Here is a 461,373-nt window from a genome sequence, read left to right as displayed (position 1 = left end):
CCCCTGTTCGCGGAGAGCCGCCGCCTTGTCCTCCAGGTGACGCCACAGCTCGTCGGTCGCGATGTCCGGATGCCCCTCGGGATACCCGGCGATCGAGACCTCCCGCACGCCGTGCTCCTGGAGGAGGCCGCTGCGGATGACCGAGAGGGAATCGGGGTACGGTCCCTCGGGTTCGGAGGGGTCTCCACCCACAGCGAAGACCCGATCGGTCGCGCCGACCTCGCCGAGGCGGACGAGGAACTCCTCGAGCTGCGCCTGCGACGCCAGTCTCCGGGCGGAGATGTGCGGAACGGGGACGAACCCGAGGTCGGCGACCGCCTTCGCCGCCGCCACGCGCATGTCGAGGTCTTCGTTCCCGAGGAAGGTCACGTTGATCTTGGTGCCGGGCGGGATCGCGGATGCCGCCTCCGTGAGACCGGGGACGTCCTTCCCGGTCATCTCCAGCGAGAAGTCGCCGATCAGCTCCAGGGCGGCCGCGGGATCGGCGGCGGGGGTGTGTCCAGACACGGACCGGGGTCCTTTCCGCTCTCCGTCGGAACGCGTCGTCGCGCTCCCGAAAGGGACTTTACCTATGTACATAGGCAATGTCCATAGACACATTGCGATCTCCGTGGGATCGTGGAAGTGGCAGAGCACGCACGCCCACGAGAGGACAACGATGTCTACCGTCACCGCACAGGCCACCCCGTCCCTGATCGACACCGAGGTCTTCGCCGGCCGCATCCACATCGACGGCGAGTGGGTGCCGGGCGGCGGGGGCGAGACCGCCTCCGTCGAGCCCGCGACCGGGGAGACGCTCGCGATGGTGGGGATGGCGAGCCCCGCGGACGTCGCGCGCGCCGCCGAGGGCGCGGCCCGCGCGCAGAAGGAGTGGGCGGCGACGCCGCACCCCGCCCGCGCCGCCGTGCTTCGCAAGGCCGCGCAGCTGTGGGAGGCGCACGCCGAGGAGATCATGGGCTGGAACGTCCGCGAGGTCGGGGCCATCCCCCCGCTCGCCGGCTTCGCCCTGCACGTCACTGCCGCCGAGTGCTACGAGGCGTCGTCGCTCCCGTCCGCCCCGCTCGGCTCGATCCTCTCCAGCGAGGAGCCCCGACTTTCTCTCGCGCAGCAGATCCCCGTCGGCGTCGTCGGGGTCATCTCGCCCTTCAACGTCCCGCTCATCCTCGGCATCCGCGCCGTCGCGCCCGCGCTCGCCCTCGGGAACGCCGTGCTGCTCAAGCCCGACCCGCGCACGGTGATCACCGGCGGTGTGAGCATGGTGCGCATCTTCGAGGAGGCGGGTCTTCCCGCCGGGCTCCTTCAGCTGGTCCCCGGCGGCGCGGATGTCGGCGAGGCCATGGTCGCCGACCCGCGCGTGCGCGTGATCGCCTTCACCGGGTCGACGCGCGCCGGCCGGGCGGTGGGCGAGCTCGCCGGGCGCCACCTCACCCGCGCGCACCTCGAGCTCGGCGGCAACTCGGCGTTCATCGTGCGGCACGACGCCGACGTCGACAAGGCCGTCAACCTCGCCACCTGGGGCGCGTTCCTGCACCAGGGGCAGATCTGCATGACCGTGGGGCGCCACATCGTCCACGAGTCGCTCTTCGGTCAGTACGTGGAGAAGCTCGCGGCCAAGGCCGACGCGATGCACGTGGGCGACCCCGCCGCGGGGCAGGTGCACCTGGGGCCCCTCATCGACGAGGTGCAGCGCGACCGCGTCCACACCCTCGTGCGGGATGCCGTTGCGCAGGGTGCGACGCTCGCGGCGGGCGGCACCTACGAGAAGCTGTTCTACCGTCCGACGGTGCTCGCGAACCCGCCGAAGGATGCCGCCGCCTACTGCGACGAGGTCTTCGGCCCCGTGGCGTCCGTGGTGTCCTTCGCAACAGACGACGAGGCGGTCGCCCTCGCCGCGGACACGGAGTACGGGCTGTCGCTCGGCATCGTGACGGCGGATGCGCTCGCCGGATACGAAATGGCGACCCGCATCCCCTCCGGCATCGTGCACGTCAACGATCAGACGGTCAATGACGAGGCGAACGCGCCGTTCGGCGGTGTCGGCGCATCGGGAACGGGGTCGCGGCACGGCGGCGCACAGGCCAACATCGATGCCTTCACCGAGACCCGGTGGATCACGCTGCGTCGCGAACCCGGGCAGTATCCGCTCTGACGGTGCATCCGCAGTGGCAGGATGGGGCTGTGTCAGCCCCCTCTCCCGCGACGGTGCGGCGGGCCTCGCCCGCGCGACAGGTGCTCACCCTCTTCGGTGACTACTGGTGGGACGTGCCCGATCCCCTCCCCTCGGGCGCCCTCGTCTCAGCGCTCGGCGACCTCGGGATCAAGGAGGCGGCCGCGCGCGCCACCCTCACGCGACTCACGCGGCTGGAGCTGCTCGTGGGCGATCGCGTCGGCCGCCGGACCACCCACCGCCTCTCGGAGCGGGGTGCGGCGATCATCGCGGAGGAAGCACGGTGGCTCGACACATTCGGCCAGGTCGAGGCGCAGTGGGACGGCCTGTGGAGCGTCGTGGCGTTCTCGATCCCCGAGTCCCGCCGCGCGCTCCGGCACACGGCGCGGTCGCGGCTGAAGTGGCTCGGCTACGCACCCCTGTACGACGGGATGTGGATCTCGCCCCGCGACACCGCGGACGAGGCGATGGCGCAGCTGCGGGACGCCGGGGTCGGCGACGTCACGGCGATGCGCGCGCGGCTGGAGACGACCACCGAGGGCGGCCCGCAGGCGGCGTGGGATGTCGCGGGTGCCCGCGAGGAGTACGACTGCTTCGCCGACGATCTCGCGGTCGCCGGTGTCGCCCCCGGGGCTCCCGGGTCAGAGGCGTTCGCGGAGCGCTCCCGGCTCATGCTCGCGTGGCAGCGCTTCCGCGGCATCGACGTGGGCCTCCCGCGCGAGCTCCTGCCCGCCGGATGGCCGCGTCTGGAGGTCCGTCGGCGCTTCGCCGAGCTCTACGACGGGCTGGGGCCGGCAGCGGAGGAGCGGATGCGGTCCCACATCGCCGCGATCAGCCCCGAGCTCGCCCCCGCCGTGCGACGGAGGCGCCTCGGGGCCTGACCCGTCGGGCGCGGCATCCGCTCGGGTGGCAGGAGCGGCCGCTGCGCGTCGCCGGAGGCGGCGGCGAGTGACACCCGAACGCCCCGCGCCCGCTCACAGGGTCGAGGCGAGGGACTCCCGCAGCTGGGCCTTGCGCACCTTCCCCGACGCGGTGCGGGGGAGCTCGTCGACGACGACGACGCGCTTGGGGAGCTTGAAACGCGCGAGGCGTCCGTCCAGGTGAGCGCGGGCGGCGGCGGTGTCGAGCGTCTTCCCGTCGCGCATCGTCACCACGGCCCACGGCACCTCGCCCCACTGCTCGTCCGGCATGCCGATCACGGCGACGCCCGAGACGCCGGGGATGTCGCTGAGGAGGTTCTCGACCTCCGCCGGGTAGATGTTCTCGCCGCCGGAGATGATCATGTCCTTCAGACGGTCCGCGATGAAGAGGTAGCCGTCCCCGTCGAGGTAGCCGAGGTCGCCCGAGCGGAACCACCCGTCGTCGGTGAACGCGGCCGCCGTCGCCTCGGGCAGTCCGTGGTAGCCGAGGAAGACGTTGGGGCCTGCGATCTCCACCTCGCCGATCTCGCCCGCCGCCGCGATGTGCCCGTCCTCGCGCCGCACACGCACGTCGGTGAAGAAGTGGGGGAGGCCGACGCTGCCCTGTTTGCGGCGCGTCATCGCTGGCGACAGCGACGTCGCCCCGGGTGAGGTCTCGGTCATGCCGTAGCCCTGCGAGAACGACAGCCCGCGCAGCTCGTAGGCGTTGAGGATCCGCTCGGGCACCGCCGATCCGCCGCACGTGAGCTTGCGCAGGCTCGACAGGTCGGTCGCCGACCAGTCCGGGTGATCGGCCATCATCTGGTAGGTCGTCGGCACGCCGGAGAGCATCGTCACGCCGTGCCGGGCGATCTGGCCGAGGGCCCGGCCGGGTTCGAACCCGGGTTCGAGGACGATGGTGGCCCCCTTGAGGAGCACCGGCAGCGCCCCCATGCCGAGCGAGGCGACGTGGAAGAGCGGCGAGATCATCAGCGCGATGTCCGAGGACACCACGTCGTAGTCGATGATCGTGTTCAGTGCGACCGAGGTGAGGTTCCGGTGACTGAGCACCGCACCCTTCGCCCGCCCCGTGGTGCCGGAGGTGTAGATGATCGCGGCGGCGGCGTCGGCATCCGTCGGGTGCGGCTCGAGATGGGTCGGGGTCTCGCCCTCGGCGACGGATGCCGCGATCCCGGCGAGCTCGTCGGCCGACACCCGGGCGACCCCGGGTGCGGCGGCGGCGATGCGCTCGACCGCCGCCGGCTCGTGCACCACTACGCGCGCCCCCGAGTCGGCAAGGACGTGGGCGATCTCGGGCGGTGCGAGGCGGGTGTTGACCGGAACGAAGACCGCGCCGATGTGGGCGGCGGCGAACATCACGGTCAGGAAGTGCGGGCTGTTCTCCCCGAAGAACGCCACGCTCTCGCCGGGTGCGACCCCGCGGTCGCGGAGGGCGGTGCCGAGCCGCGCGGCGGTGTCGGCGAGCTCGCCGTAGGTGATGACCTCGTCACCGAAGACCAGCGCGGGTTTCGCGGGGTCCTTGAGGCGGCGGCGCGGTAGCCACCGCCCGATTCCTTCGTCTCGCACGGTCCTCTCCTTCGAGTGACGTCCGGCAGCTGATCAGGCGTAGAAGCGGTACAGGCCCCGCGCGACGACGGCGGGCTTGGCGCCGCCCTCGATCTCGATGGTCTGGTCCACCGCGAACTGGTACCCCCCGCGGACCTCGGTGACCTCGGCGATGACGGCGTTCATGCGGATCTTCGAGCCCACCGGCACCGGTGAGACGAAGCGGACCTTGTCGAGGCCGTAGTTGACCTTCGTGCCCACACCCTCGACGTCGAACAGCTCCGACCAGAATCGCACGCTGAGCGAGAGGGTGAGGAAGCCGTGCGCGATCGCGGCGCCGAACGGTCCGTCCTTCGCGCGCTCAGGGTCGACGTGGATCCACTGGTGGTCATCCGTCGCGTCCGCGAAGAGGCCGATGCGCTCCTGCGTGATCTCGACCCAGTCGGTCCAGCCCAGATCGGTGTCGGCGAGGCCGGCGACGTCGTCGTAGCGAACGATGGTGGTCATGGTGTGCCTTTCGGTTCGGGGGCGATGCGGTGGTCGTGCGGTCTAGACGAAGGCCGAGCTGCCGGTGAGGGCACGTCCGACCAGGAGCGCGTTGATCTCGTGCGTGCCCTCGTAGGAGTAGACGGCTTCGGCATCGGCGAAGAAGCGGGCGATGTCGTGATCGAGGAGGATGCCGTCGCCCCCGCAGACCTCGCGGCCGAGGGCGACGGTCTCGCGGGCGAGGCGAGCGGTATGCATCTTCGCCAGCGCCGAGTTCTCGTCGGCGTAGTGCCCGGCATCCTGCTGGCGGGAGAGCTGGACGACCACGCCGAGCGAGGCGGTGAGGTTGCCGAGCATGCGGGCGAGCTTCTCCTGGACGAGCTGGAACCCGGCGACCGGGCGCCCGAACTGCGTGCGGGCGGTCGTTGAGGCGAGGGCCGCGTCGAGGGCGCCCGCCTGAAGCCCGGTCGCGATCCACGCGACGTCCGAGCGCATGCGGCGGAGGAGCCCGGCGACGTCGCGCCAGCCGTCCACGCGCGCGAGCCGGGCGTCATCGCCGACCCGGACGCCGGTGAGGGTGATTTGGGCGTTCTGCATGGGACGCAGCGAGATCTTGCCGGTGATCGGGGTGATCTCGACCCCGGCCGCGTCGGTCGGGACGAGGAACGCCTTCACCTCGCCGTCGGCGGTGTCGCGCGCGAAGACCGCCAGCAGGTCGGCGCCGGCGGCGCCGCCGATCCAGCGCTTCGCGCCGTCGATGACCCAGTCGTCGCCGTCTCGGCGGGCGGTGGTCGCCAGGCCCCGCGCGACGTCGGAGCCGTGGTCGGGCTCGGTGAGCGCGAAGGCGCCGCGGGTGCGGAACGAGCGGATGTCCGCATCCCATCGCTCCGCCTGCGCCGGAGAGCCGCCGTGGCGGACGGCCGTGCGGAACAGTCCCGACTGCGCGTTGTAGAGCGTCGCGACCGACACGTCGGTGCGGGCGAGGACGTAGGTGCGGAAGCCGGAGTAGAGGCTCGAGTCCGCCGCGGCCGGGTCGAGACCTGCCGGCGCCATGAGATCGAGGGGAACGAGGGCGTCGAGGATCGCCGCCGGCATCGTCGCCGTATCCCACGCATCGGCCAAGAGCGGCGCCACGTCCCGCTCGAGCGTCTCGCGCAGGGTCAGGAGGGCCGCCCGTGCAGGATCGCTCAGGTGCGCGTCGGCGAATCCGAGCGGGTCGACGCCGGCGACGGCATCCGCGACGATCGTCTGCACGTCACTCGCCGCCGTCCGCGCCGTTCCCGAGGCCGAGGAGCCGCACGGCGTTGTGCTTCAGGATGCCGGGCATCACGGCCTCGGTGAGGTTCGTCTGGGCGACATCGCGCATCCACCGATCGGGGGTGAGCAGCGGGAAGTCGGAGCCGAACAGGATTCGGTCTTTCAGCATCGTGTTGGCGTAGCGGACGAGCTCGGCCGGGAAGTACTTCGGGCTCCACCCCGACAGGTCGATCCAGGTGTTCGCCTTATGCGTCGCCACTGACAGCGCCTCCTCCTGCCACGGGACGGAAGGGTGGGCCATGATGATCTGCAGATCGGGGAAGTCAGCGGCGACCGGGTCCAGCAGGATCGGGTTCGACAGGCCGAGGCGCAGCCCGCGTCCGCCGGGGATCCCCGCGCCGATTCCCGTCTGCCCCGTGTGGAACAGCGCGGGGACACCGGCCTCCTGGATCGCCGCGTACAGCGGGTAGTACGTCTCGTCGCTCGGGTCGAAGCGCTGCACGGTGGGATGGAACTTGAATCCCCGCACGCCGTGGTCCTCCACGAGGCGGCGTGCGGTGTCTACACCGTCGGGGTCATGCGGATCGACCGAGCCGAACGGGATCAGGACGTCCGCGTGCTGCGCGGCGCCCTCGGCGATCTCGACGCTGGAGATCGCCGGATGCCCGAGCGAGGTGTGCGCGTCGACGGTGAAGACGACGGCCGCCATGGACCGCTCGCGGTAGTGCTCCGCGATCGACTCGAGAGCCGGCCGGGGTCCGTCGGCGCGGAAGTACCGGCTCGCCGCGGCCACGAGGTCCTCCGGCAGCGAGTGGTGACCGTGGTCGTCGATCTCGATGTGCACGTGCACGTCGATCGCCTGCAGCGCCTCGACGTCGAGGGCGGGTTCGTAGCGGGCCATGGCGTGCCGGTCAGGCCGGGGACTGCGCCGGGCGCTGGAGCTCGTCGGGGAGCGGCGGGAACGACTCCCCGACACCCTGCAGGTTCTCGGCGAGCTGCGGGGCGAACTCCTCCGCGAGGGCATCGGCGGTCCAGCCGCCGTCCCGGTACGCGGTGAGCGCGGGCTCGGGGTGCGACCACACCTGGATGCGGTCGCCGCCGATGCCGATCGCCTGACCGGTGACGCCGGCTGCGGCATCCGAGGCGAGGAAGGCGATGAGACCGCTGACGTCGTCCGCGGTGCCGAAGCCGAGATCGTGCCGGAAGAAGGCGGGCATCGGCTCGCCCTTCTCGTCGGCCTCGACGGCGGCGGCGAAGTAGGGGACGGTCGCCGTCATCGCGGTCGCAGCCACCGGGATGACGGCGTTCGCGGTGATGCCCGCGCGCTTCAGCTCCATCGCCCACGTGCGCACCATGCCGACGATGCCGGCCTTGGCCGCGGCGTAGTTGGTCTGCCCGAAGTTGCCGCGCTGACCGGTGGGGGATCCGATGCAGACGATGCGCCCGGCGATCTCGTTGGCGCGCATGTACGACGCCGCCTCGCGGACGCAGGTGAAGGTGCCCCGCAGGTGCACGTCGATGACGGTGTCGAAGTCGTCGTCGCTCATCTTCCACAGCACGGTGTCGCGGAGGACGCCGGCGTTGGTGACGAGGATGTCGAGCCGCCCGAACTCCTCCACGGCCGCAGCGACGAGGCGCTCGGCGGTCTCGGTGGGTCCGACGGGGGCGGCCACGGCGATCGCGCGTCCTCCCGCGTCGGTGATCTCCGCCGCGGCGGCCTCGGCGACCGCCGCGTCGATGTCGTTGACGACGACCGCGGCGCCCTGACGCGCCAGCTCCTTGGCGTACGCCAGCCCGAGACCGCGGCCCGAGCCGGTGACGATGGCGACCTTGCCTTCGAGTGTCATGTGGATGCTCCTTCGCTCCCCGTGTCAGGGAACACCATACCCATTCTTCATCGAAAGTGTGACGCTCGTCACGAAAACCTTGACAATGACGGACGTCTGACGGACGATGGCCATGTCAACGGCACCGGCGCCGCGACGCCGGGCGTTGACGATCCTGCCGATCCACCCCACGAGAGGCCCGTCAATGAAGAAGACTCTTGCAGCCCTGGGAGTGCTGGCTGCGGCCGCACTCGCCCTGAGCGGATGTACCGACTCCGGTGCCGCGCCCACCGGCGCCGCCCCCACCTCCGATGCCGGCGACGGCGCGACAGAGAACCGGTCGGTTCGCGTCGCGGCGCTGCCGATCGCCGAGAGCGGAGCGCTCTGGGCCGCGATCGACGAGGGCATCTTCGCCGACTACGGCCTCGACGTCGAGGTCGTGCCCGCCCAGGGTGGAGCCCAGGCGATCCCGGCGCTCCTCAGCGGCGACATCCAGTTCGCGATCGGCCAGCCGTTCGGTCCGTTCCGCGCCGACCTGCAGGACCTCGGCATCGTCATCATCGGCGACTACGCCAACAGCCTCGCCGAGGGCAAGGACGTCAACGGCGTCGTCTCGCTCGCCGACTCCGGCATCACCACCCCCGCCGATCTCGCCGGGAAGCGGGTCTCGGTCAACAGCCTCGGTGCCGCCGGCGACGTCACGATCATGAAGGCCGTGCAGGATGCCGGGGGCGACCCGACCACCATCGAGTTCGTCGAGGTGGCGTTCCCCGACGCGCAGGCCCAGCTCGAGGCCGGGAACATCGACGCGGCGTGGGTTCCCGACCCGTTCCAGTCGATCATCACCGGGCCCGAGGGCGGGAACCTGGTCATGCACCCCTATCAGGAGACGATCCCGGGTCTCACGGTGCTCACCAACATCACCACCGCCGACATGCTCGAGAGCGACCCCGAGCTCGTCGCCGACTGGTCGGCGGCGATGGCCGAGGCCCTCGATTGGGCCATGGCGAACGAGGACGCGGTCCGCGCGGCGATCGTGGAGAACATGGGCATCCCCGAGGAAGCGGCGGCGGGCATCACGCTGCCGACCTTCACTTCCGAGATCATCGTGAGCGACCTCGAGGCGCTGGCCGACCTCGCGGTGGAGTTCGGAGTGCTCGACGCGCTCCCCGACTTCGACCGCCTGGTCCAGCAGCAGTAGCGAGGATCGGCGATGCGGGATTCCCTCGAGGTTTCCCGCATCGCCGGCGCCGCCCACCTTTTCCGCACCGACACCGGCCGCTTCCCGGCCGACGAAACGGACCCCCCCATGGCCACTGCCGATGCCCCGGCCGTCGTCGCCCGTCAGCGCTTTCCACGGCAGAATCGCGCGTTGCGCAAAGCCCTCCTCGGTGCCGCCGGCATCGCCGGCTTCCTCCTCACCTGGCAGCTCATCCCCACCCTCGGGCTGATCAACCCCGCCTTCTTCCCGCCGGCGAGCGAGGTGCTGGGCCGGCTCGCCCTCGACACCCTCGACCTCGAGTTCTGGCGGAACATCGGCCGGACCCTCACCGCGTGGGCCATCGGCCTGGTCATCGCCGTGGCGCTGGCCACCGTCCTCGGCACGGTCATCGGCCTCGTGCCGTTCCTCCGCCGCGCGACCCACACAACCGTGGAGTTCCTCCGCCCCATCCCCTCGGTGGCCCTCATCCCGCTGGCGATCCTGATGTTCGGCATTCAGCTCCAGGCCGCGCTGGTCATCATCGTCTTCGCGAGCTTCTGGCAGGTGTTCGTGCAGGTGCTCTACGGGGTCGCCGACATCGACACCGTCGCGCGCGACACGGCGCGGAGCTTCGGTCTGACCCCCGCCTCGCGTCTGTGGAACCTCGTGCTCCCCACCGCCCTGCCGTACCTCATGACGGGTGTGCGTCTTGCGGCGGCTGTGGCGCTCATCCTCGCCGTCACGGCGGAGATGACGATCGGGAACCCGGGACTCGGCCGCGCGATCATCTTCGCCCAGTCCGCCGGCGACTACGTGCAGCTGTACGCGCTCGTCATCGTCACCGGCATCCTCGGCATCCTCATCAACGGGGTGTTCAGTCTCATCGAGCGCCGCGCGCTGCGCTGGCACCAGTCGGTGCGAGGGGAGGACGTGCTGTGACCCTGTACACGAGCACCGTCGTCGTGCCGCGCAAGCGCTCACGCGTCTGGGCGACCATCGGGCAGAACACCGCGTACGCGCTCGGCCTGCCGATTCTCCTGGTCGTCATCTGGGGAGTGTGGGCGACGGTGTCGCCCGAGCGCTTCTTCCCGCCGCCGGCGACGATCGTCGAGGCGTTCGTCGACACCTGGATCGGCCCGCGGCTGTGGAACGACGTCCTCCCGAGCCTCGGACGCCTCTTCTTCGGGGTGCTGTTCTCCATCGCCGTCGGCATCGGAGCGGGCATCGTCATCGGTCGTGTCCGGTGGCTCCGCGAGCTGCTGAACCCGATGCTGGAGTTCTTCCGCGCCGTGCCCCCGCCGGTGCTCATCCCGGTCATCGCCGTGCTCCTCGGACCCACCGACGCGATGAAGATCACCGTCATCGTCGTCGGCGCCATCTGGCCGGTGCTGCTGAACACGATCGACGGCGTGCGGGCGACCGACAGCGTGATGACGGAGACGGCGCGATCGTTCTCCCTCACCCGCGCCGAGCAGCTGCGCTACCTGGTGCTCCCCGCCGCGAGCCCGCGCATCATGGCCGGGGTCCGCCAGGCGCTGTCGATCGCGCTGATCCTGATGGTCATCTCGGAGATGTTCTACTCCTCCTCCGGGCTCGGCTACCAGATCGTCTATTTCCAGAGGAACTACCTCATCGCGCAGATGTGGAGCGGCATCCTGCTGCTCGGTCTCATCGGCGTCCTGCTCGCGGCTGTCTTCGGTGTCGTCGAGCGCCGCGTCCTGCGCTGGTATCACGGAATCAAGGAGGTGGAGCGTGCCTGACACGCTGCTCGAGGTCGAGAACCTCAAGAAGGTCTACGAAGCGTCCACGGGCGACGTCGAGGCGATCGGCGACATCAGCTTCACGATGCGTCGCGGCGAGCTCGTCTGCATCGTGGGGCCTTCCGGATGCGGCAAGACGACCCTGCTCAAGTGCATCGCGGGACTCCTGCGCCCCACCGCCGGGAGGATCGAGCTGGACGGCAGCGCCGTGACGGCACCGCCGGAGAACATGGCGCTGGTGTTCCAGGAGTACGGGCGGAGCCTCTACCCTTGGCTCACCGTGCGGGGCAACGTCGAGCTGCCGCTGAAGCACAAGAAGCTCTCGCGCACCGAGCGCACGCGCCTCGTCGACGACGCCCTGGTGGCGGTCGGGCTCGACCACGCCGACTCGAGCTACCCGTGGCAGCTGTCCGGCGGCATGCAGCAGCGCGTCGCGATCGCGCGCGCGGTGGCGTACCAGCCGGAGGTGCTCATCATGGACGAGCCCTTCGCCGCCGTGGATGCGCAGACCCGCGCGGACCTCGAGGATCTCGTGCGGCGCCTGCACCTCGACCGCGGGATGTCGATCCTCTTCGTCACCCACGACATCGACGAGTCGGTCTACCTCGGCGAGCGGGTCGTCGTGCTGTCCAAGTCGCCGACGTGGGTGCAGGAGGACATCGCGATCGATCTGGACGCCGATCGCGACCAGATCACCACGCGCGCGCTTCCTCGCTTCACCGAGCTGCGCACGCATATCTACGAGCAGATCCAGCGCGCCAAGCGCGGCCAGGCCGTCCGACCCGGCTCGTGAGAGGGCAAGATGGGGGGATGGACATTCGAGTGCTCGTGGCCGTCGGGGCCACCGCGGTGATGATGGCGTCGATCGGGTTCGTGATGTCGATGGTGATCCTCAGCCTGGTCACCGGTGACAGCCTGAGCTTCACCGGCGGGCACAGCGAGGCGCTCGCCGCCGTCGCGGCGGTCGCCCGCGCCTGATCCTCCGCGCGGGACCCGCTCAGTCCATCGACGCGAGCGGCCACCCGGTGTACGCCTCGGCGAGGTAGGTCATGCCCGCCTCGGACTCCACGACGCTGCGGAGCTCGCCGACCTGACGGCGGCGGTCGAAGGGCGTCGCCTCGTCCGTGGTGTGCAGCATCGAGGTCATCCACCACGAGAAGTGCTGCGCCTTCCAGATGCGACGGGATGCCGTCTCCGCGAACGCATCGATCAGGTGCTCCTCGCCGCGGAGGATCAGCGCCTGCAGCGCCTGGTTCAGCAGCACCACGTCGGCCACCGCCAGGTTCATGCCCTTCGCGCCCGTCGGCGGGACGGTGTGCGCGGCGTCCCCGACGATCGCCGCACGGCCGCGCCGCAGCTCGTACGCGACGAAGCTCCGGAAGCGCAGCACGTCCCGCTGGAAGATCGGGCCCTCCTTCAGCGTCGTCCCGGGGACGCGGCGCTGCAGGTTCTCCCACACCTCTTCTTCGCTCAGGGCGTTCGGATCGGCATCCGGGTCGCACTGGAAGTACATGCGCTGAACGGTCGCGCTCCGCTGGCTGATGAGGGCGAAGCCGTCGGGCGAGTTGGAGTAGATCAACTCCTCGGCGCTCGGCGGAGCCTCGGCGAGGATGCCGAACCACGCGAACGGGTATTCGCGGAAGTGGCCGCCGGTGCTGGACCCGGTCACCGCGGCACGCACGACGCTGCGGGACCCGTCGGCGCCGACGACGAAGTCGGCCGCGATCTCAAGCGCCCCGCCGTCGGCGGTGCGGGCGTGCACCACAGGCCGGTCCGAATCCACCCCGTCGACACCGTCGACGCTCACACCGAAGCGGAGGTCCTGTCCCGCGGCGAGACGCGCGGCGATGAGGTCCTTGAGCACCTCGTGCTGGGGGTAGAGCCAGACGCTCCGGCCGGTGAGGCTCGGGAAGTCGATGCGGTGACCCGCGCCCTCGAAGCGCAGCTCGATGCCGTCGTGCCGGTTGCCGACCGTGCGGGCGCGGCTGTGCTCACCCAGGCGGTCGAGCACCTCGACGGTGCCCTGCTCCAGGATGCCGGCGCGGATGGTGGTCTCGATCTCCTCGCGCGTGCGCTGATCGACGACGACCGAGTCGATGCCGGCCTCGGCGAGAAGGTGCGACAGGAGGAGGCCTGCGGGTCCGGCGCCGACGATGGCGACCTGCGTGCGCACGGCGGTGGGGGCGGCGGTCATGGGTGTCTCCTTCGACTCCGGGACGATGGGCCCATTGTGCGGAGGGGGATGCCGGAGGCGCCCGGCTGCTCCCGTTGAACGGGATTCTTCCCTCAGTGCGCGCGTGTGGACCGAGGCGTCGTCAGCCGCGGAAGCCGAGCGCGCGCTCGATCTCGCGCTTGCCCGCGTGCAGCTCGATGAGGGCCGGTTCGACCGCGGCGTCCCGCCGGAGCACGACCGACAGCGCCGCCACCACCTGGCCCGTCTCGTCGCGTACCGGCACGGCGACCCCCGTGGAGACGGCTTCGATGAATCCGCGGGCGACGGCATGGCCGAGAGAGCGCACCTCGGCCAGCTTCCGGCGGAGCGCCGCGGGGTCGGTGATCGTCTCGCGCGTGAGCGGCGGCAGAGGAGAGGCGAGGATCCGCTCCTGCAGGTCGTGCTCGCCGAAGGCCAGAAGCACGAGGCCCGACGACGAGGCGTGCAGGGGCAGGCGCCCGGCGACTCGAGTGACGTTGGAGCCGGATGCCGGGCCCGAGAGCCGCTCGAGGAACAGCGCCTCGTCCTGCTCGAGGATCGCCAGCTGCGTGTGCTCGCGGATCCGCGCCTGGACCCGTTCCATCGCCGGCATCGCGGACTGCCGGAGGCGCAGCGCCTGCGAGGAGCGGGTGGCGAGCTCCCACAGCCGCATCCCGATCCGCACGCGCCGGTCGTCATCCCGTTCGAGCAGGCCGCTGTCCACGAGCTCCCCGACGATCCGGTGCGCGCTCGAACTCGGCAGGCCCGCGCGGCGCCCGATCTCCGCCGCAGTCTGGGCCGTCCGGGTGGGGGTGAAGGTCTCGAGCACGCGCACCAGCCGGTCGGTCACCGAGTCGCCGGAGGAGGAGTTCGCCACGTCCGCCATCGTCCCACGAGCGGACCCCGCGCGACCGGTGACGGGGTCACCGGTCGCGCGGGTCCCGCTCAGCCCTGCGGGTAGAGCGACGGATCGTCCGTGCCGGCGGTGCCGGGCGTGACCCGACGCGGGTTCTGCCGTCGTTGCACCGCGTACTCGCCGCCCTGGCGTCCGCCGAAGGGGCGGCCGTGGTCGGCGAACTCCGCGCGGAAGAACGCCAGCCGCCACGGGCCCATCTCCATCCGCGCCCCTGTGCGGAGGATACGTCGCTTCTCCGGCGGGCGGCCGGGTTCGGGCGCGCTGCCCCCGCCGACCTGCTCGATCGCGTACAGGACGTACTCGTCACCCCGTTCGTGCCGGATCTCGGCGTGGAGCGGGGCGAGGCCGTCCAGCACCAGGTCGCACGCGGCATCCGACCCAATGGTCACTCGGTCGGCGGTGAGGTCGAACTCGCGCGGGCGGCGTCCGTCCCATGTGGTCGAGCCGACCGCGAAGATCAGCCGCGGCCGGCCCGACCCCGGGACGTAGTGCGTCGTGGTGACGCGTCGCTGGACGAAGCGGTTCAACGTCGGCGCGAGCGGCAGCATCGTCGTCGGGGGCGGAGCGATGATGGTCGCCGCCCGTTCCTTCCGGCGTCGCAGGAGCGGGGCGAGCGCGGACGGGCTGCCGACGCGCACGTACGACGACCCCGTGATCGCGCGCTGCACCGCGCTCCGCTGGACGTTTCCGAGCGCGAGGATCGGGCCGTCCGGTCCGTCCACGCGCACCGAGATGCCGCGCTCGGCGAGCCCCTTGCCGACGACGTCGAGGTCGCGGAGGGAGCGGCGGCTGTTGCCGGGCAGTCGCGTCGGATCGCTGACGTACACGACGACCTCGGTGCCCGATGCGCGCACCGTGGCCTCGAAGGGCACGCCCTCGCCGGTGACGACCTCGGCGAGGGCGAGGTCGATGTCCAGGCGGATCATCGCCGGAGGCTCAGGACTTCCGGAACTCGTCCGACCCCGCCGACACGTCGTCGCTCGTCGTGACGCGGAGCGTGCCGTTGAGCTTCCACGTCGCACGCGGGGCGTCCGGACCGATGTCGCGGGGCACCTCGACGGTCATGTCGACGAAGGAGTAGTTCACCGCGGCGCCGCGGCCCGTGAGATACGACCACATCTCCCGGCCGAGGTCGGTCCAGTCGGTGATCGAGTGCCCTTCGGGGCCGTCCGGCGACGCGAAGGGGTCGTTCTGGGCCGGGGGGTTCTGGGGGGTCGCGTCCGTCATCGCACTGTCCTTCCACCGCGCGTCCCCGCCGACCGGGGACGCTGATGACCCCGATTATGTCGCCGCGCGAGGTGGGCGCGGCCCGTTCGCGGGAAAACGGCGACGGATGTTCTGCTGCGCCAGGTGTGGCCAAGTCAGTCAAGAAGCATGCGCGTACGCGCCGAGGATGGCCGCTGTGATCAAGGAAAGGTCTGTTCGCGTCAACTTCGTCCACCTCCCGCCTGTGAGGCTCTCGGAGAACAAAGGAGTATCCGTGACGTCTTCGCACGAGTGAGCGTCTTCATCCCCCGCGCGGAGCGCCACACGACTGTGGTCGCTGCTCGCCTTCTCGGTCGCCCTGGTACTGCTCGGCGGCTCGGTCGCCGCCCTCACGCAGACCTCTGCGGGCACGGTCGCCGTCCGCGAGACGTCGTTCATCGGTGCCGACGGAAACAGGGTGTCCGGTCTCCTCTACGTCCCGGAGAGTGCCTCGGCAGAGAACCCGGCGCCGGGGATCCTCGCCGTCCACGGCTACGTGAACTCTCGCGAGATGCAGTTGGCGCCGGCGATCGAACTGAGCCGGCGCGGGTACGTCGTCCTCTCGATCGACCAGTCCGGCCACGGGCGTTCGGATGCCCCCGCTTTCGCCAACGGATTCAACGGCCCCGCAGGTCTCGCATACCTGCGATCGCTCGACATCGTCGATGTCGACAACATCGGACTCACGGGCCATTCTCTCGGCGGGGCGACCGTCGTGAACGCGGCGGCGGCGTTCCCCGAGGGCTACACATCGATGGTTCTGCTGGATTCGGCCACGGGGTTCTTCGGGCCCGACGGCACGCCGGACTTCCCGCGCAACACGCTCGTCGTCTTCGCACAGTGGGAGGAGTTCTCGGGCTCCATGTGGGACTCGCCCAACACATACGAGCTCGAACAGAGCGAGAAGCTCATGACCTTCTTCGGAACGGATGAGCCCGTCGTCGCCGGTGAGCTCTACGGATCCATCGAGGACGGAACAGCTCGCGAGCTCGTGCGCCCGATGACGAATCATCCGGGGGCCACCCACGACATCGCTGCGACGCAGGACATCATCGACTGGTTCGACGCGACGCTCGACGGCGGGGGCGATGCCGCCGGGCAGACCTGGTGGGTGAAAGAGATCGGCACCCTCGTCGCCATGATCGGCGGAGTGCTGGCGATCTTCGCCACCGCGGGTCTGCTCCTGCGTGCGCCGTACTTCTCCCGCATCCGCCGACCCGTCCCGACGCCCGCAGGAAGTCGGTGGGGGTGGCCGTGGCTGCTCACGGCTGCCGTGACGACCGGCATCCCTGCTCTGACGTTCATCTGGTTCAACACCTGGGGTGCGCAGTGGGTGCCGGCGGGGCCGGTCTTCGCGCAGTCCTTCACGACGGGCATCGTCATCTGGGCGCTGCTGAACGGAGTCATCGGCCTCGTGATCTACGCCGTCACGCGGGCGGTGCGTCGGTCCGCGGCCTCCGATACCGCGGCCGGGCGCGCCCTGGGGGCGGGTGGCGGGGTCGTGTCCCTCGCGTCGGTCATCGGCCGCGCGGCCGTCCTCGCGCTCGCCAGCGTCGGTGCGGCCTACCTCCTGGTCGTGCTGTCGGACTGGCTCTTCACGAGCGATTTCCGCTTCTACGTGCTCCAGCTGCAGCCTCTCGACGCGGCGAAGTTCGGTCAGTTCCTCGTGTACCTCGTTCCTTTCGCGATCTTCTTCCTCACCCTCGCGTTCAGCCTGCACACCTCGCTGCGCTGGACGGGCAGGCAGACGTCCCTCCGCGCGGAGATGATCGCCAATGCGATCGTGCTCCCGGCAGGGTTCATCGTGCTCGAGATGGTGCTGTACGTTCCGCTCTTCGTCTCGGGGCAGCTCGCGTTCCCGAACGAGTCCCTCCTGACGATCGTCGCCTACCCGTTCATCCCGGTGCTCGCCGTCGTGGGTCTGCTCTCGACGTACCTGTTCCACCGCACGGGGACGATCTACGCCGGCGCCTTCGCAGCTGCGCTCCTGGTGACCTGGAACGTGGTCGGCGGGACCGCGGCGCAGGGGGTGGTCGAGGAGTGGAGTGGGACCACCCTCGTCCTCCGCACCGGCGTGCCCCTCGTGCTCGCCGTCGCCTTCCTGGTCGTGGGAGTCGTCGCACGGCGCCGTTCCGGGGCGCTCGGCGCGCCCGCGGGAGCCGGCGCTTCGGAGGAGGCGGCTCCGGCGCAGCGTCACTGAGTTCGCGTCCGCGCCCTTGGCCGCCGCGCCTGTTCGACTCACTCGCTCTTCAGACCTGAGGAGCGCGCGCGTCGCACAGGTGCGGCGGCCTTTCGCGCGGGGTGCGCGGCGGTCAACTTGGCCGCTCACAGATGCCGGTTGCGGCCGCCTCGGACAATCCCGCGTCCGTGGACGTCAACTTCTCGCGCCCCGCGCTTGGCATTCTCATCGGGAACAAAGGAGTCTCCGTGACGTTTCTGCACGAATCGGCGACCGCGTTGTCGCGGCGCATCGCCACCGGCGACCTGTCCTCGACGGAGGTCGTCACCGAGGCGATCGCGCGGATGGACCGCATCGACCCCGCGCTGAACGCGATCGTGTGGCGCAACGACGACGACGCCCTCGCGCAGGCGAAGCGGGCCGATGCCGCGGTGGCGGCGGGAGACGATCTCGCGCCCTTCCACGGCATCCCGATTCCGATCAAGGAGCTGACCTGGGTGGCCGGTCAGCCCGGGACCTTCGGGTCGCTGGGCGTCGATGACGCGCCGCGCCCGCACAGCGACCGGGTCGCCGAGCTCTTCCAGGAGGGCGGGTTCATCCTGCACGGTCGCTCCAACTCGCCGGAGGCGGGGCCGATGTCGGTCACCGAGAATCGGCGATTCGGCGTCACCCGCAACCCCTGGAACACCGCGCACTCGCCCGCCGGCTCTTCCGGCGGCGCGGCCGCCGCGGTCGCCGGGGGGATGGCCGCTGTCGCGCACGCCACCGACGGCGGTGGATCCATCCGGATGCCGGCATCGGCGACGGGTCTCATCGGCCTCAAGCCCTCCCGCGGTCGTGTCCCGACCCGGACGCCGATGTGGGAGCACTCGATCGTCGATGGCGTCATCGCGCGCCACGTCGAGGACGTCGCCGGCACCCTCGACGTCCTCGCGGTGCGCGATCCGCACGTCGCCTACACCGCCCCGGCTCCGGACCGGCCGTTCGCCGCCGAGGTGGGCGCGCCCCTCGCACCGTTGCGGGTGGGGCTGGTGACGGACTCGTTCAACGGCCTCCCGGTCGACTCCGAGTGCACCGCGGCGGCGGAGTCCCTCGCGTCCGCTCTGGAACACCTGGGGCACGAGGTCGTCCCGGTCCGGCCGCGCCTGTACAGTCTCGAGGCCATCCAGGGATTCCTCGATGTCGTCGTCAACGCGTGGCTCTGGGCCACCCCGTACGACGACCCCGAGCTCGCCGAGCCCTACATCCGGGCGCGCCGCGAGCGCGCGCGCGGCATCCATGCGGGCGAGTACGCGATCGCCGTCACCCGGCTCTACGCCGAGACCGGTCCGCTCGTCGCGCAGTGGGGCCGGGACTTCGATGTGCTCCTCACTCCGACGATGGCGACGACCCCGCCCCTGGTGGGAACCGTCCTCGACGAGGCGAACCGCGACTTCGACGGGGCACGCGTCACCGAGTCCCAGATGGTGGCCTACACCGCCTTCTGCAACATCGCGGGGCTGCCCGCGGTGTCGCTCCCCGTGCACACCAGCGCCGCGGGGCTTCCCGTCGGCGCCCAGATCGTCGGGCGACCGTTCGGCGAGGCGGAGCTCATCCGCATCGCCTCCGCCGTCGAGCCCGCCTTCGGCTGGACCACCCGTATCCCGGCCGACGTCCGTTGAACCCCATCCGCACAGCACGAAAGGTCCCTCTCATGTCCCTCTCCCTTCCGCGGCGCTCATCGGCGCGCGCCGCGCTGGTCCTCCTCGCGGCGAGCGCGCTCGCTCTGACGGCGTGCTCCAGCCCGGCATCCGACCCGGCCTCGACCATCGCCGCGACGGATGCCGAGCTCCCACCCGGTGCGGTCGAACTCGTCGACGCCGCCTACGCCGGCACGTCCACCGCCCTTCCCGAGGCCGCGCCGCCGGTCTCCGACGGCCACGACGTCTGGGTCATCTCCGCGTTCCAGCAGGTATCGGGTCTGGCCCAGATCGCATCGGAGGTGCAGGCGGCCGCCGACAAGATCGGCTGGGACTCGAACGTCTGCGACGGACAGAACAACGCCAACGGCGCGTGGGCGACCTGCATCCGTCAGGCCGTCGCGGCCGGAGCGGACGCCCTGGTGCTGGCGGGCGTCGACTGCGCACCGGTGCGCCAGGCCCTCATCGAAGCGCGCGAGGCCGGGGTCGCCGTGGCGGGCGTGTCGTCGTTCGACTGCTCGGACCCCACGCAGGGCGGCTCCGAGCCGCTCTTCGACACGGGTGTCCAGTACGGAGACCAGTTCGAGGACACCGCCGACTTCTTCACCCGCGTCGGACAGCTCCGGGCGGATTACATCGCCACCCAGACCGGCGGCGAGGCCCGCATCCTGCACGTGGAATTCGCGGGCGTCTCCATCGGCGAGTACATCTCCGACGGGTTCACCGAGGAGATCGCGAACTGCCCCGGGTGCGAGATCGTCGGCACCGTCACCATCACCCCGGCCGATCTCCCGCAGCTGCGGCAGATGTTCGAGACCGGGCTGCTCGAGGCCGGGGACGTCGATGCGATCTCGGTGGACCTCGACTTCATGCTCACCCTCGGGGTGCAGCCGGCGCTCGTGTCGGCGGGGCTGGAGGACACGCTGGTCCTCGGTGGGGAGTGCGTCATCGAGACCCTCGACTACATGCGTGCCGGCGGCGGCGTCAACGCCTGCATCGGCTTCTCGAACGGCCGCGCCTCGTGGTCGGCCGTCGATCAGCTGAACCGCTTCTTCAACGGCGAGGAGCCGGTGAAGGACGGCATCGGCTGGCAGATCCTGGACGCATCGAATCAGGACGCCTGGCCGGCCGAGGGTGACCCCTACGACGACTCGGTGGACTACCGCGCCGGCTACGCCGAGCTCTGGTCGCAGGGCTGAGGATCCGATGCCCGCGCCCCGCCAGGACGCGACGGGCGGCCCGGTCATCCGGGTCGCCCGCCTGTCCAAGACCTACTCCGCCCGCGTCGTCGACGGCGTCGACTGGTCGCTTCGCCGCGGACGTGTCCACGCGCTCCTCGGCGGCAACGGGTCGGGCAAGTCGACGTTGCTGAAGATGCTCGCCGGCGTCGTCACCCCCGACGCCGGCGGCGAGATCGAGGTGGCAGGCACGACGTTCGCGAGCGAGGAGTACGGGCCCGCGGCCGCCGCGCGCGGGGGCCTCCGCTTCGTGCATCAGGATCTCGGCCTCGTCGACGAGCTTTCCCTCGCGGACAACTTCGCTCTGGCGAGCGGCTATCCGCGTACGGCGTGGCGCTCGATCGACCGGCGCGCGCTCGAGCGCCGTGTGGCGGCGCAGTTGCAGCGGTCCGGTCTCGACTTCGACCCGCGGATGCCGGCGGCCGGCCTCCGTCCCACCGAGCGCGCCCTCGTCGCGATCGCCCGGGCGCTGGAGGGGATCGAGGCGGGGGAAGCGACCCTCGTGCTGGACGAACCGACCGCGAGCCTCCCCGTCGACGAGGTCGAGCACCTGCTCTCCTCCATCGCGGCGCTGCGCGACACCGGCCACAGCGTCGTCTTCGTCAGCCACCGCATGAGCGAGGTCATGGCGATCGCCGACGACGTCACCGTGCTCCGCGACGGTCACGTGGTCGGGAGCGGCGCACGGGAGGATTTCACCGAGGCCGACCTCGTCGAGCTGATCGCCGGGCACGCCGTCGGGGGGCCGGCGTCCGGCATCCATCCGGTCCGCGAGGTGTCATCGACCGTCGCGCTGACGGCGCACGACGTGACGGCGGGGGGCCTCCGCGACGTCTCGCTCGAGCTGCGCGCGGGCGAGATCGTCGCGGTCGCGGGACTCATGGGGTCGGGGCGGTCGACGCTCCTGCGCGCCCTGTTCGGCGATGTGCCGCGCGACGGGGAGGTGACGGTACACGACGTGCCGCTGCGCGCGGGACGGACGACGGATGCCGTCGCGGCGGGTCTCGCCCTCGTGCCCGAAGACCGCCTCCGCGAGGCGGCGTTCGTCGACCGGCCGGTGTGGGAGAACCTCTCCGCCGTCGTGCTGCGGCGCTATCGCCGCGGTCCGTGGCTGTCGGGACGAGCGGAGCGGCGCGATGCGCCGGAGGTCATGCGCGACTTCTCGGTGCGGGCGCCCGGGCCCGACGTCGTCCTCGGGGCCCTGTCCGGCGGCAATCAGCAGAAGGTCGTCATCGCCCGCTGGATGCGCGCGGCTCCGCGCGTGCTCCTCCTCGACGAGCCCACGCAGGGCGTCGACGCCGTGGCCCGGGACGAGATCCACGGGTTCATCCGCGCCGCGGCCGCCGCCGGCACCGCCGTCCTCGTCGTCTCGAGCGACATCGACGAACTCGCGGCGCTCGGCGAGCGCGCCGTGGTCCTCCACGAAGGGCGCCTGGTACGGCATCTGGGCCCCGACGACATGCGGCGCGACGTCCTCGCCGCCGCGATCCACGACGGCGGCGGTTCTTCCCCCGCCTCCCGCACCGCACGCGAAGGAGCGAGTCTGTGACCACCACCGCACCCCCCACCGATCCGCCGGCCGGAGCGGCATCCGCCCCGGGAGCGGGTGCCGACGCGCGAGCCCTCCTCACCCGGCCGCGGCTCTCCGCCCGCGACATCCTCGAGCGCTACGGACTGCTGCTGCTCGTCGTCGCGCTCTTCGTGCTCTTCGCGGTCCTCCCCGAATCCAGCAGCGCTTTCGTCAGCCCGCAGAACATCCGCGCCCTCGTCGCCAACCAGAGCGTCGGCCTCGTCGTGGCGATCGCGCTGCTGTTCCCCCTCGCCGCCGGATACTTCGACTTCTCGGTCGGCGCCGTCACCGCCGCGTCCTCGGTCGTGGCCGCCGCCGTCGTCTCCCACCTGGGGCTTCCGCTCCCCGTCGCCGTCGTCGCCGCGATCGGCTTCGGTCTCCTCGTCGGGCTCGCGCTCGGCTATTTGGTCGCATACGTGGGGGTCAATCCGTTCATCTCCACCCTCGGTGTCGCCACCCTCCTCGGCGGGGCGATCTTCGCCTACACCGGCGGGCTCCAGATCACTTCCGGCATCCCCTCCGAGCTCACCGACATCGGCTCGCGCGCGATCTGGGGCATCCCCCGCATCGTCCTGGTGGCCGCGGTGATCGCCGTCATCGCGTGGTGGATCATGTCCAAGACGGTCTTCGGGCGACGCCTGTACGCCGTGGGGTCGAACGCGCGCGCCACCCAGCTCCTCGGCGTCGACGTCCGGCGCATGCAGCTGCTGTCCTTCGTGGCGTCGGGGACGATCGCCGGTACCGCCGGCGTCCTCCTCCTCGCCCGGCAGGGTGCTGCGACCTCCGACAGCGGTATGACCATGCTCTTCCCGGCGCTCACCGCCGTGCTCCTCAGCACCATCGTGATCGACATCGGCCGACCCTCCGTCCCGGGAACGGTCATCGGCATCCTGTTCATCGCGATCAGCGTCAGCGGCTTGACTCTGCTGGGAGCACCCGCTTGGGTGGGTCAGGTCTTCAACGGTGCGGCGCTGCTGATCGCCGTCGGCTTCGCGCGGCTCGCGCGTCTGCGGACGACGAGGCGATGACCCCCGCACGCGGGAGGGGGGAGATCGACATGGCGCAGATCCGGCGGGACGGCGGCGGTCGGCCCGAGGCGGGCGCCCCGGCGCACGAGATCCTCCTCTACGGCTGGCTCGGGACGACCGCGGCCGACGAACCGCACCGGCCGCAGGACAGCAACGACGCCATCGTCGTACGCACCGAGGACACCGGTCCGGACATCGCCCGGGCCTTCCGCATCGGGACGCTCGAGGTCGCGACCGTCACCGGCGGACGCGTCGACATCGAACCGCTCCCGGCCGCGCATCAGTGGCGCGGCGTGGTGCTCGGATACCTCGTGTCGGGGCGGCTCACCGTCGAACAGGGCGGGCATGTCGTGGAGCTGGGGGCGGGGGACTTCGCCTTCTACACCGGGGCGCAGCGATACCGCATCACCGCGCCCGGACCGCACGAGTACCTCGTGGTCCGCATCCCCACCGCCGCCATCGCCCTCCGGCACAGCATGTTCGCCGACATCGTCGCGACAGACCTCTCCGAGACGCCGTCCGCGGGGGTCCTTCGCGCGATCCTCGCCGAGCTCGCCTCCCCGCGGATGCGCCCGACGGTCGCCGCGACCGCCCACCTCGGTGACGCGGTCGTCGCCGCCGCCCACGCGGTCATCGCCGACGCGCGGCCCGCCGGCAGCGCGCAGGCGATGTCGCTGTTCACCTCCCTCGTGATCTGGCTCGAGGGCCATCTGGGTGAGACCGACCTGTCGGCGGACCGGGTCGCCGAGGCCCACTTCCTCTCGGTCCGTCATGTGCGGCGGGTGTTCTCCGCGCACGGCACCACCGTCTCCGCCCTCATCCGGCAGCGGCGTCTCGAGCGGATCCGCGACGACCTCGTCGACCCCCGCCACGCGCGCACGCCCGTGCACACGATCGCCGAACGCTGGGGGATGCCGGATGCCGCGGTGTTCAGCAGGGCGTTCTCCCGCCAGTACGGCACCTCGCCGCGGAAGTACCGCGCACTGTATCTGCTGCAGGGTCAGGCGGGAGCGGACTGGGCGCCGCCGACCCCCGTCGTCGTGTCGGCGGAGGACGCCGTCGAGGAGGTCGCATGAACACGCCGCTGTCGCTCCGTCTGATCGCCCGGCTGAGGGTGTCGATCGATCCGCCGATCGAGGTCGGCTCCGTGCCGGGCGGCATCCGCCGGATCATCCCGATCGGCGCCGGAGTGGTGGACGGGCCGGAGATGCACGGCGAAGTGCTGGCGCTCGGCGCGGACTGGAACCTGCGCCGCGACGACGGCACCGAGACGGTGTCGGCGCGCTACCTCATCCGCACCCGCGAGGGCGAGGTGCTGTCGGTCCTGAACGAGGGGGTCATCGCCGTCCGCGACGGCGAGCCGTTCGGCGTGACGTCGTTGCGGATCGAGGCGCCGCGCGAGGGTCGGTGGGCGTGGCTCAACGACGCGGTCCTCGTCGGGAGTCTGCAGGTCGTGCGCGGAGAGGGGGACGTCACCGCCGTCTCGCTCGAGTACTGGTGCGCAGGCCCCGTCTGACCCCGACTGACCCCGTCTTGGCGCAGGGCCGGTGCAGCAGACTCAAGGGCAGTGCCGCAGGATCACGGGCAGTGCAGCAGGGGCTTGGGGCCGATGCGGTCGACGGTGTGCTCCGACATCGGGTGTCGGCACACCGGACACGGGCGTCCCGTGCGCGTCGGCTCGGGCTCGGTGTCGTACGGGCCGACGGCGGCGGGGCCGGCCACGCGGATCAGTCGCGTGTTCAGGTAGGCGTACCAGCCGCCCGCGCGCCGGACGCGTTCGCGCAGCGGCAGCGCGCGGTCGTCGTCAGCGGACGCGTCGGGCGTATCTTCGGGCATGTCGCTCAGTCTACGAATCACGTAGGGACGGATGCCGTTCGATGGGGTTCTGCCGACGCGGGATGAACGCCGCCACCGCGAGCGCCACGACCGCAGCGAGGCCGCCGAGCACGAACGAGGTGGTGAACGCCGCCGGCGTCGGCGTCGGCATCCCGCCGATGTCCACGGTGTTCGCGGCGAGCACGGCGGCGACCACGGCCGCGGCCGTGGACGTGCCGAGGGAGCGGAACAGGGCGTTCAACCCGTTCGATGCCCCGGTCTCGGTCGCCGGGACGGCGCGCATGATGAGCATCGGCATCGCCGCGTAGCCGAACCCGATGCCCACGCCGATGAGGATGTTCGCCACGACGAGCTGCCAGACCTCCGCGGAGAACAGCAGGGTGTAGCCGTACGCGACGATGAGCGACACCGCACCGAGGATCAGCAGCAGTCGCGGGCCGACGGTGCGCGCGAGGCGCCCGGAGAAGGGCGAGAGCAGCATCATCATGATGCCGGCGGGCATGACCACGAGACTCGCGGCGATGAGCGAGAGCCCGAAGCCGCCGGCGCTCTCGGGAAGCTCGAGGACCTGCGGGTAGATCACGTTCGAGGCGAAGAGGGAGAACCCCATCGCCACCGACGCGATGTTCGTCAGCAGCACCGCGGGGCGCGCGGCGACCCGGAGGTCGAGAAGCGGTTCGGGGATGCGCAGCTCGTACCATCCCCACACCAGCAGCACCGCGACACCGCCGAGCCCCAGGGCGAGGATGACCGGTGACGTCCACCCCCACTCGTTGCCGCGCGAGATGGCGAGCAGGATGCCGATGAGGCCGACGGCGAGTCCCGCGGCGCCGACGAGGTCGAAGCGGCCGGCCGTCCGCAGCACGCTCACCGGCACGATCCACAGCACCAGGGCGAACACCACCGCGCCGAGGGCCGCCGAGACCCAGAACAGCAGGTGCCAGTCGGCGTACTCGGTGATGAACGCCGACACCGGCAGCCCCAGGGCTCCGCCGACACCGAGGGTCGCGCTGATGAGTGCGATTGCGGTGTCGACGCGCTTGTGGTGCAGCACGTCGCGGAGGATCGAGATGCCGAGCGGCACGACGCCGGTCACCGCGCCCTGCAGGGTGCGCCCGACGATCACCCCGAGGATGCCGGGGGAGAGCGCGGCGATGACCGAACCCAGGACGAGCAGCGCGAGGAGCACGAGGACGATGCGGCGCTTGCCGTACATGTCGCCGAGACGTCCCGCGATCGGGGTGATCACGGCGGACGCGAGGAGGGTGGAGGTCACGACCCATGCGGTGTCATCGCGCGAGGCGTTCAGCAGTTCGGGGAGCTGCGACTGGATCGGGACGACCAGGGTGAACATGAACGACGACGCCAGGCCCGCGAGTGCCAGGACGGCGACGATCGCGCCCTGCGGCGGCATCCGGGTCAGGCGCGATCTGCTGTCATCTCCGCGCGCGCCCATCGGATCAGGCTAACCCCGGGCGACGACGCTCTCGCCCGCCACGGGGGTCTCGCGCGTCACGGAGGTCTCGCCCGTCGCGGCCTCATCGCGGACGGCCCGCTCGACCGCGTCGAGCCAGCGGCCCACGTTCTGCAGCGCCTCCGGGGTATCGGGGTAGCGGCACCGCAGGTGCAGTCCGTCATCGCCGACGACGAACCAGATCATGACGCCGTCGGTCTCGATGGACGCCGACACCCACTGCGCCTCGGTGTCGCGGGCCAGGCGCACGGGCAGGCGCCGCACGTCCAGCCACGACAGCGCGAACATCCCGGGCGACTGCGGCATCCCGCCCCACGGCGCGAGGATCGGTGCGAGCGGGTGCGACCCCAGGGCGAGCGAGAGGCGGAGGGATGCCGCGCACGCGCGCGGGTCGGGATCGGCGCACGCGATCACCGAGTTCGTGATGAACCACCCGACAGCGTCGTGCCAGCGCTCCTCGTAGCGGCTGTGGACGGGGAAGACCGCGCGCAACGGTGCCCCCGCGACCTCCGCGCACGCCCGCGCGAGGGCCGACAGCGCCAGGGCCGTCGCGCGCACCCCCGCCGCCTCCGCGCGCGCGGTGAACGCGGCGAGCTCGGCGGCGTCGAGCACGTCCCGGACCTCGACGACCTCCGGCCGCGGCGCGGACAGGTCGCCGAGCGGGAGGGGGAAGCGCGGCATCACGCCGCCCTCGGCGTCGAGGATCTCGCGCCACGCGGTGTGGACCTCCGCGGGGGCGGGATCGCGCGTCTCGAGCGCGGTGGTGTGCGCGGCGAACGGCTCCCGCTCCTCGGCGAGGGATGCCGCGTCCTCGCCGAGGAGCGCGAGGAGGTCCCGCGCGAGCACCAGCAGCGACCACATGTCGACGTGCGCGTGATCGGCGGCGATCACGGCGATCGGGCGGGGATCGCCCGCGGGCGCGGCATCCGTTCCGCTGTCGGGTGCGGAGCCCGCGCCCGGTTCGATGAGAGCGACCCGATGCGACGGAGCCGCGAACGGGCGGCACCGGGCGTCGAAGACCCGCCGGATCGTGTCGCGGACGGTGCCCTCGCCCACACCGTCGCCCTCGCCCACACCGTCGCCGGCGCCCGCGAGGGGATGATCGCTCCACTCCCCGGCGGATGCCGCGCCCTCGTGCAGCCGGACGGCGCCGGCGTCGTCGCGCGAGAACACGGTCCGCAGGGTTCCGTGCGCGGCGACGACGCCGTCCCACGCGCGGGCCACGGCATCCCGCGTCGTCCCGTCCGGCAGGCGCAGGGCGATCGACATCCACGACCCCGGACGATCGCCCGCACCGACGTGACGCCCCTGGTCGAACGAGACCGGGAGGGGGCGGGTCTCGTCGGGTGCGATGCGCACGGCGTAGCTGCCCACGCGTCCGCGGGGCAGGACCACTCGGGTGACGTTGGTCAGGCGCATTCGCCGTAGTGTAGGGGTTCGACGTTTCGTTCTCGCTTCCCCGTACGTTCCCGCTTCCACGGAGGTGCCGTGCCCACCGTCCCCGTGAACGGCGCCCGCCTGGAGTACGACGTCACCGGAGCCGACGGTCCGGTCGTGGTCCAGCTGCACGGGCTCATGTCCAGCCGCACGCGCGACGCGCAGCTCGGTCTCGATCTCGGGCGCGCGCTGCGCGGTCACCGCGTCATCCGCCTCGACGCGCGCGGTCATGGCGGCTCGTCCGGCACACCGGATCCGGGCGACTACGCGTGGGACCGGCTCGCCGACGACCTTCTCGCCGCGCTCGACGTCATCGTCCCGGGCGAGAGCGTGCACGGGCTCGGGCCCTCCATGGGCACCGGGACCCTGCTGCACGCGGTGCTGCGCGAGCCGACCCGCTTCGACAGCCTCACCCTGATGCTCCCGCCGACCGCCTGGGGCACGCGTCCCGCGCAGGCGCAGTCGTACCTCACCGGCGCCGACCTCATCGAGCGCGAGGGGATCGCGGCGTTCGTGGAGCTCGGGAGCACGACCCCCGTGCCGCCCGCGCTCGCCGAGGCCCCGCAGACGGGACCGGCGGTCGACGAGGCGCTGCTTCCCACGGTCCTCCGCGGCGCCGCGCTCGCCGATCTTCCGCCCCGCAAGCGCCTCGTCGACGTCACGACGCCGACGCTCATCCTCGCCTGGACCGGCGACCACACGCATCCGCTCCGGACCGCCACGAAGCTCGACGAGACCCTCCCGCACAGCCGTCTTGTCGTCGCGCGCACCCCCTACGGCGTGATGGCGTGGCCGGGACTGTTCGCCGAGCACGTCATCACCGCGGGAGTGGAGACACCCGCCACCGGTGCGATCACGCTGCCCACGGGGCGCCCGAGCCGACCCGACCGGCGATCGGCCCCGGTGCCGCGGTGACCGGCATCCGCATCCGCGACCTCGACACGGTCGCCGACGTCTTCACCGCCTCCGCCGTGCTCGCCGACGTCTGGGGCGGCGACCGCTCCGGCATGCCGCCGAACCTCCTCCGCGCACTCGCGCACTCGGGCAACTACGCGGTGGGCCTGTGGGACGACGACCGCATGATCGGGGCATCCGTCGCGTTCTTCGCCGCGCCCGCGGCCCGCTCGATGCACAGCCACATCACCGGGATCCTTCCGGCCCATCAGGGGCACGGGCTCGGGCGCGCGCTCAAGGAGCACCAGCGGGAGTGGGCACTCGCCCGCGACGTCGGACACATCACGTGGACCTTCGACCCGCTCGTCGCCCGCAACGCCCACTTCAACCTCGCCGTGCTCGGCGCGAGGGTCACCGACTTCCTCGTCGACCACTACGGCCCCATGGATGACGGCGTCAACCGCGGCGACGAGTCCGATCGCATCATGGTCTCCTGGGCGCTCGCCGCCCCGGGTGTCGCGGCGCCGGCCGAGGAGCAGATCGTGGCGACCGTGGCGGTGCCGGACGACATCGGCGCGATCCGCGCACGATCGGTGACGGATGCCGCGGCCTGGCGCCGCCGCGTCCGCGACGGGCTGCGCGCGGGGCTGGCCGACGGTCTCGCAATCGGCGGGTTCGATCGGCGCGGCTACCTGCTCGTCCGGCCCTAGGGTTCCGGCCCTGAGGGTCCGTCGCCGCAGCGGATCCCGGGGCGTCGTATCACCGCGGCTGTTCGCGCCTCCTCCTTCACGATCGCCCTCGCCGCGATTATCCGAAGGAGCAGATCATGCACGAGCACACGGAATCGCTGTTCGAGGCGATCAGGACGTTCTTCTCCGCCGAGCGACGTCACGCCCGACGTCGTCCGCGCGCCACCCGCGAGACATTCGTCGCCGTCGACCCCGCCGCGGTGCGCGCGGAGCGGCGCCGGGTGCGGCGCGAGACCCGTGCCGCCCGTCACGCGCGCGCCGTCGCGGCGCGGCGGGGTGGTGCGCGGGGCCCGGCGCACGCGACGGTCCACTGACCGGGCGGCGGGTCGCGCGGGGTCGCGCGCAGAGCAGGCTGGGGCGCCGAGCGGGCTCGGGCTTCGAGCGAATTCATAGGCGCGGGGAGCTACGTTCTTCCCTACGCAAGGGGAGTACTCCCGATGCGGCGGAACCGTCAGTACGGACACGCGATCGTGTCCCGGTCCGCCGGCCCGGCATCCGGGTGGAGGAGACCTTGATGGGCTTTTCGAAAGGTTCGTCATGAGCACGTTCTCCCGTCTGTTCGACATCGCCTCCAAGGCGCTCGGATCCGCCTCCGGCCCGAGCGCGCAGGGTTCGGCCCCGTCCGGTGCGGGCGCGACGCGGCCGGGCGCGGCCGGCGGCACCGATTGGCGCGGCCTCGTGGGCAAGGTCGCCGAGGAGGTGACCGGCGACGGCCGCACGGCGCAGTCGGGCGCCGCGGCGTCGAGCGGTCATTCCGCTCCGCCGTCGGCGTACACGCCGCCGCCGGCTCCGGCATCCGCCGGACGGCCGACGCTCGCGCCGCCGCCGGCCGGTGCCACCGGTGCGCGTCCCGTCGCCGGGTCCGACGCCGACCGGCGCGCCATCGCCCGCTACGACTACCTGCTGCAGACGGCCGACCCGCACCAGGTCGAGCAGATCCACCGTGACGCGTTCGCCCGGCTCACCCCTGCTCAGCGGGAGCAGGTCGAGGCGCGCATGCGGTCCGAGCTCCCGCCGGCGCTGCGGCCGGCGTCCGCCAGCGCTCCCGATCTCGCGCGCGCGGCCGGTCGTGCCGAGGCATCCCAGCCCGGGCGGATGCGGGGCCTCCTCGCCCGCGTCGGCACCGGGGCCGCCGTCGGGGCGGGGGCCGCAGCCGGGGTGGGTCTGCTCGGGCTCGTCGCCGGCGGCGCGGTGGTCAGTACGGTCGCCGGGCCCCTGCTCGCCGAGGCGGCCGGCCTCGGGATCGATCTCGATGCCCTCGCGGGCGGGGTCGACGTCGAGGGCATCGCCGGCAGCATGGGCGGCTTCGCGGAGGAGCAGGTCGCAGGGCTCGGCGAGCAGGTGTCGGGGGTCGGGGAGCAGATCTCGGGCTTCGGCGAGCAGTTCGGCGGGTTCGAGCTCCCCGGTCTCGGCGACATCTTCGGGCGCTGACCCGGGTCATTAGCCTGGGCGCATGGACAGTGCGCCGATCACCCTGGACGGCGTCGAGCTGCGGGTGCTCCACCTGCCGCTCGTCGCCCCCTTCACCACGTCGTTCGGAACCGAGACCGTCCGTGAGGTGATCGTCGCGCGGGCGCTCACCCCCGACGGCGACGGATGGGGCGAGATCGTCACCTCCGCGGCTCCCCTGTACTCCAGCGAGTACACGCAGGGTGCGTGGGACGTGGCGCTCCGGTGGATGATCCCCGCGCTCCTCGATGCGCACCGGATGCCGCCGGCCGGGGTGTCCGGCATCCTGGAGCCCTTCGTCGGCCACCGCATGGTGAAGGCGGGGCTGGAGCTTGCGGTGCTCGACGCGTCGCTGCGCCTGGACGGCATCTCCCTCGGGGCGTACCTCGGAGTCACGCGCGACCGCGTGCCGAGCGGGGTGAGCGTCGGGATCCAGCGCGATCCGAAGGCCCTGGTGGACGTCGTCGGCGGCTACCTCGACGAGGGGTACGCGCGGATCAAGATCAAGATCAAACCCGGGCGCGACGTCGACGACACCGCTGCGGTGCGCGAGGCGTTCGGCGCGATCGCGCTGCAGGTCGACGCCAACTCGGCCTACACTCTCGCCGACGCGGACGTCCTGGCCGAACTCGACCGATTCGATCTGCTGCTCATCGAGCAGCCGCTGCAGGAGGACGACCTCGTCGACCACGCCACGCTCGCGAGGCGCCTGCGGACCCCGGTGTGCCTCGACGAATCGATCGTGTCGCGGAAGGCCGCCGTCGACGCGCTCGCCCTGGGATCGGCATCCGTCATCAACATCAAGGCCGGCCGTGTCGGCGGATACCTCGAGGCCGTCGCGATCCACGACCTCTGCCGGGCGGCCGGGATCCCGGTCTGGTGCGGCGGGATGCTGGAGACGGGCATCGGGCGGGCGGCGAACGCCGCGCTCGCCGCCCTGCCGGGCTTCACCCTGCCGGGCGACGTGTCGGCGTCGAACCGGTTCTACTCGCGCGACATCGTCGCCGACCCCATCGTGCTCGAGGACGGTCACGTGCGCGTGCCCACCGGTCCCGGCCTCGGGATCGAGATCGACCCCGTCGCCCTCGACGACGTCACCGTCGCTCGCGAGACCCTGCGCCGCTGATCGCGGGGTGGGACGGTCTCGGTGCGGCCGGGGCGGTGGAGGTGGAGGTGCGGCCGGGGTGGTGGAGGTGCGGCTGGGGTGGTGGAGGCGCGGGCGGGGTGGTGGAGGCGCGGCCGGGGTGGTGGAGGCGCGGCCGGGGTGCGCCGGAGGAGGCGGCCCGGCGCCGGGGGCGGCGTGTACGCAACTCCTCCGATTCGCGTGTCCAGGGTCGGTTTCGCCCTCCGGAACCGGCCCCACCCGCCGTTCCTGAGGAGTTCGGTACAGACGATCGGGGAGGGCCCGGGGGGCCGGTACGGCCAGTGCACGCGCCGGGTCGAGGCGCGGCCGGCGCCGAACTCCTCCGATCCGCGCGCCAGACGCCGTTTCCGCATACCGCAACCGGTCCCACCCGCCGCTTCTGAGGAGTTCGGTACGGGGTAATCGGCCCGAACGACGGAGTGCCCGCCCCGACGGATCGGGGCGGGCACACCGGGCGTGGGTCAGTCGACCTCGCCGACAGAGCGACGGCGACGCACGACGAGGGCGACGGCCGCGGCGCCGAGGGCGATCAGCGCACCGCCGATCAGCGGAACGGTCGCATCAAACCCTCCGCCGGTCGCGGGCAGGGATCCGGTCGCCTCCGCCGCGATGACCCGCAGGGGCGCGGAGGCGGTGGAATCGGCGCCGCGCACCTCGATGCGGTTCTCACCCGGCGTCGCGCCCCGCGGGATCGTCACTGAGAGGGTCAGCGAGCCGTCTTCATCGGCCGTGCCCGATCCAATCCGCTTGGGATCGGACACGAGCCACACCTGCAGGCTCTCGCCGGGCGCGAAGCCCGTCGCCGTCACGACCACATCTGCGCCGGCCTCCACGGTCCTGGCCGAGAGTGAGACCGCGGGGTCGGGCGTCGGCTCCGGGTCCGGCGTCGGCTCGGGGTCGGGCGTCGGCTCGGGGTCGGGCGTCGGTTCCGGGTCGGGCGTCGGCTCGGGGTCGGGATCCTCGCCGCCACCGACATAGGTGAGCGCGGGTGCCGTCGTTACCAGCTGCTGACCCTGCGCACGCTGCTCGAGTGCGTACCCCATGCCGAGGACCTCGGCGTCGCTCCAGGCCGGTCCGACCAGCTGGAGAGACATCGAGTAGCCGTTCGGGTTGGGTCCGACCGGCACGACGACCGTCGGTAGACCGACGTTCGAAGTCAGCACGCCCGTCGCGCGGTCCGAGCTGTGCTGCGCGCTGTTCCCGTCGTTGTTGTACATGTCGCTCAGGAACCCGGGGTACACCACGGCGTCGACGTCGTTCGTGGTCATCCACTGTCCGATGACCTCCTTGTAGCTCGCCCGATAGGCCAGCCATGCGTCGACCTGCTCGGTGGTCATGCGCGGGGTGTTGTTGTTGGCCCGCGCGTTGTAGGGGAGCACGCGGGGATCAGCGAGCAGCTCGTTGCCGGTCGCGAAGGGGAACGCGCCGTTCTGCTGCTCGATGTACCGCGCCCACCCCTCGATTCCGCGGCTGCCGCCGGGGGAGGAGCCGTTGGTCGGCGGGGCCGACAGCTCCACCAGCGTCGCGCCGGCGGCCTCGAGCAGCGAAAGGCTCGCTCGTGCCGCCGCGCCTGTCCCGTCGTCGGCGTAGTTCGAGGCGTATGCCGTCGGCACGTATCCGATACGCGTTCCCTGCAGAGCACCGGCATCCAGCGATGCGGTCCAATCCTCAGGACGCTTCGCGTCCGCCTCGACCGTCAGCACGTCGAGAGGATCGGTGCCCGTCGTCGCGTTGAGGAGGTAGGCGAGGTCGGTCGTCGTGCGGGCGATGGGGCCGACGTAGTCCTGCGCCCACGTGAGCGGCATGACGCCGGCGGTGCTGGCCATCCCGTCCGTGCCGCGGAAAGTGGTGAGGCTCGACCCCACCGCCGGTGCGTACAACGACACGCCCGTCTGGCTGCCGAGGGCCCCGGCTGCGAGGCTCGCGGCCGTGGCGACGGCGGAACCACCGCTGGAGCCGAACGAGGTCTTCGACGGGTACAGCGCGTTCCATACCTGCCCGTAGCCGCTCTCGCTGTAGCTGCCGGAGTTCGCGAACTCCGAGAGGTTGGCTTTGCCGATGATCACCGCGCCCGCTTCTCGCAGTCCTGTGACCTGGAAGGCATCCTTCCCGGGCTGATATCCCTCGAGCGCACGCGTGCCGCCCGTCGTGGGCATGTCGGCGGTGTCGATGATGTCCTTAATGGCGATCGGGATGCCGAGGAGGTCGCCGCGCTGACCCGCCGCGCGTGCGGCATCCGCGGCGCGTGCCTGCTCGAGCGCGTCTCCGGCGACGGCGATGTAGGAGTGATAGCCGAACGGCCCGCCGTCGTAGACGCGGATGCGGTCGAGGTAGGCCTGCGTGATCTGCTCGGAGGTGGTCACACCCGCCTCCAGGTCGGCCTGCATCTGCTCGATGGTCTTGTTCACGACGTCGTACGCGGACGTGGTCTCGGCCGCCGGAAGCTCCGGGGATGCCGGAACGGGGAGGCGCACCGGGCCGGCGCAGGTCGGTGCTTCGGGGAGCGCAGCGAGGTTCCAGTTCGCGATCGAGCACACCTCGTCCGTCGAGAGTCCGGTGAGGTCGGGGGCGGCCGCCAGAGCGGTGAGCGCCTCCGTGGTCGCCGGCTGCGAGCCGGCCTGGTTCGCGCCGGCGACGACGAATCGCGCGAGCGACTTCGTCTCACCGGGGGCGATCGTGAGGGTGTGGATGTAGCCGTGGAAGTTCGCCTCGTGCCCCTCCGTGGCCATCGGCGTCTGGAACGGGTTGCGTTCCTGGTTGCCGGTGCCGGTGAGGGCGCCCGCGAACGGCGCAGGCGAACCGAGGACGATGCCGATCGGTCGCCGGTTGTCGGCGGAGGACGCCGAGAGGGTCCAGGCATCCTCGGGGGTGACGAGCGCGTCGCCGCTGGACGTTGAGCGGATCGGGGTCGCCGCCGCGGCGACGCCGTACCCGAGGGCTCCGCCGAAGGAGACCTCGACGGTGGCCGGTGCCGCGGTGGTGTTGGTGAAGGTGTCGAAGAACCGTGCCCGGTTGTTCTCCACGGAGAGGTCGATGTCGCGGGTGATGTCGATGCCGCCGAGGTCGACCGCCTGCGTCGACGAGTACGACGACTGACCGTCGGAGGTGAGGCCGAATCCGCGCATCATCTCGCCGTTGAAGCGCGAGTCGGGTGCGGTCGACACACGCACGAAGATGTTGCCGAACCCGTCGACGCCGGAATTGCTGAGGGCGCGGATGCTCCCGGTGTCGAGGCCGGGAGGAGCGGCGTCGTGGATCTGCCAGGCCGCGCTGTTGGCCGTGGTCACTGTCGTGACGGCGAGGGCCGCGGTCGGCGGGATGATGCAGGCCGCGGCGGCGGCCGCCGCAACGGTGAAGAGCCCGGCTCTGCGCAGCCGGGCTCTCGCGGGGGAGGGCGAAGACGTCATCGGTACTCTCTCTGTCGGGGAGTGGGCACCGTCACGCTAGGGATATGGCGTTTCCATCCTTCGGGAAAGAGATTTCCTGTGGATCTCACGCGGTGAGACGCGCGCCGGGTCGGGGCGCGGGCCGCGCCGAACTCCTCCGATTCGCGCGCTGGAGGCCGTTTCCGCCCATCAGAACCGGTCCCACCCGCCGCTTTGAGGAGTTCGGTGCGGGGATGGGTGGGTGCGGTTCGGCCCGGCCGCGGACGGGCTGCGACCCACAACGACGTGAGGGTGCAGCCCCCGCAGAAGTCGGGGGACAGCCCCCGTGTGCGGGTGGACCGAGCGCCCTAGGCTGAGCGCATGAGCACCCCTCCCTACGGCCCGCCGCCCGCCGGCGCGTCCCCTTCGGCCGCGCTGTCGCCCGCCGACGAGAGACTCTGGTCGACGCTGGTGCACCTGGGCGGCCTGTTCTTCGGCTTCCTCGCCCCGCTGATCGGTTATCTGATCCTCAAGGACCGGGGTCCCTTCGTCCGCGCGCACACCGCGACCGCGCTCAACTTCCAGCTGACGCTGATCATCGCCTACGTCGTGGGCGGCATCCTGTCGATCGTCGTCATCGGACTATTCGTCATCCTCGCGGCGTACGTGCTGAACATCGTGTTCTGCATCATCGCGGCCGTGAAGGCCCACAGGGGCGAGTGGTACAGGTACCCGCTCACGATCCCCTTCCTCAGCTGACCCCTCCTCGGTCGGCGGCGCCCGCGACGGCTGTGGGTGCGGCATCCGCTGACCTAGAATCGGGGATGCCGCGCATCGCGGCGTCCTGCGGAATCCCGCGCCCCCACCCGACCATTGGAGCCACCGTGGCCGAGCAGTCCCGCCTCGACAAAGTCATCGCCCTCGCCCGCCACCGCGGGTTCGTCTTCCAGGCGGGCGAGATCTACGGCGGATCCCGCTCGGCGTGGGACTACGGCCCCCTCGGGACCGAGCTGAAGGAGAACATCCGCCGCCAGTGGTGGCAGACGTTCGTCCGCGGCCGCGGCGACATGGTGGGGCTCGACTCCTCCATCATCCTGCCCAAGCGCGTGTGGGAGGCCTCCGGTCACGTCGCGACGTTCACCGACCCGCTCGTGGAGTGCCTGCAGTGCCACAAGCGCTTCCGCGCCGACAACCTCGTCGAGGACTTCGAGGCGCGCAAGGGTCGGAAGGCCGAGAACGGGCTGGCCGACATCCCGTGCCCGAACTGCGGCACGAAGGGGCAGTACACCGAGCCGAAGGCCTTCTCGGGCCTGGTCAAGACCTACCTCGGGGTCGTCGATGACGAATCCGGCCTGCACTACCTCCGCCCCGAGACCGCGCAGGGCATCTTCGTGAACTTCTCCAACGTGCTCACCGCGTCGCGCAAGAAGCCGCCGTTCGGCATCGGCCAGGTCGGCAAGGCGTTCCGCAACGAGATCACGCCGGGCAACTTCATCTTCCGCACGCGCGAGTTCGAGCAGATGGAGATCGAGTTCTTCACGCCGCCCGCCGACGCCGGAGAGTGGTTCGAGCACTGGGTGGAGGAGTGCTGGAACTGGTTCATCGACCTCGGCATCGACGCGGCCAACATGCGCCGCTTCGACGTGCCGGAAGAGGACCGCGCGCACTACTCCGCCGGGACGATCGACGTCGAGTACCGCTTCGGGTTCCCGGGCAAGGAGTGGGGCGAGCTCATGGGCGTCGCCAACCGCACCGATTACGACCTGAAGAGCCACGCCGAGGCATCCGGGCAGTCCTTGACCTACTTCGACCAGGCGTCCGGCGAGAAGTACACGCCCTACGTGATCGAGCCGTCGTTCGGACTGACGCGCGCCATGATGGCCTTCCTCGTCGATGCGTACCGCGAAGAGGAGGCGCCGAACGCCAAGGGCGGAACCGACACCCGGACGGTCCTGGGCCTCGACCCGCGTCTGGCTCCGGTGAAGGTCGCGGTGCTGCCGCTGTCGCGCAACGAGAAGCTGTCACCGCTCGCCCGCGAGGTGTCGGATCGGCTGCGCGCCCAGGGCTGGGCGACGGACTTCGACGACGCCGGCGCCATCGGCCGCCGCTACCGCCGCCAGGACGAGATCGGCACGCCGCTGTGCGTCACCGTCGACTTCGACTCCCTCGATGACGATGCCGTCACGGTGCGCGACCGCGACACCATGGCCCAGGAGCGCGTGCCGCTCGAGGGCCTCATCGGCTACCTGTCGGAGCGCCTGCGCGGCGCCTGACCGCCCGCCCGGCGCGCACGCCGTCCCGTACCGAACTCCTCCAATCTGGCCCGCAGCGGCAGGATCCGGGGGAGTTTCGGCATGTGCGGTGCCGGATCTGAGGAGTTCGGTACGGGGCAGCGCGGACGGACGCCGGATCTCCGCCTTCCGAGGGAGGCGACGCGGTGCGAGTCGCCCTACCGTCGGGGTATGGATGTCGCGTCGATCATCATGGGAATGTCCATCGCCTCGATCGCGTGGATCTGCTTCGTCCCGTGGACGAAGCTCCGCGAGCTGCGCGAGGCCGAGGCGCGTGCGGCGGCCGAGGGCCGCGATTCCGACCCGGCCTGAGGGCCTTCCGCCGCCGGGTGTCGCGTGCTGTGGTGACACCCGGGGTGACGGCGGTGGCTGAGGGCGATGGCGGGTGTGCGCAACTCCTCTGATCCGTGCGCGTGAGGCCCGGATCGGGGTGCTCGGGCCGTTTCAGGTGCGGATCGGAGGAGTTCGGTACGGGGCGCGCGGGTAGACGCGCGCGCCGCTGGGCGACGGCGAGGGAGGCTACGGGGCGTGCGCAACTCCTCTGATCAGGGCTGGTGCGCGCCGGAACCAGCGGTTTCGGCCTGTTCGCGCGGGAAAGGGAGGAGTTCGGTACGGGGGCGAGCCGAAGAGCGGCGACGGCGGGTCAGCGGAGGCCGTGGTGCACGACGCGGGCGCCGGATGCCGACACCGCGGCGTCGAGGATCGCCACCCCGATCGCGCCTTCGGGTTCCCACGGGGTGTACGCATCCGACCAGAACCGGGTCTCGGACGGCAGGTCGGCCACCCCGGGGAGGAGACGCCCGACCTCGTCGAGCGTCGGCAGGAGTCGCGGCCGCAGGACGGTGAGCACCACCGCCTCGCCGCCCCGCACCTGCAGCGCCGCGCCGTCGTCGATCTCGCGCAGGTTCAGCGTCGCGGTCGCCCCCGCCAGCTCCCACACCCGCCGCGCCGCGGCCTCGATCTCGTCGGCGCCGAGCGCGCTCGGGCTCAGCACCACACTGCTACGGGGCATCGCGTCTCCTTCGGCGTCGCGTCGGCGGGTCGTCGTCCGGTGCGGAATCCGGCACATCGGTGATCACCGGCGCCGGCGCGACGGACGGTACAGCGGGCTGCGGTGCCGCGGGCTCCGCCGAAACGGGGCCCGGTGCGGCGGACTCCGCCGAAACGGGAACCGCCGCTGCGGGCTCCACCGCAACTCCCACCCCGGCCGCAGCCATCCCCTCCACCGCGCCGTCGACCTCGACGGGCGCGAAGTGCGCGATCTGCACGAGAGCGGGGCGCTCGCCGCGGCGCGCGAGGCGCCCGCGTCCGGCGATCATCGGCTCCGCGTAGAGCTTCGGCAGCAGCTGCCCTTCCGAGCGGTCTCCCGACATGACCAGCGCCGTTCCGCCGGTGTCGCGCACCGACTGCAGGGCGAGGTCGAACATCGCACGGGATGCCCCGGCCACCGGCCGCGCCACGACGACGTTCAGGCGCAGATCTCTCGCCGACGCGAGCGAGGCCAGCAGCGGCCGCAGCGGCTCGGCCCCGCCGGCGGCGAGGATGTCGAAGTCGTCGGCGACGACGAGGATGCGCGGGCCCGCGGCATCCCGGTTCCCGGCGCGCTTGTCGAGCTCGACCGCGATCGACTCGGCGAGCTGCCGCGCCTGGCGTCCGCTGGTCGCGTGGCCGCCGAGGTAGGCGTCGGGGATGTCGCCGACGAGATCGCCGCGGGCGTCCATGAGCGCGATGACGAGCTCTTCCGGGGAGTGCCGGTCGATGGCGCCCTGGATGATGCCGCGCAGCACCGTCGTCTTGCCGCACCGGCTGTCGCCGAGGACGAGCAGGTGCGGGTCGCGCGTGACGAGGTCGAGCGTCACCGGCTGCATCGTGTCCTGCCGCAGACCCAGCGGGATCTCGTCGGGCTCGTCGAGTGGATCCGGCAGTTCATCCGGCGCGAGGTCGTCGGGCAGCAGACGGATCGGCGCCGCACCCGGGCCGCCCCAGCGCGCGGCGGCGTCGCGGGCGATCGCCTCGAGGGCTTCGCCCACGTCGGCGTCGTCGACCTCTTCGAGCAGCGGCAGTGCGATCTGCGCGAACAGCTTGTCGTCGGTGAGCACGCGGCCGGGCTCGTCGGCCCGGAGCGTCGCCGAGAGCTTCCGCGCGATCTGCGAGTCGGCGGGGTCGTTGAGCTTCAGTTCCAGGCGGGTGCCGATCAGGCTCTGCAGGTTCATCCGCAGCTCGTTCCACCGCGAGAGGGTGACCACGACATGGATGCCGAAGCTGCCGCCCCGCTCGAGCAGCTCCGACAGCGCCGGCTCGAGGTCTTCGAAGTCGGTGCGCAGGGCGCCGAGTCCGTCGACGAGGAGGACCACATCGGCGCTCGGCAGCTGCGGGATCCGCCCCGCGGCGTGCTGACGGCGGAGGTCGGCGAGGGAGTCGAGTCCCTGCTCGCGGAACACCTGCTCGCGCGTGGCGAGCATCGCCGTGAGCTCCTCGAGCAGTCGGGTGAGCCGCTCGCGGTGTCCGCGCGTCGCGACGCCGCCGACGTGCGGGAAGGGCTCGATGCGACTGAGCCCGCCGCCGGTGAGGTCCATGCCGTAGATGCTGACTTCGCGCGGCGAGTGCGAGAAGGCGAGGGATGCCGCGAGGGTGCGCAGGAACGTCGATCGGCCCGACTGGGGGGCACCGGTGATCGAGACGTGTCCGCCCGAGCGGGTGAGGTCGAGCATCCACGGCGCCTGCCGCTGACGCGTCGGGTCGTCGAGGAGCCCCATCGGTGCGCGGAGGTCGCCGACCGCGTGCTGCTCGGCGCTCGGCAGGACCCCGCCGAGGGTCAGCACCGGCGGAAGCGGCGGCAGCCAGACCGGCATCGTGCGCGCGACACCGCGCGAGAGCCGTGAGGTCGCGGCCTGGACGAGGGTGCGACCGGTCGTCGGTGCGGCGGGGCCGGGCGCGGCATCCGCGTCGTCCTCGGTCGTCTCTGCGACGAGGTCGTAGGGCGGCAGCTCGCGCACCGGCGGGGGCGCGTCGTCGGGCCGGACGTCCTCGCGCCGCTCGGGGACGGGGCCCGAGACGTACCCGGCGCGGAAGCGGGTGTAGACCGACGTGTCGACCTTGAGGTAGCCGAAGCCGGGGATCGCGGGCAGGTGGAACGCGTCGGGGGTGTCGAGGACGACCGCCGACTCCGCCTCCGAGAAGGTGCGGAGCCCGATGCGGTACGACAGGTAGGTGTCGAGGCCGCGCAGGCGCCCGCCCTCGATCCGCTGGCTCGACAGCAGCAGGTGCACGCCGATCGAGCGGCCGATGCGTCCGATCGTGAGCAGCAGTTCGACGAAGTCGGGTTCCGCCGTCAGCAGCTCGCCGAACTCGTCGATGACGAGGAAGAGGTGCGGCAGGGCGGGCAGGTCGCGCCGCTCACGGCGCAGCTCGCGATAATGCCCGATGGATGCCGCGTTCCCGGCCTCCTTCAGCAGACGCTGGCGCCGCACCACCTCGCCCTGGATGCTCTCGCGCGCCCGCTCGGTCAGCTGCGGGTCGTCCGCGAGGTTGTCGATGAGACCGGCGACGTGCGGCAGATGGGCGAACGGGGCGAACGCCGCACCGCCCTTGTAGTCGACGAGGATCATCGCGAGGTCGTCGGGGGAGTGCGTGAGGGCGAGACCCAGCACGAGCGTCCGCAGCAGCTCGCTCTTGCCCGACCCGGTCGCGCCGATGCAGATGCCGTGCGGTCCCATGCCGAGCTGCGCGGACTCCTTGAGGTCGAGCAGCACCGGACCGCCGCGGTCGTCCACGCCGATCGGCACGCGGAGGAAGTCCGCGGCCGAGCGCGGGCGCCACGCCTCGCGGAGGTCGATGTTCTCGACGTCGTCCATGCCGAGGAGCTCGGTGACATCCGGCGCGAGGGCGCCCTGCGCGTCGACGGCGCTCGTGCGGGTGAGGCGGAGACCGGCGAGGGGACGGGCGATCACCTCGAGGAGGGCGGCATCCACCGGATCGGGACGGATGCCGGTGACCGCCGGTTCGCCGCTCCCCGGTGTCTCGATCACGGCCTCGACGGGTACGGCCTCCACAGCCCCGGTACCAGCCCCTGCAACAGCCCCGACGTCCCCGTCGCCCTCGGCGACGCCGCCCGTGACGGTGACGCGCGCGGTGACGGTGGAGGGCTCCTTGAGGCGGTCGTCGACGACGTGGACGACGGTGATCCCGAGGGCGGAGAGGTCGAGGACGGCGTCCAGCGGCGGGAGCGCGCGGGCGGCCTCGGTGCCCTCGTCGATGAACACGATGAGGCGGCCGGGCTTGGTGCGTCGCCCCGCGCGACGGGCCGCGGCGGCGGTCGCGCTGCGGTCGCGGAGCTCCCCGCCGATGAGGGCGAGCAGGTCGTCGACGGTCGGGGCGACCCGGCGGGCGGCGACGGCGCCCGGGGCGGGCTCGGCCCCCGCGAGGTGCGGGAGGAGATCGAAGCCGCGCCAGTCGCCGAGACGCTCCTCGGGCACGACGAGGGCGAGGTGGACGTCGTCGGGGGAGTGGAGGGCAGCGATCTGCGCGGCAAGGGCCCGACACACCGGCAGGGTCTGCGCGCGCTCGCCGATGAGCGAGACGTGTCCGCCGCGCTCGAAGTCGAGCACCGCGGGGGTGCCCTGCGCGATGCCGGCGAGGCGGACGACCCGCTCGGCGGCACTCTTCATGACCGGATCGAACGGCTGCACGGGGTTCTGCTCCGGCGGGAGGAGAACGTCGACCGCGCGGAGGTCGCCGGTGCCGAGGCGCACGTGGAGGAAGTCCGCGTCGCTCGGCCGCCGCTCCCACCGCCGGGCGGGATTCGCGGCGATCTCCACCAGCGTCGCCGGGTCGGGGTGCAGGCGCCGCGTGGCCTCCCGGTGGGCGTCGGCGGTCTCGCGGACGTCGGCGCGCAGCTCTTCGAGGTAGTCGAGGTAGCGCTCGCGCTGGACGCGGCGCTGGCGGGCGGCGTTGCCGCGCGCGCTGAACGCCATGCCGACTCCGCCGACGAGGGCGACGACGAGGATGACCGCGCCGACCACGACCATGATGGGGTTGTTGCGCAGCAGCACGATCATCGTGATCGACGACAGGCTCCCCACGACCGGCAGCAGCGACTGGATCGGAAACCCCGTCGATCCCTCGCCGATGGGCGGCGGCGGTGCGAGGGTGATGTCGGCGGGTGCCTCGACGGGCTCGGTGATGCGCGCGGGGCGGTGGACGACGTGGACGCTCATGCCGCCACCTCCGCTCCGGATGTCGCCATGAGGGTGGCCGTCAGGCGCAGGAGTGCGCGCTCCGCCGCCCGCGTGCGGGGCACGGCATCCGCCTGGAGTCCGCCGTCGAAGGGGATCGCGACGGTGACGGCGGGGTCGCCGTCGACGGCGCGGGCCACCGCGTCACCGGCGCGGGCGTGATCGACGAGGGCGAGGACGACGTCCGGGTGCTCGGGGAGCGACACGATGGCGGGCGCCACAGCGCGGGCGAGCTCGGTGGCTGTCCGACCGGCGTCTGCGACGAGACAGACCACGTCGCAGAGCGCCGCGCACGTGGCGAGATCGACGAGCGGATGCCGCACCCCGAAGTCGGTGACGGTGACCTCGAAGAAGCGGGCGATCGGCGCGACCTCCGACAGCCAGCTCTCGGCGGCGGCGGGTTCTTCGGCATCCGTCGCGTCGTGCGGAGCCGGACGGACGGCGAACCAGCCGTCTCCGGAGGGGAGGCCGGTCCGGGCGTCGTCGCTCGTGCGGGCTCCCGCGCGGGTGTCGTCGGGCGACGTGGGCTCGGCTCCGAGCCGGGCGCCGAGCGAGCGCGCGCCGGAGGAGAGATCGATCGCGAGCACCGGTTCGCTGCGGCGGGCAGCGAGGATGCCGGTGACCCGGTGGGCGAGGGTGCTCGAGCCGGTTCCGGGAGCGAGCGAGAGGAACCCGATCCGTCGGGTGGTGGGAAGCTCGGTGGCGATCGCCCGGTGCCAGCCGGTCACGCGGGCGCGTTCGGCGGCGGCGCTGCCGAACAGGGCGGCGGGAAGGGCGCGGACGTCGAGGCTCACGATCCGCCGCCGAACATGCCGAGGAGTTCGGGGTAGATCCCGAGCGCGCCGACGAGGAGCGGGAGGAGCGAGACGACCGCGAGGGTCTCGAGGGCGTTGCCGAAGCCGCGGAGGCGCGCGCGGGTGTGCTCGCGCGGGGCGACGAGGGTCGCGACGGCGACGAGGACAGCGCCGGCCGCGGCCGCGGCCACCCCGAGCCAGGATCGCTCGCCCACCAGCTGCGTCAGCAGCGCGGTGAGCGCGATCGCGGCGACGGCCGCCCACAGCGCCCAGCCCTGCATCCGGAGGGGGAAGGCGCGCGAGCGGAGCGCCGCGATGAGCGCGAAGGCCAGGGCGAGCAGACCGCTCCACAGCTCGTCGGCGAGGACGAGGGCTGTGCCGGTGATTGCGAGGAGCGCGGCGACGCCCGCAACGCTCCAGGTCAGAGCGGCATACGCGTCGTCGATCGAGGCGAAGGCCCGCGGGCGGTCCAGGCGCTCACCGCGCGCGACGCGGCGGTCGAGGTCGGTGAGTCCCGCGGCCGACAGCGCGATCCAGGGGAGCGGTCCGGTGGCGAAGGCGGCGAGGGTGCCGGCGATCGCCGCGGCGGGGGCCGGAGCGACCCCGGCCATCAGCATCCCGAGGAGGATGCTCGCCAGCACCGCGCCCCATGCGCCGCCCGCGGCGGCACCGGGCGCGCGCAGGGCCACGCCCCGCCCGAGGAGGACGGCGGTGCCCCCGGCGGCGACGGCGACGGATGCTGCGAGCAGGAGGGCTGCGCCCGGATCAGCCCCGGCGGCCAGCGCGGCGCTCGACGACGCGACGGCGAGGGGCAGGACGAGACCCGCGGCGGCGGCTCCGACGCACGCCGACACGCGGCGGAGGCCGAGGAGCCCGAGACCGACCGCGGTGCCGAGCAGCACCACGACTGCCGCGAGCACGGTCGCCACGGCGACCCCCGGTTCGGTGAACGGTGCGAGCAGGCCCGCCGCGGCGAACGCGAGCGCGATCCCGGTGCCGCCGGCGATCATGCGGGCGCGGTCGTCCCATCGGTCGGGGCGGGCGTCGTGGGCGTCGGCGGCGGCGTCGGTCACGTCGATGACGACCGGGGGCGGCGGCGCGGCATCCAGCCGCACGAGGCGCACCAGGGTGCCGTCGACGAGGTCGAGCTGCTCGGGCGAGAGGCCGATGTCCAGCTGCTCGCCGTCCGGGGTGACGAGCGTGAGCGGACGCGACACGGTCCCCGACGTCTCGCCGAGCAGGTCGAGCAGGCGCGGCACGGCCGCCCCGAGGGGCTCGCGGCTGGCGACGACGACCTCGCTGCGACGGATGGCGCCGGCGACGGTGAGGCGGGTGTAGATGCTCATGAGGTCTCTTCCGCGAGGACGACAATGACGGATGCCGCGGCCGGGGCGGTGCTCGCCTCGGCGCGGTCGGCGAGGAGCTGCACGACGAAGGACACCCCGACGCACACCGCGCAGGCGACGGCCGCGACGATGAGCGAGCCGATCAGGCGCTTCAGGTGGTCGTTGACGGTGCGGCGCTCGCCGATGTGACCGTAGAGCAGGGCCGCACCGAGCCGCATCCGCTCGATCTTGGCCTGCTCGATGAGGACCGTGTCACGTTGATCGGGCATCAGGCCTCGCTTCCGGGCCGAGGTGAGGAAGGCGTGGCCGCCGAGGAGGCGGCGGCGTCCGCGTCGGCGGTCCGAAGCGCCGCGGAGACCTCCGGTGCCACACCGAGGAGCGCGGACAGGCGCGTGCCGTCGAGGGTGCCGAGCAGCTCCGTCAGGCGCGTCCAGCCGCCGCCGTCGACCGAGCCGAGGGGGACGAGGGCGCCCGGGATGCGGGGGCTGCCGACGACCGTGCCGCCGTGCTGCGCGACCCAGGACGCCGCGTCCACTCCGAGCGCGCGGATGCCGGGCGGGCCGACGAGGAGCGCGAGCGGTTCGGGGGTGGCGGGTGTCAGCGGTCGCACGGTGAGGTCGGGGGCGCCGATCGTGGCGAAGGCGATGCCGAGGAGCGGCATCCCGACATCGGCGGCGCGCGCGAGGAGGCGCCGGGCGAAGAGGGCGGCATCCGCGGTCCTCCCGTCGCCCGGGCCGCCGAGCTCCGCCCACACGCGGGTGGTCTCCTCCAGGCCCTCGGAGGTGCGGGCGACCTGCAGGGTCGACAGCAGCGCAAGGTCGGCTGACGCTCTCACCGCCCAGCGGCTCTCTGTCGGCATCCGTCGACGCGTGCGTTCGGTGAGGTCGTCGCGGTCCCACGCGGCCACGAGGGGCTCGGTCGGACCCCAGGCTGACGGTGCGCCGTCGACGAGCGTCTCCGTGGCCGCCTCGACGACGCCGCCGAGCCGCACGGGCCGCGACACCCGGTGGCGCGTGGAGATCGTCGCCACCAGCTGCAGGCGGCTCGCGATGGGGGCGCGCAGGAACACGGGATGGAGATCGGATGCCGCGAGCGGCGTCGTCGCCGACAGCACGTCGGTGATCTGCGCGAGGCGGCGCCCGGTGCGCGCGTCGTAGGCGATCGCGGCGGCATCCTCCGCCGTGCGGATGACCCAATGCCCGCGGACGCCGGCGAGGGCATCCGCGAGGGCCGGGGTCATGCGGCTGTGCGGGCCGGAGATGACGATGGCGCGGGCGCCGGCGCCGGTGACGCGGTGCAGGTAGTCGCTCATCCCCGCGGTCAGCGCGATGACGGGCGCGCGGGTCTCGGTCGCCGACCAGCCGGGACCGGCGCCGTCCTCGAGGGGATGGGGTGCGAAGGAGGGGCCCATGTCAGCTCTCCGTCCGGACGGAGAGCTCGCGGTCTCCGAGTTCGAGGGTCGCATCGGCGGGGACCGGGGTGCGCTGGAAGGCGAGGAAGGGCTGGGAGCCGGCGTCGGTGCGCAGGAACGTGCCGTTGGTCGAGCCGAGGTCGGTGACCCACACGCGGCGTCCATCCCATTCGAGGCGCGCGTGCGACTTCGACAGGCTCCGCGACAGGTCGGGCCACTGGTAGACCTCGGCGGGCGCGTCGACCGGCGCCGACGGGTTCCGTCCGAGCACGAGGGCGGAGGCGAGCGAGACCCGCTGGCCCGAATCGAGCTCGATGACCGGGACCCGGCCGCGGGCCGGCCGTGCGGGGGGGAGGGCGGCGCGATCGGGGAACGCGAAGGGCGCCAGCGCCGGGGCGAACGGGTCACGCCCGCGGCGGAGGTCGAACGTGTCGAGGTCGCGTCGCGCGAGGGCGGGGAGGAGGGCGCGGCCGGTGGCGGCCCCGGTCGAGCGGCGGACGGTGCGCGTCCCCATCGCCGCGTGGCCGGGTGTGCGGCCGGCGCGGGAGAGGCTCCGCACGAGCGCACCCGCAACGAGCGCGGTCGCCACGACGAGGATGCCGCCGAGCAGGGCGACTCCGGCGGCGAGGGCGATGACCGCCGCGGCTGCGAGCACCAGAACGAGGGCGATGTCGATCGTCGCCGCGGCGACCCGTGACAGCGGCCGCGCGGGGGCGGTGCCGACGAGCGGATCGACCTCGGGGATCGGAGCGTTCGGAAGTGTCGTCATATCAGGGGGAAATCGCCGGTCGGAGGCCGGTTTCCACGGCCGATCCAGGCTAACCCAGACCGCGGGCGGCGCCCTGTCCCCCATATGGGGGACGTGGACACCGCCCGCGTCGTCGGCTCAGGATGCCGGGGTCGAACCTCCGCTCGGGGCGGATCCCGCTCCGGCGCCCGCCGTGGACCGTGCGGCGATCCCCTGGAGGAGCGTCGACAGGTCGAGGCCGGTCAGGCCCTTGACGACTTCGGTGCCTTCACCGAGGACCTTGCCCACGGTCTTGGTCATCTCCGACGCTCCGTCGGTGGAGACCACCGTGAGGGTGTCGATCGAGGCGATCGGCTCGGCCGCGGCGCGGACGATCTCGGGCAGGCGCGAGATGATCTCCTGTGCGAGGGCGGCTTCGCCGTACTTCTTGAGCGCCTCGGCCTTGGCGTCGGTCGCGTCGGCCTCGGCGACACCCTCCGCGCGGGTCGCGGCGGCGCGCGCCTCGCCCTCGGCGGCGATACCGGCGGCGAGGGCGACCTGGCGGTCGCGGTCGGCTTCACCCGACAGGCGCACGGCCGTGGCGGCGGCCTCGGCATCCTGAACGGCGGCGACCTTGTTGGCCTCGGCGATCTTGGTGCGCTTGAACGCGTCGGCCTCGGTGGCGGCGTTGGCCGCGTCGCGCTGCGCGGTCGCTCGCTGCACCTCGGCGTACGCCTCGGCCTCGGCGGGCTTGCGGATCTCGATGTCGAGGCGCTCCTGGGTGACGAGAGCCTGCTCGACCAGCGCCTCGCGCTCCTGCTGGGCGACCAGGCGATCCTGCTCGGCCTTGGTGAACAGACCCGCGGCGTCGGCTTCGGCGTTCGCGCGGTCGGTCTCGGCCTTGATCGAGGCCTGGCGGAGCGAGAGGGCCTTCTGGCGCTCGGCGATCTGCTCCTGCGCCTCGATGCGGGCGAATTCGGAGGCGCGGGAGGCCTCGGCCTCGCTGACCTCGGCGACCTGGCGCGCCCGCGCGGCCTCGGCGCGACCGAGGTTGGCGAGGTAGTCGCTGCCGGGCGTGGAGATGTCGCTGATGTTGAGGAGGTCGACCTGGAGGCCCTGCTCGACGAGATCGGCCTTCGTCTCTGCAACGACGCGGTCGGACAGGCTCTTGCGGTCGGAGATGATCTGCTCGATCGTCATGTCGCCGACGATGGAGCGGAGCGAGCCCTCGAGCGATTCGCGGATGATGTCGGTCAGCGTCCCCTGCTGCGAGAGGAATCGCTGCGCGGCGCGGCGCACGCCCTCCTCGGTGCCGGAGACCTTGAAGTTGATCGACGCCTTGATGGCGATCTTGATGCGGTTCTTGTCGACACCTTCGACCGTGATGCCGATCTGGCGCTGCTCGAGCGAGATCGAGAAGCCCTGCTGCAGGATCGGCCAGACGAAGGTGCGGCCGCCGATGACGACGCGCTGGCCGACGCTCTCGCCGGGGGCGGCGCGGCCGGCGCCACGGCCCACGATGACGAGGGCTTCGTTCGGAGGCACGCGACGGATGCGGCGGGCGATGAAGATCAGGAGCGCCAGCGCCGCGACGACGAGGGCGATGATCGCGATGACCTGGATCAGGAGCGGGTCCAACATGGGGTCCTCTCGGAGGTGGGGAGTGGGGACGACAGGGTGGTACCCGAGGGCATCTACTCGGGGATGACTTTGACCCGCGTGCCGCTGTGGGCGATGACGCGGATGCGCAGACCCTCGGCGATCGGCTCGTCGGAGTACGCGAGGCGTCGCTCGATCTCGCCGGGACCGTCGAGGCTGACCTCGCCGCCCGCGGCGGAGATCGGCGAGGTCGAGACGCCGGTGAGGCCGATCGCGCTGAGGGGCGCGCCGTCGGAGGTCTTGGTCAGGCGCTTGACGACGACGAGGGCGAGCACGTAGGCGGCGATCGCGAAGACGGCGGCGAGCACGTAGGCCCAGATGGTGTCGAGGCCGGACTGCGAGGTGAAGACCCCGGCGGCGCCGAAGACGACGGCGGCGATGCCGAGCGCGGTGCCGGAGATCGCGCCCTCGCCGATCTCGAAGTGGTCGAAGATGTCGCCGACGATCAGCGAGATGAGCAGGACGGCCAGACCGATCCCGCCCACGATCAGGAACGGCAGCAGCACGAGTCCCCCTTCGGCAGTGTGCCCTCAGCCTAGGGGGCGGGGCCGCTCGGTTTGGGCGCGGCATCCCGATATGTGGACAAAGTGTCCAAATCTCTCGGAAAGCGCGGCCCGCGCGAGAGGAGGCTGCGGGTCAGGAGGAGAACGGCCGGTAGCTCCGCTGCGCCACCATCTGCTCGAATTCGCGGGCCTGGTCGGCGGTGATCTCTTCCAGGGGTGATTCGAGGGCGTTGATGATCGCGGCCTGCACGCTGGCGTGGCGATCGGGAGCCCACGAGTCGACATCCCGGAGGACCTGGTCTTCGAAACCGGCCGGCGTGAAGTGGCGGCGCAACATCCCGTTCGGTATGCGGTCGGGGCCGAACTGTGCGAAGTAGCGGTCGGGGTCGAGGCCGGCATCGGAGTGTGCACTGTTCTCCGTCCCGCCGACCGGATGCTGCTCGAGAACCTCGCGGATGACCAGATCCGGGTTCTCGGGATCGATCTCGCGCTCCCACCAGCCCTTGTCGACCCGCGGGAGGTCGAGCGTTTCGGCGAGGTCGGCGCGGGAGGTCCCGACCAGCACCCGCCCCCGCGCGTTGACGGCCATCGAGACCTCAGCCCCGCGATAGGTCCCCTCGTGGGAGACCGAGAACAGCTCGTCGAGCTCGCCCGGAATGACCGCGCGGGTGTACGTCCCGACGCCGTAGCGGTCCTCGAACCCGCGCTCGAGGGTCGCCGGATCGTCGGAGGTCACCACGAGTTCCCCCCGGGTGTCGCGATTGGCCGCGTACAGGACCCCATCCAGACGCCCGTACAGGCCGTCACGCCGCAATCCGCTCGTCACTGCGCCCCTCCGATTCGCCGGAACTCACCGTTCGTGTAGACCGCGACCGGGGTCTTGGAGCCATTCTCCACGACAGAGATCACCGCACCTTCGGGCGGAGTGAAGCGTCCGGAGGAAACGAACTCAGGAACCATCACATCGCTCCCGGCAGCCGTGAACCCGTTGCCCGTGAAGGGAGCGGGCCAATCGTGGTCACCGCCGAGGCGCGGTCCGTACGGGACGTCGAAGGACACCCCGGCCCCCGCCTCGAAGTCGATGACCGCGAACCGGTCCGCGTCCGGGCGCGTGAACGGACTGTCGGTGTAGTCGAGGCGAAGCTCATCGACGACCTCGGCGAGGGAGCGACTCCCTCCGTCGTAGTCGCCGGCGCGCGTCATGAACCCGCCCAGCTGGGAGTACTCCCCGCCGATGTACTTGTCGATGTCGTCGATGGGGATCACCTTCGACATCGGAGTTCCCGGTGTGACGGGAGGGACGGACTCACGCAACTGGTGGATACCCTCCGCCTGCGCGTCGGTCAGATCGCTGAGGGGGGTCCGTCGAATCGTGTTCGCCTCGGCCGTCGACCAGCCCTGGTCGTCGAGGGCTCCGGTGAAGAACGCGTGGTCGTCGATGCCGACCCCGCGGCTCGGCGCCGGCCAGTCGATGTCGGTGGCCCCGTCGGGGCGATCCACGCGTCCGAAGATGTCCGCCTGCTCCGCGTTGAGCTGCGCAAGGGTCTCGCTGTCGACCCCCGGGAGTCGGGACTGCTCGTACAGCCCGTGCGCATCCATCTTCGCGGCGAGGCTCGCGTCCGTGTGGAACTGCACCTCGATGATGCGGCCGCTCTGCGGGTCCACCCAGTTGCTGTTGATGCCCTGGTATCCGTCGGAGCCCCAGGTGTTCTTCAGCGCCCCGACGGGCTCGTAGCCGCGCGCGGAGAGGTCGCCGATGATGCCGTTCACGCCGGCGGTATAAGACTCCTCGGCGACGACGAAGGTGTAGCGGATGCTGTCCTTCATCCCGCCGACGACCGGGCCGGCCGGCGCACCCGGTGCCATCTGGTCGAGTTCGGTGGCCACCTTCCGGTACATCGACTCGTCGCCCTTGAGGCGGTACTCGAGGCCTTCCATCCGCGCTTCGGGGTGCAGATCCTGAACGGCCTGCATGTCGGCCGTGATGCGCGGCTCGGCGGCGCGGGATCCGGCGAGGTACTCATCGACGGCGGCGCGCTGCGCCGGGTCGAGGCTGAGGTCCGCCCCCTCGGAGCTTCGCCATCCGCCCTCGTCTCCCGCCGCGGCGGGAGCGGGGTCGCCACCGTTCCCACCCGGAGGGGGAACATCGTCCGGTCCTCCGGTGGGGAGGTCGGAGCCCTCTGCACCGGAACCACCGGATCCACCCGAACCCTCGCCGCCGGACGCGTCGCCGCTCGTGGCGGTGTCGGGCTCGCGGACGACCGTGGACTCGCCGCCGGAACCACCGGTGCCGCCGGTCTCGGTGCGGACGGGGGCGTCGTCGACGATGGAGTTCACCGCGCCGGGGGTCGTCTCGCCACGAACTCCGCCCGAGGTGACGAGCTCGGGTTCGCGGACGGGGGCGGCTACCGAGGTCTCCGCCCCGCCGTCGCCGGCGCGCACTGCGCCGCCCGCGGCGTTGTCGAAGGTCCCCGCGGGCATCTCGATCTTCCCGCCGGGGAAGTCGAGCACGTTGTTGCCGGCACTGTCCACGCGCGCGGTGACGGTGTTCGGGTCGACCCCGAAGTCGTCGAGGAGGCGCATCCCGGAGGCGGCGTCCGTGGCGGTGTAGACCTCGATGTTCGGCGACTCGAAGCCGTCGACCTTGCCGATGAGGTTGTCGAGGCTGCCGAGTCCGAGCGAGCCGAGGCGCGTCGCGCCGTTCACGGCCCACGCGCCGGGATCGATGACGTCGACGGCGCGCGACATCTTCGACAGCACGGATGCCGCGGTTCCGGCCGTCTTGACGCCGGCGACGGCGGCGCCGCCGGGGATCAGGATCGTGCCGACGTTGAAGACGCTCTCGCCGAGCGCGGTGCCGGGGTCATCGGCCCACTTGTCCCACGCGATGAGCGCCTTGCCGGTGTTGACGGCGACCTCGTCGGCATCCGCCTTGAAATCACGCACTTCCTGCGGCAGGAATCCGTCGCCGCCCATCGACTGGGCGAGGGAGTCGGCCTGGAAGACGGGCGCGAGCAGCCCGCTGTTCATGAGCCCGGCGGCGCCGAGCATGCCGAGATTGCCCCACGCGGCCCCGTAGGCGTCGCCGGAGAACCAGTCGCCCGTCTCGGGGTTGTAGCCGAGGACGAGAGTGCCGAGGCCCTCGATCGTCCCCCACACGCCGCCGACGGCGATGCCCTCCCACAGGAAGTCCTTGAAGACGAACTTCGCGGTGGCCTCGCCGCAGCCTTCGGTGCGCTCCACCTCGGCGCCCCACGGCATCTCGGTGCCCTCGGGGATCTCCGACAGTCCGTAGCCGAGCGCGTCGTCCTCGGACTGGTACGCGCGCAGACCCGCGGCGCCGTAGAGCGCGCGGATCGTGTTCGCGCACACGCGCTCGGCCTCCCAGAGGGCCGTCTGCTGCGCGTTGACCTGACCGATCAGGTCGTTGTTGCGGTCGACGTAGGACTGGACCTCGTGCCATTCCTTGCTGACCGTGCGGTACTGCGGGATGTCGGCGGTCGACGTCGAACCGCCGCCGAGCGACGACGACGAGTACGAGTAGGAGGCCGCGCCCCCGTAGCTCGACTGGGAGTTGATCCACGCAGGGTTCACCTCCCGCACGCTCACGCCGCCGGCGATCTCCGCGTTGAACGCGACCGCCTGGGCACGCAGGGAATCCAGCTCCGCCTTGATCGGACGGATGTCGGCGGCGAAGCGCTTCAACGCTCCGGCGACGACGTCGAGGTTGTCGCCGACGGCCGTCGCCTGGGACGAGACCGGCTGCATGAGCCCGAGGAGGCGTCCCGACTCGGGAGCGGAGTACACCCCCGCCATGCCCTGCCACTTCAGGTGCACGTCCGAGCCGTTTTCCCGCACCCGAGACGCGACGGACGCCACCACGGTGGCCTGCTCGTCGATCGTGTCGGGGTTGAGATCGGCGCCGGGGATGGCTTCGGGGTTGATCGCGGTCGCCATCACATCACCCCCCGCGGGAGCGAGGGTGGGAAGATCGCGGCGACACTGGCCGACTGCGCGTTCGCGGCCATCTCCAGGTCTCCGGTCACGTACGCCTGCGTCGCGGTGACGACGCCGTTCGCGGCCGCACCGATGCGCGCGTTCATCGCCTGGATCCGGGGCGCCTCCTCCTGCTGGAAGTAGGACTGCACCGCCTCGGAGATGGCGGGGGACTGCGTCGCCGTCACGGCGATCTCGAGGGCCGGCGCGAGCTCAGCCAACGCCGTCCCGAGCGCCTCGGCGTGCGGGTTGACGGACTGGAGAACTTCGGCGACCCCCGACGGCTGGATGCTCCAGTTCGTCATGGGCTCGATTCAGACCGGCTCAGCCGATCGACTCCACGGCGGCGCGAGCCTTACGGAGGGCATCCTGCGCCGACTCGTCGTTGCGCTCGAGGGACGAGCGGAGGGTCTGGATGATGCCGCGGACCTCGGCGGCGGCGTTCTTCCACCGCAGCTCCTTGGCGCGGTAGTCCTCCGACACGCCTTCCGCGGTGTAGTCGGCCATCGCCGCCTGCACATCGCGGTCGTGCTGGTCGATGACGGCTTCGAGCTGCGATGCGACGCGGTTGAAGTTGTCCTGTGCGTTCTGGGATGCCGCGATGTCGTAGTCGCGACGGTCGCCCTGATTGGCCATGGTGATCGTCCTCTCTGCGCTCAGCGCGATCCGAAACGGGCGGCGTCGAACTGCGACCCCGACTCGAGCGACTGCGTGGAGTCGACCATGGCCGACTCGCCCTCGAGGAACGAGCGGTTCATCCCGCCGATACCGACGAGCACAGCATCCAGCGACGCCTTGAGCTCGCCGGAGATCGCGTCGGTCCGCGCCTTGAAACGGTCGAAGGCGGAGCGACCGGCACCCTGGAACCGGCCCTCGAGCGGCTCGGCCGCCTCGAGCAGCTGGCGCACCAGCGCGGCGAGCTCGTCGCTGGAGCCCGAGGTGGTCTTGGTCAGCACGCTCAGCGTGTCAGCACCCATGGCGAACTTCATGCGTCCATTTCCTCTCGTCGTCCGGCCGCGTGTGCGCGCACCGATCAGGTCCTCGATGAAGAACCTGGACAGGCTAACCCAGGCCCGCAAAAGACGTCTGTCCCCCTTTCGGCGGACAGATCGAATGTGGTAGTGGCGGTCAGGCCTTGCGGGCCTTCATCTCGCGCTTGTATTCCCGGACCTTCGCCAGGGACTCCGGCGACACGATGTCGGCGACCGAACGGAAGGACCCCTCATCGCCGTAGGCGCCTGCGGCCTCGCGCCATCCGTCGCCGGTGAAGCCGTACTGCTTGCCGAGGAGAGCGAGGAAGATCTTCGCCTTCTGCTCGCCGAAGCCGGGGAGGGCCTTCAGGCGCTTCAGCACCGTGGCGCCGTCCGGGTCGTCGCGGGTCCAGATCTGCGCGGCGTCTCCGCTCCAGTCATCGGCGACCGCCTGGCACAGCGACTGCACGCGTCCCGCCATCGACCCCGGGTAGCGATGGACCGCGGGGCTCTCGCGGAAGGCGTCGACGAGCGCGTCCAGGTCGTAACCGGCGAGGGCCGCGGCATCCATCGCCCCGGTGCGCTCGCGGATCTTCAGCGGACCCGCGAAGGCGACCTCCATCGCCACCTGCTGATCCAGCAGCATGCCGATGAGGAGCGCGAGCGGGTTCTCGGTGAGCAGTTCGTCTGCAGCAGTGTCGTCGGTGATGTGCAGCGTCATGCGCTCCATCATGCCGCGCCCGCGCGTCCAGGTGGTGGGAAGGTCCGGATGGAAGGATGGATGCCGTGACTGCCGCCGGAATGAACGTCGACGATCTGGCCGCCCGCGCCCGCGACACCCGAGTGGTCGTCGTGGGTGGAGGCCTGGCGGGCCTCGCCGCCGCGTGGCGCTGCGCGAAGGTCGGCATGGCCGTCACGGTGCTCGAGGCGGCGCCCGCGCTCGGCGGAACGCTCCGACGCGTCGAGCTGGCCGGGACCACGGTGGGCGCGGGCCCCTGGGGCTGGTCGTCCCGCGGTGGCGCCGTGCACGAGCTCGTCGACGACGCGGGCCTGACCGATCGGGTCGTCGAAGCTGCGGAGACCGCGACGTGGCTCGCGCGGGTCCCCAAGGTCGGCGCGGTGCCCGCGCCGGAGGCGTCGATCCTCGGCATCCCCGAGAACGCGTGGGACGAGTCCGTCCGCGCGGTGATCGGGTGGGGCGGCACGTGGCGCGCCTATCTCGACCGCGTGCGCCCTCCGCTCACGATCGGCAACGAGCGCAATCTCGGCACGCTCGTCCGCGCCCGCATGGGGCAGGACGTCCTGGACCGCCTGGTCGCGCCCCTCAGTGTCGGCGGGTTCGGGCTGGATCCCGGCGAGATCGACGTGGGGCACGCGGTCCCGAAGCTCAACGCCGCGCTCACGCGGACCGGATCGCTGCAGTCGGCCGTCGCGGAGCTGCGCGCGACGCGCGCCGAGGAGGGCGGTGTGCCTCCGCTGAAGAGCCTCGACGGGGGGATGCCGCAGCTCGTCGACGCGCTCGCGGCGCGCCTGGCCGAACGCGACGTGCAGATCGAGACCGGCACGCGCGTGGAGCGGATCGTCCGCGTCGGCGACGTGTACGAGGTCGCCGTGGACGAGGATCACGTCCTCGTGGACGACGAGGGCGAGGAAGGGGAGTCGTCGCCGACCCGTGTCGCCGACCTCGTGATCGTCGCCACCGGCGAGACCGATGCGCGGCGCCTGCTCGGCGGCCTCCTCGGCCGCGATCTCGGCGCCGCGCGGTCGGTGACGCGCGAGATCGTCACGCTCGTCGTCGACCAGGCGGCCCTGGACGCGCTCCCTCGCGGCGCCACCGTGCACGCGGTGCCGGGGACGGGCGCCGCCGACAGCGTCGTCGTCGAATCCGCCCGCTGGGCGTGGCTCGCGGGTGTCCTCGGCGCCGGGCGTCACCTCCTCACCGTCGCGTTCGGCTCCTCCCGGGAGGCCCCGGCGACGGAGGGTCTTTCCGACGCCGACGCGATCGAGCTCGCGCGCTCGGAGGCGGAGGCGTTCCTGGGCGTGGAACTGCCGGCCGTCGCGGGGGCCCACCGCGCGCGCTTCGAGCTCGCGCGGCCGGCATCCGCCCTCGGCCAGCCCGAGGAGGCGGCGGAGATCCGCGCCCGCGTCGCCGGCATCTCGGGTCTCGGTGTGGTCGGCGCGTGGATCTCCGGGAGCGGGCTCGCGCGCGTCGTCGCGGATGCCGGCGACGAAGCCGAACGGGTCCGGCGCGCGCGGCTCTTCGCGCCCGAGCGCGGGCAGTGAACCCCGTCGGGGCGGCAATGTCAAGGGCGGATGCCGGAATCGGCATACGCCGCTACTCTGGGACTCACTTTCCAGCGCAGAACCTATCGTGAGGAGACCCCATGAGGGGCAAAGCAGGAGTGGTCCTCGGACTGGCCGTCGGGTACGTCCTCGGCACGCGCGCCGGTCGTGAGCGTTACGAGCAGATCAAGACCCAGGCCGACAAGGTCTGGAGCGCGGAGCCGGTGCAGCGTCAGGTCGTGAAGGTCAAGGAGTTCGCGTCCTCCGCGGCCATGGCCCTCCCCAGCACGCTCTGGAACTCGGCCGTCAAGGTCACCAAGGCTGCGGCGTCGAAGGGATCGGCCGAGGAGCGCGTCGATCGCGTGAAGGCCGCGGGCGCCGAGTCGGCCGAGGAGATCCAGAAGACCGCGAAGGTGTCGGCGAACGCCGCGAAGAAGGCCGCCGACGACCTCTCAGCCGAAGGCAGTGGTTCCTGACATGACGACCCCGCGCGGTTTCCGTGATCGCGCCGACGACTCGATCTTCACCCTCGTCGGCGAGATCCCCGAACTGGTCCGCAACCTCGTCGTCGCCGAGATCGATGCGGCCAAAGGATGGGTCAAGCGCACGGCCAAGGACGCCGGCATCGGCGCCGGGTGGCTCGTAGGGGCACTCGTCGTCCTGTTCTGGTCGATCCCTGCCCTCGGCGCGTTCATCATCGCCGGCCTGTCGTCGTGGTGGCCTGTGTGGCTGTCCGCGCTCGTACTATTCCTCGCGATGCTCCTGCTGACCGGTGTGCTCGCGCTCCTCGGCATCCTCCGCTTCCGCCGCATGGCGAAGTCGGAGAATCCCGCCGAGGCGCTGGCGAAAGATGTGGAGGCGATCCGCGATGGACTCTGATGTGAGGAACTCCCGCACCCCGATCCCCGTGCCCCGCACCGGGGTTCCCCTAGGGATCACCGATCCCGTCGAGCAGGCGCGTGCCGAGCTCAAGGCCGCACTGGCGGCGATCGAGGTCAAGGCGAACGTGCCCCGCCGGGTCGGTGACGCGGTCGAGGACAAGGTCGCGAAGGCGCGCGAGTTCCGTCGCCGCGAACCGGGCCTGGCGGCCGCTGCCGTCGTGGGTGCGGCCGCGGTGATCGGCACCGCGGTCTGGGCGCTGGTACGGGCGTACGCCCGCTGAGCTCCACCCCGCCCCGTCCGCGAGGCGCGCGGGCGGGGGTATGCTCGCTTCCAAGGCAGTGCAATGGTGCGATGCTGCCGACCACGCGAACCCGATTCGTCCCGCGTGGCGGCTGCTCGAGGTGTGGGCGGCCGACCGAGCACCTCGAGAGTCGATGTCATGAATTCTGCCGCCGCACAACGTCCGCCCAAGCCCCTGACGGGCTGGCGCGTGCTCGTGCCCCGCGGCGGCCCCTGGGGAGACGGCGTAGCCGCCACCCTTCGCCGTCAGGGTGCGACGCCCGTCATCGCCCCGCTGATCAATTTCGCCCCGACGAACGATCAGGCGAGCCTCGACAACGCGCTCGCCGACCTCGCCGCCGGTCGCTTCGACTGGTTGACCGTGACGAGCGCGACCACCGTCGACGTGCTCTACGCCTACCGGGCGGCGATCCCCGCGTCCACCAAGATCGCCGCGGTCGGTGAGACCACCGCCGCCGCCCTCCTCGCGGTCGGATACCGTGTGGATCTCGTCCCCGAGCAGGACAACTCCGCCGCCGGCATGGCCGAGCAGCTCATCGCGCTCGAACCGCAGGCGCGCGACATCCTGACGCTGCGGAGCGAGATCGCCAAGCCCGTGCTGACGAACATGCTGACCGAGGCCGGTCACCGGGTCCGGAGCGTCGTGGCCTACCGCACCGTCGGCGTGCCGGTCACCGAGCGCATCGCCGAGGATGTGCGGTCGGGACGCATCAACGCGATCCTCGTCACGAGCGGCTCGGTCGCCGAGCAGGTGCACGAGCAGTTCCCCGAGGTTCCGGAGACGACGATCATCGCCGCGATCGGTCCACGCACCGCGAGCGACGCCCTCAAGGCCGGCCTCGAGGTCGACGTCATCGCCGACCAGCAGACGGTCGACGCGCTCATCGACGCCGTCGCGCGCTTCACCCTCCCGCACGCCGAGGACGAGTTCGCCCCGCGCACCGGCGCGGTGCCCCTGCCGCCGTACGACCGCGGATGACCCGCGCGGGCGGCCCCCGCATCGTGGTCCTCGCCGGCGGTGTCGGCGGATCGCGCTTCGTCCTGGGCGTCCGCGCGGCACTGCGCGCCCGAGGTGTCGACGACACCACGGCGCACCTCACCGTCATCGTCAACACCGGTGACGACCTGTGGCTCTCGGGGGTGCGGCTCCAGCCCGACCACGACTCGCTGCTCTACGCCCTGGCCGGCGTCGGCGACACCGAGCGCGGATGGGGCCGGGCGGGCGAGAGCGAGCGCGTGAGCGCCGAGCTGCAGGCGTGGGGCGCGGGATGGCCGTGGTTCACACTCGGCGATCTCGACCTCGGCACGCACCTCGCCCGCACGGGCTGGCTGCGCGAGGGCGCCACTCCGACCGAGGTCGCCGCGCGTCTCGGGGGACGATGGAGCCTCGGGGCACGCCTCCTCCCGATGACGGATGCCGAGGTCGACACCCGCGTGACCGTCGCCGACGGTGTACCCGGCGACGGCGACGGTGCGGCCCGGGTGCTGCACTTCCAGGAGTGGTGGACGCGCCACCGGGCCGCGCTCCGTCCGCTCCGCTTCGACAACCCCGGGATCACGGACGCCGTCCCCGCGCCGGGCGTCCGTGAGGCGATCGCGGATGCCGACGTCGTCCTGCTCGCCCCGTCGAACCCCGTCGTCTCGATCGGCCCCATCCTCGCCGTCCCCGGGATCCGCGACGCGGTGCGGGAGACTCCGGCTCCCGTCATCGGCGTCTCGCCGATCATCGGCGGGCGCGTCGTGCGCGGCATGGCGGACGTCTGCCTCGCCGCGATCGGCGTCGACACCGACGCCGCCGCCGTCGCCGCGCACTACGGAGCCCGCCGGGACCCGTCCGGTCTCCTCGACGCGTGGCTCCTGGCGGAGGAGGACGCCGACGGCGCCGACCGTGTGGCCGGCGCAGGCATCCGTCCGGTGGTCGTGCCGCTGTGGATGACGGATGCCGCGCGCTCGGCTCGTCTCGCCGAGAACGCCCTCCGGGCGGCGGGCCTGACGTGATCGACCTGGGCGCGGGAGCATGGGTGCTCCTCGGCGTCGCCGCGGTCGTGATCGGTCTGTCCAAGACCGCGGTCCCTGCATCCGGGACCATCGCCGTGGCGATCTTCGCCGCGGTGCTGCCGGCGCGGCAGTCGACGGGGACCATCCTGCTCCTGCTGATCCTCGCCGACATGATCGCGCTGATCGCCTACCGTCGCGACGTGAACTGGCGGGCTCTCGTGCGACTCGCCCCGGCCGTGGGGGTCGGCATCCTCCTCGGCGTGGCGTTCCTCGCCGTCGCGGACGACACGGCGGTGACCCGCGTGATCGGGGTGATCCTGCTCATCGTGGTCGCCTTCACCCTGCTGCGACGGCGGTTCGGCAGCGCCGCGGCGAGCGGTCGGGCCCCACGCGTGGCTGCCGCCGCCTACGGCACGCTGGGCGGCTTCGCCACGATGGTCGCCAACGCCGCGGGCCCGGTGATGTCGATGTACTTCCTCGCGGCACGGATGCCGGTGAAAGAGTTCCTCGGCACGGCGGCGTGGTTCTTCGCGATCGTGAACATCTCGAAGGTGCCGTTCTCGGTCGGTCTTGGGCTGATCACCCCGGAGGGGCTGCTGCTCGATCTCGTGCTGGCCCCGATCGTCGTGGCCGCGGCGATCTTCGGCCGCTGGCTCGCCCCCCGCCTGTCGCAGCGGCTGTTCGAGCGGCTCGTGGTGGCGGCGACGCTCTTCGGCGCGCTGTACCTGCTGTTCGCCTGAGGCTCAGGCGAGAAGTCCCGCGCTCGCGGCCTCTGTCCGCCGGCCGACGCCGAGGGCGACGGCCGCACGGAGCTGCGCGATCGTGTCGACATCGCGTCGGAGCGGCGACGACGCGGGCAGGTCGAGGAGGCGGCATCCGCTCGCCACGTGCCGGGCGAGCGACCCGTCGCCGAAGGACGACGCCCACGGTACCCCCGGAGCGGCCGTGACGAGGGTCGACCCCGTTCCCTCGGCATCCGGCACGACCCCGCGATCGACGCCGGCGGCGAGGTCGAGCGCGGCGCTCAGGTTCTCGGGCCGCAGCGCCGGGAGGTCGCCGAGGAGCGCCGCACGGGGGAGCGCCCCGCGCGGATCGACCGCGTCGATTCCCGCGGCGACCGCGCGATCGAGGCCTCCGGGAGCGGGGTCGGGGACGAAGCGGACCGCGGGGAGCATCGCCGCCTCGCGGGCGAGCTGCGGGTCGTCGCCGACGACGACGAGCTGCAGCACCCGGGGCGAGACGGCGACGGCGGCGAGGGTGTCCAGCGCGATCGCGCGGGCGAGGTCGGTGCGACGGGCGCCGTCGACCTGCAGGCGCGACTTCCCCTCGCCCGCCGGTTTGACCGGGACGACGACGACCCAGCGGGCGGGGCGGGCGGCGTCGCTCACGCGTCGAAACGGGCGCGCAGGCGCGGGAGGATCTCCGCGCCGTAGCGGCGGAGGAAAGCCTCCTGGTCGTGACCCGGGTCGTGGAAGACGAGGTGACGGAAGCCCTGCTCGACGTACCAGGCGATCCGCTCGACGTGCTCGTCCGGGTCGTCGGAGACGATGAACCGCGACGCGGCGCGCTCGATGGGAAGCGCATCGCCCAGGCGCTGCATCTCGATCGGATCGTCGGTGCCCATCTTCTCCTCGGGACTGAGGGCCAGCGGCGCCCAGAAGCGGGTCTTCTCGCGGCCCTCCTCGAGGGTGTCGGCGAGCGAGACCTTGACCTCCATCAGGGTGTCGATGTCGTCCCGAGTGCGGCCGGCCTTGCCGAGGCCCTCGTCGAGGGCGGGCAGGAGGGTGTCGGTGTACAGCTCGCGCTTCTTGCCGCTGGTGGTGATGAAGCCGTCGGCGATGCGCCCGGCGAGACGGGTCGCGGCGGGGCCGGCGGCGCCGATGTAGACCGGGACGCGCTCGTCGGGGCGGTCGTAGATCGTGACGTTGCGCGTCGTGTAGAAGGTGCCGTCGAAGCTCACGCGCTCCTCGCTCCACAGGCGGTCGATGAGGTCGAGCGCCTCCTTCAGCCGCTGGAAGCGCTCAGGCGGATCCGGCCACGCGAAGCCGAGGTTCGCCTCGTTGAGCGCCTCACCCGTTCCGACGCCGAGGATCACGCGCCCGGGGTAGAGCGCGCCGAGCGTGGCGAACTCCTGCGCGATGACGGTCGGGTTGTATCGGAAGGTCGGGGTGAGCACCGACGTGCCGATGAGCACCCGCGAGGTGCGCGCCCCGAGGGCGCCGAGGAGCGGGACGGATGCCGGCGCATGGCCGCCGTCGTGCAGCCACGGCTGGAGGTGGTCCGAGACGAACACCGAATCGAAGCCGACCTCCTCCGCCAGCACGGCGAAATCGAGCAGCTCGCCCGGGCCGAACTGCTCGGCGGAGGCCTTGTATCCCAGTCGGAGGGGGATGGTCATGGTGCTCCCTTTCCCGCCCGCGCAGGTGCGGGGGCGAACTCGGATCCGTCGGCGCGCGCGAGCCGCGCGCGGAAGGCGTCGACCGTGCCCGGCCAGAGCAGCGTGAGACGGCCGGATCGGGGATCGACGTACCAGTTGCGGCATCCGCCCGTGATCCACGGCGTCGATGCCGCCGCGGCGTCGATCTCTGCGGTGTATTCGGCCTCAGCGTCGGGGCGCACCCGCAGGACGCCGTCGGGCGTCGCGTCGCGGTGGGCGAGGGCGTCCACCGCGTACGCGGCCTGCTCCTGGATCATCAGCACCGCGGAATTGTGTCCGAGCGAGGCGTTGGGGCCGTTCAGGACGAAGAGGTTGGGGAAGCCGGCGACGACCGTGGAGGCGAACGAGGTCATGCCCGAGCCCCAGTGCTCCGCGAGGGTCACGTCGTCCTCGCCGCCGACGAGGGCGGCGTAGGGCTGCTCCGCGGAGGCGAAGCCGGTGGCGAGGACGACGACGTCGGCGTCGTGCTCCCGACCCGCCGCCGAGACCAGGCGCGCGCCGTCGACGTGGGCGAGCGCGGTCGGCTCCAGCGTCACCCGGTCGCCGGCGACGGCGGGGTAGAAGTCGTCGGAGAGGAGCACGCGCGTGCAGCCGAAGGCATAGTCGGGCGTGAGGGCGCGGCGGAGGGCGGGGTCGGCGACCTGCGTGTGGAGGTGCGCGAGGGCCTCCGCGCGGGCGGCCTCGGAGGCCGTGGCATCCCCCGACCGGGACGCGAAGCGCTCCTCGCCCTGGAGGTACAGGGTCCGGCGGAGGTCGGCGAGAGCGTCGGGGTCGTGCCGGAGGCGGCGGCGCTCGGCATCCGTGTACGACGCGTCCCGGCGCGGCACGATCCATGCCGGCGTCCGCTGGAACAGCGTCACGTGCGCCGCTGTGCGGGCGAGCTCGGGAAGGATCTGCACGGCGCTCGCGCCCGTGCCGACGAGGGCCACCCGGGCGCCGGTGAGCGAGACGTCGTGGTCCCAGCGCGCGGAGTGGAACATCGGACCCGGGAAGGTCTCGAGACCGGCGATGGCGGGGATCGACGGCTCGGTGAGGCGGCCGCAGGCCAGCACGAGCACCTCGGCCTCGATCACCTCCGCGCGGACGCCGGCGGTCTCGATCCGCCACGCCGCCGCCGCGGCCTCCCACGTCGCCGCGGTCACGGCGGTGCGCAGGCGCAGGCGCGTCTCGAGCCGCTCGCGGTCGGCGACGTCCTCGAGGTACGCGCGGATCTCCTCGCCGCGCGCGTAGACGCCCGGGGCGTCGGGGCGCGGGTACTCGGCGAACCCGTACAGGTGGGCCGGCACATCGCACGCGACGCCGGGGTAGGTGTTCTCGCGCCACGTTCCGCCGACGGATGCCGCACGCTCGAGGAGCACGAAGTCATCGCGGCCCGCCCGTCGGAGGGCGATCGCCATCCCCAGCCCCGCGAACCCGGCGCCGACGATCGCGACCTCCACCCGACGCACCGTCACCGGCTCACCTCGCGGTAGTCGGTGGTCCGCTGTCGGAACGGCCGGAGGAGCCGCGCGGCGAGGCGCTCGGCATCCGCCCGGGGGAACTCGAGCCCGCGCTCGATACCGGTGTCGGGGCGGACGCGCCCGTCGAGCAGCGTGCCGCCGAGGTCGTCGCCGCCGGAGCGGAGGAGGACCGCCGCGGCGTCCCGGCCGACGCGGGTCCACGGGATCTGGACGTGCGGGATGCTGCCGCTGAGCAGAAGGCGCGACACCGCGACCATCGCCCGGTGCTCGTCGATCGCGGCGCGACCCGGCACGAGCGGGACGCCGCCGGCGGACCCGGGAAGGGGGATGGGCACGAACTCGGTGAACCCGCGCGTGCGGTCCTGGATTCCCCGGAGGCGCCGGAGGTGCCCGATGCGCTCGGCGGCGGTCTCGACGTGACCGTAGAAGAGCACCGAGGTCGAGCGGAAACCCGCCTCGTGGGCGGCGACGATCCCCTCCTCCCATCGGGCGATGTCGAGGTCGTCGGGGGCCACGAGGGCGCGGACGCGTTCGCTCAGGACCTTCACGCCGGTGCCGGGCACGGTGTCGACCCCGGCGTCGCGGAGGGCCGAGAGGGCGCCGGCGAGGCCGAGCCCGCCGCGATCCGCGAGATCGCGGACGTCCTGCGGGCGGTAGGCGTGGAGGTGGAGGGCGGGAGCGGCCGCGGTGATCGCGCGGGCGATCGCGAGGTACGCGGCGGGGTCTTCGGTGTCGGGCAGGCGCCCCTGCACGCAGATCTCGGTCGCACCGAGGGCGGCGGCATCCGCGGCGATGTCCGCGACCTCGTCGAGCGAGAACGTGCCCGGCTCGCCGGTCGGCTCGGCGCGAAAACCGCTCGAGGTGAGGTTGCGGTTGACCACGATGCTCACCGCCTCGCCGACGGTGTAGCGGCGGACGTCGTCTGCGGTGCGCGCGAGGGCGTCGAGATCGTCGCCGGCGGAATCCAGCAGGGCGATCCACTCGGCGTCGTCGAGGGTCGCGGGGTCCTCCGCCGCGCGTTCGGCCAGGCGGGTCGCGCTCGATCGTGGTGAAGAACGCGGGACGGATGCGGTCTCGACGGGTGCCGCGGGGCCGCGCGGGGCGATGCGTCCCGCGTTGTCGACCGCGGACCCGGGGGAACCGGCCGCGGCGAGGCCGGAGGTCGGGTCGGCGAGGGCGGTGACCGCCGGGGCGAGCCCGGGATCGAGCCAGGTCTCGGCGTCCCGGACGTACTCCGGGTGCGCCGTCAGGCGCTCGCGGAGGGTGTAGCCGAGGTCGGCGGTGGCCGCGGCGAGGTCGTCGACGTGCGGCCACGGGCGCTCGGGGTTGACGTGGTCGGCGGTGAGCGGCGAGACCCCGCCCCAGTCGTCGATCCCGGCCGCGACGAGCCGGGCGAACTCGCGCGGGTCCGACAGGTTCGGCGGCACCTGGATCCGCATGTGCGGACCCATCACCAGGCGCGCAACCGCGACGGTCCGCACATACTCGTCGAGGTCGGCGTCGGGGGCGTCGCGCATGGCCGTCTGCGGCTTCGCGCGGAAGTTCTGCACGATCACCTCCTGCACGTGTCCGCGCCCGGAGGCGGCGTGGCGCAGGTGCGCGTCGCGGATCGCCACGAGGGACTCGGCCCGATCGCGGATCGTCTCGCCGATGCCGACGAGGATGCCGGTCGTGAACGGCACGCGCAGGCGGCCGGCGTCCTCGATGACCGCGAGGCGGAGATCCGGGTCCTTGTCCGGCGAGCCGTAGTGGACCTGTCCCCGCTCCTCGAACAGCCGCCGCGACGTCGTCTCGAGCATCATGCCCATCGACGGCGAGACGGTGCGCAGACGCCGGAGCTCGGCATCCGTCATCACGCCGGGGTTGGCGTGGACGAGCATCCCGGTCTCCGCGGTGATGAGCGCGGCGATGTGGGCGACGTAGTCGATCGTCGAGGCGAAGCCGTGCGCGTCGAGCCACTCCCGCGCCTCGGGCCAGCGGTCCTCCGGGCGGTCGCCGAGGGTGAGCAGCGCCTCCTTGCAGCCGAGCGCCTGCCCCTGGCGGACGACCTGGAGCACCTGCTCGGGCGACATGTACGCGGGCTTGCGCAGCAGCGCGAGCTGCCCGGGGGTGTCGACGAAGATGCAGTAGTGACAGCGGTCGCGGCAGAGGGTCGTCAGCGGCACGAACACCTTGCGCGAATAGGTGATGATCCCGGGACGTCCGGCTGTGGCGAGTCCCTCGTCGCGGATGCGGCCGGCGAGGACGGTGAGCGTCTCCTCGTCCGGACCGGATGCCGACAGCAGCGCTTCCGCGTCATCGGCGTCGAGCGCGTCGCCGGTGCGGACGCGATCGAGCGCGCGGTGCACCGCGGAGCCGAGCAGGGTCATCGCTCAAGTCTCCCACCGCGCGGCATCCGCCGCGTCGCGGATCGTTGCGTTCCTGTGAGCAAACGCCCCGGAACGCGCGACGCGACGCTGGCAGACTAGGGGGATGGTCACGCTCCTGCTCGATTCCACCCGGCTCGAAATCGCGCTGTCGGGATCGGAGCGGCTGCTCGCATTCCGCAAGGAGAATGTTCTCGTCGAGCGGTCTCAGATCGCCAAGGTGCAGCTGACCGAGGACGTCTGGACCTGGCTCCGCGGCGTCCCGAGCCCGGGGTCGCATGTCCGTGGCGTCGTCGCGGCCGGACGCTGGCGCTCGGCGGGCGGCGACGACTTCGCGATGATCCGTCGGCGCCGCGTCGGCGTCGTGATCGATCTCGAGGGCCACGAGGAGTTCGAGCGCATCCTCCTCACCACCCGCCACGGGCTCGCGCTGATCCAGGCGCTCCGCATCGACGTGGACGCGGACGATGCGGCGACGGATGTCGTCGAGATCGTCGAGACCGCCTCGGTGCCGGTGATCGGCCCCGGCGTCAGCTGACGTCGCGACGCCAGGTGGTCGCCCACCCGACCACGAGGAAGACCGCCGCGTAGGCGAGCAGGACGAGGCCGCCGACCCACCACTCGAGCGTCCCGCCGTCGCCGCCGGTGGGCCCGATGCCGGTGAACACGCTCGCGCCGACGAGCGCATCGCCGGCGGCCCCCGGGAGGAACCGGACGACGTCGGACAGTCCGTCGACGAACGAGCCGGCCACGCGGCCGATCGGCTCGAGGAACTGAGTGAACACCAGGACGCCGACCACGGCGCCGACCTGATTGCGCACGAGCGCGCCGACACCGATGCCGATGAGGACCCACAGCACGAAGGCGATCAGCATCCGTCCGATGAGGGCCCACGTGTCGGCCTCGCCCAGGCCCGTGTCGATGCCGAAGCCGGCGAGGAAGCCGGCGCCGGCGCCGACGGCGGCGAGCGTTCCGAGGACGCCGTAGAGGAGGCCGAGCAGGACGCCGACCACGACCTTGCCGGCCAGCGCCGTGCCGCGCCGGGGGAAGGCCAGGAACGTCGGCGTCAGCGTCTGGTGACGGAACTCGCTCGTGACCATGAGCGTGCCGATCAGGAGCGGGAAGACGTAGCCGACCGAGGTGGCGGAGCTGTAGATGGTCGGCGGGAGGATAGACGGGTCGATCGTCATCTGCTGGCCGGGGAGGGCTCCGCTCGCCGATGCGGCGAAGACGAAGCCGAGCGCGGCGGCGGTGAAGGCGACGTAGACCACGAGGATGATCGCGAGCAGCCACCACATCGAGGTGGTGACCTGCTTGACGGACTCGGAGCGGACCGCGGCGGCGAGGCTCATCGCGAGTCACCTCTTTCCTCGGTCGTGACCTCTTCGTCGGCGGGTGCCCCTTCGTCGGCGGGCATCCCTTCGTCGGCGGCGGCCTGCGGCTCCGCGGGGGTGTGCACGCGCGTGCCGTTGACGAGGTCGAGGAACACCTCCTCCAGAGCGGGGCCGCGGCGCTGCAGGCCCGACAGGGCCACGCCCGCGGCGGCGGCGATCGCGCCGACCTCGGCGGGGTCGCGATCGGCGACCCGAATCCCGCCGCGGATGACCTCCACGCTCGCGCCGGCGGCGGCGAGGGCGTCGAGGAGGCCGTCGCGGTCGGGGGCGTCGACGACGGTGGCGTACTCGGTGGGATCGGCGAGGTCGTCCAGGCCCCCCTGGAACACGCGCTGTCCACGGGAGATGATCAGCACGGCGTCGGCGGTCTGCTGCACCTCGGCGAGGAGGTGCGAGGAGACCAGCACCGTGCGGCCCTCACGGGCGAGCTCCTGCAGGAGCCGCCGCATCCAGCGGATCCCCTCGGGATCCAGCCCGTTGGACGGCTCGTCGAGGACGAGCACGCCCGGGTCGCCGAGGAGGGCCGAGGCGAGCCCCAGCCGCTGGCGCATGCCGAGCGAGTAGCCCCCGACCTTCCGGCCGGCGGCATCCGAGAGTCCGACCAGGGCGAGCGTCTCGTCGACGCGCGTGCGGGGGAGGCCCGCGGCGGAGGCGAGGACCCGCAGGTGCCCCGCGCCGGTGCGGCCGGGGTGGAAGCTCGAGGCCTCGAGGGCGGCGCCCACCGAGCGCAGCGGATGCCGCAGCTCCGCGTACGGGCGACCGCCGATGGTCGCCGACCCGTGGGTGGCGCGGACGAGCCCCAGCAGCATCCGGAGGGTGGTCGTCTTCCCTGCCCCGTTGGGCCCCAGGAAGCCGGTGACCAGCCCCGGCTCGATGCGGGCGGTGAAGTCGGAGACGGCGCGGATGCGGCCGAAGTCTTTCGTGAGTCCGGTGAACTCGAGCGCCAGTGCGTCGGGCATTCCGCGCCTTTCGTCGGTGTCGTCGTTCTGCGGTCAGGTCCTCCCATCCTGTCGGATCGGGCGCGTCCGTGCAGAAACGCCCCGTGCCGGCGCCCCGGTGAGGCACTCGGCACCCCGGTAACGTGAGAGCCGTGACCGACGACGCCGCGCCCACCGTCCTCGCCCGACCCGCGGGCAGGCTCGGGTGGCTGACGCTCAACCGGCCCCGCGCGATCAACGCGCTCGACCTCGGGATGATCCGCGCCCTGCACGCCGCGCTGGACGCATGGGAGCGCGACACCGACATCGACGTCGTCCTCATCGACGGCGCCGGCGACCGGGGACTGTGCGCGGGCGGCGACGTCCGCGACCTCGCCGCCCGCATCACCGCGGGTCGCCCGGCGGAGGTCGCGCTCTTCTTCCAGGAGGAGTACGCCCTCAACGCGCGCATCGCCGAGTACCCGAAGCCCGTCATCGCGCTCGCGGACGGCATCACGATGGGCGGCGGCATCGGTGTCGCAGGTCACGCCGCGATCCGCATCGTCACGGAGACCTCGCGGCTCGCGATGCCCGAGACCCGCATCGGGTTCACCCCGGACGTGGGCGGCTCGTGGCTGCTCGCCCGCGCGCCGGGCCGGCTGGGGGAGTTCCTCGCTCTGACGGGAGAGGCGATGGACGCCGCCGACGCGGTCTACGCCGGGTTCGCAGACCACTGCATCCCCCGCGCGCACCTCGACGCCCTCCGCGAGGCACTCGAGCGGCGGGCGGACCCGGAGACCCCCACCGAGCTCGTGCTCCTCTTCGACGAGACGCCGGAGCCCTCCCGGCTCGCCGCCGCCCGCGGCTGGATCGACGACGCGTTCGCCGCCGACACCGTCCCCGAGATCATCGAGCGGCTGCGATCCCGCGGGGAGAGCGCCGCGCACGCCGCGGCCGACACCCTCGCCGAGCTCTCGCCCACGGCGCTGACGGTCACTCTCGCCGCCGTGCGCCGCGCGCGCGAGCTGCCGGACCTGCGCGCCGCGCTCGCACAGGAGTACGGGCTGGTGATGTGGTTCGCCCACACGCAGCCCGACCTCCCCGAGGGGGTGCGCGCGCAGCTCATCGACAAGGACCGGGCGCCCCGCTGGCAGCCCGCCACGCTCGCGGAGCTCGACCCCGAGGTCGCGGCATCCGCTCTGTCCTTCGTCCCCGACCAGCCGCTCCGGGGGTGAGGAGACGATGACCGCGCGCCGCCGCCGGACGTACTCGCTCGGCATCGCCGTCGACTGGTTCTTCTTCGTCTTCGCGGGCCTCGCCGCGGTGTGGCTGGCCTACCTGAGCTTCACCGAGTCGTTCCGGGTGGGGTGGTGGGGGCTTCCGTTCTTCATCGGGTTCTGGGTGCTGCTGGCCTATCTCGTGCTTCCGCGCCTGCACCGGATCCTCACGACCGTCTACGTGCCGGACTACTTCATCGGACGCACCCGCACGAGCGACGGCCTCCTCGGCGACCCGGTGAACCTCGCCCTCCTCGGCGAGGGGGCGCAGATCGAGCAGGCGATGCGGCGCGCCGGGTGGACGAAGGCCGACCCGGTCACTCTCGCGTCGTCCTGGCGCATCATCACCTCGACCCTCCGGCGGCGCAGCTACCACGAAGCACCGGTCAGCCCCCTGTTCCTCTTCGGCCGCCAGCAGGACTTCGCCTATCAGCAGGAGGTGGACGGCAACCCCGCCCAGCGGCACCACGTGCGCTTCTGGCGGTGCCCCGACGGCTGGCTCCTCCCCGGGGGGACGCGCGTGGACTGGCTTGCCGCCGGCACCTTCGACACCCGCGTGGGGCTTTCGCTGTTCACGCTCCAGGTCACGCACAAGATCGACGCGGACACGGATGTCGAGCGCGACCACATCGTCCGCACCGTGTCGGAGGCCGACGCGCGTGTGCGGGTGGACGTCATCGCCGACTTCGCCACCGGGTACCACTCCCGCAACGGCGGGGGAGACAGCATCCGCACCGACGGCGATCTGCCGATCATCGACGTCCGCGCGGTTACGGTCGCCCATCCCGCCGACGAGGAGGTGAAGTCGTGAACCCCGACCACGCGCACACGCACCACCACGCGCCGCACAAGCGGCCGGCATACGAGCCGGGGGCGCTGCTGCTCTCGCCCGTCCGCTACGACCCGGACATGCCGCGACCGGCCACGACCGTCGCGGGGAGTCTCCTGGTGCTCCTGCGTGTGATCGCCGGGGCGCTGATCCTGTGGGAGATCGCGCGGGAGTGGGACACGTTCCTCGCCGACGCGATCGCCGCCGACCCCTCGCTCGGCTCGCCGGACGTGAGGGCGATCCTCCTCGGGATGGTGCTCATCGGGGGGAGTACGTTCCTCCTCGTCGACGCCGTGCTCGGATTCCTGATCTATCGTGGCCATAACTGGCCGCGCGTGCTCGTCATGCTGTTCTCGGTCATCTCCATCAGCACCGTGTTCACCGCGTGGTGGGTGCGGGGCGAGGAGATCGCCCTGGACGGGACGTTCCTGTCGTTGAGCCTGGACATCCTGCTGCTGCTCGCGCTGTCGAGCCGCAGCGCGGCGGCCTACGCCCGCCGGAACGAGAGACGACCCGAGAACGACTGAGGAAGGAGCGGGATGTTCGACAGCCCGCTGTCGGCCTCCGCGTACGACGTGCTGGGGGTCGCCCCCGACGTCGACGACGACGCCCTCCGCAAGGCCTACCGCCTGCGACTGCGCCAGACCCACCCCGACACCGGCGGCGACGCCGCGACCTTCGTCCAGGTCCAGCGCGCATGGGAGCTGGTCGGGACCGCCGACGCCCGCGCGGCGTACGACCGCGGGCACGGCTTCGGCTCGAGCGCGGCGCCGGAGTGGTCGGATGCCGCGGGGTCGGCATCCGATGCCACCTCGTGGCGCGCCCCGCGAGCGGCCTCGCGGGACACCCGCCCGCGGGCCCGCTCGCACGGGCATCCCGGCGGCTGGCGCCGTGAGAGATACCTCGACCTCATGCGGGAGTGGGTCGGTCGCGGCGTTCCGCTGGAGGACCCGTACGACCCCGCGCTCGTGCGCACCGCGCCGCATCACCTCCGGCGGCTGCTCGCGGACGCGCTCGCGGAGGAGGCGACCGCCCGCATCGTCGCCGACCTCGGCATGGGCTACACCGTCTGGCACGACGTGATGGCCGAAGGGCGAGACGCCGGACCCGACGACAAGATCGACCACATCGTGCTGGGCCCGAGCGGGCTCTACGGGGTGCTGTCGGAGGACTTCGGCGGACCGGTCGGCTTCCGCCGCGGCGAGATCGTGGGCGACGGCGTGGTCGGCGCACCGGTCGCCGACCTCGTCGCGCGCGTGCGCGGGATGGGCCGCGCGGCGGGGGTGCGCTTCCGCGGCGCGATCGTCGTCCTCCCCGACGACGACCTCGACCAGGCGATCACCGAGCTCGGCAAGGTGCGCGGAGTACCCGTGGCGGTGGTGGCGCGCAGCGCCCTGTCGACGATCCTCCGGCGCGGACTCACCGGTGCCCGCGCGATGGGCGGCAACGAGGTCTTCGACGCCCGCACGCGGCTGCAGCAGCGCGTCCGCTTCGCCTGAGGCCGGACCCCCGACGGCGCGACCCGCCCGGGTCAGTCGGTGAGACCGAAGAGGTCGAGCGGGTGGGTGAGGCGCCACCACGCGCTCGGCGGCTCGATGTCTTCGGCCAGCCGCAGGTCGACCAGGTCGTCGTCGAGCGGACCGTCGACCGAGAGCGAGCCGACGACGTCGCCCGCGGTCCGCGCGTCGCCGAGGTCGTAGCGCGTCGAGACCGTGCCCGCCCCGCCGTTCCAGAGCACCACCGCCGCGTCGCTCGCGGTGACGATGGAGACCTCTTCGCCCCAGGCGGTGCGGACGAGGCCGGCGACGGTGTCGGCCGTGACCGACGGCTGGGGCTGCAGCTCCTGCTCGAGCCGGTCGTACAGGGCCCGGGAGGCCGCGACCCGCGCCGCGTCGTCGGGCTGTCCGAGGACGGCGGCATAGAGCCGGACGGTGGTGTCGCCCGCGACGACGTCCTTGGCGGACAGCACGTTCCACGCGTCGAGGGTTCCCGTCTTGATGCCGACCACGCCCGGGTCGGCGAGGAGCCCGTTGGTGTTCTCCACCCGCCCGGCGCCGGGGAGCTCGACCGCCTGCTTCGCGACGATCTCGGCGACGATCGGGTTCTCCATCGCCTTCTTCGCCAGGGGGATGAGGGCCTCGGCCGTGGCGGTGTTGCCGCCGTCGATGCCCGTCGGCTCGACGACGGTCACCCCGGGGATGCCGTGGGTGGAGAGCCACGAGCGCGCCGCCGACGCGAACACCTGGTCCGAGGGCCAGATCGTCGACGCGAGCCGCTCGGCGTAGTTGTTCGCCGAGCCCACGAGGATGCCCTCGAGCAGCTGATACTCGGTGAGCACCCCGTCGATCGGCACGTCGAGCGCGGACTCGCCGCGCGCGCGGTAGTCCCAGTACTCGAGCATGTCGGTGTAGCCGAAGCGGTACTCCGGCCCCTGCTCGCCGGCGGCGAGGGGCAGCTCGTCGAGGATCATCAGCGCCGTGACGACCTTGGTGATGCTGGCGATGGATGCCGGATCCAGCGACGACGCGAGCGTGCCGTCGATCCCCTCGACCGCGATCGCCGCCGACCCCACACCCGGCCAGGCGGGAGCTGCCGCGACCGAGGCGATGGGCTCGACCTGGATGGGGGCGACCTCGGGGGCCACCGCGTGCAGGGGCCACAGAAGGGTCGTGGCGGCGTACGCCCCGGCGAGGGCGGCGAACACCCCGACGGGGATGAGGACGCCCGGCCGCACGATCGAGCGGCGCGGGGCGTCGGCGAGGAGGTCGGGTTCGACCGGGACGAAGGGGGCGGATGCCGTGGCGAAGTCCGTCCGGGCGGCGGAGCCGGACACGCGCTCCGGGTCGACCCACGCGAGAGCCCCGGTCGGGGTCGCGCTCGCGACGGGGCTCACCGTCGAGGGGGCGGTCTCCCGGCGGGCGCGACGCGTCGTCGCCGGGGCCTCGTCCACGCTCACCCGGCCAAGATACCGCGCCCGGGCGCCGCTATACTCGAGCGCACAACCACGGGAGTCCGGTGAGCCGGGCTGAGAGGAAGCGATCCACGCTTCGACCGTCGAACCTGATCCGGATCATGCCGGCGCAGGGAGGAGCATCGATGTCTACATCCACGTCCACGTCCGTCCCCACCTCGACGCCGCCGCGGACCCACCGCTGGCGCGTCGTCGACATCGTCGTCGCCAGCGTCCTCGGCGTCGCGTGCGGCCTCGTCTTCCTGCTGTGGAACGTCGCCTACCGTGGTCCGAGCGCGTTCCTCGAGCCGCTGCTGCCGGGTCTGCAGGGCCTCCTCGACGGACCGTGGCTGTTCGCCGGCGTCCTCGGCGCGCTCATCATCCGCAAGCCCGGTGCGGCGGTGTACACCGAGCTCGTGGCAGCGGCGGTGTCGGCCCTCACGCTGGTCGGCAACACGTGGGGCGCGTTCCTCACCCTCGAGGCGGGACTCGTGCAGGGCATCGGCGCCGAGCTCATCTTCCTCGCCTTCTTCTACCGGCGCTGGACGCTGCCCGTCGCCGTGCTCGCGGGCATCGGGGCGGCGCTCCTCGGCGGCGTGAACAACCTCCTGCTCTGGTACGCCGGCGCCGACCTCACCTTCGTCCTGGTCTACCTCGCCAGCACGATGGTCTCGGGTGCCGTGATCGCCGGCGCGCTCTCGTGGGCGATCGCGCGCGGCCTCGCGGCCACCGGCGCTCTCGACCGGTTCGCGTCCGGTCGCGCGCACCGCACGCGCGTCTGAGCGTGTCGCGGATGCCGGGCGCCGCGGCCGCAGTGCGGGTGCGCGGATGGGGCTGGCGGCACGCGTCGCGACGTGCCTGGGCGGTGCGGGGACTGGACCTGCGGATCGAGCCGAGGGAGCGGGTGCTCCTCCTCGGCGCCTCGGGGGCGGGGAAGTCGACGCTCCTCCAGGGGCTTGCAGGCGTGCTCGGCGGCGCGGAGGAGGGTGAGTCCGAGGGCGAGCTGCTCCTCGACGGCGTCCCCGCCGATGCCGCGCGCGGGCGCGCGGGCCTGCTCCTGCAGGACCCCGATGCGCAGGTGATCCTCGCCCGGGTCGGCGACGACATCGCCTTCGGCTGCGAGAACCTCGGCATCCCGCACGACGAGATCTGGGCGCGCGTGCACGCGGCGCGGGAGGCCGTGGGTCTCGACGTGCCCCTCGACCGCCCGACCAAGGAGCTCTCCGGCGGTCAGAAGCAGCGGATGGCGCTCGCCGGCGTCCTCGCGATGCGGCCGGGGCTGATCCTGCTCGACGAACCCACCGCCAACCTCGACCCGCGCGGCGTCGCCGACGTGCGCGCGGCCGTCGGCGGGCTGCTCGACGCCCACCCCGCGACCCTCGTCGTCGTCGAGCACCGCGTGGAGGTCTGGCTTCCGCTGGTCACGCGCGTGATCGTCCTCGGCGCGGGCGGCGACGGGGTGATCGCCGACGGGACGCCCGACGAGGTCCTCGGCGCCGAGCGTGTGCGGCTGTCGGCGGCCGGCGTCTGGGTGCCGTCCTCCCCACCGCCGCACCCCGCTCCGCCGGCCACGGCGCCCGGAGACGTGCTCCTGCGCGCCCGCGACCTCGCGGTGCAGCGGGTGGCGGGAAACCCCGTCGCCTCCGGCGTCGACCTCGACGTGCGGGCGGGCGCGGCCCTCGCGATCACCGGAGCGAACGGGGCGGGGAAGTCGACCCTCGGCCTCACGCTCGCGGGGCTGATCGCTCCGGCATCCGGTCTCCTCGAGGCCTCGGACGCGCTCGCCGCCGGGGCCGGCCCCTCCCCGATCCGGTGGCGCTCGCGGCAGCTGCTGACGCGGATCGGCACGGTCTTCCAGGACCCCGAGCATCAGCTTCTGGAGCGCACGGTGCGCGCCGAGCTCGAGGTCGGGCCGCGTGCGCTCGGACAGGATGCCGCGGCGCGGGACGCCGTGGTCGACGAACTCCTCGCGCGGCTCCGGCTCGATCGCCTCGCCGCCGCCAACCCGTACACGCTCTCCGGCGGGGAGAAGCGACGCCTGACGGTGGCGGCCGCCCTCGCCACGGCGCCGCGGGTGCTGGTGCTGGACGAACCGACGTTCGGGCAGGACGCGCGGACGTGGGCGGAGATGGTCGCCCTGCTCGCGCGGCTGCGCGACGAGGGCTCGGCGATCGTGACGATCACGCACGACGCCGACGTGGTGCGCGCTCTCCGCGCCGAGCGCGTCGAGATCGGCGGAGGCGCCCGGTGACCCTGGCGCCGGACCGCGCGCGCACGAGCGCGATGGCGGGAGTGAACCCCGTGGCCAAGCTCGCCGCGACGATGGTGCTCACCGTTCCGCTCGTGCTGACGCTCGACGTCGTCTCGGCGGGCGCGGCCCTCCTCGTCGAGCTGCTGCTGATGCCCTGGGCGGGGCTCCGGTGGGGGGAGTTCTGGCGGCGGACGTGGCTCGTGTGGGCCCTCGCACCGCTCACGGGAGTGACGATCGCGCTGTACGGGCGGACGAGCGGTCAGGTCTACGTCGAGTGGCTCGCGGTCCGCGTCAGCGACGGTTCGCTCGAGCTCGCCCTCGCGACGACGCTGCGCGTGCTCGCCATCGCCCTGCCCTCGGTCGTGCTCTTCGCGAGCGTCGACCCCACCGACCTCGCCGACGGGCTGTCGCAGATCTGGCGGCTTCCGGCGCGATTCGTGCTCGGCGCGCTCGCGGGCCTGCGGATGGTCGGCCTCTTCCTCGACGACTGGCGCGCCCTCGAGCTGGCCCGCCGTGCGCGCGGCGTGGCCGACCGGGGGAGGCTCCGCCGCTTCCTCGGCATGGCGTTCGCGCTCCTCGTGCTGTCGATCCGCCGCGGCGCGAAGCTCGCCACCGCGATGGAGGCCCGCGGCTTCGGCGCTCCGGGACCGCGGACGTGGGCACGCATCTCGAGGTTCGGCGCGCGCGAGTGGGCGCTCATCGCCGTAGGGGCGGGGGTCGCCGTCGTCGCGGTCGCCGCGGCACTCGCCGCCGGGACGTGGAACTTCATCCTCGGTCCCGGCTGATCCCGCCTCGTCAGGCGGTCCTCGCGTCGAGTTCGCGGACGAGCCGCGCCGGCGCCGTACGGCGGAACGACGCGTCGAGGAGTTCGCCGATCTCGCCGGGCTCGGCATCCGCCAGGTCGATCGCGAGCCAGCCGCTCGGTCCGAGATAGGCGGGGACCCAGACGCGGGGGTCCTGCGCCAGCGCGGCCGCGTCGTCCGGGTCGGGGAGGAACAGGACCGCCTCGTCGTGGCGACGGGCCATGTCGGCCTTCGCCGCGCCCCCGTAGTAGCAGAAGACCTTCACGGTGAAGAAGGCGGGCCGGCCGTGGCTCACCTTCTCGGCGGCACCGGGGAGGGCGAGCGCGATCTCGCGCACCCGCGCGAGGGAAGGGTCATCCGGGTCGAACATGAGCGGATGGGGCTCGGCCATGCCGCCATCCTGGCACCGGACGGCGCCGCGGGCGACCCCGATTCCTCGTGAGACGCAGTCCCGCCTAAGCTGACATGTGATGTCGACGCCTCCGGGCGCAGTTCGAAGGAGAACGGATGGACCTCACCTCCGCCGCCGCCCTGGTCACCGGCGGTGCCAGCGGCCTGGGCCTTGCGACGGCCCGACGCCTCATCGCTGCGGGCGCCGCCGTCACCCTCGTCGACCTCCCGGGGTCTGCGGGCACCGCCGTCGCGGCGGAGATCGGCGCATCCTTCGCCGCGGCCGACGTCACCGATCCGGAGCAGGTCGCGGCCGCCGTGGCGCACGCGGGCGAAGCCGGCCCGCTGCGCGTCGTCGTCAACTGCGCGGGGATCGCCCCGCCCGCGAAGGTCCTCGATCGAGACGGCGTCCCCACCCCGATCGCCGACTTCGAGCGCCTCGTCCGCGTCAACCTCCTCGGCACCTACACCGTCATCGCGCACGGTGCCGCCGCGATGGCCCGTACCGTGCCGGACGACTCCGGCGATCGCGGCGTCATCATCAGCACCGCGAGCGTCGCCGCCTTCGACGGTCAGATCGGTCAGCCCGCATACGCTGCCAGCAAGGGCGGCGTCCACGCGATGACCCTCCCCATCGCCCGCGAGCTCGCCCGGCACGCGATCCGGGTGATGACCATCGCCCCCGGCATCATGGAGACGCCGATGCTTGCGGGGCTCCCGCAGCCGGCGCAGGACTCCCTCGGTCAGCAGGTGCCGTATCCCGCTCGACTCGGCTCGCCCGACGAGTACGCCCGCCTGGTCATGGCGATCGTCGACAACGGGTATCTCAACGGCGAGACGATCCGTCTCGACGGTGCGATCCGGATGGCCCCGAAATGAGCGCGCGGAGCACGGGCGCGAACCCGGACGACGCCTCCATCGTCGTCACGCGTGAGGGTGCGCTGGCGCGGGTGCGCTTCAACCGGCCGGCGTCGCTGAACGCGATGGGCTTCGCGATGGGGCGCCTCTGGCGCGACGTCGCGCGCGAGCTGACCGAGGACGACACGGTCGGCGCGATCCTCATCGAGGCGTCGGGACCGGCGTTCTGCGCCGGCGGCGATGTGCGCGAGATGGCCACCTCCGGCGCCGACGGCGCGGCGGTGACCGAGACCGCGCACGTCATCCACGACGGCATCCGCGCGTTCGTGGAATCGTCGGTGCCCGTCGTCGCGGCCGTGCAGGGGGCGGTCGCCGGCGGGGGCCTCGGCCTCATGCTGGCGGCGGACTACATCGTGGCATCCGAGGGTGCGCGCTTCGTCAGCAAGTACGCCGAGATAGGCCTCACCCCCGACCTCGGGGTCTCCACCCTCCTCCCCGCCGCGATCGGTCAGCGCCGGGCCCTGCGGATGCTGCTGCAGGACGTGACGATCGACGCGGCCACGGCCCTCGACTGGGGGCTCGTGACGGAGGTCGTCCCGTCGGCCGACGTCGCGGCGCGCGCGCTCGCCGTCGCCGAGAGCTGGCTGACGGGTGCGATGGGCGCGTACGGTCAGGCCAAGCGGCTCGTCCGTGCGGGGGCGGAGCGCGACTTCGCCGCCAACCTCGCCGACGAGGCCGCGACCATCGGCGCACGATTCGACACCCCGGAGGCGGCCGCGCGCATCCGGGCCTTCGCCTCCGGAAAGGACGCCCGATGACCGAGAACACCTCCCCGACCGCCACCGATCGGAAGACCCTCGCCGGCAAGACCGTGCTCCTGTCCGGTGGCAGCCGCGGCATCGGTCTCGCGATCGCGCTGCGTGCCGCCCGCGACGGTGCGAACGTCGCGATCCTCGCGAAGACCGACACGCCGCATCCGAAGCTCGAGGGGACCGTGCACACCGCTGCCGAGCAGATCCGCGCGGCGGGCGGCAACGCCCTCCCGATCGTCGGCGACGTCCGCAACGACGACGATGTGACCCAGGCCGTGCTCATGACCCAGGGCGAGTTCGGGGGCATCGACGTCGTCGTCAACAACGCCTCCGTCATCGACCTGTCGGGAACCGAGGCGCTGTCGATGAAGAAGTACGACCTGATGCAGGACGTCAACGTGCGCGGGACGTTCCTGCTCTCGCGCGCGGCTCTGCCGATGCTGAAGGATGCCGAGAATCCGCACGTCCTCTCGCTCTCGCCGCCGCTGAACCTCTCTCCGAAGTGGCTCGGCGCCCACACCGGCTACACGCTGGCGAAGTACGGGATGACGATGGCGACGCTCGGGATCGGGGCGGAGTTCGCCTCCGCCGGCATCGCCGCGAACACCCTGTGGCCCCGGACGACGATCGCGACGGCCGCCGTCCAGTTCTCCCTCGGCGGCGACCGGATGATGAAGGTCAGTCGCACGCCGGAGATCTATGCCGATGCCGCCTACGAGGTGGTCACGCGCCCGGCGTCGTCGTGCACCGGCCGGACGCTCATCGTCGAGGACGTGCTCGAAGAGGCGGGCGTCACCGACTTCTCGCGATACGCCGCCGTCCCCGGAACTCCCGACGACGCGATGTTCCCTGACATCTTCCTCTGAGCGCGGGCCCGTGAGATGCGCGCCGTGGATATCGCGGCGCGCATTTCGTGATCGTTAAGCTTTCATTTCGTACTGAAAGTTCTGAGAGATCAGGCCCTACGCTCGGGTCCACGCGGCGCCACGGTTTCCCCCCGGACCGTGCCGCCGCGTCACACCCGAGAGGACCCCATGAGGAAAAGGATCCTGGTCGCCGCCCTCGCCGCGACCGCGCTGACGCTCTCCGCCTGCTCCGCGTCCAGCACCCCTGACGCCGCCGACGACACCCTGGCGATCCGTGTCGCCTCGACCGACCCGCAGCTGATCATCCCCGGGCGTCAGTCGGTCGCGTTCGACGTCAACATGGCCGTCTGGGCGCCGCTGGCCTTCCTGCAGTCCGACGGCGCGCTCGACATGGTCCAGGCCGAGTCGATCGAGTCCGAGGATGCCGTCACCTGGACGATCACGCTCCGTGACGGCTGGACGTTCCAGGACGGCACGCCGGTGACCGCGCAGAGCTACGTGGACAGCTGGAACGCTGTGGCCTACGGTCCGAACGCGTTCGAGAACTCCGGACAGCTCGCCAACATCGTCGGGTTCTCCGACCTGAACCCCGCCGAGGGCGAGCCCACCACCACCGAGATGTCGGGCCTCACGGTGCTCGACGACCTCACCTTCACGGTGGAGCTCTCCGGCCCCGACGGGCAGTTCCCCCTTCAGGTCACCCAGGCCCAGACCGCGATGTTCCCGATGCCGGAATCGGCGTTCGAGGATTTCGACGCGTACAACTCCTTCCCCGTCGGCAACGGCCCGTTCGCGTTCACCGAGCAGTACGTCGAGAACGAGCCGATCGTCCTGGAGGCCTGGGAGGACTACCCGGGCGAGGCGCCCACGGTCGACCAGATCACCTTCGTCCCCTACACCGACTCCGAGACGGCCTACCTGGACGTCCAGGCCGGCAACCTCGACGTCGCGGGTGTCCCGGCATCCAAGCTGACGCAGGCGGGAGCCGACTTCGGCGACCGGCTCTACTCGTTCGAGGCGCCCGGCATCTCGTTCCTGGGGCTGCCGCTGTGGAACGAGCAGTACGACGACATCCGCGTCCGACAGGCCATCTCGATGGCGATCGACCGCGAGACGATCAGCACCGTCATCTACGGCGACACCTACACCCCGGCGACCGCGTGGACGCCGGCGATCGAGCCGGGCACGCCCGCCGGCATCTGCGGCGAGTTCTGCGAGTACGACCCCGAGGCCGCCCAGGCGCTCCTTGAGGAGGCGGGTGGTTTCGAGGGCCCGCTGGAGATCTACTTCCCGGGCGGCGGCGGACTCGACCCGCTCTACGAGGCGATCGCGAACCAGCTGCGCCAGAACCTCGGCATCGACGCGACGATCCGTCCCAGCGCCGACTGGGCGGAGTTCCTGCAGAACCGCACGGAGGCGAACGTCTCCGGTCCGTTCTTCTCCCGCTGGGGTGCGCTGTACCCCAGCCAGCAGGCGACGCTGCGGGTGTTCTTCATCGAGGGCGGCGGGTGCGCGAACTGCATCCCGTACTACACCCCCGAGATCGCCGAGGCGATGGCGGCCGCCGATGCCGACCTCTCCGGAGACGGCAGCGCGTACGCCGATGTCCAGGAGATCATCCAGGCGAACTTCCCCGCCGTGCCGCTGTTCTTCGAGACGTACTCCTACGTCACCTCCGACCGGGTCTCCGACCTGCCGAGCTCGCCGGTCGGGAACCCGACCTACCGGCTGATCGGTCTGGCGGACTGACCCTCCCGGGGGTGCGCCCTTCCCCCCGGCGGCGCACCCCCGGCCTTCCCACCATGACGAGCCCCATGTCACCTGCGTCTCCCCACGTCCGTCGCGCTCTTCCGACGTTGGCGACGATCCCCCCGATCGACACCTTCCCCGGTGTCGACGACCTGCTCCAGCGGGCCGACGACCTCGCCGACCGCATCGGCGCGACCCGGCACGTCATCGGACGCGCCCGCAGCGGCGCCGAGATCCCCGCCTACACGGTCGGCGCCGGAGCGACCCGCGTCGTCGTGGTGGGCGGCGTCCACCCCAATGAACCGATCGGCTTCCACTCCGTCCTGGTCCTGCTCGGCCTCCTCGCGGAGCGGGATCCCGCGCTTCCCGACGCGACCTGGCACATCGTCCCGTGCATCGATCCGGACGGCGCACGCCTGAACGAGTCGTGGTTCGCCGCACCCGCCGACCGCGGGTCGTACTTCCGGGGCTTCTACCGCCCGGCACCGGCGGAGCAGGTGGAATGGTCCTTCCCCTTCGAGCATGAGGGCGTCCGCTTCGACGCCCCGATCCCCGAGACCCGGGCCCTGATGGCGCTGCTCGACGAGGTGCGTCCCGACGTCTTCATGGGTCTGCACAACGCCGAGCTCGGCGGCGTCTACTACTACCTGAACCGCGACGAGCCGGACCTCGTCGCCGACCTCGGCGCCCTCCCCGCCCAGCTCGGGCTCTTCCTCGACGTCGGCGAGCCGGAATCGGCGGAGCTCGATCGCCTCGGGCCGGGCGTCTTCCGCGCACCCCTCACGCGGGAGCGCCACGACTACCTGCGCGGCCTCGGGATCGACCCGTCCACCGAGACCGGAGGCGCGGGCACCGCCGACTACCTCGAGCCCCACGGCACCCTCACCGTCGTCGCCGAGCTGCCGTACTGGACGCATCCGGATGCCGCGGACGAGCGCGGATCGGGCCGGGACTACGGCGACGTCCTCGTCGCCAAGGCCGCCGCGCTCACCGACCTCCACGACGATCTCGACGGTCTGTGGAATCGAGCCGCGCCGTACCTCCGCGCCGACACCCCCTTCCGTCGGGCGACGGACGCCTTCGTCCCGGTGATGGGTGCGCTGGGCGCCGCCGAGGCGGTGCGCGCGTCGGATCCCGCCCACCGCCGCGAGGCGACCGTCGCGGAGGTCTTCGGCAACGAGGAGGTCGTGACGATGTTCCGCCTGCGCTTCGGGGGGATCCTCCGTCGCGCCCTGCACGCCGAGGCGGCGACGCCGGACGCGGACCCCGCGGTGCGCGCCCTCGCCGCGGAGGTGGAGGACCGGTTCGCGGGGTGGATGGACGCGCTCGCGGCGCGCCCCGGCATCCGTCCGCTTCCGACCGAGCGGCTCGTCGCCGTTCAGCTCGGCGCGCTGCTCGTGACCGTGTCCCGCGAGACGGAGCGGCTCGCATGAGGGTCGCGCGGGTCGTGGCGGGGCGGGTCGGCGAGCTCGCGATCGTCTTTCTCGGGGTCACCTTCCTGATCTACGCCGCGGTGTGGGCGCTCCCGGGCGACCCGATCGCGGCGCTGGGCGGCGACCGGCCGCTGCCGCCGAACGTCGTGGCGGAGCTTCGCGAGCGGTTCCACCTCGACGAACCCCTGTGGCAGCAGTACCTCCGCTACCTCGGCGGCCTGTTCACCGGCGATCTCGGGACCGCGTTCGACGGCCGCCCCGTCGCCGAGCGCATGGCCTCACGGTGGCCGGTGACGATCACGCTGGCCCTCACCGCCTGGGTGATCGAGGTCGTCCTCGGGGTGCTGCTCGGCCTGTGGGCGGGCCTGCGGAAAGACACCGCCATCGACCGGACCATCCTCTTCGGCACGATCCTGGCCACCTCCATCCCGATCTTCGTCGTCGGTGTCACCGTGCAGCTGGTGTTCGGTCTGCAGCTCGGGTGGGCGCCGATCGCGGGGACGGATGCCGGGTGGCCGGTCGCCTACCTCCTGCCGGCCCTCGTGATCGCGGTGTTCGGTCTCGCCTCCATCGCGCGACTGATGCGCGGGAGCGTCATCGACTCGATGGAGTCGGACTTCGTCCGGACGCTCCGGGCGAAGGGGATCCCGCGCTCGCGCATCGTGGGGGTGCACGTGACGCGGAACTCGGTCGCGCCCGTGCTGACCTTCGTCGCGATCGACCTGGGGTTCCTGCTCGGGGGCGCCGTGGTGATCGAGGGCATCTTCAACCTTCCGGGGATCGGTCAGCTGCTCTTCTCGGCGATCCGCACGCAGGAGGGACCGACGGTGGTGGGCGTGGCGACCACCCTCATCCTCATCTTCCTTGCGCTGAACGTCCTCGTGGACATCATCAACTCCGCCCTCGATCCGAGGATCCGCCATGACTGAGACCGCCGTGTCCATCACGCACCTGCCCGAGGTCACCGCGCGCCGCGGGGTCTGGCCGGCCCTGCGGCGGCGTCCGCTGTTCTGGATCTCCCTCGTCCTCCTGGCGGTCCTCGCGCTGATCGCCCTCGTGCCGCAGGTGTTCGCCGGCCTGTTCGGACAGCCCGACCCGCGGGCCTGCTTCCTGGCCGACAGTGCGCAGCCGCCGAGCCCGGAACACGTCTTCGGCACCGATCTGCAGGGCTGCGACATCTACGCCAACGTCATCTACGGCACGAGCAGCTCGCTGTTCATCGGACTCGTCACGACCGCGCTGGCGCTGTCGGTCGCGATGGTCGTCGGCACGATCGCGGGCTACTACGGCGGGATCGCCGACACGGTCGTCTCGCGCCTGACCGACATCTTCCTCGGCTTCCCCTTCATCCTCGGCGCCATCATCGTGCTCAACAGTGTTGGAACCCCGACGCCGGCCGTGGTGGCACTGGTGCTGGCCGCCTTCAGCTGGCCGACCCTCGCGCGGCTCGTCCGCGGGTCGGTGCGCGCGGTCCGTCCCACCGACTACGTCCAGGCGGCCCGCGCCCTCGGGATCGGGGATGCCGGCATCCTGTGGCGACACGTGCTGCCCAACGCGATCGGCCCGGTGCTGGCGATCACCGCGACGATGGTGGGCAGCGTCATCGTCGCGGAGGCGACCCTCACCTTCCTCGGCGTCGGTCTCCGGTCGCCGTCGATCTCGTGGGGCCTGCAGCTGGCGAACGCCCAGTCGTACTTCGCGGGATCGCCGCACATGCTGCTGTTCCCCGCCCTCTTCCTCAGCGTGACGGTGCTCGCGCTCATCACCCTCGGAGACATCCTCCGCGATGCCCTGGATCCGAAAGGACGCACCTCGTGACCGACCCCTCCCCCTCCGTGCGCGACGCCGTCGCGCGCGCGGCCGACTACATCGCCACCTGGTGGGCCTTTCAGGGAGCCCAGCGTGCGGTGCCCGGCATCCAGGCCGCCATCCGTCTGCGCGGCGAGCTCGTGCTCGACTTCGCCTGGGGGGTGTCTGACGTCGAGACGGGTGCGCCCGTGACGAGCGAGTCCCTCTTCCGCATCGCGTCGCACTCGAAGACCTTCACCGCCACGGCCGTCATGCAGCTGGTGGAGGACGGCGCGCTGCGGCTGGACGATCCGGTGGTGCAGTGGATCCCGGAGCTCGCCGACACGCCCCTGTCGGCGGTGTCGGTGCGCGAGCTCCTCGGACACCAGGCGGGCGTCATCCGTGACGGTGTCGACGCCGACTACTGGCAGCGGGGCGCGGACTTCCCGGATCGCGAACGACTTCTCAGGATCTGCCGCGAGGAGGGGCGGATCGCCGGGGCGAACGAGTACTTCAAGTACTCCAACATCGGCTACTCGCTCCTGGGGCTGGTCATCGAGGCGGCATCCGGTCGCAGCTACCGCGACTACACCGACCAGCGGATCGTCGCGCCGCTCGGGCTGACCCGCACCGGAGCGGAGTGGGATGCCGCCCGCGCGGACGACTACGCGGCCGGACACACCGGTCTCATCGCGGCGGACGACCGTCGGCGCCGCATCACCCACGTCGACACCCGGGCGATGGCCGCCGCCACCGGGTGGTACTCCACCGCCGCCGAGGTGTCGGACTACCTCTCCGCCCACGCCGAGGGCGACACCCGCCTTCTGAGCGACGCGAGCAAGCGTCTGCTCCATCGCCGGGAGTCCACGGTGCCGATCGGTGAGATCACCCGCCACTACGGGCTGGGGTTCGAGCTGCGCGAGATCGACGGGCACGACCTCGTCGGCCACTCCGGCGGCTACCCCGGGCACATCACCCGGACCTGGCTGGATCCCGAGACCGGGATCGTGGTGAGCGTGCTCACCAACGCGATCGACGGTCCGGCCGACACCCTCGCCACCGGAGCGCTGCGGCTGCTGCGTGCGGCGGTCGACACGGCCGACGCGGACGCCCGTATCGCCGACATCACGGGTCGGTACGCGAGCCTGTGGTCGGTGCTCGACCTCGTCGACCTCGGCGGGCAGACGGTGGGGCTCTACCCCGGCTCGCCCGACCCCGCGGGACTGGTGGAGCCGATCACCGCGACGGACGGCATCCTGCGGCTGGAGGCCAAGCCCGGCTTCGGCGCGGTGGGCGAAGAGGTCCGGGTCGCGCGCGACGACGCGGGTCTGGTGGAATCGATCGTGTGGAGCGGGATGACGATGTGGCCGATCGACCGCTTCCGCGCGGCTCTGCAGACCGCGCAGCCGGGCGACGTGCTCGAGAGGATGTCGCTGTGACCGACCTGCCCCTCACCGACCTCGACGAGGCCACGCGCGCGTTCATCGAGGACTTCGCGTACGCCTGGGGTGCCGCCGGCAATCCGCGCATGGACGGGCGCGTGCTGGGCCTCCTGCTCATCGTGGACCGTCCGTACCTCTCATCGGCCCAGATCGCCGACCTCCTGAAGGCCAGCACCGGGGCGGTGTCGATGTCGACGCGGGCGCTGATGAACCTCGGCTTCATCAAGCACCACTCCGTGCCGGGGGACCGCAGCCACTACTTCCGCACCGAGGAGGATGTCTGGGGGAGCTTCCTGGCGGGGGAGCGCGACTACCTCAGCCGCATCTCCTCGACGATCGAATTCGGTCTGGACACCCTGCCCGACGGCGCCGAGCACCCGCGGACGAGGCTGAACACCGCGCGACGGTACATGACGTGGCTCGCCAGCTACCACCGGAAGATGCTCGCGGACTGGCAGGCCTACCGCGACTCTCCGGACGAGGACGAGACGGCATGACCGATACGCTCCTCCAGGTCCGCGACCTCCGGGTGGACTTCCGGGTCGGCGGGGAGAGCGTGCCCGCCGTGCAGGGCGTGTCCTTCGCCGTCGCTCGCGGCGAAGTCGTCGCGCTCGTCGGCGAATCGGGGTCCGGCAAGAGCGTCACCGCCCTGAGCCTCGTCGGCCTCCTCCCCGACTCCGCGGTCGTGACCGGCTCCGCGCGGCTGGATGACGAGGAACTCCTGTCAATGAGCGAGCGGGAGCGCAACGGGATCCGCGGATCCCGCGTCGCCGTCATCTTCCAGGACCCCGCGGGGGCGCTGGACCCGGTCTTCCCCGTCGGATCGCAGATCGAGGAGACGCTGCGCGTCCACCGGCCGGAGCTCTCCCGCGCGGAGCGTCGGGCCCGGGCGGTCGAGCTGCTCGAGATGGTCGAGATCGATCAGCCGGAGCGGCGGCTGGCGAGCTACCCACACCAGCTCTCCGGCGGGCAGGCTCAGCGCGTGATGATCGCCATGGCCCTGTCCTGCGATCCGGAGCTCCTCATCGCCGACGAGCCCACGACGGCGCTCGATGTGACCGTCCAGAGGGAGATCCTCGACGTCGTCCGACGCCTGCAGAAGCGCACGGGGGCGGCGATCCTCCTCATCACGCACGACATGGGGGTGGTCGCCGACCTCGCCGATCGTGTGGTGGTGATGCGCCGCGGGCAGGTGGAGGAGACAGCTCCCGTGCAGGAGCTGTTCGACGCGCCCCGCGCGGACTACACGCGCACGCTCCTCGAGGCCGTTCCCCGGATCGGCGCTCCGGCCCGCCCGGCTCCGACGGCGCAGGGAGCCCCGGTCCTCCAGATCGAGGACCTCGGCGTGGTCTACGGGCGGGGCGCACGCGCGGTGACCGCGGTCGACGGCGTGTCCGTGACGATCGGTGAGGGGGAGATCGTCGCCCTCGTGGGCGAGTCGGGATCGGGCAAGTCGACGATCGGCCGATGCGCGCTCGGGCTCACCCCGATCACGGCCGGACGCGTCCTCGTCGACGGCGTCGATCTCGCCCGCGCTCGCGGTCGGGCGGCGCGACGCGTGAAGGGGGCGGTCGGGTTCGTGTTCCAGAACTCCCTCGCCGCCCTCGATCCGCGCATGAGCGTCGGGGCCTCGATCGCCGAGCCTCTGCGCGCCCACGGCGGATTGCGGGGCGCCGCGCTCGACGCCCGGGTGACCGAGCTCCTCGCCGCCGTCGAGCTGCCGGCATCCTGGGAGCGGCGCTACCCGCACGAGCTCTCGGGCGGCCAGCGGCAGCGTGTGGCGATCGCGCGCGCGATCGCGCTGCGTCCTCGGCTGCTCATCGCCGACGAGCCCACGAGCGCACTCGATGTGTCCGTCCAGGCGACCGTCCTGGAGCTTCTGCGCGACCTGCAGCGGGACCTGCGCTTCGCGTGCCTGTTCATCAGCCACGATCTGGCCGTCGTCGACGAGCTGTGCGATCGGGTCGTCGTGCTCCACCGCGGCCGCATCGTCGAGGAGGGTGAGCGACGCGCGGTCCTCACCGCGCCCACCGACACCTATACGCGGACGCTGCTCGCCGCCGTCCCCGTCCCGGACCCGCGCGAGCAGGCGGCCCGCCGTGCCCGGTGGGAGAAGGAGCGGCTCAGGGCCTCGTGAGGGACGGTCTCTCCGTGGTGTGACGGTCAGGGAGCGATGATCAGTTCGGTGATCGCGCCGTCGCGGACCGTGAACCGGAAGACCAGGTCGGCGACGCCTCCCGGAAAGTCGCCTTCCAGGCGTGCGAAGACGTCCCACCGTCCGTCGTCACCGGAGCGCTGGCCGCGGAGCGTCGTCGTGTAGGTGTACTCGGAAGCGGCGGTGGTGAGCCACCCGCGGATCGCATCGGTCCCCACGTACGTCTCGCCTTCGTCCGTGACGGCGGCGGTGTCGGCGAAGGCGGCGAGCGCGCCCGCCCGGTCGCCGAGGTCGATCGTGGCGTGCAGGTAGAGCGCGACAGCCGGCGGAATCGCGGCGGCTTCGAAGGGTGCGGGGTCATCGAGTCGTGTCATGACAGACAGCGTGATCCTTCCCCCCGGGGGAAGGTCAACGAGAAAGACGGAACACCGGCCAGCCGATCTCCGTAATGGATCGATCGTCGATGCCGGGGAAGCCGGAGAGGTACGTCTCGCGCACGGGTCCGGCCGTGGCCATCTCGTGTCGCGCGACGTGTTCGCCGATCGCGGCGTAGACCGCGGGGACGCCCTCGTCCGCACCGTCGTGGACGGCGACGGCCAGCTCGACGGCGGGCAGGGTGATGACGCGTGCATCCTCGGACAGGACGCTCTGGTCGAAGCCCGGGCCGACCGTCAGGAACACCGTGGCGGAGCCGTACTCGTCGGAGAACAGCTCATCGGACCACACTCCGCCGAACGCGCCGATGGTGGCGGGATCGCTCTTCCGGGCGATCTGCTGCAGCGACGCGATCGACGAACGGAACCAGCCGCTGAGCGCGGAGCGGGCGATCGTGGCCTCCACGGCGACGACCGTCGTCTCAGGGACACTGCGGTACGTGACCGTCGCAGACGACTGCGGGGGCTCCAGGAGTGCCCTCAGGCTCTCCACCGATCGCCGGGTCTCGGCGAGCTTCTGCTCCATCGCCGCAAGGTGGTCGCGCATGAGCTCCGCGCGTGCGTCGACGTCTCGTGCCGCGGTGATCCGGCGCACGGTGTCGAGGGGTACTTCGAGATCGCGGAGCGTCCGGACGATCCGCGCGTCCGCGATCTGGTCCGGCGCGTACCAGCGGTAGCCGGTGCGCTCGTCGATCACCGCAGGCACCAGCAGATCCGTCTCGTGGTAGAGCCGCAGTGCCTTGGCGCTCAGCCGCACCGCGCGCGAGAAGTCGCCGATCGTCATGAGCTCCGCCACGCCGCGATTATGCCGGACCGTCATTCCCGCGCGCGCGGCCATCGCCGGCTCAGTGGGTCGACCCGCTGAAGAGCAGGACCCCGCCGAGGCCGATCATCATGCCCCCGCCGGTGGCGGAGAGGGTCGCCAGCCGCTTCGGTGAGCGACCGAACCAGGTGCGGGCCGCGGCGGCCGCGAGGGCCCACGCGCCGTCGGAGATAAGGGCGAGCGCGAAGAACACCAGGCCGAGCTCGATCATCTGGAGGGGAACGGCTCCGGCCTCCAGGTCGACGAACTGGGGGAGCACGGCGACGAAGAACGCGATGCTCTTCGGGTTCGTGACCCCGACGACGAAGCCGGCGCCCAGCTGACGCCACGCCGATCCCGCAGCCGGGGTGGTGTCCGCGCCGCCGGCGGCGCGGTTCCGATGACGGATCGCCTGGATGCCGAGATAGGCCAGGTAGAGCGCCCCGACGATCTTCACGGCGGTGAAGAGGATCGCCGAGCGTGCGACGATCCCGCCCACGCCCAGCGCCACCAGGCCGATGATCGGCAGGAGGCCGAGGGCGTTCCCGAGGACGCTCAGCAGGCCGCCGATGCGTCCGAGCGCCAGGGCGCGACCGATCGTGAAGAGCACGCTCGGGCCGGGGATGACGATGAGCACGAGGGCGGCGAGCGTGAACGCGAGGAGGTTCTCCAGGGGCACCACGGGAGCAGGCTACTGCCTCGCTGCTCCGGTGATGCGCGCTACGGCGTCGCCGCGGAGAGCGGTGCGAGCACGACCTCGACGTTGTCGTCGGCGCGCCACCAGAAGCCGACCGCATCCGTCTCGGTCATCCCCTCGGGGCGGGCGTCGACGGGGATGTCGGACGCCGGGATCACGACGAGCAGCGCATCCCGCCGATGCGCTTCCTCCGGCAGGCAGGTGCCGCGTGTGCCGGCTGCGAGTTCGACGACGAGGCAAAGCTCGTCGGTGTCGGCGCGGGCCCGCCAGAGCTGTCCGGAGTAGTAGCGACCCGCGGGGGTGATCCATTCGCTGCCGCGGTCTCCGGGCAGTGCGGGCGGAATCAAAGTGGCGGTGTTGCCGGTGATGTCGCTCAACCGGCCGTCGAGGGGAACGGTGAACAGTGTGGTGGCGGCGGGAGCGCCGAGGAACGCGTCCGCGTCGCGGGCGGCGTCCTCGATCGCGCGCAACTCGGTGTGGTCGGCACCGGGGAGCGTCTCGCCGAGGAGCGGGGCGAGGAACAGCGCCGACAGGGTCACGGCCGCGGCGCCGCCGACGAGGGCCGCGGCGAGGCGCGCGGGGTGGCCGGTCGTGCGCTCCGGCGGGGGTGGCTGGGCATCCGGCCCCGGCTCCTGTCGCCACGGCTCGCCCGGCTCGGATTCACGGGCCGCGAGTGTACGCGGCTCGGTCGCTCGTGGCTCCGGTCGCCTCGAAGCGGGGGCCTCCTCGCGAGGCGAGGTCTCGTGTGCAGCCCCGCGCTCCACGCGACTGCGCGTCTCGAGCTCGATCAGCCGCGCCTGAGCGACGGGGTCGTCGTCGAGGCCGCCGCCCGCGCCCCACGCGCGCCGACGCAGGGCGTCGAGTTCGCGGCGGGAGGCGGCATCCATGTCAGTCCGTCAGGCGCTTCCGGAGGAACACCTGCTCGATGCCGTCGTCTCCCGGCACGCGCTGGGTCTCGACGTAGCCCTCCCGCTCGTACAGGCGCAGGTTGGCCTCGCTGAGCGAGCCGGTGAAGAGCTCGGCCTCCGTGGCGCCGGCCGCGCGACCACGGGTCTCGACGGCGTCGAGCAGGGTCGTGCCGATCCCGCGGCCCTGCTGGTCGGGGGCGATCGCGATCCGGCCGATGAGGAGGAGATCGCCGTCCCGGCGGGCGCGGACGACCCCCACCATGCGAGGCCCGTCGAGGGCGACGCAGCCCAGGTTCTCCTCCAGCTCCGCGCGCAGCTCCTCGAGGGTCTGCGTCAGCGGCGGCATATCGACCGAGCGGTAGATCAGCGCCTCCTGCACGAACGCGGCGCGTTGGAGGGTCAGCGCCTCACCGGCGTCGTCGGGGGTGATGTCGCGCACCGTGATCTGGCCCATGGCTCCACGGTAGTGCCGCGCACACGGGCGGCGGCCAGGCCGGTCCCGTACCCTCGGAGGATGAGCACTCCGCCCCCCGTGCGCCGCACCGAGCCGCGACAGGTCCGCCCGCGCACCGAGGGCTGGTCCCAGAAGAAGGACGACGAGGGTCGGCCGCTGCTGCAGTTCGCCAGCCCCAAGCGCGGCAAGCCGCCCGTCCACCTGGCCGACCTCACTCCCGAAGAGCGCGTCGCCAAGGTGAAGGAGCTGGGGCTTCCCGGCTTCCGCGCGGGCCAGCTGGAGAAGCACTACTTCACCCACTACACCCACGACCCCGCCGCGATGACCGATCTCCCGGCGGAGGGGCGCGAGGATCTGGTCCACGGGATGTTGCCCCCTCTGCTGACGGAGGTGCGGCGCCTGGAGACCGACCGCGGCGACACCATCAAGTTCCTGTGGAAGCTGCACGACGGCGCCCTCGTGGAGTCGGTGCTCATGCGCTACCCGGGCCGGATCACGCTGTGCGTGTCGAGCCAGGCCGGGTGCGGCATGAACTGCCCCTTCTGCGCGACCGGGCAGGCGGGGCTCACCCGCAACATGTCAGCGGCCGAGATCGTCGAGCAGATCGTGCGGGCCAATGCCCTCATCGCCGCGGGCGGCCTGGGCGGCAAGAAGCGGGACGACCACAGCGCGGAGCGCGTGAGCAACATCGTGTTCATGGGGATGGGCGAGCCGCTGGCGAACTACGCCCGGGTCATGCAGGCGGTGCGGGTCATGGTGGACAAGAAGCACGGGCTCGGGATGAGCGCGCGCGGCATCACCGTGTCGACCGTCGGTCTCGTTCCGGCGATCCGGAAGCTCTCCGCCGAGGACATCCCGGTCACGTTCGCGCTGTCGCTCCACGCGCCCGACGACCAGCTGCGCGACGAGCTCATCCCGGTCAATTCCCGCTGGAAGGTCGACGAGGCGCTGGATGCCGCGCGCGAGTACTTCGACAAGACGGGCCGTCGTGTGTCGATCGAGTACGCGCTGATCAAGGACATGAACGACCACGGCTGGCGCGCCGACCTCCTCGCCGAGAAGCTCAACGCCCGCGGACGCGGGTGGGTGCACGTGAATCCGATTCCGCTGAACCCGACGCCCGGATCGGTGTGGACGGCGTCGGAGCGCGATGTGCAGAACGAGTTCGTCCGCCGGCTGAACGATGCCGGCATCCCGACCACGCTCCGCGACACCCGCGGCAAGGAGATCGACGGAGCGTGCGGTCAGCTCGTCGCCACCACCGAGGACGAGGCAGCGGCCGAGGCGACGCCGACCGAGAGCTGACGCTTCTCCTGCGGCGGCCGAGGGCACCGCCTACGGCAGGAAGTGCTCGCGCGCGAGCGGAGCGACCTCGAGGCCCTCAGCGTCGACGCGCGACACCCAGCGGAGCTCTTCAATCTCGGCACCGATCACCGGATGCTGTGCTCCGATGTCGGCCGCGAACACGTCGGCCACCACGACGAACCCCGGCTCGTTGGCGGCGGCCGCCTCGTAGCGACCGAGCGGCCGCAGAGCCGAGGGATCGAGGCGCAGCCCGAGCTCCTCGCCCAGCTCGCGTGACAGGGTCTCGGCCGGGGTCTCGCCCGGCTCGGGCTTGCCGCCCGGTTGCATGAACGCCGTCGTACCCGCCTTGCGAACGAGCAGCAGACGGGCCTCCGCATCGACGATCACGGCCGCGGACACGTGGATGCGGCGGAGAGAGGTCACTGTCGCACGCTAACAGGCGACGTAGAATCACCTGTGCCCGACGAGACCCCAGCCCCCACCGTCCTGGAGCCCTCCGGCATCGATCCCGACGACCTCGCGGCCACCCTGCGGGTGCTCGACGGGATGGCCGGACTCGACGAGACGCATCCCGATTTCGTCGCCGTGCGCCAGGCTACGGCCAAGATGTTCAAGGCCGTCAAGCGCGTCCGGCGCCGCGAGATCCGGCAGGCCATCGCCCGGGCGGACCGCGACGTGGTCGCGGCGACAGCCACGGGAGCGCCCGACCGCATCGACGACGAGACCCGCGGCATCCCGATCTCGGCGGCGACGAGCGCGCCGACGGCGGGGACTCTGCGCAAGGCGCGCCCCTGCTACATCTGCAAGCAGCCGTACACCCTCGTCGACGCGTTCTACCACCAGCTCTGCCCGTCGTGCGCGGCGATGAGTCACGCGAAGCGCGACGCGCGCACCGACCTCACCGGCAAGCGGGCGCTGCTCACCGGCGGCCGCGCGAAGATCGGCATGTACATCGCCCTGCGTCTGCTGCGCGATGGGGCGCACACGACGATCACGACGCGATTCCCGCGGGATGCCGTGCGCCGGTTCCGCAGTCTCCCCGACGCCCCCGAGTGGATCGACCGTCTCAAGATCGTCGGCATCGATCTGCGCGACCCCGCCCAGGTGATCGGACTCGCCGACGACGTCGCGGCAGCCGGCACCCTCGACATCCTCATCAACAACGCCACCCAGACCGTCCGTCGCTCGCCGGGCGCGTACCAGCCGCTCGTGGAGGCCGAGCTCGCGCCGCTCCCGGACGGGCCGCTCCCCGCGCTCGTGACGTTCGGCCACACGAACGACCGGCATCCGCAGGCGCTCGAGCGCTCCGTGACCGCGCATCCCATCCTCGCGGCGGCCGCCGAACGCGCCGACGCGCTCACCGAGCAGGCGATGGCGGCCGGGTCGAGCTCGCTCGAACGACTCGCCGCGGGCACCGCGATCGACGCGGGCGGGCTCATCCCCGATCTCCACGACGTGAACTCGTGGACCCAGCGCGTCGAAGAGGTCGATCCGCTCGAGATGCTCGAGGTGCAGCTCGCCAACACGACGGCGCCGTTCCTGCTCGTCTCGAAGCTGCGGCCGTCGCTGGCGGCGAGCCCCGCGCGCCGCACCTACATCGTGAACGTCAGCGCGATGGAGGGCGTCTTCGGTCGCGGATACAAGGGCCCCGGGCATCCGCATACGAACATGGCCAAGGCCGCGGTCAACATGCTCACCCGCACGAGCGCGCGCGAGATGTTCGAGTCCGACGGCATCCTGATGACGAGCGTCGACACCGGCTGGATCACCGACGAACGTCCCCACCCGACGAAGGTGCGCCTCGCCGAAGAGGGATTCCACGCTCCACTGGACCTCGTGGACGGCGCCGCCCGCGTGTACGACCCGATCGTCCGCGGAGAGTCGGGCGAAGACCTGTTCGGCGTCTTCCTTAAGGACTACGCGCGGGGCTCGTGGTGAGGCTCCCCGAGCCCGGCCGTCGCGTCGTCGTGCGCTACCTGCTCCCGTCCGGGCAGGCGACCGACGCCCTCGGCGAACTGCTCGGCGCCGACGCCGAGACGGTGGTGGTCGACGGAAAGCGCGGGATCGAGCGCATCGCCGTGGCCGACATCATCGCCGCAAAGGAGGTGCCGCCCGGCCCGCCGCCGCGTGCGCGCCGGGGCTCGAGCGGAAGCGGCTGACCGCAAGGAACCGGCACTCCCTTCACGCCGCGTGCCACCACTGACAGAATCGGCCCATGCCGGACTGGCTCGTCTTCAGCCTCATCCTGATCGCCTTCGCCGTCACGACCGCCTGGGTCGTGCGGCGCCTCCTGGACGTGCGCGTCGGATGGCTGCGCGCCGTCGTCGTCGCGGGGGTGGTCTTCCTCCTCGCCGCTCCGGTGGCGATCTGGACGCTCGAGCAGGCCGAGGTCTACTCCGCCGGCGTCTTCACCGTCAGCGGCCCGATCGCCGTGGCCTTCCTCGCCCTCACGATCGGGTGGATGTTCGCCGCCGTGGTGATCGCGGTGCTCACGGTCGAGTTCCTCTGGCCGTCGCGCGGCTGGCGGAACCCGATCACGGTCATCAAGAACGCCATCCGGCGGCGCGCCCGCGCGAAGCGCTACGCGCAGATCCTCGCGATCGGCTCCCGGCACGGACTGACGTTCTACGAGGGGCGGCGCCGCGGCGACGAGGACGACCTGCCGGCGGCCCTGGTGGCGGCGATGAACGACGCCGGTGTGACCTTCGTCAAGCTGGGTCAGGTGCTGTCCTCCCGCGAGGATGTGCTGCCCCCCGCTCTCATCGACGCACTCTCGACCCTGCAGATGGATTCGACCGCGATCCCGTGGGAAGAGGCGCGCGAGGCCATCCGCGCGCAGCTCGGTCGCCCCCTCGAGGAGGTGTTCGCCGCGATCGACGCGACACCGCTCGCCGCGGCGTCCGTCGCGCAGGTCCACGCCGCTCGCCTGCTCGACGGAGACGAGGTCGTCGTGAAGATCCAGCGCCCTCGTGCTCGGGCGCAGGTCACGACCGATCTCGACATCCTCGTCCGGCTCGCCGCCGAGGCCGAGAGGCGGACCGAGTGGGCGCGCGCCTATGGCGCGGCGGCGCTCGTGGACGAGTTCGCCCGCGCCCTCCGAGAGGAGCTGGACTACCGGGTGGAAGTGGCCAACAGCGGGATGCTGCGCGGTGCCGTCGAGGCATCCGGCGCCTCGGGCCTGCGGGTGCCCCGTGTCTGGCCGGAGTTCTCCACCGCGCAGATGATCGTCCAGGAGAGGGTGGTCGGCACCCCGTTCGCCCGGTTGGCGCCCGGTGCGCTCGACGAGGACGACGCGCGGGAGGTGGCCGACCGGCTGCTGGAATCGGTGTTCGACCAGATCGCCGTCCGCGGGGTGTTCCACGCCGACCTCCACGCCGGCAACGTCATCCTCGACGGGGACGGCGGGATCGCCCTCATCGACTTCGGAGCCGTCGGCATCCTCGAGCGCAGCATGCGGCGGCTGCTGCTGCCGATGCTCATCGCCATGGCGAACGAGGACGACGTCGCCGTGACGGATGTCATCCTTCTCATGTGCGGGACCGACGGCGTGGACGCGGGGGCCCTGCAGCGCGACATCGGGGTGATCCTCACCCGCATGCGCAGCTCCCGCGGCAGAGGCGGACCCGGAATGGACGAGAACGTCTTCCGTCTGCTCCTCGACGTCCTCCGGCGCAACCGGATGGCGCTGCCGCCGTCGCTGCTGCTGGTCTTCCGCACGCTCGCATCGCTCGAGGGGACCCTCCGGCGGGTGTGTCCCGACTACGACATGGTCGGGCGCGCGCTCACGATCGCCCCGCGCATGGCGACGCGGCTGATGTCGCCGGAGGATGCCGCGATGTCGCTGCAGACCTGGTCGGCGCTTCTCAGCGAGCAGCTGCTGCGGATGCCGCGGCGCGTGGAGAGCATCTCGCGCGGCCTCGAGGAGGGGACGCTCTCGGTGCGTCTGCGTTCCTTCGAATCGCCGGACGAGCGCGCGTGGATCGACGGCCTCGCCGGCCGCGTGACGACGACCGTGGTCGGGTCGACCCTCCTTTTCGCGGGCATCCTCCTCGCGGTCGACGACGGCGGCCCCATGCTCACCGGCGACGTGCCGGCCTTCGCGTTCCTCGGGAGTGTCGCCGGGCTCGGGGGGCTCCTCCTGCTCCTGCGGTCGCTGCGCAGCGCCTTCCGGCGGCGGTGAGCCGGTCGGGCCCGGTGCCGGGTCAGCCCGCGGACACCGCCACGACGGGCGCGACCGCAGCCGCCCCCGAGGTCTCCGACTCCTCCACCACGGCATCCGCGCAGGAGGCGCCGTCGACTCCGCACGCCTGCGCGTCGACGTCGAGGATCTCCAGCAGCCGGAGCGCCGCGGGCTCGGCGGTGCTCGATGCGATGGCGGACACGACCCACACCGGGGTCTCCTCCGGCGGAAGCGCGACGGTCACCAGCCCCGCAGCCTGCGGCTTCGCGGCGACGTGCTGGGGGACCAGCGCGATGCCGAGTCCGCGGTGGATCAGATCCAGCAGGGTGTGGATGTCATCGACCGTGCAGGGCACGCGGCGGGTGATGCCGTGCGCGGCGAAGGCGGCGTCGGTGAGGGTACGCACCCCCCACGACTCGCGGAAGTCGATGAAGTCGCGCTCGCGCAGCTGGTCCCATTCCACGCGCGCGGACGACGCCAGGGCATCGCCCGGCGGGACGAGCAGAACCAGCGGCCGCTGGCCGAGCTCGGCCGGACTCATCGAGGCCAGGTGGTCGGTGGTGGCCACGAACGCGACGTCGAGGTCGCCGGCGCGGACCTGCGCAGCCAGCTCGTGCGACCCCGCCTGAACGAAGTGGATGTCGACCAGCGGATAGCGACGATGGAACCGCTCGAGCAGCGGCGGGACGTCCACGACGCCGAGGCACTGCTCCGCACCCACGCGCAGACGTCCGGAGAGCTGGCGGGTCGCGCGGACCACGGCGTCGCGTCCCGCGGCGGCCTGCGTGAGCATCTCGCGGGCGAACGGGAGGAGCGCGCGACCGGCGTCGGTGGCGACGACGCGGCGGGTCGTGCGGGTGAACAGGCTCGTGCCGAACTCCTCCTCGAGGCTGCGGATCGCCGCCGACAGCCCCGACTGGGAGACCCCGCACACCGCCGCCGCGCGCGTGAACTGCTGCTCCTCGGCGAGGGTGACGAGGTACTCCATCTGGCGCAGATCCATTTATCGCCTTCTCTTCTGAATCACAGAAAACACAGTTGTTGGACTTCTAGGATGAGGCCTCCTAGCGTGGACACGCAACATCCGACGACGTAAGGAAGAGCTGTGCAGCAGAGAACAATCGGCGATGTCACCGTCAGCGCCCTCGGCCTCGGCGGCATGCCCATGTCGATCGAAGGCCGTCCCGACGAGGACCGCTCGATCGCGACGATCCATGCCGCCCTCGACGCGGGCGTCACCCTGATCGACACCGCGGATGCGTACCACCGGGACGCGAACGAGGTCGGACACAACGAAGAGCTGATCGCGCGCGCCCTCCGCAGCTACGGCGGCGACACCTCCGGCGTCCTCGTCGCCACCAAGGGCGGCCACCTGCGCCCGGGCGACGGGTCCTGGACGAAGAACGGTCGGCCCGAGTACCTCCGTGAAGCGGCCAAGGCCTCCGCGGCGCGCCTCGGCGTCGAGGCGATCGGCCTCTATCAGTTCCACCGCCCCGACCCCGAGGTGCCCTACGTCGACTCGATCGGCGCCATCCGCGACCTCCTCGACGAGGGCGTCATCCGCATGGCCGGCATCTCCAACGCCGACGTCGCGCAGATCGACGAGGCGAACGACATCCTCGGCGGCCGCCTCGTGTCGGTGCAGAACCAGTTCTCGCCCGCGTTCCGGTCGAGCCTCGGCGAGCTGCAGCACTGCGCCGACCTCGGCATCGCCTTCCTTCCCTGGTCGCCGCTCGGCGGCATCTCCCGGGCCGGAGCGGTCGGGGAGAACCACGGTGCGTTCCAGCGTGTCGCGGATGCCCGCGGTGTCAGCCCGCAGCAGGTCGCCCTCGCCTGGGAGCTCGCGCTCGCTCCGGTGGTCATTCCGATCCCCGGTGCCTCGCGCCCGGCCAGCATCCAGGACTCCGTCCGTGCGGTCGATCTCGAGCTCACCGCAGACGAGATCGCCGCGCTCTCGGACGAGGCCGCGCAGTGACCGTCCGCCGCGTCCCGCTCGGACCGTCGGGGCTCGATGCCCCCAACGTCACCCTGGGCCTCATGCGCATCCAGGACAAGACCGACGAGGAGGTGCGCGAGCTGGTGCGCACCGCCCGCGACGCCGGCATCGACTTCTTCGATCACGCCGACGTCTACGGCTCCGACCTGCACGGTTGCGAGGCCCGATTCGCGGAGGCCATGGCGCTCACCCCGTCCGAGCGTGCCGAGATCACGATCCAGACCAAGGCCGGCATCGTGCGCGAGGGGCCGTACTTCGACTTCTCGTACGAGCACATCGTGCGCTCCGTCGAGGGATCCCTCCGCGCCCTCCGGACCGACTACATCGACGTCCTCCTGCTCCACCGGCCCGATGCCCTCGTCGAGCCGGAGGAGGTCGCCCGGGCGTTCGACGAGCTCGAGGGCGCGGGGAAGGTGCGCGCATTCGGCGTCTCCAACCACACCCCGCGGCAGATCGACCTGCTCCGCACCGCGGTGCGGCAGCCGATCGTCGCCAACCAGGTGCAGCTGTCGATCACCCACGCCCCGATCGTGGCGCAGGGGGTCGCGGCGAACATGGCGGGTCTCGACCAGTCGGTCACCCTCGACGGCGGCGGGATCGTGGAGTACTCGCGCATCCACGGGATCACCCTGCAGGCCTGGTCGCCGTTCCAGTCGGGCTTCTTCACCGGGACCTTCCTGGGCTCGTCCGACCACCCGGAGCTGAACGCGGTGATCGACCGGCTCGCGGCCGAGTACGACGTCCCCGCGATCGCCATCGCGACGGCGTGGATCACCCGGCATCCCGCGAACATGCAGGTCGTCCTCGGGACGACCACCCCCGAGCGGGTCGCCGGCGCCGCCGCGGGATCCGACGTCCCCCTCACCCGGGCCCAGTGGTACGAGCTGTTCCGCGCCGCGGGACACCGCGTGCCCTGACCCCGCCGACTCCCACCCGCAGACCCCCGACCTCCCGAAAGAGAGAACACGCATGGTCAACTACCGCTACCTCGGCAACTCCGGCCTCAAGGTCTCCGAGATCACCTACGGCAACTGGGTCACCCACGGTTCGCAGGTCGACGACGCGGCCGCGATCGCGACCGTCCACGCCGCGCAGGATGCCGGCATCACGACGTTCGACACCGCCGACACCTACGCCAACACCGCCGCCGAGGCGGTGCTCGGCAAGGCGATCGCCGGTCAGCGCCGCGCGTCGCTGGAGATCTTCACGAAGGTGTACTTCCCGACCGGTCCGGGCGGCCCCAACGACACCGGTCTCAGCCGCAAGCACATCTTCGAGTCCATCGACGGCTCGCTCAGCCGTCTCGGCACCGATTACGTCGACCTCTACCAGGCGCACCGTTTCGACTACGAGACCCCGCTCGAAGAGACGATGCAGGCCTTCGCGGACGTCGTCCGCGCGGGCAAGGCGCTGTACATCGGCGTGTCCGAGTGGACCGCGGAGCAGCTGCGCGCCGGCCATGCCCTCGCGACCGACCTCGGCTTCCAGCTGATCTCGAACCAGCCGCAGTACTCGATGCTGTGGCGCGTCATCGAGGGCAAGGTCGTCCCCACCTCCGAGGAGCTCGGGATCTCGCAGATCGTCTGGTCGCCCATGGCGCAGGGCGTGCTGTCCGGCAAGTACCTGCCCGGTCAGCCGGTCCCGGAGGGCTCCCGCGCGACGGACGAGAAGAGCGGCGCGAACTTCATCAAGGGCTTCCTGCGCGACGAGGTCCTCGAGGCCGTCCAGCGTCTGAAGCCGGTGGCGGATGCCGCGGGACTGACCATGCCGCAGCTGGCCATCGCCTGGGTCCTGCAGAACCCCAACGTCGCCGCCGCGCTCGTCGGCGCGTCGCGCCCCGAGCAGCTCGCCGACACGGTGAAGGCTTCGGGAGTCACCCTCGACGCCGACACGCTCGCCGCAATCGACCAGGCCCTGTCGGGTGTGGTCTTCGACGACCCGTCGCACACAGACGGCGTCTCGCCCAAGACCCGCCTGGTCTGAGCCCTGCCGGCGGGCAGCCGGCGGACCTCAGGGGAAGGCGAGCGGCGTCTCGCCCCACCCCGCACGGAGCGCGCCATCCAGGTCCGGCACCACACGATCGTGGGTGTCGATGACCAGGGTGGCGCGCTCCTGCGCGTCGAAGGCGGGCCATGCCGGCCCGGTGTCGGCGTTCGGCTCCTCGCCCGCGGCGAAGGAGACCCAGCGCTGCTGCATCCGGTGCGAGATCGCTTCGGCGGTGCGCCGCCCGCCGAGCCGGAAGGTGAGGTCGTGGGCGCGGCGCCCGAACGTCCCCCACACGTACGGTAGCTCGGTGGCATGGGTCGCGCCGATCCGCAGCGCGTGGAACATGGGGGTGGCGTGGTCGAACCGGTACAGCCACACCGGCGCGCGACGCGCGTGGCCCTCGGCGGCCCACAGGGTCGGCATCCGGAAGCCGATGTCGCGCGCGATCCCGAGGCCGATCTCGCGGTGGCGGACGCCCTCGTAGGCCGCGAGGATCTGCTCCTTCGGCGGGATCGGCACGTCGGGGCGCTCGGCGGCGAGGTCGGCCATCATCCGGTCGATGTCGTCCTCGCGGATCGGCAGCAGCGGCGACTTCATCATCCGGAAGAGCGACGATTCGTCGTGGTTCGTGCCGATGAGCAGCGGCACCGGGAGGCCGCGTCCGGCGGCGAGCACGGCATCCGGCGCCTCGGGGAGGAGGTCCCCGTCGACGACCGGGCCGAACGCGATCGTGCCGGGGTGACGCGCGGGGATCTCGGCGAACACGCGGGTGCCGGCCTGCACGATCCGGTCCACCGCGAGGTCGCGGAGGTTGGTCGGGTCGGACTCCCCGACGAGTTCGAGGAAGAGGTCGGTCACGGATGCCGCGCGCGCGGCGTCGTAGACGCTGGAGACCGGCGAGGATTCCGCGATCGCGCGCGAGAACAGCCCCTCGGCGCGCGGGACCGCGAGGAGGGTGGTCACCAGGCCCGCGCCGGCGGACTCCCCGAAGACCGTCACTCGCGCGGGATCTCCGCCGAAGGGGGCGATGTTCTCGCGCACCCACTCGAGCGCGCACAGCACGTCCTTCAGGGCGAGATTGCCGTCGAACGGGTGCGCGTCCGTGTTGCGGCCGGAGAGGTCGAGGAAGCCGAGCGCGCCGATGCGGTAGTTGATCGTGACGACGACGGTGCCGCGCCCGGCGAGGGCCTCGCCGTCGTAGAGCGGCTGCGATCCGGAGCCGAAGGTGTACGCGCCGCCGTGCACCCACACCATGACGGGAAGGCCCTCGGGCGCGGCATCGGCCGGCGACCAGACGTTGAGGAACAGACAGTCCTCCGCGAAGACCGCGTCGGGGCCGAGGTCGATCGCCGGGTTGGTGTTCTGCGGTGCAGCGGCGCCGAAGCGCACGGCGTCGACGACGCCCTCCGCGGCGGTCGCGGGGCGCGGATCCCGCCACCGTGCGGCGCCGATCGGCGGCTCGGCGTAGCGGATTCCGCGCCACACCCGTGCTCCGCTCGGGAGGGTCTCGCCGCGGAAGCGGCCGGCCGGTGCGTTCGCGATGTCGTCGGGCACGCCCCCAGCGTAGGGGCTGGTGCCATCATCGAGGGATGCCGGTCACCAGCGCGGGTCTCATCGTCCACCGCCGCGCGGCCGGCGGTCGGGAGGTGCTCATCGCGCACATGGGCGGCCCCTTCTGGTCCCGGAAGGATGCCGGAGCGTGGACGTTCCCGAAGGGCGAGTTCGACCCCGGGGAGGAAGACGCGGTGGACGCCGCGCGCCGCGAATTCCGTGAGGAGCTGGGTCTCGCACCACCCGCGGGGCCGCCCGTCGCCCTGGCCCCGGTCGCGACTTCCCGCAAGGTGCTGCACTTCTTCGCGATCGAGTCGGATCTCGACGTGACGGACGCGGTCTTCGGGGAGTTCGAGATGGAGTGGCCGCCGCGGTCGGGGGAGCGTCGGTTCTTCCCCGAGGTCGACCGGGTCGCGTGGGTGCCCGTCGCCGACGCCCGGGACCTGCTGTCCGCGGGTCAGCGGCCGGCACTCGACGCTCTGCGCGCGGTGCTCGCGGACGAGGACTGACGCCTCAGCCGCCCGGGGCGAGCTCGCGGCGCCGCATCAGCGTGAGGGCCGCGACCGTCGCCGCCGCGGCGGTGCCGATCATCCACCACAGTCCTCGGATGTCGGTCCCGTCGCCGACGGGGACGGGTGCGGCCGCGACGGGGGAGAGCCCGGAGAGGTCGTCGGGGAGCCCGAGCACCGGACCGAACAGTCCGACGACCGCGGCCGTCGCCACCAGGCCCCACCCCAGGGGGAGCGTCGCGCGCGGTGCCAGGACGAACACGAGGGCGGTGAGCGCGGCGAAGACGGCCGCCGCGACCAGCTGGCCGCCCGCGGCGACGGCGGCGCTGCGATACAGGTCGGGCTCGCCCGAGCTCACCGCGATCCCGAGGGACGCCCCCGCGACCCCGGCGGTCAGGACGAGGGCGATCGCGATGCCGCTGACGACGACCGCGGCCCCCAGCCAGCGCTCCCGGCCGACGGCGGCAGCGAGCACGGGTTCCGCGGTCCCGTGGAGCTCCTCCTGCCTAACGCGCACGATCCCCTGGACTCCGGCGCATGCCGCGAAGATCCCGATCATGACGAAGAAGGTGGTGAGGATGCCCTGCTCGAGGGATCCCTCGGCCGCGGACATCCGGGCGAGCATCGCCTCCAGCGCCGGATTCTCGGCCCCGATCTCCTCGATGACCGAGCCGAGAGTGGTGGAGAGCAGCCCCGCCAGGACCGCGCCCGCAGACCAGGCGAGGACGGCGCCCCCCGAGAGCCGCCACAGCAGGGATGTCGGCGACCGCAGGGCCGGGTGCGCCTCGGCGGGACCGGTGCGCTCTCCGAGGAAGCTGGCTCCGACATCCCGCCGCCGGGAGGAGGCGAGTGCGCCGAGGCCGAGGAGGAGCGCCGACCCGAGCGCCGGCAGGAGCGGGGTGAGGGTGTCGTCGGAGAAGGGACGCGTGTTCTCCGCCCAGCCGAAGGGGGACAGCCACGCCGGCCACGCGCTCTCCATCCGCTGGAGATCGTCGCTGGGGGTGCCGAGGGCGTTGCCCACGCCGGCGACGAGGTACGCGAGAAGGATCGCCGAGACACCCGCCGTGTTCGCGGCCCGCGAGGTGCGGAAGACCTGCGCGGCGACGGCCGCGAACCCCAGGAACACCAGCCCGACACCGCCCGACGCCGCGCCGGTGACGACCGCGCCGGATGCGGGGAGACCCACGGCGATGAGGGCGAGCGCGACCACGATCGCGAAGGCCGTGTTCGCTGCGGCGCCGTGGAGCAGGGTGACGGCGACCGGCAGCATCCGTCCCGCCGAGGTGGCTCCGACGAGGTCGGCCCGCCCGGACTCCTCCTCCGCGCGGGTGTGGCGCACCGCGAGGAACGCGCTCATCAGCGCCGCGAGGAGGCACAGGAACGGCACGATCAGGAAGGCGACGAACGCTCCCTCCCCGGCGCCGGACGGGAGCCCGCGGAAGAGCAGGATGACGGGGTTCGCGAGAGCCGCGGCCAAGAGCGAGCGACGCGCGTCGTCCGAGCCGAACGCGCTCTGCACGCCCGCGTAGGTGGCGGCGGCCAGGACTGCCGCACCCACGATCCAGAGGGTCAGCTGCACCCCGTCCCGGCGCAGGCGCTGACCGGCGAGCGCGACCGCGCGCGAGGGGGCGGTCATGACCGGCGACCCCCGTGCGTCGCCGGATCGACGGGGTCGTAGTGGCGGAGGAACAGCTCCTCCAGCGACGGCGGCTCGATGCGCAGCCCCTCCACTCCCCTCGCCCCGAGGGTCGGCAGGATGCCCGCGACGCGGTCGCTGTCGACCGTGAAGTGCACCCGGCCGTTCTCGACGCGGATGTCGTGCGCCCCGGGGATCGTCGGGGTTCCCCGCTCCGGCGCGGCGGTGAACGACACCGCGGTGCGCGTCAGATGGCGCAGGTCGGCGAGCGTCCCCGTCTCGACCACCCGGCCGGCGCGGATGATGCTGACGCGATCGCAGAGCTGCTCGACCTCGGAGAGGATGTGGCTGGACAGCAGGACCGTGGCTCCCTCGCCACGTACGCGGGCGATCTCGCGCTGGAAGACCATCTCCATGAGCGGGTCGAGGCCGCTCGTCGGCTCGTCCAGGATGTAGAGATCGGCGGGAACCGCGAACGCGGCGATCAGCGCGATCTTCTGGCGGTTGCCCTTCGAGTACGCCCGACCCTTCTTCCGCGGATCGAACTGGAAGTCCGCCATCAGCCGGTCTCGCTCCGCGCGGTAGCCGGCCGTGGTGCGCCCGCCGCCCCGCAGCCGGGCGAGCAGATCGATCGCCTCGCCGCCGGTGAGATTCGGCCACACGCTCACATCTCCGGGGACGGAGGCGATCCGGCGGTGCAGGTCGACGGCATCCTTCCAGGGGTCGCGGTCAAAGACCGTCGCCGTGCCGGAGGTCGCGCGCGCGAGCCCGAGCAGGATGCGGATGGTGGTGGTCTTGCCCGCTCCGTTCGGACCGAGGAAGCCGTGGACCTCGCCCGCATCCACGCGCAGATCGAGGCCGTCGAGCGCTGCGGTCCGCCCGTAGGACTTCGTGAGACCGGTGGTGCGGATGACGGTCGTCATGGCGGTGATGCTACGCCCCTCCCGCGCCGCGGTGAAGGCCCTCCGGCGCGGGACGCGGCGACGGCGTGTGTATACGTAAGCGGCGGTTTGAGGGGCAGGGGTCCTCCGTGGGCGCATTTCTGTATACAGTGGAGGGATGCAGGGCGGCGGAGCGACGGTGCGGGCGAGCGACCGCGCGTACGCCGAGCTCCTTCGCCAGATCCAGGTCGGGGCGCTCGCCCCCGGGACGGTCCTCGGCGAGGTCGAGCAGGCCTCGCGGCTCGGGGTGAGCAGGACCCCGCTCCGCGAAGCGCTGCGGCGGCTCGCGGCGGACGGCCTGGTCGTCCAGCAGTCGCCGCGCATGACCGTCGTCAGCGACCTCGACGTGGACGACATCCGTTCGCTGTTCGAGGTGCGTCGGGCGCTCGAGGAGGCTGCGGCGCGGCTCGCCGCGCGGCGCGGCGACCCCGCGGTGTTCGCAGAGCTCGCGGCGGACTTCGCGCGCGCGGCGCCCTCGGGGAGCGCGGGAAGCGAGGATTACTACGCCCTCATCGCGCGCTTCGACGCGGCGGTCGATGCCGCCGCGGCCAACGACTACCTCGCCGCGGCGCTCCGCACCGTCCGCACCCATCTCGGGCGCGTGCGCCGCCTCGCGCGCGACAACCCCGACCGCCTCGCGGCATCCGTCGCGGAGCACCGGGTCATCGCCGACGCCATCGCCAGCGGCGATCCCGAGCTCGCCGCCCACGCCACCCACCTGCACCTCCATCACGCGCTGACGAGCGTGCTGGCCTCGCTCTCCGCCGACCCCGCCCCCGTGAAAGGCACGCCATGACCGTGATGCACCACCTCCGAGTCCACCGCAGCGACGAGCACCTCCCCCGGGAGGGGCAGCTCGCGTGGCGTATCGCCGAGATCGCCGCCGATCCCGTCGCCGTCGACGACGACGTGACCGAGATGATCATCAACCGGGTCATCGACAACGCCGCCGTCGCCGCGGCGTCGCTGCGTCGCGCTCCGGTGAGTGCCGCCCGGCAGCAGGCGCTCGACCACGCCGTCTCGGTCGGTGGATCGGGCGCCACCGTGTTCGGCTGCGCGCTCGAACGCCGCACGTCGCCGGAATGGGCGGCGTGGGCGAACGGCGTGGCGGTGCGCGAGCTCGACTACCACGACACCTTCCTCGCGGCGGACTACTCGCATCCGGGCGACAACATCCCCCCGATCCTCGCCGTCGCCCAGCACGTCGGCGTCGACGGCGCCGCGCTCGTGCGCGGACTCGCGACCGGGTACGAGATCCAGATCGACCTCGTGCGCGCGATCTGCCTCCACAAGCACAAGATCGACCACGTCGCCCACCTCGGACCCTCCGCGGCGGCCGGGATCGGCACCCTCCTGGGGCTCCCCGCGGAGACCATCTACCAGGCCGTCGGCCAGGCGCTGCACACCACCACCGCCACGCGCCAGTCGCGGAAGGGCGAGATCTCGACCTGGAAGGCGCACGCTCCCGCCTTCGCCGGGAAGATGGCGATCGAGGCCGTCGATCGTGCGATGCGCGGTGAGACGTCGCCGTCGCCGATCTACGAGGGCGAGGACGGCGTCATCGCCTGGATGCTCGACGGACCGGAGGCCTCGTACGAGGTGCCCCTGCCCGCGACGGGCGAGCCGAAGCGCGGCATCCTGGACTCCTACACGAAGGAGCACTCGGCGGAGTACCAGGCGCAGGCCTGGATCGACCTGGCCCGGAAGCTGCACGGCGAGGCCGCGTTCGACACCGCCGATGTCGCCTCGATCGTGCTGCACACCTCGCACCACACGCACTACGTCATCGGATCCGGCGCGAACGACCCGCAGAAGTACGACCCGGCGGCGTCGCGCGAGACCCTCGACCACTCGATCCCCTACATCTTCGCCGTCGCCCTCCAGGACGGCGGCTGGCACCACGTCGACTCCTACACCCCGGAGCGGGCGGGTCGCGAGGACACCGTCGCGCTGTGGCAGAAGATCACCACCGCCGAGGATGCCGAGTGGACGCGTCGCTACCACTCGGAGGACCCGAACGAGAAGGCCTTCGGCGGCCGCGTGGTCGTGACGCTCGCCGACGGCACGGTCATCGAGGACGAGATCGCCGTCGCCGACGCCCACCCCCTCGGCGCCCGGCCCTTCGCGCGGGCCGATTACGTCGCGAAGTTCCGCCTGCTGGCCGAGCCCGTGCTGTCGCCGGAGGAGATCGATCGCTTCCTCGCGCTCGCCGAGCGGTTGCCGGAGCTGAGCGTCGATGAGGTCCGGCAGCTGTCGATCGTCGCGCTCCCCGGCGTCCTCGCCACCGCGCCCGCGCCGAAGGGGCTGTTCTGATGCCCCGGACCGCCGCGGCAGGGGATGTGCGCGTGAAAGCGTGGGGAGAAATCGACGTCGCGGGGCCTTCGGGTGCGGTGCGGGGTCGAATTCGCCCCGGGGTTTCACGGCGGACCGTGGCGCTGCGCGCGGAGGGCGGCCGCTGATGCTGTACGCGACGACGAGCGCGGTCGAGAAGCGCCGGGTGCTGCGCGAGCGGCTCGCCTCGGGCGAGCTGCTGCGCTTTCCGGGGGCGTTCAACCCGCTGAGCGCGAAGCTCATCCAGCGGCACGGGTTCGAGGGCGTCTACATCTCCGGGGCCGTGCTCTCCGCCGACCTCGGGCTCCCCGATATCGGACTCACGACCCTCACCGAGGTCGCCGAACGCGGGCAGCAGATCGCGCGGATGACCGACCTCCCGGCCCTCATCGACGCCGACACCGGCTTCGGCGAGCCGATGAACGTCGCGCGCACCGTCCAGACCCTGGAGGATGCCGGTCTTTCGGGCATGCACATCGAAGACCAGGTGAACCCGAAGCGCTGCGGGCACCTCGACGGCAAGTCCGTCGTCGACCGGGACACCGCGGTCCGCCGCATCCGCGCCGCCGCCGACGCCCGCCGCGACGAGAACTTCCTCGTCATGGCGCGCACCGACGTCCGCGCGATCGACGGGGTGGACGCCGCGATCGATCGGGCCAAAGCGCTCGTGGATGCCGGCGCCGACGCGATCTTCCCCGAGGCGATGCGCACCCTGGAGGAGTTCGCCGCGGTCCGCGCCGCCGTGGACGTGCCGATCCTGGCGAACATGACCGAGTTCGGCAAGAGCGACCTGTTCACGGTCGACCAGCTGCGGGATGTCGGCGTGAACATCGTCATCTGGCCGGTGTCGCTCCTGCGCATGGCGATGGGAGCGGCCTCCCGGGCCCTCGACACCCTGACCGACGAGGGGCACCTCACGTCCCGCCTCGGCGAGATGCAGCACCGCGCCGACCTGTACGACCTGGTCGATTACGAGCAGTACACCCGATTCGACCAGGACGTCTTCACGTTCCAGGTCGAGCGCTGATCCCGACGAACCCGCACCCGCGAGGAGACACGATGACCGACACCACCGACATCAAGAAGGGACTCGCGGGCGTCGTCGCCGACGTCACCGCGATCTCGAAGGTCAACCCCGAGACCAACTCGCTGCTGTACCGCGGGTATCCGGTGCAGGAGCTCGCCTCCACTCAGCCGTTCGAGGCGGTGGCGCACCTGCTGTGGACCGGGGAGCTTCCGGATGCCGCCGCCCTGGCCGCGCTCCGGACGACCGAGCGGGAGCACCGGGCGCTTGCCGACGAGGTGCGTGCCGTCATCGATCTGGTGCCGCTCGACGCGCATCCGATGGACGAGGTGCGCACCGCGATCAGCCTCCTCGGCGCGCAGGATCTCGCCGGGTCGGGGTCCGTGCTGGACGCGAGCGGCAGCGCGGTCGACAACCTCCGGCGCAGCATCCGCCTGTTCGCGGCCCTCCCGGCGATCGTCGCGTACGGGCAGCGCCGCCGTCGCGGGCAGGAGATCATCGCCCCGCGCGACGACCTCGACTACGCGGCGAACTTCCTCTGGATGACCTTCGGCGAGGAGGCCGACGACGTCGTCGTCGACGCGTTCAACCGGTCGATGGTCCTGTACGCCGAGCACTCCTTCAACGCCTCGACTTTCACCGCGCGGGTCATCGCCTCCACCCTGAGCGACCTCTACTCCGCCGTCGTCGGCGCCGTCGGTGCGCTGAAGGGACCGCTCCACGGCGGGGCGAACGAGGCCGTGCTGCACGTGTTCGACGAGATCGGGGAGGCCGCGTCCGTCTCTCCGTGGCTCGACGACGCCCTGGAGAACAAGCGCAAGATCATGGGCTTCGGGCACCGCGTGTACAAGCGCGGCGACTCGCGCGTGCCGACGATGAAGGCCGCGCTCGACACTCTCGTCGAGCACTACGAGCGCCCCGATGTCGCCGAACTCTACGACGCCCTCGAGACCGAGTTCGTCGCCAGGAAGGGCATCTACCCGAACCTCGACTACCCCTCGGGTCCGGCCTACGCGCTGATGGGCTTCGACACGCTCACCTTCACGCCGCTGTTCGTCGCCGCGCGCGTGACCGGGTGGACCGCGCACGTCATGGAGCAGCTGGGGGCGAACGCCCTCATCCGTCCGCTGTCCGCGTACGTCGGTCCCGATGAGCGTCACGTCGAGGGATACGTTCCGGAGGCCGCAGACGCCGAGGTCGCCGAGCGCCCCGAGGAGGCCGCCGGCTGAGCTCGGGGCGGCGCCTATCGATTCTTTGCGCGGACGGGAAGGTTCGCAGGCCTCACCCGTGTCGTACCTTTGTTCTACCCTCTCCGCATGTCGATGGAGGGAGAAGGACTCGTGTACGAAGACGGGTACGAGGTCGATCAGATGGACCTGGACGACGAGCTGCGGGAGGAGATCGAGGACTGGTTCGAGGAGCGCGTGGCCCTTCGGAAGGAGTTCGCGCGCATCGATGCGCAGTTGACCAGGGCTCACGCGCAGCTGACGAGGGCCCTCGCCGAGGCCTACGCCGCCGCGAAGCAGCAGTCGATCATGCTGGGGCCGGTCGCGCCGATGACGCGTGATCGCCCGTTCCATGTGATGGCCGCCCGCCTGGCGGTCGCGATGAACGAGGAGGCGTGCGTCGTGGAGACGATGATGTGCGACGCGCATATCGCCGTCACCCGGGCCGCGCGCGGCTGAGCCGGCGCCGCGGGGTCAGCGGAGGAGGTCGGCGCGCCAGTGCAGGGCGGCGGCGCCGATGAGCGGGGCATCCGCTCCCGCGGCGGCGGGCACGACGCGCACCCGACGGCCGTAGGCGTTGACGGCGTGCGTGTGGGCGGAGCGCTCGACGAGCTCGGTGTAGTCGGCGCTCACGCGCGCGAATCCGCCGCCGATGACGGCGAGGTCGATGTCGAGGAGCATCGCGACGTTCGTGACGGCGATGCCGACGATCCGAGCGGACCGCTCGACGGCGCGGCGGGCGATCACGTCGCCCGCCGCGGCATCCGCGGCGAGGTCCTCGCCCGTGGCTCCGGCCCAGCCCTGCCGGCGCGCCCAGGCGACGGTGTGCGGGCCTGACCCGAGCTGCTCCGCCGTCCAGCCGGCGGCGCCCCCGGCGGGAAGGTCCGTGACCTCATCGACGGATGCCGCGACCACGAGCTGTCCGAGATGTCCGGCGTTGCCGGTGCCGCCCGCGAGCAGGCGTCCGCCGCTGATGATTCCGCCGCCGATCCCGGTGGAGACGACGAAGACGAGGGCGTCGGACGCGCCCTGCGCGGCTCCCACCCACGTCTCGGCGAGCGCGATGCACGCCCCGTCGAGGCGCAGGGTGAGGTCGGAGACTCCGGATGCCGCGGCGACCGTCTGCAGGATCGGGAAACCCGCGGCCCCGGGCAGGTTCAGTGGACTGGTCGTGCCCGACGGGAGGTCCACCGGGCCCGCGGTGCCGACGCCCACCGCGACCGGCCGCGCGGACGCGGAGCCGAGCGTCCGCGCGATCGCGTCGCGGAGCGCAGCGTCGAGGGAGGCGGCATCCGTCGTCGGGCCGGTCGGAGCACGGTGGCGGGTGCCGGGGACGACGGCGCCGTCGGCATCCACCATCGCCGTCTCGAGCTTCGTCCCCCCGACATCGACGGCGAGGACCAGGTCGCGTGCGCTCATGGGTCCATCCTGGCCGAGCCCGGCCCTTGTGTCCGTAGCGCCTGGACGTCTGCGCGCCCCTCAGCGACGATGGGGGCATGCTCCGCACCGCTGTCATCGTCGATGCCGTCCGCACCCCCGCCGGTCGCGGCAAACCCACCGGGTCGCTCCATGGGGTGCACCCCGTCGACCTCGCCGCCGGCGTGCTGTCGGGCCTCCTCGAGCGGAACGGGATCGCCTCGAGCGAGGTCGACGACGTCCTGCTCGGCTGCGTCAGCCAGGTCGGGGAGCAGTCGATGAACGTGGCGCGTCAGGCCGTGCTGGCCGCGGGATTCGATGAGCGCGTGCCGGCGGCGACGATCGACAGGCAGTGCGGGTCGAGCCAGCAGGCGGTGCACTTCGCCGCGCAAGGGATCATCGCGGGCGCGTACGACGTCGTCATCGCCGGCGGGGTCGAGTCGATGAGTCGTGTGCCGCTCGGGTCGTCGACCGCGGGTGCGGCGCCGTCGGAGGGGATCCGGCACCGCTATCCGCAGGGCCTGGTCAACCAGGGCGTCGCCGCCGAGCTCATCGCGGCGCGCTGGGGACTCGGGCGTGGCGAGCTCGACGCCTATGCCGCGCAGTCGCACGCGCGGGCCGCGCGCGCATGGGCGGCCTGGCGATTCGACGGCGAGGTGCTCCCCGTCGCCACGGACCGCGGCGTCATCGACGGCGACGAGACGGTGCGGCCCGGCACGACCGCCGACACCCTCGCGGGCCTCCCCGCGGCATTCCGCACCGACGAGATGGCGGCGCGCTTCCCCGAGATCGGCTGGCACGTCACGGCGGGGAACTCCTCACCCCTGACGGATGCCGCATCCGCGGTTCTGCTCATGTCGGAGGAGCGCGCGCTCGCCCTCGGCCTCACCCCGCGGGCCCGCTTCCACTCGTTCGCCGTCGTTGGCGACGATCCGCTGATGATGCTGACGGGGCCGATCCCGGCGACCCGCCGCATCCTGGAGCGCTCGGGTCTGACGCTGTCGGACATCGACGTGTACGAGGTCAACGAGGCGTTCGCCTCCGTGCCGCTCGCGTGGCAGCGCGAGCTCGACGCCGATCCCGCGCGCCTGAACCCGTGGGGCGGTGCGATCGCTCTCGGTCACGCCGTCGGCGCCTCCGGCACCCGGCTCCTCGGCACGATGCTCGCCTACCTCGAGGCCACCGGCGGACGCTACGGCTTGCAGACGATGTGCGAGGGCGGCGGACTCGCGAACGCCACCATCATCGAGAGGCTCTGATCCGGCAGTCGCCGACCGCCGACGACCGCGACGCCCCGGGACCGCACGAGGCGATCCCGGGGCGTCGACGTCGGAGGCGGATCAGGCTCCCGGACGCACGCTCCGGCGCGTCACGACGAGCAGGCCACCGAGGGCCGCCATCACGGCGGCGGCGAGGGCGATGCCCCACGGCAGCTCTACACCGGTCACGGCCAGGTCGCCGCCCGAGCCGGAACCCGTGCCCGATCCGGAACCCGCGCCCGTTCCGCCGCCGGAACCCGTGCCCGGGGTCGCACCCGGGTCGGTCGGGGTCGGGGTCGGCGTCGGGGTGACGGCATCCGCCACGACCGCACGGCCGAGCGGTGCGGGGTCGACGACGTCGAAGGCCTCGAAGTACGCCACGGTCGCAACCAGGTCGACCTGACCCGTGTCGGTGCGGTCGGTGCCCTCGGCGAAGGTGAAGAAGTTGTCACCGCCGGCCGCGAGGAACGAGTTGGTCACGACGGTGATCTCGTCCGACGCCGCGATCTCCGCGCCGTCGAGCGTCATCGACAGGACGCGCTCGCCGGATGCCGCCGCAGGGTCGTACTCGTACGAGAAGCCCTCCGAGACGCCGAGGTGGAGCTTCGGACGCGACGACCCCGCCGGCTGCCACTGCTCCTCGAGCACGGCCTTCAGCTGCGCTCCGGTGAGGGTGACGGTGACCAGCGTGTTGGCGAAGGGCTGCACGTTCGCCACGTCGCGGTAGGTCTGGGTGCCGTCGGCGCCGAAGAGCAGGTCGGCACGCAGACCGCCGGGGTTCATCAGGCCGATCTGGGCCGGCGTGCCCGCGTACGCGTCGTTGGACGTCGCCCACAGGTACATGTCGGCGACCAGATTGCCGAGCGTCGACTCCACGCCGCGGTCGTCTCCGGGAGGAGTGCCACCGCGGAGGATGTCGGCGCTGATCGCCCCGACCTCCACCGAGCCCTCGACCTCGGCGACCTCGACCGCCGCGGCGACGATCTCAGCCACCGCCGGGTCGGCGGGGAACGCCGCGACCCCGTCGACGACGAGCGGAACGGTCGAACCCGACACCGAGACGAGCTCCTTCGTCTCAGCATCCACCGAGATGTCGAGCTTGCCGAGGGTCGTGCCGTACTGGTTCGCCTGGATGACCGGGCGCTCCGTTCCGGCGACGCCGTCCACGGGGACCTCGCACGCGTACGTCTGGTGCGTGTGACCCGAGACGATCGCATCGATCTCCGCTGACGCGCCGTTCACCAGTGCGGCGTAGTCCGAGTCGCCCTGCGCCAGCGTCGCGCAGTCCGACGTCGGGGCGCCGTCATGGGTGAGCAGGATGATCACGTCCGCGGCGTCGGCGGAGGTGAGCTCGGCCGCCACGCGGTTCGCCGCCTCGAGCTGATCGCCGAACGCGATGTCGGCGATGCCGTCGGGGCTGACCATCGTCGCGGTGTCGGGGGTGACGGTGCCGATGAAGGCCACGCGCACACCGTCGACCTCGCGCACCGTGTACTCCGGCAGCGCCGGGGTGGTGGTGCCGGCCTCGTAGACGTTCGCGCCGAGGCCGAAGACGTCGTCTCCGAAGCGCGGCAGCACGCGGTCGGTCAGGTCGGCGAATCCGCGGTCGAACTCGTGGTTGCCCACGGCGCCGAGGTCGAGGCCCGCCGCCACGAGGGCGTCGATCGTCGGATCGTCCTGCTGGATGAAGGACGTGAACGTCGAGGCGCCGATGTTGTCGCCGGAGGAGACGAACAGCGTGTTCGGGTTCTCCGCCTCGAACGTGTCGATCGCGCCGGCGATGACCGCCGCGCCCGCCTCGCGGTTTCCGAGGTTCTGCTCGATGCGACCGTGGAAGTCGTTGATCGTCAGCACCTGGATGTCGGTGGTCGACGACTCCGCTCCGATGGCGAAGAGGGTGACCGTCCCCGAGACCTCGTTGGCCACGGCGATCATCGGCTCACCCGTGGGCGACGCGTCGGCGGGGATGAACTCCACGCCCTCGGCGCCCAGGTCACCGGCATCCGCCAGTGCCCCGCCGTCCTCCACCGAGACCGAGAAGTCGCGGTTGTTGATGTAGGTCACGAAGACGGATGCCGCGGGGTCGGTGATGTCGTAGACCGCGATGCCGCCCACGCGCTCGAACCCGATGAAGGCGTAGGTGCGTCCGTCGACCTCGCCGATGGCGAGGTTCTCCGGCTCCGGACCCTTGTCGTCGCTGCGGCCCTCGAGGTTCGACTCCGAGTGGTTGGAGTTGAAGAAGTCGGGGGCGGCGGCGTGGGTGATCTCCTCGAAGTCGTTGCCCGAGTCGAACACCTGGGTGCCGTCGGCCGACCAGATGGAGAACGAGCGCGATCCGAACGCGTACAGCTCGTCGTAGCAGCCCGCGGCCTCGTCGAAGCCGTTCTCCCGGGTGACGTTCAGGCGTCCGAGGTCGGCGTCGCCGAGGAGGCCGGCGAGGGGGCTGTCGGCGCAGACCGGCCCGAGGCCGTCCGCGGCGAGGTCCTTCGCGCGGACCGGCTCGGCGTACTCGCCCCACTCGCGGGCGTCGCCCTCGTTCGCGGTGACGAGGTAGGTCTGACCGCCGGCCTGATAGGACTCCATGCCGTCGGGCATGTAGATGCCCTTGAGGCCCGCGAAGGTGCGCGGGTTGTAGGTCGGCGCATCGCGAGGGTCGCGGTCGCTCGGGTCGAGCGGGACGACGCCGTGGTCCTGGAATCCCAGGGCGAGGATGTCGGTGACCTCCGCCGAGGCGATGTCGACGACGGCGACGGCGTTGGCCTCCTGCAGGGCGACGTACGCGGTCGCTCCGGAGATGGTGACGTACTCCGGTTCGAGGTTGCGCGAGACCGGGAGGTCCGCCTCGGGGGTGGGGCCGAACACGCGGACGTCTGTGGGGAGGGTCTTGGATCCGCCCTCCTCGAACGCGTGGAAGTCCGCCGTGCGGACCGCCTCCTGCGCGGGAGCGGCGATCGTGCCGGGCAGGGCGACGATGCCGACCGAGCCCTCGGGGTCGGAGGAGAAGTCGTCGGCGGGCTCGCCCTCGTTCGCGACGACCGCGTACGCGCCGTCCTCCGAGATCGCGACCATGTCGGGGAGGGCCCCGACCGTGACCGTTCCGAGGACGCTCGGGGTCGTCGCGTTCGCGTCGAAGAACACCAGGGTTCCGGCATCCGTCTTCGTCGGTGCCTCGAACGCGGCGACGCCGAGGCCGTCCTCGCGGATCGCGATCGAGTTGGCCACGCCGGCGGAGGTCAGCGTGTGCACCTTCGTGGGTGCGGTGGGGTCGGAGTAGTCGAGCACGTCGACCGCGCCGGCCTGGGCGTTGACCACGAACAGGCGGTCTTCGTAGGCCTTGACGATCTCGGTCGCCGAGGCGTCGAACACGCCGCTCTCGTACGTGCCGACGGGGGTGAGGGTCAGCGCGGCGTCGTCTGCGCTGTAGGTGAGGGGATCGGCGACGATCCCGGCGGTGGCGACCCCCGCGGGGGCGAGGGCCAGGGTGGCGGTGACGGCGGTGGCCGCGGCGAGCGCTCCGGCCCGTCTCGGTGTCTTCATCAGGGAGGAATCCTCTGCTCGTTCGTGCGTCGGGAAGGGCGCGATGAGGCGCCGTCCCGTCCTACGGGGCAGGGGTGTCGACCAGGTGAACGAGCGGGGGACGTCAGGTGACGCCGTCGCCCCGGACGGTGGTGCCGGTCCGCGCGACGTCGGCGATCGCCGCGCGGAGGCGCGGATGCCGGAACCGGTAACCCGCGCGCTCGAGGACGCCGGGCAGCGTCCACCGGCTCTTGAGGACGAGCTCGGGTTCGGTGCGCAGGACCCACATCGCCGGCTCGAGCATGAAGCGCCACGCGGGGATTCCGACGCGCATGCCGACGGCACGACGGAGTTCGCGCATCAGGGTGCGATTGTCGGTCGGCTCGGGGCTTGTGAGGTTGACGGGTCCGGCGACGTCGTCCCGGTCGAGGAGGAGGTCGATCGCGCCGAGGACGTCGTCGAGGTGGATCCAGCTGAACCGCTGGTGCCCTCGGGTGCGGTGCCACGCGAAGCCGGTGCCGCCGGACGGAGCGGTGCCGATGCCGCGGTAGCGGCGGTGCGGGAACCACCATCCGTCGATCTGCGGGCCGCCGACACCGAGGCGCGCGAGGCGCAGAAGCAGCGCGGTCGCCGGGCCGTCGCCGAGCACGATCGCCATCCGGAGGGCCACGCGCCGGGTCCCCGGCAGGTCGCCGGCGAAGAACGCCCGCTCCCACTCCCGGCCGACATCCACCGAGAATCCGGTGCCGAGCTCGCCGTCGTCCTCGGTCTGCGGGCGGTCCATCGCGTGCCGGTAGATCGTGCCGGTGGAGGCGTTCAGCCAGACCCGCGGAGGAGCGGATGCCGCGGCCACCGCGTCGTGGAGCGCGCGGGTCGTCTCGACCCTCGAGCGGAGGATCTCGTCCCGGTTCGCGTCGGTATACCGGCAGTTCACCGACTTCCCGGCGAGGTTGATGAGGATGTCGGCGCCGTCGACCGTGCGCGCGACGGCCGCCGGATCCGCCCAGGTGACGGGCCCGGACCGGCCGATCGTCCGGACGTCGTACCCGGCGTCTTCGAGGTGGGTCGCGAGGGCCCGTCCGATGAACCCGCTCGCTCCGGCGACGACGGCGCGGGGGCGGACGGCGCGGGCCCCAGCGGCGCGGGCCCTGTCGGTCTCGCTCATGCCCCCATCCTGCCGTGCGCGCGGCCGGGGCCCGCCCGCCCCGTGCCGAACTCCTCAGAAACGCGGGATGACCGGCCGAGCCGCGCCGGAACCGGCCGAACCGGGCCGGATCTGAGGAGTTGGGTCCGTCCGCCGTGCGGAGCCCGAGCCTGACACCCTGCGGGGCGCTACCGCGCGCCCCGTGCCGAACTCCTCAGAATCGCGGGGTGGTCCGGCCGAACCGCGCCGGAACCCGCTGCACCGCGCCGGATCTGAGGAGTTCGGTGCGCACTCCGCCGCGCGCCGAGCCCGGCGGTGGGCGTGGGACCCGGCGAGCACGGCAGAGCGGCCCGTGCTGCAAGCGTTTGCGGTGGGAGGCGCCAGCATGCGGATGTGAGCGAGAACACCGCAGGATGAGAGGCTTCTCATGATGTAAGCGCTTGCATCCGCGCCTTCCCGCGGGATACCGTCGCTCCCAGCCGACGTCACGAGGCCGTGCCGCCGGTTCCGCTCCCACCGCTCCCCAGGAGTCCTCTGTGTCGATGACGACCCCCTCCCGCGCGCGCCGCGCCCTCGCCTCCCTCGCGACCGCCGCGCTCGTCCTGACCGCGGGGGTCTCGTCCCTCGCCGTCCCCGCGCTCGCCGCCCCCGCGGCCGCTGCCGCGGACCGCACCGTCGCCCTCGTCGGCTCGCTCCAGAGCGAGCTCGGCTGCAGCGCCGACTGGCAGCCCGAGTGCGCGGCCACCGAGCTCGCCGCGACCGACGAGGACGGCCGCTTCGCCGCGGAGTTCGACGTCCCCGCCGGCTCGTGGGAGTACAAGGTCGCCCTCGACGACGCCTGGGACGAGGCGTACGGCCTCGACGGCACCGACGCCAACATCCCCCTGACGATCGCGGGCCCCGCCCGGCTCCGCTTCGTCTTCGACGCGAACCTGCAGCGGGTCGGCGTCGAGGCGCTCGCCATCGGCGGTGAGTACACCGACGCCGACGACGCGCTGGTGGCCGAGCCGGTGCGCCAGCCGGGCGCGGAGGAGCAGTTCTACTTCGTCATGACCGACCGGTTCGCCAACGGCGACCCCTCCAACGACACCGGCGGCCTCGAGGGCGACCGCCTCGCCACCGGACTCGACCCGTCGAACTCCGGCTTCTACCACGGCGGTGACATCGCCGGCCTCCGCCAGAACCTCGACTACATCGAGGGCCTCGGCACGAGCGCGATCTGGCTGACCCCGAGCTTCATGAACAAGCCCGTCCAGGGCGTCGGGGCCGACGCCTCCGCCGGCTACCACGGGTACTGGATCACGGACTTCACGCGCATCGACCCGCACCTCGGAACCAACGAGGAGCTCGCGGCCTTCATCGATGAGGCCCACGCGCGCGATATCAAGGTCTACTTCGACATCATCACCAACCACACCGCCGACGTCATCACCTACGCCGAGGGCCGCTACTCGTACGTCGACCAGGCGACGCGTCCGTATCGGGACGCCGCGGGGAACGACTTCGACCCGGCGACCTACGCGGGCACCGACTCCTTCCCCGCGCTCGACCCCGCCACCTCCTTCCCGTACACCCCGGTGATCGCCCCGGAGGAGGCGGAGGTCAAGGTCCCGGCGTGGCTCAACGACCCGACGCTCTACCACAACCGCGGTGACTCTACCTGGGCGGGGGAGTCGGTCACCTACGGCGACTTCGTGGGCCTGGACGACCTCATGACCGAGCACCCCACCGTGGTGAACGGCTTCGTCGAGGTCTACCAGGACTGGATCGACCTCGGCATCGACGGTTTCCGCATCGACACCGTCAAGCACGTCAACACCGAGTTCTGGGAGACCTGGACCACCGAGGTCCTGGACTACGCCCGTGCGCAGGGCAAGCCGGACTTCTTCATGTTCGGCGAGGTGTACGACGGCGATCCGGCCAAGCTCGCGCCCTACGTCCGCGGCACCGACATGAACTCCGTCCTCGATTTCGCCTTCCAGGGCGCGGCCACCTCGTTCGCCGGCGGCGGCAAGCCCACGGTGCTGTCGACGCTCTTCGCGGGTGACGACCGCTACACGACGCCGGACTCCTCGGCGACGGCACTGCCGACCTTCCTCGGCAACCACGACATGGGCCGCATCGGACACTTCCTCGCCGGCAAGGGCGACGTCCTGCAGCGCGACCGGCTCGCGCACGAGCTGATGTTCCTCACGCGCGGCCAGCCGGTGATCTACTACGGCGACGAGCAGGGCTTCGCCGGCAACGGCGGCGACCGCGCCGCGCGGCAGTCGCTGTTCGCCAGCCAGGTCGCGGAGTACACCGAGCAGCCGCTCGTGACGGGCGAGACCGTCGGCGCGCAGGACCGCTACGACACCGACGCTCCGCTGTACACCGACATCGCCGCGCTCTCGCAGCTGCGGGCCGACCACCCGACGCTCACCACCGGGGCGCAGATCGAGCGTCACGCCGACGACGCCGCCGGCATCTACGCGTTCTCCCGCGTCGACCCGACCGAGCGCATCGAGTACCTCGTCGCGGTCAACAACGCCACCGCCGAAGCATCCGTCGCTCTGTCCACGCTGACCGCGGACGCCTCCTACGCGCCGGTCTACGGTGACACCGGCGCACTCACCACGGATGCCGCCGCCCAGGCGACGGTGACCGTGCCGCCGCTGTCGGCCGTGGTGTGGCGCGCCGATCGCGCGGTCTCGGCCCCCGCCGATGCTGCGCCGCTGACCGTGTCGGTGCCCGCCGCGGGTGCAGGCCTGGCCGGCAGCGCGCCGGTCGCCGCGACCGCGGACGACGCGTGGCGCCAGACCGCGTTCGCCTGGCGCGTCGTCGGCGACGACGACTGGCAGCCGCTCGGCGTCGCCGAGGACGTCGACCCGCGCGTGTTCCACGACGTCGACGACCTCGCCCCCGGAACGCTCGTCGAGTATCGCGCCGTGTCGACGGATGCCGCGGGCGCACGCTCCGCCGCCTCGACCTACGCCTCGGTCGGCAACCGTGTCGACCTCGGCGTCGCCGACGAGGAGCCGGAGGGACCCGGCGAGGTCGAGCCGCAGGAGCCGACCGTCTACGGCGCCGTCAGCGTTCCCGGAAGCCTCAACAGCGAGGCGGGATGCCCCGACGACTGGCAGCCGGGCTGCGACGCGGTCCAGATGACCCAGGTCGACGGGATCTGGACCCTCCGCCTCGATGATCTCCCCGCGGGCGACTACGAGTACAAGATCGCCACCGAGAAGAGCTGGGACGAGAACTACGGTGCCGGCGGCGCCCTGAACGGCCCGAACATCACCCTCGCCCACGCGGGGGGTCCCATCGAGTTCTTCTTCGACCCGCGGACGAAGAACATCGCCTCCACCGCGGACGGGCCCGTCATCACCCTGCCCGGCTCGTTCCAGAGCGAGCTCGGCTGCGCGGCCGACTGGTCGCCCGCGTGCCTTGCGAGCATGATGTTCGACCGCGACGGCGACGGCGTGTTCCAGTTCACGACCGACGACCTGCCGACCGGCTCGTACGAGGTGAAGGTCGCCCACGACCGCAGCTGGGACGAGAACTACGGCGCGGACGGCGCCCCCGGCGGGTCGAACATCACCTTCCGCGCTACCGAGGGGAAGGTCACCACGTTCCGTTACGACATCGCCTCGCACCGCCTCACCGTCCGTTCCACCGAGAGCGCGGTCGACGGGCTCGGCGAGCTCCGCGCCCACTGGATCGATCAGGCGACGATCGCCGTGCCGGGCGACTTCGGGGCTTCCGCCGCGGGCGCCGTGTGGGAGCTCTACGGATCGGCGGATGCCGGTCTCTCCCTCGAAGGCGCCGAGATCCGCGGGGGCGACCCCCTCGCGCTCTCGGTGATCGACGGCGGCCTGACCGAGGCGCAGCGCTCCCGGTTCCCGGCGCTCGCCGCGTACACCGCGCTGCGCGTGGACGACGTCGACCGTGATGCGGTGGCCGAGCTCCTGACGGGGCAGCTCGCCCTCGCCCAGCGGACGGCGAACGGTGCGGTGTCGGCGTTCACCGGCATCCAGATCCCCGGCGTCCTCGACGACCTGTACGCCGACGCGGTGCGCGACGTGCCGCTCGGGGTCGCCTTCGCGGGCAAGAAGCCGACCTTCCGCCTGTGGGCGCCGACCGCGCAGTCCGCGACCCTCCTGACGTGGGATGCCGGGTCCAGCGGCGACCCCGTGCGGCACGAGGCGCGGCGGGATGCGGCATCCGGAACATGGACCGTCGAGGGCGGCGCCAAGCTCCGCGGCGACGAGTACCTGTGGGAGGTCGTGGTCTACGCCCCGACGACCGGGGCGATCGAGACCAACCTCGTCACCGACCCCTCCTCGGTCGCGCTGACGACGAACTCCGAGCGCTCGGTCGCGATCGACCTCGCCGACAAGTCCTTCCGCCCGAAGACATGGGAGAAGACGGCGGCGCCGAAGATCGACCGCCCCGTGGACCGCGCGATCTACGAGCTGCACATCCGCGACTTCTCGATCACCGACACCACCGTCCCCGAGGCCGAGCGCGGCACCTACCGGGCATTCACCCGGGCAGGGAGCGCCGGCATGACCCAGCTCGCTCAGCTGGCGGATGCCGGGATCAACACCGTGCACCTCCTGCCCTCGTTCGACATCGCCACGATCGAGGAGGACCGAGCGGCCCAGGCCGTGCCCGACTGCGACCTCGCGTCGTTCGCGCCGGACTCCGACCAGCAGCAGGCCTGCATCGACGCCGTCCGCGACGCCGACGGGTTCAACTGGGGGTACGACCCGTTCCACTTCTTCGCTCCGGAGGGGTCGTACGCGACCGATCCTGAGGGTGGGGCACGGGTGGCGGAGTTCCGCGACATGGTCGGGGCGCTGCACGCGACGGGCCTCCAGGTCGTGCTCGACCAGGTCTACAACCACACCGCCCAGTCCGGCCAGGGGGAGCGCTCGGTCCTCGACCGGGTCGTGCCCGGCTACTACCACCGGCTGAACGCGGCGGGAGGCGTGGAGACCTCCACGTGCTGCGAGAACGTCGCCACCGAGCACGAGGTCGCCGAGAAGCTCATGGTTGACGCGGTCGTGATGTGGGCGCGCGACTACAAGGTCGACGGGTTCCGCTTCGACCTCATGGGTCACCATTCGCGCGACAACATGCTGGCTGTGCGCGCCGCGCTGGACGAGCTGACGCTGAAGAAGGACGGCGTCGACGGCAGGAGCATCTACCTGTACGGCGAGGGCTGGAACTTCGGCGAAGTGGCGAACAACGCCCTGTTCGAGCAGGCCACGCAGGGCCAGCTCGGCGGAACCGGCATCGGCACGTTCAACGACCGCCTCCGCGACGGCGTGCACGGCGGCAGCCCCGTCGACGGCTCGTCCACCCGCGACCAGGGCTTCGGGACCGGCCTCGGCACCGATCCGAACGGCTCGCCGATCGACCCGGCCGACCGCACGCTCGGGCAGCAGACCGATCTGGTCAAGCTCGGCCTCGCGGGGAACCTTCGCGACTTCACGTTCACGGCATCCGACGGGGCGGTGAAGAGGGGCGACGAGGTCGACTACAACGGCTCGGCCGCCGGCTACGCCGACCAGCCGGACGAGGTGATCACCTACGTCGACGCGCACGACAACGAGACGCTCTACGACCTGTCGGTGCTGAAGCTGCCGGTCGAGACCTCGATGGCGGACCGGGTGCGGATGAACACCGTCTCGCTCGCGACCGTCGCCCTGGCGCAGACGCCCGCGTTCTGGCACGCCGGCACGGAGCTCCTGCGTTCGAAGTCGCTCGATCGCAACAGCTACAACTCCGGCGACTGGTTCAACCGGATCGACTGGACCGGGACCGAGTCGACCTTCGGATCAGGACTTCCCCCGCGCGCCGACAACGAGGAGAAGTGGCCGCTGATGGCACCGCTCCTGGCGAACCCGGCACTGAAGCCCGCGGCATCCGACATCGCCGCCGCCGAGTCCGCTGCGCTGGACCTCCTGCGGGTGCGGTCGGAGGTCGGGCTCCTGCGCCTCGGATCGGCGGACCTCATCACCGAGAAGGTCTCGTTCCCCGGCGGGGGAGCGGATGCCGCGCCCGGCGTCATCACGATGGTGATCGACGACACCGTCGGCGCGGGGGTCGACGACGAGCTCGCCGGTGCGCTGGTGGTCTTCAACGCCTCGCCGGAGCCGGTCACGCAGACCGTCGATGCGCTCGCCGGTCGGGACTTCGCGCTGACGCCGGCAATGGCGAACGGCGCGGACCCGGTGGTGAAGACCACGACGTGGGATGCCGCAACGGGATCGGTGACCGTGCCGGCGCGCTCGGTCGCCGTCCTCACCGAGGCCGAGATCGTCCCGGTCGCCACCACCGTGGTCGCGGCGCCGGACCGGTTCGTCGTCCCCGCCGGGAAGACTGTCACGGTGAGCGGTGCGGTCTTCGCCCGCGACCGGACCGCGCCGGTCGGGACCGTCACGATCACCGACGCCGGCAAGACCGTCGCGACGGTCGCGGTCACCGCCGACACGAACGGCCGCTTCCGCGTGACCCTGCCGCCGCTCTCGCGCGGACTGCACCTGCTGCGGGTGACGTTCACGGGCGCGCCCGGCTACGAGGACTCCCGGATGGTGGTTCCGCTGCCGGTCATCGCGCGCTAGACGCGCGCTGCGGGAAGAACCTGGGCCCCCTCACCGTCGCGGTGAGGGGGCCCAGGTGTTCCATCTGCATGGATGCCCTGCCGAAAAGTAGGGCATCCATGTAAAATTCCCACAGTGACAACGCCGTCCCACAAGGAAGCAGCATCATGACCATGGAGATGTCCGTCGCCGCCGCATCCGGCGCGACCGATTCAGCCCCCGCCCTGTCCGCCGACGATCGCGCCGCGGTCTTGGAGGCGGTGCGGGACTTCGCCGCCACCGAGCTCGCGCCGCACGCACTGGAATGGGACCTCGCGGGCCACTTCCCGCGCGAGACGCTTGAGCGCGCGGGCGAGCTGGGGCTCGGGGGGATCTACGTGCGCGAAGACGTCGGGGGTACCGGGCTCGGACGCCGTGACGCGGTCGCGATCTTCGAGGAGCTGTCGCAGGGCGACCCCTCGATCGCGGCGTTCGTGACCATCCACAACATGGTCGCGTGGATGATCGACACCTATGGCAGCGATGCCCAGCGCCGCCGCTTCCTGCCCGAACTCACCGCGATGCGAGGCTTCGGCAGCTACTGCCTCACCGAGCCCGGTGCGGGGTCGGACGCCGCGGCGATCACCACCAGTGCGATCCGCGACGGCGATCACTTCGTGCTCACGGGCGTCAAGCAGTTCATCTCCGGCGCGGGCGAGGCATCCGTCTACGTGGTGATGGCCCGCACCGGCGAGCCGGGCGCCCGCGGAATCACCGCCTTCCTCGTTCCGGGGGACGCGGAGGGCCTGTCGTTCGGGCCGCACGAGAAGAAGATGGGGTGGAAGGCGCAGCCCACCCGGCAGGTGATCCTCGACGAGGTCCGCGTGGGCGCGGACGCCGTGCTCGGCACCGAGGGGCGCGGGTTTGCGATCGCGATGTCGGCGCTCGACGGCGGGCGGCTGAACATCGCGGCGTGCTCCCTCGGCGGAGCCCAGTGGGCGCTGGACCGCGCGACGCGGTACGTCCATGAGCGCTTCACCTTCGGCGAGCCGCTTGCCGAGAAGCAGTCGGTGGTCTTCACCCTCGCCGACCTCGCCACCGAGCTCCGCGCCGCCCGTGCGCTCGTCCGCGACGCCGCCGCGGCTCTGGACGCGCGCGAACCGGATGCCGGTATGCAGTGCGCGATGGCCAAGCGCTTCGCCACCGACGTCGGATTCCGCGTCGCCAACGATGCCCTCCAGCTCCACGGCGGTTACGGCTATCTGCACGAGTACGGCATCGAGAAGGTGGTGCGCGACCTGCGTGTCCACCAGATCCTCGAGGGCACGAACGAGATCATGCGGGTCGTCATCGGCCGCCACCTCCTCGGGGCCTGACATGCGCGTCGCCTTCCTCGGTCTCGGCCACATGGGACGTCCGATGGCGGTGAACCTCCACCGCGCCGGCCACCGGGTCGTCGGGTTCGACGTGGCGGATCGGGCACGGGACACCGCGCGAGCCGCGGGACTGGAGATCGCCGACTCTTCCCTCGCGGCGGTGCGCGAGGCGCACGCCGAGGTCGTCGTGACGATGTTCCAGAACGGTGCGCAGGTGGTCGAGGCGTACGCGGGAGCGGACGGCGAGGAGGGCCTCTGCGACGTCGCGGCGCCGGGCACCCTGTTCGTCGACTGCTCCACGATCGCCGTCGACGAGGCGCAGCACGCGCACGCCGTCGCGACCTCCGGGGGCCACCGTGCCCTGGACGCCCCCGTCTCGGGCGGAGTCGTCGGCGCGGAGGCGGGCACCCTGACCTTCATGGTCGGGGGAGCCGCATCCGACCTCGAGGAGGTCCGCGCCCTCCTCGAGACGATGGGACGCCGAATCGTCCACTGCGGCGCGCCCGGCCTCGGTCAGGCGGCGAAGGTCTGCAACAACATGATCCTCGCGGTGTCGCAGATCGCCGTCGCGGAGGCGTTCGTCCTCGGCGAGAGTCTCGGGCTCGGGCACGCGGAGCTGTACGAGGTCGCTGCGCACGCGAGCGGGCAGTGCTGGGCGCTGACGGTGAACTGCCCCGTGCCGGGCCCCGTGCCCTCGAGTCCCGCGAACCGCGACTTCGCCCCCGGGTTCGCCGGCGCGCTCATGGACAAGGACCTGACGCTCGCCGCCCGGGCGATCCAGGATGCCGGCATCTCGGCGCGCCTGGGTCTCACCGCGCACGAGATGTACCGCCGCTACGCGGAGGGGGACGGCGCGGGACGCGACTTCTCGGGCATCATCGAGTCCATCCGCGGGAATGCCGGCGGATACGAATCGACCGACGACGCACGAGGAGCACCCCGATGACCGAGTACGACACGATCCTGGTCGACACCCGAGGACGCGTGGGGTGGATCACCCTGAACCGTCCCGAGGCGCTGAACGCGCTCAACGGACGCCTCATGCACGAGGTCGTCGACGCCGCCACGCGATTCGACGCCGACCCGGGGATCGGAGCGATCGTCCTCACCGGATCCGACCGCGCCTTCGCCGCCGGCGCCGACATCAAGGAGATGGAGGACAAGACCGGCCTCGACATGGTCATGGAGGACCACTTCGGCGGATGGGCGCGGTTCGCGGCGCTGCGGACCCCCGTCATCGCCGCCGTCGCCGGATACGCCCTCGGGGGCGGATGCGAGCTGGCGATGATGTGCGACATCATCCTCGCCGCCGACACCGCGCGGTTCGGTCAGCCGGAAGTGAACCTCGGCGTCATCCCCGGGATGGGCGGATCCCAGCGCCTCGTCCGCGCGGTCGGACCCTACAAGGCCGCCGACCTCATCCTCACCGGCCGGATGATGGATGCCGCGGAGGCCGAGCGCTCGGGCCTGGTCTCGCGGGTCGTCCCCGCCGGCGACCTTCTGGCCGAGGCCGGCGCGGTCGCGGAGCAGATCGCCGCGAAGTCGCTCCCGTCGATCTACGCCGCCACCGCGGTGCTCGATGCCGCGCAGGAGACGACCCTCGCCGAGGGGCTGCGCATCGAGCGCCACGTCTTCGCGAGCCTCTTCGACACGGAGGACCAGAAGGAGGGCATGGCCGCCTTCCGCGAGAAGCGCGCCGCGGAGTTCCGGCACCGGTGAGGGACGTTCGAGGCGAGCCCGATCAGAGCGGGTCCGGCAGCGGCCGCGGGTCGGCGAAGTCGCCGGCCGAACGCCGCAGCCGCGCGATGATGCGCACGAGGTCGGTGACGTCGTCTTCGTCGAGACCCGGCTGCGAGAAGACCTCCGTGTTCAGCGCCGCCGTCGCCTCCTCGACGACCGTGCGGCCGGACGGGGTGAGCGCGAGCATCGCGGCGCGGCGATCGGTCGGATGCGGCTCCCGCACGAGGAGGCCGTCCCGCACCAGACGGTCCACCGTGCTGCTGACGCTCGTCGGGTGCACCTGGAGGCGCGCGATGGCGCTGGACATGGGCATCCGTCCCTCGCGGGTGAAGCCGAGCAGCCGCAGCATCTCGTACCGGGCGAACGAGAGGCCGAACGGTTTGAGGGCCTGGTCGATGCGCGCGAACATGAGCTGCTGCGCGCGGATGATGGAGGTCACCGCGGACATGCCGGCAGCGGCATCCGTCCAGCCGTGGTCGACCCACTGTCGCTTGGCCTCCGCGATCGGATCGACCGGGAGTGGTCCGTTCCTGGCCATGCGCACCTCCCGTCTCACCCACCACGCTAGCCCTCGCGGCATCCTAGACTCGAGGGCACGAAGGAGCGGAGCATCATGAAGATCGTCGTCCTGGTCAAAGAGGTTCCGGATACCTGGGGGCAGCGTCGCCTCGATCTGCGGACCGGGCTCGCCGACCGCGGAGCGAGCGACGCCGTCCTCGACGAGATCGGTGAGCGCGCGCTCGAGGTCGCTCTGTCGTTCGCCGACGCCCATGAGGGCACGGAGGTCGTCGTGATGTCGATGGCGCCGGAATCCGCGGCGACGACCGTGCGGAAAGGCCTGGCGATGGGCGCCACCTCAGCCGTGCAGATCGTCGACGAGGGACTCCTCGGCGCCGACCTCGGCCTCACCGCCGAGGTGCTCGCCGCGGCGCTGCGTCGCACGGGCTTCGACCTCGTCGTGGCCGGAAACCTCTCCACCGACGGCGCCGGCGGCGTCCTCCCCGCGATGGTCGCCGAGCTCCTCGACGTGCCCGCCGCGACCTCGCTGACGGAGGTCGAGATCACGGATGCCGGCGTGCGCGGCGTCCGATCCTCGGACGGAGCGACGATGCGCGTGGCGGCCGAGTTCCCGGCGGTCATCTCGATCACCGAGGCGCTGCCGGACGCCCGCTTCCCGAACTTCAAGGGAATCATGGCGGCCAAGAAGAAGCCCTTCGAGACCCTCTCGTGCGCCGATCTCGGCATCGACCCGCACTCCCACGAGCACGCGCGCTCCATCGTGATCGGACTCGCCGAGAAGCCGCCGCGCGAGGCCGGCGTGAAGATCGTCGACGACGGCACGGCGGCCGAGCAGCTCGCGGACTTCCTCGCTCAGAATCGGCTGGTGTGACATGGCGGACACGACTTTCCCGGACGACGCGATCCTCGTCCTCCTGGACACGGCCCCCGACGGTGCGCTGACGTCCTCCGGTGCGGGTCTGATCGGCGCGGCGGCCTCGATCGGCACGCCGGTCGCGCTGGTCGTCGGCGAGCCGACCCGGGCGGCGGATGCCGCGGCCCTCGGTGCACGGATCGTGCTCGTCGCCGCCCCGCGCGACGGGCTCGGCGTCGCGGCGACCGATGCACTCGCCGCCGCCGCGGACCTCGTCCGGCCCGCCGCAGTCCTCACGGCGCACTCGGTGGAGGGACGGGAGGCCGCCGCGCGATTCGCCGCCCGGGCCGGCGCCGGTCTGTGCGTCGACGCGATCGGCGTCGCGCGCGACGAAGAGGGCATCATCGCCCACCACTCGGTGTACGGCGGCGAGTACCTCGTCGATGCCGCCGTGACCTGGGGGGCGCCGGTCATCACCGTGCGCATCGGCGCGGTCGACGCGCGCGCGGAGGCGGTCGCGGAACCGATCGTCCACACGCTCGAGGTGCGCGCCTCCGGCCGCCGGGCCGCGGTCGTCGACTCCGTCGAGGCGGCGGTGACGACCTCCGCGCGTCCGGAGCTGCGCGGCGCCGCGCGGGTGGTGTCGGGTGGACGCGGGCTCGGCTCGGGCGAGAAGTTCGCGCTCGTCGAGGAGTTGGCGGACGCGCTCGGCGCCGCGGTCGGCGCCTCGCGCGCCGCCGTCGACGCCGGCTACGTGCCCGCGACCTACCAGGTCGGGCAGACGGGCGTTTCGGTGTCGCCGCAGCTGTATGTCGCGCTCGGCATATCCGGCGCGATCCAGCACAAGGCGGGGATGCAGACGGCGAAGACGATCGTCGCGATCAACAAGGACGCCGATGCGCCGATCTTCGAGATCGCGGACTTCGGGGTCGTGGGCGACCTGTTCGAGGTCGTACCGAAGCTGGTTGCGGCGCTGCAGGCGAAGAAGGGCTGAGGATGACCACGACCCGACGCCTGCGGCGAGGTCTGCCGCGCGTGGTGGGCGGGGAGCCGTGGCCTCCGGCATCCGCCGCGCCGCCTGCGCCGGAGGACACTCCTGCGCCGCCCGCCGACGCCGATGCCGGCGTTGTACCCGCGCCCGCTGAGGTGGCGGTTGCAGCCCCCTCGGCGCCCGCGACAGGGCCACGAGCGACACCCGAACGCGCGCTGCGACGGGGTCTGCCACGAGTTCCGGACGGGGAGCCGTGGCCCCCGGCATCCGCTGCTCCGACGACCGCGCCCGCGCCCGCGCCGGCAACTGCGTCTCAGGTGGCAGTTGCTGCCCCCTCGGAGCCCGTGTCGGGGCCGCAAGCGACACCCGAAGCGGAGTCCATCGCCCCGATGACGGATGCCGGGCTTCGCCGTGGGCTTCCGCGCGTTCCGGACGGGGAGCCGTGGCCCCCGGCGTCCGCGTCCCGCGCGGCCGCACCCGCGGTGCCCGCACCCGCGGCACCCGTGGCCGCCGCCCCCGAGGTGGCGGGTGCGGCCGGATCGGATGCCGCGACGCGGCCACACGCGCCACTCGACGACCCCGCCCCGGTGCGCGACCTCTCCGTGCCGCTGCCGTTCACCCCGACCGTGTGGGCAGGTCCCGCGGCGACCGCGCGCCCCGCCGCCCGTCGCGAACCGCGTCGACTCGGTCCCTTCACGGCCCTGCAGTGGCTCGGCGCACTCGTCGTCGGGGGCGCGGGACTCGTCTACGTCGCGGGGATGCTCGTCGTCGCCGTCCGGTGGCTGGTGAGCACCGCCCCGGTGCAGGAGTTCCTCCTCCGGTATCCGGGCGAGTACCACCTTCCGGAAGGGGCGCCGGTCGGGATCCCCGCGTGGCTGGCGTGGCAGCACTTCTTCAACGTCTTCCTGATGGTGCTCATCATCCGGACGGGCCTGCGCGTGCGGACCGAGAAACGCCCCGACGCCTTCTGGGCGCCGCGCGGCGCGAAGAAGCGCAAGACCAGCCTGAACATCTGGTTCCACCAGAGCCTCGACGTGCTGTGGGTGTTGAACGGCGTCGTCTTCGTCGTGCTGCTGTTCGCGACGGGCCAGTGGATGCGGATCGTGCCGACGAGCTGGGAGGTCTTCCCGAACATGCTCTCGGCCGGGCTCCAGTACGTCTCGCTCGACTGGCCGACCGAGAACGGATGGGTGAACTACAACAGCCTGCAGCAGATCGCCTACTTCTCGACCGTGTTCGTCGCGGCGCCGCTGGCGATCATCACCGGCATCCGGATGAGCATGTGGTGGCCGAAGAACGCCCCGCGCCTGAACAAGGCCTACCCGATCGAGTGGGCCCGGAAGCTGCATTTCCCGGTGATGCTCTACTTCGTCGTGTTCATCATCATCCACGTCGCGCTCGTCTTCGCCACGGGGGCCCTGCGGAACCTGAACCACATGTACGCCGCGCAGGGGTCGGTCGATCCCGATGCGTACGCGACGAACTGGACGGGCTTCTGGCTCTTCACGCTGTCGATGGGGGTCATCGTCGCCGCGTGGATCGCCGCGCGTCCGATGGTCCTCGCGCCGATCGCGCGGCTGTTCGGCACGGTGTCTTCGCGCTGAGCGCCCCCGGCCCGCCCCCGAACCGGGCGGGCGGGGGATAACCCGAATCGGAGTCTCCGGATGCCTCGGGGGCGCGTCGGCGCGTGCCGCTCTACCGTGAAGGTATGACCCGCGAAGGCACGACCGACATCACCGACTCCCCACCCGCTCGCCCGCCGCTCACCGTGCGCCCGCTCCGCGTGGGCGGGGCGGCCCTCCACCTCGCCGCGCTGGGCGTTGTCGGCCCGGCCATGTTCACGGTCCTCGGCGTGCTGCTCGGAGTGGGCATCGGTCTCGTCCCGGTCATCGGCATCGGGCTCGTGCTTCTCCTCGGTTTCGTCTACGGCCTGTTCGCTCTGGCATTCCTCGAGTACGCCCGCGTCGACGGTCTGTACGACCTCTCGCTCCCGCCGGTGCGGCCGCGCACGAGCGGGCGCCCGGGGTTCAGCGGCTTCCTCCGCACGGTCTGGGCCCAGTTCACCGATCCGATCATGTGGCGCGGTGTCGCGAGCGCCGCGGTGGCGACGGTGCTCGGCTGGATCGTCCTGGGAGCCCTCGGCATCCTCGTCTCGGGGATCGCGGTGACCCTGTCGCCGCTGTACGCCGGCGGCGCGGACGCGGTGCGTCTGGAACGCACGCCGTTCGACATCCCCATCTCCCTGGGCGTCCCGATGGGTCTCCTCGCGGTGCTGCTGTCGGCGGCCGCCATCGTGGGGATCGCCCTCCTCCACGGAATCATCGCCCGCGCCATCCTGGTGCCCTCACGTGAGGGTGCGCTCGCCGAGCAGGCGCGCACCTCGTCCGCACAGCGCGCCGGCGCGGTCCGCGCCGCCGACCTCGAGCGCACCCGCATCGAACGCGACCTCCATGACGGGGTGCAGCCGCGCCTGGTATCCGTGGGCATGACGCTCGGGCTCGCCCAGCAGAAGATCGACTCCGATCCGGATGCCGCCAAGACCCTGCTCGCGGAGGCGCACACCTCCACCAAGGCGGCCATCACGGAGCTCCGCCAGCTCGCCCGCGGCATCCACACCTCGGTGCTGGACGACCGCGGACTGGATGCCGCCCTGTCGGCCCTCGCGGCCCGTTCGCACGTTCCTGTCGCGCTCGACGTCCGCATCGACGAGCGCTGCAGCAAGGCTGCCGAGACGGCCGCCTACTTCGTCATCGCGGAGGCGCTGACCAATGCCGCCAAGCACTCCCGAGCGTCGGAATGCCGCGTCGTGGTCCGTCAGCGCGAGGGCGGCATCCTGTGGGCACGCGTCGAGGACAACGGCATCGGCGGCGCCGGCATCGTCCCCGGCGGCGGTCTCGACGGTATCGCGAATCGCGTGCTCGGGGCGGGCGGGGAGTTCCGCCTCGACAGCCCCGCCGGCGGTCCGACCGCCCTGGAGGTGAGCATCCCGTGCGCATCCTGATCTGCGAGGACTCGGTCCTCCTTCGCGAAGGGCTCTCGCGCCTGCTCGCAGATGCCGGCCACGACATCGTCGCCGCCCTGCCGGACGCGACCGACCTGGAGGCGACGGTCGCCGCCGCCGAACCCGACCTGTGCATCCTCGATGTGCGGCTTCCGCCGACGGGGACCGACGAGGGGATCCGCGCAGCGCTGGCGCTCCGCCGCGACCGGCCGGAGCTGCCCGTCCTCGTCCTCTCGCAGTACGTCGAGGAGCGCTACGCCAGCGAGCTGATCGCGGGGCGCGGTGGCGCGCTCGGCTATCTCCTCAAGGACCGCGTCGCCGACGTCGCCGAGTTCCTCGAGACCGTGGAGGCGATCGGTGCGGGGGCGACCATCTTCGACCCCGAGGTGGTCGCGCAGCTCCTCGGTCGCCGCACCCGCGACGAGCGGATGCAGCGTCTCACCGACCGCGAGTCCACCGTGCTCGCACTGCTCGCCGAGGGACGGTCGAACCAGGCCATCGCCCGGACGCTGCACGTCAGCGAGGGCAGTGTCGAGAAGCACATCACCGCGGTGTTCCAGAAGCTCGATCTCGAGCAGGACGAGGCCGGCAACCGTCGCGTCCTCGCCGCGCTCGTCCACATCGCCCACGGGGCGCCCACCCAGACAGGAGACCCCTCATGACCACCTCGACGTCGCGTGTCATCGCGATCCTCACCGCCGCCCTCGGCGGAGCCGTCGTCATCGGCGCCATCACCACGACCGCGATGTCGACGGTCGCCTCCGCGTCGACCTCCTCCTCGGCGGAGGAGGTCTCGGTCGCCGGCGTCGAGCGTGTCGAGCTGACCCTCGCCGCGGGTGACATGCGGGTCGAGTTCACCGATACCGCCCGGGCGGAGCTGCGCGTCGACGGCGGGCGGGATGCCGATCGGTGGACCTTCGAACGTGACGGCGACACCCTCCGCGTCGCATCTCCGTCATGGGGTGGGCCGTGGCGCTGGTGGGGGTGGAACACCGAGGAGAGCTCCGCCGTGCTCACCCTGCCGCAGGACCTCGCGGGTGTCGACGGCGTCTTCGACCTCGCCGCGGGCGACCTCGATGTCGAGGGTGACTTCGGCGCGCTGGAGATCTCGTTGGGAGCGGGGGAGGCCCGCGTCGACGGTTCCGCCCGCGAGGTCGAGGCGGACATCTCCGCCGGCCGCGCGACGCTGACCCTCGACGACGTCGATGACGCCGACCTGAGCGTGTCCGCGGGCGGCCTCGAGGGCACCTTCACCGGTTCCGCCCCGCGCGCCGTCGACATCGACGTGAGCGCCGGCTCGCTGGAGCTCACTCTGCCGGACGAGGCCTACCGGGTGACGTCCGACGTGTCGGCCGGCACCCTCGACAACCGCCTTTCCACCGGAGCGGATGCCGGGCGCACCGTGTCGGTGCAGCTGACCGCCGGTCAGGTGGTGCTGCGCGCGGAGTGAGCCGCGGTATCCGCCGAGTCGGGGGTGACGGAGGCGACGCCGGCGGCGAACCCGTCGGCGTACGCCTCGTCCGCGCCCTGTCGGAACATGTCGCGTTCCGCGGGCCGGACGATCGAGCGCGCACCGGGGAGGTCGAGGGGACCGACGAGGTCGCCGCGCCCGCGGACGACCGCGACCGGACGTCGGGTCGCCTTGCCCTTGACCAGGTCGGCGGCGCCGGCGATCTCGTCGGCGACGGCGGGCATCGTCACGACGAGGGGTCGGCCCTCGGCATCCGTCTGTCCTCGGAGATCTTCGAACACGAGGATGCCGGCGGCGCCGATGGCGTGGTCGGTCTGCCCTTCACGCCAGGCGCGCCCCAGGGTGTCCGAGATGATGACGCCGACCTGAACTCCTCGTCGCTCCCGCAGACCCCGGGCGAGGGCGCGGGCAGAGGCGTCCGGGTCCTCGGGGAGCAGGAGAACGGTGCCCTCCGGCGTGTTCGACGCGTCGACGCCCGCGGCGGCCGAGACGATCCCGAGCCGGTTCTCGACGATCCGGGTCACGTGTCCGCTCGGTGCCGTACGGCGCGCGACGAGCCGCACCGTTTCGGACGTGATCGCGTCCTCGCGGTCATCCGCGGTGACGAACCGTCCTTCGGCCTTGGAGACGATCTTCGACGTGACGACGAGGATGTCGCCGTCGGCGAGGGTGTCTCCGACGTGCTCCGCGATCAGGGCGACGAGGTCGGTGCCCGCGACGATCTCGGGGATGCCGTCGAGGGCCCAGGCCTGCAGCACGGGGGTGGGCGGATGGTTCAGCGGACGAAGCGGACCTCGGTGAGGGTCTCACCGAGGAAGGGCTCCGTGTGGCTGGCACCGTCGAGGGCGAAGCCGTTGCGCGTGTAGAAGCGGTGGGCACGCGGGTTGTCGTCCGCGACCCAGAGGTAGACCTCTTCGTCGGCGCCGATGACCGCGTCGAACAGCTTCTGGCCGATGCCGGTGCCGTGGTGGGCGTCGAGCAGGTAGATGAAGTACAGCTCGCGGTTGCGCGGGGCGTCCTTGTCGCGCGCGGGGCCGGATCCGGCGAAGCCGACGATCTCGCCGTTCACGAGCGCGGCGAACATCCGGAAGTCGGGGCCCTGGACGGCCCAGTGGGTCCAGAGTTCGGCCATGCGCCGAGGGGAGATCTTCTCGAGGGCGGCCTTGCTGATGAGGTGATCGTAGGTTTCGTGCCAGCAGGTGGCGTGGACGCGACCGAGAGCTTCGGCGTCGACGTCGCGCACCGGACGGACGACGACGTCGGTCTGGGTTTCTGCTTCCATGCGGCGACTCTACGCTCGCCTCGACGGGGGGAGAAATCGACCGGATGCCGTCGCGTGGGGCGTCGACATGGTTGTCGTCGATCGACAAACGAATCCGGCATCCGCTCGTCGATCACTACGATCACTGCTCGTGAATGTGATCTGGCGGACTCTCCTGGTCATCTGGCGCGCGCGTCGCGCCCTGCGTCGTGACGGCGCTGCTCCGACCGGTGCGATCGGTCGCATCCGGCTGCGGACGCTTCCCACCGATGTCGATGTGCTGCGGCACATGAACAACGGCCGGTACCTGTCGCTGTTCGACCTCGGGCGCTGGGATCTGCTGACGCGCACCGGGCTGTTGGAGGCCATGCGACGGAACGGCTGGTACGCGGTGGTGTCGAGCGAGACGATCACGTTCCGGAAGTCGCTGGACCTCGGTCAACGCTTCGATGTCGAGACGCGTCTGCTCGGACACGACGATCGGGCGCTCTACGTGGAGCACCGTGCGGTTGTGGCGGGCGAGATCTACGCCCGGGCTCTGGTGTGCGCGCGCATGCTCAAGCGCACGGGCGGCACGCTCTCGCACGACGAGCTCTTCGCCGCGATCGGCCGCCCGGACGATCTCGGCGAGGTGGAACCGTGGGTGCACGAGTGGGCGCGCGCGTCCGCCCTGCCCTCGACGCGCGCCGAGGCACCGAGCGTCTGGTCCTGACGGCGGCAGTCGACAGCCGCTGATCAGAAGGGTGCGGGGTCGGGCGGTGGGGCGCCGCCGCCTCCGTCCGGGGGTGGTGCTCCACCTCCGGACGGCATGAATGTCACCAGGGGTGCGGGTGGGTGGTCGATGTAGACCCTGCCGGTGGGGGAGGTCCATTCGAGTACCCCACCGCCGAGTTGTCGGACGCCCCAGGAGGTGAATTGCTTCGTCGAATGGTGCCGTTGACAGAGGTGGCAGAGGTTCCGGATGTCGGTGGGGCCGCCGAGGGCGAAATCGAAGGTGTGGTCCAGCTCGCAGCGGATCGCGGGCCGTCGGCATCCGGGGAACCGGCAGTGCCGGTCCCGGGCCTTCAAGAACCTGGCCATCGACGCCGTCCGCCGGTACGAGTCGGTGCACAACACCTGCCCCGACACCGGGTGCACCACCAGACGCTCCCACGACGCGACAGCGCCCGCCAAAGCCCGCGCGGTGGCCGGGTCGATCGGCGCAGACCCCACAAGATCGACCGTCGTGGTGTCGTTCGCCGGGTCGTCGTCGCGACCCAGAAGCGTCAATGCAGGGACTACGACCTGCACCTTCGCGCGGATCATTCCCAGCGTCCCGTTCCCGTCACCGTCGATGGTCGGGTCGGCAAGGGGGGAGCCGGTGAGGAGCATGTCGCAGAACACGTCCGCGCGAATCTGATCCCGTGTGCGTCCGTCGGGGTCGGCGTCGATGATCGTCGAGGCCTGTTCGTTGAGCCGGTCATCGATCGCCGCGGCGAGGATCGTGGGGACGCGGGCGATGACATCCGACATTCCGTCGCCGGCGGGGATCGACCCGACGCGGCGTTCGCATCGCGCGTCCCGGTGCCGCTCCGCCAGGGTCCGCGGATGCAGCTCCTGCGCGAGGTGGTCGAGGCGATCCTTCACCCGCCCGACCGATTGACCCACACACATCTCGGCGGCCTGGGCGTCGAACTCTGCCCGCGCATCCCGCGGCAGCACCGTCCCGCACCGCAACACCGCCGTCGCGTGCCCGCGGGTGATCCGCCCCGCCTCCCATGCCGAAAGCGTCGCCGGGTAGCACTCCACCCACTCCACCGCCTGGTTGATCTGCGCCTGCATCGACCTGTCGGTGGTGAACGTCACCCCGGCCAATTCGGCCGCGACGGAGCGGTAGACCAACTCCTGCGACCGCACCGACGCCGACTGACGCCGCGCCACCCGCTCCGCGATCGCGCCCGCCCGCGCCTGGTTCCGGACGTTCTCGACCTCCATCGCACCGAGCGCCGGGGTGATCCGCTCGGCGGCGCACGCGACCTCGTCGAGTTCTGCGAGTTCCTCCTCGCTGAACTCGATCAACCGGCTCGTATTCATGTTCGAATGCTATCGGCAGGCTCCGACATTCAATGCGAATATCTCACCGGTGTGGAAAGAAACTCTGCACCGTTCTCCGGCACCGCAAAGCGAGGGATCGGACCTGGATATCCGCCCCGCTCCTGCCCGCGCCGACCCGCTACCCGGCGCGCGCCGCCGCGGCCGCGGCCGCCATCGCGGCTTCGTCCGGCTCGGGAACGACCGTGAGTCCGGCGGGGGAATTGGCGGCCTTGGAGAGAGCGTCCAGCCAGACCGGGTTGAGCTTCGGGGAGCGGCTGCCGAAGTACTCGAAGACCACCGACACGTGCGGGCTGAGCCAGACGGACGTGCGGCCCATGCCGCTGCGCATCGGGTCGGTCCAGGTGAAGGAGAAGGTTTCGCTGCGACGCAGCTTGCTCCAGATCACGGCCTGCAGATGGGCGAGGACTCGATCGTCGAAGGAGACAGTGACTTTCGAGTCATACGTGAACGTGCCCATCCCCCAAGATTATCCTGCCGACGCGCCTCCCGAGGCGGCTCGGGCGACGCATGATACCTGCTCGGGTCTCGTTTGTCTGGTGTTGCTCGGATGCCGAACGCCTTGCCACCCTGGACCCATGCCCAACACGCCCCTGCTCGCCCGCGATCTGCGCTCGGCGCTCGCGGAGAAGCGGGTGGAGGTGTTCTATCAGCCGATCTTCGACCTCGCGACGTGGTCGCCGACGGCAATCCCGGTGGGCGTCGAGGCACTGTCGCGCTGGCGGCACCGAGCCGTCGGCGAGGTCCCACCCTCGCGCTTCATCCAGATCGCCCACGATCGAGGGTTCCTGGACGAGGTCGACACCCACGTCGTCACGACGGCCGGGTGGCAGGTCGGTGCGTGGCAGGCAGCCGGGCACGAGATCGGCCTGTCGATCAATGCCGCAGCGATCCACTTCCTCGAACGCGCGGACGCCCCCGACTACGTCGAAATCGTCCTCACGCAGCTCCGGGCGTTGCGCATCCCGCCGCATCTGCTGACGATCGAGATCATCGAGTCGCCCGCGCCGCAGTTCATCGGCGAGATGGTCGAGGGCCTCGCCCGGCTGAGAGAGGCGGGCATCGCGATCTCGGTGGACGATTTCGGTGCCGGCGATACGACGCTGGAGATGCTCGAGCGACTCGACGTCGACGAGGTCAAGATCGATCGTTCCCTCATCATCCGCGACGATGCCGAAGCGGACGACACGATCTCCGCGGTGGTCGAGGTCGCGCACCGACGTGGCATGCGGGTCGTGGCGGAGGGAATCGAGACCCCCGGGCACCTGGACAAGGCACGGCGGTGCGGATGCGACCGCGGACAGGGGTTCCTCCTCGGCCGACCGATGCCGGCCGAGGGGATCGATCGAATGCTCGCGGGTCTCCCGCTGCGGGATTACAGCGCCGGGTAGGGCTCGAGGTCGTCCTCGTCGCCGCCGACGCTGTCGCCGACGTCGATCTGGCTCCACGTGACGGGCATGCCGGGGGAGAACAGGATGTCGATACCGGGACCTCCGCGCAGGGGCGGGATGTTGACGTACCCGCCGCCGGCCTGGATCGCCCTGAGGATCTCCTCCTTCAGCCGGGTCACCGGCTCGGGGAGGAAGTAGTCGCGGCCGTCGACGGTCAGTCGGTTCACAATCGCCATCGTTCCAGCCTACCCAGCGTCGTGCGGCGAGTCCCGGTATCGCCGTAGTATCGACGCGATGGGTATTCTGCACTACGGTTCTCCCTCCACGGAGTTCCCGATCGACGACCGTGCGCTGGCACACCTCGAATTGGTGATCCTCGCGAAGCTCCGCCGACAGGAAAGCGTGGCCTTCGCCGTCGTCGACGAAGCCACTGCCCGTCGCCAGGCCATGTGGATCTCCCCGGCGACGAACGTGCGCTTCGAGTACGAGGGTCCGATGCCCGAGATCAACCGCCTGTGGCTGCAGGAGCTCGTCGAGACCGCGAACTCGCCGGGCGGTCTCAAGATCATCCCGGAGCCCCCGCTCCCGAACGCCTGACACTGACGATCGCGACCGCTCCGGCCGTCGTCATCGCGGCACGCGCGGTCGCAGCGCGACGCGCCCTACCTCAGCGCGAGGTGCGCCCGCGACCGTCCCGCTTCGCGCGGTACATCGCGGCATCCGCCGACGACAGGACATCCGCGGCGGTCACCCCGGGCTCGGCCGGCGCGGTTCCCGCTGACGCAGACACCGTCACGCGCAGGTCTCCGACCGCGATCGGGCGGGAGATGGCCCGGATGAGACGCGACGCGATGGGCGTCGCTTCCTCGACGTCGACGCAGACCATGACGAACTCGTCGCCGCCGAGGCGCGCGATGATGTCGCTCGACCGGGCGAGCCCCGCGAGGCGCTTGCCGACGGTGGCCAGCACGACGTCGCCCACCTCGTGACCGTGGGTGTCGTTGATCTGCTTGAAGTTGTCGAGATCGAGGAAGATCACCGACAGCGGCGCGGACGCTGTCTCGAGCAGGTCGTCGAGGCGCGAGGCGAGGAACCTCCGGTTGTGCAGGCCCGTGAGCGAGTCGCGGAGCGCGAGCTCGGCGAGTTCCGCCTGGCTGCGCGCACCGATGGCGGTGTGGATGTCGGCGGCCAGTGCGAATGCGTCGCCGACGTGCGGGCCCCAGGGGGCGCATCGTCCGGTCACGCTCTCGCGCCACGAAGAGAAGGAACGCCGCGGCGACAGGGGGGTGTCGCGGTTCGAGGCGGACTGATCGCCCAGCCAGTCAACGGTGCGGGACACCTCTCCGCGCACGAAGGCCAGATGGCCGGCGTCGCCGATGGCCACGACGATCAGTCCCGCGACCTCGGGGACCTGCTGCGCAAGCTCGGGGTGCGTCAGGGAGAGCGCCTCGGTGACGAATCCGTCGCCGACCGCTTCGATGACCGGCAAGAGGCGGTCGGGCGTCGGCACCATCCCGAGGGTGTGCACCCGATCGTTCAGCATGAGCGCGACGCCGTCGGCGGGGATCAGGTCGAGCACGGTGCGGGAGCGCTCGAAGAGCACTTCGGGGATCTCGAACGCGCCGTACAGCGGAGCGGTCAGCGCGGCACGCTGGTCGCGCACCTCGAGCTGGCGACGCAGGTCCGTCATCTGCTCCGCCGCGCTGAGCTGCATCGCAACCTGGCTCGCGAGGACCTCGATCGACCGGCGCAGCAGCACCGGGAGCCGTCGCGGGGTGCGGTGTGCGCAGGTGATGAGTCCCACGAGCGTGTCGTCGGCGATGAGGGCGAAGGACACCGTCGCGGCCTGACCCATGTTGCGCATGAACTGCAGGTGGTGGGGCGACACCGCGCGCAGCTCCGCCGGGCCGAGGTTCAGCTCCTCGGTGACTGCGGGGAGGCTCTGCAGACCCTGGCCCGGATCGAGCGTGTCGGCGATGACCCGCGAGCGCTTCTCGAAGTACAGCGCGCGCGCCTGCGGGGGGATGTCGGAGGACGGGAAGTGGAGTCCGAAGTACGGCTCCATGTCGGCCTCGCGCGCCTCGGCGGCGACCTGACCGTGTCCGTCCGCGTGGAACTGGTAGCACATGACCCGGTCGAAGCCGGTGATGGCCTTGAGCTCCTCGACGGCCCGCTGACGGAGGGCCTCGGCGTCCTTGATCGTGGCGAGGCGCTGGATGGCACTGACGACGGGGAGGCGCGCGTACTCGAAGTCGGGGACGGCCTCGAGCTCGACCAGGAGGGGGGTGCTTCCGCGATGGACGATGGCGTCGAACGCCCGCCCGTCGACGGAGACGCGGATGGGGTCGATGGCGGCGCCGTTGGTGACCGCCCACGCCAGCCGATCATCGTCGGCGTCCTGGATGTGGCGACCGAGCCAATGGGCGCGATCATCGCTTGCGACGACGATCGTTCCGGTCTGCTCGTCGATGCCGATCAGCGAGCCGAACGACTGGATGCGTCCGATCTCGCGAAGCTCCTCGGTGCTGCATTCGCGCAGGCGACGGGCTTCGGCCTCGTCGAACGCGGGCAGGTCGGGGAATGACAGGGCGGGTGAATCCGTCACCGCACCTCCTTAAGGGGGTCGAGCTCAACGGCGTCACCCGCAAGGCTCTTCCATGGTAAGCGCGTTTCCCGCGAATCGGCCGGGAGGTGTGATGAGGTGGGGTCTGTCCCCGAGTCCTCCGCGGAAGGAGAGCGCCTGTGTCGTCCGACGCCGTGTCCACGAACGAGGTCGTCGCTCTGGCGGAGAGGTGGGTGCGCGAGGCCGCGGAGGCGGTCGTGGACCCCGCCGCCGCGCGACTCGCCGGAGTGCTGAAGGACCCGCGAGGTCTGCCCTTCACGATGGGCTTCGTCGACGGTGTGATGCGCCCCGAGAGTCTCGGGGCCGCGGCATCGCGCCTCCATCAGGTGGCTCCGCTCGTGCCGGACTTCCTGCCGTGGTACCTCCGGCAGGCGGTGCGCGCCGGCGGCGTGGTCGCTCCCGTGCTCCCGGCGCCCGTGGTGCCGATCGCGCGGAGGGTGCTGCGCGAGATGGTCGGGCACCTCGTCATCGACGCGCGGCCCGAGAAGCTCGGGCCCGCGATCGCGGAGCTGCGCGCCTCCGGCGCACGTCTGAACCTCAATCTCCTCGGAGAGGCAGTGCTCGGCGAGGGCGAGGCACGACGCCGACTCGACGGCATCCACGAGCTGATCCGGCGCGACGACGTCGACTACGTCTCGGTGAAGGTGTCGGCCATCGTCAGCCACATCTCGATGTGGGCCTTCTCCGAGACGGTCGACACGGTCGTCGAGCGCCTCCTGCCCCTCTATCTGAGTGCGGCGGAGGACGGCACTTTCATCAACCTCGACATGGAGGAGTACCGCGATCTCGACCTCACGATCGCGGTGTTCACCCGTCTGCTGGAGGATCCGAGGCTGGCGGACCTCGAGGCCGGGATCGTGCTCCAGGCCTATCTGCCGGACGCCCTCGGCGCGCTGGCGGAGCTGTCGGCATGGGCGAAGACGCGCGTCGCGGCGGGCGGCGCCCGCATCAAGGTCCGGCTGGTCAAGGGCGCGAACCTCGCCATGGAGCGGGTGGATGCCGTCCTCCACGGCTGGACCCCGGCCCCCCACGCGTCCAAGCTCGACACCGATGCGAACTACCTGCGGTGCCTGCGCTACCTCTTCGACCCGGCGCGGACCGCGGCGGTGCGGGTCGGCGTCGCCGGACACAACCTCTTCGACATCGCCTACGCCTGGTTGCTCGCGGGCGAGCGCGGGGTCCGCGACGACATCGAGTTCGAGATGCTCCTCGGGATGGCGCAGGGCCAGGTCGAGGCCGTCCGCCGGGAGGTCGGCCCGGTGCTCCTCTACGTCCCGGTCGTCCGTCCCGACGAATTCGACGTGGCCATCAGCTATCTCGTCCGTCGACTCGAGGAGAACGCCTCGAGCGAGAACTTCCTCTCCGCCGCCTTCGACCTCGCCGATGACCCCGCCCTGTTCGCCCGTGAGCGCGAGCGGTTCGAGGCCTCTCTGGTGCGGGCCGACGACGAGGCCCTCCCTGTCGGACCCGCGCGCCGCCAGGACCGCGGGACCGAGGCCATGTCCGTCCCCGCCGATGCCGATGCCGATGCCGGTGAAGAACGCGGGACGGATGCGGTCTCCGCGGCCGTTCCGGCCACCGACAGGCCCCTGGATCCCGCCGGTTTGACGCAGGTCGTCCTGGGGATCTCGCGCGGAGCCGCGGCGGACCCGGGGGAGACGGCGCCGGTCGTGCCGGTCGGCGCCGAGCTGATGTTCGGCGGCGAGGCGTTCGTGGAGACCGCGGTGTTCTCCGAGCGCGAATCCGGCGGGTCGACCGCCGGCGCCCCCGGCTTCCGCAACACCCCCGACACCGACCCGGCGCTTCCCGCCAACCGGGAGTGGGCCGATGCGGTCCTCGCCCGTGTCGCCACCTCGCGGGCGGGCGACGACACCGTCGCTGCCGCGCGCGTCGACGACGCCGCCGACCTCGAGGCGACGATCGCGCGGGTGCGCGACGCCGGCGCGTCGTGGGGGGCGCTCCCGGCGACCGAACGGGCGGAGGTCCTCGTGCGCGCCGCGCGGGAGCTCGAGGCGCGTCGCGGCCTCCTCATCGAGGTCGCCGCGAGCGAGACGGGGAAGGTGTTCGCCGAGGCGGATGTCGAGGTGAGCGAAGCGGTCGACTTCGCCGCGTACTACGCCGCGACCGCCCGCGAACTCGACCGGGTCAGCGGTGCGGTGTTCGTGCCGTCGCGTCTGACGGTCGTGGCGCCGCCGTGGAATTTCCCGCTCGCCATCCCGGCCGGCGGCGTTCTCGCCGCGCTCGCCGCGGGATCGGCTGTGGTGTTCAAGCCCGCGCCCCAGGCGCGACGCTGCGCCGCCGTGATCGCCGAGGCGCTCTGGGCGGCGGGCATCCCGCGCGATGTGCTCGCGCTGGTGGATCTCGACGAGGCGGAGCTCGGACAGACCCTCATCGCCCACCCCGAGGTCGACCGGGTGATCCTCACCGGATCGTTCGAGACCGCGGCGCTGTTCCGGTCGTGGCGCCCGGACCTCCCGCTCCTCGCCGAGACGAGCGGCAAGAACGCCATGATCGTCATGCCCTCGGCCGACCTCGACCTCGCCGTCGGCGATCTCGTCAAGAGCGCCTTCGGCCACGCGGGCCAGAAGTGCTCGGCGGCGTCGCTCGCGATCCTCGTGGGGCCCGTCGCGCGGTCGCGCCGGTTCCTCCGTCAGCTCGAGGACGCCACGCGCTCCCTCCGCGTGGGGCCGCCGACGGATCCCCGGAGCGAGATGGGTCCCGTCATCGAGCCGCCGCACGGCAAGCTCGACTGGGCTCTGCGCACCCTCGACGAGGGCGAGAAGTGGCTGGTCCGGCCGACGCTCCGCCCGCCCGTCGATCTCGACGGCGGCTATGCCGGGCGCCTGTGGACACCCGGCATCCGCACGAATGTCCGGCCGGGGTCGCGGTTCCACCTCGAGGAGTTCTTCGGTCCGGTCCTCGGTCTCATGCACGCCTCGAACCTGGACAAGGCGATCGAGCTGCAGAACGCGGTCGAGTACGGGCTCACCGCCGGGCTCTACACGCAGGATGCCCGCGACCTCCGCCGCTGGTTGGAGAGCGTCGAGGCGGGGAACCTCTACGTCAACCGCGGCATCACCGGCGCGATCGTGCAGCGTCAGCCGTTCGGCGGCTGGAAGCGCTCGTCCGTGGGCGCGGGCGCGAAGGCCGGCGGTCCGAACTACCTCGTGGGTCTCGGTTCGTGGCGTGCGACATCCGGCGGGCCGGCGTCGACCACCCTGCACCTGCGCGGGCTCGACTCGCGCATCACGACGCTCATCGAGGCGGCCCAGCCGTCGCTGGACTACCCCTCCTTCGAGTGGCTCCGCCGCGCCGCCCTGTCGGACGCGATCTGGTGGGACCGCGAGTTCGGACGCGTGAAGGACGTGTCGGGGCTCGGCGTCGAGCGGAACCTCTTCCGGTACCGGCCGGTCGCCCGCATCGGCATCCGGGCCGCGGGGGATGCCGCGTGGCACGCCCTGCTGCGGGTCGTCGTGGCCGGCATCCGCTGCGGGTCGGCGTTCACCGTCAGCGCTCCGGTCGGACTCCCCGCGGCGGTCCGTCGGGCGCTCGGCGATCTCGGGATCACCGTCTTCGTCGAGACCCAGGACGAATGGGTCCAGCGCACCGCCGGTCACGCCGCGGGCGAGGAGACGATCGCCGACGCCCCGGCGACGGATGCCGAAGTCGCCGTCGCGGACGCCTTCGCCGCGCCGCGTCCCGAGCGCGTGCGCCTGATCGGCTCGGCCGATGCGGTCGACGCGGCCCGGCGCGCGCTCGCGACGGCCACGGGCGGAGATCCGGACATCGCGGTCTACGGCGACGAGGTCACCACCGCGGGGCGGCTCGAGCTCCTGCCCTTCCTGCGCGAGCAGTCGGTCACGATCACCGCGCACCGCTTCGGCACCCCCGACTCCTGGAGCGCCGACGTGATCTGACCCGCCGCGCCCGCCGCCCACCCGCGCTGCCGTGGCGGGCGGCATCCGCATGTAAAGAATTCTTGACTAGACCCCCATCGCGGGTCTACCGTGACGGTGTCAGGTTTTCTTTACATCGGAGGTCGTCGTGGGATACGAGGAGCGCAATGCGTGGTCGGGCCTGGTGCTGTCGATCATCGCGGTGGGGATCTACACGGCGCTGCTGTTCGCGGCCGCCGCGGGCGGACCGGTGTCGCAGGTCGACTGGGTGCCGCTGATGCTCTGGACGATCGGCCTCGGCATCGTCGCCGCCATCGTCGTGAGCACCGCCTGGGGTCTCCTCATCCGGCGACGCGACGGCGCCGTGGTCAGCGATCAGCGCGACCGCGACATCGCGCACCTGGGCTCCCGCGTCGGTCAGGCCTTCCTCGTCCTCGCCGGGCTCGTCGTGATCGTTCTGTGCGCGTTCCGGGTCGACTGGTTCTGGATCGCCCAGACGATGTTCTACGGCTTCGCGCTGTCGTCCATCGTCGGCGGCGTCGCGAGCGTCATCCTCTACCGCCGCGGACTCGTCTGATGGTCAAGCCCACCCGCGTGACCAACTCGCTGCGCGCGGTCCGCGAGGCGCAGCAGCTCACCCAGGCCGACGTCGCCCGACGCGTCGGTGTGACCCGCCAGACCCTGATCGCGATCGAGCAGGGCAAGTACTCACCCACCCTGGAACTCGCCTTCCAGCTCGCCCGGGTCTTCGGGGCGACGCTCGACGAGCTCTTCCACTACCCGGAGGACTGACGCATGACCGCACCCACTCTGCCCGCGACGATGACCGTGTGGCGCCAGGACCGCTTTGGCAGCGCCGCCGAGGTCGCCGCCCGGACCGTACCCGTGACCGCGCCCGCCGCCGGCCAGGTGCTGGTGCGGATGGAGGCGGTGTCGATCAACTCCGGAGACATCCACCTCATGCACGGCTCGCCCCGCATGGTGCGCCTCTTCTTCGGCCTCCGACGGCCCCGCGTCCGCGGACGCGGCATGGATCTCGCCGGCGTCGTCGTCGCCGTCGGCCCGGGCGTCGCCGCGCTTGCGGTGGGTGACCGCGTCGTCGGTGCTGGCACCGAGACTCTCGCCGAGTACGCCGTGGTGCCGGCGTCCCGGCTCACCCGCCTTCCGGACGACGTCGATCCGGCGGATGCCGCGTGCCTGCCGGTCGCCGGCAACACCGCCGTCACCGCCCTCGCCGGCCGCGAGCTCCGGGGGAGCCGGGTCCTCGTCGTCGGCGCGGGGGGCGGCGTCGGGACGCTCACTGTGCAACTGGCCGCCGCCCGCGGCGCCGAGGTGTGGGCGACCTGCGGGGCGCGCGCGGAGGAGACCCTCTCCGCGCTCGGGGCGGCGCGCACCGTCGACTACCGGACGGTACCGGTGGGCGACCTCCCGCGGGAGCACTTCGACCTCGTCGTGGACATCGCCGGCCTCACGCCCCTGCCGGTGCTCCGTGCGCGTCTGCGCGCGGGCGGTGTCGTCGCGCTCGTCGGCGGCGAGGGCGGCGCGGTGCTGGGGCCGATCCCGCGCCTGGTCCGCTCGCTCTTCGCGCGTCGGCGCGGGCGCCGGTTCCGCCCCGTGACCGCGACGACGAAGAGCGAGGTCACCGCCGAGCTCGTCGACCTCCTCTCCCGCGGCATCCTCACCCCCGTCATCCAGCGGCGCGTGCCGCTGTCGGATGCCGCGACCGCCCTCGCCCACGTCGAGGAGGGTCACACCGTCGGCAAGGTCGTCGTCCTCGCCTGAGACGGCGGCGTCGCCGACGGCGGCGACGTCGTCAGGGTGCGCGGGGGAGGGCGTGCGAGAATGATCCCCGGCGTGCCCGGGTCGATGGTCTCCGACCCCGCCGGGCCTCGAGGACAGCGTCCGCCATCCCCTCCGCCGAGGAGCGAAATGACCACTGGACACCAGACGCCGACCATGCCCGCTGCCACCGCCGCGGCATCCGAAAGCACGGAGCGCGTGCAGCAGCACCGCCGGTACCTCATGTGCCGGCCCGAGCACTTCACCGTCACCTACTCGATCAACCCCTGGATGGAGCCGGCGAAGCCGACCGACACCGCCAAGGCCGTCGCCCAGTGGCAGACGCTCTACGACACCTACCTCGCGCTCGGCCACGAGGTCGAGCTGATCGATCCGATCCCGGGGCTCCCCGACATGGTCTACACCGCCAACGGCGGATTCGTCATCGACGGCGTCGCCTACGGGGCCCGCTTCCGCTTCCCCGAGCGCGCGCCCGAGGGGCCGGCGTTCATGGAGTGGTTCGGCGCGCAGGGCTTCGACGTCGTCGACCCGGTCGAGGTCAACGAGGGCGAGGGCGACTTCCTCCTCGTCGGCGACACGATCCTCGCCGGCACCGGCTTCCGCTCCACCGGCGACAGCCACCGGGAGCTCCGCGAGGTGTTCGGCAAGGAGGTCGTGAGCCTCACACTCACCGACCCGCGCTTCTACCACCTGGACACGGCGATCTCGGTCCTCGACCCCGTCGAGGGCCCGGGCGGCGTGGAGCGGGCGAACATCGCCTACCTCCCCGGCGCGTTCGACGCCGAGAGCCGTCGCGTGCTCGAGGAGCGCTATCCCGACGCGATCCAGGTCGCGGATGCCGACGGTGCGGTGTTCGGGCTGAACTCGGCCAGCGATGGGCGGAACGTCATCATCTCGCCGCGCGCGACCGGATTCGAGGCGCAGCTGCGCGAGCGCGGCTACACCCCGATCATGGTCGATCTCTCCGAGCTCCTCCTCGGCGGGGGCGGCATCAAGTGCTGCACGCTGGAGCTCCGCGGAGCGGAATCATGAGCTTGCCGACCGTCGGCGAGGCCTCGTCGGCCGCGGTCATCGCGGCCGAGGACGCGCACGTCGCGCACAACTACCACCCGCTGCCCGTCGTCGTCGCGCGCGGCGAGGGCGCCTGGGTCACCGACATCGAGGGCAAGCGCTACCTGGATCTCCTGGCGGCGTACTCCGCGGTGAACTTCGGTCACTGCCACCCGGCGATCGTCGCCGCGGCCCAGGAGCAGCTCTCGCGCGTGACCCTCACCAGCCGCGCGTTCCACAACGACCGGCTCGGCGCCTTCGCCGCGGCGCTGGCGGACCTGTGCGGAAAAGACATGGTGCTGCCGATGAACACCGGCGCCGAGGCGGTCGAGACCGGCATCAAGGTCGCCCGCGCGTGGGGCTATCGCGTGAAGGGCATCCCCGCGGACCGGGCGACCATCGTCGTGGCGAGCGACAACTTCCACGGCCGGACCACCACGATCGTGGGCTTCAGCGACGACCCGCAGGCCCGCGGCGACTTCGGCCCCTACGCGCCCGGCTTCGTCACCGTGCCCTTCGGCGACGCCGCCGCCCTCGACGCAGCGATCGACGACACCACCGCGGCGGTGCTGCTCGAGCCCATCCAGGGCGAGGCGGGCGTCATCATCCCGCCCGAGGGTTACCTCCGCGCCGTCCGTGAGATCACCGCACGCCACGGTGTGCTGATGATCGCCGACGAGATCCAGTCCGGCCTCGGTCGGGTCGGCACGACCTTCGCCTGCCAGCGCGAAGACGTCGTGCCCGATGTCTACCTGCTCGGCAAGGCGCTCGGCGGCGGCATCCTCCCCGTCTCCGCAGTGGTCGCCGACCGCGACGTGCTCGGGATCATCCACCCCGGCGAGCACGGCTCGACCTTCGGCGGCAACCCTCTCGCCGCCGCGGTCGGCACCCGCGTGGTCGAGATGCTCGCGACGGGCGAGTTCCAGACCCGCGCGGCCGCGCTCGGCGAGCACCTCGAGGCGAAGCTCGGCGAGCTCGTCGGCTCCGGGGTCACCGGCATCCGTGTGGCGGGACTCTGGGCGGGCGTCGACATCGACCCGGCTCGCGGCACCGGCCGTGAGATCGCGGAGAAGCTCCTCGGCCGCGGTGTCCTGGTGAAGGACACGCACGGACAGACGATCCGCATCGCGCCGCCGCTGGTCATCCGCGCGACCGAGCTCGACTGGGCCGTCGAGCAGCTCCGGCACGTCCTCGCCGCCTGAGTCGACCGCCGCTCACCGACTCGGTCCGCGCCGCCGCGGGTCTTCTCTCTCCGCACCTGTCCAGCGTGGGTGCGCCACCGACGTCCCGCGCGCCCGCCCGACGCGTGCGCGCGGGCGACGTTCCGTGCCGACGCGCGCGCGGATTGACACCGCGCCCGGGACGCCCCATGATTGAAGAGACCTGAATCGGGTCTCATGTCTTGCTTTCAAAGGTGAAAGGGAAGTGCCATGCGCGTTCCGAAGAAGCTGTTCCTGGGGTCCGTGGTCGCCACGGCCGCCCTCGCACTCGCGGCGTGCGCGCCGAGCTCGGCGATGCCCGGGGGCGACGGTGGCGACGCGGGGCCCGAGTCCGTCTCCGTCGGCGTGATCACGAGCGAGACCGGCCCTCTGGCCGGCTACGGCGAGCAGTACCTCGACGGTTTCCGTGCGGGTCTCGACTACGCGACCGACGGCACCGGCGAGGTCGACGGCATCGCGCTGGACATCGTCTACCGCGACGACGCGGGCGATCCCGACACGGCCGTCACGATCGCCAAGGAGCTCATCGGCGACGGTGTCAGCATCCTGGCCGGCAGCGCTTCTTCGGGCGTCGCCCTGGCGCTCGCCGAGCAGGCCGCGCAGAACCAGGTGCTCTTCCTCTCCGGACCGGCTGCCGCCGACGCCGTCACCGGTATCAACGAGTACACGTTCCGCACCGGCCGCCAGTCCGCGCAGGACGTGGCGACCGCCGGCGGCTTCCTCGAGGACATCGAGGGCAAGAAGGTCACGGTCTTCGCGCAGAACAACGCCTTCGGTCAGGGCAACGAGGCCGCCGTCTCGGCGATCCTCGGCGGCATGGGTGCCGAGGTGGACAGCGTGCTCGTGGCCGAGGACGTGACGGAGTTCACCCCCTTCGCGCAGCAGGTGCTCTCCGGCGCCCCCGACCTCGTGTTCGTGGCCTGGGCTGGAGCCACCTCCGGTGCGATGTGGCAGGCGATGAGTCAGCAGGGCGTGCTCGACGACATCCCGGTCGTGACCGGGCTCGGTGACGCCGCCACGTTCGGCGCCTACGGGGAGGCCTCCGAGCAGATCAGCTTCCTCAACCACTACTTCGCCGGCGCCCCCGACAACGCGGTGAACGACGCGATGGTCGACGCGGTCGAGGCGGAGGGCGGCACGCCGGACCTCTTCACCCCGGACGGCTTCGTCGCGGCGCTCATGCTCGTGCAGGCCGTGAGGGAGGGCCAGGGAGACGTCGACGCGATGATCGACGCGCTCGAGGGATGGACGTTCGACGGTCCGAAGGGCGAGACCACGGTCCGCGCGAGCGATCACGCGCTCCTCCAGGAGATGTACCAGGTGAAGCTCGTCACGGAGGACGGCGCGCTCGTCCCCGAGCTCGTCGGCACGGTGGACGCCGAGTCGGTCGCCCCGGCCGAAGCCCCGTGATCTGATCGGCCACCGAGGAGCATCATGAACGCCCCCGTCCCGTCCGCGCTCCGTGTCGAGGGCCTCGGCCTGCAGATCGGCGGCGCGACCATCCTGCAGGACGTCGACCTCGACGTCCCCGCCGGCAGCCTCGTCGGGGTCATCGGCCCCAACGGCGCCGGGAAGACCACCCTGTTCAACATCCTCTCCGGGATCGCGCGCCCGACGGCGGGCCGTGTCCTCATGGGTGGTCAGGACATCACCGGCCTGTCCGTTCCCCAGCGGGCGAGGGCGGGACTGGGGCGCACCTTCCAGACCTCGAGCCTGTTCCCGCGACTGAGCGTGCTCGAGAACGTGCGGCTCGCCGCGCAGGTCACCCGGGGCGGCAGCTACTCCCTGCTGCGCTTCCCCCGTCCGACGGATGCCGCCATCGCGACGGCGCGGGAGAAGCTCGCCCTCGTCGGTCTCGAGCACAAGCGCGACACCGCCGCCGGCGACATCTCGCACGGCGACAAGCGCAAACTCGAGATCGCGGTGCTCCTCGCCACGGACGCCTCCATCGTGCTGCTCGACGAGCCGATGGCGGGTGTCGGCTCCGGCGACGTGTCCGGTCTCGTCGACACCATCCGGCGGATGCAGAGCGAGACCGGCGCCACCGTCCTCATGGTCGAGCACCATATCGACGTCCTCATGGGTCTCGTCGACCGGGTCGCCGTCATGTACGCCGGCTCGATCATCGCCTTCGACACCCCGCAGCGGATCATGGAGAACCCCACCGTGCAGAGCGCCTACCTCGGAACCGCCGCATGAGCGCCGCCGTCGAGCCCATCCTCACCGTGGAGCACCTGTCCGCCTCGATCGCCGGACAGCAGGTCGTCCAGGATGTGTCCTTCTCGGTCCCCTCCGTCGGCATCACCGCCGTCCTCGGCCGCAACGGCGTGGGCAAGACCTCCACACTCCGCGGCATCCTCGGCCTCATCTCGCGGCGAGGGGTCGTGACCCTCGCCGGCGAGCGGATCGACGCCCTCCCGACCCACCGGATCGTGCAGCGCGGCGTCGGCTACGTACCCGAGGATCGCGAAGTCTTCGCCAAGCTCACCGTCGCCGAGAACCTCGCCCTCGCCGAGCGCGCCAAGAACCCGAGGCGGGAGTTCGTCGCCGAGCTCTTCCCCGATCTCGTGGCGCGCCGGGGTCAGATGGCGGGCACGCTCTCCGGTGGTCAGCAGCAGATGGTCTCCGTCGCCCGCGCGCTGCTCAACGACAACCGGATCCTCCTCGTCGACGAGCCCACGAAGGGCCTCGCGCCGAAGATCGTCGCCCAGGTGGCCGATGCGCTCCGGGAGGCGGCCAAGACCGTGCCGATCCTCCTCGTGGAGCAGAACCTCGAGGTCGTCCGGCACCTGGCGGACGAGGCCGTCGTCATCGCCGGCGGTCAGGTCGTCCACACGGGGACCGCCGCGTCGATCCTCGATGACCGGGCGCTCACCATGCGCCTGCTCGGCGTCAGCGGGGAGGTGCACGCGTGAGCGGCCTCGTCCTCATCCTCATCACCGGCGTCGGCCTCGGCGCACTGTACTTCCTGGTCGCGTCGGGGCTGAGCCTCATCTACGGCCTCATGCACGTCCTCAACTTCGCGCACGGCGCCTTCCTCACCCTCAGCGCATTCATCGGCTGGCAGGTGGCGCAGGCGCTCGGCACCGACTCGTGGGGATCATTCCTCGCCTCGGTCGTCGTCGGCGCAGCGGTCGGCGCCGCCTTCGCGACGCTCACCGAGCTCGTCCTCATCCGGCCGCTGTACGAGCGTCACATCGAACAGGTGCTCATCACCGTCGGTCTCTCGTTCGCCGCCGTCGCGCTGTTCGAGGGCATCTGGGGCACCGATCCGATCAACATCAGCGGTCCCGGGTGGCTGCGGGGCACCACCGAGGTCCTCGGCGCCCGCATCCCGAACACCTACTGGGTGCTCATGGTCGCTGCCGTCCTGGTGCTCGCCGCACTCGTGCTGTTCCTGCAGAAGACGCGCTACGGCATGATCATCCGCGCCGGCGTCGAGAACCGCTCGATGGTGACCGCGCTCGGCATCGACGTGCGCCGCTCGTTCACCCTGGTGTTCGCGATCGGCGGAGCGGCGGCCGGCATCGGCGGCGTGCTCGCGATGCACTACTTCACCTTCGTCTCCGCGCACCTCGGCTCGACGCTGCTCATCTTCGCGTTCATCGTGACCGTCATCGGCGGGCTCGGCTCGCTCACCGGCGCCGCGATCGCCTCCGTCGTCGTGGCGGTGCTCCAGCAGTTCGCCAACTTCTACCTCGACGGCACGGGCGACTTCATCGTCGTCGCCCTTCTCGCCGTCGTCCTGCTGGTCCGGCCGCGAGGCATCCTCGGGAGGAAAGCATGACCACCACGACCGGTGTCCCCACCCTCGTCCGCGGCCGCCTCGGCGCGGTGCTCCCCTTCGTCGTCGGCGGCGTGCTCGTCGTCGTCATGGCCGTGCTGCCGCTCCTGAACATCTCCGTTCCCGGCATCCTGCCCGGCCCGACCTATTCGCCGGGCACGCTCGCGCTGCTCTCGCTGTGCCTCGTCTTCGCCGCGCTCGCCCTCTCCTACAACCTGCTGCTCGGCACTTCCGGGATGCTGTCGTTCGGGCACGCCCTCTACTTCGGCGCGGGCGCCTACGGCCTCGGGGTCGCGCTGCGCTTCCTCGAGGTGCCGCTGTGGCCCGGCATCCTCATCGCGCTTCTCGGCGGGCTCGTGATCGCCCTCATCACCGGCAGCGTCGCGATGCGGGTGAACGGCATCCCGTTCGCGATGGTCACCCTCGCCTTCGCGCAGGCGGGATCGGTGCTGGTCCGCCGTAACCAGCAGATCACGGGCGGCGAGGAGGGGCTTCGCCTGCCGGTCGAGCACGTGCCCGACTGGCTCGTCGGGGTCGCGAACACCCGCAACCTCTACTGGTTCACACTCGTGGTGCTGGTCGTGGTCTACCTCGTGGTGCTGTGGGTGGATCGCTCCCGTCTCGGCCACCTGGCCCAGGCCACGCGCGAGAACGAGCTGCGGGTCCAGGTGCTGGGGCTTCACCCGTACCGCGCGAAGCTGGTCGTCTTCGTCGTCGCCGCGGGCTGCGCGTCGCTGTCGGGCATCGCCTACATGCTGCTGCAGTCGGGCACCCAGCCGAGTGCGGTGGGCGCCGACCTCACCATCACGGTCCTGGTGATGGTGGTCCTCGGTGGCGTCGGGTTCCGGTGGGGTGCCATCGTAGGCGGTGTGCTCTACACGATCCTCGACCAGCGATTGACGGTGCTCGCGCGGGCCGATTGGATTCAGGACCTGCCGGGAATCCTGCGGGTGCCGCTGTCCGAGCCGCTCTTCCTGCTCGGCGTGCTGTTCATCCTCGTCGTGCTGTTCCTCCCCGGCGGCATCGCCGGCACCGTCGACGCGGCCGTGCGCCGTCGCCGCGGCGAGCGGACGCGGTCGGAGCTCGGCCGCATGGACGACTCCAGCGAGACCCCCGCGGAGGCGAGGGCGTGACCAGCGGCGACGGGGCCCACACGCTCGGGCGCTGGCTGCCCGAGCGAGCCGCCGTGTCCGGGGCGCGTGTCGCGGTCGACGACCGGGGCGTGACCATCACCTACGCGATGCTCGAGGCGCGCGCCGGCGCTCTCGCCGACACCCTGCGCCGTGCCGGGTACGGGCCGGGCGATCGTGTCGCCACCCTGTCGGGCAACTCCATCGACCACATCGTCGTCTTCTTCGCCTGCGCCCGGCTCGGTCTCGCGCTGGTTCCCCTGTCGTGGCGTCTGACGCCGGCCGAGCTCGCGGCGCTGATCTCCCGGACCGATCCCGCGCTCCTCCTCATCGACGAGGAGCACGTCGCCCTCGGCCGGGAGACGAGCGAGCGGACGCCGCGGACCATCCCGACCGCGACGCTCGGCCCGACGGGGGTCGAGCAGCGCGCACCCGTCCGCCGAGGGGGCACCGCGGCGTCGCGACCCGTCCGCGACGACGACCCGCTGCTGATCATCTTCACCTCGGGCAGCGAGGCGGCCCCGAAGGGCGTCGTGCTCAGTCACGCCTCGTGCTTCTGGACGAACCTCTCCCTCGCGGGTGCCGTCCAGCTCACCGAGAGCGACGTCGTGCTGTCGATGCTGCCCCAGTTCCACGTCGCGAGCTGGAACGTGCAGCCGCTCCTGGCCTGGTGGAGCGGGGCGACCGTCGTCCTCGAACGCACCTTCCAGCCGGCGCGCGTGCTGCAGCTCATCGCCGAGCGCCGCGTGACGGCCATGATGGGCGTCCCGACGCAGTACCGGATGCTGGCCGACGACGCCGGGTTCGCGGCATCCGACCTGTCCTCCCTCCGGCACGCCTTCGTCGGCGGTGCCACCATCGACCCGTCGCTCGCCGAGGGCTGGGCCGCCCGCGGCGTCCCGCTCGTCCAGGGCTACGGTCTCACCGAAGCCGGACCGAACGTGCTGCACCTTCCGGCGGCGGAGGCCGCCACCCGGCCCGGGACGGTGGGGCGCCCCTACCGGCACGTCGAGACACGCGTCGTCGACCACGCCTCCGGTCTCACGCTGGAGGGGCCGGCCACCGGCGAGCTGTGGGTGCGGGGCCCCGGGATGTTCTCCGGCTACCTCGATGACCCCGCAGCGACGGCGCGCGCGCGAAGCGACGGATGGCTGCGTACCGGCGATCTCGTCCACCGCGGCGAGGACGGGGTGTTCCGCGTCGTCGACCGGATCAAGGAGATCTTCATCACCGGCGGGGAGAACGTCGCCCCCGCCGAGATCGAGCAGGTCCTCGCGGCTCACCCCGGCGTGGCGGCGGTCGCGGTGGTCGGTGCGCCCGACCCGGTCTGGGGGGAGCGCGGCGTGGCGTTCGTCGTCCGAGCAGACGGCGCCGCCCTGGGCTCCGACGAGCTCGACGCGCACGCCCGCGCCGTCCTCGCCGCGTACAAGGTGCCGGTCCGGTTCGTCTTCGTCGACGACCTGCCCCGCACCGCTCTCGACAAGCCCGCCCGTTCCGTCCTGCGCGCCCGCGCCCGGACTCTCGTCGAGGAGGACGCCCATGAGCGTCGCTGACCCCCACATCGACCCACGCCCCCTCTCCGCGGCCGGCAAGCCGCTGACCTCGCGGGGCGAGGCGACACGTGGCAGGATCCTCGCCGCGGCCGAGCACGTGTTCGCCGAACTGGGCTATCACGAGGCATCCATCGTGAAGATCACAGAGCACGCGGGCATCGGGCTCGGAACCTTTTACCTGTACTTCGACGGCAAGCAGCAGGTCTTCGAGGAGCTCGTCATCGACCTCAACCGCCGTGTGCGCCGATCGATGGCGGAGGCGATGGCGGGCGCGACGGATCGCATCAGCGCCGAGCGCGCCGGATTCGAGGGGTTCTTCCGCTTCACCGCCGCCCACCCCGCGCTCTACCGTGTCGTCCGAGAGGCGGAGTTCGTCTCGCCGGAGACCCTCCGGCTGCACTACACGCGCATCGTCGAGGGGTACGAGTCGGGGCTGCGCGCCGCGCAGGCCGAGGGCGATGTCGACCCGGCGCTCGATCCCGAGGTGACCGCGTGGGCGCTGATGGGCGCCGGCGAACTGATCGGCATGCGCTATCTGCTGTGGGAGCGGGACGCCGACGGCGCGCCGCCCGCCGAGATGCCGGCATCCGTCGTCGAGGACATGGCCCGCTTCATCCGCAACGCCCTCTCGCCCCGCGCCCGCACGGAAGGACCCGCATGACACAGGACCTGGAGGGCCGTCGCGCCCTCGTCACCGGCGGCGCGAGCGGCATCGGCCTCGCCTGTGCCGAGGAATTCGCCCGTCGCGGCGCGCACGTCACCATCGCCGACCGAAACGCGGATGCCGCGCACACCGCGGCCGAACGGGTCGGCGGCGAGGCGTGGGTCGTCGACCTCTCCGACACGGTCGCGCAGGAGGACCTCGTCCTCGAGGTCGACATCCTCGTGAACAACGCCGGCATCCAGAAGGTCGCGCCGATCCACGAGTACGACCCCGAGACCTTCCGCTTCATCCACCGGCTGATGGTCGAGTCGCCGTTCCTGCTCGTGCGCGCGGCCCTCCCGCACATGTACACCCGCGGGTGGGGACGGGTCATCAACGTCTCCAGTGCGCACGGACTGCGGGCGAGCCCGTTCAAGGCCGCCTACGTCTCGGCGAAGCACGCGCTGGAAGGGCTCTCCAAGGTGACGGCACTCGAAGGCGCCCCGCACGGCGTCACGAGCAACTGCATCAATCCCGGCTACGTCCGCACCCCGCTCGTCGAGCAGCAGATCGCCGACCAGGCGAGGATCCACGGCATCCCCGAGGAGGAGGTCGTCGAGCAGATCATGCTCACCGAATCGGCGGTCAAGCGGCTCGTCGCGCCGGAAGAGGTCGCCTCCCTCGCCGGCTGGCTGGCGACGGATGCCGCGGGCATGATGACCGGGGCGAGCCTCGCCATGGACGGCGGATGGACCGCGCGATGACCGATTCGATGACCGGCACCGTGGCCCATCGCACCGTCGAGGTCCCTGTGCGCGGCGGCGCACTCACCGTCGGGATCTGGGGACCCGACGACCCGGATGCGCCGACCGTCGTCCTCATCCACGGGATCACGGCCTCGCACCTGGCCTGGAGCCACACCGCAGCCCACCTCCCCGGCGTCCGTCTCGTCGCGCCCGATCTCCGCGGGCGTGGCCGGAGCAACGTCGTGAGCGGTCCCGCCGGAATGGCCGCGCACGCCGATGATCTCGCGGCCGTCTTCGCGCACCTCGATCTGCGACCCGGCATCGTGGTCGGGCACTCGATGGGCGCGTTCGTGGCCGTCGCCCTTGCGCATCGTCATCCGGAACTCGTCACCCGCCTCGTCCTCGTGGACGGAGGGCTGCCGCTGGCGACCCCTCCGGGCCTGACCGCGGACGAGCTCGTCGCCGCGATCCTCGGCCCGACGGCCCAGCGGCTGCGGATGCGCTTCGCCGGCCCCGAGGCGTACCTCGACTTCTGGCGGCCGCATCCGGCCTTCCGCCAGGTGTGGGACGACATCATCGAGGCGTACTTCGCGTATGACCTCGTCCCGGACGGCGACGCCTTCCGTCCGGCCACGAGCTACGCCACCACCGTGGAGGACACGGTCGACCTCAACGGCGGATCCACGACGATGATCGACGCCCTGGCGGGGCTCGGGCATCCGACCACGTTCGTGACGGTGCCGCGCGGCCTGCAGGACGAGGTGCCGGGGCTCTACCCGCCGACGCATCTCGCGACGGTGCGGGACGCGCATCCGGGAGTCGCGCACGAGGAGTGGGACGGGTTCAACCACTACACCGTCGTGATGTCGGATGCCGGTGGCCGGCGGATCGCCGAGCACCTGCGGGGCGAGCTGAAGCGCTGAGGCCTCGACCCCTGCGTGCCGGCGGGTCAGGTGAAGACCTGGACGAACCGTTCGTGGTACCCGGTCGCGCCGTCGGGGGCGACGGCGGCGCGGTCGGCGGTCTGCACATCGCCCGTGGCGCTCACCGCGCGGCAGCGGAGGAGGTGGTCGCCCGGCGTCGCCGTCCACGGGAGGCTCCACTGCACCCACGTGTCGTCGGAGATCGCCGTCGCGAGGGTCGCGTCCTGCCAGGGTCCGTCGTCGATCTGCACCTGGACCCCCGCGATGCCGACGTGCTGCTGCCACGCCATCCCTGCGATGACGGTGTCGCCGGCGCGGAGGCCCTGCTCGCGGCGGGGGACGTCGATGCGCGACTGCAGTTTGATCGGACCGCGCTCGGACCACCCGCGCGTCGACCAGTAGGCCTGCTTCCGGTCGAACCGGGTCACCTCGAGCTCGGTGACCCACTTCGTCGCCGAAACGTACCCGTAGAGGCCGGGCACCACCATCCGCACCGGGAAGCCGTGCTCGACGGGAAGGGGTTCGCCGTTCATCCCCACGGCGAGGATCGACTCGCGCTCGTCCGTGAGGGCCTCGATCGGCGTCGATGCGCTGAAGCCGTCGATCGACCACGACAGCACCATGTCGGCATCCGCCGACGGCTCCGCGCGGGCGAGCAGCTCTCGGATCGGGTAGCCGAGCCACTTCGCGTTGCCGATGAGGTCACCCCCGACCGGGTTTGACACGCAGGCGAGGGTGGTGACGCTCTCGCGGAGGGGGAGGGCGAGGAGCTCGTCCCATGTCAGGGTGATCTCGCGGGCGACCATGCCGTGGATGCGGAGGCTCCAGTCGGCGGGGTCGATCTCGGGGACGACGAGGGCGGTGTCGATCCGGTAGAACGCCTCATTCGGCGTGATGACGCGGGCGAGGCCCGGGAGGTCGAGCTCGGCGCCCGTCGGGACCGGGGGTGCCGCGACCGCCGGCGTCGGAAGGCGCAGCGCCGAGCGGATCGCGTCGACGGCGACCGTGCCGGTGGTGCGGACCGCGCCGACGAAGGCCGCCAGGATGCCGACGGCCACCGCCCCGCCGCTGTAGACGAGGAAGGTGCGTCGGTCCGGCGCGGTCGTGGCCGCCGTCGCGGACGGGGAGTCGGCGTCGGGCGCGCCCCCGACCGGGGCGGCGCGGAGCCGCCCGGCGAGGAACCAGAGTGTTGCGGCCGCGGCCGCCGCGGCGATCACCGAGGGGATCCACGCGAGCAGTCCGGCGTCCGAACGGGTCGCGGCCACGATCGCCCCGCCGACCCCCACGGCCGCGAAGAGCACTCGCCCCCAGGGTGGGCGCCGCACCTCGAGGACCCCCGCGATCGCGGCGAGGGCGAGCAGCACGACGGCGATGCCGACCAGGAGCGCGACCTTGTCGCCGGTGCCGAACAGGGCAATCGCGGCGTCCTTCGCCCAGGGCGGCGCGGCATCGATGAGTCCGCCGCCGATCGCGGCGAAAGGGCTGGATGCCGGGGCCACGAGGGCTGCGACGGCTTCGCCGAGGCCGGCGCCCAGGACGACGGCCGCCACGCCCGCGAGAGCGGCGAGGGGGCGCGGGATTCGGCCGGAGGGCGCGGGTGCGGACACGGATTCAGGGTACGTCCGGGCCCGTGCGGGTGGGGCGGACGTCACACATCCATAAGGTCTGCGCGGCGGCCGCCCGACGTCACCGCCGCACCGACCGCCGTGTGAGCGCACACATTGACACTGCCGCAGCTTGCCGCCTAGGGTGCGTGGGAGCGCTCTCTGAGAACGCTCCCACGCTGCGATGCCGCACGGGGTCACCGAACACGACGAGGATGTCTGAATCGATGCGAAGGATCATCGGGCTGCGCGCGGTCGCCGCAGCCGCACTCGCCTCACTCCTGGGAGCCGGTCTCGTGCCGACTGCCGCGACGGCGGCCGAGGGGACCGTCACGACCCTCTACGACTACGAGACCGGTGAGTCGACCCACATCCAGTGGGGCGCCGCCGGAGCCGGCATCCAGACGGTCGCTGAGGCGGGAACCGGCTCGTGGTCGGACACCGAGCCCAACGAGCGCGTGCTCTCCTACGGCTTCGACCTCACCGCCGACCCGTTCTTCGGGGGCATCGGATACGAGTTCACCGGTGCCGCCCCCGCGCAGGACTGGAGCGCCTACGACGGCGTGCAGTTCTGGATGTACAGCGACGGCTCCGACGCGACCCTCCAGGTCGAGATCCTCGACGCCGTCAGCGGCTCCTCCACCGTCCACGATCGGTGGGACGTGGACGTGCCGCTCGGTCCAGCCGGATGGCGGCTCGTGCAGCTGCCGTTCTCGGCGTTCTCGTACGGCACCGACTTCCAGGATTCCGGAGCTCCCGCCGACGGGACCCTCGACCTCGACTTCGTCCGCGGCCTCCTCTTCCCCGCCGTGAGCGGCAAGGCGACCATCAAGCTCGACGAGGTCGCCCTCTACGCGGGTGCCGAGGTGGCGCCGAGCGTCGGCGTCACCGCCACGACGCTGAGCGTCACCGAGGGCGAGGACGCCGTGATCCCGGTCCGCCTGTCCGCGGCATCCGCGTCCGAGGTGACCGTGTCGGTGGCCACCGAGGACGGCTCGGCCGTCGCGGGTGAGGACTACACCGCCGTCACCGAGACGCTCACCCTCGCCCCCGGCGCGCAGGACGCGCAGATCACCGTCCCGACGATCGGCGACGATGTCGCCGGCGGCAACCGCTCCTTCGCGGTCGTGCTCAGCGACGCCACCGGTGCGACCCTCGGCGCGGCGCGCACCGAGGTCACGATCCGTGACGACGACGAGGTCGCCACGGGCGAGCTGTCGCTCCTGACCGACGTGGTGGAGGATTTCGAGGCGGAGCTGGTGCTGGGCGATCCGGCTGCGGTGCCGCCGTTGGGGTGGTTCTCGGCGCAGGGCGCGGGGAACGTCCCGACGTTCGCGCGGTCGGTGGATGCCGGTCGTCCGGGGGCTGCGTCCGACAACGACGTGCTGTCGCTGGGGATGAACACGGCGTCGTGGGCTGTGGTGATCGACACGTTCACCGAGGACGGATCGTCGTGGCAGACGCAGGACTGGAGCGATGCCCGCGGGGTGGGCTTCTGGATGCGGGGCAGCAACTCTGGTGCGCCGATGTTCGTGGACCTGCTGGACAACCGCAACCCGGACTCGACGGTCGATGACGCCGAGCGGTTCTCGGTGCGGTTCGTCGACGACTGGTCGGGATGGCGGTTCGTGGAGCTGCCGTTCGCGGACTTCACGCGGAAGAACATCGGCAACGGGGCACCCGATGACGGGCTGACCCTGACGGAGATGCACGGCTTCGGCATCGGCGTCGAGCAGACCTCCCCGGCCGTCACCGCCGACATCGCCATCGACGACATCTCGCTGGTGAAGTACCAGCGGGTCGTGGAGGATTTCGAGGCGGAGCTGGTGCTGGGCGATCCGGCTGCGGTGCCGCCGTTGGGGTGGTTCTCGGCGCAGGGCGCGGGGAACGTCCCGACGTTCGCGCGGTCGGTGGATGCCGGTCGTCCGGGGGCTGCGTCCGACAACGACGTGCTGTCGCTGGGGATGAACACGGCGTCGTGGGCTGTGGTGATCGACACGTTCACCGAGGACGGATCGTCGTGGCAGACGCAGGACTGGAGCGATGCCCGCGGGGTGGGCTTCTGGATGCGGGGCAGCAACTCTGGTGCGCCGATGTTCGTGGACCTGCTGGACAACCGCAACCCGGACTCGACGGTCGATGACGCCGAGCGGTTCTCGGTGCGGTTCGTCGACGACTGGTCGGGATGGCGGTTCGTGGAGCTGCCGTTCGCGGACTTCACGCGGAAGAACATCGGCAACGGGGCACCCGATGACGGGCTGACCCTGACCGAGATGCACGGCTTCGGCATCGGCGTGGAGCAGACCTCCCCGGCCGTCACCGCCGACATCGCCATCGACGACATCACCCTCGTGGGGGCGTCGGACGCGAACCGTCCGGTCGTCGTCAACACCGCGCGGGCGATCTTCACCGTCGCGGAGGGCGAGGACGCCGAGGTCACCGTGCGCCTGACGCGGGCATCGGACGCCGATGTCACCGTCGACTTCACCACGGAGGAGGCGGCCGACCGGACCTCGACCGAAGACCTGTCGGCCACCGCCGACCGCGACTACGTCACCACCTCGGGAACCGTCACGATCCCGGCCGGCGAGCGCGACGCCACCATCACGGTGCCGACGATCGCGGACGGCAAGGCGGAGGTCGACGAGACCTTCCTCGTGCGTCTGTCGAACCCGGTCGGTGCGGAGCTGAACCCCCTCGCCGTCGCGCGGGTGAGCATCGTCGACGCCGACCCGGCGATCCCGGGCATCGTCGACGACTTCGAGAAGGGCACCGCGGGGCTCGACCCCGTCGGCGGCGCCACGCTGTCGACGCGGGAGATCGCCGAGACGGATGCCGATGCCTACGCGGACCAGGATCGCTGGGACAACGTCCTCGACATCACGGTCGACGGTGACGGCACGGGCGGCTTCGGCCGGACGTTCCCCGAGCCGCGCGACATGAGCGACCACGAGGGTCTGGGCTTCTGGTTCCAGGGCCAGGGCGACGGCGGCGAGGTGACGGTGCGCGTGCAGGACGGCGAGCCCGTGGCCGCGGCATCCGAGGACTGGGAACTGCGCTGGTCGGACGAGTTCGACGCGGCGGCGGGCACCCCCGCGGATCCCCGCTATTGGACCTACGAGACCGGTGGCTGGGGCTGGGGCAACGACGAGCTGCAGTACTACACCGACTCGACCGACAACGCCGCGCACGACGGCGAGGGCAACATGGTGATCACGACCCGCGCGGTCGAGGATCCGGCCGCGGCGGGCCTCGAGTGCTGGTACGGCGACTGCGAGTACACCTCGGCGCGACTGGTCACCGAGGACAAGCTCGAGGTCAAGCACGGGCGCATCGAGGCGCGGGCGCAGATGCCCGACGGCGAAGCGGGGATCTGGCCGGCGATCTGGTCGCTCGGCAACGACTTCCGCGAGGTCGGCTGGCCGCGCACCGGCGAGATCGACATCATGGAGTTCGTCGGGAAGCTGCCCGAGGAGATCTTCGGCACCATCCACGGGCCGGGCTACTCCGGTGGTCAGGCGTACGGCAACACGTACGACTTCGGTGAGAACCTCGGCGGCCAGTGGCTGACGTTCTCGGTGGAGTGGGAAGAGGGCGAGATCCGCTGGTACGTCCAGCGGGACGGCGGCGAGGAGATCCTCTTCCACACCGCCACGCCCGAGGACGTCGCCCCGAGCGACTGGGTCTACGAGCACCCGTTCTTCCTGATCATGAACATGGCCGTGGGCGGCAACTTCGGCGGCCCGCTCGCCGACACGCTGACCTTCCCGCAGGAGCTGAAGGTCGACTACATCCGGGTGTTCCAGGGTCCCGACACCGCCGAGCGTTTCGAGACGACCTTCGTCGACGACGAGGCCGGCTGGCGCTTCGTGGAGCTGCCGTTCGACGCGTTCGAGCGCGCGGCCGAGCAGCCGGACGGGGCGGCGGACGACGGGTTCGGCCGTGCGGCCGTGACCGGCTACGAGATCCTCCTCGGGGGAACGGATGCCGCGCGCGACGCGGGTCTGTTCGCCGCCGCGGACGGTGCGGTGAGCGTGGACCGCGTGCAGGCGCTCGCCGAGGTCTCGGACCCCACCCCGGGGCCGGGCGACGGCGACGGCGACGGCGGCTCGGGTGACGGCGACGGTGGCTCGGACGGCGACGGCGACGGGTCCAGCCCCGGCTCGGGATCCACACCCGGTGCGGGACACGGTGCGGGCTCGGGCGCCGGTGACCTCGCAGTCACCGGCGGCGGGAACGGCCTGGTCGGTGCGATGGTCGCGGCCCTGCTCCTCCTCCTCGGAGCGGTCCTCGTCCGCCGCAGGGCCGGACGCGCCTGACCCGATCGGGGCACCGGAGCGCGCATTCTGCGCCCCGGTGCCCCGACCGGCAGGTCGAAACACTCCGGCAACACCCCCCGGACTAGAGTCTTCGCATGGGTGATCTGTTCGACGGCTACGGCTCCACGGTGGCGCCCCGCAAGACCCCCTCGGGGGTCCCCGCGTTCGACGAGATGTTCGGCAGCCCCGATCATCCCGGCGCTCCCGCCCCCTCGCGGGAGGCGTACCGGGAGCTCTACCAGGCGCTCGCACAGATGACGCAGGAGGAGCTCCGAGGTCGCACCGATTCGCTCGCGAGCTCCTACCTCGCGCAGGGCGTCACGTTCGACTTCGCCGGCGAGGAGCGGCCCTTCCCCCTCGATGCGGTTCCGCGGATCATCGCCTACGAGGAGTGGTCGCGCGTCGAAGCCGGCGTGAAGCAGCGCGTCAAGGCGCTCGAGGCGTTCCTCGACGACGCCTACGGGCACCAGCACTGCGTGCGGGACGGCATCCTGCCCGCCGGCCTCATCGCCTCGTCGCAGTACTTCTACCGCCAGGCCGCCGGCATCCACTCCGCCAACGGCGTGCGCATCCAGGTCTCCGGGATCGATCTGATCCGCGACGAGCACGGCGAGATGCGCGTGCTCGAAGACAACGTGCGAGTGCCGTCGGGTGTCTCCTATGTCATCTCGAATCGGCGGGTGATGGCCCAGACCCTGCCCGAGCTGTTCGTGTCGATGCGGGTGCGCCCCGTCGGCGATTACCCGAACAAGCTCTTGGCGGCGCTCCGCGCCTCGGCTCCTGGCGGCATCGAGGACCCCAACGTCGTCGTGCTCACCCCGGGCGTCTACAACTCGGCGTACTTCGAGCACACCCTCCTCGCCCGCCTCATGGGCGTGGAACTGGTCGAGGGACGCGACCTGCTCTGCGTCGGCGGCAAGGTGTTCATGCGCACCACGCGCGGACCGAAGCGGGTGGATGTGATCTACCGCCGCGTCGACGACGACTTCCTCGACCCGCTGCAGTTCCGCGCCGACTCGATGCTCGGAGCTCCGGGACTTCTCCTCGCCGCGCGTCTGGGCAATGTCACCATCGCCAACGCGGTCGGCAACGGCGTCGCCGACGACAAGCTCCTCTACACCTACGTGCCCGACCTGATCCGGTACTACCTCGCCGAGGAGCCGATCCTGAAGAACGTCGACACGTGGCGCCTGGAGGACCCGAACGCCCTCGAGGAGGTCCTCGACCGTCTGGACGAGCTCGTCGTCAAGCCCGTCGACGGCTCCGGCGGCAAAGGCCTCGTCGTGGGCCCCGACGCGTCGCCGGCCGAACTCGAGAGTCTCCGCAAACGCCTCCTCGCCGATCCGCGCGGCTGGATCGCGCAGCCTGTGGTGATGCTCTCGACCATCCCGACCCTCGTCGAGGACGGGATGCGCCCCCGCCACGCCGACCTGCGACCCTTCGCGGTGAACGACGGCGACGACATCTGGGTGCTCCCCGGCGGCCTCACGCGCGTGGCCCTCCCCGAGAACCAGCTGGTGGTGAACTCCAGCCAGGGCGGCGGATCGAAGGACACGTGGATCGTCGGCGGTTCGGCTCCCTCGCACGTCGAGTACGGGCAGGGGAACGGGGTGTCGGGGCTCGTCGCCGATCAGGCGGCGGTGACCGCGGCCATCCCGATCATCTACGACGGTCAACCCGCTCCCACCCACTCGCCGCAGGACAGGCCGCGCTCGCGCACCGAGCAGCAGGAGCAGCAGCAACAGCAGTCGACCCAGGGTGCGACGGGGGGTGACGACGCATGCTGAGTCGCATCGCCGAGTCGTTGTTCTGGATCGGGCGGTACATCGAGCGCTCCGACGGCACCGCGCGGATCCTCGACGTCCACCTGCAGCTGCTGCTCGAGGACCCGTGGATCGACGAGGACACCGCCTGCCGCTCGCTCCTGAGCGTCATGGGGTCGTCCGCGGCGGCCCCCGACGCCTCCATTCCGGTCCGCCGCGAGGACGTCCTCCAGCACCTCGCCGTGGACCGCTCGAACCCGGCGAGCATCGCCTACGCCCTCTCCGCCGCGCGCGAGAACGCCCGCCGTGCGCGCGAGATCGTCTCGACCGAACTCTGGGAGACGCTCAACACCACCAGTGCGCGGATGCCGCGGCGGCTGCACCCCGACAAGGTCCACGACTTCTTCCAGTGGGTGCGCGAGCGCACGGCGCTGGCCGTCGGCGTCGTCGATTCCTCCACCAGTCGCGACGAGGCGTGGCAGTTCTTCACCCTCGGGCGGAGCATCGAGCGCACCGACATGACCGCGCGTCTGCTCGCCACGCGGTCGCTGACCGAGGTCTCCGGGCCCTCGTGGACCACGATCCTCCGGTCCTGCGGGGCGTACGAGGCCTACCTGCGCACCTACCGGGGAATGCCGAGCGCGCGCAACGCCGCGGAGTTCCTGCTGCTGGACCGCCTGTTCCCGCGCTCGATCATCTTCTCCATCCAGCACGCGGAGCAGTGCATGAGTGCGATCGATCCCCGCGCCGATCGCGTCGGCCACTCCAACACCGTCCTCCGCGCCCTGGGGCAGATCCGCAACGACCTCGAGTACCGACCGATCTCGGAGATCCTCGGCGAGCTGCCGCAGCACATGCAGCGGGTCCAGAAGGTCACGCGCGAGGCATCCGAGGCGATCCGCTCGCGGTTCTTCCCCACGCAAGCGGAGCCCAGCTGGATCGGAGAGATCTCATGAAGAGACTACGCATCGAGCATCAGACGGGGTTCTCCTACCCCGGCGACGTCTCGGCGTCCTACAACGAGGCGCGCATGCTGCCGAACTCGACCGACAGCCAGTTCGTGCTGAACTCCTCCCTCGACATCGAGCCGCAGGCGTCGGTCAACCAGTACGTCGACTACTTCGGCACGCGCGTGGCGTCGTTCGACGTGCTCTCGCCGCACTCGTCGCTGTCGATCACGGCGCGGTCGCTCGTCGAGGTGCGCCCCCGCCCCCTCGAGCACGCCGACGTGACCTGGCACGATCTGGCGCAGGAGGCGTCGCGCTCGATCGAGACGGTCGAGCAGATGGGGCAGACCTCCCGCACCCTCCCGCACCCCGAGGTGGCCGAGCTCGCCCGCGGCATCGCGGCGCAGCACTCGCGTCCGGGCGAGGCGGCCCACGCGATCGCCGTCGCCGTCGGCGACGCGGTGGAGTACGTCCACGGCGTGACCGAGGTCCACTCCACCGCGGGCGAGGCCTGGACCGCTCGCAAGGGCGTCTGCCAGGACATCGCTCACATCACCCTCGGCGCGCTCCGCGAGGTCGGGATCCCGGCGCGCTACGTCTCGGGCTACCTCCACCCCCGACCGGATGCCGAGGTCGGCGTCGCAGTGACGGGCGAATCCCACGCCTGGGTCGAGTGGTTCGCGGGGGAGTGGCAGGGGTTCGACCCCACGAACAACATCGAGATCGGCGACCGGCACGTGCTCGTCGGCCGCGGGCGCGACTACAACGACGTCCCCCCGCTCCGCGGCGTCTACGCCGGCCCCTTCAAGAGCCAGCTCCACGTGAAGGTCACGATCACGCGCGAGGCGTGAGCCCCGCCCCCTCTGATGCGGTCTCGGTGACAGGGGGAACGGAAACCGATACGCGGGGCACTCCGAACAACACCGAGGCGCACGACGCCGCGGACAACGACAACGACAACGAAGAGGTGGACATGGACGTCGGACGGATCTGGCGCGATTTCGAACTGTCGACGCGACCCATCCACCCGGATACACGCGCGGCGCTGGACAAACGCTGGGCCGACCTCCCGCCGCACGCCCGCACCGACAACCAGCTCCTCGGCCGCTGTGCCGTGGGCTGCGAGGGAACGCACGGCGTCTTCCCGAAGTGCAACCTGACGTGTTCGCCCTGCTACCACTCCGCCGACGCCAACAAGGTCCGCATCGACGGCGAGCACACGGTCGACCAGGTCGAATCGCAGATGCGCTACCTCCGCCGGCAGCGCGGCCCGCGCGCCCACGCGCAGCTCATCGGGGGAGAGGTGAGCCTCCTCCCCGCCGAGGACCACGCCGCCGCGCTCCTCGCGATGCGCGCCGCCGGACGCGAGCCGATGTCGATGACCCACGGCGACTTCGACTACGACTACCTCCTCGACGTCGTGCTCGGTCCCGACGGCAAGCCCCGCTTCGACAAGGTGTCCTTCGCCGCGCACTTCGACTCGCTCATGCGCGGTCGCCGGGGAGCGGTGCGCCCGCGGAGCGAGGCCGAGCTCAACCCGTTCCGCGAGAAGTTCGCGCAGATGTTCATCGATCTGAAGCGCGACCACGGAGTGAACCGCTACCTCGCGCACAACATGACCGTCACTCCGTCCAACGTCGCCGAGGTCGAGCAGGTGACGCGGGACGTCCTGGAGATGCCCTACGACATGATGTCGTTCCAGCCCGCGGCCTTCATCGGCGACGACCGGCGCTGGCGCGAGGACTTCGGCGAGGTCACGATCGACGCGGTGTGGGAGCGCATCGAGAAGGGCGCAGGGCACAAGCTCCCCTGGCAGGCGACGCAGTTCGGCGACCCGCGCTGCAACCGCTCCACCGTCGGGATGCGGGTCGACGGCATGTTCGCGCCCCTCCTCGACCCCGATGAGCCCGCCGACATCGCCGCCCGCGACCGCTTCCTCGCACACCACGGCGGGATGATCTTCGGCGACGTGCCGCGCGGCATCCTCGCGGTGAAGGTCGTCCGCGCGGTCCTCGCCCACCCCGGCGACATCCCGCCGCTGATCGGTCTCGCCCGTCGTGTCGTGCGGCGCGCGGGGGGCCTCCGGCGGATGCTGCGCGCCGCGCGCCGGAAGAAGCTGTCGTTCAAGACCTTCGTCGTGCACAACTTCATGGACGCCGCGCAGGTGGCCCCCGCGTGGGAGCTCATGGAGAAGGGCATCGAGTCGGACGACCCGGTGCTCAAGGAGACCCAGGAGCGTCTGGGATCGTGCATGTACGCGATGTCGCATCCCGAGGACGGCCGTCTCGTCCCCGCGTGCGTGCAGCACAGCGTGCTCGACCCGCAGGAGAACGTCGAGCTGCGGCGCCTCCTGCCGCTCGTCGGCTCGGGTGCGTCGCCCGCGGTCGTGGCGCGTCCCTCGGGGCTGACCGCCGTCCGCGAGACCCGGGGTCGCGCGTCCTGACCTGCAGACCGCGGCGCCTCAGCCGCGGACGAGGTGGATCGCGCCTGGCGGCAGGGTGACCGCGACGCGATCCCCGATGCGGAGCCCCGCGCTGCCGGCGAGCTCGGCGTGCACGAGCGCCGCGTCGCCCACCCGCACGGCCACGGCGGTGCGCGCGCCGGCGACCGAGGTCTCCGTCACCACGCCGGTGAGCGACGCGGAGCCGTCGCCGGGGACCCCGAGGCCGACGTCCTCCTGGCGGACGAGCAGCGTCGCGGGCCCGTCCGCCGCGTCGCCGGGCAGGGGGAGGGTGCCCAGGGCGCTGCGGTGGATCCCCGCGGCAACGGTGCCGGCGAACGCGTTCCGACCGCCCATGAGTTCGGCGACCCGGAGCGAGGACGGCGCGCGATAGGCCTCGGCGACGGTGCCCTCGTGGAGGAGCCGCCCGTGCTCCACGACGGCGATGCGATCGGCCACACGGGACGCCTCCTCGCGGTCGTGCGTGACCAGGACGATGGTCGGTCCGACATCCGCGCGGAGATCGTCGATGAGGGCGTGCATGTCGGCGCGGAGTGCGCCGTCGAGCGCGCTGAACGGCTCGTCGAGGAGCAGGACGGCCGGTTCGGCGGCGAGCGCCCGCGCGATGGCGACGCGCTGCTCCTGGCCGCCGGAGAGCTCGCCGACCCGGCGCCCGCCGAACCCGGCGAGATGCACCAGGCCCAGGTAATGCTCGGCTCGTTCCCGCGCCGCCCGGCGCGGGACGCCGGCCACCCGGGCGGAGAAGGCGACGTTGTCGCGGACGTCGAGGTGGGGGAAGAGGAGCGCCTTCTGGAACACCAGCCCCACGCCCCGACGCTCGGCGGGAACGCCTGCCACATCGCGACCGTCGATGACCACGCGCCCGGTGTCGGGATCCTCGAGGCCCGCGATCACCCGCAGGATGGTGCTCTTGCCCGAGCCGCTCGGCCCGAGGATCGCGGTGCAGGAACCCTGCTCGACACGCAGCGAGAGGTCGTGCAGCGCCGGGGCTCCGCCGAAGGTCTTCCCGATGCCGTCGACGGCGAGGGATGCGGTCATGTCGAACCTCCTGACCGCCGGGCGGGCCGGCGACCGAGCCACAGTGTGGCGACGAGCAGAGCGAGGGGCGGAAGGATCGCGGCGAGCGACATCACCGCCACGGCGGCGTCGTTGCCGACGGCGGACGCGGCCCCGGCCACCACGACGGGGAGCGTCACCAGCGCGCCGCCGCCGACGATGACGGTGACGAGGTAGTCGCTCCACGCGACGAGGAACGCGAGGAACGCCGCGCGGGCGAGTGCCGGGGCCAGGAGCGGCAGCTGCACGCACAGGAAGGTCTGCGCGCGCCCCGCCCCGAGCAGGCGCGCGTTCTCCTCGTAGCGGATGTCGTAGGCACCGTACGCGGTCCGCATGACGAACGCGGTGTACGGGAGGGCGAGGACGACGAGCACGAGGACGGTGCCGAGGACCGGAGGGACGTAGGAGCGGAGGAGGACGACGTTGACGCCGAGTACGGCGGCGATCGGCGGGAGGGCCACCGGGGAGAGCAGGATGACGGCGACGGTGCGCGGGAAGGGCACGACACCGAGGGTCAGGGCCCGGGCGGCCAGGGCGCCGAGCGGCGTCGCGATGGCGGCCACGGCGAGCGAGAGCACGAGCGAGGTCGCCATCGCCGGGGCGGCGCCGAAGCCGAGGGCGCCGTCGACGCCGCGCGCGCCCCACGCCGTCGGCACCGGGGAGGGGAAGGACCACGCGTCGGCGCCCGCCCACAGCACGAGGGGCAGGAAGGGGAGTGCGAACCAGCCGACGAGGGCCGCGGTCGCGAGCACCCGCGCCACCCGTCCGCCGCCGCGGGAGACGGTGAGCGCGGAGGTGCGGCCCGCGATCGGGGGCACGGCGACGGTCATCGCCAGGCCGCCGTCCTGCGGAGGGCGGCGAAGGTGAGGGCGACGACGCCGAGGGCGATCGCCGCGGTGATCACGGCCACGGCGGCGGCTTCGGGGCGGGAGTCGAGCGACACGCCTTGGAACAGGCGCACGGCCAGAACCGGAAGGGGCTCCGGGTAGGTGCGCCCGAGCAGCCACGACACCTCGTACGAGGCGAGGGCGAAGACGAAGCTGATCGCCGAGGTGATCAGCAGGGCGGGGGCGGTGAGCGGCAGGAAGACGCGGAGGAACCGCTGGCGACGGCCGGCGCCGAGGAGGGCGGCGCTCTCGTCGTACTGCGCGACGCGGGTGGCGAGGGTCCCCGTGACCACGAGCGCGATGAACGCCGACTCCTTCCATGCGAACTCCGCGATCGCCGCCGCCCACAGCGGACCTCCGACGAACGCCGGCCAGGACTCGGGAGGGATGCCGAGCAGACGCGAGAGCACTCCGGCATCCGCCAGCAGCAGTCCGATCGTCGCCGCGCCGATGAGGTGCGGGACGGTCACGGTCGCGGCGCCGAGCGCGGCGACGAGTCGCCCGCCGAGGCGTCCCGAGACGATGACCATCGCCGCCGCCGTGCCGACGACCGCCGCGATCAGCGTCGAGACGGTCGCCACCCACAGCGACACCCCGACGGCGGCCCACACGGCATCCGGATCAGCGGTGAAGGCGTCGAACGAGAACGCGGGGGCGCCCACGATCGGAAGGAGCCCGAGACTCTGCAGGACCGTGGCTCCGAGCCCTCCGCCGACCACCAGGACCGTGAGTGCGACGGCCGGCAGCACCAGGAGCGCTCCCGTGCGCCGCTCACGGGCCGACTGCGCGGCCCGTCGGGCCGGCGGGGCGAACGTCACCGCCCGAGGACTTCGGTGCGCCACCCCTCGTCGAGGGCGGGGACCCACTCGGCGGCGAGCTCGGCGTGGGCGTTCTCGGAGAGGACCTCGTACGGCGGGACGACGGGCGAGGCGGGCAGCGCCTCGAACAGGGCGCGTCCCTCGGCATCGAGCAGGTCCAGGTCGAGCACCGTGAACTGGCCCCACACGTCCGGCTGGGCCTTCGCGGCCTGCTGCTCCGCCGAGAGGGCCTCGTTCGCGACGACCATCGCGCCGGCGACGGCGTCGGAGTTCGCCGGGAGCCCGAGGAAGCTGGCGTTGCCCACGGTGCCGTCTTCGAGGGTCAGCACGCGGGTCCCCTCCGGGTAGGTCCCCTCGGCGACGAGGCCGGTGAGGGTCGCGGGACCGTAGGTCATCATCATGTCGACCTGGCGGTCGGCGAACAGCTGACCGAGCTCGGCCTCGTTGGCGGGGTAGGTGTCGCCGCCGCGCCAGAGGGACGGCGCGAGGTCGGCCAGCCGCTCGTACAGGGCGGGGCTCAGCTCGTCGAAGGCCTCCTCGGAGTACTCCAGCGGCACCTCGTCGGCGCCGCCCGAGACGCTCGCGAGCACCTCGCGGACGAAGACCGACCCGGTGAAGTCCGGCGGGGCGGGGTAGGTGAAGCGACCGGGGTTGGCCTCGGCCCACTCCAGCACCTCGGCCATCGTCTGCGGCGGGTCGGCGATCGCGTCCTCGTTGTAGACGAGGGTGAACTGCGCCTTGTGCCAGGGCGCCTCGCAGCCGTCGACGCTCGTGCCGAAGTCGCTGAGCAGGAGCGGGTCGTCGGGAGCGGTCAGCGCCATGTTCGGAAGAAGGGACGTCCAGTCGCAGAGCCAGGCGTTCGCCTCGCGACCGGTGCGGAAGTTGTCGCCGTTGACCCAGATGAGGTCGACCGTGCCGTCGTCGCGGCCGGCCTGGATCTCGGTGAAGACGCGGTTCAGTGCGTCGCGGGTGTCGGTCACGGGGACGCGCTCCAGCGTCACGCCGTGCTCGGCGACCGCCGGTGCGAGGACGTCGTCGATGTAGGCGTTCCCCTGGTCGTCGCCGCCGTACATCCACAGCTGCACGGTCTGGCCGTCGGCCTCTTCGAGGACGGCATCCCATGTCTCCGGGAGCTCCGGAGTCGGCGCGGCGGGCGCGGCGCACCCGGCGAGGGCGAAGGCGGATGCGGTCACGCCGGCGACGGCGGCGAAGACGCGGCGCGCGCGTCCGGGTGTGGCGGTCGGGGAGACCGTCGAAGGGGGGAGAGGCATGACTGCGATCCTTCCAGGGATCCGCGGCGGATAGTGTGAGCGAAACCATCGATCTCGAGAGAAGGCAGGACATGGTCGCCCCGACCGGCTCTCGGCTCCCGCGCGCGACGCGCGTGCGGGTGATCGTCCTCGTTCTGTTCGTCGCCGCGGCCGTTTCGGTTGGGTTGCTCCTGCCGCCCCTGGACGTCGACGGGATCCGGGCGTCGTTCGCCGAGTTCGGGTGGGCGGGACCCGTCGTCTTCGCGGTCGTCTACGGCCTGCTCACCCTGAGTCCGCTGCCGAAGAACGTCCTCAGCATCGCCGCGGGAGTCGTCTGGGGGTTCGGCATCGCCGTCGTCGCCGTCTACGCCGGGGCGCTCCTCGGCGCGGGCATCGCCTTCGCCCTCGCCCGGCTCCTCGGGAGGGATGCCGTGGCCCGACTCATCGGTCGCCGTGCCGCCGCCGTCGACGACCTCTTCACCCGGCGGGGCTTCACCGCGATCCTCGGGCTCCGTCTCGTTCCCCTCGTGCCCTTCACCGCGCTGAACTACGCCTCGGGGCTGACGGGTGTGCCCTTCGCGCGGTACGCCGCGGCGACGGCGATCGGCATCATCCCCGGCACGGCCGCCTACGTCGCGCTCGGCGCGTTCGGCGTCGAGACCGGCCCGCTCTTCTGGGTCGCCCTCGGCGCGCTCGGCATTCTCATCCTCCTCGGTGCGCTCGCCGCGGTCGTGATCGGCCGACGGCGGCGATCCGCGACCGCGGGCGCGGCATCCGATTCCCACCCGGGCTCCGAACAACCGCTCGACACCGACCCGGGAGACGACCGTGCTTGACACCCGCCTGCGCCCGCTGCTCGCGGGTCCGCTCGACGCGGTGACCGCGCGCATCGACCGGACGTGGATCACGCCCGACCGGCTCACGGTCGCCGGGCTCGTCCTCGGGCTCGGGTCCGCCGCGACCGCCGCCCTGCAGTGGTGGGCCGTCGCGGTCGTGCTGTGGCTCGTCTCGCGCGTGCTGGACGGACTCGACGGCACGCTGGCGCGTCGCCGTGCGGCATCCGTCGCAGGGGGCGGCGGCGGCTCGTACGCCGGCGGATTCCTCGACATCGCGGCCGATTTCGTCGTCTACGGCGCGACGGTGGTGGGGGTGGCGATCGGCGCCCATGCCGCGTTCGATGCGCCGTGGTGGCCGTTCCTGCTCGTCCTGTTCGCGTACTACGTCAACGGCACGGCGTTCCTGGCGTTCTCATCGATCGCCGAGCGCGCGGACCGGCGGATCGACGACGGGCGCTCGCTGTCGTTCCTCGGCGGGCTCGCCGAGGCGACCGAGACGATCGCCGTGCACGCGCTGTGGCTCGTGCTGCCGTTCTGGGCTCCGCAGATCGCGGTCGTCTGGGCGGTGATCGTCACCCTCAGCGCCACGCAGCGGATCGTCGTCGGCTACCGGTCGCTGCGGTGAGGGAGCGCGTGGCGGCGCCCGTGCCAGCGGCGGAGCATCCGGATGCCGAAGGCCACGGGCCCGCTCGCGAGACCCTTCTGCGCGGACTGCACCGCGCCGTTCCACGCGCCGTCGGCGTAGGTCGGGTAGGCGTGCATGGTCGAGGCGAGGTCGCGGATGCTGAGCCCCGCGCCGATCGCCGTGGTCAGCTCGCCCAGCACCTCCCCGGCGCGCGGTCCGATGACGAGCGCGCCGCGGAGGCGCCCGCGCGGATCGGCGACGAGGGTCGTGCTCCCGGTGGGCTCGCCGTCGGCGATCGCCCGATCGAGGTCGTGATGCGGCTGGGTGACGACGGTCCACCCGCGTGCGCGGGCATCGTCGGGGGAGACGCCGATCGCGCCGACCTCCGGTGCGGTGAAGGTCACGCGGGGCACACCGGCGCCGTCCGCGCGACGGAAGAGGCCGAGTGCCGCGTTCGACGCGGCGACGCTGCCGAAGTAGCCGGCCGTGTGGGTGAAGCGGGGAAGCGGCGTCACGTCGCCGACGGCGCGGATGCGCGGGTTGGACGTCGCGAGCGTGTCGTCGACCGCGATGTCGCCGTGATCCGTGAGGGCGACGCCCGCCGCCTCGAGGCCGAGGCCGTCCACGCGGGCGCGGCGCCCGGCGGCGGCGAGGACTCTGTCGAAGAGGACGGTCGTCCCGTCGGTGAGCGTCGCCTCGCCGGACCCGGGATCGTCGGATGCCGTCATCCTCTCGACCGAGGTGCCCAGGCGGACGTCGACCCCGTCGGCCGACAACGCCGCGCGGATCGCGTCGCCGGCCGCGGCATCCTCTCGCGGAAGAAGACGGTCGCCACGGTGGACGAGGACGACCGCGCTGCCGAGCCGCGCCATCGCCTGTGCGATCTCGCAGCCGATCGGGCCGCCGCCCTGGACGAGAAGGGTGCGCGGCAGGGCGTCGAGGTTCCAGAAGGTGTCGTTCGTGAGCACGTCGACGGCATCGGCGCCGGGGACGTCGGGGACGACCGCGGTGCTGCCGGTCGCGAGGATGGCGTCGCGGAAGGCGATCTCGACGCCGTCGACGACGAACGTCTGCGGGCCGGAGAGGCGCGCCCGGCCGCGCAGGACCGAGACGCCCTTGGCGACGAGGGCCTCAGGAGAATCGACCGGCTCGATGGTCGTGATCGCCGCGCGCACGGAGGCCATGACACGCGCGAAGTCGACCGCCACGTCGGCGACGTCGACGCCGTAGCGGTGCGCCGTCCGTGCCGCATGGGCGGCGTGCGCCGCGGCGATCAGCGCCTTCGAGGGCACGCATCCGGTGTACAGGCACTCGCCGCCGAAGCGGTCCGCCTCGATGAGGAGCGTCCGGGCACCCAGGGAGGCCGCGGTGCGCGAGGCGACGAGACCGGCGCTGCCGGCGCCGATGACCACGACGTCCCACTCGCCGGCGGCCTGCGCGGCGGTGAGGACACGGGCGGGACGACGAGCCGAGGCGGATCGGCGGAGGAGTGCGGTCACGCCCTCAGACTAAGCGCGGGGCCGGGCCGACGGGTCCGCCCCGGAATCGGGAGGCGCAGATGACGAGGGTGTTCCGCCGATACGGTGTCGGCGCGCGGTGGTACGACGTGCTGTCGGGCGAGACGATCGTCTACGGCGCGGGGCGCCGGGTCGGCGTCGGGATGCTCGACCTCGCGCCCGGCGACGTCGTCGTCGACCTCGGCTGCGGGACGGGGCTCAACTTCCCCCTGCTCGCTCGGGCGGTCGGGCCCGAGGGGCTCATCGTCGGGGTGGATCGGAGCGCCGACATGCTCGCGCAGGCGCGTCGCCGGGCGGCGGGCCTGCCGTGCGGGGTCGTTCTGGTGGAGGCGGATGCCGCGCAGCTCGACGTCGATGCGGTCCGGGGCGCGATCGTCGAGCGGACCGGACGCGACCGCGCCGACGCCCTCGTGACGACGTATGCGCTGAGCGTCATGCGGGACGGCGCCGAGGAAGCGTGGAGGCGGGCTGCCGGTCTCGTCCGTCCGGGCGGCGCATTGCTCGTGGTCGACATGCAGCCGCCCGTGGGCGTGTGGCGGGTCTTCTCGCCGCCGGCGCGTCTCGCCTGCGCGTTCGGCGGCGCCGACATCCGTCTCCGCCCCTGGAGATTCGTGCGGCCGATCGCCGAGCGCGGCTCGGTGCGCGGCGCCGCCGTCCGCGGCGGTCATGTCGTCGCCGTCGCCGCCCGCCGCGCCTGACCCGCCCCGCGCGCGGGGCGGTCTCGGCGACGGGGGTGGGTCAGGATTCGGCGGCGGTGACGCGGGTGTCGAGGTCGTCGGGGTCGAGGTCGGCGCCGGCGAACGCGGCGGTCCGCGGGAGCTCGAGATGCAGGTCGGTCCCAACGCACACCGCCACCCGGCCGCGATCGAGGACGTAGTCCTGGATGTGCCCGCCGCCGGACCGGTCGGCGCGCAGGAAGTGCGCGTGGTACCCCGGGACCGAGACCCCGTGTTCGAACGCCGGAGTCCGGAAGCCCACCACGGTGCCCTCGACGTCGGCGAACTCGGCGATGCTCTCGTGGGCGGTGGCCTCGTCCAGGTGGGGATAGGGGCGCTGCTGCGCCGCGACCGCTCGCACGCGCACGCGGGAGAAGACCCCGTCCACGCGCACCGCGTAAAGGTAGTTCGTGGAGCCGAGGGTCCCATCGAGCCGCGCGGTGAGCTCCGCCCGCGTCGTCGGCGTGGTGACCTCGAGCTCCCGGTGGGCGACGAAACGGGTCACCACCGCGAACGGCGTGCGCGCGGCATCCGTCGCCTCCTCCGCGGAGCCGTCCTCACGCAGCCGGAAGCACGTGCCGTCGAGGAGGACCATCTCGCCGTCGAGGGCGTCGAAGGTGCCGAGCCCGAAGTCGCCGCGCTCGCGGAGGGCGCCGACCGTCGTGTCGCCGTCGAGGACGCCGTCCAGGAGCGCGGCGATGACGCTCGTCTGGTGGAAGGTGTGCCGCGCGGTCTCCATCCCCCGACCGTAGCGCCGGTCCCCTGACCGCGAGGTCAGGAGGCGGCCGGGCCGGTGGATTCGCGGACCAGGAGGTGGGTGGGGACGAGCGAGGTCGCGAGGCCCTCGGTGACGGTGTGGTTGAGGACCCCGAGCAGGCGGGTGGCGGCGATCCGCCCGGCTTGTTGGATGTCTCCCGCGATCGTCGTGAGCGGCGGGTCGCAGAAGGCCGACCCGAAGATGTCGTCGCAGCCGACGACGCTGAGATCGTCCGGTACCGACACGCCCTTCCGTCGCAGGCGCTGCAGGATGCCGATGGCGAGCAGATCGTTGAACGTCAGGCAGGCCGTGGCACCGGTCACGAGCAGCGCATCCGCGGCCGCCGCCCCACCGGTCAGATTCGGCGGGTACGGTCCGACGAGGACGGGTTCGAGGTCCTGGCCTCTGACCTGCTCCTCGAACTCCTTCCACCGCCACCGGTTCTGCCAGGACTCCGGGGGGCCGGAGACGAACGCGATCCGACGGTGTCCCAGCGCGCGCAGGTGCTCGATGGCCTGGATGAGCCCGACGCGGATGTCGATCAGCACGCTCGGGATCTGTTCGTGTCTGCGGTTGATGACCGCCAGCGGGAGGCGCGTCGCCGCGTCACGCAGGGCGTCGGAGTCCAGACGCGTGGCGGAGAGGATCGCCCCGTCGACGACACCCTCCAGGTGCTCGAGGACCTCCGCTTCCGTGCGCCCCGACTCGCTCGTGTCGATGAGGAGCTGCATGTATCCCGCGGTCCGCAGCTGCTCCTGGGTGGATCGGATGATGTCGAAGTAGAAGGGGTTGGTCACGTCCGGAACGAGAAGCGCAACGAGACCGCGACGCTCCGGGCGACGGGTGGGAGCCCCGTACCCGAGCTCGCGCGCCGCGGCGAGGATGCGCTCGCGTGTCTGCTCGTTGATGCGTCCCGGCTGGTTGAGGGCGCGCGAGACCGTCGACGCCGCGACGCCGGCTCGGCGAGCGACGTCCTGCGCGGTCACGCGTTCCATGGGATCCTCCGTCGGTGGCAAGATGTGGCAAGAACATACACGATACGAACGCCGCCAGAACACCACCGGCTTGCTGAGTCTCGCCAAAGACCTCTTTCGCTCATGTGCGACATGTGTCCTGCGTATGGCAAGAATTGGCAATCAGTTGACGACTCGTTCCGGCGCCGTTTCCATGATGCTTGGCGATTGCACCTTCGCCATCCAATGACGCAACGAAGGTAAGAACGATGAAGTCGATGAAGACCGCTGTCGGCCTGCTGGCCGTCGGAGCCCTCCTCCTCTCCGGCTGCAGCGCCGGATCCACCCCCGCACCCTCCGAGGGGGAGTCCGCGTCCGGCGGCACCCTGCGCATCGGTCAGATCGGTGACGTCACGTCGTGGGATCCCGCCCAGGCGCACGTGGGTCACCAGCTCCTTCCGTACCAGATCGTGTACGACACCCTGCTCCTCCGCGAGCCGGACGGCACCCTCGCGCCGATGCTCGCCACCACCTGGGAGTACGACGACACCCGCACCGTCCTCACGCTCGATCTCCGCACGGACGTCACCTTCTCCGACGGGGAGCCGTTCGATGCCGAGGCGGTGAAGACGAACCTCGAGAGCTTCAAGGCCGGGAACGGCCGCCAGGCGGTTCAGCTCACGCAGTTCGAATCTGCGGAGGTGATCGACGAGGACACCGTCGAGATCACCCTCGCCGAGCCCGATCCCGCCATGGAGTACTACCTCAGTCAGGCCGCAGGCCTCATGGCCAGCCCCGCGGCGATCGAGGCCGGGACCCTGGAGACCTCCCCGGTCGGCACCGGTCCCTACGAGTTCGATGCGGCAAACTCGACCCGTGATTCGCAGGCGACCTTCACCGCCCGTGAGGACTACTGGAACCCCGAGCTGCAGAAGTTCGACGGCGTCGAGCTGCGCATCCTCGACGAGCTCTCGGCACGCGTCAACGCCGCGGTCTCCGGGCAGGTGGACTACACCACCCTCGATGCGCGCTCCGCGCAGCAGGCGCTGGACACCGGACTCGAGATCATCCCCGACTACCAGGTCGACTGGACGGGACTGACCATCTTCGACCGGGAGGGAGCGCTGAACCCGGCGCTGGCCGACGCCCGCGTCCGACAGGCGATGAACTACGCCGTCGACCGCGACACCCTCCTCGAGCAGCTCCAGCTCGGCTACGGGACCGCCACCAGCCAGGTCTTCGGCCCGGAGAGCGGTGCCTACCTCGAGGAGCTCGAGGACTACTACCCCTACGACCCCGACCGCGCCCGCGAGCTGCTCGCCGAGGCCGGCTACGCCGACGGCTTCGAGCTCACGCTGCCCGTGATCTCCGGATTCGCCACACAGGTCACGGCGATGTCGCAGCAGCTCGCCGACGTGGGGATCACGGTCGTGCAGGAGTCGGTCGCGGCTCCGAACTACGTCGCCGACGCGACGCAGTCGAAGTTCGAGGCCTTCAACTTCAACCTGTTCCAGGGTGAGGCATGGGTGGCGATCAACCAGATCATCGCCCCGACCGCGACCTTCAACCCCTTCGGCACCACGTCGCCGGAGCTGCAGGAGCTCCTCGACATCGTCCAGGCCGGTGGCGAGGGCAGCGAGGCGGCCGCGCAGGCGGTGAACGAGTACGTCACCGAGAACGCCTGGTTCGTGCCGCTGTACCGCATCGACCAGATCGCGGTGTACGACCCCGAGGTCCTGACCGTCGAGGCTCAGGTGCAGCAGGCGATCCCGTCGATCTACAACTTCGCCCCCGCCTCCTGAGGGTTCCCGCCCCCGACCGATGCGGTGCGGCAGCTCGGCGCTGCCGCACCGCATCTCGACCCCGAAAGATCAGCTGATGCTCACCTTCACCCTCCGGCGACTGCTGTCGGGGGCCGTCCTGCTCGTGGTGATCACGATGCTCACCTACACGCTCCTGTTCTTCTCGAGCGAGAGCATCGCCCGCAACATCCTGGGCGAGCAGGCCACGGCCGAACAGATCGCCCTCAAGGAAGTCGAACTCGGACTGGACCAGCCGCTGCCCGTGCGCTTCCTCACCTGGGCGGGGGCGGCACTCCGCGGGGACCTCGGAACCTCCTGGTTCAACTCCGAGCCGGTCACGCAGGCGGTGCTGAACCGGGCTCCGGTGACGCTCACGCTGATGATCTTCTCGATCATCTGCGTCGCGATCATCGCCGCCGCCCTCGGCGTCCTGGCCGCCGTGCGACGAGGGTGGGTCGACCAGGTCGTGCAGGTCGGTGCCGTCATCGGCGACGCGATCCCCGGGTTCGTCCTCGCCATCTTCCTCGTCAGCATCTTCGCGGTGAACCTGGGATGGTTCCCGGCGGTCTCCACGATCCGGCCCGGTGCGGGACCGGAGGTGTGGATCGCCTCGCTGCTTCTTCCCGCGATCGCCATCATCCTCAACTACGTCACCTCCAGTGCGCAGCAGTTCCGCAGCGCCGTCATCAAAGAGCTCGAGCGCGACTACGTGCGCACCCTCCGGAGCCGTGGCCTCGCGGAGAAGGAGATCGTCTTCAAGCACGTGCTCCGCAGCGCCGCTCCGGCCGGCCTCACGGTGTTGAGCCTGCAGTTCATCGGACTCCTCGGAGGCATCGTCATCCTCGAACGCGTCTTCGCCATCCCCGGTCTCGGTGCGATGGCCGTAAACGCCACCGTCCTCGGCGATATCCCCATCGTCATGGGTGTCGTCCTCCTCACGGTGATCATCGTCATCATCGTCAACCTGCTCGTCGACCTCGCCAACGGGGCCCTGAACCCGAAGGTGCGTCTGTCATGACCAGCGTCATCCGTACCCCCCAGGTCACCAAGCGAGCCTCGCGCGGGCAGGTCCGCCGCTTCTTCCGCAATCCGCTGGGCATCATCTCGCTCTCCGCCCTCGTGCTGATCGCGCTCGCCGCTGCCGCGGCTCCGGTGCTGGCGCCGTTCGACCCCGGCTTCGCCGACATCGGCAACACTCTGGCCGATCCGGGCGGCGCCACCCCGCTCGGCACCGACAGCGCCGGGCGCGACGTGCTCAGCCGCCTGCTCTACGGTGCTCAGCTGACGCTGCTCTCCGCTCTCCTGTGCGCCGTCGTCGCGATCGCCCTGGGGTTGCCGGCCGGTCTGCTCGCGGGCTACTACGGCGGATCGTTCGACAGCGTCTCCAGCTGGATCGCGAACATGCTGATCAGCCTTCCCGGCATCATCGTCCTCCTCTCGGTGCGCGCGGCCCTCGGCCCGTCCGTGTGGATCTCGATGGTCGCCTTCGGCATCCTCCTCAGTCCGAGCTACTTCCGACTCACCCGCACCGCCGTCCAGGCCGTGCGCAACGAGCTCTACGTCGATGCCGCGCGGGTCGTGGGCCTCAGCGACGCGCGGATCATCTCGCGTCACGTTCTCTCGGTCGTCCGGGCACCCCTCATCATCCAGACCGCCCTCATCTGCGGCGTCGCCATCGCCGTGCAGAGCGGGCTGCAGTTCCTGGGCCTCGGCGATCCGGCGGAGGCGTCCTGGGGCGAGATGCTCAGCGACGGCTTCATCAACATCTACATCCAGCCGATGCTCCTGCTGTGGCCGGCGCTCGCGATCGGGATCACGATCGGCACGCTCGTGCTCCTCGGCAACGCGATCCGCGACGCGCTCGAGGACCGGCGCGAGGTCCGCCCGAGCCGCGAGGCGAAGCGGGCGGAAGCGGCGCGCATCGCCGCGGCCCCGCCGACGCCCGCCGACACCACGGACGGACTGCTGGAAGTCGCCTCGCTCAGCGTCGGCTACCCCGGCGAGGACGGCGGGTACACCCCCGTCGTCCGGGACGTGTCCCTCTCGATCCGCTCGGGAGAAGTCCTCGGGCTCGTGGGCGAATCGGGGTCCGGAAAGTCCCAGACGGCGTTCTCGATCCTCGGTCTCCTGCCGCGAACCGCCAAGATCCTCGGCGGCTCCATCCGCTTCGACGACGTCCACCTCGTCCGCGACGGCGTCGTGGCCACGGAGCGGTATCGCCAGATCCGGGGGAAGCGCATCGCCTACATCCCGCAGGAGCCGATGTCGAACCTCGACCCGGCCTTCACGATCGGCCACCAGCTGGTGCGCCCGATGGTGAAGCTGCTGAAGATCTCGAAGGCGGATGCCGGTGAGCGCGCCCGCGATCTGCTGCGCCGGGTCGGCATCGTCGACCCCGAACGCGTGATGGACTCCTACCCGCACGAGATCTCGGGGGGAATGGCGCAGCGCGTGCTCATCGCGGGCGCCCTGAGCTGCGACCCGGATCTCGTCATCGCCGACGAGCCGACGACAGCGCTCGACGTCACCGTGCAGGCCGAAGTCCTGGACGTCCTGCGCTCGATGCAGCGCGAACTCGGCGTGGCCGTGCTGCTCGTGACCCACAACATCGGCGTCATCGCCGACATCGCCGATCGCGTCGCCGTCATGCGACGCGGCGAGATCGTCGAGACCGGCGAGGTCGAAGCGATCCTGCGATCCCCGCAGCACCCGTACACCCAGACCCTCCTCGGCAGCATGCTCGTCGGCAAGGAGCCCCTGACGCCGCTCGGCATCGGCGGCGACACGGCCGCGATCGATCTGCCTCGAGGAGAGGATGCCGCCGAGGTCGCGCTCGAGGAAGCGGACGAGCAGGCTCCGCTGTCCTCGTCGGCGCAGACCATGCTGCGAGAGGACATCTGATGTCGGAGAACCTGCTCGATGTGACCGATCTGGTCGTGGAGTACAAGCCGAAGAAGTTCCGCGCGAAGCCGAATCGCGTCCTTCACGGGGTCTCGCTCGGCGTGCCGACGGGGAAGACCCTCGGTCTCGTGGGCGAGTCGGGGTCGGGGAAGACCACGATCGGGCGGGCGATCCTCGGACTCGCGCCCGTCACCTCCGGGTCGATCCGCTTCGATGGGCGCGAGATCTCGAAGCTCGGGCGACGGGCTCGGCAGGGGATGAGCGGTGACCTGCAGGTGATCTTCCAGGACCCGTACACTTCCCTGAACCCGGCCATGGAGATCGGTGCGATCCTCGCGGAGCCGCTCGGCGCCCGCGGGGTGTCGCGGGGTGACGCCCAGCGCAGGATCGCCGGCCTGCTGGATCGCGTCGGGCTTCCCGCCGATTCCGCGAATCGGATGCCCAACGAGTTCTCCGGCGGTCAGCGCCAGCGTGTCGCCATCGCCCGCGCGCTCGCGCTGGATCCGCGACTGATCGTCTGCGACGAGCCGGTGAGCGCCCTGGACCTGACGACCCAGGCGCGGGTGCTGGACCTGCTGCTGGAGATCCAGCGCGACACCGGCGTGTCCTATCTGTTCATCTCGCACGATCTCGACGTCGTCCACCACGTCAGCCACGAGGTCGCCGTGCTCTACCGCGGGGACATCGTCGAGCACGGCCCGGCCGCGCAGGTGACGCGTGAGCCGCGGCATCCGTACACGCAGCGCCTCCTCCTGGCGTCGCCCGTGCCCGACCCCGAACAACAGCGCGAACGCCGCGCGCAGCGTCACGCCCTCGCCGCGGCCGAGAACTCCGCCGCCTGACCGACTTCCGCTTCCTCTCGACGTCCTCCGAAGGAGAAACCATGCTCAAGCCGATCTCGACCCCCACCCGCGAGCAGATCCTGCTCGACGGTCTGTGGCTGTTCGCGCTGGACACCCCCGACCGCCCGGAGCCGTGGGGGAGCGTTCTGGACACGCGCCGGGAGGCGCCCGTTCCCGCGAGCTACAACGACGTCTTCGCCGACCAGGAGATCCACGATCACGTGGGCTGGGTCTGGTACCAGCGCACCGTCCGCGTGCCGCGCGGCTGGTCCGGGGAGCGCATCGTCCTCCGCGTGGACGCGGCGACCCACGAGGGTGTGATCTACGTCGGCGATCAGCGCGTGGCCCACCACGTCGGCGGGTACACGCCGTTCGAGGCCGACATCACCGACCTCGCGGAGGCGGGTGAGGAGATCCGGATCACGATCGGCGTCAACAACGAGCTGACCAACGAGACGATCCCGCCCGGGACGATCACCACGGACGAGTTCGGTCGGCGCAAGCAGACCTACCGCCACGACTTCTACAACTACGCCGGCCTCGCGCGCTCCGTGCGTCTGTACAGCGTGCCGACGGTGCACGTCACCGACGTCACCGTCGCCACCGACGTCGACGGCGTCACCGGCCTGGTGGACTACCGTGTCGAGGCATCCTCCGTCGCGGAGGTCGTCGTGCGCCTGCGCGACGCCGCCGGGGTCGAGGTCGCACGCGCCCAGGGTGACGCAGGTCGCATCGAGGTGACGGATGCCGAGCTCTGGCAGCCGGGACGCGGCTACCTCTACACCCTCGAGGTCGATCTCGTCTCCGACGATGCCCTCCAGGACCGCTACGAGGTGCCCGTCGGCATCCGTTCGGTACGGGTCGAGGGTGCACGGTTCCTCATCAACGGCGAACCGTTCTTCTTCCGGGGATTCGGCAAGCACGAGGACAGCGCGATCCGCGGACGCGGCTTCGACAACGCCATCATGGTCCACGACTTCGCGCTCATGGACTGGATGGGGGCGAACTCGTTCCGGACGTCGCACTACCCGTACGCCGAGGAGTTCTTGGAGTACGCCGACCGTCACGGCATCGTCGTCATCGACGAGACCGCCGCGGTGGGCCTCAACCTCGGGCTCGGCGGTGGCTTCCACGGCCGCGTGACCGAGAAGTCCTTCTCGCCCACGATGTTCAACGACAACACCCGGGCGGCGCACGCGCAGGGGATCCGCGAGCTCATCGCGCGCGACAAGAACCACCCGTCGGTGGTGATGTGGTCGATCACCAACGAACCCGAGTCGGTGGAGGACGGTGCGCGCGAGTACTTCGAGCCGCTCGTCGCGCTCGCCCGGGAGCTCGACCCGTCCCGTCCGCTCACCTATGCCAATGAATACCGCGGTCAGTTCCACAACGATCGCCTCGCCGACCTCTTCGACGTCATCTGCCTCAACCGTTACTACGGCTGGTACATGGAGACGGGCGACCTCGTGATGGCCGAACACCGCCTCGAGACCGAGCTGCGCGGATGGCAGTCGACGTTCGGGAAGCCGATCATCATCACCGAGTACGGTGCGGACACCCTCGCGGGCCTGCACGCCGTGACGACGCAGGCCTGGAGCGAGGAGTTCCAGACCTCCCTGCTGCAGACCTACCACCGCGTGTTCGACCGGATCGACGCGGTCATCGGCGAGCAGGTGTGGAACTTCGCCGACTTCCAGACATCGCAGGGCGTCATCCGCGTCGACGGGAACAAGAAGGGCATCTTCACCCGCGACCGCCGTCCGAAGGCGGCCGCGCACGAGCTGCGTGCCCGATGGACCGCCGCTGCGGCGGCCGAGGCCGGCTCCGCGCCGACATCTTGAACGACTCCCCAGCAGAAGGAACCGAGCTGTGACCACCACTGCCGCGCTCTCGCGCCGCCTCCTCCCTCGCGACGCGACGGAGCGGGAGATCGCCGACCGCCTGTACGGGCTCGTCGCCTCCGCGCCGATCATCTCGCCGCACGGACACGTCGACCCCGCGATGCTCGCGGGCAACGACGCGTTCCGCGACCCGGCGACGCTGCTCGTCCGCGACGACCACTACGTGACGCGCCTGCTGCACGCCGACGGCGTCGCGCTCGACCATCTCGGCATCGGTGCCTCGGACTTCTCCGAGGCGGACGCTCGCCGCGTGTGGCGGCTGTTCTGCGAGCGGTGGCACCTTTTCGCGGGAACCGCATCCGGATACTGGTTGCGTTCGACGCTCGCCGACGTGTTCGACATCGCCGAGACCCCGGCGGACGCCGACGCGGACGAGCTCTTCGACCGCATCAGCGGTGAGCTGCAGCAGGAGCGGATGCGACCGAAAGCGTTGCTCGATACGTTCGGCATCGCGGTCCTCGCCACGACCGACGCGCCCCTCGACGCGCTCGATGCCCACGTCGCGCTCGCGGCGGATGCCGCGGTGTCGACGCAGGTGCGACCCACCTTCCGCCCCGACGCGTACATCGATCCCGCGTCGCGAGGGTGGGGCGAGCGCATCGAGCGCCTGCTGGCGTCGACCGGCGACCACGGGTACGCCGGCTACCTCCGTGCGCTCGAGCACCACCGGCGCCGCTTCGTCGCCCACGGGGCGACATCCGCGGACTTCGGTGTGCTCTCCCCCCAGACGGCGGATCTCTCCGACGCCGAGGCGTCCCGCCTGTTCGACCGGGCGCGCGCGCAGGAGCTCGAGGTGGGCGAGACGGAGCTGTTCCTCGCGCACATGCTGACGGAGTCCGCGCGGATGTCGGTGGAGGACGGGCTCGTCATGACCGTCCACGCGGGCGTGCGTCGCAACCACCACAGCGCGACACTGGCGTCCTTCGGTGCCGACCGAGGCCACGACATCCCGGTGCCGACGACGTTCGTGGATCCGATGCGGCCGCTTCTCGAGCGTTTCGGTACCGAGCCCGGGTTCCAGCTCATCCTCTTCACCGTCGACGAGACCACCTTCTCGCGAGAGCTCGCGCCGCTCGCCGGCTTCTACCCGTCGGTGTTCATCGGCGCGCCCTGGTGGTTCCTCGACGCGCCCGACAGTGCGACGCGGTTCCGCGCCGCGACGGTCGAGACTGCAGGGTTCTACCGCGGCTCGGGGTTCATCGACGACACGCGTGCGTTCCTCTCGATCCCCGCGCGACACGACATGGCCCGCCGGACGGATGCCGCCTACCTTGCGCGTCTCGTCGCGGACGAGCGCATCTCGTCCTCGGAGGCCGAACGGATCATCGTGGACCTCCAGGACGCCATCCCGCGGCGGGCGTTCAAACTGTGAGCGCGATCACGGTTCCCGAGGCGCCGGAGCGCAGCAGCGGAGACCGCCCGCCGCTCTCCGCACACACGGCGGCGAGTCTGCTGGGGCGACAGGTGGCGCGCCCGCCGGTGCGGCTCGTGCATCTCGGGCTCGGCGCATTCCACCGCTCCCATCAGCTGTGGCACACCGCGCTCGTGGACGAGGGCGGCGAGTGGGGTTACGCGGCCTTCACCGGACGCAGTCCGTCCGCCGCACGGACGCTCGAGGCGCAGGACGGTCTGTACGCGATCGCGACCCGCGGAGTCGACGGCGACCGCGTAGACCTCATCTCCTCGCTCGTCGAAGCGCACGACGGAGCCGACGTCGACCGCCTCGCGGAGCTGCTGCGCTCGCCCGCGGTGGCGGTGGTGACCCTCACCATCACCGAAGCGGGCTACCGACTCGGTGCGGACGGCGATCTCGATCCGGAGGATCCTGACACCGCGGCGGATCTCGACGCGCTCGCACAGACCGGATTCGTCGCGGGCGATGCTGCGCCGCCGCTTCGGACCGCCCTCGGGCGGCTGGTGTTCGCACTCGCGGCGCGGCGGGACGCCGGTGCGGGGCCGATCACGATCCTGCCGTGCGACAACATGCCGGCGAACGGGGCGGTCGTCGCCCGCGCGGTCGGTGCGATCGCGGAGGCGGCCTCGCCGGACCTCGCGCGATGGGTCCGCGCGAACGTCGCGTTCGCGTCCTCCGTCGTCGACCGCATCACCCCGGCCACCACGGAGGACGACATCCGTTCCCTCGCGGAGCGGATCGGGGTGACCGATCGCGGCCTCGTGGTCACCGAGCCCTTCTCCGAGTGGATCATCGCGGGCGAGTTCCCCGCGGGCCGTCCGGAGTGGGAGCGCTCCGGTGCCCGCATCGTGGCGGACGTGGAGCCCTACGAGCGGCGGAAGCTGTGGATGCTCAACGGCGCGCACACGGTCCTCGCGATCACCGCGCGCAGTTTCGGTCACACCACCGTGGCCGACGCCATCGCCGACCCGCGGGTACGTGAGTGGGTGGAGGAGTACTGGGACGTCGCGACCGAGCGGCTGAGTGCGCCCGAACTCGCCATCGGCCCGTATCGCGACGCGCTGGTCGAGCGGTTCTCGAACGCCCGCATCGCCCATCACCTCGATCAGATCGCGGCGGAGACGACGACGAAGCTCCGGTATCGCATCGTGCCGCTCCTGGTGCGCGCGCGCGGTGACGGCCGTATGCCGAACGGATGCGTGCGGCCGATCGCTGCCTGGGTCCGATCGCTGCGCGCCGGACGTCGCGACGTCGACGCCTTCGGCCCGCGGATCGATGAGGCCCTCGCCGCACCCGCTCCCGACGTGACCTCGTCGCTGCTCGGCATCCTCGACCCCGCACTCCGAAAGGATGACGCCCTCATCGCCGAGGTCGACGCGTACGTCGCCCTTTCGATCCCGGCGTGATCCGGGCCCCCTCACGACAGAAAGGATCATTCCGGTGATCATCGACAAAGCAGAAGTGATCGTCACGAGCCCCGATCGGAACTTCGTCACGCTCAAGCTCACCACCGCGGACGGCGTTTCCGGTCTCGGCGACGCGACCCTGAACGGGCGGGAGCTCGCCGTGGTCGCCTACCTCCGCGAGCACGTCGTGCCCCTCCTCATCGGGTCGGACGCGTCGCGCATCGAGGACACATGGCAGTTCCTCTACCGCGGGGCGTACTGGCGTCGCGGACCCGTCACGATGGCGGCGATCGCGGCGGTCGACATGGCGCTGTGGGACATCAAGGGCAAGGCCGCCGGGATGCCGGTGTACCAGCTGCTCGGCGGCGCATCCCGCAACGGCCTGATGGCGTACGGGCACGCCTCCGGCAAGGAGCTCCCGGAGCTGTTCGACTCGATCCGGGCGCACCAGGAACAGGGGTACAAGGCCATCCGCGTGCAGACCGGGGTCCCCACCCTCAAGGCCATCTACGGCATCGCCGCCCAGGGGGCCGACGTCGGCGACGCCTCGGTGCGCTACGACCACGAGCCCGCCCGCCGCGGCGCCAAGCCGATCGAGGAGGACTGGGACACCCGGGCATACCTGAACCACCTCCCCGGTGTCTTCGAAGCGGTGCGCAACGAGTTCGGTCCCGACATCCCGCTCCTCCACGACGGGCACCACCGGATGACGCCGATCCAGGCGGCGCGGCTCGGCAAGGATCTCGAGCCGTACGACCTGTTCTGGCTGGAGGACTGCACCCCCGCGGAGAACCAGGAGGCGCTGCGTCTCGTGCGGCAGCACACCACGACGCCGCTCGCGATCGGAGAGATCTTCAACACCATCTGGGACTTCAAGGACATCATCCGGGACCAGCTCATCGACTACGTCCGCGGTGCGGTCACCCACATGGGCGGAATCAGCCCGCTGAAGAAGACGCTCGACTACGCGGCGATGTACCAGATCAAGTCCGGCATGCACGGACCGACCGACATCTCGCCGGTCGGGATGGCCGCTGCGATGCACCTCGGGCTGGCGATCCATAACTTCGGCATCCAGGAGTACATGCGCCACGGTGCGAAGACCGATCAGGTGTTCCGCCAGTCCTTCACCTGGACCGACGGCTACCTGCACCCCGGCGACAACCCCGGTCTCGGCGTGGAGCTCGACGTCGACGAAGCCGGGAAGTACCCCTACGAGCAGGCCTACCTGCCCTACAACCGCCTGCTCGACGGCACGGTCCACGACTGGTGAACGGCGGAGCCGAGCCGCGGGCGATCGTGGTCATGGGCGTGTCGGGGTGCGGGAAGTCGACGCTCGGCGCAGCGTTGGCCGACCGTCTCGGGGGCGTGTTCCTCGACGCGGACGATCTGCACTCCGACGAGTCGCGGCAGAAGATGGCGGGCGGGACCCCGCTCACCGATGGGGATCGCGCTCCGTGGCTCGACCGGGTCGGCGATCGGATGCGCGGCATCCTCGATGTCGGGCAGGTGCCGATCGTCGCGTGCTCCGCGCTCAAGGCGATCTATCGCGATCGGCTGCGTGCGCGAGCGGGCGACGTCGTCTTCGTGCATCTGGACGGCGACGTCGACCTCCTCCGCGAGCGGCTCGAACAGCGCCCGGGCCACTTCATGCCTCCCGGACTCCTCGCGTCGCAAAGGGCGACGCTCGAACCCCTCGGCCCCGAGGAGACCGGCATCCGCCTGGATGTCGCCGACCCACCCGACGTTCTCGTCACCCGCGTCATCGAGTCCGCGCTGGTCGCCCCCGCCCTCTCCTGACCGCTGGGTGTCAGGGGGCGGCGGGCGGCGCGGCGGTGGCGTCGGCGGGGGTCGACTCGTCCTCGTCGGGGCGGCGGGAGGGGAGGGCCAGAGTCGCGGCGAGGCCGACGGCGAGGAAGCCCGCGGCGGTGAAGGCCGCCCACCGCGTGCCGTCCGAGAACGCCGTCCTCGCGGCATCCGCCAGCGGAGCCGTCTCGGGCGACTGCTCGAGGCCGGCGATCGCGCCGCCCGCACTGTCGACGACCTGCGAGACGACCTGGTCGACCTGAGCTGCGGGAACCCCCTGGTCGTTCAGCGACGACGTCAGCACACCGGCGGTGCTCGTGAACAGCACCGTGCCGAGGATCGCGATGCCGAGCGCCGAACCGACCTGGCGGGCGGTGGACTGCGTTCCCGACCCCTGCCCGCTCTGCTCGACCGGCACGTCCACGAGGATCACGCCGGTGAGCTGTGCGGTCGCGAGGCCCACACCGAACCCGTAGACGAAGAGGGCGGGGACGAGCCAGCCCCATGCGGCATCCGGAGCGATGACGAACGCCACCCACAGCACGCCGATGATCTCGGCGAGAAGGCCCGCCCGGACGACCCACACCGCGGGGATGCGGCCGCTCGCCGCCCCCGCCGCGCCGCTGGCGAAGAACGACCCGACGGCGAGTGCCAGAAGGATCAGTCCCGTCTGGAGGGCGTCGAAGCCGAGCACGAACTGCAGCCACAGCGGGAGCGACAGGATGATGCCGAACTCTCCGAGTGAGACCACGAGCGCCGCGATGTTGCCGTTGCGGAACGTGCCGATGCGGAAGAGTCCGAACGACAGCAGGCTCGACCGGCCCGCGCGCTCGCGCCGCAGCCCCCAGGCGACGAACCCGACGGCGGCGAGGACGGCGACGGCCAGGGCGATCGGCACCGGGGAGAGCGCGAACGGCCACGTCCAGTCGCCGAGGGCGAAGTCGCCCGTCGACTCCCACCAGCCGAGCGTACGCCCCTCGATCAGGCCGAACACGAGCGCGCCGAACGTGATGAAGGAGAGGAGGCCCCCGACGACATCGATGGACTTGGCGTGCGCGTCCCGCGACTCGCTCACCGTCAGCAGCACCCCGATGATGATCAGGATGCCGAGCGGGATGTTGATCCCGAAGGCCCAGCGCCACGAGAACGCCGTCGTCAGCCACCCTCCGAGGAGGGGTCCGACCGCGGCCATTCCTCCGATCGTGGACCCCCAGACGGCGAAGGCGATGCCGCGCTCGCGACCGCGGAAGGTCGCGTTGATGAGCGAGAGCGTCGTCGGCAGGATCATCGCGCCGCCGACACCCTGCACGAGCCGCGCGGCGATCAGGAGGTCGCCGGTCGGGGCGAGCGCCGCGGCCACGGAGGAGAGGACGAACAGCACGACGCCGATGAGCATGATGCGGCGCCTGCCGAACCGGTCGGCGAGGGAGCCGAAGACCAGCAGCAGCGACGCGAAGACCAGGGTGTACGCCTCCTGCACCCACTGCACCTGCGTCGAGGTGATGCCGAGATCGTCCACGATCGCGGGGATCGCGACGTTGACGATCGTGGAGTCGACGATGATGAGCGACACCGCGATGCTGATGAAGACCAGACCCGCCCACCGGCGGCCACCCGAGCTCTGCATTTCGCTAGATTATCTAGCAATCTCCCCGCTGTCACCGCCTCCGGCATCCGACTTCTTACGGATTGCCTGAGAAGGGTCAGAGGGTGGAGACCACGGCGTTGTCGAGCTCGTCGGGGTCGACGCCGGGGCGACGGACGCGGTTGGTGAGGAGCACCCACGCGACGTCCGCGCCGGGGTGGATCCACAGTTCCGTCCCGGACCAGCCGCCGTGACCGTAGGCGTCGGTGTCGATGAGGCCGGGCGCGCGCGAGCGCAGGTTCCAGGTGAACCCCCAGTCCTGGCCGCGTTCGGCCGGGTACGGCTCGAGTCGCGGGATGCCGGCCGTCAGCGGACGGCGCATCATCGCCGCCGTCGCGGGGGCGACGATCTCGCCGCGATCCCGAAGGAGCGCCGCGGCGACGGCCAGGAGATCCTCCGCTCGCCCCATGAGCCCCGCCCCCGGATGCCGGAGTGCGGCGAGGCGCGCCATGTCGACGCCTTCCGCCGCGGCATCCGGAACGGCGTGCGGGTCGCAGGACTCGTCGAGGGTGAGGCCGTCGGCGCCGACCGCCGCCGCCCAGCGGGCGAGCTGCGCGTCCCACGTCTCGCCGGTGGCGTGCCGGATCATCTCGGCGATGCCCTCGAACGCGATCGAGGAGTAGCGCGAGACCGTGCCGGCGGCGAAGTCGCGGCCGGGTGCGCGCAGGCCCGCGGCGAGCCCGCCCGGGGCATCCAGCTGCGGCTCAGGGATGCCGGCGGTGTGCGAGGCGAGGTGACGCAGCCGCACCACGTCGTCGCGGTCGGCGCCGAAGCCCGGCACCGCGTCGCGCAGCGGAGTCTCGGGGGTGAACAGGCCCCGCTCGATTCCGCGGGCCGCCGTCAGCCCCACCAGCGGCTTGGTGATCGAGAAGAGGCGGTAGTGGTCGTCCGTGCGCGCGGGCCGGCCGTCCGTCGCGCCGAACGCCTCGAGCGCGACGGTCCCGGCCGACGTGGCGATCCCGACGACCGCCGTCGGGAGGCGCCCGGACTCCACATGCCGGCGCGCCCAGTCGAACGCGGCACCGTGGGTCGCGCTCATCGCGCGGCTCCCGTCCGGGGCGCGTATCGCTCGAGCGGGACGGATGCCGCCACCCGCGCGCGCAGGTCCTCCAGCGTCGCGTCCGGGCCGCACCAGCCGTGGGCGCGGGCCTGGACGAGCACGTTGCCGAGCGCGGTCGCCTCGACGGGGCCGGCGAGCACGGGGAGTCCGGTCCGGTCGGCCGTGGCCTGGCAGAGGAGCCGGTTGAGCGAGCCGCCGCCGACGATGTGCACGACCTCGAGGGTTCGGCCGGTGAGCTCACCGGCGGTGCGGACGGCGTCGGCGAACGCCGCGGCGATGCTCTCCACGATCGACCGCGTGAGTGCGGCGCGGTCGCGGGGAACGACGGCGCCGGTCTCGGTGAGCACCGCCGCGATGCGGTCCGGCATGTCGCCGGGGGCGCTCAGGCGGGGGTCGTTCGCGTCGAAGAGCGGAACCTCGCCCGTGACGGCGGCGGCGGCATCCAGCAGAGACGGCAGATCGATGGCCGCGCCGTCCTGCTCCTCCCACGCGCGGATGCTCTCGCTCAGGAGCCAGAGTCCGGTGACGTTGTGGAGGAACCGGATGCGTCCATCCACACCGCCCTCGTTCGTGAAGCCCGCGTCGCGCGCCGCGTCCGTCACGAGCGGCGCGTCGAGCTCGACGCCGACGAGTCCCCACGTCCCGCACGAGATGTAGGCGGCGGTGGCGGCATCCGTCATCGGCACGGCCACGACGGCCGACGCGGTGTCGTGCGAACCGACCGCGATCACGGGTGTCGCCGCGCCGATGACGTCGGCGAGCTTCCCCTGGACGGTGCCGATGACCGCGCCGGGGTCGATCAGCGCGGGGAGGACGGATGCCGGGAGCCCGAGCCGCGCGAGCAGCTCCCCGTCCCATTCCCCGGTGTCGACCTCGACGAGCCCGGTCGTCGAGGCGTTGGTGCGCTCGGCGACCCGGCGGCCGGTGAGGAGGAAGGCGACGAGGTCGGGGACGAGCAGCGCCGCATCGGCATCGGCGAGCCCGGCCTCGACGGCGAACTGGTAGACGGTGTTGAACGGGAGGAACTGCAGGCCGTTCCGGCGGTAGAGCTCCGTGAACGGCACACGGGCGTGGACACGCTCGACCCCGTCTGCCGTCCGCTCGTCGCGGTAGTGGAACGGCTCGGCGACGAGGCGTCCGCCGGAGACCAGCCCGTAGTCGACGGCCCACGAGTCGATGCCGATGCTCGCGATCCCCGGCTCCCGCCGGAACGCCTCGCGGAGGCCGTCGCCGATGTGCCGATAGAGCGCGGAGAAGTCCCAGTGCAGACCGTCGGGACCGGCGACCGGTCCGTTCGGGAACCGCGCGACGCTCTCCAGCTCCAGGATGTCGTCGCCCACGCGCCCGATCATCACGCGGCCGCTCGTCGCCCCGAGGTCGACGGCGGCGACCGCGCGGACAGCGCCGGTCACGGCATCCGTCATCGGAGGAATGCCGCGGCGACGCCGGAGTCGACCGGGATGTGCAGGCCCGTCGTGCGGGAGAGCTCGGGTCCGGTGAGCACGTAGACCGCGTCGGCGACGTTCTCGGGGACGACTTCGCGCTTGAGGATCGTGCGGTTCGCGTAGAACTGACCGAGGTCCTTCTCGTCGACGCCGTAGGTCGCGGCGCGGTTGGCGCCCCAGCCGGCGGCGAAGATGCCCGATCCGCGGACGACGCCGTCGGGGTTGATGCCGTTGACACGCACGCCGTGCTCGCCGAGCTCGACGGCGAGGAGGCGCACCTGGTGGGCCTGGTCGGCCTTCGTCGCCGAGTACGCGATGTTGTTCGGTCCGGCGAAGACGGAGTTCTTCGACGAGATGTAAATGACGTCGCCGCCCATCTTCTGCTCGATCAGGGCTTTCGCCGCGGCCTTCGCGACGAGGAACGAGCCCTTCGCCATGACGTCGTGCTGCAGGTCCCAGTCCTTCTCGGTGGTCTCCAGCAGCGGCTTCGAGAGCGAGAGGCCGGCGTTGTTGACGACGAGGTCGATGCCGCCGAACGCGAGGACGGTGGCGTCGATCGCGGCCTGGACGGCCTCGGGGTCGGCGACGTTCGCGGCGACGCCGATCGCGACATCCGTTCCGCCGAGCTCCGCCGCCGCGGCCCGCGCCTTCTCGAGGTCGAGGTCGGCGACGACCACGCACGCGCCCTCGGCGGCCAGACGCGTGGCGATCGCCTTGCCGATGCCGGATGCTGCGCCCGTGACGAACGCGATGCGGCCCTGGTGGGACTTCGGCTTCGGCATCCGCTGGAGCTTGGCCTCCTCCAGCGCCCAGTACTCGATGCGGAACTTCTCGGCATCGGAGATGGGCGAGTAGGTGGAGACCGACTCCGCGCCGCGCATGACGTTGATCGCGTTGACGTAGAACTCGCCGGCCACGCGAGCGGTCTGCTTGTTCGCACCGTAGGAGAACATCCCGACGCCCGGGACGAGCACGATGAGCGGGTCGGCGCCGCGGATCGCGGGGGAGTCGGCCGTCGCGTGGGCGTCGTAGTAGGCCTGGTAGTCGGCGCGGTAGTCCGCGTGCAGCTCGACCAGCCGGGCGACGGATGCCTCGACCGTCGCGTCGGCGGGCAGGTCGAGGATCAGCGGCCTGACCTTCGTGCGGAGGAAGTGGTCGGGGCAGCTCGTACCGAGCGCGGCGAGGGCGGATGCCTTCTCGGACGCGAGGAAGTCCAGCACCACATCCGCATCGGTGAAGTGGCCGACCATCGGCTTGTCGGTCGAGGCCAGGCCCCGGATCGTCGGGGCGAGGGCCGCGGCCTTCGCGCGTCGCTCGGCCTCGGGGAGGGCGGCGAAGCCGGACCGAACTCCTCCGAACGGGGCCGGGTCGCCGTGGGTTTCGAGGTATTCGGCGGCGGTGGCGATGATCCAGGAGGAGTTGCGTTCGGCCTCCTCGGAGGTTCCTCCCCACGCGGTGATGCCGTGGCCGCCCAGGATGCAGCCGACGGCCTGCGGGTTCGCGGCCTTGATCGCGGCGATGTCGAGCCCGAGCTGGAATCCGGGGCGGCGCCAGGGCACCCACACGACCTTGTCGCCGAACACCGTCGAGGTCAGCGCCTCGCCGTCGGCGGCGGTGGCGATCGCGATGCCCGAGTCCGGGTGCAGGTGGTCCACGTGCGCGGCATCCACGAGTCCGTGCATCGCGGTGTCGATCGAGGGAGCGGCGCCGCCCTTGCCGTGCAGGCAGTAGTCGAACGCGGCGACCATCTCGTCCTCGCGGTCGACACCGGGGTAGACGTCGACGAGAGCGCGCATGCGGTCGAGGCGCAGCACCGCGAGGCCCTGCTCGGTGAGCGTGCCGAGGTCTCCGCCCGAGCCCTTCACCCACAGGAGCTCGACCGGTTCGCCCGTGACGGGATCGGTCTCGGTGCCCTTGGCGGAGGTGTTGCCACCGGCGTAGTTGGTGTTCTTCGGGTCGGAGCCGAGCCGGTTGGACCGGGCGATCAGGTCGGCGACTGCGGGGTTGGTCATGGTGTCCTTCGGGTCTGGAGGGCGGTCAGGGCGCGGGTGATGCGGGTGAGGGAGCGGGGGAAGGCGGGTTCGTCCGGGCGGTTCAGATGGCCGTGGGTCGTGCCCGACTCGGTGACGACCTCGACCGGCCGACCGGCGGCGCGGAGGGTCGCGGCGAAGGCCTCGCCCGAGACGCGCAGCTCGTCGACGTCGCCGTTGATCATGAGGACGGGCGGGAAGTCCGCCAGGTCGTCTGCCGTCGCGAGCCCGGGCACCGCGGTGAGGGGCGCGTCGTCGACGGGGCCGCCGAGGTAGTTCTCGTACATCCCACGCACGACCTCGGGTCCGAAGCGGTCGGCTTCCGGGTCGGCGTCGAGGGCGCGTCGCAGCGCGGCATCCGGCGCGGGCTGCACGGCGAGCAGCGTGGGGTACGCCAGCACCACCAGAGCCGGTGCGGGCAGCCCGGCCCCCGGCATCCGGAGCGCTGCGCCGGTGACGAGGTTCGCGCCGGCGCTCGCCCCGCCGAGCGCGAGCCGTGCGGGGTCGATCCCGAGGTCGGCGGCGTGCGCGAGCGTCCAGCTCCACGCGGCGAGGACATCGTCGGATGCCGCGGGGAAGACCGCTCCGCCCCGCGGGGCGACGCCGTGTCCCGCCGCCCACGCCGCGGGGAGGGGTGCGAGGCGGTAGTCGACCGAGACCACCGCGGTGCCCGCCGCCGCGAGGGCCCGGGCCACGGCATCCGCTTCGGGCATGTCGAGGTCCCCCGCGGCGAACCCGCCGCCGTGCGCCCAGACGAGCCCCGTGCCGTTCGGCGCCGTCGCAGGGTAGACCCGGACGAGGCCGTCGGCTGCGGCGTGCGGTGCGGTCGACGCGGTCACGGGGTCAGGCTCCCCAGCCGGCCTGGGTGCCGCCGACGCGCTCGGCCTCGATCTTCTGCTGGTACCCGGATGCCGCGTAGGCGGCCATCGGGTCGGTGGGGAGGCCCCGCGACTCGCGCCACTCGGCGAGCGCCGGGCGGACGTCGGTGTAGAACGCGTCCATGAACACCGCCTGCGCACCCAGCACGTCGTTGGCCGACTGCGCGGCGGCGAGGGCGGCGGAATCGAGGAGCAGCGCGCGGGCGGTCATCTCCTGGACGTTCAGCACCGACCGGATCTGCCCGGGGATCTTCGCCTCGATGTTGTGGCACTGGTCGAGCATGAAGGCGACGTCGGGGTTGTTGAGGCCGCCGCCGCGGATGACCTCGACGAGGATCCGGAAGAGCTGGAACGGGTCGGCCGCGCCCACGATGAGGTCGTCGTCGGCGTAGAAGCGCGAGTTGAAGTCGAACGAGCCGAGCTTTCCGAGGCGCAGCAGCTGCATCACGATGAACTCGATGTTCGTGCCGGGGGCGTGATGCCCGGTGTCCAGGCACACCATGGCGCGCTCGCCGAGGGTCGCCACCTGCGCGTAGGAGGTGCCCCAGTCCGGAACGTCGGTGTGGTAGAACGACGGCTCGAAGAACTTGTACTCCAGAACGAGGCGCTGCTGGCCGGTGAGGCGATCGTAGATGGTGCGGAGCGAATCGTTCAGTCGGTCCTGCCGGGCGCGCATGTCGGTCTGGCCGGGGTAGTTCGACCCCTCGGCGAGCCAGATCTTGAGGTCGCGCGAGCCCGTCGCGTCCATGACGTCGATGCACTCGAGGTGGTGGTCGATGGCCTTCCGGCGGATGCGGTCGTCCTCGTGGGTGAGCGCCCCGAACTTGTAGTCCTCGTCCTGGAACGTGTTGGAGTTGATCGTCCCGAGCGCGACCCCGAGGTCCTCCGCGTGCCGGCGGAGCGCACCGAAGTCGTCGACCCTGTCCCACGGGATGTGCAGTGCGACGCTCGGCGCGAGCCCGGTGACCCGGTTGACCTCGGCGGCGTCGGCGATCTTCTCGAACGGATCGCGCGGGGTGCCCTCGGTCGTCCAGACGCGGAAGCGGGTGCCGGAGTTCCCGAACGCCCACGAGGGCAGTTCGATGCCCTGCAGGGCGAGCTGGGATCGGATGTCGGCGGACAGGATGCTCACGATGCGTCTCTTTCGTCGTCGGATGCCGGTCCCTCGGTGGAGGCGGCGAGCTGGTCTGCGAGGTGGAAGATCTCCGTCAGGGCGGTCGCCCCCTGGTCGGGCCGGCCGTCGAGTCCCACGAAGAAGGGGGCCATCTCGGCCTCCCACGCGGCCGCGACGGGGGATGCGGCGAGGTAGGCCTGCGCCGCGGCGTCGTCGTCGGTCTCGTAGTAGCCGATGAGACGCCCGCCGGGTGCGAGGAAGAGGGAGTAGTTGCGGCGGCCGGCGGCGGCGATCTCGGCGAGCATCTCGGCGCGCACCGGGGTGTGGCACGCGACGTACTCGTCGATCCGGGCGGGATCGATCCTCAGCTCGAAGCAGACGCGCGCGGCGGTGCGGGTCGGCGGGTTCGTCATCGAAGGCGCTCCTGGTCGGGGACACCGGGGATCGGTGTCATGAATCGTTTCAACACTAGGTCCGACAGACGTCGAACGCAAGCGCCCTACACTTCTGACAACGTCACCAAAGGGGAGGGGCTCACGTGGCCGTCGGAGTGAAGGACGTCGCGGTCGCGGCATCCGTGTCGGTGGGAACCGTCTCCAACGTGCTGAACAACCCCGAGAAGGTCGCGCCCGCCACCGTCGCCCGCGTGCAGAAGGCCATCGCCGACCTCGGGTTCGTGCGCAACGACGCCGCGCGGCAGCTGCGGGCAGGACGCAGCCGCAGCATCGGCCTGGTCGTCCTCGACGTCGGCAACCCGTTCTTCGCCGACGTCGCCCGCGGCGCCGAGACGCGCGCGGCCGACGCGGGCCTCGCCGTCCTCTTCGGCAGCAGCGACGAGCGGGCAGATCGCGAGGGCGCGTACGTCGACCTCTTCCGCGAGCAGCGTGTGAACGGCGTGCTCGTCACCCCCGCCACCGACGACCTGAGTTCGCTCGTGCGGCTGCAGGATGCCGGCACCCCCGTCGTCCTCGTCGACCGCGAGGCCGACGACGACGCACTCGCCTCGGTCGCCGTCGACGACGTCGAGGGCGGGTTCCTGGCCACGCAGCACCTGATCGACAGCGGGCGGCGCCGCATCACCTTCGTCGGCGGGCCGCTGTCGACCCGCCAGGTGCGGGACCGACTGGAGGGGGCGCGACGCGCGGTGGCGGAGCGCGCGGACGTCGCCCTCGACGTGGTGGAGATGCCCGCGCTCACGGTCCTGCAGGGGCGCGAGGCGGGAAACCTCCTGAGGGTGCGGGATGCCGCCTCCCGTCCCGACGCGGTGTTCGCCGCGAACGACCTCCTCGCGGTCGGTGTGCTCCAGTCCTTCGCGCTGCTCGGCGACATCCGCGTGCCCGAGGACATCGCCCTCATCGGGTATGACGACATCGACTTCGCCGCGGCCACCGTCGTGCCGCTCAGCTCCATCCGTCAGCCGGCCCGCGAGATCGGCGCGACCGCCGTCGACCTGCTCCTCGCCGAGATCGCGCGCGCGGGTGCGGGCGGCGCCGGTGTGGCGGCCGGTGTCATCGCCGCGGACACGGGCGAGCGGCGCATCCGCTTCCGCCCCGAGCTGGTCGTCCGCGCCTCCACCGGCGGCTGACCCGCCGGGCGCCCGCCCGCCGACCTAGGGTGGAGGGATGACTGAGTACCTCGCGATCACCGGTGGCCATGTCGTTCCCGCAAGCGCAGACCCGATCCCCGGCGGCACGGTCGTGATCGCCGACGGCGTCATCACGGCGGTCGGCGACGCCGACACGGCCATCCCGGAGGGCGCTCGGATCGTCGACGCCGCCGGGCGCTGGGTGCTGCCCGGCTTCGTCGAGGCGCACGGACACCTCGGCGTGCACGAGGACGGCGAGGGCTGGTCCGGCGACGACACGAACGAGATGACCGATCCGAACGGCGCCCGCTTCCGCGCGCTCGACGGCATCGACATCGAGGAGGTCGGCTTCCGCGACGCCCTCCGCGGCGGGGTCACGACGGCGGTCATCAAGCCCGGCTCGGGCAACCCGATCGGGGGCCGCACGGTCGCGATCAAGACGTGGGGCGGCCGCACCGTCGACGAGCAGCTGCTCGCCTACGACGTCTCGGTGAAGTCCGCGCTCGGCGAGAACCCCAAGCGCGTCTACGGCGACAAGAAGCAGACGCCCTCGACGCGACTCGGCGTCGCCGCGGTCCTGCGCGAGGCCTTCGTGAAGGCACGCACCTACGCCGAGAAGCGCGCCGCCGCGGCATCCGCCGGGGAGCCGTTCGAGCGGGACCTCACGAACGAGACGCTCGCCGCCGTGCTCGACGGCGATCTGGTCTGGGACCAGCACTGCCACCGCCACGACGACATCGCCACCGCGATCCGCCTCGCGGAGGAGTTCGGCTACCGCCTCGTCGTGAACCACGGCACCGAGGGGCACAAGATCGCCGATGTGCTCGCCGAAAAGCAGATCCCCGTGATCTTCGGTCCGATGCTCACCTCGCGCTCGAAGGTCGAGCTGCGCGACCGCGCGATCGGCAACCTCGCCCTCATCGCCGAGGCCGGTGTGACCGTGGCGATCACCACCGATCACCCGGTCGTCCCGATCGACCAGCTGCGGCTGCAGGCGATCCTCGCCGTCCGTGAGGGGCTGCCGCCCGAGACGGCGCTCCGGGCGCTGACGGTGAACCCCGCCTCGATCCTCGGGCTCGAGGCCCGCGTGGGTGCGCTCGAGGCCGGACGCGACGGCGACGTCGTCCTCTGGTCGGGCGACCCGCTGGCGCTGGATTCCCGCGTCGAGCAGGTCTTCATCGGCGGCCGTCCGATGGTCGAGCCGGCGGACGGCGACCAGATGCCGCGCATCGTGGAGCGGTGGGAGCGGTTCGGCCGCTCCTCGTGGACGGCATGACCGAGACCGGCGGGTCCGCGCGGCCGACGCGACGGGTGGAGCTGACCCTTCGTCGTCCCTGGTTCGCGCTGTACGCCGGCATCCGTCCGACGCTCGTCATCGGCGGCCGCGGCCAACCGACGCAGTGGGGCGTGGGCACCTGGCAGCTCCCCGACGACGAGGACGCCGCGCTCGCGGTATTCCTGTTCTCGCGGGGGTGGCGGTTCGGTGACGCCGAAGCCGCGATCCCCGCGGGGGACCGCCGGGCGTGGGAGTACCGCGCGCCGGCGCTGCCGTTCGGCCGGGGACGCCTGCGACCGACGGGCGGAACCGCCGCGTCCGACAGCGGAGAGGCACGATGACCGGCATGACAACGTCCCCCAGCCCGCTCACCCTCGGCACCTCGGGCCTCGGACGGGGGAGCGTGCCCGGAAGCCAGGAGGAGGCCGCGGCGGTCGCCGACACCCTCGCCCTTCTCCGCTCGGGACACGCGTACGTCGACACGTCGAACAACTACTCCGACGGCCGCTCGGAGGCCGTCATCGGGCTCGCGCTGCAGTGCACCGACCCGGATGCCGCCACCCGCGTGATCACGAAGGTCGACGTCGACCCCGTCACCGGCGCCTTCGATCGCGACCGCGTGCTGCGCTCGTTCGAGGAGAGCACGGTGCGGCTCGGTGTCGAGCGCCTGCCTCTCCTCCACCTGCACGACCCGTATGCGGTGAGCGTCGCCGAGGCGATGGCGCCGGGCGGAGCCGTGGAGGGCCTCCGAGAACTCCGCGACGCCGGGGTCGTCGGCGCCATCGGCATCGCGACCTATCCGGTGGACGAGATGCGCGAGTACGTCGCCACCGGCGTCTTCGACGCGGTGCTCAGCCACAACTGCTTCACCCTTCTCGACCAGACCGCGGCGCCCCTGTTCCGGGAGGCGCACGAGCGCGGAATGACCGTGTTCAACGCCGCACCGTTCGCCAGCGGCATCCTGGTCAAAGGGGCGAGCTCGACCTACACGTACCGCGAGCCGTCGCCGGAGATCCTCGCGCGGCTCGCGCAGCTGCAGGAGCTCTGCCGGGCCCACGCGGTGGAGCTCGCCGCGGTGGCGCTGCGCTTCTCGCTGCGTTCGCCTCTCGTCGACTCCACGGTGGTCGGTGTGAAGACCCGGGCGCGACTCGAGGCCCTCGACCGGCTCGCCGCGATCGACGTTCCGGACGAGATCTGGCCCGCGCTGGATTCGCTCATCGAAAGGTGGACAGCATGACGCGCAACTGGGCGGGAACGTACTCCTACACCGCACCGCGGATCGAGACGCCGGAGACGGTCGAGGCGCTTCGGGCGCTCGTCGAGGCCCCGGGGCGGGTGCGGGCACTCGGCACGCGCCACTCGTTCACCGACCTTCCCGACACCGGCGGGACCCTGATCGACGTCACGGCGCTTCCCGCGGAGTTCGCGCTCGACGAGGAGCAGCGGACCGTCACCGTGGCCGCCGGCATCCGCTACGGCGTGCTCGCCGCGTGGCTCGACGAGCGCGGCTGGGCGCTGTCGAACATGGGCTCTCTCCCGCACATCAACGTCGGCGGCGCCACCGCGACCGGCACCCACGGATCGGGCGACGCGCAGCGCAGCCTCGCCGCCAACGTGCGGATGCTGCGCCACGTCGGTGCGGACGCCGAGGTGCACGAGGTCCGCCGCGGAGACGCCGACTTCGACGCTCTCGTGGTCGGGCTCGGGGCCTACGGCATCGTCGTCGCCCTCACCCTCGACATCGTCCCGGCCTTCCGGATGCGGCAGGACGTCTACACGGGCGTGACGTGGAAGGCGGCGCTCGGAGATCTTCCCGCGGTGACCGGCGCCGGCTACAGCGTGTCGGTCTTCTCGCGCTGGGACGACGAGACGATCGGCGATGTCTGGGTGAAGACGCGACTGGACCGCGACGATGACGCCGTGCCCGAGGTGCTCCTCGATGGACGGCAGGATGCCGCAGCGGAACCCCTCGGGGGCCTCGCCGACGTCACCGAGCTCGGCGGGGTGCCGGGGCCGTGGATGCTGCGTCTGCCGCACTTCCGCCTGGATGGGACGCCCTCCTTCGGCGACGAGATCCAGTCGGAGTACTTCGTCCCTCGCGCTCACGCGGCTGCGGCCCTGCAGGCCCTCCGCCCGCTCGCCGCGCGCATCCAGCCGCTGCTGTTCATCACGGAGCTGCGCACCGTCGCCGCCGACGACCTGTGGCTGAGCCCGGCATCCGGTCAGGACGTCATGGCGATCCACTTCACCTGGGGCAACCACCCCCGCGCGGTGCGCTCGCTGCTGGTCGACATCGAGGCGGCGCTGGAGCCGTTCGCCGCTCGCCCCCACTGGGGGAAGCTGCACCTCATGGAGCGCGAGGCGATCGCCCGCGCCCACCCTCGGCTGGAGGACGCCAGAGCGGTGTTCGAGCGGCTCGACCCCGACGGCCGGTTCTCCAACGCGCACCTCGAGCGCGTCGGAGTGCGCGAGCCGCGCGACTGACGCCGGCAGGTCACAGGCGGGTTCTGCCGAGAACAGGCGATCAGGCCGGAACAGGCCGAATCGGCGGCATCCGTCCTGTCCTCGCCGAATCGCCTGCGCTGAGCGGGCCGGGGGCGGCGGGTCAGCGGCGGGGCGTGGCGATCGGGCTGGTCGCGGCGACCTCTTCGGAGAAGTCCTCCGGCTGCGGACGGACCACCGAGAGCGGGCGGGTCTCGTCGATCGTGAGGCGGAACCGGCGCTGTTCGTGACGGTGCAGCCGGCCCGACGCGAGGAGCCACGTCGCACCGATCGCGAAGGCGACGAAGCCCGCGCCGGCGCCGAGGAGGATCGCGGTGCGGGGGCCGAACTCGGACGCGACCCAGCCGACGATCGGCGCGCCGATCGGGGTCCCGCCCATCAGGATCGCCACGTACAGGGCGAGGACGCGGCCGCGGAGGGCCGGATCCGTCGTCGTCTGCACGTAGCCGTTCGCGGTGGTGAGCATCGTGACGACGGCGAACCCGGTGAACATGAGCGTCGCGGCGTACAGCCAGTAGTTCGGCATGAACGCCGACACGGTGGCGGCGATCGCGAAGAGGAGGACCCCCGCGATCACCACGCGGATGCGGGCCCGATCGCGTCGTGCGGCGAGCAGCGCGCCCGCGAGCGACCCGACGGCGAGGATGGAGCTCAGGAGGCCGTAGCCGTCGGCCTCCTGACCGAACTCCAGCGCCATGGTCGAGGCGAAGATGGGGAAGTTCATTCCGAACGCCCCGATGAGGAACACCATGCTGAAGGCGACGACGAGGTCGGGGCGCTTGGCGACGTAGCGGAAGCCGTCCGCGAGTCGCGCCCCCGACGGCGCCTTCACCCGCGGGACGAGGAGGTCGACGCGGATCAGCATGAGCGCCACGATCATGCCGACGAAGGTCACCGCGTTGACGACGAACACCCAGCCGCTGCCGACGGCGACGATCATGAGGCCCGCCACGGCGGGGCCGATCATGCGGGCGCTGTTGAAGGATGCCGCGTTGAGGGCGACCGCGTTCGAAGCGTTCTCGCGGGCGACGAGGTCGGAGACGAACGCCTGCCGCGCGGGGTTGTCGAACGCGGCGATCACTCCGAGCGTCAGCGCGAAGCCGTACATCAGGGGGAGGGTCATGAGGCCGGCGAGCAGGAGCGCGCCGATCGCGAGGCCGAGGAGGAGGAGCAGGGCCTGGGTGAGCATGAGCAGACGCCGCCGGTCGAAGCGGTCGGCCACCCACCCGGTGACGCTGACGAGCAGCAGCTGAGGGGCGAACTGCAGACCCATCGTCACGCCCATCGCGGCGGCGTCGTTGTTCGTGAGCTCGGTGAGGACGACCCAGCTGATGGCGGTGGCCTGCATCCACGCGCCGATGTTCGACACGAGCGCGCCGATGAACCACACGCGGTAGTTGAAGACGGAGAAGGACCGGAACATCGCGCTCATCGTGCGGCCATCCGTCCCATGATCTCGGCGGCGCGGGCCAGTGTCTCGCGCTCGTCGGCGGTGAGGTCCGCGAGGGCGGCCTCGACCCACGCGTCGCGGCGTCGTGCGGTCTCGTCGACGACGGCGCGCCCGGCATCCGTGAGGGAGATCACGACCTTCCGACCGTCGTTCTCGTCGGCCGAGCGGCCGATGTAGCCGGCATCCTGGAGGCAGTTGACCGTGCGGTTCATCGAGGGGGCCGAGATGCGCTCGCGGTCGGCGAGTTCGCCCAGCGTGTGGTCGCCGTGGACCCAGAGGGCGGCGAGGACGCCGAACTGTCCGTCGCTCATCGAGTCGTCCGCGCGCTGTGTGCGCATGCGGCGTGCGAGGCGGAAGGTCGCGATGCGGAGATCGGTCGCGGGTGAGGACAGCGGGGGAGTCGCGATCGCCGCGGTCGGGGGAGAAGTGTCTGTGGAACTCATTCGGTTCTTTAGCATAGCTCATTAGTCCCGCTAAAGAAACCGCTCACCTAGACTCGAGGCCATGCCCGACAGCGACGCCGCGCCGTCCTTCATCGATGCCCGCGGGACCCGGATCTTCTACGACGTGTATCCCGCCGAGGGTGCCGCCCGCGGTGTCGTGCAGATCCTGCACGGAGTCGGCGAGCACGCCGGGCGCTACCGCCTCCTCGCCGAGACTCTCGCCCGGCACGGGTTCACCGTCTATGCGGACGACCACCTCGGGCACGGCCGGACCGGCATCGTGCAGCACGGTCATCCGTCCAAGCTCGGGCGGTTGGGGTCCGGGGGCATGCGCGCGGCGCGCGACGCCGTGTACACGCTGACCGAGCGCATCCGCCGGGAGCACCCCGACCTTCCGCTCATCCTGCTCGGGCACTCGTGGGGGTCGTTCCTCGCGCAGATGCTCGTCGACCGGTATGCGGCATCCTTCGACGCCCTCGTCCTGTCGGGCTCGGCGCTGAGGACCCCCGGAAGTCTCAACGCCGGTGATCTCAACGCGCCGTGGAAGACGGAGGGGGCGATGGGGACCGAGTGGCTGTCCTCGGACCACGCCGTCGGGCAGGCCTTCCTCGACGACCCGCTCACGACCTCCGAGCCGCTGCTGAAGCTCTTCGGGCCGCTGGAGGCCGCGCGACTGTTCGGACGTCCGGCGCGGAATCTCCCGCGCGACCTTCCGACGCTGCTCATGGTCGGCCGCGACGACACGGTGGGCGGTCCACGGAGCGTCCACCGGCTCGCCGAGGCGTACCGCACCCGCTCGGGCTTCACCGATGTCACCACGCTCGTGTACCCCGGAGCGCGGCACGAGATCTTCAACGAAGTCATGCAGGAGGAGGTCCGCGCGGACCTCGTGGCCTGGCTCGATCCCCGCTTCCCCGCCCGCGACTGACGCGGGGTCCTAGGCTGGCTGTCGTGCACGGCGAATACAAGGTCCCCGGTGGAAAGCTCGTGGTCGTCGACCTGGAGGAGCGTGACGGGCGCATCGACGCGTTCCACCTCGCGGGCGACTTCTTCCTCGAACCCGACTCGGCGCTCGACGACATCGACCGCGCGGTGAACGGACTCCCGGTGGAAGCGGATGTCGCGACCATCGCCGCCGCCGTCCGCGCGGCGCTGCCCGAGGGGGCGCAGCTCCTGGGTTTCACGCCGGAAGCCGTCGGCACCGCGGTGCGCCGCGCCCTCGTCACCGCGCCCGGATGGGGCGACTTCGACTGGGAGGTCGTGCACGACCGGCCGCTCTCGCCGCGCATGAACCTCGCCCTCGACGAGGTGCTGACCGCACGGGTCGGCGAGGGGCGCCGGCGTCCGACGCTGCGCCTGTGGGAATGGAACGAGTCCGCCGTCGTCATCGGGTCGTTCCAGTCCCTGCGCAACGAGGTCGATCCCGAAGGGGCGGCCCGGCACGGCTACGACGTGGTGCGGCGCATCTCCGGCGGCGGCGCGATGATGATGGGCGCGAACTCGATCGTCACCTATTCGCTCTCGGTCCCGGCATCCCTCGTCCAGGGTCTGACGTTCGCCGACTCGTACGCGTTCCTCGATGACTGGGCGCTTCAGGCCCTCCGCGCCCTCGGGGTCGACGCGACCTACCAGCCGCTCAACGACATCGCCTCCTCCCAGGGGAAGATCGGCGGCGCCGCGCAGAAGCGTCTGGCCAACGGCGGCGTGCTCCACCACGCGACACTCAGCTACGACATGGACGGTCAGGTGATGACCGAGGTCCTGCGGATCGGACGGGAGAAGCTCAGCGACAAGGGCACGACCTCCGCCGCCAAGCGCGTCGACCCCCTGAAGCGGCAGACCGGGCTGCCTCGAGACGCGATCATCGAGCAGCTGAAGTCCACGTTCACGTCGCTGTACAACGCCGAGATCGGTCATATCACCGACGAGGAATACGCCGAGGCGGAGGCGCTCGTCGCCTCCAAGTTCGCCACCGACGCGTGGTTGCGTCGCGTGCCGTGACGCCCGCCTCCCCGTCGGGAGCCGTCGAGGGCGTTCCGCGTGGGCGCGTGACGATCCACCTCGGCGACAACCTCGCCGTCGCGGCATCCCTCACGGGCGGTTCCTTCACCGTGGTGTACCTGGACCCGCCCTTCAACACGGGACGGCCGCAGACGAAGACCGTCGAGACGGCGCTGCACCGTCCCGCGGGAGCGGACGGCGAGACGGATGCCGGGATGGTGGCCGGAGCGGGTGCCGCGTCGGGCGCGGTGCGCCGCGGGTTCCACGGGCGGGAGTACGAGCGGCTGCGCGGCGACCTCCGCACGTACGATGACCGTTTCGACGACTACTGGGGCTTCCTCGAGCCGCGTCTGGTGGAGGCCTGGCGGCTCCTCGCCGAGGACGGCACGCTGTATCTGCACCTGGACTATCGCGAGGCGCACTACGCCAAAGTGCTGATGGACGCCCTCTTCGGTCGCGCGTCCTTCCTCAACGAGATCATCTGGGCCTACGACTACGGGGCCAAGACCCGGCGCCGCTGGCCGACCAAGCACGACACGATCCTCGTGTACGTGAAGGATCCGGCGAACTACTGGTTCGACTCGGCCGCGGTCGACCGTGAGCCGTACATGGCCCCGGGGCTCGTCACGGCAGAGAAGGCCGCGCGCGGAAAGCTCCCCACCGACGTGTGGTGGCACACGATCGTCCCGACCACCGGGCGGGAGAAGACCGGGTACCCGACGCAGAAGCCGGAAGGGATCCTGCGGCGCATCGTCCAGGCATCCAGTCGTCCGGGAGATCGCGTGCTCGACCTCTTCGCCGGCAGCGGGACCACCGGCGCCGTCGCCGCCGCGCTCGGCCGCGATGCCGTGCTCGTCGATGCGAACCCGGAGGCAGTGGACGTCATGCGCGCGCGGATCCCGGACGCCGAGGTCGCACCGACCCTAGGCTGACCTCATGCGTTTCGGAATCTTCATCCCCCAGGGCTGGCGTCTCGACCTCGTCGGCATCGATCCCGCCGACCAGTGGTCGACGATGAACGAGATCGCGCAGCGCGCGGATGCCGCGGCCTGGGAGTCGCTGTGGGTCTACGACCACTTCCACACCGTGCCGGTGCCGACCGAGGAGGCCACCCACGAGGCGTGGACGCTCACGGCAGCCTTCGCGGCGTCGACCGACCGCATCCGTCTCGGACAGATGTGCACCTCGATGGGGTACCGGAACCCGGCCTACCTCGCCAAGGTCGCGGCGACGGTCGACCTGATCTCGGGCGGCCGCGCCGAGATGGGGATCGGCGGCGGGTGGTACGAGCACGAGTGGCGCGCCTACGGGTACGGCTTCCCGGGGATCGGCGACCGGCTCGCGCGCCTCCGCGAGGGCGTCGACATCATGCACCAGGCCTGGACGACCGGCACGGCGACCCTCGACGGGAAGCACTACCAGGTCGACGGCGCGATCGTCCGTCCGACCCCGCTGCAGGAGGGCGGCATCCCCCTGTGGATCGCCGGAGGCGGCGAGAAGGTGACGCTGAAGATCGCCGCCCGCTACGCGTCGTACACGAACTTCGCCGGGTCGCTCGAGGAGTTCGACCACAAGAGCGCCGTGCTGCAGGGGCACTGCGACGCGATCGGACGCGACATGGGCGAGATCACCCGGTCGTCGAACTTCAACACGATCGTCGGGGCGACCGAGGCGGAGGCCGCCGAGCGACTGCGCGTGGTCGTCGAGCGGCTGCGTCCGCACGTCGGCGACGAGCGCGCCGCGGCGATCGAGGGGGACTACCGATCGTCGCCCGGATTCGGAACGCCCGAGCAGGTCGCCGAGCGTCTCGCCGAGCGCGCCGCCCACGGCCTCGGCTACGCCATCCACTACTTCCCCGAGGCCGCGTACGACCGGTCCGGCATCTCGCTCTTCGAGCGCGAGGTCCTCCCCGCCCTGGCCTGACCCGCCCGGCGCGTGTGAAAGCGCGGGGTGAAATCGACCTTCCCGGCACCGCAGAGCCGTCGGGGTGTCGATTCGGCCCCGGCGTTTCACGAGCCGACCCTCCTCCCCATCGCGCGCTGGCCGCAGGGTGTCCACCGCTCTTGCTGTCGGCGCCCCTCGGGTCCCCGGACGGGTGAGGCTGTGCGGATGCCCGCGCCGACGACGCCTCCGTTCTTCTTCCGCCGAAGCGACCTCCGTGCCCAGGGATGGACCGACCGCGACGTCGGCGCCGCAGTGGCTGACGGGCGACTCCTGCGACCGCGCCCCGGTGCGTATCTGGCTGCCGATGCGTCGACCGACGTCGTCGACGCGCTGGCGCTCGGCGGCCGCCTCGCGTGCGTTTCGGCGCTCGCGCACCGCGGCGTCTTCGTGCTCGACGCCTCCGCACTGCATGTGCACCTGCACACTCGCCGGCCCTCCGCGCCCGTCTCGACCCGGCTGATTCGGCGACACTGGAGCACGCTGCGCCGGATGCCGCACCCGCGGGCGGCTTCCGTGGAGCCGCTCGATGCTCTCGCCTGCGCCCTGCGCTGCCAGCCGCCGCGCGCGTCAGTGGCGAGCCTCGACTCCGCCCTGCACGGCGGCCATCTGCGGATGGACGAGCTCGACGAGCTCTTCCGTCTTCTCCCACGACGTCACCGCGTGCTCCGCAGACTGGTCGATGCGCGCGCCGAATCCGGGCCCGAGACGCTGGTGCGTCTCCTTCTGCGCTCGCTCGGTGCGGCGTTCGACGTGCAGGTGGTCATCGCCGGGGTCGGCCGCGTGGACTTCCTCGTCGAGGGATGGCTCATCATCGAGTGCGACAGCAGAGCGTTCCACTCTGACTGGGACGCGCAGCGCCGGGATCGCCGCCGCGATCAGGCGGCGGCCGCTCTCGGCTACGCCACCTTCCGGCCGATCGCGGAGGACATCACCTGGCATCCTGACGTCGTCCGGAGCGCGCTCCGGGGTCTCCTGAGCTCCCGCCGGGGCGTGGCCGCGCGCCCGCGCGGTGCGGCGGTGTGAAACCGTGGGGTGATTTCGACCTCGACGGGGCGCACGACAGCGCCGGAGGCCGATTTCGCCCCAGGGTTTCACGCGACGGCGGTCGCACGAGCCGGGCCGGCGAGGGCCCAGGCCCCGCTGTCAGGCCAGGGCACGGACCGAGGCGTAGCCGTCGAGGACGATGGGGGCGCGGCCGTCGGCCGGGAGGTCGAAGACCCGCGTCGGCTGGGTCGCAGGATCCCACGCGGCCCACCCGGGGTCTCCGTCGCGGATCAGGGCGACCGCCGCGCCGTGGACCGCGTCGGCGAGTGCCGGCGGCGGAGCGTCCCCGGCGATCGCGTCCACGGCCTCGGCGTCGAGCGCGTCGAACCAGAACGGCACGTCCAGGCAGTGGCACGCCCACCCGATGGTCGGCGACGGCCACGAGAATCGGTACGCCCACGTCTTCGCCGCACCGCCCGCGGCGGCGCGCGCATCCGCGGCCCGCAGCACCGTCGAGCGGAAGATGACGTCGCCGACGTAGCGTCCGACCACCGCGGCGGTCCCCTTGCGGCGCTGCGCGGCGTTCGCGGCGAGCCAGGTGTGCCGCTTCTGTCGGGGCACCTCCAACTGCTGCAGCGCGACGCCGGGGGGCACCAGCCCCAGCACCCGCGCCGCACCGTCCGTGATCATCGTGAACTCGTCGTCGGTCGCGCCGAGGACCAGCGGCACATCGGCGCCGACGCCGGCCCGCAGCGCCTCGATCGTGGGCCGGGCGAGGAGGTCGCCGTCGACCATGGGACCGAAGCTCAGACCGTCCTGCAGCATGCTGCGGGCGACGTCGAGCGGCGACTGTCCGGTGCGTCCGACCGCCTCCTGCTGAGCCAGGATGTCGGCTTCCGCCACGCCCGCGAAGCCGTCCCGCGAGGGCTCGACGCCGAGGAGCCCCGCGAGCTTCGCCGACAGCGTCCGCGCGCGTTCACCCGACACATCGCCCAGGGCGGGCGAGAGCGCCCACGCCGCGCGGAAGAGTCCCTGCGCCGCCGGCATGCCGAGGAGGGTGAGTACCGCGCCGCCGCCCGCCGACTGCCCCGCGATCGTGACCCGATCCGGGTCGCCCCCGAATGCGGCGATGTTCTCCTGCACCCAGGCGAGGGCGGCGAGCCAGTCGCGGACGCCCCGGTTGCTCGGTGCCCCCGGGATGTGCCCGAACCCGTCGAACCCAAGCCGGTACGAGATCGTCACCGTCACCACGCCGTCGCGCGCGAAGGCCCTTCCGTCGTACCAAGGGCTCGCGGGAGACCCCTCGGTGAACCCGCCGCCGTGGATGTACACCAGAACGGGCAGCGCCTCGCTCCCACCCGGCGACGGGGTGAACACGTTCACGTTGAGCGTCGCGTCCCCCGCCACCGCGGGCTCGGGGATGAGCGTCTTCTCGCCGGGCTTGTCGCGTTTGGCCGTCGCGCCGTGGGCCAGGGCGTCGCGGATGCCGTCCCACGGCGCCGCCGGAACGGCGGCGGCGAATCGGCGATCGCCCACCGGGGCTTCGGCGAAGGGGATGCCGAGGAAGGCGGCGGAGCTGCCCGCCGCCCCCGGGGTTCCCCGCCAGAATCCGCGGACCCGACCCGGGGCGATGCGGACGATGGGGTCAGGATTCACGGGTGTCCTCCGCGGGTGGGACGAGCGGGTCGGGCGAGCGCCGCGAACAGCGCGTCGAGGGTGTCGGCCATGTCGAACGCGGGGTCGAGCATCCACTGCAGCTGCAGCCCGTCGGCGGCGGCCTGCAGGAGCCGGGCGAGGATCTCCGGATCCACGGCGTCGTCGAGCTCGCCCGCCTCCTGTCCGCGGCGGAAGGACGCGGCGAACGAGGCCCGCAGGCGCTCGCCGCGCTCGAGGAAGAAGGCGTGCGCCGGATGCTGGGGGTCGGCGGCGTCGACCGAGAGCCGGGAGAAGAGCGCGACCACCCCCGGCACCTCGCTGTTGTGCCGCACCACCCGGCGGAGCCCTTCGCGGACGTCGTCCTCGCCTTCGCCGAGCCGCTCGGTCGCGTCGATCTCGTCGCGTTTGCGGAGGATCTCGGTGAAGAGGTCCTCCTTGCTGTCGAAGTAGTGCAGCAGTCCCGCCTGGCTGAGGCCGACCGCATCGGCGAGTTCGCGCACGGACGCGCCGCGCATCCCTTCGCGTGCGACGACCTCGAGGGCCCGCTCGAGGATCTCCTCGCGCTTGGCGATGCCCTTGGCGTACGAGCCACGCGTGCGCTGCGGATCCGGCATGACAGCAGTACATCGCACCTTTCCGGAAAGACAAAAACCGAGTACTGTTAGGTTTCTCGCGCGTCGACGACGATCGCGACGGATGCCGCACACGAGGAGGACCGATGACGTCCCATGCCCCGCTCCCCGAGCCCGCCGACCTGACCGTCGAGGAGAAGGCGTCGCTGACCAGCGGCGCGACGTTCTGGACCACGAAGGCGATCGACCGAGAGGGTGCCGCCGTGCCCTCGATCGCGATGAACGACGGACCGCACGGCCTCCGCAAGCAGGTGGAGAGCGCCGATCACCTCGGCATGGGCGGAAGCCTCCCCGCCACCTGCTTCCCGCCCGCGGTCGGTCTCGGGTCGTCGTGGGACGTCGAACTCGCCGAGCGCGTCGGCGTCGCCCTGGGGGCCGAGGCCTCGATCCAGGACGTCGCGATCCTTCTCGGCCCGGGGATCAACATCAAGCGGTCTCCGCTGTGCGGGCGCAACTTCGAGTACCTCTCCGAGGATCCGCTCGTCTCGGGCGTGCTCGGCGCGGCGCTGGTGCGCGGCATCCAGTCGCACGGGGTGGGGGCGTCGCTGAAGCACTTCGCGGCGAACAACCAGGAGACCGATCGGATGCGGGCCTCCAGCGACGTGGACGAGCAGACGCTCCGGGAGATCTACCTCCGCGGCTTCCAGCGGGTCGTGCAGGACGCCCAGCCGTGGACGGTGATGTGCGCGTACAACCGGATCAACGGCGTCTACGCGTCGGAGGATCCGTGGTTGCTGACGACGGTCCTCCGCGACGAATGGGGCTTCGAGGGACTGGTCGTGTCGGACTGGGGAGCGGTCGACGACCGTGTCGCGGGCCTCGCCGCCGGCATGGACCTCGAGATGCCCTCCTCCGGCGGAACCACCGACGCGCAGATCGTCGCCGCGGTCCGGGACGGGCGCCTCGACGAGAGCGTCCTCGACACGGCCGCCGGGCGGGCGATCGACCTCGTGAAGAAGGCGCGCGCCGGCGCGGGGAGCGTCACCGGTCCCCTCGACGTCGACGCGCACCACGCCCTCGCCCGCGAGGCCGCCACGCGCTCGATCGTGCTGCTGAAGAACGAGGGCGGCCTTCTTCCGCTCGCCCCCTCGTCGCGCATCGCGGTGATCGGAGCGTTCGCCGCGAAGCCCCGCTACCAGGGCGCGGGATCGTCGATGATCAACCCGACACGGCTCGACACCGCGCTCGACGAGATCACAGCCGCCGCCACCGCGGCCGGGGGATCGGTGTCGTTCGCCCCCGGGTTCACGCTCACCGCGAGCGAGACGACGGATGCCGCCTCCCTCCGGGCGGAGGCGGCGCGCGCCGCGGCGGCCGCTGACGTCGCCGTGGTCTTCCTCGGCCTTCCGGCCGCGGCGGAGTCCGAGGGCTACGACCGAACCCACATCGACCTGCCCGCGGAGCAGCTCGCCCTTCTCGCGGCGGTGCGGGAGGTGACCCCGGACGTCGTCGTGGTCCTCTCCAACGGCAGCGTCGTGGCTCTGCCCTTCGCCGACGAGGTCCCCGCGATCGTGGAGGCGTGGCTCCTCGGGCAGGCCGGCGGCGGGGCGACCGCGGACGTCCTGTTCGGCGCCGCGAACCCGTCGGGGAGGCTGACCGAGACGATCCCGCTCCGTCTGGAGGACACCCCCGCCTACCTGCACTACGGCACCGAGGGGAACGTCCGCTACGGCGAGGGTCTCTTCGTCGGCTACCGCTGGTACGACGCGCGGGCGATGGAGGTCGCCTATCCCTTCGGCCACGGCCTGTCGTACACGACCTTCGCCTACGGCGCGCCGTCGGCATCCGTTCGCGAGGACGGAGACATCACCCTGCGCGTCGCGGTGACGAACACGGGCGCGCGTGCCGGCCGCGAAGTCGTCCAGGTCTATGTCTCGCGCCCGGGCCTCCCCGCGCGTCCCGTTCGGGAGCTCGCGGGGTTCGCGAGTGTCGCGCTCGAGGCGGGCGAGACCCGCGACGTCGAGGTGACCGTCCGTCGAGACGACCTCGCGTTCTACGACGTGCGGCTCGGCCGATGGGTCGTCGCCGCCGGTGACCACGTGTTCGCGCTGGCTTCGTCGAGCCGCGACATCCGATCCGAGCTCTCGCTCGAGATCGCGGGGGATGCCGTGACCCGGCCGCTCTCGCGCGAGTCGTCATTGGCGGAGGCGCTCGCCCACCCGGTCGTCGGTCCTGTTCTCGCTCAGGCGTTCGCGCCGATGACCGAGGCCTCCGGGGCGTCGGCCATCATGCCGGAGGGCGTGGACATGATGGCCATGCTCGGGTCGTTTCCGCTCGGGCGTCTCGGCATGATGGCGGGACTGGGGTTCGGCCCGGACGAGATCGACCGGCTGCTCGCGACGGCGAACGCGTCGGAGCAGCCGGCCGGGTGACCTGCGACAGGGGGGTCGTCAGGCGCGGAGGAAGGCCAGCAGCGCCTCGTTGACCTCGTCGCCGTGCGTCCACAGCAGCCCGTGCGGGGCGCCCTCGATCTCGACGTACGTCGCGTCGGGGAGGAGTTCGTGGAACCGGCGCGCGGTGGCGTCGATCGGCAGGATGTTGTCGGCGGTGCCGTGCAGGATCAGCGCGGGGACGTCGATCGCGGGGATGTCGCCGCGGAAGTCCGTCGGCCAGGTGAGGGGCGCCGCGGCGATCGCCGCATTCCCCGCCTTTGCGGCCACGCGCGCACTGGCGTCGACGGCCTCCTGCGAGATGCGGGAGCCCAAGGTGTCGTCGAGGTTGTAGAAGTCCTTCAGGAACCCCGTGACGAAGGCGTAGCGGTCTTCGCGGACGGACGCGGCGACACCGTCGAAGAAGTCCTGCGGGCCCGCGCCGTCCGGGTTGTCGTCGGTGACGAGCAGATAGGGCTCGAGCGAACCGAGGAATGCCGCCTTCGCGACACGCCCGCTGCCGTAGCGCGACAGGTAGCGGGCGATCTCGCCCGTGCCCATCGAGAAGCCGACGAGGACCACGTCGGTCAGGTCGAGGTCTTCCAGGAGCGCGTGCAGGTCGGCGGCGAACGTGTCGTAGTCGAGACCCGAGGCGACCTTCGACGATGCGCCGAAGCCGCGGCGGTCGTACGCGATGACGCGATAGCCGGCCTCCAGGAGGGCCGCCTGCTGCTTGCCCCAGGACTCGCCGTTCAGCGGGAAGCCGTGGATGAGGACGACCGGCTGCCCCGACCCCTGGTCGGTGTAGAACAGTTCGACGTCGGCGGAGTTCTCTGTTCCCACGGTGATGTAGGCCACTTCGGATCCCTTCCGGACCGGCGCCCTGCCGGGTCCGGATACGACGTTAGAGCGCCGGGTCCGGACCCGGAAGGGCTTGCGATCGGGAAGGATCCGTGATGCGTGGTCAGTCGCGGTCGGCGCCGGCGGAGGGCACGACGGTGAAGATCGTCGGCGCGGCGAATCCCGCGTCGGCGAAGGCGGTCGTCACGGCATCCGTGACCGCCGCGACCCCGTCGCGGGCGACGAGGGCGATCGCCGCACCTCCGAAGCCGCCGCCGGTCATGCGCGCGCCGATCGCCCCCGCGGCGAGGGAGGCCTCCACCGCCGTGTCGAGCTCGGGGACGGAGATCTCGAAGTCGTCGCGCATCGACGCGTGCGAGGCCACCAGGAGCGGACCGACGGATGCCGGACCCTCGGCGGCGAGGGTGGCGACGGTGTCGAGCACCCGCTGGTTCTCGGTGACGACGTGCCGCACGCGCCGGAAGGTCACATCGTCGAGCAGCTCCTCGGCGCGCGGGAGGTCGGCGACGGCGACGTCGCGGAGGGCGGCGGCGCCCATCGCCTCGGCGCCGCGCTCGCAGGCCGCGCGGCGCTCGCCGTACCCACCCGTGGCGTGGGAGTGGCTGACGCCGGTGTCGATGACGACGAGCTCGAGCCCGGCATCGGCGAACCCGAGGTCGATGACCTCCGCCTCCAGCGACCGGCAGTCGAGGAAGATCGCCGCGTCGGCGCGGCCGAGCATCGAGGCCATCTGGTCCATGATCCCGGTGGGCGCGCCCACGGCCTCGTTCTCGGCCGTGCGCCCGACCCGGGCGAGGGCGGTGCGGTCGAGGTCGATGCCCCAGATCGCGGCCAGGGCGCTCGCGGTGGCGCCCTCGATCGCGGCGGACGAGGACAGGCCGGCGCCGACGGGGACGTCCGACGCGAAGGCGAGGTCGACGCCGACGAGGGTCACCGGGTCGCGTCCGGCGGCGCGCTGCAGGGCCCACGCGACGCCCAGGGGGTACCGCGCCCACTCCGCCACGGTGTCGCGACCGTCGGGGAACAGGCCGTCGAGGTCGGCGAGGGGCACCTCGACGGCGTCGTCGGCGAAGGTCGAGACGACGCGGATCACGCCGTCCGCGCGCGTGCCGAGCGCGACGTGGGTGCGGTGCTGGATCGCGAAGGGGAGCACGAACCCGTCGTTGTAATCGGTGTGCTCGCCGATGAGGTTGACGCGCCCGGGCGCGGACCAGGTGCCGAGAGGCACGGCATCGAACCGCTCGGAGAAGAGCGCGCGCGCCGTCTGGGCTGTGTCGGCGGCGGGAGCGGGGGCGTCGGTCATGCAGTCACCTCGGGGATCGTCGAGACGGCCTCGCGCAGACGGGCGGCGGAGGCCTCGGGGGGGATGTCGCCGATCCAGGCGCCCATGGCGGCCTCGGATCCGGCGAGGAACTTCAGCTTGTCGGCCGCGCGGCGCGGGCTCGTCAGCTGCAGGTGCAGCCGCGCGCTGTCGCGACCGGCGTGCACCGGCGCCTGGTGCCACGCGGCGATGTACGGCGTCGGGGTGTCGTAGACCGCGTCGACTCCGCGGAGGAGGCGGAGGTAGAGGCCGGCGAGCTCGTCGCGCTCGGCATCCGTCGTCCCGGCGAAGTCGGCGATGTGGCGGTGGGGCAGAAGATGCACCTCGAGCGGCCAGCGCGCGGCGAACGGGACGAACGCGCTCCAGTGCTCACCCTCGAGGATCATGCGCTCGCCCCCGCGCTCGTGCTCGAGGATGCGCGCGAAGAGGTCGTCGCCTTCGCGCTCGATCGAGCGGAGGAGACCTGCGGTTCGCGGCGTGATGTACGGGTAGGCGTAGATCTGGCCGTGCGGGTGGGGGAGGGTCACCCCGATCTCCTCGCCGCGGTTCTCGAACGGGAACACCTGCTGGATGCCGGGGAGCGTCGACAGCGCCGCGGTCCGGTCCGCCCACGCCTCGATGACCGTGCGGGCCCGAGTGCGGGACAGGGTGCCGAAGGAGCCGGCGTGCTCCGGGCTGAAGCAGACGACCTCGCACCGGCCGACGCTGGTGCGGGTGCGGCCGAGGCCCGGGGCGTCGAGGTCGGCGAGGTCGCGCGGCGGGTCGACGGCGGCGGGCGCGGCGCCGTGCGCGGTGGTGAGGGCAGGGCCGAAGGACGGGCTCTTGTTCTCGAAGACGGCCACGTCGTAGCGGGACGGGATCTCGGACGGGTTCGTCGGCGTCTGCGGGGCGAGGGGATCGAGCTCGGCGGGCGGCAGGAACGCGCGGTTCTGGCGGGCGGCCGCGATCGAGACCCAGTCGCCGGTGAGGACGTCGCGGCGCATGGTCGCCGTCGCCGGACGCGCGTCGAGGGTGCGGGCGTCCACGGCGCGCTCGGGGCCGAGCGTCGTGTCGGGATCGTCGTAGTAGATCAGCTCGCGTCCGTCGGCGAGGAGGGTGGGGCGCTTGACGACGCCGGCGCCCAGCATCTGGGGGGTCTCTTCGGTGATGGCCACGATAACACGGTAGCGCCTGAGCGTGTTATCGTCAACACGCTCAGGCGCCGATCAGAAGCCGGGTCAGCGTGTCAGGTGTACCTCGAGGGGGGTCTTCTCCTCCGCATCGCGGACGATCTCGAAGGCCGCCGAGCCCTCGGCGGTCGTCGCGCGGTAGGCGCCCGCGAACCCGCGCACCCGGACGAGGCCGTCGGCGTCCGGGGCGATCGCCCGCGGGGCGTGCCACCACTCGCCGCGGATCAGATCCCGCAGCACCGCGTAGGACGGCTTCGCGCTGCCGTCGGCGCGGAGGAGGCCGACCGGGGCGCCGAGCCAGGCCCCGGCATCCGTCAGTCCCCACATCGTGAGCGACTCGACGGCCGGGTGAGCCAGTGCGGTGCGGTAGTGGCGTTCCAGCTCGTCGGCCTGGCGGGCCTCGCCCTCGGGCGTCGAGGGCCAGGCGGGTACGACGTAGTCGTTCAGATCGACGATCTCCGGCGGCATGAGATCGCCCGAGACGAGCGTCGTCTCGGTCAGCTGCAGAGGCAGGCCGAACCGGGCGAAGCGCTCGAGGATCGACGCGAGCTGCTCCTCCCCGCGGAACCCCTGGTGCATGTGGGTCTGCAGTCCGATCGCGTCGATGCGGATGCCGGTGGCCAGGCACTCCTCGATGAGGTGCTCGTAGCGGGGGGACAGGTCGAAGTCGTTGAGCACGAGCCGCGCCCGAGGGTCGGCCTCGCGCGCGGTCTCGAACGCCATCCGCACCATCTCCACCCGGCCGCGGGAGCGCGCGAGGCGGGTGACCGCGTTGTCCTCCGCGGTGAAGTCCGGGAGGATCACGACCTCGTTGATCGCGTCCCACTGGTCGACGAGGCCGGAGAAGTCGGAGGCGTCGCGCCGGACGCGCGCGCGGATCGCGGCCTCGACCTCGGCATCCGTCCGGTCGAGGAGCCAGGCGGGCGCGAGGGTGTGCCAGACGAGCGGGTGGCCCTTCACCCGGACGCCGCGGTCGGCGAACCACCGCGCGGTCGCCTTCAGCCTCGCGGTGTCGGGGCGGCCCGGCGTCGGTTCGAAGAACCGCCAGTAGAAGGGGAGCGTCACCGTGTCGAACACCGCCAGCCATGCCTCGAGGAGGTGCTCGGCGAGCGCGGCGTCGGCGGCGGTGAGGGTGTCCCGGTCGCCGTCGGGCGCGGTCGGCGCGCCGCCGAGGAGGTCGACGAAGTCGAACCCGATGTTGCCGAAGCCGAACGCGTGGCGAGTCTGCTCGACGACGACGGATGCCGGGGCGACGGGGGCCCCGTCGGCGTCGAGGATGCGGAGCGACACGTCGCGGAACCGCGGGGAGAGGTCGGGAGTCATCGGCCCACCCTCGCACACACCCCGCCGACGTCGGAGGCGAACGCGGCGCAACCGGGGTGTTATCGTCAACACACCGAGTGTCCAGGAGGTGCGATGCCCCGCGTGTCGATGGCCGACGTCGCCGCGCACGCCGGCGTGTCCGCCCAGACCGTGTCGCGCGTCGTGAACGGATCCCCCCGCGTCGACCCGCAGACCCGGGCGCGCGTGGAAGAGGCGATGACCGCCCTCGGATACCGCATCCACCGCGCGGCCCAGGCGCTGCGCACCGGTCGCACCCGCACCATCGGTCTCGTCGTCTCCACCCTCGCCACGGTCGGCAACAGTCGGATGCTGCAGGCGGTGTGCGCGGCGGCGGAAGCCCGGGACTACGCGATCGTGGTGGTGACCGCCACGGCGGACTCCGGCATCCGTCCCGCCTTCTCGCGCCTGCATGACCGCGCGGTGGACGGCGCGATCGTGCTGAACGAGGCCACCCGGCTGGTTCAGATGGCCGGCACCACCGGTGACATGCCGCTCGTCGTCGTCGACGCGGAGCCCGCCGCGCACCTCGTCACCGTGCAGACCGATCACGCCGACGGCGCGCGGGCGGCGACGGCGCACCTCCTTGCCGGCGGTGCGGAGACCGTCCACCACCTCGCCGGTCCGGCCGACTCGTTCGCGGCGGCCGAAAGGGAGCGCGGATGGCGCGCGGCGCTCGCGAATGCCGGTGCCGCGGTCATCGAACCGGTGCGCGGCGACTGGGGATCGCGATCGGGCGCCGCGGCCGCGACGGCGCTCGCCGACGCCACGGCGGTCTTCGCGGCCAACGACCAGATGGCGCTCGGCCTTCTGCACGGATTCGCCGATCTCGGCCGGCGCGTGCCCGATGAGGTCGCCGTCGTGGGGTTCGACGACGTTCCCGAGGCGGTGGACTATCTCCCGCCCCTCACGACGGTACGTCAGGACTTCGACGCGCTCGCCGCGCGGGCCGTGGCGCGGCTCATCGACCTCGCCGAGGGAACGGCTGCGCGGGCCGGGGCATCCGACGGCGACGCCGAGGTGCTCGCCGCTGAGCTCGTCGTGCGCGAGAGCAGCCGCCCCGTGCGCGCGGTCTGACCGCGAGTCGCCCCGCGCCGCTACTCCTCGAGCTGGCCGAGATCGGGTGCGGCGACGAAGGAGACCGCGGCCTCGGCCACCTGGTCGAGCTCGATGAGGATGAGCTCGTTCGCACCGGCCCGGGTGACCGGCGCCGGCACGAAGAGGGTCCGCTGCGGGCTGTGCCGCCAGTAGCGACCGAGGACGAAGCCGTTCAGCACCGCGAAGCCCTTCCCGAGGGTCGCCGTGTCGAGGTACAGGTCGGCCGGGGCGTCCAGCGTGAACGAGCCGCGGAGTCCTGTCCGCCCGACGGTCGATCCCGCCGGTGCGTGGGCGATGCCCGCGGCGACGGCCGAGAGGTCCACGGGGTGCGCCTTCCATCCCGTCAGCGGCTCTCCCGCCAGACGGATGCCGCCGACCAGCCCCTTCGGCTCGCCGATCCGATCGGCGTAGTTGACCCGACCCTGATCCTCGACGAGGACGGTGAGCACCTCGCCCCGCGGGATCACGGCGGCGCGGTCGTGGTCGGTGCGCGAGAGGCGCGCGACCGGCACGCCGTCGACGGCGACCCATGCGAGGTCGCGCACCTCGCCCACCACCAGCGCCGCGCGGTCGTCGTCGGCGAAGGCGACATCCGGCAGCGGGCAGTCGTAGCGGACGAGCGCGCCGATGTGCTCGAGGTCCTCGAACGTCGGCGGCTCGGTATGCACGTCGCCGTCGGGGCGGCGCTCGGGCAGCCAGTCGCCGGTGCCTTCGAGATCGACGCGCAGCTCGGGCGCGGGCCCCGCAACCGCGGGGTACTCGTCCGGCACGGGCGCGTACTTGGCGATGACCTCGCGGAAGGCGGCGTACTTCGCCGTGGGGTTCCCCGCCTCGTCGAGCGGCGCGTCGTAGTCGTAGGAGGTGACGATCGGGGCGTACCGCCCCTTGTCGTTCGCGCCGTTGGTGGTACCGAAGTTCGTGCCGCCGTGGAACATGTAGAGGTTCACCGAGGCGCCCGCCGCCAGCAGGGTGTCGAGCTCGGCGGCGGAGGCCGCGGCATCCGTGGTGTGGTGGATGCCGCCCCACCAGTCGAACCAGCCGTCCCAGAACTCCGAGCACATCAGCGGCCCCGTCGGCTGGTGCTCGCGCAGCGTCGCCAGACGCTCGGCGGCGCGCGAGCCGAACGACCCGGTCAGGTGCAGGCCCGGGAGGCTGCCGTCGCGGAGCATGTCGGGCATCGGCTGGTCGACCGTCGTCAGGGGCACCGTGATCCCGGCGTTCCGGGTCAGGTCGGTGAGCGCCCGCAGGTAGTCCTTGTCGGCGCCGTACGCCCCGTACTCGTTCTCGATCTGGACCAGGATCACGTTGCCGCCGCGGTCGACCTGCCGCGGCACGACGATGTCGTACACGCGTTCGAGGTAGCGCGAGACCTCCGCGAGGTAGCCGGGCTCCGAGCTGCGCAGACGGATGCCGGGCATCGCCGTCAACCACACCGGAAGGCCGCCGTTGTGCCATTCGGCGCAGATGTAGGGACCGGGTCGGACGATCGCGTGCATCCCCTCGGCCGCGACGAGGTCGAGGAAGCGTCCGAGGTCGTTCGGTCCGGAGGTGTCCCAGGCGCCGCGGACCGGCTCGTGGGCGTTCCACGCGACATACGTCTCGATGGTGTTGAGGCCGAGAAGCCGCGCCTTGCGGATGCGGTCGGCCCAGTGATCGGGGTGGACGCGGAAGTAGTGCAGCGCCCCGGCGATGATCCGGTGGGGGGATCCGTCGAGCAGGAAGTCGGATTCGCCGATGGTGAAGGTCGTCACAGTCAGTCCGTCGTCGTCGTGGTGGTCGTGGTGGGGGAGGAGGAGGCGGCGGGCGCGAGGCGGAGAACGGCCCAGGAGACCGGCGGCAGGGTGATCTCGACGGCATCGGACGCCGCCTGCCGCACCTCGAGGGTCTGCGGCGCGACGCGCTCGGAGCCGGCGGTGTTGACCGCGTGCCGGTCGGCGTCCGCGGGGGCGGTGAGGACGGTCGCCTCCCTCACCTCGAACCCGGCCGAGGGGAGCTGGACTTCGAGCGCGGTCTCGAGCCCCCGGTGGGCGAGCAGGACGGTGACGGCGCCGTCGTCCGCGACGGTCGCGACCGCGTCGAGGTCGGACACCGCGCCGAAGCGCGCCGTCTCCGTCGCCGGTGCCTGCACGTGGACGTCCAGCACGCGTCCGCGGGCGTGTCGTGCGGCGTCCCGGAACGGGAAGAACGTGGTCTGCCGCCAGGCGGGCCCGTTCGGCTCGCACCGGATCGGGGCGATGACGTTCACGAGCTGGGCGAGGTTGGCCATGCTCACCCGGGCGGAGTTGCGGATGAGGGAGATGAGGAGCGAACCCACCACGACGGCATCCGTCACGGTGTACTCGTCCTCGATGAGACGGGGCGCGATCGGCCAGTCGCCGGCGAAGACCGCGTCCTTGTCCTGGGTGTTCCACCGGGTCTGGTTCCAGACGTTCCACTCGTCGACGCTGATGCCGATCTCGCGCGCGATGCCGCGCTCCGCGCGCACCTCGTCGATGATCGCGGCGACGTCGGCGATGTACCGGTCGAGGTGGACACCGGAGGCGAGGAAGCTCGCGGTGTCGCCGTCGTGCTCCTCGTAGTAGGCATGGATGGAGATGTGGTCGACGAGGTCGGCCGTGTGGGCGAGGACGGTGCGCTCCCACGCGCCGAAGGTCGGCATCTCGCGGTTGGAGCTGCCCGCGGCGACGAGCTCGACGGTCGGGTCGTAGAAGCGCATGAGCCGGGCGGACTCGGCCGCGACGCGTCCGTACTCGTCGGCGGTCTTGTGGCCGATCTGCCACGGGCCGTCCATCTCGTTGCCGAGGCACCACAGACGGATGCCGAACGGCTCGGTGCGCCCGTTCGCGGCGCGGCGGTCGCTGAGCGCGGTCCCGCCGGGGTGGTTGGCGTACTCGAGGAGCTGGGCGGCCTCGGCGGGACCGCGGGTGCCGAGGTTCACGGCCTCCATGATCTCGAGGTCGACGCTCTCGGCCCATCGGGCGAATTCGTGGAGGCCCACCAGGTTCGTCTCGGTGCTGTGCCACGCGGCATCCAGGCGCACGGGACGGTCGCCCTGCGGACCGACGCCGTCCTCCCACGCGTACCCCGAGACGAAGTTGCCGCCGGGGTAGCGGGCAACGGTGGCGCCGAGCTCGCGCACGAGGGCGCGCACATCATCGCGGAAGCCGTCCGCATCGGCGGTCGGATGCCCGGGCTCGTAGATCCCCTCGTACACGCAGCGCCCCATGTGCTCCACGAACGTGCCGAACAGGCGGGCCGGGACGGCGGCTCCCGGGGCGTCGAGGGCGATCTGCACGTGGGCGGTGGAGGACATCTGCTGCTTTCCGAATGGCGGGGGAGAAGGGTGAGACGGGCCGGCGCGGACGCCGGCCCGTCTCGGTGGGGGAATTACTGGTTGACCGTGAAGCCCTGGTCGTTCCCGTAGGAGACCAGCTGGTCCTGCCAGGCCTGGAGGCCGCCGTTCAGGTCGCCCTGCGACTGGTACGACTGGCCCACGGTGTCGCCGAAGACGCTGTTCGCGTACACCTGGAAGGGCAGGTACTGCCAGCCCTCGCGGACGGTGGACGACGCCTCGGTGAGGACCTGGTTGATCGCCTGGCCGCCGAAGTACTCCGACTCCTGGTCGACGAACGCGGGGTCGCTCAGCTGCGCGGTGGTCGAGGGGAACCCGCCGCTCTCGGCGAAGATCTGCAGGCTCTCCGGGTCGTTGTTGAGCCACTTGAGGAAGGCCGCGGCCAGGGCCGGGTTCTCGCTCTGGGTGGTCACGGCCTGTCCGCCGCCGCCGTTCTCGGCGGTCACCGGGGTGCCGTCGTAGGTCGGGATGGGGGCGACGCGCCAGTCTCCCGCGGCGTTCGGGACGGAGGACTCGAGCACACCGGGCATCCACGCGCCGATGACGAGCGAGGCGATCGTGCCGTCGCCCAGGCCCGCGAACCACTCGTCGGTCCACGACGGGATGTCGGCGAGGAGGCCCTCGTCGAGCATCGTGCCCCACGTGTCGGCGAAGAGCTGCGAGCCCTCGTCCTGGAGGTCGATCGTGACGTTCGTGCCGTCGGTGGTCTGGAACGGCTGGCCGCCGGCCTGCCAGATCATGCTGGTGGTGAAGCCGGCGTCCCCGGTGTCGGCCGTCATGAACTTCGACGGGTCGGCCTCGTTGAGCGTCCGGGCCGCCTCGATGTACTCGTCCCACGTCGTCGGCACCTCGATGCCGTACTCGTCGAAGACCGTCTGGTTGTAGAACAGCGCCATGGGGCCGGAGTCCTGCGGCAGGCCGTAGATGGCGCCGTCGAAATCGACCGCACCCCACGTGCCCGGGCTGTAGTCGTCCTCGAGGTCGGCGAACCCGTACTGGCTGAGGTCGACGAGCGACTCCGACAGGGCGAACTGGGGGAAGGCGTAGTACTCGATCTGCACGACGTCGGGCGCACCGTCGCCCGCGAGCAGCGCGTTCTGCAGGCGGGTGTACTCCTCGGTGTTGGTGCCGGCGTTGACGTAGTTCACGGTGACGTTCGGGTACGCCTCCTCGAACGCGGCGACCTGGGCCTCGGCCGAGGGGGTCCAGCTCCAGTAGGTGATCTCGCCGCCGGCTTCGAGGGCCGCCTCGAGGTCGTCGGCGCTGCCTCCGCCGCTGTCGCCGTTGCCTCCGGTGCCGCCGCCGGAGCACGCGGCCAGGGATGCGACGGCGACGATCGCCGTCGCGGTCAGAAGGGTGCCGCGCCGCAGCGCGCGCTTGCCTCCGTGTGTCATGTGACTTTCCTTCACTTCGTTGTTGATGGATCCGGTGCTCGTGGCTCCGGGGGAGAGGGAGGTGCAGATGTCAGGCAGGTCCCCTCATCACTGCTTGACGCTTCCGGCGCTGAGCCCGGACTGCCAGAACCGCTGCAGCACCAGGAACGCCAAGACGATGGGGATGATCGACAGGAGCGAGCCGGTGATCACCAGGTTGTAGATCGGCTGCGCGCCGACGCCGGTGGCCTGCGCGTTCCACTGGTTGAGGCCGACCGTGAGCGGGTACCACGCGGGGTCGCTCAGCATGATCAGCGGCAGGAAGTAGTTGTTCCAGGTGGCGACCACCGCGAACAGCAGCACGGTGACGATGCCGGGGGCGAGGAGCCGCAGCGAGATCGTGAAGAACGTGCGGAATTCGCCGGCGCCGTCCATGCGGGCGGCTTCCAGCAGCTCGGTGGGGATCGCATCGGTGGCGAAGACCCAGATGAGGTAGAGCCCGAACGGGCTGATGAGCGACGGGATGATGATCGACCACGGGGTGTTCGTCAGCCCGAGTTCGCTGAAGAGCAGGAAGGTCGGCACCGCGAGCGCGGTACCGGGAACCGCGATCGCGCCGAGGACGACGGCGAAGACGGCTTTGCGCCCGCGGAAGTTGTACTTGGCCATGCCGTAGCCGGCCATCGTCGCGAGGATCGTGGCGCCCCCGGCGCCGACGACGACGTAGAGCAGGGTGTTGCCGAGCCAGCGGAGGAAGATCCCGTCGCGGTACGTCAGCGTCTGCACGATGTTGTCGCCGAGGGCGAACTCGGGGCCGAACCACAGGCCGAAGGTGGTGAAGAGATCGGCCTGCGTCTTGGTGGCGTTGATGATCAGCCAGAACAGCGGCACCAGCGTGTAGAGCAGGTACACGCCCATGACAAGGGTCAGGACGAGGGAGCGCCGCCGGCTGGTGGGGCTGCGTCGGGCGAGGGTCGGCGCACCGTTCGTCCGGGACGGGGAGCGGCGGGTCAGGGCGGGGGCGCTCATCGGGTCTCCTGCCGGGCGCCGCGCAGCTGGACGACGTAGGCGATGATCGCCGTGATGAGGCCCATGATGATCGCGACGGTCGCGGCGTAGTTGTACTGCTGTCCGGCGAAAGACAGGTTGTAGGCGTACATGTTCGGCGTGTAGTACGTCGTGATGACGTTCGGGGCGAGCGGCTTGAGGATGTTCGGCTCGTTGAACAGCTGGAAGCTGCCGATGATCGAGAAGATCGTCGCGATCACGAGCGCGCCGCGAACCGAGGGGATCTTGATCGCGAAGATCGTCCGCCAGGCACCCGCCCCGTCGATGGACGCCGCTTCGTACAGCTCGTTCGGGATCGTCTTCAGCGCCGAATAGAAGATCAGCATGTTGTAGCCGACGAACTGCCACGTGACGATGTTGCCGATCGAGAGCATCATCCACTGCGGGAGGAACGGCTGGACGACATTCGCCCCGAGGAGGTCGTTGAGGTTCGAGGTGAGCCCGAACCGATCGCCGTAGATGTAGCCCCACATGAGCACCGCGACGACGGCGGGGACGGCGTAGGGCAGGAAGATCACGATGCGGTAGAAGCCCGCGGCGTGCAGGCGCGCGCTGTCGATCGCGAGGGCGGCCGCGAGGGCCAGCAGCAGCATGATCGGCACCTGGATGAGCAGGAACAGCAGCACCCGCGTGAAGCCGTCCCAGAAGTTCGGGTCGCTGAGCGCGCGGATGTAGTTGTCGAGACCGACGAACGTGTTCCCCCCGACCAGCTGCTCGCGGAAGAAGCTGAGGTACAGCGAGTACAGCAGGGGCGTCAGGAACACTAGCGCGAACACGATCGCGAACGGGGCGACGAACAGCCAGCCGCGCTCATCGACGCGCAGGCGGCGCCTGCGCGGTGTGCGCAACGCCGGGGGCGGTGTCACGGTGGTCGTCATCGTCCGGTGCCTCTTCTTCGGTGCGGGGGTGCGTTCTCGTCGGGTCGAGAATGTTGACGTCAACATAACGCTCTGTTCGCTACGATGTCAACGTCAACACCGAGGAGATGAGATGACAGAGCTGTCGATCGCCACCGGCGAGACGCGCACGCGTCGCCGCGAGGTGTCCATGGCCGACGTCGCCGCCGCCGCGGGGGTGTCCGGTCAGACCGTCTCCCGCGTGGCCAACGGCCGCACGAATGTCGACCCGGCGACGCGCGAGCGGGTCGTCGCTGCGATGCAGAAGCTCGGCTACCGCCCCAACAGCGCGGCGCGGGCGCTCCGCTCCGGGCGCTTCCGCAACATCGGCGTCATCATGTTCTCGCTGTCCTCCTACGGCAACACCCGGACGCTGGATGCCGTGGCGCGGGTCGCGGACGAGGCCGGGTACTCCCTGACGCTCATCACGGTGGCATCCGCCACGCAGTCCGATGTCGCCGGCGCCTTCGTCCGCCTGAGCGAGCACGCGGTGGACGGCGTCGTCATCCTCATCGAGAAGCATCGACTGGGGGAGGCGGAGATCGAGCTGCCGACGGGGCTTCCCGTCGTCGTCGTGGATTCGCGCGCGGAGTACGTCTATCCGGTGGTCGACAACGATCAGGCTCTGGGCGCACGGCTCGCGACCGAGCACCTTCTGGACCTCGGGCATCAGACCGTCTGGCACATCTCCGGCCCTCTGGAGTCGTACGCCGCCGAACGCCGACGCGTCGCCTGGTGGGAGACCCTGCGCAGTCGCGGGGCGCCGACCCCTGAGGTGCTCGTGGGGGATTGGACGGCGGATGCCGGGCACCGTCTCGGCGCGCGCCTGGCCGCCGATCCCGTCGTGACCGCGATCTTCGCCGCGAACGACCAGATGGCCCTCGGGGTGCTCCGGGCCCTCCACGAGGCGGGCCGCGCGGTGCCGGGCGAGATCAGTGTCGTCGGATTCGACGACACCCCCGAGGCGGCGAACTTCTGGCCCCCGCTCACGACCGTCCGGCAGGACTTCGAGCGGGTCGGCGCCAGCGCGATCCGCTCGCTCCTGGCCGAGATCGAAGGGGAGATCGGTGCCGAGCGCGTCGTCGTGCCGACCGAGTTGATCGTCCGGGAGAGCTCCGGCCCGCGCCGGTGACGAGTCCGCCCTTGATGCGGATCGACCATGTCGCTATCCTGCTTGTTACCGGCAACATGTTGACGTGAACATGATGACGTCAACACCGCCCGTCGTGGATGGGCGGGCCGGCACTCACGCGAGGCCGCAGAGAAGCGGCCGGAAGGATCGATGATGACCCCCACTCGGATGGTGGCCATGGTCTCGGCGGGCGCAGTCGCGCTCTCCGGATTCCTGGCCGTCGGCGCCGTCGCCCCCGCGACCGCCGCTCCCGTGACCGCCGCGGTCGCGGACGATGCCGTGCGCATCGCCCCCAACCCCGCCTACGCCGCCGAACCCTTCGAAGGATGGGGCACGAGCCTGGTGTGGTTCGCCAACGCCACCGGCGACTACCCCGCGGACGTCCGCCAGGCGCTGTTCGACGCCGTCTTCGGCGACGAGGGCCTCAACCTCAACATCGCGCGGTACAACATCGGCGGTGGCAACGCCACCGATGTCCCGGGCTACCTGCGTCCCGGCGGTGCCGTCGACGGCTGGTGGAACCCCGACCTCCCGGCCACGGACGATCAGGGGGTGATCACCTCCACCTATGCCGATCGCGAGCGCTACGCCGCGGCATGGGACGGCTCGAACCCCGCGCACTACGATCTCGACGCCGACGCCACCCAGCGCTGGTGGCTCGATGCGCTGAAGGACAAGGTCACCAAGTGGGAGGCGTTCAGCAACTCCCCTCCCTACTTCCTCACCGAGAGCGGATTCGTCTCCGGCGGCATCAACAACGCCACCTCCGAGCAGCTCGCGACCGATGACATGTCGGCCTTCGCCGACTACCTCGTCACGGTCGTCGAGCACCTCGAGGCCGAGCACGACATCCGATTCGACACGCTGACGCCGTTCAACGAGCCGAACACCAACTACTGGTCGACCCGCATCCCCGCCGGGGAGACCTGGCCGACATCCGCCAGCCGTCAGGAGGGCGCGCACATCGGTCCGCAGCGCCAGGACCAGATGGTCCAGGTGCTCGACGAGCGTCTCCAGCGCGCCGAGACCGACGTGCAGATCTCGGCGATGGACGAGACCAACCCGTCGATCTTCGTGCAGAACTGGAACGCCTACGGCGCGGCATCCCGTGCCGCCGTCGACCAGCTGAACGTGCACACCTACGGCACCGGCGATCGCATGATCGTGCGAGACATCGCCAAGGCCAACGACAAGCCCCTGTGGATGAGCGAGGTCGAGGGCAACTGGGACACCCAGGGCGGCTTCAACCAGACCAACATCGACAACGGGCTCGGCATGGCCACGCGCATCGTCGACGACCTGCGCGAGCTCGAGCCCGAGGCGTGGGTGTTCTGGCAGCCGGTCGAGGACCTCTACAACATGGAGAAGGTCGAGAAGCTCAACTGGGGCAGCGTCTTCATCGACTTCGACTGCAACGCCGAGGGGAACTCCGAGCGCCGTCTCGCCGACGGAGACGCCGACCCGTCGTGCCGCGTGCTGACCAACGCGAAGTTCAACACGGTGCGGAACTTCACTCACCACATCCTCCCGGGCGACCGGCTGATCCCGACGAACGATCCGCGCAGCACCGCGGCGATCCGTCAGGACGGCACCGGAGCCACCGTCGTGCACGTCAACAGCGGCACCGCAGCGCGGACGATCGCGCTCGACCTCTCCGGCTTCGGCGAGATCGCCACGGGTGCGACGGTCACCCCGATCGTGACGACCGAGTCGCCGGCCGACGACGTCACCGCGAACGCTCTGGTCGCGGGCGAGCCGGTGGCGGTCGACGCGGCGACGCAGACGGCGCACCTGACCGTTCCGGCGAAATCCGTCACGACGTTCGTCATCGACGGCGTGAGCGGTGTCAGCGAGGACACGGTCGCCTTCCGCGACGGCGAGACGGTGCAGCTTCTGGGTGTCCAGAGCGGTCGCGCGCTGGCCGCGGAGGGGTCGGGACTGGCGATTCGCACCTCGGCGCAGACGCCTGCGCAGGGGGCCGCGCAGGCGTGGACCGTCCGCTCCCTCGCCGGCGAGGGGACGAACCGTCACCGCTTCGCCCTGCAGAACGGTGACGGTCGCTTCCTCCGGATGGACGGCACCACCCCGACGCTCGTGACCGCCGACCTCGAGGCGGCCCGCGGCGACAGCCGATTCCACTTCCTCGGCTCCACCGCCGACGGGACGACCTTCTCCGTCCTGAGCGCGTCGGCCGAGCGGGTGCTCGACGTCGGCGGCGGCAGCAGCGCGGACGGGGCATCCGTGGGCACCTGGATCTCCAACAACGGCGAGAACCAGCGGTGGCGCATCGCCTCGACGGCGGCGACCGGAGTCGACCCGGTGTTCGCCTCCGCACCCGCCGAGACCGCTCCGGCCCTGCCGGAGACGGTGACGGTGCGCTACGCGGATGGCGCGAGCCGGACCGCAGCGGTGACGTGGGAGCTTCCGGGATCCTGGCCCGCGAACGGTCTCGTCACGGTCTCCGGAACAGGAACCGACGTGTTCGGCGCCGCGTTCGAGGCGACCGCCGAGGTCGAGTTCGGCGCGTACGCGTCGGTGCAGCCGGTGTCGGTGACGACCTTCGCCGGGGCGACCGTGGACGCGGTGCGGGATGCCGCGCCGACGACGGCTCCGGCGGAGATCGCCCTCGGCGGTCCCGGCTACGCCACAGCGGTGGAGTGGGACTTCGGCGGAATCGATTCCTCCGACCTCGCCGAGCCGGGCGTCGTCACGGTGCCCGGAACCGCGGCGTCGAATGTCGCCGGTGCGCCGCGGCTCCCGGCCGTGCTGTCGGTCGTCGTGACCGCGGCCACCGACGCGAACGTCGCTCCGGACTCCACGGCCTCCGCGACGTTCACCGAGAGCGCGTCGTACGCCGTCTCGCGCACCATCAACCGCATCGCCGACGACAAGGGCTGGTCGAACTGGCGGTCGGGTACCAAGAACGCCCAAGACACCCTGACCTACGACCTCGAGAACCGCGAGCAGCTCGAGCGCTTCGTCATCCGCTTCTACCGGGACGGCGGCGCCACCTGGGCGCAGTCGCTGCGGGTCGACCACCGTCTCACCGGCGGTGCGTGGACGACGGGCCCGTCGGTGACGGTGCCGGAGCAGGCATCCGGTGCGCCCGTGATCGAGGTGCCGATGGGCGGCGTCGTGGCGGACGAGGTGCGCGTGGTGCTCACCGCGCGGCCCGCGACGCACATGATCGTCTCGGAGGTCGAGGTCTACGCGGCCCGTCCGTCGGCCTCGTCGGTGGCCGACCTCGCCCGCCTCGCGGTGGGCGGCACGACGGTGGCCGGGCTCGACGACCGCGACGAGTACGAGGTCGTCGTCGACCCGGGCTCGTCGACCGAGCTGACCGCTGTCCCGGTGGACCGTGACGCCCGGGTGTCGATCACCCAGCCGGCCGACGCCGACGGGACGGGCACGGTGCGGGTGACCGCGCCCGACGGGAGCGAGCGGAGCTATCGCGTCATCGTGCGCGAGGAGGCCGTGCTCGACCTCGAGGCGACGGTCGGCACGCGCTGCCTGGCGGGCAAGGTGCTCGTGACGGTGACGGTGCGGAACGCCTCGGATGCGGCGGCGACCGCCGCCATCCGGACCCCGTGGGGGTCGAAGTCGGGCATCGCCCTGGCTCCGGGCAAGGCGAGCAGCCACGCGTTCACGACGCGGGCCTCGTCGATCCCGGACGGTGAGCTGACGGTGACGGGAACGCAGGACGGGGTGGCTCCCTTCTCGGCCACGCTCGTCGTCCCCGCCCGCACCTGCAGCTGACCTGACGATGCCGGCGGCTCCGTGTAGCGCGGAGCCGCCGGCATCACCGCGTCCGGGTGGGCGAGCCCGGGGCAGCCGGGTCGGTTCGGTGTGCGGGGGTCGCGGGCGGTGTGTGGCGCGCGCGGCGCGGGCCGGCGTACCGAACTCCTCAGATCCGGAGGTGTCGGCCACGGATGGCGGAGGTGCCGGCCTCCGCCGCGCGATTCGGAGGAGTTCGGTCCGTGATCCTGCCTCGAGCGCGGCGGCATCTGCGGCGGTCGCCGCGCGGGGTCATCGCGCCGCGTCCGGGCTGGCCACCGGCGCGGGCGCGCCAGGCCGCGTACCGAAATCCTCAGATTCGGGGGTCCAGGCGCCGAGTGGCGGGGTTTCGGGCCTCCCGCCGCGCGAATCGGAGGAGTTCGGTACGCAGCGGGTGGGGGAATCGCGGGAGACTCCGCGCGGGAAGCGCTTTCCCATCCCGGGTCCGGCGAGGCATACTGGGGGGATGACAGGCCGGACCATCGTGATCGCCGTCGATTCGTTCAAGGGGACGATCGGCGCGGCCGCCGCCGGCGCGGCCCTCGCGCGCGGGTGGGCCGCGGCGCGGCCCGATGACGTGGTCCGACTCCTCCCCATGGCCGACGGCGGCGAGGGCACGCTGGACGCGTTCGTCACCGCGGTGCCCGGAGCGCGGCGGATGCCGGTGACCGTGACCGGTCCGGACGGCCGTCCCGTCGCGGCCTCCTGGGTCCTCCTCCCCGGCGACGAGGGTGACGGCACCGACGGCTCCGTCGGCGTCGTCGAGCTCGCGAGCACCAGCGGAATCGAGCTCCTCGGCCCCGATGGCCTCCGCCCGTGGGACGCGCACACCCTCGGCTTCGGCGAGGCGATCGCCGCGGCCCTCGATCACGGCGTCACGCGCCTCGTCCTCGGCATCGGCTCCAGTGCCTCGACCGACGGCGGCACCGGCGCGCTGACCGCCCTCGGCGCGCGCTTCCTCGACGCCGACGACTGCCCGGTCGCCCCGGGCGCCCGCGGCCTCGCCGACATCGCCCGCGCCGATCTCACGGGGCTTCGGCCGCTTCCGCCCGGCGGAGTGACGGTGCTCTCCGACGTCACCCACGGGCTGCTCGGTCCGGCCGGCGCCGCCCACGTCTTCGGCCCGCAGAAGGGTGCCGCCCTCGCGGACCTCCCCCGGATGGATGCCGGGCTCGCGCGCCTGGCCGCGCTCCTCGGCGGTGACCCCGGCGCAGCGGGATCGGGCGCCGCGGGCGGCACCGGCTACGCGCTCCGGACCTGGGGCGCCGAGCTCGTCCCGGGCGCGGCGGCCGTGGCAGACCTCATCGGCCTGGCCGCGGCGCTGGCCGTGGCCGACCTCGTCGTCACCGGCGAGGGGTCGTTCGACGGTCAGTCGGCGGCGGGCAAGGTTCCGACGCACGTCGCGCGACTGGCGACGGATGCCGGGACCCCGGTCGCGCTCGTCGCGGGCCGCATCGCCGACGACGTCACCGACGCCGACCTCGCGGCATTCGCGGCATCCGCGTCGCTCACAGCGCTGGCGGGATCCGCCGCCGCGGCGATGGCCGACCCCGCGCGGTGGCTGGCGGAGGCCGGTACGGTTCTCGCCGCGGGGCCCGCCGCCGCGCCTGCGCTCGCCCCCGCCGCGCCTTCGCTCGCACCCGCATCGCCCGGCCGCCCGCAACCGCTGCGCCCTGAAGCGACCCCGGAGCTCAGCGGCTGAGCGCCGGAACCCGCAAAACGCCGTTCCTGCGGTGCGGGATCGCCGCGAGCGCGTCGTCGCGCAGCACGCCGGGAAGCAGCTCGGTCGGGGCGTCCTGGAAGACGACCGGGCGGAGGAACCGGCGGACCGCCGTCGCTCCGACCGAGGTGTGCAGCGACGTCGTCGCGGGCCAGGGGCCGCCGTGATGCTGCGACCAGCTCACGGCGACACCGGTCGGCCACCCCGCGAACAGCACGCGTCCGGCCCGGCGCTCGAGCACGGCGACGATCCCGGTCACCTCCTCGCCCGCCTCGCTGTGGAGCGTCGCGGTCAGCGACCCGGGTGCCGCCCGCAGCGCGGCGAGGAGGTCCGCCGGCCCGTCGTAGCGGACGAGCAGGGTGACCGGCCCGAAGCACTCCTCCAGCAGCGTGTCGGGGCGCGCGGCGACGGCCGCGGCATCCGTCGCGAGCACGGTCGGCGTCGCAGCCTCCGCACCCCCCGAACCCCCGCGCGCGACGACCTCCACCGACGGATCAGCCTCGAGGTGCGCGAGCCCTTCGGGGAAGGCTGCGGTGATGCGGTCGGTCAGCAACGGACCGCCGGAGACCCGGGCCACGAGCGGCGCGACGAGCTCGGCGAAACCCGCCTCCCGCGGCACGAAGACGACGCCCGGCTTGGTGCAGAACTGTCCGACGCCGAGCGTGAAGGATCCGACGAGTCCTTCCGCGAGGGCGGCACCGCGCGCCGCGATCGCACCCGGGGTCAGCACGACCGGGTTCACACTCCCGAGCTCGCCGTAGAACGGGATCGGGTCGGGGCGCCCTGCTGCCAGGTCGTGGAGCGCGCGCCCGCCCGAGACCGAGCCGGTGAAACCGACCGCCTGGATCGACGGATGCCGCACCAGCGCCTCACCGGCCTCCCGGCCCTCGACGAGGGAGAGCGATCCGTCCGGCGCGCCGGCACCCACGAGCGCGGCGGCGACGATCTCGGCCGTGCGCCGCGACAGGCCGAGGTGCCCCGAGTGCGCCTTGACGATGACGGGATTCCCCGCGGCGAGCGCGGAGGCGGTGTCGCCGCCGGCGACGGAGAAGGCGAAGGGGAAGTTCGACGCCGAGAACACCGCGACCGGACCGACGCCCGTGAGCATCCGGCGCAGCTCCGGGCGCGGAGGCGTGACGCCGGCGTCGGCGTCATCGACGATCGCCTCGAGGTACGACCCCTCCTCGACGACGCCCGCGAACAGGCGGAGCTGCCCGCTCGTCCGCGCGACCTCTCCCCGCAGTCGCGACTCACCGAGCCGTGTCTCGGCGTCGGCGAGCGGGACGAGCTCGTCGGCATGCGCATCGAGCGCGTCGGCCGCGGCGCGGAGCCACGCGGCCCGGCTTCCGGCGCTCGCCGCCCGCCACGCGGGCGCAGCGGCCTCGGCGGCGGCGGCGTGCGCGTCCAGCTCGGCGATCGTGGTGCTCATAGGGGATCCTTTCGAAGCGGAAAGCGGGCTCAGTGGAAGCGGATGCCGAGCCCCGCGTGGTCGTTCTCGACGGCGAATCCGTCGCGGACGGTGACCGGCGACGGGTCGCGGAGGGCGCCCAGGTCGCCGAAGCCCGCATCCTCGACGTCCTCCACCATCGGCGCTGCGACACCCGGGGTCGCTCGGAGCGTGCGCGCGATCTGCGTCGAGAGCTCGGGCAGGAGATGGGGATGGAGGGCGGCGCCGTGCTCGGCGGCGATCGCCGCGATGCCGAGGAACGGGGTGATCCCGCCGACGCGGACGATGTTGGGCTGGACGATCTGCGCCGCGCCCGCCCGCAGGTATTCGTCGAACCGGTGGACGCTGTGCAGATTCTCGCCGACGGCGATCGGGATTCCGCTCGAATCCGCGAGCCGGCGCGCGAGCTCGGTATGCCCCCACAGGTCCTCGGCTCGCAGCGGCTCCTCGATCCACGCGGGGGAGACCTCCGCGAGGACCTCGAGGGCGGCGGTGGCTTGGTCGAGCTCCCACCGCTGGTTCGCGTCGATCATGAGCGCACGGTCGTGGCCGATCACCGCGCGGACCGCGCGCAGGCGGTCGAGGTCTTCGGCGACGTCGGGTTTCCCGACCTTGACCTTCACCGCATCGAATCCGGCATCCGTCCACCGCTCGGCCTGGGCGACGAGCTCGTCGATCGAGTAGTGGAGGTTCACGCCGCTGCCGTACGCGCGGACCGTGTCGCGCTGCGGACCGAGCCACCCCGAGACGGAGGTGCCGTCGGCGCGGGCGGCGGCATCCCACAGGGCGAGGTCGAGACCGGCCAGCGCGATGGTGGTGAGTCCGCCGCCGCCCGCCTCGTGCAGGTGTCGCCACGTCGGGAGCCACCCCTCGCCCGGCTCGCCGGGACCGCCGACGGCGACCGGAGTGATGTCGTTGACGAGCAGGGCGTGCACCGCTTCGGCGCCGATCTGCGGGGTCCAGGAGAAGCCCCAGCCCTCCGCGCCGTCGCTGCGGACCGCGTGGGTCGCGACGATGCCGACCGAGGTGACATCCGGTCCCCACGGCCGTGCCAGCGGAACGCGCACCAGCCGCGCGTCGAGGGAGCGGAGGGTGATCACAGCAGTGCCCGTCCGGCGGCGAGGATGTCGACGAGGCGCGCCTCCTGCGCGGGGGTCGGGTCCACCAGCGGGGCCCGGACGGAGCCGACGGCCACGCCACCGAGGCGAAGGCCCGCCTTGATGAGCGAGACGCCGAATCCCGGTGTCTCGTCGCGGAGCGAGACGAGCGGGGCGTAGAAGCCGTCGAGGAGGGCGAGGCGCCGCGCCTCGTCGCCGTCGATGTAGGCGCGGTAGTACGCGTTCGCCACGTCGGGGATCATCGCGAACGCCGCCGAGGAGTAGAGCGGGATGCCGATGCCGCGGTACGCGGCCTGGGTGAGTTCCGCGGTGAGGAGTCCGTTGAAGAACGCGACGTCGTCGCGGCCGGCGGCGCGGACGGCGCGCACGATCTGCTGGGCGAGTCCGACGTCGCCGACGCCGTCCTTGAACCCGATGACCTTCGGGTTCCGCACGAGGGCGCGGACGCTGTCGACCGAGAACTGCGCCGTGCCGCGGTGGTAGACGATGACGGGGAGGTCGGTGGCGGCGGCGACGGCCTCGACGTACGCGACGAGTCCGGCCTGCGGGCCGCCCACGAGGTACGGCGGGAGGACGAGGAGGGCGTCCGCCCCGACATCCGCCGCCGCACGCGCGAGGCGGAGGGCGTGCGCGAGCGGGCCGCCGGTGCCCGCGATCACCGGGACGCGTCCGGCGACGGTCGCCGTCGCGACCTGCACGACGCGCGACGCTTCGCCCTCGGAGAGCGCGTGGAATTCGCCCGTCCCGCAGGCGGGGAACACCGCGCCGGGCGCGTGGGCGAGACCGGCGGCGACGTGCGCGGCGAGGACCTCCTCGTCGACGCGGTCGGCGGCGTCGAACGGGGTGACGGGGAAGAAGAGGATGCCGTCGAGGTTCATGCCGGCACGTCCTTTCGGGATGCGGGCGGGGAGGAGTCGGAGGCCGCGAGCTCGGTCCGCCAGGAACGCGTCGGGCGCCAGCCCAGCATCCGCTCCGCCTTCGCGGAGGAGAACGCCGGCATCGTGCCGGTGAGCTCGGCCGCGAGCGCGTCCGAGCCGGGGAGGAATCGCGGAAGGAGCTCGGCGAGCGGGGTACGGGCGAGCGCGTCGTCGGCGCCGACGAAGAACACCTCGGCGGGCGGTAGATCGCCCATCGCGGGGAGGAGCGCCTCGAGGAAACCGGTCACGTCGCGCGCATCGACGTAGTTGAACAGAGCCGGCGCCGAGAGGGCGGGGTCGTCGAGGCGTTCACCGACGGTGTTGCCCTGCTGGGTGGGCGCGCCCTCCCATTCCTCGGGCGCGATGACGTAGCAGGGACGGAAGGCGGCGAAGCGGATGTCGGGCGACACCTCGCGCGCGAGCATCGCAATCGTCTGCTCGGCGACGAGCTTCGACAGCGCGTACGCGTTCCACGGGCGCGGCGGTGTGGTCTCGTCGAGGGGGAGACGCTCGGGCAGCCAGCCGTTCGGGGCGCCGTAGCCGAGCACGGTGGGGCTCGAGGCGGTGACGACGCGACGGATGCCGGCCCGTGCCGCCCCGCCGAGGACGTTGAGGGCGAGGGTGGTGTTGGTGCGGAGGATGACGTCCTCGGGGGCGCTGAAGGGCACCGCGATCGCCGCGAGATGGATGACGGCGTCCGCGCGCGCCGCGGCGAGGGCGTGCCGTGCGGCATCCGCGTCGGTGAGGTCCACCGCGATGGGGGTGACCGCGCCGCCGGCGGACGCCGCGGCATCGGGGTGGGCACGGTCGAGGCTCACGACCTCGTGCCCGGCGGCGGCGAGACCCGCCACGACCGTGCGGCCGAGGCGACCGGAGCCACCCGTGACGACGATGCGGCTCACGGCGACGGGTGCCTGGCGTTCGCGCTCGCGTGTGTCTCGGCGAGGAGACGGATGCCGAGCTCGGCGACGCGCACCGCCTGGCCCGTCTCGAGGGAGCGGTTGCCGGCGATCCCGACGGCGATGGAGCGCACGCCGTCGCGCCAGTCCGCCGGGCGGCCGAGCGGATCGTCCCCCGGGCCCTCGAAGACGTCGGCGAGGAGCAGACGGTCGCCGCCGCCGTGGCCGCCGCCGGCGTCGGGGATCACGACCTCGCGCGGGGCCTCCCAGTGCCGCTGCACGAGGAGGCGCTCGCCCTCCGCGCGGAGCGATCCGGAGGGTCCGGCATCCGTGGCGCTCGGATCGAGCACCGGGTGCAGGCCCTCGTCGGGCAGCACCGCGCCGCGTTCGACGACCTCGAGCTCGGCGCGACCCGCGGTGCCGTTCACCGCGACGCGGTAGCCCTCCCAGGGGGCATGCGCGTTGAGTGAGTAGCTGAGCGTCGCGCCGGAGGCGTAGTCGACGACGAGGGCGAGGTTGTCCTCGATCGTGATGCCCTCGGAGAACACGTCGCGATCGCGGCGGTAGCCGTCGTGCGCGGCGGCATCCCCGTACAGCGCGCCGAGCACCGCGTCCTGGCGGAGGTCGAGACCGAACAGGTCGCGGTCGCGCGCGCCCGCGTCGTCCCCTCGGGCCGCGGCGTTCTCGGCGCCGTAGAAGCGGAGGCCGCCCGAGGCGAACACGCGGCGCGGCTCGGAGCGGATCCACCAGTTGACCAGGTCGAAGTGGTGACTGGCCTTGTGTACGAGCAGCCCGCCGGAGTGCTCCTTCTCGCGGTGCCAGCGGCGGAAGTAGTCGGCGCCGTGCTTGGTGTCGAGCATCCACGAGAAGTCGACCGAGGTCACACGGCCGATGTCGCCGCGCTGGATGAGCTCCCGGAGCGCGGAGTTCCGCGGCGAGTAGCGGTAGTTGAACGTGGCGACGACCTCGCGGCCGGTGCGGTCGATCGCGTCCTCGATGGCGGCGGCGCTCGGGGCGTCGATCGTGAGGGGCTTCTCGACGACCGCGTCGGCGCCGGCATCCAGCGATCGCACGATGAGCGGGGCGTGCAGGTCGTCGCGCGCGCAGATGATCACGCGGTCCACGCTCTCGGCGCGGATCATCTGCTCGAGGTCGTCGGGGCCGTAGACGGCGGGGGCTGCCCCCGTCGCCGTCCGGACGCGGTCGGCGTGGTACGCGGCGCGGACGGGGTTCGGCTCGCAGATCGCCACGAGTTCGGCCGTCTCGGCGTAGGGACCCGTCAGGGCGTCGACATACATGTGCGCGCGGTGGCCCGCACCGATGAGGGCGTAGCGACGACGGGGCATCTCTCTCCTTCAGGAAACGTTTTCTCAGAGTAGCAGGAGATGTGGGAAAGCGCTCGCCCGATCGTGTGATGGATGCCGTGCGGCGGATGCCGCTCAGGCGGGCGGCGGACCGGATGTGGCGCGCACGGCGGCCTCCGGGACCAGCGTCAGCGAGGGTGGGGGAGCCTCGCCCGCGAGGAGCGCGCTCATGCGCGCCCAGGCCTCCCGCCCGAGGTCTTCGGCCGGGACGGCGGCGGTCGTGAGGGCGGGCGTGGTGAAGCGGGCGAACGGGATGTCGTCGAATCCCACGATCGACAGGTCGTCCGGGACGCGGCATCCGCGGCGGCGGACCGCGTCGAGGAGGCCGATGGCGACGAGGTCGTTGAACGCGAGCGCGGCCGTGGCGCCCGAGGCGAGCACGGCGTCCGCGGCGGCGGCCCCGGCATCCGCGTCCACGCCGCAGGGGAGGCGGTGCAGGTCGATGTCGGGGTGCGCGGCGGCGAAGGCGTCGAGCGCCGCCGCGCGCTGTGCGCTGGAGGCGCTGCCCGGGGCCCCGGAGAGGTGGACCATGCGGCGGTGTCCGAGCCGTCGGAGGTCGTCGAGCTGCGCGCGGAGGGCGGCGCCGTAGTCGGCGCGGACGCTCGGAACGTCGCCCGAGGTGCGATTGACGAGAACGAGCGGCGCGAGCGTCGCCGCGAGGGTGTCGAGGTCGGGCTGCGGCATCCGCGGGGCGCAGAGGATCACGCCGTCGGTGCGGCGCCGCGTCGTGGTGGCGAGGGTCCGCTCGGCATCGACGGATTCGGCCGAGTCGGAGACGAGCACGTGGAAGTCGTCCGCGGCGGCGGCCCGGCCGAGGCCCCGCAGGATCGTCTGGAACGTCGGGTTCGCGAGATCCGGCACGACGACGGCGATCGTCTGCGTCCGGCCCGAGACGAGGCTCCGCGCCAACGGGTTGGCGGTGTAGTCCAGCTCGGCGGCGGCCGCGCGGACGCGTTCGGCGAGCGCCGGATCGACCGTCGGGTTGCCGTTCAGCGCGCGCGAGACGGTCGACAGGGAGACGCCGGCGCGCGCGGCGACGTCGGCGATCGTGACGACGGCGGGGCGGCGGGCCATCAGGTGCGCGGCGGCGTGCTCCCGCGCACGATCACCTCGAGGGGGAGTGGCTGCGGGTCGGGCGCCCACTCCGTGTCGACGGCGGCGTGCAGGGCGCGATAGCCGAGGTCCTCCAGCGGTACGCGCACCGTCGTCAGCCCCGGACGGATGTCGCGGCCGGTGGAGATGTCGTCGAAACCCGCGACGGCGATGTCGGCGCCCACGCGGCGTCCGGCATCCCGCACCGCCGACATGATGCCGATCGCCACCACGTCGCTGATGCCGAAGACGAGGGTGCCCGGTTCCAGTCCGCGCTCGAGGAGCGCGCGGGCGGTGTCGTAGCCGGCGTCGCGGGTGAATCCGCCGCGCACGACCTCCTGGATCTCACCGCCGGCTCCGGTGAAGCCGGCGGTGAAGCCCGCGACGCGATCGTCGGACGTCCGGATGCCGATCCCCGCGGCGACGATGACCGCGCGCGCGTAGCCCAGCGCCGCGAGCTGCGCGCCGAGCGCCGTCGCCCCGCCGACGTTGTCGACCGACACGGCGCGTCCGGGGCCGTCGGGTCCGAGCGAGACGATCTGCCCGCCGCCGGCCGCGAAGGCGGCGAGCTCGGCATCCAGTCCCACGGAGTCCGGTCCGTCGGTGCGGGAGGCGGCGAGGATGAGTCCCCGCGGACGCTGGCCGCGGAGGGCCCGCACCAACCGCGTCTCGCGCTGGGCATCACGCTCGGTGATGGCGATCGTGACGACGAGGCCCGCTTCGTCGGCGCCGCGGGCGACGCCGGAGGCCAGCTGGCCGAAGTAGGGGTCGGCGATGTCGGCGACGAGAAGGGCGACGATGGCGGACGTGCCGCGCGCGGTCGCCTGCGCGGAGAGGTTCGCGGTGTAGCCGAGCTTCTCGGCGGCCGCCTCGACGCGCTCGCGGTAGCTCTCGGCGACCTTGCGGGTCGATCCGTTCAGGACGCGCGACGCGGTCGCCAGGGACACTCCGGCCTCGCGCGCCACGTCGTGCAGGGTGGCAGCGCTCCGGGAAGGCGCGGTGATCTCGCTCACGGGCCCGAGTCTAGAGCGCCGCCCCCGCGGATGCCCGGCGTCAGGAAACGCTTACCTCCCGCGTGTCGCCCGCCCCTCGTCGCGCCGTCTCGTTGGATGGCGCCTTCGTGCGGGTGTGCGCCACCTCGACCCGCGCGAAGGCGCCACTGAACGGGGTGCGTCAGACGGGGTGGGCGAGGATACGCGCGTTCTGCGCGCGCTGCCAGGCGCGCAGCTCCCACATCGGATGGTGCGGCGCGGCGTTCGAGCACAGCACCACGCCCCATACGCCGTACTCCAGCGCCGTGTCGATCCCGTGCTCGGCGAGGGCGCGACCGGTGGGGCCCTCTTCGAACGTGCCGTGGAGCGGGGTGTAGCCGACCCATCCCTCGCCGACGAGCGCGGGGATCCGCTGCGCGCGGGCCCAGTCCGCGATCGCGATGACGCGCGACTCGATCTCCCGCCGCATCACCTCGAGGTACGGGCCCTCGCGCTCTCGCAACCACCCGTCCCAGGCATCCGGGTCCACCCAGTCGTACCCGTAGATCATCTGATCCGTGACGACGGTCGCGCGGTACTTCCACTCCGCCGCCCGACCGTACGCCGCGACCGTGGGCGCGTCGGGTCGCAGCAGCGCGCGCAACGCGGCATTGGGGAAGCCCGCGCTCCCCTCCGAGCGGATGTCGATCCTCTTCTGCAGCGCGTCCAGCACGCCGTAGCTGTAGACGTGGAACTGCGCGGCGCCGATGCCCTCGGGCACGCGGTGCATCGCGAGGTGCGGCGGCTTGCCGTAGCTCGCGGTGACGAGGAGATCCGGATGCCGGGACAGCAGCCACGACACCTGCTCGACGCCGCCGTCGGCCAGGGCGGGCAGGATCGAGAAGTCGATCTCGTTGTGGAGCTCGACCAGCGCGATGCGCTCGCGGTGACCCTCCGCGGTGAGGAACGCGATCATTCGGTCCCACGCGGCGGCGAGCACCCGGTAGCGCTCGGCGAGGGGGACGGCGTCGATCGCGTCGAACCACGCCGGCGACGCGGCGAACGCGGGGGACTGCTGGTACTCCCAGCTCGCGAGGATGACGACCAGGCCATGCCGCTCGCACGCGGCGAACAGGGCGAGCAGGTGCGCGCGGAGGTCGAGAGTGTACCCGCCCGGGGCGTCGTACCATCGGGTGCGCTGGCCGTAGAACCCGCCGCCGGGCGCTGCGCCGAGTCCCTCGATCGCGAGGGCGCGGGCGTGGGCGTCGAGGCCGAGGTCGCCGAACAGCAGCAGCGGCGCGGCGCAGATCCGGAGCGCGTTGTAGCCGAGGGCGGCGGCGTCCGCCACCGCCGCGTCGAGGTCGGCGTAGACGTCGCCGCTCCCGGCGCGGGTGTACCAGGAGAAGTCCCACAGGGTGATCGTCAGACGCTCGGGGAGGTGCGCGGGCACGGTGCCGGTGAGGCCCTCGCGGATCTCGGGGACGGTGCCGGAGCCCAGGTAGCGGTCGCTCATGCGGGTGTCCTTTCGGCGCTGGCGGCATCCGTGAGCGCGCGTCCCGCGGCGGCGCCTGCGCGCAGGCGCTCGGCCGTCGCTGCGCGGGCGGCGGCCGTGTCGACGTCGAACACGACGAGTTCGGGGAGGGACGTGGCGAAGTAGTCGACATCGTCGCGCGCGCGATCGAGTTCGTCGGCCCGCGCGTCGAGGGCGTCCCACACGGCGCGGGCGCGGTCGTGCTCGCCGAGGCGGGTGTGGGCGATCCCCGCCCACACCTCCGCCTCACCCAGGGTGCGCTCGGCGACGGCGTACGGCGTCGGCGAGCACGCGGCCGTCCACGCGCCCCGCGCCGCGGTGCGGTCGCCGGCCGCGGCATGGGCATCGCCCAGGAGGACGAGGCGCTCGGTCGGACGCTCGGCCGGATGCCGGCCCTCGCCGAGGTGCGGAGGTGCGACGATCCCCTCCTCGAGCAGCGCGAGCGCGGCATCCGTCTCGTCCGCATCGAGAAGGCGCCGCGCCAGGACGCACGCCGCGCGGTCGTACGCGGCGATGACCCGGCCCTCGCCCCCTTCGAAGGGACGGAAGGTGCGCGTCGTGAGGATCTCCCAGGCATCGTCGACGCGATCGGCGTCGAGCAGGAGGGTCACGTGGGCGAGGGCGAGGTCGTCCCGGGTCGCCAGCACGTCGGGGTGGGCCTCGAGCCGGGCGAGGCGTTCGGCGGACGTGCGCCCCGCGATCGCGGCGAGGAGGTCGCGCTCGAACAGGAGCCGGCCGTCGGGGCGGAGGGCGATCGCCGCGGCGAACGCCCGATCGGCGTCGTCGAGGGCGCCGCCCGTGCGCACGATCGCGAGCGCGCGGTTGCGCCATGCGACAGGATCGTCGAGTCCGGCATCCGTCGCCGCGGTGAGGTCGGCGAGCGCGTCCGCGTCGCGTTCGGCATCCAGCAGCCACATCCCACGCAGCGCACGGGCGACGGTGCGTGCCCCCGAGGCGGAGGCGGATGCCGCGAGGGCGGTCAGGGCGTCGTACGCGTCGAGACCGGCGGGGAAGGCGAGGGTGAGCGAGGCCCGCGCCAGGGCCCCGCGCTCGGCCTCGGCGGTCGCGGTGTCGCCGGCGGCATCCGCCCAGGCGGCGCGGAGCACGTGCCCGAGCGGCGCGATGTTGCCGAATGCGGCGGGGGCATGCGCCGTGGCGGCGGGGTCGCCTTCCGTCGCCGCGAGGGCTTCGGCGAACGCGCCCGCGCGGGCGAACTCGCACGCGACGTCGATCAGCGCCCGCGGGTCGACGGCCGGGTCCGGCAGAGCGACGGATGCCGGGAGCCCGAGTGTGCGGGCGAGGATCGCGTTGCCGGCATCCAGCGGATCCTCCTCGATGAGCCGCCCCGCGTGGGCCGCGGCGTCGGTCGCTCGGCCCCCGCGGACCAGCGCGAGCGCGACCAGCCGGCGTGCCTCGGGGATGTCGCCCGCGCCGGCGGCCAGCCGCCGCGCGTCGGCGTCGCGTCCGCTCCGCAGGGCGAGGCGTGCGCGCGCGAGGTTGGCCGGAGCGGTCCACGCGGCGTTCCAGGCGGCGCGGGCGAACCGCCGCTCCGCGGTGTCGAGGTCGCCCCGGCGCTCGGCGACGAGACCGGCGAGGTACAGCGACTCGCCGTCGCGCGGGTTGAGGTTGCGCCGGCTCTGGCGGGACAGAGCCGTCTCCAGGAGCACCTCCGCCGCGTCGTACTCGCCCCGGCGGAGGTGCCAGGAGGCGAGCGCCGTCGCGGCGCGCGCGTCCCCGGCATCGCGCGCGAGCACCTCGCGCAGGTAGGGCACGGCATCCCGCGTCGGATGCCGGTACTGCTCGAGGTGCGTGGCCGTCACAAGCAGTTCGTCGATTGACGCGATCTCGTCGGGCTGCGGCGGGGCCGCCGCCACCCACGGTTCGTCGGTGGGCAGGGGGCGCGCGCGCCACTCGACCAGACCCTCGGAGGTGACGGCATCCTGCACCGTCACGCGCGTGATCTCCCCGGGGAGGTCGTCGAAGCGGTGCCGGAGCGGCGCGGCGGGGCCGACGGCGGCGGCGTGCGTGCGGGCGTTCCCGTCGCGGTCGTGGACCGACACCACGACGGACCGGGTGCGGGTGGCGAGGACCCCGACGTATCCGTCGCCGGTGACCGACACCGCGGCATCCGTCGTCGCCTGGCGGGCCGGACCGATGATGTGGATCGGGTACCAGAACTGGCTGAATCGCTTCGTCTCGCCCGGCATCAGCCACGCGAAATCGGGCTGGTTGTCGGTGTAGACCCCCGCCATCAGCTCGACGTAGGGGCCGTCGTCGTCGGTGAGCTGCGCGTCCCACGCGCGCCCGATCTCGCCTGTGCCCCACGTCCACTGCTTCTTGCCGGGTGAGAGCGCCGGGTCGGCCCAGTGCACGAACCCGGCGTCGGCGGCGTGGTCGTAGCCGCCGAAGAACGCGTCGTCGGTGTCGGTGATCATGTAGGACGTCGGCACGGGGATGTTGCTGTAGACGTCGATGCGGTCGGCGCCCGGGGTGGCGGCGGCGAGCGCGGGGTAGTCGACGCCGTAGTAGGGCCGGTCGGCGCGCGGGAAGGCCGTGACCGCGCGTCGGGCGTGGTCGGCGACGAAGGCGACATCGTCGGGGAAGAACGACTGGTACCGCTCGTGCGCGCGCGCCGCGACGTTCGCCCACCACAGGAAGGTCTGGATGGTATCGGTGCGATTGTGGAGGGTGACCTCCGCCTCGATGAGCGATGAACCCGGACGCAGGCGGATGCCGTGCGTGCCGCGCATCCGCTGGAGCGGGTCGAGGTCGCTGTGCCACACCACGACCGCGCCGTCGGACTCGCGCTCGATCCGCGTGTCGACCGGGAGGAAGGTTGCCGGGCGGTGGTGCTGCGGCCAGTTGAACTCCACGCCGCCCGAGATCCAGGGCCCCCCGAGGCCCACCAGGGCGGGCTTGACGACGTTGTTGCGGTAGAAGAAGTCGTACCCGGCGATCTTGTCGTAGCCGATGTGGATGCGCCCGCCGAGCTCGGGCAGCAGCACCAGCCGGACATAGGCGTTCTCGAGGTGGATCGCCCGCCACGACCGCGGCCGCTTGTCGTGCGCGACCTGGTCGATCATCGGCATCGGATACACCCGCCCGCTCGACCCCTGGTACACGCGGCGATCGAGGAACAGCGGGTAGGGGTCGGGGGCGCCGGCCTCGTACGTGTCGATCTCGAGCGGCTCGCTCCAGCAGGCGACGCCGCCGGCGTCGAGAATCGCCTGCTGATCTGTGGGTGCGGCGGGGAGCTCGATGCGGCTCGGGGCATCGTCGTCGGGAGTCACGGGTCGACTGTACGGAGACGTCGCCCGCGGGACCATGGGTGATCGCGTGCGAGGCCTGGACGATCCGCTGATTCCTACCGGGGCTCCGGAGGGTGTGGACGCGTTGTCGTCGCGTGGGAGGATGCCGCCATGGAACGCGCCGACGGCTTCGACCATCAGCGGCTCGTCGTCGTGCCGCGGCCGCTCGTCGATGCGGCGCTCGCGCGCGGGGTGACGCGGCGGATCCTCGTGACGGACGCGGGGTACTTCCCGCGAGCGGATCAGCACGGCCGGCACCGTGAGACGGGCGCGGCCGAGACGATCGTCATCGTGTGCGTCGGGGGCGCGGGGTGGCTCGAGGTCGGAGGATCCCGTGTGCGGGTCGGACCGGGCGGCGCGATCGTCCTCCCCGCCGGGACTCCTCATGCCTACGGGGCAGGGGAGGGCGACCCCTGGACGATCTGGTGGGCGCACGTTCGGGGGAGCGATGTCTCCGAGCTGGTCGAGGCCTGCGGCATCCGTCCCGATACGCCCCTGCTGTCTCTGCGGGCGCTCGATCGCATCACCGCGCTCCTGGACGAGATCGTCTCGTCGCTCGAACGCGATATGACACCCGCCCGCCTCGTTGCGACGAGCGGGATGGCGTGGCGGCTGATGACCCAACTCGCCGTCGATCGCCTGCTGCCCGAGGACGGCACGCCCGTCGAGCGTGCGATGAGGTACCTGCAGGAGCGGGTCGACGGGCACGTGCAGGTCGGCGAGCTCGCCGCGCTTGTGGGGGTGTCGCCGTCGCACCTCGCCGCGCTGTTCCGACAGGCGACCGGCGGGGGCGTCGTCGCCCATCATCTGTCGTTGAAGATGGCGCGCGCACGGCGCCTTCTCGACACGACCGACCTGACCGTCGCCGAGATCGCGCGACAGGTCGGCGTGGACGACGCGTTCTACTTCTCGCGCCAGTTCCGCAAGATCCACGGCACGAGTCCGACCGCCTATCGCGCCCACCGCAAGGGCTGAGCTCCTTCCGGTTCGCTTGTCGCGTCTTGCGGGTCGCGCCGCGTCCGGACCCGCAGGACGCGACAAGTGAACGAGGTGCATCCGGTGAGCGCGAGCGGATGCCGGGGTGCAGTGTGGTGATCAGCCCTTCGTCGCCCCGGCCGTGAGGTCGGCCCGCCAGAAGCGCTGGAGGGCGATCATGAGAGCCACGAGCAGGATGGCTGACACAGCGGACCCGGTGACGACGAGCTGGTAGAACATCGGATCGCGTTGCGTCTGCGAGTTCCACAGGGTCAGCCCCAGGGTCACCGGGAACGTCCGCGTGTCGTTGAGCATCACCAGCGGCAGGAGGTAGTTGTTCCAGATGGTCACGAACTGGAACAGGAAGATCGTCACCATCGCCGGCGCCATCATGCGGGTCGCGATCGTCGCGAAGATCCGCAGATCGCCGGCGCCATCCAACCGCGCAGCCTCCACCACTTCGTCAGGAACACTTGCGTTCGCATGGATGCGCGCGAGGTACACCCCGAACGGGCTTACCATGCTCGGCAACAGCACCGCCCAGTACGTGCCGGTGAGCCCGACGGTGTTGAGAAGGAAGTACAGCGGCAGGGCGATCACCGTCGCGGGCACCAGGACCCCGCCGAGAATGGTCGAGAAGAGCGCCTCGCGTCCTCGGAATGAGAACTTGGCGATCGCATAGCCGCACGCGGCCGACAAGACCATGGCGACGAACGCGCCGACACCGGAGTAGAGGATGCTGTTCAGGATCCACCGGACGAAGGCCCCGTTCTCCTGGGAGAAGAGGGTCGTGAGGTTCTGCCATGCCTGCGGTGAATCCGAGAACCACAGACCGAAGGTGGCGAACAGATCGCCGGGCGACTTCGTCGCGGCGATGAGGACCCACACGAGCGGCAGCGCGAAGTAGATGCCCGCGACCGCGAGCACGATGGTCACGGCCGTCGTTCCGACCGGGTCCGAGGCGGGCCTGCGGGTGCGGGTCACCATGCGCGGTTCCCCTTTCGGTTCACAATGCGAAGGAAGCCGAATGAGAACACGAAGCCCAATGCGGCGACGATGACGGCCATGGCGGCGGCGAGGTTGGGGTTGCCTTGCGCGAAGGCCTGGTTGTACGCGGCGAGGTTCGGCGTGAACGTCGAGCTGATGGCCGTGGTCAGCGGCTGCAGAACGAGGGGCTCGACGAAGAGCTGCAGCGTCCCGATGATCGTGAAGACGGTGACGAGGATGATCGATGGTCGAACGAGCGGCAGCTTGATGTGCCACACGGTCGACCATGCAGACGCGCCGTCCATCCGGGCTGCTTCGTACAACTCGGAGGGGATGGCGTGCAGAGCCGCCATCAGGATGACCATGTTGTAACCGGCGAACCCCCAGAGAGCGATGTTGGCGATCGCGAAGAGGACGTTTCCTGACGCCAGGGGATTGATGTCGACTCCCACTGATGACAGCACCTGGAGGATCGGGCTTGTCGCAGGGATGTAGAGGAATCCCCAGAGGAGAGTGGCGACGACGCCGGGCACGCCGTAGGGCGCGAAATACAACACACGGAAGAAGCGGGGGGCGAGGGCCTTGCCCGAGTCCAGGAGGAGGGCCAATCCGAGAGCCGTCACCACCATCATCGGCACGAGGATCACCGAGAAGAGCACGAGACGCCCCATGCTCGCCACGAAGTCGCTGTTCGACAGCGCTCGGACGTAGTTCTCCAGGAAGACGAACGTCGTCTCGGGGGCGCCGAAGCCAAGACCGCTCGAACGGGTGGTGAACAGACTCTGCACGACGGCGTAGATGATCGGTGCCACGAAGAACAGCGCGAACATCACGACGAACGGGAGGACGAGCACCCACATCGCCGCAGACCGGCGGCGGCGTCGATGGGTGCGAGGTGGCGGAAGCTGCGCGGCGTCCGGCGCAGCGACGGATGATTCGATCACGAGTGTGCTTTCGGGCCGGAGGTTCGGGGAGGAGCCTCGGATGCCTCCTCCCCGAACCGCAGAGATCAGTCGACGGCGATGCCGCGCTCTTCGAGGGCCGCCACCATGTCGGCCTGTGTCTCGACGAAGGCGTCGGCGATCGGTGTGCCCGCATCCACCGCCGCGGACACGTTGTCGCTCAACGATGCGAAAAGGGTCGAGGAGAGGGGCGGCCACGTCCACGACGTGTCGACCGCGGCGTCCGACGCCGCGAAGACATCCCAGATGTCCTGTCCGCCGTAGAACGCGAACACCTCGGGGTCGTCCTGGAGGACCGAGATCTCGCTGGTGTCGGCGATCGCCGGCCATCCTGCACCGATGTTGGTGAGGATGTTCACGCTCTCCGGATCGGAGTTCAGCCACAGCGCGAACTCGGCCGCCGCCTCGGGGTTGTCCGAGCCCCGGAGTACGGCGCTCGCCGAGCCTCCGGCCCACGTGGCCGAGACATCCTCGCCGGCCTCCCATTGCGGTATCCCGCCGACGGCCCAGCTGCCCGCCGTGTCGGGGGCGGTGCCGCGCACGATGGCGTCGGCCCACGAACCGGAGATCCAGGACACGATGTTCCCGTTCTGGATGTCGGCATTCCACTCGCTCGACATGTCGGCGACGATCTTGACAAGGTCCTCGTCGATCAGGCGCTGCCAGAACTCCGCGACCTGCAGAGTCTCTTCCCCGTCGATGTCGACAGTCCAGGCGTCGTTCTCGGCGGTGAACCAGTTGGCCCCGCCCTGCTGCGACAGTCCGATCAGCCATGGGGCCTGATTGAACGCGAATGCCGCGATGTAGCGGTCCGGATCGGATGCCCGGATGACCTTCGCGGCTTCGTAGTAGTCCTCCCACGTCTCCGGATGCTCGAGACCGAGCGAATCGAAGATGTCCTTCCGGTAGAACTGCCCGAGGGGACCGGATGCCTGCGGCACGGCGTACACGCCGTCACCGAAGGCGCCGGTCTGCCACTGCCACGGCACGAACAGATTCTCGGAGTCGTTGACGTAGGGCGAGATGTCCTCGAGTGCGTCGTTGATGAGGAAGTCGGGAATGGCGTCATATCCGAGCTGGACGACGTCCGCCGGGTTGCCCGCCTGGACGGCAGCGAGCATCGTCGCATACCCGCCGTCGGGACCGGCGGTGATCGTCTCGAGCGTGACTTCGATGTCGTCCTGCGAGGCGTTGAAGGCATCGACCGCGCGGTCGATGTTGGGAACCCAGGACTGGAACGTGATCTGCGCGGGCTCCCCGTTGTCACTCGTCCCACCCTCATCGCCGGTGCTCGTGCAACCCGAGAGGACGAGCGCGGCGGACAATCCTGCGGCGCCGAGAAGGCCTGCTGTGCCCCGGCGCCTCCGTGTGATCGTGGACATTCTTGCTCCCTTGCAATGCGGTGTGAGCCATCCCTCTCTTGGATGATTCCCGTCGAGGCTAGAGGGCTGCCGTCGCCGGAAACATGGGGAATGCACGGGCATGCCTGGACGATCCGATGGTCCGAGCCTCGCCGATTAGGTACCCGGTGCGCGTGAGGTTCGGGTCGCATCCGTCGGGGTCGCCGCACCCATTCAATGGCGCCGTCGCGCGGGTGTCGCCCGCGCGGACCCGCGCGAAGGCGCCACTGAACACCCCCCCCGAACCCAAGCGGGGTCAGGGGGTGCGGAGGTGCGGGGCGACGGCGGAGGAGAAGGATGCCGCGGTCTCGCGCGCGATGGTCGCGGCGGACCGCGACCAGATGTCGGCGTTGAAGATCTCGACCTCGATGTCGCGGTCGTAGCCGGTGTCCTCGACCGCGCGCGTGAGCGATGCGAAGTCGATGACGCCGTCGCCGGGGTAGTGGCGGCTCAGGAGCACGTCCGCGGGCAGCGGCGTCTTCCAGTCGCACACCTGGTACGTCGCGATCCGGCCCTCGCGGCCGGCCCGGGCGATCTGCGGGAGGACCTCCGGATCCCACCAGATGTGGAACGTGTCGACCGTGACGCCGACGACCGCCGGCTCGAAGTCCGCGGCGATGTCGAGCGCCTGACCGAGGGTCGACACGACGCATCGGTCCGAGGCGTACATCGGGTGGAGCGGCTCGATCGCGAGCTGCACCCCGGCATCCGCCGCGTACGGTGCGAGCTCGCCGATCGCATCGCGCACCCGGGAGCGTGCGCCGAGCAGGTCGCGCGAGCCGTCCGGCAGCGCTCCGGCGACGAGTACCAGCACGGCGACGGAGCCCTCGGCCCCCGCGGCGGCGAGCGCCGCGGCCTCCTCGATCGCTCGGCGGTTGTCGTCGATCGCGGCACGGCGCGCAGGGCCCTCGGGCATCGTGAAGAAGCCCGAGCGGCAGTGGGTCGACACCCGCAGCCCCGAGTCGGCGACCATCGACGCGGCGACGTCGAGCCCGACCTCCTGCACCGGCTCGCGCCACAGCCCGATCGCCGGCACCCCGGCATCCGTCGTCGCCTGGAGGGCCTCGGCGAGGGAGGCGTGCTTGACCGTCCCCTGATTGATCGACAGCCGCGACGTCGCGGCCGTGACCGCAGACCCGCCGGCGACGGATGCCGCGCTCACACGCCGACCCCGTTCACGCGCAGCATCCCATGCCAGCGGTCGGCCGCGAGCTCGGGGTCCTCCAGGGCGCCGCACGCGGCGGCCAGCTCGATGATCCGGGAGAGGTGCGGAAGGCTCCGCGCCGAGTGGAGGCCCCCGACCATCTGGAAGGCGGTCTGGTGACCGTTCAGCCACGACAGGAACGCGACGCCGGTCTTGTAGTAGAAGGTCGGCGCGGCGAAGATCTGCCGGCTGAGCTCCTCGGTGGGTCCGAGGATGGCGAGGTACCGGTCGGGGTCGTCCGCGTCGAGCGCCTGGATCGCGGCGGATGCCGATGGGGCGAGCGCCGCGAACGCGCCGAGCAGCGCATCGGAGTGCTGGTGCCGCGCGTCCGCGTCACGGGGCGGCTGTGCGGCGCCCGGGGTCGAGGCCCCGCCGATGAGGCCGACGTAGTTGAAGTCGTCGCCGGTGAACATGCGCACGCCCTCGGGCAGGCGCTCGCGCACCCACACCTCGGACGCGGCATCCAGGAGGCTCATCTTCACCCCGGCGACCTTGTCGACGTTCTCCTCGATGATCTCGAGCAGGACGGCGGATGCCGCACGCCAGTCGCTGTCGCCGAAGTACCCCTCGAGGGTCGGGTCGAACGCGGTGCCGAGCCAGTGCAGGACGACGGGACCGGATGCCGCCTGCAGCACCTCGCGGTAGACGCGCCGGTAGTCGTCGGCCGATTCCGCGGCGCGCGCCAGGTGGCGCGACGCCATGAGGACGGGTCCCGCCCCCTGCTCCTCGGTGAACGCGAGCTGGGAGAGGAACGCGTCGGTCACCGCGCGGAGGGTGATCCGCTCGTCCTCGACGTGGTCGGTGTTGACCCCCACCACGACCCGGCCGCCGCTCTCGCGGGCGACCTCCGCCGAGCGCGCGATGAGCTCACGCGTCGCGGCGGCGTCGAGGCCCATGTTCCGCTGGGCGGTGTCCATCGCGTCGGCAACGCCGAGACCCCACTCGTACACGGACCGGCGGAAGTCGAGGGTGGCGTCCCAATCGATGTCGGCAGGACGCCCCGGGGTGTTGTCGCCCGTCACCCGCGGCACCACGTGGGCGGCGGCATACGCGACGCGCGAGCGGAGTGGCGCGGTCGGCCGGGTGTACGCCGGCGCGTCCGGCAGGGGGACGCGCGAGAGCGCGCCCTCGGGGGAGAGGAGGGTGAGGCCGCCCACGGGTCAGTCCAGGCTCAGCGCGGTCAGCTCGACCTTGCGGCCCTCGCGGCTCGAGCGGAGGCCCGCCTCGGCGAGCAGGACGCCGCGGGCGCCGGAGAGGAGATCGAACTCGTAGTCCGTGCCGAGGGCGTAGGAGAGGAGGAACTCCTCCCACTGCTGCTTGAACCCGTTCTGGAAGACGTCGTTGGTGGGCACCTCGGCCCAGTCGGCGTCGTAGTCGTGGTCGTCGGCGAGGTCGGGGTTCCACACCGGCTTCGGGGTGGCGTTGCGGTGCTGGATCTTCGCGCCGAAGAGACCCACGACGGCGGAACCGTGCGTCCCGTCGACGTGGAACTCCACGAGCTCGTCGCGGTTGACGCGCACGGTCCAGGAGGAGTTGATCTGCGCGACGATCGGCTCGCCCGCGGCGTTGCCGTCGATCTCGAAGATCCCGTATGCGGCGTCCTCCGCGGTGGCGGTGTAGTGCTCGCCGTTCTCGTCCCAGCGGTCGGCGATGTGCACGGATGCCTGGGCGTAGACGCTCTTGACCTCGCCGAAGAGGTTCTCCAGCACGTAGTTCCAGTGCGGGAACATGTCGACGATGATTCCGCCGCCGTCTTCGGCGCGGTAGTTCCAGCTCGGGCGCTGCGCGGGCTGCCAGTCGCCCTCGAACACCCAGTATCCGAACTCGCCGCGGACCGACAGGATGCGGCCGAAGAATCCGGAGTCGATGAGGCGCTTGAGCTTCTGCAGGCCGGGGAGGTAGAGCTTGTCGTGGACGACGCCGGTCTTCACGCCCGCGGCGGCGGCGAGCTTCGCCAGCTCCAGGGCCTCGTCGGCGGTCTCGGCGGTCGGCTTCTCGGTGTAGATCGTCTTGCCGGCGGCGATCGCCTTGCGAAGGGCCGACGAGCGGGCCTGGGTCACGAGGAAGTCGGCGTAGATCTCCCAGCGGGGGTCGGCGAGGGCGGCATCGAGGTCGGTGGTGTAGTCCTCGATGTCGTGGCGGGCGGCGAGCTCGGCGAGCTTCGCCGCACTGCGACCGACCAGGAGCGGCTTGACCGTCAGTCGCGTGCCGTCGGGAAGCAGGATGCCGCCGGCGTCGCGGATCGCGAGGATCGAGCGGACCAGGTGCTGGCGATACCCCATGCGGCCCGAGACGCCGTTCATGATGATGCCGACCTCGCGCACGGCGGGACGGTCGACGGATGCCGGGGTGACGGCGGGGGCGAGGGCGGTGTCGCTCACGGTGGCCTTCTTTCTGCGGGTGAATCCCGCCGAGGCGGGCGACCGATCCTCGAGGACCGGTAAACGCTTTCCAACTTGTTCCAGTGTGCCACGGCCCGTCGACGAACCGCAAGCGCTTTCCCGCCGAACGGGAGCGTCAGCGTCTTTCGGCGCGATCCCGCTCGACGGCGCGCCCGGGGGTCGTGACACGGACCCGGTCGAGTGCGCACAGGTCGGGCGCTCCGCCGTCCGCCGCGTCGGCGAGCCGTTCCGCGGCGCCCGCGGGGAGGCGGATGCCGGCATCCGTGCGCAGCGGCAGGATCCACAGTTCCAGCTCCGTTCCCGGAAAGACCCCGAGGTCGTCCAGGTCGACGATGAAGGGCGAGCCGTCCCAGAAGCGGTCGGCGACGATGCGTCCGTCCGCGCGGAGGTGAGCGACGTCGCCGGCCCAGTCGATGCGCAGGGTCGCGTCGGGTCCGAGATTCGCGGGGAGCCGCAGGCGATGCACGGCGGCGCGCTCATCGATGACCGCGCGGGTGGGGGCGGTGTGCCGGCCGTCGCGCGCGCCGTATCCGCCGGGCTCCGGCGTCACCGCCGCCCGGATCTCCTCGGCGACCACCGGCGCCGTCCATCCGCTCGCCGGTGCGGCCCATTCCGGGCCCCGCCAGCCGCGATCGTCCGGCCGGTACTCCAGAACGTCCGGCGCCGGCGCCTCGGTCCTCACAGACACCGTGCCGACGGCATCCCATGTCAGCTCGTCGCGGGACACGAGCACACGTCGGTGCCCCGTCGCAGCATCCACGACCCACAGGTCTCTGGCCAGGTAAGCGGGCACGATCAGGATGTCGAGGGCGCCTCCGTGGCCTGTCACACGTTCCGGGGTGAGAGAGGGGCGCAGCGCGCGCACCTGCCCGTCGATCTCGGCGCGCACCTCGATTCCGGTGTCCTCGCGGAGGACGAGCGTGGGCACCCCACCGTCCCCGTCCCCGTCCCCGTCCCCGTCCCCGTCCCCGTCCCCGTCGAGGACCGTGACCAGCGACGCGCTCACCCACGCGACCTCCACGCCGCCGATGACCAGCCCGAGCGGCCAGCACGCGAGCGTGCCGGCGGGGATCGTCACCGCGCGGTCGGGCACCTCCCACGTCCGCTCGTCGGTCTCGACGCGGAAACGGATGCCGGGCAGATCGTCCAGCGGCTCGTACGGCTGCTGCCACCCGACGAAGAGGAACCCGCGCGTCCCGTCGCTGCGGACCGCCCACCGCGGCGTCGTGCGGTCGCGGACGCCCGCCGGAGCGACGTCCGGGAACGTCGTCGGCATCGGCGCGAGGTCGGAGCCGAACGCCTCGATCACGGCGTGCTGAAGGCGCAGCGCCGCGTGGGAGGGTGCGGCGCGGCCGGCCTCGCCGATCGGGGCGTGGAAGTCGTAGCTCAGGTCCGGCAGGTCGTTGGGGTACCCCGTCGCCTGGGTCTCCGCGGTGCCGGGGACGGGATTCGCGCCGCCGGCGTACATGTAGAGGCCCTGCCAGGCCGATCCGCTGCCGAGCTTCGCGTGCGCGACGGCGGCGATGTCGGGCGCCGCCGGGCGCGGGCGGCGGTGGTACGCGGTCGCCATCCCGCCGCCGACCTCGCAGGTGGCGCGGGGGAAGAGCTCGGAGGCCGCGGCCGCCGCGGCCAGCTCCGTGGCCCGCAGGTCGGCGCCGATCCCGGGATCGTCCCAGCGGTCGGAGAAGAAGAAGTGTGCGCGGAAGGTGTCGTCCCACGGCTGGTCGGGATCGACCCAGAAGCCGTCTCCGTACCCGCCCCACAGCGGCACGACCTCGCCCTCCGGAAGCTGCGCCGACCCCCACGCCGTCGCCGTCCACAGCGGAGCCGAGAGTCCGGAATCCCGGGCGAGCCCCTTCAGCGTGACGATGTGGTCGGGCTGGTCGTAGAGCTCGTTCTCCAGCTGGATGCCGAGGATGTTCTCGGGGTGCGCGCGGCCGCCGAGCGCCGTCCCCAGCGCGCCGAACCACTCTCGCACCACCGCGAGATAGGCGGGGTCGTCGGTGCGGTGCTCGACGGGGAGAGCCTGGACCCAGTCGGGGAACCCGCCGTTGCGGAGCTCCCCGTGCGCCCAGGGACCGATCCGCAGGACGAGCTCGAGGCCCTCGGCGCGGACGGCGTCCACGAACGCCGCGATGTCGAGCTCTCCGCGGAAGTCGGCCGGTCCCGGCTCGGGCTGGTGGTGAATCCACGGGACGTAGGTCGAGATCACATCGATCCCGCCCGCGCGCATGAGCCGGATCCGTTCGGTCCAGCGCGCGCGAGGGACCCGCGTGTAGTGCAGCTCTCCCGACACGGGGAGCCACGGCCGGCCGTCGCGGAGGAGCGCGGCGCTCGTGACCTCGAGACCCGGGCGCGCGTCGATGTCGTTCCCCATCGCGGGGCGCCGCACGGGCGCGTTGTCGCGGCGCACTCGCGCCCGTGCGGCCGAACTCACGCGGATCCCAGACGGACCGCAGCCCACGACACCGGCGGCAGTGCGACCGTGAGCTCGGCATCCGTCACGGAGGCATCCGCGCGCCGGACGCCGACGCGCTCGGTGTCGTCGAGCGTGTTGGCCGCGGCGAGGTCGTCCTCGTGCAGGAGGTGCGACTCGACGACGGAGAGCCCGTGGGCGCCGAGCGGCGACAGGTCCACCCGGACGTTCGCGGCGTCGCTCACGGAGCGGTTCACCAGGAACAGCGTCACGCCCTCGTCGTCGATCGTGGCCACGGCGTTGACCGCCGCGACATCGCCGAAACGGGCGCTCGGCACGGTTCCGGTGGTGACCGGCACCCGCACCGCGCGCCCCTGAGCCAGGCGCGAGGTGAGCGAGAACGGGAAGAACGTGGTCTGACGCCAGGTCGGGCCGCCCGGCTCGGTCATGATCGGCGCGATCACGTTGACCAGCTGCGCGAGGGATGCCGAGCGCACGCGGTCGGCGTGCTGGAGCAGGGTGATCATGAGGTCGCCGAACACGACGGCGTCCAGCGCGCTGTAGGAGTCCTCGAGCTGACGCGGGGCGATCGGCCACTCGTCGGGACCGTACTGCTTCTGCTGGGCCTCCCAGCGGTCGAGGTACCAGACGTTCCACTCGTCGAACGAGATCATGATCCGCTTGTCGCTGCCGCGGTCGGCCGCGACGTGGTCGGCGGTCGCGACGACCGACGCGATGAACCGCGCCATGTCCTCGCCCGAGGTGAGGAACTCCTGCGCGTCGCCGTCGCGCTCCTGGTAGTACGCGTGGCACGAGATGAAGTCGACATCGTCGAACGTGTGCTGCAGCACCTCGCGCTCCCACGAGCCGAAGGTCGGCATCGTGCGACCGGACGACCCGCACGCGACGAGTTCGATCGAGGGGTCGAGCTGGCGCATCGCCTTGGCGGTCCGCGAGGCGAGCTTGCCGTAGTCCTCGGCGTTGCGGTGACCGAGCTGCCAGGGCCCGTCCATCTCGTTGCCGAGGCACCACATCTTCACCGCGAAGGGCTCGGGGTGTCCGTTGGCCGCGCGCTGCTCGGTCCACGCCGTCGGGACGATCGTGTTCGCGTACTCGAGGAGGTCGAGGGCCTCCGCGGTTCCGCGGGTGCCGAGGTTGACGGCGAGCATCAGGTCGCTGCCCACCGCGTCGAGCCACTGCTGGAACTCGTGGAGGCCGATCCGATTCGTCTCGGTGGCGTGCCAGGCGAGGTCGAGTCGGCGCGGGCGCTCGTCGACCGGGCCGATGCCGTCCTCCCAGCGGTAGCCCGAGACGAAGTTGCCGCCGGGGTAGCGGATCGTGCTGACGCCGAGCTCGCGGACGAGCTCGATGACGTCCTGGCGGAATCCATTCTCGTCGGCGGTCGGGTGGCCGGGCTCGAAGATGCCGTCGTAGATGTGGCGTCCGAGATGCTCGACGAAGCCGCCGAAGATGCGGCGGTCGATCGGGGCGATCTCCAGGTAGGGGTCCAGGCGCGCGGTGGCGTCGGTCATGTCACTGCCTCTCTGCGGTGTGCGGGGGGTTATGTTGCGGACATCGCGTTATCCGTCACCTCAGGCTACGGGTACCGCGCGCCCTTCCGCAGGTGCAGCCGCCTGCTCCTCCGCGGCGCGGTTCGCCGCGACGCGGACGAAGGCCGCCTGCTGCGGCGCGAGCACCAGCTGATCGACGGACGCGCCTGTTTCGGCGTCGGTGCCGTCGATGTCGATCGACACGGCTGCGTCGGTGTGGTTGATGACGGTGACGAGATCGCCGCGGCGCGCGGCCTCCACCCCGGCCGGCAGGTTCTCCACGACGGGACGGATGCCGGCTCCCGCGACGATCGCGGCGACGATCGCGTCGATGCCCGCGGCATCCGGGAGGGTGGCGACGTACCAGGCCTCGCCCGCCCCGTGCCGGTGCCGGGTGAGGGCGGGGCCGCCCTCGGCGAGTCCGTCGGTGAAGCGCGCGAGCACGTCGGCTCCGTGCGCGTGGATGTGCTCGGCGACGAGACCGCCGTCGAAGTCGACGTCGCCGTAGCGGACGCCGACGCGGGCGGCATCCGTCGTCGCTCCGGGTGCGGGTGTCGTCAGCGCACCGACGCCCATGCCGCCGGCACCGCGCGCGGGGAGGGCACCGAAGTCCTCGAAGCGGATGCCGAACACCTCGCCGAGTCGGGTGAGGAACCCGCCGGGGAGGAACTGGTCGTGGGCGTCGACGATGTCCGTGAAGGGACCGCCGAGGAGCGTGCCGCCGTTCTCGACGAAGCGCGCCAGTGCGGCGGCGCCCTCGTCGCGGAGCAGGTAGAGCGCCGGCGCGAGGACGAGGTCGACGCGCTCTCGGGAGGCCTCCTCGGGGGCGATGATGTCGACTTGGATGCCGCGCGCGTGGAGTGCGCCGTACCAGTCGAGGCAGATCGCGAGGTAGTCCAGCAGCACCGGGTGGTCGCGTTCCTCGACCGCCCACCAGTTCTCCCAGTCGAACACGAGACCCACGCGCGCATCGGATCCCGGTGCGGGGGTGGGGAGGGTCGGGAGGGCGGCGAGACGCGCGCCCAAGTCGGTGACCGCGTCCCACGTGCGGGTCTCGGTTCCGGCGTGGGGGAGCATCGCCGAGTGGAACTTCTCGCTCCCCGCGCGGGACTGCCGCCACTGGAAGAACATGATCCCGTCGGCGCCGCGTCCGACCGACTGCGCGGTCTCGGCCATGAGCATGCCGGGCGACTTACCGGGGTTGGCGGGGCGCCAGTTGACGGCATCCGTCGCCTGCTCCCACAGCAGCCACGGCACGTCGGGCTTGAGGGAGCGGACGAGGTCGCGCTGGAACGCGGCGTCGCGCACCCGGTGGGGGTTCGCGGGATCCGGATAGCAGTCGTCAGCGATGACGTCCATGTGCGGCGCCCACCGGCGGTAGTCGGCCGGCTTGAACGGCCCCATGAAGTTCGTCGTGATCGGCTGGGTCGCCCCGGCCTCCTGCAGGATGCGGCGCTCGGCGAGGTAGCACTCCAGCAGCATGTCGCTGGTGAAGCGGCGCCAGTCGAGCATCGACGACGGGTTGTGGCTGTAGGGGGCGAGGCGCGGCGGGAAGATCTCGTCGAACGAGCCGTACCGCTGCGACCAGAAGCTCGTCCCCCACGCCTCGTTCAGAGCGGCGATGCTCGTGTACTTCTCGCGCAGCCACACGCGGTACGCGTCGCGCGCGGCATCCGAGAAGTCCATCGGGAGGTGGCAGCCGAACTCGTTTCCGACGTGCCACATGACGACGGCCGGGTGGTGGACGTATCGCTCCGCCAAGCGCCGGACGAGCTCGCCCGCGAGGCGCCGGTAAACGGGGGAGGACGGGGCGAAGTGCTGGCGGCTCCCGGGCCAGTACGACGCGCCGCTCTGATCGGCCGGCAGCGTCTCGGGGTAGTTCGCGCTGACCCACGGCGGGGGCGAGGCAGTGGCGGTGGCGAGGTTCACCCGGATGCCGCCGGCGTGCAGGGTGTCGATGACGGTGTCGAGCCAGGCGAAGTCCCACACGCCCTCGGCGGGCTGGATGCGCGACCACGCGAAGATGCCGAGGCTGACGATGTTGACCCCTGCCTCCTGCATGAGACTGACGTCTTCGGCCCAGACCTCCTCGGGCCACTGGTCCGGGTTGTAGTCGGCGCCGTAGAACACGTCGGTTACTCCTGTCACGGGAAGAAAAGGGGGGGGCGAGCGTCAGCCGCGTCGGCGCGGGCGCTGGGGGACGGCCATCGCCGCGAGCGCCGTGCACCCGAGGGCGGCGACGATCAGCGGCAGGAGCACCCACGTCACGACGACCGCGAAGACGACGGTGGCGAGCAGGTAGGCGGCGCCCCCCGGATCCGCCACCAGGGCGCGCGGGGTCGCGCGGACCGCCGAGCGCCAGCCGCGCTCCGGTGTCCACAGCGTCGCGGACGCGAGGACGACGAGCGCCGTCGCGGCCAGGCCCGCCCAGCTGACGGCCTCGACGACGGGGCCGCCGGGGAGGAATCCGCTCCGGGCGAGGTCGATGTCGAGCAGCAGCACAAGGGTGGCGACGACGGAGATCACCCCGACGACCAGCCCGCCCGGGAGGGCGCGGCGGATGTCGCGGAAGAACGTCCGCGCGTGCGACTCCTCGGCCGAGGCGAAGCGCCGGAGGTGACGGATGCCGGCCGCCAGTGCCGCGGGAAGCGTCACGAGCGGCAGCGAGACCACGGTGATGAGAAGCCCGACGAGCAGCACCTCTCCGAACAGGGCGAAGCGTGCCGTCGCGCCGGGGTTCCGGGCGATCTCGTGCCCCTCGGGCGTGGGGCCGGCGCCGGAGAGCGCCTCGCGCTTCGCCGCGCGCTCCTCGGCGCGGGCCGACATCCGGGGGCGGGCCACGATCAGCCCTTCAGACCCTGCGTGGCGACGCCGTCGACGAGGAAGCGCTGGAAGACGATGAAGAACAGCAGCACCGGGACGAGGGCGATGAAGCTCGCGGTGACGGTCGCGCCGTAGTCGCTCGTCGAGGTCTGGTCGTTCCACAGGCGCAGCGCGATCGGCAGCGGGTAGTTGTCCGGGCTCGTCAGATAGAGGAGCGGGCCGAGGAAGTCGTTCCAGCTCCAGATGAACGCGAAGATGGCGCACGTGATGAGGGCCGGGCGGATGAGCGGCACGATGATGGCCCAGAAGATCCGGATGTGCCCGGCCCCGTCGATGCGCGCTGCCTCGTCCATGTCACGCGGCATCTGGCGCATGAATTGCACCAGGAGGAAGACGAAGAAGGCTTCGGTGGCGAGGAACTTCGGCAGCACCAACGGCCAGAAGGTATCGATCATGTCGAGCGAGTTGAACAGCAGGTACTGCGGGATGATCACGACGTGGAACGGCAGGAGGAGCGTGCCGATCATGGCCGCGAAGAGGATGCCGAGCCCCTTGAACTGGATACGGGCGAACGCGTACGCCGCGAGTGCCGACGACATGACCGTGCCGATGACGGCGAGGACCGCCAGGATCAGCGAGTTGGCGAAGAAGCGCCACATCGGGATGCCGGCGATGCCCTCCATGACGGTGACGTAGTTCTGCACCGTGGGGCTCTCGGGCAGGAGGGCCGGGTTCTGCCCGAACTCGGCGTTCGGCTTGAACGTCGCGAAGAGGAGCCACACAAGCGGGTAGAGGACGATCGCGGTGATCACGGCGAGCACCACGAACCACACCACCGTTTGCCACGTCTTGCGCTTGACCCGCCGCCGAGCGGGTCGCGGGGCCGCGTCGCCCTGCTCGAGGTCCTGCTGCTCGAGGACCTGCACGGACGGTTCGCCGAAGGATGCGGAGCTCATCGGTTGTCTCCCGAGTAGTGGACCCAGTTCTTCTGGGTGCGGAACAGGATGAGGGCGATGATCGCGACGACGATCATCAGGGCCCACGCAATCGCGGCGGCATAGCCGTATTGGCCATCGGAGAACCCGCGCTTGTAGAGGTAGAGCGTGATGAAGTTCGTCATGCCGGCGGGGCCGCCGGTGCCGTTGGAGATGATGTACGCCGACGCGAAGACCTGGAAGGCGCCGATGAGGCCGAGCAGCAGGTTGAAGAAGATCACGGGCGAGAGCATGGGCAGGGTGACGGCGCGGAAGCGATGCCACGGGCCGGCGCCGTCCATCTCGGCGGCCTCGTAAAGCTCTTTGGGGATCTGCTTGAGGCCGGCGAGGAAGATGACCATCGTTGCGCCGAACTGCCAGACCGCGAGGATGATCATCGCGGGGAGCACGAGGGACGGGTTGCCGATCCACGATCCGAGGTTGATGCCGAAGAAGCTCAGGAACCCGTCGACCGGGCCGTCACCCGAGAACATCGCCCGCCACACGATCGCGACCGAGACGGATGCGCCGATGAGCGAGGGGGCGTAGAAGGCCGAGCGGAAGAACGCCGCTCCGCGGTCACGGTAGTTCAGAAGCATGGCCACGGCGAGCGCGGCGGCCAGCATGATCGGGGTGCCCACGAGGACATAGACGAGGGTGATCCAGGCGGACTGGATGAACTGCGGGTCGTTGGTGAAGAGTCGGACGTAGTTGTCGATACCGACCCACTGCGGCGGCTGGAAGATGTTGTACCGCGTGAACGAGAGATACAGCGAGTACACCATCGGCACGATCGTGAGGCCGAAGAAGCCGATGAGCCACGGGACGAGGAACCCGTAGCCGGCGAGAGTCTCCTTGCGTTGGCGAACGCGCTGACCCGGACGAGCGGCGGGCGCCTCCGGGCGCTGCCTCGGGCTCAGCGACCGCTTCGAGGTCTTCCCGGTGACGATGACCCTCGTCGTTGTCGTGCTCACGGATGCTCCTGGTCTCGAGATGGAGGGTGGGGCGGGAGGAGGCCCGAGCGTTCTGCCCGGGCCCCCTCGTCGCTCACGAGTTGTTGCTGAGGACGACGTCCATCTCGGTGAAGAAGCGGTCGACCGCGTCCTCGACGGAGATGGTGCCGAAGCCGAGCTCCTGGCCGAGGACCCGGAACTCCTCCTCGAGCGTGCCGTAGCCGACGATCGGCACCGGCGGGGCGTCGCCCAGGCGGTCCTGGATCGAGGCCTCATAGTCGCGGATCTGCTCGCTCAGCGGGTCGAGGTCGGCGGCGTCCAGCGCGGTCGCGGAGGCCGGGAGGCCGCGGTTCGTGCCGAAGATCTCGCCCGACTGCGGCGAGTTGACCAGGAAGTCCACGAGGGTCGCGGCGGCCTCCGGGTGATCGGTGTTGGCGGCGATCGAGTGCAGCATCGAGGGCTTCAGGTACAGATCCTGCGCCCCCTCGACGGTGATGGGCGGGGCGACGAGACCGAGCTCGGGGTAGCCCTCGCCCAGCTCGCCGAGGTAGCCGGCGCCGAAGTTGTCCCACGTCAGCTCACTCGCGGTCAGAGCAGCACCGAAGCCGGACGTCGGGAAGATCTCCTCGAGGCGCTGGGCCGAGATGACCGCGCCCGAGGCGATGACCTCTTGGCCGTCCTCCCAGAACTCCGCCAGGCGGGCCTCGTCGAAGCCGGGCTCGCCGTCCTCGGTGAACAGGGCGCCACCCTCGGCGCGCAGCTGGATCTCGAAGTTCTGGATGCGGCCGGCGTAGTCCGAGCCGCCCCAGACCTCTCCGCCGCTGGCCTCGGTGACCTCGCCCATCCAGGCGGCGTAGTCGTCCCACGTTCCACCGGCGAACTCGTCGACGCCGACCTCGGCGAGGAGGGTCGGGTTCGTGTACATGCCCCACGCGTTGGTCGAGGTGGCGATGCCGTAGGTCGTGCCGCCGACCACGCCGATGTCGAGGATGTTCTGGGGGATCGGGTCGGTCTGGATGACGTTGCCGAGGTAGGGGTCGAGGTCGAGCAGCAGCCCGTTCTCGGAGTACTGCCGGAGGTAGGAGTAGTCGAACTGCATGACGTCAGGGAGGTTCCCGCCGGCTGCCTCGGTCTGACGGCGCTCCCAGAAGGCGGGGAAGTCGAGGAACGAGGAGTTGACCGTGATGTTCGGGTACTCCTCCTCGAACGCGGCGATCGCCTCGTTGTACATCTCAGCGCGCACGTCGTTGCCCCAGAAGGCGAGGTCGAGCGTCACCTCCTCGTCGGGGTCGAGGGTTCCCGCCGGCTCGCTGCCGCCGGCGCAGCCGGCCAGGGCCAGGGCGGCACCGGTCGCGACGGCGATCCCGGTGATGGCCCGCTTCTTGCTGAACATCCTTGTCCTCTCTTGACGTCTGCGTCCGATTCTCGCGCTCGCGACGTCCGTGTCCGATGGTGCGGTGTGAGCGTCTCCGGTGCTTCAGGGTGCTGGAAAGCGCTTGCCCGCTACGCTACCCCGCGCAAAAACGTTTCGCAAGGGTCTGAGCCGAAATCTTGTAACGATTCATGACCGTCGGCAGATGAGTGTGCCGTCCGCGTCGATGCGCAGTGTCGCCACGTGCACGGCGCTGCGTCGCGCGGCGTCCGGCGCGGCATCCGCGATCTCGTGCCCGTCCCACCAGGGGTGCGTGAAGTAGTACAGCCGGGCGGTGTCGGTCTCGGCGTCGACGACGACCATTCCGTGCCGCCCGACCTGCACGCCGAGGTCCGCGGGGCCGTGCTCGCCGAGGATGACGGCATCCGCTCCACCCTGTCTCGTCCAGGCGATCGCGTCGTCGGAGGTGTACACGGCCATGCCGCGCCACTCGTCGGTGAGGAGGAACCACCGGCCGGAGAGGGTGAAGGCGTACGGACCCTCGTGGGGCCGGCCCGCGATCGCCGTCCCCTCACTCCGCCACGACACGAGATCGTCGGATGCCGCGACCTTCGTCACCGAGTCCGCGGCCTCGTCCTTATACCAGAGGCGCCACAGCCCGTCGGGGCAGCGGGCGACGGCGGCATCGATGACCCGATCGCCGTCGAGGGCGAGGGGGCCCTGCCGCTCCCACGTCGCGAGGTCGTCGGAGGCGTACGCGACGATGTGTCGCGCGTGGCCCGGCCAGGCGTCCGGGATCCCGTCGATCTCGGTGAGGAACATGCGCCAGCGCGCGCCGTCGTGGATGACCTCCGGTGCCCAGTGGGTCTCGGTGACCGTGACGGGCGGGCCGTCGGGGTCGAGGGCGAGTCCGGCGGGGGTGGGCTCGAGGGTGCCGGCGTAATCCCACCGCAGGCCGTCGGCGGAGTGTGCGACGCCGATGCGGCTCCCGTGCACCCACGCGACGCTGGGTCCGGGGGCGGGATGGCTCGCCCGGCGCTGCGTGTAGAACATCCACCACGTGCCGTCGGTGGCACGCACCACCGTCGGGTCGGTCGCGCCGTCGTAGACGGGGTCGCGGTAGATCTCGCCCGGCGCAGGTGCGTCGGCGTCCGGCACGAGCGCCCCCTCAGCCACGAAGGTCACGGACAGGGCTCGCGAAGCCCCGGCGGTGCGTGGGGTGGGTCGCGAGGTCGTCGGGGGTGACCGGGCGCCCGTCGGCGGCGGCCGAGGCGTACACGGCGGCGACGAGTTCGAACGAGCGTGCGGGGGCGTCGGCGGTCGGAGGGAGGGGCGCGCCGGTGCGGAGGGCCGCGAAGACATCGCGCATCAGGGGATCGTGTCCGCTGGGTTCCTCGACGTCGGGGAGCGCCCATGCGGCGGCCTCGTCCTCGAATCCGGGTGCGGGGGTGATCCTCCAGTTGTCGTGCCCGTGGCCGTACAGGTGGTCCACCGTGACGGTGGCCTTCTGGGTGTCGATGCGGATCGTGCTGATCTCGCGCGGCGAGACGGCGCTCGTGATCATCTGCGCCACGGTGCCCTGCGCGAACCGGATCGTCGCCGTCGAGACGTCCTCGGTCGCGGTCTCCCGGTCCATCCGCCACAGGCGGGCCTCCACCTCCGCCCAGTCGCCGAGGAGGAAGGCCAGCAGATCCAGCTGATGGATGCCGTGCCCGAGCGTCGGACCGCCGCCCTCGGTCTCCCATTTCCCGCGCCACGGCACGGCGAAGTAGTCGGCGTTGCGGAACCACAGCGTCTGGCACAGGGCGACGAGGGGGCGCCCCAGGGAGCCTGCGTCGAGGAGGCGCTTCACGTGCGCGGCGGCGGTGCCGGTGCGCTGCTGGAACACGACGGCGAGCCGACGGTCGGCCGCGGTCGCGGCCGCGCGCATCGCGTCGAGCTCGTCGAGGCTGGGTGCCGGAGGCTTCTCGACGACCACGTGGGCGCCCGATTCGAGGGCGGCGATCGCCTGCGCCGGGTGCGCGACGGGCGGCGTGCACACGTGCACGACGTCGGGTGCGGCATCCGCTAGCAGCGTGTCGAGGTCGTCGAACACGGCGACGCCCTCGCGGCCGGCGACGAACGCCTCGGCGGAGGAGCGCGAGAGGTCGGTCACGGCGACGAGCGTCGCCTCGGGGTCGGCGTCGATCGCATGGAGGTGGGCGTGGGCGATCGCGCCGGTGCCGACGATGGCGCAGCGCAGGGGCTCGGTCATGCGGGGGTCCTTTCCGAGGTGGTGGGTCGGGTCACGGCGCGATCCCCGACTGGGTCGCGTGCAGGTGCGCGTAGCGTCCGGAGCGCGCGAGCAGGTCGTCGTGCGCGCCCTCCTCGACGATCTCGCCGTGCTCCAGCACGACGATGCGGTCCGCCTGCCGGATGGTGGAGAGCCGGTGTGCGACGACGAGGGTCGTCCTGCCGCGCATGAGGCGCGTCAGGGCGCTCTTGACCAGCTCCTCCGATTCGGGGTCGAGGGCGCTCGTCGCCTCGTCGAGCAGGAGGATCCGGGGGTCGCGGACGAGGGCGCGCGCGATCGCGAGGCGCTGCCGCTGGCCGCCGGACAGGCGTGCGCCGCGCTCGCCGACCACCGTGTCCCAGCCCTCGGGCAGTCGGTCGACGAACTCCGCCGCGTTCGCGTCGACGAGGGCGGCGCGGATGCGGTCGTCCTCGACGTCGTCGCGACCGTAGGCGATGTTCTCGCGGATCGTGCCCTCGAAGAGAACCGACTCCTGCGGGACGACCGAGACGTGACGCCGGGCGGTGCGCAGATCCAGCTCCTGCATGTCCGCGCCGTCGAGGAGGATGCGTCCGGACGTGGGGCGGACGAACCCGAGCACGAGGTTGAGCATCGTCGACTTGCCCGACCCGGACGACCCGACGAAGGCGACGGTCTCGCCCGCGGCGATCGACAGCGACACGTCGTGGACGGCATCCCGATCCGCGTCCGGGTAGCGGTGGCTCACCCGCTCGAGGTCGAGGCGGCCGGAGACCTCCGAAACCGCGCGCTTGCCCTCGTTCTGCTCGAGGTCCGGCTCCTGCAGCACCTCGGCGATGGAGCGCATGGACTCCAGACCCCGGGCGCCGACCGGGATGAGCATCAGCAACGCGGTGAGGCCCTGGGTCAGCAGGGTGAAGTAGGTCGAGAGCAGGACGACTTCGCCGGGGGTGATCGGAAGGATGCCGGAGAGGGAGAAGACCGCGGCGAGCACGAGGCATCCGAGTCCGAGCAGCTGCATGCTCACCCACGACAGCGACGCGACGTGTCCGTTGAGCATGTCGAGGTGCAGGCCCGCCCGACGGACGCCGTCGGCGCCGGTCGCCACCCGCGAGACCGCCGTGCGCTCCAGGCCGTGGGCGCGGGTGACCGGGATGAGCGAGGCCATCTCGCCGACGCGCGCGGCGAAGCCCTCGACCTCGCGCCGGAAGACCTCGTTGCGCACGCGCGAGCGGCGCCCGAGCACCCAGCGGAGGCCCAGGGCGATCGGCACGGCGAGGGCGTAGACGGGGAGGAACTCCGGCACCGCGATCGCGGTCATCGCCAGTGCTCCGCCGAGCACCATGAGCGACGACAGCAGGGGGTGCGTCACCTGCTGCAGCATGAGCTCGACGTTCTCGACGTCGCGCACGACCTTGGTCTGCACGATCGAGGAGCTCACCCGCGTGTGGTAGCCGATCGACAGACTCTGCAGGCGCGCGGCGAGGGCGTTCCGCAGGTCTGCGCCGGTGTCGCGGACGACGGTCATGAAGTTCCGGGTGTAGACGATGTGCATCGGGTAGTTCTGCAGCAGCAGGATGCCGGCGATCGTGAACCAGCCCAGCACGGTCTGCACGTCGCCCCCGGTGGCGACGATGTCGATGATCTCGGCGGTCACCACGGGAAGGAACCACAGCGGGATCTCCTTCACCGTGAACGCGAGGATGGCGGCGGTCATCCGCGCGGGTCGACGCGCCAGCAGGCGCAGCACGGAGCGCGCCGGACGGTGGCCGTCCACGACGCGGACGGCGTCGGTAAGCGCTTTCTGACTCATGCGGCCATGCTACGCCGAGAGACGGGTGCGGCGTCACCCGGAGCCGGTCGAGGCGCGCACGATGAGCTCCGGCGCGTAGACGACAGCGGGGTCGGCGGGGGGCGTCTCGCCGGCGATCGCGGCGAGGAGGAGTTCCGCTGCGCGCCGACCCATCTCGCGCGCCGGCTGGCGGATGCTGGTGAGGGGGACGGTCGCGATCGCGGCGAACTCGATGTCGTCGTAGCCGACGACGGCGATGTCCTCGGGGACGCGGACGCCGTGCGAGAGGAGGCCGTGCACCAGGCCGATCGCGAGGTGGTCGTTCGAGGTGACGATGCCGTCGGGTCGCGACGCGGCATCCCGCGCGGCGATCTCCGCGCCGAACGCGATGCCCGTCTCCGACGTGGTGCGCCGCGTCCAGATCGGCTCGACCGTGGCGTCGGCGACCCGGGCGACGGCCGCCCGGGCGCCCGCGAGGCGCTCGCGCACCTGGCGCACCTCCTCGCGCGCGCCGACGAACGCGAGGCGGCGCCGTCCGCGTCCGAGGAGGTGCTCGGCGGCGAGCCGCCCGCCGGCGACATCGTCGAACGACACGGACGGGAGGATGCCGGCGTCGTCGACGGCGTCGACCATCACGACCGGCACACCGCGGGCGCGCAGGCGTGCGATGCCGGGGCCCGGGTCTCCGAACGGACTCACCAGTGCACCCTCCACCTGCACGCGGTCGAAGAGCTCGAGGTGGTGGCGCTCGCGATCGGCGTCGTCGCTGGCGTTTCCGACGAGGACGCTGAGTCCCGCGGCCGCCGCGGCATCCTCGGCGCCGGCGACCAGCTCGGCGAAGAAGGGGTTGGCGATGTTGATCACCGTCATGCCGAGCAGCCCGCTGCGCCCGGCGCGGAGCTGGCGCGCGGCGTGCAGCGGCACATAGCCGAGCTCGTCGGCGATGCCGCGGATCCGGGTCCCCAGGGCGTCGCTCACCTGCTCCGGGCGGTTGAGTGCGTTGCTGACGGTGCTGATCGACACGCCCGCGCGTGCGGCCACATCACGGATGCCCACGCGCTTCATCACGGCCGCCTCGGTGTCGGTCCCCCGCGCCGACGCGAAGGAAAAACGTTTCGGCCGAGGCTAACCCAGCCGTGCGCCGCCGCCAAACCGCCGCGCTGACGCTCTCGTGCGGCGCTCGCCGCCGCCTCGCGCCCACGGAGGCGGCCACGACCGCCACCTCAGGGCGCCGACGGGGTCTCCGCGCGCGGCCAGACGCGCAGGCGTCCGCACATGCCGAAGCGCTCGCCCGGCTCGGTCTCCGCGCGCGCGGTCCGGGCGTCGCTCAGGATGCCGGCATCCGTCGCCGCGAGCGCCGCGAGCTGTCCGCGCGTGCGCTCCGTCTCGCGCGCGACCGACGCATCCCACCGCGCCGTCCACTCCGCCACCCGCGGGCGGACGAGCCGCGCGGCGCGTATGTGCAGCGCGGCGAGCGCCGCGGTCGGGCCTTCGCTCTCGGCGGCGGCGAGCAGCTCCGCGTAGCCGGCGAGGGCGAGGTCCCGTCGCGCGAGGGCGGCAGAGGCGAGGGCTGCGTCGTCCGCGGTGTCGGGGAGGGCCGCCGCCGCGCGGTAGGCGGCGTCGTCGTCCAGGATGCCGGTGGGGAAGGTCAGCACGGCGTCCCCGGCCTCCGGGAGTCCCGCGTTCTGCATGATCACCAGGAGTTCGAGTCGGTCGTGGTTCACGAGGCGGTGAACGGTGCCGGGCGAGAACCAGACCATCGCTCCGTCCGCGAGCGGCGTCACCGCGAAGCCCTCCGAGGAGAGCGTGTGCACCTCGCCGGAACCGCTGAGGACGATGTACCCCTCGCTCGACGCCGTGTGCAGGTGCGGTGAGCCGCCCGTCAGCCCGTCCGCGCCGGGCCAGTCGTAGACGCGGAGCCGGCTCGCGGCGACGCCGCCGGGGAAGAGCGGAACGGTCACAGCGCGTACTCGTGTGCGACCGCGCGTGTCTCCGCGGGAGACCAGATGCGGTCCCCGATCACCCAGCGGTGGGTCAGGGCGAGCTCGGCATCCGGGTCGAGCGTGATCGGCTCCGAGAACGCGGGAGAGGGCGCGAGGATCGGGAAGGGTTCGCTCCGCACGAACCAGCGCATCGCGGGATCGCCGGTCGAGCTCCCTGCGAACGCGAGCACGGTGCCGCCCCCGTCGACCTCATCGTGCTCGCCGGAGAGCGCGATCCACTCCGCCGTCGATCCCATGACGGCCGCCGGGTCCGCCGCATCCGCTTCCGGTTCGGCGGAGCTGAGCACGCGTCCGCCGGTCCACGCGCGCGCGAGGCGCAGGGCGACGCCGGTGTAGCCGGCATCCGGTCGTCCCTGGGTCGTGGGACTGCCGAGCTCGAGCGGGCGCCCGCTGATGTTCCGCAGAGACGTGGCGAGGTCGAGCGCCCACAGGCCGCGCGCGTGATCCAGACCGTGGAAGCGGTGGCGTCGCCGCTCGGCGATCCAGGCGTCGCCGGCGCGCGTGATCCAGGTCAGGGTCTCGTCGAGCGACACCTCGTCTCCGGCATCCGCGGTCGCGGTGAAGGCATCGTGGTGGATGGTCCCGACGTTGTCTTGAGGCACGTAGCCGAGTCCGTCGACGTAGGTCGGCCCGCCCCAGAAGTTCTCGCCGGAGACATGCGTCCACGTCACCTGCAGGCCTTTGTGCCACCGGTGATCCCAGGGCCGGTACGCCGAGACGGTCGCGCCGTCGAGCGACCGCAGCGGGTGGAGGTAGGGCTTCTCGCCGCCCTCCGCTTCGAGGGCGGGGTCGAACACGTACCGGGCGACCTCGATGCCGGATGCCGTGACCGAGGCGGCGGCATCCGTGAGATCCAGGGTGAAGGCGGCCATGCGGCCATTCTCGCGCACAAGAGCGGAAAGCGCTTGCCTCCGACGCAGGTGCCGCGAAACTCCGTCTCAGGCCATCGACTCGTGCAGGTCGCGCGCCTTCGTCACGCGATAGGGCGAGACGGGGTTCGTCGCGAGCACGATCTTTCCGCGCGCGTGCAGCTGCGACAGGTCGCGGTAGGCCTCGGCGATGTCGCTCAGCGGGTAGAGCCCCGACACGAGGAGTCGGAAGGCGCCCTCGGCGTACAGTGTCGCGACGCGGCGCAGGAGGTCGGTCCCGTGGGCGACGGACACGGGGTCGTCCTGCAGAAGGCGCAGCTCGACGTCGCGCCGATCGGCGCTCGAGCGATACCGCTCCGCGGGCACGCCGAGCTCGGCGGCGACATCGCGCCCGTCCTTGCCGAAGTTGTCGATGTAGGAGGTGACCTGCCCGCGCGAGACATGGCGGATCCGGTCGGCGAGGCCGTCGCCGTATCGCACCGGGATGATCCCGAGCTGGCGGAGGTAGTCGAAGTTGCGCTCGCCGCAGGTGCCGATGACGCGCGCGCCGCGGTGCTTGGCCAGCTGCACCTCGAGGCTTCCCACCCCGCCCGCGGCGGCCGAGACCACGACGATGTCGGATGCCCCGATCCGCAGGTCGTCGAGCATCTCCAGCGCCGTCGCGCCGGCGAGGTACAGGCCCCCGGCGATCTCCCACGACATCGTGCGGGGCTTGGCGACGAGCGAGCCGGCCGAGACCGTGACGAAGGTCGCGTGCGCGCCGGAGCGGACGTGGCCGATCACCTCGTCGCCGGGACGGAAGCCGCTGACGTGGCTGCCGACCGCTCGGACGATCCCGGCGAAATCGCTGCCCGAGAAGCGCGGCCACGGGTCGTCGCGGAAGACGTGCTCATGTCCCTCGCGGATGAAGCTGTCGATGTGGTTGATCCCGGCCGAGACCATCTCGACGACGACCTCCCCGGAGCCCGGTCCGTCGAGCGGATGCCGGTCCTCTTTCAGCACGCCTGCACCACCGTGCTCCTCGTACCGATAGCGCGTGGCTTCCGCCGGCATCTTCTTCATCGAAGGCCTCCTCGGCTCGAACGGGGCGGCATCCTGGCCGTCACAGGGGTATTCGGCGCCGAGGCCCGAATCGGATGCACCTCGCGCACGGTTTTCTCGCACTCGAGTGACAGGTGTGGCCCCCTCCCGTTGCCGGAGGGGGCCACACCTGACACTCGAACGAGCGAAGACCGCCGAGATCAGCCGCCGAGGGCTGCGGAGACGACCGCGCGCGCTTCGGCCTGCACCTCGGCGAGGTGCTCGGGCCCGCGGAGGCTCTCGGCGTAGAGCTTGTACACGTCCTCGGTGCCCGACGGGCGGGCCGCGAACCACGCCGACTCGGTCTGCACCTTCAGGCCCCCGATCGCCGCGCCGTTGCCGGGGGCGTGCGAGAGCTTGGCCGTGATCGGCTCTCCTGCGAGGGTCGTCGCCGACACGGCATCGCCCGCGAGCTTCGACAGCGTCGCCTTCTGCTCGGGGGTCGCCGGGGCGTCCACGCGCTGGTAGGCCGACGCGCCGAACTCGGCTTCGAGTTCCGCGTAGCGCTGGGAGGGCGTCTTGCCGGTCACGGCGAGGATCTCCGCGGCCAGCAGGCACAGCAGGATGCCGTCCTTGTCGGTCGTCCAGACGGTCCCGTCGAAGCGGAGGAACGATGCGCCCGCCGACTCCTCGCCGCCGAAGGCGACGGAGCCGTCGAGGAGGCCCGGGACGAACCACTTGAATCCGACCGGGACTTCCAGCAGCTCCCGGCCGAGCGAGGCGGCGACGCGGTCGATGATCATCGACGAGACGAGGGTCTTCCCGATCGCGGCGCTCTTCGGCCAGTCCGGACGGTGCCCGTACAGGTAGTCGATCGCGACGGCGAGGTAGTGGTTCGGGTTCATCAGCCCCGCGTCGGGGGTGACGATGCCGTGCCGGTCGGCGTCCGCGTCGTTCCCGGTGAGGATGTCGTAGTCGTGGCGCTTGGCGACCAGGGAGGCCATCGCGGAGGGCGAGGAGGGGTCCATCCGGATCTTCTCGTCCCAGTCCAGCGTCATGAAGCGCCAGGTCGGGTCGACATCGGGGTTGACCACCGTGAGGTCGAGCTCGTGCACCTCGGCGATGAGCGCCCAGTAGTCGACGGATGCCCCGCCCAGGGGGTCGGCGCCGATGCGGACGCCCGCGCGGCGGATGGCCTCGAGGTCGATGATGCCGGCCAGGTCGCGCACGTACACGTCACGGAAGTCGTAGGAGCCGAGCGCGTCGGCGTCGATGTCGGCGAACGGGGTGCGCCGCACTTCCTCGAGGCCGCCCTCGATGATCGCGTTCGCGCGATCGGCGATCCAGCCGGTCGCGTCCGTGTCGGCCGGGCCGCCGTGCGGGGGGTTGTACTTGAAGCCGCCGTCGCGGGGCGGGTTGTGGCTCGGGGTCACGACGATGCCGTCGGCGCGGTCGGGATCGTCGGCATCCCGTCCCCTGTTCCACGTGAGGATGGCGTGGCTGAGCGCGGGGGTGGGCACCCACGCGTCGCGGGAGTCCACGCGCACGTCGACGCCGTTCGCGACGAGCACCTCGATGGCGCTGCGCTCGGCCGGCAGCGACAGCCCGTGCGTGTCGCGCCCGAGGAAGAGCGGGCCGGCGATCCCCTGGCGCTGCCGGTAGTCGACGATCGCCTGGGTCGTGGCGAGGATGTGCGCCTCGTTGAAACTCGCCGACAGCGACGACCCGCGGTGACCGCTGGTGCCGAAGGCCACGCGCTGCGCGGGCACGGCCGGGTCGGGGGCGACGTCGTAGTAGGCGTTGATCAGCTCATCGATGTCGATGAGGTCGGACGGTTCGGCGGGCTGTCCTGCGCGACTCATGCTCCCCAGTCTGCCTGCTGTGCGGGGTCGCCGCACGCATCTAGGCTGACACGCGTGACTTCCGAGCCCCCGCAGCCGCCGACCCGCCGCACGTACAGCTATCTCGGGCCCGCGGGCACCTTCACCGAGGCCGCGCTGGCGCAGGTCCCCGAAGCGCGCGGTGGCGTCTGGAAGTCGGTCCGCAACGTCGCCGAGGCCCTCGAGGACGTCGTCGAGGGCCGGTCGGATGCCGCCATGATCGCGATCGAGAACTCCGTCGACGGCGGGGTCTCGACGGCGCAGGATGCGCTGGCGACGATGCCGGGCGTCCGGATCGTGGGGGAGTACCTCGTCCCCGTGCGGTTCGTCCTGGTCGGTCGGCCCGGCGCGACGCTCGAGGACGTCTCGCTCGTCGCCGCGCACCCGGTCGCGTACGCCCAGTGCCTGCGCTGGCTCGGACGCGCCCTCCCCGCCCACGCGCACCTTCCGGCGGCGAGCAACGTCGCCAGCGCCCTCGAGCTCCTCGACGGCACGAGCGGAGCGGATGCCGCGATCTCGCCGCCCGGCATCCTGGAGCACCACGATCTCGAGCTCCTCGCCGAGGACATCGGCGACAACCCGAACGCCGTGACGCGGTTCGTCCTCGTGGCCCGGACGGTCGCTCCGCAGCCGCCGACCGGTGCCGACAAGACCTCGCTCATCGTCGAACTGCCCGACGACCACCCCGGGGCGCTCCTGGAGATGCTCGAGCAGTTCGCCACTCGGGGGATCAACCTCTCCCTCCTCGCGTCGCGCCCGATCGGCGACGCCCTCGGCCGCTACCGCTTCGTCATCGACGCCGACGGGCACATCCAGGACGAGCGGATGGCGGACGCCCTTCTCGGACTCCGCCGGTTCAGCCCGCGGGTGATCTTCCTCGGGTCGTACCCCCGCGCCGATCGCGCGGTGGTCCGCTACCCGGAGCGCTACTCGGACGACATCTTCGTCGAGGCGCGCGATTGGCTCCGCGGCCTCATCACGGGCGAGCCCGGCGTCCGCTGACGGGTCGCCGGTACGCCGCGATGTCGCGAGCGGCCGCCCGTCCTGTCACCCGCGGGAGGCCGTCGCAGGGGTGTCGTCGAGGGCGGTGGCCGCGCCCCCGCGCATGACGATCGCCGCGCCGAGGGTCACGGCCACCAGCGCGGTGAGGTAGACGAGGAACATCGCGTCGCCGCCCGCGCGGACCGACGCGTGGTAGGCCATGGGCGCCGTCCCCCCGAAGAGGGAGTTCGCGATCGCGTATCCGAATCCGACGCCCAGCGCGCGGATCTCCGGGGGGAACACCTCGGCCTTCGCGATGCCGTTGACCGACTGGTAGCAGGTCAGCACGACGTAGCCGCCGATGAGCATCGCCAGCACCGGTACGGCATCCGCGGTCGTCGCGAGACCCGTGAGCAGGGGAGCGCTGACGAGGATGCCGCCGACGCCGAAGGCCACGAGGAGGGGCTTCCGTCCGATGCGGTCGCTCAGCGCGCCCCCGAGCGGCTGGAGGAGCATCAGCACGACGAGCGCGATCAGCACGAGGGCGGTCGCGGCGACTTCGCCGGAATCCCCGTGCGCGGTGACGAAGGTCTCGCGCACGATCGTCGGCACCGTCACGGTGTACGTGTAGAAGCAGATCGTGCCCCCGGCCGTCAGGAGGAACACCCACAGCGCCGGCCGCCAGTGATCCCGCAGCAGCACTCCGAGCGTGCCGGATGCCGCGCGCCGGCCGCGGGGCGTGCGCGGGATGCCGCGCGCCCACCAGAGGGTCGCGAGCCCCGCGACGCCGGCGACCGCGAACGCCACGCGCCACCCCCACGTGGACACGGCCGCGCGGTCGCTGACGGCGAGGAGGATGAGCAGCCCCGCCTGCGCGAGGACCAGACCGCCGATGATCGTCACGCTCTGGAACGAGGCGAAGAACCCGCGGCGCCCCGCGGTGCCCGACTCGCTGAGGAGCACGGTGGCCGCCGCGTACTCGCCGCCCGTGGCCAGGCCCTGGACGAGGCTCACCGCGACGAGGATCACCGCCGCCCCCGCGCCGAGCTGCGCGTACGTCGGGGCGAACGCGAGGGCGAGCGATCCCAGCGACATCAGCGTGACCGCGGAGGCGAGCGCGAGCTGCCGGCCGCGCGCGTCGGCGAGGCGGCCGAACACCCACGAGCCGACGGGGCGCACCACGAACGTCAGCGCGAAGACGGCGTACACCCACACCAGGGAGTTCTCATCGGCGGGGTCGAAGAACTCGGTGCGGAAGTAGGGCGCGAACGTGGCGTAGACGTACAGGTTGAACCACTGCGCGAGGTTCGGGACCGACCCCGCGAGGAGAGCCGCGATGGCGGCGCGACGCTGCATGAAGCACAGCGTAGAACCGTCCGCCGGGTCGGCGGCGCGATGTGTCAGGCCGCGGCGGGCACCGGCTGGGCGAGCAGGTCCAGAGTGCGCAGGCGCGCGTCGGGACGATCCATCGGCTCGTCGCGGTCGGATCCCGTGACGGGTGAGATCATGACCTCGTCGACCTCCCACCGCGCGGCGAACGCGGCGAGTTCCGCGGTGACGTCCGCGGCGGTTCCGACGAACCACTTCGTCCGGAGCGCATCCCACAGCGGTGCCGCGAGGCGGTCCGTCCGCTCGGCCTCTGCGGCCTCCTCCACGCTCTCGAGCGCGGTGAGCGGGCGACCGGTCCGCAGGCGCGCCATCATGCGCGCCTGCGGGAGGGCGCGGGCGTCGGCCTCGTCGGTGTTGTCGGCGACCACGGCGTTGGCGGTGAGGAAGGTCCGCGGGGCGGGGTTCTCCTCGTTCGGGACGAAGCCCGAGCGGTAGAGATCGAGGGCACGCTCGAGGCCTTCGCCGGAGAAGTGGTTGGCGAAGACGTAGGGGAGGCCGAGGGCTGCGGCCAGCTGCGCCGAATAGTCGCTCGAGCCGAGCAGCCACACCTCGGGGATCGAGGAGGCGGCGGGGGTCGCGGTGACCTCGTAGGTGCCGCCGGAGGTGAAGCGCAGGCTTGCGCCGTCCCGCGAGACGAGCGAGCGGATGTCGCGCACGTGGTCGGGGAACCGGTCGACGTCGCTCGTCGTCCCCGACTGTCGGAGCAGCTGGGTGATCACGGGGTCGCTGCCGGGGGCGCGTCCGAGGCCGAGGTCGACCCGGCCGGGTGCGAGCGCTTCGAGGGCGGCGAACTGCTCGGCGACGACGAGCGGTGCGTGGTTGGGAAGCATCACGCCGCCCGAACCCACGCGGATGCGGCTCGTGCGCGCCGCGGCCGCAGCGATCAGCACCGGGGGAGTCGTCGAGGCGACGGCGGGCATGTTGTGGTGCTCGGCGAACCAGTAGCGGCGCATGCCGAGCTCGTCCGCGCGGGCGGCGAGCGTCAGGGACGATGCGACCGCCTCCGCACTCGTCTGACCCGTGCGCACGGGCACGAGGTCCAGGATCGACAGGGCCGGCATCCGATGCGGTGTGTTCGTCTCACTCACCCCGGGACCAACCGGGCGCACCCCCGCCGCATTCCCCGCCGGGGGTGCCGTCGGCTCAGCGCGACGCGCGCTTGACCTTCTCGTAGGCGTCCAGCGCGGCGTTCCGCGAGGCCTTCAGATCGACGATCGGCTCGGGGGCGTCGTCGTCGAGGTGCTCTGGCGCCCACCGGCGGACGTACTCGTCGTGTTTGTCGAACTTCTCGCGCTGCAGCTCGGGGTTGAAGATCCGGAAGTAGGGTGCGGCGTCCGCGCCCGAACCGGCCACCCACTGCCAGCTGAAGGGGTTCGACGCCTCGTCCGCGTCCACGAGGCAGTCCCAGAACCACTCCTCGCCGCGGCGCCAGTCGATCATGAGGTTCTTGATCAGGAAGGATGCCGTCACCATGCGCACACGGTTGTGCATGATGCCGGCGTGCCAGAGCTCCTTCATGCCGGCATCCACGAGGGCGACACCCGTCTCGCCGCGCTGCCACGCCTCGAGGTGGCTGGGCTTGAGCCGCGGCCAGGGGAACGCGTCGAACTCCGGGCGGAGGTTCTTCGTCGCGAGCTTCGGGAAGTGGTAGAGCGTGTGCCAGGCGAACTCCCGCCATCCGACCTCGGAGAGGAACTTCGCGCCGCCCCCGGTCTCGACGGTCTCGTGCCAGATCGTGTACGGGCTGATCTCGCCCCAGCGCAGGCGCGGGGAGAGGCGCGAGGTGACGTCCCGCCCGGGTTCGTCGCGGCCGCGGGCGTAGTCGTCGAGGTCCTCGCGGAGGAATTCGCGCAGACGCGCCCGCGCTGCCGGCTCGCCCGGCTCCCACGTCTCGCGGAGGCCCCCGGCCCAGTCGGGACGGGTCGGGAGGAGTCCCCAGTCGTCGAGGTCGTCCGAGTCGACGCGTCGGCCCGGTCCCGCGAGCTCGCGGGGCTCGGGGAGCGGCGCGCGGGGGGACGGCAGCGCCTGGCACGCCTTCCAGAACGGAGTGAACACCGAGAAGTGCGAGCCGGACCCGGTCGTCACGGTCCACGGCTCGAAGAGGACGGATGCCGCGAACGACGCGACGTCGATGCCGTCCTCCCGGAGCGAGGCTTTGAGGTCGGCGTCCACCGCGCGTCCGGGCCCGCCGTACCGACGGTTCCAGAAGACCGCGCCCGCACCGGTATCGGAGACCAGCTTCGGCACGACGTCGGTCGCGGCGCCCCGCCGGAGGACGAGCTGACCGCCGCGCTCGCCGATGCGCTCGCCGAGGGAGCTGAGGGAGTGGTGCAGCCACCAGCGCGCGGCGCCGCCGAGCGGACGCATGTCCGGGCTCTCCTCGTCGAGGAGGTAGAGCGCGATGATCGGCTCGTCCCGATCGATCGCCGCGCGCAGGGCCGGGTTGTCGGCGAGGCGCAGATCGTCGCGGAACCACACGATGCTGGGGCTGCTCATGCGACCATCCTGGCGCGCGCCGGACGCACGGGGGCGGACTCGGCGAACCTCGACGGGATGCGTATACTTCCCGCCCCGCCCCGCCCGGTGCCGGCGGATCGAGGTCAGAGGCCCCGCGTGTCGTGCCCGCGGGGGACGGCGACGACGAGACCCCCGGCGACCACCCGGGTGGCGATGTCGATGACCTCGCCGAACTCGTCCCCGTCCAGCTGCACCGGGTGCGGCTCGGCCATCCCGACCTCGGCGCCCGTGCCGCGGGCGTAGCGCACGGCGTTGTCCTTCGTGCGGAGGGCGAGCACGCGGCGTCCGGCGCGGAAGCGGCGGAGGAAGCTGTTGTCCCACGCGACGCGACGCCACACGAAGATCCAGCCGAGCGCCCCCTTCGGCTGGAACATGACGATGTCGAGCTGGCCGTCGGTGAGCGAGGCCTCGGGAATGAGCTCCAGCCCCGCGGGCAGCGAGCCGCAGTTGGCGAAGAGCACACTGTGCACGCGCGCGGAGTGCAGGCGGTGACCGGTGATCTCGTACATGACGCGGAACGGCTGCGCGTTCGCGAGCGACCGCGCAGCGCCGTCGACGTAGGCCACCCACCCGACGCTCTTCTTCAGGGCGGGGTTGGTGTTGGCGATCATCGCGGCGTCGAGTCCTACGCCGCCCATCACGACGAAGGCGTGGTCCGCGCGCGAGCCGTCGGGTCGCGTGAGCGTCGCCCAGCCGATGTCCATCGCGAGACGATCGCCGTCGAAGGTCGCCCGGATCATGCGCTCGCGGTCCACCAACGGCAGGCGGAGATTCCGGGCGAGGAGATTCCCCGTGCCGCTCGGGACGATGGTGAGCGGCACCCCGGAGCCGCTCATGGCCTCGGCGACCGCGCGGACGGTGCCGTCGCCGCCGGCGACGAGCACCGCATCCGCGCCCTTCTGCAGGGCCTGACGCGTGACGTCGTCGCCGAGATCGTCGACGGTCGTCTCGTAGAAGAGCGGGGCGGCCCAGCCGGCATCCCGCGCGGCCGTCTCGACGGTGCGCCGGAGGCCGTCCGCCTCGACCTTCGTCGGGTTGTACACCAGCGCGGCGACCCGGCCCGTCCGGTCGCCGCCGGACATGTCGGCGGTGCGGCCCTCGGCGTCGACGCGACGTGCTTCGCCCTCCGGCTCGTCCGAGGTGTCGGGAGAGACATCGTCGGGTTCGCGGATGACGTCATCGGGCGCCGCGGCGTCCTCGGGATCCGGGGCGCCCGGGCGATCGGGGCTCATGCGTACACAATAGGCCCGCCCTCCGGGGTGCCCTGACGCAGGCGGTGACTAAGCTCGGAGGGGTGATCGATCTCACCCTTCTCCGCGACAACCCCGACCAGGTCAAGCGTTCGCAGGAGAAGCGCGGGCTCTCTCCGGACACCGTGGATGCCGCCCTCGCCGCCGACCACGACCGCCGCCGCGCGATCACGACGTTCGAAGAGCTCCGCGCCGAGCAGAACGCGCACGGCAAGCTCGTGGCCCGCGCCCCCAAGGAGGAGAAGGCCGCGCTGGTGGCGCAGGCGAAAGAGCTGAGCGACCGCGTCAAGGCCGCACAGCACGCCGTCGGAGAGGCCGAGCAGGCCGCCGAGGAGGCGCTCGCGGCGATCGAGAACCTCGTCATCGACGACGTGCCCGCCGGCGGAGAGGCCGACTTCGTCACGCTCCGCACCCACGGCGAGCCGGCATCCTTCGCCTTCGAGCCCCGCGATCACCTGGCCCTCGGCGAGATGCTCGGGGCGATCGACATGGAGCGGGGCACGAAGGTCTCCGGAAGCCGCTTCTACTTCCTCACCGGGGTGGGCGCGCGACTCGAGTACGCGCTGATGTCGCTCGCGATGCAGCGGGCGCTGGATGCCGGCTTCATCCCGATGATCCCGCCGACCCTGGTGCGACCGGAGGTCATGCGCGGCACCGGGTTCCTCGGGCAGCACGCCGCGGAGATCTACCACCTTCCCGAGGACGACCTCTACCTCGTCGGGACCAGCGAGGTGCCCCTCGCCGGCTATCACATGGGCGAGATCCTCGACCTGGCTGCGGGCGCCAAGCGCTACGCCGGCTGGTCGACCTGCTACCGCCGCGAGGCGGGCTCGTACGGCAAGGACACCCGCGGCATCATCCGCGTGCACCAGTTCAACAAGCTCGAGATGTTCGTCTACACGACCCCGGAGGATGCCGAGGCCGAGCACCTCCGCCTCGTCGCCCTCCAGGAGCAGATGCTGCAGGACCTCGGGCTCGGCTACCGCGTCATCGACGTGGCCGCCGGCGACCTGGGCTCCAGCGCCGCGCGCAAGTACGACATCGAGGCGTGGGTGCCCACCCAGGGCGCGTACCGCGAGCTCACCTCCACCTCGAACTGCACGACGTACCAGGCGCGCCGGCTCGACATCCGTCACCGTCCGGCCGCGGAGGACGGCGGCACCGGTCGCACGCAGCACGTCGCGACCCTGAACGGCACCCTCGCCACCACCCGCTGGATCGTTGCGATTCTCGAGACACACCAGCGCGAGGACGGGTCGGTTCTGGTACCGGAGGTCCTCCGCCCGTACCTCGGCGGCCTCGAGGTGCTGGAGCCGATCGCATGAGCGAGGCGCACCTGCCGCCCACGGGCGAGGTGAAGGTCGTCAAGCCCAAGAAGGCGGCGAAGCTCGTCGAGCGCGTCGCCCGCGAGACCGAGGACCCCGCCGTCCCCACCGAGCGGTTGCTCATCGCCCTCGACATCGACGGCACGCTGATCCTCGAGGACGAGTCCCTCAGCCCGGGCGTCGTGGATGCCGTGGCGCACGCCGACCGCGCGGGGCACGAGGTCATGATCGCGACCGGTCGCAGCTGGGAGGCCACGCGCGGCATCCTGCGCGTGCTGGGACTCGCGCCCGAGTACGTCGTCTGCTCGAACGGCGCCGTGGTGCTCCGTCGCGAGGATGCCGACGACCTCCTCTACGAGCGCTGGCACGTCGAGACCTTCGACCCGCGCGAGGTGCTCGCCGACCTCCGCGTGCACCTGCCGGACGCGCGGTACCTCGTCGAACTGCCGAACGGCGACCGCCTCTACACCGAGTACCTCGACGACTGGAACCTCATCGAGGCGCGCCGCGTCGCGTTCGAGGAGCTCGGCGAACAGCCGGTGTGCCGCGTCGTGGTGGTCTCGCCGGAGCAGCAGGAGGACGACTTCGTCGACCTCGTCTCGCGCATCGGGCTGAGCCAGGTGTCGTACTCGGTCGGCTGGACGGCGTGGCTCGACATCGCCCCCCAGGGCGTCGACAAGAGCACCGCGCTCGAGCTCGTCCGCACCGAGCTCGGCATCGATCCGCCGCACGTCCTCGTCATCGGCGACGGCCGGAACGACGTCGGCATGATGCGATGGGCGGTCGCCAACGGCGGGCGTGCCGTGGCGATGCAGCAGGGTCCCCCCGAGGTGCACGACGCAGCGGGCGAGGTCACTCTGTCGGTCCACGACGGCGGCGTCGCGGCCATCCTGCACCAGCTCTGAGCACGAGCGCGCGGCCCTGGTGCCGCGGGGTGTCTCAGCCCGTCCTCAGGCGCGCACTGGAACAATGAGGCGACCGAGCGGTCGGCTAGACTCGACGCCGTTCGACAGGACGCCGAGACCCGGCATCCGGTCGGGAGGGTTGTCCGAGCGGCCGATGGACCTGGTCTTGAAAACCAGTGGGCAGCAATGTCCCGTGGGTTCGAATCCCACACCCTCCGCAGAAGGTGCCGGATGATCCCGGGGCGGAGTACGACGAGATCCACCCGAGAGGACCCGAGTGAGCGAGAACTCCCAGCCCTCGTCTCGTCGTCCGTCGTCGAAGCGGCGCACCGTCGCCCGGCACGGAGAGCTGCGGTCGCCGCATCCGTTCGCCTCGCTGATGAAGATCGTCGGCATCATGCTCGCCGTCGTCCTCGTCTCGGGCGCGGGCATCGCAGCCTACGCGGTCACCGACATCGCGCGGGGCTTCGCCGATGAAGCCGTCGAGCTCGAGGGGCAGGAGAGCGTCCCGCCGGACATCGGCGCGATCGAGGGCGGCGTGAACATGTTCCTCGCCGGCACCGACGCCTGCGAGCCGGAGTACGCGCAGTTCTTCGGCGACCGATGCTCGGGAGCGGACGCCGAGGGCGAGCTCAACGACGTCAACATGCTCGTGCACATCTCGGACGAGCCGCGGCGGGTCACCGTCGTCTCGTTCCCCCGTGACCTCATGGTCGAGATCCCCTCCTGCACGCGCGAGGACGGCAGCGAGTCGTCGCCGCAGAGCTACGCGCCGATCAACTCCGCGTTCTCCGTCGGCGGGCTGTCGTGCGTGGTGAAGACCGTGTCGCAGCTGAGCGGACAGAACATCCCGTTCGCCGCCAAGGTCACGTGGGGCGGTGTCATCGAGATCACCGACGCGGTCGGCGGGGTCGAGGTGTGCCTGGCCTCCGGCATCCGCGACTTCAACACCGGCATCGACTGGCCCGCGGGCAACCGCACGATCCAGGGCCTGGAGGCTCTGCAGTTCCTCCGCACCCGCTACGGCGTCGGTGACGGCTCCGACCTCGGCCGCATCTCGAATCAGCAGCAGTACATGTCGCGGCTCGCGCGAAAGCTCATCAGCGGCGAGGTCCTCTCCGACCCCGCGACGCTCTACCGCCTCGCCACGACCACCGTCGACAACGTCACGCCCAGCCAGAGCCTCACGAACCCGCTGACGCTCGTGCAGATCGCGCTCGCCGTGCGCGACGTGCCCTTCGACGAGATCGTGTTCGTGCAGTACCCCGTCCTGACCGATCCGTTCGACGAGAACAAGGTCGTACCCGACGAGACGTCCGCCGCGGTCCTGTGGGACGCGATCGCCGCCAACCAGCCGCTGACCCTCACCGGCGAGGCCGGGGCGAACGAGGGCGTCGTCGTGGTCGAGGACGGCGAGGACGGCGGCGAGGCCGCCCCCGAAGAGGGTGGCGAGGTGGCGCCCGAGGAGGGCGGCGAGAGTGTCGAGCCGACCCCTGCTCCGACCGAGACCTCCGTGGCGCTTCCGTCGACGATCCCCGGCTCCACCGCGGCGCAGGAGACCTGCTCCAACGGCAACCTGCGCGGGTTCGGGTGACCTCGGCTGCGCCGACCCCGCGCGCGGGGAGGGAGACCGTCGCGCGGCATGCGCGCGAGACGCGGCATCCGTTCCTCCGCGCCCTCTCGGTGCTCGGTGTCGTCGTCGCCGTTCTCGCGACGAGCATCGCCGGAGTCGCCGCGTACACGGTGTGGGACACCGTCTCCGCTCTCGAGGACTCGTCCGTCGAGCTCGTGGGCAGCGAGGTGCTTCCGCCGTCGATCGGCGAGATCGAGGGCGGGGTCAACGTCCTCCTCGTCGGATCGGATTCGTGCGAGGGGCAGGACCTCACGCTCTTCCCCCGCTGCGCGAACAACGACGCCGAGGGGGAGCGCAACGACGTCACGATGCTCGTGCACATCTCGGACGAGCCGCGCCGGGTGACCGTCGTGTCGTTCCCGCGCGACATGATCGTGCCGATCCCCTCCTGCCCCGACGGCGAGGGCGGACAGTACTCGGCGATGTCGGCGCAGCCGCTGAACGCCTCGTACATGTACGGCGGGCTTCCGTGCACCGCGCTCACGATCGAGGAGCTCACCGGCGAGGAGATCCACTTCGCCGCCGCGATCCGCTGGACCGGTGTGATCGACATGTCCGACGCGATCGGCGGGGTCGACGTCTGCGTGGCGGGCGACATCTCCGACGTCCACACCGGTCTGTCGCTCACCGAGGGCGAGCACACGCTGCAGGGCGTGCAGGCGCTGCAGTTCCTCCGCATCCGCCACGGCATCGGCGACGGTTCCGACCTCGGTCGCATCTCGAACCAGCAGCAGTTCATGTCGTCGATGGTGCGCAAGCTCAAGTCCGATGCCGTCCTCGGCGATCCGCAGACGCTGCTCCGCTTCGCCACCACCGCGGTCGGCCTGACGCGGCAGGACCCGCCGCAGCTGGTGCTGAGCTCGGACCTCGCGAACCCCATGCGCATGGTGCAGATCGCGATGGCGGCCAAGGACGTGCCGTTCGAGGACATCGTCTTCGTGCAGTACCCCACCGAGTACGACGCCGACTTCGTCCACGTCCTCCCGGTGCGGGATGCCGCGGACGTGCTGTTCGCCGCGCTGCGCGAGAACCAGGCCGTCACCTTGACGGGTGAGGCCAGTCAGGGCTACGGCGTCGAGGTGCGCGGCGAGGTCGAGGGAGGCGAGACCGCGGAGCCTGCGCCCGAGGGCGAGGGTGACTCGGGCACCGGCGGAACGGATGCCGCACCGGAGGCGGAAACGGAGGGTGAGGTCGGTGGCGGGGCCGCGGCGCCGACCGAGCGCGTCGAGCTGCCGTCCCAGATCGCCGGCACCACGGCTGCCGAGGTCACCTGCACGCGCCCGGAGTCCTGATTCGCGCGGTTCGGCGGTTGCGGCTTGTGCGGCTATGATTGCCAGGCGCGCTTGTTGGTTTTCCGCCGGGCGCCTGGAGACGTCGCATAGTCAGGCCTAGTGCACCACCCTGCTAAGGTGGAGTCCCCTCACGGGGACCGAGGGTTCAAATCCCTCCGTCTCCGCCAGCACTCCTGGACAGTAGCGCGTTCATCCGCGCCTTCGTTGCCGTCGACCCATGATCGGTCGTGCCACTCGCTCAGAGCGTCGGTCACTCTCTCGGCGAGGAGGATGAAGGCGTCCGCGCCCCGCTGATCTTCCGTGCGTCTGTGAGGTGTTCTCTCGCGGAGGGAACTGCGCATGTCCTCGGCCGTGACCCGGGATGTCGCTGCCGAGTGCGTTCCGCCGGCGCGTGCGCCCCGCCCGCCCTTTTCACAAGAGGGTGCTGCTCGTCAACACCCCTCACGTTTCCTCCCCGCGCGCGATCATGAGCTGTCGAACACGGCCTCAACGACCTCGCCCGGGGAGGAACCATGACCGAGCAGACGACCGCGCGCAGCGCATCGACCGTCAGACCGAACTGGCCCGTCCTGATCGGGTCCTCCGTGCTCATCGTCGGCATCGCCGCATGGGCGATGCTGCTCCCCGACCAAGCGGGCGGCGTCATCGGATCGGCGGTCGGGTGGGTCGCCACCAACCTCGGGTGGTACTACATCCTCACCGCGACCCTCGTGCTCGGGTTCGTGATCTATCTGGCTCTCTCGCCGATGGGGAAGACCAAGCTCGGACCGGATCATTCGCGGCCGCAGTTCCGCCTGTTCACCTGGATGTCGATGCTCTTCGCCGCCGGCATCGGAATCGATCTCCTCTTCTTCTCCGTCGCCGAACCGGTCGCGCAGTACTACGAGCCCCCGACGGGGGCATCGGAGAACATCGAAGCCGCCCGCCAGGCGGTGGTCTGGACGCTGTTCCACTACGGACCCGTCGGGTGGGCCATGTACGCCCTCATGGGCGGCGCGTTCGCGTACTTCGCGTACCGCCGCAACCTCCCCCTCAGCATCCGCTCGCTCCTGACCCCGCTGCTCGGCAATCGCCTGCGCGGGTGGGCCGGGCACACGGTGGACATCGCGGCCGTCCTCGGCACGGTCTTCGGCATCGCGACTTCGCTCGGCATCGGCGTCGTGCAGCTGAACTACGGGCTCTACCTTCTCTTCGGCATTCCGCAGGGGGTGGCCGCGCAGGTCGGGCTCATCGTGCTGGCCGTGGTGATGGCGACGATCTCGACCGTCTCCGGCGTCGAGAAGGGGATCAGGCGGCTCTCGGAGCTGAACGTGATCCTCGCGATCGTGCTCCTGTTCTTCCTCGCGGTCACCGGGAACACGCGCCGACTGCTCGACGGCATCGTGATGAACGTCGGCGATTTCGTCGCCACGTTCCCGAACCTCATCATGAACACCTTCGCTTGGGTGCAACCCGACGACTGGATGAGCGCGTGGACCCTGTTCTTCTGGGCCTGGTGGATCGCATGGGCGCCGTTCGTCGGGCTGTTCCTGGCGCGGATCTCGCGGGGGCGCACCCTTCGTCAGTTCATCACCGGAGTCCTCGTCGTCCCGTTCGTCTTCATCGCGGTGTTCATCTCGGTGCTCGGGAACTCGGCTCTCGAACTCATCGTCGGCGGGGATGCGGCCTTCGGCGAGACGGCGCTCGCCTCGCCCGAGCAGGGGTTCTACGACCTCCTCGCCGCGTACCCGGCCGCGCCGCTCGTCATCGCGCTCGCCACTCTCACGGGCCTACTGTTCTACGTCACCTCGGCGGACTCCGGTGCCCTCGTCCTGGCGAACTTCACCTCGATCATCGACGACCCCCGCGAAGACGGCAGCAGCCGGATGCGCGTCTACTGGGCGATCGTGACGGGTGTGCTGACGATGTCGATGCTGCTCATCGGCGGCATCCCGACCCTGCAGAACGCGACCCTCATCGTGGGTGTGCCGTTCTCGATCGTGCTGTACCTCGTCATGATCTCCCTCTTCCGGGCGCTTCGGACCGAGCAGCACCAGGCGGAGGGCTTCCGAGCCACCGTCACCGCGCGGATCGCGACGGTGGAGACGCCCTGGCGGCGGCGACTGCGTCGCGTGGCGGAGTTCCCCAGCCGCGACCAGGCGCTCGGCTACCTCGAGAAGACCGCGGAACCGGCGCTGCGCGACGTCGAGACCGAACTCGCGGCGGTCGGTGTGGACGTCTCCTACGCCCGCAGCGAGGTGGCCGACGTCGACCTGCCGACGCTGGTGCTCTCCGCACGCTTCCCCGATCACGCGGACTTCGTCTACCAGATCTACCCGGTCGTGGAGGAGCTGCCCACCTACGCGCATCGCACCCCGCGCCGGAGCGACCTGTACTACCGGCTCGAGGTGTTCACGGCGACCGGGTCCCGCGGGTACGACGTCTACGGCTACACCACGGAGCAGCTCATCGCCGATGCGGTCGCCCACTACGAGTCGCACATGGAGTACCTGCGGGTCGCGCCTGACGGCCAGGACGCCTCGATCGTCGAGGACGCCCCCGTCCCGGACTGGCAGTCCGACTTTCCCACCCATCAGAGCTGACCTGAGCAGTCAGAGCTGGACCGAGCAGAAGGAGCCCCCCATGCCCGAGACACTGTTCATCGACGGACGCTGGGTATCCGCCGCCGCAGGCGGAACCCGCGAGATCCATTGCCCCGCCGACGGCGCTCTCGTGGCGGTGGTCGACGAGGCTGACGAAACGGACACCGTCCGCGCGATCGCCGCCGCACGCGCCGCCTTCGACCGCGGGGAGTGGGCGGACACGCCCATGCCCGAGCGCGGTGCGTTCCTCCTCCGCGTCGCGGCGATGCTCCGGGAGCGCAAGGAGGAGTTCGCCGAAGCCGAATCGCGCGACACCGGCAAGCGCATCGTCGAATCGCGCATCGACATGGACGACATCGCCGCGTGCTTCGAGTACTACGGCCGCCTCGCCGGCAACGACGCGGGTCGCGTCGTCGATGCCGGATCCGCCGACGTGCTGAGCCGCGTGGTGTACGAGCCCGTGGGCGTCTGCGCACTGATCACTCCCTGGAACTACCCGCTCCTCCAGGCGGCGTGGAAGATCGCGCCCGCGCTCGCCGCCGGGAACTCGATCGTGCTGAAGCCGGCGGAGCTCACCCCGCACACGGCGATCCTCATGATGCGCGTGCTCGAGGACGCGGGGCTGCCGCGCGGCGTCGCGAACCTCGTCCTCGGCTCGGGCGCCTCGGCGGGCGGTCCGCTGTCCACGCACGAGGACGTCGACATGGTCTCGTTCACGGGAGGGCTCGTGACGGGCCGCGTGATCGCGGCGAACGCGGCCGCGACGGTGAAGAAGGTCGCCCTCGAGCTCGGAGGCAAGAACCCGAACGTCATCTTCGCGGATGCCGACTTCGACGCGGCGGTCGACAACGCGCTCAACGCTGCATTCGTGCACTCGGGGCAGGTGTGCTCCGCCGGAGCGCGACTCATCGTCGAGGCATCCATCGCCGAGCGCTTCGTGGATGAGCTCGTCCGCCGTGCCGAAGCGATCCGTCTCGGCGGGCCCTTCGACGACGCGGCGGAGACCGGTCCGCTCATCTCGGCCGCGCACCGCGACAAGGTGACCGCCTACGTCGAGAAGGGTGTGGAGGAAGGTGCGCGCGTCCGCTGCGGCGGCCGGTGGGGCGAGGGAGATCTCGCCGGCGGCTTCTACTACCTCCCCACGGTCCTGGATCAGGTCACGCGGGGGATGTCGGTCGTCCGCGACGAGGCGTTCGGGCCGGTCGTGACGGTGGAGACCTTCGAGACCGAGGACGAGGCCGTCGCCACGGCGAACGACACCGTCTACGGTCTCGCCGGTGCTGTCTGGTCGCAGGATGCCGGTCGGGTTCAGCGCATCGCCGGGCGCCTCCGTCACGGCACGATCTGGATCAACGACTACCACCCCTACCTCCCCCAGGCGGAGTGGGGCGGCTTCAAGCAGTCCGGCTTCGGTCGCGAGCTCGGTCCGACCGGCCTCGCGGAGTACCAGGAGGCCAAGCACATCTATCAGAACCTCCGCCCGGCCGTGACCGGCTGGTTCGAGAACCGCTGACGAAAGGATCCGTCATGAAGACCACGCACACCTTCGATTACGTCGTCGTCGGCGGCGGCTCTGCCGGTGCCGCCGTCGCCGCCCGCCTGAGCGAAGACCCCTCGGTCACGGTCGGCCTCCTGGAGGCCGGCCCCACCGACGTCGACACGGACGTCGTCCTGACGCTGTCGCGATGGATGGAGCTGCTCGAGTCGGGCTACGACTGGGACTACCCGATCGAGCCGCAGGAGAACGGCAACTCGTTCATGCGGCACGCGCGCGCCAAGGTCTTGGGCGGGTGCTCGTCGCACAACTCGTGCATCGCGTTCTGGGCGCCGCGCGAGGACCTCGACGAGTGGGCGCAGAAGCACGGTGCCGAGGGATGGGATGCCGAGAGCACCTTTCCCCTTTTCCAGCGCCTCGAGACCAACGAGGACGACGGCGACCACCACGGCCACGACGGGCCTGTGCACATGATGACGGTGCCCTCGACCGACCCGTCGGGCGCCGCGCTCCTCGCCGCGTGCGAGCAGGCCGGCATTCCGAACGTCCGCTTCAACACGGGCGAGACGGTCGTCAACGGCGCCGGTCTGTTCCAGGTGAACCGCCAGCCGGACGGCACGCGTGCCTCCTCGTCGGTGTCCTACCTGCATCCGATCCTCGAGCGGGAGAACCTCACCGTCCTCACCGACGTCCATGTGCGGGAGCTCGAGTTCGACGGCGACCGCTGTGTCGGCGTGCAGTACGTCGACAACGCCTTCGGCCGCCCGAACCGTATCGCCGCGACGCGTGAGGTGATCGTCTCGGCCGGGGCGATCAACACCCCGCAGCTCCTGATGCTCTCGGGCATCGGCCCGCGCGAGCACCTCGAAGAGCACGGCATCCCGGTCCGAGTGGACGCTCCCGGCGTCGGCGCGAACCTGCAGGACCACCCCGAGGGAGTCGTCCAGTGGGAGGCGAAGAAGCCCATGCCGCGCGACTCGGTGCAGTGGTGGGAGATCGGCGTCTTCACTCCCACCGAGGAGGGCCTCGACCGACCGGATCTCATGATGCACTACGGCTCGGTCCCGTTCGACATGCACACCTACCGCGCCGGGTACCCCACGGCCGAAGAGGTCTTCTGCCTCACGCCGAACGTCACCCACGCCCGCTCGCGCGGGACGGTGCGCCTGCGCTCGCGCGACTACCGCGACAAGCCGATGGTCGACCCGCGGTACTTCACCGACCCCGAGGGTCATGACATGCGCGTGATGGTCGCCGGCATCCGCAAGGCCCGCGAGATCGTCGCCCAGCCGGCGATGGCGGAGTGGGTCGAGCGCGAGCTCTCCCCGGGAGCGGATGCCGTCACCGATGAGCAGCTGACCGACTACATCCGTCGGACGCACAACACGGTCTACCACCCCGTGGGGACGGCGCGGATGGGCGCGATCGATGACGCGATGTCGCCGGTCGACCCGCAGCTGCGGGTGAAGGGCGTGACCGGCCTCCGGGTCGCCGACGCGTCGGTGATGCCGGAGATCACGACGGTGAACCCCAACATCACCGTCATGATGATCGGCGAGAAGTGCGCCGACCTCATCCGCACCGCGTGACGGGTTAGCATTCCGGCATGACGACCCCGACACCGATCTCCGACGTCTCGATCGGCGGAGACGCCATCCGTCTCGGACAGTTCGTGAAGTTCGCGGGCCTGCTCGACTCCGGCGGCGACGTGAAGGAGGCGATCATCGACGGCTACGTCGAAGTGAACGGCGAGGTGGATCGTCGTCGAGGTCGGCAGCTGCAGCTCGGGGATGTCGTGGGCTTCGAAGGGCGTCGCGTCCGCGTCTGCGCGTGAGGCAGCGCCCCTCGCGTCAACCGTCGCCGCCTTGTGCCGATAAATGAACGATCGCTAAGATATCACCAGGTCGAGCATGTCGGCCGACCGGCGTCCTTCGAAGGCGATTCTCGTGAGCTCCGTTTCGCACCTGTTCTCTCCCCTCGAACTGCGCGCGGTCACGCTCCCGAACCGCATCGGCGTCTCACCGATGTGCATGTATTCGGCGGGTCCGGACGGCGTCGCGACGGACTTCCACCTCGTCCACCTCGGCAGTCGGGCCGCGGGCGGGGCGGGTCTCGTGTTCACCGAGGCGGTTTCGGTCACCAGCGAAGGTCGCATCACGGACGGCGATCTTGGGCTCTGGAACGCGGCTCAGCAGGATGCTCTCGCGCGGATCGCCCGCCAGGTTCGAGCCGCGGGAGCGGTTCCCGGCATCCAGCTGGGTCATGCGGGCCGCAAGGGCGGGCGCACCGTCCCCTGGAGCGGATACGAGCCGATACCCGCCGATGAGTGGGGGCGCCTTCTCGCGCCCTCGCCGCTGCCCTTCCGGGATGGCTGGTCCGCGCCCACGGAGATGTCCGCGGCGGACCTCGACGACGTCGTGGAAGCCCACGCACGGTCGGCTCGGCGTGCAGTGGATGCGGGATTCGACGTGATCGAACTGCACTTCGCCCACGGCTACCTCGTGCATCAGTTTCTCAGCCCACTCGCGAATCACCGGTCCGATGCTTACGGGCGGGACCTCGAAGGGCGGTCGCGGCTCGCCGTGCGCATCGCCGCGGCGGTCCGCGCAGAGATCGGAGAGGATGTGGCGCTCTGCGCGCGGTTGTCGGTCGTCGACTGGGCGGCGGGTGGGGTCAGCCTCGACGAGTCCGTCCAGGTGTCGCGGTGGCTTGCTGATGCGGGCGTAGACCTCATCGACTGCTCGAGCGGGGCGGTCGTGGCGGGGGAGCAGGTGCCGACCGCGCCCCTCTACCAGGTGGATTTCGCCGACCGGATCCGGCGGGAGGCCGGCATCCGCACGGGAGCGGTGGGTCTGATCACCACTGCATCCGACGCCGACGCCGTCATCCGTGAGGAGCGCGCGGATCTGGTGCTCATCGGGCGGGCGATGCTGAGGGATCCTTACTGGGCTCGTCTCGCCGCGGTCGAGCTGGGCGCCGATGCGGCGCCGCCGCTGCCGATTCCCTACCGCCGAGCCGTACAGCGGATGGCGGCCCGCACGCAGTGGTGACCGGTCTCGGCGGCCGAAGCCCGATCAGTCGAGCCAACCCGGCGTGAGCCGGGGCAGGTCGTACGGTGGCGGGGTGTGTCCGTCCCCGACCAGTGGTTCCACGCGGAGCCGTGTGAGTCGCATGAAGCAGATCCGCCAGCCGTCAGCGGTGCGCGCGTACTCCTCCTCGTAGTGGCCATAGCCTCGGATACCCCATTGGCCGCCCAGGTCGATGCCCTTGTACCCGCGGCTGCCCGGCGCCCACGTGAGCTGGTCGAACATGGACCAGATGCCCCGCACGCGGTTGTCGCCGATCGCTCGCAGCTCGGGCATGAAGCCCTGGTGCACGGACTCGATTCCGTCGAGATAGGCCGCGACACCCGCGACGAATGCATCCGGCCCTGCGGTGGCGAAGGCGAAGCCGTCGAACACCGCGTCACGGGCGAACAGCGTTCGCAGATCTCCCCAGCGTTTCGTGTCGACGTACCGGAAATAGCGGGACTTCAGCCCGCGGATCTCTTCGAGATCCGCGGGCGTCACCTCCGTCATCGCCGTCTCATGTCAGAAGGAAGCCGCCATCGATCACGACACCGGTTCCGTAGATGAACGAAGAGTCGTCGCTGGCGAGGAACACCGCCAACCGGGCGATGTCGTCGGCGTCTCCCACGCGACGGGCAGGCACGGCCGAGAACAGCTCGAGTGAGGACGGGTCCGCTTCCCAGAAGGGGCGGGTCAGGCCGGTGTCGATGGCGCCTGGGCAGATCGCATTCGCGCGGACGTTGTGCGGCGCGTAGTCCAGGGCGAGCTGCTTGGTGAAGCCGAGGATGCCGTGCTTGCTGGTCGTGTAGGCCGCACCGCCCGAGCCCGCCACGAAGGAGGCCACGGATGCCGTGCTGATCACCGTGCCGCCACCGGCGGCGATGATGTGCGGGAGCACTGCTTTCGTCACCACGTACGCGGACAGCAGGTTGATCCCGATCACGCGATCCCACAGCGCATCATCGGTGTCGAGAAGCGGTGCCTGGTTGTCGAAGATGCCCGCGTTGTTGACGAGCGTCGTGAAGCCGCCGAACGCGTCGAGACCCGTCTGCACCGCGGCCGCCACCTGCTCGCGGTCGCGGACGTCCGCCGCCGCCGACACCGCAGATCCGCCGTCGGCGACGATCGCGGCTGCCGTCTCGGCGGCGGTGTCGGAATTCAGGTCCACAGCGACCACGTTCGCCCCCTCTGCCGCGAAGCGGCGGGAGATCGCGCGGCCCATGCCGGAGCCCGCCCCGGTCACGAACGCGGTGCGTCCAGGGAGCTTGAGTGTCATGTCTTCCTCTTTCTGTGATGGGGGAGGTGCGGTGTACCCGCGGGTCAGGGCAGGATCCGCTGCTCGCGCAGACCGCGCAGGAGATCGACGAACATCTGCTCGGTGTCGATGACCTCCGTGAACCCCGCCTGACGGAGCTTCACCGTGCTGACGAACGCCGGGCTGCTGTTGCGGCCATCCGATCCGTACGCGAAGGCGAAGTCGGCGTAGTGGTGCGACTCGCCGACCAGCTCGGCGATGGTCGTGGGCTCGAGGTCGTGCTCGCGCACGATCTCCGCCCACACGTCCTCCTGCTCGAGGAGCCACGTGGCCAGCTGCAGCGGGCTGTCGGGTCCCTGTTCCACGCCGAGCTCGTCGGCAAGAGCCGGCCACAGATCCCGCCACTCGAACACATCGCCGTTGGTGATGTTGAAGGTTTCGTTCCTCGCGGCCTCGGCGGTGGCCGCCCATTCCAGAGCGCCCGCCATGAGCCGGCTGTCGACGGCTTCGGCCACGTAGGACGCGCCGCCGGGGAAGGCGAACGACTCTCCCTGATGCTTCCGGATCGCGCCGTAGAGCCCGATGATCGGAATCAGGTTCATCGCGGCGCCGGTCGAGAGGCCGAAGACGAACTGCGGGCGGAAGATGGTCCACCCGGTGTCGTGAGCCGGGCCCCACTCGCGGATCAGGTCCTCCTGCTCCCAGTAGAAGTTGCGGTGCTCCACGCGAGGCTGCGATTCCCTCGCGGGGATCCGCATCGGCTGCACGTGCACGCCGTACGCCTTCGTGCCCTGGAGGAGACTGATGTGCTCGATGTGCGTGCCGGTCGCGTCGAGCGCGTCGAGGAGGTTGGCGAGCATCGCCCGGTTGCGTGCGATCTGCTCTTCGTTCTGCCAGCCGCTGATGAGACCCGGCATCTCGTAGAGCGCGGCGAACACGACATGCGTCACCTGCGGCACGCCAGCGATGGCCTCCCGGGTGGCGTCGGCGGAGCTGAGGTCGAGCGGGACGAACGTGTACAGCGACTCGTCGACGAACTGCGGGCGCCGACGGGATGCCGCGACGACGTTCCAGCCTTCCCGCGCGAACCGTTCGATGCTCGCGGAGCCGACGACCCCGGATGCTCCGAGGATGAGGACCGTTCCTTCTGACATGACTACTCCTTAGTCGGGGGTGGGTGATGGTGGCGGAAAGCGCTCAGAACAGATCCCACAGGGACGGTCTGCGAGTGAGCTCGGCCGCGGATTCCTCGGCGATGATCCGTCCCGAGCGCATCACATATGCGTGATCGGCGACGGCGAGGGCCTTCGCGATGCTCTGCTCGATGAGAAGTACCGAGAGGCCGTCTTCGTCGGCAAGCCGTCGCAGGTCCGCGAACAGCTGGTCGACGACCACCGGTGCCAGGCCCAGGGACGGCTCGTCGAGAAGCAGCAGGCGCGGCGAGGACATCAGTGCGATCCCCAGGCTCAGCATCCGCCGCTGCCCTCCCGACATGGTGCCGGCGAGCTGAGTCCGCCGCTCGGCGAGGATCGGCCACCGCTCGAGCACCCATTCGCGGCGCGCTGCGCGCCGGTGGGAGTCGCGCTCTGTGAAGGCGCCGAGCGTGAGGTTCTCCTCGACCGTGAGGTCGGGGAAGACGAAGCGCTCCGAGGGTACGAACCCGACGCCTGACATGACGCGGTCGCGGGGAGCGCTCTTGTCGATACGCGTGCCGTCCAACAGCACCTCGCCCTTCTTGGAGGGGAGGAGCCCGAACGCCGTGGCGATCGTCGTGGTCTTGCCTGCGCCGTTATGGCCGAGGAGGACGGTGATGCCCGCCGGTGCGACGGTGAGATCCACGTCGAAGACGATCTGCTTCGATCCGTAGCCACCGCACAGTCCGCGCAGTTCGAGGCGGGGAGTAGCGGTCACTGTTGCGGTGGAAGACTGCTCATGCGGTTCCAAAGTAGGCCTCCGTCAGTCGCGGGTCGGCGAGAAGGTCGTCAATGCGGCCCTCCGCGGTGACCGTGCCGTTCTCCATGAAGTACGCCCAGTCGGCCAAACGACTGATCGCCTGGATGCTGTGCTCGACGATGCAGACGGTGTGGCCGAGACCTCGCATCCGCTCGATGAGTCCCAGCAGTTCGTCCGCGGCGCTGCCCTCGATGCCCGACAGCGGCTCGTCGAGCAGGAAGATCTCGGCGCCGGTCGCGAGCACGCGGGCGAACGCGACCTGCTTCTGCTGGGCGAAGGACAGAGCACTCGTCGGCGTGCGCGTGCTCGGGTCCAGGCCCACGAATCGCAGCCACTCGGCGGCCGTGTCGGCGAGGACGCGCTCACGGCGGATCCAGATCCACGGGGCGAAGAAGAGGAGGAGGGGATTCTCGCCGGCGTGCGGGCGGCCCGCCATCATCACGTTCTCGATCGGGGTCAGAGAGCCGAAAACCCGAAGGTCCTGGAACGACCGGACCATCCCGGCTCGGGCGACCCGGTCCGGCCGCCACCCGGTGATGTCGGTGCCGCCGAGAACGACCGTGCCGGCATCCGGGCGGATCTCCCCGGTCACGAGGTTGAACACCGTGCTCTTGCCGGCGCCGTTCGCGCCCACGAGCGCGGTGATCTCGCCCCGGCGCAATTGGAGAGTGAGATCGCGCACCGCATGGACGCCACCGAAGCTCTTGTCGATCCCGCTCACCTCGAGGACCGCCTCTCCGCGCGCTCCATCGGGTGTCGGAGTCGTCGGCTCCGACACCCGCGCCGGCGCGCCGCTGGGCGCGTCAGGCGTCGGGCGCCGGTGGGCGCGCGGGACCCGGTGGCGTTCCGGGATCAAGCCGACGGGGCGGAAGCGCATGATCAGGATCAGCAGCAGCCCGAAGACGACGGGGCGGATGAGCGCGGAGTCCTCGGGGCGCAGGCGCAACACCTGCTGCAGCACAGGGGTGACTGCGATGATGAGCGCTGCGCCGACGAGCGACCCGGGAATCGAGCCGATGCCGCCGACGACGACCATGGCGAAGACGAGCATCGTCTGATCGAGGGAGAACAGGCTCGGTGCGGCGATGCCGTTGTACAGCACGAGCAGACCGCCCGCGAAGGCTGTGAGCCCCGCCATGACGGCGAACGTGAAGAGCTGCACTCCGAGCGGCGATTTCCCGAGAGCGCGCACCGCTACGCGGTCGTCCTTCGCGGCCCGCAGCAGGCGGCCCAGGGGCGATTCGGCGATCAGTGCGCAGATCGCGACAGCGATGATGAGAAAGCCGACGAGCCACGGGAGAAAGTCAGTCGGTCGCAGCGCCTCGACGCCGAAGAAGCTCGGCAGTGGCAGGCCGATCAGGCCCTGCTGGCCCCCGAGCTCGGGGGAGGCGACGATGACGGTCACGGTGAGGATCGACAGCGAGAGCGTCATCAGCATGACGTACTCGGGGCTCAGGCGCAGGATGGGGCCGCTGATGATCAGCGATGCGGCCGCACCCAGGACGGCGCCCGCCAGCAGGGCGGGAATCGTCGGTGTTCCGGCGTGGAGGAGCAGCAGAGCCGTGGTGTAGCCGCCGAACGCGCCGAACGCGGCGGAGCCGATCGAGAAGATCCCGGCGTATCCGATCAGGACGTTGAGGGAGACCGCGTAGATGGCGAAGATCAACGCCTGATCGAGGTATCCGATCCAGAATTCCATGGCTCAGCTCCTCGCTGTTGCCGGGGTGCGGGCGTGCAACACGCCGGCACCCTTGAGTACGAGATACACGAACAGGCACCCGAACACCACGATGTTGGTGAGATTCGAGGGGATCCACAGCGCGCTGACCACCTGGACGATCCCGAGTGCGATCCCGATCAGAACCACGCGGAGTCCGGGGGCGGTGGCACCGGCCAGGAACGCGATCACGAAGGCGGCGAACATCGGGTCGTATCCCATCGAGGGGGTGGCGGAGTACCGAGCGGCTGCGAAGACGCCCGCGAGGCCGGACGCCGCGGAAGCCACGATGAAGATCATCACGAACACGGATTCGGGCCGGATGCCGACGACCGCGGCCATCGTCGGGTTGACGCGCACCCCGCGGATGACCTGTCCGGCACGGGAGTACCGCAGGACGGCGACGCCGGCAGCGGCGATCGCCCCGAAGATCGCGAGAGTGACGAGGTCGAGAGTCGTCAGTCGCAATCCGAAGGGGAGCCCGATGATCTCCACCGGGACCAGTTCGTAGGGCAGGGATGTGCTCTCGCGGGCCCAGAGGAACTGGATGAGGCTCTGGCCGCCGATCGAGAGGCCGAGAGCCGTCACGAAGATCGGCAGGAGCGCGGCATCTCCGGAGCGTCGGGCGAGGGGGCGGTAGAGGATCAACTCGATCGCTCCGCCGAGGGCCGCCGCGGCGACGACGCCGGCGAGGGCAGCGAGGATCGAGGGCGTTCCGATTCGGGCCAGGAGTGCGGCGACGAACGCCGCAAGGGTGATGGTGAGCGAGTACGCGAAGTGGAATCGCTGTGCGACGTTGAGAATGAGCGACATGCCGAGGCCGAGAACGGCGAGCTGTACTCCGGTGACGATGCCGTTGAGCACCAGTTGTGCGAGGAGGGTCGGATCCACGTCGATCTCTTCCTGGGTGGGGGAGGAGGGGCCGACGGCCGTCGGCCCCTCCCTGTCGGCTATTCGGTGAGGCTGAAGTCGACGCCGCCGATGCCATAGCTGGCCAGGCGCGTCACGTTCTGGCCGTCCCAGAGGAAGACGCCCATGTCTCGCGCCGAGAGGCTGTGAGACACCGCGTCGATGGACTCTTCGCCGTTGAGGTCATCCATCGTTCCGCCGTAGACGGAGGCGAAGGTCAGATCCGACTCGAACGCCTTCAGTATGTCGTCGGGGTTCTCGACGTCACCGCCCGCGGCGAGGACGCGCTGGACCACCGTCCAGAGCTTGAACATGTCCTGGTAGTAGTTGGCGAAGTAGAAATCGACGACCGTGTCCGGGTACGCCTCCGCGGCGGTGTCCACGAGATACTTCGCCCACTGGTTCGAGGGGTTGGCGGCGTCGAAGTAGTCCAGCGAGAACATGAACCCATCGGCGGCGGAGCCGGCGATCTCGGCCACGTCCGGGATGAACTCGGTCCCGATCACGGGCAGATCCGAGCCTGCCGCACGCAACTGCTTCAGGAAGTAGCCGCCGTCAGTCCCGTACTGCGCTTCGACGATGAGCTCGGCATCCGAGGCGATGATCTTGTTGATCGCGCTGGTGAAGTCCGTGCCGCCGTACGTCACGACCTCTGTGGAGACCAGCTCGATCCCGTTCCCTTCGAGTTCTGCAGTGGCCTTGTCGACCGAGTCCTGCGTGTTCTCCGCGCCGGTATCGCCGATGATCATGGCGACTTTCGTCACCTCGGGCATCGCCGAAGCGATGTACTGCGCGGTGCCGGCGAAAGTGTCATTCGGCGGCAGCGCGCGCGTGCCGTAGAAGTAAGGCTGACCCTTTCCGAACTCCTGCGTGCCACCGCCGCCGTCCAGCGAGAGGATCTCGTACTGCGCGATCGGCTGGAGGGCGGAGCCCAGGACTCCGATGTAGGAGTAGAGGGCCATGTGCACGCCCTCCTGCGCGAACTCCCGTGTCGTCTGAACGCCCGCCTGGGCGTCGCCGGACTTGTGGTCCTTGATGCTGAGCTGGAAGTCGGGGCCGCCGGCAGCCTTGATCTGATCGGCGGCCAGCTGAGCGCCCTGGACCATGACCTCGCCGAAGTAGGCGCCCTGGCCGGACAGCGCGACGTTGATGCCGACGGGGATCGTCAGATCTCCACCGAGGTTGGCGGTGTCGGCGCCCGAGAGGGCGACGACGTCGCCCTCGACGCTCGAACCGCCGCCGGGCTGGGTCGGATCGGACGGTGCGGGATCAGAGGAGCAGGCCACGAGGGCCAGCACGGCGATCGACGCCGTGAGGGTCGCGAGCGCAGCGCGTCGGGTGTTCCTGGTGCGAGACATCATTGTCCTTTCTCCGCCGCATCTTCGCGGCTGCTGTGAGAGTCCGGTTCGGGCCGGACACCGATCGTTCTAAACGAGCGTTCGGTATATTGCGTTTATAGAAACACGCGGGATCGTCGCTGTCAAGAGCGTCAGCGCGTCTCGTCGACGAGAGCGCTCAACGCGTTGTCGGCGAGCAGCTCCGAGGCGATCGAAGCGGTCAGCTCGCCTTCCGCGACGGACTCTGCTCGCGCGGTGATCCAGCGCGGGTCGTCGCGGAACGCATTCCAGTTCGCCGTCGGATCGCCCTCGTGGCGGAGCAGGTAGATGAGACGATCGGGGTTCTCCAGGCTGGTCCAGTAGCCCAGCGGTGTCATGCCGTGAGTGCGGAACAGCGCGTCCGTATGGTCGCGGAAGCGTGCCATGAGCCTCTCCGAGCAGCCGGGCAGGATTTCGTAGGTGCGCAGCTCGAGGACGCTCACAGCGTCGCCTCGCTTCCGAGCAGCGTCGTGCACTGGCTGGAGAGGAAGCCACCGTTGCCGTGCACCAGCGCGACGTCGCAGTCCGCGACCTGGCGCTCGCCACTCTCGCCGCGGATTTGCCGTACCGCCTCGACGAGCAGGAGGAGGCCGTACATCCCGGGATGGGCGTAGGACAGTCCGCCGCCGTTCGTGTTCACCGGAAGGCGGCCGTCGGGCCCGATCCCCGTATCGCGCACGAACGCCCCTGCTTCGCCCTTGCGGCAGAAGCCGAGGTCTTCGAGGAAGAGCAGTGTGTTGATCGTGAAGGCATCGTAGAGTTCGACCACATCGACGTCCTCGACCCGCAGGCCCGCCGCCGCGAACGCCCGCTCCCCGGACTGGACCGCAGAGGTCGTGGTGAAGTCCGGCATGCTGGAGATGTGCAGGTGACTCTGCGCCTCACCACTTCCCAAGACGTAGACCGGGGGTTTCCGCAGGTCGCGCGCGCGTTCAGCAGAGGTGACCACGATCGCGCCGCCGCCATCGGTGAGCAGGCAGCAGTCCTTCACGCTGAGCGGGTCGCTGATCATCGGGGCGTTCAGCGCCTCGTCGAGCGACAGCGGCTTGCGTGACCATGCCACCGGGTTCTTCACCGCCCAGTCCCGCGCGGCGACGGCGACGCGGGCCAGATCCTCCCTCGTCGTGCCGTACTGGTGCATGTGTCGGGATGCCGCCAGGGCGTACGCGCTGATGGGCATCATCGGCCGGTATGGCTCTTCGTAGGGATTCGGCGCCTCCTGCGGGATGGTTCCGCCGGATTTCAGCAGGGATCTCTGAGTGCTGCCGTAGGCGATGAGGGCGACCTCGCAGAGCCCGGCCTCGATCGCCGCCTGAGCATGGTGCAGATGCGCTTCGAAGGACGATCCGCCGGTGTTCGAGCCGTCGGAGTATCGCGCGTTGACGCCGAGGTATTCACCGAGGCTGAGCGAACCCATCATCATCTGGGTTCCGGCCGCGAAGAGCCCGTCGACCTCCGACAATGCGACTCCGGCATCCCGCAGGGCGCGGATCGAAGCCTGACCCATGAGGTCCGCCGGCGTCGTGCCCGGGGTCACCTCGCCGAGGTCGGATTCGGCAACGCCGACGATCGCGGATCGTCCGCGCAGCGCCCGGGTCATGAGTCCTCTCCTGCCGGTTCGAAGCAGGGCAGTTCCGCACCGTTCTCGCCGATGGGCTGCATGACCACGCGCACCCGCTGACCGATCCGGACATCGGACGCGGGGATGCCGACGACGGTCGACATCATGCGGAAGCCTTCGTCGAGCTCGATCATCGAGACGTTGTGCGGTTCCCCTCCGCGGGGCCGAACCGTGGTCGCGGCGTAGACGACCCCGACGCCCTCCGAAGTGGTCCAACGGAGGTCGGTGTCTCCGGTCCCCGGTTCGGCGACGCGGGGGAAGAACACCGGCTCACCGGTCGCGGTCGCGACCTGATAGGCGAGTGATCCTTCGGCGGCGTGCCGCAGGAATGTCGCCCGGGGGGATTCCGCGATCCGGGAGTCCTCTTGATCGTTCACTGTGCCCTCTTCTCGTCGTAGTCGTAGAACCCTCCGCCGCTCTTGCGGCCCAATCGCCGGCGCCCGACCAGATCGACGACCGCGGGGATCGGACGATCCTGGTCCACCCCGGTCTGCTCGAAGATGAGCTGCTGCATCTGGTAGTTGACATCGAGGCCCGCCATATCGAGGAGCTCGAAGGGACCCATCGGGTGCCCGAGTGCGTTGCGGCAGATCTCGTCGACGGCTTCCACGGTTGCGAACCCGCCGTCCGTGAGCGCTGCCGCTTCGCGGACGATCGCGCTGAGGATGCGGTTGGCGACGATGCCAGGCACCTCGCGGGGCAGGGCAACGGGCGACTTCCCCATCCGCCGGCACGCATCCAGGACCGCCGGCGCCACATCAGGGTCGAGGCGGTCGTGCACGACGACCTCCACGCAGTCCATCACGAGCGGCGGGTTGAAGAAATGCGCGTTGATCACGCGGCCAGGTCTGCCGGTGGCCGCTCCCAGGAGCGATGCCGTGATGCTCGAGGAGTTCGTGGCGAGGATCGCATCGGCCGGGGCGAGGGCGTCGAGCCTTGCGAAGAGCGCCGACTTCGCGGCGAGATCCTCCTTGATGGCTTCGATGATCAGCTGCGCGTCCGCGGCTCCTGCGCTGAGGTCGCTGCTGAAGACAAGCCGCTCGAAGGCGTCGTCCGCAGAACGCTGACTCAGCTGCCCCTTCTCGACACGTCGATCGATCCGTGTGCGCAGCGCCGTCTCGGCGGACGTCAGCGCGTCGGGATACGCATCGTGCAGGTGCACGCGCATTCCGCCGAGGGCGGCGAGCATCGCGATCTGCGATCCCATGGCCCCCGCTCCGACGACGAGGACTCGTTCGATGCTCATTTCATTTACCCCCGAATCGTGGTGCGCGCTTCTCGACGAAGGCTCTGCGGCCCTCGTCGCGATCAGATGTGCCGTGCAGTGCCGCCGAAGCGAGCGTCTCGGCGATCAGGGACGCCTCTCGCGAGCCTTCGCCGGCGACATCGGTCACGAGACGCGCGACTTGTACCGCCAATGGCGCCTTGCTGCCGATGAGTCGAGCCGTCTCGTGGGCGGTGGAGAGCAGGTCGTCGCTTCCGACGACATGGGTGACGATGCCGATCCGGATCGCCTCGGCGGCGTCGAATCTCCGGCCGGTCAGGATCAGCTCGCGTGCCCGCCCGCCCCCGACTGTGCGGACGAGTCGGGTGATGCCTCCCGCGGCGGGGAGGAGGGACCAGCCGAGTTCCGGCAGGCCGAACGTGGCCGTCTCGACGCATATGCGGATGTCGCACGCGAGTGCGAGCTCCAGGCCGCCTCCCAGCGCCGCGCCATTGACGGCGGCGATGGACGGCTTAGGGAAGCGAGCCAACCGGTCGAAGACCTGTTGCATCGGGAGACGGAGTGCTTCGCGGACGCCTGCCGGCTGCGCAAGCTCGGTGAGGTCGCCGCCGGCGACGAAGGCGCGATCCCCGGCGCCGGTGATGACGATCGCGGCGACATCGTCCCGGGATGCGAGGGCGTCGAGGGCCTCGTCGAGCTCGCGAAGCGTCGCGGCGTCGAGCGCGTTGTGGATCTCTCGACGATCGATCGTCAGGGTGGCCACGTCATCGTGGACGGTTGCGGTGATCATGATTCCTCACTGAGGAGATTAACTAAACGAACGCTAGTTTGGGAAACGTTAGGGAACGGGGCGAGCACTGTCAAGCACCCGCTAGTGCCGACGGAACGCGGAGTGGCCGGTGACGGCTTTGCCGATGATGAGGCTCTGGATGTGGTCGGTTCCGTCGTAGGTGAAGACGGCCTCCATGTCGGCGAAGTGGCGCCCCACGACGTGCTCCGCCACGAGGCCGTTTCCGCCCATGAGGTCGCGGGCGATCGCCAGGACCTCTCGCCCTTGGCGTGCGCAGAGCATCTTCGCCGCGGACGCCATCACGTGGGTGAGGCGATCCTCCTCGAGTGCTCGACTCACCTGGATGCAGGTCACACGCATCGACGAGATCAGGATGGCCATCTCGGCGATTCTGTGCTGGACGAGCTGGAACGCCGTCAGAGGGCTGCCGAATTGCTCGCGTTCGGTCAGGTACTCCACGACCGCCTCGAACGCGCCGATGGACAAGCCCAGCGCCTGCCACGCCGCGATCGGGCGGACGGCGTTGAAGGCCCCCGCGATCTGCGGCCCCTCGGCGCCGTCGAGACGGTGATCCGCCGGGACGAAGACCTCGTCGAGGACGATGTCGGTCGGCCACGACGAACGCATCCCGATCTTCCCCTCGATGGGCGTCGCGTGGAAGCCCTCCGTGTCCTTCGGCACGACGAACGCGGCGAGCGCTCCGTCATCGTCCTTTGCGAACACGATGGTCAGGTCGGAAACGGAGGCATTGCCGACCCACCTCTTCCTCCCGGAGAGCCGATAGCCGGTTCCGTTTCGCCGCGCGCGGGTCTCGATCCCGGCGGTGTCGCTGCCGTGGTCGGGTTCGGTGATCCCGAGGGCGCCGATCGAGCGGCCGGCGGCCATGTCCGGGAGCCATCGCGACTTCTGTTCCGGCGTGCCCAGAGACGAGATCGCCCGCAGCGCGAGAACCCCGTGGATGCCGAAGAATGCACTGAGCCCGAAGTCCACCTTCGCCAGCTCCGCGGCGACGAGGCCGTCGGTGACGTCACCGAGGCCGGAGCAGCCATAGCCCTCCACGCCGCCTCCGTACACGCCGAGGCGGGTGAGTTCGGGGACGAGGTCGAGGGCCATGCGTCCGTCGACCCACCGCTGGGCGGCGCCGGGTGCGGCGTGCTCTCGGTTGAACCTCGCCACACGCTCGCGCGTCGCCCGTTCCTCCGGGGTGAGCAGGCTCTCGCTGTCGAACAGGTCCGATCCCGTGGCCGGTGCGTCGTCATTCATTGCGGCGGTCCAGTTCTCGCAGCGACATCCGGGTGATCTTGCCCGTGACGGTCTTGGGAAGGTCGTCGAGGAACTCCACGAGCCGGGGGACCTTGAACGCCGCGAGGTGTGAGCGGCAGTGGGCGATCAGGTCCTCCGCGGTCACGGACTGTCCCGGGCGGACACTCACGAACGCCTTCACCGTCTCCCCGCGATACTCGTCCGGTACCCCGACGACGCCCGCCTCACGGACGGCGGGGTGCTCGTAGAGAACCTCCTCCACCTCCTGCGGCCAGACCTTGAAGCCCGACGCGTTGATCTGGTCTTTCTTCCGATCGACGAGGTAGAACCATCCCTCCGCATCCATCGTGGCCATGTCGCCGGTGCGCAGCCACCCGTCTGTGAGCTGTCTCGCGGTCTCGTCCGGATTGTTCCAGTAACCCGCCATGACGTGCGGTCCTCGGACGACGAGCTCGCCCGGTTCACCGATTCCGACAGGGAGGTCGTCGTCGCCCACGAGCATCGCGTCCGTATCGGGCACCGGGATGCCGAGGGCGAGGGAGCCGGCGGACGACACGGGGCTCCGATGCCCGAGAGGAGTGCCGAACGTCGGCGATGTGGTCTCCGTCATGCCGTAGCCGTTGTGCAGGTACACCCCGGTGGCGTTCTGGTAGCGCTCGACCACGCTGGGCGGAATGGGCGCGCCGCCGCAGATGATCTTCGTGAGCGACGAGATGTCGACCTCGCCGAAACGCGGACTGTCGAGGAACGACAGGAAGACCGTCGTCGCACCCACAGTGAACGTGACCTTGTACCGATCGATGAGATCGAGGATCGTCGGCACATCGAATCGATACCCGAGGATGAGCGGCGCCCCGACGAGCAGCGTCAGCGCCACACTGCAGATGAGGCCGGTCACATGGAACAGCGGTGCCATCGCGAAGATGACGTCGTCATCGCCGAGTCGGCGCATGCTGCGGAACGTCTGCGCACTGAAGAGCACGTTGCCGTGGGTGAGCACAGCTCCCTTGGGGGGACCCGTCGTGCCGGAGGTGTACGCGATGTAGGCGGTGTCGGAGGGAGCCAGGTCGACCATGGGTGGGCGCCGCCCGGCGAACCGCGCGATCACATCGTCGTAGCTGTCGGCGCCGCCGTGACCGACCGCCTCCACGCCCAAAAGCGGAGCCGGGAGACCCTCCGTGCGACCCAGGGCGCGGAGCCCGGTCGTCGCGATGACCAGGCGCACCGCGGAGCGATCCCGCACCGCATCCGCGATCGGCAGAAGCGAGTCCAGAGCGACGAGGGCGACCAGCTGCGAGTCCTCGAGGATATGCGCGAGCTCCCTCTCTCGGTACATCGGGTTGATCGGCACGATCGCCGCCCCGATCTTCCAGGCCGCGATCGTCGCGACGAGGAACTCCGGGACGTTCTGCAGGTAGAGCCCGACAGCCGCGCCTCTGCCGAGGCCCGCCTCCGCGAAGGCGGCGGCGAGGGCGTCGGACTCGGCGTCGACCTGCGCGGACGTCCAGGACCGGTCGAAGTAGGCGAGAGCCATCCCATCGGGGTGGGTGCGGGACCGGGCGAGGAACGGGGCGAGGACGCTCGTCGCCTCACCGGGGTCGTGGAAGCCCGTCGTGTCGCCCCAGATGCGATCCCAGGGACGGGCGTCGAAGACGGTGCTCATTTGATCGCGATCGGGTTCACGGGCGCGCCGGTCGCGTTGGCGATCTTGATCGGTCCCGCGGCGTAGAGGAAGTCGTACTGGCCGTCATCCGCGCAGTCGGCGGCGAGCGCGTCGAGGGAGAGGATCTCCGCGAACGCGATGCCGAGGTTGCGCATCAGTGCGGCGTGCATCACGAAGGCCGCGCCGGACTCGTGGACCGTCCGCTCGTTGCCGATCGTGTCGGTCGCGAAGCTGACGACATCGTTGTCGGCGAACCACTGGACCAGCTCGGGGCTGAAGTTGATGCCCGGCTCGATGAAGTCGGCGTAGAACTCCTGCGGGTCGCGGGACGCGAAGCTGCCGATCTCTCCGGTGCGCAGCAGCAGGATCGAGCCCTTGCCGATCTCCACCTGCTGGCGCTCCAGGCACGCGAGAACGTCCGAGAGCCCGATCGCCGTCGCCTTGGCGAGGTAGTCGACCTCGAAGTGGCGGGCCATGTCGAGCAGCACGCCGCGTCCGACGACACCGTGCCGCGCGATCGGTAGGACAGCGTCCTTCGACATCCCGAGCGTGGTCGAGTCGGCCGGGTAGCCGTTGTAGATCTGATCGTCGTACCAGACGTGGCCGAGGGCGTCGTAGTGGGTGGCGCCCTGCAGGAACATCGCCACGTAGTCGTCGGCGTACTCCGTGCCGCCCGGGTTGGTGAACTTCTTGCCCGCGACGTAGGAGCTGCGGTCCTGCGTGTTGTAACGCTGGGTCTGCGCCCGGCCGGGCCAGATCGGGTCGTTGCCGGTCCCGAACTCGCTGCCCAGAGTGAACACCTTGCCCGAGCGCACGGTCCCCACCGCCGCCAGCACGGCATCCGGGGTGAGGAGGTTGACGGCTCCGAGTTCGTCGTGGTCGCCCCAGCGCCCCCAGTTGGAGGGCGAGTTCGCCAGGAGGTCGCGGACGTTGGTTGCTTCTGACATTGCTGTCTCCTTTGACAGTCTGCGTGGGTGAGTGAATGAGTGCGTTACGCGCGTCGATAGCCCTCGAGGGTGTCGTCGTCGACGTCCTCGAGATTCACAACGATGTTGTCCGGCGTTCGGGTGGTAAGCCAGACGAGGTCCTCCGTCGTCGACATGTTGGCTTCGACGTGCGGCATGTAGGGCGGGACCCACACCCAGTCTCCCTGGGACATGTCGAGGAAGTCACGGAATCCGTCGCCGAAATAGATGCGGGCTTTGCCCCGGAGGACGTAGCCGCCGGTCTCGGCCTCGCCGTGATGGTGCGGGAGGGAACGGTAGCCGGGGGTGTTCGACACCTGCCCGAACCAGATGCGGGTCGCGGGGGTGTGCTGGGGCCCGACCCCGCTCACGCGGATCGCACCGCCCGACTGCATGGTGTGGGTGTCCTCCTCTCCCGACTTGGTGACTTGGGGACGTTCGTCCCAGCGCAGCTCTGCGGTCATGATCGGGTTGCCTCCTTCGTCTTGTGGTGGGATCCCGCGAGCTCGCGGCCCGCGATGAACGCCATCGTCAGCCCGGGTCCGAGCGTTCCGCCGGCCCCCGGGTATCCGGCTCCTGAGGGATGGGCTGTGGTGTTGCCCGCCGCGTACAGACCGGGGATCGGCACCCCGTCCACGTCGAGGGCCGCGGCGGTCTCATCCGTGACGATGCCGCCGTTCGTGCCGAATGCGCCGGGGACGACGCGAACGGCGTAGTACGGGCCTCGCGTGAGAGGGGCGAGCGAACGGTTGGGGTATCCCCGGTCACCGTCGCCCCAGTACTGGTCGTAGTCGTTGCCGCCCCGATCGAAGTCCTCATCGACACCCGCGCGGGCGAACGCGTTGAACCGCTCGACGGTCGCGGTCAGGGCCCCGGCAGGCAGTCCGATCTGTGCGGCCAGTCCTTCGACGGTGTCGTCGCGCATCATCCACTCGGGTACGTCGTCGCCGGAGCGATAGGTGAGGTAGCCGTACTGGCTCATGTACTCGTCATCCACGATGATGTGCGCGGGCATATGCGCGAAGTCGTGGTGGACCGGATCCACCGCGTGGAAGGCGCGGGTCATGTCGTTGTAGTTCTGCGATTCGTTGACGAAGCGCCGACCGTGCTTGTCGACGATGATCGACCCCGGACCCTGCCGCTCGAAGCGGAGCAGGGTGCCGAGCTGACGCCCCTCCGACAGGTCGCCAGGGATGACGGACATCGGCGCCCAGAACGCCTCGCGCATGTTGCCGAGCTTCGCGCCGAGCCGTTGCGCCATCCGGATGCCGTCTCCGGTGTTGTACGGCGGCGAGCATTTGGCCATGAGCGGGCCGGCGAGGAACTGCGAGGTCATCTCGTCGTTCCACTCGAACCCGCCGCAGGCGAGGAGGACCCCCGTCGTCGCCGTGACGGTGATCCCTTCCGCGACGACCCCGGTGACCCGCCCTTCGGTGGTCACGAGACGTTCCGCGCCAGCGCCGGAGACGAGCACCACCCCGGCGTCGGCGGCGGCCTTGAGGAGAGGGGCCACGACCGCGTTGCCGCGTGAGACGAGACCGGCGTCGAAGCGCTCCTGGAGGAGATTCCAGGGGAACCGGGTGAAGGCGACCCACTGCTCGTACTCCTGCATCGTGAACGGCATCCGCCGGTCCGGTCGCAGCGCGTCGCGCAACGGGCCGAGGGTCGTGCTGTCGAAGAACGAGGGATCGAGGGAGCGCCCGCCGGGGACCGAACCGTCCACGTCCGGGCGGTAATCCGGGTAGTCGTCGACGGAGGTGAAGGTCAGGCCGGCGTTCTCCGCGACCCAGTCCAGCATGGTCGGACCCTCTTCGATCACGGCGCGGAGCACGCTCTGCGCCGTGTGCCCCCGCGTGATTTCCGAGAGGTAGCGCAGGGCGGCCTCCGGGCTGTCCTCGAGGCCGCGGGCGCGCATGTAGGGGTTGTTGGCCACCCAGAGTGTTCCGCCGGAGATCGCCGATGTTCCGCCGAACAGATCGGCCTTCTCCACCACGATGACCCGGCGGCCCGCGCGCGCGGCCACCAGCGCGCCGAGCAGGCCGGCCGCGCCCGAGCCGACGACGGCGACGTCGAACGCGGTGGGATCCGCACCATCGGGCAGGTTCCAGTAGCGAGCTGTCATCATCTCCTCCTTGTTCACCGCGTGGCCAGCAGTCGAGCTGCGTCGACGGCCGACTGTCCGACGCGCACGCCGGCGGCGTACGCGAGTTCGTTGCACGCACTGATGACCCCGTCGAAGTACGTGCTGTGACCGTCGCCCATGCGGGCGGTCGAGGCCGATACCGCCGCACCGGGGATGCCCGCGGCATCCGCGGGCGCAAGCGCGGCGATACCCGAGGCGTCCTTGCCCATTCCGCCGTCGGAGCAGATGAACCCCCACGGCCGGAAGCCCACGATGTAGTCCACGACGCTCCGGCCGGTGTGACCCGCGGTGCACAGGACGTTGCGATCTCGGTCCTCGGGGAGCGCGTCCGCGATGGAGTTCGTGCAGACCACATCGTGGCCGTTTTCGCCGCGGTAGACGATCTCACGCTCGGTCGAATCCAGCACGATGTCATCGGGCGCCGCGAGAAGGACCGCTGCCGCCTCGGCGGCGCTCATTCCGGGCCGGACACCGGCGGCGAGCGCAAATCCGTTTGCGCGGGAGATGATGCCGTTCTCCCAGAGGTCGGCGCCGTTGCCGTGCTCCACGTCCTCGATCCGGACCGCTGCGGCGGGGATTCCGAGCGCCTCGAAGAACCACAGGCCGGCGACACCCGCGCCGTCTTTGCCGATCGCGCAGTCGAGTCCGATCGTGGCACGCGGCTGCAGCTCCTCGAGGAGTCGAGCGCAATACACGCCCGCGTACGACGCGTTGACGACGATCTCGGTGCGCGCGGGGGCGTCGGATGTCGCGGCGTGCCGCCGTGCGTGCGTCGCCGAGTCGAGGACGACCACGCGGCGGTCTCCGTGCTCGAGCGGGAAGAACCGGTTCTCGGGGGCGGTGGTGCCGGTCATGAGGAGGCCTCCCGGAGGCAGGGGTTGCGCAATTCGCCGATTCCCGTGATGCGGGTGATGAGAAGGTCGCCGTCGTCGAGGAATTCCGACGGGGTGCGCGACACGCCGACGCCCGCCGGTGTGCCGGTGGCGATGAGATCTCCCGGTTCGAGCGACATGAACTGCGTGATGTAGCGGACGATGTCCACGGGGCGGAACACGAGGTCGTCGGTCGACCCCGATTGGACGACGCGGTCGCCGAGGAGGGTCTCCACGCGCAGCCCGGCATCGAGGTCCAGCTCATCCGCGCTGACGACGACCGGTCCGATCGGGGTGGAGCGCTCGAAGTTCTTCCCCTGGAGCCACTCCTCAGTCCGGCGCTGCCAGTCGCGCATGGAGACGTCGTTCATCGCGGTGTATCCGAAGATCGCGGCCGCGGCCTCGTCGGCATCCGCCTGGAACACCCGGGTGCCGACGACGACGACGAGCTCGGCCTCCCAATCCACGCGGTCGGACACGGAGAGCGCGGGGAGGTGGATCGGCTCAGCGGCTCCGACGAAAGCGCTCGGGTACTTCGCGAACAGTGTGGGGTACTCGGGGACGGGCTTACCGACCTCGCGCGCGTGGTCGCGGTAGTTCAGTCCGACGCACACGACCTTCGAGGGGCGCGTCACCGGTGGGCGGAGGTCCTGCGGCGCGGGCATCGGGGCGGGTGTGCCGGGCTCGTCGAGCGGGAGCCCCGATCGCAGGAGCTCGCCGACATCGCCGGCGTCCAGGAGCGCGATGTGGTCGCCTTCCACACGGAAGGCGCGCGTCGCGTTGCCGAGCGACATCGTTCCGAAGCGGGTCATCGATCCGCCTCCGGAGTCCACTCGACCCACTGGGTGTCATCGGCGACGTACGGCGTCTTGACATACAGCACGGATGCCGGCTCATCGCGCTCGTTCGACACCCGGTGGTGTGCTCCGCGGGGGCAGAGGATCGAGGTGCCGGCCGCCAGGGCGGTGCGGGACGCCCGCCCCTGCCACACGACGACCTCGCCGGTCAGAACGGCGAGGAACTCGTCGTAGTGCTCATGTAGGTGGTTCTCGAACACCTCACCCGGCGCGAACGCTTTGATGCCCACGAAGCACGCCGGCGAATCCACCAGCGCCGCCCGCTCGCGCCCGGCAAGAACTCTGTGGACCAGCTCCTCACCGGAACGGGCATCCACGCTGCTCATCATGTGTCTCCTCGACGACGCCTTCGTCTGTCTTCCCATCCGAGTCGGATGATGGAGATCACAATAACTAATTGAACGCTCGCTTAGCAATAGGGGCTCGTGTGTATCATCGAGCGATCGCTCACAACGGAAAGGTGTGCGGATGAGTCACGCGCCGGAGCACGACGTCGACCCCCCTCGTCGGAAGAGGGTCGCGCGGCCCGGGCCTGCGCCGATCATCGCGGCTGCGCTGGATGCCTTCTACCGAGTCGGCTACGGTGCGGCCACGGTCCGCGACATCGCCGCGGGGGCGAATGTCACCGTGGCGGCGGTGTACCACCACTTCGATTCCAAGCAGGACATGCTCGTCAACATCATGAGCCGTGCCATGCGGGACAATCTCGAAGCAGTGCGTGCGCAGCGCGAACGCCACGACGGCGACCCGCGGCGCCAGCTTCGGCACATGGTCGGTGCGATCGTGGAGTACCACACCGGTCATCAGGCCGAGGCGTTCGTCGGCGGTTCGGAGCTGCGCAGCCTGGAGGAACCCGGGCGAAGTCTCATCGTGACGCTCCGCGACGAGGAGGAGGCGGAGTTTCGGGCGGTGATGGACCACGGAATCGCTGCCGGCGTGTTCGCGGTCGAGAACCCCGTGCTCGCCACGCGCGCGATCTTGGCGATGGCCTCCGCCGTGGCGTCCTGGTATCGCTCCGGCGGATCGCTCACGCTCGGTCAGCTCCAGGCGGCCTACGGTGACATGGCCTTGCGGTTGGCGGACGCCTCCCCGGAGGAGTGAGGCGTCAGTGCGCCGAATCCCACCACTCGAGCACGCGCGCGCCCTGCAGTGTGAGCCAGCGCGAAGCCTCGCCCTCGGGGACGTCGATGTCGAACCAGGTGCGCCCGGCGAGGGGAGTGGTCTGTAGCCACCTGCCCTCGGGGGTGCGCGCGGCGCGGACGATCTCGACAGCCTCGGCGAGACGCGGGTCGGGCGCGGTGTGCTCCCAGAGCGAGACGTCACGGAAGTGGTCGAGGGCGGCAAGGGCGCTGTAGCGGTGTCGACTCGGGGAGACGAAGCGGAAGACGAAGTCGCCGACCGGCTCCCCGGTGCTCGCGCGGAACATCAGCCGGCGTGACAGCAGGTACTCCTCACCGCCGTGGCGGGCGTCGCGCACGCGGGTGTCGCCCGTCAGCTGCTCGTAGGCGAGGAGTCCGCGCACCGCGTTGAGGGTCGAGTGGAACGACGAGCGCACCGAGTCGCCCTCCTCCGCCTCGCAGTTCCATCCGCCGTCCGCCAGTCGGTGCGCGGGGAACCACGCGGCGAGCGTCGAGACGTCCGCGCCGAGCCAGGCGCCCGTGGCGAGCGTGTAGGAGTTGATGCACACGTCGACCTCCCCACCCCAGTAGGGGAGATCGTCGTACTCCCACCGGGAGTTGGCGTCGAGCTTCTCCGCTGTTCCCGCGAGCAGTGCCGCATCCAGTCCCCACTCGCGGAGGTCCTTCAGCGACCAGGTCGTCGCGATCCACGGCTGGCCGGGCTGCGTCGCCTCCGCGCTGCCGAAGTATCCCGCGGGGAAGTACGCGCCGCCCGCCCACTGACCGTCGGCATCCTGCTTCTCCCGGAGTCGCGCGCCGAATCCCTCGGTCGCCACACGTTCGCGCGTCGTCCGCCACACCTCGTCGGGTGCGTGAGCGAGGTCTCGCTCGACCTGCCAGCGGAGGGCGGGGTCGGAATCCAGAAGCCACGCGAGTGTGGCGGCATCGACGCTCATGTGCCGAAGGGTAGCCACCTCCCCGGACGCGCGCGATCCCCTGCGCGCGTCAGCGGCGGATCTTGCGGCTGTAGACGGCGATCGCTGCCGCGTACGCGACGACGAGGAGGCCGACGCACCACGCCAGTGCGATCCAGAGCATGTCGCCCGCGGGTTCGCCCGCGAACAGCGCGCGGATGGTCTCGACGATCGGGGTGACCGGCTGGTTCTCGGCGAACCAGGCGACCGGGGCCGGCATCGAGTCGGTCGGCGCGAAGGCCGAGCTGATGAACGGGAGGAAGATCAGCGGATACGAGAACGCGCTCGCACCCTCGACGGAGGACGCGGAGAGTCCGGCGATGACGGCGAGCCACGTGAGAGCCAGCGTGAACAGGATCAAGATGCCGGCGACGGCGAGCCACGCGCCGACCCCGGCGCCGGTGCGGAACCCGAGGATCAGCGCTACGCCGACGACCACCGCGAGGGAGGCGAGATTCGCGACGAGCGAGGTGAGCACATGCGCCCACAGCGCGCTCGAACGTGCGATCGGCATCGACTGGAAGCGCTCGAAGATCCCGCCCTGCATATCGAGGAAGAGTCGGTACGCGGTGTAGGCGATACCCGAGGCGATCGTGATCAGCAGGATGCCGGGAAGCATGTAGTCGATGTACGAGGAGGTGCCGGTGTCGATGGCCCCGCCGAAGACGAACACGAACAGCGCCATGATGGCCACCGGCGTCACCGCGGTGGTGATGATGGTGTCGGGACTGCGCAGGATGTGCCGGAGTGAGCGCCCGGTCAGGGCTGCGGTGTCGGCGGCGACGTGCGTGGTCATGAGGAGGCATCCTTCACGATGGCGAGGAAGATCTCCTCGAGGGTGGGCTTCTTCTCGACGTATTCGACTCGGGCCGGCGGGAGGAGGGCGGCCAGCTCCGCAAGGGTCCCGTCGACGATGATCCGACCCTCGTGGAGGATCGCGATGCGGTCGGCGAGGTGCTCGGCCTCGTCCAGGTACTGGGTGGTGAGGAGGATCGTGGTGCCGCCGGCGGCCAGCTCGCGCACGGCATCCCACACCTCGATGCGGGCCTGCGGATCCAGACCCGTCGTCGGCTCGTCGAGGAAGACGACACTCGGTTCGCCGACGAGGCTCATCGCGATGTCCAGGCGTCGGCGCATGCCGCCCGAGTAGGTCCCGGCGCGGCGATGCGCGGCATCCGTGAGTGAGAAGCGCTCCAGAAGTGCGTCCGCCACGGTGGCCGGCTGCTTCCGGTGGCGGAGCCGGGCCATGAGGATCAGGTTCTCCCGGCCGGTCAGGACGTCGTCGACAGCGGTGAACTGCCCCGTCAGGCTGATCGCCTCGCGGACCTGCTGGCCCTGCGTGAAGACGTCGAACCCGTCGACCTGCGCCTGACCGGCATCCGCACCGAGAAGTGTGGAGAGGATGCGGATGGCGGTGGTCTTGCCGGCGCCGTTCGAGCCGAGAAGGGCGACGATGGTCCCGCGCTCGACGTCCAAATCGACTCCGCGCAGCACCTGGTCCGAGGCGAATGACTTCTCCAGCCCCCGCACGCGGATCGCCGTGTCCGTGGTCATCGCTCCTCCTCCGCGATCCGTCGGATGGACTCGGTCAGGCGCGCCCGCTCCCGGTCCATCCAGCGCTTGCCGGTGTAGGCGGCGGCGAAGGCATCGGCGAACTCCACCGGATCCTCGCCCACGATCTCGGCGACTCCCGTGCCGTCGGCGGCGGCGCGCTCCCACAGGTCGGCGAAGTCGGTGAGCATCGTCATCATGACGCGCGGGTCGCCGTCGGTGATGCCGCCGTTGTGCATGAAGTAGCGCTCGAAAGACCGTGCCGCCGTCCGATAGGGCTCGGGGAGGACGTCGATGCGTGCTCGGTATCGGCGATACGCCTTCTTGTCTTCGAGCGAGCCGGTGATCAGTTCGATCAATCTCATGGCCATGTCAGTCCTCTCTACGATCCGAGTGTGGGGTGCGGAGCCGGTCGATCCGCGCGGCAAGGAAGGTCCACGTGCGCCAGAACTCTTCGCGCTGCGCTTCGCCCCGGTTGTTGAGCGAGTACACCTTGCGAGGCGGCCCCTTCTCGGAGGGGACCTTCGCGACGTCGACGAAGCCGCGCTGCTCGATCCGCACGAGGAGGGCGTAGACCGTCCCCTCGACGAGGTCGACGAACCCCTCCTCGCGCAGGCGCGCGGTGATCTCGTACCCGTACGCGGGTCGTTCGGCGAGGATCGACAGCACGATGCCCTCAAGCGTGCCCTTGAGCATCTCCGTCATCTGATTGGCCACGAGACCGCCTCTACTCTGTGTTGCTGACTACCGCTAGACGGTATCACTAGGTACCGGTACTTGGCAAGACTGAGTACTGAGTCGGCGATGTCGGGAACACCGCGCGTCATCCTCGGGTTGTCCTGGCGGGACCACGACCCGCGAAGGACCACGTATGAGCACCATCTCCCTGACGCACCGGGATGTCGACCTCCTCGACAACCCGAGCTGGCACGCGCTGACCGGACCGCACGCCTCATTCGCGATCGGCGGGGATCTGGTCCGTCGCTACCCGGCCGAGGTGGCGCCTTTCGTCGCCGTGCGCACGTGGGAGGTCTCGTGGGTCTGGGACGCGCTCGCCGACCTCGTCGGTCCGGATGCGGAGGTCGGCCTCTCCGGCACCGATGACCCGCCGCCCCCGGGCTGGGAGGTCCTCGGGCAGGGTACCGGCGTCCAGATGGTGGAGACGGAGGCCCTCGCGACGCGACCCTTCGACGAGGCGGTCGAACTCGGCGTCCCCGACGTCCCCGAGATGCTCGCCCTCGTCGAGCGCAACCAGCCCGGACCCTTCCGCCCGCGCACGCACGAGCTCGGCCGCTATATCGGCATCCGTCGGGAGGGGAAGCTGATCGCGATGGCGGGGGAGCGCCTGCATCCCGAGGGGTGGACCGAGATCAGCGCCGTCGCGACGGATCCCGAGCATCGCGGGCAGGGGCTCGCCTCGCGTCTCGTGCTCGATGTCGCGTTCCACATCCAGGAGCGCGGCGACCGTGCGCTCCTGCACGCGGCGGCGTCGAACACGGGCGCGATTGCCGTGTACGAGCGGCTCGGGTTCGCCCTCCGGCGACACACCACGTTCTCCGCGGTCCGGACGCCCACCGCGTGAGGGCCCGCCGCTCTCAGGACCCGGGTTCGTCGTCCTCGAGCTCGTCGTCCTCGTAGACGGCGAGGACGTTGCCGGCCGGGTCGCGGAACCACGCGATGTCGGGTCCGCGGTCCGTGGCCCGCACGATCCCCCGGCTGTCCGAGGGGAACTCGTCGTCGCTGTAGATCTTCGTGACGACACCGCGCGCGTTCAGGTCGTCGACGGCGGCGTCGATGTCGCGGACCGGGAAATTCAAGATCGTGTAGCTCGCCGGCTCATGGTTCGGTTTGGCGTAGACCAGGATGTCGGCCCCTGAGTCGAGATGGAGCTCGAGAAAGCCCATGATGTTGTCCGAGACGTCGAGGCCGAGCACCTCGCCGTAGAAGCGGCGCGCGGCATCGATGTCGTCGACGGAGAACCCGGTGAACGCGCGGTCCGTGGTGAACATGACTCCTCCTTCGGGTCCTTCGGGTCCTTCGGGGCCAAGACCCGTCGCCGATCAGCATCCTCCTGCCGGGGCGCCGCGTCCACCCCTCGCCAGGCCGGGGCCGATGCGGTTGACTGTCCCGATGACCGAGACCGCCGATCCCGTGTGGGTGCTTCTGCACGGAACCCCGCTGACCGCGGCGATCTGGCACGACGTGGCGTCGGCCCTCCCCGGTGCCGTGCGAACCCCCGACACCTCGGTCGTTCCGGAGGCGGATGCGGTGCACGTGCTCGCCGAAGACGTCGCCGCGTCGCTCCCGGAGGAGGGGTGCCACCTGGTGGGGCACTCGTTCGGAGGGCAGATCGCGCTGGAGGTCGCCCTCGCCGTACCGGAGAGGGTGCGCACGCTGACGATCCTCTGCAGCCGCGACACCCCGTTCCCCGCGTTCGCGCCGCTCTCCGACGAGGTCCGGGCGGGGCGGGTGCCCGACCCGTCGGCATCCCTCGCGCGATGGTTCACCCCCGCCGAGCTGGTGGAGAACGGAGCGGCTGTCCGGCGGGCTCGCGCTGCGCTCGCCGCTGCCGTGGCGGACCCGACATCGTGGGCGAACGCGCTCGCGGCGATCGCGACCTTCGACCGGTCGGCGGAGGTCGGTCGGCTGACGATGCCGGTCGTGCTGCACGCGGCGGGCTCCGACGGCGTCTCGACCCCCGAGGCGATGCGTGCGCTCGAGCGTCGCGTGCCCGGGGCCGTCCTCACCGTGCACCCCCGGTGGGCGCACATGTCGCCCTTCGTGGAGGCGGACCGCCTGGTCGGCCTCCTCCGCCGCGGCGTTCAGCGGTCGCGGATGGGCTGATCGGGGACGCGGGGCGCCTGCCGCGGCGGTCGGGACCCGCTTGCGAACGCCAGGCGGATCACGCGGTAGCGGTGCGGCCGGTACGGCTCCAGCAACGCCAGCATGCGGGCGTCGTCGCCGCGCGGCTCGCGTGCCAGCATCCACGACACCATCGAGGGGATGCCGGAATCCCCGGTGATCACGGTGTCGGCGTCGCCCCACGTGGCGGTGGCGAGGCAGCTGAGCGTCCACGGGCCGATCCCGCGCACCGCCCCGAGCGCCCTGTCGACCCGGGCGTGATCCGCGAGGGCGTCGGTGGGCAGTCGTGACATCGTCCTCGCCGCCGCGATGAGCACCTCGGCTCGTCGTCGCTCGAGACCGAACCGGTGGAGCGCGTCGTAGGTGAGGCGCGCGATGTCGGCCGCTTCCGGTGGTGCGGGCAGGGAGCTTCCCGGAACGGGCGTCCCGAGCGCGGACACGAGCTGTCGCCACGACTGCGCGGCACTCTCCCGGGTCACGCGCTGCTGGACGATGAAGAAGGCGAGATCGTGCCACGGTGTGCAGGAGGCCGAGATGCGATCGCCGCGGAAGCGTGACCAGATCGATCGCAGCGGCTCGGCATCCGGAGCGAAGCCGGTCGCGTCGTCCGCGAGCCCCAGGAGGGCTGCAGCGCGTCGCGCGAGCCACTCCTCGCCGGGGCCGGTCGTGCGCACGCGCGCCCGCGGCTCGGCCGGGTCCCACGCGACGGCGATCGTCCCCGGCCCCTCCGGGGTGAGGGTCGAGCGCACGAAGCGGCCCGGGGCGAGACGGACCGTGGGGTCGCCCGGGAGCATCGCCAGCGGGGCGAGTGCAAGCGAAAGGTCCACCTCCCCGGTCTCGAGCGATGTCTCCCGCATACGCCGAACTGTAGACGGATGCCGGTCCCCGCGGGTCGATCCGCTCTATCGCGCGCGCCCCCGGTCGTGCTTGGATGACGCGCGTGAGCGTCGACGACACCCGGACCTACACCGTGGCCGACTATCTGCTCGATCGATTGGTGGGGGAGGGTGTCGCGCACGTGTTCGGGGTTCCGGGGGACTTCACCCTGGCGTTCCTCGACCACGTCACCGGCCGCGACGATCTGGAGTGGGTCGGATGCGCGAATGAGCTCGGGGCCGGTTACGCCGCGGACGGCTATGCGCGCCTGCGCGGTCTCGCCGCGCTCAGCACGACGTTCGGAGTGGGCGAGCTGTCGGCCATCGCGGCGGTCGCCGGAAGCCGCGCCGAGCACGTCCCCGTTCTGCACATCGCCGGCGCCCCGACGACCGCGACGCAGGCGGCCGCGCGCGCGACCCACCACACGCTCGGCGACGGCGACTTCGGACACTTCGCCCGCATGACCGCCGAGGTCGTCGCCGCGCACGCGATCGTCACCGCGGACGAGTACGCCGCGCAGATCGACGAGGTGATCGTCCAGACGCGCGATCGTCGGCTCCCCGGCTACCTCGTGCTTCCCGCAGACGTCTCGGAAGCCCCGGCGACACGACCCGACGCGCCGCTGCCCCGGCATCCGGGCGTCACCGATCCGCGCATCGCGGCGGACTTCCGCGCGTCACTCGAGACCGCGGTGACGGATGCCGCCTCCCTCGCGGTGCTCGCCGACATCCTCGTCGCCCGCCTCTCGGCGGAGGATGCCCTGCGCGAGACGCTGGACCAGGGGATTCCGCACGCGACGCTGCTGTGGGGACGACGGGTCGTGGACGAGTCCGCACCGGGCTACGTCGGGTCGTACCTCGGGGCGGCGAGTGCTCCGGACGTGCGTGCGGCGGTCGAGGACAGCGATCTCGTGGTGCTCGCCGGCGTGCAGTTCACCGATCTGACCAGCGGGTTCTTCACCCAGCGGATCGATCCGCGACGCGCGGTGGAGATCGGTGGCGAGGGCGTCGCCTGGAACGGACACCGCTTCGCGCCCCTCGCGATGGCGGATGCCCTCCGCATCCTCGCCGACGTCGTGCGGACGTCCGGCGCGCACCTCGCGCGGCGGGCGGCGCCGGCGATCGTCGCCCCGTCACCGGTGCCCGCCGGCCCCGGTGCGCTCGACCAGGCGACGCTGTGGCGCGAGGTGGCGGGCTTCCTGCGTCCCGGCGACGTCGTCCTCGCCGAGCAGGGCACCGCGTTCTACGGGATGGCGGACCATCGGCTCCCGGCCGGGGTCACCTTCATCGGCCAACCGCTGTGGGCGGCGATCGGCTACACCCTCCCGGCTCTGCTCGGTGCCGCTCTCGCCCGCCCCGCGGCGCGGCCGGTCCTCCTCATCGGGGACGGCGCCGCGCAGATGACGATCGCCGAGCTCGGCACGCTTCTGCGTCATCGGATCCCCGCGGTGATCGTGGTCGTCGACAACGGCGGGTACACAGTGGAACGCGTGATCCACGGACCGGGCGCCGCCTACAACGACATCGCCGCCTGGGACTGGGTCGCCCTCCTCCGAGCGATGGACCCCATCGGCTCCGCGCACGGCATCCGTGTGGACACGGGGGAAGGTCTCGCGGACGCGCTCGCCGTCGCGCGGGAGGCGACGACGCTCACGCTCATCCAGGCGGTCGTGCCGCCCCTGGACGTCCCCCCGGTGCTCGCCGATGTCGCGGCCGCCGCCGCGCGCGCGAATCGGCGCGCCTGACCCGTCACCCCGGCAGTTCGACTGCGGCGATCCCCGGCATCCCGAACCAGCGTCGCCCGCCGGGCGCCGTGACGAGGGTGAGGAGGATTGCCGAGCAGGCGCGACAACGGGCGACCATGCCCATGTCGGTGGCGTAGACGACCGTCGAGGCGACGGTGCCGACGTCTCCGCACTGCGTGCACCGGCACGTGGCCGCGGAGACGTCCCGTCCGAAGACATCGGCGAGGGCGCCGGCGAGCGCGCTTCCGTCGAGTGAGATCATCGGGACCCTCCGAATCGCTCCGTGCGGATGGCCTCTGCCGCGTGTCCGTCGGCCACCAGCCACTGCGACACGGACTCGACGAAGGGCGTCGGTCCGCACACGTAGACGCGCGGCCGCGCGGAGGCGTCCGCAACGACATCGCGCACGCGCTCGGCCGTGAGCCGCCCCGCGGGGGTGGGCCACTCGGCGGGAGTGGCGCGCGTGTAGACGAGATCCAGTCGGAACTGCGGGTCGGCTGTGGTCAGCGCCGCGAGCTCGCGCCGGAAGAAGAGATCCTCCGGGGTGCGGACGGACACGAGCAGCCGCAGGGGAGAGGGATCGCCGGCGGTCGCGTGCGCCTCTGCCATCGCGAACAGCGGCACGACGCCCGAGCCTCCGGCGATGAGCTGGGTGGGACGCGACACTGCCGCGGGGGCGGCGGGCGTCCAGATGAAGAAGGCGCCGAGGGGGCCGTGCACCTCGATGCGATCCCCCACCCGCAGGTCGTGCACGAGGAAGGGGGACACCTCGCCCGTGGGCACTTCGTCCACGGCCAGCGTCACGCGGGTGCCCTCTCCGGAAGACGCCAGTGAGTACGAACGCGTGGCCTGGTAGCCGTCGGGGGCGGTGAGGCGGACATCGACGTGCGCCCCCGCCTCGTTGCCGGGCCAGGTGGGGACCTCGAGCTCGATGCGACGCGCGGATGCCGTCTCCCGCCGGGTGTCGGCGACCGTGGCGACGTGCCACGCGGTGGCGCGGCGGATCACCAGTACCGCTCCTCCTGCCACGGGTCGCCGTGCAGGTGGTAGCCGTTCTGCTCCCAGAAACCCGGATCGTCCCGGGGCATCGTAGTGAGCCCGCGAATCCACTTCGCGCTCTTCCAGAAGTACAGGTGCGGCACGAGCAGCCGTGCGGGTCCGCCGTGTTCCGGATCGAGCGGTTCACCGTCGGCTTCGAAGGCGATCCAGCTCCTGCCGTCGAGCAGGTCGTCGAGGGGGATGTTCGTCGTGTAGCCGCCGTACGAGTGCGCCATCGCGAACGCGTGGTCGGTGTCGACATCGGCGAAGATCCGGTCCAGGGAGACCCCTCGCCAGGGCATCTCGAGCTTCGTCCAGTGCGTGACGCAGTGGATGTCGACGGTGATGTCCTCCATCCCGAGCGCGCGCATCTGGTCCGCCGTCCAGTGGCGGTCGCCGTACTCCGTCCGGAGGGTGAAGCGCCAGTCGGCCTCGGTCACGTCGGGTGTCGGTCCGGCTGAGAGCACGGGCCAGTCGCTCACGAGAGTCTGCCCCGGGGGAAGCCGCGGGTCGCGTTCGCTGCGCCGGCCGCCGAATCCCCGCGTGATGAACGACATGTGCACGTCCCTCCGACGGGCCCTGCATGGCCCGGCTGGCCAACACCTTAGTCACGCCGCCGATCGCGCGACAGGGGGATTTGGTCAGCCCTGCCCTCCCCGTAGGGTGGCCGGACCGGCCGGGGCGCGGTCGACGATCTGCGCAGCACAGAGGGGATGGTCGACGGTGGATGGCTCTGAGCCCGAACAGCGGGCTGGACGGTGGGTGGGTGACGCCGACGTCTTCCACGGCGAGGGAGCGTTCTGGGACGGGGCGACGGGGACGCTCCGCCATGTCGACATGCTCGCCGGAGACCTGATCACGATCGCGGGCGCGGAGGGCGCGGCATCCGTCACCCGGACGGCCGTCTCCCACGTCCTCGCCCTCGTCCGGCGCCGCCGGCAGGGTGGTTTCGTCGTCGCGGTCGAACGCGGGTTCACCCTGATCGCCGACGACCTCCGTATCGAGCACGAGATCCCCGCGTTCGATGATCCCGACGTCCGGATGAACGAGGGTGCGTGTGACGCCGCGGGCCGTCTGTTCTGCGGATCCATGGCCTACGACGCTCGAGAGAGCGGCGGACGGCTCTACCGACTGGACCCCGACCTCAGCGTCCACGTCGCCCTCGAGGGCGTCTCGATCCCGAACGGTCTCGTGTGGACGGATGCCGGTCGCACCGCGCTGCACGCCGACACGCTCGCCGGCGAGATCCGCGCCTACGACTACGACCCCGACACCGGCGCGTTCGGGGCATCCCGGGTCTTCGTGCGCATCGACGAGGCGGACGGCGCGCCGGACGGCACCGCACTGGATGCCGAGGGTGGGTTGTGGGTGGCTCTGTGGGGTGGCGGTGCGGTGCACCGCTACGACGCGCACGGACGCCTCGACCGTATCGTGCCGCTACCCGTGACCAACCCGACTTCGTGCGCCTTCGGCGGTGCCACCGGCGACACGCTCTTCGTCACGACGTCGCGCCAGGGCATCGACGACGGCGCGGAGCCGCTCGCCGGTCGTGTCTTCGAGGTCCCGGCGGGGGTGCACGGCGCGCCGATCCACGCATTCGCGGGCTGACCGCCGTCCGCGCAGGTCCGTGCGCGCGGGTCAGACGCGTCCGGTGAGGATCAGATTCCAGTAGACCCAGGGCAGGATGTGTCGGTCCGCGATCCACGACAGGCGACTCTCGCGGTACATCCCGCGGAAGAACGGGATCGTCGGCTTCTGCGCACCGTGATCGTCGAACTCGGCCCACACGACGCTCGAGCGCGAAACCGTGAACGGGCAGACGCCGTACCCGTCGTAGCGAGCGGATGCCGACCGGCCGGCGAGAACCGCCGCGAGGTTCTCCGCCACCGCCCACGTCTGCTTGCGCAGGGCGCCGCCGCACTTGGAGTTCGAGCTGGCCGCTGCATCGCCGATCGCCCACACGTCGGGGAAGCGAGGGTGCCGGAGCGTCTCGACGTCGACCTCGACGAAGCCGCCCTCGTCGCCCGCCGCGGGAAGCGGCGACGCCTTCAGCCAATCGGGCGCCGACTGCGGAGGCTCGACATTGAGGACGTGGAAGGCGAGTTCTTCGCGACCACCGGGGCCGTCGAGGGTGACCGTCCTCGCCTCCCCGTCGACGGCGGCGAGTGTCGTCGACGTGCGTAGCTCGATGCCGTACTGGGCGATCTTGCGCTCGAGCTCCTCGTCGAAGGGGGCGAGGAACACCGTGCGCGTCGGGACGACCAGGACGACCCGGATGTCGTCGAGGACGCCTCGGGCACGCCAATAGTCGCAGGCCTGGTACATGGGCTTCTGACCCGCGCCGGCGCATGACGCGGGGCCGTCGGGCTGGACGAAGACAACCGTGCCGGACGTGACGTCGCGCAGAAGGCGGGACGTCTTCTTCGCGAGGTCGAAGCGGTAATGCGATGACACCGCGGGGGTGTCGAGGGCGGCGGCGAGACCGGGGATGCGGTCCCAGTCGAGTTGGATGCCGGGGGCGACGATCAGCTGGTCGTACCCCACACGGTCGCCCGACGCCAGAGTCACGGCGTGATCCTCGGGGTGGACGGCGGTGACGGCATCCCGTATCCAGCGGACTCCGGGAGGGATGACGGACCGCTGCGACCGCACCGTTTCACTCGCCCGGGCGGTGCCGCCGGCGACGTGCGAGAACAGCGGCTTGTAATGGTGCGCGCCGCGCGGCTCGATGAGCGCGATGTCGGTCACCCCGCGTCGCCGCAACCGCGCGGCGACGGACACGCCGCCGTTTCCGCCGCCGATCACCACCACGCGGTGGTGGGCCGATGCGACGGGGGCGACCGCGTCGCTCACGAGGTGGGTTCCGATGCGGAGAGCTCGCCGTCGGCGATCGCGTCGGCGTACTTGCGGATGTCGGGACCGGGCTCGTAGTCGATGAAGCGGTCCTTGAGCAGCGCGTTCAGCTCGGCGAACGCGTCGTCCGAGGAGAGCCCCGGCTTCTCGGCCACGGCCTGCACGGCCTCCTGCAGGACGCGATCGGCGTCGTCGAGGATCTTCTTGCGGGCCGGCTCGTTCCACTTCACGTCTGAGATATCCATGGCCACACGCTAGGGCGGGCGCATAGGCGGTACGGGGGGCTTGCATCCGTGCGCAGGAGGGCGCATGATGCCCCGCCCTTGTTAGCCTCGATGCATGGGACGCGCGACACGTCCTCCTCGGACGCCCTCCGCACGCGGCCCCGGCCGCGCATCGTCCCGAGCCCTGGTGGTGGGCGCGATCGTCGCCGCGGCGGCCTCGATCGCCGTCGTCGCCGCCGTCAGTGCGAGCGAGCGGTTGCCGCGCGAGCAGCGCTCGCCGACGGTCTCCCTCCCCCCGGAAGCGTGGGCGACACCGGGCTCGCCCACGCCCACGCCCGCGCCGACCGTGGAACCGACTCCTGACCCGCCTCCGCGGGTGGCGTTCCTCGGCGACTCGTACACGCAGGGCGGGGGAGCGGAGACGAACGACGACCGCTGGAGCACCCTCGTTTCCCGTGACCTCGGGTGGGTCGAGAAGAACCTGGGGCTCGGTGGCACGGGGTTCGTCACGACCAACAGCTTCCTGGGGTGCGGTCGCGAGTACTGCCCGACCTACGTCGAGATGGTCGCGGAAGCCGTCGAGCTCGGACCCGACATCGTCGTCGTGGCCGGTGGGCAGAACGACCTGCCGGCCTTCTCCCGCGACCCGGATGCCGTTCGCGCGGCCGTCCACGAGACGTACGGTTCCCTGCGCGGCCACCTGCCCGAGGCGGACATCGTGGCGGTCGGCCCGTCGACCCCGTGGGACATCGACGATCTCGTCCGTGCGCTGGACGACGCCGTCCGGGAGGCGGCGGAAGCGGTGGGTGCGCAGTACATCTCGATGCTCGATCCCAACGTCATCGACCCCGCCCACGCCCTCGGTGACGGGCACGTCGGCAACGACGGACATCGCGCGATCGCCGACCGCGTGGTCGATGCATTTATTGCTAATTAATCTCGATAGAGATCCCTCAATCGAGGCGCAAATGTCGTAGGTGTGTTCTAGTCTTCGGGTATGGATGGTTCGTGTCTTGAGGGCATCGCGGGGGCGTTGGCGGGGTTGGTTGCGGCGGGTGGTGACCGGCCGGTGGGGGCGTTGGCGCCGGGGGAGTTGCTGGGGGTGCTGGAGGCGTTGGGGGCGTTGAAGCGTCGGGTGGATGCGGGGCTCGCGCCGGTGGCTGCGGAGATCGCTCGGCAGTCGCGTCGGGAGCTCGGTGGGGATTCTTTGGCGCGGAGGGCGGGGTTCTCCTCGGCCCCCGTGCTGGTGGCGACCACGGTCGGAACCACGGTGGGGGAGGCGGTGCGGTGGGTGCAGGTCGGGGAAGCGACGGCACCCCGCATGGCCCTGACCGGTGAGGCACTCCCCGCGAGGCATCCGCACGTGGCCCGCGCGGTCGCAGACGGCACCCTCGGGGTGACGGGCGCTGCGGCGATCACCGCGCTGCTGGACCGTGTCGCACTGCGCGTGGACCCGGAACGGCTCGAGCGGGCGGAGGAGGAACTGGTGGGGTTGGTGCCGGGGCTTCGCCCGGATCAGCTGGCGAAGCTCCTCGCCCGCGCGGAAGCGCACCTGGACCCCGACGGCATCGCACCCCGCCACGAGGAGTGCGTCGCCGACCGGTCGTTCACCCTCCAGGAACGCGACGGAATGCTGCACCTCACGGGGAAGCTGGATGCGGAGACCGGGGCGCCGGTGAAAGCGGCGATCGAGGCGATCGTGGGTGGGGTGCTGCGCCGCAACGAACACGCCGACACCGGTGAGCAGGATCCGCGGTCGGTGCGGCAGATCCAAGCGGATGCTCTCGCGGACCTGTGCCGTCACGCGATCGGCTGCACGGAGGTCCCCACCGGCCCGCAGGCCACCATCGTGGTGCGGGTGGACCTGGCCGACCTGGAAGCCGGCACGGGCGCGGCGACCATCGACGGGGTCACCCAACCGATCCCCGCCGGGGCCGTCCGGCGCCTTGCCGCCGACGGTCAGGTGATCCCGTGCGTCCTCGGCGGGGACAGCGACATCCTCGACTGGGGACGAACAAGACGCCTGTTCACCCCGGCGCAGAAGCTCGCCTTGATCGAACGCGACGGCGGATGCGTGTCCTGCGGGGCACCCCCGGCCTGGTGCCACGTGCACCACGTCTCCTGGTGGAAACGCGACGGAGGATCCACCGACCTCGGCAACGGTGTGTTGCTGTGCACCGGGTGCCATCACCGCCTCCACGCCGACGGGTGGGACATCCACATCGACGGACCCGGCACCCACGCCACCGTCTGGCTCATCCCCCCACCCTGGATCGACCCCCAACGCACCCCACGCCCCACCGGCACCCGCAGATACACCCTCACCGCCTGACGCGGATCACGGCGCACCATTCGCGCGTGCCGCTCGGGCCTGACGCATCACGCGAGGTACGCGTCGACGAGAAGCGGTCCGCGGATGCCTCTCAGCGTGTTGATCAGCCGCGTCAGCGTCGCCCTGTTCCAGGCCGACGCCTGCAGGTCGTGCGGTCCGAGGGGTGCGAGCTTTCCGGTGCGGATCCGCACGACCTCCCACTTCGCCGCGCGAAGCGCCCGGTCCTTCCGGCGGTCGGCCTCCTCCCGGGTTCCGACGTGCTCCAGCCCGTGCCGGCCTGTGCTGTCGTACTCGATCGCGACGCGCAGCTCGGCCAGAACGATGTCGGGCCACACCTCGACGTGGTCGAAGAACGGGCGAGCGATCCGCACCGCGTTCAGCCCCGGGGTCAGAGGAAGCCTGCCGAACAGATCGGCTCGCAGCTGCGCTTCGACCGCGGATGCGGGGCGCGGCGCGCACTCCGACACGAAGGGCGTGCCCACGGGCAGGGTGGGGGTTTTCGCACAGATTCTCTGCGGCGCCTTCGGCTTCCGTGCTCGAAGTAGGGTGCGCTTCGCTATCGCATCCGGCGCGCCGCGGACCCCCGCATTGCCCGCCACGGCGGACATGCCAGCAATGCCCGCGTTGCCAGAAATGCCCGCATTGCCCGCGACGCCGACCGAGTCCGGATCCGGCACAGTCACGGAATCGCGCATCGGCAGCGCCGGCGCGGGGCGGGCGCGCTGCGTGCAGTCCGGGCACCACGCCGATCGCCGTCGTTCCCGCCCGGGGCGGTGGCGCTGCTCGTCCGGGGTCGCAGCGAACGCGTGGCCCGCCTCGCACTGCCACAGCAGCAGCACGTCCGCCGCGGGCGGGATCTGGCTCAGGACGATCCCCGCATTGAGCTCGGGGTGGTATTGGCGGATGAGTGCGGGGAAGGCGGCCCACGCCTCGCGGTACGTGCCCACCGGGTACGGCACGTCGGTGCCCTTGGAGAACTGGCGACGCGCCCACCACAGCTCGACCCGCTCTGCCATGAGGGGAGGGTACGACGCCCGTCCGACATCACTCGTGCTCGGGAAGCACCGGCGTCGACCAGCCCGGGTCGCGCCCCAGCTGGGCGGCTCGCGCGACGGAGGACGCGCCGAACCGGTCGCGCACCGCGTCGAGCACCGTGTCGAGTCGCGCTCCGTCGTCCCACTCGAGGGGGAGCTCGGGCGGAACGCCGTCGACCGGTCCCAGCTGCGAGAGCGACACGCCGATCAGCGTCACGCCCCGCTCGGCGATGTCGGGGAGCGCCGCCTCCAGCAGCCCGCGCGCGACCCCGAGCAGGATGCCGGTGCGGTCGGTCGCCGCGCGGAGGCTCCGCGATCGCGTGGCCTTCGTGAAGTCGCCGAAGCGCAGGCGGAGCACGACGGTGCGGCTGACCCGATTCTTCTCGCGCAGCCGGCGGCCGAGCCGATCGACGATCTGGGTGAGGAACAGGTCGAGTTCCTCCGGTGTGCGCGGGCGGGTGCCGAGGGCGCGCTGCGAGCCGATCGACCCGCGTCGCTTCGTCGTGTCCACGGGGCGGGGATCGCGGAGCCGCGACAGCGCGTGCAGGTGCGCACCCGCCGCCCTGCCGAGGAGCCGTTCCGCGGTCGCGGCTTCCAGGTCGGCCAGTTCGCCGACGGTATGGATGCCGAGACCGTGCAGTTTCGCGGCGGTCGCCTTCCCGACGCCCCACAGCCGCTCGACCGGCAGGGGGAGGAGGAACTCCTCCTCCCGGTTCGGCTCGACCACGAGCAGGCCGTCGGGCTTGCTGACGGCGCTGGCGACCTTCGCGAGGAACTTGGTGCGGGCCACGCCCACCGAGATGGGCAGTCCCACTTCCGTGCGCACCCGCTCGCGGAGGCGCACGGCAATCTGCTCGGGCGTGCCGGCGATCCGTCGGAGCCCGCCCACCTCGAGGAACGCCTCGTCGATGGACAGGCCCTCCACGAGCGGAGTCGTGTCGTGGAAAATGGCGAACACCGCCCGACTCGCCGCCGAGTACGCCTCCATCCGAGGCGGTACGACCACGGCATCCGGACAGAGGTCCCGCGCCTGCCGCCCGCCCATCGCTGTCCGCACCCCGCGCGCCTTCGCCTCGTAGCTCGCGGCCAGCACCACGCCGCCGCCCACGATGACCGGCCTTCCACGGAGTTCGGGTGCGTCGCGCTGCTCGACCGAGGCGTAGAACGCGTCGAGATCGGCGTGCAGCACCGTCGCCTCGCCCTGCATCCGTCTTCCCCTCCCGCGCACGCGGATCGTCCCACGCACCGGCGACATCGGAGACCATTGGCGGTTCGCTGATGACATCGACCATCGTTCTCAATTGCATGAATACATAGCGATTCATTGATACGTGAGGCATGATCGAGGAATGATCACGGAACCCGGGCTGGCCGAGGCGGCGCAGCTGTTCAAGGTTCTGGGCAGCGAGTCACGGCTCGGTCTTCTGCGCCTCATCGGGGCGGAGCCGCAGACGGTGGGGGCACTGGTGGAGGCGACGGGACTGTCGCAGCCGCTCGTCTCCCAGCATCTGCGGACGCTCCGTCAGGTGGGGCTGGTGACCACGAGCCGCTCGGGGAGGGAAGTCACCTACGCCCTGGCGGACCGCCACGTCGCCCACGTGATCGAGGACGCGCTCGCGCACGTCCAAGAACCCCATCCCACCGATCCGCACACGAGGAGCACGCCATGAGCACGACCGAGACCCACGCCGAGCACACCGTCGCCGAGCACGCCCACGGCGAGGCCTGCGGGCACGAGGCCGTCAGCCACGACGACCACGTCGACTACGTGCACGACGGCCACAAGCACGCCCTGCACGGTGACCACTACGACGAGCACTGAGCTCGCCTCACCCCCGCAGCACCTCGGCGAGGCCACCGTCGGGGAGGGCGATCCAGCCCTCCGCCGCGGCGATCTCGCCGAGGTGTCCCGGCACGGGGTGCGTGCGTCCGCGGCGGTGCGCGATCGTCGCGAGTGCGGCGATCAACGCGTCGAACGCATCCGCCGAGCGCACCATCAGCTCCCGCTGCGACGCGGTCGTGCCGATCGGCGCCGCCGCCGCGAGGACGCGGTCGAGCGTCGCGGCCCGCGCGTCCGGGTCGACCTTGTACCGCGGCTCGAGCAGGCCCCATATCCGCAGTGACGCCGCCGGGTAGACCTCGACGAAGCGGCCCGATCCGGCGCGGTCGACATGCTCTCCGGCGCGGGCGAACCGGTCGAGCAGCACGGCGCACCGCATCGCCGTGAGGCCCAGGCGATCGGTCGAGACGCTGAGGGGCCATCGTCCGGTCCGCCGCTGCACTTCGACGTCGGTCCGGCGGTAGGCGAGCGGGCGACGGCCGTCCTTGCCGGTCGGCGCCGTCTCCGGCATCCGCCCGGCGGCGTGGGCGGAGACGAACTCGACGAAGGCCGCCGGCCAGCCGAACGCGCAGTCGATTCCGACGCCGTCCGCGCCGGCCGCCGCGGCCACGATCGCGTCGTCATCGGCGCCGAGGTGCAGGTCCCGCAGACGCAGCGTCGTACCGTCGGCGTCGAGTCGCGCGACAGCCGTCGCGGCGGGTTCGGCCGCGAGATCGATGCCCACGCAGATCACCCGCTCACCCTACGGCGCCGGTCGCGGACCCCGACGGATCCGCACACACCGGATCGTCAGTCAACACGCAGACGGTGTTCGACTGTGCTCGCTACTCTCGGTGCATGTCCGCGTCATCGGCCCCCTTCGACGCTCCCTTCGAGAGGGAGATCCGCGACGACATCGCCCACGCGGAGCGCAGCGGCAACGTCTGGACCCGGTCGATGCGTCGGGGTCGCGCGTTCATCGCCCGGCACCCCCTCCTTCAGGTCGCCTATCGCATCGCGATCGGCGTGGTCGGCACCGTGGTCTCCGTTCTCGGCCTCATCCTGGTGCCGTTACCCGGTCCCGGCTGGCTGGTCGTCTTCCTGGGCCTGGCGATCCTCGGCACCGAGTTCCATTGGGCTCGCCGCATCTCGCTGTGGGGCAAGCGCATGCTCGAGCGCTTCTGGACGTGGTGGCGTGCACGTCGCGCCGCGCGTCAGGCGCGTTCCACCGGCTGAGGATTCCGGATGCCGAGGAGCGACGTGATCGCTCCCGCGAACAGCAGTGCCGCAGTGGCGATGGCCGCGCGATGGAACCCGTCCACGTCCAGCGCGCCGCCGACGATCGCCGCCAGGACCGCGACCGCCATGAGCCCCGCGATCCGCGCGACGGCGTTGTTGACGGCGGACGCGATTCCGGACCTCTCCGTCGAGACGGCACCGAGGACGGCCGCCGTCAGGGGTGCGACGGTCGCCGACAGTCCGAGCCCCATGAGCAGCATGCTCGGCAGCATCTGCCAGGGGTAGGAGAACGGTTCGCCGACGGTGAGCAGCAGCAGCGCCCCGATCGCCATGAGCGCGGGACCCAGCGTCATGAACCAGCGAGGCCCGACCCGGCCGCTCCACGCGCCGAAGCGCGAACTGAGCAGGATCATCAGCACCGTCACCGGAAGACTCGCCAGCCCCGCGAGCGTCGCGGGGAAGCCCACCTCCTGCTGGAGGAAGACCACGACCACGAACCCGTTGAGCGACAGCGCGGCGTAGACGAAGAACGTCGCGACGTTCCCCGCGGTGAAGACCCGTGCGCGGAACAGATCGAGCGGGAGGATCGGCGCGCGCACGCGGCGCTGGCGGAGGACGAACGCGGTGAACAGCACGACGCCGAGTCCGCCCGGTATCCAGATCGCGGGGGAGGAGGCGCCGAGGTTCGGCTGCTCGATGAGGGCGAAGACGATTCCGGCGAGACCGAGCGTGCACAGCACCGCACCGACGACGTCGATCGCGGCATCCGGGGCGCGGGTGTCGCGGAAGTCGCCGCGGGCGAGGAGGACCAGCGTGACGGCGATCGGCACCACGTTGATGAGGAACGCCCAGCGCCACGACGCGGTGTCCACGAAGACGCCGCCGATGACGGGACCGGCGATCATCGCGGTGGTCGTCATCGCGGTCCACAGACCGATGGCGCGGGCCTGCGCGGGGCCGCGGAAGTGCGCGGTGATGAGGGCGAGCGAGCTCGGGACGAGGAAGGCGCCCGCGGCGCCCTGCACGGCTCGCGCGACGATCAGGACCTCCGCGGTGGGGGCGGCGGCGATCGCGACCGAGGCGACACCGAAGCCCCACAGACCGATGCGGAGCACGAGCGTCCGGCCGAAGGCGTCGCTCACGGAGCCCGCGACGAGGATGAGCGCTCCGAGGGTGATGAGGTACGCGTCGACGACCCACTGCTGCGTGGTGAGGCCACCGCCGAGCTCGTCGCTGATCGCGGGGAGGGCGACGGTGGCGACGGTGGAGTCCAGGAAGGCGACGAACGACCCGAGCACGGCGACGGCGAGCACGGTGCGCTGCGTCCCGGTCATGCGTGCGGCGGAGTCGGTCACGCGCTCACGTTACGCCTCGGCACCGACGGCGTCCGCCGTCAACCCCCGATCCTCGCCGCGATCGGTGAGTATCGTCCCGATCATGAGTGCTTCGAAGGATGCCGCGCGCAAGGCCCAGGATTCGACCGCGTTCCGGGTCGCCGCCCGCGTCGGCTACGTCGTCCTCGGGCTCCTCCACCTCGTCATCGGGGCGATCGCCATCTCGATCGCCACCGGATCCGGCGGCGGCGAGGCCGATCAGAGCGGCGCGATGCAGCAGATCCGGGACGCCCCCGCGGGGGTCTTCGCCCTCTGGGCGGTGGTCGTGGGGCTCGCGGCCCTCGCGGCCTGGCAGATCGCCGAAGCCCTCCTCGAGCGCGATCCCGACACGAAGAAGGCGTGGGCGCACCGGATCAAGTACCTCGGCACCGCAGCGACCTACTTGGCGATCGGTTTCACCGCGGCCGTCTTCGCCGCCGGGGGCAGCTCCGACTCGGAGGACTCGGCGTCCTCGTTCAGTCAGACGCTCATGTCGGCTCCGGCGGGGGTCTTCCTGGTGGGACTGGTGGGGCTCGTCATCCTCGGGATCGGTGTCGCGTTCGTCTTCCGCGGCGTGACGCGGAAGTTCGAGGAGAAGCTCTCCCTGCCCGGCGGAACGGCGCGGAAGGGCATCATCGCCTTCGGTGTGGCCGGGTACGTGGCCAAGGGCATCGCCATCGGCGTCGCCGGCATCCTTTTCCTCGCTGCGGCCGTCACGCACGACGCGGAAGCCGCCGGCGGGCTGGATGCCGCGCTGAAGGCGCTGGTCGCACTGCCGTTCGGCCCCGTGGTGCTGTGGATCGTGGGAGTGGGACTGATCCTCTACGGCCTGTTCTCGATCGCCCGCGCCCGCTACGCGCGCATGTGATCGGGGCCCTCCCGCCCGCGGCGGGCCCGCCCCTATGCTGAGCGCGTGAGCACGTACGCGACCTCCGTCCTGCACGCTCGACCCGTGTTCGAGAGCGAGCTGGGGACGGTCACCCAGATCACCTCCGCGGAGCTCCCGGTGCTGCACCGGCTGTCACTGAAGCGCGTCGTGCTGCAGCCCGGCGCCGTCCGGGAGCCGCAGTGGAACGTCGACGCGAACCAGATCTCCTACTGCATCTCCGGGACCGTCGTGGTGTCCGTCCTCGGCAACGGTGACAGTTTCTCTCGATTCCTCGTCGGACCCGGGCAGATGTACCACGTCGAGTCCGGAGCGGTCTACCACATCGAGAACGTCGGTGACGAGGTCGCCGAGCTCGTCCTGGTCCTCCGGGCGGAGTCGCCTCGGCACTTCTCCTTCGCGGACAGCGTCGCCGCCATGACCGACGCCGTGCTCGGCAACACCTACGACACGGATGCCGCGGCGTTCACCGCTCTGCCGCGCGGCGCCTCGGCGCAGATCGTCTCGCGCGACGCGGCGGCGGTGCTGTCACCGGGACTGCGCCTGCCCGACGCGCGGCAGTTCGACGTCGAGGCGCAGAATCCGCCGTTGGCGTATCCCTACGGAAGCGCGCACCTGGCTCGGCGGCAGTTCTGGCCGGCGCTCGAGGACCTGTCGATGTACTCGCTCCGCATCGGCGGACAGGGGATGCGCGAGCCCCACTGGCATCCTGTGACCGCCGAGCTCGGCTACGTGCAGTCGGGGCATGGGCGGATGCGGGTGCTGAGTCCCGAGGGCCGTCTGGAGGAGTATCTGCTCGCTCCCGGCGACGTGTACTTCATCCCGCGCGCCTACCCGCATCACATCGAGTCCCTCACCGACGACGGCGTGCACTTCCTCGTCTTCTTCGATCAGCCGATGCCCGGCGACGTCGGGTACCGCGCGACGGCGACGGCCTTCACGCCCGAGGTGCTCGCCGCGTCCTTCGGCGTTCCCGTGGAGCAGTTGCCGCCGCTGCCGCCGACTCCGATCGATCCCCTCATCGTGCCGCGCCGCAACCCCCGCGATCCGGCCTGAACGCCTACTCGGTGCCGTCCCCGCGGTCAAGAGCGACACCGGGGTGGGTACCTGGCCTAATCTGAGCGACGTGCAGACATGGCCTGGATCGAGCTACCCCCTGGGAGCGACCTTCGACGGTAACGGGACGAATTTCGCCCTGTTCAGCGAGGGCGCCGACAAAGTGGAATTGTGCCTCTTCGACGATGACGGAGAGGAGACGCGCATCGAGTTGCGCGACGTCGACGCGTACGTGTGGCACGTCTACCTCCCCGAGGTGCGGCCGGGGCAGGTGTACGGCTACCGCGTGCACGGCCCCCATGACCCCGCGAACGGCATGCGGTTCAACCCCAACAAGGTGCTCCTCGACCCCTACGCCAAGTCCGTGGACGGTCAGGTGCAGTGGGGCCAGTCGGTCTTCGGGTACGACTTCGGCGACCCGGACTCGCGAAACGACGAGGACTCGGCCGCCGCCGCGATGAAGGGCGTGGTCGTGAACCCGTTCTTCGACTGGAGCGGCGACCGCCTGCCGAAAACCCCCTACGCCGAGTCCTTCATCTACGAGGCCCACGTCAAGGGCCTCACCCAGCTTCACCCGCTGGTGCCCGAGGAGCTTCGCGGCACGTACAGCGGCATCGCCCACCCCGCCGTCATCGAGCACCTGCAGAAGCTCGGCGTCACCGCGATCGAGCTCATGCCCGTCCACCAGTTCGTCGATGACTCCACCCTGCAGGACAAGGGGCTGTCCAACTACTGGGGCTACAACACGATCGCATTCTTCGCGCCGCAGAACACCTACGCCTCCAGCGGCCAGCGCGGCGAGCAGGTCCAGGAGTTCAAGGCGATGGTGCGCGCGCTCCACGCCGCGGGCATCGAGGTCATCCTCGACGTCGTGTACAACCACACCGCCGAGGGCAACCACCTCGGCCCCACCCTGTCGATGCGCGGCATCGACAACGTCGCCTACTACAAGCTCGAAGACGACGACAAGCGGTACTACACCGACTACACCGGCACCGGCAACAGCCTGAACGCCGGCAACCCGCACGCGCTGCAGCTGATCATGGACTCGCTCCGCTACTGGGTCCTCGAGATGCACGTGGACGGCTTCCGCTTCGACCTCGCCTCGGTCCTGGCCCGCGAGTTCTACGACGTGGACCGCCTCGCGACCTTCTTCGAACTCGTGCAGCAGGATCCGGTGGTGTCGCAGGTCAAGCTCATCGCCGAGCCGTGGGACGTCGGCCCCGGCGGGTACCAGGTCGGGAACTTCCCGCCCCAATGGACCGAGTGGAACGGCAAGTACCGCGACACCGTCCGCGACTTCTGGCGCGGCGAGCCGTCCACGCTCGGCGAGTTCGCGTCCCGCCTCACCGGCTCGGCCGACCTCTACGAGCACTCGGGCCGTCGTCCCGTGGCCTCGATCAACTTCGTCACCGCCCACGACGGCTTCACGCTGCGCGATCTGGTGTCGTACAACGAGAAGCACAACGACGCCAACGGCGAGGACGGACGCGACGGCGAGTCGCACAACCGCTCGTACAACTTCGGCGTCGAGGGTCCGACCGATGACGCCGACGTCCTGGCACTGCGCTCCCGTCAGCAGCGGAACTTCCTGAGCACGCTTCTGCTCAGCCAGGGCGTGCCGATGCTGTTGCACGGCGATGAGCTCGGCCGCACGCAGGGCGGCAACAACAACGGGTACGCGCAGGACAACGAGATCACCTGGGTCGACTGGGAGTCGGCGGACACCTCGCTGATCGACTTCACCGCTGCCCTGTCGCGCCTCCGCCGTCAGCACCCGACGTTCCGTCGCAGCCGGTTCTTCAACGGCGGCCCCGTCCGCTCCGAGGAGGGCGCTCCGGTGCCCGACGTGGTGTGGCTGCGTCCGGACGGCACAGTCATGCAGCCCGAGGACTGGGACTCCGGTTTCGGCCGCGCCGTCGGGGTGTATCTCAACGGCCACGGCATCCGTGAGCGTGATCGTCGTGGTGAGGCGATCACCGATGACCACTTCATCCTCTTCTTCAACGCGGGAGAGGAGGCGGTGACGGTGCGTCTGCCGAATGCCGACTACGGCGCGAGCTGGGACGTCCTCGTCGACACCGCTGCTCGCCTCGCGGATGGTGGGCCGGTCGCCCCGGAGGGCGAGATCGAGGTCGCCGCCCGGTCTCTGGTCGTCCTTCGCGAGCACGAGGACACCGACACCACCGTCGACCACGCGCTTTCCGCAGCGTTGAGCGCGGAGACCGCCACCTCGGCGATCCAGATCATCCCCACCCCCGCGCCCGCACCGAAACCGGAGCTGTGACATGAGGCGCGAGCCCGTCTCCACGTACCGACTGCAGATCCGCGCCTCCTTCGACCTGGATGCCGCCGCGCACCGCGCGCGGTACCTCAGTGCCCTCGGGGCGTCGTGGGCGTATCTGTCGCCGCTGCTGTCGGCGACCGACGGATCCGACCACGGGTACGACGTCGTCGACACCACCGTGATCGACCCGGCGCGCGGTGGGGCGGACGGTCTGGACCGCTTCGGCGCCGCCGCGCGGGAGGCCGGACTCGGCATCCTGATCGACATCGTCCCGAACCACATGGGAGTCTCCGCCCCGCGCGAGAACGCCTGGTGGTGGGATCTGCTGCGCCTCGGGGCGGATTCGCCGCACGCCGCGGCGTTCGACGTGGACCCGCGCCTGGGCGACGGGCGGGTCCGGCTCCCCGCCCTGGGCGGCTCCCTCGACGAGGTGCTCGCCGCGGGCGAGCTCACGCTCGACCGGACGCCGGCGGACGACGCGCCCGATGGTCTGCTGCGCTACTACGAGAACGTGTTCCCGCTCGCGCCCGGTTCGCTGGATGCGGTGGAGGATGCGGCGCTCACGGACGCCGACACGATCCGCGCCGTGCTCGCCCGACAGAACTACGAGCTGATGTTCTGGCGCCGCGAGGCGGCGGAACTCAACTACCGGCGCTTCTTCGCGGTGACCTCGCTCGCGGGTGTGCGGATCGAGCGCCCCGCGGTGTTCGATGCGACCCACACCGAGATCCTCCGATGGACGCGCGAAGGCCTCGCCGACGGGCTGCGCGTGGATCACCCGGACGGCCTCGCGGATCCGGGGGCGTATCTCGACCGCCTCGCCGCGGAGACCGGCGACGCCTACGTGCTGGTGGAGAAGATCCTCGAGCACGGCGAGACCCTGCCCGCGTGGTGGGCCACCGACGGAACGACCGGATACGACGCGCTCGCCGAGATCGGACGCGTCCTGATCGACCCGGCCGGGGAGGCGGGCCTGGACGCGCTCGACGCGCGGCTCCGCGCCGCCAGCGGCCTGCCCGCACCGCGGGAGTGGCACGACCTCATCCACGACACCAAGCGGATGATCGCCGACACCATCCAGGTCGCGGAGATCCGCCGCCTCATCCGCCTCCTCCCCGGCGATGCGCGCGCCGAGGACGAGGAGACGCTGCAGGACGCCCTCGCCGAGCTCCTCGCATGCTTCCCCGTCTACCGCTCGTACCTCCCGGCAGGTCGCGAGCACCTCGACGCCGCCGCCGCGGAGAGTCGCGCGCGCCGCCCCGAGCTCGCGGGCACCATCGACGCCCTCGTGCCCCTTCTGGCGGATCCGGCGAACGAGATCGCGCGCCGCTTCCAGCAGACGACGGGCCCCGTCATGGCCAAGGGCGTCGAGGACACGGCGTTCTACCGGCACACCCGTCTCGGTCCGCTCACCGAGGTCGGCGGCGATCCGTCGCAGTTCTCTCTGTCGGTGGCGGAGTTTCACGCGGCCCAGGCGACGCGTCTGGCCGAGTGGCCGCACGCCATGACGACCCTCTCCACGCACGACACCAAGCGCGGCGAGGACGTGCGGGCCCGACTCAGCGTGCTGGCCGAGATGCCGGACCGGTGGTCCGATCAGCTCGCCGCGTTCCAGCGCATCGGCTCGACGGGCCACGGACCGTTCGATTCCCTCCTCTGGCAGGCGATCGTCGGGGCATGGCCGGCCTCCGCCGAGCGTCTCCATGCGTACGCCGAGAAGGCCGCGCGGGAGGCCGCCGAGGCCACCGGGTGGTGGGATCCGGATGCCGACTTCGAGGAGCGGATGCACGCCGTCATCGACGCGGCGACCGGAGCGGGCGCCTCCGACGTGCAGGCGTTCGTCGACGAGATCGCCACCCCCGGCTGGATCAACGGTCTGTCCCAGAAGCTGCTGCAGCTCGCGGGTCCCGGCGTGCCGGACGTCTACCAGGGCTCCGAGCTGTGGGAGACCTCTCTCGTGGACCCCGACAACCGCCGCCCGGTCGACTTCGACCTGCGCGCGCGGATGCTCGCCGACCTCGACTCCGCGCCCGTGGGGCAGGTGCCGCCGATCGACGAGTCCGGAGCGGCCAAGCTCCTGGTCACCTCGCGCACCCTGCGGCTGCGCCGCGATCGGCCCGAACTCTTCGAGCGGTACACGCCGATGACCGCGGTCGGCCCCGCGGCCGACCACCTCGTCGCGGCGGACCGCGGCGGTGCCGTCGTCGCCGCGACCCGCCTGCCCGTCGGCCTGGCCGCGCGGGGCGGCTGGGGCGACACCGTGCTCCTCCGACGCCCCGTCCCCGCCGTCGACGCATTCACCGGCCGCCGCTTCACCGCCGGAGAGGTCGCGCTCACGGACCTCTTCGCCGACTACCCCGTGGCACTGCTCATCCGAGAGGACGATGACCGATGACCGTTGACCTGTGGGCCCCGCACGCCTCCCGGGTGCGCCTGCGCCGCATCGGACCCGACGACGCGGCCGGCGCAGACGTCGAACTCGACGCCGCCACGGACGGATGGTGGCGCGCGGACGTCGAGCTCGCCGACGGCGAGCGCTACGGCTTCGTCCTCGGCGACGGTGACGAGCTCCGCCCCGACCCCCGGTCGCGTCGCCAGCCCGACGGCGTGCACGCGGCATCCGCTCATGTCGATCTCGAGCGGCACACCTGGACCGATGCCGCCTGGACCGGGCGTCAGCTCGCCGGCGGACTCATCTACGAACTCCACATCGGCACGTTCACGCCCGAGGGCACCTTGGACGCGGCGATCGGGAAGTTCTCGCACCTGCGCGACATCGGCGTCACCCACATCGAGCTCCTTCCCGTCAACGGCGTCAACGGCGTGCACAACTGGGGGTACGACGGGGTGCTCTGGTACGCCGTCCACGAGCCTTACGGCGGCCCCGCCGCCTACCAGCGCTTCGTCGACGCCGCCCACGCCGCCGGCTTCGCGGTGATCCAGGACGTCGTCTACAACCACCTCGGCCCGAGCGGCAACTACCTGCCCGAATTCGGGCCGTACCTGCGCGAAGGCAGCCGCAACACGTGGGGGGACTCGGTCAACCTCGACGAGGACGCCGTGCGGTCCTTCATCGTCGAGAACGCGCTGATGTGGATGCGCGACATGCACGTCGACGGGCTGCGGCTGGACGCCGTCCACGCCCTCCTCGACGAGCGGGACGAGCACATCCTCGCCGAGCTGGCGCGGCGCACCGACGCCCTGTCGGCGCATCTCGGACGTCCGCTGACGCTGATCGCCGAGTCCGACATGAACGATCCGACGCTCATCCTGCCCCGGGAGGCGGGCGGCTACGGTCTCACCGCGCAGTGGAGCGACGACTGGCACCACGCCGTCCACGTCGCCGTCAGCGGGGAGACAGTGGGGTACTACGAGGACTTCGCCGACCCCGAGGCGCTGCCGAAGGTCTGGAGCCGCGGCTTCTACCACGACGGCACGTACTCGTCGTTCCGCGGGCGCGATCACGGGAAGCCGATCCCCGCCGAGGTGCCGGCCTGGCGTCTGGTGACCTTCGCGCAGGACCACGATCAGATCGGCAACCGGGCCACGGGCGACCGCCTGTCGCAGAACCTCGACGACGACCGGCTGGCGATCGCGGCGGTGCTCACGCTCACCGCGCCCGGGACGCCCATGCTGTTCCAGGGCGAGGAGTGGGCGGCGTCCACGCCGTGGCAGTTCTTCACTTCCCACCCCGAGCCGGAGCTCGGCGAGGCCACCGCTGAGGGTCGGATCGCGGAGTTCGCCGCGATGGGCTGGGACGAATCCATCGTTCCGGATCCGCAGGACCCCGAGACCTTCGAGCGCTCGAAGCTGAAGTGGGAAGAGGCGACCGGCGGACGACACGCGCGGCTGCTGTCCCTCTACCGCGAGCTCGCGCGCCTGCGCCGCGAGGTGCCCGAGCTCACCGATCCGGCGTGGCCGGACGCGGGGCAGCGCGAGGTCGCGGGCGGGCGCGTCTACCGCCTCGACCGCGGCGCCGTCACGGTGTGGGTGAACGTGTCGGAGGCCGATGTGACGGTCGAGACGGATGCCGCGGCCGAGGTGCTGCTCGCCACCGACCCCGCCACCGCGGTGATCGCCGCGGGTCTTCGCCTTCCCGCCGTCTCGGCGACGGTCGTGCGGGCGGCGGGCGGGTCCACGCGATGAACCTCCCGTGGAGCGCAGGGACGTGGACGCACGACCCGGCGGCGGTGGAGGAGGTCGGGGGAGATCTCGTCGTCACCGCGGTGGAGGGGAGCGACGCGTGGCGGCACACCTCCTACGGCTTCGTCCACGACACCGAGCACGCGCTCCTCGCCCCGTTCGCGATCGACACGGCCGTCGAGGTCGAGTTCACGGCGGCGTTCTCCGGCGAGTTCGACCAGGCGGGGATCTTCGTCCGCGCGGGGGAGGAGCACTGGATCAAGGCGGGAGTGGAGTTCGCCGACGGCGTGCCGGGTGTCGGCGCGGTGGTCACCGACATCCGCTCGGACTGGTCGATCGCACCCGTTCCGGAGTGGACCGATCGGCGGATCACCGTGCGCGTGAGCTGGACCGGTGACGCCCTCACCGTGCGCGCGGCGCCGACGGGGGAGCCGCTGCGTCTCGTGCGCGTGCTCCCGTTCCTCCCCGCCGACCCCGGTGCGGTGGGCGCGGGACCGATGGTGTGCGGTCCGACCCGCGCGGGCCTGCGCGTGCCCTTCCACGCCTGGCGCGTGACGGAGGCCGACGCCTCCCTCCACTGATCCCCGGTTCACTCGTCGCCTCGTGCGGGTGCGGCGGGCGACGACCCGCAGGACGGGACGAGTGAACCGTCAGGAGTCGGTGCTCAGGCGGACTCGCGCCAGACGACGGGGCAGTCGAGCATGATCGGTGCCTCGATGCGCTCGCCGCGCAGCTGCGCGAGGACCGCTTTCGCCGCGGCCCGCCCGAGTTCGCCCGCGGGCTGGTGGATCGTCGAGAGGGGCGGGTCGCACCGCAGGGCCCACGAGCTGTCGTCGAAACCGACGATCCCGACATCCTCGGGGACGCGGCGGCCGGCCTCCCGGAGGGCCTCGAGGGCGCCGGCGGCTACCGCGTCGCTCGAGGCGAAGACGCCGTCGATGTCCGGCATCCGTTCGAGGAGGCGGTGCATGCCCTCGCGGCCATCGGCGACGGAGTAGAGCGGCACGCTCTCCACGCGCCGCGGATCGAAATCCGCACCGAGGGCGTCGACGAATCCCGCGAGCCGGTCGGCGCCCGAGTCGCGGTCCAGCGCCGCGGCGATCATCCCGATCCGCGTGCGCCCGGTGTCGGCGAGCCGGCGGGTGATCTCGCGGGCGGCGCCGCGGTTGTCGATCGCGACGTAGGGGGCATCCCCGATGTCGCGCGGGTGGCCGACGAAGGCCGCCGGCAGGGCGAGGTCGCGGACGGCGCGGGTGATGGGGTCGCCCACGCGTGCGGAGACGATGATGACCCCGTCGATGAGGCCGCCGCTGAGGTACCGCGCGAGGCGCTCGACGTCGCGGGACGTGTCCGCGATGAGGAACGACAGCTGGTAGTCCTCCTCCGACAGCGCGGCGTTGGCGCCGAGGAGGATCGAGGCGATGTTGGGGTCCTCGACGAAGAGCGAGTGGGGCTCGTGCACGATCAGACCGATCGCCTGGGAGCTCTGCACGACGAGGCTGCGTGCGGCGCGGTTCGGCACGAAGCCGACCTTCGCGATGGCCGCCTCGATCGCCTCCCGCGCCTCGTCCGACACGTACGGCTGCCCGTTGAGCACCCGGCTCACGGTGCCGCGCGAGACGCCCGCCTCGAGGGCGACGTCCTTGACGGTGGCGCGCCGGCGACGCTCCGTGGTGGTCTCCATGAGCCCCCATCGTATTGTGAACGCGCACAACGGTCCATCCCCGTCTTGACAGGGTTTTCCGGCTGTGGCACTCTGTTCACGTTCACAGACCTCAGCGTGGAGGAATCGCTCAGATCTGTGCACGTTCACAGATCTGAGGAGACCATGCCCCGTCCCGCTTTCGCCCACGACGGCATCGCGTTCGGCTGCGACTACAACCCCGAGCAGTGGGATCGCGACGTCTGGGACGAGGACATCCGGCTCATGCGCGAGGCAGGCGTCGACCTCGTCGCGCTGAACATCTTCGGCTGGTCCCACATCGAGCCGCGCCCGGGGGAGTTCGCGTTCGAGGCGCTCGACGACATCCTCGGGCGGCTGCACGCCGCCGGGATCGCGGTCAACCTCGGCACCGGCACCGCGTCCACCCCGGCGTGGCTGACGACGCGGCATCCCGAGATCCTCCCGATGGCGGAGGACGGCACGCGGCGCTACCCGGGTGGTCGTCAGGCGTGGTGCCCGAGCTCACCGGCCTATCGCGCGGCGTCGCTGCGCCTGGTCGAAGCGGTCGCCGAGCGGTACGGGACGCACCCCGCCGTCACCCTGTGGCACGTCTCGAACGAGCTCGGCTGCCACAACGCCCTCTGCTACTGCGACGACAGCGCTGCCGCGTTCCGCGTATGGCTCGCCGACCGATACGGCGACATCGCGACCCTCAACCGGGCGTGGGGAACGGCGTTCTGGAGTCAGACCTACGGCGAGTGGGACGAGATCCTGCCCCCGCGGGCCGCGCTGTCGGCGCGGAACCCCGGTCAGCTGCTCGACTTCCACCGCTTCAGCTCGGATGCCGTCCGGTCGCAGTACCGCGCCGAGGCGGAGGTGCTCCGCCGCATGAGCGACGTCCCCGTCACGACCAACTTCATGGTCACGGCGCATATCGAGAACATGGACTACTGGACGTGGGCCGACGAGATGGACGTCATCGCCAACGACCACTACCTCGATCACCGTCTGGGCGACCCGGTCAGCGAGCTCGCCTTTGCGGCAGACCTCTCCCGGGGCCTGGCCGAAGGTGCTCCGTGGATGCTGATGGAGCACTCCACCGGGGCGGTCAACTGGCAGCCGCTGAACCTCGCGAAGGACCCTGGTCAGCTCGTCCGGAACTCCCTCACCCACGTCGCCCGCGGCGCGGACGCCGTGTGCTTCTTCCAATGGCGCGCCTCCGTCCAGGGCGCCGAGAAGTTCCACTCCGCGATGCTCCCGCACGCCGGCACCGACAGTGCGCTGTGGCGCGAGGTCGTCGAGCTCGGCCGTATCGTCGAGGACCTGCGCGAGGTGGCCGGGTCCCGCGTCGTCGCCGAAATGGCGATGGTGTTCTCGTGGGAGTCCTGGTGGGCGGCCGACACCGAATGCCGTCCCTCGCACGCGCTGGGCTATCTCGACCAGGTGCATGCGACCTACGCGGCCCTGCACTCCCTCGGGCTCACCGTCGACGTCGTCCGTCCGGGTGCGGACCTGTCCGCGTACCGACTCGTCGTCGTCCCGGGCCTGCACCTCGTGCGCGCCGCCGAAGCGGCCGTCCTCGTGGACTGGGTCGTCGCCGGCGGCACCGCCGTGGTGACGTTCTCCAGCGGCATCGTCGACGAGGAGGACCGCGTCTGGGCCGGCGGCTACACGGGTCCCTTCCGCGAGATGCTCGGCATCCACGTCGAGGAGTTCGCGCCGGTCGCCCCCGGTGTCGACCTCGCCCTCACCGACGGCTCGCGCGCGACGCTCTGGTCCGAGCGGCTGCGTGCCACCACCGCCACGGCGCTCGCCGCCTTCGCCGACGGCCCCGCCGCGGGTTCCGCAGCCCTCACCCGCAACGCGTGGGGCGAGGGGACGGCGTACTACATCGCAACGCTCCTGGACCCCGCCGCGCTGCGCGCGGTCCTCGCCGAGGCCGCGGATGCCGCGGGGGTCGCCCCCGCCGCGACGACCGACGCGCCCGCCGGCGTCGTCGACCTCGTCCGCCGCCGCGGCGACGACGCCTCGTACCTGTTCGTCATCAACCCCTCCGCCCACCCCGTGACCGTCGACGTGCGCGGCCACGAGATCGTCACCGCCACCACGATCGAGGACGCCCTCGTCGTACCGGCCGGCACCGCGCGCGTCGTCCGAGAGGAGACCGTCTCATGACCGCATCCGTCGCGGTGGACCGGCGCCCCGCGTCGTCGCCGCCCGATCGTCCGCGTCGACGCCACGTCCCGCACAAGGGGGCGATCGTCGCCTTCACGGCGCCGTTCATCATCCTCTTCCTGCTCTTCTACCTCATCCCGATCGGCTACGCGATGTGGCAGTCGACGCTCGTCATCGAGCGCGAGGGCACCTTCGGCGAGGCGCGGCAGGTCTTCGGGGGCTTCGCCCAGTACGCCCTGGTGTTCCAGAACACCGCCTTCTGGACGTCCGTCGGCCGCGTCCTGCTCTTCGGCGTCGTCCAGGTCCCCGTCATGCTGGGGCTCGCCCTCCTGTTCGCCCTCCTGCTGGACTCGCCGCTGCTCAAGGGCCGCCGCTTCTTCCGCCTCGCGTTCTTCGTGCCCTACGCCGTCCCGGGCGTCATCGCCGCGATCATGTGGGGCTTCCTCTACTCGCCGAACCTCTCGCCGTTCAGCGAGGTCACCTCGCGCGTCGACTTCCTCTCGGCCGACCTGGTGCTGTGGTCGATCGCCAACGTCGTCACGTGGGTCTTCGTCGGCTACAACATGCTGATCATCTACTCGACGCTCCTCGCGATCCCCACCGACATCTACGAGGCCGCCCGCCTGGACGGTGCCGGTCAGGCGCGGATCGCGTGGTCGATCAAGATCCCGCTCGTGCGGCCCGCGCTGGTCCTCACCGGTGTGCTGTCGATCATCGGCACGCTGCAGCTCCTCGCCGAACCGCAGACGTTCCGGGCGTTCAGCTCCGCGGTGACGAGCACGTACACCCCCAACATGACGATCTACGCGACCAGCGCGGTGCCCAACGTGTCCCTGGCCGCGGCCTTCTCGGTCGTGCTGGCTCTGGCGACCTTCGTCCTCTCCTTCACCTTCCTGCGCCTGAGCCGACGGGGGACCCAGTCATGAGCGCGACGACATCCGCCACCCGAGCGATCACCACCGGCCGCGGACGTCCGCGGATCGCGGCATCCGGACCGCGCGAGAGCATCCTCTCCCGCGCCGGCGCCATGGTCGTCATGTCGGTGTTCACCCTGTACTTCCTCGTGCCGCTGTGGTGGCTGGTCGTCGCCTCCACCAAGAGCCGCGGCGACCTGTTCAGCACGAACCCCCTGTGGTTCGCCGACTTCCAGCTCATCGAGAACATCGGTGCCCTGTTCGCCTACCGTGACGGCGTCTACGGACGCTGGCTGCTCAACAGTGCCCTCTACGCCGGCCTCGGCGGCGTGATCGCCACCGTGATCGCGGCGATGTGCGGCTACGCGCTGGCCAAGTACAAGTTCCCGGGCCGCGAGGCGATCTTCAACACCGTCCTCGGCGGCGTCCTGGTCCCGGCGACGGCTCTGGCGCTCCCGCTGTTCCTGCTGTTCAGCCAGGTGCAGCTGACCAACACCCTGTGGGCGGTGCTCCTGCCGAGCATCGTGAGCCCCTTCGGCGTCTACCTCTCCCGGGTCTTCGCCGAAGCATCCGTCCCCGACGAGCTCCTCGAGGCCAGCCGGCTGGACGGCGCGGGGGAGGTGCGGACCTTCTTCACCGTCTCCATCCGCCTCATGTTCCCGGCGCTGGTGACGGTGTTCCTCTTCCAGTTCGTCTCCATCTGGAACAACTTCTTCCTGCCGCTGATCATGCTCCGCAGCGAAGAGCTCTTCCCCGTCACCTACGGGCTCTACGCCTGGAACTCCACGATCAACCAGTTCCCCGAGCTGCGCACCTTCGTGCTCGTCGGGTCGCTGCTGTCGATCGTGCCCCTCATCGTCACGTTCCTCTTGCTTCAGCGCTACTGGCGGTCGGGCCTCGGCTCGGGCGCCCTGAAGTGAGAACACACCCCGTCGGCGTCGCCGGCGGCCAACCGAGAGAAGGAATCATGCAGCACACGAAGAGAGCGGTCGGTGTCGCCCTGCTCACCGCGGGCGCCCTCGTCATGGCGGGATGCTCGGCGTCCGGCGGAGACAGCGGCGGGGATGCCGCGGCCTGCGAGCCGGCCGGTGAAGACGTCACCCTGAGCTTCACCTCCTGGATCCCCGGGATCGAGGATGCCGTGGCGATGTGGAACGACGCCAACCCCGACATCCAGGTCGAGGTGCAGACCGGCCCGTCCGGAAACGCCGGCACCTACCAGAACTTCTTCAACCAGCTCGAAGCCGGCAACGCCCCCGACCTCGGCCAGATCGAGTACGACGCCCTGCCGAACTTCCGCGTGCAGGACGGCCTCGTCGACCTCGGCGCCTGCGAAGAGGTCATGGCGGCCCAGGACGAGTTCATCGACTGGACCTGGGGGCAGGTGACCCTCGGCACCGAAGACGAGGTGTACGGCATCCCGCAGGACTCCGGCCCCATGGGCCTGTTCTACCGCAGCGACCTGTTCGAGGAGAACGGCATCCCCGTCCCCACCACGTGGGAGGAGTACCGCGAGGCGGCGGTCCAGATCCGTGAGCTCGGCGGCTACATCACCAACTTCTCGCAGACCGACATCAACCAGTTCGCCGGATTCGTCTGGCAGGCCGAGGGTCAGTGGTTCGCCAACGACGGCGACGCGTGGACGGTGGAGCTGACCGACGAGGTCTCGACGAAGGTCGCCGACTACTGGCAGGACCTCCTCGAGAACGACCTGGTCTCGACCTACCCGGCGTGGACCGACGAGTGGAACAACGCCTACAACTCCGGTGAGGTCTGGACGTGGAACTCCGCGGTGTGGGGTGCCAACTCCATCGCGAGCGGCGCGCCCGACACGGCCGGCAACTGGTCGGTGGCCGAGAGCCCGCAGTGGGAAGCCGGGGGCAGTGCCGCCGGCAACTGGGGCGGCTCCTCCATCGCGGTCTTCAACGGCACCGAGCACCCCTACGAAGCGGCGAAGTTCGCCCTGTGGCTGAACACCTCGGACGAGGCGCTGACCTCGCTGAACACCACGGCGCAGATCTTCCCCGCCACGAAGGACGGCGTGAACCTCCCGGCGCTCCAGGAGGGCGTGGCCTTCTACGGCGACCAGCCGATCTACCAGCTGTTCGCCGAGATCGGCAGCCAGGTCAACCCCAACTTCGTGTGGGGTCCGACCATGACGCAGGTCTACGCGGACGTCTCGGACGGCTTCAAGGCCGCCGTCTCGGGATCGGGCACCCTCGCCGACGCCCTCGCCGACGCTCAGGCGTCGACGATCGCGGCGCTCGAGGCGCAGTCGATCCCCGTCGCGGAGTGATCCCGGCGTGATCCATCACCTCCGTGCCGCGGGCGCGAGTCTCGTGCTCGACGCCCGCGGCGCGGGGGCACCCGTCCTGGTCCACTGGGGTCGAGATCTCGGCCCGCTGGACCAGGACGATCTGCGTGCCCTCGCCGACACCGTCATCCCCGCCGTCACCCCCAGCTCGATCGACCGCCCGCTCCGCGTCGGCGTCGTCGCCACGCTCGCCGACGGGTGGTCGGGGCGGCCCGGGCTCGACGCCCACCCCGCTCCCGGTCCCGCCCGGCACGTCTCGACGACGGATGCCGGAACGCATGCCGATGCGCGGGAGGGCGGCGCGATCGAGACCGTCGTCGCCGCCGGCGCACACGAGGTGCGCCTCCGCTTCGCACTCAGCCCGCAGGGCGTGCTCGAGGTCGACCAGCGCGTGCGCAACGTCTCGCAGGCACCCACGACGCTGCGCGCGGCATCCGTCGTCCTGCCGGTTCCCGACCGTGCGCGCGAGGTCCTCGACTTCGCCGGCCGGTGGGCGGGCGAGCGCGCGCCGCAGCGACTGACCCCCGGATTCGGCACCTGGCTGCGCGAGTCGCGGCACGGGCGCGGCGGCCACGATGCGGCGATGCTCAGCGTCGTCGGCACCCCGGGGTTCGGCTTCGGTCACGGTGAGGTGTGGGCGACGCACGTGGCGTGGAGCGGCGACACCGTGTCGTGGTTCGAGCGCTCCGAGATGGGCGCGAGCGTCATCGGTGCGGGGGAGCGCCTCGAGCACCTCGCGCTGGCGCCGGGCGAGACCTATGACGCGCCCTCGGTCGTGGCCGTCTGGTCGGCCGACGGGCTGGACGGGCTCTCGGATCGGCTGCATCCCTGGATCCGGTCGTGGGTCACGCCCCGCGGCCCGCGTCCCCTGACCCTCAACACGTGGGAGGCGGTCTACTTCGACCACTCCCTCGAGCGTCTCGCGCCCCTGGTGGACGCGGCCCGTCGTGTCGGGATGGAGCGCCTCGTCCTCGACGACGGGTGGTTCACCGGACGCACCGACGACCGACGCGCGCTCGGCGATTGGGACGTCGACCCCCGCGCCTGGCCCGACGGCCTGTCTCCGCTCATCGCCCGTGTCCACGACGCCGGCATGCAGTTCGGCCTGTGGGTCGAGCCCGAGATGGTCAACGCCGACTCGGACCTCGCCCGCCGGCATCCGGAGTGGCTGCTGACCCCGGCCGACTCGGTCTCGTGGCGGTTCCAGCAGGTGCTTGATCTGGCCCACCCCGACGCGTGGGCGTACGTCTTCGCGAAGCTCGACGCGCTGCTGCGGGAGTACCCCATCGCGGGTCTGAAGTGGGACCACAACCGCGACCTGCTCGTGGCCGACTCCCGCGCCCAGGTGCGGGCGCTCTACCGTCTGCTCGATGCGCTGCGCGCCGCGCACCCGGGGGTCGAGATCGAGTCATGCGCATCGGGGGGCGCTCGCATCGACCTCGGCATCCTGCGCCGGACCGACCGATTCTGGACGAGCGACACCAACGACCCGCTCGAGCGACAGCGGATCCAGCGGTGGACCGGCATCCTGATCCCGCCGGAGCTCCTCGGCTCGCACGTCGGCGACGAACGCGCCCACACGACCGGGCGCACGGCCACGATGGCGTTCCGCCTGGCGACGGCGCTGTTCCTGCACGCCGGGATCGAGTCGGACATCTCCCGGCTCACAGGCGCCGACCTCGATGCGCTGGCGGCATGGACCGAGGTGTACCGCCGCCATCGCGCGCTTCTGCACGACGGGCGCGTCGTGCGCGTCGACGACGTCGATGACGCCGTCCTCCAGTACGGTGTCGTCGCCCGGGAGGGGGACGAGGCGCTGTTCGCCTACGCCGTGCTCGGATCCACGGATGCCGCGCTCCCCCCGCCCGCGCGGCTGCCGGGTCTCGCGCCCGAACGCCGCTACCGCGTGGAGGTGCTCGAGATCGGGGCGCAGCCGCGCACCGTGCAGGACGCCCCGCCGCCGTGGCTCGCGGACGGGGTCGTCCTCAGCGGGGCGGTGCTGGCGGAGGGTGTCCTCCCGATGCCGCTCCTCGCCCCCGGGAACGCCGTCGTCCTCCACGTCCGGGCCGTCTGAGTGAAGTCCCCCGGCAGACGCAGATCGGTCGCCGCCTTCTGCGGGTGCGCGTACACGCGACCCGCAGAAGGCGACGACCGAAGGGGGAGGGGAGGTCAGGCGGAGGGGTCTGACGCGTCGTCCTCCGCACGGAAGGGCACGCTGCCCGCGCTGCAGTAGGAACCGGGCGAGTGCACACCGTGCGCGATGCGCAGCTCGTCGTCGGCGTCGCCCCGCGTCACCGGGCGCAGGCTCTCGTCGGCGTTCCAGGCGAATCGCTCGGCCTCCGGCATCCCCTCGTCGTGCCGGGCGAGGGCAACCGGCAGCAGGCGGAGCCGGCGGTCGACCCACTCCGCGTCCCACGGGCCCTCGGCGAAGATCTGCTCGGCCGCGCGGAATTCGTAGTAGATGGTGCGACGCAGGCGGTTGCCGGTGACGGCCTCCGACCCGTGCACCACCATCACGTCGTGGATGAGGACGTCACCGGGCTCGAGCTCGACCTGGATGACCCCGGGGGCGTCCCAGCCGTACTCCTCCTGCAGCTGGCAGACGTCGACGGGCGCGAGGTGGGACCCCGGCGCGACGCGGAGCGCTCCCTCCCCGATCCGCGAGGCGTCGAGGTAGACGTCGATGTTGAAGATCCGGTGGGTCCGCGGGTGCACGGCGTCCTGATGCCAGTCGATCGCGGCGCCGTCGCCGGTGTCCTTGAACACCATCGATTCGTACGTCGGGACGAAATTGGGCCCGGCGAGGCTCTCCGCGATGCCGAGGACCGCAGGGCTGCCGAGCAGCTCCAGCGAGGCGTCCTCGCCCTTGGAGTGCAGGTAGTCGATGCGGAACAGGCGCTGCGCGCCGCCGCGCACCGCCCACTGGTAGTCGACGGCGCTCTCGTCGGCCGGCCCGCGCGCGTGCCCTTCGGCGATCCAGCGGTCGGCGGCGTCGCGCAGACGCTGGAGCAGCGGCGCGGGGATGCGCCCCTTCAACACCAAATAGCCGTCGCGATCGAACTGCGCGATCTCCTCGGCGGTGAGGTGGTAGTCGCGGGCGTCGACGCGCGCGGAGGGTGGTGTCGCCGTGGGGGCGACCGGGGTGGTGATCGACATGCTCTCTCCTGGAAGGTGAATGGACGCTCCCACGCTAGAACTGCGATATCGCGATTTCCGCCGCTCGAGTCGGTAGATTATCCGGGATGATCAGATCCGCTGACGCGCACGCGGCGTCATTCGGCCTCGCGTGCTGGCACGGCGCGGCGCCCCGCATGCAGATCGCCCATTCTCACGACGACGTGGAGATCAACCTGGCGCCGGTCGATCTCGAGTATCTGATCGACGGGCGCGCCGCGGTCATCCCGGCGGGGACGCTCGCGGTGTTCTGGGCGGCCCGCCCCCATCAGCTCGTCCGGGGAACCGGAGACCTCCCCGTCACGTGGCTGACCGCTCCGCTGGTGCAGGTGCGCGCGTGGTCGCTGCCGGCGGAGTTCCTCACGCGTCTCTTCGCCGGCGAGATCGTGCTCGTGCCCGAAGCGCCGGGGATGGCGCTCGCCGACGGTGTGGCGCACTGGCAGGACGAGGTCCGGGGGACGGGGCCCCTGCATGACGCCGCAGCGCTCGAGATCGAGGCGCTCGTGCGGCGGGTCGCACACGCCGCCGCCGGGTCCGCGCGCGCCATCGCGCCGGCGGCGTCCGGGCTCCGACCGGAGGTCGCGGCGATGGCCGCGTGGATCTCCCTCCACGCGGCCGACGACATCGGCGTGGCCGACGTCGCCGCCCAGGCGCACCTGCACCCGCGCTATGCGATGGAGGTCTTCCGCGCGGCGATGGGCGTCACCATCGGCGAGTACATCGCCCAGGGCCGCATCGCGCGCGCCCAGCACCTGCTTCTTTCGACCGATGCCTCCATCGCCGACATCGCTCAGCGCGCGGGGTTCGGGTCCTCCAGCCAGTTCTATGCGCTCTTCCGGCGGCGTTGCGGAACGACCCCCGCGGCGTACCGACGGACCCTGATGCGCGATCGGTGACCTCCGCGTGCTAGCCTGGGCCGACCCCGGCTCTCGGGGTTCCATCGTCGCCGAACCCTCTGCGCTCACGGCGGAGCTGCGGAGTCCGGGCCGCATCACGCGGCGTCACCGCCGTCTCATCCGGATCACGTCGCTCGCTCGACGCTCTCGGATCCCACCTCGTCCGTACCGATCCGTCGGAACGGCGTCCATGGTCGCATTCGCGACTTGCACAAAAAGAAAAAGGAAAGACACGATGGCCACTGGCACCGTGAAATGGTTCAACTCCGAAAAGGGCTACGGCTTCATCGCTCCCGATGACGGCTCCGCCGACCTGTTCGCGCACTACAGCGCGATCACCACCTCCGGCTTCAAGGAGCTGCGCGAAGACCAGAAGGTCGAGTTCGACGCGGAGCGCGGGCCCAAGGGCATGCAGGCCGCGAACATCCGGCCTCTCTGATCCTCCCCGCCGACCGGATGCGTCCGGTCGGCGGTCCACTGTATGCCGGGTCGCGTATAGCGCTCGGCATACAGTGGGCCACACAGCGATCGGCGCCCGCCTTTGGCTTCCGGCCCCCCGGGTCCCGATCGAAAGAGCAGGTGCTCTCATCGTCGCCACTGTCCTCGAGCCCAGGCTCGGACCTGTTCGCCAGACGTACTCCCGCACCGAAGACTTCCCGCAGCTGACGCGCGCCTTCACCGACGTCTCCCAGGTGGTGCGCGAAAGCGGTCTCCTGCGCCGCACCCCGTGGTTCTACGCCCTCACCGGCGGCCTGATCCTCCTCGGCTTCGCCGCATGCGTCGCAGGCCTCCTCCTTCTCGGCGACAGCTGGTTCGCCCTGCTGATCGCCGCCGCTCTCGGCATCCTGTACACGCAGGTGGCCTTCCTCTCCCATGAGGCCGCGCACAAGCAGATCCTCGCGTCCGGACCCGCCAACGACCGTCTCGCCCGTCTGCTCGGGAACGGCATCGTCGGCATGAGCTACTCGTGGTGGACCACGAAGCACACCCGGCACCACGCCAACCCGAACCGCGTCGGCAAGGACCCGGACATCGAGATCGACACGATCTCGTTCCTCGACGAGGATGCCGCGTCGGCTCGGGGTCTTCGCCGGATGATCACCCGCCGACAGGGGTGGCTGTTCTTCCCCCTCCTGACGCTGGAGGGCCTGAATCTGCACGCCATCGCCTTCGGTCACGTCTTCGGACGAGGTCCGGTGAAGAACCGAGCGGCCGAGATCAGCCTCCTGCTCCTGCGTTTCGCCGTCTTCGTCGTGCCGATCTTCTTCCTCCTGCCCCTCGGGATGGCCTTCGCGTTCCTCGGTGTGCAGCTCGCCGTGTTCGGCGTGTACATGGGGGCGTCGTTCGCCCCGAACCACAAGGGCATGGCCGTCATCGCCCCCGACGCCAAGCTCGACTTCTTCTCCAAGCAGGTGCGCACGTCCCGGAACATCTCCGGCGGCTGGTGGGCGACGTGGCTCATGGGCGGCCTCAACTACCAGATCGAGCACCACCTGTTCCCGAACATGCCGCGCCCGCACCTCTCCAAGGCCCGCGAGATCGTCATCGAGCAGTGCCGCACCCTGAACGTGCCGTACACCGAGACGACCGTGTTGCGCTCGTACGCCATCGTCATCGACTACCTCAACCGCGTCGGACTCGCCGCCCGGGATCCGTTCGACTGCCCGGTGGTGGCGGTTCACCGTCGCGCCTAGGCGGCCCGGGCCCGCCCGGACGGTGGACGACGCACGGATAGACCCCTCCTTCCGCGGCGTCCCCACCGCGCGCGCCTTCGACGTGCGGGCACGCCCGGTCCGCTGGATTCTCGGGCACACGCCGAGCCGCGTCCCCCGTCCCCTGGCGCGGGCGGTCTCCATCCGCAGCGTGCGCGAGGCGGGCGTGCAGTACCGGCTCTACCGGCCCCACGCGCGGCGATCGCCCGCGGCTCTCGTCTGGATCCACGGAGGCGGGCTCGTGACCGGGTCGCCGCGCCAGGACGACCGGTTCTGCGCGCTCGTCGCGGCGACCCTGCGGATCGCCGTCGTCTCGGCCGGCTACCGGCTCGCGCCGCGGCATCCGTTCCCGGCCGCGCTCGATGACGTGCACGCGGTCTGGACGCGCACCGTCGCCACGTCGCGGGCCCGCGACCTCGACCCGTCGCGCATCGCCCTCGGCGGCGTGAGCGCGGGCGGCGGACTCGCCGCGGCCCTCACGCAGCGTCTCCGGGACGAGGGCGGGATCGCGCCGGCCGCACAGCTGCTGATCGCACCCATGCTGGACGCGAGGACGGCCGCGGATCGCACGCTGGATGCCGTCGCGCACCCCGTCTGGAACAACACCTCCAACCGGTTCGGCTGGGAGTCCTACCTCGGGGGGGCCCTCGCATACCCGCCGCCGTACGCCGTTCCCGCCCACCGCGGAGACCTCGCCGAGCTCCCTCCCGCGTGGATCGGCGTCGGCGACATCGACCTCTTCCACGACGAGGACGCCGCCTACGCCCGGCGCCTGCGCGCCGCAGGGGTGGATGCGCAGCTGCGCGTCGTGCCCGGGGCCCCGCACGGCTTCGACACGCTCTTCCCCGAGGCCGCGGCATCCGTCGCGTTCCGTCGCGAGGCCCTCACGTGGCTCGGCGGTGCGCTGGGAGTCTCAGACCCCGTCGCGCCATGAGTGCTGCGGAGCGTAGCCCAGCAGACGACGCGCCTTGTCGATCGACAGCAGCGTCTCGTTCGTCCCCACGTCGCCGCTCCGGGGGACGTCGGGGAAGACCTCGCTGAGCAGCTCGTCGTTCGCGCGCGTCATGACGGTGTCGGCCGCCGCGATGATGAACGTGTCGAAGCCCACCGGGGCCGTGTGCAGCGCCCGTTCGACCGCCTGGGCGCCGTCGCGGGCGTCGATGTAGCCCCAGAGATTCCACTTCCGGATGCCGGCATCGGCGTCGAAGGACGGGAACTCGGCGTAGTCCTCGGGCACCATCACGTTCGAGAACCGCAGGGCGGTGATCGAGAGATCGGGATGCCACCGGACGAGCTCATCCGCCATGCGCTCCTCGAGCGTCTTCACCAGCGAGTACACGCTCTCCGGGCGGGGCGCGTACTCCTCGTCGACGGGCACGTAGGGCGGGGGGACGTCGAAGGGGAGGCCGAGGACCGTCTCGCTCGACGCGTACACGATGCGACGGATGCCGAGGCGCACCGCCGCCCAGAACACGTTGAAGGTGGCCGTCATGTTGTTGTGGAACGTCGCCACCTCGCTCCGCAGGCCCGGTGCAGGGATCGCACCGAGGTGGACGACGGCGTCCACGCCGTCGCCCCGGTCGCCGAGTCCGGCGAACGCGTCGACGACCTGGCCGTAGTCGGTGAGGTCGACCTGGAGGAAGCCCGGAGCCCGTGTTCCGGCGACGTCCATTCCGATGACCTCGTGTCCCGCCGCGCGCAGCTCGCGCGCGACGACGGTGCCGAGTTTTCCGCTGGATCCGGTGAGGGCGATGCGCATGCGACCAGCCTGGCACGTCCGGCGCTGCGGTGAGCGCGTCGCGCCGATACCGCGCCGCGCCGCGCCGACATGACATAATCGGGCGCGCGTGGGCACGGGGGTGCCCGCGCGGGGATGGGACTGGGGGACGGTCACGTGGGGGATGGACGCGCAACGGATGCGCGCGCACGACGGCGTCGCGGACGCCCGAGTGGGCAGGGACGGGCGCGCAGCGCGGTGGTGGCGATCCTGACGATCGCCGCGGTGGTGGGTCTCAGCAGCGCCGGCGGTGCGACGCTCGCCGGCTTCCTCGTCAGCGCCTCCGATCGGCTGAGCGTGAGCACGTCCGCGGGATCGCCCGGCGGGACGGCGACCCTCCCGCCCGCGCCGACGCCGGTCCCGGCCGCGTCGCTCCCCGTTCCCGACACGACCGCGACGCCCGTCGCCGAGCCCGAGCCCGTCGCACCGGAGCCCGAGCCGGCACCCGCCCCGCCGCCGGTCTCGCCCGCCGAGACTCCGTGCGACACGGGCGTGACGATGTCGGTGTGGGCGCACTACGACGACGACCTCCTCTTCATGAATCCGCGCCTCCTCGAGGCGTTCGACGCCGGGCGGTGCGTGCGCACCGTCTTCCTCACCGGATCGGATGCCGGGCGGGGGGAGCACTACGCCAAGGGCCGGGAGCTCGGCATCCTGCGCGCCTACAACACCATGCGCGGCGCGCAGGGGTTCTGGGCCGAGCACCGCGTGACGCTGAACTCGGGCGTGGAGATCAGCCAGTGGTCGCCCGAGGACGATCCGGACATCACGGTGGTCTTCCTGCGCCTGCCCGACGGGGCGATGAACGGGGCCGGGTTCCGCGCGACGGGGTTCGTCACGCTGCCGGCCCTCGTCTCGGGGGCGCTCACCTCCCTCGCGCCGATCGACGGCGGGACCCCGCTCACGCTCGACGCGCTGACGTCCTCGTTGTCGGAGCTGATCATCGCCTACCGCGCCGATCAGCTCTACACGCACGTGCCGCAGGGCACCGAGTGGGCGGGCGGCGACCACCCCGACCACTCCGCCACCGGCACCGTCACGCGCGCAGCGTGGCAGGCGGTCGGGTTCCCCGCCGACCGCGTGAGCTATGCCGTCGGCTACCGGACGAAGGATCTTCCGGTGAACCTGTCCGGCGACCTGCTCGCCCGCAAGATCGACGCGTTCCGCGTGTACGCCGCGCAGGACTCGGTGGTCTCGTGCGCGTCCGCGCAGGCGTGCCTGGACAAGCCGAAGTTCGGCGCCTGGCTCCAGCGCCAGTACGCCAAGACCGACGGCGAGCTCTTCCCCGCCGGCTGAACACCCGGGCCGCGTGCCGAACTCCTCAGTTCCGCGGCGGTACCTGCGGATCCGGGCCCGATCGGGCCGGCATCCGCCGGATCGGAGGATTTCGGCCCGCGGCGAAATCCGGCCGACGTCGCCGTCCGGCCGCGCTCGGCACCCCCCCCTGCCGTGTACCGAACTCCGCCATTTGGCGGCGGTACCTGCGGATCCGGGCCCGATCGGGCCGGCATCCGCCGGATCGGAGGAGTTCGGCCCGCGGCGAAATCCGGCCGAACTGCATCCGACCCCCCGCGGGCGCCGGAATAATCAGCGAGACGACCCGCTTGCACTCCCGCATCGCGGTCGCACGCTCGCCGCATCGCGGTCACCGAACGAGGGAGCCCCCATGTCACAGGCCCGCCCCGCCGATGCTCCGGCCGATGTCCACCCCGCCGGGATCACCCCGCTCACCGCGGCGCAGGTGCGCACCGCGGTGACGATCCCCCTGCGGTTCTCGGACGGCTACACCGCTTCCGCCCGGGTGCTGACGTTCACCGGGCTGGTCGACGGCGCGGAGCACCTGCTCCTCGCCTTCGGCGATGCGGTGGACGCCGACGGCGAGGTGGCCCCGGGGGCCGACGTGCTCATCCGCATGCACAGCGAGTGCCTGACCGGCGATGTGTTCGGTTCCGAGCGGTGCGACTGCGGACCGCAGCTGCGCGAGGCCGTCGAGCGTCTGAACGACGCCGGCGGGCTGCTGCTCTACCTCCGCCAGGAGGGGCGGGGCATCGGCCTCTACGCGAAGCTCGACGCCTACGCCCTGCAGGATGCCGGGCTCGACACGTACGACGCGAACACCGCCCTCGGCCACGGCGAGGATGAGCGCGACTACACCGCCGCCGCTCAGATGCTCCGTGCCGTCGGGGTCGACGGCATCCGCATCCTGACCAACAACCCCGACAAGGCCGCGCAGCTCGCGGCGCTCGGCATCGACGTGGTCGACGTCGTCCGTACCGGCGTGCACGTGACCGCGTCCAACGCGCGGTACCTGCAGGCCAAGCGCGACCGGACCGGACACCTGCTGGAGCTGCCCGCGGCGTGACCGCCGCCCGCCCGGGGCCATGATGGAACGGTGACCCCCGTCGCCGCGACGCTCGAACGCCATCAGGTGGCGCTGTGTCTCGCCGCGATCGCGGGCGGTGCCGCGATCGGACTCGTCGCACCGGGCGCCGGCCCGATCGTGGAGCCGGCGATCACGCCCGTCATCGCCCTCCTCCTCTTCGCGACGTTCCTCGGCGTGCCGTTCCGGGCGCTCGGCGCGGCGCTGCGCGACGCGCGCTTCGCCGGCACGGTGCTGGCGCTGAACTTCGTCGTGGTCCCGCTGGTCGTCTTCGTCCTCAGCCGCCTGGTCGCGGGCGACGAGGCGGTGCTCGTCGGGGTCCTCCTGGTGCTCCTCACCCCGTGCGTCGACTACGTCATCGTCTTCGCCGGCCTCGCCGGCGGTGCGCGGGAGAAGCTCCTCGCCGCGACGCCGGTGCTCATGGTGACGCAGATCCTCCTCCTCCCGCTGTATCTGCTCCTCATGGCCGGCCCCGCCGTCGTGGGGGCGTTCGATCTGCGCCCGTTCGTGGAGGCCTTCGTCTTCCTCATCGCACTCCCGCTCGGTGTGGCGATCCTCGTGCAGCTCGGCGCGCGTCGGGTGCGCGCCGCCGCCGCGATCCGGGATGCCGCGACCGCCGCGATGGTTCCCCTGATGATGCTGACGCTCGCCGTGGTGGTGGCCTCGCAGATCGCGGCTGTCGCCGATCGCGCCGCCGCCCTCCTCGCCGCCGTCCCGGTGTACGTCGCCTTCGTGGCGGTGATGGTCCCGCTCGGGGCGGTCGCGGCCCGCGCCGCAGGCCTCGCGGTCCCGGAGCGACGGGCGGTCGTCTTCAGCGGTGTGACGCGCAACTCCCTCGTCGTCCTGCCGCTCGCCCTCGCGCTCCCGGCCGGGTTCGCGCTGACGCCGCTCGTCGTGGTCACCCAGACGCTCGTCGAGCTCGTCGCGATGGTCGTCCTCGTCGCCGTCGTCCCCCGCCTCGTGCGGCCTCCGTCGTCCGTGCCGCCGACGACGTAGCCGAAGCGGCCACCGGCCGCAAGCCTCGACGTCCCGCACCGGCGGCCGGGAAGGTGGGGGCATGGATGTCATCGGCTATCACGCCTCGCACGAGCAGTTCCCGCCGAGCGCCCTCCTGGAGTGGGTCGTCCTCGCGGAGCAGGCCGGGTTCGATGCCGCGATGTGCTCGGACCATCTCGCGCCCTGGGGCGTGCGCCAGGGGGAGTCGGGCTTCTCGTGGAGCTGGCTCGGCGCGGCGCTCGCCCGCACCTCGTTCTCCATCGGATCGGTCTCCTCGCCCGTCCAGCGCATGCACCCGGTGATCTCGGCGCAGGCGATCGCGACGCTGGAGGAGATGTTCCCGGGAAGGTTCTGGACGGCGCTCGGCAGCGGCGAGGCCCTGAACGAGCACGTCACCGGCGACCCGTGGCCGGAGAAGCCCGAACGCGACAGACGTCTGGACGAGGCCCAGTCGGTGATCGCCCGGCTGCTCGCCGGCGCTGAGGTGACGCACGAGGGCCGGGTCCGCGTCCACGAGGCGCGGTTGTGGACGCGGCCGGCCACACCGCCGCCCCTGTTCGCGGCCGCCGTCAGCGTCGAGACCGCCGTCCGCGTCGCGCCGTGGGCGGACGGTCTCGCGACCGTCGCCCAGCCGCGGGAGACCCTCGAGCGCGTGCTGTCCGGATACCGGGATGCCGGGGGCCGGGGTCCCGCCGCCCTGCAGGTGCACGTGTGCCTGCAGGACGACCTCGACGCGGGCATGCGGACGGTCCGCGACCAGTGGCGGCACGGCGCGCTCCCGCCGACGCGGCTGTGGGACATCGCGAGTCCGGAGGCGTTCGACGCCGCCGCGGACGGCGTCACGGACGACGAGCTGCGCGAGAGCGTGCTGATCTCCGACGACGTCGATGCGCTCGCCGCGCGCATCGGCGACCTCATGTCGGTCGGCTTCGATCGGCTCTACCTCCACGAGGTCGGACCGGACCAGCGCGGGTTCATCGAGCGCGCGGGTCGCGAGCTCCTCCCCGCCCTGCGAGCGATCGCATGAAGCCCGCGGACACCGCCGACCTGTGGTGGAAGTCGGCGATCTACTACTGCCTCGATGTCGAGACCTACCTCGACGCGAACGGGGACGGCATCGGCGACCTCGAGGGTCTCGCCGAGCGCATCGACTACCTCGCGGACCTCGGCATCACCTGCCTGTGGCTCATGCCGATCTACCCGACCCCTGACCGTGACGACGGATACGACGTGAGCGACTTCTACGGGATCGACCCGCGACTGGGTACCCACGGAGACCTGGTGGAGGTGATCCGGATGGCGCGGGACCGCGGCATCCGCGTCATCGTCGATCTCGTGGTCAACCACACCTCCGACCGGCATCCGTGGTTCGTCTCGGCCCGCCGCAGCCGCTCGTCGCCGTACCGCGACTACTACGTGTGGACCGACGAGGCTCCCGCCGACGCCCCGAACACGATCTTCCCGGGCGAGGAGAGCTCGATCTGGGAGTACGACGAGAAGACGGAGCAGTACTTCCTGCACACGTTCTACCGGCACCAGCCGGACCTCAACATCGCCAACCCGAAGGTCCGCGACGAGATCGCCAAGGTCATCGGCTTCTGGGTGAAGCTGGGGATCTCGGGATTCCGCGTGGATGCCGTCCCCTTCCTCATCGCACCGCCCGAAGGCGAGGATATGGGCGACCCCCATCAGTTCCTGCGCGACCTCAAGCGCTTCCTCCGCCGACGCAGCAGCGAATCCATGCTGCTGGGCGAGGTGAACCTGCCGTACGAGGAGCAGCTGGCGTACTTCGGCGGACCGGAGGGCGGCGAACTCGACCTCCAATTCGACTTCGTGGGGATGCAGGCCCTCTACCTCTCGCTCGCGCGGCGTGACACGACGCCGTTGCGGACCGCGCTCGAGGCTCGGCCGGCCCTTCCCGTCGAGGCGGGCTGGGCGAACTTCGTCCGCAACCACGACGAGCTCACCCTCGACAAGCTCAGCGACGACGAGCGGGAGGAGGTGTTCGCGGTCTTCGCCCCGGACGAGAGCCAGCGCATCTACGACCGGGGGATCGTCAAGCGGCTCCCGACGATGCTCGACGGCGACCCGCGACGCATCCGCATGGTCTACAGCCTGATGTTCTCGCTGCCCGGAGCCCCTGTGCTCTTCTACGGCGAGGAGATCGGGATGGCCGAGGACGCCCGCGTCACCGATCGGCTCGCCGTCCGCACGCCCATGCAGTGGACCTCGGAGGCGAAGGGCGGATTCTCCACCGCACCGGCGTCGAAGTGGCCGGGGCAGTTCCCCGAGGACGGCTACGCCCCGCGCTTCGTCAACGCCGCCGCACAGCGGAACGACCCCGACTCGCTGCTGCAGTTCGTCCGCCATCTCACGTCGCGCTACCGCACGAGTCCGGAGATCGGGTGGGGCGCGCTGCGCATCCTCGCGCAGGAGAACGACACCCTCCTCGTGCACGCGGTGCGCAGCGACCTGGGTCATCTCATCGCCGTCCACAACTTCGACGACGTGCCGTGCGTGGCGCGCATCGACGTCGGCGACGAACCGGAGGGCACCGTTCTCAGCGACCTCTTCGGGGCCGGTGTGCATCGCGCCGACGATGCCGTGGTCGAGATCGATGTCGCACCGTACGGGTGGCACTGGTTCCGCGTGCACCGGCCGGGTGAGGAGATCCTCGTCTGACCGGCGCCGCGGACGACGGGGCGGGACGAAGGGCCTTGAACGGATGCCGGGACGGGCGTTGACTGGATCGTGGACGTTCACAGGGAGGTCGGTATGCACACGCCATCACCCGAGGTCGAGATGCTCGATGCCGCCGAGAGCTGGCGCCTCCTGCGCATCGGTCATCTCGGCCGGCTCGCCGTGATCGACGCCGACGGATCGCCCGACCTCTTCCCGGTCAACTACGTCGCCGGCGCCGATGCGCTGTTCCTCCGCACCGCCCCCGGTGCGAAGCTCGAGGCGCTCGCCGCCGGCCGTCCGGTCGCATTCGAGATCGATCGCGAGAACCACGGAGAGGTGTGGAGCGTCGTCGTCCGCGGTCGTGCGCGCATCCTCGGAACGGATGCCGAGGTCGAGGCCTCCGGTGTGCGCGGTCTCCGCTCGGCGGGATCGTGGGAGAAGAACGAGGTCGTGCGGGTCGAGCCGGACCAGGTGAGCGGGCGCCGATTCCTCGATGCCCCGCGGACCGCGTCGCGGAATGCCCGTCGGAATGCGCCGCCCGGAGCGTCGGGACCGGCTGCCTCCGGCGCGCATGAGATCCACGATGCCCATGACGGCAAACCCAAGCCGATCCCGCACCTGCCGCCGCGCCCCGGGGGCTCCGCGGTGTGATCGAATGAACGAGTGCCCACGCTTGCGGATCTGACCGAGGACGGGCGACGTTTCGTCTCCGACCGTCACCTGGCCACCCTGTCGACCATCGGCCCGACCGCGCTCATCCACGCGGTCGCCGTCGGGTTCACGGTGGCCGACGGGGTCGTGCGGATCATCACCGGCGACGGGACGCAGAAGGTCCGCAACGTCGAGCGCGACGGCCGCGCGACGGTCGCGCAGGTGTCGGGACCGCAGTGGCTGAGCATCGCCGGGCGCGCGGTGATCGAGCGCGATCCCGCTGCGGTGCGGCGCGCCGAAGAGCTGTACACCGAGCGCTACCGGCCGCCCCGGGTGAACCCGAAGCGCGTGGTCATCCGCATCGAACCCGAGCGCGTGATGGGGTCATCGGGGCTGTTCGCAGAGTCCTGAGGGCTCAGTCTGGGCGGTTGCGCTGGAGCGGCTACGCGGGGTCCGTCGCCAGCCAGCGGAGGATCCGCTCGCGATCGGCATCGAGTCCCGGTGGCGCTTTCGTGTAATCGACCGGTCCGCTGGAGTAGCGGATCGGATGCCGGACGGTCGGTACCCCGTCGCCCTTCGGCCCCGCCGTCACCGCCGGTTCCAGGCCGAGGCCCTCGGCCATCCGAATGCCGCCGGCGATGTCGTTCAACGGGCCGCACGGCACACCGGCGTCGGTGAGCAACGGCGCCCATGCCGCGGCGGGCCGCGACCGCAATGCCTCCGTCAGCAGCGCGTGGAGGAGCTCGCGGTGCGCGTTGCGCGCGGGCATCGTGGCGAAGCGGGGATCCTCGGCGAGCACGGGGGTCCCCAGCACCCGGCACAGATGGGCGAACTGCCGGTCGTTGCCCACCGCGATGACGAGCGTGCCGTCCGCCGTGGCGAAGGGCTCGTAGGGTGCGAGGCTCGGGTGGGCGTTGCCGAGCCGGCCGGGGCTCGCGCCCGCGGCGATCACCGCCGACGCCTGGTTCACCAGCCCGGAGAGCGCCGACGTCAGCAGGTCCACCTCGATCCGCTGGCCCGCACCGTCGCGTTCCCGCGCGTGCAGGGCGCCGAGTATGCCGACGGCGGCATGGAGTCCGGCGAGCACGTCCACGACGGCGACGCCGACCTTCGTCGGCGGTCCGTCCGGATCTCCGGTGACGCTCATGAGCCCCGATGCGGCCTGAGCGAGCAGGTCGTATCCGGGGAGGTCGGCGCCCGCCCCACGCCCGAAGCCGGTGAGCGAGGCGACGATGAGCGACGGATGCCGCGCCCGCACGCTCGCCGCATCGAGGCCGAACCGCTCGAGCGCGCCGGGACGGAAGTTCTCCACCATCACATCGGCGCGCGCGACGATCCGGTGCGCGATCGCGAGGTCGTCGGCATCCGCGAAGTCCAGGCTGAGGGCGAACTTGTTGCGGTTGACCGAGAGGAAGTAGGTGCTCTCGTCGCCTCGGACGGGCTGGCGCCACTGCCGGGTGTCATCGCCCCCGGGGGACTCGACCTTCACCACGAGCGCGCCCATGTCCGCCAGCAGCATCGTCGCGTACGGTCCCGCGAGCACGCGGCTGAAGTCCGCCACGACGACGCCGGCGAGCGGCCCGCGCATCGGCCGGTCGAACGCGCGGGAGAGCGCGGCGGCATCGATCATGTGGTCCATCTTCCTCGCCCGCGCACGGGCGCGGTGGTGCACACTCGAAGCGGAGGCGCGACATGACCGACACATCCGCGGCGGACCTCCGCCGCGCCCTGGACCTCATGGACATCGACTCGGAGTTCACCGACGAGGAGAGGGCGGGCCGGGACCGGGTGCGGGAGTTCGTCGATCGCCGCATCCGCCCGCACATCGCGGACTGGTACGACCGGGCGCACTTCCCGCGCGAGCTCGTCCCCGAGATGGCCGAGCTGGGGCTCCTGGGCATGCATCTCCACGGCTACGGCTGTGCGGCACGCTCCGCCGTGGAGTACGGCCTCGCCATGGCCGAGCTCGAGGCGGGGGATTCCGGAATCCGCACCTTCGTGTCCGTCCAGGGGTCGCTGGCGATGTCGGCGATCGCGAAGCACGGCACCGAGGCGCAGAAGCGGCGGTGGCTGCCCGGCATGGCCGCCGGCGAGATCATCGGCTGCTTCGGCCTCACCGAACCGGATGCCGGATCCGACCCCGGCGGAATGGCCACGACCGCGCGCCGCGACGGCGAGGGCTGGGTCATCGACGGTGCCAAGCGCTGGATCGGGCTCGCGTCGATCGCCGACGTCGCCGTCGTCTGGGCGCGCGCGGACGACGGGGTGCGGGGGTTCCTGGTGCCGACCGACACCCCCGGCTTCTCGGCGGTTCCGATCCCGGCGAAGCTGTCGATGCGGGCGTCGATCCAGTGCGACGTCACGCTCGAGGGCGTGCGCGTCCCGGCCGACGCGATGCTCGAGGTCCGTGGGCTCCGCGGCCCCTTCTCGTGCCTGAACGAGGCGCGGTACGGCATCGCGTGGGGAGCGGTCGGCGCCGCGCGGGACGCGGCCGAACAGGCGCTGGCGTACGCCCTGGCGCGCCGTCAGTTCGACCGCCCGATCGCATCGTTCCAGCTGACGCAGCGGAAGATCGTCGAGTGGGCTCTGGAGATCCAGAAGGCGCAGCTCCTCGCCCTGCGGCTCGGACGTCTGAAGGATGCCGGGCGGCTGGAGCACCACATGATCTCGGTGGCGAAGCTCAACAACACCCGCGCCGCGATCGAGATCGCGCGCGACGCGCGCACCGTCCTCGGCGGGAACGGCGTGACGCTGGAATACTCGCCGCTCCGCCATGCGAACAACCTGGAGTCCGTCCGCACCTACGAGGGCACCGACGAGGTCCACACGCTCATCCTCGGGGAGCGGATCACCGGGATCGCCGCCTTCCGCTGACCCCGAGCTCGACTCTCATTCAGTGGGAATCGCGGCGTGCGGCGCGCCGTCGCGCCGCACCATGGAGTGCCCGATCGTCATGTCGAGGGAGACATCCATGACCGAGACCCCGTCCGCGGCCGCGCCGGAGACGCTCCTGGCGTCGCCGGACCAGGTGAGCCAGGCCGCCATCACGCAGGAGATCATCGACGTGCACGCTGCGGCGGAGCGTCGGGTGGCCGCGGGGGAGGACGTCCCCGCCACGCTCTACGACTTCCCGCCGTACCGATCCAGCATCCTCCGGCATCCGACGAAGAACCCGAAGCTCGTCGATCCCGAGACGATCGAGCTGCACTCGCCCGCGTTCGGCCAGCGCGACGTCGCCGCGATCGAGTCGGACCTCACCCTGCAACACACCGGCGAGCCGCAGGGCGAGCGGATCACCGTCAGCGGCACGGTGCGCGACTCGTGGGGCCGGCCGGTGCGCAACCAGCTGGTCGAGATCTGGCAGGCCAACGCCGCCGGACGCTACATCCACCAGCGCGACCAGCACCCCGCACCGCTCGACCCGAACTTCACCGGCGCGGGCCGCATCATCACCGACGATGCCGGCGCGTACCGCTTCACCACGATCAAACCGGGCGCCTACCCCTGGAAGAACCACGTCAACGCGTGGCGGCCGGCCCACATCCACTTCTCGGTGTTCGGGTCGGCGTTCACCCAGCGGATCGTCACCCAGATGTACTTCCCCGGCGACCCGCTGTTCGCGCTCGATCCGATCTACAACACCATCCGCACCCAGAAGGACCGGGACCGGCTGGTCGGCGTCTACGACCACGATCTGACCGTTCCGGAGTTCTCGATGGGCTTCCGGTTCGACATCGTCGTAGACGGTCCCGACGCGACGTGGTTCGAGAACGAGGGAGAGCACTGATGAGCGAGCAGCCCGGAACCGGCGATCGTCTCGCCCCGACCCCCGGCCAGACCGTCGGGCCGTTCTTCGCGTACGGCGTGGAGTACCCGAAGATGAACCAGGTCGTCTTCCCGCACTCCCCCGGGGCGATCGTGCTGCGCGGCACCGTCACCGACGGCAACGGCCACGCGATCCCGGACGCGTTCATCGAGATATTCTCCGCCGACTCCGACGGCTCCGTGCCGCGGGCTCGCGGCGCCTTCCGCCGTGACGACCACACCTTCACCGGATTCGGGCGCACCTTCACCACCGACGACGGGCACTGGGAGTTCTGGACGCGCAACCCCGGCGCGGAGGACGGCAAGGCCCCGTTCATCGCGGCGATCGTCTACGCGCGGGGTCTCCCGAACAAGCTCCACACGCGGATCTACCTGCCGGATTCGCCCGAGCTCCTCGCCGCCGACCCGTTCCTGTCGTCGCTCAGCCCCGACGAGCGCGATAGCCTCATCGCAACGCGCACGCCCGACGGCGGACTCCACTTCGACATCCGACTGCAGGGCGAGAAGGAGACCGTCTTCCTTGCCTTCTGACGTCCCCGGGTTCGATCTCGGGCTGCTGTCGCCGGTGACCGCAGGTCACGACGAGCTCGTCTCCGACCACCGCTTCCTCGACGCCCTCGTCGGCGCGGAGGTCGCGCTCGCCGAGGCGTACGGCACGATCGGTCTCGCGCCCGCCGAGGTCGTCGAGGCGATCCGGGAGGAGTTCCGCGCGGATCGCGGCATCCGCCCGTCCTCCGGCATCGACCCGGCGGCGCTGGCGACGGATGCCGTCGCCGGCGGCAATCCGGTCATCCCGCTGGTCGGGGTCATGAAGGCCCGCGTGCCCGCGGACGCGCGGGAGTGGGTCCACCGGGGAGCGACGAGCCAGGACATCTGGGATTCGGCGATCATGATCGTCGCCCAGCGTGCCGTCGCACAGGTGTCGAATTCGATCCGTCACGCGCAGGAGTGGCTGCTGCAGCTCGCCGAGCGGCACCGCGAAGACGTCGTCGTCGCGCGCACCCTCACCCAGCATGCTGTGCCCACCACTTTCGCCCTTCGGGCGGTGAACTGGCAGCGGGGCCTCCGTCGCGCGGGTGACCGGCTGGAGGCGCTGGAGTTCCCGGCGCAGCTCGCCGGTGCCGGGGGGACGCTCGCGTCCTTCATCGAGGTCACCGGTTCCCCCGAGCGGGCCCAGGAGCTCGTCGCGGCGTTCGCGCAGCACGCGCACCTGGCGGCACCCGACGGGCCCTGGCACGTCCTCCGCGACCCCGTGACCGAGATCGGCGACGCCCTGGTGCAGTCCATCGACGCGCTCGGCAAGTTCGCGGCGGATGTCGCGACCCTCAGCCGCACCGAGATCGGCGAGGTCGCCGAGGGGGTGGGCGGGGGGTCGTCCGCCATGCCGCAGAAGCAGAACCCCGCGGAGGCGGTCCTGATCCGCTCGGCCGCCCTCCGGGCGCCGCAGCTCGGGGCGACGCTCCACCTCGCCTCCGCGCTCGCCGTCGACGAGCGCCCCGACGGCGCGTGGCACGCCGAGTGGCCGACGCTCCGAGAGCTCCTGCGTCTCGCCCTCGGTGCCGCGTGGCACGCGTCGTCCCTCGCCGCGCATCTGCGGGTCGATACGGTGGCCGCGTCGACGAATCTGAACGAGACCGGCGGGCTCGTGGTCGCCGAGCGCCTGTCGCTGGTCCTCGGCCCCCACATCGGACGCGAGGCGATCGCCGCCCTCGTCGCGCGCGCCGGTGCGGGGGAGGACCTCGGCGACCTCGTGCGCGCGGCGATCCGCGAGCACGACCTCGATCGGGACGCGGACGCGCTGCTCGACCCCGCGGGCTACACCGGTCTCGCCGACATCCTCGTGGAACGCGCCCTCCACGCGGACGACCGCCGGGGTCCCGTCCATCGCCAGGAGGACGCATGACCGCCCCGACGCTGTCGTTCACCGCCCCCGTGGGCCCCGCCGGCGGGCCGCTCGTCGTCCTCGGCCCTTCGCTCGGGACGTCCGCCATCCTGTGGGAGGACGTCGTCCCCCAGCTCGCCGTGCGCCACCGCGTGACGGCGTGGGACCTCCCGGGACACGGGTCCTCCGCGCCCGCCGACGCACCGTTCTCCGTCGCCGATCTCGCCGACGCCGTCGCGGAGGGGATCCATGCCCTCGCGGAGGGCCCCGCCGCCTACGCCGGCGTCTCGCTCGGCGGCGCCGTCGGGCTCGAGCTCGGGCTCCGGCATCCGGATCTCGTCGACCGGCTCGCGATCGTCGCCTCGGGCGCGCAGCTCGGCGACCCCGCGGCCTGGCACGAGCGCGCCGCCACGGTGCGCGCCCAGTCGACCTCGGCCCTCATCATCCCGTCGGCGCAGCGCTGGTTCGCCCCGGGGTCCGTCGAACGACGGCCCGACCTCTCCGGGCGCCTCCTGCATGCGCTGCGCGACGCGGATGCCGAGAGTTACGCGCGCTGCTGCGAGGCCCTCGCCGACTTCGACGTGCGGGCGCGGCTGTCCGAGCTCCGGATGCCGGTGCTCGCCCTCTGGGGTGAGCACGACGCCGTCGCCCCGGAGGCGAAGGCGCGCGAGATCGCCGACGCGGCCGTCCGCGGGCGCGCGAGGAGGATCGCGGACGTCGCCCACCTCCCACCGGCGGAGGATCCCACGGCCACGGTGGCGGCGCTGTCGGCGTTCTTCGGGTCGGCGTCCGATTCCGCCCGCACCGACGACCACGAGCAGGAGCAGGCATGACACGACCGGTGACCCCGCGATCCGACGGCGAGGGCCTGACCGACGGCGAACGCCACGCGCAGGGGATGGGGGTCCGTCGCGAGGTGCTCTCCGACGCGCATGTCGATCGAGCGGTCGCCGCCACCACGCCCCTCACCGCCGACTTCCAGGACCTCATCACCCGGTACGCGTGGGGGGACATCTGGTCGCGTCCCGGCCTCGACCGACGCTCGCGCTCTGTCGCGGTGCTGACCGCGCTCATCGCCCTCGGGCACCACGAGGAGCTCGCGATGCATCTGCGCGCGGCGCGACGGAACGGCCTGAGCATCGCCGAGATCCAGGAGGTCATCCTCCAGTCCGCGATCTACTGCGGCGTCCCGGCCGCCAACACCGCCTTCCGCATCGCCTCCGAGGTCTTCGCCGCCGACGAGTGAACCGGCCGCGCCTTCTCCGCCCTGGCGTGGAGCGTCGCTGCGGCGTACACTGATCACAATACGTACACATGTACGCATTGCGAACAATACGGGAGGCGATGTGATCGACAAGACCGTGACGGATGCCGCGGCCGCCGTGGCCGGCATCCCGGACGGCGCGACCGTCATGATCGGCGGGTTCGGGCGAGCGGGCCAGCCCGTGGAGCTCATCGACGCCCTCATCGCCCAGGGCGCGGACGACCTCACGATCGTGAACAACAACGCGGGCAACGGCGACACCGGCCTCGCGGCGCTCCTCGCCACCGGGCGCGTGCGGAAGATCATCTGCTCCTTCCCTCGCCAGCACGACTCCTGGGTCTTCGACGAGCTCTATCGCGACGGCCGGATCGAGCTGGAGCTCGTCCCGCAGGGCAACCTCGCCGAGCGGATGCGGGCCGCCGGTGCCGGCATCGGGGCCTTCTTCTCGCCGACGGGCGTGGGCACGCAGCTCGCGGGGGGAAAGGAATCCCGCACCATCGATGGTCGCGACTACGTCCTGGAGTATCCGATCCGGGCGGATTACGCCCTCATCTCCGCGCTCGCCGGCGACCGTTGGGGGAACCTGGTCTACCGCAAGACCGCGCGGAACTTCGGCCCGGTCATGGCCACCGCCGCGACGACGACCGTCGCTCAGGTCGACGCGATCGTCGAGCTCGGCGCTCTCGACCCGGAGGCGGTCGTGACCCCCGGCATCTTCGTCGATCGGCTCGTGGTGGTGGGCGAGCGCCGCTGGCTGGAGGACGGACGATTCCGCGGCGGCGTCGACATCGAGGGTCGCCCGATCGAAGGAGCCGCACGATGAGCGCGAGCCGGATCCCCCGTGACGACCTGGCGCGTCTGATCGCCGCCGACATCCCGGAGGGCGCGGTGGTCAATCTCGGTATCGGCGCACCCACCCTCGTCGCCGACTACCTCCCCGAGGGGCGCGAGATCATCCTGCACACGGAGAACGGGATGCTGGGCATGGGCCCCGCGCCCGAGGCCGACGCGGTGGACCCGGACCTCATCAACGCCGGCAAGCAGCCGGTGACCGAGCGTCCCGGTACGGCCTACTTCCACCATGCGGACTCGTTCGCGATGATGCGCGGCGGGCACCTCGACGTGTGCGTGCTCGGGGCGTTCCAGGTGTCCGAGACGGGCGACCTCGCCAACTGGTCGACGGGTGCCCCGGGCGCCATCCCCGCGGTCGGGGGCGCGATGGACCTCGCCATCGGCGCGAAGGACGTCTTCGTGATGACCGATCTGCTGACGAAGCAGGGCGGCGCGAAGCTCGTCGCGGCGTGCACCTACCCGCTCACGGGCGTGGGCTGCGTCAGCCGCGTCTACACCGACCACGCCGTCTTCGATGTCACTCCGGACGGATTCCGGGTGCGGCAGCTGTTCGGCGACAACACCGTCGCGCTCCTCGAGGAGCTGACGGGTCTGACGCTCGGGCATCCGATCGACCAGGAAGAGGGGACCTCGGCATGAGCACCTACATCCACGACGCGGTGCGCACCCCGTTCGGCCGCGCCGCGGGCGCCCTCTCCGGGGTGCGGCCCGATGACCTCGCCGCCGTCGTGCTGAGGGCGATCGTCGAGCGCGCGGGCCTCGACCCCGCCCGCATCGACGACGTGATCCTCGGGGACGCGAACCAGGCGGGGGAGGACAACCGCAACGTCGCCCGCATGAGCGCGCTCCTCGCCGGGTACCCGACGTCCGTGCCGGGCGTGACGGTCAACCGTCTGTGCGGCTCCAGTGTCGAGAGCGTCATCCAGGGCTCTCGCGCGATCGAGTCCGGCGATGCGCGGGTCATCGTCGCGGGCGGCGTCGAGTCGATGAGCCGTGCGCCCTTCGTGGTGGAGAAGTCGCCTCGGCCGTGGCCGGCGGTAGGGAATCAGACGCTGTGGAACACCGCGATCGGCTGGCGGATGACCAACCGCGCCCTCGGGACGGAGTGGACCATCTCCAACGGCGAGTCCGCGGAGAAGCTCGCGCGCATCCACGGCATCTCCCGCGAGGCGCAGGACGCCTTCGCGCTGCGAAGCCACCGCCTGGCCGCCGCGGCGTGGGAGTCCGGCGCCTACGACGCCGAGATCGTCCAGGTCCCCGGGAGCGAGCTCGCGCGGGACGAGGGCATCCGCTCGGATACCACCCTCGAGCGTCTCGCGGGCCTGAAGGCCCTGTTCGCGGCGGACGGCAGCGTGACCGCGGGCAACTCGTCCTCGATCAACGACGGGGCCTCGGCGCTGCTCCTCGCCGGCGAGGGCGAGCTGGACGGTGAGCCGCTCGCCCGCATCGCCGGTCGCGCGGCCTTCGGAAACGATCCGGACGTGTTCGGTGTCGCGCCGGTGGAAGCTGCGAACCGGGCCCTCGCCCGTGCCGGGAAGACCTGGGCGGACGTCGACCTCGTCGAGCTCAACGAGGCGTTCGCGTCGCAGAGCCTCGCGTGCCTGCAGCTGTGGGACGAGCTCGACCCCGAGATCGTCAACATCCACGGCGGAGCGATCGCCCTCGGGCATCCCCTCGGCGCCTCGGGCGGACGGATCATCGGGCACGCCGCCCACGAGCTCGCCCGCCGCGGCGGCGGGGTCGCGGTCGCCGCGCTCTGCATCGGCGTCGGCCAGGGACTCGCGGTCGTCCTCGAACGGTGACGGACACGGTCGCCCGCGCCACCGGTAGCGTGGGGGGCGTGACGGAGACGGCGGGCGGCGAGGCAGGGGGACCGGCATCCGCGGACCGCGTGTCGACGGATTTCGTCCAGTCCCTCGCGCGCGGGCTCGGCGTCATCCGCGCGTTCGACGGAGATCACCCGGCGCTCCGCCTGAGCGATGTCGCGCGCCGGACCGACCTCACCCGGGCCGCCGCCCGACGGTTCCTCCTCACCCTGGAGGGGCTCGGCTACGTCCGATCCGACGACGGGGTGTTCTCGCTGACCCCGCGCGTGCTCGAGCTCGGGTTCAGCTACCTCTCCGCCGCGCAGCTCCCCGCGCTCGTCCAGCCGCACCTGGTCGACCTCGCCGAACGCATCGACGAAAGCGCCTCGGCGGCGGTGCGCGACGACACCGACATCGTCTACGTCGGACGCGTGGCGCCCCGCCGCATCATGAGCGTCGGCATCACCGTCGGCACGCGCTTCCCGGCGGCGTCGACCAGCATGGGCCGCGTCCTCCTCGCCGCCCTCGACGACGGCGAGGTGCGCGCGCTGCTGGAGCGCTCGCCCCTCGAGGCGCACACGCCGTCGACGCTGACGGATCCCGAGGACCTCCTGCGTGCGGTCGCGGACGTCCGCGCGCAGGGCTGGGCCCTCGTCGACGGCGAGCTCGAGACCGGCCTCCTGTCCGTCGCCGCCCCCGTGCACGACGCGCGCGGCCGGGTGATCGCCGCTGTCAACGTCGCCCTCCCGTCCGCACGCATCGACGCCGATCGCGCCCGGAGCGACATCCTCCCCGCGCTCGTGGAGACGGCGCGGCGCATCGACGAGAACCTGCGGCTGCAGCATCCGCGGTGATCCTCGGCCGGAGGGCTACGACTGCGCGTGCGCCAGTTCGGTGAGGCGGCGCTGTCGCATCGCGAGGAAGAGCGGGAAGGTGAAGGCGAACGCCGTCACCGCGGACCCCACGACGTAGAGCCAGCCGAACCGCATGCGCAGACGCCGCGCCTCGACGAGGATGAAGACGCTTCCGGCGATCGCGACGACGAGGAGGTCCACCGTGATCGACGACACCGCCGGGCCGCCGGTGACGAGATCCGTGACGAAGTCGTTCATCTGCACGATCGCGAGCGCGTTGAACCACCAGGTCCCCACGAGGCCCGCCACGGCCAGGACGAGATAGGCGATGGCGAGCGGCGTGACGTGGCGGGTCATGGGCGCATTCTCGCGCGGATACCGTGCCCCGCCGCATCCGCCACGCCTGTCGTGTGGCAGTCGTCGCCCCCTCGGCGTCCCCGAAGGGGCCGCGAGCGACACCTGGGCGTCGAGGCGCGGGCGTTGAGCGCGTCTGCGCGAGGTCAGCGCCGGACGAGGGCCGAGGCGATACCGGCGCCGAGCACGACGGCGGCCGCGACGATCGGCGCGATCAGGGCGACCGCCGCTCCACCGGTCTCGGCGACGAGTCCCGTCACCGCGGCACCCGCGGACTGGCCGACGACGACGCCCGAGCCGAGCATCGTCATCACCGTCGCCGACCGCCCGCGCGGGCTGTGCCGGGCGGCGAGGCTGTACTGGGTGACGAGGGTCGGACCGATCCCGATGCCGATGAGCAGCAGGCACAGGGCCATGCCGATGACGTCCTGCGCGAGGGGCAGGGTGAGGCTGCCGGCGAGGAGGATCGACCCGAACACCAGCCACCGCGCGGTCAGGGTGAAGCGCGCCGGGAACAACGCCACACCGAGGGCGAGGGCGGCCGAGCCGATCCCCATCGCGCCGTAGACGAGGCCCGCCTGCTCGGGCACGCCGCGCTCGTCCATGAAGGCGGTGAGGGAGGTGAGCATCGTTCCGAAGAACAGACCCATTCCGAGCGTGCCGAGCACGGTCGTCACGAGCGCCGGTGCGGCGAGCTCGCGTGCGGGGGCCTGGACGATGTCGGTGGCCGCTGTGATGGCCTGACCGCCGTCGGTGCGCACGGGTGCGGGTGCGGCGGATGCCGGGTGAGCCGTGGCGGTGCGGCCGGTGGGGTGCAGGGCGAATGCCGTGACGAAGACGAGGGCGAGCACGGCGGCACCCACGACGGGAGCGACCGGGTTCAGGGTCGTGGCCAGGAGTCCCACGATCACGGGACCGAACACGAAGACGATCTCGTCGGCGGCCGACTCGTACGCCATCGTGCCGTTCAGCACCTTCTCGCGGCGATCCCGCGCGAACGAGCGTCCGATGATGCCGACCAGGCGGCTGCGGGAGAGAGGCGCGACCTGCGGCATCGAGGCGCCGATGGCGAAGGCGACGACGAGGAGTACGGCATCCGGAGCCGGCGAGAAGGCCAGCCAGGACAGAGCGAGCAGCAGGAGGGCGTTGGCGGTCCCCGCGACCAGCAGCACCGGACGCTGCCCGAAGCGGTCCGCAGCTGCGCCGAGGAGCGGTCCGATGAGGGCGGTGCCGAGACCCGTCGCGGCGGACGTGAGCCCGCCGAGGGCGAGCGAGCCGCGCGCGGCGACGATCAGCGTGAGGATCCCGACGACCAGCATCGCGAACGGTAGTCGCGCGATGAGGGCGATGGGGAAGTACGCGACCCCCGCTTCGCGGAGGAGGGAGGTGCGTGGTGGTGCGGCGATCGTCTTGTACATCTGCTTCCTGTGTCTCGCGCCGCGGGTTGCCGCGGCATGTCGTGCCGCCTTCGTCCCGCGTCGGGCCAGGTAGATGCACCCCGGATCAACCTTCGATGCTAGCGGGTGCACATGGGAGAGCCCTGGGTGGGACTGCCGTCGGCGGGTGCTCGGACCTCAGGATGCCGGCTCGACGCCGAGGCGACGCAGGCGCTGTCGCGCGAAGTCCTGGGCGCGAGGCCCTTCGCCGAGGGCGCGCGCCGACACCGCGAGCACGATCCGGGTCAGCGTGACGGCCGGCCACCACACGCGCCGGAGTCCGAGGACCCTCCGGTACTCGCGGGGGAGGCTCGCCACCGCGGCGGCGAAGAGGATGCGGTAGGCCACGCGCATCGCCCCCGGGAATCGGATGCCGCGAAGGAATCGCACCACGTCGTCGACGCGTTCGTCCCGGCGGAGCTCGCCGCGATCCAGGAATCCCCGCAGGCGGCTGTGCAGATCGGCTTCGGTCCGTGGTGGATCGGTGAGTCCCATGAGCTCGCCGGCACGGCTCCACTCGGCCACGTAGGCGTCGGCGCCGCCCGGGATGGGGCCACCCCAGCGCTGGTGGCTCCCGAGGAAGGCGTCGGTGAAGGCGATGTGCACCCACTCGACGAGATCCGCATCGCCGGCCGAATAGGCGCGCGGCCCGTCGGCGGCGTCGTATGAACCGCGCACTCGCTCGTGGAGGCGCGCGACGCGGCCTGTCTCGCGATCAGCCTGTGCGGTGGACCCGTAGGTCACGCAGAGGATCCATCGCACGGTGCCGACCAGTCGCCCCGCCGGATCCTCGCGATAGCGCGAGTACTCGTGCACGCCGGCGAGTGCCCCCGGGTGCAGGGCCTGGAGGAGGAGCGCGCGGATGCCGGCGACCAGGGTCCCGAGCCCCGCGTGCACCGTCCACACCGCGCCGCCGTCGCGGAAGTACCCCGCGTCGTCGCCTTCTGCGAGGGCCCGCACCCACGGCGGCTGCCCGGTGGGATCGCCGGAGAGCGTCGTCAGCAGGCGGGCGCGCAGGGGCTCGCGTGCGGTGGCTCGAGGTGCGGAGGACACCCCTCCAGCGTGCCACGCGCTTCGGACCCGGGGTCCGGAAAAGGGTGGTGCGTCCATCTCGTTACCGCTAACGTGAGCGATAACAACCGCGCCGGCGCGGTTCGTCGGCCGGGACGTCCCGGTCGCAGAGAACTCGATGGAGAGTCCGATGCCCGCATCAGCCCGTGCCCATCTCGTCGTCGTGGCGGCGGCGGTGACCGCCCTCGTCGCCGGTCTCGGAGGGACCGCGTCCGCGACCGCCGCGATCCCGTCCACGGGTCTCGTCGCCTCGTACGACTTCAGGCAGAGCGCCGGATCATCCGTGCCGAACGTCGCCGGCGGCTCCGGTGTCGGCGCCGCGACCGTGCGGAACCTGCAGCCGTCGGACTGGACCGGCTCGGCGCTGACGCTTCGCGGCGGCGCGAAGACGTCGACCGGCAACTGGGTGGAGCTGCCGGACGACCTGCTCGCCGCGGCGACCTCGGCGACGGTGGTCGCCGAGGTCCGCGCGTCTCAGGCGATGCTCGACGGCTTCCACTTCCTGTGGAACATCGGCGGTGAATCCGCCGCGACGGAGTACTTCTTCTCGTCCCTCAACTGCGGGTCGGGTCGTTCCCCGCTCATCGGCCTCAAGACCGCGGGGGTCGAGCGCCTAGTCTCCCGCGGGTCGTGCGGCGTGGGCGCCGACGAGTGGGTGAACGTCGCCTCCGTCGTCGACGGCGATACGGGTCGCGCGGCACTGTACCTCGACGGCGTGCGGGTCGCCGAGGGCGCCATGATCGGGACGCCCGCCGACGTCGCCGACCAGTCGCTGAACACCATCGGACGTGCGCCGTGGCCCGACCCGCTCTTCCAGGGGGCGATCTCCTCGTTCCACGTCTACGACCGCGCGCTGCCGGCATCCGAGATCATGGAGCTCTCCCTGACGGATGCCGAACCGCACGTCGAGCACCTCCGGGCCCGGGCGCAGCAGCTGCTGGACGGGCTCGAGCTGTCGGATCTGACGACGAGCACCGACATCGACCTGCCGACCTCCGCCGGACGCGTCGCGTGGGAGTCGAGCGCACCCGATGTCGTCGCACCGGACGGCACGGTCGACGCCCCGCTCGCCGGATCGGCCCCCGTCGAGGTGACGCTGACGGCCATCGCGGCCGTCCGTGGTCAGGAGGCGACCGAGACGATCCGGGTGACGGTGCGGCCCTCGAGCGAAACGGCGCAGGAGCGGATCGACCGTCTCGCCGGCCTGTTCGTGATCCCCGCGCAGGTCGTCTCCGGCGACCCGCTGCCCGCGGCGACGCCGGGGACGACGGCGGAGATCGTGGCGGACACGGACGCGGTGGTGGAGGGCGAGGTCTTCTCCGTGGAGGAGACCACCGACGCGACCGTCGAGGTGCGCGTGACCGATGCGGCGACGGCGGCGAGCAGCGTGCGCACCTTCTCGGTCCGCGTCCTGCCCGCGGACGAGGTCACCCGCATCCTCGCCTATCACCGGACGCCGACGTCGTCGGACGTCGCGAACAACGCCGACGTCGCGCTCAGCATGCACCTGGCCCTCGCCGACGGCGACGGCTGGACGCCGTTGAACGAGAACTACGGCATCTTCTTCCCGAAGACCTCGGCCGAGATCCCCGTGGCGGGACCGCGCGAGAACCTCATCCGGAGTCTTCGCGATCCGCACGTGTTCCACCTCGCCGACGGCGGCTTCGGCGTGATCGCCACCCGAACGGCCCGCGGGGGAGCGGACGACGGTACACGCGCTTCGAGCGTCCTTTTCGCGCGCAGTGCCGACCTCCGCAGCTACGACGAGGTGGGCATGATCGATCTCGGCGTGACGGGCGGCGTCAACCGGCCTGCGGCGATCTTCGACAGCGCCTCGGACCGCTACCTCGTGGCCTGGACGAGCGACGCCGGGGCGCCGATGTACACCTCGTTCGCCGACCTCGCGGATCCGCAGTCGCGGGGGGAGGTGCGTCGCGGCGCGGTGTCGGCGATCACGACCGTGGACGACGCGGATGTCGAGGACTACGCGGGCGGCAATGCCGTCGCGGTCGACCTTGCGCTCGCTCGGGCCCTGGAGGTGCGATTCGGCCGCGTGTCGAACACCACGGTGCAGGCCCTCGACGCCGTCGAGCTCGACGCCGGCGAGTCCTTCGGGCCGAGCGCGCTGCCGGCTCGCGCCGAACTCGCGTACACGGACGGCTCGACCGCGTCCCGCAGCATCGCGTGGGACGCGGCATCCGTCGCGGCGGTCGACGCCGACACTCCGGGGACGTACACGGTTCGCGGCGAGCTCGAGGTGCCGCAGTACGCCACCCCGTTCGCCGATGAGCGCGCCGACCCGTCGATCTTCCGGTACCAGCTCAACGGCGAGCAGAAGTTCCTCATGATCGCGACGGAGGATCTCTACGGCGCCAACATCGACCCGCAGGGCGGGGCGCACATGCCGATCCGCATCGCCGATCGGATCGAGGACCTCTCGGACGAGGCCCTCCGTGCCGGGCGGAACGTCGAGGTCGACCTGCTCCGCCGCGGGGACACGGATGCGCAGGGGCGGGTGATGACCGGGTGCTTCTGGGCGCCCGAGTATCACGTGATCGGCGGGCGACTGTCCATCCTGTTCATGCCCTGCTACGACGGCTCGAACGGACGTCCGGACATGTTCACCGGGCGCGCGAGCATCATGCAGCTGCAGCAGGATGCCGAGGGCAACGACCTCGACCCGGCCGTTCCCGGCAACTGGAGCAAGCCCCGTGAGGTGCTGACCGCCGAGGGCGCCATCCTGAACCCCATCCAGGGGATCTCGCTCGACATGACCTACTTCGAGGATTCGGGTACGTCGTACTACTCGTGGCAGATGCTCGGTTCCCTCTTCATCGCCGAGATGGATCCGGCAGACCCCACGCGACTGACCTCGGCCCCGGTGCGTCTCACGCCGCCCGAGTACGCGTGGGACAACCTCATCGCGGAGGGGCCGAACGTACACGCGCACGACGGCACGCTGTACATGATCTACTCGGGCTCCCTCGTGGGCGACTCGTACACGACGGGGCTGCTCACGGCCCCCGCCGGAGCGGGAGCGGACCTCACCGATCCGGCGCTGTGGTCGAAGCTCGGGTACCCCATCCAGAAGTCCGGCCTGTTCAACGGGGGGTGGCAGCTCGGCACGGGGCACGGGATGTGGTCGCGCGACGAGAACGACAACCTGCTCTACGTCTTCCACGCGCGCACCGACACCAACGGACTGAGTGGGCGCGACACGTTCGTGCGGCGCGTGCACTTCGCCGCCGATGGGCTCCCGATCTTCGACATGGAAGCCGATGAGGAGGTGGCGCCGGGCAATCGCGAGGTGGAGGTGGAGGTCCTCGTCCGTCCCGTCGCCGAACCCGCGCTGGACGTCACCGGCGTGCTGTCCACCCGATGCCTCGCCGGCACGGTGCTGCAGGTCGTGACCGTCTCGAACGGCGAGGAGGTGCCGGCCGCCGTGACCATCAGAGGTTCGTACGGATCCAAGACCGTCGCTGCACTTGCGCCCGGGAAGAAGGCGTCTTTCGCCTTCACGACCCGTCAGGCCGCCGTTCCCGCGGCCGTGGTCACCCTCGCCGCCTCGGCGACCGTGGAGGGGGAGCCGCGGACGGTGTCGTCCGTGCTCTCTCACCCCGAGGTCGCATGTGGAGCGCGCTGAAGAACGTAGGAAAACCCAGATGAGAGATGTTATGCGGAGGTCGGGTCCGGTCTAGCGGGTACGGGTGTGTCGACGAGGGAACGCAGCGGTGGAGGAGGGTGCTGCGCTCCCTTCCCGGCCTGTCCGCCGGCCGCGCCACGGCGTCTCGCGCGCCGTCCACGCGGGCGGAAAACTTTCGAGAAGGGGGTTGTGCGTTTCGCTCTGTTAACGGTAACACTTAAGGGCGTTCACAGATCCGGCGCTGCGGTCCCCCACCGCGCAGCGCGCCTGTGCATGACGACAGATACGAAGGAGTATCCGAATGGTCCCCATCTCTCCCCACCGGCATCGGCGCGCGCACGTCGCCGCCACCGCCGCCGTCGCCGCGCTGTGCGCGGGCTTCCTGGCGGCCGCTCCGGCCACGGCCGCCGACGACGACATCACCGACGGGCTCGTCCACCGGTTCCTCCTGAACGAGACCTCGGGCATCGTGCTCGCCAACACCGGCTCGGCCGGCAGCGCCGCGAACGCCGAGCTCGTCAATGCCGAGCGCGCCGAGCTGACCGGCGACGGTGTGCGCCTGAACCCCGACGACTACGCCTACTCCCTCGACGGCGGATACGTCCGGCTCCCGGCGGATCTGACCGCGGGGATGACGGCGATCACCATCGACTACGCCGTGTGGATCGACCCCGCCAACGTCGGCGAGCATCAGATCTTCAGCCTGGGCAACAAGACCTCGTGCGACGTCGCCGGGGGGCAGCAGGGTCAGCTGTTCGCCTCCAACACCCAGCGGCTCCGGGTCGCGGCCGGCAACGTCAACGTCCAGCAGAACCGCGTGCGCCTCGCCGAGGGGGTCTGGAAGCACGTCACCTACACCCAGACGCCGAACTCCGGCGGCTCGTCGTGGACGGGGACGCTCTACGTCGACGGCGTTCAGCACGCCCAGTCCGCGAACATCACGACACCGCCGTCGGTCAACGCCGCCGGCACCAATTGCAACTTCCTCGGACGCTCCCAGGTGCCCGGAAACTACTCGTTCCGCGGCACCCTGGCGGACTTCCGCGTCTACGACCGGGCGCTGAGCAGCGCCGAGGTCGCGCAGCGGACGGCCGCGGCGAACGACGCGGGCGTCGCGGCGGATGCCGCGGCCATCGATCTCGGACTCACCGAGGCGATCGTCGACGACGTCGTGCTGCCCACCGCAGGCGATGCCGCCGGGTCATCGATCACCTGGGTCTCCTCCGATCCGTCCGTGATCGAGGTGGTTGCTCCGCCGGCCGTCGCCAGTGCGCGGAAGGTCCCCGTGCGCGGGGTCGTCACGCGTCCCGCGCTCGGCCAGCCCGACGCGACGGCGGTCCTGACGGCCACGCTCCGCAAGGGGACGGATGCCGAGACGGTGCGTGAGATCCCGATCACCGTCAAGGCGGAGTTCGACGCCGCATCGTCGGTCGCCCGCGACACCCTCGAGCTCGAGCTGTACTCGACCGATGACGTCCGTGGCAACATCGAGCTGCCGGATGTCGGCACGTGGGGATCGACGATCACCTGGGAGTCTTCGATCGAGAACATCACCCCCACGGGTGAGGTCGCCCGCCCCGCCTACGGACGCGACGAGGTCACCGGCACCCTCACGGCGACCATCTCGCGCGACGGAGAGTCGCAGCAGAAGTCCTTCGACGTGGTGGTGAAGCCGCTTCCTCGCGAGGAGGAGAACGAACGGTACTTCCTCGGCTACTTCAAGGGTGAGAACCAGGCCGACGGCGAGCAGATCATGTTCGCCACCTCGAACGGCAACACGGCGCTGGATTGGACCGGACTCACCGGGGGGATGCCGTCCCTGGTGTCGCAGCTCGGGGACCAGGGCCTGCGTGACCCGCACATCGTCCGTTCCCCCGACGGTGACACGTTCTACATGATCGCCACCGACCTGAACTGGTACGACCAGGGCGGATACGCCATCAACGACACCCAGTACATCGAGGTGTTCGAGTCGAACGACCTGGTCAACTGGACGCCGCAGCGGCACGTGAAGGTCGCGCCCGACGACGCGGGCAACGCGTTCGCTCCGGAGTCGCTCTGGGTCGACGAGATCGGCGCCTACGCCGTGTTCTGGGCCCAGTCGCTGTGGAACGACCCCGTGACCCGCACCGGTCAGGGCAACGCGCAGATGTGGTACAACATCACGCGCGATTTCCAGACGTTCTCGGAGCCCCAGGTCTGGCAGGACCCGGCGCCGCTGTCGCGCATCGACACGACCGCGATCAAGGTCGGTGACCACTACTACCGCGTGACGAAGAACGAGGCCGGCAATGCCGGATCGGACCTGTTCTCGGAGAAGCACACCGATTTCCTCGACAGCGACATCGACAACTGGGAGCTCCTGGCCCCGGCGCTCGGTCGCACGACGTGGCAGGCGAACGCCGGCTATGAGGGCCCGGTCATCTTCGAGGCGAACCCGGGCGATACCGCCTGCCCCGGCCAGTTCTACCTGTGGGGCGACCGCTACACCAACGGCGGCGGCTACCAGGCGGCGTGCGAGGCCGACATCGAGGCCGAGACCTGGGAGGCGAAGGCCATCACGATGACCAACGCGGGCGTGGCTCGACCCCGGCACGGCACCGTCATCCCGATCACGCTCCGCGAGTGGAACAGCATCCGCGGCATCGAGAACGACGACGTGGCCACGACCGCCGAGGTCGAGGTCAGCGACGGCGTCGCCACGGCCACGGTGACGGCCGCGGATACCTTCGAGACCGGCGGCACCGTGCGCTTCCAGGTGGGCGAGTGGACGGCGACCGCGTTCTTGGAGGGCGGTGTCGCCTCGGTCGACCTCCCGGCGGACCTCGCCGAGGGCGAGCAGCAGATCAGCGCGACTTTCCTCGGGCACGACATCTTGCTCGGTTCCGAGGCCACCGCGTCGTTCACCGTCGATCCGGTCGTCGCGGTCTCGGTCGCCGTCGGCAGTCGGTGCCTGGCGGGGAAGGTCCTGCTCACCGTCTCCGTGACCAACGACGAGGACCACCCGGTCGCCGTCCAGATCGAAACGGTCTACGGCGTCAAGACGATCGCTCGGCTGGAGTCCGGCCGCGCGAGCTCCCACGCCTTCACCTCCCGTCAGGTCGCCGCCCCGGCGGGCGACGTCACCGTGACGGCATCCACGCCGTTCTCGCCCATCACCGAAGAGTCGTCGGCGACGTACGACTACGCAGCGCGAACCTGCGCCGCGTGAACCCGGTCCGATGACGCGTGCGGGGGCGGCGCGAGCACTCCGCCCCCGCACGCTTCTCACCCGCAACCAGTCCCGTTGATCCCCCGATACACCCCCGCAGTCGACGCCGACTGCGCTCGGCGAAGGAGCCACCGATGTCCTCATCCCCGTCCGCGTCGGCCCGCGGCGCGGTCACCGCGCTCACAGCCGCGGCTCTCCTCGGAGCCCTGCTGATGCCCGTCCCGTCTGCCACGGCGGCGGAAACGTGGAACCCCGACTCCGCCTACACCTCGACCGACAACGGCGACGGCACCTACCGCGTACCGCTGATGAACGCCGACGTCCCGGACGTGTCGGTGGAGCGCATCCCCGCCTCGGAGAACGACGAGGGACGCGACATCTACTACATGATCAGCACGACGATGCACCTGAGTCCCGGTGCTCCCGTGATGAAGTCGTACGACCTCGTCAACTGGGAGATCGTCAACTACGTCTTCAACCGTGCCGACATCGGCGACGACTTCTCGCTGCGCAATGGCCAGACCTCCTACGGGCAGGGCCAGTGGGCATCCTCGATCCGCTATCACGACGGCCTCTGGTACGTGGCGTTCAACACCAACAACCTCGGCGGCTCCTACCTCTACACCACCGACGACATCGACGACGGTGTCTGGAAGCGCACGAAGCTCCCCGGTTCGTACCACGACCCGTCGCTGTTCTTCGACGTCGACGGGACGCCGTACATCTTCTACGGCTCCGGTTCCACCAGTGCGGTGCGTCTGAGCGCCGATTTCACACAGGTGCTGCAGACCTACAACCAGATCATCCGTCCCGCCGACTACCCGGGCGCACCGGTCGGGGGGCTCTTCGAGGGCGCACAGGTCACGTACATCGACGGCAAGTACTACATCGTCATCATCACCTGGCCCGCGGGCCAGGGGCGTCAGGTCGTGCTCTTCCGTTCGGACCACCTCCTCGGACGCTATGCCACCCAGGACGGCTCCAACCCGTACGAGGCGAAGGGAGTCTTGAACTCCAACGGCTTCGCGCAGGGCAGTCTCGTGCCCATCGAGGACGAGAGCGGCGACCTGAACTACTGGGGCATGTTCTTCCGAGACACGTTCCCGACCGGGCGCATCCCCGCGCTGATCCCGGCGACGTGGGGCGAAGACGGCTGGCCGGTCTTCGGGAACAACGGCAGCGTCCCGGTCAACGGATCGTTCGCCAAGCCCATCGAACTGAGCCCGGCCGAGCAGACGCTCGAGCGGCAGAAGAGCATCGTCACGTCCGACGATTTCGACAACGACGCGCCGCACCGTGCGTACATGGACGAGATGTGGGACATCCCCGCGTCGCCCGAGTACGACGATGCGCTGCTCGGTGTGGACCTCATCCAGAACGGCGGGTTCGAGAACGGCACCACGGGCTGGTTCGCCAATGACACCGCGACCCTCACCGCGTCGACGGATGCCGCCTCCGGTGCCGGATCGATCGCGGTCTCCGCCCGTCAGACGACCGGATCAGGTCCGGCGCAGGACCTGTCCGGGAAGATCCAGGCCGGCATCACCTACGACGTCACCGCGAAGGTGAAGTACACCGATCCCGCGAGCCCCGCGACGAAGCAGTTCTTCGTCACGGCGCGATACGGTTCGGGCACCTTCACCAACCTCGCCACCGTGACCGCGCAGCGCGGTCAGTGGGCGACGATCAGCGGATCGTTCACCGTTCCGGCATCGCAGAATGTCGACGCGGTCCGTCTGTTCGTCGAGACGCCGTGGACGCAGAACCCCCAGTCCGCGCCGGCGACCCATCTCATGGACTTCCAGGTCGACGACGTGTCGCTGACCGGGCGGCCGATCACCCGGGAGAACCCGCATCCGGACGAGATCGCGCCCACCGACTCGCGCCTCGACATCCAGTGGCAGTGGAACCACGCACCCGACAACCGGTACTGGTCGCTCACCGACCGCGACGGCTGGCTGCGCCTGACGAACGGCACGACGGTCACCGGCGACTTCCGTCACGTGAAGCTCGCGAACGACGACCAGGTCACCTGGCTCGAGGAGACGCGCAACACCCTGTCGCAGCGCACCTTCGCGCCGAGTCAGTCGGTGGAGACGAAGCTCGACATCTCGGCGATGAAGGACGGTGACGTCGCGGGTCTCGCCGCCTATGCGCGGAACTTCTCGTACGTGGCCGTCAAGCGCGTCGACGGGGTGAACACGATCGGCGTGGTGAACCGCACGACGCCCTTCACCGCGACGATCGACCACGCGGCGATCGAGAGCTTCGTTCCCGGCACGACGGCTGCCCTCGGCGACGCGACGGAGGTGCACCTCAAAGCCGACCTCGACTTCGCCAACCCGACCGGTCAGCTGTGGACCACGTTCCTCTACAGCCTCGACGGCATCACCTGGAACCAGCTCGGCAACCGTGTCGGCCCGCAGACCCTCGACGGGGCGCTGACGCACTTCATGGGTCACCGGGTCGGGCTGTTCACCTACGCGACCGAAGAAGCGGGCGGGTGGGTCGACGTCGACCACTTCCTGCTGAGCGACGTGCGCTCCGCCCAGAACCTCCCGCTCGACACCTCGGCGCTGGATGCAGCGATCGCGCATGCCCAGGGGCTGGATGATGCCGCCTACCCGGCGGCGGCCTGGGCGGCGATGGAGCGCGTGCTCGACAAGGCCGTCACCGCACGGACAGGCACATTCGGGACGCAGAACCAGATCGACGCCCCCGAGCGGGCACTCAGCCTCGAGCTCGCCCGCCTCGGAGTGCTGGCCGAGGAGGCGCCGCAGCTCGACGTCTCCCTGGTCGCCTCGACACGCTGCCTCGCCGGCAGGGTGCTGGTCACGGCGACCGTGCGCAATGACGAGGACGCCCCCGTGTCGGTGGAGATCGTGACTCCGTACGGCACGAAGACGATCGCGTCCCTCGCGTCGGGCAAGGCGACCTCTCACGCCTTCACGACGCGGCAGGCCGCGATCCCCGCAGGGGAGGTGCGGGTGACCGCCTCCTCCGGCGAGATCTCGACCGACCTCACCGAGAGCTTCACGGCGCGCAGCTGCACGACGTGAGACACCACAACTGAATAGGGACACCTTGTACACACAGAGGAGAAATCTCTTGCACGAGCATGGCCTCACGCGATCCCGATTCCGGATCGCAGCGATGGCCGCTGCCGGTGTGCTGTTGGCAGCGAGCCTCGCTGTCACCGCCCCCGTCTACGCGGCCGACGAGGAACTCATCGTCAACGGTGGGTTCGAGAGCGGCACCCAGGGGTGGTTCGCCAACAACGGCAACGCCGCCGACGGCGCCACCCTCACCCTGACCGACGATGCCTTCAGCGGGACCTCGGCCTTGCGCGCGAGCGCACGGCAGACCACCGGGTCCGGTCCGATGCAGGATCTGTCCGGCAAGCTCCAGGCCGGCCAGACCTACACGGTCAAGGCGCGCGTCAAGTACGACAACCCCAGCAGTCCTGCGACGAAGCAGTTCTTCGCGACGATGCACTACGGCGGGGGCACGTACACCAACCTCGGGAGCGTCACTCCGGCTCGGGGTCAGTGGGGGTACATCAACTCCACCTTCACCATCCCCGCGGGCCAGAACGTCACCACGACGCGCCTGTTCATCGAGACGCCGTGGACGGCGAACCCCCAGGCGGATCCCGACCTGCACCTCATGGACTTCGTCGTCGATGACGTGTCGCTGGTCGGCGCACCCCCGCCCCCGCCCGCGGCGGCTCCGTCGAAGACCATCGAGGTCGTCGGCAAGGTTCCGGGCGAGCACAACCCGCTGATCGGCCACAAGTTCGGCGCCGACGGCTACGGGTTCGTGCACGAGGGTCGCGTGTACATGTACATGACCAACGACACCCAGGGCTACGCTCCCAACCCGTCGACCGGTGTGTCGCCGCAGATCAACTACGGCAACATCAACCAGCTGACGCTCATCTCGACCACCGACATGGTCAACTGGGTCGACCACGGTGAGATCCAGGTCGCCGGGCAGAACGGTGTCGCCCCGTTCACGAACAACTCGTGGGCTCCGGGCATCGAGAAGAAGGTCGTGAACGGCGAGGAGAAGTTCTTCCTCTACTACGCCAACGGCGGCGGATCGAGCAACGTCATCACCGGCGACTCGCCCCTCGGCCCCTGGTCGAGCCAGCGCACCTCCACGCTGATCAACAACACCACGCCCGGCACGCAGGGTGTGCAGTGGCTGTTCGACCCGGCGCCGTTCGTCGACGACGACGGTCAGGCCTACCTCTACTTCGGTGGCGGCCCCGCCTCGACGAGCTTCCCTGCGGCGGAGCGCTTCAACAACCCGAAGAACCTGCGGGTCATCGAGCTCGGTGACGACATGGTCTCCACGCAGGGCACCGCGGCCGTCGTCGACGCCCCGGTCGCCTTCGAGGCGGCTCAGGTGTTCAAGCGGGGCGAGAAGTACTACCTGTCCTACTCGTCGCACTTCGGCGGCAACGACTTCGGTGGGAACCAGACCCGCGTGCCCGGCTACCCCGGTGGCGGCGAGATCGGCTACATGATCTCCGACGACCCGATGTCGTTCCCCAAGGAGGCCTACGCCGGTGTGATGTTCCCGAACCAGTCGCAGTTCTTCGGTGCCGGCACCGGTGGCAACAACCACCAGTCGGTGTTCGAGTACGAGGGCAAGTACTACTTCACCTACCACGCCCCCACGCTCAACAAGCGCATCAACGGCGACACCACCCAGGGCTACCGCAGCCCGCACATCCAGGAGCTGACCTTCAAGGAGGACGGCACCGTCAACCAGGTCGTGGGCAACTACGTCGGCGTCGAGCAGGTGCGCGACTTCGACCCGTTCCGCACCTTCGAGGCGGAGACCCTGGGCTGGAGCAAGGGCATCGCCACCGCGAAGATCGACGGCGGCTCGACCGAGTTCGGCAACACCTCGCCGAACCTGGCCGTGACCGACATCGACAACGGCGACTACACCGCCCTGTCGTCCGTCGCCTTCGGTGAGAACGGCGCCGCGTCGGTCTCGGTGAAGGTCAAGCCGCTCCAGGCGGGCGGCGAGATCCAGGTCCGCCAGGGCAGCGCCACCGGCGCGGTCCTCGGCACGATCCCGGTGACGGGTGAGGTCGGACAGTGGACGGAGCTCTCGGCCGAGCTCACGGGGGCGACGGGCACGCAGGACGTGTTCTTCACCTTCGCGGGACCGACCGGTGACCTGTTCGAGCTCGACACGTGGTCGTTCACCGCCGCTGAAGCCGCCCCGTCGCTCGACGTGACGGTCGAGGCATCGACCCGCTGCATCGCTGGCAAGCCGTACGTGGCGGTCACGGTCCGCAACGGCGACGATGTCCCCGTCGCGGCGACGATCGATTCCGCGTACGGCTCCAAGTCGTACGCGTCGATCGGCGCCGGGAAGGCCTCGTCCACGGCGTTCAACACCCGCCTCGCGAACGCACCGGCCGGATCGGTCACCGTAACGGCCAGCGCTGTCGTCGACGGCGAGACGATCGACGTCGAGGTGGACGCGTCCTACGACGCGCGGACCTGCGGCTAACCCGAAAGTCCCGGGGGCGGGCTGCCTGCCCGCCCCCGGGAAATCCCCTCCGGAAAGACTTGTCCCCCCGATTTGTTCTCGGTAACATGAACGAGTCGCGAGACAGGGATACCCCGGGCCTGACGAGCGACGACCGGAAAGTCCGGTGGTCTTTGCACGCTTGATCGACGTGGTTGTCGATTGAAGAAACGGAGTAAGCAATGAAGTTTTCTCGTGGGCTTTCCGCCCGTATCGCTGTGGCCGCCGCCGGCAGCCTCGTGCTCGCCGGCGCCGCCGGCGCCGCCTTCGCCGACGAGGTCGGCAACGATGAGGTCGTCGTCGACGTCGAGATCTCGCCCCTCGAGGAGCCGGGCGCCCTCAGCATGACGGTCGCCGGCGCGGGAACATCCCTGGAAGAGGTTGCGTCGGGAGACGTCGAGATCCGGCAGTTCGATGGCGTGCTCCCCACGGTCACCGTGACCGACACCCGTGCGGTCGAAGACGTGCCGGAAGGCGTCGCGTGGAGTGTCACGGGTCAGGCCTCCGAGTTCACCGGTGACGCGGGCCAGCCGAGCCTTCCCGCCGGTCACCTGGGGTGGATTCCGGACCTCGTCAATGACAGCGGCTCGGGCGAGGTCATTGCCGGCCCCGAGGTCGAGACCGTCCTCGACGAAGAGACTGATGTCCCGATCAACCCCGTGGGACTCGAGGGACAGGAACTCCTTTACTCGCCCTTCGACTCCCGCGCCCTGCTCGAGACGGGCGAGACGCAGTGGTCCGCCAACGCGGCGCTCTTCCTCAAGACCCCGGTGGACGTCGAGCCGGGTTCGTACAGCTCGACCCTGACGCTCTCGCTGTTCGAGGACGTCTACTGAGCCCAAGATGGCTAGGGTGCCTCCTCGACGGGAGACATCCCGAAGAACCGGGGTCGGTGGCGATATCGGCCCCGGTTCTTCCTCATCGCCGTTCAGAACGGAAAGCCATGCGCAGTTCCCTTCACGCTTCTCGCGTCGCGGCCTCGGTAGTCGGGGTCACTCTCGCCCTTCTCGGCGGCGCGGCCGTCGCTCCCGCTGTCCATGCGGCGGAGGACGAGGACCGGATCACCTGGTCGGTCACCCCGGCGGACGAGTCCGGCCCGGATCGTCGCGGCGTGATCGAGCAGGAGCTCGATCCGGGGGCCAGCGCAGAGGACTTCTTCGCCGTGCGGAACTCGAGCCGCGTGCCGGTGACGTTCACCCTCAGTGCTGCGGACGGCTTCTACAACGACAACGGCCGGTTCAACATGCTCCCGTCCGACCAGGAGTCGGTCGACGCGGGCACGTGGATCGATCTGCCCGAGACGGTCACCGTCGAACCGAACGGAACCGTCGTGGTGCCGTTCACGACGACCGTGCCCGAGGACGCGATCCCCGGGGACCATGTCGCGGGGGTCGCCGCGTCGGTGCTGTCCGTCGGCACCGACGAGTCCGGCTCGCAGGTCGGCGTGGAAAGCCGTGTGGGTTTCCGCGTCCTCACGCGTGTCAGCGGCGACATCGTCGCCTCGGCGGAGGTCGGGGGAGTGGTCACCGACTACACCCTCGCGTGGAATCCGATCCGGCCCGGCGAGATGACGGCATCCTTCGACGTCACCAACACCGGCAACGCGAACGTGATCGTCGCCGGCGAGGTCGGCGCGGGCACCGGAGTCGTCGTCATCGGCGAAGAAGACGGTGCGCGGCAGACGCTGCTGCCCGGCGAGACGCGCCGCGTCGAGGTGCTCGTTCCGGGGGTGTGGCCGACGTTCTACGTCCCGGTCGAGATCACCCTCGTGCCCGAAGGCTTCGACCTCGGTGGGGACGCCGTCCCCGTCGAGCCCATCACCGCGTCGGCGACGGCGTGGGCCATCCCCGTCCCTCAACTCCTCATCCTCTTCGGTCTCGCGCTCATCATCGGCGCGCTGTTCTGGGGGCGCCGACGCTCGCAGAACCGCATGGCGGCGGCGATCGCCGCGGCCCGGGAGGAAGGCCGCGCCGCGGCCGCCCAGAACCACCGATCCGACGACGTCCCACTCCCCAGCGGCGGCTCGTCCCCACACCAGTGAGGCCTGCCTTGATCATCTTCCCCACCGACACGGACCAGAGCGACGGCGTCAGCGTCGACGTCGAGATCACCCCTCTGCCGACTCCGGCCCCCACCGAGACGGTGCTCCCCTCGCCGACTCCGGTGCCCACCGACACCCCCGTTCCGTCCCCCAGCCCGACCGGTGCGCCCACCGTCCCCGACTGGCTCGCCGGCACCGGCATCGACCCCACCTGGCTCATCATCGGCGCCGTCGCATTGGTCGGGGCCGGAGTCATCGCGTACGCTCTGCGACGCAGGGGGGCACGCGCCGGTAGCGACTGAGCGCTCGGCGCCCCATGCTGGAAATGAACAAAGGGGGGACGCCGATGAGCGATCAGAGTCGCGCGTGGCAGCGTCCGAGCATCTACGACGTGGCCGCCCACGCCGGAGTCTCGCACATGACCGTATCCCGGGTGCTCAACGGGCATCCCAACATCCGGGACTCCACCCGTGAGCGGGTGATGCAGGCGATCGACGAGATGAACTACACGCGCAGCTCGATCGCCCGCGCGCTCGCCACGCGCAAGGCCATGCGGATCGGGGTGATGGTCGACGGCCCCGTCGAGTACGGGCCCAACAGCACCCTGCGCGCTCTCGAGCGCGCTGCGCGCGACAGCGGGTACTCGGTGAGCGCCTTCTCGATCTCCGACGATCCCGATCTCGGGGTCGACGTCGGGGTCGCGGACCTGATGTCGCAGGGCGTGGACGCGCTGTGCGTCATCGCTCCGCGGTCCTCGTCCCTCGACACGCTGCGCGAGCAGCCGATCCGGGTCCCGGTGCTGGTGGTCAAGGCCGATCCCGATCCCGAGATGATGACCGTCGCGGTCGACCAGCGCGCGGGGGCGCACGCAGCCGTGGCGCACCTCGTCGAGCTGGGACACCGCGAGATCCTGCACATCTCCGGGCCGCTCGACTGGCTCGACGCGCGGGCGCGGCATACGGCGTGGGAGGAAGACCTCGCGGATCGGGGCCTCACGATCCGCGATGCGCTGGTCGGTGACTGGACGTCCGACGCCGGCTTCGCGATCGGGCGCGATGCGCCGGCGATCGACGACGTCACCGCGGTCTTCGCCTCCAACGACCAGATGGCCCTCGGGCTCATCCACGGCCTCTCCAAGCGCGGGCTGCGGGTTCCCGAGGACATCAGCGTCGTCGGCTTCGACGATCTGCCCGACGCGCGCCACTTCCTGCCGCCTCTGACCACGGTTCGCCAGGACTTCGCCGAGCTCGGTCGGCTCGGACTGGAGCTCCTCGTGAGCCGCATCGCGGGGGAGGAGCCGGCGGACAGCGCGATGATCCTCCCCGAGCTCATCGTGCGCGAATCCACGGCACCGCCGCGCGCCTGAACGCCGCTCACCGGCGCGGCGTAACGACTGCGTAACGGAAACTTCGAAGTCTTGCTTGCAATTCTTGTTAGCGCGCACAATACTGATGCACGCGGCTGCGACAGGCAGCTGCACCAGAGTGATTCGACCCGACTCCACGATGGAGCGTCGATCTCAAGGAGGAGACACATGTCACAGAAGAAGCGCCTGCTCGGCGTCATCGGATTCGTCGGCGCTGGGGCGCTGGCACTGGGCCTCGCCGGCTGCGCATCGGGTGGCGACGGCGGCGGCAGCGCCGGTGGCGACGCCGGTGGCGACGGCGAGCTCATCACCGTCGGCTTCGTCGCGGTCGGCCCCGAGGGTGGCTGGCGCAACGCGAACGAGCAGGCCGTCAAGGACGCCTTCACGGAGGAGGCCGGCTACGAGCTCAAATACGCTCCCGCCGCCAGCCCGAGTGACCAGAAGTCGCAGCTCGACGCCTTCTCGACCTTCGTCAACGACGAGGTCGACGTCATCCTGCTCACCGCGACCGAGGCCTCCGGCTGGGAGGACTCGCTCGAGCTCGCCCAGGAGGCCGAGATCCCCGTCATCCTGCTCGACCGCGGTGTCGACGCCAGCGAGGACCTGTACGTCACCCGCATCGCCCCCGACAACTTCCAGGTGGCGGCATCCGTCGGCGCCTGGGCCGTCGAGTCGTTCCCCGAGGGCGCGAACTACTACGTCCTCGAGGGCGTACCGGGTCTCTCGGTCGTCAACGAGCGCAACGACGGCTTCGACTCCGAGGTCGAGGGTGCCGAGGGCTTCACCAAGGTCGGCGCGCAGACCGCGAACTGGAAGACCGACGAGGGCAAGTCCGTCACCGAGACGGTGCTCCGCGCCAACAACAACGACATCCAGTTCATCTTCGCCCAGAACGACGAGATGGGCATCGGCGCCGCTCAGGCCGTCGAGGCCGCCGGTCTGGTCCCGGGTGAGGACGTCAAGATCGCCACGATCGACGGCACCACCGGTGCTCTCGAGGCGCTTGCCGCGGGTCAGCTGAGCTTCGTCGCCCAGTACAACCCGTTCTTCGGCGACATCGCCGTCGACGTCGTCGAGCGCGCACTCGCCGGCGAGACCGTCGAGTCGACCATCATCGTCGACAGCGCGACGTTCGACTCGCCGGAGGCCGGCGAGACGGCGCTCGCCGACGGCCAGGGCTTCTGAGCTCGGATCGTCTGATCAGCACCACCATCTGACGGAGCGGGGATCGCCGCGCAAGGCGATCCCCGCTCCTGTCGGATCACACCCGAAATCAGCACAACACGAGGAAGTTCGTCAGAGATGACCGAATCCCCCCCGATCGTCGAAGTCCGCGGCGCATCGATCACGTTCCCCGGCGTCAAGGCACTCGACGAGGTCAACTTCCGGCTCCTCCCGGGCGAGGTCCACACCCTCATGGGTGAGAACGGCGCGGGCAAGTCGACCCTCATCAAGGCGCTCACCGGCGTCTACCAGATCGACTCGGGCGACATCCTCGTCTTCGGAGAGAAGCGCCACCTGACGGGCACGGCATCCGCTCAGGCCGCCGGGATCTCGACGGTGTACCAGGAGGTCAACCTTTGCACCAATCTCACCATCGGTGAGAACGTGATGCTCGGGCACGAGGTCCGCGGACCTCTCGGCATCAACTGGCGCAAGACCCACGCCCAGGCGAAGGACGCCCTCTCCCGCATGGGGCTGGGCCACCTCGACACCCGCGCGCCCCTCTCATCGATCTCGATCGCGCTCCAGCAGCTCGTGGCGATCAGCCGTGCGATGGTGACCGACTCGAAGGTCCTCATCCTCGACGAGCCGACCTCGAGTCTGGATGCCGCAGAGGTCGAGGTGCTCTTCACCGTCATGCGGCGCCTCCGCGACCAGGGCGTTGCGATCCTCTTCGTCTCGCACTTCCTCGACCAGGTGTACGCGATCAGCGACCGCATCACGGTGCTGCGCAACGGCCAGTTCGTCGGGGAGTACCTCAAGCGGGACCTCGACCGCAGCGCGCTGATCTCCAAGATGATCGGCAAGGACTTCGAGGCCCTCCGAGCTCTCGGCTCCAACCGCCAGGTCGACGTGCGCGACCGCAGCGAAACCCCCGTCTACGCCGCCGAAGCCCTCGGTCGCAAGGGAGCGCTCGCCCCCACCGACATCGAGATCCACCGCGGCGAGGTCGTCGGGTTCGCCGGCCTCCTCGGCGCGGGCCGCACGGAGCTCGCCCGCCTCATCTTCGGCGCCGACCGTGCCGACTCCGGCACCGTCCGCGTCAAGGGCAAGAAGACCGGCATCACGTCCCCCGTCGCCGGTCTCGCCCAGCACATCGCCTACTCGACCGAGAACCGCCGCGATGACGGCATCATCGGCGACCTCAGCGTCCGCGAGAACATCATGCTCGCCGTCCAGGCGAAGCGCGGATGGCTCCGCCGCGTGCCGGCGCGCGAGGTCGACCAGCTCGTGAAGACCTACATGGAGCGCTTCAGCGTGCGCCCCAACGACCCAGACCGGCCGATTCGTCTCCTCTCCGGCGGCAACCAGCAGAAGGTCCTCCTCGGCCGCTGGCTGGCGACCGAGCCCGAGCTGCTCCTGCTGGACGAGCCGACCCGCGGTATCGATGTGGGAGCCAAGGCCGACATCCAGGAAGCGGTCGCCGAGCTCGCCGAGGGCGGCATGGGCGTCGTCTTCATCTCGTCCGAGCTCGAAGAGGTCGTGCGCCTGTCCGAGCGGATCGTGATCCTGAAGGACCACGAGAAGGTCGGCGAGGTCGTCAACGGGCCCGACGTGACCGCCGAGAGCATCGTGTCGATCATCGCCGCCGACGACAGCGCGGCGCGATCAGAGCATCAGGGCGAGAAGATCGCCGAAGGAGAGATCTGACATGGCGTTCGTCAAGACCCTCATCCGCACCCCATGGTTCTGGGGCCTGGTGGGCATCGCGCTCCTCCTCACCCTGAACACGCTGAAGGACCCGACCTACCTCGCGATCGGCATCAACTCCACGACGGGCCTCCTCGCCGGCAACCTGCTCGACATCCTCCGCGTGTCGGCGCCGATCATCATGATCGCGCTGGGCATGACCTTCGTGATCGCGACGAAGGGCATCGACCTCTCCGTCGGCTCGATCATGGCGGTCGGCGGAGCGGCGGCGATGGAGACGCTGCGCGCCGTGGACGGGCAGAGCCCGTTCGGGGCCATGTTCATCGCGATCGCGGTGGCGCTCCTGATCGGCGCGCTCCTCGGCGTCATCAACGGCCTGCTCGTCGCGGTCGTGGGATTGCAGCCGTTCATCAGCACGCTCGTGATGATGCTCGCAGCCCGGGGGATCGCCCGCGTGATCACCGGCGGCCAGAACACCAACGCCACCAACGCGCCGTTCCGAGAGATCTCCAACGGGCAGATCCTGGGTCTTCCGACGAGCTTCGTGCTGGCCATCGCGATCGTCGTGGTGGTGTCGCTCATCATGCGTCGGACAGCTCTCGGTCTCATGATCGAGTCGATCGGGGTGAACCCGGCCGCCAGCCGCCTGGCCGGCATCCGTCCGCGCCCCATTCTCATCACCGTCTACATCCTCTCCGCGGTGCTCGCGGCCACCGGCGGTCTCTTCACCGTGTCGGAGGTCATGACGGTCGACGTCTCGGGGACCGGCTATCAGATGGAGCTCGACGCGATCCTCGCGGTCGTGATCGGCGGCACCTCGCTGGCCGGCGGCAAGTTCTCCATCCTCGGGTCGACGATCGGCGCCCTCCTCATCGCGACGCTGAACAAGACGGTGCTGTTCCTCGGGGTCTCGGCCGCGGCGACGCCCGCATTCAAAGCGATCGTGATCGTCCTGCTCGTCCTGCTGCAATCCGAACGCGTGCGGAACTACGTCCTCCAGATCGGACGCCGTCGCTCCCGTAAGGAGGTCGTCGCGTGAGCGCGCCCGTCACGTCCCCCGCCCTCGGCGCCGAGAGCGCCGCCCAGACCGCGCTCCAGCGCGTGTGGGGGCGCAGCCAGTCCATCGTCCCGACCCTCGCAGCCGTCGTGCTCCTGGTGGCGATGCTGGTGTACGCCGAGATCGCCTACGGCCGCGTCTTCCACGCCGGCACGATGTCGAGCCTGCTGGTCAGCTTCGCGCCGACGATCATCCTCGCCGTCGGCATGACGATCGTCATCCTCTCCGGGGGCATCGACCTCTCCGTCGGCGCCGTCGTCGCCTTCACCTCGGTCGCCGGGGTCATGCTGATGAACATCGGGGTCAACGGCTGGCTGTCCATCGTCCTCATGATCGGCTTCGGGGCTCTGTTCGGGCTCGTCTCGGGTGTGCTGATCCAGTACTTCAACGTGCAGCCGTTCATCGCCACCCTGGCGATGATGTTCCTCGCCCGGGGCCTCGCGTCGATACTGTCGACGGTGCCGGTCCAGGCCCCCGAGAACGCGCCGATCCTGCTGCTGGCGACCGACTTCAAGATCATCGACGGCCCGAAGGTCAACGACCTCGTCCTGACCCCCGGCTTCTTCATCGCGATCCTCGTGATCATCGGGGCCTACGTCTTCCTGCACCGCACGCGGATGGGGCGCACGGTCTACGGCATCGGCGGCGCGGAATCCTCCGCGCAGCTGATGGGTCTGCCCGTGGCCCGCACCCGCGTCTGGATCTACGTCCTCAGCGGTGCGCTCGCGGGCCTGGCGGCGGTCGTCTACACCGCCGAGGTCGGCGGCAAGGCGCAGAACGTGACCGGCATCGGGTGGGAGCTCGACGCCATCGCCGCGGTCGTCATCGGCGGCACGCTCCTCACCGGCGGTGCCGGCTACGTGCTCGGTTCGGTCGTGGGCTCCCTGGTTCTCGCATCGCTCTGGATGATCATCACGAAGGACGGCACGATCCGCCCCGAGTACCTGACGATCATCACCGGCGGCATCCTGCTCGTCTTCGTCCTCCTGCAGCGCGTCCTCACCGCGCGTCGCCGACGATGAGCGCCGCCCCCGCACCCGAGGCAACGAAGGAGACATCCGTGGCTGTGGAAGCCCCCCGATTCGCCCCCGAGGTCCAGGCATCGATCGATGCGGTCCGCGCCGATGTCGCGGCGCTCCACGGTGAACTCGTGCGTTACAACCTGATCGTGTGGACCGGCGGGAACGTGTCCGGCCGCGTGCGGATCGGTGACGATCGCAGTGCGGACCTGTTCGTGATCAAGCCGTCCGGGGTCTCCTACGACGACCTGGCGCCGGAGAACATGATCCTGTGCGATCTCGACGGCACCGTCGTCCCCGGGACGCCCGGGAGCGGGCGCAGCCCGTCCAGTGACACCGCGGCGCACGCGTACGTGTACCGGAACATGCCGGATGTCGGGGGCGTGGTGCACACCCACTCGACGTTTGCGGTGGCGTGGGCGGCGCGGGGAGAGGAGATCCCGTGCGTCATCACCGCGATGGCGGACGAGTTCGGCGGCCCGATCCCGATCGGCCCGTTCGCGATCATCGGCGACGACTCCATCGGGCGCGGCATCGTGGAGACGCTCCGGGACCACCGCTCGCGCGCCGTGCTCATGCAGAACCACGGACCGTTCACGATCGGCGTCTCGGCGAAGGATGCCGTCAAGGCGGCCGTGATGGTCGAGGACGTCGCGCGTACGGTCCACTACGCGCGGGAGGCGGGGCCCCTCATCCCGATCCCGCAGGAGGCGATCGACAGCCTCTACAACCGCTACCAGAACGTCTACGGGCAGGCGGGGGACGAGCGCCGATGAGCGTGCACGACGCCGCTGCGGCGATCCGCGACGGCCGAGCCGTGCTCGGCATCGAGCTCGGCTCGACGCGCATCAAGGCGTGCCTCGTCCTCGCCGACGACCCGTCGACGGTCCTCGCGGTCGGTTCCCACGCCTGGGAGAACCGCTTCGTCGACCGGGTGTGGACCTACACGCTCACCGACGTCTGGGCGGGGGTGCAGGGGGCGTACGCCGACCTCGTCGCCGACGTCGCCCGCCGGCACGGTGTTCCGCTGGAGAGCCTCGCCGCCATCGGCGTCTCGGCCATGATGCACGGGTATCTCGCCCTCGACGAGCGCGGAGAGCTCCTGGCGGAGTTCCGCACGTGGCGCAACACCAACACCGACCGTGCCGCGTCCGTGCTGACGGAGCTGTTCGGAGTGAACATCCCGCTCCGCTGGTCGATCGCCCACCTCTACCAGGCGGTCCTCGACGAGGAGCCGCACGTTCCCGACGTCCGGCTCATCACTACCCTCGCCGGCTACGTGCACTGGAGGCTGACGGGCCGCTCCGCCCTCGGCATCGGCGACGCCTCGGGCATGTTCCCGATCGACACGGCGCGTCGCGACTACGACCGCGGCCTCATGAAGAAGTTCGACCGGCTCGTATCCGAGCGCGCTTTCGGGCTCCGGATCGCCGATGTGCTGCCCGAGGTTCTGGTGGCCGGTCAGGATGCCGGCGCGCTCACGCCCGAGGGCGCCGCGCTGCTGGACGTCTCCGGAACCCTTCGTCCGGGAGTCCCGCTCTGCCCGCCGGAGGGGGATGCCGGGACCGGAATGGTCGCGACCTGCTCGGTGGCGCCCCGGACGGGCAACGTCAGCGCGGGCACGAGCATCTTCGCGATGGTGGTCCTCGAGAAGCCGCTCGCGACCGCGCACGCCGAGCTCGACGTCGTCACCACGCCCGTCGGCGACCCAGTGGCCATGGTCCACTGCAACAACGGGGCGAGCGAGCTCGCCGCGTGGGTGGGTCTGTTCGGCCGCTTCGCGACCGTCGGCGGGGGAGACCTCGATCCCGACGAGGTGTTCGAGGTGCTCTTCCGTGAAGCCCTCGACGGCGACCCGGATGCCGGGGGGATTTTGGCGTACAACCACCTCGCCGGCGAGCCGATCGCCGGGCTGTCGGAGGGGCGCCCGCTGGTGGTGCGGACACCCGACAGCCGCTTCACGCTCGCCAACTTCATGCGCGCCCAGCTGTACGGTGCGTTCGGCACGCTCGCCCTCGGAATGCGGGTGCTCGAGAACGAGGGAGTCGCGCTCGATCGCATGTTCGCGCACGGGGGCATCTTCCGCACCGCCGGTGTCGCCCAGCGTTTCCTCGCGGGGGCGCTCGACGCGCCGGTCGTCGTCGCCGACACCGCATCGGAGGGCGGTGCCTGGGGCATCGCGGTCCTCGCGGCGTTCCTCTCGGCGCCCGCGGACATGAGTCTCGACGCCTACCTGCGCGAGCGCGTGTTCGCCGACGCGACGTTCCACACGCTCGAGCCCGACCCCGAAGACGTCCCCGGTTTCGCGGCGTACCTGACCCGGTACCGCGCGGGCCTCGCCGTCGAAGCCGCAGCCGTCGCGGCCCTCTGACCTCGCTTTCCATCCCAACCTCGAAGGACACCTCGCATGACCCGCACTCCGCTCACCACCTCCCTCGACGGCTACGAGGTGTGGTTCGTCACCGGCAGCCAGAACCTCTACGGCGAGGAGACGCTCCGCCAGGTCGCCGAGCAGTCGCAGGCCGTGGCCGAGGGCCTGGCCGGGATGCCGGTGCGGGTGGTGTGGAAGCCCGTCCTGAAGGACGCCGACAGCATCCGTCGCCTCGCGCTCGAGGTGAACGGTCGCGATGACGTGATCGGTGTGATCGCGTGGATGCACACCTTCAGCCCCGCCAAGATGTGGATCGCGGGTCTGGATGCTCTCCGGAAGCCGCTGCTGCACCTGCACACCCAGGCCAACGTCGAGCTGCCGTGGGGTGAGATCGATTTCGATTTCATGAACCTCAACCAGGCCGCCCACGGCGACCGCGAGTTCGGGTACATCCAGACGCGTCTGGGCATCACGCGCAAGACCGTCGTGGGTCACGTGTCGAACCCCGCCGTGCGTCAGCAGGTGGAGGACTGGCAGCGCGCGGCGGCCGGATGGACAGCCGCACGGACGCTCAAGCTCGCGCGCTTCGGCGACAACATGCGCTACGTCGCCGTCACCGAGGGCGACAAGACCGAGGCCGAGCTGCGCCTGGGCGTGCAGGTCAACACGTGGGGTGTGAACGAGCTCGCGGAGGCCGTCGCCGCGGCATCCGGATCCGAGATCGACGCGCTCGTGGCCGAGTACGAGGAGCTCTACGACGTCGCGGACGAGCTGCGCGCGGGCGGAGCGCGTCACGCGTCTCTGCGCGACGGTGCGGCGATCGAGATCGGTCTGCGCTCGTTCCTCGAGGAGGGCGGGTTCGGTGCGTTCACGACGTCCTTCGAGGATCTCGGTGCGCTGACGCAGCTGCCGGGTCTCGCCGTCCAGCGCCTCATGGCGGAGGGCTACGGCTTCGGCGCAGAGGGCGACTGGAAGACCGCGATCCTCGTCCGCGTCGCGAACGTCATGGGAGCAGGGCTCCCCGGTGGAGCGAGCCTCATGGAGGACTACACGTACGACCTGGTGCCGGGGGATGAAAAGATCCTCGGTGCGCACATGCTCGAGGTGTCGCCGTCGCTGTCGTCGCAGAAGGCGCGGCTCGAGATCCATCCCCTCGGCATCGGCGGCAAGGACGACCCGGTGCGTCTGGTGTTCACCGCCGACCCCGGCCCCGCGCTCGTGGTGGCGATGAGCGACATGCGCGACCGGTTCCGACTGGTCGCCAACGTCGTGGAGAACATCTCCGCTCCTGACCTGCCGAACCTCCCGGTCGGCCGCGCGGTGTGGCGGCCCGCCCCCGACTTCGCCACCTCCGCGGCATGCTGGCTCACCGCCGGCGCCGCGCATCACACGGTGATGACGACCGCCGTGGGTGTCGAGGTCTTCCGGGATTTCGCCGACATGGCCGGTACCGAACTCCTCGTGATCGACGAGGACACCACGTTGCGTCGGTTCCAGCACGAAGTGCGCTGGAACCAGGCGTACTACCGACTCGCGCAGGGTTTCTGAGCGCGAGAGGTGTATGAGCGCTCGCCCCGCGAGCGTGGCCCCCCACCCGAAGAAGAGAGGAAGGTCTCACTGATGAGACGATCCACCATCCAGCCGCAGCGGCGGCGCTCCGCGTTCCGACGCGGGCTCGCCGGCACCGTGGCCGGCGTCATGGCGCTGACCGGCGTGGGCCTGGCCCCGGCGGTTGCGACGGCCGCCGAGCTGCCGGCGCCCACGGCGCACTACGACATGTCGCACAGCGGTTCGCAGCTGCTCGACGTGTCCGGCAACGCCCGTCACGCGACGCTGACAGGACTCACCTCGGCATCCTTCGCGGATGCCGGAGGCGACGACGTGCTGCGCTTCCGCGCCGACGGCTACGCCGCCCTGCCCAAGGGTCTCGTGACGGGGACCGACAACGACTTCACCGTCGAGTTCACCGTGGCGACGCAGACGGCGGCGAACCACTTCGGATGGGTCATCGGCGACGGCGTCGGCCCGTGGAACACCACGCAGCTCGGCAACCACATCTTCCTCAGCCCCCGCTCGTCGCAGGGCGGCTACACGAACCAGGTGCTCGCGGCGATCCGCGTGAAGACCGACGGGAACAACGGCGAGAGCCGCATGCCCGCAGGGGGTGGGCTCAACGCCGGCTTCACCACGCTGACCATGGTCGGGTCGGGCAACACGCTCACCCTCTACCGCGACGGTTCGGTGATCTCGACCCTCACGCACAACCGCGCGATGAGCTCGATCATCCCGGCGGGCAACACGCTCGGATACATCGGTCGTTCGCTCTACCAGGGCGACTCGCTGCTGCGCGCCGACGTCTCCGACATGAAGTTCTGGGATGTGGCGCTGAGCGCCGGCGAGGTCGCGGCGAGCATGCCGACGGCCGAGGAGAAGACCGCCGCCACCGCCGCGCTCCTGCGCGGCGAGGTGCTCGCCAACATGCTCGGGGCCAACGAATCGCTCGACAGCGTCACGTCCAACCTCACCCTCGGCGCCAGCGTGAACGGCGTCAGCCTCACCTGGGCGTCCTCGAACCCCGCCGTGATCTCGACGACCGGTGTGGTGTCGCGGGCGATCACCGAGAACACCCCGGTCGCGCTCACCGCCACGACCTCGCTCGGGTCGACCCTGACCTTCGACGCGACCGTCATCGCGCCGACCGTCGGCGCCGACCTCGACGCCATCGTGCTCGCGGAACGGACCACGGAGAACCTGCCCCTCGCGGTGAAGGGCGCCGTCAACGGCGCCGACATCACGTGGGAGTCGTCCGACCCCGCGCTGGTCACCGCCACGGATCCCGCCTACGTCGCGCCCTCCGTGGGTGCCGCCGACCCCTTCGAGGGCGGCGGTGTCGTCACGCGTCCGGCATACGGCGAGGGCGACCGGGAGGTCACGCTCACTGCGACGGCGACGCTCAACGGTCAGACCGCGCAGCGCAGCTTCACGCTGGACGTTGCGGAGAAGGCCCGCACGGCGCCGGACGAGGGGTACGTCGCGGCGTACTTCAAGTCGGACTCCGACGAGCGGATCTATCAGGCCGCAACGTCCGGAAACGACTTCTTCAGCTTCGCTCCGGTCAACGGCGGACAGCCCACGGTGGAGAACACCGCCGACACCACCGGTCTCCGCGACCCGTACATCCTCCGCTCCGCAGAGGGCGACAAGTACTACATGATCGCCACCGATCTCTGCATCGGGTGCGGCACCGGGTGGGGCCCTGCGCAGTCCAACGGCAGCCTCAAGGTGCACATCTGGGAGTCGACCGACCTGGTCGAATGGGAGCGCACGAACGGCGAGAACTCCGGCATCACCGTGAACCAGCCTGCCGCGGGCATGACGTGGGCGCCGGAAGCCTACTGGGATGACGAGCTGCAGTCGTACGTGCTGTTCTTCGCGTCTCGTCTGTATTCCGATGCCAGCAAGAGCAACAGCGACAACCTGTACGCACGGATGTTCTACGTGCTGACGCGCGACTTCCGCACCTTCACCTACCCGCCGCAGAGCTGGCAGGACACCGGGTACGCGCGCATCGACTCGACCGTCATCAAGATCGACGACTTCTACTACCGCTTCACCAAGAACGAAGAGGGCGGAGCAGCCGACGGTCTCGAGGCGGGCAAGGACATCTTCCTCGAGAAGTCGCGGGTGCTCACCGCCCCCACCACGCGGTCGAACTGGTCGGCTGACCCGTCGCAGACGTGGCAGCTCACGGACACCCGGATGACGACGCTGGAGACCAATCAGGTGGGCGAAGGCCCCCAGGTCATCAAGCTCAACGAAGGCGACCCGAACAACACCGGCGACGGCTACGTGTTCCTCGTGGACAACTACGGCGACGGCGGCTACCGGGCGTTCGTGACGACGGGCGACGAGATCGCCTCGAGCTCGCAGACCGACCGACTCTCGCAGCGGAGCTCATGGGTCGTACGCCAGCGCGGCGGCCTGCCCGCCAGCCCGCGTCACGGCTCGTTCGTGAACGTGTCGGGCCAGGTCCTGGACGCCGTGAACAGCTGGAGCGCCGTCGAGGCGGTCGCCTCGACCACGTCGCTCGAGGCGGATGGCCGTGAGCTCTCGGCATCCGTCACGGCGGAGGACGACGGAGACGTCGCCGGCACTGTGACCTTCGCCGGGGGCGACTGGTCGGAGACCGTCGCGCTCGTCGACGGAGCTGCAACGGCGACCGCCCCGGCCGGTGTGAACGCCGTCACGGCGACCTACGACGGCTACCGCGACGGACTGGTTGCGACCTCGGTCTCGGACGAGGTCGAGATCGCCGGTCTCGCCGTGACGGCCACCGCCACCACGCGATGCCTGCTCGGCAAGGTGTTGGAGGCCGTGACCATCTCGAACGACGCGGATGCCGCGGCCACGGTCGTGGTCGAGAGCCGATACGGCTCGAAGACCCTGGTGGTCGCGCCCGGCAAGAAGGCGTCGATCAGCTTCTCCTCCCGCCTGACGGCGTACCCCGCCGGCGTCATCGAGGTCTCGGCCTCGACCGCCGACGGACGCTCCGTCCAGACGGAGGTGACACTGGCAGCCCGCAGCTGCAGCTGATGCGGAGCGCGGTGGGGGTCGGCGGTGCATCCGTCGGCCCCCGCCGTCTGCCGTGATACTGAGATGTCATACCCCCATCCCCCTTCCCGCGAACCGAGGATCATCCACTCATGGCCCGTACGCCCCTGTCCGGCATCCAGCACTCCCTCCGCTCCGGCGACTACGAGGCGATCATCTCGAGCGTCGGTGCGACGCTCCGCTCGCTGACCCTCGCCGGGCGCGACCTGGTCGTGCCCTTCGACGCGGACGAGGTGCGTCCCTCCTACCGAGGTGCGACGCTGGCGCCGTGGCCGAACCGCGTCGTCGACGGGGCGTACACCTTCGGCGGCGAGGAGCGCCGGCTCGCGCTCACCGAGCCCGCGCGCGCCCACGCCCTCCACGGGCTCGCCGCGTGGCTCGACTACGAGGCGATCGACAAGGGCTCCGATCACGTCACCCTGAGCCAGGTCATCCCCGCGCAGACCGGATACCCGTGGCGGATCATCGTGACCACGACGTTCGTGCTCGGCCCGGAGGGGCTCACCCAGACGGTGACGGCCCGCAACGACAGCGACGAGGCCGCACCGTGGGGGACCGGACCTCACCCCTACCTGGTAGCGGGCGAGGGTCGGGTGGACGACTGGACGCTCGAGCTTCCCGCCGACCGCGTGCTGGCGGTGACGGAGGAGCGGCTCATCCCCACGACGCTCGAGGGCGTCGAGACGGACCCGGACCGGTTCGACTTCCGTCGCCCGCGCACCATCGGCGCGGTGGAGATCGACCACGCGTACACGGCGTTGACGCGTGACCGGGACGAGACGGCGGTCGTGCGCCTCACGGCCGCCGATGGCCGAGGCGTCCAGATGAGCTGGGATGCCGCGTGCCCGTGGGTGCAGATCCACACGGCCGACAAGCCGCTCCCGAAGGATTCCCGGCTCGGCCTCGCCGTCGAGCCGATGACGTGCGCGCCGGACGCTTTCAACGCCGATCGCTACGACTTCGACGCGGGTCTCATCGTGATCGAGCCCGGCGCCGAGGCGTCGGCATCGTGGACCATCGCCGCCATCGTCTGACATCCACGCGCGGGAGTCGGGGGGAACGACCCGGGCCCGCTCCGCGGAAGAGCGTCGGCGAGACATCCTCCCCAGACGATGCTTCGCCGTCCCCTGCTCCTCCGCCGATGAGCGGGCCCGAGCGTTGCCGCACCCCAGGCGGCTGAGCCGCGCCCCGTGACCTCACCCCAGGCGGGGAGGAGAGACCGGCTCTCATTCTGTTCGGCGCCCTCGGCGAATCGGATGGGAGAAACATAGAAGGCCCCGGAGTATTCTCCGAGGCCCCCCGATTGGGTCGTCGCGGCAGGACCGCGACTGTTCCGCGCGGTCAGTCGCGGAGTTCTTCACGGATCTCGTTGCGCATCTGCACCGAGTCCCGCTCTGCTTCGGCCTTGTCGACTTCCGCTTCAGCCTTTCTCACTTCGGCGTCGGCCTTCTTCTCGTCGGCCTTGTCGCTGAGGCGCTCCGTGGTCTTGTCCCACTCGTCCGTGATCTTCTCGCCGACGGCTTCGGCCGTCTTCTTGGCGTCTTCCATGAATCCCATGGACGGCTCCTCTCGAAGGATTGTGTCTTCGACGCTAACCCCGCGGAATGCGGATTCCGGGGGGTTGCACCGATCTCATCGAGTTGATACGCACGCCTCACCCGGAAAGCCGCGGGCCCCGGCTCTCGGATAGCCTTCTGTAGACGGAGGAGGCGCGAGCTCGCATGGGCAAGACAGCGGACGCGATCGCGGAAGGCGTCGCCATCGCCACGGCGGCCGCCCGCCTGACCGTGCGCAACCACATCCTCGTCGAGACCATCGCTCACGGGGCGCCGTTCGATCCCGATTCCTTTGCCCCGTTCGCGCGCGACACGCTGATCGCTCTCGCGGACGAGCAGCAGGCGGCGGGGGATCTGGCGCGCAGGCAGGCGAAGAAGGCGTGGGGTCGATTCAGCGACCCGGACGGCACGCACGACTACCGCGACCGCGATACCCGCAACCTGCGTAAGCGGCGTCGCCAGTACGTCGGCGTGGCCAAGGAGCTCCGTCGACGGGCCGAGGACGCCGCGGAGGTGCGCGAGCTCGTCCAGGGCGCCCGGGATGCCGCGTGGGGGGACGTCGAGGCGAACCTGCAGCGGCGCCTCACGGTCGAGGGCATGCGGCCCGACCTCGACCCCGACTACGCCCGGATGCGCGCGGCGCGGATGCAGTCTCTCCGCCTGGTGGATCTGCCCCGTCTCGCGGCTCACCGTCGTCACGCGAACGCGGCTGCCGCGGACGCCGCAGACGACGCGCCCGAGTGACCCGTGCCGATTCGCGAGTGCGTCGGCGGTCATGTATTCTGGTCGCTGGCCCGCGGGAGAGCGCGGGTCATGCGCCCGTAGCTCAATGGATAGAGCATCTGACTACGGATCAGAAGGTTAGGGGTTCGAGTCCCTTCGGGCGCACACTGTGTTGAGACAGTGAGAAAGCCCCGCCGGTCCGCCGGCGGGGCTTCTTTCTTGTCGCTGCGGCCGGGGCGTCGCTCAGCGGATGCGGCGGCCGCGCGTCGGCTCGGGGGTGTGTTCGCGGTACGCGGTGAGGATCCGCTCCAGGTATTCGGTGATGATCCGCTGCTCGTCCTCGTCGAAGTGGTCGAGCTCGGCATCCAGCCCGCGCACCATCGGCATCAGGATCGACATGGCCTTGGCGCGCGACGAATCCGTCGGCACGACCCGGACGGCGCGACGGTCGGAGGGGTGCGGCTCCCGGGTGACGTGTCCGAGGTCGACGAGGCGGTCGACAGCGGTGGTCATCGCCGCCGTCGTGATGCCCAGTCGACGGGCGAGCTCGCTGGGCCCGAGCGGCCCCTCCTGGAGGAGATGCTCCATCGCGTCGAGATCCGTGGCGTTGACGGAGAGCTTCTCCCCGAACGCCGCCTCGAAGTCGGCGGAGGTCTGGATGAGCTCCCGCAGGAGCACGGTCGGACGACGCGGCATCATGCCCGCGGCTGCGCCCGCGGGGGGAGTGGGGGCGTCCATGGAGAAAGCGTACCCGTAAGTACCATCGCTCGGCTAGTATCTAGGCAATCTAACTACTTTGTGATCTGATCAGTTCGTCGCCTGTTCCCGCACCCCGCCCTTCATCGCTCCCGAGGAGTCGTCATGGCCGCTCTGCTCCGCTTCATCACCTCCGCTCGAACATCGTGGATCGTCCTGGTGCTCGCCGTCGCCGCCGCGGGAGCGATCTTCGCTCTCGGCTCGGGCTCGGACGGAGACACGGCCCCGCCCGTCGGCCTCCCCGACTCGGCCGAGTCGCAGCAGGTCGACGCGCTGCTGGACGAACTGCCGAGCGCCGACACCACCTCCGCGCTCCTGGTGTTCTCCGGTGGCGGGGACGCGCTGACCGACGAGCAGCTGGCGCAGATCACCCAGAACTCCATGGGGGATCTCGCCGAGTTCACCCCCGACGGGTTCGTGCCGCCCGCGCAGGTCTCGGACGACGGCACCGTCGCGCTCGTCGTCGTGCCCCTGGCGCCCCTGACCAACGTCGAAGAGCAGACCGAGCGCGCCGCCGAGATCCGCGCGGCGGCGTCGGCGGACCTGGAGGGGGCGACCGTCTACTTCACCGGTGCCGAGGGCTTCGAGGTCGACATCGCCGCCGTGTTCGAGGGTGCCGACTTCACCCTGATCCTCACGACCGTCATCGTCGTCGCCATCCTCCTGCTCGTCACCTACCGGAGTCCCACCCTGTGGATCGTGCCGCTGATCGTGGTCGGTGTCTCGGATGTCCTGGCGGGCATCGTCGCGGCGCGCGTCGCGGCGGCGGTCGGCATCCAGCTGGATGCCTCCACCACCGGCATCCTGTCGGTTCTCGTCTTCGGTGCCGGAACGAACTATGCGCTGCTGCTCATCGCCCGCTATCGCGATGAGCTGCGACGATACGTCGATCGTCGCGCGGCGATGCGGAAGGCGCTCCGCGGCGCGGGGCCGGCGATCATCGCCAGCGGTTCGACGGTCGCGCTCGCGCTCGCGACGCTCCTGTTCGGCGAACTGTCGGGGAACCGGGCGCTCGGGCTCGCCTGCGCGGTCGGCATCGTGGTGGCGATGATCTTCGCGCTCTTCGTCCTGCCGGCAGCGCTCGTCCTGTTCGGGCGCTGGATCTTCTGGCCCTACATCCCGCGTCACGGTTCCGCGGATGCGCTCTCGCGGAGCCCGTGGGGCAAGCTCGGCCGTGCGGTCGCCCGCCGCCCCGTGGTCGTCGCCACGAGCGGGTTCGTCCTGCTCGGCATCCTCGCCAGCGGTGTCTTCTTCGTGCAGACGGGTCTGTCGCAGAACGACCGGTTCCTGCAGAAGCCCGAGGCGGTGGTCGGTCAGGAGGTGCTCGCCGAGGCGTTCTCGGCCGGCTCCACCTCGCCCTCGGTCGTGGTCGTCCCCGTCGATGAGGCCGAGGAGGCCGCCGCGGTCCTCGCCGACCTCGAGGGGGTCGACACCGCCACGGTCGGCGAGCAGAACGACGACATCGCGCGCATCGATGTCACCCTCTCGTCGGCGGCGGAGACCGAGGAAGCGCTGGCGACGGTGGAGCGGATGCGAGCAGCCCTCGATGACGTCGGATCCGGCGAGGGTCTCGTCGGCGGTCTCGACGCGCGCGCCCTCGATGTCGCAGATGCTCAGGCCCGCGACCAGGCCCTCGTGATTCCGCTGATCCTAGTGCTGGTGTTCATCGTGCTGGTGATCCTCCTCCGCGGGTTCGTGGCGCCGATCCTCCTGCTCCTGGCCGTCGTCGCGAGCTTCTTCTCGGCCGTCGGTGCGAGCTGGTGGCTGTTCCAGACACCGCTGTTCGGGTTCCCGGCGATCGACACCAACGTTCTGCTGTTCAGCTTCCTGTTCCTGGTGGCGCTCGGCGTGGACTACAGCATCTTCCTCGTCACCCGCGCGCAGGAGGAGGCGCGCGTGCGCGGGACCACCCAGGGCATGATCCGCGCGCTCGCCGCCACCGGTGCCGTCATCACGAGCGCCGGCATCCTGCTGGCGGCCGTCTTCGCCGTGCTGGGCGTGCTGCCGCTGATCACCCTCACCCAGATCGGGATCATCGTGTGCATCGGCGTCCTCATCGACACCCTCCTCGTGCGGACGGTGATCGTGCCCGCGCTGGCGTTCCGTACGGGCGACAAGTTCTGGTGGCCGCGTCGCCCCGAGGTGACGGATGCCGCTGCCGCCGAGGCCGGAATCGACGCCTTCACCGTGCTGGAGGTCGACGACGAAGACGGCGTGACGCGGCGCCGGGAGGAGACCGCCGCGGTCTGAGCGCGCGTCGGGCGCGGGGAGGAGGAGTCTGCCACCATGGCGGATGTGTTCCCCACCCCGCGCCCGCTGCCGCGCGTCCCGCTGTCGTCCGTGGAACTCGGGGGCTGGATGCGCGCCGGTGCACGCGCAGCCCTCGACGGATACGTGGGTCAGCTCCCTCGACTGGCGCCGGAAGTGGGCGGGGACGTGTTCGTCTCCGGACGGCTCGGACGCGGCGCTGAGGCGGTCAACGCGGAGCAGGTGGCCTGGTGGAACGGGGAGAGCGAGGGCAACTGGCTGTCCGCGTGGCTCGCCCATGTCCTGCTCGTCGGCACGGAGGCCGAGCGGCACGCTGCCGCGGACCGGGTGCGGCGGATCGTCGGGTCCCAAGACGATGACGGCTACCTCGGGATGTTCGCGAAGGATGAGCGAGCGGCGGGCGGTTTCGTCGCCGGCGATCTCTGGACGCGGACCTGCCTCCTGCGGGCGCTGCGCACCTGGGCCGATGCGACCGGGGACGTCGAGGTCCACGGGGCGATCGACCGGGCGGTCGCGGCGATCGCGCGACAGCTCGAGCGGCAGATCGCCGACGGCTCGGCGTTCGCGCGCGTCCGCGGGACCGGACACGACCTCATGGTCGTCGATCTGCTCGCGGACGCGTTCGTGCGCTCCGGTGAGGCGCGCTACCGCACCCTGGCCGCCGCAGTGTACGAGGCGTACTCGCGCGGCGATCTCGACGCGGTCTTCGCGGACCACCAGCGCGCGCGGCTCGAATCGGACGAACCCTTCTCCGGCCACGGCGCGCACGTCGCCGAGCACGCCCGGGTGCCCCTGCTGATCGCGGTCATGCACGGTGACACCGCGGACGCGGGCCCGTGGCGGGAACTCTTCGACCGCAGTGCCCGCAAGCTCGCTCCCGCGCTCGGCGCCTCGGGGGGCCTGCGCTCCGACGAGACCCTCGGCGCCCCGGGACGGGATCCGGTCCACCTCGCGGAGGCGGGCGAGGAGATGTGCGCACTCACCGAGCTCGCTGCGACCGCGGTGGTCGCCGCGGACGCGACCGGCGACCCCGCGTGGCTCGATCGCGTCGAAGCGATCTTCCTCAACGCGCATCCCGCCGGAATCCGCCAGGACGGCACCGCCGTGGCATACCTCCATGCCGAGAATCAGGACGCCGCGTCTCGCGCGCAAGGTACCCGCTGGGACTACTCGCCCACCCACGACGATGCCGCGGTGTGCTGCGCGCCCAACGCCGGTCGGATGATCGAGGTCGTCGCGCGCCGTGCCGTCATCCCCGTCCCGGACGGGGTGCGGGTGGATCTCTACGGCCCGCTCTCCGTAGGAGTCCCTGGCCCGCGCGGCGAGGTGCGGCTGACGCAGATCACCGATTTCCCGTTCGAGGAGGAGGTCGGTCTCCTCGTCGAGGCGGAGCCGGGGCCGCTCGTCGTCGAGCTCCGGGTGCCGGGATGGTGCACAGACCCCGACGTCGAGGTCGACGGAGACGCCGATGTCCACCTCGTCCGCGTGGGCGCGTACCTCCGCATCAGCGGGCGGTGGGCGAGGAGCGTGCGGGTGCGCCTGCGCATGCCGCATCGCGTCCGACTCGTGGAGACCCGTGACGGTCGCGCAGCGGTGGCCGCCGGTCCGCTCGTCTTCGCGCAGGAGATCCCTCACCGGGATACGCCGACGCGCACCTATGCGGGAAGCGCTCTGGTGGATGTGGACGTGACCTCGGTGGAGGACCCGTCGCGCCGCGGTCCGGTTCTCCGCGCGTCGAACGTCCGTGACGCCCGTGTGGTCCGTGCGCCGGGCCGACGCGATCACGCCGCTCCGGGCGTGGTCGTCCGCGTCGACGTGATGGATCCCTCACCGCGGGCGAAGGGCACAACCGGCGCCGAGGATCAGCGCATCGACCTCGTGCCCATCGGCGCCACGACGCTGCGCCGGACGGTCTTCCCCGTCATCCGGGATTGACGCGCCGCCGCCCGCCGGCCGCGGGCGCGGCGGGCGGGCGGCAGCGCAGACGATCAGCCCGCGATGAAGGTGATCAGGAGTCGGACGGAGAGGCCGAGGACGGCGATCAGGCCGATGGCACCGGCGAGGTTCTGCCACCACCGATTCCGCAGATCACCCATGAGCCCGCGATTGTTGGCCATCACGATGATGAGGAGCGCGAGGACCGGGGCCACGAAGATCGTCAAGGCCTGCGCGATGACGATGAGCTGGATCGGCGACGACTGGAAGATCAGCGTGATCACGACGCCGAAGGCGAGGATCGCGCCGCTGATCAGACGTGCGGAGCGGGAGCTCGACGACGAGCCGCGCCCGATGCCGTCCGAGAGCATCGTGCCTCCCGCGGTGGCGTTGGCGATCATCGAGGAGAATGCGGCACCGAAGAAGCCCAGGGCGAAAAGCGTCGAGCCGACGGGCCCGGCCAGCGGCTCGAAGATGCTCGCCAGCTGGACGATGGTCGTCGCCTGTTCGCCCGTTTCGCCGAGGACAGCGGCCGCCACGACGATGACGAGGGCGGTCATGACTCCCGGGGCGACGATCCCGGGGATCGTGTCGACCACGGTGACGTCGCGATAGTCGGCCGCGGTGCGCCCTCGCTCGCGGGTTCCGTAGGAGGTGTAGAACGCGGCGTTCACCGAGAAGTTCGTGCCGACCAGGGCGATGATGAGCAGCCACGCGCCATCCGGGATCTGCGGAAGGAGGCCTTCCCCGGCTGCGACCCAGTCCGGGTTGGCGATGAAGGCGCTCGCGACGAAGGCGATCGCCATCAGGGCCACCATGACGACGAGCAGCTTCTCGATGAAGCGGTAGACGTTCCGGGCGAAGAGGATCCCGGCGACGGCGACGCTGCAGATGACAGTCCACATGATCGGGCTGCCGCCGACCAGCATCGACAGTCCGAGACCGGAACCGACGGCGTTGCCGACCGAGAAGCAGAGGGTGATGAGGAACACGCCCACGCCCGCGAGAACGCCCACCCATCCACCGAGGTGGTTCTTGATGGCGGTGATGAGAGACACGGGGGAGCGGATGCCGAGACGGACGCTCATGTCGGTGAGGAAGATCATCAGGATCGTCGAGACGACGATGACCCAGACGAGCGCGTACTGGTAGCCGCTGCCCGCCTGGACGGCGGTGGTGAGGTTTCCCGGGCCGAACTGCCAGGCGCCGGCGACGAACGCCGGGCCGATCAGGGCGAGCTGTCGCCAGAAGCTCCGGCGGGTCCGGTGGGTTTCCACGATGGTCTTCATCGTGGCAGTGGGGATGCGTCCGTAGCCAGTCCCGGGTGTGCTGGAGGTGTGTCGAGGTGAGGTGGTGCGGTCGATCATGGATGACTCCTTCGTCGGAGTGCGGCGGTGCCGCCGTCGTCGTTGACTCATGAGACCGGCGCTGTGCCGGAAGGGAGCGGGGGAGACCGGAGCGGTCTCCCCCGCGGGGGATCAGGCCGGGACGGCGACGGCACCGAGCTCGGCGGCGCGGAACGCCGCGGCGATCTCGCCCGACGCGCCGTCCGGCAGCGGCAGGAGCGGCTCCCGCACGGTCGCGTGGTCCAGGATGCCGCGATTGACCAGTCCCCACTTGAGGGCGACGGTGCCTTCCATGTGCGAACCGCGGTGGTACACGGCCTTCGTCACGGGAAGAAGGCGGGTGTGGATGTCGTGCGCACGCGCGTAGTCGCGTGCTTTGCCTGCCTCGATGAGGTCGACGAGGAGCTCGGGGGCGATGTTCCCGTATCCGACCAGGAGGCCGTCGACATCGAACATCGTCGGGAGGAGATACTCGTCGTGACACGACAGGACCTGGAGGTCGGGGTAGGCCGCGCGCAGGGCAGGGATCTCGGTGTACCACCGGCGCATGTTCCGCACGCCGTTCTTGGTGTGGTTCACCCCCTCCTGGCCCGCAATCTCCAGCTGTGTGTCGAGGTCGTACGAGGCCTTGGTGTTGTCCGGGTACTGGAACAGGATCTCCTCGAGTCCGGACTCCTCCCAGATGGCGCGGTAGCGGGTCTGCGGCGCCCCCTGTTGGAAGCCGAAACGCAGCCAGCCGTGGGACGGGTAGACCAGGGCGCCCTTCGCGCCGGCGTCGGCTGCGTCCTTGGCCTCCAGCGCAGCGGTGATGTTTCCCTCCTTCGTGATGCCGGCGATGATCGGCAGGCGATCCTCGACGGAGTCGCGGAAAGCGCGGATGACGTCCTGCTGTTCCTTCTCCGTGAGGAAGGTTCCCTCCCCGGCGTGGCCGAGGACGACGAGGCTCTTCACTCCCTCGATGGACCCGAGCCAGCTGCCGAGGCGCTGGATGGCGGCGAAGTCGACCTCGCCGTTCTCGGTGAAGGGAGTGACAGGGGCGGGGTTGAGGCCACGTAGATCCAGGACCACGGCGATTCTCCTTTGAGTGTCGGGATGCCATCGTAGGAACGATTGCAGGAACGTTTGCAGAGTAGAACGCCGACAGCGGCCTGTCAAGGGATCGATTGCAGGAACGTTCTGCATCGAGCCTCCGTCGCGGACTACACTCCGGGAGGGAGAGGGGACCATGGAGCCTGAGCAGAGCGACCGTCGGATCGTGACGTTGAAGGACGTCGCGCGGAACGCGGGGGTCAGCATCTCCACCGCGAGTCGGGTGCTGGACGAGCGGCTCGGGACCTCGCAGTCCGACACCGCCCGCCGGGTCCGCGCCGCCGCAGACGAACTCGGCTACCGCCGCAACGTCTCCGCGGCCAGTCTCCGGCGCGGTGCGACCTCGACGATCGGGGTGCTGGTGCCCAGGCTCACCGACGCGGTGATGGCGCTCGCCTTCGAGGCTGTCGAGCGGAGTGCACGCCGGCACGGCTCCTTCGCGGTGGTGGCCACGTGCGGGGATGATCCCGATGAGGAGCGTCGAGCCACCGAGATCCTCCTCGACCGCAATGTCGACGGTCTGATCCTCGCCACCGCCCGCATCGACGACGCCCTCCCGGCATCGCTCCGGGCCCGGACGATTCCGCATGTGCTGATGCTGCGTACCGACGATGTGAGCCCGTCATCGCTGGGCGATGATGAGACCGGTGGCTACCTGGCGGCCCGACATCTGCTGGATCTCGGGCATCGTCGCATCGCGGTCCTCACCGGTCCCGACTTCACCTCGAGCGGCCGCGACCGTCTTCGAGGTGCGCAGCGCGCGCTCGCCGAGGCGGGTGTCTCCCTCCCGTCGCACCACGCCGTCCACACCGGCTACGGGGTGGAGGCCGGCGCCGCGGCGGGACACAGGCTTCTCGCCGCCGACGATGCGCCGACCGCCGTGTTCGCCGCGAACGACAACCTCGCCATCGGCGTGATCGCGTCCGCCCGGAATCTGGGTCTCACCCCCGGACGGGACGTATCACTCGTGGGATACAACGACATCCCGCTCGCGGCACAGCTGCCGACGCCGCTGACGTCGGTCGCGACTCCGTTCGAGCAGATCGCGACGACCGCCCTCGATCTCCTGCGCGACCGCGACGCCGTGCCGGGGACGATGCGTCGCGCGCTCCCCACCCTCATTCCGCGCGCGTCGACGGGACCGGTCCTCGACCGCGTTCCACGGGAGTGACGCGCCGCCGCCCGCTCAGGCGTGGGTGGGGATCACCCGCAGCCAGACGAAGCCGTGCGCCGGCAGGGCGAGACCCTGGGCGAGGTCGCGCATCTCCAGGCCGATGAGGTCCCACGCCTCCGGTAGGAAACCGCTCAGGGTCTCCGGGTCGACGAGGGCGAGGTCGTCGCCGACGTTGGCGAGCACGAGGACGATCGATGCACCCTCCTCCTCGCCGCTGCGCTGGAAGCCGAGCACCGACGGCAGATGGGTGTCGAAGCCGATCAGGGCGTTGCCGGCGAGCTCCGGGGTGGCGGCGCGGACCCGGATGAGCTCGGCGAGACGCGAGAACACCTTCCCCGCGGTCGTCGTCGGGTCGGCGCTCTCGGCGTAGCGGTCGGCGGGGTACGGCGGACGATTCACCCAGCGGCTGTCGTCTGCGGTCTCGGGATCGTCGCGGAAGCCGTAGTCGTTCAGCTGGGCGACCTCGTCGCCGAGGTAGAGCAGCGGGATCCCCCCGGTCGACATGGCGATCGCGTGCGCCAGGATGACGCGGTCGATTCCGCCGGCGTCGCCCGCCTCGATCCCGGCGAGGGAGGCGGTCGTCCCGGTGACGCGGGCGTCTCCGGTCTTGGGGTTCTCCTGGAAGGGCACGCCCCGGGCGAAGGTCCCCGGGAAGCGGCCGACGTAGAAGTCGTTGAGGAAGCGCCGGTGTCCGAAGCCGTCGATGCCGAGCTCCGCGGCGTCCTCGTCGGCGAAGGTCCAGCCGATGTCGTCGTGGCTGCGGACGTAGTTGACCCACGCGGTCCCGTCCGGAAGCGCGTGGCGCCGCTCCAGCGCCTGCTGCAGGAGTCGGGCGTCCCGGGTCGCAAGCGCCTCCCACGTCAGCGCCATCTGGAGCGGGTTGTACGAGATCTGACATTCGCCGGGAGAGATGTACTGGATCACCTCATCGGGGTGGACGATCGCCTCGGACTTGAAGAGCAGACTCGGTGCCGCCATCCGCAGCACCTCGTTGAAGGCCTGGAGGAGCAGGTGCGCCTCGGGCAGTGACTCGCAGGTCGTCCCGAGCTGCTTCCAGATGAAGGCGACGGCATCCATGCGCAGGATCTCCACGCCCCGGTTGGCGAGGAAGAGCATCTCGCCGGCCATCGCGCGGAACACCGCGGGGTTGGCGTAGTTGAGGTCCCACTGGAAGTGGTAGAACGTCGCCCAGATCCACCGGCCGTCCTCCAGCTGGACGAACGCCCCGGGGTGGTCGTCGGGAAAGATCTCGCGGACGGTCTGCTCGTACGCGTCGGGCATCGTGCGGTCGGGGAAGATGAGGTAGAAGTCCTCGAACCCGGACTCGCCCGCCACCGCCTTCCGTGCCCACTCGTGCTCGTTCGAGGTGTGATTGAAGATGAAGTCGACGACGAGCGAGATGCCCGCGAGTCGCAGCTCGGCGGCGAGCTCGGTGAGCTCGTCCATCGTGCCGAGCGCGGGGTTCACGCGCCGGTAGCTCGAGACCGCGTACCCGCCGTCGCTGTTGCCCTCGGGGCTCTCGAACAGCGGCATCAGGTGAAGGTAGGTGAGCCCCAGCTCCTGGAAGTAGGGGATCTTCTCACGGATGCCGGCGAGCGACCCCGCGTACCGGTCGACGTAGCAGACGCCGCCGAGCATGCGCTCGGACTGGAACCACTCGGGGTCCTCCTCCCGCCGCTCGTCGAGCGCTTTCAGCTCGAGCGGGCGCGCGCTCCACGACGCGGCCGCTTCCGCCACCACGGCGCTCAGCTGCTCCTGTGCGTCGGGCCGCGCGCCGTAGAGGCGGCGGAACAGCCCGTGGAGGGTCGGGAAGTGCGCGTCGAAGCGTCGGCGGAACACCGGATCGAGGGTGCCGGCGACGCCCTCCGCAACGGCGAGGGCGGCGGTGCGGTCGACGTCGACGTCGGGGGCGAGGTGGGTCATGGTTCTCCTGTCGCCGCGATGCTAGCGCGACGACGCGGTCAGGGGGGCGGAGGCGAAGGCGAGGAGGTGGGCGCGGGCGGACTCCGTCGCGGCGGCGACGGCGCCGATCGCGACGACGTCGGCCCCGAGGGGGGAGGCGACGAGCTCCGGCGCCGGGAGGTCCATCTCGTCCTGCAGCATCGCGCGCGCGGGGACGAGCGCCGACTCGATGCTGTCGGCGATGGCGCCGCAGAAGATGATCCGCTCCGGGTCGAAGAAGCCGCCGAAGACCGCCGCCACACGCGTGATCACCCGCGCCGAGCGGGCGATGATGTCGGCGGCGTCCGGGTCGCCGGCCTGGGCGGCGTGGAAGACGACGGGGGCGGTCAGCTCTTCGGCCGTGAGCCCGGCGAGGCGGCTGCGCGCGCCGATGCGTCCCCGCGCGGCGGCTTCCCGCGCCCAGGTCGCGACGTGGACGCCGATGCCGTCGGCGCTGCCGACGCCCGTGACGTGATCGAACGGGATCAGCTCGCCGGCACCGCCGTGCGCGCCGCGCAGGAGGCGGCCGTCGATGACGACGCCGGATCCGAGCCGGTCGCCGGCGAGCACGGCGATGAAGTTCCGGCATCCTGTCGCCGCGCCGTGCGCGCTCTCCGCCACGGCGGCGAGGGACGCATCGTTCTCGACCCGGACCAGGGGCGCCCAGGGCGCGGCGGTGTCGACGAGGTCGGGGTTCATGCGACGCCAGAACTCGTTGTGGCGGACGGGGGAGCGCCCTGCGCTGTCGACCGGCGCGGGCACTCCCACGCACACCGCGACGACACCGTCACGCGTGATCCGCGCCTCGGCGAGAGCCGCGTCGATGGCTGCCGCGACGACCTCTTGACGCCGCAGCGCGTCATCGAGGTCGGTCGTCAGCTCGCGCGATATCCGCGCGAGGGGTCTTCCGCGGAGGTCGGCGACCGTGGCGATCACGTGCGTCCGGCCCGCATCCACCCCGACGACGGATGCCGCGTCCGGACGGAAGGCGAAGCGACGCGCGGGCCGCCCCTTGCGGTAATCGCCCCCGGCCCGGGCGTTCGGCAGCTCCTCGACGACCCCGAAGCGGATCAGCTCGTCGATCGCCTCGATCGTGGTCGATCGGGTGAGGCCGACCCGCGGCATCACGTCGTTGCTGGTGAACATCTCGTCGTCCCAGACGGCGGCGAGGACCGTCTCGACGGAGGCGCGGGCGCCGCGCGGGATGGCCGTCGCATCGATGTCGGACATGCTCTTGACCTCCCCGTCCTCCTGTTGCATTATGGTCCACGTCAGATTGATTCGGCGAAAAAATATAGTAACCGCATCAACAAGACCCTCGGAAGGACAACGACGTGCTCGACCGATCTCACCGATCTCTCCGCTCCCGGATGCGGCGCACGGCCACGGCGGCTCTCGCCGCCGCTGTCGCCGGAGTCCTGCTCGCCGGATGCGCGGGAGGCTCCGGGCCCGAGGTGGTGCGCTTCCACCTCAGCAAGCCCGAAGCGATCCCGTATTTCCGCGACCTCATCCGCGAGTACAACGCCTCGCAGAACGAGGTCGAGGTGGTGCTGGACAGCTCCAGCAATCTCCAGGCCGGGTTCCTCCGCGGCAACCCGCCGGATCTCGGGCTGCTGAACTACAACATGGAGATGGCGCGCTTCATGGAGCGCGGCGCCCTCAGCGACCTGTCCGACATGCCCGAGGCGCAGCGCATCCTGCCCGAGGTCCAGGACCTCGTGGATCAGTACGCGACCTACCCCGGGCGCACGAGCGTCCTCCCGTACTCGGTGATGGCGGCATCCGTCATCTACAACAAGGAGATCTTCGAGGAGCAGGGCCTGGAGGTCCCGCAGACGTGGGACGAGTTCATCGCCGTCTGCGATGCCCTGACCGAGGCCGGCATCACCCCCATCTACGGCACCTTCAAGGATCCGTGGACCGTCGCGCAGGGGGCGTTCGACTACACCGTCGGCGGGTCGGTCGACGTCGCGGAGTTCTACGACGCGCTGGACGCCGAGGGCACCGACGTCGGTCCCGACTCGGACGTGTCGTTCCAGAGGACGCTCCTCGACCCCGTCGAGCGGATGACCCTCCTCGCCGACGAGTACACGAATGCGGATGCCGCCAGCCGGGGCTACGGCGACGGCAACCTCGCCTTCGCCCAGGGGCAGGCCGCGATGTACTTCCAGGGTCCCTGGGCCTTCGGGGAGATCGCCAAGACCTCGCCGGATCTGGAGCTGGGAACCTTCCCGCTTCCGATGACCGATGACCCCGAGGACCTCGAGGTGCGGGTCAACATCGACCTGGCCGCGTGGATCCCCGAGGCCTCGCGCAATCAGGAGGGGGCGCGGGAGTTCCTCGCCTACCTCTTCCAGCCCGAGGTGATGGACGCCTACAACGCCTCCCAGCTCGGCTACGGCACCACCGTGGACGCCGCCCCCGTCACCGACCCGCGCATCCTCGGCATGAGGGAGTACTTCGACGAGGCGCGCTTCTACCAGGGCGCCTCGAAGGCGATCCCGCTCACGATCCCCGCCGAGAACTACCTGCAGGGAATCGTCCTCGGCGCGAACCCGGAGACGACCCTCGCCACCATCGACGCCGACTGGGCGCGACTGGCGCTGCGGCAGTAGACGGCCTTACCAGACGAAGGAGTCGACATCTCATGGCCACCACCACCGCCACCGTCACGGCGCCACCCGCGGGCCGCGGCGACGCCGTCCCCCGCCGATCACGGCGCCGGGTCGAGCCGATCTACTACCTCTTCCTGCTGCCGAGCCTGGTCATCTTCACGCTGGCGATCACCCTGCCGGCGATCATCGGGATCTTCTTCAGCTTCACCAACTCCATCGGGTTCGGCGAGTGGGAGTTCATCGGGCTGATCAACTACATCGCGCTGTTCTCCGACCCCGCGGTGCTGCAGAGCTACCTCTTCACCTTCGGCTTCGCCGCGGTGACGGTGCTCGTGGTCAACGTCGTCGCGTTCCTCCTCGCCGTGGGACTGACCGCGAAGATCCGGCTGAAGACGGGCCTGCGCACGATCTTCGTCATCCCGATGGTCGTCTCCGGCATCATCATCGCCTACGTCTTCAACTTCCTGTTCTCGACATCGGTGCCCTCCGCGGGTCAGGCTCTCGGCATCCCATGGCTGAGCGAGAGCATCCTCGCCAACGCCGATCTCGCGTGGGTCGGGGTCGTCCTCGTGACGGCCTGGCAGGCCATTCCCGGCACCCTGCTGATCTACATCGCCGGCCTCCTGTCGATCCCCGGCGATGTGTACGAGGCCGCCGACATCGATGGGGCCTCCAAACGCCAGCAGCTGCTGCGGATCACCCTCCCGCTCGTCGCCGGATACGTCGTGATCAACGTCATCCTCGGCTTCAAGAACTTCCTCAACGCCTACGACATCATCGTGGGCCTCACCAACGGCGGCCCGGGCACGGCCACCCGTTCGATCGCCATGACGATCGTCACCGGATTCACCGGGGGCGACTACGCCTACCAGATGGCCAACGCGGCCTTCTTCTTCGTCATCATCATCGTCATCTCCCTGGTGCAGCTGCGCATCGCCCGTGGAAGGAACGCCCTCTGATGTCCGTCATGCAACCCGCCCTCGTCGCCGAAGACGTCGACGCCACCCGGGTCCTCGAGGGCGACAGCCCCCGTCGATCCCGTCGAAGCAGCGGAGGTCGCGAACGCGGCAGCTGGCCGCTCACGATCGTGCTGATCCTCTGCGCCATCACGGTCGTCATCCCGCTGTACGTCACGGTCTCGATGGCGTTCAAGACCCAGAGTCAGGCGGTGGACGGCAACGCCTTCGCGCTCCCCGCCCCCTTCAGCCTCGACGGGTTCATCTCCGCCTGGACGCTGACGAACTATCCGGCCGCGTTCACGGTGTCGGCGCTCATCACCGCGTTCACCGTCGCCGGCACCATCGTCCTCGCCGCGTGGGCCTCCTTCGCCATTTCGCGCAACTGGGACAAGCGGCTCTTCCGCTGGTCGTTCTTCTACCTGCTCGCGGCGATGTTCATCCCCTTCCCGGTCCTGGCGCTCCCGCAGATCCAGCTGACGGGACTCGCGGGGCTCGACAACCCGGTCGGGGTGACCGTCCTCCACATCATGTTCCAGCTCAGCTTCAGCATCCTGCTGTTCACCGCGTTCCTGCGCTCGATCCCGGCCGAGCTCGAGGAGGCCGCCCGGATCGACGGCGCCTCGACGTGGCAGACGTTCTGGCGCCTGACCTTCCCGCTGCTCGCGCCGATGAGTGCGACGGTCGGCATCTTCGCCTTCCTCGCCTCGTGGAACGACTTCATGATGCCGTCGCTGATCATCTCCGACCCGGCGATCCAGACCCTGCCGGTGGTGCAGAGCATCTTCCAGACCCAGTTCAGCAACAACTACAACGTCTCCTTCGCCTCCTATCTCATGGCGATGGCGCCCGCCATCATCGTGTACCTCTTCACCCAGCGCTGGGTGATGGAGGGCGTCACCCAGGGTGCCGTGAAGGGCTGACCGACCCCGCTGCACCCCATCCACCCCCTCGCACCGCTCAACCGAAAGGCACTCCTCCCCTCGTGAACACGCTCGCTCCTGCCCACTCCCGCATCGCTGCCGACGAGACCGAGACCTGGTGGCGTCAGGCCGTGGTCTATCAGGTCTACCCGCGCAGCTTCGCCGACTCGGACGGCGACGGCATCGGCGACCTCCCCGGGGTCATCGCCCGGGTCGACCACCTGGCCGAGCTCGGCATCGACGCGGTCTGGCTGAGCCCGTTCTACCCGTCCGAGCTCGCCGACGGCGGCTACGACGTCGCCGATTACCGCGACGTCGACCGACGACTCGGCACCCTCGACGACTTCGACGCGATGGTGGACGCCCTCCACTCCCGCGGCATCCGGGTCATCGTCGACATCGTTCCGAACCACAGCTCCGACCAGCACGCGTGGTTCCAGGAGGCTCTCGCCGCCGGTCGCGGGTCGGCCGCGCGGGAGCGGTACATCTTCCGCGACGGGAAGGGGCCGGACGGAGCGGAGCCGCCGACCGACTGGGAGTCGGTGTTCGGCGGGCCGGCGTGGCATCGCGTGGCCGACGGTCAGTGGTACTTCCACAACTTCGCACCCGAGCAGCCCGACTTCAACTGGGACCACCCGGACGTGCGGGAGGACTTCCTGCGCACGCTGCGGTTCTGGTCGGACCGCGGCGTCGACGGTTTCCGCGTGGATGTCGCGCACATGCTGACCAAGGATCTCCGTGAGCCGCTTCCCACGCGCGCCGAACTGGAGGCCCTGCCCTTCGACGGCCACCACCCCCTGATCGATCGCGACGACGTGCAGGAGATCTACGCCGAATGGCGTGCGGTGTTCAACGAGTACGACCCTCCGCGCACCGCCGTGGCCGAGGCGTGGGTGGACGCCGCCCGCGTCCCGCGCTACGCCAACCCGCAGAGTCTCGGGCAGGCGTTCAATTTCCAGCTGCTGCAGGCCGACTTCGACGCCGCCGAGTTCCGCCGCGTCGTCACGCACAACCTGGAGCTCGCCGCGGCCTCCGGATCGTCCAGCACGTGGGTGCTGTCGAACCACGACGTGGTCCGTCACGCCACGCGCTACGGACTGCCGCCGCTCGGCCAGGAGCACCGCGGACGCGGAGCCGAGAAGCACGGTTCGGCGTGGCTGCGGCGCGGTGCCGATGAGGCCGAGCTGGACCGGACCGGCGGTCTCCGCCGCGCCCAGGCGGCGACGCTGTTCATGCTGGGCCTTCCCGGATCGGCTTACCTGTACCAGGGGGAGGAGCTCGGACTCCACGAGGTCGGCGACATCCCCGCGGACTCACGCCAGGACCCGACGTTCTTCCGGACCCGGGGTGAGGAGATCGGCCGCGACGGATGCCGCGTCCCCCTGCCGTGGTCGGCCGAGGGGTCGTCCTACGGATTCGGTGAGGGCTCCGCTCACCTGCCGCAGCCCGCGTGGTTCGCCGACGCGGCCGCCGACCGGCAGGCCGAGGACGAGCACTCGACCCTCACGCTCTACCGCCGGGCGCTCGGTCTTCGGCGGGAGCTGCAGGATGCCGAAGAACTGACGTGGATCGACACCGGCCGCGACGACGTGCTGCGTGTCCGCCGGCCGGGCGGATGGGAGATCGTCACCGTCTTCGGCACGGAGCCCTACGACCTCGGCGACGCCGGCCGAATCGTGCTCGCGAGCGTCGACCCCGACGGTCGCCGCGCCGCGGGGGAGAGCACCGTCTGGCTCGTGGTCGACTGAGGACGGCTGTGCGGGGTCCCGCCCGCTGGGGGGCGCGGAATCCCGGGACCCCGCATAGCCTGGAGCGATGAGCGCCTACATCTCGGCGTTCGAGCTGTTCTCCATCGGTGTAGGACCCTCGAGCTCCCATACGGTCGGCCCGTTGCGTGCCGCCGGCGACTTCGTCTCGCGACTCGGCGACGCCGGCGTGCTCGATCGCGTGGACCGCGTCACGTGCGAGCTCTACGGCTCCCTCGGAGCGACGGGCATCGGTCACGGCACCCCGGATGCGGTCGTGGCGGGCCTGCAGGGTCACGTGCCCGAGACCGTCGATCCCGCGGTCGTGCGCCGTGCGTGGACCGGGTGGCCGGAGGGCGCGGAACTGTCGCTCGGCGGAAGGCGCGGCATCCGATTCTCGAAGGCGGACATCGTGCTCTCGCCGCGGACCCGGTTGCCCGGTCATCCGAACGCGATGACACTGCGTGCGACGGATGCCGAGGACGCGGTTCTCGGCGAGGAGACGTACTACTCGATCGGCGGCGGGTTCATCCGGCGCGACGGCGAACCGCCCGCGGTCCGCGCGGCGCAGTTCCCGCTCGACTTCGCCAGCGCGGAGGAGCTGCTGGCGGTGTGCGACGAGCGCGGGATCAGCATCGCGGAGGCGGCGCGCCTCAACGAACAGGCGCTCCGCAGCGAAGAGGAGCTAGCCGCGGGCCTCGACGCGATCTGGGCCGCGATGGCGTCGTGCGTGGAGGCGGGGCTGCGCGCGGACGGGGTGCTGCCCGGCATGCTGCGGGTCCGGCGGCGCGCGGCGGCCATCCGCGCGCAGCTGGAGGATGCCGAAGCCGGTGGACACCGCGAGCTCCCGGGGGAGTGGCTCGGTGCGTTCGCGCTCGCCGTCAACGAAGAGAACGCCGCCGGAGGGCGGGTCGTGACGGCGCCGACCAACGGCGCCGCCGGGATCCTCCCCGCGGTGGCGATGTACTGGTGGCGTTTCCTGGCCGATTCGGGACTCGGGGCGGGGAACGCGGTGACCCCCTACGGCGAGCTCGTCGGCAGTGCGCTCCTCGGGTTCGGCGCGCACGGCGGTGGTCGGCCGGGCGAGGGAGAGGGGCGGGACGATGACGCGGTGGCCGACGCGAACCGGCGGCGCGGCATCCGTCGATTCCTGCTGACGGCGACGGCGCTGGGCTCGCTGTTCAAGGCGAACGCGTCGATCTCGGGCGCGGAGGGCGGGTGTCAGGCGGAGGTCGGGTCGGCCTGCGCGATGGCGGCGGGCGGGCTGACCGCGGTCATGGGCGGGACGAACCGGCAGATCGAGAACGCCGCCGAGATCGCGATGGAGCACCACCTCGGACTCACGTGCGATCCGGTGGGCGGGCTCGTGCAGATCCCGTGCATCGAGCGGAACGCCATCGCGGCGTCGACCGCCGTGACCGCCGCGCGGCTCGCGCTCCGGGGTGACGGGAGCCACTACGTCTCGCTGGACGCCGTCGTGGAGACCATGCGACAGACCGGGATCGACATGTCGACGAAGTACAAGGAGACGAGCGAGGGCGGCCTCGCGGTCAACGTCATCGAGTGCTGATCCGGCGCGGCCGCGCCGCGGGTGGCCTCATGTGGCAGTCGCCGCCCCCTCCCCGCGCGGGAGGCGGCGCGAAGTGACACGCGAACGCGGATCATCGCGTTCGCGCGCCGTCCCAGCCCCGGCGCCGTAGAACGTCGTCGACGATCGCGACCGCGGTGCGGCGGTGGCGGACGTGCCGCGCGGTGAGGCGGACCACCTCCCAGCCCGATGCCGAGTAGTCCGCATACTTCTCGATGTCGCGGTCCCACTGCGAGCGTCGGCGCAGGAGAACGCGGCGCCGAGGGTATCGGGGAGGGGACGCGGCGCGACGGGCATCGCCTCACCCTTGCGGATGGCCTTCGGTCCACGGCGCGCCCCGCGCCACATGTGGACGACGCGGGCCTCGCGGCATCGGCCCGCGCCCTGGGGAGGAGAGCCGAGCGGCGTTCCGGCTGTCCTCCGGGTGGAAGTCGTGGCCGCCTCTCAGCGTGTGAGGGGGCGACACCCGCCACCTGGAGGCATTGCGTGCCGTCCGTGTTCGCCGAGGGCGAACGCGCACCGATCTGGCACTCGGCACTCGAGAGTGCTAATCTCAACGTAGTTGAGTCGCATCGACTCAACTCTTGAATTCACTCGAGAGGAGAACACCATGGCCACGTACGACCCCTTCCGTGACCTCGACCGCCTCGCCACGAGCCTCTTCGACACGCGCCGCGGCCCGCGCCGCATGCCGATGGACCTCTACCGCGACGGCGACCACTACGTCCTGAGCGCCGACCTCCCGGGGATCGACCCGGGCTCGGTCGACATCGACGTCGACGGCCAGCTGCTCACCATCCGCGCGGAGCGCACGCTTCCCTCCGGCGACGGCGTGAAGTGGATCACGCGCGAGCGCGAGGCGGCGAGCTTCCTCCGTCAGCTCAACCTCGGCCAGGGCATCGACACCGAGCGCATCTCGGCCAACTACAGCAACGGGGTGCTGAGCGTCACCATCCCCGTCAGCGAGAAGGCCAAGCCGCGCAAGATCGAGGTGATGGCGGACGGCGCGTCACCCGTCATCCAGGCGCACGAGAGCGCCGACGGTCCGCAGCCCGTCGAGCAGTGATCGTCCCGCCGACTCCCTGAGTGAGCCCGTCCGCACTCCGCGGGCGGGCTCACTCGCGTGCGAGCCGGTCACTCCGACACGGACCGCCCGCGGAGTTTCGCGGTCAGGTCGCGCAGCAGCGCGAGCTCGGCATCGTCCAGCGGCGACATGCGCTCGGCGATCGCCTTGCCATGCGCCGAGGCGACGCGGCGGAACACCGCGGCTCCGGCATCCGTCGCCGTGACGAGCGACCCGCGCCGATCGTCCGGATCGGCGCACTTCGTCAGCAGCCCGCGCGACACCATGCGGTCGACCAGACGCGAGACGCTCGGCTGGCTGATGAGCATGTTGGCCGTGACATCGCGCAGGCGCGCGGTCATGTTCGGTCCGCGGGTGACGGTCAGAAGGACGTCGTACTCGGCCTGGCCCAGCTCGTCGTCGAAGTCGCTGCTGATCTCGTGGAACACCTCGTGCTGAGCCCGGAAGAGGCTTTCCCACGCGTCGATGGCGAGCCGGCGATCAGTCATGCAGACCAGGGTACGGCCGAGAAGGCCTCGCCGTAGGCTGGCCGCATGGCGACGCGCACAGTTCGGTCACTTTTCGGCGCTCGAGCGGCCTGGACGGCGGCGATCGCGGCGGCTGTGACGGCGGCGACCCTCGCGCTGGGCGCCGGTGCGGCAGCCGCCGGTGCGACGAGCGCGGTGTCGACGGACGTCGACGACTTCACTTTCGACAGCATGGATGTCGAATACTCCATCGGTCGCGGCGACGACGGTGCGAGCGCCCTCACGGTCGAGGAGACCTTCGTCGCCCGCTTCCCCGAGTACGACCAGAATCGCGGCATGCGCCGGATCGTTCCGGACTCCTACCTCGGCGCGCCACTCAACCCGCGTCTGATCTCGATCACGGATGCCGAGGGCAACCCCCGCGCGAGCGAGACCGACAGCGACGACGGTGCCTACGCGATGACCTCGCGCGCCGACGACTATGTCCGCGGGGAGCAGTCGTACGTCTTCTCCTACACGCTCGACAACGTGGTGCGCTTCTTCGAGGACACCGGTGTGCAGGAGCTCTATTGGGACGTCAACGGCGTCGACTGGCCACAGCCCTTCGGTGAGGTGAACGCGACCCTGCGGGTGCCTGCGGAGCTGGCCGGCGCCCTCACCGGTGACCAGGCCTGTTACGTCGGCTCGCAGGGGTCGACCCAGACGTGCGACATCTCGGTGCAGCCGGGGCAGCTCGGCGCGGTCCTCATCGAAGCCTCCGCGCAGGACCTCGCTCCTCACGAGACGATGACGATCGCGGTGGGCTTCGCCCCCGAGACGTTCACCCCGTTTGACGGCAATTACGCCGCCTCGCCGCTCGGGTGGCTGCAGGCGATCTTCGGCGCCCTCGGCCTCGGCGCGCTCGGCTGGGCCGTCGCGGTACGCCGCCGGCACCTCCGCGACGCTCCGGGGCGCCCGACGATCATCGCGGAGTACGCGCCGCCCGCGAACATCGACGCCCTCGAGAGCGCGGTCCTGCTCGGCAAGACCGCCAAGGCGATACCCGCCGAGGTGCTCGAGCAGGCCGTCGTCGGCAGCATCCGCATCGAGGAAGCCGGCAAGAAGATGTTCGGCGGGGTGAAGCTCAAGGCGGTGCTCGTCGATCCGTCTCGCGCGGACGGCGACGGACGGATGCTGCTCGACGGACTCTTCCCGCGGCTGGTGCCGGGGGAGGAATACGAGTTCGGCTCGTCGGACACCCGGTTCTCCACCGCAGCCCGGAAGATCCTGAGCCGCGCCGACAAGGAGCTGACGACGCGGGGGCTCCGGCGACCGGTGCCCGCCGGAAAGCGGGCGTGGCCGATGATCCTCTCGATCGTCGCGGCGATCGGAGCGACCCTCTTCGGCGTGCTCGCGCTCGACGCGTTCCTGACCCCGGCCGTGACCGTTCCCATCCTCATCGGGTCGTTCATCCTGGTGTTCATCGTCGCCGGTCTCATCTCGCGGCGGCCCCTCACGTCGGCCGGCGCGGAGACGCGGGATCGCCTGGCGGGGCTGAAGACGTTCATCGAGTGGGCCGAGGCGGATCGGATCCGGATGCTGCAGTCACCCCGGGGTGCGGAGCGTCGCGCGGTGGATGCTGCGGGGAGCGCGATCGATCCGGAGAATCCTGCGCAGATGCTGGTGCTCTACGAGACGCTTCTGCCGTACGCGGTCGTGTTCGGTCAGGAGAAGGAGTGGGCCGAGCGGCTGGCCGTGCTGTACGACCGGACCGGGACGCCCGGCTGGTACATCGGGACCACGGGGTTCAACGCGGCCGCATTCTCGTCGGGCATCTCCACCCTCTCCACCACCGCGAGCGCGTCCACCTCCGGAGGATCGAGTGGGGGCGGTTCCGCCGGTGGAGGCGGCGGAGGCGGGGGCGGCGGCGGCGTCTGACGTGGCGATCACCCCGGTCCGGCGGTCACCAGGGCAAGAGTAAGGGCCGGTCGGAGAGGCGTCCGACCGGCCCTTGTCCCTGCACCAAGAGTGTCCTGCAATCACATGTCGGCAGCTGCCACAGCAAAACAACTACCGTGCAAGCACTCTATAACGGTGAGGTAACGGAGGCAAGGGGTCTCGTTATCTTTCCGTGACTTTCCGGCTCGCGGCGGCGTACCGCTCTGCGAGTGTCGTGAACGCGGTCTCGAGTTCCGGGGGTTCGACGACTTCCATCGCCGCATCGAACAGCGCGAAGGACACGGCGAGCGACACCCATGACCACGATCCCGTCTCGAGGGTGCAGGATTCGTCGTCGATGGGAACGACGGTGCCTTCTCCGGCGAACGGGAGGACGTCGCGCGCGGGGAGGTGGAGGAGCACGGTACCCCGGCACGGCCAGGCGTCGACGGCGGCGCCTTTGAAGCGAGCGGACACGAATGCGTCGACGTCTCCACCGGGCACGGAGCGAGAAATGAACGAGGCGCCGTGCGGCGCGCGGGGCCGGACGCGATCAACGCGATACAGGCGCCAGTCCTCGCGGTCGAGATCCCAGCAGACGAGGTACCACCGACCGTGGGAGCTGACGAGATGATGGGGCTCCACGCGGCGCGGCGGGACGAGCGCGCGGGTGGTGGTGGCGCCGGTGGCGGGGAGGTAGTCGAACCGGAGGGTCTGACGGTCTCGGATGGTCTGAGCGAGCGTGACGAGCACGTCGAGGTCTGTGGTCGGGGCGGGGGCTTCGTTCGGGCGGCGGACGATGGTGACATCGAGGGTGTCGAGGCGATGGCGCACCCGTGAGGGCATTACCTGCCGGAGGGTTCCGAGAGCGCGAAGGGCCGCCTCGCCGATCTCGGCACCTACCGCAGGAGCGGTGCGCAGGGCGACGGCGACGGCGAGTGCCTGGTCGTCGTCGAACAAGAGGGGCGGCAGCTCGTCCCCGGAATCGAGCCGGTAGCCGCCATCGGGTCCCATCGATGCGCGGATGCGGTAGCCCATCTCGCGGAGACGATCGATGTCACGACGCACGGTCCGGTCGCTGACGCCGAGGCGAGAGGCCAGGAGCGACCCCGGCCAGTCGCGGCGGGTCTGGAGCAGCGACAACAGGGTAAGCAACCGAGAAGTCGTCGTCATGCACCCAGGGTAGATGTCGTCTAGGACAGAAACAGACCTACTTGACTGAGACGGTTGTTCCATCGAGCCGATCGGCCGATTCCCTTGAAGGAGCAGAGATGACCGTCCAGATAACCACCCACCTCAACTTCCGCGGTGACGCCCGCCAGGCACTGGAGTTCTACCAGTCCGTCTTCGGCGGCCACCTCGTCATCAACACCTACGCCGACTTCGGGATGCCGGCCGAGATCCCTGGCTCCGACGCGGTCGTGTTCGGTCTCGTCGAAGGGGAGAACGGGTTCCGCTTGATGGGGTACGACATCCCGGGACGGAGCGAGGGTGGAATCGTCGGCGGTGGTTCCACCCATCGCGAGAACAACACCACGATCACTGATCAGGGGGTCTTCGTCTCCATCGGTGCGGACTCCCTTTCTGAGCTCCAGGGGTACTGGGATTCGCTCGCCGTCGGCGCGAACGTGGTCGAGCCGCTGGCCGCCTCCGCGTGGAGCCCGGGTTTCGGTATGCTCACCGATCGGTTCAGTGTGACGTGGAGTATGAGCGTCACTCCCGCGTGAACGACACTCGGGGCACGGATCGGTGAGATCCGCGCCCCGAGTCGGCACGGTGACGCGCCGGTCCATTCGTCAGTGAGTGGGCATGCCGCCCGTGACGGCGATGGTCTCGCCGATGACGTAGCTGGACTCCTGCGAGGCGAGGAAGACGAACGCGGGGGCGAGTTCCACCGGCTGCCCCGCACGACCGATCGGGGTCTGCGAGCCGAACTCCTCGATCTTCTCGTTCGGCACGAACGCCGGCTGCAGCGGCGTCCAGATGGGGCCGGGAGCCACGCCGTTCACGCGGATGCCGCGCTCGATGAGCTGCTGGGCCAGCGCGCGCGTCCAGTTGGCGATGCCGGCCTTCGAGACCGCATACTCGGCGAGCGACGGTGAGGGGACGAAGCCCTGGATGCTCGAGGTCGTGATGATCGCGGCGCCCGGCTTGAGGTGCGGGGACGCAGCCTTCGTGAGCCAGAACAGCGGGTAGATGTTCGCCTTCACGACGTGATCGAGCGTCTTGGTCTCGAAGTCGTCGATGCTGTCGACGGTCGGCATCGTACCGGCGTTGATGACGAGGATGTCGAGGCCTCCGAGACCCTCGACGGCCTTGGCGACGACCTCGTTGTTGGTGGACTCCTCCTGGAGGTCGCCGGGCAGAAGGACCGCGACGCGACCCTCCTTCTCGATGAGGGCGGCGACCTCTTCGGCCTGCCCCTGCTCTTCGGGAAGATAGCTGAGCGCGACGTCTGCTCCCTCGCGTGCGTACGCGATCGCCACGGCACGCCCGATGCCCGAGTCGGCGCCGGTGACGAGGGCCTTGCGACCCGGGAGCCGTCCGAGGCCGACGTAGGAGGTCTCGCCGTGATCGGGGGCCGGATCCATCTTGTGGATGTCTCCCGGGCCCTTCTGCTGCTGCGGCGGGAAGGGCGGACGCGGGAACTGGGTGGTGGGGTCCTGGGGCGTGTACATGTTCGGCATGCCGGCCACGCTAAGCCCGTGAGCGGATGCCGCCACCCCGGGTTGCGCGTAGCCCCGACGCGCGCTACGCGCGTGACGGGTCGCTGTTCAGAGCTGTGGGGTGTCAGAAGGGTGCGGGGTCGGGCGGCGGTGCGCCGCCGCTCCCGTCCGGGGGCGGTGCTCCACCTCCCGAGGGCATGAATCTCACCAGGGGTGCCGGGGGATGGTCGATGTAGACGCGCCCGGTGGGGGATGTCCATTCGAGGACCCCGCCGCCGAGTTGTCGGACGCCCCAGGAGGTGAATTGCTTCATCGAGTGGTGTCTCTGGCAGAGGTGGCAGAGGTTTCGGATGTCCGTCCGCCCGCCGAGGGCGTAGTCGAAGGTGTGGTCGAGTTCGCAGCGGATCGCGGGCCGGCGGCATCCGGGGAACCGGCAGTGCCGGTCCCGGGCCTTCAGGAATCGCGCCATCGACGCCGTCCGCCGGTACGAATCGGTGCACAACACCTGTCCCGACACCGGGTGGACGACGAGACGTTCCCACGACGCGACGGCGCCAGCGAGTGCGCGGGCGGTGGCGGGGTCGATCGGTGCGGACCCGACGAGGTCGGCGGTGGTGGTGTCGTTCGCGGGATCGTCGTCTTTCCCCAAGAGAGCGAGGGCGGGGACGACGACCTGCACTTTCGCGCGAATCATCCCCAGCGTCCCGTTTCCGTCCCCGTCGATCGTCGGGTCCACGAGCGGTGAGGCAGTCAGGAGCATGTCGCAGAACACGTCCGCGCGGATCTGGTCGCGTGTGCGGCAATCCGGCTCCGCGTCGCCAGCGTCCGCGTCGGCCCCGTCGTCGCCGGGTGTGTTGCGGGCGTCGATGATCGATGCGGCCTGTTCGTTGAGCCGGTCGCTGATCCCTTCCGCCAACAGGGTGGGAAGGGTCGCGACGAGTTCGGACATCCCATCCCGCAACGGCGTGACACTCACCCGCCGTTCCTCGCGGGCCTTCGCGTGCCGCTCCGCCAACGTGCGGGGGTGCAGCTCCTGCGCGAGGTGGTCGAGGCGATCCTTCACCCGCCCGACCGATTGACCCACACACATCTCGGCGGCCTGGGCGTCGAACTCTGCCCGCGCATCGCGGGGCAGCACGGTCCCGCACCGCAACACCGCGGTCGCGTGCCCGCGGGTGATCCGGCCCGCCTCCCACGCCGCCAACGTGGCGGGGTAGCACTCGACCCACTCCACCGCCTGATTGATCTGCACCTGCATCGACCGGTCGGTGGTGAACGTCACACCGGCAAGTTCCGCGGCGACGGAGCGGTAGACCATCTCCTGCGACCGCACCGACGCCGACTGACGCCGAGCGACCCGCTCCGCGATCGCGCCCGCACGCGCCTGGTTCCGGACGTTCTTGACCTCCATCGCCCCCAGCGCGGGGGTGATCCGCTCGGCCGCGGACGCGACCTCATCCAGCTCCGCGAGCTCTTCCTCGCTGAACTCGACCAACCGGCTCGTATTCATGTTCGAATACTAGCGACGGGCTCCGACGCTCAGGACGAATATCCTACCTATGTAGAAAACTTCCCAAACGAACCCCCTTCGCTGCTCGTACCCCTCCCCGTCCCCCCGCGCAAGCCACCCCTCGTCCTCCCCGCGATCTCTAGCCTGAACCCGTGGCTCCCGCATCCCCTTCGCACAGCGACCTGCGCGATTACGCGCCCATCGGCGACGGCCGGACGATCGCGTTGATCGGCCTCCGGGGGCAGATCGATTGGCTCCCGTTGCCCAATCTCGACTCTCCGCCGGTGTTCGCACGCATTCTCGACAACGACACCGGGGGGTGTATCGGGCTCGAGCCCGTCGGTGAGTACGCCGTCCGCCGACGGTACGTCGCGCGCACGAACGTGCTGCAGACGACCTTCACCACACCGACCGGTCGCGCGCGCGTCATCGACGCGCTGGTCACCGGCGTCGCCGGGCGCCTCCCGTGGGCCGAGCTCGCGCGCCGGGTCGAAGGCATCGAGGGCTCGGTCGAGTTCCAGTGGGTGGTGCAGCCCGGGTCGCGCCTCCAGACCGCGGCACCCTGGATCGAGCAGCACGCCGGGGCCGCCATCCTGCGCGTCGGCGGGATCTCCCTCGCCGTCGTCGGCAGCGATCACGGACCCGATGCGCCCGACCCCGACGGCCCGCGGGGCCCGCTCCTGCGCGGCCGGTTCACGACATCCGCCGAGTCCCGCCATCTCCTCGTCGTCGTCGCCACGGACGGGGAGCCCCTCCACCTCCCGGACCCGGCGAACGTCGATCGGAGCGTGGACCGCACCATCGACGGCTGGCGCGCCTGGTCGCGCGAGTTCTCCTACGACGGGCCGTGGGCGGATGCCGTGCAGCGCAGCGCCCTGGCGCTGAAGCTCCTCGTCTACTCACCGACCGGGGCGATCGCCGCGGCGGCGACCACCTCGCTCCCGGAGAACCCCCGCGGGGGAAAGAACTGGGACTACCGCTTCGCATGGGTGCGTGACCTCGCATACACCGCGCATGCACTCGTCCGCTTCGGACTCCGGGAGGAGACGCACGCCGCGATCTCCTGGCTGCTGCGGACGATCCGCGAGAACGGCCCCGAGCTGCATGTCCTCTATTCGCTGCGCGGTGAGGTGACGGCCGGCGTCGAGGAGTTCGACGTCGACGGGTGGAAGGGCATCGGCCCGGTGGTGTCCGGAAACCCCGCTCGCGACCAGTTGCAGCTCGGCGTCTACGGTGATCTCTTCGCCATCTGCCGCACCTACGTCGATGCGGGCAACATCCTGGATGTCGCCACCGGCCGGATGCTCGCCGACATGGCCGACCGTACGTGCGACCTGTGGCGCAATCCTGATTCCGGGATGTGGGAGCTCCCCGAGATCCGCCACTACACCTCATCGAAGATGGGGTGCTGGCAGGCGCTCAACGACGCCGCGTGGCTCGCCGATGAGGGCGCGATCCCCGGCAATGCCGACCGGTGGCGCGCCGAGCGCGAGCGCATCGCCGAGTGGGTGCGCGAGTTCGGCTGGTCCGACGACGCCGGCAGCTACGTCATGTACCCCGGCTCCTCGGATCTCGACACCTCGGTGCTCCTCCACGCCGAGAGCGGTTTCGACCGCGGAGAACGGATGTCGGCGACCATCGACGCCCTCATCCGCGAGCTCGGCGCCGAGAACGGTCTGCTTTACCGCTACACCGGGATGGATGCCGAAGAGCACACCTTCGTGGCATCCGCGTTCTGGTGCGCGGGTGCGCTCGCCTGCGTCGGACGCCACGAAGAGGCCATCGCTGCGATGGACGCGCTCGTGGCCACGGCGAACGACGTCGGAATCTACGCGGAGATGATCTCCGCCGATGACGGCTCGTTCTGGGGCAACACCCCGCAGGCGCTCAGCCACCTCGCGCTGGTGAGCGCGGCGCTGACGATCCGCGAGCTGGTTCCCGCGAAGACCCTCGGAGAACGCTGACCGCTGACCGCGACCGATCAGGCCGCCCGCGAGGCCAGCATCCGATCCGCCGTCCGCAGCGACAGGGCCATCTGCGCGAGGCAGGGGTTCGCCGACAGGGCGCTCGGGAAGGTCGAGTTGTCGCACACCCACAGGTTCGGGATGTCGTGGCTGCGCCCGTCCGCGTCGACGACGCCGTCCGCGGGGTCGGCGCTCATGCGGCACGTGCCGAGGGTGTGCGCGGTGCGGGCGAGCACACGCGTCTCGCGGGCGCCGGCTGCTTCGAGGATGCCCGTGAGCGTCCGCGCAGCGTGGCGGTCCAGCGCCTCCTCGTTCGCGCCCGGAGATAAGGTGATCTCCGCGCGGGGGACGCCGAACTCGTCGATCTCGTCGGTCAGGACGAGGCGGTTCTGGGCGGACGGCAGGCACTCGCCGTTGATCCCGACGCCGACGGAGTACTGCCACGCGTCGAGGGCATCCATGAGCTCTTGTCCCCACAGGCCGCCGCCGCGCACGAGGGTGGTGGCGTAGGTGACCGGCATGACCCCGAGGCTCTGGATCAGATAGCCACCGGCGAAATCGACGCCCGCGGGGCGGACGAAGTCCTCGCTGATGAGCGACGACGGGTAGCCGCGGTAGCCGCGGATCTGCGCGTCGAAGCGACCCCACACCTGCAGCGCTCCGTGCGCGAGGAAGTTCCGACCCACGGCGCCGCTCGAGTTCGCCAGCCCGGTGTGCAGGAGGAGTCGCGGGGTCTCCACGCCCCCCGCGGCGAGGACGAGGATCGCGCAGCGCTGCCGCACCTCACGCCCGTCGCGGGTGTAGACCACGGCGGACACGTGCCCGCGTGCGTCGAGTTCGACCCCGTGCACGGTGCTGTCGGGGCGGATCTCGGCGCCGGCGGCGACCGCGGCAGGCAGGTAGGTGTTCGCCGTGGTGGCTTTGGCGTCGCTCCGATCCCCCTGATGGATGCTGCCGAAATTGAGGTTCCCCGACCGGCGACCGTAGTGCGGCTGATCGTGGTCGCGGGTGAGGATCGCGGCGGGCGCCGTCGCCGTGCGGATGCCCTCGCGTGCGCACCCGTCCGCGACGACGTCTGCCGGCGCATTCCGCTCGACGGCCGGCCAGTGATAATCCCGGCCGACATCCCAGGGGTAGGGCGTCGGGCCGGAGACGCCGACGGTGCGTTCGACCTCTTCGATGTAACGCGTGAGCTCCTCGGGATCGATTGGCCAGTCGGCGCCGACGCCGAACTCCGACCGCAGCCGCAGGTCGCGCGCGTCAGGCCGAGGCGTGAACGCTCCCCAGTGCAGCGTGCCGCCGCCGACGCCGCGTCCGCTGTTGTTGGGGCCGAACGCGGTCGGGGCGTCGCCGCCGCTGATCCGCTCCGACATCCAGTTCACCCGCGTGCCCTCGAGCTCGTCGGGGACGAAGTCGCGCACGTCGAAGTTCGGACCCGCCTCGAGCGCGACGACCCGCAGGCCCGCTTGCGCGAGCCGAGCGAGCAGGGGGCCGCCGCCGGCGCCCGTGCCCACCACGACGACGTCGACGATCTCGTCGGTCGGGTACGTGCGCATGTCGGTGAGGTTCATGAGGGGTCTTCCATGGACGAGAGGATGCCGAGAGGGGTGGGCTCCCAGGCTTCGCGCCGGTCGGCGCGCAGCTCCGAGAAGCCGGGATGCGGGGATCCGACGCCGGTGACGAAGCCGTCGAAGGCGATGCGCGCCGAGGAGGCCGGATGCGAGATCCAGGCCTGCGCGAGATCGACGCGGACGTCTTCGAACCAGCGGCGGGTGGTGTCGGCATCCCACGGCGATCCGTGGAACCCGTCGCCGGCGATGATCCGCCCGATGAGCGCATCCTGCGCGGCGGCGGAGTCGGGCCAGACCGCGGCCAGGGCGTCGAGGCCGGCTCGGTAGGCCTCGGCATCCCTCGGCAGTCCCGGCGGGCGCCAGCCGTCTCCGCGGCCGGCAGCGAGATCATGGTCGATGCGGCGTGCGAGGTCGAAGCGGTCGTCCGTCGCGCGGGGGACGAGGCGTCCGGCCAGAATGTGCAGCGTCGACAGCTGCGCCGCGGTGAGTGCGCGGGGCTCGGCACCGACGTCGTCGGCCAAGGCGCGACGGGAGAGGATGCCGCGGGTCTCGGGATCGGTGCGGTCGGATGCGATGACGCGGCCCCACTCCGCGGGGACGGGCGCGGACGCCGCGGTGATGCGCTCCCACAGCTCGGCGATCGCGGTGGCGACCTCGCGTGGCCGCTCGTACGGGAGCAGATGCCCGGTGACGGGAAGTGCGATCACCGCCGCGCGGGGGAGGAGGTCCGCGACGAGACCCGGCTGCGCGTCGGCTCCGAGGTCGTCGTCGTCATCGCCGGCGAGGACGACGGCGGGAAGCTCCCCGATGTCGAGTCCGTCGCGCACGTCCTCCCGGCTTCCGGTCTCGAGCCACCGGCGCCACGCGAGGGGCGACATCCGCTGCACCTGCGCGATCGCTGTCGCCTTCGCGTCGGGGTCGAGCGGCGCGGCGACGTTCTCGGTGACGAATTCGAGGGCGTTCGGCTCGGAAATCGGGCCGTCCGCCACCCACGCGAGCATGCGCGCGCGGCGTTCCTCGTCCATGGGTTCCGGCGTGGTCGGCGAGGGGGCGAGGAGGACGAGCCCGGTGAGCCCGAACAAGGGGGCATGGCCGCGCAGGACGCGGTCGGCGACCACGGCGGCGATCTTGCCGCCCATGCTGTGGGCGCAGAGGATCCACGGACCACCCGTCGCGTGAGCTGCGATCGCGGCGACGACCGCGTCGGCGAGGGCCGAGACCCCGGCGCCGACGCCGTCGGGAGTGCCCCCGTGCCCGGGGAGGTCGATGCCGATGACATCGAAACCGTCGGGCAGGTGCGCAGCGATCGGCGCGGCCGCCTCGGCGGAGAGGCCGAGGCCGGGAAGCACGAAGACCGTGCAGACGGGTCTCACGGGGTGATCATCCCGCCGTTGACGTTGATGGTCGCACCCGAGACGTAGCTCGACTCCGACGAGGCGAGGAAGACGTACGCGGGCGCGAGCTCGGCAGGCTGGCCGGAGCGCTGGTAGGTGTTCTCGTCGTCGAAGGCCCGCATCTGCTCGTCCGAGACGCCGTCCGAGACCTGCAGGGCCGTCCAGACCGGCCCGGGAGCCACGACATTCACACGGATGCCGCGATCGGCGAGCTGCACGGCAAGACCCTTCGAGAGATTGTTGATCGCCGCTTTCGTCGCGGCGTAGTCCAGTCGGTCCGGAGCGGGTTTGTACGCCTCGAGGGACGCGGTGTTGATGATGCTCGAACCGGCCGGAAGATGGGCGAGCGCGGCCTTGGTGAGCCAGAACGGCGCGAAGAGGTTCGTGCGGAAGGTCAGTTCGAACTGCTCGTCGCTGAGGTCCTCCACGCGATCCACCGCGATCTGCCGGCCCGCGTTGTTGACGAGGATGTCGAGGCCGCCGAGCATCCCCACCGCCTCGTCGATGACCTCGCGGCACCGCGCGGCGTCGGCGATGTCGGCGACGATCGCGTGACCCTGGGCTCCGGCATCCGCGATGAGCTCGAGGATGTGCGCGGCGTCCTCGGTCTCGTCGGGGAGGTGCACGATCACGACGTCGGCACCCTCGCGGGCGAACGCGATGGCGACCGCGCCGCCGATGCCGGAGTCGCCGCCCGTGATGAGCGCCTTGCGACCGGTCAGTCGTCCGGTTCCGCGATACGACTTCTCGCCGAGGTCGGGAACCGGCTTCATCCGCGCCTGCACGCCCGGTTCGGGCTGGTGCTGCAGCGGCGGCTCGACCCGGGCGTAACGGCGTACCGGGTCATCGAACGTGTACTGGTCCGAAGTGCTCATGCCGTCACGATAGGTCTGCCTTCCCGTTCGACCTCGGGGTTGCGGAAATGTCGCCTATGCGCAATCAGGGGCGGGGAGCCGAGTGCGGACCTGCGTCATCCCTCGTCGTCGTCGTCGTGACGGGCGGTGCGCAGCGGGGACACGATGATCACGGCGGCCGCGACGGCGAACACCACCGCGCCGACCATGAGCGTCTGTGCGAAGCCGAGGATGGTCATGAGCGCCCCGGCTGCGAGGGCGCCGACGAAGAACACCGCGCGGTTGACCGTGCGGATCGTCGCGTTCATCCGTCCCTGGATGGCGTCCGGCGCGACCGCCTGCCGATAGGAGATGTCGTTGGCGTCCTCGATCCCCATCGCCCCGCCGTAGAGGAGCTGAGACGCCGCGACGACAGAGAGCGTCAGCACGACGGACGTGTCGCTGTTCAGCGGCGCGATCCCCAGTACTAGCCAGGGGACCACGACGAGCGCGCGGCCGAACAGGATCGCGCGCCCGGCCCCCCACCGTGCGCCGAGCGCGGGCGCGATGAGCGCACCCGCGAAGCCGCCGACCCCGGTGGCCGCCAGTGCGACGCCGAAGGCCCATGCCGGCAGAGCGAGCTCGCGCAACACGTACACCGCGAAGACCGTCATGACGATGCTGTTGCCGAGGAACCACACGTGAACCGACACTGCGAGCGGGCGCAGGGTCGGATGCCGGTAAGTGAAGCGCATCCCGTCGGCGATGTCGTGACCGACGTTCCGTCCGGCGGGACGAGGCGGGACGGGAGGTTCGACGACGCGGATGCGCGACTGGAGGATCGCCGCGACGGTGTTGATCAGAGCCTCGAGGACGAACAGCACCGGCGCGCCGAGCGCGGTGAACAGCGCCCCGCCGAGTGCGGGCCCGGCGGTCGTGGCGACGGTGCCGCTCTGCCCGAGCCGGGCGTTCGCCTGCACGAGGGAGCGGCGGGGCACGATCCGCGGGAGGAGGGGCTGGGCGGCGGAGTCGGCGAAGAGCGTCAGCACACCGAGGGCGAGGATGACGCACGCGAGCGTGCCGAACGTCAGCGTGTCGGTGAGGAGCAGGACGGGCACGGCTGCGAGCGCGAGTGCGCGTCCGATACTGGTCATGACGAGGGTGCGCTGGCGTCGCCACCGATCCATGAGCGCGCCGACGAGGAAGCCGAGCACGAGGTAGGGCGCGACGCTCAGAGCGCTGAGCACGCTGATCTGGGCCGGGGTGGCGTCGAGCACCGAGACGATCAGGATCTGGAAGGCGACGCCCGCGATCGCACCGCCGAAGGCGCGCAGGGTCGTCGCGCTCCAGAAGAAGGCGAAGGCGGGAAGGCGCAGGATCTCCCGCGGCGCGGGCGACGGCATCCGCTCTCCGTCGGGATCCTTCGCGTCGTCGCGCACCCGCCCCACGCTACCCATACGTGCCGCCCGGCCCGCGGGACACGGGCGTGGGGGAGGATGAGGGCATGTTCACGGTTGCCGAGAAGATCCTGATCGAGCGCGACCTCGAGGCGGTCTTCGCGTACCTGACCGATCCGGCGAACCGGTCGCGGTGGGACACCTCGGTGATCTCGGAGGAGCTCACCTCCCCTCCGCCCGTGCAGCCCGGGACGACGTTGCGCACGCGTATGCGGGTGATGGGACGCGAGGTCGAGTACGACTGGCAGGTGACGCACTTCGAGCCGCCGATCGTGATGGCCGCGCGCAGCAGCGCCGGGATCATGCCGACGACGCTGCGGTTCGACTTCTCCCCGCGCGGGGAGGCATGTCACGTCCGCGCCGAGATCGAGGCGAGCCCCGGCGGGATGCTGCGCTTGGTCGAGCCGGTTGTCGCCGACACCGTGCGGTCGACCCTCGCGCAGGGCCTCGCGCGCGCGAAGGCGCAGCTCGAGGCGTAGAGCGGACGGCTCGTCAGCAGTGCTTCGGGTGGCAGCTATGGCCACCTCACGCCCGAGAAGGCGGCCCCGGGCGCCACTCGAAAGACCGCTACTCGCGGGCGCCGACGGCGATCTGCGCCTCGGAGATCTCCCACACGCGCCGGGCGTCGTCCATCGAGCGCAACGGCGCCCACAGCTCCACCCGGGTCGGCGGCCCGGCGATGACGCGCTTCGGTCCGTAGAACTCGTCGCCCGCGGCATCCGTCGCCGTCGCCGCGCGGAGAGCCGGAAGCGCGGCCGACCGCGGGGTGCCGGTCACGCCGATGCGGGAGAGAGCCCCGATGACCCGGCGCTCGGGGGTCACGCGGGTGCGGCCCATCCCGGGCTGGGCGGCGAGGAGGTTGGTCGGAGAGACGCCCGGGTGAGACAGATTGCTCGAGATGCCCCACTCGCCCGCGCGGCTGCGCGCATCGAGCTCGCGGGCGAAGAGTCCGACCGCGATCTTCGACGCCGAGTACGCCCGCATCGCGTCGTACTCCCGCTCGCTGTCGACGTCGTTCCAGGGGATCGATCCCGACCGGGCGGCGATGCTCGTCTGGTGCGTGACGCGGGCGCGCCCGGCGCGCAGCAGCGGCAGCAGGCCGAGGGTCAGGGCGACGTGGCCCAGGTGGTTGGTGCCCCACTGCAGCTCGAACCCGTCGGCGGTCTCCGTCCGCTGCGGCGGGCGCATGACGCCCGCATTGTTGATGAGGATGCCGATCGGCCGCCCCTCGGCGGAAAGGTGGGTGACGAGCCCGCGGACCGAGGCGAGGGACGACAGGTCCAGCGTCGGGACGCTCACGCGCGCACCCGGCGCGGCCTCGCGGATCCGGGCCGCGGCGCGTTCGCCCTTCTCGGCCGATCGTGCGGGCAGGATCAGGTCGGCGCCGGCGGCGGCGAGGCGGGTGGCGATGACGAGCCCGATGCCGTCGGTGGCGCCGGTGACGACGGCGAGGGTTCCGGTCTGGTCGGGGATGTCGAGTGCGCGGGTCATGGGATTCTCCTTCGTCGCGGGTCGTCGTTCGGTCCGCCTGTGTCCATGCTCGCCGCGCTCTCCGGGGCGTTCCAGGGACTGTCGATCCACGGCTGCGCAGTCAGCGGCACCCGGGACCGCGGCATCCTCAGCGCTGCAGATCCGCCCCGACGACGGCGAGGAGGCGGAGCTTCTCGTCGCTCTCGCTGCCGGGGACCGCGGTGTACACCAGGAGCCTGTGCGACTGGTCGGGGTCTAGGAGAGTCTGGCAGTGCAGCTCGAGGTCGCCGACGACAGGGTGGGCGAACCGCTTGAGCTCCGTCGGACGGATGCCGATCTCCTGCGCGTCCCACACGCGGCGGAACTCGGCATCGCCCTCGAGCGCGGCCACCATCTCGGCGGCTCGCGACCGCGGACCGCGCAGGGCGAGGAGCTCGCGGAGTCCCGCGGCGTACACGCGGGAGAGCTGCTCCCGTTCCTCGAGCGGATACGGCGCGCGCACCCGCGGATCGGTGAACCAGCGGTACCCGACGCTCCGCTCCGGTCCGCGCCGCGCGGACGCGTCGCCGGTGAGGGCGACGCCGAGCGGCGTCTGGCGGAGCGTCTCGCCGAGCTCGGTGATGATCTCCGCGGGGGTGTCCGCGAGTCGGTCGAGGATGCGCAGCAGCCCGGGCGCGACGAAATCGCTCGCCGAGCCGCGGGCGGGAGGGCGGTGACCGGCGAGTCGGAACAGGTGGTCGCGCTCGTCGAGGCTGAGGTGCAGACCCTGCGCGATGGCGGCGATCATCTGCTCGGACGGATGCGGTCCCGTGCCGCGTTCGAGACGGGCGTAGTAGTCGGTGGACATGTGGCTGAGGGCTGCGACCTCTTCGCGTCGGAGCCCGCCGGTGCGCCGCCGCGGGCCGCGCGGGAGCCCGACGTCCTCCGGCTGCAGCGCCTCGCGGCGATGTCGGAGGAACGCAGCCAGGGCGGGGCGATCGATCACGTGCGCGCCTTCCTCGAGGGGTCTTCCTTTCTACCCCGGGGTGGCGCGCGGAGCCACGGCCCGCCGATCCACCCCTCCGGGGTCGATCACACGTGTCGGGTGGCGGGTGTGGCCGCCTCGCGCGGGAGGAGGCGGCCACACCCGCCACATGAGCGGCCCGATCACCCGCGCCGGAACCAGACCACCCCTGCACCGGCGGAGTGACGTCCGCGGTGCAGGGGTGGCGGGGTGCCCTCGCGGCGGAGGCCCGGAGCCGCCGCGAGGGCCGCTCGCTAGCTCAGACCGGCCCGCGAGCGTCGGATGCCGCGGACGACGAACGCGCCGCTGGCAGCCAGAATCGCGCCGCCCACGAGGAGCGGAAGGAGGAACGAGCCCGCGAGACCGGTGACGGCGAGCCCACCGTCGGTGTCACCGCCACCCGTTCCGCCGGATGCCGCGTCGTCACCGTCGGGTCCGCCGTCACCGGGAACCGGTGCGGGGGTCGTCGGCTCCGGGTCCGGGGTCGGCTCCGGTGCGGGCGTCGTCGGCTCCGGGTCCGGGGTCGGCTCCGGGGTCGGTGCCACGTCTCCCTCGTCGACCGCGAGCTGGATGACTCCCCACCGGGAGGTGTTGTTCCAGCTCGACCCCGTCGGGTCGGCCCAGTTGCGGACGCCCACCCGGGCGCCGTCGCGGGCGTCGTTGACCTGCACGTCGAAGCCGTGCAGCGACTCGGCGCCCCCGGCATCCAGGAGGCTGATGGCCGCCTCGACGACGTAGCCGCCGTCGACGACCTCGACCGCCGACGTCACGCGGGCCTGCTGGGCCGCGGCATCGCCCGAGCCGAAGCTCACCTCGTTCGCGGCGTTGATGCGCAGCTGCATGTCGGTGGGCAGGTAGGTGCCGTTCTTCCGGTTGCCGAGGTCGAGGAAGACCTCGATCGAGTCCCGCTCGTGGGCGGCGCCGGCGGAGGTGTCGATCACGTCGTCCTGCACCTCCGCGAGGACGAACAGCGTGTCGCCGTCGCCGCTCCAGGCGAGGCGGACATCGGCGGATGCCGAGGCCGTGCCGTTGATCTGCTTGCCCGTGGTGACGCTCACCGCGTCGGCCCACGCCGCGTCGATGTCGCCGTCGATCGCGGGAGCGTCCGCGATCTCGGAGACCGCGGCGAAGGACAGGGGCTCACGGAGGGTGACCTCGCCCAGCACGCCGGTGTCGTTCCATCCGAGCTCGCCCGCGCCGTCGTCGACGGCGACGTCGAAGCGGAGGATGTCGCCTTCCGCCAGCCCTTCGGCGGGGACGTGGGCGACGAGGCGCCAGCCCCCGTCGGTCTCGCCCACGACGGCGTCGATGTCACCGCTGCCGTCGCGCCCCACCGTGTAGGTGGCGTCGCCGAGAGCGAAGGTGACGGCATCCGTCGCGTCGGTGTCGGCATCGGTGACGTCGACGAGCGCGGTGACGTGGTCCGGCGACCAGCGCAGCCCGAAGGCGTGGCGGTCGGCGATCGGGGTGGGAGCGAGCTGCTCCCAGGCGACGTCGGTGACGGCGTCCTCGGTGAGTTCGACGGTGCCGCCGAATGCGTTCATCGCCCGAGGCTCGGCCGGGACGGACAGCCCTGCGGCGCCGCGGTACGCCCACTTGCCGTTGAAGTAGTCGTCGAACAGCAGGGGGGCACCGTCGTAGTACCGCCACGATCCCATGTCGCGCAGGCCCCACACCGTGACCGAGTACATGGTCTCGGGGCCCGCGTGGAACTCCTTGAAGATGTCGAACGCCTGGCCGGTGATGTGACCCTGACGGATCAGGTTCCGCTCGGTGACCGTGCCGATCGCGATGTCGAACTCGGTGACGGCGTGCACGAGGCCGAGCCCCGCGAACTTCTCCAGTGCCGCTTCCATGTTCGCCAGGTTCAGCGACGCCATCGTGGTGTGGAACTGGTGCCCGACACCGGTGATCGGGACGTCGCGCTCGAGCAGGCGCACGACGAGGTCGTAGTAGCGCTGCAGCTTCGACGTCGCGCTCGCGCCGCCCTCGGTGCCGTACTCGTTGATGAAGAGTTCGACGGGGCGGTCCACGCCGTCCGCGGCGTAGGTGTCGTTGAAGCTCTCGTCGGCCGCGTGGAACGCGATGTCGATGAACTCCTCGCCGAGGATCTGGAAGAAGCGCGAGTTGCGCAGCTGCGGGTTCTGACCGTCGTTGATGACCTCGTTCACGACCTCCCAGGCCTTCATGGGGTTGCCGGCGCTTCCGTAGGGTCCGTACCGGTCGGCGAAGTACTCCGCGACGTTGTCGATGTGCGTGCGGATGCGCTCGGTGAGGATCGCCTTGTCCGCGTCGGAGTTCGTCAGTTCGCGCGAGCTGTTGTCGCCCGCGGTCTCGCGGAAGAACCACGCGGGGATCTGGCTGTGCCACAGCAGGACATGGCCGAACACGCGACCGTCGTTCTCGACCGCCCAGTCGGCGAGGGAGTCCGCCTGCGGGTTGGAGGAGACGAACGATCCGTCCGCGTTGTACCAGGCCTCGGGCTTCATGTGATTCTCCGCCGAGACGGAGTCGAAGTGGGTGGAGAGCGTCGGCTCGCCGGAGCCCGCGGCGATGCGGGAGTCGCCCGCCGCACCGATCGGGAAGGGCAGCGTCGACTTCAACGGAGTCGAGTCGTCGATGACGACCGTCCGCGGGGCGTACCCGGTGAGCAGGGTGTCGTCGACCCAGAATCCGGCATCCGCGGCGTCTGCGGTGATGAGGAGGCGACCGAGGTCGGCGCCGGCGGCGGGGGTGTAGTCGCCGACGATCTCGATCCAGCCGTCGGCGGTCGCAGCGCCCGACGCCACCGGGGTCACGGTGCCGCCCTGCTCGACGCCGACCCGCACGGTCGTGGCGGGGGTGCCCGGGTGCAGCCTGGTCCACACCGAGATGGTGGAACGCTCGCCCGGGGTGAGGTAGTCGGCCAGGGGGAGCGCGGCACCCTCGCCGGTGGCGGCGCGCCCGGCGACTCGCATCGAGGTTGCGTGACTGAGGCCGATACTTTCGGGGATGGTCTGGCGTTCCACCGTGACGGAGCCGCCGCTCGGCGCCCACGGCGCCAGGCGACCGGACTCGAAGTTGTTGAACCAGATGGTGTACGGACTCAGGTCTTCCTCCGCGGCGGATGCGGCGGACGGTGCCGCGGCGCCGAGGAGGAGGGCGACCGTGGCGAGGACGGCGCCGAGGCGCTTCCCGCTTCTCGGGCGCAGGCCGGACGTTCGCATAATGCTCCTTTGCACTTCACTGACGCGCCACCCGGCGACGGGGGCGCGCGCGCCCGGGGGATCTCCATGCGATGACGGATGCAGGCGCGGCGACGGCCACGCTTCCACAGAATGATGCCGCTAACAACAAATTTCGAAAGGTTTCCGTGTTGGCGCGTTTGCGCACGTGTTCAAGTGGCAGTCGCGGCCGCCTCGGGCGCGAGGAGGGGGCCGCGACTGCCACCCGAGCCGCGCACGCGACGACGGATGCGGCGGACCCGTGCCGCTGTCAGGCCCTGCACGGGCGCGGCGTCCTACGCTGAACGGGTGACGAACAGCGACGCTCCCGCATCCGGATCCCCCCTCAGCGACCGTCCGTGGCTCTCGGCGTACGCCGAGGGGGTGCCGCACGAGATCGAGCCGGTGCACGACACCCTCGTGGAGATGCTGGAGAGCGCCGTCGCGCGCTTCGGCGACCACGTCGCGCTGGAGTTCTTCGGGGCGGAGACGACGTACGCCGAGCTCGAGGATCAGGTGCTGCGCGCCGCGAGCGCGCTGCGCAAGCTCGGGGTGAAGGCGGGCGACCGGGTCGCACTCATCCTGCCCAACTGCCCCCAGCACGTCGTCGCGTTCTACGCCGCCCTCCGCATCGGAGCCATCGTCGTCGAGCACAACCCGCTGTACACGGCGCGCGAGCTCCGTCACCAGTTCGAGGTGCACGAGGCCGTGGTCGCGATCGTGTGGGACAAGGTCGCCGACATCGTCGCCGACTTCCCGAGCGACATCGCGCCGCGCGCGATCGTCGCCGTCCGCCTCCCGGATGCCCTGCCCTGGCTCAAGCGGGTGGCGTTGCGTCTGCCGGTTCCCGCGGCGCGGGCCTCGCGCGAGGCGATGACCGCGAAGCCGTCGTCGCGCGGCATCCGTTCGTGGAAGAGCTGGGTGAACGAGCGGAGACTGCCCAAGAAGTGGCCGGCTCCCACCCTCGACGACACGGCCCTCCTCCAGCTGACGAGCGGCACGACCGGGACTCCCAAGGCGGCGATCCTGTCGCACCGGAATCTGCGCTCGAACGCCGCACAGGGGCGCGCGTGGGTGCCGGGGCTCCGTGAGGGAGAGGAGACGTTCTACGCGGTGCTGCCCATGTTCCACGCGTACGGACTGACGCTCTGCCTCACCTTCGCCGTCTCGATCGGCGCGCGGGTCGTGCTCTTCCCGAAGTTCGATGTCGACATGGTCGTCTCGGCGGCGAAGTCGTCGCCCCCGACGTTCCTTCCGGGCGTCCCCCCGATCTACGACGCGCTCGCCCGCGCGACCTCGCGGAAGGGCGTCGACCTGTCGACGATCCGCTTCGCCATCTCGGGAGCGATGAGTCTCCCCGTGGCGACCGTCGCCCGCTGGGAGGAAGCGACCGGCGGCCTCCTCGTTGAGGGCTACGGCATGACCGAGACCTCCCCGGTCGCGCTCGGCAACCCGATCGGTCACACCCGGCGACCCGGCACCGTCGGCGTGCCGTTCCCCAGCACCGAGATCCGCGTCGTCGACCCCGAGGACCCCGCGAGCGATCGGGCGATCGGCGAGGCGGGCGAGCTGCTGATCCGCGGGCCCCAGGTCTTCGGCGGATACTGGCGGCGCCCCGATGAGACGGCCGCGGTCATGCTCGAGGGCGGGTGGCTGCGCACCGGCGACATCGTCACCGTCTCGGAGGACGGCTTCGTCACGGTCATCGACCGCGTGAAGGAACTGATCATCACCGGCGGCTTCAACGTCAGCCCGAGCGAGGTCGAGCAGGTGCTCATCCAGCATCCCGATGTCGCCGATGCCGCCGTCGTCGGGCTCCCGCGTCCTTCCGGAGGGGAGGATGTCGTGGCCGCCGTGGTGATGGCGGACGGTGCGTCCTTCGACGCGAACGCGCTCCGGGACTTCTGCCGGTCGCACCTCACCGCCTACAAGGTGCCGCGCCGCGTGGTGCAGGTCGACGACCTGCCGCGCTCGCAGATCGGCAAGGTCCTGCGCCGCCGCGTCCGCGAGCAGCTGCTCGAGGACTGACCCTCGTCACGCCGTCGTGAGGGCTGTCACAGCCAGCGTTTTGACCGGAACACCCCGTAGAGGGTCGCGCTCGTAGCCACCATGAGGGCGAGCGCGAGCGGGTAGCCGAAGACCCAATCGAGCTCGGGCATGTACCGGAAGTTCATCCCGTACACGGTGCCGACCAGCGTGGGACCGAAGAGGATCGCCGCCCAGCCGGAGATCTTCTTCACCTGTTCGCTCTGGATCAGCGCCGTCTCGGTCTGGCGTTCGCTGACCAGCGTGGCATTGACGGTGAGAGCGTTGTCGAGGAGAGATCGGAACGTGGAGATCCGTTCGGTGAGGCGCAGGGCGTGATCGTGGACGTCGCGCAGGGATCGCTGCAGCTCGATGTCCACGTGGTACTTCTCCGCGCCGCGCAGGAGGCGATCCAGCATGTCCGGCAGCGGCTGTGTCGCGCGCTGCAGCGCGAGGACCTCCCGCGAGAGCTCGTAGATCCGCTGCGACGGGGATCCCGTCCCGCCGAACAGCGCGTCCTCGATCTCGTCGATGTCGTTCTCGACGCCCAGCACGACCGGATGGAATTCGTCCACCACCTCGTCGAGGATCGCGTACAGCACCGCCTCCGGCCCGAGGGCGAGCAGCTGCGGCTGGCCCTCCAGTCGCCGACGTACTCGAGCCAGGTCCGGCGACTCCGCGTGGCGGACCGTGACCACGAAGTGCGGGCCGACGAACACGTGCAGCTCCCCGACATCGACCGTCTCGGTGGCGTCGATGTATCGCGCGGGGCGCAGGACGGCGAAGAGGATGTCGCCGTACCTCTCCAGCTTCGCGCGCTGGTGACCGCTCAGCGCATCCTCCACGGCGAGGGGATGGAGCGCGAACTCCGTCGCCACACGGTTGAGCTCGTCCGGCGTCGGGCGCAGCAACCCGATCCAGGCCATGCCGCCCTGCGAGCTCATGTACTCGAACGTCTCCGCCAAGCTCGCGGGGTTCTCGATGCGATGGCCGGAGACGTACACGGCGTTGTCGACGATGGGCACGTGACGATTGTGCACCCCGGAGACGGTGAAGGCCGGTCGGAGAGGCATCCGACCGGCCCGCAACCCTTGCACCGAGAGTAATCACATGTCCGGTTCCCGCCACAGCAAACGGTTACCGTGCGAGCACTCTATAACGGTGGGGTAACGGAAGGGAAGACCTTTTCCGGACGGATTCCGGGCGGATGGTCGGCTGCTCTCGCACCTGGCAGGAAATCGTCGCGTCGTGCCCGAAGGACGACGGCGGCAGGGGGCGTCGCACGGCGATAGTGGAGTGTGCAGATCGCCGACTTCCCCGTTCCCGAGAGTCCCGCGGCGCGGGGTGCCCTCGAGATGGCCCAGACCTATCAGTCACCCGCCATCACCGCGCACGCGTTGCGGTCCTGGCTCTGGGCGGAGGCCTTCGCGCGCGTCGACGGGATCGACGACGTCGATCACGAGCTGCTGTACGTCGCCGCCGTCCTGCACGACGTCGGGACGGCGATCGAGTACGACAATCACACGCTCTCGTACGAGCACGCCGGCGGCCATGTCGCCGTCGCACTCACCGCCGGCGCGGGCTGGCCGGCATCTCGGCGTGCGCGCGTGCTCGAGGTCATCGTGCGGCACAACTGGCCGTCGGTGGACCGGACGATGGACGCGGAGGGGTACCTGCTCGAGGCCGCCACCGGCCTCGACATCTCCGGCGCTCGGCCGGATGATCTTCCCGAGTCCTATCGGCGCGAGGTGATCGCGGCGCACCCCCGAGGAGCGCTCGCGGTCGAGTTCAGCGCCTGCATCGCCGATCAGGCCGCCCGGAAGCCCGCCACCGCGGCGCGGCGCCTGCACGAGGGCGGAATCGCCAGGAAGCTCGCCGAGAATCCGCTCGAGCTGCTCGGCTGAGTCGACGTCGGTACCCGCGACTATCGTTCCCTCGTGGCGATCGTCGGAGGGATGCCGGGGCCGTGCGCTCTGTGCGGCAGTGACGCCGGCCTTCGCGCGGTGGACGGGTGGCGGTGCGCCGACTGCGGGTGGCGTGTCGGCGACGCCCCCGATCACGACCTGCCGATGCCGACGGTCGAGGTCGTCTACTACCTGCGATTCGCCGAGCGCATCAAGATCGGCACCTCCCGGCATCCGCGCCGGAGGGTGTCGGCGATCTGGCACGACGAACTCCTCGGGTTCGAGCGGGGTGGACGCGCGCTCGAGCAACGACGCCACCGCGAGTTCGCGACCCTGCGCGAGGGTGGGGAGTGGTTTCGCGACACCCCCGAGCTGCGAGCGCACATCGACACCGTCACCGGAGGCGTTCCGCCGTGGCAGGCGTACGCGCGCTGGGTGGCGGAGGCGCTCGCGAGCTGAGCCCTCGTCTGCACGCCGCATCGGCCGAAGCGCACCACCCGCCCGAGAACCGGTTCGAACTTTTTTGTGACGAACTGTGCCGCGAGCGCCTCCTATTCGCGAAGGCGGTTCTCCGGACCCCCTCACCCAGACAGATCCACCGAGAGAAGGGACGCCTCATGGGCCTCGACGACAAGATCAAGAACGCCGCTCAGGACCTCACCGGAAAGGCGAAGGAAGCGATCGGCAACGCGACCGACAACGACAAGCTCGTCGCGGAGGGCAAGGCCGACCAGGCCAAGGCCGACGCGAAGAAGGCCGGCGAGAACGTGAAGGACACCTTCAAGTAAGCCGCTCACGACGAAGGGCGCGCCGCGGAGGGGCGCCCTTCGTCGTATTCAGCGGCGGTCAGCGGCGGTCAGCGCTCAGCGGTCAGCGCTCCGCGGCGGCGAGCTTCTCGCGCAGCTGGTCGGCCGTCAAGCGGATGCCGTATCCCGGCTGGTCGCGCTCGATCCGCCAGCTCTCGTCGACCTCCAGCGCGACGGTGTCGAAGCCGAGCTCGTCGTACAGCGCGGTGAGGAACGCCGTCGCCTCGGGGTGGTCGCTCGCCGCGACCAGGGCGCGGCGGTCCGGGGCGCCGGCCTCGGCGGCATCCGAGAGGATCTCCGCCGACGGGATGTGGTTGAAGCCCTTGACGACCTTCGCACCGGCGAAGTGGTCCTGCACCAGCTGCGTCGTGGTCGTCTGCTTCTCTTCGAGCACGGCGATGCGGCCGTCGCGCTCCCAGTAGTAGTTGTTCGTGTCGACGACGATCTTCCCCGCCAGCGGCGCCGCGGGGATGTCGGCGACGTTCTTCAGCGGCACGGTGACGACGACCCACTCGCCGGCCTCCGCCGCCTCGTCCGCGGTGGCGGCGCGCACGCGGTCGCCGAGACGCTCCACGAGCGGGGCGAGGGTCTCCGGGCCGCGCGAATTGCTGATCACCACGTCATAGCCGTGGGCGGAGAGCGCCTCCGCGAGGGTGCTGCCGATGTGTCCTGCTCCGATGATTCCTACCGTGGTCATGTGAGGCCCAACGCAGCGCGGCCGGGTGGGAATTCCCATCCGGCCGCGCTGATGTCTCGGGGCTCAGCCCCGGTGCGTGCGGTAGTACTCCAGGAGTGCCTGCGTCGAGGCATCCTGCGCGGCGATCGCGTCCTCGTCGCCCTCGATCGCGGGCGCGATCTGCAGCGCGAGCTGCTTGCCGAGCTCGACGCCCCACTGGTCGAAGGAATTGATGCCCCACACCGTGCCCTGCGTGAAGGTGATGTGCTCGTACAGGGCGATGAGCTCGCCGAGCACGCGGGGGGTCAGCGCCGGAGCGAAGATCGACGTCGTCGGGCGGTTGCCCGCGAACGTGCGCGCGGCGACGAGCGGGCCGGTGGTGCCCTCGGCCTCGACCTCCTCGGCGGTCTTGCCGAAGGCCAGCGCCTTGGTCTGGGCGAGGAAGTTCGACAGGAACAGTCCGTGCACGTCGCGGCCGCCGTCCTCGAGGGGGTAGGCGGGGTTCACGAACGCGATGAAGTCTGCCGGGATCAGGCGCGTGCCCTGGTGGATGAGCTGGTAGAACGCGTGCTGCCCGTTCGTCCCCGGCTCGCCCCAGAAGACCTCACCGGTGTCAGTGGTGACGGGGGAACCGTCCCAGCGCACCGACTTGCCGTTGGACTCCATCGTCAGCTGCTGGAGGTACGCGGGGAAGCGGCTCAGCTGCTGGGCGTAGGGGAGGACGGCGTGCGACTGTGCGCCGAGGAAGTTCACGTACCAGACGTTCAGCAGACCCATGAGGACCGGCACGTTCTCGGCGGGCGGCGTGGAGCCGACGTGCTCGTCGACCGCGTGGAAGCCTGCGAGGAGATCGCGGAAGACCTCCGGTCCGAACTCGATCACGAGCGACAGACCGATCGCCGAGTCCACCGAGTAGCGCCCGCCGACCCAGTCCCAGAAGCCGAAGGCGTTCACCGGATCGATGCCGAACTCGGCGACCTTCTCGAGCGCCGTCGAGACGGCGACGAAGTGGTGGGCCACGGCATCCGTCCGGGCGTCGTCCGAGTCGTCGATCGCGCCGGCGGCGACGAGACCCGCCCACAGCCAGTCGCGGGCGAGACGGGCGTTGGTCAGCGTCTCGAGCGTCGTGAAGGTCTTCGACGCGACGATGAACAGCGTCGTCTCGGGATCGAGGTCGGAGGTCTTCTGCGCGAGGTCGGTCGGGTCGATGTTCGAGACGAACCGGGCCTGGATGCCGGCATCCGCGTACGGCTGGAGGGCGGTGGAGATCATCACCGGACCGAGGTCGGAGCCGCCGATGCCGATGTTGACGACATGCGTGACCTTCTTGCCCGTCACCCCCTGCCACTCGCCGGAGCGCACACGCTCCGCGAAGACCGACATCGCCTCGAGCACCGACTGCACGTCGGCGTCGACGTCCTGCCCGTCCACGACGAGCGCCGGCGACGCCCCCGCGGGGCGACGGAGGGCAGTGTGCAGCACGGCGCGGTCCTCGGTGGTGTTGATGTGCGCGCCCGCCCGCATCGCGGCGTAGCGCTCGGCGACGCCGGTCTCCTCGGCGAGGCGCACGAGGGCGGCGACGATCTCGGCGTCGACGAGGTTCTTCGACAGGTCCACGCGAAGATCGTCGAGGTCGAACGTCAGCGCGCTCACGCGGTCGGGGTCTGCGGCGAACCAGGCGCGCAGATCGGGGGTGAAGCCGTCGCGGAGGCGTGCGAGCTCCGCCCAGGCGGACGTGCCGGTGGGGTCGATGGGTGCAGTCACACCGCTACCGTAGCGGCCCCGCCCGCGGGCGGCATCCGCGCGGTGTGCGACGCTGGAGGGCGTGACCTTCCCCGAAGACCTGCGCCTGATCGCCGTCGACATGGACGGCACGCTGCTGGATGCCGACGGCCGGGTCCCGGACGCGCTGTGGCCGCTGCTCGAGGAGCTCCGCGTGCGCGACATCCACTTCGCGCCCGCCAGCGGTCGCCAGCTCGCGACGCTCCAGGAGGCGTTTCCCGACCACCGGGACGAGCTGGTCTTCATCGCCGAGAACGGCGGCTACGTCGTGCGGGCCGGCGAGGAGGTCAGTTCGGTGACGATGGACCGCGCGTTCGTCGACGCGCTGCTGTCGCGCCTGACCGACCTCGCCGCGCGCGAGGACCTCGGCGTGGTGCTGTGCGGCAAGGCGTCCGCCTACATCGAGCGGACGGATGCCGCCTTCGCCGACGAGGCGGCGAAGTACTACGCGCGGCTCGCGCACGTCTCCGCGCTCGCCGACGTGGACGACCAGATCCTCAAGGTCGCGGTCTACGCCTTCTCGGACGGCGAACGGGTCGCCGCCGCGCTCGCCGATGTGCGCGAGACCCACCAGGTCGTGGTCTCGGGCGCCCACTGGGTCGACGTGATGAACCCCGGTGTGAACAAGGGCGTCGCCCTCGCCGCGCTGCAGCGCGCCCTCGGGGTGGGGCCGGAGAACACCGCCGCGTTCGGGGACTACCTCAACGACCTCGAGATGCTGGACGCCGCGCACCTGTCCTTCGCGATGGCCGGCGCCCACCCCGACGTGGTCGATCGCGCCCGGTTCCGTGCGCCCTCGCACACCGAGGAGGGGGTCATCACGACGATCCGCGGATTGCTGGACGCGAAGGATCCGGCATCCTTCGCGTGAGCGGCCGGTACCCGCGCCGCGCGGGAGTCTGACAGGCTGGAGGATGCCCGCCGGCCCGCGGACTCGCGTGTGAGCCCGGCGTCGAGCGGCTCGGAGAGGAGGCGCGACATGCGCACCACCATCGAGCGGATCCGCGCGATGCGCGATGCGGGGGAGCGGTTCACCATGGTGACCGCGTACGACTACACCTCCGCCCGCCTGGTCGAACGCAGCGCCGTCGACACGATCCTCGTCGGCGACTCGGTCGGGATGGTCGTGCAGGGGCACGACAGCACCCTCCCGGTCACGCTGGACGACATGATCTACCACACGCGGATGGTCGCCCGCGGGGCGTCGCGCCCGCTGATCGTCGCCGACCTGCCCTTCGGCACCTACGCGATCGAGGACGACGCCGTCCGAGCCGCCACCCGCCTCATGGCCGAGGGCGGCTGCCAGTCGGTCAAGCTCGAGGGCGGGGTCGCGCAGGCGGGAACGATCCGCCGCCTGGTCGAGATCGGCATCCCCGTCCTCGCGCACATCGGATTCACACCGCAGTCGGTGCACGCGCTGGGACTGCGCGTCCAGGGGCGCGGCCGCGATCAGGCGCGGCGCGTGCTGCGCGATGCGCTCGCGGTGCAGGCGGCCGGAGCCTGGGGCGTCGTCCTCGAGCTCGTGCCCGCCGAGCTCGCTGCAGCCATCACCGAACGGCTCGACATCCCCACCGTCGGGATCGGCGCCGGCGCGGGGTGCGACGGCCAGGTCCAGGTGTGGCACGACCTCCTCGGTCTGTATGAGGATTTCGTCCCGCGTCACGCGCGGCGGTTCCGCTCCCTCGGGGGCGAGACGGTCGCCGCCCTCGACGAGTACGCCGCCGCCGTCCGCGACGGCTCGTTCCCGGCCGCGTCGAACGCGTCGTCGTGGGATGCCGGGGAGGTCGCCGAGGCTCTCCGCGGCGTCGACGACCTCGACGAAGACGGCGCGCCCGAGGACCACGGGTGAGCATCCCCGTCGACGACGGCGCGGTCCGCCCGCGGAGCCTCGCCGGTCGCACGGCCCTCGTCACGGGAGGCCGGATCGGCATCGGGCGCGCCGTCGTGGCGGCGCTGAGCGACCGCGGCGCCCGCGTGCTCGTCGGCGGGCGGGATGCCGCGACCCTCGCCCCGCGGATCTCCGAGCTCCGTGCGCGCGGCATAGACGCGCACGCGTTCGCGGCGGACGTCACCGACTCCGCGTCGCTGGACGCCGCCTTCGCCGCGATCGGCGAGGCGGGGCTCGTGCCCGACATCCTGGTCAACAACGTCGGCCTGCGGGATCGCCGGGGCGTGCGCGACCTTGACACGGGCGCCTTCTCCGCCCTCGTGGGCGCGGACCTCGTCGCGGTCTATGACGTCATCCGCCGGTGCCTGGCCGCGGCCGAGGCCGCCGGTTCGACGCTCCGCTCGATCGTGACGGTGTCGTCGGTGGCGGCGCTCCGCGGACGCGCGGGCGACCCCGGGTACGCCGCGGCCAAGGCGGGCCTCGACGGTCTCACGCGGTCGCTGGCTTCCGAGCTCGGACCCCTCGGATGCCGCGTCAACTCCGTTGCACCCGGGACCATCGTCACCGACTCCAACGCCGACCTCCTCGTCGACGAGCGGATCGCGGACGTCGTGGCGACCCGCACCGCACTCGGCCGCTGGGGAACCCCCGCCGAGGTCGGAGCGCTGGTGGCGTTCCTCGCGTCGGACGAGGCGTCCTACCTCACCGGGCAGACGGTCGTCGTCGACGGCGGGCTCTCGACACTGTTCTGAGCCCGAGGGCATCAGGCGCGCAGCAGCTCGTTGTCGATGAGGCGCACCGCGCCGACGGGGGCGGCGACGATCGCCAGAGCATCGCCCGTGAGCCGGTCCAGCGGTGCGAACGAGTCCGGGTCGACGACCGCCCAGTACTCCGGCTCGATCCCCGCCGCGCGCAATGACGCGATCGCCCGTGCGGTGAGGGAAGCGGCATCCGTCTCCCCGTCGGCGACGGCCGCTCGTGCCGCGGCGAGCGAGCGGGGGATCGCGAGGGCCTGCGCGCGGTCGGCGGCGCTCAGGCGGACGTTCCGACTCGACAGCGCGAGCCCGTCGACGTCGCGGACGGTCGGGACGGCGTGGATCTCGATCGGGATGTTCAGATCGCGCACGAGCCGACGGACCACGGCGACCTGCTGCGCATCCTTCCGACCGAACCAGGCGGCGTCGGCCCCCACCATGAGGAAGAGCTTGGTGACCACCAGCGCGACCCCGTCGAAGTGCGCGGCACCGCGCGCGGCACCCTCCCACGGCTCGCTCACTCCTCCGACGCGGATGCCGGTGGAGAACCCCGCGGGATACACCTCGTCGGCAATCGGGGTGAAGACCACGGTCGCTCCCGCGGAGGCCGCCATCGCGGCATCCGTCTCGGGATCGCGCGGGTAGGCGGCGAGGTCGGCGGCATCGGTGAACTGGGTCGGGTTGACGAAGACCGACACGACGACCTCGTCCGACACCCGCGCGGCCTCGCGGATGAGGGTCAGGTGCCCCTCGTGCAGGGCGCCCATCGTGGGGACGAGGCCGATGCGACCCCCGCGGCGGCGGACGGGGTCGAGGGCGGCCCGCAGCGGCGCCACGGAATCGATCACGCGCATCCGCCGAGCGTACTTCGTCCGGGCGGTCGAGGTGTCAGCCGACCGCCCCCGCGCCGCGGCTCTCGGGCATCATGGGGGGATGCTGACGATTCCTGCGGTCACCCTCAACGACGGTCACTCCTTCGCCGAACTCGGGCTCGGGACCTACAACCTGAGGGGCGAGGAGGGGATCGAGGCGATCGTGTCCGCGATCGCCTCCGGCTACCGTCTGCTCGACACCGCCGTGAACTACGAGAACGAGCGCGAGGTGGGCGAGGCGATCCGCCGAGCGGATGTCGACCGCGACGCGCTCATCGTCACCTCCAAGATCCCCGGCCGCCACCACGGCCGTACCGAGGCCGCCGACAGCATCCGCGGATCGCTCGATCGGCTCGGTCTCGAGCGCATCGACCTCCAGCTGATCCACTGGCCGAACCCGAGCGTGGGCAAGTACCTCGAGACGTGGCGCGGCATGATCGATGCCCGCGAGGAGGGACTCGTCCGCTCGATCGGCGTGTCGAACTTCACCGAGGCGATGCTCACCGAGCTGATCGACGCGACCGGTGTCGTCCCGGCGGTGAACCAGGTCGAGCTGCACCCGTACTTCCCCCAGGGGCCGTTGCGGGCGTTCCACGCCGAGCACGGCATCCGCACCGAGAGCTGGAGCCCCCTCGCCCGCCGCAGCGACCTGCTCGCCGAGCAGCTCATCACGGAGCTCGCCGTCGTCCACGACGTGACCCCGACGCAGGTCGTCGTGCGGTGGCACACCCAGCTGCAGAGCACGCCCATCCCGAAGTCCGCCGACGCGGATCGCCAGCGCGAGAACGCCGACGTGTTCGGATTCTCCCTCACCGAGGAGCAGATCGCGGCGATCGCAGCCCTCGAGCGCGGTCGGCTGTGGGACGGCGACCCCGACACCCACGAGGAGATGTGACCGTCAGATCTGCAGCACCGCGCGGGCGATGAGGAAGTAGATCACGAGCCCCGTCGCGTCGACGAACGTCGTGATGAACGGGTTCGAGAAGACAGCCGGGTCGACCCGGATCGCCCGGGCGAGGAGCGGCATGACCCCGCCGACGGATGCCGCGACCGTGCAGATCGACAGCAGTGTGAGTCCGATCACGACGCCCACCTGCAGGTCGAACACGACGCTGGTGATCGCGAATCCGAGGACGCCGAGCAGCAGTCCGAGGAGTGCGCCGACACGGACCTCGCGGGAGAGCACCCGCAATACGTCGCGGGTGCGCACCTCGCTCAGCGCGAGTGCGCGCGTCACCGTGGTCGCGGCCTGGTTGCCCGTGTTCCCGCCCGTTCCGATGAGCAGCGGTACGAAGAGGGCGAGCACGGTGAGCTGGGCCAGGGTGTCCTCGAACACCGACAGCACCTGCACCGTCAGCGTCGCCCCGACCGCGAGGACGAACAGCCAGACGACGCGCGAGCGGACGATGCGCAGGATCGGCGTCGACAGGTACGGGCGGCGGAGCGGTTCGACGCCTCCCTGGCGGGCGGCGTCCTCGCTCTCCTCCTGCTCCAGGATGCGGACCGCGTCGTCGATCGTGAGGATGCCGACGAGGCGCCCCTCGCTGTCGACGATCGGGAGTGCGAGCACGCCGAGGTCGGCGCAGAGCCGCGCGGCGTCCTCGGCGTCGTCGGTGGCGGTCGCGGTGTGCGGTTCGCTCATCAGCGCGCCGACGGTGTCGTCGTCGGATCCGCCCAGGAGATCGCGCAGACTGATGACGCCGACGACCGTCCGCGCGTCGTCGATCACCGGGATCGTGTACACCGTCTCGGCGTCGCGCACCCGGGCCCGCACGCGGGCCAACGCGTCGGCGACGCGGACGGCGGGGCGGAGCGTGACGTACTCGGGGCTCATGCGGCGCCCGATCGAGTCCTGCGGGTAGCCGAGCACCGTCGCGGTGAGCGCACGCTCGTCGACGGGAAGACCACGCAGAAGACGCGGAGCGACGGAGGCCGGGAGCTCGTCGAGCAGACGTACACGGTCGTCCGGATCGAGGTCGGCGAACACCGCCGCGACCTCGGAGTCCTGCAGCGCGTCGACCAGGTCGCCCTGCAGTGAGGCGGGAAGGTCTTCGAACACGTCGAGCGCGCGCTGCTTCGACAGCAGACGGTAGACGACCGCACGGCGGCGGGCGTCCAATCGCTCGATCACGGCCACCACCTCGTGGGTGGGTGCCTCGGCGATCAGCGACGACGTCGCGCGCAGATCATCGGCACCCAGGGCCTGTTCGATCGCGAGAACGCGGTCATCGACGTCACGGGTCTGCTCGGGGGTCATGAGGGATCTCACTCCTGTCGCGCGCGAACGGCTCGCGCGAGGGCGAACGGATGCCGGATGCCGACGGCGACGGCATCCGGATGATCGCCGGACGCGCGGGGGTCGCGCTCAGGAGGAGAGTGCGCGAGGGTGCGCGGCGTCCGGCCGAGGACTGCAACTGTCACTGGGCATCAGGATCACCTCGCTCTCACGGTTCGGTTCGGGCGCGGAGCGCCCCCGGCCACCGTAGTCGGCGCGGTCGATGCGCGGCAAGACGGCTTAGGGGTTGTTCAGGCGACGCTCATCGCGCTGCGCGCGTCTCGTCGAGCCATTCGGCGAAGGTCTGCTCGCCGAGCATCGCATCGGGACCGGGGAGCGCCGACCCGTCGCGCTGCCAACGCCCGAATGCTCCCGGCAGTGAGACGGCGGGGACGCGCCAGCGCGTCGCCGGGCGTCCGATCGCCCGGCCGTAGGCGCGGACCATCGTGACGAGGCTCTCCTCGTGCGGTCCGGCGAGATCCCGGGCGCGCCCGCGCGGACGGCCCTCGGCGAGGTCGACGAGGCGGGAGGCGACCTCTCGGGCCGCGATCGGCTGCGTGCGCATGCGGGGTGCCAGGTGGATGGGGCCGACGGCCGCGGTCTCCCAGATCTGCGCGGCGAACTCGTGGAACTGGGTGGTGCGCAGGAGCGTCCAGGGGACGGGCCCCGCCTGCACCCCTGCCTCCTGCGCGAGCTTGCCCGCGTAGTAGCCGGATGTCTGGCCGTCGATGCCGACGATCGACAGGGCGACGTGGTGCCGCACGCCCGCTCGAACCTCGGCGTCGAGCAGAGTGGTCGTGACCGACGTGAAGAAGTCCACCGACCGGCGGGTGTGACGCGTATCCCGGTTGGTCACGTCGATGACCACGTCCACGCCGCCGAGCGCGGCCTCCACGCCGGCGCCGGTGACGAGGTCGACACCGTCCGCCCGGGTCAGCGCGACGACGTCGTGGCCGCGTGCACGGGCGATCTCGCCGGTCGGCACGCCGACGCGTCCCGACGCCCCCGCGATCGCGATGCGCATGGTTCCGGTCCCCGACGCGGCCGCTAGAGCTGGGCTCCGTCGTCGTCGCGGTTCTCGAGCCCGACGTTGCGTCCGCGCCAGGATTCGTACGCGATGAGCCAGCCGATGGAGACGGCGGCGGCGATCACGATGCCCAGCAGCAGGTTCTCCCAGATCAGACCGAACATGATGCCGAGCGCGAACAGGAGGGCGGTGCCGAGAGCCCAGCCGGAGCGGCCGCGCGTCCAGCGCGAACGAGGGGTTGTCATGCGCTCAGCCTAGGGGGCGGCATCCGTCCGCGCCGGACGCTGCGGCGCGCGGGACGCCCAGATCATCGCCTTGTCCTTCGCGGACGTCCGGAAGATCTGCAGTTCGCACGGGAAGAGGAAGGCGATCGCATGGATGATCTCGGCCACGGCGGTGTGGTCCGTGATGAGCGCGATCCGCCCCCAGGCGCTCGCCGGCTTGCTCTCGAGGCGCGCATCCTGCCACAGCGCGCCGAACGAATAGCCGTCGAAGTCATCGCCGAAGACGAGGACGAGGTTCACGGTGTCGCCGGCGGCGATCACGCGATCGATCGCAGGGTCGAGGACCGTGCGGTAGTCGTCGGCATGGACGGAACCCACGGCGCGGAACGCGAGCACGTTCGCGGGTGCATCGGGCAAGGTGGCGAGCATTCGGGTACTCCTCCGGGGGTCGCGGCATCGCGATCCTTTGCGCGTTCAGAATAGCGCGCACCCGCGCTGTGTGGCAGAGCTCGGACACGCCGGCTCGTCCGACCCCTGTGCGTCAGCGGCTGCGGTGGTCCTCGGGATGCAGTCGGGGTCCCCGACGCGGTTCGCGGACTCCGCTCGCGGCGAGCAGGCGGATCACGCGCTGCCGCTGGCCGTTCCAGGGCTCGAGGAGCGCCAGCATCCCGTCGTCGTCGGTGCGAGCCCCCGCGAGGGCGTACCCGACCTCGTGCGCGAGGTGGAAGTCGCCGACGCTCACCGCGTCCGGGTCGCCGAGCGCGCGGATGCGCGTCTCGGCCGAGGTCCACGGTCCGATCCCCGGCTGCGAGACGAGGACCCGATCGACCGCTTCGCCGTCGGCCGCCGCCTCGACGGCCCGGACGATCGAGCGGCCCCGCCGTGCGGCCCGCACCACGGTCTTCGACTGCGGCGGCTCCAGCCCCGCCCGATGCCACGCCCACGACGGGATGTCGCGCCAGCCGTCGATGTCAGGCGGTGCCGCCATCGCTCGCGGCGTGGGGCCCGGAGCCGTCTCGCCGAAGCCGGAGACGATCCGGCGCCACGCGGCGAAGGCCTGCATGCCGGTGACCTTCTGCTCGAAGATCGCGCACGCGAGGGCGTCGAACACCCCGTCGGTGCGGCTGAGGCGGAGCCCCGGCATCCGTCGGGAGGCCTCGGCGACCAGCGGATGCCGCTCGGCGGCGAATCCGTGCGGATCGTCGCGTGCGCCGCACAGGTCGGGGACGTGGGCGATCGCCCACTCGCGCCCCGGGCCCCAGGCTGCCGCGCGGATCACGCCGGATCCGGCATCCGTCAGCGCGAGCGTCGCGACGCCGGCGGGGGTGCGGCTCGCGCGCCAGATGACGGCGCCCGACATCGTCATCGTCGGGTCGTTCGCACCGCGACGCTGGAACATGACCGTGCGTCGGAGGTCGAGCGGGTGCCGCGGCCGGTACTCGGTCTGCAGCGGTGCCTCGGGTCGCGGCGGTGCGGTCTGGGGGGACGGTGCCGTCGGACGTGCGCGAAACTGCTCTCGCGTGCGCTCGGCGATCGTCATGCCCTCGACCCTACGTCGCGGCGCCGACGTCGCCGGCGCACACGATCCCTGCGCACGCATTCGCGTGTCGCTTGTGGCCCGGTCGAACTCCGTGAGGCGGTCTCGACTGCCACGCGACGTCGCGGTGGGTGCCGGGCGACCGGCGTCGCAGAGAGGTCAGAAGCGGTCGGGCGAGGGCGTGCCGTGGCCGTAGTGGATCACGACGTCGGCGTGCCGATCGAAGCGGTAGCCGACGCCGCGGACGGTGCGGACGATGTCCTCGTAGCGACCGAGCTTCGCGCGCAGGCGCCGCACGTGGACGTCGATCGTCCGC

Annotated in this window: 403 protein-coding genes, 3 tRNA genes and 1 riboswitch (2 of these 407 cut by a window edge); of the genes, 216 read left to right on the top strand and 190 right to left on the bottom strand. The window is 71.2% G+C overall.

Features of this window, described 5'->3' with window-relative positions:
- Positions 1–438: the 5' portion of a methylenetetrahydrofolate reductase gene (locus ABXJ56_RS05630; protein WP_353999970.1), read on the bottom strand. 384 nt of this gene lie to the left of the window's left edge; the window shows 438 of its 822 coding nt (coding positions 1–438); its start codon is at positions 436–438; its stop codon lies off the left edge, out of view.
- 220 nt (positions 439–658) lie between these two features.
- Between ABXJ56_RS05630 and ABXJ56_RS05625 the strand changes: the two genes are divergently transcribed.
- Positions 659–2,149: a benzaldehyde dehydrogenase gene (locus ABXJ56_RS05625; RefSeq protein ID WP_353998732.1), complete on the top strand. Its 1,491-nt coding sequence runs from the start codon at positions 659–661 to the stop codon at positions 2,147–2,149.
- 29 nt (positions 2,150–2,178) lie between these two features.
- On the top strand, positions 2,179–3,048 hold the full coding sequence (locus ABXJ56_RS05620) for a PaaX family transcriptional regulator (RefSeq protein WP_353998731.1): 870 nt from the start codon (positions 2,179–2,181) through the stop codon (positions 3,046–3,048).
- Positions 3,049–3,141: 93 nt separating this feature from the next.
- Here ABXJ56_RS05620 and ABXJ56_RS05615 read toward each other — a convergent pair whose 3' ends face one another.
- Genes ABXJ56_RS05615 through ABXJ56_RS05595 form a run of 5 tightly spaced genes read right to left on the bottom strand, consistent with a single transcriptional unit; the run spans position 3,142 to position 8,222 of the window.
- Entirely contained in the window at positions 3,142–4,653 is a 1,512-nt protein-coding gene (locus tag ABXJ56_RS05615) for an acyl-CoA synthetase (protein WP_353998730.1), read from the bottom strand.
- Positions 4,654–4,686: 33 nt separating this feature from the next.
- On the bottom strand, positions 4,687–5,139 hold the full coding sequence (locus ABXJ56_RS05610) for a MaoC family dehydratase (protein WP_353998729.1): 453 nt from the start codon (positions 5,137–5,139) through the stop codon (positions 4,687–4,689).
- Positions 5,140–5,181: 42 nt separating this feature from the next.
- Positions 5,182–6,372, bottom strand: coding sequence for an acyl-CoA dehydrogenase family protein (locus ABXJ56_RS05605; protein WP_353998728.1), 1,191 nt, complete (start codon positions 6,370–6,372; stop codon positions 5,182–5,184).
- A gap of 1 nt (position 6,373) precedes the next feature.
- Positions 6,374–7,276 carry an amidohydrolase family protein gene (locus tag ABXJ56_RS05600; protein WP_353998727.1) on the bottom strand — a complete coding sequence of 301 codons (903 nt, stop codon included), beginning with the start codon at positions 7,274–7,276 and terminating at the stop codon, positions 6,374–6,376.
- A gap of 10 nt (positions 7,277–7,286) precedes the next feature.
- A complete protein-coding gene (locus ABXJ56_RS05595; protein ID WP_353998726.1) occupies positions 7,287–8,222 on the bottom strand; it encodes an SDR family oxidoreductase in 936 nt (311 codons plus the stop codon).
- Positions 8,223–8,406: 184 nt separating this feature from the next.
- On the opposite strand from ABXJ56_RS05595, the gene ABXJ56_RS05590 reads away from it, so the two are divergent.
- From ABXJ56_RS05590 to ABXJ56_RS05570, 5 genes are read left to right on the top strand one after another with little or no spacing between them, the layout of a single operon-like run.
- The gene (locus ABXJ56_RS05590) at positions 8,407–9,402 is read left to right on the top strand and encodes an ABC transporter substrate-binding protein (RefSeq protein WP_353998725.1); all 996 of its coding nucleotides are present in this window, start codon (positions 8,407–8,409) and stop codon (positions 9,400–9,402) included.
- A 12-nt stretch (positions 9,403–9,414) separates the two neighbouring features.
- Positions 9,415–10,341, top strand: coding sequence for an ABC transporter permease (locus ABXJ56_RS05585; protein WP_353998724.1), 927 nt, complete (start codon positions 9,415–9,417; stop codon positions 10,339–10,341).
- Positions 10,338–11,162 carry an ABC transporter permease gene (locus ABXJ56_RS05580; RefSeq protein ID WP_353998723.1) on the top strand — a complete coding sequence of 275 codons (825 nt, stop codon included), beginning with the start codon at positions 10,338–10,340 and terminating at the stop codon, positions 11,160–11,162. Before ABXJ56_RS05585 ends, ABXJ56_RS05580 begins: the two co-directional genes overlap by 4 nt.
- Complete coding sequence (locus tag ABXJ56_RS05575; RefSeq protein WP_353998722.1) at positions 11,155–11,955, top strand: ABC transporter ATP-binding protein; 801 nt, start codon at positions 11,155–11,157, stop codon at positions 11,953–11,955. The genes ABXJ56_RS05580 and ABXJ56_RS05575 overlap by 8 nt, the downstream gene beginning before the upstream one ends.
- A 17-nt stretch (positions 11,956–11,972) precedes the next feature.
- A complete protein-coding gene (locus ABXJ56_RS05570; RefSeq protein WP_236967118.1) occupies positions 11,973–12,140 on the top strand; it encodes a hypothetical protein in 168 nt (55 codons plus the stop codon).
- 19 nt (positions 12,141–12,159) lie between these two features.
- Here ABXJ56_RS05570 and ABXJ56_RS05565 read toward each other — a convergent pair whose 3' ends face one another.
- The 4 genes from ABXJ56_RS05565 to ABXJ56_RS05550 all read right to left on the bottom strand — a co-directional run bounded on the left by ABXJ56_RS05565 (position 12,160) and on the right by ABXJ56_RS05550 (position 15,496).
- Entirely contained in the window at positions 12,160–13,356 is a 1,197-nt protein-coding gene (locus ABXJ56_RS05565) for a 4-hydroxybenzoate 3-monooxygenase (protein WP_353998721.1), read from the bottom strand.
- Positions 13,357–13,477: 121 nt separating this feature from the next.
- Positions 13,478–14,230, bottom strand: coding sequence for an IclR family transcriptional regulator (locus ABXJ56_RS05560; RefSeq protein ID WP_353998720.1), 753 nt, complete (start codon positions 14,228–14,230; stop codon positions 13,478–13,480).
- Positions 14,231–14,298: 68 nt separating this feature from the next.
- Positions 14,299–15,195, bottom strand: a complete 897-nt coding sequence (locus tag ABXJ56_RS05555) for an FHA domain-containing protein (RefSeq protein WP_353998719.1) — start codon at positions 15,193–15,195, stop codon at positions 14,299–14,301.
- Between the two features lie 10 nt (positions 15,196–15,205).
- The gene (locus ABXJ56_RS05550; protein WP_353998718.1) at positions 15,206–15,496 is read right to left on the bottom strand and encodes a hypothetical protein; all 291 of its coding nucleotides are present in this window, start codon (positions 15,494–15,496) and stop codon (positions 15,206–15,208) included.
- 436 nt (positions 15,497–15,932) lie between these two features.
- On the opposite strand from ABXJ56_RS05550, the gene ABXJ56_RS05545 reads away from it, so the two are divergent.
- The 7 genes from ABXJ56_RS05545 to ABXJ56_RS05515 all read left to right on the top strand — a co-directional run bounded on the left by ABXJ56_RS05545 (position 15,933) and on the right by ABXJ56_RS05515 (position 24,724).
- Positions 15,933–17,714: an alpha/beta hydrolase family protein gene (locus ABXJ56_RS05545; RefSeq protein WP_353998717.1), complete on the top strand. Its 1,782-nt coding sequence runs from the start codon at positions 15,933–15,935 to the stop codon at positions 17,712–17,714.
- Positions 17,715–17,941: 227 nt separating this feature from the next.
- Positions 17,942–19,354: an amidase gene (locus tag ABXJ56_RS05540; protein ID WP_353998716.1), complete on the top strand. Its 1,413-nt coding sequence runs from the start codon at positions 17,942–17,944 to the stop codon at positions 19,352–19,354.
- A gap of 32 nt (positions 19,355–19,386) precedes the next feature.
- Positions 19,387–20,571 (top strand): sugar ABC transporter substrate-binding protein, encoded by a 1,185-nt coding sequence (locus ABXJ56_RS05535; RefSeq protein WP_353998715.1) that lies wholly within the window; start codon positions 19,387–19,389, stop codon positions 20,569–20,571.
- A gap of 7 nt (positions 20,572–20,578) precedes the next feature.
- Positions 20,579–22,159: a sugar ABC transporter ATP-binding protein gene (locus ABXJ56_RS05530; protein ID WP_353998714.1), complete on the top strand. Its 1,581-nt coding sequence runs from the start codon at positions 20,579–20,581 to the stop codon at positions 22,157–22,159.
- Positions 22,156–23,208, top strand: coding sequence for an ABC transporter permease (locus tag ABXJ56_RS05525; protein WP_353998713.1), 1,053 nt, complete (start codon positions 22,156–22,158; stop codon positions 23,206–23,208). Before ABXJ56_RS05530 ends, ABXJ56_RS05525 begins: the two co-directional genes overlap by 4 nt.
- A complete protein-coding gene (locus ABXJ56_RS05520) occupies positions 23,205–24,284 on the top strand; it encodes a helix-turn-helix domain-containing protein (protein ID WP_353998712.1) in 1,080 nt (359 codons plus the stop codon). Before ABXJ56_RS05525 ends, ABXJ56_RS05520 begins: the two co-directional genes overlap by 4 nt.
- Positions 24,281–24,724 (top strand): DUF3237 domain-containing protein, encoded by a 444-nt coding sequence (locus ABXJ56_RS05515; protein ID WP_353998711.1) that lies wholly within the window; start codon positions 24,281–24,283, stop codon positions 24,722–24,724. Before ABXJ56_RS05520 ends, ABXJ56_RS05515 begins: the two co-directional genes overlap by 4 nt.
- Positions 24,725–24,786: 62 nt before the next feature.
- On the opposite strand, the gene ABXJ56_RS05510 is transcribed toward ABXJ56_RS05515, so the two are convergent.
- The 3 genes from ABXJ56_RS05510 to ABXJ56_RS05500 are packed head-to-tail and all read right to left on the bottom strand — an operon-like array spanning position 24,787 to position 27,937.
- Positions 24,787–25,044: a hypothetical protein gene (locus tag ABXJ56_RS05510; protein ID WP_353998710.1), complete on the bottom strand. Its 258-nt coding sequence runs from the start codon at positions 25,042–25,044 to the stop codon at positions 24,787–24,789.
- A gap of 10 nt (positions 25,045–25,054) precedes the next feature.
- On the bottom strand, positions 25,055–26,458 hold the full coding sequence (locus ABXJ56_RS05505) for an MFS transporter (RefSeq protein WP_353999969.1): 1,404 nt from the start codon (positions 26,456–26,458) through the stop codon (positions 25,055–25,057).
- A 51-nt stretch (positions 26,459–26,509) separates the two neighbouring features.
- Positions 26,510–27,937: a peptide synthetase gene (locus ABXJ56_RS05500; RefSeq protein ID WP_353998709.1), complete on the bottom strand. Its 1,428-nt coding sequence runs from the start codon at positions 27,935–27,937 to the stop codon at positions 26,510–26,512.
- Positions 27,938–28,006: 69 nt separating this feature from the next.
- On the opposite strand from ABXJ56_RS05500, the gene ABXJ56_RS05495 reads away from it, so the two are divergent.
- The 5 genes from ABXJ56_RS05495 (at position 28,007) to menC (ending at position 32,173) form a co-directional block, all read left to right on the top strand.
- A complete protein-coding gene (locus ABXJ56_RS05495; RefSeq protein WP_353998708.1) occupies positions 28,007–28,870 on the top strand; it encodes an alpha/beta fold hydrolase in 864 nt (287 codons plus the stop codon).
- Complete coding sequence (locus ABXJ56_RS05490) at positions 28,867–29,559, top strand: GNAT family N-acetyltransferase (RefSeq protein WP_353998707.1); 693 nt, start codon at positions 28,867–28,869, stop codon at positions 29,557–29,559. Before ABXJ56_RS05495 ends, ABXJ56_RS05490 begins: the two co-directional genes overlap by 4 nt.
- Before the next feature lie 116 nt (positions 29,560–29,675).
- Positions 29,676–29,912 carry a hypothetical protein gene (locus tag ABXJ56_RS05485; protein WP_353998706.1) on the top strand — a complete coding sequence of 79 codons (237 nt, stop codon included), beginning with the start codon at positions 29,676–29,678 and terminating at the stop codon, positions 29,910–29,912.
- A 223-nt stretch (positions 29,913–30,135) separates the two neighbouring features.
- Positions 30,136–31,029, top strand: coding sequence for a cation-transporting ATPase (locus tag ABXJ56_RS05480; RefSeq protein WP_353998705.1), 894 nt, complete (start codon positions 30,136–30,138; stop codon positions 31,027–31,029).
- Positions 31,030–31,051: 22 nt separating this feature from the next.
- The gene (menC, locus tag ABXJ56_RS05475) at positions 31,052–32,173 is read left to right on the top strand and encodes an o-succinylbenzoate synthase (protein ID WP_353998704.1); all 1,122 of its coding nucleotides are present in this window, start codon (positions 31,052–31,054) and stop codon (positions 32,171–32,173) included.
- 479 nt (positions 32,174–32,652) lie between these two features.
- Here the strand turns inward: menC and ABXJ56_RS05470 are convergent, their stop codons facing one another.
- Positions 32,653–35,598: an amidase gene (locus tag ABXJ56_RS05470; protein ID WP_353998703.1), complete on the bottom strand. Its 2,946-nt coding sequence runs from the start codon at positions 35,596–35,598 to the stop codon at positions 32,653–32,655.
- Between the two features lie 339 nt (positions 35,599–35,937).
- Between ABXJ56_RS05470 and ABXJ56_RS05465 the strand changes: the two genes are divergently transcribed.
- From ABXJ56_RS05465 to ABXJ56_RS05455, 3 genes are all read left to right on the top strand, one after another.
- Positions 35,938–36,315 carry a DUF4870 domain-containing protein gene (locus ABXJ56_RS05465; protein WP_353998702.1) on the top strand — a complete coding sequence of 126 codons (378 nt, stop codon included), beginning with the start codon at positions 35,938–35,940 and terminating at the stop codon, positions 36,313–36,315.
- A 125-nt stretch (positions 36,316–36,440) separates the two neighbouring features.
- Complete coding sequence (locus ABXJ56_RS05460; RefSeq protein ID WP_353999968.1) at positions 36,441–37,829, top strand: glycine--tRNA ligase; 1,389 nt, start codon at positions 36,441–36,443, stop codon at positions 37,827–37,829.
- Positions 37,830–38,018: 189 nt separating this feature from the next.
- Positions 38,019–38,159, top strand: a complete 141-nt coding sequence (locus ABXJ56_RS05455) for a hypothetical protein (RefSeq protein ID WP_353998701.1) — start codon at positions 38,019–38,021, stop codon at positions 38,157–38,159.
- A gap of 331 nt (positions 38,160–38,490) precedes the next feature.
- Here ABXJ56_RS05455 and ABXJ56_RS05450 read toward each other — a convergent pair whose 3' ends face one another.
- The 15 genes from ABXJ56_RS05450 to ABXJ56_RS05380 all read right to left on the bottom strand — a co-directional run bounded on the left by ABXJ56_RS05450 (position 38,491) and on the right by ABXJ56_RS05380 (position 55,209).
- Complete coding sequence (locus ABXJ56_RS05450) at positions 38,491–38,859, bottom strand: hypothetical protein (protein ID WP_353998700.1); 369 nt, start codon at positions 38,857–38,859, stop codon at positions 38,491–38,493.
- Complete coding sequence (eccCa, locus tag ABXJ56_RS05445; protein ID WP_353998699.1) at positions 38,849–43,063, bottom strand: type VII secretion protein EccCa; 4,215 nt, start codon at positions 43,061–43,063, stop codon at positions 38,849–38,851. Before eccCa ends, ABXJ56_RS05450 begins: the two co-directional genes overlap by 11 nt.
- Entirely contained in the window at positions 43,060–43,875 is an 816-nt protein-coding gene (locus tag ABXJ56_RS05440; RefSeq protein WP_353998698.1) for a hypothetical protein, read from the bottom strand. The genes eccCa and ABXJ56_RS05440 overlap by 4 nt, the downstream gene beginning before the upstream one ends.
- Positions 43,872–45,221, bottom strand: a complete 1,350-nt coding sequence (locus ABXJ56_RS05435; protein ID WP_353998697.1) for a hypothetical protein — start codon at positions 45,219–45,221, stop codon at positions 43,872–43,874. The genes ABXJ56_RS05440 and ABXJ56_RS05435 overlap by 4 nt, the downstream gene beginning before the upstream one ends.
- Positions 45,218–45,490: a hypothetical protein gene (locus ABXJ56_RS05430; RefSeq protein ID WP_353998696.1), complete on the bottom strand. Its 273-nt coding sequence runs from the start codon at positions 45,488–45,490 to the stop codon at positions 45,218–45,220. The genes ABXJ56_RS05435 and ABXJ56_RS05430 overlap by 4 nt, the downstream gene beginning before the upstream one ends.
- Positions 45,490–46,632 carry a DUF6177 family protein gene (locus ABXJ56_RS05425; RefSeq protein ID WP_353998695.1) on the bottom strand — a complete coding sequence of 381 codons (1,143 nt, stop codon included), beginning with the start codon at positions 46,630–46,632 and terminating at the stop codon, positions 45,490–45,492. Before ABXJ56_RS05425 ends, ABXJ56_RS05430 begins: the two co-directional genes overlap by 1 nt.
- A 1-nt stretch (position 46,633) precedes the next feature.
- Positions 46,634–47,401, bottom strand: coding sequence for an FHA domain-containing protein (locus tag ABXJ56_RS05420; RefSeq protein ID WP_353998694.1), 768 nt, complete (start codon positions 47,399–47,401; stop codon positions 46,634–46,636).
- Positions 47,402–47,518: 117 nt separating this feature from the next.
- A complete protein-coding gene (locus tag ABXJ56_RS05415) occupies positions 47,519–49,000 on the bottom strand; it encodes a flotillin family protein (protein ID WP_353998693.1) in 1,482 nt (493 codons plus the stop codon).
- A 53-nt stretch (positions 49,001–49,053) separates the two neighbouring features.
- Positions 49,054–49,524, bottom strand: coding sequence for an NfeD family protein (locus ABXJ56_RS05410; RefSeq protein WP_353998692.1), 471 nt, complete (start codon positions 49,522–49,524; stop codon positions 49,054–49,056).
- A gap of 130 nt (positions 49,525–49,654) precedes the next feature.
- Complete coding sequence (locus ABXJ56_RS05405; protein WP_353998691.1) at positions 49,655–50,347, bottom strand: hypothetical protein; 693 nt, start codon at positions 50,345–50,347, stop codon at positions 49,655–49,657.
- Positions 50,344–53,478 carry a hypothetical protein gene (locus tag ABXJ56_RS05400; protein WP_353998690.1) on the bottom strand — a complete coding sequence of 1,045 codons (3,135 nt, stop codon included), beginning with the start codon at positions 53,476–53,478 and terminating at the stop codon, positions 50,344–50,346. The genes ABXJ56_RS05405 and ABXJ56_RS05400 overlap by 4 nt, the downstream gene beginning before the upstream one ends.
- Complete coding sequence (locus ABXJ56_RS05395) at positions 53,478–53,822, bottom strand: DUF6507 family protein (RefSeq protein ID WP_353998689.1); 345 nt, start codon at positions 53,820–53,822, stop codon at positions 53,478–53,480. The genes ABXJ56_RS05400 and ABXJ56_RS05395 overlap by 1 nt, the downstream gene beginning before the upstream one ends.
- A 19-nt stretch (positions 53,823–53,841) precedes the next feature.
- A complete protein-coding gene (locus ABXJ56_RS05390) occupies positions 53,842–54,153 on the bottom strand; it encodes a pore-forming ESAT-6 family protein (RefSeq protein WP_053546988.1) in 312 nt (103 codons plus the stop codon).
- Between the two features lie 20 nt (positions 54,154–54,173).
- A complete protein-coding gene (locus ABXJ56_RS05385) occupies positions 54,174–54,506 on the bottom strand; it encodes a hypothetical protein (protein ID WP_053546989.1) in 333 nt (110 codons plus the stop codon).
- Positions 54,507–54,645: 139 nt separating this feature from the next.
- Positions 54,646–55,209 carry an HhH-GPD-type base excision DNA repair protein gene (locus ABXJ56_RS05380; protein WP_353998688.1) on the bottom strand — a complete coding sequence of 188 codons (564 nt, stop codon included), beginning with the start codon at positions 55,207–55,209 and terminating at the stop codon, positions 54,646–54,648.
- Between the two features lie 65 nt (positions 55,210–55,274).
- Between ABXJ56_RS05380 and ABXJ56_RS05375 the strand changes: the two genes are divergently transcribed.
- From ABXJ56_RS05375 to ABXJ56_RS05345, 7 genes are all read left to right on the top strand, one after another.
- Complete coding sequence (locus tag ABXJ56_RS05375) at positions 55,275–56,771, top strand: protoporphyrinogen/coproporphyrinogen oxidase (protein WP_435404956.1); 1,497 nt, start codon at positions 55,275–55,277, stop codon at positions 56,769–56,771.
- Positions 56,772–56,872: 101 nt separating this feature from the next.
- Positions 56,873–57,247, top strand: coding sequence for a hypothetical protein (locus ABXJ56_RS05370; RefSeq protein WP_353998686.1), 375 nt, complete (start codon positions 56,873–56,875; stop codon positions 57,245–57,247).
- 1 nt (position 57,248) lies between these two features.
- A complete protein-coding gene (locus ABXJ56_RS05365; protein WP_353998685.1) occupies positions 57,249–57,650 on the top strand; it encodes a phage holin family protein in 402 nt (133 codons plus the stop codon).
- Positions 57,640–57,933: a hypothetical protein gene (locus tag ABXJ56_RS05360; RefSeq protein WP_353998684.1), complete on the top strand. Its 294-nt coding sequence runs from the start codon at positions 57,640–57,642 to the stop codon at positions 57,931–57,933. The genes ABXJ56_RS05365 and ABXJ56_RS05360 overlap by 11 nt, the downstream gene beginning before the upstream one ends.
- Before the next feature lie 159 nt (positions 57,934–58,092).
- Entirely contained in the window at positions 58,093–58,932 is an 840-nt protein-coding gene (locus ABXJ56_RS05355; protein ID WP_353998683.1) for a uroporphyrinogen-III synthase, read from the top strand.
- The gene (cofD, locus tag ABXJ56_RS05350) at positions 58,929–59,951 is read left to right on the top strand and encodes a 2-phospho-L-lactate transferase (protein ID WP_353998682.1); all 1,023 of its coding nucleotides are present in this window, start codon (positions 58,929–58,931) and stop codon (positions 59,949–59,951) included. Before ABXJ56_RS05355 ends, cofD begins: the two co-directional genes overlap by 4 nt.
- The gene (locus ABXJ56_RS05345; RefSeq protein ID WP_353998681.1) at positions 59,948–60,691 is read left to right on the top strand and encodes a sulfite exporter TauE/SafE family protein; all 744 of its coding nucleotides are present in this window, start codon (positions 59,948–59,950) and stop codon (positions 60,689–60,691) included. The genes cofD and ABXJ56_RS05345 overlap by 4 nt, the downstream gene beginning before the upstream one ends.
- A gap of 3 nt (positions 60,692–60,694) precedes the next feature.
- On the opposite strand, the gene cofC is transcribed toward ABXJ56_RS05345, so the two are convergent.
- Genes cofC through cofG form a run of 4 tightly spaced genes read right to left on the bottom strand, consistent with a single transcriptional unit; the run spans position 60,695 to position 66,217 of the window.
- On the bottom strand, positions 60,695–61,339 hold the full coding sequence (gene cofC, locus ABXJ56_RS05340) for a 2-phospho-L-lactate guanylyltransferase (RefSeq protein ID WP_353998680.1): 645 nt from the start codon (positions 61,337–61,339) through the stop codon (positions 60,695–60,697).
- Entirely contained in the window at positions 61,336–62,349 is a 1,014-nt protein-coding gene (gene fgd, locus ABXJ56_RS05335) for a glucose-6-phosphate dehydrogenase (coenzyme-F420) (protein WP_353998679.1), read from the bottom strand. Before fgd ends, cofC begins: the two co-directional genes overlap by 4 nt.
- Positions 62,346–63,827, bottom strand: a complete 1,482-nt coding sequence (locus ABXJ56_RS05330; protein WP_353998678.1) for a flavin-containing monooxygenase — start codon at positions 63,825–63,827, stop codon at positions 62,346–62,348. The genes fgd and ABXJ56_RS05330 overlap by 4 nt, the downstream gene beginning before the upstream one ends.
- An 11-nt stretch (positions 63,828–63,838) precedes the next feature.
- Positions 63,839–66,217 carry a 7,8-didemethyl-8-hydroxy-5-deazariboflavin synthase CofG gene (cofG, locus tag ABXJ56_RS05325; protein ID WP_353998677.1) on the bottom strand — a complete coding sequence of 793 codons (2,379 nt, stop codon included), beginning with the start codon at positions 66,215–66,217 and terminating at the stop codon, positions 63,839–63,841.
- Positions 66,218–66,320: 103 nt separating this feature from the next.
- Here cofG and ABXJ56_RS05320 point away from each other — a divergent pair, with 103 nt between their 5' ends.
- Positions 66,321–66,752 carry a hypothetical protein gene (locus tag ABXJ56_RS05320; protein WP_353998676.1) on the top strand — a complete coding sequence of 144 codons (432 nt, stop codon included), beginning with the start codon at positions 66,321–66,323 and terminating at the stop codon, positions 66,750–66,752.
- On the opposite strand, the gene ABXJ56_RS05315 is transcribed toward ABXJ56_RS05320, so the two are convergent.
- Both ABXJ56_RS05315 and ABXJ56_RS05310 read right to left on the bottom strand, forming a co-directional pair.
- The gene (locus ABXJ56_RS05315) at positions 66,745–67,566 is read right to left on the bottom strand and encodes an ABC transporter permease (protein ID WP_353998675.1); all 822 of its coding nucleotides are present in this window, start codon (positions 67,564–67,566) and stop codon (positions 66,745–66,747) included. The genes ABXJ56_RS05320 and ABXJ56_RS05315 overlap by 8 nt on opposite strands.
- Positions 67,563–68,567 carry an ABC transporter ATP-binding protein gene (locus ABXJ56_RS05310; RefSeq protein ID WP_353998674.1) on the bottom strand — a complete coding sequence of 335 codons (1,005 nt, stop codon included), beginning with the start codon at positions 68,565–68,567 and terminating at the stop codon, positions 67,563–67,565. The genes ABXJ56_RS05315 and ABXJ56_RS05310 overlap by 4 nt, the downstream gene beginning before the upstream one ends.
- Positions 68,568–68,698: 131 nt before the next feature.
- Here ABXJ56_RS05310 and ABXJ56_RS05305 point away from each other — a divergent pair, with 131 nt between their 5' ends.
- Genes ABXJ56_RS05305 through ABXJ56_RS05290 form a run of 4 tightly spaced genes read left to right on the top strand, consistent with a single transcriptional unit; the run spans position 68,699 to position 72,130 of the window.
- The gene (locus ABXJ56_RS05305; RefSeq protein WP_353998673.1) at positions 68,699–69,760 is read left to right on the top strand and encodes an enoyl-CoA hydratase/isomerase family protein; all 1,062 of its coding nucleotides are present in this window, start codon (positions 68,699–68,701) and stop codon (positions 69,758–69,760) included.
- A 7-nt stretch (positions 69,761–69,767) separates the two neighbouring features.
- On the top strand, positions 69,768–70,613 hold the full coding sequence (locus ABXJ56_RS05300) for an LssY C-terminal domain-containing protein (protein ID WP_353998672.1): 846 nt from the start codon (positions 69,768–69,770) through the stop codon (positions 70,611–70,613).
- Positions 70,610–71,158, top strand: coding sequence for a hypothetical protein (locus ABXJ56_RS05295; protein WP_353998671.1), 549 nt, complete (start codon positions 70,610–70,612; stop codon positions 71,156–71,158). Before ABXJ56_RS05300 ends, ABXJ56_RS05295 begins: the two co-directional genes overlap by 4 nt.
- Positions 71,159–71,170: 12 nt before the next feature.
- Positions 71,171–72,130, top strand: a complete 960-nt coding sequence (locus ABXJ56_RS05290; RefSeq protein WP_353998670.1) for a DnaJ domain-containing protein — start codon at positions 71,171–71,173, stop codon at positions 72,128–72,130.
- Positions 72,131–72,162: 32 nt separating this feature from the next.
- Here the strand turns inward: ABXJ56_RS05290 and ABXJ56_RS05285 are convergent, their stop codons facing one another.
- Positions 72,163–73,587, bottom strand: a complete 1,425-nt coding sequence (locus ABXJ56_RS05285; RefSeq protein WP_353998669.1) for a D-alanyl-D-alanine carboxypeptidase family protein — start codon at positions 73,585–73,587, stop codon at positions 72,163–72,165.
- Positions 73,588–73,625: 38 nt separating this feature from the next.
- Positions 73,626–73,735: riboswitch (TPP riboswitch) on the top strand.
- Between ABXJ56_RS05285 and ABXJ56_RS05280 the strand changes: the two genes are divergently transcribed.
- The 3 genes from ABXJ56_RS05280 (at position 73,728) to ABXJ56_RS05270 (ending at position 76,617) form a co-directional block, all read left to right on the top strand.
- Positions 73,728–74,363 (top strand): ECF transporter S component, encoded by a 636-nt coding sequence (locus ABXJ56_RS05280; RefSeq protein WP_353998668.1) that lies wholly within the window; start codon positions 73,728–73,730, stop codon positions 74,361–74,363. (Overlaps the previous riboswitch by 8 nt.)
- An 11-nt stretch (positions 74,364–74,374) precedes the next feature.
- Positions 74,375–75,832 (top strand): ABC transporter ATP-binding protein, encoded by a 1,458-nt coding sequence (locus ABXJ56_RS05275; protein WP_353998667.1) that lies wholly within the window; start codon positions 74,375–74,377, stop codon positions 75,830–75,832.
- A gap of 32 nt (positions 75,833–75,864) precedes the next feature.
- Positions 75,865–76,617 (top strand): energy-coupling factor transporter transmembrane component T family protein, encoded by a 753-nt coding sequence (locus tag ABXJ56_RS05270; RefSeq protein WP_301134015.1) that lies wholly within the window; start codon positions 75,865–75,867, stop codon positions 76,615–76,617.
- Between the two features lie 10 nt (positions 76,618–76,627).
- Here ABXJ56_RS05270 and ABXJ56_RS05265 read toward each other — a convergent pair whose 3' ends face one another.
- Complete coding sequence (locus ABXJ56_RS05265; protein ID WP_301134006.1) at positions 76,628–77,026, bottom strand: MmcQ/YjbR family DNA-binding protein; 399 nt, start codon at positions 77,024–77,026, stop codon at positions 76,628–76,630.
- Between the two features lie 116 nt (positions 77,027–77,142).
- Here ABXJ56_RS05265 and ABXJ56_RS05260 point away from each other — a divergent pair, with 116 nt between their 5' ends.
- The 10 genes from ABXJ56_RS05260 to ABXJ56_RS05215 all read left to right on the top strand — a co-directional run bounded on the left by ABXJ56_RS05260 (position 77,143) and on the right by ABXJ56_RS05215 (position 88,110).
- Entirely contained in the window at positions 77,143–77,904 is a 762-nt protein-coding gene (locus ABXJ56_RS05260; protein ID WP_353998666.1) for an SDR family NAD(P)-dependent oxidoreductase, read from the top strand.
- Positions 77,901–78,701 (top strand): enoyl-CoA hydratase/isomerase family protein, encoded by an 801-nt coding sequence (locus ABXJ56_RS05255; protein ID WP_353998665.1) that lies wholly within the window; start codon positions 77,901–77,903, stop codon positions 78,699–78,701. The genes ABXJ56_RS05260 and ABXJ56_RS05255 overlap by 4 nt, the downstream gene beginning before the upstream one ends.
- Positions 78,698–79,561: an SDR family oxidoreductase gene (locus tag ABXJ56_RS05250; protein WP_353998664.1), complete on the top strand. Its 864-nt coding sequence runs from the start codon at positions 78,698–78,700 to the stop codon at positions 79,559–79,561. The genes ABXJ56_RS05255 and ABXJ56_RS05250 overlap by 4 nt, the downstream gene beginning before the upstream one ends.
- A gap of 168 nt (positions 79,562–79,729) precedes the next feature.
- Positions 79,730–81,310, top strand: a complete 1,581-nt coding sequence (locus tag ABXJ56_RS05245) for a peptide ABC transporter substrate-binding protein (RefSeq protein ID WP_353998663.1) — start codon at positions 79,730–79,732, stop codon at positions 81,308–81,310.
- A 65-nt stretch (positions 81,311–81,375) separates the two neighbouring features.
- On the top strand, positions 81,376–82,743 hold the full coding sequence (locus ABXJ56_RS05240; RefSeq protein WP_353998662.1) for a M14 family zinc carboxypeptidase: 1,368 nt from the start codon (positions 81,376–81,378) through the stop codon (positions 82,741–82,743).
- A complete protein-coding gene (locus tag ABXJ56_RS05235) occupies positions 82,740–83,672 on the top strand; it encodes an ABC transporter permease (RefSeq protein ID WP_353998661.1) in 933 nt (310 codons plus the stop codon). Before ABXJ56_RS05240 ends, ABXJ56_RS05235 begins: the two co-directional genes overlap by 4 nt.
- The gene (locus ABXJ56_RS05230) at positions 83,665–84,561 is read left to right on the top strand and encodes an ABC transporter permease (RefSeq protein ID WP_353998660.1); all 897 of its coding nucleotides are present in this window, start codon (positions 83,665–83,667) and stop codon (positions 84,559–84,561) included. The genes ABXJ56_RS05235 and ABXJ56_RS05230 overlap by 8 nt, the downstream gene beginning before the upstream one ends.
- Positions 84,558–85,970 (top strand): serine hydrolase domain-containing protein, encoded by a 1,413-nt coding sequence (locus ABXJ56_RS05225; RefSeq protein ID WP_353998659.1) that lies wholly within the window; start codon positions 84,558–84,560, stop codon positions 85,968–85,970. The genes ABXJ56_RS05230 and ABXJ56_RS05225 overlap by 4 nt, the downstream gene beginning before the upstream one ends.
- Positions 85,967–86,470, top strand: a complete 504-nt coding sequence (locus tag ABXJ56_RS05220; RefSeq protein WP_353998658.1) for a GbsR/MarR family transcriptional regulator — start codon at positions 85,967–85,969, stop codon at positions 86,468–86,470. Before ABXJ56_RS05225 ends, ABXJ56_RS05220 begins: the two co-directional genes overlap by 4 nt.
- Complete coding sequence (locus ABXJ56_RS05215) at positions 86,467–88,110, top strand: ABC transporter ATP-binding protein (RefSeq protein ID WP_353998657.1); 1,644 nt, start codon at positions 86,467–86,469, stop codon at positions 88,108–88,110. Before ABXJ56_RS05220 ends, ABXJ56_RS05215 begins: the two co-directional genes overlap by 4 nt.
- A 26-nt stretch (positions 88,111–88,136) precedes the next feature.
- On the opposite strand, the gene ABXJ56_RS05210 is transcribed toward ABXJ56_RS05215, so the two are convergent.
- From ABXJ56_RS05210 to ABXJ56_RS05190, 5 genes are read right to left on the bottom strand one after another with little or no spacing between them, the layout of a single operon-like run.
- On the bottom strand, positions 88,137–88,502 hold the full coding sequence (locus tag ABXJ56_RS05210; RefSeq protein ID WP_353998656.1) for a hypothetical protein: 366 nt from the start codon (positions 88,500–88,502) through the stop codon (positions 88,137–88,139).
- A 34-nt stretch (positions 88,503–88,536) separates the two neighbouring features.
- Positions 88,537–89,358: a MerR family transcriptional regulator gene (locus ABXJ56_RS05205; protein ID WP_353998655.1), complete on the bottom strand. Its 822-nt coding sequence runs from the start codon at positions 89,356–89,358 to the stop codon at positions 88,537–88,539.
- 49 nt (positions 89,359–89,407) lie between these two features.
- Positions 89,408–90,046, bottom strand: a complete 639-nt coding sequence (locus ABXJ56_RS05200) for a LysE family translocator (RefSeq protein WP_353998654.1) — start codon at positions 90,044–90,046, stop codon at positions 89,408–89,410.
- A gap of 38 nt (positions 90,047–90,084) precedes the next feature.
- A complete protein-coding gene (locus tag ABXJ56_RS05195) occupies positions 90,085–90,948 on the bottom strand; it encodes a hypothetical protein (RefSeq protein WP_353998653.1) in 864 nt (287 codons plus the stop codon).
- A gap of 1 nt (position 90,949) precedes the next feature.
- A complete protein-coding gene (locus tag ABXJ56_RS05190; RefSeq protein WP_353998652.1) occupies positions 90,950–91,423 on the bottom strand; it encodes a GNAT family N-acetyltransferase in 474 nt (157 codons plus the stop codon).
- Positions 91,424–91,483: 60 nt separating this feature from the next.
- On the opposite strand from ABXJ56_RS05190, the gene rlmN reads away from it, so the two are divergent.
- On the top strand, positions 91,484–92,728 hold the full coding sequence (gene rlmN / locus ABXJ56_RS05185) for a 23S rRNA (adenine(2503)-C(2))-methyltransferase RlmN (protein ID WP_353998651.1): 1,245 nt from the start codon (positions 91,484–91,486) through the stop codon (positions 92,726–92,728).
- Positions 92,729–92,758: 30 nt separating this feature from the next.
- On the opposite strand, the gene ABXJ56_RS05180 is transcribed toward rlmN, so the two are convergent.
- A complete protein-coding gene (locus ABXJ56_RS05180; protein ID WP_353998650.1) occupies positions 92,759–93,151 on the bottom strand; it encodes an NUDIX hydrolase in 393 nt (130 codons plus the stop codon).
- Positions 93,152–93,184: 33 nt separating this feature from the next.
- Between ABXJ56_RS05180 and ABXJ56_RS05175 the strand changes: the two genes are divergently transcribed.
- From ABXJ56_RS05175 to ABXJ56_RS05165, 3 genes are read left to right on the top strand one after another with little or no spacing between them, the layout of a single operon-like run.
- Positions 93,185–94,666, top strand: a complete 1,482-nt coding sequence (locus ABXJ56_RS05175) for an SDR family NAD(P)-dependent oxidoreductase (protein ID WP_353998649.1) — start codon at positions 93,185–93,187, stop codon at positions 94,664–94,666.
- Positions 94,660–94,887: a putative acetyltransferase gene (locus ABXJ56_RS05170; RefSeq protein WP_353998648.1), complete on the top strand. Its 228-nt coding sequence runs from the start codon at positions 94,660–94,662 to the stop codon at positions 94,885–94,887. The genes ABXJ56_RS05175 and ABXJ56_RS05170 overlap by 7 nt, the downstream gene beginning before the upstream one ends.
- A 56-nt stretch (positions 94,888–94,943) precedes the next feature.
- On the top strand, positions 94,944–96,908 hold the full coding sequence (locus tag ABXJ56_RS05165) for an ABC1 kinase family protein (RefSeq protein WP_353998647.1): 1,965 nt from the start codon (positions 94,944–94,946) through the stop codon (positions 96,906–96,908).
- Positions 96,909–96,930: 22 nt separating this feature from the next.
- Here the strand turns inward: ABXJ56_RS05165 and ABXJ56_RS05160 are convergent, their stop codons facing one another.
- Positions 96,931–97,911: a LysR family transcriptional regulator gene (locus ABXJ56_RS05160; RefSeq protein ID WP_353998646.1), complete on the bottom strand. Its 981-nt coding sequence runs from the start codon at positions 97,909–97,911 to the stop codon at positions 96,931–96,933.
- A 102-nt stretch (positions 97,912–98,013) separates the two neighbouring features.
- Between ABXJ56_RS05160 and ABXJ56_RS05155 the strand changes: the two genes are divergently transcribed.
- Genes ABXJ56_RS05155 through ABXJ56_RS05145 form a run of 3 tightly spaced genes read left to right on the top strand, consistent with a single transcriptional unit; the run spans position 98,014 to position 100,887 of the window.
- On the top strand, positions 98,014–98,883 hold the full coding sequence (locus ABXJ56_RS05155; protein WP_353998645.1) for an aldo/keto reductase: 870 nt from the start codon (positions 98,014–98,016) through the stop codon (positions 98,881–98,883).
- On the top strand, positions 98,880–99,821 hold the full coding sequence (locus tag ABXJ56_RS05150) for an aldo/keto reductase (protein WP_353998644.1): 942 nt from the start codon (positions 98,880–98,882) through the stop codon (positions 99,819–99,821). Before ABXJ56_RS05155 ends, ABXJ56_RS05150 begins: the two co-directional genes overlap by 4 nt.
- 52 nt (positions 99,822–99,873) lie before the next feature.
- Positions 99,874–100,887 (top strand): aldo/keto reductase family protein, encoded by a 1,014-nt coding sequence (locus ABXJ56_RS05145; protein ID WP_353998643.1) that lies wholly within the window; start codon positions 99,874–99,876, stop codon positions 100,885–100,887.
- Between the two features lie 27 nt (positions 100,888–100,914).
- On the opposite strand, the gene ABXJ56_RS05140 is transcribed toward ABXJ56_RS05145, so the two are convergent.
- A complete protein-coding gene (locus tag ABXJ56_RS05140; protein WP_353998642.1) occupies positions 100,915–102,444 on the bottom strand; it encodes a carboxylesterase/lipase family protein in 1,530 nt (509 codons plus the stop codon).
- Positions 102,445–102,479: 35 nt separating this feature from the next.
- Here ABXJ56_RS05140 and ABXJ56_RS05135 point away from each other — a divergent pair, with 35 nt between their 5' ends.
- A complete protein-coding gene (locus ABXJ56_RS05135; protein WP_353998641.1) occupies positions 102,480–102,950 on the top strand; it encodes an NUDIX domain-containing protein in 471 nt (156 codons plus the stop codon).
- 4 nt (positions 102,951–102,954) lie between these two features.
- On the opposite strand, the gene ABXJ56_RS05130 is transcribed toward ABXJ56_RS05135, so the two are convergent.
- Together ABXJ56_RS05130 and ABXJ56_RS05125 are read right to left on the bottom strand one after the other, a co-directional pair.
- Positions 102,955–104,586 (bottom strand): ABC transporter permease, encoded by a 1,632-nt coding sequence (locus ABXJ56_RS05130; protein WP_353998640.1) that lies wholly within the window; start codon positions 104,584–104,586, stop codon positions 102,955–102,957.
- The gene (locus ABXJ56_RS05125) at positions 104,583–105,509 is read right to left on the bottom strand and encodes an ABC transporter ATP-binding protein (protein WP_353998639.1); all 927 of its coding nucleotides are present in this window, start codon (positions 105,507–105,509) and stop codon (positions 104,583–104,585) included. Before ABXJ56_RS05125 ends, ABXJ56_RS05130 begins: the two co-directional genes overlap by 4 nt.
- Positions 105,510–105,666: 157 nt before the next feature.
- Here ABXJ56_RS05125 and ABXJ56_RS05120 point away from each other — a divergent pair, with 157 nt between their 5' ends.
- The 5 genes from ABXJ56_RS05120 (at position 105,667) to ABXJ56_RS05100 (ending at position 110,567) form a co-directional block, all read left to right on the top strand.
- On the top strand, positions 105,667–106,323 hold the full coding sequence (locus ABXJ56_RS05120; RefSeq protein WP_353999967.1) for a GntR family transcriptional regulator: 657 nt from the start codon (positions 105,667–105,669) through the stop codon (positions 106,321–106,323).
- Complete coding sequence (locus tag ABXJ56_RS05115; protein WP_353998638.1) at positions 106,320–107,840, top strand: MmgE/PrpD family protein; 1,521 nt, start codon at positions 106,320–106,322, stop codon at positions 107,838–107,840. The genes ABXJ56_RS05120 and ABXJ56_RS05115 overlap by 4 nt, the downstream gene beginning before the upstream one ends.
- Before the next feature lie 145 nt (positions 107,841–107,985).
- Positions 107,986–108,885 (top strand): methylisocitrate lyase, encoded by a 900-nt coding sequence (prpB, locus tag ABXJ56_RS05110; protein ID WP_353998637.1) that lies wholly within the window; start codon positions 107,986–107,988, stop codon positions 108,883–108,885.
- Positions 108,886–108,917: 32 nt separating this feature from the next.
- Positions 108,918–110,111, top strand: coding sequence for a bifunctional 2-methylcitrate synthase/citrate synthase (locus ABXJ56_RS05105; RefSeq protein WP_353998636.1), 1,194 nt, complete (start codon positions 108,918–108,920; stop codon positions 110,109–110,111).
- An 87-nt stretch (positions 110,112–110,198) separates the two neighbouring features.
- On the top strand, positions 110,199–110,567 hold the full coding sequence (locus tag ABXJ56_RS05100) for a hypothetical protein (protein ID WP_353998635.1): 369 nt from the start codon (positions 110,199–110,201) through the stop codon (positions 110,565–110,567).
- Positions 110,568–110,582: 15 nt separating this feature from the next.
- On the opposite strand, the gene ABXJ56_RS05095 is transcribed toward ABXJ56_RS05100, so the two are convergent.
- Complete coding sequence (locus ABXJ56_RS05095; RefSeq protein ID WP_353998634.1) at positions 110,583–111,527, bottom strand: ROK family protein; 945 nt, start codon at positions 111,525–111,527, stop codon at positions 110,583–110,585.
- Between the two features lie 77 nt (positions 111,528–111,604).
- Here ABXJ56_RS05095 and ABXJ56_RS05090 point away from each other — a divergent pair, with 77 nt between their 5' ends.
- The gene (locus ABXJ56_RS05090) at positions 111,605–112,783 is read left to right on the top strand and encodes a thiolase family protein (protein WP_353998633.1); all 1,179 of its coding nucleotides are present in this window, start codon (positions 111,605–111,607) and stop codon (positions 112,781–112,783) included.
- 81 nt (positions 112,784–112,864) lie between these two features.
- Here ABXJ56_RS05090 and ABXJ56_RS05085 read toward each other — a convergent pair whose 3' ends face one another.
- Together ABXJ56_RS05085 and ABXJ56_RS05080 are read right to left on the bottom strand one after the other, a co-directional pair.
- The gene (locus tag ABXJ56_RS05085; protein ID WP_353998632.1) at positions 112,865–116,320 is read right to left on the bottom strand and encodes a choice-of-anchor I family protein; all 3,456 of its coding nucleotides are present in this window, start codon (positions 116,318–116,320) and stop codon (positions 112,865–112,867) included.
- 103 nt (positions 116,321–116,423) lie between these two features.
- A complete protein-coding gene (locus ABXJ56_RS05080; protein WP_353998631.1) occupies positions 116,424–117,464 on the bottom strand; it encodes an epimerase in 1,041 nt (346 codons plus the stop codon).
- A gap of 521 nt (positions 117,465–117,985) precedes the next feature.
- On the opposite strand from ABXJ56_RS05080, the gene pulA reads away from it, so the two are divergent.
- From pulA to ABXJ56_RS05060, 4 genes are all read left to right on the top strand, one after another.
- Positions 117,986–124,054 (top strand): pullulanase-type alpha-1,6-glucosidase, encoded by a 6,069-nt coding sequence (gene pulA, locus ABXJ56_RS05075; RefSeq protein WP_353999966.1) that lies wholly within the window; start codon positions 117,986–117,988, stop codon positions 124,052–124,054.
- A 152-nt stretch (positions 124,055–124,206) separates the two neighbouring features.
- Positions 124,207–125,388, top strand: coding sequence for an acyl-CoA dehydrogenase family protein (locus ABXJ56_RS05070; protein ID WP_353999965.1), 1,182 nt, complete (start codon positions 124,207–124,209; stop codon positions 125,386–125,388).
- Between the two features lies 1 nt (position 125,389).
- Positions 125,390–126,334: a 3-hydroxyisobutyrate dehydrogenase gene (gene mmsB / locus ABXJ56_RS05065; protein WP_353998630.1), complete on the top strand. Its 945-nt coding sequence runs from the start codon at positions 125,390–125,392 to the stop codon at positions 126,332–126,334.
- On the top strand, positions 126,331–127,107 hold the full coding sequence (locus ABXJ56_RS05060) for an enoyl-CoA hydratase (protein ID WP_353998629.1): 777 nt from the start codon (positions 126,331–126,333) through the stop codon (positions 127,105–127,107). The genes mmsB and ABXJ56_RS05060 overlap by 4 nt, the downstream gene beginning before the upstream one ends.
- Positions 127,108–127,129: 22 nt before the next feature.
- On the opposite strand, the gene ABXJ56_RS05055 is transcribed toward ABXJ56_RS05060, so the two are convergent.
- Positions 127,130–127,666 carry a MarR family winged helix-turn-helix transcriptional regulator gene (locus tag ABXJ56_RS05055; RefSeq protein WP_353998628.1) on the bottom strand — a complete coding sequence of 179 codons (537 nt, stop codon included), beginning with the start codon at positions 127,664–127,666 and terminating at the stop codon, positions 127,130–127,132.
- Positions 127,667–127,741: 75 nt separating this feature from the next.
- Here ABXJ56_RS05055 and ABXJ56_RS05050 point away from each other — a divergent pair, with 75 nt between their 5' ends.
- The 6 genes from ABXJ56_RS05050 (at position 127,742) to ABXJ56_RS05025 (ending at position 133,942) form a co-directional block, all read left to right on the top strand.
- Positions 127,742–128,518, top strand: coding sequence for an electron transfer flavoprotein subunit beta/FixA family protein (locus ABXJ56_RS05050; protein WP_353998627.1), 777 nt, complete (start codon positions 127,742–127,744; stop codon positions 128,516–128,518).
- Between the two features lies 1 nt (position 128,519).
- Complete coding sequence (locus ABXJ56_RS05045) at positions 128,520–129,494, top strand: electron transfer flavoprotein subunit alpha/FixB family protein (protein ID WP_353998626.1); 975 nt, start codon at positions 128,520–128,522, stop codon at positions 129,492–129,494.
- A 314-nt stretch (positions 129,495–129,808) separates the two neighbouring features.
- A complete protein-coding gene (locus tag ABXJ56_RS05040) occupies positions 129,809–131,095 on the top strand; it encodes a cytochrome b/b6 domain-containing protein (RefSeq protein ID WP_353998625.1) in 1,287 nt (428 codons plus the stop codon).
- A gap of 104 nt (positions 131,096–131,199) precedes the next feature.
- On the top strand, positions 131,200–132,492 hold the full coding sequence (locus ABXJ56_RS05035) for a sensor histidine kinase (protein ID WP_353998624.1): 1,293 nt from the start codon (positions 131,200–131,202) through the stop codon (positions 132,490–132,492).
- Positions 132,480–133,154 (top strand): response regulator transcription factor, encoded by a 675-nt coding sequence (locus ABXJ56_RS05030; protein ID WP_353998623.1) that lies wholly within the window; start codon positions 132,480–132,482, stop codon positions 133,152–133,154. Before ABXJ56_RS05035 ends, ABXJ56_RS05030 begins: the two co-directional genes overlap by 13 nt.
- Complete coding sequence (locus ABXJ56_RS05025; protein ID WP_353998622.1) at positions 133,151–133,942, top strand: hypothetical protein; 792 nt, start codon at positions 133,151–133,153, stop codon at positions 133,940–133,942. The genes ABXJ56_RS05030 and ABXJ56_RS05025 overlap by 4 nt, the downstream gene beginning before the upstream one ends.
- Here ABXJ56_RS05025 and cofE read toward each other — a convergent pair.
- The gene (cofE, locus tag ABXJ56_RS05020; protein ID WP_353998621.1) at positions 133,918–134,721 is read right to left on the bottom strand and encodes a coenzyme F420-0:L-glutamate ligase; all 804 of its coding nucleotides are present in this window, start codon (positions 134,719–134,721) and stop codon (positions 133,918–133,920) included. The two genes, ABXJ56_RS05025 and cofE, sit on opposite strands and share 25 nt — an antisense overlap.
- 17 nt (positions 134,722–134,738) lie before the next feature.
- Entirely contained in the window at positions 134,739–135,245 is a 507-nt protein-coding gene (locus tag ABXJ56_RS05015) for a GNAT family N-acetyltransferase (protein ID WP_353998620.1), read from the bottom strand.
- Between the two features lie 130 nt (positions 135,246–135,375).
- On the opposite strand from ABXJ56_RS05015, the gene ABXJ56_RS05010 reads away from it, so the two are divergent.
- Positions 135,376–135,936, top strand: a complete 561-nt coding sequence (locus tag ABXJ56_RS05010; RefSeq protein WP_353998619.1) for an acyl-CoA thioesterase — start codon at positions 135,376–135,378, stop codon at positions 135,934–135,936.
- A gap of 23 nt (positions 135,937–135,959) precedes the next feature.
- On the opposite strand, the gene ABXJ56_RS05005 is transcribed toward ABXJ56_RS05010, so the two are convergent.
- The gene (locus ABXJ56_RS05005; RefSeq protein ID WP_353998618.1) at positions 135,960–137,297 is read right to left on the bottom strand and encodes an HNH endonuclease; all 1,338 of its coding nucleotides are present in this window, start codon (positions 137,295–137,297) and stop codon (positions 135,960–135,962) included.
- 139 nt (positions 137,298–137,436) lie between these two features.
- Positions 137,437–137,775, bottom strand: coding sequence for an ATP-dependent DNA ligase (locus ABXJ56_RS05000; RefSeq protein ID WP_353998617.1), 339 nt, complete (start codon positions 137,773–137,775; stop codon positions 137,437–137,439).
- A 118-nt stretch (positions 137,776–137,893) separates the two neighbouring features.
- Here ABXJ56_RS05000 and ABXJ56_RS04995 point away from each other — a divergent pair, with 118 nt between their 5' ends.
- Positions 137,894–138,706 carry an EAL domain-containing protein gene (locus ABXJ56_RS04995; RefSeq protein WP_353998616.1) on the top strand — a complete coding sequence of 271 codons (813 nt, stop codon included), beginning with the start codon at positions 137,894–137,896 and terminating at the stop codon, positions 138,704–138,706.
- Here the strand turns inward: ABXJ56_RS04995 and ABXJ56_RS04990 are convergent.
- On the bottom strand, positions 138,691–138,942 hold the full coding sequence (locus tag ABXJ56_RS04990) for a hypothetical protein (protein WP_353998615.1): 252 nt from the start codon (positions 138,940–138,942) through the stop codon (positions 138,691–138,693). The genes ABXJ56_RS04995 and ABXJ56_RS04990 overlap by 16 nt on opposite strands.
- A gap of 58 nt (positions 138,943–139,000) precedes the next feature.
- Between ABXJ56_RS04990 and ABXJ56_RS04985 the strand changes: the two genes are divergently transcribed.
- On the top strand, positions 139,001–139,303 hold the full coding sequence (locus ABXJ56_RS04985) for a hypothetical protein (protein ID WP_353998614.1): 303 nt from the start codon (positions 139,001–139,003) through the stop codon (positions 139,301–139,303).
- Between the two features lie 70 nt (positions 139,304–139,373).
- On the opposite strand, the gene ABXJ56_RS04980 is transcribed toward ABXJ56_RS04985, so the two are convergent.
- Complete coding sequence (locus ABXJ56_RS04980) at positions 139,374–141,311, bottom strand: bifunctional diguanylate cyclase/phosphodiesterase (protein WP_353998613.1); 1,938 nt, start codon at positions 141,309–141,311, stop codon at positions 139,374–139,376.
- 137 nt (positions 141,312–141,448) lie between these two features.
- Between ABXJ56_RS04980 and ABXJ56_RS04975 the strand changes: the two genes are divergently transcribed.
- The 15 genes from ABXJ56_RS04975 to ABXJ56_RS04905 all read left to right on the top strand — a co-directional run bounded on the left by ABXJ56_RS04975 (position 141,449) and on the right by ABXJ56_RS04905 (position 158,074).
- Positions 141,449–145,246, top strand: a complete 3,798-nt coding sequence (locus tag ABXJ56_RS04975; protein WP_353998612.1) for a proline dehydrogenase family protein — start codon at positions 141,449–141,451, stop codon at positions 145,244–145,246.
- A gap of 127 nt (positions 145,247–145,373) precedes the next feature.
- Positions 145,374–145,802: a hypothetical protein gene (locus tag ABXJ56_RS04970; protein WP_053547048.1), complete on the top strand. Its 429-nt coding sequence runs from the start codon at positions 145,374–145,376 to the stop codon at positions 145,800–145,802.
- Positions 145,802–146,017: a helix-turn-helix transcriptional regulator gene (locus ABXJ56_RS04965; RefSeq protein ID WP_053547049.1), complete on the top strand. Its 216-nt coding sequence runs from the start codon at positions 145,802–145,804 to the stop codon at positions 146,015–146,017. Before ABXJ56_RS04970 ends, ABXJ56_RS04965 begins: the two co-directional genes overlap by 1 nt.
- 3 nt (positions 146,018–146,020) lie before the next feature.
- Positions 146,021–147,007, top strand: coding sequence for an NAD(P)-dependent alcohol dehydrogenase (locus tag ABXJ56_RS04960; RefSeq protein WP_353998611.1), 987 nt, complete (start codon positions 146,021–146,023; stop codon positions 147,005–147,007).
- A gap of 174 nt (positions 147,008–147,181) precedes the next feature.
- The gene (gene ddaH, locus ABXJ56_RS04955) at positions 147,182–148,057 is read left to right on the top strand and encodes a dimethylargininase (RefSeq protein ID WP_353999964.1); all 876 of its coding nucleotides are present in this window, start codon (positions 147,182–147,184) and stop codon (positions 148,055–148,057) included.
- Entirely contained in the window at positions 148,054–149,277 is a 1,224-nt protein-coding gene (gene rocD / locus ABXJ56_RS04950; protein WP_353998610.1) for an ornithine--oxo-acid transaminase, read from the top strand. The genes ddaH and rocD overlap by 4 nt, the downstream gene beginning before the upstream one ends.
- A gap of 228 nt (positions 149,278–149,505) precedes the next feature.
- Entirely contained in the window at positions 149,506–150,705 is a 1,200-nt protein-coding gene (locus tag ABXJ56_RS04945) for a substrate-binding domain-containing protein (protein WP_353998609.1), read from the top strand.
- A 24-nt stretch (positions 150,706–150,729) separates the two neighbouring features.
- Positions 150,730–151,494, top strand: a complete 765-nt coding sequence (locus tag ABXJ56_RS04940) for an ABC transporter ATP-binding protein (RefSeq protein WP_353998608.1) — start codon at positions 150,730–150,732, stop codon at positions 151,492–151,494.
- Positions 151,491–152,210, top strand: coding sequence for an ABC transporter ATP-binding protein (locus ABXJ56_RS04935; protein WP_353998607.1), 720 nt, complete (start codon positions 151,491–151,493; stop codon positions 152,208–152,210). The genes ABXJ56_RS04940 and ABXJ56_RS04935 overlap by 4 nt, the downstream gene beginning before the upstream one ends.
- Positions 152,207–153,082 (top strand): branched-chain amino acid ABC transporter permease, encoded by an 876-nt coding sequence (locus ABXJ56_RS04930; RefSeq protein ID WP_353998606.1) that lies wholly within the window; start codon positions 152,207–152,209, stop codon positions 153,080–153,082. Before ABXJ56_RS04935 ends, ABXJ56_RS04930 begins: the two co-directional genes overlap by 4 nt.
- Positions 153,079–154,212, top strand: coding sequence for a branched-chain amino acid ABC transporter permease (locus ABXJ56_RS04925; RefSeq protein ID WP_353998605.1), 1,134 nt, complete (start codon positions 153,079–153,081; stop codon positions 154,210–154,212). Before ABXJ56_RS04930 ends, ABXJ56_RS04925 begins: the two co-directional genes overlap by 4 nt.
- The gene (locus ABXJ56_RS04920; protein WP_353998604.1) at positions 154,209–155,762 is read left to right on the top strand and encodes a class I adenylate-forming enzyme family protein; all 1,554 of its coding nucleotides are present in this window, start codon (positions 154,209–154,211) and stop codon (positions 155,760–155,762) included. Before ABXJ56_RS04925 ends, ABXJ56_RS04920 begins: the two co-directional genes overlap by 4 nt.
- The gene (locus ABXJ56_RS04915) at positions 155,749–156,423 is read left to right on the top strand and encodes a TetR/AcrR family transcriptional regulator (protein ID WP_353998603.1); all 675 of its coding nucleotides are present in this window, start codon (positions 155,749–155,751) and stop codon (positions 156,421–156,423) included. The genes ABXJ56_RS04920 and ABXJ56_RS04915 overlap by 14 nt, the downstream gene beginning before the upstream one ends.
- A complete protein-coding gene (locus ABXJ56_RS04910) occupies positions 156,420–157,169 on the top strand; it encodes a 3-hydroxybutyrate dehydrogenase (protein WP_353998602.1) in 750 nt (249 codons plus the stop codon). Before ABXJ56_RS04915 ends, ABXJ56_RS04910 begins: the two co-directional genes overlap by 4 nt.
- On the top strand, positions 157,166–158,074 hold the full coding sequence (locus ABXJ56_RS04905; RefSeq protein WP_353998601.1) for an alpha/beta fold hydrolase: 909 nt from the start codon (positions 157,166–157,168) through the stop codon (positions 158,072–158,074). The genes ABXJ56_RS04910 and ABXJ56_RS04905 overlap by 4 nt, the downstream gene beginning before the upstream one ends.
- Before the next feature lie 26 nt (positions 158,075–158,100).
- Here ABXJ56_RS04905 and ABXJ56_RS04900 read toward each other — a convergent pair whose 3' ends face one another.
- Complete coding sequence (locus ABXJ56_RS04900) at positions 158,101–159,681, bottom strand: molybdopterin-dependent oxidoreductase (RefSeq protein ID WP_353998600.1); 1,581 nt, start codon at positions 159,679–159,681, stop codon at positions 158,101–158,103.
- A gap of 224 nt (positions 159,682–159,905) precedes the next feature.
- Between ABXJ56_RS04900 and ABXJ56_RS04895 the strand changes: the two genes are divergently transcribed.
- The 5 genes from ABXJ56_RS04895 to ABXJ56_RS04875 all read left to right on the top strand — a co-directional run bounded on the left by ABXJ56_RS04895 (position 159,906) and on the right by ABXJ56_RS04875 (position 169,150).
- On the top strand, positions 159,906–163,997 hold the full coding sequence (locus ABXJ56_RS04895; RefSeq protein ID WP_353998599.1) for a carbohydrate binding domain-containing protein: 4,092 nt from the start codon (positions 159,906–159,908) through the stop codon (positions 163,995–163,997).
- A gap of 95 nt (positions 163,998–164,092) precedes the next feature.
- Positions 164,093–165,784, top strand: a complete 1,692-nt coding sequence (locus ABXJ56_RS04890; RefSeq protein WP_353998598.1) for a circularly permuted type 2 ATP-grasp protein — start codon at positions 164,093–164,095, stop codon at positions 165,782–165,784.
- Complete coding sequence (locus tag ABXJ56_RS04885; RefSeq protein ID WP_353998597.1) at positions 165,778–166,716, top strand: alpha-E domain-containing protein; 939 nt, start codon at positions 165,778–165,780, stop codon at positions 166,714–166,716. The genes ABXJ56_RS04890 and ABXJ56_RS04885 overlap by 7 nt, the downstream gene beginning before the upstream one ends.
- Positions 166,713–167,558 carry a transglutaminase family protein gene (locus ABXJ56_RS04880; RefSeq protein WP_353998596.1) on the top strand — a complete coding sequence of 282 codons (846 nt, stop codon included), beginning with the start codon at positions 166,713–166,715 and terminating at the stop codon, positions 167,556–167,558. The genes ABXJ56_RS04885 and ABXJ56_RS04880 overlap by 4 nt, the downstream gene beginning before the upstream one ends.
- Positions 167,559–167,584: 26 nt before the next feature.
- Positions 167,585–169,150, top strand: a complete 1,566-nt coding sequence (locus ABXJ56_RS04875) for a hypothetical protein (protein WP_353998595.1) — start codon at positions 167,585–167,587, stop codon at positions 169,148–169,150.
- Positions 169,151–169,168: 18 nt separating this feature from the next.
- Here ABXJ56_RS04875 and ABXJ56_RS04870 read toward each other — a convergent pair whose 3' ends face one another.
- From ABXJ56_RS04870 to ABXJ56_RS04855, 4 genes are read right to left on the bottom strand one after another with little or no spacing between them, the layout of a single operon-like run.
- Positions 169,169–170,206: an ABC transporter ATP-binding protein gene (locus ABXJ56_RS04870; RefSeq protein ID WP_353998594.1), complete on the bottom strand. Its 1,038-nt coding sequence runs from the start codon at positions 170,204–170,206 to the stop codon at positions 169,169–169,171.
- Positions 170,203–171,054 carry an ABC transporter permease gene (locus ABXJ56_RS04865; protein WP_353998593.1) on the bottom strand — a complete coding sequence of 284 codons (852 nt, stop codon included), beginning with the start codon at positions 171,052–171,054 and terminating at the stop codon, positions 170,203–170,205. The genes ABXJ56_RS04870 and ABXJ56_RS04865 overlap by 4 nt, the downstream gene beginning before the upstream one ends.
- Positions 171,051–171,929 carry an ABC transporter permease subunit gene (locus ABXJ56_RS04860; protein ID WP_353998592.1) on the bottom strand — a complete coding sequence of 293 codons (879 nt, stop codon included), beginning with the start codon at positions 171,927–171,929 and terminating at the stop codon, positions 171,051–171,053. Before ABXJ56_RS04860 ends, ABXJ56_RS04865 begins: the two co-directional genes overlap by 4 nt.
- Entirely contained in the window at positions 171,926–173,200 is a 1,275-nt protein-coding gene (locus ABXJ56_RS04855; protein ID WP_353998591.1) for an ABC transporter substrate-binding protein, read from the bottom strand. The genes ABXJ56_RS04860 and ABXJ56_RS04855 overlap by 4 nt, the downstream gene beginning before the upstream one ends.
- 71 nt (positions 173,201–173,271) lie before the next feature.
- Here ABXJ56_RS04855 and ABXJ56_RS04850 point away from each other — a divergent pair, with 71 nt between their 5' ends.
- Together ABXJ56_RS04850 and ABXJ56_RS04845 are read left to right on the top strand one after the other, a co-directional pair.
- On the top strand, positions 173,272–174,015 hold the full coding sequence (locus ABXJ56_RS04850) for a TVP38/TMEM64 family protein (protein WP_353998590.1): 744 nt from the start codon (positions 173,272–173,274) through the stop codon (positions 174,013–174,015).
- Positions 174,008–174,640, top strand: coding sequence for a CDP-alcohol phosphatidyltransferase family protein (locus tag ABXJ56_RS04845; RefSeq protein ID WP_353998589.1), 633 nt, complete (start codon positions 174,008–174,010; stop codon positions 174,638–174,640). The genes ABXJ56_RS04850 and ABXJ56_RS04845 overlap by 8 nt, the downstream gene beginning before the upstream one ends.
- On the opposite strand, the gene ABXJ56_RS04840 is transcribed toward ABXJ56_RS04845, so the two are convergent.
- Positions 174,622–176,139 carry a dihydrolipoyl dehydrogenase family protein gene (locus ABXJ56_RS04840; RefSeq protein WP_353998588.1) on the bottom strand — a complete coding sequence of 506 codons (1,518 nt, stop codon included), beginning with the start codon at positions 176,137–176,139 and terminating at the stop codon, positions 174,622–174,624. The genes ABXJ56_RS04845 and ABXJ56_RS04840 overlap by 19 nt on opposite strands.
- Before the next feature lie 59 nt (positions 176,140–176,198).
- Here ABXJ56_RS04840 and ABXJ56_RS04835 point away from each other — a divergent pair, with 59 nt between their 5' ends.
- The gene (locus tag ABXJ56_RS04835) at positions 176,199–176,855 is read left to right on the top strand and encodes a class I SAM-dependent methyltransferase (protein ID WP_353998587.1); all 657 of its coding nucleotides are present in this window, start codon (positions 176,199–176,201) and stop codon (positions 176,853–176,855) included.
- 40 nt (positions 176,856–176,895) lie between these two features.
- Here ABXJ56_RS04835 and budA read toward each other — a convergent pair whose 3' ends face one another.
- Both budA and ABXJ56_RS04825 read right to left on the bottom strand, forming a co-directional pair.
- Positions 176,896–177,612 (bottom strand): acetolactate decarboxylase, encoded by a 717-nt coding sequence (gene budA, locus ABXJ56_RS04830; protein WP_353998586.1) that lies wholly within the window; start codon positions 177,610–177,612, stop codon positions 176,896–176,898.
- 35 nt (positions 177,613–177,647) lie between these two features.
- On the bottom strand, positions 177,648–178,625 hold the full coding sequence (locus tag ABXJ56_RS04825; protein WP_353998585.1) for a LacI family DNA-binding transcriptional regulator: 978 nt from the start codon (positions 178,623–178,625) through the stop codon (positions 177,648–177,650).
- Between the two features lie 236 nt (positions 178,626–178,861).
- Between ABXJ56_RS04825 and ABXJ56_RS04820 the strand changes: the two genes are divergently transcribed.
- From ABXJ56_RS04820 to ABXJ56_RS04780, 9 genes are all read left to right on the top strand, one after another.
- The gene (locus tag ABXJ56_RS04820; protein ID WP_353998584.1) at positions 178,862–180,385 is read left to right on the top strand and encodes an ABC transporter substrate-binding protein; all 1,524 of its coding nucleotides are present in this window, start codon (positions 178,862–178,864) and stop codon (positions 180,383–180,385) included.
- A 76-nt stretch (positions 180,386–180,461) separates the two neighbouring features.
- Positions 180,462–181,403: an ABC transporter permease gene (locus tag ABXJ56_RS04815; RefSeq protein WP_353998583.1), complete on the top strand. Its 942-nt coding sequence runs from the start codon at positions 180,462–180,464 to the stop codon at positions 181,401–181,403.
- Positions 181,400–183,286 carry a dipeptide/oligopeptide/nickel ABC transporter permease/ATP-binding protein gene (locus tag ABXJ56_RS04810; RefSeq protein ID WP_353998582.1) on the top strand — a complete coding sequence of 629 codons (1,887 nt, stop codon included), beginning with the start codon at positions 181,400–181,402 and terminating at the stop codon, positions 183,284–183,286. The genes ABXJ56_RS04815 and ABXJ56_RS04810 overlap by 4 nt, the downstream gene beginning before the upstream one ends.
- The gene (locus ABXJ56_RS04805) at positions 183,286–184,128 is read left to right on the top strand and encodes an ATP-binding cassette domain-containing protein (protein WP_353998581.1); all 843 of its coding nucleotides are present in this window, start codon (positions 183,286–183,288) and stop codon (positions 184,126–184,128) included. Before ABXJ56_RS04810 ends, ABXJ56_RS04805 begins: the two co-directional genes overlap by 1 nt.
- 41 nt (positions 184,129–184,169) lie before the next feature.
- On the top strand, positions 184,170–185,969 hold the full coding sequence (gene uidA, locus ABXJ56_RS04800) for a beta-glucuronidase (protein WP_353998580.1): 1,800 nt from the start codon (positions 184,170–184,172) through the stop codon (positions 185,967–185,969).
- A gap of 28 nt (positions 185,970–185,997) precedes the next feature.
- Positions 185,998–187,401, top strand: coding sequence for a glucuronate isomerase (gene uxaC / locus ABXJ56_RS04795; RefSeq protein ID WP_353998579.1), 1,404 nt, complete (start codon positions 185,998–186,000; stop codon positions 187,399–187,401).
- The gene (locus ABXJ56_RS04790; RefSeq protein WP_353998578.1) at positions 187,398–188,849 is read left to right on the top strand and encodes a mannitol dehydrogenase family protein; all 1,452 of its coding nucleotides are present in this window, start codon (positions 187,398–187,400) and stop codon (positions 188,847–188,849) included. The genes uxaC and ABXJ56_RS04790 overlap by 4 nt, the downstream gene beginning before the upstream one ends.
- Positions 188,850–188,883: 34 nt before the next feature.
- Entirely contained in the window at positions 188,884–190,122 is a 1,239-nt protein-coding gene (gene manD, locus ABXJ56_RS04785) for a D-mannonate dehydratase ManD (RefSeq protein ID WP_353998577.1), read from the top strand.
- Complete coding sequence (locus ABXJ56_RS04780; protein WP_353998576.1) at positions 190,119–190,649, top strand: gluconokinase; 531 nt, start codon at positions 190,119–190,121, stop codon at positions 190,647–190,649. The genes manD and ABXJ56_RS04780 overlap by 4 nt, the downstream gene beginning before the upstream one ends.
- A gap of 10 nt (positions 190,650–190,659) precedes the next feature.
- On the opposite strand, the gene ABXJ56_RS04775 is transcribed toward ABXJ56_RS04780, so the two are convergent.
- The 7 genes from ABXJ56_RS04775 to ABXJ56_RS04745 form a co-directional block, all read right to left on the bottom strand.
- Positions 190,660–192,282 (bottom strand): MFS transporter, encoded by a 1,623-nt coding sequence (locus ABXJ56_RS04775; protein WP_353998575.1) that lies wholly within the window; start codon positions 192,280–192,282, stop codon positions 190,660–190,662.
- Between the two features lie 76 nt (positions 192,283–192,358).
- Entirely contained in the window at positions 192,359–193,339 is a 981-nt protein-coding gene (locus ABXJ56_RS04770) for a serine hydrolase domain-containing protein (RefSeq protein WP_353998574.1), read from the bottom strand.
- Positions 193,336–194,784, bottom strand: coding sequence for a rhamnulokinase (locus ABXJ56_RS04765; protein ID WP_353998573.1), 1,449 nt, complete (start codon positions 194,782–194,784; stop codon positions 193,336–193,338). Before ABXJ56_RS04765 ends, ABXJ56_RS04770 begins: the two co-directional genes overlap by 4 nt.
- The gene (locus tag ABXJ56_RS04760; protein WP_353998572.1) at positions 194,781–196,817 is read right to left on the bottom strand and encodes a bifunctional aldolase/short-chain dehydrogenase; all 2,037 of its coding nucleotides are present in this window, start codon (positions 196,815–196,817) and stop codon (positions 194,781–194,783) included. The genes ABXJ56_RS04765 and ABXJ56_RS04760 overlap by 4 nt, the downstream gene beginning before the upstream one ends.
- Entirely contained in the window at positions 196,814–197,674 is an 861-nt protein-coding gene (locus ABXJ56_RS04755) for an alpha/beta hydrolase fold domain-containing protein (RefSeq protein WP_353998571.1), read from the bottom strand. The genes ABXJ56_RS04760 and ABXJ56_RS04755 overlap by 4 nt, the downstream gene beginning before the upstream one ends.
- A gap of 4 nt (positions 197,675–197,678) precedes the next feature.
- Complete coding sequence (gene rhaI / locus ABXJ56_RS04750) at positions 197,679–198,845, bottom strand: L-rhamnose isomerase (RefSeq protein WP_353998570.1); 1,167 nt, start codon at positions 198,843–198,845, stop codon at positions 197,679–197,681.
- On the bottom strand, positions 198,842–199,240 hold the full coding sequence (locus ABXJ56_RS04745) for an L-rhamnose mutarotase (protein WP_353998569.1): 399 nt from the start codon (positions 199,238–199,240) through the stop codon (positions 198,842–198,844). The genes rhaI and ABXJ56_RS04745 overlap by 4 nt, the downstream gene beginning before the upstream one ends.
- A gap of 125 nt (positions 199,241–199,365) precedes the next feature.
- Here ABXJ56_RS04745 and ABXJ56_RS04740 point away from each other — a divergent pair, with 125 nt between their 5' ends.
- Genes ABXJ56_RS04740 through ABXJ56_RS04720 form a run of 5 tightly spaced genes read left to right on the top strand, consistent with a single transcriptional unit; the run spans position 199,366 to position 204,172 of the window.
- Positions 199,366–200,412 (top strand): LacI family DNA-binding transcriptional regulator, encoded by a 1,047-nt coding sequence (locus ABXJ56_RS04740; RefSeq protein WP_353998568.1) that lies wholly within the window; start codon positions 199,366–199,368, stop codon positions 200,410–200,412.
- Between the two features lie 37 nt (positions 200,413–200,449).
- Positions 200,450–201,688 carry an amidohydrolase gene (locus ABXJ56_RS04735; protein WP_353998567.1) on the top strand — a complete coding sequence of 413 codons (1,239 nt, stop codon included), beginning with the start codon at positions 200,450–200,452 and terminating at the stop codon, positions 201,686–201,688.
- Entirely contained in the window at positions 201,685–202,029 is a 345-nt protein-coding gene (locus ABXJ56_RS04730) for a hypothetical protein (protein WP_353998566.1), read from the top strand. The genes ABXJ56_RS04735 and ABXJ56_RS04730 overlap by 4 nt, the downstream gene beginning before the upstream one ends.
- A gap of 5 nt (positions 202,030–202,034) precedes the next feature.
- On the top strand, positions 202,035–202,925 hold the full coding sequence (locus ABXJ56_RS04725) for an aldo/keto reductase (RefSeq protein WP_353998565.1): 891 nt from the start codon (positions 202,035–202,037) through the stop codon (positions 202,923–202,925).
- Entirely contained in the window at positions 202,922–204,172 is a 1,251-nt protein-coding gene (locus ABXJ56_RS04720) for a D-arabinono-1,4-lactone oxidase (RefSeq protein WP_353998564.1), read from the top strand. The genes ABXJ56_RS04725 and ABXJ56_RS04720 overlap by 4 nt, the downstream gene beginning before the upstream one ends.
- Positions 204,173–204,293: 121 nt before the next feature.
- On the opposite strand, the gene ABXJ56_RS04715 is transcribed toward ABXJ56_RS04720, so the two are convergent.
- Together ABXJ56_RS04715 and ABXJ56_RS04710 are read right to left on the bottom strand one after the other, a co-directional pair.
- On the bottom strand, positions 204,294–205,613 hold the full coding sequence (locus ABXJ56_RS04715) for an MFS transporter (protein WP_435404985.1): 1,320 nt from the start codon (positions 205,611–205,613) through the stop codon (positions 204,294–204,296).
- Between the two features lie 5 nt (positions 205,614–205,618).
- Positions 205,619–206,083 (bottom strand): MarR family winged helix-turn-helix transcriptional regulator, encoded by a 465-nt coding sequence (locus ABXJ56_RS04710; protein ID WP_353998562.1) that lies wholly within the window; start codon positions 206,081–206,083, stop codon positions 205,619–205,621.
- A 61-nt stretch (positions 206,084–206,144) separates the two neighbouring features.
- Here ABXJ56_RS04710 and ABXJ56_RS04705 point away from each other — a divergent pair, with 61 nt between their 5' ends.
- The 5 genes from ABXJ56_RS04705 to ABXJ56_RS04685 all read left to right on the top strand — a co-directional run bounded on the left by ABXJ56_RS04705 (position 206,145) and on the right by ABXJ56_RS04685 (position 211,051).
- Positions 206,145–207,011, top strand: a complete 867-nt coding sequence (locus ABXJ56_RS04705) for an alpha/beta hydrolase (RefSeq protein WP_353998561.1) — start codon at positions 206,145–206,147, stop codon at positions 207,009–207,011.
- A 23-nt stretch (positions 207,012–207,034) separates the two neighbouring features.
- On the top strand, positions 207,035–208,084 hold the full coding sequence (locus ABXJ56_RS04700) for a lipoate--protein ligase family protein (RefSeq protein ID WP_353998560.1): 1,050 nt from the start codon (positions 207,035–207,037) through the stop codon (positions 208,082–208,084).
- A gap of 47 nt (positions 208,085–208,131) precedes the next feature.
- Positions 208,132–209,016 (top strand): DNA-methyltransferase, encoded by an 885-nt coding sequence (locus ABXJ56_RS04695; RefSeq protein ID WP_353998559.1) that lies wholly within the window; start codon positions 208,132–208,134, stop codon positions 209,014–209,016.
- 4 nt (positions 209,017–209,020) lie between these two features.
- A complete protein-coding gene (locus ABXJ56_RS04690; RefSeq protein ID WP_353998558.1) occupies positions 209,021–210,007 on the top strand; it encodes an LLM class F420-dependent oxidoreductase in 987 nt (328 codons plus the stop codon).
- 186 nt (positions 210,008–210,193) lie between these two features.
- Positions 210,194–211,051, top strand: coding sequence for a type IV toxin-antitoxin system AbiEi family antitoxin domain-containing protein (locus ABXJ56_RS04685; protein ID WP_353998557.1), 858 nt, complete (start codon positions 210,194–210,196; stop codon positions 211,049–211,051).
- 120 nt (positions 211,052–211,171) lie between these two features.
- Here ABXJ56_RS04685 and ABXJ56_RS04680 read toward each other — a convergent pair whose 3' ends face one another.
- Both ABXJ56_RS04680 and ABXJ56_RS04675 read right to left on the bottom strand, forming a co-directional pair.
- Complete coding sequence (locus ABXJ56_RS04680) at positions 211,172–212,668, bottom strand: carboxylesterase/lipase family protein (RefSeq protein ID WP_353998556.1); 1,497 nt, start codon at positions 212,666–212,668, stop codon at positions 211,172–211,174.
- Positions 212,665–213,282: a TetR/AcrR family transcriptional regulator gene (locus ABXJ56_RS04675; RefSeq protein ID WP_353998555.1), complete on the bottom strand. Its 618-nt coding sequence runs from the start codon at positions 213,280–213,282 to the stop codon at positions 212,665–212,667. The genes ABXJ56_RS04680 and ABXJ56_RS04675 overlap by 4 nt, the downstream gene beginning before the upstream one ends.
- 104 nt (positions 213,283–213,386) lie before the next feature.
- Here ABXJ56_RS04675 and ABXJ56_RS04670 point away from each other — a divergent pair, with 104 nt between their 5' ends.
- Positions 213,387–215,672, top strand: a complete 2,286-nt coding sequence (locus tag ABXJ56_RS04670; RefSeq protein ID WP_353998554.1) for a glycoside hydrolase family 3 C-terminal domain-containing protein — start codon at positions 213,387–213,389, stop codon at positions 215,670–215,672.
- A gap of 18 nt (positions 215,673–215,690) precedes the next feature.
- Here the strand turns inward: ABXJ56_RS04670 and ABXJ56_RS04665 are convergent, their stop codons facing one another.
- The 4 genes from ABXJ56_RS04665 to ABXJ56_RS04650 all read right to left on the bottom strand — a co-directional run bounded on the left by ABXJ56_RS04665 (position 215,691) and on the right by ABXJ56_RS04650 (position 220,343).
- Positions 215,691–216,527 (bottom strand): alpha/beta fold hydrolase, encoded by an 837-nt coding sequence (locus ABXJ56_RS04665; RefSeq protein WP_353998553.1) that lies wholly within the window; start codon positions 216,525–216,527, stop codon positions 215,691–215,693.
- A gap of 106 nt (positions 216,528–216,633) precedes the next feature.
- On the bottom strand, positions 216,634–217,833 hold the full coding sequence (galK, locus tag ABXJ56_RS04660; RefSeq protein WP_353998552.1) for a galactokinase: 1,200 nt from the start codon (positions 217,831–217,833) through the stop codon (positions 216,634–216,636).
- On the bottom strand, positions 217,830–218,978 hold the full coding sequence (galT, locus tag ABXJ56_RS04655; protein WP_353999963.1) for a galactose-1-phosphate uridylyltransferase: 1,149 nt from the start codon (positions 218,976–218,978) through the stop codon (positions 217,830–217,832). Before galT ends, galK begins: the two co-directional genes overlap by 4 nt.
- Before the next feature lie 90 nt (positions 218,979–219,068).
- The gene (locus tag ABXJ56_RS04650; protein ID WP_353998551.1) at positions 219,069–220,343 is read right to left on the bottom strand and encodes an endo-1,4-beta-xylanase; all 1,275 of its coding nucleotides are present in this window, start codon (positions 220,341–220,343) and stop codon (positions 219,069–219,071) included.
- 93 nt (positions 220,344–220,436) lie between these two features.
- On the opposite strand from ABXJ56_RS04650, the gene ABXJ56_RS04645 reads away from it, so the two are divergent.
- Complete coding sequence (locus ABXJ56_RS04645) at positions 220,437–221,438, top strand: LacI family DNA-binding transcriptional regulator (RefSeq protein ID WP_353998550.1); 1,002 nt, start codon at positions 220,437–220,439, stop codon at positions 221,436–221,438.
- A 20-nt stretch (positions 221,439–221,458) separates the two neighbouring features.
- On the opposite strand, the gene ABXJ56_RS04640 is transcribed toward ABXJ56_RS04645, so the two are convergent.
- The 5 genes from ABXJ56_RS04640 to ABXJ56_RS04620 form a co-directional block, all read right to left on the bottom strand.
- Positions 221,459–223,210, bottom strand: a complete 1,752-nt coding sequence (locus tag ABXJ56_RS04640) for a glycoside hydrolase family 35 protein (protein WP_353998549.1) — start codon at positions 223,208–223,210, stop codon at positions 221,459–221,461.
- 2 nt (positions 223,211–223,212) lie between these two features.
- A complete protein-coding gene (locus tag ABXJ56_RS04635) occupies positions 223,213–224,772 on the bottom strand; it encodes an alpha-N-arabinofuranosidase (protein WP_353998548.1) in 1,560 nt (519 codons plus the stop codon).
- Between the two features lie 74 nt (positions 224,773–224,846).
- Positions 224,847–226,205, bottom strand: coding sequence for an ABC transporter substrate-binding protein (locus ABXJ56_RS04630; RefSeq protein ID WP_353998547.1), 1,359 nt, complete (start codon positions 226,203–226,205; stop codon positions 224,847–224,849).
- 87 nt (positions 226,206–226,292) lie between these two features.
- Positions 226,293–227,213, bottom strand: coding sequence for a carbohydrate ABC transporter permease (locus tag ABXJ56_RS04625; protein ID WP_435404955.1), 921 nt, complete (start codon positions 227,211–227,213; stop codon positions 226,293–226,295).
- On the bottom strand, positions 227,210–228,130 hold the full coding sequence (locus tag ABXJ56_RS04620; protein WP_353998546.1) for a carbohydrate ABC transporter permease: 921 nt from the start codon (positions 228,128–228,130) through the stop codon (positions 227,210–227,212). The genes ABXJ56_RS04625 and ABXJ56_RS04620 overlap by 4 nt, the downstream gene beginning before the upstream one ends.
- A 112-nt stretch (positions 228,131–228,242) precedes the next feature.
- Here ABXJ56_RS04620 and ABXJ56_RS04615 point away from each other — a divergent pair, with 112 nt between their 5' ends.
- The 3 genes from ABXJ56_RS04615 (at position 228,243) to ABXJ56_RS04605 (ending at position 234,756) form a co-directional block, all read left to right on the top strand.
- On the top strand, positions 228,243–229,280 hold the full coding sequence (locus ABXJ56_RS04615; RefSeq protein ID WP_353998545.1) for a LacI family DNA-binding transcriptional regulator: 1,038 nt from the start codon (positions 228,243–228,245) through the stop codon (positions 229,278–229,280).
- Positions 229,281–229,433: 153 nt separating this feature from the next.
- A complete protein-coding gene (locus ABXJ56_RS04610; protein ID WP_353998544.1) occupies positions 229,434–233,036 on the top strand; it encodes a glycoside hydrolase in 3,603 nt (1,200 codons plus the stop codon).
- A 484-nt stretch (positions 233,037–233,520) separates the two neighbouring features.
- Positions 233,521–234,756: a glycerate kinase gene (locus tag ABXJ56_RS04605; protein WP_353998543.1), complete on the top strand. Its 1,236-nt coding sequence runs from the start codon at positions 233,521–233,523 to the stop codon at positions 234,754–234,756.
- On the opposite strand, the gene ABXJ56_RS04600 is transcribed toward ABXJ56_RS04605, so the two are convergent.
- The 9 genes from ABXJ56_RS04600 to ABXJ56_RS04560 all read right to left on the bottom strand — a co-directional run bounded on the left by ABXJ56_RS04600 (position 234,746) and on the right by ABXJ56_RS04560 (position 247,403).
- A complete protein-coding gene (locus tag ABXJ56_RS04600; RefSeq protein WP_353998542.1) occupies positions 234,746–236,203 on the bottom strand; it encodes an aldehyde dehydrogenase (NADP(+)) in 1,458 nt (485 codons plus the stop codon). The two genes, ABXJ56_RS04605 and ABXJ56_RS04600, sit on opposite strands and share 11 nt — an antisense overlap.
- A 29-nt stretch (positions 236,204–236,232) precedes the next feature.
- Positions 236,233–237,321 (bottom strand): mandelate racemase/muconate lactonizing enzyme family protein, encoded by a 1,089-nt coding sequence (locus tag ABXJ56_RS04595; protein ID WP_353998541.1) that lies wholly within the window; start codon positions 237,319–237,321, stop codon positions 236,233–236,235.
- The gene (locus tag ABXJ56_RS04590; RefSeq protein ID WP_353998540.1) at positions 237,318–238,217 is read right to left on the bottom strand and encodes a 5-dehydro-4-deoxyglucarate dehydratase; all 900 of its coding nucleotides are present in this window, start codon (positions 238,215–238,217) and stop codon (positions 237,318–237,320) included. Before ABXJ56_RS04590 ends, ABXJ56_RS04595 begins: the two co-directional genes overlap by 4 nt.
- Positions 238,214–239,158, bottom strand: coding sequence for an NAD-dependent epimerase/dehydratase family protein (locus ABXJ56_RS04585; RefSeq protein ID WP_353998539.1), 945 nt, complete (start codon positions 239,156–239,158; stop codon positions 238,214–238,216). Before ABXJ56_RS04585 ends, ABXJ56_RS04590 begins: the two co-directional genes overlap by 4 nt.
- Positions 239,155–240,501 carry a Gfo/Idh/MocA family oxidoreductase gene (locus tag ABXJ56_RS04580; protein WP_353998538.1) on the bottom strand — a complete coding sequence of 449 codons (1,347 nt, stop codon included), beginning with the start codon at positions 240,499–240,501 and terminating at the stop codon, positions 239,155–239,157. The genes ABXJ56_RS04585 and ABXJ56_RS04580 overlap by 4 nt, the downstream gene beginning before the upstream one ends.
- 93 nt (positions 240,502–240,594) lie before the next feature.
- The gene (locus ABXJ56_RS04575) at positions 240,595–241,593 is read right to left on the bottom strand and encodes a LacI family DNA-binding transcriptional regulator (protein WP_353998537.1); all 999 of its coding nucleotides are present in this window, start codon (positions 241,591–241,593) and stop codon (positions 240,595–240,597) included.
- Positions 241,593–242,624: a LacI family DNA-binding transcriptional regulator gene (locus ABXJ56_RS04570; protein WP_353998536.1), complete on the bottom strand. Its 1,032-nt coding sequence runs from the start codon at positions 242,622–242,624 to the stop codon at positions 241,593–241,595. The genes ABXJ56_RS04575 and ABXJ56_RS04570 overlap by 1 nt, the downstream gene beginning before the upstream one ends.
- A gap of 160 nt (positions 242,625–242,784) precedes the next feature.
- Positions 242,785–244,095 (bottom strand): cellulase-like family protein, encoded by a 1,311-nt coding sequence (locus ABXJ56_RS04565; protein WP_353998535.1) that lies wholly within the window; start codon positions 244,093–244,095, stop codon positions 242,785–242,787.
- Positions 244,092–247,403, bottom strand: coding sequence for a DUF5107 domain-containing protein (locus ABXJ56_RS04560; RefSeq protein ID WP_353998534.1), 3,312 nt, complete (start codon positions 247,401–247,403; stop codon positions 244,092–244,094). Before ABXJ56_RS04560 ends, ABXJ56_RS04565 begins: the two co-directional genes overlap by 4 nt.
- Before the next feature lie 129 nt (positions 247,404–247,532).
- Between ABXJ56_RS04560 and ABXJ56_RS04555 the strand changes: the two genes are divergently transcribed.
- Positions 247,533–248,396, top strand: a complete 864-nt coding sequence (locus ABXJ56_RS04555) for an AraC family transcriptional regulator (RefSeq protein WP_353998533.1) — start codon at positions 247,533–247,535, stop codon at positions 248,394–248,396.
- 120 nt (positions 248,397–248,516) lie between these two features.
- Here the strand turns inward: ABXJ56_RS04555 and ABXJ56_RS04550 are convergent, their stop codons facing one another.
- The 21 genes from ABXJ56_RS04550 to pgm form a co-directional block, all read right to left on the bottom strand.
- Complete coding sequence (locus ABXJ56_RS04550) at positions 248,517–249,383, bottom strand: carbohydrate ABC transporter permease (RefSeq protein ID WP_353998532.1); 867 nt, start codon at positions 249,381–249,383, stop codon at positions 248,517–248,519.
- Positions 249,377–250,327 carry a carbohydrate ABC transporter permease gene (locus ABXJ56_RS04545; protein WP_353998531.1) on the bottom strand — a complete coding sequence of 317 codons (951 nt, stop codon included), beginning with the start codon at positions 250,325–250,327 and terminating at the stop codon, positions 249,377–249,379. The genes ABXJ56_RS04550 and ABXJ56_RS04545 overlap by 7 nt, the downstream gene beginning before the upstream one ends.
- 65 nt (positions 250,328–250,392) lie before the next feature.
- Positions 250,393–251,727, bottom strand: coding sequence for an ABC transporter substrate-binding protein (locus tag ABXJ56_RS04540; protein ID WP_353998530.1), 1,335 nt, complete (start codon positions 251,725–251,727; stop codon positions 250,393–250,395).
- A gap of 274 nt (positions 251,728–252,001) precedes the next feature.
- Positions 252,002–252,907, bottom strand: coding sequence for a sugar phosphate isomerase/epimerase family protein (locus tag ABXJ56_RS04535; protein WP_353998529.1), 906 nt, complete (start codon positions 252,905–252,907; stop codon positions 252,002–252,004).
- Positions 252,904–254,106, bottom strand: coding sequence for a DUF993 family protein (locus ABXJ56_RS04530; protein WP_353998528.1), 1,203 nt, complete (start codon positions 254,104–254,106; stop codon positions 252,904–252,906). The genes ABXJ56_RS04535 and ABXJ56_RS04530 overlap by 4 nt, the downstream gene beginning before the upstream one ends.
- 3 nt (positions 254,107–254,109) lie before the next feature.
- Positions 254,110–255,330 carry a Gfo/Idh/MocA family protein gene (locus ABXJ56_RS04525; protein WP_353998527.1) on the bottom strand — a complete coding sequence of 407 codons (1,221 nt, stop codon included), beginning with the start codon at positions 255,328–255,330 and terminating at the stop codon, positions 254,110–254,112.
- 136 nt (positions 255,331–255,466) lie between these two features.
- The gene (locus tag ABXJ56_RS04520) at positions 255,467–257,788 is read right to left on the bottom strand and encodes a beta-galactosidase (RefSeq protein ID WP_353998526.1); all 2,322 of its coding nucleotides are present in this window, start codon (positions 257,786–257,788) and stop codon (positions 255,467–255,469) included.
- On the bottom strand, positions 257,785–259,299 hold the full coding sequence (locus tag ABXJ56_RS04515; RefSeq protein ID WP_353998525.1) for an alpha-N-arabinofuranosidase: 1,515 nt from the start codon (positions 259,297–259,299) through the stop codon (positions 257,785–257,787). Before ABXJ56_RS04515 ends, ABXJ56_RS04520 begins: the two co-directional genes overlap by 4 nt.
- Before the next feature lie 60 nt (positions 259,300–259,359).
- Positions 259,360–261,465, bottom strand: a complete 2,106-nt coding sequence (locus ABXJ56_RS04510; RefSeq protein WP_353998524.1) for a beta-galactosidase — start codon at positions 261,463–261,465, stop codon at positions 259,360–259,362.
- Positions 261,466–261,489: 24 nt separating this feature from the next.
- Positions 261,490–262,158, bottom strand: a complete 669-nt coding sequence (locus tag ABXJ56_RS04505; RefSeq protein WP_353998523.1) for a hypothetical protein — start codon at positions 262,156–262,158, stop codon at positions 261,490–261,492.
- 2 nt (positions 262,159–262,160) lie between these two features.
- Positions 262,161–263,096: a carbohydrate ABC transporter permease gene (locus ABXJ56_RS04500; RefSeq protein WP_353998522.1), complete on the bottom strand. Its 936-nt coding sequence runs from the start codon at positions 263,094–263,096 to the stop codon at positions 262,161–262,163.
- Positions 263,093–264,088, bottom strand: coding sequence for a carbohydrate ABC transporter permease (locus ABXJ56_RS04495; protein ID WP_353998521.1), 996 nt, complete (start codon positions 264,086–264,088; stop codon positions 263,093–263,095). The genes ABXJ56_RS04500 and ABXJ56_RS04495 overlap by 4 nt, the downstream gene beginning before the upstream one ends.
- 73 nt (positions 264,089–264,161) lie before the next feature.
- Entirely contained in the window at positions 264,162–265,460 is a 1,299-nt protein-coding gene (locus ABXJ56_RS04490) for an ABC transporter substrate-binding protein (RefSeq protein WP_353998520.1), read from the bottom strand.
- Between the two features lie 168 nt (positions 265,461–265,628).
- Positions 265,629–266,597, bottom strand: a complete 969-nt coding sequence (locus ABXJ56_RS04485) for a hypothetical protein (RefSeq protein WP_353998519.1) — start codon at positions 266,595–266,597, stop codon at positions 265,629–265,631.
- Positions 266,598–266,607: 10 nt separating this feature from the next.
- Positions 266,608–267,693: a Gfo/Idh/MocA family protein gene (locus ABXJ56_RS04480; protein WP_353998518.1), complete on the bottom strand. Its 1,086-nt coding sequence runs from the start codon at positions 267,691–267,693 to the stop codon at positions 266,608–266,610.
- Positions 267,694–267,724: 31 nt separating this feature from the next.
- A complete protein-coding gene (locus ABXJ56_RS04475; RefSeq protein WP_353998517.1) occupies positions 267,725–269,503 on the bottom strand; it encodes an ABC transporter ATP-binding protein in 1,779 nt (592 codons plus the stop codon).
- A gap of 33 nt (positions 269,504–269,536) precedes the next feature.
- Positions 269,537–270,547, bottom strand: coding sequence for a LacI family DNA-binding transcriptional regulator (locus tag ABXJ56_RS04470; RefSeq protein ID WP_353998516.1), 1,011 nt, complete (start codon positions 270,545–270,547; stop codon positions 269,537–269,539).
- A gap of 158 nt (positions 270,548–270,705) precedes the next feature.
- A complete protein-coding gene (locus ABXJ56_RS04465; protein ID WP_353998515.1) occupies positions 270,706–271,443 on the bottom strand; it encodes a cupin domain-containing protein in 738 nt (245 codons plus the stop codon).
- Positions 271,440–272,357, bottom strand: coding sequence for a PmoA family protein (locus ABXJ56_RS04460; RefSeq protein ID WP_353998514.1), 918 nt, complete (start codon positions 272,355–272,357; stop codon positions 271,440–271,442). The genes ABXJ56_RS04465 and ABXJ56_RS04460 overlap by 4 nt, the downstream gene beginning before the upstream one ends.
- Before the next feature lie 66 nt (positions 272,358–272,423).
- Positions 272,424–273,416 carry an NADP-dependent oxidoreductase gene (locus tag ABXJ56_RS04455; protein WP_353998513.1) on the bottom strand — a complete coding sequence of 331 codons (993 nt, stop codon included), beginning with the start codon at positions 273,414–273,416 and terminating at the stop codon, positions 272,424–272,426.
- Positions 273,417–273,595: 179 nt separating this feature from the next.
- Positions 273,596–275,236, bottom strand: coding sequence for a phosphoglucomutase (alpha-D-glucose-1,6-bisphosphate-dependent) (gene pgm, locus ABXJ56_RS04450; protein WP_353998512.1), 1,641 nt, complete (start codon positions 275,234–275,236; stop codon positions 273,596–273,598).
- Positions 275,237–275,290: 54 nt separating this feature from the next.
- Between pgm and pheA the strand changes: the two genes are divergently transcribed.
- Positions 275,291–276,256 (top strand): prephenate dehydratase, encoded by a 966-nt coding sequence (pheA, locus tag ABXJ56_RS04445; protein ID WP_353998511.1) that lies wholly within the window; start codon positions 275,291–275,293, stop codon positions 276,254–276,256.
- A gap of 45 nt (positions 276,257–276,301) precedes the next feature.
- On the opposite strand, the gene ABXJ56_RS04440 is transcribed toward pheA, so the two are convergent.
- The 4 genes from ABXJ56_RS04440 to ABXJ56_RS04425 all read right to left on the bottom strand — a co-directional run bounded on the left by ABXJ56_RS04440 (position 276,302) and on the right by ABXJ56_RS04425 (position 281,373).
- On the bottom strand, positions 276,302–277,591 hold the full coding sequence (locus ABXJ56_RS04440; RefSeq protein WP_353998510.1) for an MFS transporter: 1,290 nt from the start codon (positions 277,589–277,591) through the stop codon (positions 276,302–276,304).
- Positions 277,592–277,635: 44 nt separating this feature from the next.
- The gene (locus ABXJ56_RS04435; RefSeq protein WP_353999962.1) at positions 277,636–278,685 is read right to left on the bottom strand and encodes an LLM class flavin-dependent oxidoreductase; all 1,050 of its coding nucleotides are present in this window, start codon (positions 278,683–278,685) and stop codon (positions 277,636–277,638) included.
- Between the two features lie 82 nt (positions 278,686–278,767).
- Entirely contained in the window at positions 278,768–280,120 is a 1,353-nt protein-coding gene (locus ABXJ56_RS04430) for a cryptochrome/photolyase family protein (protein ID WP_353998509.1), read from the bottom strand.
- A 104-nt stretch (positions 280,121–280,224) separates the two neighbouring features.
- The gene (locus tag ABXJ56_RS04425; protein WP_353998508.1) at positions 280,225–281,373 is read right to left on the bottom strand and encodes a diacylglycerol/lipid kinase family protein; all 1,149 of its coding nucleotides are present in this window, start codon (positions 281,371–281,373) and stop codon (positions 280,225–280,227) included.
- Between the two features lie 62 nt (positions 281,374–281,435).
- Between ABXJ56_RS04425 and serS the strand changes: the two genes are divergently transcribed.
- The 11 genes from serS (at position 281,436) to ABXJ56_RS04370 (ending at position 293,673) form a co-directional block, all read left to right on the top strand.
- The gene (gene serS, locus ABXJ56_RS04420; protein WP_353998507.1) at positions 281,436–282,716 is read left to right on the top strand and encodes a serine--tRNA ligase; all 1,281 of its coding nucleotides are present in this window, start codon (positions 281,436–281,438) and stop codon (positions 282,714–282,716) included.
- Positions 282,713–283,621, top strand: coding sequence for an HAD family hydrolase (locus ABXJ56_RS04415; RefSeq protein WP_353998506.1), 909 nt, complete (start codon positions 282,713–282,715; stop codon positions 283,619–283,621). The genes serS and ABXJ56_RS04415 overlap by 4 nt, the downstream gene beginning before the upstream one ends.
- A gap of 133 nt (positions 283,622–283,754) precedes the next feature.
- Positions 283,755–283,839: transfer RNA gene (locus tag ABXJ56_RS04410), tRNA-Ser, on the top strand.
- Positions 283,840–283,898: 59 nt separating this feature from the next.
- Positions 283,899–285,215 (top strand): LCP family glycopolymer transferase, encoded by a 1,317-nt coding sequence (locus ABXJ56_RS04405; protein WP_353998505.1) that lies wholly within the window; start codon positions 283,899–283,901, stop codon positions 285,213–285,215.
- Positions 285,212–286,546 (top strand): LCP family protein, encoded by a 1,335-nt coding sequence (locus tag ABXJ56_RS04400; RefSeq protein ID WP_353998504.1) that lies wholly within the window; start codon positions 285,212–285,214, stop codon positions 286,544–286,546. Before ABXJ56_RS04405 ends, ABXJ56_RS04400 begins: the two co-directional genes overlap by 4 nt.
- A gap of 75 nt (positions 286,547–286,621) precedes the next feature.
- Positions 286,622–286,713, top strand: a tRNA-Ser gene (locus ABXJ56_RS04395).
- A 345-nt stretch (positions 286,714–287,058) separates the two neighbouring features.
- Positions 287,059–289,128 carry a choline BCCT transporter BetT gene (betT, locus tag ABXJ56_RS04390; protein WP_353998503.1) on the top strand — a complete coding sequence of 690 codons (2,070 nt, stop codon included), beginning with the start codon at positions 287,059–287,061 and terminating at the stop codon, positions 289,126–289,128.
- Between the two features lie 40 nt (positions 289,129–289,168).
- Complete coding sequence (locus ABXJ56_RS04385; RefSeq protein WP_353998502.1) at positions 289,169–290,641, top strand: aldehyde dehydrogenase family protein; 1,473 nt, start codon at positions 289,169–289,171, stop codon at positions 290,639–290,641.
- Positions 290,642–290,655: 14 nt separating this feature from the next.
- On the top strand, positions 290,656–292,212 hold the full coding sequence (locus tag ABXJ56_RS04380) for a GMC family oxidoreductase (protein ID WP_353998501.1): 1,557 nt from the start codon (positions 290,656–290,658) through the stop codon (positions 292,210–292,212).
- Between the two features lie 17 nt (positions 292,213–292,229).
- Positions 292,230–292,457, top strand: a complete 228-nt coding sequence (locus ABXJ56_RS04375; RefSeq protein WP_353998500.1) for an RNA-binding S4 domain-containing protein — start codon at positions 292,230–292,232, stop codon at positions 292,455–292,457.
- A 112-nt stretch (positions 292,458–292,569) separates the two neighbouring features.
- Positions 292,570–293,673 (top strand): NADH:flavin oxidoreductase/NADH oxidase, encoded by a 1,104-nt coding sequence (locus tag ABXJ56_RS04370; RefSeq protein WP_353998499.1) that lies wholly within the window; start codon positions 292,570–292,572, stop codon positions 293,671–293,673.
- A 24-nt stretch (positions 293,674–293,697) separates the two neighbouring features.
- Here the strand turns inward: ABXJ56_RS04370 and ABXJ56_RS04365 are convergent, their stop codons facing one another.
- The 20 genes from ABXJ56_RS04365 to ABXJ56_RS04270 form a co-directional block, all read right to left on the bottom strand.
- Positions 293,698–294,201 carry a nuclear transport factor 2 family protein gene (locus tag ABXJ56_RS04365; protein WP_353998498.1) on the bottom strand — a complete coding sequence of 168 codons (504 nt, stop codon included), beginning with the start codon at positions 294,199–294,201 and terminating at the stop codon, positions 293,698–293,700.
- 7 nt (positions 294,202–294,208) lie between these two features.
- Complete coding sequence (locus ABXJ56_RS04360) at positions 294,209–294,967, bottom strand: SDR family NAD(P)-dependent oxidoreductase (protein WP_353998497.1); 759 nt, start codon at positions 294,965–294,967, stop codon at positions 294,209–294,211.
- A 44-nt stretch (positions 294,968–295,011) separates the two neighbouring features.
- On the bottom strand, positions 295,012–296,100 hold the full coding sequence (locus tag ABXJ56_RS04355) for an SDR family oxidoreductase (RefSeq protein WP_353998496.1): 1,089 nt from the start codon (positions 296,098–296,100) through the stop codon (positions 295,012–295,014).
- A gap of 43 nt (positions 296,101–296,143) precedes the next feature.
- Positions 296,144–296,857 carry an ABC transporter ATP-binding protein gene (locus ABXJ56_RS04350; RefSeq protein ID WP_353998495.1) on the bottom strand — a complete coding sequence of 238 codons (714 nt, stop codon included), beginning with the start codon at positions 296,855–296,857 and terminating at the stop codon, positions 296,144–296,146.
- Between the two features lie 19 nt (positions 296,858–296,876).
- A complete protein-coding gene (locus ABXJ56_RS04345; RefSeq protein WP_353998494.1) occupies positions 296,877–298,598 on the bottom strand; it encodes a branched-chain amino acid ABC transporter ATP-binding protein/permease in 1,722 nt (573 codons plus the stop codon).
- Between the two features lie 3 nt (positions 298,599–298,601).
- Entirely contained in the window at positions 298,602–299,507 is a 906-nt protein-coding gene (locus ABXJ56_RS04340) for a branched-chain amino acid ABC transporter permease (RefSeq protein ID WP_353998493.1), read from the bottom strand.
- Positions 299,508–299,566: 59 nt separating this feature from the next.
- Positions 299,567–300,886 (bottom strand): ABC transporter substrate-binding protein, encoded by a 1,320-nt coding sequence (locus tag ABXJ56_RS04335; RefSeq protein ID WP_353998492.1) that lies wholly within the window; start codon positions 300,884–300,886, stop codon positions 299,567–299,569.
- 128 nt (positions 300,887–301,014) lie between these two features.
- A complete protein-coding gene (locus ABXJ56_RS04330) occupies positions 301,015–301,344 on the bottom strand; it encodes an NIPSNAP family protein (RefSeq protein ID WP_353998491.1) in 330 nt (109 codons plus the stop codon).
- Entirely contained in the window at positions 301,341–302,501 is a 1,161-nt protein-coding gene (locus ABXJ56_RS04325) for an acetyl-CoA acetyltransferase (RefSeq protein WP_353998490.1), read from the bottom strand. Before ABXJ56_RS04325 ends, ABXJ56_RS04330 begins: the two co-directional genes overlap by 4 nt.
- Positions 302,498–302,899, bottom strand: coding sequence for a Zn-ribbon domain-containing OB-fold protein (locus tag ABXJ56_RS04320; protein ID WP_353998489.1), 402 nt, complete (start codon positions 302,897–302,899; stop codon positions 302,498–302,500). The genes ABXJ56_RS04325 and ABXJ56_RS04320 overlap by 4 nt, the downstream gene beginning before the upstream one ends.
- Positions 302,896–303,768, bottom strand: coding sequence for a 3-hydroxyacyl-CoA dehydrogenase family protein (locus ABXJ56_RS04315; RefSeq protein WP_353998488.1), 873 nt, complete (start codon positions 303,766–303,768; stop codon positions 302,896–302,898). The genes ABXJ56_RS04320 and ABXJ56_RS04315 overlap by 4 nt, the downstream gene beginning before the upstream one ends.
- A gap of 1 nt (position 303,769) precedes the next feature.
- Positions 303,770–304,537: an enoyl-CoA hydratase/isomerase family protein gene (locus ABXJ56_RS04310; protein WP_353998487.1), complete on the bottom strand. Its 768-nt coding sequence runs from the start codon at positions 304,535–304,537 to the stop codon at positions 303,770–303,772.
- Positions 304,538–304,618: 81 nt separating this feature from the next.
- The gene (locus ABXJ56_RS04305; protein ID WP_353998486.1) at positions 304,619–305,800 is read right to left on the bottom strand and encodes an acyl-CoA dehydrogenase family protein; all 1,182 of its coding nucleotides are present in this window, start codon (positions 305,798–305,800) and stop codon (positions 304,619–304,621) included.
- On the bottom strand, positions 305,793–307,463 hold the full coding sequence (locus ABXJ56_RS04300) for an AMP-binding protein (RefSeq protein ID WP_353998485.1): 1,671 nt from the start codon (positions 307,461–307,463) through the stop codon (positions 305,793–305,795). Before ABXJ56_RS04300 ends, ABXJ56_RS04305 begins: the two co-directional genes overlap by 8 nt.
- On the bottom strand, positions 307,460–308,410 hold the full coding sequence (locus ABXJ56_RS04295) for a cyclase family protein (protein WP_353998484.1): 951 nt from the start codon (positions 308,408–308,410) through the stop codon (positions 307,460–307,462). Before ABXJ56_RS04295 ends, ABXJ56_RS04300 begins: the two co-directional genes overlap by 4 nt.
- A 44-nt stretch (positions 308,411–308,454) precedes the next feature.
- A complete protein-coding gene (locus tag ABXJ56_RS04290) occupies positions 308,455–308,892 on the bottom strand; it encodes a cupin domain-containing protein (RefSeq protein ID WP_353998483.1) in 438 nt (145 codons plus the stop codon).
- Positions 308,889–310,550, bottom strand: a complete 1,662-nt coding sequence (locus ABXJ56_RS04285) for an FAD-dependent oxidoreductase (RefSeq protein ID WP_353998482.1) — start codon at positions 310,548–310,550, stop codon at positions 308,889–308,891. The genes ABXJ56_RS04290 and ABXJ56_RS04285 overlap by 4 nt, the downstream gene beginning before the upstream one ends.
- 14 nt (positions 310,551–310,564) lie before the next feature.
- Positions 310,565–311,425 carry a hypothetical protein gene (locus ABXJ56_RS04280; RefSeq protein WP_353998481.1) on the bottom strand — a complete coding sequence of 287 codons (861 nt, stop codon included), beginning with the start codon at positions 311,423–311,425 and terminating at the stop codon, positions 310,565–310,567.
- The gene (locus ABXJ56_RS04275) at positions 311,422–312,255 is read right to left on the bottom strand and encodes a fumarylacetoacetate hydrolase family protein (RefSeq protein WP_353998480.1); all 834 of its coding nucleotides are present in this window, start codon (positions 312,253–312,255) and stop codon (positions 311,422–311,424) included. The genes ABXJ56_RS04280 and ABXJ56_RS04275 overlap by 4 nt, the downstream gene beginning before the upstream one ends.
- Entirely contained in the window at positions 312,252–312,626 is a 375-nt protein-coding gene (locus ABXJ56_RS04270; protein ID WP_353998479.1) for a cupin domain-containing protein, read from the bottom strand. The genes ABXJ56_RS04275 and ABXJ56_RS04270 overlap by 4 nt, the downstream gene beginning before the upstream one ends.
- Positions 312,627–312,768: 142 nt before the next feature.
- On the opposite strand from ABXJ56_RS04270, the gene ABXJ56_RS04265 reads away from it, so the two are divergent.
- Positions 312,769–313,401 carry a TetR/AcrR family transcriptional regulator gene (locus ABXJ56_RS04265; protein WP_353998478.1) on the top strand — a complete coding sequence of 211 codons (633 nt, stop codon included), beginning with the start codon at positions 312,769–312,771 and terminating at the stop codon, positions 313,399–313,401.
- Positions 313,402–313,405: 4 nt separating this feature from the next.
- Here the strand turns inward: ABXJ56_RS04265 and ABXJ56_RS04260 are convergent, their stop codons facing one another.
- Genes ABXJ56_RS04260 through ABXJ56_RS04240 form a run of 5 tightly spaced genes read right to left on the bottom strand, consistent with a single transcriptional unit; the run spans position 313,406 to position 316,660 of the window.
- Positions 313,406–314,374: a squalene cyclase gene (locus ABXJ56_RS04260; RefSeq protein ID WP_353998477.1), complete on the bottom strand. Its 969-nt coding sequence runs from the start codon at positions 314,372–314,374 to the stop codon at positions 313,406–313,408.
- 49 nt (positions 314,375–314,423) lie between these two features.
- Positions 314,424–315,188 carry an ABC transporter permease gene (locus ABXJ56_RS04255; protein ID WP_353998476.1) on the bottom strand — a complete coding sequence of 255 codons (765 nt, stop codon included), beginning with the start codon at positions 315,186–315,188 and terminating at the stop codon, positions 314,424–314,426.
- Positions 315,185–315,946, bottom strand: coding sequence for an ABC transporter ATP-binding protein (locus tag ABXJ56_RS04250; protein ID WP_353998475.1), 762 nt, complete (start codon positions 315,944–315,946; stop codon positions 315,185–315,187). Before ABXJ56_RS04250 ends, ABXJ56_RS04255 begins: the two co-directional genes overlap by 4 nt.
- Positions 315,943–316,314, bottom strand: a complete 372-nt coding sequence (locus tag ABXJ56_RS04245) for a DUF1048 domain-containing protein (RefSeq protein WP_353998474.1) — start codon at positions 316,312–316,314, stop codon at positions 315,943–315,945. Before ABXJ56_RS04245 ends, ABXJ56_RS04250 begins: the two co-directional genes overlap by 4 nt.
- Before the next feature lies 1 nt (position 316,315).
- Positions 316,316–316,660, bottom strand: coding sequence for a PadR family transcriptional regulator (locus tag ABXJ56_RS04240; protein ID WP_353998473.1), 345 nt, complete (start codon positions 316,658–316,660; stop codon positions 316,316–316,318).
- A 154-nt stretch (positions 316,661–316,814) separates the two neighbouring features.
- On the opposite strand from ABXJ56_RS04240, the gene ABXJ56_RS04235 reads away from it, so the two are divergent.
- A complete protein-coding gene (locus tag ABXJ56_RS04235) occupies positions 316,815–317,525 on the top strand; it encodes a GNAT family N-acetyltransferase (RefSeq protein WP_353998472.1) in 711 nt (236 codons plus the stop codon).
- Between the two features lie 13 nt (positions 317,526–317,538).
- Here ABXJ56_RS04235 and ABXJ56_RS04230 read toward each other — a convergent pair whose 3' ends face one another.
- Positions 317,539–317,952, bottom strand: coding sequence for a VOC family protein (locus ABXJ56_RS04230; RefSeq protein WP_353998471.1), 414 nt, complete (start codon positions 317,950–317,952; stop codon positions 317,539–317,541).
- 121 nt (positions 317,953–318,073) lie between these two features.
- On the opposite strand from ABXJ56_RS04230, the gene ABXJ56_RS04225 reads away from it, so the two are divergent.
- Complete coding sequence (locus tag ABXJ56_RS04225) at positions 318,074–318,787, top strand: alpha/beta fold hydrolase (RefSeq protein WP_353998470.1); 714 nt, start codon at positions 318,074–318,076, stop codon at positions 318,785–318,787.
- Here the strand turns inward: ABXJ56_RS04225 and ABXJ56_RS04220 are convergent.
- A complete protein-coding gene (locus ABXJ56_RS04220) occupies positions 318,766–319,662 on the bottom strand; it encodes a DNA-3-methyladenine glycosylase family protein (protein WP_353998469.1) in 897 nt (298 codons plus the stop codon). The genes ABXJ56_RS04225 and ABXJ56_RS04220 overlap by 22 nt on opposite strands.
- Positions 319,663–319,745: 83 nt before the next feature.
- On the opposite strand from ABXJ56_RS04220, the gene ABXJ56_RS04215 reads away from it, so the two are divergent.
- Positions 319,746–321,425 carry an alpha-keto acid decarboxylase family protein gene (locus tag ABXJ56_RS04215; protein WP_353998468.1) on the top strand — a complete coding sequence of 560 codons (1,680 nt, stop codon included), beginning with the start codon at positions 319,746–319,748 and terminating at the stop codon, positions 321,423–321,425.
- A 4-nt stretch (positions 321,426–321,429) separates the two neighbouring features.
- On the opposite strand, the gene ABXJ56_RS04210 is transcribed toward ABXJ56_RS04215, so the two are convergent.
- Genes ABXJ56_RS04210 through ABXJ56_RS04200 form a run of 3 tightly spaced genes read right to left on the bottom strand, consistent with a single transcriptional unit; the run spans position 321,430 to position 323,020 of the window.
- Positions 321,430–321,687, bottom strand: a complete 258-nt coding sequence (locus tag ABXJ56_RS04210) for a DUF6510 family protein (RefSeq protein WP_353998467.1) — start codon at positions 321,685–321,687, stop codon at positions 321,430–321,432.
- Positions 321,684–322,433 (bottom strand): FAD-binding oxidoreductase, encoded by a 750-nt coding sequence (locus ABXJ56_RS04205; RefSeq protein WP_353998466.1) that lies wholly within the window; start codon positions 322,431–322,433, stop codon positions 321,684–321,686. Before ABXJ56_RS04205 ends, ABXJ56_RS04210 begins: the two co-directional genes overlap by 4 nt.
- On the bottom strand, positions 322,430–323,020 hold the full coding sequence (locus tag ABXJ56_RS04200) for a molybdopterin-dependent oxidoreductase (protein ID WP_353998465.1): 591 nt from the start codon (positions 323,018–323,020) through the stop codon (positions 322,430–322,432). The genes ABXJ56_RS04205 and ABXJ56_RS04200 overlap by 4 nt, the downstream gene beginning before the upstream one ends.
- 205 nt (positions 323,021–323,225) lie before the next feature.
- Here ABXJ56_RS04200 and ABXJ56_RS04195 point away from each other — a divergent pair, with 205 nt between their 5' ends.
- Positions 323,226–324,071, top strand: a complete 846-nt coding sequence (locus ABXJ56_RS04195) for an SMP-30/gluconolactonase/LRE family protein (RefSeq protein WP_353998464.1) — start codon at positions 323,226–323,228, stop codon at positions 324,069–324,071.
- A 30-nt stretch (positions 324,072–324,101) separates the two neighbouring features.
- On the opposite strand, the gene ABXJ56_RS04190 is transcribed toward ABXJ56_RS04195, so the two are convergent.
- Positions 324,102–325,316, bottom strand: coding sequence for an NAD(P)/FAD-dependent oxidoreductase (locus ABXJ56_RS04190; protein ID WP_353998463.1), 1,215 nt, complete (start codon positions 325,314–325,316; stop codon positions 324,102–324,104).
- On the bottom strand, positions 325,313–325,561 hold the full coding sequence (locus tag ABXJ56_RS04185) for a hypothetical protein (protein WP_353998462.1): 249 nt from the start codon (positions 325,559–325,561) through the stop codon (positions 325,313–325,315). Before ABXJ56_RS04185 ends, ABXJ56_RS04190 begins: the two co-directional genes overlap by 4 nt.
- A gap of 94 nt (positions 325,562–325,655) precedes the next feature.
- On the opposite strand from ABXJ56_RS04185, the gene ABXJ56_RS04180 reads away from it, so the two are divergent.
- The gene (locus ABXJ56_RS04180; protein WP_353998461.1) at positions 325,656–326,477 is read left to right on the top strand and encodes an SGNH/GDSL hydrolase family protein; all 822 of its coding nucleotides are present in this window, start codon (positions 325,656–325,658) and stop codon (positions 326,475–326,477) included.
- Positions 326,478–326,537: 60 nt separating this feature from the next.
- Positions 326,538–327,872 (top strand): HNH endonuclease, encoded by a 1,335-nt coding sequence (locus tag ABXJ56_RS04175; protein WP_353998460.1) that lies wholly within the window; start codon positions 326,538–326,540, stop codon positions 327,870–327,872.
- Between the two features lie 47 nt (positions 327,873–327,919).
- On the opposite strand, the gene ABXJ56_RS04170 is transcribed toward ABXJ56_RS04175, so the two are convergent.
- Complete coding sequence (locus ABXJ56_RS04170) at positions 327,920–328,888, bottom strand: zinc-ribbon domain-containing protein (RefSeq protein WP_353998459.1); 969 nt, start codon at positions 328,886–328,888, stop codon at positions 327,920–327,922.
- A gap of 28 nt (positions 328,889–328,916) precedes the next feature.
- Positions 328,917–330,113 (bottom strand): DNA polymerase IV, encoded by a 1,197-nt coding sequence (dinB, locus tag ABXJ56_RS04165; RefSeq protein ID WP_353999961.1) that lies wholly within the window; start codon positions 330,111–330,113, stop codon positions 328,917–328,919.
- 142 nt (positions 330,114–330,255) lie between these two features.
- On the opposite strand from dinB, the gene ABXJ56_RS04160 reads away from it, so the two are divergent.
- Together ABXJ56_RS04160 and ABXJ56_RS04155 are read left to right on the top strand one after the other, a co-directional pair.
- Entirely contained in the window at positions 330,256–330,576 is a 321-nt protein-coding gene (locus tag ABXJ56_RS04160) for an ArsR/SmtB family transcription factor (RefSeq protein WP_353998458.1), read from the top strand.
- Entirely contained in the window at positions 330,573–330,728 is a 156-nt protein-coding gene (locus tag ABXJ56_RS04155) for a zinc transporter permease (RefSeq protein WP_353998457.1), read from the top strand. The genes ABXJ56_RS04160 and ABXJ56_RS04155 overlap by 4 nt, the downstream gene beginning before the upstream one ends.
- A 7-nt stretch (positions 330,729–330,735) precedes the next feature.
- On the opposite strand, the gene ABXJ56_RS04150 is transcribed toward ABXJ56_RS04155, so the two are convergent.
- Positions 330,736–331,479, bottom strand: coding sequence for a DUF429 domain-containing protein (locus tag ABXJ56_RS04150; protein WP_353998456.1), 744 nt, complete (start codon positions 331,477–331,479; stop codon positions 330,736–330,738).
- A gap of 104 nt (positions 331,480–331,583) precedes the next feature.
- Between ABXJ56_RS04150 and ABXJ56_RS04145 the strand changes: the two genes are divergently transcribed.
- Positions 331,584–331,961 carry a TIGR02611 family protein gene (locus ABXJ56_RS04145; RefSeq protein ID WP_353998455.1) on the top strand — a complete coding sequence of 126 codons (378 nt, stop codon included), beginning with the start codon at positions 331,584–331,586 and terminating at the stop codon, positions 331,959–331,961.
- On the opposite strand, the gene ABXJ56_RS04140 is transcribed toward ABXJ56_RS04145, so the two are convergent.
- Positions 331,940–333,298 carry an MFS transporter gene (locus ABXJ56_RS04140; protein ID WP_353999960.1) on the bottom strand — a complete coding sequence of 453 codons (1,359 nt, stop codon included), beginning with the start codon at positions 333,296–333,298 and terminating at the stop codon, positions 331,940–331,942. The two genes, ABXJ56_RS04145 and ABXJ56_RS04140, sit on opposite strands and share 22 nt — an antisense overlap.
- A 103-nt stretch (positions 333,299–333,401) precedes the next feature.
- On the opposite strand from ABXJ56_RS04140, the gene ABXJ56_RS04135 reads away from it, so the two are divergent.
- The 6 genes from ABXJ56_RS04135 (at position 333,402) to ABXJ56_RS04110 (ending at position 342,290) form a co-directional block, all read left to right on the top strand.
- Positions 333,402–334,205: a DUF1206 domain-containing protein gene (locus ABXJ56_RS04135; RefSeq protein WP_353998454.1), complete on the top strand. Its 804-nt coding sequence runs from the start codon at positions 333,402–333,404 to the stop codon at positions 334,203–334,205.
- Between the two features lie 45 nt (positions 334,206–334,250).
- Positions 334,251–335,279, top strand: a complete 1,029-nt coding sequence (locus tag ABXJ56_RS04130) for a cupin domain-containing protein (protein ID WP_353998453.1) — start codon at positions 334,251–334,253, stop codon at positions 335,277–335,279.
- Between the two features lie 70 nt (positions 335,280–335,349).
- Positions 335,350–337,566: a glycogen debranching protein GlgX gene (gene glgX, locus ABXJ56_RS04125; RefSeq protein ID WP_353998452.1), complete on the top strand. Its 2,217-nt coding sequence runs from the start codon at positions 335,350–335,352 to the stop codon at positions 337,564–337,566.
- Between the two features lies 1 nt (position 337,567).
- Positions 337,568–339,961, top strand: coding sequence for a malto-oligosyltrehalose synthase (gene treY, locus ABXJ56_RS04120; protein WP_353998451.1), 2,394 nt, complete (start codon positions 337,568–337,570; stop codon positions 339,959–339,961).
- Positions 339,958–341,712: a malto-oligosyltrehalose trehalohydrolase gene (treZ, locus tag ABXJ56_RS04115; RefSeq protein ID WP_353998450.1), complete on the top strand. Its 1,755-nt coding sequence runs from the start codon at positions 339,958–339,960 to the stop codon at positions 341,710–341,712. The genes treY and treZ overlap by 4 nt, the downstream gene beginning before the upstream one ends.
- Positions 341,709–342,290, top strand: a complete 582-nt coding sequence (locus ABXJ56_RS04110) for a DUF1349 domain-containing protein (RefSeq protein ID WP_353998449.1) — start codon at positions 341,709–341,711, stop codon at positions 342,288–342,290. The genes treZ and ABXJ56_RS04110 overlap by 4 nt, the downstream gene beginning before the upstream one ends.
- Positions 342,291–342,373: 83 nt before the next feature.
- Here ABXJ56_RS04110 and ABXJ56_RS04105 read toward each other — a convergent pair whose 3' ends face one another.
- Positions 342,374–343,393, bottom strand: coding sequence for a LacI family DNA-binding transcriptional regulator (locus tag ABXJ56_RS04105; protein WP_353998448.1), 1,020 nt, complete (start codon positions 343,391–343,393; stop codon positions 342,374–342,376).
- A gap of 144 nt (positions 343,394–343,537) precedes the next feature.
- Here ABXJ56_RS04105 and ABXJ56_RS04100 point away from each other — a divergent pair, with 144 nt between their 5' ends.
- Genes ABXJ56_RS04100 through ABXJ56_RS04080 form a run of 5 tightly spaced genes read left to right on the top strand, consistent with a single transcriptional unit; the run spans position 343,538 to position 350,849 of the window.
- Positions 343,538–345,547 carry a beta-galactosidase gene (locus tag ABXJ56_RS04100; RefSeq protein WP_353998447.1) on the top strand — a complete coding sequence of 670 codons (2,010 nt, stop codon included), beginning with the start codon at positions 343,538–343,540 and terminating at the stop codon, positions 345,545–345,547.
- Positions 345,544–346,473, top strand: a complete 930-nt coding sequence (locus ABXJ56_RS04095) for a carbohydrate ABC transporter permease (protein WP_353998446.1) — start codon at positions 345,544–345,546, stop codon at positions 346,471–346,473. Before ABXJ56_RS04100 ends, ABXJ56_RS04095 begins: the two co-directional genes overlap by 4 nt.
- Positions 346,470–347,381 (top strand): carbohydrate ABC transporter permease, encoded by a 912-nt coding sequence (locus ABXJ56_RS04090; protein ID WP_353998445.1) that lies wholly within the window; start codon positions 346,470–346,472, stop codon positions 347,379–347,381. Before ABXJ56_RS04095 ends, ABXJ56_RS04090 begins: the two co-directional genes overlap by 4 nt.
- Before the next feature lie 47 nt (positions 347,382–347,428).
- The gene (locus ABXJ56_RS04085; protein WP_353998444.1) at positions 347,429–348,757 is read left to right on the top strand and encodes an ABC transporter substrate-binding protein; all 1,329 of its coding nucleotides are present in this window, start codon (positions 347,429–347,431) and stop codon (positions 348,755–348,757) included.
- Positions 348,758–348,764: 7 nt separating this feature from the next.
- A complete protein-coding gene (locus tag ABXJ56_RS04080) occupies positions 348,765–350,849 on the top strand; it encodes an alpha-galactosidase (protein ID WP_353998443.1) in 2,085 nt (694 codons plus the stop codon).
- A 95-nt stretch (positions 350,850–350,944) separates the two neighbouring features.
- Here ABXJ56_RS04080 and ABXJ56_RS04075 read toward each other — a convergent pair whose 3' ends face one another.
- Positions 350,945–351,931, bottom strand: a complete 987-nt coding sequence (locus tag ABXJ56_RS04075; RefSeq protein WP_353998442.1) for a phytanoyl-CoA dioxygenase family protein — start codon at positions 351,929–351,931, stop codon at positions 350,945–350,947.
- A gap of 86 nt (positions 351,932–352,017) precedes the next feature.
- Here ABXJ56_RS04075 and ABXJ56_RS04070 point away from each other — a divergent pair, with 86 nt between their 5' ends.
- From ABXJ56_RS04070 to ABXJ56_RS04055, 4 genes are all read left to right on the top strand, one after another.
- Positions 352,018–352,845, top strand: a complete 828-nt coding sequence (locus ABXJ56_RS04070; RefSeq protein WP_353998441.1) for a helix-turn-helix domain-containing protein — start codon at positions 352,018–352,020, stop codon at positions 352,843–352,845.
- Positions 352,846–353,080: 235 nt separating this feature from the next.
- Entirely contained in the window at positions 353,081–353,284 is a 204-nt protein-coding gene (locus ABXJ56_RS04065; protein ID WP_053548991.1) for a cold-shock protein, read from the top strand.
- Positions 353,285–353,432: 148 nt separating this feature from the next.
- Complete coding sequence (locus ABXJ56_RS04060; RefSeq protein WP_435404984.1) at positions 353,433–354,539, top strand: fatty acid desaturase family protein; 1,107 nt, start codon at positions 353,433–353,435, stop codon at positions 354,537–354,539.
- Between the two features lie 22 nt (positions 354,540–354,561).
- Positions 354,562–355,491, top strand: coding sequence for an alpha/beta hydrolase (locus ABXJ56_RS04055; protein ID WP_353998440.1), 930 nt, complete (start codon positions 354,562–354,564; stop codon positions 355,489–355,491).
- Here ABXJ56_RS04055 and ABXJ56_RS04050 read toward each other — a convergent pair.
- Positions 355,471–356,316, bottom strand: a complete 846-nt coding sequence (locus ABXJ56_RS04050; RefSeq protein WP_353998439.1) for an NAD-dependent epimerase/dehydratase family protein — start codon at positions 356,314–356,316, stop codon at positions 355,471–355,473. The two genes, ABXJ56_RS04055 and ABXJ56_RS04050, sit on opposite strands and share 21 nt — an antisense overlap.
- A 219-nt stretch (positions 356,317–356,535) precedes the next feature.
- On the opposite strand from ABXJ56_RS04050, the gene ABXJ56_RS04045 reads away from it, so the two are divergent.
- From ABXJ56_RS04045 to ABXJ56_RS04015, 7 genes are all read left to right on the top strand, one after another.
- Positions 356,536–357,630 carry a PIG-L deacetylase family protein gene (locus ABXJ56_RS04045; RefSeq protein WP_353998438.1) on the top strand — a complete coding sequence of 365 codons (1,095 nt, stop codon included), beginning with the start codon at positions 356,536–356,538 and terminating at the stop codon, positions 357,628–357,630.
- Positions 357,631–358,000: 370 nt separating this feature from the next.
- Positions 358,001–358,696, top strand: a complete 696-nt coding sequence (locus ABXJ56_RS04040; RefSeq protein ID WP_353998437.1) for a GTP cyclohydrolase II — start codon at positions 358,001–358,003, stop codon at positions 358,694–358,696.
- Between the two features lie 30 nt (positions 358,697–358,726).
- Positions 358,727–359,710, top strand: a complete 984-nt coding sequence (locus tag ABXJ56_RS04035) for a bile acid:sodium symporter (RefSeq protein ID WP_353998436.1) — start codon at positions 358,727–358,729, stop codon at positions 359,708–359,710.
- 61 nt (positions 359,711–359,771) lie between these two features.
- On the top strand, positions 359,772–360,737 hold the full coding sequence (locus ABXJ56_RS04030) for a TIGR03885 family FMN-dependent LLM class oxidoreductase (RefSeq protein ID WP_353998435.1): 966 nt from the start codon (positions 359,772–359,774) through the stop codon (positions 360,735–360,737).
- Positions 360,734–362,392, top strand: a complete 1,659-nt coding sequence (locus tag ABXJ56_RS04025; RefSeq protein WP_353998434.1) for an alpha-amylase family protein — start codon at positions 360,734–360,736, stop codon at positions 362,390–362,392. Before ABXJ56_RS04030 ends, ABXJ56_RS04025 begins: the two co-directional genes overlap by 4 nt.
- A 93-nt stretch (positions 362,393–362,485) precedes the next feature.
- On the top strand, positions 362,486–363,043 hold the full coding sequence (locus ABXJ56_RS04020; protein ID WP_353998433.1) for a pyridoxamine 5'-phosphate oxidase family protein: 558 nt from the start codon (positions 362,486–362,488) through the stop codon (positions 363,041–363,043).
- 12 nt (positions 363,044–363,055) lie between these two features.
- Positions 363,056–363,454 carry a PPOX class F420-dependent oxidoreductase gene (locus ABXJ56_RS04015; RefSeq protein ID WP_353998432.1) on the top strand — a complete coding sequence of 133 codons (399 nt, stop codon included), beginning with the start codon at positions 363,056–363,058 and terminating at the stop codon, positions 363,452–363,454.
- Positions 363,455–363,485: 31 nt separating this feature from the next.
- On the opposite strand, the gene ABXJ56_RS04010 is transcribed toward ABXJ56_RS04015, so the two are convergent.
- The gene (locus ABXJ56_RS04010) at positions 363,486–364,673 is read right to left on the bottom strand and encodes a CaiB/BaiF CoA transferase family protein (protein ID WP_353998431.1); all 1,188 of its coding nucleotides are present in this window, start codon (positions 364,671–364,673) and stop codon (positions 363,486–363,488) included.
- Between the two features lie 62 nt (positions 364,674–364,735).
- Between ABXJ56_RS04010 and ABXJ56_RS04005 the strand changes: the two genes are divergently transcribed.
- The 10 genes from ABXJ56_RS04005 (at position 364,736) to ABXJ56_RS03960 (ending at position 373,525) form a co-directional block, all read left to right on the top strand.
- Positions 364,736–365,917 (top strand): acyl-CoA dehydrogenase family protein, encoded by a 1,182-nt coding sequence (locus ABXJ56_RS04005; protein WP_353998430.1) that lies wholly within the window; start codon positions 364,736–364,738, stop codon positions 365,915–365,917.
- 97 nt (positions 365,918–366,014) lie between these two features.
- Entirely contained in the window at positions 366,015–366,830 is an 816-nt protein-coding gene (gene pcaH / locus ABXJ56_RS04000; RefSeq protein ID WP_353998429.1) for a protocatechuate 3,4-dioxygenase subunit beta, read from the top strand.
- Complete coding sequence (gene pcaG, locus ABXJ56_RS03995) at positions 366,830–367,399, top strand: protocatechuate 3,4-dioxygenase subunit alpha (protein WP_353998428.1); 570 nt, start codon at positions 366,830–366,832, stop codon at positions 367,397–367,399. Before pcaH ends, pcaG begins: the two co-directional genes overlap by 1 nt.
- On the top strand, positions 367,389–368,771 hold the full coding sequence (locus tag ABXJ56_RS03990) for a lyase family protein (protein ID WP_353998427.1): 1,383 nt from the start codon (positions 367,389–367,391) through the stop codon (positions 368,769–368,771). Before pcaG ends, ABXJ56_RS03990 begins: the two co-directional genes overlap by 11 nt.
- Positions 368,768–369,583: an alpha/beta fold hydrolase gene (locus tag ABXJ56_RS03985; RefSeq protein WP_353998426.1), complete on the top strand. Its 816-nt coding sequence runs from the start codon at positions 368,768–368,770 to the stop codon at positions 369,581–369,583. Before ABXJ56_RS03990 ends, ABXJ56_RS03985 begins: the two co-directional genes overlap by 4 nt.
- Positions 369,580–369,996 (top strand): 4-carboxymuconolactone decarboxylase, encoded by a 417-nt coding sequence (gene pcaC / locus ABXJ56_RS03980; protein WP_353998425.1) that lies wholly within the window; start codon positions 369,580–369,582, stop codon positions 369,994–369,996. The genes ABXJ56_RS03985 and pcaC overlap by 4 nt, the downstream gene beginning before the upstream one ends.
- 100 nt (positions 369,997–370,096) lie before the next feature.
- Positions 370,097–370,837, top strand: a complete 741-nt coding sequence (locus tag ABXJ56_RS03975; protein WP_353998424.1) for a 3-oxoacid CoA-transferase subunit A — start codon at positions 370,097–370,099, stop codon at positions 370,835–370,837.
- Entirely contained in the window at positions 370,834–371,505 is a 672-nt protein-coding gene (locus ABXJ56_RS03970; protein WP_353998423.1) for a 3-oxoacid CoA-transferase subunit B, read from the top strand. Before ABXJ56_RS03975 ends, ABXJ56_RS03970 begins: the two co-directional genes overlap by 4 nt.
- Complete coding sequence (locus ABXJ56_RS03965) at positions 371,502–372,668, top strand: thiolase family protein (protein WP_353998422.1); 1,167 nt, start codon at positions 371,502–371,504, stop codon at positions 372,666–372,668. Before ABXJ56_RS03970 ends, ABXJ56_RS03965 begins: the two co-directional genes overlap by 4 nt.
- A 38-nt stretch (positions 372,669–372,706) precedes the next feature.
- Positions 372,707–373,525, top strand: coding sequence for an IclR family transcriptional regulator domain-containing protein (locus tag ABXJ56_RS03960; RefSeq protein WP_353998421.1), 819 nt, complete (start codon positions 372,707–372,709; stop codon positions 373,523–373,525).
- Positions 373,526–373,540: 15 nt separating this feature from the next.
- Here ABXJ56_RS03960 and ABXJ56_RS03955 read toward each other — a convergent pair whose 3' ends face one another.
- The 3 genes from ABXJ56_RS03955 to ABXJ56_RS03945 all read right to left on the bottom strand — a co-directional run bounded on the left by ABXJ56_RS03955 (position 373,541) and on the right by ABXJ56_RS03945 (position 376,368).
- Entirely contained in the window at positions 373,541–373,882 is a 342-nt protein-coding gene (locus ABXJ56_RS03955; RefSeq protein ID WP_353998420.1) for a DUF2834 domain-containing protein, read from the bottom strand.
- A 143-nt stretch (positions 373,883–374,025) separates the two neighbouring features.
- A complete protein-coding gene (locus tag ABXJ56_RS03950) occupies positions 374,026–375,297 on the bottom strand; it encodes an MFS transporter (protein ID WP_353998419.1) in 1,272 nt (423 codons plus the stop codon).
- A gap of 156 nt (positions 375,298–375,453) precedes the next feature.
- Positions 375,454–376,368, bottom strand: a complete 915-nt coding sequence (locus tag ABXJ56_RS03945) for an oxygenase MpaB family protein (protein WP_353998418.1) — start codon at positions 376,366–376,368, stop codon at positions 375,454–375,456.
- Positions 376,369–376,516: 148 nt separating this feature from the next.
- Here ABXJ56_RS03945 and ABXJ56_RS03940 point away from each other — a divergent pair, with 148 nt between their 5' ends.
- From ABXJ56_RS03940 to ABXJ56_RS03860, 17 genes are all read left to right on the top strand, one after another.
- Positions 376,517–380,029 (top strand): family 43 glycosylhydrolase, encoded by a 3,513-nt coding sequence (locus ABXJ56_RS03940; RefSeq protein WP_353998417.1) that lies wholly within the window; start codon positions 376,517–376,519, stop codon positions 380,027–380,029.
- A gap of 301 nt (positions 380,030–380,330) precedes the next feature.
- Positions 380,331–383,240 carry an immunoglobulin-like domain-containing protein gene (locus ABXJ56_RS03935; RefSeq protein ID WP_353998416.1) on the top strand — a complete coding sequence of 970 codons (2,910 nt, stop codon included), beginning with the start codon at positions 380,331–380,333 and terminating at the stop codon, positions 383,238–383,240.
- 134 nt (positions 383,241–383,374) lie between these two features.
- Entirely contained in the window at positions 383,375–386,299 is a 2,925-nt protein-coding gene (locus ABXJ56_RS03930; RefSeq protein WP_353998415.1) for a family 43 glycosylhydrolase, read from the top strand.
- Between the two features lie 94 nt (positions 386,300–386,393).
- Complete coding sequence (locus tag ABXJ56_RS03925) at positions 386,394–388,775, top strand: family 43 glycosylhydrolase (protein ID WP_353998414.1); 2,382 nt, start codon at positions 386,394–386,396, stop codon at positions 388,773–388,775.
- A 200-nt stretch (positions 388,776–388,975) separates the two neighbouring features.
- Positions 388,976–389,629, top strand: coding sequence for a hypothetical protein (locus ABXJ56_RS03920; RefSeq protein ID WP_353998413.1), 654 nt, complete (start codon positions 388,976–388,978; stop codon positions 389,627–389,629).
- A 107-nt stretch (positions 389,630–389,736) separates the two neighbouring features.
- Positions 389,737–390,834, top strand: a complete 1,098-nt coding sequence (locus ABXJ56_RS03915) for a WxL protein peptidoglycan domain-containing protein (protein ID WP_353998412.1) — start codon at positions 389,737–389,739, stop codon at positions 390,832–390,834.
- Positions 390,835–390,842: 8 nt separating this feature from the next.
- Entirely contained in the window at positions 390,843–391,136 is a 294-nt protein-coding gene (locus ABXJ56_RS03910) for a hypothetical protein (protein ID WP_353998411.1), read from the top strand.
- A 44-nt stretch (positions 391,137–391,180) separates the two neighbouring features.
- Positions 391,181–392,200, top strand: coding sequence for a LacI family DNA-binding transcriptional regulator (locus ABXJ56_RS03905; RefSeq protein WP_353998410.1), 1,020 nt, complete (start codon positions 391,181–391,183; stop codon positions 392,198–392,200).
- Positions 392,201–392,368: 168 nt separating this feature from the next.
- Positions 392,369–393,385 carry a substrate-binding domain-containing protein gene (locus ABXJ56_RS03900; RefSeq protein ID WP_353998409.1) on the top strand — a complete coding sequence of 339 codons (1,017 nt, stop codon included), beginning with the start codon at positions 392,369–392,371 and terminating at the stop codon, positions 393,383–393,385.
- 117 nt (positions 393,386–393,502) lie between these two features.
- A complete protein-coding gene (locus tag ABXJ56_RS03895) occupies positions 393,503–395,074 on the top strand; it encodes a sugar ABC transporter ATP-binding protein (RefSeq protein WP_353998408.1) in 1,572 nt (523 codons plus the stop codon).
- 1 nt (position 395,075) lies between these two features.
- Entirely contained in the window at positions 395,076–396,113 is a 1,038-nt protein-coding gene (locus ABXJ56_RS03890; RefSeq protein WP_353998407.1) for an ABC transporter permease, read from the top strand.
- The gene (locus ABXJ56_RS03885; RefSeq protein WP_353998406.1) at positions 396,110–397,153 is read left to right on the top strand and encodes an ABC transporter permease; all 1,044 of its coding nucleotides are present in this window, start codon (positions 396,110–396,112) and stop codon (positions 397,151–397,153) included. The genes ABXJ56_RS03890 and ABXJ56_RS03885 overlap by 4 nt, the downstream gene beginning before the upstream one ends.
- 38 nt (positions 397,154–397,191) lie before the next feature.
- Positions 397,192–397,926 (top strand): L-ribulose-5-phosphate 4-epimerase, encoded by a 735-nt coding sequence (locus ABXJ56_RS03880; protein WP_353998405.1) that lies wholly within the window; start codon positions 397,192–397,194, stop codon positions 397,924–397,926.
- The gene (locus tag ABXJ56_RS03875) at positions 397,923–399,521 is read left to right on the top strand and encodes a xylulokinase (RefSeq protein WP_353998404.1); all 1,599 of its coding nucleotides are present in this window, start codon (positions 397,923–397,925) and stop codon (positions 399,519–399,521) included. Before ABXJ56_RS03880 ends, ABXJ56_RS03875 begins: the two co-directional genes overlap by 4 nt.
- A 36-nt stretch (positions 399,522–399,557) precedes the next feature.
- Positions 399,558–401,069, top strand: a complete 1,512-nt coding sequence (gene araA / locus ABXJ56_RS03870) for an L-arabinose isomerase (RefSeq protein ID WP_353998403.1) — start codon at positions 399,558–399,560, stop codon at positions 401,067–401,069.
- A 72-nt stretch (positions 401,070–401,141) separates the two neighbouring features.
- Positions 401,142–404,114 carry an immunoglobulin-like domain-containing protein gene (locus ABXJ56_RS03865; RefSeq protein ID WP_353998402.1) on the top strand — a complete coding sequence of 991 codons (2,973 nt, stop codon included), beginning with the start codon at positions 401,142–401,144 and terminating at the stop codon, positions 404,112–404,114.
- Positions 404,115–404,224: 110 nt separating this feature from the next.
- Positions 404,225–405,166 carry an aldose 1-epimerase family protein gene (locus ABXJ56_RS03860; protein ID WP_353998401.1) on the top strand — a complete coding sequence of 314 codons (942 nt, stop codon included), beginning with the start codon at positions 404,225–404,227 and terminating at the stop codon, positions 405,164–405,166.
- 307 nt (positions 405,167–405,473) lie between these two features.
- Here the strand turns inward: ABXJ56_RS03860 and ABXJ56_RS03855 are convergent, their stop codons facing one another.
- Positions 405,474–405,680, bottom strand: coding sequence for a hypothetical protein (locus tag ABXJ56_RS03855; RefSeq protein WP_353998400.1), 207 nt, complete (start codon positions 405,678–405,680; stop codon positions 405,474–405,476).
- Positions 405,681–405,853: 173 nt separating this feature from the next.
- On the opposite strand from ABXJ56_RS03855, the gene ABXJ56_RS03850 reads away from it, so the two are divergent.
- On the top strand, positions 405,854–406,432 hold the full coding sequence (locus tag ABXJ56_RS03850; RefSeq protein ID WP_353998399.1) for an asparagine synthase: 579 nt from the start codon (positions 405,854–405,856) through the stop codon (positions 406,430–406,432).
- 71 nt (positions 406,433–406,503) lie between these two features.
- Positions 406,504–406,576: transfer RNA gene (locus ABXJ56_RS03845), tRNA-Arg, on the top strand.
- A 78-nt stretch (positions 406,577–406,654) separates the two neighbouring features.
- Here the strand turns inward: ABXJ56_RS03845 and ABXJ56_RS03840 are convergent.
- Entirely contained in the window at positions 406,655–407,149 is a 495-nt protein-coding gene (locus tag ABXJ56_RS03840) for a MarR family winged helix-turn-helix transcriptional regulator (RefSeq protein ID WP_353998398.1), read from the bottom strand.
- Positions 407,150–407,272: 123 nt separating this feature from the next.
- Here ABXJ56_RS03840 and ABXJ56_RS03835 point away from each other — a divergent pair, with 123 nt between their 5' ends.
- Both ABXJ56_RS03835 and ABXJ56_RS03830 read left to right on the top strand, forming a co-directional pair.
- Complete coding sequence (locus tag ABXJ56_RS03835; RefSeq protein WP_353998397.1) at positions 407,273–409,417, top strand: MMPL family transporter; 2,145 nt, start codon at positions 407,273–407,275, stop codon at positions 409,415–409,417.
- Positions 409,418–409,453: 36 nt separating this feature from the next.
- Positions 409,454–411,370 (top strand): beta-L-arabinofuranosidase domain-containing protein, encoded by a 1,917-nt coding sequence (locus ABXJ56_RS03830; RefSeq protein WP_353998396.1) that lies wholly within the window; start codon positions 409,454–409,456, stop codon positions 411,368–411,370.
- Between the two features lie 53 nt (positions 411,371–411,423).
- Here ABXJ56_RS03830 and ABXJ56_RS03825 read toward each other — a convergent pair whose 3' ends face one another.
- Positions 411,424–412,737, bottom strand: a complete 1,314-nt coding sequence (locus ABXJ56_RS03825) for an Nramp family divalent metal transporter (protein ID WP_353998395.1) — start codon at positions 412,735–412,737, stop codon at positions 411,424–411,426.
- A 111-nt stretch (positions 412,738–412,848) separates the two neighbouring features.
- Positions 412,849–413,784 (bottom strand): dihydrodipicolinate synthase family protein, encoded by a 936-nt coding sequence (locus ABXJ56_RS03820; protein ID WP_353998394.1) that lies wholly within the window; start codon positions 413,782–413,784, stop codon positions 412,849–412,851.
- A gap of 187 nt (positions 413,785–413,971) precedes the next feature.
- Here ABXJ56_RS03820 and ABXJ56_RS03815 point away from each other — a divergent pair, with 187 nt between their 5' ends.
- Entirely contained in the window at positions 413,972–414,976 is a 1,005-nt protein-coding gene (locus ABXJ56_RS03815; protein WP_353998393.1) for a LacI family DNA-binding transcriptional regulator, read from the top strand.
- A gap of 15 nt (positions 414,977–414,991) precedes the next feature.
- Here ABXJ56_RS03815 and ABXJ56_RS03810 read toward each other — a convergent pair whose 3' ends face one another.
- Positions 414,992–416,902, bottom strand: coding sequence for an alpha-amylase family protein (locus ABXJ56_RS03810; protein WP_353998392.1), 1,911 nt, complete (start codon positions 416,900–416,902; stop codon positions 414,992–414,994).
- A gap of 21 nt (positions 416,903–416,923) precedes the next feature.
- Entirely contained in the window at positions 416,924–418,150 is a 1,227-nt protein-coding gene (locus ABXJ56_RS03805) for an ROK family protein (protein WP_353998391.1), read from the bottom strand.
- Between the two features lie 140 nt (positions 418,151–418,290).
- Between ABXJ56_RS03805 and ABXJ56_RS03800 the strand changes: the two genes are divergently transcribed.
- The 6 genes from ABXJ56_RS03800 (at position 418,291) to ABXJ56_RS03775 (ending at position 425,813) form a co-directional block, all read left to right on the top strand.
- On the top strand, positions 418,291–419,535 hold the full coding sequence (locus tag ABXJ56_RS03800; protein ID WP_353999958.1) for an ABC transporter substrate-binding protein: 1,245 nt from the start codon (positions 418,291–418,293) through the stop codon (positions 419,533–419,535).
- 32 nt (positions 419,536–419,567) lie between these two features.
- Positions 419,568–420,494, top strand: coding sequence for a carbohydrate ABC transporter permease (locus tag ABXJ56_RS03795; RefSeq protein ID WP_353998390.1), 927 nt, complete (start codon positions 419,568–419,570; stop codon positions 420,492–420,494).
- Positions 420,494–421,414 carry a carbohydrate ABC transporter permease gene (locus ABXJ56_RS03790; RefSeq protein ID WP_353998389.1) on the top strand — a complete coding sequence of 307 codons (921 nt, stop codon included), beginning with the start codon at positions 420,494–420,496 and terminating at the stop codon, positions 421,412–421,414. The genes ABXJ56_RS03795 and ABXJ56_RS03790 overlap by 1 nt, the downstream gene beginning before the upstream one ends.
- A 62-nt stretch (positions 421,415–421,476) precedes the next feature.
- Positions 421,477–423,162, top strand: a complete 1,686-nt coding sequence (locus tag ABXJ56_RS03785; RefSeq protein ID WP_353998388.1) for a glycoside hydrolase family 13 protein — start codon at positions 421,477–421,479, stop codon at positions 423,160–423,162.
- Positions 423,163–423,229: 67 nt separating this feature from the next.
- Positions 423,230–424,729: an L-serine ammonia-lyase, iron-sulfur-dependent, subunit alpha gene (locus tag ABXJ56_RS03780; RefSeq protein WP_353998387.1), complete on the top strand. Its 1,500-nt coding sequence runs from the start codon at positions 423,230–423,232 to the stop codon at positions 424,727–424,729.
- Positions 424,730–425,357: 628 nt separating this feature from the next.
- A complete protein-coding gene (locus tag ABXJ56_RS03775) occupies positions 425,358–425,813 on the top strand; it encodes an Hsp20/alpha crystallin family protein (protein WP_353998386.1) in 456 nt (151 codons plus the stop codon).
- Between the two features lie 68 nt (positions 425,814–425,881).
- On the opposite strand, the gene ABXJ56_RS03770 is transcribed toward ABXJ56_RS03775, so the two are convergent.
- Entirely contained in the window at positions 425,882–426,319 is a 438-nt protein-coding gene (locus tag ABXJ56_RS03770; protein ID WP_353998385.1) for a MarR family winged helix-turn-helix transcriptional regulator, read from the bottom strand.
- Positions 426,320–426,364: 45 nt separating this feature from the next.
- On the opposite strand from ABXJ56_RS03770, the gene ABXJ56_RS03765 reads away from it, so the two are divergent.
- Positions 426,365–428,215, top strand: coding sequence for a DUF2207 domain-containing protein (locus tag ABXJ56_RS03765; RefSeq protein ID WP_353998384.1), 1,851 nt, complete (start codon positions 426,365–426,367; stop codon positions 428,213–428,215).
- A 183-nt stretch (positions 428,216–428,398) separates the two neighbouring features.
- Here ABXJ56_RS03765 and ABXJ56_RS03760 read toward each other — a convergent pair whose 3' ends face one another.
- Positions 428,399–429,388 carry a helix-turn-helix transcriptional regulator gene (locus ABXJ56_RS03760; protein ID WP_353998383.1) on the bottom strand — a complete coding sequence of 330 codons (990 nt, stop codon included), beginning with the start codon at positions 429,386–429,388 and terminating at the stop codon, positions 428,399–428,401.
- A gap of 98 nt (positions 429,389–429,486) precedes the next feature.
- Here ABXJ56_RS03760 and ABXJ56_RS03755 point away from each other — a divergent pair, with 98 nt between their 5' ends.
- The gene (locus ABXJ56_RS03755) at positions 429,487–429,942 is read left to right on the top strand and encodes a VOC family protein (protein ID WP_353998382.1); all 456 of its coding nucleotides are present in this window, start codon (positions 429,487–429,489) and stop codon (positions 429,940–429,942) included.
- Positions 429,943–430,011: 69 nt separating this feature from the next.
- On the opposite strand, the gene ABXJ56_RS03750 is transcribed toward ABXJ56_RS03755, so the two are convergent.
- Complete coding sequence (locus tag ABXJ56_RS03750) at positions 430,012–430,902, bottom strand: SDR family oxidoreductase (protein ID WP_435404954.1); 891 nt, start codon at positions 430,900–430,902, stop codon at positions 430,012–430,014.
- Positions 430,903–431,005: 103 nt separating this feature from the next.
- The gene (locus ABXJ56_RS03745) at positions 431,006–432,391 is read right to left on the bottom strand and encodes an HNH endonuclease (RefSeq protein WP_353998381.1); all 1,386 of its coding nucleotides are present in this window, start codon (positions 432,389–432,391) and stop codon (positions 431,006–431,008) included.
- A 152-nt stretch (positions 432,392–432,543) separates the two neighbouring features.
- Between ABXJ56_RS03745 and ABXJ56_RS03740 the strand changes: the two genes are divergently transcribed.
- Positions 432,544–434,355: a glycoside hydrolase family 15 protein gene (locus ABXJ56_RS03740; protein WP_353998380.1), complete on the top strand. Its 1,812-nt coding sequence runs from the start codon at positions 432,544–432,546 to the stop codon at positions 434,353–434,355.
- Positions 434,356–434,372: 17 nt separating this feature from the next.
- On the opposite strand, the gene ABXJ56_RS03735 is transcribed toward ABXJ56_RS03740, so the two are convergent.
- The 4 genes from ABXJ56_RS03735 to ABXJ56_RS03720 form a co-directional block, all read right to left on the bottom strand.
- Positions 434,373–435,926 (bottom strand): GMC family oxidoreductase, encoded by a 1,554-nt coding sequence (locus ABXJ56_RS03735; RefSeq protein ID WP_353998379.1) that lies wholly within the window; start codon positions 435,924–435,926, stop codon positions 434,373–434,375.
- Positions 435,923–437,299 carry an alpha/beta hydrolase gene (locus tag ABXJ56_RS03730; RefSeq protein WP_353998378.1) on the bottom strand — a complete coding sequence of 459 codons (1,377 nt, stop codon included), beginning with the start codon at positions 437,297–437,299 and terminating at the stop codon, positions 435,923–435,925. The genes ABXJ56_RS03735 and ABXJ56_RS03730 overlap by 4 nt, the downstream gene beginning before the upstream one ends.
- On the bottom strand, positions 437,296–438,195 hold the full coding sequence (locus tag ABXJ56_RS03725; protein WP_353998377.1) for an SDR family oxidoreductase: 900 nt from the start codon (positions 438,193–438,195) through the stop codon (positions 437,296–437,298). The genes ABXJ56_RS03730 and ABXJ56_RS03725 overlap by 4 nt, the downstream gene beginning before the upstream one ends.
- A gap of 95 nt (positions 438,196–438,290) precedes the next feature.
- Positions 438,291–439,592, bottom strand: coding sequence for an MFS transporter (locus tag ABXJ56_RS03720; protein ID WP_353998376.1), 1,302 nt, complete (start codon positions 439,590–439,592; stop codon positions 438,291–438,293).
- A gap of 65 nt (positions 439,593–439,657) precedes the next feature.
- Here ABXJ56_RS03720 and ABXJ56_RS03715 point away from each other — a divergent pair, with 65 nt between their 5' ends.
- A complete protein-coding gene (locus ABXJ56_RS03715; protein ID WP_353998375.1) occupies positions 439,658–440,089 on the top strand; it encodes an SRPBCC family protein in 432 nt (143 codons plus the stop codon).
- Between the two features lie 88 nt (positions 440,090–440,177).
- Here the strand turns inward: ABXJ56_RS03715 and ABXJ56_RS03710 are convergent, their stop codons facing one another.
- From ABXJ56_RS03710 to ABXJ56_RS03700, 3 genes are all read right to left on the bottom strand, one after another.
- Positions 440,178–441,101 carry an SDR family oxidoreductase gene (locus ABXJ56_RS03710; protein ID WP_353998374.1) on the bottom strand — a complete coding sequence of 308 codons (924 nt, stop codon included), beginning with the start codon at positions 441,099–441,101 and terminating at the stop codon, positions 440,178–440,180.
- A 127-nt stretch (positions 441,102–441,228) separates the two neighbouring features.
- Positions 441,229–442,065 carry a helix-turn-helix transcriptional regulator gene (locus ABXJ56_RS03705; protein ID WP_353998373.1) on the bottom strand — a complete coding sequence of 279 codons (837 nt, stop codon included), beginning with the start codon at positions 442,063–442,065 and terminating at the stop codon, positions 441,229–441,231.
- A 272-nt stretch (positions 442,066–442,337) separates the two neighbouring features.
- Positions 442,338–445,289 (bottom strand): endo-1,4-beta-xylanase, encoded by a 2,952-nt coding sequence (locus tag ABXJ56_RS03700; protein ID WP_353998372.1) that lies wholly within the window; start codon positions 445,287–445,289, stop codon positions 442,338–442,340.
- Positions 445,290–445,535: 246 nt separating this feature from the next.
- Between ABXJ56_RS03700 and ABXJ56_RS03695 the strand changes: the two genes are divergently transcribed.
- Positions 445,536–447,314, top strand: coding sequence for a long-chain-fatty-acid--CoA ligase (locus ABXJ56_RS03695; protein WP_435404953.1), 1,779 nt, complete (start codon positions 445,536–445,538; stop codon positions 447,312–447,314).
- A gap of 26 nt (positions 447,315–447,340) precedes the next feature.
- Here the strand turns inward: ABXJ56_RS03695 and ABXJ56_RS03690 are convergent, their stop codons facing one another.
- Complete coding sequence (locus ABXJ56_RS03690; RefSeq protein ID WP_353998370.1) at positions 447,341–448,336, bottom strand: magnesium and cobalt transport protein CorA; 996 nt, start codon at positions 448,334–448,336, stop codon at positions 447,341–447,343.
- Between the two features lie 273 nt (positions 448,337–448,609).
- On the opposite strand from ABXJ56_RS03690, the gene ABXJ56_RS03685 reads away from it, so the two are divergent.
- From ABXJ56_RS03685 to ABXJ56_RS03675, 3 genes are all read left to right on the top strand, one after another.
- A complete protein-coding gene (locus ABXJ56_RS03685; protein WP_353998369.1) occupies positions 448,610–449,215 on the top strand; it encodes an HD domain-containing protein in 606 nt (201 codons plus the stop codon).
- Between the two features lie 33 nt (positions 449,216–449,248).
- Entirely contained in the window at positions 449,249–449,674 is a 426-nt protein-coding gene (locus tag ABXJ56_RS03680) for a GIY-YIG nuclease family protein (RefSeq protein ID WP_353998368.1), read from the top strand.
- A gap of 158 nt (positions 449,675–449,832) precedes the next feature.
- The gene (locus ABXJ56_RS03675; protein WP_353998367.1) at positions 449,833–450,003 is read left to right on the top strand and encodes a CsbD family protein; all 171 of its coding nucleotides are present in this window, start codon (positions 449,833–449,835) and stop codon (positions 450,001–450,003) included.
- Positions 450,004–450,085: 82 nt separating this feature from the next.
- Here ABXJ56_RS03675 and ABXJ56_RS03670 read toward each other — a convergent pair whose 3' ends face one another.
- Both ABXJ56_RS03670 and pgi read right to left on the bottom strand, forming a co-directional pair.
- A complete protein-coding gene (locus ABXJ56_RS03670; protein WP_353998366.1) occupies positions 450,086–450,718 on the bottom strand; it encodes an NADPH-dependent F420 reductase in 633 nt (210 codons plus the stop codon).
- Between the two features lie 63 nt (positions 450,719–450,781).
- Positions 450,782–452,461: a glucose-6-phosphate isomerase gene (pgi, locus tag ABXJ56_RS03665; protein ID WP_353998365.1), complete on the bottom strand. Its 1,680-nt coding sequence runs from the start codon at positions 452,459–452,461 to the stop codon at positions 450,782–450,784.
- Between the two features lie 61 nt (positions 452,462–452,522).
- On the opposite strand from pgi, the gene ABXJ56_RS03660 reads away from it, so the two are divergent.
- From ABXJ56_RS03660 to ABXJ56_RS03650, 3 genes are all read left to right on the top strand, one after another.
- Positions 452,523–453,350: a Cof-type HAD-IIB family hydrolase gene (locus ABXJ56_RS03660; RefSeq protein WP_353998364.1), complete on the top strand. Its 828-nt coding sequence runs from the start codon at positions 452,523–452,525 to the stop codon at positions 453,348–453,350.
- A 108-nt stretch (positions 453,351–453,458) separates the two neighbouring features.
- Positions 453,459–454,328, top strand: a complete 870-nt coding sequence (gene panB / locus ABXJ56_RS03655; RefSeq protein WP_353998363.1) for a 3-methyl-2-oxobutanoate hydroxymethyltransferase — start codon at positions 453,459–453,461, stop codon at positions 454,326–454,328.
- Positions 454,325–455,119: an SDR family NAD(P)-dependent oxidoreductase gene (locus ABXJ56_RS03650; RefSeq protein ID WP_353998362.1), complete on the top strand. Its 795-nt coding sequence runs from the start codon at positions 454,325–454,327 to the stop codon at positions 455,117–455,119. The genes panB and ABXJ56_RS03650 overlap by 4 nt, the downstream gene beginning before the upstream one ends.
- A gap of 11 nt (positions 455,120–455,130) precedes the next feature.
- On the opposite strand, the gene panC is transcribed toward ABXJ56_RS03650, so the two are convergent.
- Positions 455,131–455,976, bottom strand: a complete 846-nt coding sequence (gene panC / locus ABXJ56_RS03645; RefSeq protein ID WP_353998361.1) for a pantoate--beta-alanine ligase — start codon at positions 455,974–455,976, stop codon at positions 455,131–455,133.
- A 79-nt stretch (positions 455,977–456,055) separates the two neighbouring features.
- On the opposite strand from panC, the gene ABXJ56_RS03640 reads away from it, so the two are divergent.
- Positions 456,056–456,889, top strand: coding sequence for an aldo/keto reductase (locus tag ABXJ56_RS03640; RefSeq protein WP_353998360.1), 834 nt, complete (start codon positions 456,056–456,058; stop codon positions 456,887–456,889).
- A 3-nt stretch (positions 456,890–456,892) separates the two neighbouring features.
- On the opposite strand, the gene mgtE is transcribed toward ABXJ56_RS03640, so the two are convergent.
- The 7 genes from mgtE to ABXJ56_RS03605 all read right to left on the bottom strand — a co-directional run.
- A complete protein-coding gene (gene mgtE / locus ABXJ56_RS03635; RefSeq protein ID WP_353998359.1) occupies positions 456,893–458,251 on the bottom strand; it encodes a magnesium transporter in 1,359 nt (452 codons plus the stop codon).
- Positions 458,252–458,259: 8 nt separating this feature from the next.
- Positions 458,260–458,415, bottom strand: a complete 156-nt coding sequence (locus ABXJ56_RS03630) for a hypothetical protein (protein WP_353998358.1) — start codon at positions 458,413–458,415, stop codon at positions 458,260–458,262.
- Between the two features lie 116 nt (positions 458,416–458,531).
- A complete protein-coding gene (locus ABXJ56_RS03625; protein ID WP_353998357.1) occupies positions 458,532–459,293 on the bottom strand; it encodes an SDR family oxidoreductase in 762 nt (253 codons plus the stop codon).
- Between the two features lie 23 nt (positions 459,294–459,316).
- The gene (locus ABXJ56_RS03620) at positions 459,317–459,541 is read right to left on the bottom strand and encodes a hypothetical protein (protein WP_353998356.1); all 225 of its coding nucleotides are present in this window, start codon (positions 459,539–459,541) and stop codon (positions 459,317–459,319) included.
- A gap of 9 nt (positions 459,542–459,550) precedes the next feature.
- The gene (locus ABXJ56_RS03615) at positions 459,551–459,949 is read right to left on the bottom strand and encodes an STAS/SEC14 domain-containing protein (protein WP_353998355.1); all 399 of its coding nucleotides are present in this window, start codon (positions 459,947–459,949) and stop codon (positions 459,551–459,553) included.
- 112 nt (positions 459,950–460,061) lie between these two features.
- Positions 460,062–461,060 carry a DNA-3-methyladenine glycosylase family protein gene (locus ABXJ56_RS03610; protein WP_353998354.1) on the bottom strand — a complete coding sequence of 333 codons (999 nt, stop codon included), beginning with the start codon at positions 461,058–461,060 and terminating at the stop codon, positions 460,062–460,064.
- 156 nt (positions 461,061–461,216) lie between these two features.
- On the bottom strand, positions 461,217–461,373 hold the end of the coding sequence (locus ABXJ56_RS03605) for a winged helix-turn-helix domain-containing protein (protein ID WP_353998353.1). It continues 611 nt past the right edge of the window; only the last 157 of its 768 coding nucleotides appear in the window; its start codon lies off the right edge, out of view; its stop codon occupies positions 461,217–461,219.

The sequence above is a fragment of the Microbacterium aurantiacum genome (assembly GCF_040532595.1).
Lineage (GTDB): Bacteria > Actinomycetota > Actinomycetes > Actinomycetales > Microbacteriaceae > Microbacterium > Microbacterium chocolatum_B.
This window is presented reverse-complemented; position numbering and strand designations above follow the sequence as displayed.

Coding starts and splice junctions, on each gene's coding strand:
- betT (WP_353998503.1), top strand. CDS start 287,059: ATGACCGAGCAGACGACCGCGCGCAGCGCATCGACCGTCAGACCGAAC.
- ABXJ56_RS04815 (WP_353998583.1), top strand. CDS start 180,462: ATGCTCACCTTCACCCTCCGGCGACTGCTGTCGGGGGCCGTCCTGCTC.
- ABXJ56_RS04675 (WP_353998555.1), bottom strand. CDS start 213,282: ATGCCGGATCCGCAGCGCACGCGTGGCTCGTACGCCAAGGGCATCGCC.
- ABXJ56_RS05190 (WP_353998652.1), bottom strand. CDS start 91,423: ATGGGCCAGATCACGGTGCGCGACATCACCCCCGACGACGCCGGTGAG.
- ABXJ56_RS04200 (WP_353998465.1), bottom strand. CDS start 323,020: ATGTCGTTCATCACGCGGGGATTCGGCGGCCGGCGCAGCGAACGCGAC.
- ABXJ56_RS03970 (WP_353998423.1), top strand. CDS start 370,834: ATGAGCGCGAGCCGGATCCCCCGTGACGACCTGGCGCGTCTGATCGCC.
- ABXJ56_RS05355 (WP_353998683.1), top strand. CDS start 58,093: ATGAATTCTGCCGCCGCACAACGTCCGCCCAAGCCCCTGACGGGCTGG.
- ABXJ56_RS04565 (WP_353998535.1), bottom strand. CDS start 244,095: ATGAGCGACCGCTACCTGGGCTCCGGCACCGTCCCCGAGATCCGCGAG.
- ABXJ56_RS04160 (WP_353998458.1), top strand. CDS start 330,256: ATGATCACGGAACCCGGGCTGGCCGAGGCGGCGCAGCTGTTCAAGGTT.
- ABXJ56_RS04365 (WP_353998498.1), bottom strand. CDS start 294,201: ATGACGGAGGTGACGCCCGCGGATCTCGAAGAGATCCGCGGGCTGAAG.
- ABXJ56_RS03710 (WP_353998374.1), bottom strand. CDS start 441,101: ATGACCCGCGCACTCGACATCCCCGACCAGACCGGAACCCTCGCCGTC.
- ABXJ56_RS04490 (WP_353998520.1), bottom strand. CDS start 265,460: ATGTTCAGCAAGAAGCGGGCCATCACCGGGATCGCCGTCGCGACCGGT.
- ABXJ56_RS04865 (WP_353998593.1), bottom strand. CDS start 171,054: ATGACCGTCGCCGTGCCCCCGATCGCGGGCCGCACCTCCGCGCTCACC.
- ABXJ56_RS05360 (WP_353998684.1), top strand. CDS start 57,640: ATGGACTCTGATGTGAGGAACTCCCGCACCCCGATCCCCGTGCCCCGC.
- ABXJ56_RS04325 (WP_353998490.1), bottom strand. CDS start 302,501: ATGACCCGGGCGCTGCGCGGACGATCCGCGATCGTCGGCGTTGCCGAA.
- ABXJ56_RS03640 (WP_353998360.1), top strand. CDS start 456,056: ATGCTGACGATTCCTGCGGTCACCCTCAACGACGGTCACTCCTTCGCC.
- uidA (WP_353998580.1), top strand. CDS start 184,170: ATGCTCAAGCCGATCTCGACCCCCACCCGCGAGCAGATCCTGCTCGAC.
- ABXJ56_RS05505 (WP_353999969.1), bottom strand. CDS start 26,458: ATGCCGCCGCAGGGCGCGATCGTCGCCGTCCTGGCACTCGCGGGCCTG.
- ABXJ56_RS05025 (WP_353998622.1), top strand. CDS start 133,151: ATGACCACCTCGACGTCGCGTGTCATCGCGATCCTCACCGCCGCCCTC.
- ABXJ56_RS03905 (WP_353998410.1), top strand. CDS start 391,181: ATGAGCGATCAGAGTCGCGCGTGGCAGCGTCCGAGCATCTACGACGTG.
- ABXJ56_RS03930 (WP_353998415.1), top strand. CDS start 383,375: ATGTCCTCATCCCCGTCCGCGTCGGCCCGCGGCGCGGTCACCGCGCTC.
- ABXJ56_RS03700 (WP_353998372.1), bottom strand. CDS start 445,289: ATGCGAACGTCCGGCCTGCGCCCGAGAAGCGGGAAGCGCCTCGGCGCC.
- ABXJ56_RS04360 (WP_353998497.1), bottom strand. CDS start 294,967: ATGACACTCAAGCTCCCTGGACGCACCGCGTTCGTGACCGGGGCGGGC.
- ABXJ56_RS05260 (WP_353998666.1), top strand. CDS start 77,143: ATGGACCTCACCTCCGCCGCCGCCCTGGTCACCGGCGGTGCCAGCGGC.
- ABXJ56_RS05565 (WP_353998721.1), bottom strand. CDS start 13,356: ATGACCGCCGCCCCCACCGCCGTGCGCACGCAGGTCGCCATCGTCGGC.
- ABXJ56_RS04905 (WP_353998601.1), top strand. CDS start 157,166: ATGACCGATTCGATGACCGGCACCGTGGCCCATCGCACCGTCGAGGTC.
- ABXJ56_RS04335 (WP_353998492.1), bottom strand. CDS start 300,886: ATGATGTCTCGCACCAGGAACACCCGACGCGCTGCGCTCGCGACCCTC.
- ABXJ56_RS04005 (WP_353998430.1), top strand. CDS start 364,736: ATGACCGACACATCCGCGGCGGACCTCCGCCGCGCCCTGGACCTCATG.
- ABXJ56_RS05070 (WP_353999965.1), top strand. CDS start 124,207: ATGGAGATGTCCGTCGCCGCCGCATCCGGCGCGACCGATTCAGCCCCC.
- ABXJ56_RS03915 (WP_353998412.1), top strand. CDS start 389,737: ATGCGCAGTTCCCTTCACGCTTCTCGCGTCGCGGCCTCGGTAGTCGGG.
- ABXJ56_RS05430 (WP_353998696.1), bottom strand. CDS start 45,490: ATGCCCGATCAACGTGACACGGTCCTCATCGAGCAGGCCAAGATCGAG.
- mgtE (WP_353998359.1), bottom strand. CDS start 458,251: ATGACCCCCGAGCAGACCCGTGACGTCGATGACCGCGTTCTCGCGATC.
- ABXJ56_RS04715 (WP_435404985.1), bottom strand. CDS start 205,613: ATGTTCCGGTCCTTCTCCGTCTTCAACTACCGCGTGTGGTTCATCGGC.
- ABXJ56_RS04890 (WP_353998598.1), top strand. CDS start 164,093: ATGGGTGATCTGTTCGACGGCTACGGCTCCACGGTGGCGCCCCGCAAG.
- ABXJ56_RS05520 (WP_353998712.1), top strand. CDS start 23,205: ATGACCCCCGCACGCGGGAGGGGGGAGATCGACATGGCGCAGATCCGG.
- ABXJ56_RS04925 (WP_353998605.1), top strand. CDS start 153,079: ATGACCACCACGACCGGTGTCCCCACCCTCGTCCGCGGCCGCCTCGGC.
- ABXJ56_RS05215 (WP_353998657.1), top strand. CDS start 86,467: ATGACCGATACGCTCCTCCAGGTCCGCGACCTCCGGGTGGACTTCCGG.
- ABXJ56_RS05105 (WP_353998636.1), top strand. CDS start 108,918: ATGACCGACACCACCGACATCAAGAAGGGACTCGCGGGCGTCGTCGCC.
- ABXJ56_RS04310 (WP_353998487.1), bottom strand. CDS start 304,537: ATGATCACCGCAACCGTCCACGATGACGTGGCCACCCTGACGATCGAT.
- ABXJ56_RS03760 (WP_353998383.1), bottom strand. CDS start 429,388: ATGACGACGACTTCTCGGTTGCTTACCCTGTTGTCGCTGCTCCAGACC.
- ABXJ56_RS04170 (WP_353998459.1), bottom strand. CDS start 328,888: ATGGCAGAGCGGGTCGAGCTGTGGTGGGCGCGTCGCCAGTTCTCCAAG.
- ABXJ56_RS04345 (WP_353998494.1), bottom strand. CDS start 298,598: ATGGAATTCTGGATCGGATACCTCGATCAGGCGTTGATCTTCGCCATC.
- ABXJ56_RS04935 (WP_353998607.1), top strand. CDS start 151,491: ATGAGCGCCGCCGTCGAGCCCATCCTCACCGTGGAGCACCTGTCCGCC.
- treY (WP_353998451.1), top strand. CDS start 337,568: ATGAGGCGCGAGCCCGTCTCCACGTACCGACTGCAGATCCGCGCCTCC.
- ABXJ56_RS04185 (WP_353998462.1), bottom strand. CDS start 325,561: ATGGATATCTCAGACGTGAAGTGGAACGAGCCGGCCCGCAAGAAGATC.
- ABXJ56_RS03985 (WP_353998426.1), top strand. CDS start 368,768: ATGACCGCCCCGACGCTGTCGTTCACCGCCCCCGTGGGCCCCGCCGGC.
- ABXJ56_RS03920 (WP_353998413.1), top strand. CDS start 388,976: ATGAAGTTTTCTCGTGGGCTTTCCGCCCGTATCGCTGTGGCCGCCGCC.
- ABXJ56_RS05590 (WP_353998725.1), top strand. CDS start 8,407: ATGAAGAAGACTCTTGCAGCCCTGGGAGTGCTGGCTGCGGCCGCACTC.
- ABXJ56_RS04050 (WP_353998439.1), bottom strand. CDS start 356,316: ATGCGCATCGCCCTCACCGGATCCAGCGGAAAACTCGGCACCGTCGTC.
- ABXJ56_RS05365 (WP_353998685.1), top strand. CDS start 57,249: ATGACGACCCCGCGCGGTTTCCGTGATCGCGCCGACGACTCGATCTTC.
- ABXJ56_RS05400 (WP_353998690.1), bottom strand. CDS start 53,478: ATGGCGACCGCGATCAACCCCGAAGCCATCCCCGGCGCCGATCTCAAC.
- ABXJ56_RS03765 (WP_353998384.1), top strand. CDS start 426,365: ATGGCGACGCGCACAGTTCGGTCACTTTTCGGCGCTCGAGCGGCCTGG.
- ABXJ56_RS05625 (WP_353998732.1), top strand. CDS start 659: ATGTCTACCGTCACCGCACAGGCCACCCCGTCCCTGATCGACACCGAG.
- ABXJ56_RS05035 (WP_353998624.1), top strand. CDS start 131,200: ATGACCCGCGAAGGCACGACCGACATCACCGACTCCCCACCCGCTCGC.
- ABXJ56_RS05085 (WP_353998632.1), bottom strand. CDS start 116,320: ATGAAGACACCGAGACGGGCCGGAGCGCTCGCCGCGGCCACCGCCGTC.
- ABXJ56_RS04600 (WP_353998542.1), bottom strand. CDS start 236,203: ATGAGCACCACGATCGCCGAGCTGGACGCGCACGCCGCCGCCGCCGAG.
- ABXJ56_RS05310 (WP_353998674.1), bottom strand. CDS start 68,567: ATGCCCGACGCACTGGCGCTCGAGTTCACCGGACTCACGAAAGACTTC.
- ABXJ56_RS04650 (WP_353998551.1), bottom strand. CDS start 220,343: ATGACTCCCGACCTCTCCCCGCGGTTCCGCGACGTGTCGCTCCGCATC.
- ABXJ56_RS04140 (WP_353999960.1), bottom strand. CDS start 333,298: ATGACCGGGACGCAGCGCACCGTGCTCGCCGTCGCCGTGCTCGGGTCG.
- galK (WP_353998552.1), bottom strand. CDS start 217,833: ATGACCGACGCCCCCGCTCCCGCCGCCGACACAGCCCAGACGGCGCGC.
- ABXJ56_RS05210 (WP_353998656.1), bottom strand. CDS start 88,502: ATGACACGACTCGATGACCCCGCACCCTTCGAAGCCGCCGCGATTCCG.
- panB (WP_353998363.1), top strand. CDS start 453,459: ATGCGCACCACCATCGAGCGGATCCGCGCGATGCGCGATGCGGGGGAG.
- ABXJ56_RS04470 (WP_353998516.1), bottom strand. CDS start 270,547: ATGAAGCGCGTGGGCATCCGTGATGTGGCCGCACGCGCGGGCGTGTCG.
- mmsB (WP_353998630.1), top strand. CDS start 125,390: ATGCGCGTCGCCTTCCTCGGTCTCGGCCACATGGGACGTCCGATGGCG.
- fgd (WP_353998679.1), bottom strand. CDS start 62,349: ATGACCATCCCCCTCCGACTGGGATACAAGGCCTCCGCCGAGCAGTTC.
- ABXJ56_RS05115 (WP_353998638.1), top strand. CDS start 106,320: ATGACCGTGATGCACCACCTCCGAGTCCACCGCAGCGACGAGCACCTC.
- ABXJ56_RS03850 (WP_353998399.1), top strand. CDS start 405,854: ATGGGCAAGACAGCGGACGCGATCGCGGAAGGCGTCGCCATCGCCACG.
- ABXJ56_RS04275 (WP_353998480.1), bottom strand. CDS start 312,255: ATGACCCGCTTCGGAACGATGTCGCTCGGCAACGCGACGCGCGCCTTC.
- ABXJ56_RS04425 (WP_353998508.1), bottom strand. CDS start 281,373: ATGAGCCCCGATCGCCCGGGCGCCCCGGATCCCGAGGACGCCGCGGCG.
- ddaH (WP_353999964.1), top strand. CDS start 147,182: ATGCCCGCTGCCACCGCCGCGGCATCCGAAAGCACGGAGCGCGTGCAG.
- ABXJ56_RS04305 (WP_353998486.1), bottom strand. CDS start 305,800: ATGAATGACGACGCACCGGCCACGGGATCGGACCTGTTCGACAGCGAG.
- ABXJ56_RS04725 (WP_353998565.1), top strand. CDS start 202,035: ATGACAACGTCCCCCAGCCCGCTCACCCTCGGCACCTCGGGCCTCGGA.
- ABXJ56_RS04070 (WP_353998441.1), top strand. CDS start 352,018: ATGATCAGATCCGCTGACGCGCACGCGGCGTCATTCGGCCTCGCGTGC.
- ABXJ56_RS03840 (WP_353998398.1), bottom strand. CDS start 407,149: ATGGACGCCCCCACTCCCCCCGCGGGCGCAGCCGCGGGCATGATGCCG.
- ABXJ56_RS04825 (WP_353998585.1), bottom strand. CDS start 178,625: ATGGAACGCGTGACCGCGCAGGACGTCGCTCGCCGAGCCGGCGTCGCG.
- ABXJ56_RS04380 (WP_353998501.1), top strand. CDS start 290,656: ATGAAGACCACGCACACCTTCGATTACGTCGTCGTCGGCGGCGGCTCT.
- pcaH (WP_353998429.1), top strand. CDS start 366,015: ATGACCGAGACCCCGTCCGCGGCCGCGCCGGAGACGCTCCTGGCGTCG.
- ABXJ56_RS04990 (WP_353998615.1), bottom strand. CDS start 138,942: ATGGCGATTGTGAACCGACTGACCGTCGACGGCCGCGACTACTTCCTC.
- ABXJ56_RS05450 (WP_353998700.1), bottom strand. CDS start 38,859: ATGCCCCGTAGCAGTGTGGTGCTGAGCCCGAGCGCGCTCGGCGCCGAC.
- ABXJ56_RS05050 (WP_353998627.1), top strand. CDS start 127,742: ATGAAGATCGTCGTCCTGGTCAAAGAGGTTCCGGATACCTGGGGGCAG.
- ABXJ56_RS03750 (WP_435404954.1), bottom strand. CDS start 430,902: ATGCCGAACATGTACACGCCCCAGGACCCCACCACCCAGTTCCCGCGT.
- ABXJ56_RS04245 (WP_353998474.1), bottom strand. CDS start 316,314: ATGGCCATGAGATTGATCGAACTGATCACCGGCTCGCTCGAAGACAAG.
- ABXJ56_RS05380 (WP_353998688.1), bottom strand. CDS start 55,209: ATGACGCTGCACATCACCGACGACACTGCTGCAGACGAACTGCTCACC.
- budA (WP_353998586.1), bottom strand. CDS start 177,612: ATGGAGACCGCGCGGCACACCTTCCACCAGACGAGCGTCATCGCCGCG.
- ABXJ56_RS04775 (WP_353998575.1), bottom strand. CDS start 192,282: ATGCAGAGCTCGGGTGGCCGCCGGTGGGCGGGTCTGGTCTTCATCAGC.
- pulA (WP_353999966.1), top strand. CDS start 117,986: ATGACGACCCCCTCCCGCGCGCGCCGCGCCCTCGCCTCCCTCGCGACC.
- ABXJ56_RS04885 (WP_353998597.1), top strand. CDS start 165,778: ATGCTGAGTCGCATCGCCGAGTCGTTGTTCTGGATCGGGCGGTACATC.
- ABXJ56_RS05515 (WP_353998711.1), top strand. CDS start 24,281: ATGAACACGCCGCTGTCGCTCCGTCTGATCGCCCGGCTGAGGGTGTCG.
- ABXJ56_RS03675 (WP_353998367.1), top strand. CDS start 449,833: ATGGGCCTCGACGACAAGATCAAGAACGCCGCTCAGGACCTCACCGGA.
- ABXJ56_RS05250 (WP_353998664.1), top strand. CDS start 78,698: ATGACCGAGAACACCTCCCCGACCGCCACCGATCGGAAGACCCTCGCC.
- ABXJ56_RS04690 (WP_353998558.1), top strand. CDS start 209,021: ATGCGTTTCGGAATCTTCATCCCCCAGGGCTGGCGTCTCGACCTCGTC.
- ABXJ56_RS05485 (WP_353998706.1), top strand. CDS start 29,676: ATGCACGAGCACACGGAATCGCTGTTCGAGGCGATCAGGACGTTCTTC.
- ABXJ56_RS05240 (WP_353998662.1), top strand. CDS start 81,376: ATGTCACCTGCGTCTCCCCACGTCCGTCGCGCTCTTCCGACGTTGGCG.
- ABXJ56_RS05535 (WP_353998715.1), top strand. CDS start 19,387: ATGTCCCTCTCCCTTCCGCGGCGCTCATCGGCGCGCGCCGCGCTGGTC.
- cofG (WP_353998677.1), bottom strand. CDS start 66,217: ATGACCCTGCTCGGCTCCGCGGTGCACCGCGCGCTCGATCGCGTCCGC.
- ABXJ56_RS04965 (WP_053547049.1), top strand. CDS start 145,802: ATGGTCAAGCCCACCCGCGTGACCAACTCGCTGCGCGCGGTCCGCGAG.
- pgm (WP_353998512.1), bottom strand. CDS start 275,236: ATGAGTCGCGCAGGACAGCCCGCCGAACCGTCCGACCTCATCGACATC.
- ABXJ56_RS05530 (WP_353998714.1), top strand. CDS start 20,579: ATGCCCGCGCCCCGCCAGGACGCGACGGGCGGCCCGGTCATCCGGGTC.
- dinB (WP_353999961.1), bottom strand. CDS start 330,113: ATGCAGGGCGAGGCGACGGTGCTGCACGCCGATCTCGACGCGTTCTAC.
- ABXJ56_RS04145 (WP_353998455.1), top strand. CDS start 331,584: ATGTCCGCGTCATCGGCCCCCTTCGACGCTCCCTTCGAGAGGGAGATC.
- ABXJ56_RS05510 (WP_353998710.1), bottom strand. CDS start 25,044: ATGCCCGAAGATACGCCCGACGCGTCCGCTGACGACGACCGCGCGCTG.
- ABXJ56_RS03610 (WP_353998354.1), bottom strand. CDS start 461,060: ATGACGATCGCCGAGCGCACGCGAGAGCAGTTTCGCGCACGTCCGACG.
- ABXJ56_RS05470 (WP_353998703.1), bottom strand. CDS start 35,598: ATGACGTCTTCGCCCTCCCCCGCGAGAGCCCGGCTGCGCAGAGCCGGG.
- ABXJ56_RS04105 (WP_353998448.1), bottom strand. CDS start 343,393: ATGGAGACCACCACGGAGCGTCGCCGGCGCGCCACCGTCAAGGACGTC.
- ABXJ56_RS05125 (WP_353998639.1), bottom strand. CDS start 105,509: ATGACGACCGTCATCCGCACCACCGGTCTCACGAAGTCCTACGGGCGG.
- ABXJ56_RS04480 (WP_353998518.1), bottom strand. CDS start 267,693: ATGACCGAGCCCCTGCGCTGCGCCATCGTCGGCACCGGCGCGATCGCC.
- ABXJ56_RS04065 (WP_053548991.1), top strand. CDS start 353,081: ATGGCCACTGGCACCGTGAAATGGTTCAACTCCGAAAAGGGCTACGGC.
- ABXJ56_RS04255 (WP_353998476.1), bottom strand. CDS start 315,188: ATGACCACGCACGTCGCCGCCGACACCGCAGCCCTGACCGGGCGCTCA.
- ABXJ56_RS03790 (WP_353998389.1), top strand. CDS start 420,494: ATGTCCGTCATGCAACCCGCCCTCGTCGCCGAAGACGTCGACGCCACC.
- ABXJ56_RS04895 (WP_353998599.1), top strand. CDS start 159,906: ATGCGAAGGATCATCGGGCTGCGCGCGGTCGCCGCAGCCGCACTCGCC.
- rocD (WP_353998610.1), top strand. CDS start 148,054: ATGAGCTTGCCGACCGTCGGCGAGGCCTCGTCGGCCGCGGTCATCGCG.
- ABXJ56_RS04670 (WP_353998554.1), top strand. CDS start 213,387: ATGACGTCCCATGCCCCGCTCCCCGAGCCCGCCGACCTGACCGTCGAG.
- ABXJ56_RS04175 (WP_353998460.1), top strand. CDS start 326,538: ATGGATGGTTCGTGTCTTGAGGGCATCGCGGGGGCGTTGGCGGGGTTG.
- ABXJ56_RS03625 (WP_353998357.1), bottom strand. CDS start 459,293: ATGCGCATCGCGATCGCGGGGGCGTCGGGACGCGTCGGCGTGCCGACC.
- ABXJ56_RS04075 (WP_353998442.1), bottom strand. CDS start 351,931: ATGTCGATCACCACCCCGGTCGCCCCCACGGCGACACCACCCTCCGCG.
- ABXJ56_RS03835 (WP_353998397.1), top strand. CDS start 407,273: ATGGCCGCTCTGCTCCGCTTCATCACCTCCGCTCGAACATCGTGGATC.
- ABXJ56_RS04945 (WP_353998609.1), top strand. CDS start 149,506: ATGCGCGTTCCGAAGAAGCTGTTCCTGGGGTCCGTGGTCGCCACGGCC.
- ABXJ56_RS03755 (WP_353998382.1), top strand. CDS start 429,487: ATGACCGTCCAGATAACCACCCACCTCAACTTCCGCGGTGACGCCCGC.
- ABXJ56_RS04440 (WP_353998510.1), bottom strand. CDS start 277,591: ATGCAGCGTCGCGCCGCCATCGCGGCTCTCCTCGCGGGGTCGGTCCCG.
- ABXJ56_RS05160 (WP_353998646.1), bottom strand. CDS start 97,911: ATGGATCTGCGCCAGATGGAGTACCTCGTCACCCTCGCCGAGGAGCAG.
- ABXJ56_RS05610 (WP_353998729.1), bottom strand. CDS start 5,139: ATGACCACCATCGTTCGCTACGACGACGTCGCCGGCCTCGCCGACACC.
- ABXJ56_RS05145 (WP_353998643.1), top strand. CDS start 99,874: ATGGTCAACTACCGCTACCTCGGCAACTCCGGCCTCAAGGTCTCCGAG.
- ABXJ56_RS05425 (WP_353998695.1), bottom strand. CDS start 46,632: ATGGGCCCCTCCTTCGCACCCCATCCCCTCGAGGACGGCGCCGGTCCC.
- ABXJ56_RS05370 (WP_353998686.1), top strand. CDS start 56,873: ATGAGGGGCAAAGCAGGAGTGGTCCTCGGACTGGCCGTCGGGTACGTC.
- ABXJ56_RS04210 (WP_353998467.1), bottom strand. CDS start 321,687: ATGATCTCACTCGACGGAAGCGCGCTCGCCGGCGCCCTCGCCGATGTC.
- ABXJ56_RS03775 (WP_353998386.1), top strand. CDS start 425,358: ATGGCCACGTACGACCCCTTCCGTGACCTCGACCGCCTCGCCACGAGC.
- ABXJ56_RS04940 (WP_353998608.1), top strand. CDS start 150,730: ATGAACGCCCCCGTCCCGTCCGCGCTCCGTGTCGAGGGCCTCGGCCTG.
- ABXJ56_RS05235 (WP_353998661.1), top strand. CDS start 82,740: ATGAGGGTCGCGCGGGTCGTGGCGGGGCGGGTCGGCGAGCTCGCGATC.
- pcaG (WP_353998428.1), top strand. CDS start 366,830: ATGAGCGAGCAGCCCGGAACCGGCGATCGTCTCGCCCCGACCCCCGGC.
- ABXJ56_RS05585 (WP_353998724.1), top strand. CDS start 9,415: ATGCGGGATTCCCTCGAGGTTTCCCGCATCGCCGGCGCCGCCCACCTT.
- ABXJ56_RS05090 (WP_353998633.1), top strand. CDS start 111,605: ATGCTCCGCACCGCTGTCATCGTCGATGCCGTCCGCACCCCCGCCGGT.
- ABXJ56_RS04090 (WP_353998445.1), top strand. CDS start 346,470: ATGAGCGCGACGACATCCGCCACCCGAGCGATCACCACCGGCCGCGGA.
- cofD (WP_353998682.1), top strand. CDS start 58,929: ATGACCCGCGCGGGCGGCCCCCGCATCGTGGTCCTCGCCGGCGGTGTC.
- ABXJ56_RS05555 (WP_353998719.1), bottom strand. CDS start 15,195: ATGATCCGCCTGGACATCGACCTCGCCCTCGCCGAGGTCGTCACCGGC.
- ABXJ56_RS04435 (WP_353999962.1), bottom strand. CDS start 278,685: ATGCCGGCCCTGTCGATCCTGGACCTCGTGCCCGTGCGCACGGGTCAG.
- ABXJ56_RS03900 (WP_353998409.1), top strand. CDS start 392,369: ATGTCACAGAAGAAGCGCCTGCTCGGCGTCATCGGATTCGTCGGCGCT.
- ABXJ56_RS03825 (WP_353998395.1), bottom strand. CDS start 412,737: ATGATCGACCGCACCACCTCACCTCGACACACCTCCAGCACACCCGGG.
- ABXJ56_RS04910 (WP_353998602.1), top strand. CDS start 156,420: ATGACACAGGACCTGGAGGGCCGTCGCGCCCTCGTCACCGGCGGCGCG.
- ABXJ56_RS04020 (WP_353998433.1), top strand. CDS start 362,486: ATGCACACGCCATCACCCGAGGTCGAGATGCTCGATGCCGCCGAGAGC.
- ABXJ56_RS04025 (WP_353998434.1), top strand. CDS start 360,734: ATGAAGCCCGCGGACACCGCCGACCTGTGGTGGAAGTCGGCGATCTAC.
- ABXJ56_RS04805 (WP_353998581.1), top strand. CDS start 183,286: ATGTCGGAGAACCTGCTCGATGTGACCGATCTGGTCGTGGAGTACAAG.
- ABXJ56_RS03615 (WP_353998355.1), bottom strand. CDS start 459,949: ATGCTCGCCACCTTGCCCGATGCACCCGCGAACGTGCTCGCGTTCCGC.
- ABXJ56_RS05320 (WP_353998676.1), top strand. CDS start 66,321: ATGGTCACGCTCCTGCTCGATTCCACCCGGCTCGAAATCGCGCTGTCG.
- ABXJ56_RS03955 (WP_353998420.1), bottom strand. CDS start 373,882: ATGACCCGCCACGTCACGCCGCTCGCCATCGCCTATCTCGTCCTGGCC.
- ABXJ56_RS04095 (WP_353998446.1), top strand. CDS start 345,544: ATGACCGCATCCGTCGCGGTGGACCGGCGCCCCGCGTCGTCGCCGCCC.
- ABXJ56_RS03695 (WP_435404953.1), top strand. CDS start 445,536: ATGCGGCGGACCCGTGCCGCTGTCAGGCCCTGCACGGGCGCGGCGTCC.
- ABXJ56_RS03865 (WP_353998402.1), top strand. CDS start 401,142: ATGAGACGATCCACCATCCAGCCGCAGCGGCGGCGCTCCGCGTTCCGA.
- ABXJ56_RS04040 (WP_353998437.1), top strand. CDS start 358,001: ATGTCACAGGCCCGCCCCGCCGATGCTCCGGCCGATGTCCACCCCGCC.
- ABXJ56_RS05265 (WP_301134006.1), bottom strand. CDS start 77,026: ATGGCCGAGCCCCATCCGCTCATGTTCGACCCGGATGACCCTTCCCTC.
- ABXJ56_RS04855 (WP_353998591.1), bottom strand. CDS start 173,200: ATGCCTCTCCCCCCTTCGACGGTCTCCCCGACCGCCACACCCGGACGC.
- ABXJ56_RS03925 (WP_353998414.1), top strand. CDS start 386,394: ATGGCCGCTGCCGGTGTGCTGTTGGCAGCGAGCCTCGCTGTCACCGCC.
- rlmN (WP_353998651.1), top strand. CDS start 91,484: ATGAGCACTCCGCCCCCCGTGCGCCGCACCGAGCCGCGACAGGTCCGC.
- ABXJ56_RS04810 (WP_353998582.1), top strand. CDS start 181,400: ATGACCAGCGTCATCCGTACCCCCCAGGTCACCAAGCGAGCCTCGCGC.
- ABXJ56_RS05280 (WP_353998668.1), top strand. CDS start 73,728: ATGTCTACATCCACGTCCACGTCCGTCCCCACCTCGACGCCGCCGCGG.
- ABXJ56_RS04180 (WP_353998461.1), top strand. CDS start 325,656: ATGGGACGCGCGACACGTCCTCCTCGGACGCCCTCCGCACGCGGCCCC.
- ABXJ56_RS03725 (WP_353998377.1), bottom strand. CDS start 438,195: ATGAGCACTTCGGACCAGTACACGTTCGATGACCCGGTACGCCGTTAC.
- ABXJ56_RS04455 (WP_353998513.1), bottom strand. CDS start 273,416: ATGAAGAAGATGCCGGCGGAAGCCACGCGCTATCGGTACGAGGAGCAC.
- ABXJ56_RS04625 (WP_435404955.1), bottom strand. CDS start 227,213: ATGAGCGCCCCCGCCCTGACCCGCCGCTCCCCGTCCCGGACGAACGGT.
- ABXJ56_RS05600 (WP_353998727.1), bottom strand. CDS start 7,276: ATGGCCCGCTACGAACCCGCCCTCGACGTCGAGGCGCTGCAGGCGATC.
- ABXJ56_RS04915 (WP_353998603.1), top strand. CDS start 155,749: ATGAGCGTCGCTGACCCCCACATCGACCCACGCCCCCTCTCCGCGGCC.
- ABXJ56_RS05275 (WP_353998667.1), top strand. CDS start 74,375: ATGCCGGGCGCCGCGGCCGCAGTGCGGGTGCGCGGATGGGGCTGGCGG.
- ABXJ56_RS04500 (WP_353998522.1), bottom strand. CDS start 263,096: ATGAGCTCCGCATCCTTCGGCGAACCGTCCGTGCAGGTCCTCGAGCAG.
- ABXJ56_RS05395 (WP_353998689.1), bottom strand. CDS start 53,822: ATGACGAACTGGAGCATCCAGCCGTCGGGGGTCGCCGAAGTTCTCCAG.
- ABXJ56_RS05045 (WP_353998626.1), top strand. CDS start 128,520: ATGGCGGACACGACTTTCCCGGACGACGCGATCCTCGTCCTCCTGGAC.
- ABXJ56_RS03875 (WP_353998404.1), top strand. CDS start 397,923: ATGAGCGTGCACGACGCCGCTGCGGCGATCCGCGACGGCCGAGCCGTG.
- ABXJ56_RS05195 (WP_353998653.1), bottom strand. CDS start 90,948: ATGGATGCCGCCTCCCGCCGCGAACTCGACGCCCTGCGTCGGCGCGCG.
- ABXJ56_RS04730 (WP_353998566.1), top strand. CDS start 201,685: ATGACCGAGACCGGCGGGTCCGCGCGGCCGACGCGACGGGTGGAGCTG.
- ABXJ56_RS05500 (WP_353998709.1), bottom strand. CDS start 27,937: ATGCGCCTGACCAACGTCACCCGAGTGGTCCTGCCCCGCGGACGCGTG.
- ABXJ56_RS04580 (WP_353998538.1), bottom strand. CDS start 240,501: ATGCCCCGTCGTCGCTACGCCCTCATCGGTGCGGGCCACCGCGCGCAC.
- ABXJ56_RS04280 (WP_353998481.1), bottom strand. CDS start 311,425: ATGACCGGCACCACCGCCCCCGAGAACCGGTTCTTCCCGCTCGAGCAC.
- eccCa (WP_353998699.1), bottom strand. CDS start 43,063: ATGAGCGTCCACGTCGTCCACCGCCCCGCGCGCATCACCGAGCCCGTC.
- ABXJ56_RS03860 (WP_353998401.1), top strand. CDS start 404,225: ATGGCCCGTACGCCCCTGTCCGGCATCCAGCACTCCCTCCGCTCCGGC.
- ABXJ56_RS03935 (WP_353998416.1), top strand. CDS start 380,331: ATGGTCCCCATCTCTCCCCACCGGCATCGGCGCGCGCACGTCGCCGCC.
- ABXJ56_RS04985 (WP_353998614.1), top strand. CDS start 139,001: ATGGGTATTCTGCACTACGGTTCTCCCTCCACGGAGTTCCCGATCGAC.
- ABXJ56_RS03800 (WP_353999958.1), top strand. CDS start 418,291: ATGCGGCGCACGGCCACGGCGGCTCTCGCCGCCGCTGTCGCCGGAGTC.
- ABXJ56_RS03810 (WP_353998392.1), bottom strand. CDS start 416,902: ATGACCCACCTCGCCCCCGACGTCGACGTCGACCGCACCGCCGCCCTC.
- ABXJ56_RS05570 (WP_236967118.1), top strand. CDS start 11,973: ATGGACATTCGAGTGCTCGTGGCCGTCGGGGCCACCGCGGTGATGATG.
- ABXJ56_RS04610 (WP_353998544.1), top strand. CDS start 229,434: ATGACCCCCACTCGGATGGTGGCCATGGTCTCGGCGGGCGCAGTCGCG.
- ABXJ56_RS03950 (WP_353998419.1), bottom strand. CDS start 375,297: ATGTACAAGACGATCGCCGCACCACCACGCACCTCCCTCCTCCGCGAA.
- ABXJ56_RS04270 (WP_353998479.1), bottom strand. CDS start 312,626: ATGAGCAGCGTGGATGCCCGTTCCGGTGAGGAGCTGGTCCACAGAGTT.
- ABXJ56_RS05135 (WP_353998641.1), top strand. CDS start 102,480: ATGCCGGTCACCAGCGCGGGTCTCATCGTCCACCGCCGCGCGGCCGGC.
- ABXJ56_RS05230 (WP_353998660.1), top strand. CDS start 83,665: ATGACTGAGACCGCCGTGTCCATCACGCACCTGCCCGAGGTCACCGCG.
- ABXJ56_RS03745 (WP_353998381.1), bottom strand. CDS start 432,391: ATGAATACGAGCCGGTTGGTCGAGTTCAGCGAGGAAGAGCTCGCGGAG.
- ABXJ56_RS05000 (WP_353998617.1), bottom strand. CDS start 137,775: ATGGGCACGTTCACGTATGACTCGAAAGTCACTGTCTCCTTCGACGAT.
- ABXJ56_RS04720 (WP_353998564.1), top strand. CDS start 202,922: ATGACGCGCAACTGGGCGGGAACGTACTCCTACACCGCACCGCGGATC.
- ABXJ56_RS04295 (WP_353998484.1), bottom strand. CDS start 308,410: ATGTCAGAAGCAACCAACGTCCGCGACCTCCTGGCGAACTCGCCCTCC.
- ABXJ56_RS04110 (WP_353998449.1), top strand. CDS start 341,709: ATGAACCTCCCGTGGAGCGCAGGGACGTGGACGCACGACCCGGCGGCG.
- ABXJ56_RS05245 (WP_353998663.1), top strand. CDS start 79,730: ATGAGGAAAAGGATCCTGGTCGCCGCCCTCGCCGCGACCGCGCTGACG.
- ABXJ56_RS04735 (WP_353998567.1), top strand. CDS start 200,450: ATGACTGAGTACCTCGCGATCACCGGTGGCCATGTCGTTCCCGCAAGC.
- ABXJ56_RS05165 (WP_353998647.1), top strand. CDS start 94,944: ATGCCGGACTGGCTCGTCTTCAGCCTCATCCTGATCGCCTTCGCCGTC.
- ABXJ56_RS05055 (WP_353998628.1), bottom strand. CDS start 127,666: ATGGCCAGGAACGGACCACTCCCGGTCGATCCGATCGCGGAGGCCAAG.
- ABXJ56_RS03715 (WP_353998375.1), top strand. CDS start 439,658: ATGTTCACGGTTGCCGAGAAGATCCTGATCGAGCGCGACCTCGAGGCG.
- ABXJ56_RS04355 (WP_353998496.1), bottom strand. CDS start 296,100: ATGTCAGAAGGAACGGTCCTCATCCTCGGAGCATCCGGGGTCGTCGGC.
- ABXJ56_RS04085 (WP_353998444.1), top strand. CDS start 347,429: ATGCAGCACACGAAGAGAGCGGTCGGTGTCGCCCTGCTCACCGCGGGC.
- ABXJ56_RS03940 (WP_353998417.1), top strand. CDS start 376,517: ATGCCCGCATCAGCCCGTGCCCATCTCGTCGTCGTGGCGGCGGCGGTG.
- ABXJ56_RS04285 (WP_353998482.1), bottom strand. CDS start 310,550: ATGACAGCTCGCTACTGGAACCTGCCCGATGGTGCGGATCCCACCGCG.
- ABXJ56_RS04870 (WP_353998594.1), bottom strand. CDS start 170,206: ATGACCGCATCCCTCGCCGTCGACGGCATCGGGAAGACCTTCGGCGGA.
- ABXJ56_RS03855 (WP_353998400.1), bottom strand. CDS start 405,680: ATGGAAGACGCCAAGAAGACGGCCGAAGCCGTCGGCGAGAAGATCACG.
- ABXJ56_RS05465 (WP_353998702.1), top strand. CDS start 35,938: ATGAGCACCCCTCCCTACGGCCCGCCGCCCGCCGGCGCGTCCCCTTCG.
- ABXJ56_RS04615 (WP_353998545.1), top strand. CDS start 228,243: ATGACAGAGCTGTCGATCGCCACCGGCGAGACGCGCACGCGTCGCCGC.
- ABXJ56_RS05385 (WP_053546989.1), bottom strand. CDS start 54,506: ATGAAGTTCGCCATGGGTGCTGACACGCTGAGCGTGCTGACCAAGACC.
- ABXJ56_RS05290 (WP_353998670.1), top strand. CDS start 71,171: ATGTTCGACAGCCCGCTGTCGGCCTCCGCGTACGACGTGCTGGGGGTC.
- ABXJ56_RS04820 (WP_353998584.1), top strand. CDS start 178,862: ATGAAGACCGCTGTCGGCCTGCTGGCCGTCGGAGCCCTCCTCCTCTCC.
- ABXJ56_RS04290 (WP_353998483.1), bottom strand. CDS start 308,892: ATGACCGCAGAGCTGCGCTGGGACGAACGTCCCCAAGTCACCAAGTCG.
- galT (WP_353999963.1), bottom strand. CDS start 218,978: ATGCTGGGCGCCGGCGTCGTCAAGCGCCCCACCCTCCTCGCCGACGGA.
- ABXJ56_RS03670 (WP_353998366.1), bottom strand. CDS start 450,718: ATGACCACGGTAGGAATCATCGGAGCAGGACACATCGGCAGCACCCTC.
- ABXJ56_RS04415 (WP_353998506.1), top strand. CDS start 282,713: ATGAGCGAGGCGCACCTGCCGCCCACGGGCGAGGTGAAGGTCGTCAAG.
- ABXJ56_RS04550 (WP_353998532.1), bottom strand. CDS start 249,383: ATGGTGACCCGCACCCGCAGGCCCGCCTCGGACCCGGTCGGAACGACG.
- ABXJ56_RS04645 (WP_353998550.1), top strand. CDS start 220,437: ATGCCCCGCGTGTCGATGGCCGACGTCGCCGCGCACGCCGGCGTGTCC.
- ABXJ56_RS04300 (WP_353998485.1), bottom strand. CDS start 307,463: ATGAGCACCGTCTTCGACGCCCGTCCCTGGGATCGCATCTGGGGCGAC.
- ABXJ56_RS04540 (WP_353998530.1), bottom strand. CDS start 251,727: ATGTCCACGATCACACGGAGGCGCCGGGGCACAGCAGGCCTTCTCGGC.
- ABXJ56_RS03895 (WP_353998408.1), top strand. CDS start 393,503: ATGACCGAATCCCCCCCGATCGTCGAAGTCCGCGGCGCATCGATCACG.
- ABXJ56_RS04705 (WP_353998561.1), top strand. CDS start 206,145: ATGCCCGACAGCGACGCCGCGCCGTCCTTCATCGATGCCCGCGGGACC.
- ABXJ56_RS05005 (WP_353998618.1), bottom strand. CDS start 137,297: ATGAATACGAGCCGGTTGATCGAGTTCAGCGAGGAGGAACTCGCAGAA.
- ABXJ56_RS05420 (WP_353998694.1), bottom strand. CDS start 47,401: ATGACGACACTTCCGAACGCTCCGATCCCCGAGGTCGATCCGCTCGTC.
- ABXJ56_RS03620 (WP_353998356.1), bottom strand. CDS start 459,541: ATGACAACCCCTCGTTCGCGCTGGACGCGCGGCCGCTCCGGCTGGGCT.
- ABXJ56_RS04430 (WP_353998509.1), bottom strand. CDS start 280,120: ATGAGCAGCCCCAGCATCGTGTGGTTCCGCGACGATCTGCGCCTCGCC.
- ABXJ56_RS04260 (WP_353998477.1), bottom strand. CDS start 314,374: ATGAGCGTCGATGCCGCCACACTCGCGTGGCTTCTGGATTCCGACCCC.
- ABXJ56_RS03830 (WP_353998396.1), top strand. CDS start 409,454: ATGGCGGATGTGTTCCCCACCCCGCGCCCGCTGCCGCGCGTCCCGCTG.
- ABXJ56_RS05435 (WP_353998697.1), bottom strand. CDS start 45,221: ATGAGCATCTACACCCGCCTCACCGTCGCCGGCGCCATCCGTCGCAGC.
- ABXJ56_RS03735 (WP_353998379.1), bottom strand. CDS start 435,926: ATGAACCTCACCGACATGCGCACGTACCCGACCGACGAGATCGTCGAC.
- ABXJ56_RS04765 (WP_353998573.1), bottom strand. CDS start 194,784: ATGACGGATGCCGTGACCGGCGCTGTCCGCGCGGTCGCCGCCGTCGAC.
- treZ (WP_353998450.1), top strand. CDS start 339,958: ATGACCGTTGACCTGTGGGCCCCGCACGCCTCCCGGGTGCGCCTGCGC.
- ABXJ56_RS04850 (WP_353998590.1), top strand. CDS start 173,272: ATGGTCGCCCCGACCGGCTCTCGGCTCCCGCGCGCGACGCGCGTGCGG.
- ABXJ56_RS04555 (WP_353998533.1), top strand. CDS start 247,533: ATGGAACGCGCCGACGGCTTCGACCATCAGCGGCTCGTCGTCGTGCCG.
- ABXJ56_RS04315 (WP_353998488.1), bottom strand. CDS start 303,768: ATGAGCATCGAACGAGTCCTCGTCGTCGGAGCGGGGGCCATGGGATCG.
- ABXJ56_RS05550 (WP_353998718.1), bottom strand. CDS start 15,496: ATGACGGACGCGACCCCCCAGAACCCCCCGGCCCAGAACGACCCCTTC.
- prpB (WP_353998637.1), top strand. CDS start 107,986: ATGCTGTACGCGACGACGAGCGCGGTCGAGAAGCGCCGGGTGCTGCGC.
- ABXJ56_RS04230 (WP_353998471.1), bottom strand. CDS start 317,952: ATGTTCACCACGGACCGCGCGTTCACCGGGTTCTCCGTCGACGACATC.
- ABXJ56_RS05095 (WP_353998634.1), bottom strand. CDS start 111,527: ATGAGCGCACGCGACCTGGTCCTCGCCGTCGATGTCGGGGGGACGAAG.
- ABXJ56_RS04235 (WP_353998472.1), top strand. CDS start 316,815: ATGAGCACCATCTCCCTGACGCACCGGGATGTCGACCTCCTCGACAAC.
- ABXJ56_RS04515 (WP_353998525.1), bottom strand. CDS start 259,299: ATGACCGACGCCACCGCGCGCCTGGACCCCTACCTGGAGATCGCCCCG.
- ABXJ56_RS03770 (WP_353998385.1), bottom strand. CDS start 426,319: ATGACTGATCGCCGGCTCGCCATCGACGCGTGGGAAAGCCTCTTCCGG.
- ABXJ56_RS04760 (WP_353998572.1), bottom strand. CDS start 196,817: ATGACCAACCCCGCAGTCGCCGACCTGATCGCCCGGTCCAACCGGCTC.
- ABXJ56_RS03805 (WP_353998391.1), bottom strand. CDS start 418,150: ATGTCCGACATCGATGCGACGGCCATCCCGCGCGGCGCCCGCGCCTCC.
- ABXJ56_RS05595 (WP_353998726.1), bottom strand. CDS start 8,222: ATGACACTCGAAGGCAAGGTCGCCATCGTCACCGGCTCGGGCCGCGGT.
- ABXJ56_RS04010 (WP_353998431.1), bottom strand. CDS start 364,673: ATGATCGATGCCGCCGCGCTCTCCCGCGCGTTCGACCGGCCGATGCGC.
- ABXJ56_RS04685 (WP_353998557.1), top strand. CDS start 210,194: ATGCCCGCGCCGACGACGCCTCCGTTCTTCTTCCGCCGAAGCGACCTC.
- ABXJ56_RS05255 (WP_353998665.1), top strand. CDS start 77,901: ATGAGCGCGCGGAGCACGGGCGCGAACCCGGACGACGCCTCCATCGTC.
- ABXJ56_RS04475 (WP_353998517.1), bottom strand. CDS start 269,503: ATGAGTCAGAAAGCGCTTACCGACGCCGTCCGCGTCGTGGACGGCCAC.
- ABXJ56_RS04605 (WP_353998543.1), top strand. CDS start 233,521: ATGACAGGCCGGACCATCGTGATCGCCGTCGATTCGTTCAAGGGGACG.
- ABXJ56_RS04995 (WP_353998616.1), top strand. CDS start 137,894: ATGCCCAACACGCCCCTGCTCGCCCGCGATCTGCGCTCGGCGCTCGCG.
- ABXJ56_RS04460 (WP_353998514.1), bottom strand. CDS start 272,357: ATGGCCGCCTTCACCCTGGATCTCACGGATGCCGCCGCCTCGGTCACG.
- ABXJ56_RS04635 (WP_353998548.1), bottom strand. CDS start 224,772: ATGTCCTCCACCGCCCACGTGCAGATCGCCCTCGACGCCCCGGGAGCC.
- ABXJ56_RS04590 (WP_353998540.1), bottom strand. CDS start 238,217: ATGAACCTCGACGGCATCCTCTTCTTCCCCGTCACCCCGTTCGACGCC.
- ABXJ56_RS03965 (WP_353998422.1), top strand. CDS start 371,502: ATGAGCACCTACATCCACGACGCGGTGCGCACCCCGTTCGGCCGCGCC.
- ABXJ56_RS05080 (WP_353998631.1), bottom strand. CDS start 117,464: ATGAGCGAGACCGACAGGGCCCGCGCCGCTGGGGCCCGCGCCGTCCGC.
- ABXJ56_RS04135 (WP_353998454.1), top strand. CDS start 333,402: ATGAGTGCTTCGAAGGATGCCGCGCGCAAGGCCCAGGATTCGACCGCG.
- ABXJ56_RS05300 (WP_353998672.1), top strand. CDS start 69,768: ATGACCGCGCGCCGCCGCCGGACGTACTCGCTCGGCATCGCCGTCGAC.
- ABXJ56_RS03795 (WP_353998390.1), top strand. CDS start 419,568: ATGGCCACCACCACCGCCACCGTCACGGCGCCACCCGCGGGCCGCGGC.
- ABXJ56_RS03780 (WP_353998387.1), top strand. CDS start 423,230: ATGAGCGCCTACATCTCGGCGTTCGAGCTGTTCTCCATCGGTGTAGGA.
- ABXJ56_RS05480 (WP_353998705.1), top strand. CDS start 30,136: ATGAGCACGTTCTCCCGTCTGTTCGACATCGCCTCCAAGGCGCTCGGA.
- menC (WP_353998704.1), top strand. CDS start 31,052: ATGGACAGTGCGCCGATCACCCTGGACGGCGTCGAGCTGCGGGTGCTC.
- ABXJ56_RS04250 (WP_353998475.1), bottom strand. CDS start 315,946: ATGACCACGGACACGGCGATCCGCGTGCGGGGGCTGGAGAAGTCATTC.
- ABXJ56_RS05390 (WP_053546988.1), bottom strand. CDS start 54,153: ATGGCCAATCAGGGCGACCGTCGCGACTACGACATCGCGGCATCCCAG.
- ABXJ56_RS04960 (WP_353998611.1), top strand. CDS start 146,021: ATGACCGCACCCACTCTGCCCGCGACGATGACCGTGTGGCGCCAGGAC.
- ABXJ56_RS04880 (WP_353998596.1), top strand. CDS start 166,713: ATGAAGAGACTACGCATCGAGCATCAGACGGGGTTCTCCTACCCCGGC.
- pcaC (WP_353998425.1), top strand. CDS start 369,580: ATGACACGACCGGTGACCCCGCGATCCGACGGCGAGGGCCTGACCGAC.
- ABXJ56_RS04155 (WP_353998457.1), top strand. CDS start 330,573: ATGAGCACGACCGAGACCCACGCCGAGCACACCGTCGCCGAGCACGCC.
- ABXJ56_RS05315 (WP_353998675.1), bottom strand. CDS start 67,566: ATGAGCCTCGCCGCCGCGGTCCGCTCCGAGTCCGTCAAGCAGGTCACC.
- ABXJ56_RS04225 (WP_353998470.1), top strand. CDS start 318,074: ATGACCGAGACCGCCGATCCCGTGTGGGTGCTTCTGCACGGAACCCCG.
- ABXJ56_RS05100 (WP_353998635.1), top strand. CDS start 110,199: ATGTCGATGGAGGGAGAAGGACTCGTGTACGAAGACGGGTACGAGGTC.
- ABXJ56_RS04220 (WP_353998469.1), bottom strand. CDS start 319,662: ATGCGGGAGACATCGCTCGAGACCGGGGAGGTGGACCTTTCGCTTGCA.
- panC (WP_353998361.1), bottom strand. CDS start 455,976: ATGCGCGTGATCGATTCCGTGGCGCCGCTGCGGGCCGCCCTCGACCCC.
- ABXJ56_RS05060 (WP_353998629.1), top strand. CDS start 126,331: ATGACCGAGTACGACACGATCCTGGTCGACACCCGAGGACGCGTGGGG.
- ABXJ56_RS04265 (WP_353998478.1), top strand. CDS start 312,769: ATGAGTCACGCGCCGGAGCACGACGTCGACCCCCCTCGTCGGAAGAGG.
- ABXJ56_RS04630 (WP_353998547.1), bottom strand. CDS start 226,205: ATGACACACGGAGGCAAGCGCGCGCTGCGGCGCGGCACCCTTCTGACC.
- ABXJ56_RS04030 (WP_353998435.1), top strand. CDS start 359,772: ATGGATGTCATCGGCTATCACGCCTCGCACGAGCAGTTCCCGCCGAGC.
- ABXJ56_RS04745 (WP_353998569.1), bottom strand. CDS start 199,240: ATGACGAACCCGCCGACCCGCACCGCCGCGCGCGTCTGCTTCGAGCTG.
- ABXJ56_RS04710 (WP_353998562.1), bottom strand. CDS start 206,083: ATGAGTTCCACAGACACTTCTCCCCCGACCGCGGCGATCGCGACTCCC.
- ABXJ56_RS05455 (WP_353998701.1), top strand. CDS start 38,019: ATGGATGTCGCGTCGATCATCATGGGAATGTCCATCGCCTCGATCGCG.
- ABXJ56_RS05015 (WP_353998620.1), bottom strand. CDS start 135,245: ATGGAAGCAGAAACCCAGACCGACGTCGTCGTCCGTCCGGTGCGCGAC.
- ABXJ56_RS04100 (WP_353998447.1), top strand. CDS start 343,538: ATGCCCCGTCCCGCTTTCGCCCACGACGGCATCGCGTTCGGCTGCGAC.
- ABXJ56_RS04620 (WP_353998546.1), bottom strand. CDS start 228,130: ATGACGACCACCGTGACACCGCCCCCGGCGTTGCGCACACCGCGCAGG.
- ABXJ56_RS04575 (WP_353998537.1), bottom strand. CDS start 241,593: ATGGCCCGCCGCCCCGCCGTCGTCACGATCGCCGACGTCGCCGCGCGC.
- ABXJ56_RS04375 (WP_353998500.1), top strand. CDS start 292,230: ATGACGACCCCGACACCGATCTCCGACGTCTCGATCGGCGGAGACGCC.
- ABXJ56_RS05415 (WP_353998693.1), bottom strand. CDS start 49,000: ATGTTGGACCCGCTCCTGATCCAGGTCATCGCGATCATCGCCCTCGTC.
- ABXJ56_RS04385 (WP_353998502.1), top strand. CDS start 289,169: ATGCCCGAGACACTGTTCATCGACGGACGCTGGGTATCCGCCGCCGCA.
- ABXJ56_RS05270 (WP_301134015.1), top strand. CDS start 75,865: ATGGCGGGAGTGAACCCCGTGGCCAAGCTCGCCGCGACGATGGTGCTC.
- ABXJ56_RS05130 (WP_353998640.1), bottom strand. CDS start 104,586: ATGACCGCCCCCTCGCGCGCGGTCGCGCTCGCCGGTCAGCGCCTGCGC.
- araA (WP_353998403.1), top strand. CDS start 399,558: ATGACCCGCACTCCGCTCACCACCTCCCTCGACGGCTACGAGGTGTGG.
- ABXJ56_RS04835 (WP_353998587.1), top strand. CDS start 176,199: ATGACGAGGGTGTTCCGCCGATACGGTGTCGGCGCGCGGTGGTACGAC.
- ABXJ56_RS03890 (WP_353998407.1), top strand. CDS start 395,076: ATGGCGTTCGTCAAGACCCTCATCCGCACCCCATGGTTCTGGGGCCTG.
- ABXJ56_RS04770 (WP_353998574.1), bottom strand. CDS start 193,339: ATGAGCGCGACCCACGGTGCCGCGTTCGACTGGGCGCGCCGGCATGTG.